The following is a 346,600-nucleotide window of genomic DNA, read 5'->3' on the forward strand; positions in this document are numbered from 1 at the left end:
TCATCTACCTCCGCTATTTGTGGGGCTCGGATTTTTTGTTATTCTCGTAACAACCGGGTTTTGGGTTTGTTTTAACCGCTTTATTTTTGTGGGGGGGGTGGGTCGGGGGTTTTTGGCGGCCGGCACGCGCGCGGTCTGACTAGGTCAGCCCTGGGAGGGATCAGTTCGTGCCCTTGCCGCCGCACTTGCCGGTGGCAACATTGAAGTTGCCGCAGGACAGAGGCGCGCGCCAATCGGAGATCAGGTCCTTGGAATCAGGCAGATAGTCGGACCATTCGTCGCCCATCACCAGGCCCGGCGTGCGCGACACGGTTTCGAACTGGCCGTCGGCCTGGATTTCGCCGATCAGCACCGGCTTGGTGATGTGGTGGTTCGGCATCATCGTCGAATAGCCGCCGGTCAGGTTCGGCACCGACACGCCGATCATGGCGTCGATGACCTTGTCCGGATCGGTGGTGCCGGCCTTCTCGACCGCCTTCACCCACATGTTGAAGCCGATATAATGGGCCTCCATCGGGTCGTTGGTGGTGCGCTTGTCGTTCTTGATGAACTTGTGCCAGTCGGCGATGAACTTCTTGTTCTCGGGCGTATCGATGCTCTCGAAATAGTTCCAGGCAGCGAGATGGCCGACCAGCGGCGCGGTGTCGAGACCTGCAAGCTCTTCCTCGCCGACCGAGAAGGCCATGACCGGAATATCCTCGGCCTTGATGCCCTGGTTGCCGAGTTCCTTGTAGAACGGCACGTTGGCATCGCCGTTGACGGTCGAGACGACGGCGGTCTTCTTGCCGGCCGAACCGAACTTCTTGATCGCTGAAACCTCGGTCTGCCAGTCGGAGAAGCCGAACGGCGTGTAATTGACCATGATGTCTTCCGCCGCCACACCCTTGGCCTTCAGATAGGCTTCGAGGATCTTGTTGGTGGTGCGCGGATAGACGTAGTCGGTGCCTTCCAGCACCCAGCGCTTCACCGAACCGCCATCCTCGCTCATCAGATAGTCGACGGCCGGGATGGCCTGCTGGTTCGGCGCAGCACCCGTGTAGAACACGTTGCGTTCGCTTTCCTCGCCCTCATACTGGACCGGGTAGAACAGGATATTGTCGAGTTCGGAGAACACCGGCAGCACCGATTTGCGCGACACCGAGGTCCAGCAACCGAACACCGCCGCGACCTTGTCCTTGGAAATCAGTTCGCGCGCCTTTTCGGCAAACAGCGGCCAGTTGGAAGCCGGATCGACGACGACCGCCTCGAGCTTCTTGCCGAGCAGGCCGCCCTTGGCGTTCTGCTCGTCGATGAGCATCAGCATGGCGTCCTTCAGCGTCGTCTCCGAAATCGCCATGGTCCCCGACAGCGAATGGAGAATGCCGACCTTGATCGTGTCGTCGGCGGCCTTCGCCGGAGCGGACATCAACAGGCCGGCGGCGACCACGCTCGCCGAAAACACTTTTGTTATTGTCGAGAAATTACCCCTCATATTACGGACTCCCAAGCTGGTTGATTGCACCGCAACACTACAAAGCAACCCCCATGCCAACCGCTCTGGCAATCCCGAAAGGGCACAAATAAATTAGAGATATCAGCACCTTGGAATATAGGGCTTACAAAACAAAGAGAGGTGGCCAGAAATCGATTGAGGGAAATTTGCGCAGCTGCTGCCTATTTTTCGATCATTTGCCAAATCTGCCTAGATTTTGATCTCACCAGTGCCTCAGGCGACCGATGTTGCGGCGCGGTGCAAAAATAGGGCAAGCTCGCTCTTCAAGCGAGCGACGTCATGGTTTCAGGTATTTCACGTATTTTCATCGGCATAGTACTTCTGACGGCAGCAACCGGGGCAGCGCGAGCCGATTTCAGCGACGGCAAGATGCCTGACGGCGCCTATCATTGCGAAGTGTACCTGCTTGGCATGTTCCTCAGCCTCGGCGACATCACCATCAAGGGGAACGTCTACAGCGGCCCGGTCTACACCAGCCTCCGCGTCTTCGACCCCGTGCAGCAGGGCTATAACTATCAAATGGACGCAAACGGCGTGATCTCGTGGCTGGGTCCATTGGGCGGCTATACCGCCGGCGGCAATTCGCTGTCGCTGACCCAGGCGACGCTGGACGGCGAAACCGTGCCCTCCTTCGACATCATCATGAAGCAGCCCGACGGCGCCTTCACCGCCTCGACCTGCACCAAGCAATGAGGCGGCAAGGAAAAAAGGCGCGGAACCATGCGGGTTCCGCGCCAGCAGTCTGTCGGGAGGATGTGACTAGATCGTCTTGGCCGACATCTGCGCGGCGATGTAGTCGGCCTGGCGGATCGCGAGCGACACGATCGTCAGGGTCGGGTTTTCGGCGGCCCCGGTGGTGAACTGGCTGCCGTCGGACACGAACAGGTTCTTGATGTCGTGCGCCTGGCCGTGCTTGTTGACGACGCCGTCTTCCGCTTTCTCGCTCATCCGGTTGGTGCCGAGATTGTGGGTCGACGGATAGGGCGGCGTCGGGAAGGTGCGGGTGGCGCCGACCGCATCGTAAAGTGCCGTAGCCTGTTTGTAGGCGTGGTTGCGCATCGCGGTGTCGTTCGGATGGTCGTCGAAATGCACGTCGGCGATCGGCATGCCGTGCGCGTCCTTTTCGTCGGTATGCAGCGTGATGCGGTTCTCCGCACGCGGCATATCCTCACCGACGATCCACAGGCCGGCCATGTGGTCGTAGTGATCGAGTGCGGTGGTGAACGAGCGCCCCCAGGCACCCGGATCGAGGAACGCCGCCATGAACGGCAGGCCGAGCGACAGCGTCTCGAACTCGTAACCACCCACGAACCCACGAGACGGATCGTGCCGCGCCTCGTCGCGGATGATGCCGGCCATGGTCGTGCCGCGATACATGTGCACCGGTTTGTCGAAGATGGCATAGACCGAGCCGGTGGTGTGACGCATGTAGTTCTTGCCGACCTGACCCGACGAGTTGGCAAGCCCATCGGGGAATTTTCCCGACGCCGAATTGAGCAGCAGCCGCGGGCTCTCGATCGAATTGCCGGCAACCGCGACGATGCGGGCCTTCTGCTCCTGCAGCTTGCCGTCCTTGTCGGCGTAGACGACGCCGGTCACCTTTCCGCTAGCGTCGTGGTTGATCTTGATCGCCATGGCGTTCGGCCTGACTTCGAGATGGCCTGTCGCCTCGCCCTTGGGGATCTCGGTGTAGAGCGTCGACCATTTGGCGCCCCATTTGCAGCCCTGGAAGCAGAAGCCGGTCTGCTGGCAAGACATGCGGTCGTCACGATCGACCGAATTGATCGCCATGTTGCCGGTGTGGCATTCCTTATAGCCGAGCTTGTCGGCGCCGGCCTTCAGCACCTTGAAATTGTTGTTGCCCGGCAGCCGCGGCCAGTCATTGGTGCCGGTGACGCCCATCTTGGCTTCAGCCTTGGCATAGTAGGGCTCCAGCTCGGCCAGCGTGATCGGCCAATCGAGCAGGTTGGCGCCTTCCAATTTGCCGTAGGTCGACAGCGTCTTGAACTCATGCTCCTGGATGCGCAGCGAGGCTCCGGCCCAATGCGTGGTCGAACCGCCGACCGACTTGACGATCCAGGCCGGCAGGTTCGGAAAATCCTTGGCCACACGCCAGTCGCCGGACGTGGTGCGCTTGTCCGTCCAGGCGAGCTGGCTGAACGAACCCCACTCGTCATTGACGAAATCCTCATATTCGTGGCGCGCGCCGGCTTCCAGGATGACGACGTCGACACCTTTCTGGGCGAGCTCGTTGCCGAGCGTACCGCCGCCGGCGCCCGAGCCGATGATGACGACCACGCCGTCGTTGTTCAGATCAAATGAAGCTGCCATGGTTTCCTCCCATGATTTCTGTTTGCGGGTTCAGGAACGACGGGGCTCAGAGCCACTCGATGTCGTCGAAACCGCGCGCGATGTAGCCGCCCTTGGAATAGGACTCGCCCTCGTAACCGAAGATCGGCCACACCTCTTTCTGGTTGTAGAGGCTGACCACGAGGCCGCCTCTGATGGCCTGGAAGAACGGCGTCGCCTCGATTTGCTTCAGCACGGCGACGCGCTGGTCCTCCCAGCCAAGGCCGCGGTAGCCGCCGTCACCGGACTTCTTGTCGAGGTCGGCGATGCCATCCTCGAGCATCGTCTTGTAGGCGGCGTCCTTGCCGGCCTGCTCGTCATGGCCCTTCACGGCAATGGCGTAATATTTGTCGGGAACCTGATCGTGCGGATAGATGTCGCGCGCCATCTGGATCAGCGTCGCCATGGTTTCGGGCTTGAGCGCCGATGTCTCGAGCCCCCAGGCATGTTCAGGGCTGATGACGGCGCTGCCAGAGATGACGAGCAGCGCGCCGATGCCGCCGCGTTTGAGAAGCTCACGACGGGAAAGCCCGGGCTTCGCGTCATAGATCGTGACCATTTTATTCCTCCCTGCTTGCTATGTGCACTGTTGAGAGTGCGTTTGCTGGCGCCGCACCTGCCGGCGCGGCTGCTATGTCTCCTATTGGAAGCGACCTGCGCGTTGCAGAACCTCGATCTTGTAGCCGTCGGGATCCTCGATGAAGAAAAAGCGGGCGATCAGCGACCCGTCGCGATTGAACTCGACGATCTTCTTCGGATTAAGGCCAAGCGCACCGAGACGGTCATGTTCGCTGTCGAGGTCGGCGACCGAGACAGCGAAGTGACCGTAGCCGTCGCCGAGCCCGTAAGGCTCTTGCCGATCCTTGTTCACGGTCAGTTCGAGCTCGAACCCTGCCTCGGCATTGCTGAGGTAAATGAGCGTGAATGTCTCGAAATCCAGCCTGTCGGCGACATTGAGCCCGAAGGCGTTTCTGTAGAAATCGACCGATCGGGCCTCGTCGAGAACCCGGATCATACTGTGTATCGCCTTGGCCAAATCAGTCTCCGCGCTGGTGTGGAGGCGATTATGCGCGGCACGGGAAAAAGGTGGTGGCAGCCGGTTACCACGCCCGCAGCCGCGAACGGGACGAAAGTCCGATTGCCGGACCGGCAATTTTGCCCGAGAATGCATGTGGGGACAGGTCAAGCAGTATCAAACTGCACGCCCGTCCACCCAAAACCAACAATCATGGGAGGTTTGTCGGATGTGCAGGGTGTTTGCGGGCCAGGATCCCGAAGGCTATCGCCAGATCAACCGGTCGATTCGCATCGACGGCCACTCGACCAGCATCCAGCTTGAAGGAACATTCTGGGCGTTGCTCGACGAGATCGCCGAGAACCAGAACCTGACGACGCCGAAATTCATCTCCAAGCTCTATGACGAAGCCATAGAGATCAACGGCGCCATCCCGAACTTTGCGTCGATGCTGCGCACCACCTGCGCGCTCTATCTGCGCGGCCATCGGCCAGGGATGGATGAGCAGATGGTGCCGAAGCGGGAGGCCGCTTAGCGTATTGCGCTCAGCTGAGTTCTTGGGCGAGCCCGATGAGAAGCCCTCCAGGCCCTCGAATGTAACATAGCCGATACACGTCTCTATACTGGACGACTTCGCCTTCGAGCCGCGCACCGCGATTGCGGAGCCTTTCGAGCATCCCGTCAATGTCGTCCACAGTGAACATGACGCGGAGGTAGCCCAGGGCGTTTACCGGGGCGTTGCGGTGATCCGCGACGACAGGCGGCGTGAGGAAACGGGACAGTTCGAGCCGGCTGTGGCCGTCCGGCGTCCGCATCATGGCAATCTCGACGCGCTGATCGCCCAGTCCCGTGACACGTCCGGCCCATTCTCCTTCGATCGTAGCCCGCCCTTCGAGCTCAAGGCCGAGCTCGCCAAAGAAACCAATCGTCTCTTCAAGGTCATCGACGACGATTCCTATGTTGTCCATCCGTTTGAGCGCCATGGTGTTCAGTCTACAAGGTGTCGTCCAGGTCGTAAACTCATTAGCCTGCTTGCCAGCTGAGCAAGTATGATCAAGGGATCTTGAGAGCCTGGTGATGCGTCGCGGTGGGCCTGGCATTGACCGCGACCTCGAACGCCACCCGGTCAGTGGCTGGTTCCTGATTCATGCCTGATGGCACGACGCTGTTTCTATCGGTCCAGGATCCGGGCAGGTAGGCCGGATGCTTCGCGGGATCGTGGCCCGACTTCCGGGCAGCCATCCGGCTTCAACAACACACCCAGACCCGATCGGCAGTTGACCGAACCCTCGCTAACGATTTTGTGATGTGGTTGACGAGGCCATTTTCATCTCGCAGTCTATCGGCATTCGGTCTGCGGATTAAACTAACTATCGTTGTCATGATTACTTTGGCACCACTTCCCGAGCGCGTTCTCTTATTTTCGAGATTCCTAATATGAACCATCGCAATCCTGTTCGAATGAATCGGCGTCTTTTCCTGTCCTCGGTCGCAATATTTACGGCAACCGCGACATCGGCCGGTTTTGCGCGATCGTTCTCGGGCACTTTGCCCTGGACGCCAATGGCATCCGATCCACCCACGCAGGTCGTGGCCGGCGGCTGGCACTTTTTCTCAGCCCAGGAAGCAGCCCTTGTCGAGGCGATCGTCGACCGCATCATTCCGGCCGACGAGCTCAGCATGGGCGGCAAGGAAGCCGGTTGCGCCGTCTATATCGACAGGCAGTTGATGGGGGCGTTCGGAGCGTCGAGCCGGCTTTACACGCAAGGCCCGTTTCTGCCTGGACTGCCCACCCAGGGCTATCAGGGCGAGGCCAATCCGGCGCAGCGTTACCGCACCGGGCTTGCCGCCATCGACGCCTTCCTGAAACAGCGGGACGGCAAGACATTCGTCGAGCTCGCACCGGCGAACAGGATGCCTTCCTGACGGCAATGGAGGCCGGGAAAGTCGACCTGCCCAATGGCGTCAAGGGTCCCGGTTTCTTCGGGCTTCTGCTGCAGAACACCATGGAAGGGTTTTTGCCGACCCCGTCTATGGCGGCAACAAGGACATGGTCTCGTGGCGCATGCTTGGTTTTCCAGGTGCCCGCTACGACTACCGCGACCATGTCAGCAAACACAATCAGCCATATCCGCAGCCGCCTGTCTCGATCATCGGGCGTCCCGAATGGCTCGGCAAAGGCGCCTGATCATGACCAAGATACTGCCTCGCAAAGACGTCGTGATCGTCGGCCTCGGCTGGACGGGATCCATTCTGGCCCACGAATTGACCGATCAAGGCTTGGACGTGGTGGCCATAGAGCGCGGCCCCTGGCGCGACACGGCAACCGATTTCAACATCGGCTATGCGCAGGACGAGTTGCGCTACAGCATCCGGCGCGACCTCTTCCTGCAGCCGACCGTCGAAACCATGACGGTGCGCAATGATCCGTCGCAGAAGGCGCTGCCGATGCGCGATTTCGGCTCCTTCCTCCCCGGCAACGGCGTCGGCGGCGCCGGCGTCCACTGGAACGGCCACACCTGGCGGTTCTGGGATTCGGACTTTCAGATAAAGACCAATCTGACGAAGAAATACGGTGCATCGAGAATCGCCGATTTCCAGGTCGAGGACTGGGGCGTGACCGGCGCGGAGATGGAGCCCTATTACGACCAGTTCGAGTATCTGGCAGGCATCTCGGGCAAGGCCGGCAATATCAAGGGGCAGTTGCAGGAAGGCGGCAATCCGTTCGAGGATCCAAGGTCGCGGGATTATCCGAACCCGCCGATGCAGATGACCTACGCGCCAACCCTGTTCGCCGAGGTCGGCCGGTCGATCGGCCTGCATCCCTTCCCGACCCCATCCGCCAACATGTCGCGGGCCTATGTCAACCCGCTCGGCATCGCCATGGGTCAATGCACCTATTGCGGGTTCTGCGAACGCTTCGGCTGTGCCAACTATTCGAAGTCGAGCGCCCAGACCACCGTCCTTCCCGTGCTGATGAAGAAGTCGAATTTCGAGGTTCGCACCGACAGCGAGGTTCTGCATGTCGATCTGGCTCCCGGAGGCAAGTCGGCGCGCGGCGTCACCTATGTCGACACGTCAGGCGAGGAATATTTCCAGCCGGCCGATCTGGTGCTGCTGTGCGCCTACGGCCTGCACAATGCCCGGCTGATGATGCTGTCCGGTATCGGCAAGATCTACGATCCCGGCAGTGGCGAAGGAACGGTTGGGCGCAATTACTGCTACCAGACAAATGCCGGCGTGCAGGTGTTCTTCGACGACAAGAACTTCAACCCGTTCATCGCCGCCGGCGCGCTCGGCCAGACGATCGACGATTACAATGGTGACGCGTTCGACCACGGCGCGCTGGACTTCGTCGGCGGCGCGGGCATCAACTGCATTCCCACCAACGGGCGCCCGATCGGAACCAGGCCGACCTTGCCCGGCACGCCGAAATGGGGCAGCGCCTGGAAGAAGGCAACGGTCGAGGGTTACAGGAGCACGCTTGGCTACTCGTCCCAGGGAAGCAGTTACGCGACGCGCAACAACTACCTCGACCTCGACCGGACCTACAAGGACCGTTTCGGTCGTCCGCTGATGCGCATGACGTTTGATTTTCCCGACAATGACATCCGCATGTCGAACTATGTCTGCGACCGGATGGAGGAAATCGCCAAGGCGCTCGGCGGCAAGCAGTACGCCGTCGGCCGCCGCAAGAAGGGCTGGGACAGCGTCCCCTACCAGAGCACCCACAATACGGGCGGCGCCATCATGGGAACGGACCCGAAGAAGAGCGCGGTCAACACCTTCCTCCAAAGCTGGGACGTCCCCAATGTCTTCGTCATCGGCGCGTCGGCCTTCCCGCAGAATGCCGGCAAAAACCCGACAGGAACCGTCGGCGCGCTCGCTTTCCGCGCCGCCGATGCCATCCGCAATCAATATCTGCGCAATCCCGGTGCACCCCTGGTGCAGGCATGAACAAGCTCGTTTTCACGCTCGCCATCGGCGCCGCGGCCTTCAACGCGGGCCCGGCACGGAGTGCCGACCAGGCGGACCAGATCATACGTGGACAGTATCAGGCCGTACTCGGCGACTGCGCAGGCTGTCATACGCAGGCCGGGGGCAAACCGCTGGCTGGCGGACTGCCGCTCGAAACGCCGTTCGGCATGCTTGTCCCGCCCAACATAACCCCCGACGGCGAAACGGGCATCGGCAATTGGTCGGAAGCCGATTTCCGCAGCATGATGAAGTCAGGCATCGGCCACAATGGCGTGCGGCTCTACCCCGCAATGCCCTACCCCGCCTATACCAGGATGAACGATCGGGACATTTCCGACCTGTGGGCCTATCTGACGACGGTTGAACCGGTATTGAACAAGGTCGAGGCCAATCAGCTGCCCTTCCCGTTTAACATCCGGCTGGCGATGCTGGGCTGGAATGCCCTCAACTTTACCGAGGCAAGCTTTCAGCCGGATTCCTCCAAGTCGGCGGAGTGGAATCGCGGCGCCTATATCGTCCAGGGTGCAGGACATTGCGGCACCTGCCACTCGCCCAAATCTTTCCTTGGCGCCGACAAGGACAGCGAGTTCCTGCAAGGTGCCTCCCTGCAAGGCTGGTTTGCCCCCGACATCACCAACAATGCGCAATCGGGCCTTGGGAAATGGTCTCAGGAGGATCTGGTCCAATACCTCAAGACCGGCGTCAACGCGCATTCGATTGCATCAGGTCCGATGGCGGAGGCCATCGAGAACTCCACGTCGAAAATGACCGATCCTGATCTCAAGGCGGTTGCAGTCTACCTCAAGAGCCTGGGCTCGGATTTCGACAGCGTCCAACCGGCAAAGCCTGACGCGACACGGATGGCAACGGGCGAGGCAATCTATCGCGACAATTGCTCGGCTTGCCATGGTGGAGATGGTGCCGGGTCAGGCGTGCTTTTCCCTTCCCTTGCCGGCAATTCGATCGTCGCGCAGGGCAGTTCCGAAACATTGGCCCGGCTCGTCCTTGCCGGCAGCCAGGCCGTGCACACGGCTGATGCACCGACTACGCCCGCCATGCCCTCCCTGGCCTGGCGCCTGAAGGACCAGGAGGTCGCCGACGTCCTGACCTATGTGCGCGCCAGCTGGGGCAACGCCGCCCCGGCGGTCGCCTCCGACGATGTGGCAGCCGTGCGCAAGCAATTGCTCCCGTAACTCGGCTAGCTCTCGGCTGCGACAGCGAGCGCCAGACGGCTCATGTCTGCGAACAATTCCTGGCGCTCGGAATAGTCGGTCTGTTCGCCGGTCTCGATGTTGTCGACCACGACACACATCGACAGCGCACGCGCTCCGAAATGCTCCGATATGCGATAGAGCGCGCTGGTTTCCATATCCACGGCCAGGGCTCCTTCCGCCCGCGCAACGGCAAAACGGGCGCGCCCTTCCGGGTGATAGAAGATGTCGCTGCACACCGTCAGGCCGGCATGATGGTCGATGCCGAATTCTACCGCCTTGGCCAGTGACGATGCGAGGAGCGCCGGGTCGGGGCCAGCGGGTCCGTAAAGACCGAAAACCTGGCCGCTCTGGGCGCTTTCCGCCTGTGCCGATTGTGAGATGACAAGGCTGCGCAGTTTTGCCTTTGCGGTCAGGCTGCCGCAGGTGCCGGTGCGGATCAAGGTCCGGGCGCCATAATGGTCCAGCAGTTCATGCGCATAGATCAGAAATGATGAAACGCCGATGCCCGTCGCCTGAATGCTGATGGACTTGCCACGAAACAGCCCGGTGAAGCCAAGCGTGCCGCGGCGGCGATTGATGCAGCGCGGCGCTTCCAGGAACGTTTGCGCCATCCACTCGGCACGCTGCGGATCACCCGGCAACAACACCGTGTCGGCGTAGTCGTCCTTGTCCGCTTCGTTGTGCGGCGTCACAAGTTGCTCCCCTAAGCCTTCCTGCCGTTTCACCCGCAATCATGGCGTTGTCACGGCGTTGTGCAAGGAGGAACATGGGAAAGGCTCTAAGACTCCAGCACGTCCTTGACGATCGTCGCCAGTTGCTTGAGCGAAAACGGCTTGGGCAGAAAGCCGAAATGCGCATCTGCTGGGAGGTTTCTGGCGAATGCGTCCTCGGCGTAGCCGGACACGAAGACGAACTTGATGTCCGGCTGGCGCTTGCGCAATTCACCAAGCAGTGTCGGTCCGTCCATTTCCGGCATGACCACGTCGGAAACGACGATATCGACCTTGCCGCCCAGCGCCTCGAACACTTCCAGCGCCTCGACGCCCGACGATGCCTCGTGCACGGTGTAGCCACGCGAGGTCAGCGCCCGCATGCCGCCCATGCGCACGGCATCCTCGTCCTCGACGAGCAGCACCGTGGCCGAGCCCGACAGATCCTTGGCCGGATCGGCGACCTTTGCCGGCGCCGCCGGTGCATCGCCGGGCTCGCCTGCTTTTTTCGCTTCGGCGATGTGACGCGGCAGGAAAATGCGGAAAGTCGAGCCTTTGCCGACTTCGGAATCGCAGAAGATGAAGCCGCCGGTCTGCTTGATGATCCCGTAGACCATCGACAGACCAAGGCCGGTGCCCTTGCCGACTTCCTTGGTGGTGAAGAAGGGCTCGAAAATCTTCTTCAGCACGTCGGGCGCGATGCCGCTGCCGGTGTCCTCGACTTCGACCACGACATAGTCCGCCGGGGCGAGTTCGCGGTAGGAAAAGACCTTGCACTCCTCGGCGGTCACATTGCGGGTGCGCACGGTGAGATCGCCGCCCGCCGGCATTGCGTCGCGCGCGTTGACCGCAAGGTTGACCACCACCTGCTCGAACTGCCCGATATCGACCTTGACCGGCCACAGGTCGCGGCCATGGTCGACCTTCAGCTTGATGTCGTTGCCGACCAGGCGGGCGAGCAGCATCCTGAGATCGGCGAGCACGTCGGTCAGACTGAGCACTTCCGGCCGCAACGTCTGCTTGCGCGAGAAGGCCAGAAGCTGCCGCACCAGCGAAGCCGCCCGGTTGGCGTTCTGCTTGATGTTCATGATGTCGGGGAAGGAGGGGTCCGACGGACGGTGGTTGGTCAACAAAAGGTCGGACGCCATGATGATGGCGGTCAGCACATTGTTGAAATCATGCGCGATGCCGCCGGCAAGCTGGCCGACCGCCTGCATCTTCTGGCTCTGCGCCATCTGCCCTTCGAGCGCTTTCTGCTCCGTCGTCTCGACGGCGTAGACGATGGCCGACTCCTCGGCGCCCTCGCCGCCGGTGCCGTCGGCGACGGCGTTGACGTAGAAGCGGATGTGCCGTTCGTCGTTGCCGGGCAAAAGCGTGTCGATCGGCTCGATGTCGGCCTGCCGCTGCTGCGCTTTCTCGAAGGCAGCCGCGAAGGCCGGCCGGTCGCGTTCGTGGATCACCGTGTCGAGCCGTACGCGACGGTCGACGGCGTCGCGATCGACGACAGACGAAAACAGCGACAGGAACGGCGCATTGGTACGCAGGATGCGCCCATTGTGGTCGACGCCGGCGATTGCCATCGGTGTCGAGTTGAAGAAGCGGGTGAAGCGCACTTCCGAAGCCCGCAAATCGGCAGAGGCATCCTCGCCTTGCGTGCGGTTGAGCACGATCGTGCGTGTCGGCCCGTTCAATCCTTCGCGGCTGGCCGAAACGCGGTGCATGAAGCGCACCGGCAGCGCTTCGCCCGTCATGGTCGTCAGGTCGAGATCGATCACCGCGTTGCGTGTGGTGCCCGGGTCGGCCTTGACCGAGCGGACCAGCGCCATGCCGTCGCCGGCCACGATCTCCGAGAGAGACACGGCACCGGGCGTGAAGCTGGTGAGGTCGATGCCCAGCCATTCGGCGAGCGTGGCGTTGATGTAGGTGACGCGGCCCTCCTGGTCGGCCGAAAAAAAGCCGGCCGGCGCGTGGTCGAGGTGATCGATCGCCTTCTGCAGGTCGAGGAAGAAGCGCTCCTGCTCGGCCCGCTCCTGCGAGATGTCGGCAAGCTGCCAGGCCAGCATCGGCAGCCGCTGGCCCGGAACGCTGAAGGCGCGGGCGCGTGCCCGGTACCAGCGGGCGCCCGGCTCGGCACCGGGCCGAATGGACTGCGCGAGCCTAAACTCGCCGTCGCCCGGCTGGCCGTCGCGCAGGCCGGACGCCAGGCGATAGATCGTCACCGAGGCTTCGGGGACATCCGAGAGCAATCCCTCGACGGTCTTCAGGTCGGCAGCGGACGATGCTCCGGTCATATCCGCATAGGCGCGATTGGCGTAGACGACGCGGCCCTTGGTGTCGGTGACGAGAAGCCCCTGCGACATCGAATCGACGAAGGATTTCGACAGTTCGTCGCCTGTCGAGCGTGGCGTGACCTGCACGAAGCCGATCGCTGTGGCAAACAGGAAGCCGACGCCGATCATCGCCAGCACGCCGAGCATGCCGAGCAGGAAGGGGTCGCCGAGGCGCTCGCGGAAAAGCCCGAAGACGATCGCCGCCCCCGTCAGAACGACGATGAAAATGATAAGCCGGGTGACCGCGCCAGGTCGCGTATTCTGGTCGACGATCGGTACCGGATAGAAATCGCCGCGCGCTTCCTTGGCCATGTGCCCCCTGCTCGTGAATTCCGGTGTTCCGACACCCGCCCCTAGCGGGTTGAATCACATTCTCCTAGTCCGGAAAAGGCCTGGGCGGAAAATGTCGGATAAAAATGATGTCTTCCAGGCTTCGGAGTTTTTCTAGCTGTTCACCAGCGTGAAACGCAACTTGCGGTGGCCCGCTGCAACGGTCTAGTGTCTCGTCACTTCCAAGGGCGATCAGGGGAACCCAATGCAATGGCTCGATAGCGTGGCAGGTCCCGGTTATGCCGCAGCATTGTTGTGGACGTTTGCAGCGCTTGTCCTGCTGGTTATCGTTCTCGTCATCATCAAGCTGGTGCGCAACCTGACATTCGGAACCTTCGTCGCCGGTGGCCGGAACCGCAAGACGCGACTGGCCGTCATGGATGCCACCGCCGTCGACAGTCACCGCAGGTTGGTGCTGATACGCCGCGACGACATCGAACATCTGCTTCTGATCGGCGGCCCGACCGACGTCGTCGTCGAGCGCGATATCCGGCTTTCGGCGCTACGCCGGCCGGCATTGACCGGAGATGGCGGCTTGCAGCCGGTTCCGGCCGCCGCGGCCCCGGCAAGACCGCGTCCGCCGCAACCCGCTCCGCCGCCGCCAAGACAGGCACCCGCTCCACAGCCGGTGAACACGACGCCGCCCGCCCGCCCGCGTCCAACAGCGCCGCCGGCACCCGCACCGAAGCCGGCAACGCAAAGCTACCAGCCGACCAATGTCACGCCGTTGCCCGCCTACGGCTCCGCCAACGCCAACACCGCCCGGCACGCGCCGCCACCACCGCAGCCGGTGCAGGACAGCATCGACGACACGCTGATGAGGGAACTCGAAGTGTCGCTGGACCAGCCCCGTTCGGGCGGCCCCGTGGGCAAGCCGGCGGCGCCGCCGTCGCTCGACGACGAGATGACCAAGCTTCTCGGCGAACTCTCCAGTCAGAAGAGATGAGCGACCGCCGGGTCGCTATCACCGCGAAACATCGTCGCCGGTCCACTGGTCCACTGCCGAACCACCTCGTCCGAAGCGCCAAATACCAAGGGTTTGCTGCCTTCGCCCGCCCTGAGCGGTAGATCCGCACCAATAAAAATGGCCGGAAAACCGGCCATTTCAGAATCGAGTTCGTTCGAGGACAGCCGGCCGTGAGCCGCCGGCCTTGACCTTCAGTCGTCGCGATAGACTTTTTCGCGGCGCTCATGCCGCTCCTGCGCTTCGATCGACAATGTCGCGATCGGACGCGCATCGAGCCGCTTCAGCGCGATCGGCTCGCCGGTCTCTTCGCAATAGCCGTAAGTGCCTTCGTCGATGCGCTGCAGGGCGGAATCGATCTTTGCGATGAGCTTGCGCTGACGGTCGCGGGCCCTGAGTTCGATGGCGCGGTCGGTTTCCGAAGAGGCGCGATCGGCCAGATCGGGGTGGTTGGCGTTTTCTTGCTGCAGGATTTCCAGTGTTTCGCGCGCTTCGCGCAATATGTCATTCTTCCAGGTGACGAGCTTTGAGCGGAAGTAGGATTTCTGCCGCTCGTTCATGAACGGCTCGTCTTCGGAGGGTACGTAATCGGCGGTAACGATGTCGTTCATTCGACTCACCCAAACTGCCCCAATTTTGGCGCCTATATATTCGTCGTCCGACGCCTGCACAAGCGCAATCGGCCGCTGTTTCACGCAATTGTTAAAGTACCCCGCCACGCACTTTGCAGCCGCGTACGGTCGCTTTGGTACAAACTCCGCCGAGACACTTTGGATCCGGTGGCTCATGCTTTCCGAGATCGGCCGTGATCCCGGGGCCGATACGCAAGCGCCTTTTGCAGCAAGCAGCATTGGGTGATTCGCCGTGTTTGAAGAGCACGGGCCATTGTGCGCAACGCCGTTCTCGTGGCTAATCCCGGGAGGCTTCGGCATTCGGAGGTTGGGTGAGCAGGCTTTATCTGTTGCGACATGCCAAGGCTGGCTGGGCACTGCCCGGCATGCGGGATTTCGATCGCCCGCTCGATGCGTCCGGCCGCGCCGATGCCGAAATGGTGGGGGCCGCCATGCGCTCCCGCCTCTATGTTCCGGACCGGACGCTCTGCTCCAATGCCAAGCGCGCCAAGGAGACGCTGGAAGGCCTGGCCGGCCAGACCGACACCGGCCGGGTTCTGTTCTTCGACGCGCTCTACAGCGCGGACGCGGCCGGGTACCTCCACCTTATCCGCGACAATGGCGGATCAGGCTCATTGCTGGTCATTGGCCACAACCCGATGATGGAAGACCTCACCATGGCAGTTTCGGGCGACGGCGACGAGACCGCGCGGGTCACGCTGAACCATGGGTTCCCGACCGCGGGCCTGGCGGTCGTCCGCTTCGACGGCGATCTTGCCAGCGCCGCCCAAGGCACCGGTTATCTCGAAGCGTTCCTGACGCCGGCCGATCTCTGAAGCCATTTCAAAGCCTGGTTACAGAGCCTATATCGGACGGACCGAAGTCCGAGAGAGCAAATTTTGGCATCATCGCTGACCACCTTCACCGACGAGGCGAGGATTGCCCTCGACACGCTATCGGGCCGCGCCACCGGGCTTTTTTCCCCATCGCTGCGCCTCGGCGTGACGGGATTGTCCCGCGCCGGCAAAACGGTGTTCATATCGGCCCTTGTCCACAATTTGATCCATGGCGGCCGCCTGCCGCTGTTCGAGGCGCAGAAATCTGGGCGCATCGCCCGCGCCTTCCTCGAGCAGCAGCCCGACGACGCGGTGCCGCGTTTCCAGTACGAGGACCACATCGCCGCCCTGGTCAACGATCGTGCCTGGCCCGATTCGACGCGCGCCATTTCGGAACTGCGGCTGACCATCGAATATGAATCGGCTTCCGGCTGGAGCCGCATGTTTTCCTCCGGCAGATTGTCGGTCGATATCGTCGACTATCCCGGCGAATGGCTGCTCGATCTGCCGCTGCTCGGCAAATCCTTTGCCGATTTTTCGCAGGAAGCCTTCGAAATGGCCGTTCTGCCGGTGCGCGAGGACCTTTCGCAGAGCTGGCGGGCGTTGTCGTCCGGGATCGATCCGAACGCCGACGCCGACGAGATGACGGCGCGCCGCCTGGCCGAAAGCTTCGCCGCCTATCTGAAGGCCTGCAAGCTCGACGAGCGTGCGCTTTCGACCTTGCCGCCCGGTCGTTTCCTGATGCCGGGCGATCTCGAAGGCTCGCCGGCACTGACCTTCGCGCCCCTGGCCGGGATCGGCGACAGGCGTCCGCGCGCAGGGTCGCTGCACGCCATGATGGACAGGCGCTATGAGGCCTACAAGACGCATGTCGTCAAACCCTTCTTCCGCGAACACATCACGCGCCTCGATCGCCAGATCGTGCTGATCGACGCCATGCAGGCGCTGAACGCCGGCCCCGGCGCCATGGCCGACCTGGAACGCGCGGTGACCGAGATCCTCAGCTGTTTTCGCCCTGGCCGGGGCAGCTTCCTCACCGATCTGTTCTCGCGGCGCATTGACCGCATCCTGGTTGCCGCGACCAAGGCCGACCATCTGCATCACGAAAGCCATGACCGGCTGCAGGCGATCGTGCGGCGGCTTGCCGACCGCGCCGTGGCACGGGCGAATTTCACCGGCGCCGACGTCGATGTGGTCGCCATAGCGGCGGTGCGCGCGACGCGCGAAGGCACCGTCAAGCAAGGCCGAGAGACGTTGCCAGTCATTATCGGCACGCCGATCGCCGGCGAGAAGATCAATGGCGCAACCTTCGATGGAAAGACTGAAACAGCCATATTTCCCGGTGATTTACCGGAGAAAATTGATGCGGTTTTTGATCTTTCGGGAGCCGATCACAAGCAGGATGCCGCGGACCCTGCAATCCGCTTCGTCCGTTTCCGTCCCCCAAAGCTAGAACGCACGGCCGAAGGTATCACCCTGTCGCTGCCGCATATCAGGCTCGACCGTGCCTTGCAGTTCCTGATCGGAGATCATCTGGCATGACTGCGCCCCGCAAGCCGGCAGCGTTCCGCATCGAGCCGGAAGCCGAACCAAGGCAAGAGGCGCCGCAGGCGCGCCGTGCCCAGGCCGATGCCCAGCGCAAACCCCGCGCGATGAAGGCCGATGTCGCGATGGTCATCCCGGCGGAAGTCGATGTCTTCGACGAGCCTGACATCATTGCCGCGGAGCCGCCGCCGGCGATCGCCCCCAGAAAACGCTCACTGCTCGGCAGCATCTTCTTCGGCGCCTTTGGCGTGCTGGTTTCGCTAGCTGTCGGCCTGTGGACCGACCAGCTCATACGCGACCTCTTCGCGCGCGCCGAATGGCTGGGCTGGCTGGCCGCGGGCATGGCTGCCATCGCCGTGCTGGCGCTTATGGTGATCCTGATTCGCGAGTTCCTGGCGATCGCCCGCCTTGCCGAGGTCGAAAAACTGCAGAAGCGTGCGCTCGACGCGATCGCCCGCGACGATCCCAAGGCTGCACGATCGGTCGTCGACGAATTGTCGGCCTTTGTCGCGGCCAAACCCGAAACCGCGGCCGGCCGGCGCGCGCTGGCCGAACTGCGCGGCGAAATCATCGACGGCGGCAATCTCGTGCGCTTGGCCGAGGCTGAAATTCTCGGACCACTCGATGCCAGGGCGAAGGTGATGATTCTCGAAGCCGCCAAACGCGTTTCGCTGGTGACGGCGGTCAGTCCACGCGCACTGGTCGATGTCGCCTATGTCGTGTTCGAGGCCGGGCGGCTTATTCGCCGCCTGTCAGAACTCTATGGCGGACGGCCGGGAACGCTGGGTTTCTTCCGCCTGGCGCGCAGCGTGCTGGCGCATCTGGCGGTTACCGGCTCGATCGCGATCGGCGACAGTTTCGTCCAGCAGATCGTCGGCCACGGCCTGGCCGCGCGCCTTTCGGCCAAGCTTGGCGAGGGCGTCGTCAACGGCATGATGACGGCACGCATCGGCATTGCCGCGATGGAGACGGCGCGACCCCTGCCCTTCAGCGCCGCCAAGCGTCCCGGACTTGGTGATTTCCTCTCGGCGCTGACATCGTTCGCAACCAGGAAAGATGGTGAAACGACCCCATCCGGCAAGTGAGCCGGGCTGGAGTGTCTGGACCTTCGGAATTGTTACCGGACTGCTTTGCGGCGGCCCCGCGGTGACGAAGCATTAACCAATCTTGTTCATGGTCAGACGGGTTCCAAACAGCATCTTTGTTGCCGGGTGTCGTCGATGAAAAGCGTAATTCTATCCAGTGTCCTGCCCCTGGCAACGGTGATTACGGCAGTCGTCGGCATTGCCGGAGTGGCCTCTGCGGCCGAGCCTGACAAGCAGTTCTTCCAGTCCGCCGAAGGCAAGTGGATCGGTCCCGGCGAAATCGTCGCCGGCAAGTACAAAGGCACGAAGTTCAACTGCAGCTTCACCGGCTCGACGCCCGACGGCAAGGTCGGCATGTCGCTCGACGGCGGCTGTCGGGTCGGCATGTTCACCCAGCCGATGTCGGCCAAGATCGAGCGCAAGGGCCGTGAGGGCTACAAGGGCAGCTTCATGGGTGGCGCGACCGGTTCCGGCCTCGACATCATCGGCGGCAACGTCGTCGATGCCCGCAAAGTGGTCTTTACCATCAACCGCAACCAGCTGCGCGGCGTCATGCAGGCTCGCATCCCTGACGACAATTCGATGACGGTGACTATTGCCGTGCGCGTCGACGACCAGCTGGTGCCGGTGATCGGCATGAGCCTGAAGCGCGTCGACGCGGTCGAAGTCGGCTCCATCGCGCCGAACTGAACAATTCAAAAGAAAAGGCGGCGACCCAACGGTCGCCGCCTCGTTTGATCCAATCGAATCAGGGCGTTAGCCTTTGATCGTGGCCGTCAGTTCGTCATAGGCCTTGCAGGAGTCGGCCAATGTCGTAGCGCCCTGATACTTGGTTGTCACCGCCTGGACCTTGGCCGTCAGATCAGCCGCTTTGGACGGGTCCTTGGTAATCGCTTCCTGAAGTGCTGCAGCCATGTCCTGCGCCTTCTTGGTCGCGATCTCCGCCGTGCACTCAGGCGCCTTCGAGCAAGCCGAACCGGCAAGCACCGCCAGGCCGACGGCAACAAACAAAAACTTCTTCATGTCAGTCATCTCCTCAAAAAGGGCGCGACTTGATCGTCGATCACCCTCCAATGGCCGAAGCCGAGCGTCCTTAGCCTTCGATTGCGGCAAGATGCAACGTGTTCCCGGCCTCAACTTGTGTATCGCGCCTGCAACATCGGCGGCGGCCTGGATTCAGGCTATTTTATCAGCGGCAGCAAAGTTCAGCTGCGCGGCTGCAGCAGCGCCAAGACGGCGGTCGATGCGGCAAGGATAGCAGTCAGAGTCAAAGGCCCAGTCGCGCCATAGGTGTCCACGACATAGCCGCCGACAACCGCGCCGATGGTGATGGCAATTTGGAAAGAGGTGACCATCAGGCTGCCCGCTGCCTCCAGCGCATCAGGCGCCGCGCGCGACATATTGGTCGGCAGCACCACCGGCGCCATGCCAAAGGCGAAACCCCACAGCGTAACGAAGCCGAAGGCAACGCCGATATGCGAGCCCCAAAGCACCAAAGTAAGTGCCGCAACCGCCATCAACGCTGCGGTGACTGCGAGGGCCATGTGGATGTTGATGTCGGCCATGCGGCCGCCGGCAACATTACCGATCACGGCAGCGATGCCAAACCCGAGCAGAGCCAGGGCAATCGGTCCGGTTGTAAGGAGTGTCACCTGTTCGAGGAAGGGACGCACATAGACCGAGCCGGCAAAATGCCCCGTCATCAGCAAAACAATAGCCAACATGCCGAGTTGGATGCCGCGCCGCCGGGTCAGCCGAAATACATCTGCAAGGCTGTTGCTTGCCGTTGCAGGCAAGGTCGGCAGGCTGAGAAACTGCAGCAGCATGGCAAGCGCGGCCAGCCCCGCCGTCATGGCCATGGCACTGCGCCACCCTATCCAGTCACTGATCAGCGCGCCCATCGACGGTGCGGCAATGGTGGCAAGCGAGACGCCGAGGGTGACGATCGCCATGCCCCGACCTGTCGCATTGGCGCCAACCAGCCTCGCCACGACGGCGACCGAAAGTGCCCAGAAAGCGCTGAGAGCGATGCCCAGTCCGGCCCGGCCCAACAGCAACAGCCAGAAATCGGTCGCCAGCGCCGCCAGGATATTGGAACCGACCGCAAGGGCGCTGAGACCAACCAGCACCGCCTTGCGGTTCAAGCGGCCGATGAGAACATTGCTCAACATGGCCGTCACGGCGCCGACGGAAGCGGTGGCGGTGACGACCTGGCCGGCCGTCCCCTCGCTGATGCCGAGATCGCGTGCCATTGGCGTCAGCAGACCTGCGGGCAGGAATTCGGCAGACACCAGGGCAAAGCTGGTGGCCGCCAATGAAATGACCGCGAACCAAGTGGCTGCGCTCCACGCGGCTGGTGCATCGGCATCAAGGCCAATCGCCGCGTCTTCAAGCTGTAATGTTGTGTCAGTCACGGAAAGATCTCCAAAGTTTGGAGGTCTTAAATAGGCGAGTCCGCTCGGATGATATGTATCTTAGAATCCGAAATTCATATCCATTCGTCCGGGAATTGTGCGACGCACAACGCCCGGCGAGACATTGGTGATGCGCTTGAACGCTCGCGCGAAGGATGCCTCGGAATCATAGCCCAAACGGGTAGCGACTTCGGCAACCGACAAGCCGTTTTGGCCCAGCAATTCGCGGGCAAGCTGCATACGCAGGCGGGCGAGATAGTGTGCGGCACCCTCTCCCAATACCGCACTGAAACGCTCGGCGAAAATCGAACGCGATTGGCCTGCCACGCCGGCCAGGCTTCCCAGCGTCCAGTTGTGGCCGGGGTCGCGGTGCATGGCCGCCAAAGCGCGGCCTATATGGGGGTCGCGGATGGCTGCGAGCCAACCGGTGGTCGAGGCTCCGTTGCAATTGACCCAGCAGCGTATGAGCCGGGCCGTTAGCAAGTCGGCCATACGCGACAGAATCGTGGCGCTGCCCATCTGCGGTTGCGAGGCCTCCACCGTCATGGCCGCCAGCAAAGGACCGACGACCGGGTCATTGCCGGCCACGTCGCAACCCTTGATGACAGGCGGCATCAACGTGATCAATGGGTTGAGCGCATAGGAGTCCAAGGCCATGGAGCCGCAGAAAAGGGTGCTCGTCGCTCCCGTTCCTTGCCGTACCACTTCGCAGACGTTGCCCCCCAACTTGATCACCTGGCAACCTTCGAGCGAGTCCCCTGCAACGTCCGGCGCGCTGGCCAGCCGATGGGCGATGCCTTGCGGCAGCAGCACCAGATCGCCATCGCGCAACTCCTGCCAGCCTTGCGATTCAGTATGAATCCAGCACGGGCCCTGGCCGACAAAGTGAAACCGAAGCAGCTGTTGTTGCGGAAAGTCTATGCTCCATGGGTGCCGGAGCTCGCAGCGACCATAGTTGACACCACTCAAGCGAAAGTCTTGTAAAACTTCGCTGAGCGCATCCATCGGGATATGTGGCGTCGAAGACGGCCGGGACGAATAGTCAGGCATATACGAGATATAGATGCCGAACGTCCGACAGGCAAGCGGGGACCGTTGTTCCACCAGGGGAACCGCTGCAACGGCACCCTACCTTTCCCGGCAGATTTCTCGCCTTGCCTCCCGCTCCAACTGCATGCAAGGAGTGCTGTGAGACACAGGGACAAGAGGCATGGCGGCGGAAGCATCGGGCAGTGATCTGGTTCAGGTGGTGGCGCTGCTTGCTGCCGGTGTCGTCGCCGTTCCCATTTTCAAGCGCATGGGCCTCGGCTCGATTCTCGGCTATCTGGCCGCCGGCGTGGTGATCGGCCCGTTCGGCCTCGGCGTCTTTTCCGAATCGGAAGCCATTCTTCATGTCGCCGAACTCGGCGTTGTGATGTTCCTGTTCATCATCGGGCTGGAAATGCAGCCATCGCGGCTGTGGGGCCTGCGCCGTGAGATATTCGGCCTCGGCGCCCTGCAGGTCGGCGTCTGCGCGCTGCTGCTGACCGGTGTCGGCATGGCTGGAGGGTTTCCGATCGCACAATCCTTCGTCGCCGGCGCCGGCTTCGTGCTGACTTCGACAGCGATCGTCATGCAACTTCTCGAGGAACGCGGTGAAATCGCCGCACCGAAAGGCCAGCGCATCGTATCGGTCCTGCTGCTCGAGGATCTTGCCATCGTGCCGCTGCTGGCCTTGATCGCGTTCCTGGCACCCGGTGGAGCCGACACCAGCCTGTCGGAGCGGCTGACCGAGGTCGGCATCGGCCTCGCCGCTATCGTCGGCCTGGTGGTGGCCGGCCGCTATCTGCTCAACCCGTTCTTCCGCATCCTGGCGGATGCCCGTGCCCGCGAGGTGATGACGGCCGCGGCACTTCTGGTCGTCCTTGGGTCAGCCCTCGCCATGCAGCTCAGCGGCCTGTCGATGGCGATGGGTGCCTTCCTGGCCGGCGTGCTTTTGTCCGAATCGACCTTCCGCCACCAACTCGAAGCCGACATCGAACCCTTCCGCGGCATCCTGCTCGGTCTGTTCTTTCTTGCCGTCGGCATGTCGCTCGACCTGCATGTGGTCGCGGCGAACTGGCGGCTGATCGCCGTCTATGTCGTCGCCTACATGGTGATGAAGGCGTTCGGCATCTACATCGTCGCCCGTATCCTGAAGTCAGGCCACCGCGAAGCGCTGGAGCGCGCGGTCTTCATGGCACAAGGCGGCGAATTCGCCTTTGTCCTTTACTCGGCGGCCGCGGCGGTCGGCATCATAGACGGCCAGGCCAACGCGACGCTGACGGCGATCGTTATCATCTCCATGGTGCTGACGCCGCTGGCGATCATCGCCTTGCGCTATCTGACGCCGCGCGACGAGCAGTCGCTCGACGGCGTCGATGTCGCCGATGGCCTGACCGGCAGCGTGCTGGTCATTGGCTTCGGCCGCTTCGGCCAGATCGCGAGCCAGCCGCTGCTGCTGCGCGGCATCGACGTCTCGATCATCGACAATGATGTCGAAATGATCCAGGCGGCGGCCGATTTCGGCTTCAAGGTCTACTATGGCGACGGCACGCGACTGGACATCCTGCATGCCGCCGGTGCCGGCCGGGCGCGCGCCGTGCTGATCTGCGTCGACAAGGCCGATGTGGCTGTTCGCATCGCCCAGTTGATCAAGGCCGAATTCCCACTGCTCACAGTGCTGGCCCGCGCATTCGACCGTGGAACGGCGCTGCAGCTCATTCGTGCCGGCGTCGACTACCAACTGCGCGAAACCTTCGAATCCGCACTTGTTTTCGGTGGCTCGGCACTGGAATCGCTGGGCGTCGACCCCGAAGACGTGGCTGAAACGATCGAAGACGTCAGGCGCCGCGACACCGATCGCTTCGAAACCCAGCTTGCCGAAGGCATTCGCGCCGGACAGCGCTTCCTGAGAGGCAATATCGGCACGCCGATTCCGACACCGCTCTCCACGCCGCGCCGGCCTGGTCAGGCACTCAATGAAGAGACCGCGGGTGTGCTGCACAAGTCCGAACCCGCCGATTGAGCAAGGAACTATGCATGGAATTGGACAGCCGGGCCCTATCGGTCACCAAATTCTGGCGCGATGCCGGCGAGGATGCCTGGTTCGAGAAGAACGAAGCATTCGATGCCGAGTTCCGCGACCGCTTTCTCGGCCTGCACTATGCCGCCGCTCGGCGTGAATGCGACGACTGGCTGGAACATGCCGAAGGCGCGCTGGCGCTGATGATCCTGCTCGATCAGTTTCCGCGGAACTGTTTTCGCGGCACCGGCCATATGTACGCGACCGATCCGCTCGCCAGATATTTCGCAGAGAGGGCGGTCGCGGCCGGCCATGACCTGGCACTCGAGGAAGAACTCCGCGTTTTCCTCTACCTGCCGTACGAGCATTCGGAACTGCTGGCCGACCAGGACATTTCGGTCGAGCTGACGCAGGCCAGGGCCGAGCCCTACCTGAAATACGCTGTCGAACACCGCGATATCATTCAGCATTTCGGCCGTTTTCCGCATCGAAACAGGATGCTTGGCCGCGAAACCACGGTGCAGGAGCAGGCGTTCCTGGATGGTGGCGGCTTCTCTGGCTGAAGATCCGGCTACTGCCTCGTCCGGACCTCAGGCCAGCCACCAATCCCGGCCGGACGACAATCGCTCGATGCCTGAGGTATCGACGGCGACCAGCCGGTCGGTGATGCTGCGACCGCTGACAACCAGGCCGGGTGCGATCTCGGCCAGCGGCGCCAGCACGAAGGCGCGCTCCAGCATGCGCGGATGCGGCACCTCCAGCCCGGTCTCGTGGATGACGCGGTCGCCGAACACCAGAATGTCGATATCGATCAGCCGCGGCCCCCAGCGCTCCTCCCGGACCCGCTTCAGCTTGCGCTCCGCATCGAGGCAGAGGTCGAGCAAGGCACGCGGTGCAAGCACGGTGGAAATCTCGGCGGCCGCATTAAGAAAATCCGGCTGATCGAGCTTGCCCCAGGGCGGCGTGCGATAAAGCGAGGAGACGCCGGTGACGCGCGTATCCGCGTCGGCATCCAGGATGCGCAGCGCCGCGCCCATGGATTTCGCCGGGTCTCCAAGATTGCCGCCAAGGCTGAGATAAACGGTACTATTCGGGCCAGACAACGGTCACCTCGACATAATCGAGCACGCCGGGCACCGGTGCGTTCGGCTTGCGCACCGTGATCTCGGCTTTCTTTATCTGCGGAAAACGCGCCGTCAGCGCACGGGCCACTTCGAGCGCCAGCGACTCGATCAGAAAACGGCGCTGCCCGGTGATGATCTTTTCAATGACGGTGAATGCAATGCCGTAGTGGACCGTATCCTCGATCGAATCCTCGGCAAGCGCCCGGCCTGGATCGACGGTGAGAACGGCATCGACATAGAAGCGCTGGCCGAGCCTTTCCTCCTCGTCCAGCACGCCGTGCCGGGCAAAGAAAGCGCAGTTCTTCATGCGGATGACATACATCGCTCAGTTTCTCGCCCGGTCCATCTGACGCGCCAGCATAGCATCCGCAAGCGCCAAAGCGTCCACGTTGAATGCGACATCGTGGACGCGAAACAGATCGGCGCCCTGGAGCCTCAATATAACGCTGGTCGCCGCTGTTCCGACCCCTCTGTCGGCGGCATCACGGCCGGTGACCGTGCCGATGAAGCGTTTTCGCGACGTACCGGCCATCAGCGGCAAGCCGAGTGCATGCAATTCCGAAAAGCGTGCCATCAGGTCTAGATTTTCCTCCGCCGTCTCCTTGGCGAATCCGAAACCGGGATCGAGCACGATATGATCGTCGGCGATGCCGTTCAGGCGGGCGATTTCCAGCGACTTTCGCAGGAACGTCAGTTGATCGGCAACCGCATCCGGCAGCTTCTGGCGATCCCGCCCGGTATGCATGATGACAAGCCCGGCGCCGGTGTCGGCGGCGACACGCGCAATATCGGGCTCGCGCTGCAAACCCCATACATCGTTGACGATATGCGCGCCGGCGGCAACCGCCAGCCGCGCCGTGTCGGCGCGATAGGTGTCGACCGAAATCAGCACCTCGCTCACGCCCGCCAGCGCTTCGATCACAGGCAGGATGCGGTCCTGTTCCTGGCTGGCCGATACCGCGGCAGCACCTGGGCGCGTCGATTCTCCGCCGACATCGACAACCAGTGCGCCTTCCCCGATCATGCGGCGCGCCTGGGCCAGCGCCTTTTCAGGGGCGTCGAACTGGCCGCCATCGGAAAAGCTATCGGGCGTGACATTGAGGATGCCGACGACCACGGCCTTGCCGCCAAGGTCGAGATGGCGTCCATGCGCCAACTGCCATCGCCTGGCCGTCATTGCTCATCGACCATGGAGTTCATCAATCATGTGTGATCCCTGGCGGATCAATTTCATTGCGCCGGCAACGGCCGTAAAGCAAGGTGGTCGAAGAGGCAACATGATGAAACGATCCATGCTTGGCATGAAAAAACCGTCCTTGGGCGTGAAACAATCCTTGGCTTGCGCGCTGCTGCTCGCCATGGCCCCGCTTCCGGCGGCTTCCGCCAATCTCGTCAAGACGTACAGCTATTTCGCCATCGGCGGCAGCACGCTCGACGACATCGAGGCACAACTCTCCAAACGCGGGCCGGAGGTGAAAAGCACCGGCACGCGGCACCCGGGCGCCACGCAAATGGCCTTCACCACCCGTATCAGCTATGCGCAGACGCCGAGTTCCTGCCGGATCGCCGACGCGGTGGTGACCGTTAAGGTGAAGGTGATCCTTCCCGAGTGGCGCCGCCCGCGCAAAGCAGATGCCGATGTCAGGCTGTTCTGGGATACGCTGTCCGCCGACATCAAGCGCCATGAGGAGCGCCATGTCGAAATCGCCAAGAACCATGGCGGCGAACTCGAAGAGGCCTTGAAGGCCACCTACCCGCAAAAGAACTGCGACGCCGCCAAGGCCAAGGCGGCCGCGATCACCGCGGCTGTCCTGGCCAGGCACGACCGCGCCCAGCTTCAGTTCGACCGCGTCGAAAGCGTCAATTTCGAAAGCCGCATCTTGCGGCTGCTGCGCTACCGCATGGAGCGCATCGGGAATGGCCGACTGCCGCCGGCCTGAACGCACCCGAACTGAAAGCCAAATTCGCCGAAGGTATTGCCAGATTCGAAAAACTTTCGAGCCCCTGTCGAAACCGGCCTATATGGGACGACATATGTCAGGCTCGCCAGACGCGAGCTTAAAACACCAATGCGATCCAAACGGTCAAGAAACCGGAACGGCTGAACAGGGCCGGTCAAATCGCAAGCTTATGGATGAACGATCATGGACCAGGCTGTCGATAACAAAACGATGGCGGAAACCGACACGCCGATAACAGAGAGCGAAAAGAACGCCATCATCGGCGGCGTGCTGTTGTCGATGCTGTTGGCGGCACTCGATCAGACCATTGTCGCGCCGGCCATGCCGACCATCGGGCATGCGCTCGGAAACGCACACTATCTGCCATGGATCGTCACCGGTTATCTCCTGACCGCTACCGCCGTGGCCCCGCTCTACGGCAAGATTTCCGATGTCTACGGACGCCGGCCGACCGTCTATGCCGCGATCCTGATCTTTTTGGCGGGATCGCTGGTCAGTGCGATGGCTCCCAACATGTTTGTGCTGGTTGTCGGGCGGGCGATCCAGGGCGCCGGCGGCGGCGGCTTGTTCGCTTTGACGCAGACCGTCGTCGGCGATCTCGTTCCGCCGCGCGAGCGGGCACGCTATGCCGCCTGGTTCTCCGGCACATGGGCTGTCGCCAGCATTGCCGGTCCATTGCTCGGCGGCACTTTCGCCGAGCACCTGCACTGGTCGCTGATCTTCTGGATCAACATTCCGCTTGGTCTTCTTGCGATGGCGATCATCAACAAGCCGCTCAAGAAACTGCCCGTTGCCGCAAAGCGCCATCGTATCGACGGCCTGGGCGCATTGCTTCTGATCGTTGCCACGGCGCTGCTGCTGCTCGCATTGAACTGGGGCGGCAGCGCCTATCCCTGGATTTCGCTTGAAGTCATCGGCGTTCTCTGCGGTTCGGCGATTTTCTGGGGCGCTTTTGCCTTGCGGCTTATGCGAGCCGCCGAGCCGCTCATCTCGCTTGAAGTGCTTGGCAATCCAATCGTTCTGGCAGGCACGCTTTCGATGTTCCTGCTTCAGGCCGCGAGCGTCGGCATGGCTGTGTACCTGCCCGTCTATCTTCAGGCGGTGCTCGGCCTGTCGGCAGCAGAGTCGGGCATCGCGATGCTTGGGCTTCTGCTGGGGACCGTCGGCGGCGCGGCATTCAGCGGGCGCATGATACCGCATTTCACCCACTACAAGCGCATTGCAATGGTGGGCGTCGTCTTCAGCATGCTGTGCCTCTGCCTGCTGGCCGTCGTCGCAGGATATGCAACGCTGCTGGAGGTAGAGGTCTTGACGATCTGCATCGGGTTTGGAACCGGAACGACGTTTCCGGTCACCACCGTGTCGGTCCAGAACGCCGTCGATCGCGTGCATCTCGGCGTCGCGACGGGCGTGCTGACATTCCTGCGTTCGCTTGGCAGTGCGCTTGGGGTCGCGATGCTCGGCGCGGTCGCTCTGGGTTACGGCTTGCCGCTTGCCGGTGAAGGCGTGCGGATCGTGGGCCATAGCGCGACGGTCGAGCCGTTCGTGATGATCTTTGCCGTCGCCGCCGCTACATTGCTGCTGGGGTTGATCACGCTGACGCTGATGCCCGAAAAAGAGCTTCGCGGTTACGCCGACAATGCGGCGCCGATGCTCGCCGAGTAAGGTTCAGCCGGAGACGCCAAGCTTCTTCTGCAGGCTGGTCGACGAGGTCGTGTACTGGAAAACGATGCGCTCGCCGGGGCTGATGATGCGCTTGGCGGCCTGCGCCATCAGCGCCACTTCGTGGAAGCCCGACAGGATCAGCTTCAGCTTGCCCGGATACCAGTTGATATCGCCGACCGCGAAGATACCGGGCACCGATGTCTGGAACTTCTCGGTATCGACCGGAATAAGGTTCTCGTGAAGGTTGAGACCCCATTCCGCGATCGGTCCGAGCTTCATGGTCAGGCCGAAGAACGGCAGCATGCGCGTGCAAGGCACCTCGACGTCGCCATCCGGTCCCTTGATGGTGGCCGATGACAGCTGGCCGTCGGCACCGGTCAATCCGGTCACCTGCCCGACCTGGAACTCCAGCTGTTTCATCTCCTGCATGGCATACATCTTGTTGACGCTGTCGGGGGCGGCACGGAACTCGGGCCGCCGGTGCACCAGCGTCACGCTCTTTGCCACCGGCTGCAGGTTCAGCGTCCAGTCGAGTGCCGAGTCGCCGCCACCGACAATGACGAGATCGTGGCCGCGAAAATCCTCCATCCGGCGCACCGAATAGAAGACACTCTTGCCTTCATAGGGCTCTATGCCGGGGATCGGCGGACGCTTGGGCTGGAAAGAGCCGCCGCCGGCGGCAATCACCACCACCTTGGCCTCGAACACCTCGTTTTCGTCGGTGGTGACGCGAAAACTGCCGTCCTCTAGTTTTTCCAGGCTGGAAACCATTCGGTTGTAGCTGAAATCAGGCTTGAACGGTGCGATCTGCTCGAGCAATTTGTCGACCAGCCCCTGCGCCGAGATCGAAGGCCAGCCTGGAATGTCGTAGATCGGCTTTTCCGGATAGAGCTCCGCGCACTGGCCGCCCGGCCGATCGAGAATGTCGATCAGGTGGCACTTCATGTCGAACAGGCCGAGCTCGAACACGGCAAACAGGCCAACCGGCCCTGCCCCGACAATAAGCACGTCTGTCCTGGTGATGTCGGTCATGCCTGTGCCTCGCTGCGAAGAGAGCAGGACACTGCATGACCAATGCTCCGCTGCCAAGCCGCAGCGGGAAAAATCAGTTGGCAAAAATACCGCTTATCCCTGGCGGGCAGGCACCCGTACGACCAGGCCGTCAAGCGCATCGCGGACCTTGATCTGGCATGACAGGCGCGAGTTGGGCTGGACGTCGTAGGCGAAGTCCAGCATGTCCTCTTCCATCGCTTCCGGCTCGCCGACTTCAGCCGTCCAGGCTTCGTCGACATAGACGTGACAGGTGGCACAGGCGCAGGCACCGCCGCATTCGGCTTCGATCCCGGGCACGGCGTTGCGGATCGCGTTCTCCATGACCGTAGAGCCGTTCTCGGCGTCCATGTCGAAATGCGTGCCGTCATGGGCAATGAAAGTCAGCTTGGTCATTTGTCACCTGAAGGGAGTTCCAGCCGAGATAATCACTCCGGCTGACAAGTCAACTGCCGCATGAAAGCGCCGCCCGATGACGTTTTTCCGCAAATCGGGTTCGGCGCGGATTCAGCGGTTGATGGCGGCGATGAAATCGCGCACTTCGTCGATCAGCGTGCCAAGCCGCTTGAGCGTCTGGCCGTCTTCCGGCCGGTGCTCGATCTCGGTGGCGCAATCGGCGATGGCAAAGGCGCCGACGCCCCGTGCCGAACCCTTTAATCCATGGGCGAGCAGAAGCCGGTCCTTGATGTCGGCGTCGACTATTCTGTCGCGGACGGACAGCGCCTGCTGTACAAACAGCGCCAGCACCTCTTGCTCAAGACTGCGGTCGCCCATCGTCTGGCGGGCAAGGTGTGCCAAATCGACCGGCCGTGACCGCCTTGGTCCGGATACGTCGCCCCCGGGCATTGAGAAGGCAATGCCGCTTTCGCCACGCATGAACTCGAACTCCGTTTCTTCGATTCGCCCAAAAACCTAGGCGAATCCAATGGACAACGGGTTAATGAATGGCCGGGAAAAATGTTGCCAAAGCGGCGCCCAAATCACAGTTCCGTTAACCTTATATTTAAAGTTTTACGTATCCCGCGGAATGCATGTTTTCTTTACCCCCCTGTGTCATTACGATACGAGGGGTCCATTTTCAGCCTCCTGCGCGGGGCAAGACAAACAGAATTATAAGCCCGCGGCAGCTAGTACAGGGTAGCGAAGGCATGGCAAAGAAACCAACGACGACGAGAACTCTCGACAGCGACGTGGCCAGGGAACTGGAAAAGGCGCTCGATCTCGACCTCAGCAACGAGATCGGCAGCGGCGACCTCGACATCGCGGCTTCGATGGAGGATCTGGAAGCTCAGATATCCCAGGCGGCCGACGAGCTGGCGCGCGAGGGACGCAATCATAAGCCGGAACAAAACCCGGAGCCTGTGGTCAATCAGAACCACGCCGCGAAACCCGCGCCCAAGGCCAAGCCTGCCGAATTGCGCCCCGTGGAACCGCGCAATGGCGCCCAGCCCGCGGGTTTCGCGCCGGCCAATGACGATCGCCAGAAGGACTACAAGACGCTTCTGCACAGCCTCAACAGGCGTGCCTCGAACACCATTTACTGGGTCGTCGCCTTCGTTTCGCTCGCCTGGTTCGCCGGCGCCGGCGGTTTGGCCAATCTGCTTTTCGGACCGAGCATCTGGAGAATCCGTACGCTCGACCAGTTCCTTGCCCGTCCGGAACTGATCGGCCTCGCCGTCGCGGCCATCGTGCCCGTCATCCTGTTCTGGGCCTTCGCCGCCATGATTCGCCGCGCCCAGGAAATGCGCATCGCCGCACAGTCCATGACCGAAGTGGCCTTCCGCCTGACCGAGCCGGAAAACCTTGCCCAGGATCGCGTCATGATGATCGGCCAGGCCGTTCGTCGCGAGGTTGCAGCCATGGGCGAAGGCATCGAACGCACACTTGCCCGCGCCGTCGAACTGGAAACGCTTGTCCACAGCGAAGTCAACCAGATCGAACGCTCTTATTCCGAGAATGAATCCCGCATCCGTTCGCTGGTCGACGGGCTCGGCAGCGAGCGCGAAGCCGTCGTTACCCATGCCGAGCGCGTCCGCGCCTCGATCACCGGCGCGCACGAGACGCTGAAGGACGAGATCGGCGCCGCCTCCGACATCATCCGCGACTCGATCCTCAATGCGTCGACCAAATTGTCGATGACGATCACCAATTCCGGCGACACGCTCATCGACCGCATCAACGAAAGCTCGATGTCGATCTTCGATTCGGTGGAAGGCCGGCTCGATTCGATCACCGATCGGCTGTCGACCTCGGGCGAGGCCTTCGCCAGCCTTCTCGACACCCGCATTGCCAAGCTGACGGACACCACGGACGGCCTGACGCGGTCGCTGACCGATCTGCTCGACGATCGCACCACCGGCATGGTGTCGCTGCTCGGCGGTGCCGCGCGCACCCTCAATTCCGAATTCGAGGCCAGCCTCAACGGCATCGAGCGCACGCTCGCCGAACGCGGCCAGGCACTGATCAGCGAGTTCCAGACCCGCGCCGAGGCGCTCGACACCGGAACGCAGAAGCTCAATGCGGCACTCGAGGCCCGTGCCCGCCAGATCAACGAAACGCTGGTCGAGCGCGCCCGTGAAATCGCGCACACCTTCGCCGAGAGCAAGGACACGCTGTCGGCGATGATCGATCAGGGCAAGACCCAGATCGGCGCCGACATGGCCGACATCGTCACCTCGACCTCCTCCATGCTCGAAGCCCGCGCCAGCGACTTCGCCGGACGCATGGAAGCCGCCCGTCACGTCGTGTCGCGTTCGTTCGACAGCGACATCCAGCGGCTCGCCGACGCCCGCGTCGGCATCGAGGAAGCTGTCGAGAACCACAGCAGGAAACTGTCCGAAAGCCGCGAACGCATGGCCGCGGCCATGGAGGCCGACCTGGCGAAGTTCGCCGAGGGCCGCGCCGGCATCGATGCGGCGGTGACCAACCAGGTGCAGAAGCTGGCCGAAGGCCGCAGCCTGATCTCGCGCGCTCTCGAAGAGGATCTGCGCAAGGTCAATGAATCGCGGGCGGCCATCGATGCGTCGCTCGGCAGCCATCTCGAAAGGTTGGAAGAAGGCCGCAACAGGCTCTCCACTGCCCTAAACGAAGACTCCGGTAAACTGGTGCAAGCCCGTACGATCATTGATGAAATGGTCGCTGGCCATGTCGGCAAGCTCGCCGAGGGCCGCAACATTCTGTCGCGCGCCTTGGAAGCCGACCTCGGCAAACTGTCCGACAGCCGCGCCGACATTGACGGTCTGGTCGCCGGTCAGGTGGAAAAGATCGCCGAAGGCCGCGCCGTGCTCGCCAAGGCGTTGGAAAACGACATCGTCGGCATCAAGAGCCTCATCGAAACCCATTCCGCCAAACTGGCAGAGGACCGCACGCAGCTTTCCCATTCGCTCGACAATGATCTGTCCGGCATACGCGGCCTGATCGAAAGCCATTCGGGACGGTTGGCCGAGGACCGCGGCCTGCTGTCGCAGACGCTCGAAGCCGACCTTGCCAAGCTGGCCGAGAGCCGCTCGAGCATCGACGGTCTGGTCGCCGGTCAGGTCGAAAAGCTGGCCGAAGGCCGCGACATTCTCAAGCGCGCCCTGGAATCCGACCTGAACACGATCAAGGGCGTTATCTCAAGTCAGTCGGAAAAGCTGGCCGAGGACCGCGGTCAGCTTTCCCGGGTCCTGGAAGCCGACCTGCAGAATGTGAACAGCGTCATCGCCGATCACATGAACAAGCTTGTCCAAGACCGCTCCGCCCTGTCCAGGGCCCTTGAGGACGATCTCGCCAAGCTGGCCGACAGCCGCTCCAGCATCGACGGGCTGGTTGCCGGTCAGGTCGAGAAGTTGTCCGAGGGTCGCGACATCCTGCGGCGTGCCCTTGAATCCGACCTCAATGCAATCAAGGGCACCATTGCCGACCAGTCGCAGAAGCTGGTCGATGACCGGGCACAGTTCGCCCGGGCACTCGAGGCCGATCTCGAAAGCGTCAACGGCCTGGTCAACAGCCATTCCGAAAGGCTCGTCCAGGATCGTTCAACGCTGTCGAAAGCGCTTGAAGCCGACCTCGAAAATGTCGGCGGCCTCGTCAACAGCCACGCGGAAAGGCTTGTCCAGGAGCGCTCGACCCTGTCGAAGGCGCTCGAGGACGATCTCGCCAAGCTGGCCGAGAGCCGCTCCAGCATCGATGGCTTGGTCGCCGGCCAGGTCGAGAAGCTCGCCGAAGGCCGCGATGTTCTCAAGCGTGCGCTGGAAGCCGATCTGGCCAAGCTGGCCGAAAGCCGCTCCAGCATCGACGGCCTGGTCGCGGGCCAGGTCGAGAAACTGGCCGAGGGCCGCGACATTCTCAAACGCGCCCTCGAAGCTGACCTGCAGAAGCTGACCGAAAGCCGCAGCGATATCGACGACGTCATCGCCGGACATGTCGGCAAGCTGTCCGAAGGCCGCAATATGCTGACCCGCGCGCTGGAAGACGATCTCGGCAAGCTCGCCGAGACCCGCAAGGACGTCGACCGCTCGCTGTCGGGCCACATCGACCAGATCGCCGCCAGAAGCTCGGACATCTCTGCCGCGATTGCGGGAGATGTCGAGAAGATCGAGCAGGCGTTCAGCCGTCAGACCGGCATCATCGAGGAGCGCGCCGGCACCATGGAGCGTGCGCTCTCGACAGGCGTCGACAACGTCCGCGCCGTCCTCGAGAAGAGCGCCGTGTTTGTCGCCGGCGCCCTGCGCGAGAAGGTGCTGGAAGTCACCAGCACCCTGCACGAGCAGGCCGGTGCCGCGTTCAGCGACGCCGACCGCAAGATCGCCGAGCGCGCCGAGCAGACCTCCGCCGCCCTTTTGGCGCGGGCCGAAGACATCGCCCGCACCTTCGAGGATGCAGACCGTCGCCTGCACGCCCGTGCGGAAGATACGTCGAGCGCCTTGCTTGCCCGTGCGGACGACACGTCCAGCTCGCTGCTGGCCCGCGCCCATGAAACCGCCGATCAACTGGCTGCTCGCGCAAGCGAGATCGCCGGCACCTTCGAAGCGGCGGACCAGAAGCTCGCCGCCCGCGCCCAGGAAACCGCCGATCAGCTGACCGCCCGGGCTCAGGACACCGCCGATCATCTGGCAGCTCGTGCAAGCGAGATTGCAGGCACGTTCGATGCCGCCGACCAGAAGCTGGTCGCCCGCGCCATCGAAACGGCCCAGTCGCTGGCCGCGCGCGCCGGCGACATCCTGCGCAACTTCGAAGGCGCCGACCAGCGGCTCGGCATGCGCATCGGCGAATCGGCCGAAGCGCTTGCCGCACGCGCATCGGACCTTGGCCGCATCTTCGATGCCGCCGACCAGCAGCTCGTCTCGCGCATCGCCGAAGGTTCGGAAGCGCTGTCGAGCCGTGCCTCGGAAATCGGCCGTATCTTCGACGACGCGGATCAGCGCCTGGTGTCGCGCATCGCCAGCAGCACCACCACGATCGGCGAGCATGCCGAGACAATCGTCGGTGCCTTTGCCGATACCGAGCAAAGGGTCGCCGAACGCGCCAGGCGGACCGGCCAGGAAATGGCCGTGCACGCCCGCGAAATCGAGCAGGCGCTTGCCGGCGCCGACGAGCGGCTCGCCTCGAGCGCGGCGGCCGCGGCCGCCCGTGTCGAAGAGCAGGTCTCAGGCGTCGAGAACCGCCTCGCCTTCACGGCCGAGACGATGGGCCAGAAGCTCAACGAACAGGTGTCGAATGCCGAGGCGCAACTCGTCTCGCGCGCCAATGTGATCGCCGAGACCTTCACCGCGGTTGGCCAGCATATCGGCCAGAGCACCAACGATGCCGCCAAGACGATCGGCGCCAACACCCGCGAACTCAACACCATGCTCGCCGCACGTTCGGCCGAAATGTCGAAGATCCTCGACGAAACCGCACGGCCCTTGGTCGAGCGTTTCGCCCAGGGCGGCTCGGACCTGCAAAAGAGCATGGAAGAGGTCACCGAACGCGCCACCGAGAAGCTGCGCAGCGAGAATGCCGCGCTTGTCGACGCACTCGCGAACCGCACCGCCGAAACCTTGTCGGCGGTCGAGGGCGCCCGCTCGTCGCTGTCCGACAGCGTCGCCGATCTCATCGGCCGGATGACCAAGTCCAGTTCGCAGCTCGGCCAGCTGATCGAGCAGGCCGCGGTCAATCTCGGCCAGGTCGATGAACGCCTGAGCGGCAGCACGCAAAGCTTCGCCGCCACCACGGAGAAAGCCGCGCAGACCTTCGCCAGCTCGGCGCGACTGGTCGATTCGAACACGACAAGGCTGACGGAACTGTCGTCGTCCACCTTGCGCGAGGTCGCGTCGATCGCCACCAAGTTCGACGAACACAGCCGCCTGCTGTCCAGCGCTTCGGACCTGCTGAGCTCGGCCCAGAGCAATCTCGAACACACGCTCGAGAGGCAATCGTCGCTCGAAGACCTCGCCGTCGGCCTGGTCAAGAAGTCGGAAGATCTCGAAAGGGTCATGCGCTCGTTCGAAAATCTCGTCGGCCAGACGCTGCAGAACGCCGAAGGCAAGACGATGGAATCGGCCGACAAGATCCGCAATGCCATCACCGACGTCGTCGATTCGGCAACCAAGCGCTTTGCCGATGCGACCGAAGAGATGCGGCGCACCGCGGGCTCGATCAAGAGCGAACTCGACCTGACCCGGGCCGAGCTCAAGAAGGGCGTCATCGAAATGCCGGAAGAGGCAAAGGAATCGACCTCGGCCATCCGCCGCGCCGTTTCCGAGCAGATCAACGCCCTCAAGGAGCTTTCGGACATCGTGGCCAAGTCCGGCCGCGGCGGCGGTGACGGATCAGAACCACGCAACCTGCGCCCGGCGCCGCAAGCGCCGGCCGCACGCGCTGCCGAGCCGCCGCGCCGCGCACCGGCACCGCAGCCGGACCTGCGCACGCCTCAGGCGCCCTTGGGCGGCCCTGCATTGCGAAGCACGCTCGACCTTGAGCGTCCTGCCGAGGCGGCACCGCGTCCGCGCGGCGATGCCAGTGCCCGCACGCCTCAGGGCGGATGGGTGCGCGATCTGCTTACCGCGGCATCCAACGATGAGGACCTCAGGTCGGCAGCCCCTACGGCCCCCGTGGAAGCGCAGCGCGCTACTCCTGCCCAGCGCTCGCCCCTGCATGTCGTGGAATCGCTGAACTCGCTCTCCGTCGATATCGCGCGTGCCATCGACCACGATGCTTCGATCGAGCTGTGGAACCGCTACCGGCGTGGCGAGCGTGACGTGTTCACGCGGCGGCTCTACACGCTGAAGGGACAGCAGACGTTCGACGAGATCCGTCGCAAGTATCAGGCCGAGGCCGAGTTCCGCGCCGCCGTCGACCGCTACTGCGACGATTTCGAGAAGCTGCTCAAGGATGTCTCGCGCAACGACCGTGACAACATCATGGCGCAGACCTACCTGACGTCGGACACCGGCAAGGTCTACACCATGCTGGCCCATGCGAGCGGCCGCCTGCACTAAGACAGGAATTGAACAGGCGGGGCCATGGTCCCGCCTGTGACTGCGCTGAACCTCCGGCACGCGCCGAACCTGCCCGTAGCACGTTTGCAAGCCGATCGACGCGTTCGGGACTTGCCCAAGTCGGATTTCCGACGCACTGAAGTCCAACGACAATACCCGCTGCCCTGACGCTCGAGGGTGTGATCGTGAAGACGGCAATCATATTCGACTGCGAGTTTCTTTGCCTTGAGGGCTCGCAACGGCGATTCTGGTGCGCGGCCCACGATCCTGACCCGGTGATCGCACAGATTGGCGCGGTCAGGCTTGGACTTGAAGGCGACTTTCCCCTGCTCGGCACACACAAGGCCTATATCAGACCGGTCGACCGGTTTGGTCAGAGATACGCCCTCGACCCGTTCTTCACCAAACTGACCGGCATCACCGAGGAAGATCTGGAGACCGAAGGCGTGGCGCTAGGAGATGCGCTCGCCGACGTCGATCGTTTTTCCGACGGGTCGCGATTCTGGTCCTGGGGCAAGGACGAATTGAACATGATCGCCATCAGTTGCTATGTCGCGGGCATTCAGCCTCCGGTCCCGGCCACCCGGTTTGACAATGCCGTCAAGCTGCTGATCGCGGCCGGAATGCCGATCGAGGATCTGGCGAGAACGCCGAGCAACAAGCTCGCCGATTACTACGGCGTCGAACACCCGCCATTGCAGGGGCACGACGCGCTCGATGACGCGCTGTCCGTCACCTATACCCTGCAGCACCTGATGAAGACCGGAAAGCTCCGCCCGGAAATCTTCGACCGCTTGTAGGTAGAGAAGCCTGGAGGGATGAAGCTTTGTGGGATTCCGGCGCCCCCGCGCTCAGATCACCGAATCCGTCCAGCTCACGATCTGCCCGGCGGCGTCGCCGAACGCCTTGTCGAGCGCGCTGACATAGGCAGGATTGCCGCTGCCCGAGACGGGTGCGGCTGCGGTGAAGCTCTTGGAGGCACGGACCTCGCCGTTGCGATCGTTCAGGATGCGCACGAACAGGTCGACCTCGGCATGCTCGCCGCCTTCAACGCGCACCTCGAAGGAGCGGATCTCGACGATCACCTGATAGTCGATCGCCAAGCCCTCGCCCGGCTTGCCGACGCCGGCAAAGCTGCCCGAGCGCTGGAACGTCTCGGCCAGCCGCGCCTGCACGATCAGCGGCAGCCGGTCGGCCCATTGCGCGCCCTTGAGATACTGGATCGAGCGATCCGACGGCTTGATGACGATGTTCTGGCTGTCCAGCGCCTTGAGCGCCGACGGCTGCGCGATCAGGATCTGCCGGCGGCTGTGGCCATGCGCGTCGACCGAAGGCGCCGACAACTCGAACGTATCGAGCGGCGCGGGCTTGCCGCCCAACGCCGCGCAGCCGGCCAGCGTCAAGGCAAGCAGTGCCGCAGCCGAAGTCAACCCACCCGTTTTCACCCACACAGACTTCACGCGCGATCCCCGTTGTCCCCGGATCGTAAGATCGACCCGCTTTCGCGGCTCATGTTTCTGGGGCGCGCCGACGCCGAAGTCAACGCCGCGCCCTGCCATCGAATTGCCGAACCTCGCCGTCGCCACCCGAAAGGATGCGCTGCGGATTGCGGCTGAGATCGGTCACCGCCTCTTCGATGCGGCTGATCGAACGGCGGCTGTCCTGCACCAAAGCCTCGACATTCGAAAGCCCCTGTCCCGAGAAGCGCGCCAGATTGTCGGTGATGACGCCAAGGCGGGCATTCAGCGTGTCGGCAACCTGCTTGAACGACTTCAGCGTCGCCCTGGCATCCGCCATCACGCCGTCGGCCTGGCCCGACCCGAGCAAGGTATCGACCTTGGCAAGAATGCCATCGACGCGCACCGAGGCATCGTTGAGCCGTTGCGCGAGCTGCTTTGCATCCTTGATCGTCTGGTCGATGTCGTCGGCCCGGTTGGCGAACTTGTGGGTCACCTCAGCGATGTCGGCGGCGGCCTTGTCGGCGCTCTCGCTGGCCTTTTGGATATTGGCGAGCGCCGAGCGCACTTGTGCGGGATCGATACCGTCGAGCACGTTGTCGACCTTGGCCAGCGTGCCTTGCGTCCGTTTGGTAAAATCGTTGACCGACCCCACGGCCGTATCGACGTTCTTGATCACGCCGTCGAGCTGCTTCGACGTCTCCTTGAGGTTACCGGTTACCGCGTCGACATTGGCGACGATGCTCTTGATCTTGTCCTTGTCGACGGCGTTGAGAAGGCCTTCGGCTGCTTTCAGCGTGCCGTCGAGTTTGCCGGAAACGCCTTTAAGCTCATCCGCCAGCGTGCTGGCGGCGGACAGGAACTTGTCGATGCCATCCGAATTCTTGGCCAGCGCATCGGAGAAGGTCTGGACATTCTGGACGGTCTGCGTCAGCGGCCCGCGAACGTCCCTGGTGAAGCCTTCGAGCTCGGTCAGCACCTTGTCGGCGCGGGTGAAGATATTCTGCGCCGTCTGCAAGAGGTTGGTCACCGCCGACGGGTTGGCGACGATCTCGGCGACCTTACCTTCCTTTTCCGCCTGGTCGAGGAGTTTCACTTCCTTGGGGTCGGCGCCCTTGAGCTCGATGTTGGCCTGCCCGGTCAGGCCGGCAAGCCCGATATCGGCTTGCGTCGATTTGGTGATCGGTGTCATGCGGTCGATCTCGGTATCGGCGATGGCAACCGTCGGATTGTCGACATCGATATAGACGCGCTTGACGTCGCCGACCTTGACCCCGTTGAACAGCACGAAACTGCCGCGGCCAAGCCCGGACGCAGAGCCCGGAATGCGCACGCGCAGCAACGTCGTCTCGCCCTTGTCGCCGATGGCCGCCGTCCAGTAGACGAAGGCAAACGCCGCCAGGATCGCGGCCAGCGTGAAGATGCCGACAATGACGTAGTTGGCTCTGGTTTCCATTGTCCCACTTATGGCTATGCGCGCGCCGCAAGATCAAGTTGCCGGGCGCGTTTTCCGCGGAAATAGGACTTTACCCACGGTTCCTCGCTCTTCAGCATGTCGCCGATGGTGCCTTCGACCAGCACTTTTTTCTTGCCGAGCACGGCCACCCGGTCGCAAGCGGTGAACAGCGTGTCGAGATCGTGCGTCACCATGTAGACGGTCAGATCCATCGTATCGCGCAGCTTGACCACCAGCTCGTCGAACTCCGCCGCGCTGATCGGATCGAGGCCCGATGTCGGCTCGTCGAGGAAGACGATGTCGGGATCGAGCGCGAGCGCCCGGGCCAGCGCGGCGCGCTTGATCATGCCGCCGGACAGTTCGGACGGGAATTTCTGCGCTGCATCGGGCGGCAGCCCGACCAGCTCGATCTTGAGCATCGCCAGTTCGTCCATCAGCTTTCGCGGCAGGTCGAGATATTCGCGCATCGGCACCTGGACGTTTTCCAGCACTGTCAGCGCCGAGAACAGCGCGCCGTGCTGGAACAGCACGCCAAGCCGCATGTCGATGCGCAGACGCTCCGCATCATCAGCTTTCTCGATATCGACGCCGAACAGCTTGATCGTACCCGACTGCTTGCGCGTCAGGCCGAGAATGGTGCGCAGCAGAACGGATTTACCGGCACCCGAGGCGCCGACAAATCCAAGGATTTCGCCGCGCCTTATGTCGAGCGACAGTCTGTCGAGGATAAGCTTGTCGGCGAAGGACACGCTGATGTCGTGCGCGGATAGCACGATGTCGCCCTCGCCTGTGTCATCAGCCAATGCGCCTGCCCTTTTCCTGTTTCGCAGCTTCATCTCAGAACTCGATCGCTGCGTAGAACATGGCGAAAAGTCCGTCGAGGATGATGACGACGAAGATCGACTTCACCACCGAAGCGGTAACATGCTGGCCGAGCGATTCGGCGCTGCCGCCGACCTTCATGCCTTCGACCGAGGCAATCGTGCCGATGATCATGGCCATGAACGGCGCCTTGATCAGGCCGGCAAAGATGGTGCTGAGATCGATGGCGACGCGCAGCCGGTCGATGAAGGCGGCCGGCGGGATGTCGGAATAGAGCCAGGCAGCCAGTATGCCGCCGCCGAGCGCGGCGAAATTGGCGATAATGGTCAGGCACGGCAAGGCGATGACCAGCGCCACCAGGCGCGGAAACACCAGGACACCGATCGGGTTGAGCCCGATGACCTTCAGCGCGTCGACCTCCTCGCGCATCTTCATCGAGCCGATCTCGGCGGTGATCGCACTGCCGGAGCGGCCGGCGATCATGATTGCCGTCATCAGCACGCCAAGTTCGCGCAGGATCAGCACGCCGACCAGGTCGACGACGAAGATATCGGCGCCGAAATAGCTGAGCTGATAGGCGCCTTGCTGGGCAACGATGGCGCCGACGATCGCCGACATCAGCACCACCACCGGAATGGCGCCGACGCCCATGCGGTCGATCTGGTTGAAAATCGCCGCCGGGTTGACGGCATGGCCACGGCCGAGCTTCATCTGCGCGCCACGGATGGTGGCGCCGAGGATGTTCATCGAGGCGAGAAAATCGTCGCGCATCTCGTAGACCCGGCGGCCAACCGCCTCCAGCGCGCGAATGACGATGTTGGGCGGTCGCGCCGGGCCGGATTCGGGTTCGCGCCGCACGGCCTCGCCGACAGCTTCGAGCAGGATCGAAGCGATCTCGCTCTGGCCTTGCATCTGTATCTCGACGCCCTTCTTCTCGAAGGCGCTGACCAGCCGGTCGATCAGCCAGGCGCCGGCGGTGTCCATCTTCTCGATCTTGGAAACATCGAGCGCCAAGGTTTTGAAGCCGCTTCGCTTTTCGATCTTGCGCATGTCGGCGTCGATGAGCGCGACGGTCCTTGTGGTCCAGATTCCGGAGAAAGCGCAGCCAAGAACGCCATCCTCCTCGCCGATCGCCACGCGCGGTTCGTGGTCAGCCTCCCCTGCGGTCGTGCCGCTTGCGTCGCGCTTGCCGATGGTCAACATGGCGTCCTGTTTAGCCTGACGGGTCTGACCTGTCGATTTGCCGACAACGGTTGTCGCATAGCAGGAGCAGAAAAATATGGCGCGTGTCATTTCGGTCGAGGCCGAGCGTTTTCCCATCGCCGGAACCTTCACCATTTCGCGCGGTTCCAAGACCGAAGCCGAGGTGATTTCCTGCACGATCGGCGACGGCGGCCACTTCGGCCGCGGCGAATGTGTCCCCTACAAGCGCTATGGCGAGACCATGGAGGGCGTGCGCGACGCGATCGAGGCCATGCGTGGCCGGATCGCCGGTGGCATCGGCCGGACCGCCTTGCTCGATGCGATGCCGGCCGGAGCCGCCCGCAACGCCATAGACTGCGCCCTGTGGGATCTGGAGGCAAAGCTCAGCGGAACCTCGGTAGCAGTCGCGATAGGTGCTCTTCCCTTGCAGGCGCTTGAAACCGCCTACACGCTGTCGCTGGGCGAGCCGGAGGCGATGGCGGCGCAGGCCCGCGTCAATGCCGCGCGGCCGCTGCTCAAGGTCAAGATCGGCGGCGACAACGACATTGCCCGCATCCGCGCGGTCAGGCAGGCAGCGCCAGACAGCCGCATCATCCTCGACGCCAATGAGGGCTGGAGCGACGACAACATCGTTGCGAACCTCGCTTTTGCCGCCGAACAAGGCATCGCGCTGATCGAACAGCCGCTGCCGGCCGGTCGTGACGAGATCCTGCGCCATATCGCCCATCCCGTGCCGATCTGCGCCGATGAAAGCGTGCACGAGGCTGAGAATCTCGAAGCGCTTGTCGGTCTTTACGATGCGGTCAACATCAAGCTCGACAAGTCGGGAGGCCTGACTGCGGCACTGGTGCTGCGCGATCGCGCCCGCGAACTCGGTTTCGGCGTGATGGTCGGCTGCATGGTCGGCACGTCACTGGCGATGGCGCCAGCGGTGCTGCTTGCCCAGCATGCCGATTTCGTCGACCTCGACGGTCCGCTGCTGCTTGCCCGCGACCGGGTACCGGGCCTTATCTACCAGGGATCGCTGGTGTCACCGCCCGATGTGGCGCTGTGGGGCTGAGCGCGCAGCAAGCCCGATGAGCACCAGCCCGATCAAGGCGATCGGGATCATGGCAAAGAAGCCGTCCACGCCGAGACGGTCGTAGAGCGGGCCGGACGCCAGCGTCACCACCGCCATGAAGAAGCCGTTGGAGAAATAGGCAATGCCTTGCGCGGCACCTGTCCGCTCCTCGGAGACGGTTTCGCCGATCATCTTCTGCAGGCCGATCAGCCCAAGCGCCACCGAGACCGAGTGCAGCGACTGGACACCGAAGAAACCGGGAATGCCGAGGCCGAGCGGCCAGACCAGCGGAAAGGCGATCCAGCGCACGATGGAGCCGATCCCCGCCATCACCATGATCGACACGACGGAGAACCGGTCAAAAAAGCGGGTGAACATCATGAACATGCAGACTTCCGACACCACACCCCAAGCCCATAAGAGACCGACAACCGAATCACTGATGCCGATCGATTTCCAATAGATGGAGACGAAACCGTAGAGGAATGCGTGGCTGGCGGTGATGACGCCGACGCCGACGGAAAAATACAGGAAATACGGGTTGACAAGCTTCGGCGCCGAATGCTGGATGTCGGCGGCCGACAGCGGTGAGGCGCGCCGCGGACGGCCTAGACGCGGCGCCAGCAGGCCGGCGGCAAGGGCCGCGGCAAACGCCGCCAGAATGACAACCGGAACGGCCTGCGAGCCGGCTGCCGACAGAATGAAGCCGCCGGCGACATTGGCGCAGAGATAGGAGATCGAGCCCCATTTGCGCATGCTTGTGTAGTTCGAACCGAAGCGGCGGACACCCGAAAGCGCCAGCGAATCGGCGATCGGCGAATGCGGCGTCCAGACAATGGTCAGCGCCAATGAGACCGCCAGCACTATCGCATAGGTCGGCGGCAGGAAATAGCCTGCCGACAAGAGCAGTGATGCAGCCATCAGCGCGACATAGACATCGGCGCGGTCCCTGGCACGGTCGGCCAGCGCGGTCAGTAACGGCGTCGTCACCACGCGCAGGAACATCGGCGCCGCCAGAATGACGGCGATCTGCTCGGCGTGAAAACCCTTGGCCTGCAGCCACAGTGGAAAATAAGGCAAATGCGTTCCGAGCGGCACGTACAGCGTCGCGAAGATCAGGCTCATGCGCAGTTCGAAATGGCGCGGCTTGACGAGTTGTTCGGACGAGAGCTGCGGCAGGGCCATGAATCGATCCAATCGCGCTGTATTCGACCGGACGGCAACGCGTGTCGATCCCTTAACATGGACGAAAACCGGACGAAACCGGTTGGACTAATTGATTGATTCCGAAGCCCGAAAAGACTTCGGACTATGCCGCCTGCCCTACCCGGTCTTCGATGAGCAACGGGATAAAGGGCTCGTCCGGCGCTTCGGGCAGCACCTGCGCCCAGGTCAGAATTTCCATGCGGCCGTCAAAATGCTCGACCACGGCCGTACAACTTTCCACCCAGTCGCCGGTGTTGATGTACTGGACATCGCCAAAATTCTCGATGGCGGCATGATGGATGTGGCCGCAGATGACGCCGTCGACATGCGAGCGGCGCGCCTCGTCCGCTAGCATGGTCTGGAACGAGCCGATGAAGTTCACCGCCTTCTTGACGTTGTGCTTGGCCCAGGACGAAAACGACCAATACGGCAGCCCGAGCAGTTGCCGCAGCCGCGTCACCACGCGATTGACCAGCATGGCCGCGTCATAGGCATGGTCGCCGAGATAGGCGAGCCAGCGCGCATTGTGGACGACGGTGTCGAACTGGTCGCCATGGATGACGAGCAGGCGCTTGCCGTCGGCGGTCTCGTGGATGGCGCTGTCGGCGACGACGATGCCGCCGAAATGCACGCCCTGGAACTGGCGGGCGAACTCGTCATGGTTGCCAGCGATGTAGGTGATGTTGGCGCCCTTGCGCGCCTTGCGCAGCAGTTTCTGCACGACGTCATTGTGGCTTTGCGGCCAATGCCAGCTCCGTCGCAGCCGCCAGCCGTCGACGATGTCGCCCACCAGATAGATGATATCGGCATCGTGATATCGAAGGAAATCGATCAGGAACTCGGCCTTGGCCGCCTTCGAGCCCAGATGGACGTCGGAAATGAACATGCTGCGGAAAGTGCGGGGCTCTTGGCCGGACATCGCGATTTCACCGTTGCTTTCGCGAGCCTATGCCCCGATTCATGCAACAACCGTATGACGGTTGCGATTGGTCCAGCCGAAGGACTAGCTTGCCGGCCAAATCACAGGAGAAATCGTCATGGATCTTGGTATCCGCGGAAAGAAGGCCATCGTCTGCGCTTCGAGCAAGGGGCTCGGAAAAGGCTGCGCCATGGCGCTGGCCGAGGCCGGTTGCGACATCGTCGTCAATGGCCGCAACGCCGAACTGGTGGCCAAGACCGCCGCGGAGCTGCGCGAGCGTTACGGCGTGTCGGTGACGGAAGTCGTCGGCGACGTCTCCAAGCCCGAGGTGCAGAAGGCGCTGCTCGCGGCCTGTCCCGAGCCAGATATCCTCGTAAACAACAATGGCGGGCCGCCGCTTCGCGACTTCCGCACGCTTGATCGCGAAAAAATCCTCGAAGGCGTCACCCAGAATATGGTGACGCCGATCGAGCTCGTGCAGGCCGTGCTGGACGGCATGGCGGCACGCGGCTTCGGCCGCATCGTCAACATCACCTCGCTGTCGGTCTATGTGCCCATCCCCGGCCTCGACCTGTCGTCCGGCGCGCGCGCCGGCCTGACCTCGTTCCTTGCGGGCGTGGCCAGAACGGTTGTCGACCGCAACGTGACCATCAACAGTCTTTTGCCGGGCAAGCTCGACACCGACCGGCTGCGCGGCCCGCATGAAGCCGGCAGTGTCGAAAGCCCTGAGGCCGCAGCCGCGCGCAAGACCCGCATCAGCGCCGACGTTCCGGCCAAGCGGCTCGGTACGCCGGAGGAATTCGGCCAGATCTGCGCCTTCCTGTGCTCGGTCCATGCCGGCTATCTGACCGGGCAGAACATACCGGTCGATGGTGGTCTCTACGTCAGCGCATTCTGATCAACTTGTCCGTGAAACTGCAGGAATCGTCTGTCAGAAAATCAAGATAAGCATCTGATTAATTGTGGCTTTCGACGCGCCGCCGGGTAAAGCTCTCGGCGCGTCAATTAGCGTCGCGAAAAACCACGGCTGCATGCTAAAAGGGAATCTCCAGCCAGATTTCGAGGGAGCGGCCGCATGGAAGGCGAGAGCAAAAAGACGGCACGTTCGGACCTCGACGAAGCCGCCCTCTACTTCCACAAGCACCCAAGGCCGGGAAAACTCGAGATACAGGCGACCAAGCCGCTCGGCAATCAGCGCGACCTGGCGCTCGCCTATTCGCCTGGCGTCGCCGCCCCATGCCTGGAAATCCGCGACGATCCGGCGACCGCCGCCGACTATACCGCGCGCGCCAATCTTGTCGGCGTCGTCACCAACGGATCGGCCGTTCTCGGCCTCGGCAATATCGGCCCGCTGGCCTCCAAACCGGTCATGGAAGGCAAGGCCGTCCTGTTTAAGAAGTTTGCCGGCATCGATGTCTTCGACATAGAGATCGACGCGCCCGGTATCGAGCGCATGGTCGAGACGATCTCGGCCCTGGAGCCGACCTTCGGCGGCATCAACCTCGAGGACATCAAGGCGCCGGAATGTTTCGAGGTCGAGGAGCAGTTGAAGGCCCGCATGGCCATACCGGTCTTTCACGACGACCAGCACGGCACCGCCATCATTGTCGCCGCCGCCGTGCTCAACGGGCTGGAATTCGCCGGAAAAACCATATCGGACATCAAGATCGTCACCTCCGGCGCCGGGGCTGCCGCCCTTGCCTGTCTCAACCTGCTGGTCTCGCTCGGCGCCAAAGTCGAAAACATCTGGGTCACCGACCGTTTCGGCGTTGCCTACAAGGGCCGCACTGATGAGATGGATCGCTGGAAAGACCCTTATGTAAAGGACACCGAGGCGCGCACGCTGGCCGACGTCATATCGGGCGCCGATGTCTTCCTCGGCTTGTCGGCGGCAGGCGTGCTGAAGCCGGAACTGCTTGAGCACATGGCGCCAAAACCGCTGATCCTGGCGCTGGCCAACCCCAATCCCGAGATCATGCCGGAAACGGCGCGTGCGGCGCGTCCCGATGCGATGATCTGCACAGGCAGGTCTGATTTTCCTAATCAGGTCAACAACGTACTTTGTTTTCCTTACATATTTCGCGGCGCGCTCGACTGTGGTGCCAGCGCTATCAACGAGGAGATGAAGATGGCGGCGGTGCGGGCGATCGCAGCGCTAGCACGCGAAGAGCCATCCGATGTCGCGGCACGCGCCTATTCCGGCGAGACGCCGATCTTCGGCCCTGAATTCCTGATCCCTTCGCCCTTCGATCCGCGCCTGATCCTGCGCATAGCGCCCGCGGTCGCCAAGGCAGCCTGCGACACCGGTGTCGCGACGCGGCCGATCACCGACTTCGCCGCCTATATCGACAAGCTGAACCGCTTCGTCTTCCGCTCCGGCCTGGTGATGAAGCCGGTGTTCTCCTCCGCCAAGGCATCGAGCGCCAAGCGCGTCATCTATGCCGACGGCGAGGATGAGCGCGTGTTGCGCGCCGCCCAGGTGGTGCTCGAGGAAGGCATCGCCGAGCCGATCCTGATCGGCCGCCCGCACGTCATCGAGGTGCGCCTGAAGCGCTACGGCTTGCGCATCAAGCCCGGTGTCGATTTCGGCCTGATCAACCCGGAAGACGATCCGCGCTACCGCCATTATGTCGACCTTTTGATCGAACTCGCCGGCCGGCGTGGCGTGACGACGGAGGCCGCGCGCACCATGGTGCGCACCGACAACACGGTAATCGCAGCGCTTGCGCTGAAGCGCGGCGATGCCGATGCCATGGTCTGCGGCCTCGAAGGCCGCTTCGAGCGGCATCTGCGCAACGTCACCTTGATCATCGGCCCCCGCGCCGGCATCAAGGACCACGACCTGTCGACGCTTTCCATGCTGATCTCGCAGCGCGGCATCATCTTCCTGACCGACACCCACGTCTCCGTCGACCCGACGGCGGAAGAAATCGCCGAAATGACCGTGCTGGCGGCGGAAGAAATCCAGCGCTTCGGCATCGAGCCTAAGGCAGCGCTCTTGTCGCATTCCGATTTCGGCTCGCGCGATTCGCCCAGTGCCCTGAAGATGCGGCAAGCAGCGGCGATCCTGGCGCGCATCGCGCCTGACCTTGAATGCGATGGCGAGATGCATGCGGACACTGCTCTGTCGGAGCACCTGCGCCAGCGCGTGTATCCCCATTCGAGGCTGAAGGGCGAAGCCAATTTGCTGGTGTTCCCCAACCTCGATTCGGCCAACATCACGCTGACGGCGTTCAGAACCATGACGGATGCGCTACACGTCGGGCCGATCCTGCTCGGCACCGACATGCCGGCGCATATATTGACGCCGTCCGTCACCTCGCGCGGCGTCGTCAACATGACGGCGCTTGCCGTGGTCGAAGCCGCCCACAAGGCACAGGCGGTCGTCAATCTGGGCTGAACACGGATTTCGCGGTAAACTGCAGTTAACCGCGAACACGGTAGCCTTGCGGGGCTAACAGTCGGGATTTGGCAGGCGGAGTTTGGGCGGATGGCAAGCGGAGGGTGGAAGCAGGCGCATGCTGCCGTGCTGCTTGGCCTCCTGTTGTCTGCAACCTGGGGGGTGGCCGAGCCACAGGCTGCTTCGCGGGTCTGCCGCCAGCTGGAAGCCGATCTTGCCGCGTCCTCGCGCGGCGGCGGTGGCGGTCCGGCGCTGATCCGGAAATACGATTCCGCAATTGCCAGGCAGCATGAACAGATTTCGAAGGCTCGCAGCCAGGCGAGCCGGGCCGGGTGCGGTTTTTCGCTGTTTGGTCGCAACCTCAATCAATGCGCCGGACTCAACGCCACGATCGACCGCATGAATGCCAATCTCGACGCCTTGCAGAACAAGCGCGAGCGGCTGGCCGGCGGCGGCTCTCGCCGCGACCGCGGACGCATCCTGGCGGCGCTTGACGCCAATGGCTGCCGCGACGACATCGTAGCGCCTCGGCGGACGCCTTTGCAGGAAGCCAACCGCGACGGCGGCAGCGCAAACCTGTTCAATCAGCTTTTTGGCGGCAACAGCCAGCAACTCGATATGCTTGATGAGCCTAGCCCGCCCGACGATCCAGGCGAGGAGCGCAATGTCCGCCGGGTGCTCAACCAGCCCGGCATACCCGATTTTCCGAGCGTCGGCGGTGAGTTCCACACCTCCTGTGTGCGCACCTGCGACGGCTACTTCTTCCCGATGTCGAACTCAGCCTCGGCTGGCGATTTCGAACGTGACCAGAAGAATTGCGAATCGAGCTGCCCCGGCACCGAAATGCAGGTTTTCTACTCGCGCGGCATGGGCGACGATTCGGCCTCGATGACGTCATCTGTCACCGGCCGGCCCTACAGTGAATTGCCGACCGCCTATCTCTACAAGCAGCCCGATATGTCGCGGCCGCCGGCTTGCGGCTGCAACGCCGCCGCGCAGGGTTTTCAGATCATCGCCGGCAACCCGCCGAATCCGGAACAGTTGCAACCCGAGACGGACTCCGCACCGTTCATTCCGGTGCCGATCTCCAAACCGGATCCAGGTGCCGATCCCGAAACGCTGGCCAATCAGGAAGGCGGGCTCGACCGCGAGACGATCAAGCGGGTTTCCGCCAAGCCGGTGACGTCGCCGATATCAGCCTTGCCGCCGGAACAGCGGAAGGTCAGGGTCGTCGGGCCAACGTTCCTTCCCGACCCATCAGCGGCAATAGATCTGCAAGCTCCGGCCCCGAAGGCAGTCCGGTAAGGGCTGTTCTGAGCGGCATGAACAACGCCTTGCCCTTGCGGCCGGTCGCTTCCCTGATCTTGCCCGTCCAGTCCTTCCAGATCGTCGCGGTCCAGGGTTCCTCCGGCAACAGGTCGAACGCCTGTCGAAGAAAGTCGCGGTCCTCATCGGAAAATTCCGGCGTCTCCTGAGGCCCTTCGCGCAGGATGCGCCACCAATTGACCGCATCGGCCAGCCTGTCGAGATTGCCGCGCACCGCCAGCCAGAACGGTTCGGCCTGCTCGCCGGAGACGCCGAGCACGATCAGACGGTCTTGTGCCTCGGCGAACGGCATGTGGTGCAGCAGCGACCGGTTGAGTACGAACAGCTCGTCCGGATCGAACTTGGCCGCGGATTTCGATGTCGCCGCCGGATCGAAGCGTTCGGCGAGTTCGCCCATCGTCGGCATCGCTGCGACATTCTCCGAAGTGCCTACCAGAACGGCCAATGATGCGACGGCCATCGGCTCGATGCCGTCCTCGCGCAGGCTCTCGATGGAGAGTGCGCCGGTGCGCTTAGACAAGCCCTCGCCCGATGCGGTGGTCAGGAGATTATGGTGGCCGAACACTGGCGGCTCGGCATCCAGAGCCTGGAACAGGGCGATCTGCACGCCGGTGTTGGTGACATGATCGTCGCCGCGGATGACATGGCTGACGCCCATCTCAATGTCGTCGACCACGGAAGGCAGCGTATAGAGATAGGTGCCGTCCTCGCGCACCAGGACCGGGTCGGAAAGCGAGGCCAGATCGACGGTTTCCTCACCGCGTACCAGGTCGTTCCAGTGGATTTCGGTGCGTTCCGGCTGTTGTGGATCGCCTGAGAAATTGGGGAGGAGAAACCGCCAGTGCGGCCGGCGGCCATCGGCCTGGTACTCGTCGATCTGCTCTTGCGTCAGTGTCAGCGCCTCGCGGCCATAGACCGGCGGCAGGCCGCGCGTGCGGCGCACCTTGCGCCTGAGATCGAGTTCCTCCGGCGTTTCGTAGCAGGCATAGAGAACGCCTGCCGTCTTCAGCCTCTCGACCGCCGCGTCATAGACTTCGAAGCGCCGCGACTGGTACTCGGTGGCGTCGGGAAAAATGCCCAGCCAATGCAGGTCATAGAGGATGGCGTCGGAAAACTCCTGCTTCGAGCGCGCAATGTCGGTGTCGTCGAAGCGCTGGATGAATCGGCCCTTGTTGTTCATGGCGAACAGCCAGTTGAACAGGGCCGTGCGCGCATTGCCGATATGAATGCGGCCGGTCGGCGACGGGGCGAAACGAACGGTAACTGTCATGAACGGGGCGTACCGGATGCTTTTGTGGTTGACAAGACGCGCCCCCGCGTTGCCCGGCAGACATAGAACATGGCGGCTGGAATGAAAAGACCGGGCGGTGGACGCCTCCGACTGAACTCGGGATTAAGAAAAGACCTGACGACAGCCAGTTCGGCAGCGCCTGATAGGAATTTTTTCTTGACTCCGTGCCCTCACCTATGGTACACATTTGGGTATGGTGCTGATTTGCGCCAGTGACCCGCCGCGCAGGTGGGTTTTTCCTTTAATGCTCCGTCAGTCTACGCGCGGCGAAGGAACCCGTTACCCGAGGTCGCAACCCTGCCGGTTGAAGGCGATCAGCGGCCGAAATCATCGGAACTGAGGCGGGTCCAGCGGTCGCCCACCAATCCACCGATAAAAATGTCGCCGGAGCGGACCGCTTCCGTGACCTCGGCGATGCGCGAGCGGACCATCGTTCCCCCGGCATAGCGGAAGAAGACATTTTTGTAGCCAAAGAGTTGGGGTATGAATCTGGTCTGCGTCTGCCCGGTGATGCCGACGCAGCCCATCTCCCATGCGGCGGCGACAAGCGCATCCAGAGTCGCGCCCCAGTGCGATCCGGATGCCTGGATTTGCAACAGGTTCGCCATGTCGCCGGCTTGACCGTAGAAGGCATAACAACCGAGCATTTTGCCCGTTTCGTCGTAGGTCCCACCGAAATGAAGGGGGCCGTCGGCCCGCTTCTCGGCCGCCAGCGCAAGCAGCCGTGGCAATTCCCCATCCTTCCAACTCGGCCGAAGAGCGTAGCCAGACAGGAGGGTCGGCAGGTTCTCGGCAAATTGCACGGCATCCATCGGCTCACGATGGGTGCGATGCGACGATGAATGGAGGACGGGGGGCTCGAACCTTTTCTTTGCGAGAGCATCGAATGCTCTCGCGCATGGATCGAGTACAAGGCGAGGCAGGCCAGGCCATTTACGGTGCAGTGCGGAGGCGGCCATCGCCGCCGGCCGGAAAACATATGTCCATCCCAGACAATGCACCGGAAGGAGTTGGTACTTCATCGGGCGCGCGAAGGCCAAGGATGTCCGGTTGGCCGAATCGGTCAGTTGCAGATCGAATTCGCCTTGATGCAAGGCACGCAGCAATTGGGGTCCGGCCGAGCCGTCATCGGTGCCGGGGTCGGCCATGAGCGGCCCGATGATCGCCGCATTCAATGGCGCTCCATTGAGCTCGTAGCGGGCTTTCAGAACGCCGAGGAATCCACCCAGACGACCCTGCCGGTTGATCTGGACAAGAGCGTTGCTTTCACCGGAGTGGCCGGCAGGGTCGAGATAAATCTCTCTCATATACGCGGCCGTCTCGGCGATTGCGCGATCTAGGAGGTGACGCCGCCGCCGGCGAAACTTCGTCAGGAAGAGTGCGGCGACGCGCTCGAGATCTTCGGCAGCGAGCGGACGAACCGAGCCATGCTGAGATTCCAGCACTGACGGCGCAGCCAACTTTTCCTCGGCATTCGCAGAAAGATGCATCGTGAAGAACGTCCGTAGGTTGCTCTCCATCGGATATATATCAACCAATGGTAGAAACAACGTATCTCGGTCGGTATGATGAACAGAGGTCTCAAGACTTACTATCCGGACAGGACTTCACAGGCAAATCAAGTCGGCCAGCATCACGGCGCTGATCCGCGGGTTGGCCGCGGCCCTGCGATCGCATGCCCTGCTCCAGCCCGCTGGGCTGACCGTGCCGGACAGAGGCGGCCTCCGGCCGAAGCTGGAGGCCGCCTCAGGTCAGCTCACAAGTCCCTTGGTCAGTTCCAATGCCTGGCGCTCGAACAGGCGGCGGTAGATGCCGCCTGTCAGCCGGATCAGTTCTTCATGCGAGCCTTCCTCGACGATGTTGCCGCGATCGAAGACCAGCAGCCGGTCCAGCGCCCTCACCGTCGAAAGCCGGTGCGCGATGACCAGCGTCGTGCGGCCGACCATCAGCCGCTCCATCGCCTGCTGGATCAGCACCTCCGATTCCGAATCGAGGCTCGATGTCGCCTCGTCGAGGATCAGGATGCGCGCATCGGCAAGGAAGGCGCGCGCGATCGCCACGCGCTGACGCTCGCCGCCCGACAGTTTCACGCCGCGTTCGCCGACCAGCGTGCCGTAACCCTTCGGCAGGTTGATGATGAAGTCATGCGCACTCGCCAGCTTCGCGGCATGCTCGATCTCCTCCTGCGTCGCACTCGGCCTGGCATAGGCGATGTTTTCGGCCAGCGACCGGTGGAACAGGATCGGCTCCTGCTGAACGATGGCGATCTGCCCGCGCAGCGAGGCTTGCGCCACCTGCGAGATGTCCTGGCCGTCGACCAGGATTTTACCCGCATTCACGTCATAGAGCCGCTGGATAAGCTTGACGAAGGTCGTCTTCCCCGACCCCGAATGGCCGACCAGCCCGACGCGCTCACCCGGCGCGATATCGACCGAAAAGTCGCGGTAAAGCGCCGATCGGTGATGGCCATAGTGAAAGGTGACGTTGTCAAAGCTGATCCGTCCTTCGGTGATCCGGATCGGCTTGGCACCGGGCCGGTCCTCGATGCCGAGCGGTTCGGACTGGAAATCGACCAGCTCTTCCATATCGTTGATGGAGCGCTGCAGATTGCGGATATGCGTGCCGATATCCCTGAGATAGCCCTGCAGCACGAAGAGCGAGGTCAGCACGAAGGCAACGTCGCCGGCGCTCGCCTGCCCCCACGACCACAGCATCAGCGCCAGGCCGATCACCGCGGCGCGCATGATCAGCAGCAGTACCCCTTGCGTGGTGCCGTTGATAGTGCCGCGCACCCAGGTGCGCCGTGTACGCGCACGCCATTTGGCGACGACCTTGGCCAGTCGGCGTTCTTCGCGCTCCTCGGCGCCAAAGCCCTTGACCACGGCGTTGCAGCTGACCGCGTCGGCCAGCGAGCCGCCGAGGCGGGTATCCCAGGTGTTGGCGAGCCTTGCCGCCGGCGCGACATAGCCAAGTGACAGCAGCGCCGTCACCGTGATGAACAGCACCGAACCGGCAGCAACGACCGCACCCATCAACGGCCAGAACCAGCCGAGCAGCAATGTCGAGCCGACCAGCATGACGATTGACGGCAGCAGAGCGATGAGGATGGTGTCGTTGAGCAGGTCGAGCGCCCACATGCCGCGCGTCACCTTGCGCACGGTCGAGCCGGCAAAGCTGTTGGCATGCCAGTCGGTGGAAAAGCGCTGGACGCGATGGAAAGCATCGGCGGCGATGTCGGCCATCATCTTCAAAGTCAGCTCGACGATCCCCATGAACGCCAGGTTGCGCAACACGACGCCGGCCAGCGCGAGCGCCATCAACATCGAGAACGCCGTCATCGCGGCATTCCAGGCAATCGCGTCGGCGCCGGCGCTGCTGGCGACGGCGTCGACCAGCCGGCCGGAATAGAGCGGCGTCAGCACATCGGCCAGCGTCGACAGCAGGAAGCTGCCCATGATGAGCGAGAGCCGCCAAGGCTGGCGCCGCCAATGGGTAAGCGTGAAGCCAAGAACGCTGCGAAAGGCGCTCGCGCGCAAATCGATCTTAAAACGAGAGCCATGATGTCATTCGGGCACAAACGAGCCCGATCCCGGTAGGTCGAAAATTGAAGAAGCCGCGCAAGGGGCCAATGAGTGCCCGGAAAGCGGAGTGGCATATTTGGCGTCTCGCCCATAATCGGGCGGCGACCGGCATCGGCATAAGCCTGTGCTCGATCCGGCATCAGCACGAAGGGCAAACCTTCGCTGAGCGCCGGATGAGACCTAGGCTTCGCGGCCTCGCATTACCATGTGAAATACTGCCATTCGGACCTCCCGCAAGACAATTGCGGAGGGGTCCTTATAGAGACGCTCCGATGCATCGCCAAGACGGGCTGACGCCAAAAGCGTATCTGGTCCAACCACTGCGATTATTTTGCAACAATGGCGGGCAAGCCGCGCCTCATTCAGAAACGCGATCGAAGCGCATGTAGCGGCCATCGGTTGATGGCTTGAACCCGAGCTTTTCATACATGCCATGGGCATCGCTGGTCGACAGGCTCCAATGGAAAACGGTCCTGACCTCCGGATGGTCGATCAGGGCCTGGACGAGCCGGCTGCCTATGCCCTGCCCGCGGTTCTCCGGCCAGACGATGATATCGGCGAGATAGGCGAATACCGTGCGGTCGGTGATCGCGCGGCCGAAGCCGACTTGCTTGCCATCGACATAGGCACCGACGCACAGTGAATTGGCAAAGGCGCGGCGATGGACTTCGTCAGTGCGTCCGGCGCCCCAATAGCTTGCCATCAACAGGTCCGATGTCGCACGGAAATCGATCCGTGACATGTCGAAGCTGATTTCACAATCGGGCATGGCTGTCTCCGGCCGCACCGCCGCGCGCTTTCGGTACTTAGCTGCGATCCCTGAAACGATTGGTGATGGGATAGCGGCGGTCGCGGCCAAAATTCTTTTTGGTGATCTTCACGCCCGGCGCCGCCTGCCGTCGCTTGTATTCTGCGATGTAGAGCAGGTGCTCGATGCGCGTCGCTGTCGCCCGGTCATGGCCGCGCGCGACGATATCGTCGACACCCATCTCGTTCTCAACCAGGCATTCGAGAATATCGTCCAGCACCGGATAGGGCGGCAGCGAATCCTGGTCGGTCTGGTTCTCGCGCAATTCCGCCGATGGCGCCTTGTCGATGATGTTTTTCGGGATCACCTCGCCCGAGGGGCCAAGCGCGCCCGGCGGCACGTGGCTGTTGCGCCAGCGCGACAGCGCGTAGACCTGCATCTTGTAGAGATCCTTGATCGGATTGAAGCCGCCATTCATGTCGCCATAGAGCGTAGCGTAGCCGACCGACATCTCGCTCTTGTTGCCGGTGGTGACGACCATCGAGCCGAACTTGTTGGAGATCGCCATCAGGATGGTGCCGCGCGCGCGGCTCTGCAGATTCTCTTCGGTGATGCCTTCCTTGGTGCCTTCGAACATCTGCGTCAGCGCGTGCAGAAACCCTTCGACCGGCTCGAAGATCGGCACGATGTCGTAGCGGCAGCCGAGCGCCCGGGCGCAATCCTCGGCATCTTTCAGCGAGTCCTTCGAGGTGTAGCGGTAGGGCATCATCACCGCGCGCAGGCGTTCCTCGCCGAGCGCATCGACGGCGAGCGCCGCGCAGATCGCCGAATCGATGCCGCCGGACAGACCAAGCACCACATTCTTGAAGCCGTTCTTGTTGACGTAGTCCCGCAGGCCTAGCATGCAGGCGCGATAGTCGGCCTCCTCCCGGTCCGGAATTTTCGACATCGGCCCTTCGGAACAGACCCAGTGATCGCCCTGGCGTTTCCATGTAGTGACGTCGACCGCTTCCTCGAACTGGCTCATCTGGAAGGCAAGCGTCTTGTCGGCGCCAATGGCAAACGAGGCGCCGTCGAAGATCAGCTCGTCCTGGCCGCCAAGCTGGTTGGCATAGATCATCGGCAGCCCGCATTCGATGACCTGGCGGATGACGACCTGGTGGCGGACATCGATCTTGGCGCGGTAGTAGGGCGAGCCGTTCGGCACCAGCAGGATTTCCGCCCCGCTTTCGGCCAGCGACTCGCAGATATCGACATCGCCCCAGATGTCCTCGCAGATCGGAACTCCGATGCGCACGCCGCGGAAATTGACCGGCCCCTGGATCTCGGGTCCGGCCTGGAAGACGCGCTTCTCGTCGAACTCGCCGTAGTTAGGCAGATCGAGCTTGTAACGTTCCGCGATGATCTTGCCACCATCGGCGAAGACGATCGAATTGTGCGTGCCGCTCTTGCGCTTCAACGGCGTGCCGATGATGACGCCGGGACCTCCATCCGCGGTGTCGGCGGCAAAATCCTGTGCCGCCTTTTCGCAGGCTTTCAAAAAGGCCGGCTTCAGCACCAGATCCTCCGGCGGATAGCCGGCGAGGAAAAGCTCGGTATAGAGCACGAGATCGGCGCCTTGACGTGCGGCATCCGCCCTCGCCTCGCGGGCCTTGGCGAGATTGCCTGATATGTCGCCGACAGTCGGATTGAGCTGGGCGACGGCGATGCGCAGGATGTCGAGCTTCTTGGTCATGCCTGCTGACTTAGCGCGGCAAAATTGCCCGGGCAATGGCGTTCGTTTGGACCAATTCGGACCGATTGACATACGTCAACCGTGTACGGACCGATCAACGTACTTCAATCGTGGCGATACGACCAGGTATCAGTCGTCGCCCATATATTCGCGCAGCGCTTGCGGCGAATGGTTCTCGCCGATCGACATCGCCAGGATGCGTGAAATATGCCGGCGCGGCAGATGCGTCTCCGCTGCCCATTGGTTGATTTGCCTCTGGATCTTGTCCAGGTCCTTCTTCGAAGTCGGGCTTTCGGCGATGTCTAGGCCGGCGTCGCGCAACGCCGCGGCCATATCGCCCGAGATGACGAACGCATCCCAACCCAGCCAGCGCAGGAAATACTGGCCCGTATTGCCGCCCAGCCGGCTGCCATGCTTGCCGAGCCAGGCCATCAGCCCGACCTGGTCGTCAGCCGGCCAGTTGGCGAGGAATTGGCCGAAACCGCCATATTCCTTCGACACGCGCTCGACGAAGGCAGCGTTGTCGCGCACGGATCTGATCTTCTGCGGGTTGCGCACGATGCGCTGGTCGGCCGTCAGATCGTGCCAGAAATCATCGGGCTGGAACAACAGCCGCTTCGGCTCGAAGCGCAGGAACGCCTCTTCGAAGCCTGGCCATTTCTGCTCGATGACCCGCCAGACGAAACCAGCGGCGAAGACGCGTTCGGCCATAACAGAGAGAATGCGGTCATCGGCGATGTCAGCCACGGCGGCATTGTCAGGCGCCGGACCCAGCAGCGACGTCAGTTCCTCTTCGCCGCCCTTGCGTTTTGCGGCGCGTGCGCGAATTTTCTTGAAATCGGCCATTGGTCCCTCGGCAACTGGAATCAATCTAACACTTCCCGTGTGAGCCGGCAGCCTCTACCTCTTACGGCAAGCCAAAGACCCTGGAGATGGCCATGAACAAGACGATCGACGACCTGGCGAACCGCTGGCTCAAGCGGCGGCCGGACGGCCTCAGCCAACTCGAAAGCCGGGTGCTGCAATCGACGCTCGAACGCACCACCATCTCGCGGGACACCAACAAGGCTGTTGCCTTCCACCAGACCTTCGGCGACCGGCTTGCCGATACGATCGCCCGCATCGGCGGCTCATGGTCCTTCATCCTGACCTTTCTCGCCTTTCTGATCCTGTGGACATCAGGCAATGTGTGGCTGCTGTCACGCGACGCCTTCGATCCCTACCCGTTCATCTTCCTGAACCTCGTTCTATCGATGGTCGCCGCCTTGCAGGCGCCGGTGATCATGATGGCGCAGAACCGCCAGACCGAACGCGACCGCATCGACGCCGCCCACGATTATGAGGTCAATCTGAAGGCCGAGATCGAGATCATGGCGCTGCATGAAAAGCTGGATGAACTCCGCCACGGCCAGATCCTCGGCATGCGCGACGAGATCGTGCGGCTGGCCGATCTCGTCAAGCGGATCGACGAAAGGCTGTCTTCGCAGCAGTCGGCTTCATGACCGACGCGATCCATCATTTCATCGAACAATACGGGCTGCTTGCGGTCTTTCTGGGCTGCGTCGCCGAAGGTGAAAGTGCCGCCATCCTCGGCGGCTTCTTGGCGCATCAGCATGTCTTCGTGCTGTGGCACGCCTTTGTCGCGGCGGCCCTCGGCGCCTTTGTCGGCGACACCTTCTTCTTCACCCTTGGACGAAGCTTCGCCGACCACCGTTATGTCGTCAGATTGCGCAAACGGCCAGGTTTCCGCCGCGCCTATCGGCTGCTGAATACCCATCCCAACATCTTCGTGCTGTCGAACCGCTACGTCTACGGCATGCGCCTGGTCGGCGGCATCGCGGCCGGGCTTTCCAATATCCCTGCGCCGCGCTTCGTCATCCTCAACGCCATTTCATCGGCGATCTGGGCAGCGCTGTTCGGCACGATCGGTTACGTCTTTGGACTGGGGGCCGAGCACTTCATCGGCCAGGCGTTCATGCGCCATGAACGGTTGCTCGTCGGGCTTGGCATCGGCCTGGCAGTGGCGATCCTTGCCTGGTTCGTCGCCCGTCATATCGCCAGGAGGGAGAGTGCCAAGGAGAGCTGATCGTCAATCTACACCGAGCGCCACATCACCCCGATCGAGGATCAGCGGAATGATCAGGTCTTCCTCGTCGGCAAGATGCCGGGTCAACATGGCGATCAGCCGGCTGTTTTCGTCGGCATAGGCGTCGGCGGCGAAGCGCTGTCTGTCCTCGCTCTGCTGCAGCGTCTTGATGAAGGCATTGGCCGCCTCGGCATTGCGCTCCAGCCCTTCATGGATGGTGTGGTGGTCGGCATCGAGAATCTCGAAGCCGCGCCTCAGCCGGGGCTCGGCCTTGGTGAAGACCGGGAAATATTGGTAATCCTCGACATTGTGGTGGCCATCGAGATTACCGAGAAAATGATTGAGGCGCGGCGCGAACCAGCGTGCGAAGTCGGGCGCCGTCAACCTGCCCTCGCGATAATCGCCAATGCCCTTGGTCAGCATGCCGCCAAGTTCGCGGAACATGTCGTGCCGCTGCAGCCACATATTGGCGATGCCGTGGATGTTGGCATGGTCCTGCCAGTTTTCACGCGGGTATTTTTCGACGAGCCAGCGCAGATCGTCCGGCAGGCCGGCCCGCTCGAGAAGCAGAAGGTTCGTGGCTTCAGACATGACGGTTTCCTTTGGTGACCGTCATATAGGAACCAAGATGCTAGATCGGTAGTCCCGTAATCCGCTCGATAATGGCGATACCCCAGACGCCGGCGACGATGAGCACCGAAATCAGCACCGCCAGCGAACCGCAATCCTTGGCCAACTGGATATCGACATTGAACTCGCGGCTGAAAGCGTCGCATGCCGCCTCGATGCCGGTGTTCAGCACTTCGACCATGATCAAGAGCAGCACGGCGCCGATCAGCAAAGCATAACCGCGCCACGAGATCGAAACGAACCAGCCGAGCGGCAAGGCAAGCGCCAGCAGCATCAGCTCCTGCTGGAAAGCCTTCTCGCTGGTGGCCAGCTTGCGAAACGCCCGCACCGAATTGAAATAAGCATCGATCAGCCGCTGCATGCCAAACCCCTTTGCGAATCACCGGCACGGGATAATGCAATGGCTGGCCAGATCAATGGAATAAGGTGACTTGTCCAAGATTCATTCAGCAACCGGTATGGACGGTGTCGACTTTTCAAACTGCGGCAGCCCGTCGTCGATCGAATAGTAGTCACCCTTGTCACCGACGAAGATATGGCATTCCCCCTCAAGACCTGTCGGCTTGTCGAACGATCCCGCCATGACTGAAACGTAGTCCTGGTCTCGCGGCTTCCAGAACAGCACCGATCCGCATGCCTTGCAGAACCCACGCCTGGCGAAGGTAGAGGCTTCGTACCAGGTGATACTTTCCGTGCCCTCGATCACAATGTCGGCGTTGGCAACATTGGTCGCGGCATAGAAATGTCCGCTCTGCTTGCGGCATTGCGAGCAATGACAATAGACGACGCCACGCAGCGCTCCGTGCGTTTTGAAGCGAACCGCTCCGCACAGACACGATCCCGTGTGATTGTCGCTCATTTCGACCTCCTCGAGGAAAACTCTGCCTCAGCATCGTCGTCAGGATTCCAGCTTTGCGACGACCACACGCAAGCAAATGCGACATGTACTGGCGTGGTGAATCCGAAATTCGGTTTCATTTTCAAGAGCGCGATGCGCGAATTTCGGATTCAAAGCCACCAAACTGGCGTCGTTTTCGATTATTGGGTGCGCAAATTTAAGCTTTTACAGCCGCAGGTAGAGAAAAACTGTGGAATCTCGGCAAATTAAGGAAACTTTAGCGCTGGCGCATTTATGGTCATGGCAAGCGAAGGTCGTGGGTGGGGACGCATCCCTTTGCAAGTTGTTCTGGAGTCGGTCGCATTCCCCAGGTCGGCGACAAAGGGAACCCGCGAATTCTACAGCGGAATCCGAGGGGAAGAATCAAAAATGCAGCCGGCAGCTCTTCCGACCGAACGAAGCACCGACATCGCGGCCAGTGTCGTTGCCACAATGCGCCAGCTGGGCGTGCTCAGCCTGCCGCGCAACTACGAGATTTTCTACGAGGCGCTGAGCGGCACCAATCGCGAACTCAGCCTCGCCGTCGTTTCGCTGAGCAGCCGGCCGACACAAGATGAACTGGACCAGATCGGGCGCACTTTCTTTGCCCACAACCATGGTCCGGGCATCGTCGAGCATGCCAGAGACGTCATCGCCAGGGAGCTCGAGGAGGTTGCTTCGTTGCTGCGGAGCGAGCGCAGCCACATCGAGAAATACGGCAGGATCCTCGATGAGACATCGAGCGGCCTCAGCGGCCGCAGCCTTCTCTCTCAGGATCTCCTGCAGAAGATCGCCAACGCCATGGCGGTTGCCACCAATTCGACGATCGATCACGGCCGGCAGGTGGCCTCGACGCTCAGCGACAAGACGGCCGAACTCGAGAGCGTCAAGTCGAAGCTTGAGGAGTATAAGCGGCTGGCCGACACCGATCCGTTGACCCATATCTGGAATCGGCGCGCCTTCGACAAGGAGATCACCAGGATCTACAACAGCAACAGGGGTATCCTGTTCAACGCCCTGGTTCTTGTCGACATCGACCGCTTCAAGGATATCAACGACCGCTATGGCCACCCGGTCGGCGACAAGATCATCCAGAGCATCGCCGATATTTTCCAGACCAGCATTCGCGGCGACATGTTCGTCGCCCGCACCGGCGGCGAGGAGTTCGCGCTGATCATCGAGGGCGCCAGCGAGGACGCCACCTATGACGTCGCGGAGCGTATTCGTGCCCTGATCGCGCAGACGCCGTTCACCAGCAGCCAGACCGGTACGAATTACGGCACCGTTACCGTCTCGATGGGTATCTGCATGGCGTCCGAAGCCGAAGGACCCGAAGATCTCTACACCAAGGCCGACCGGGCGCTCTATCGCTCGAAGGTCAGCGGCCGCAACCGCGTCACCAGGCACTCGACGATGGCAGGCCCCCGGGCCGGCAAGAGCTGGCTGCTCTACAAGAAGGACTGACAGTCCCTGCCCGCTGGTGCCGGGAACACTGGACTAGCGCAGACATAAAAGGCGCCCGATTTCTCGGACGCCCTTTCGTGGATCTTATTCGGACTGCGCGAAAATCAGCCGTTGGCAACCTGCTTGTGCTGCACCGGGTGGCTCTTCTTCAACAGATCCGAGACCAGGAACGCCAGTTCGATCGCCTGGTCGGCGTTAAGACGCGGATCGCAATGGGTGTGGTAGCGGTCCTGCAACTCCTCGGCGGTGATGGCGCGCGCGCCACCGGTGCATTCGGTGACGTTCTTGCCGGTCATCTCGACATGGATGCCGCCCGGATGCGTGCCTTCGGCGCGGTGCACCTCGAAGAAGGTCTGCACCTCCTTCAGAATGCGGTCGAACGGCCGCGTCTTGTAGCCGGCGGCCTCGATCGTGTTGCCGTGCATCGGATCCGACGACCACACCACGGAGCGGCCTTCCTTCTGCACCGCGCGCACCAGCTTCGGCAGATGGTCGGCGACCTTGTCGGAACCGAAGCGGGCGATCAGCGTCAGCCGGCCGGGCTCGTTCTCGGGATTGAGCAGGTCGATCAGCTCCAGCAAGCCGTCCGGCGTCAGCGACGGACCGCATTTCAGGCCGAGCGGGTTCTTGATGCCACGGCAATATTCGACATGCGCATGGTCGGGCTGGCGGGTGCGGTCTCCGATCCAGATCATGTGACCCGAGGTGGCGTACCAGTCGCCGGAGGTCGAATCGACACGCGTCAGTGCCTCCTCATAGCCGAGCAGCAGCGCCTCGTGGCTGGTGTAGAAATCGGTCTCGCGCAGCGCGTAGTTGGTTTCCGAGGTGATGCCGACGGCCTTCATGAAGTCCATCGTCTCGGTGATGCGGTTGGCAAGAGACTCGTATTTCTCGCCCTGCGGACTGTCGGACACGAAGCCGAGCATCCAGCGGTGCACATTCTCCAGGCTGGCATAGCCGCCTTGCGCGAAGGCGCGCAAAAGGTTGAGCGTCGCCGCCGACTGGCGATACGCCATCTCCTGGCGAGCGGGGTCCGGAATGCGCGACTTGGGGTCGAATTCGATGCCGTTGATGATATCGCCGCGATAGCTGGGCAGCGTCACCTCACCCTTGGTCTCGTTGTCGGACGATCGCGGCTTGGCGAACTGGCCGGCAACGCGGCCGACCTTCACCACCGGCTGCGCGCCGGCGAAGGTGAGCACCACGGACATCTGCAGGAAGACGCGGAAGAAGTCGCGGATGTTGTCCGCGCCATGCTCGGCGAAGCTCTCGGCGCAATCGCCGCCCTGCAGGAGGAATGCGTCACCGGCGGCGACAGAAGCGAGCTGCTTCTTCAGCTTGCGCGCCTCACCGGCAAAAACCAGCGGCGGAAAGGTTGCGAGCTGGGCCTCCGTGTTCTTCAGCGCGGCAAGGTCCGGATAGGCAGGGACCTGCTTGATCGGCTTTGCTCTCCACGAATTCGGCGACCATTTCGTCATCGCTGCACCCAACGCTCTTTCCAGCGGCCTATACTCCGCCATTCCCGCCCCCATTTGGGGATCGCGGCTCCATACACGAAGCCGATTTCCTATTCTAGACCGGAATTCAAGCGCTGGCGAATGGTCCGGGCGGGCTATGCCGCCTTCTCCACCAGCCGCGCCAACTGCGTCATGACCACCGCCGAGCCCGCCAATCGCTTCTCGGGGGTTGGCCAATCGCGTACGAAGACGACGCTGTGGTCCGGCCGGATCTTGGCCAGCGAGCCCTGCTCGCCGATGAACCGGACGAGCCCAACCGGGTTGGAGAATTCGCGCTTGCGGAAATGAATGACGACGCCCTTCGGCCCGGCGTCGAGCTTCTCGACATTGGCTTTGCGGCAGAGCGCCTTGATGAAGACGATCTTGAGCAGATGCTTGACCTCTTCCGGCAGCGGGCCGAAGCGGTCGATCAGCTCGGCGCCGAAAGCGTCGATTTCCTCGGTGTTCTCGAGATCGCCGAGACGGCGATAAAGCGCCAGCCGAAGCTGCAGGTCCGGAACATAGCTTTCCGGGATCATCACCGCCGTGCCGACGGCAATCTGCGGCGACCAGCCGCCATCCTGGACCTCGCCGGAATCCTTCACCTCGGCGACAGCCTCTTCCAGCATCTGCTGGTAGAGCTCGAAGCCGACCTCCTTGATGTGGCCGGACTGCTCTTCGCCGAGAAGATTGCCGGCGCCCCTGATATCGAGATCGTGGCTGGCGAGCTGGAAGCCGGCGCCCAGAGTATCGAGCGATTGCAGCACCTTCAGCCTCCGCTCCGCGGTGTCGGTCAGCTTGCGGTTGGCCGGCAGCGTGAACAGCGCATAGGCGCGCACCTTCGAGCGGCCGACGCGGCCGCGCAACTGGTAAAGCTGCGACAGGCCGAACATGTCGGCGCGATGGATGATCAGCGTGTTGGCGGTCGGGATGTCGAGGCCGGATTCGACGATGGTCGTGGACAACAGCACATCGTACTGGCCGTCGTAGAAGGCATTCATGATGTCGTCGAGTTCGCCCGGCGGCATCTGGCCATGGGCCACCGCCACCTTCAACTCCGGCACGGATTCCTTCAGGAAATCATGGATTTCCGAGAGATCGCTGATGCGCGGCACCACATAGAAGGAATGGCCGCCACGATAGCGCTCGCGCAGCAGCGTCTCGCGGATGACCAGCGGATCGAAGGGCGAGATGAAGGTGCGCACCGCCATGCGGTCGACCGGCGGCGTGGCGATCAGCGACAGTTCGCGCACCCCGGTCAACGCCAGTTGCAGCGTGCGCGGGATCGGCGTCGCCGACAGCGTCAGCACGTGCACGTCGGTCTTCAAATCCTTCAGCCGCTCCTTGTGCTTGACGCCAAAATGCTGCTCTTCGTCGATGATCAGCAGGCCAAGGTTCTTGAACGAGATTGCGGAACCGAGCAGCGCATGCGTACCGATGACGATGTCGACCTGGCCCTCGGCGATACCTTTCTTGGTCTCGGCCAGTTCCTTGGCGCCGACTAGCCGCGACGCCTGGCCGACACGGATCGGCAGGCCGGAGAAACGCTGCGAAAAGGTCTTGAAATGCTGGCGCGACAACAATGTCGTCGGCACCACAACCGCCACCTGAAAGCCTTCCATCGCCGCGATGAAGGCAGCGCGCAGCGCCACTTCGGTCTTGCCGAAGCCGACATCGCCGCAAATCAGCCGGTCCATCGGCTTGCCGGCGGCCAGATCGTCGCGCACCGAGTCGATCGCCGTCTGCTGGTCGTCGGTCTCCTCATAGGGAAAGCGGGCCGCGAACTCGCCATAGAGGCCTTCTGCCGGCACCAGTGGCGGTGCGGAGCGCATTTGCCGCTCGGCGGCGATGCGGATCAGCTGCCCGGCCATGTCAAGCAGGCGTTTCTTCAGCCGCGCCTTGCGCGACTGCCAGGCGCCGCCGCCAAGCTTGTCCAGCGTCGCCTCGGCTGTGTCAGAACCATAGCGCGACAGGAGTTCGATGTTCTCGACCGGCAGGAACAGCCGGTCGTCGCCGGCATAGTGGATTTCCAGGCAGTCATGCGGTGCACCGACCGCTTCGATGGTGCGCAGCCCGATAAACCGGCCAATGCCGTGGTCGGCGTGGACGACAATGTCGCCGGCCGACAATGCCGAGGCCTCGGCAATGAAATCCGAGGGACGCTTCTTGCGTTTCGAGCGCCGGATCAACCGGTCGCCGAGAATGTCCTGTTCGGCAACGACGACCAGTTTTTCGGTTTCGAAGCCGGATTCGAGCGGCAGCACGGCCAAGGCCGCCTGACCCGGCTCGAGCTTTTCGGCTTCCGCCAGCGTTGCAACCTGCTTGAGGTTGCCGAGATGGTGTTCGGCAAGGATCTGGCCAAGCCGATCGAGCGAGCCCTCGGTCCAGCCGGCGATGACGACGCGGCGGCGCGCCGCGCGCTCATCGGCGATGTGTTTGACGACAACGTCGAACACATTGACGTTCGGGTCGGCGCGTTCCTCGACAAAGCTGCGGCCAGGGCGCGAACCGGCATGAAAAACCTTTTTCGCGCCGGCGTCAGGCGCGTCAAACGGCGTGAAGTCGATCGCTTCACGCGGCCCTAGCGAGGCAATCAGGTTTTCCGGGGAGAGATAGAGCAGGTCCGGTGCGACCGGCTTGTAGGGCACGGCGTCCTTCAAGGCACCGTCCGCCTGCTTCTTGCGCGCCTCGTAATGGTCGAGGATCAGCGTGTGGCGCTCGGCCAGCGCCTCATGCGCCAGATGGTCGAAGATGACAGGCGTGTGAGGCAGATAGTCGAACACCGTCTCCAGCCGCTCATAGAAAAACGGCAGCCAGTGTTCCATGCCGGCAAACCGCCTGCCTTCGCTGACTGCTGCATAGAGCCCGTCATCGCGCTGTGGAGCGCCAAAGGCTTCGATATAGGAGCGGCGGAAACGGCTGATGGTTTCCGGCGTCAGCGCCACTTCGCTCATCGCCTGCAACGCCATCGACTTGCGCTGGCCGGTGGTGCGCTGCGTGGCGGCGTCGAAGACACGGATCGATTCCAGCGTGTCGCCGAAGAAGTCGAGCCTGAGCGCTTCGGTCCAGCCGGGGGCGAACAGGTCGAGAATGCCGCCGCGCACCGCGAATTCACCGATACCGCGCACGGTCGGCACGCGTTCGAAACCGGACGTTTCCAGTCGCGACACCAGTACGTTCATGTCGATCTGGTTGCCGGGCCTGGCGTGGAAGGTCTGTGCCTCGACGAGATCCGCCGGCGGAATGCGCTGCAGCAGCGCATTGGCGGTGGTGAGAATGACGGCGCGGTGCGGCTTCTTCGCCAGCGCGATCATGGCGGTCAGTGCATCGAGGCGCTTGGCGGCCGCATCCGAGCCGGGCGAGACGCGGTCGTAGGGCAAGCAATCCCAGGCCGGCAGTTCCAGCACCGGCAGGCCGGGGGCCGCGAAAGACAGCGCCTCGATGATCGCCGGCAGGCGCTGACCGTCGCGCGCGACGAACAGAACCGGCTTGTCGGGCGCGATCTCGAGTGCCGCCTGCACCAGCGCAAAGGCTTCGTAGCCGTCGGCGACGCCGTCGACGATGAACTGGCCGGCGCGGCCTTTCGGCAGACCGATGGTGGGAATGAGGCTCATGAAATCACGTCGTTCAGACTGTCGTTGTTCAAAATGTCATGGACTGGCGGAAAGCCAGGATCTTTTGCAGGACGGCACAATCGATATCGGCCGGAACCGGGCGTTCGCCGGTGACCATGGGCAGGAATTCGGTATCGGGAATGTCGAGGAGCCTCTCATATTGGTCGATTTCGTCGCCGGTCAAGGCGCCGATCTCAGCGTCGGCGAAGGTGCCGAGGATAAGGTCCATCTCGCGCATGCCGCGATGCCAGGAGCGAAACAGAAGCTTGCGGCGGCGGACGTCGAGCCCCTCGCTTGATCTCGTCGTTCCGGTCATCGTGCCGCATCCTTGCTTGCTGCGGGCGCATATAGCGTGGATAGAAGGGGCTGTCAGCCTTGCAACGGCCCGGTTGGCGTCTAACATCTCGGTGTGACGAATATTCCTGACAGTATCGGCGCTAGCACCCCCCTCTGTCCTGCCGGACATCTCCCCCTCAAGGAGGGAGATCGTATGGCACGACTGCTTTCGCCAATTTCCAACTGCGCAAGGCGGGCGAGGTCAGAACTGCTAATCGCCCCCCTTGAGGGGGAGATGGCCGGCAGGCCAGAGGGGGGTGAGCGCAGACACCGCATGGTTTCTCTCAGATGAGACCTTCCATCCTCGATCCCTTGTTTGTCCCGATCACCTCGCTTGCCGGCGTTGGACCGAAAGTCGGCGCGCTGATCGAGAAGGTTGTCCCGGCCGATCTGGGTGACCGCCCCGCCCGCGCGGGCGACCTTCTGTTCGTGCTGCCGCACACCGTCATCGACCGGCGCAGCCGGCCGGGCATCGCAGGATCCGCGGAGGGCCAGATCGTGACGCTGGAGGTGCGCATCGACCGCCACCAGCCGCCGCCGCGCGGCAACAGGTCGGTGCCTTACCGGGTCTTCGCCCATGACGACACCGGCGAGATCGCGCTGACCTTCTTCCATGCTCACGCTTCCTATCTCGAAAAGGCGATGCCCGAGGGCGAGCATGTCGTGGTCTCCGGCCGCATGGAATGGTTCAACGGCCGCCCGAGCATGGTCCACCCCGACCATATCGCGCTCGCCAGCGAGGCGGAAAACCTGCCGCTGGTCGAACCGGTCTATCCCCTGACAGCCGGGCTCTCGGGCAAGGTGCTGCGCCGGGCGATCGGCCAGGCGCTGGCGCGTGTGCCCGAATTTCCCGAATGGCAGGACGGCGCTTTCATGCGCCGCCACACGTCTCCCTCCTTTGCCGGCGCGCTTGCCCGCATCCACAATCCGGCCGACCCGATCGATGTCTCCGTCGATGGCGCTGCCTGGCGGCGCCTCGCCTATGATGAGTTGCTGGCGGGCCAGGTCTCGCTGGCGCTGGTGCGGGCAAAAGTCCGCCGCCTGTCCGGCCGCCCTCTGGTCGGCGACCGCCGCATCGTCGAAAAACTGCGGGCCGCACTGCCCTATTCGCTGACACCGAGCCAGGAGTTCGCGCTGGCCGAAATCAATGCCGACCTCGCCGATCCCGAGCGCATGCTGCGGCTTCTGCAGGGCGATGTCGGCTCCGGCAAGACGGTCGTCGCGCTGCTGGCCATGGCGCGGGCTGTCGAGGCTGGCGGCCAGGCAGCCTTGATGGCACCGACCGAAATCCTGGCGCGCCAGCATCTGGCGACCATCACGCCGCTTGCCGCCAAGGTCGGGCTGCGCATCGCCATCCTCACGGGCCGCGAGAAGGGCCGCGAACGCGCTGATACGCTGGCCGGCCTGGCAAGCGGCGAGATCGACATCGTCGTCGGCACCCATGCGCTGTTCCAGGAGACGGTCATGTTCCACGACCTGGTCTTTGCCGTGATCGACGAGCAGCACCGTTTCGGCGTCCATCAACGGCTCGCCATCACCGCCAAGGGCGATGCGCCCGACATGCTGGTGATGACGGCCACTCCCATCCCCCGCACGCTGGTGCTGACCGCCTTCGGCGACATGGACGTATCGAAGCTGACGGAAAAACCGGCCGGCCGCCAACCGATCCGTACCGTTACGCTGCCACTCGAGCGGCTCGACGAACTGGTCGACCGCATGGTCGAGGCGGTGGCCGGCGGCCAGAAGATCTACTGGATCTGTCCGCTGGTCGAGGAATCCGAAGAAATCAAGCTGATGTCGGCCGAAGACCGCTTCGCCTCGCTGAAACCATTGTTCGGCGATCGCATCGGTCTCGTTCACGGCCGCATGAAGGGTGCCGAGAAGGACGAGGCGATGCGCGCCTTCAAGCAGGGCGAGACACGCATCCTGATCGCCACCACGGTCATCGAGGTCGGCGTCGACGTACCGGACGCCACCGTCATGGTCATCGAGCATGCCGAGCGCTTCGGCCTCGCCCAATTGCATCAGTTGCGCGGCCGGGTCGGGCGTGGCGACAAGCCCTCCTCCTGCGTGCTGCTCTACAAGGACCCGCTCGGCGAGACCGCAAAACGCCGACTGTCGGTGATGCGCGAGACCGAGGACGGGTTCCTGATCGCCGAGGAGGACCTGAGGCTGCGCGGCGAAGGCGAATTGCTGGGCACCCGCCAGTCCGGCACGCCGGGTTTCCAGGTGGCGCGCATCGAGGCGCATGCCGACCTTCTGGAGGCCGCCCGCGACGATGCCAGGCTGATCCTGTCGCGCGACCCGGAGCTGCAATCGCAGCGTGGCGAGGCGTTGCGCCTGCTGCTTTATTTGTTCGGCCGCGACGAGGCCGTGCGGCTCCTGCGCGCCGGCTGAGCCAGGGCGGCAACCGATGGGTTGGCGAGCATTCCCTCGATTGGCTCGCCATTCACGACAACCATTTGTTTGACCTCGGGCGCCACCAGTCCGGCCGACACGATCAGCTTGGCGCCGTCCTCGATCGTCATGTCGAGCAGCACGATGTCCGACTTCGGCACATACATCAGGAATCCGGTGGTCGGGTTCGGCGTGCACGGCATGAACACGGCAATCAGCGGATCGCCCTCCTGGTCAAGCTTCTGGTTGATCTCGGTTTCCTTCTCGCTGGCGACGAACACCAGCGACCACACACCCTTGCGCGGATATTCGACCAGCCCGACCTGGCGGAACATGTCACCCTTGTTCGACAGCACGGTCTCGAAAATCTGCTTCAGCGAGCCATAGATGCCCCGCACCAGCGGCATGCGGCCAAGCAGGCGCTCGCCGAAATTGACGATGGCGCGGCCGACGATGTTTGCCGTCAGGAAGCCGATCAGCGTGATCAGGATGAGCGCCACGATCAGCCCGAACCCCGGCACAGGAAACGACAGGTAGGTGTCAGGGCTGTAGCGGGCCGGAATATAGGGTTTCACCCAGGAATCGACCCAGCCGATGAAAGACCATGCAATGTAGGCGGTGATCGCCAGCGGCGCGCAGACAATGAAGCCCGTGAGGAAATAGTTCCTCAGCCGGGTCACGCCGGAAGTCTTGGGAGCGTCGGACATGATTCACCGGGGGCCGCTATTGCGACGCGACATTAGTGAACCGCCGTCCAGTTTGGAACTGCGAAGTTTTTAAAGCTCCGATTATGCCGCTACTTCCAACGAAGCAATCCAAACGGAAGCAGCGTACGTTCGTGATTAGCCGAAACATCCTTCCCTTCGTCATCCACGGGCGGAGCAAGGAGCGAAGCGACGCGGCGCAGACCCGAGAATCCATTCCGTGACGTCGGCCGAAGAATGCAACCCATCAAGATGGTCGGCGGATCGTTCGGCCGCTATACTTCGTTCATGACGGGCTATGTCTATTTAACTGCGAGCCGGAAACGCGGCACCATCTATATTGGCGTCACAAACGATCTTGGCCGCCGAATGCCCGAGCACAAGTCTGGTGAGGGTTCGCGCTTTACTGGACGGTATGGCGTAGAACGCTTGGTTTGGTACGAAGAGTATTTCGACATCCGCGATGCGATCCAGCGCGAGAAGTCGCTGAAACGTTGGCCCCGTCAATGTAAGATCGAACTGATCGGAAAGGCCAATCCGGAGTGGTTCGAGCTTTTCCGCGGGACTGGGTGGTAGCGCCAAGTTCTGCACCGCTTTGATCCGCCCTACCGTCCCGGAATGGATCCTCGGGTCTGCGCAGGAGCTTCGCTCCCGCTCCGCCCGTGGATGACGAAAGGATGAGGCCTACTCCACCGTCACCGATTTCGCCAGATTACGCGGCTGGTCGACGTCGGTGCCCATGAACACGGCGGTAAAATAGGCGAGCATCTGGATCGGCAGCGCGTAGATGATCGGCGAGATGATTTCCGGCACGTCCGGCAGCACGATCGTCTCCATCGTCTTGACGCTCGTCAGCGCCGCGCCCTTGCTGTCGGTGATCAGGATGATCTTGCCGCCGCGCGCCGCCACTTCCTGCATGTTCGACACGGTTTTTTCGAAAATGCGGTCGTGCGGCGCGATGACGATGACCGGCATGTTCTCGTCGATCAGTGCGATCGGGCCATGCTTCAGTTCGCCGGCTGCATAGCCTTCGGCGTGGATATAGGAGATTTCCTTGAGTTTTAGCGCGCCTTCCATGGCCAGCGGGAAATTGGTGTCGCGGCCGAGATAGAGCACGTTCTTATAGTGCGCGAGGTCGCGCGCGATCTTTTCGATCTGATGGTCGAGCTTCAGCACCTGATTGGCATAGCGCGGCGCTTCCGAAAGCTCGCGCACAAAGGTCTTTTCCTGCTCCTTCGAGATTGTCCCGCGCGCCACGCCGGCACGCACGGCTAGCGATGCCAACACGGACAGCTGGCAGGTGAACGCCTTGGTCGAGGCAACGCCGATCTCCGGTCCCGCCAGCGTCGGCAGCACGACGTCGGATTCGCGCGCCATCGTCGATTCCCGCACATTGACGACGGCGCCGATCTTCATCCCCGCCTTGCGGCAGTAGCGCAGCGAGGCCAGCGTGTCCGCGGTCTCGCCCGATTGCGAGATGAAGAAGGCGGCATCGTTCTTCGACAGCGGCATTTCGCGGTAACGGAATTCCGAAGCGACATCGATATCGACCGGCAGCCGCGCGTAACGCTCGAACCAGTACTTGCCAATCAGGCCGGCGAGATAGGCGGTGCCGCAGGCCGAAATCGCCAGCCGGTCGATTTTGGCGAAATCGAAAGGCAGGTCGAGCGGCTTGGAGACGCCGCCGACAAAATCCAGATAATTCGCCAGCGTGTGCGAGATGACCTCGGGCTGCTCATGGATTTCCTTCTCCATGAAATGGCGCCGGTTGCCCTTGTCGACCATGAAGCTGGTCGAAAGCGACTGCTGGCGCTTGCGGTCGACCTTTGTGCCGTCGATGTCGAAGATGGTGACGCCGTCGCGGCGCACCACCGCCCAGTCGCCATCTTCGAGATAGGTGATCGAATTGGTGAACGGTGCGAGCGCGATGGCGTCGGAGCCCAAAAACATCTCGCCATCGCCATGGCCGACGGCCAAAGGCGGACCGTTGCGCGCGCCGACGATCAGGTCTTCATCGCCCTTGAACATGATGGCCAGCGCGAAGGCCCCTTCCAGCCGCTTCAGCGCCTGGTGCGCGGCTTCGACCGGCTTCAGCCCCCTGGCGAGTTCGCGCGCCACCAGATGCGCCACGACCTCGGTGTCGGTCTGCGACGAAAAAGAATAGCCGTCGCGGATAAGTTCTTCGCGCAATTCGGCGAAATTCTCGATGATGCCGTTGTGGACGATGGCGACGCCATCGGAAAAATGCGGGTGCGCATTGGTCTCGTTGGGCACGCCGTGTGTCGCCCAGCGTGTGTGACCGATGCCGATCGTGCCATCGAGCGGCTCGTCCTTGAGCCGGCGCTCGAGGTTGATCAGCTTGCCTTCGGCGCGGCGGCGGGCAAGCTGGCCATGCTCGATGGTGGCAACGCCGGCCGAGTCATAGCCACGGTACTCCAACCGCTTCAACGCATCGACAATGAGCGGCGCAACCTGCGAGTGGCCGACGATTCCAACGATACCGCACATGCAGACAGCCCCCGATTCCCCGTGGAAAACCAGCGCTATTTAGGGATGGCCGGCCTGCCGCGAAAGTCACATTGCATTTCGTCCCGTATAACGGAACGCTCATTCTTGTCGATGCACCATGACAGACCGCTCTTGCAATCCGGTTACTGCAATCGTTCGGTTTTTTGCGGGCTGGTCTTACTTTTTCTTCGCAGCCGCGGCCGAAGCAAAGCGCTCGCGCAATTCCTTGCCCTTGCCTGGAATCGTCTTCTGGCGGGCGCGGCCGAAGGCCAGCGCATCGTCGGGCACGCTTTCGGTGATCACGCTGCCCGAGGCGATGTAGCCGCCCTTGCCGATGGTGACAGGCGCCACCAGCGACGAATTCGAGCCGACAAAGGCGCCCTCGCCGATGTCGGTGAAGAATTTCGAATAGCCGTCATAGTTGCAGGTGATGGTGCCGGCGCCAATGTTGGCTCCCGCACCGACGCGGGCATCGCCGATATAGGTCAAATGGTTGACCTTGGCGCCCTCCTCGATAACGGCCTGCTTGACCTCGCAGAAATTGCCGACTTTGGCCTTGTTCCGGAGATCCGCACCCGGCCGCAGCCGCGCATACGGCCCGACATCGCAATTGGACGCAATGGTGGCGCCTTCGATATGGCTGAACGCATGGATCTTGGCGCCCGTGGCGATCTTCACGCCCGGGCCGAACCAGACATTGGGCTCGACGATGGTGTCAGCGCCAATCTCGGTGTCGTGCGAGAAATACACCGTCTCCGGCGCAATCAGCGTCACACCCGACAGCATCGCTTCGTGTCGGCGACGCGCCTGCCAGATACCCTCAGCTTGCGCCAGTTCGGCGCGATTGTTGATGCCGAGCGCGCTCTCGAAGCTGGCTTCGGTGGCGACCACGTCAAGGCCTCGCGCACTGGCGATCTCGACAATGTCGGTGAGGTAGTACTCGCCCTTGGCATTCTTGTTGCCGACCGCGTCGAGCAGCCTCAGCGCGTGGGCGCCGGCTACCGCCATCATCCCGGCATTGCAGAAGCCGATTTTTTTCTCCTCCTCGGAGCAATCCTTTTCCTCGCGGATGGCGACCAGCTTGCCGTCCTTTTCGATCAACCGGCCATAGCCGGTCGGACTGGGAGGACGGAAGCCAACCACGACGACGGCAGCACCTTCCGCCAGTTTCAGCCGCGCCACCGTCAGCGCATCGGCGCCGATCAGCGGCGTGTCGCCAAACATCACGAGAATATCGTCATGACCCTTTGATATCGCTTCGCGCGCGGCCAGCACGGCATGCGCGGTGCCGATGCGCTTGTCCTGCACGAAGGTCTCAGCCTTTGGAGCGAATTTCGCCGCCGCCTTGCGCATCTCTTCCGCGCCATGTCCAATCACCAACGCTTGGCTGCCGGCGCCGGCAGCTTCGGCCGCCCTCACCACATGGGCGACCATCGGCAGCCCGGCGATCTGGTGCAGCACCTTCGGCAGCACGCTCTTCATGCGCGTGCCTTCGCCGGCGGCGAGGATGACGGACAGGCAGGATCTCTGGCTCATGGACGGACAACCGTATGAAAAGGGTTGGGAATCAAGACAGGATAGCAGTGCCGCCATGGTGCACCAATGCGGTTAAATTCCGGTGAGATGGTAGAGCAACTGACTTTTAATCAGCGGGTCCACAGTTCGATCCTGGGCTCAGCCTGGGCATTTGCCCGCCGCTACCCCAGCCGCCCCAGCACCGGGAAATTCTCCAGCAGCCAGTAGGAAACGGTCTGCACGCCGCCGGTGAGGAAAAACACGCCGGCAACGACCAGCAGCGCGCCGATCGCCTTTTCGACACGGCCGAGATGGACGCGGAATTTGCCGAGGAAGCGCATGAAGGCGCCGGAAAACAGTGCGGCGATCAGGAATGGGATGCCCAGCCCGAGCGAATAGGCGGCGAGCAGCAGCGCGCCCTCGCCCACCGTTTCGCGGCCACCTGCCAGCGTCAGGATCGGCCCCAGCACCGGGCCGATGCAGGGCGTCCAGCCAAAGGCGAAAGCCAGCCCCATGACATAGGCGGCGACGGCACTTGCCGGCTTGCCCTGCGACTGGAAGCGCGCCTCGCGCGACAGCAGCGGAATGCGCAGGATGCCGAGGAAATTCAGGCCCATCAGGATGATCAGCACACCGGCGCCCATTGCCAGCGGCTCCTGCCAGACGCGCAGCAACCGGCCGATGGTCGAGGCGCCGGCGCCCAGCGCGACAAAGACGGTCGAGAAGCCGAGCACGAAGGCGATCGAGGAAAAGAGCAGCGCGCCGCGTGCGCCTTCCTTTGCAGCCGCCCCCGTATTGCCGCGGAAGTCGTCGACCGAGACGCCGGCCATGTAGCAGAGATAGGGCGGCACCAGCGGCAGCACGCAAGGCGACAGGAACGAGATGGCTCCCGCCCCGATCGCGCTGACATAGCCGATGTCCAATGCCATTTCCAAGAACTCCAATGCCGTGACGCCGATATAGCGACGCGCAGCCTTGTCCACCAATCACCATTGTGTTGGCAAGATCATCCATTGCCCGACCCACTTGCCAGGAAGAAACCACAGCCCGCAGGCGTTGATGCTGTGAGGCCGCGATTTCCCGCGCGTCTCCAGATATCAGTCAGGGAGATTTCCATGAAAACCATAACCGCAGGACTGGCAGCGCTTCTGCTCAGCACAGCCGCATCCTTCGCCGCCGACGCGTGGAAGGAAGCCGAGGTCAATGGCACCAAGATCTACACCGACGCCAACGGCATGACGCTTTACACCTATGACAAGGACGAGAAGGGCAAGACCAACTGCTACGACAAATGCGCCACCAACTGGCCGCCGCTGAAGGCCGAAGCCGGCGCCAAGGCGGATGACGAATGGACCGTTGTCGACCGCACCGACGGCACCAAGATGTGGGCCTATGACGGCAAGCCGGTCTACACCTTCATAAAGGACAAGAAGCCCGGCGACGTGACCGGCGACGGCGTCGGCGAAGTCTGGCACATCGTCAAGGCCGACTAAGCCACTCTATCCCAGTCCCGCCTGCTGACTGGTCGCCGGGCATCGCTTCATGCCGCCGGCGGCCAGCATCAATCAGCCGTTCTGGCGTCGAACCGACGCTATTCCCGGCCGTCACTCCGCGACTCGGTGGAAAAGTGAAACCAGGTCATTTTCGCCGGCTCGGCACCACATCTCCCTTCCCAAAATTCTGTGATTTTCTCCATACACTCTTAGAGTGTATTGCTGCGGACCGGCCCGCAATTTGGGCGCTTCCCCTTGACCGGATGCAAAAGCGCGGCCATGTGAGCGACAAATAGAACGAGATTTCGTCGCGCGCAGCGGAATTCTTCTGCCGCACCACAGCTGATATGAGACCTCATGGACGTCGTCGTCGTCGAATCGCCGGCCAAGGCGAAGACAATCAACAAATACCTCGGCAAGAACTACAAGGTTCTGGCCTCGTTCGGCCATGTCAGGGATTTGCCGGCCAAGGATGGCTCGGTGCGTCCGGATGAGGATTTCGCCATGTCCTGGGCGGTCGACACCGCCTCTGGCAAACGCCTCGCCGACATCGCCAAGGCGGTCAAGGATGCCGACGGCCTGATCCTCGCCACCGATCCGGATCGCGAAGGCGAGGCGATTTCCTGGCATGTGCTGGAAGTGCTGAAGCAGAAGCGTGCGCTGAAGGACAAGCCGGTCAGCCGCGTCGTCTTCAACGCCATCACCAAATCGTCGGTTCTGGAGGCGATGGCCAATCCGCGCCAGATCGATGCGCCGCTGGTCGATGCCTATCTCGCCCGCCGGGCGCTGGATTATCTCGTCGGCTTCACGCTGTCGCCGGTGCTGTGGCGCAAGCTGCCGGGCGCCCGCTCGGCCGGACGCGTCCAGTCGGTTGCACTGCGCCTGGTCTGCGACCGCGAATCCGAGATTGAGCGCTTCATCCGCGAGGAATACTGGCAGATCGCCGCCCTGCTCGGCACGCCGCGCAACGAGAATTTCGAAGCGCGGCTGACGGCGTTCGATCGCAAGAAGCTGCAAAAGCTCGATATTTCCAACAAGGCGCAGGCCGACGACATCAAGTCGATGCTCGAAGGCGCGACCTTCAAGGCGGTGTCGGTCGAAGCCAAGCCGACCAAGCGCAATCCCGGCCCGCCCTTCACCACGTCGACGCTGCAGCAGGCCGCCTCATCGGGCCTCGGCTTCTCGGCCAGCCGCACCATGCAGGTGGCGCAACGTCTCTATGAAGGCATGGAGATCGGCGGCGAGACCACAGGTCTCATCACCTATATGCGAACCGACGGCGTGCAGATGGCACCCGAGGCGATCGACGCCGCACGCGACGCCATTGCCAAGGAATTCGGCGCAAAATACCTGCCGGAAAAGCCGCGCCAATATACGGCCAAAGCCAAGAACGCCCAGGAAGCGCACGAAGCGATCCGCCCGACGGATTTCATGCGCACCCCGGCATCGGTCAGGCAATATCTCGATTCCGACCAGATGCGGCTCTATGAGCTGATCTGGAAGCGCGCCATCGCCAGCCAGATGCAGTCCGCCGAGATCGAGCGCACCACCGCCGAGATCGAAGCGGTCAACGGATCGCGCACCGCGGAGCTGCGTGCTATCGGTTCGGTCGTTCGCTTCGACGGCTTCATCGCCGCCTACACCGACCAGAAGGACGACGATGCGGAAGACGAGGAAAACCGTCGGCTGCCCGAAATCCGCGCCGGCGAGCAGCTTGCCCGCCAGGCGATCAATGCCACCCAGCACACCACCGAGCCGCCGCCGCGTTATTCGGAAGCTTCGCTAATCAAGAAGCTGGAAGAACTCGGCATCGGCCGGCCTTCCACATATACGGCGATCCTGAAGACGCTCGAAGACCGCGACTATGTCACCATCGACAAGCGCCGGCTGGTGCCGCAGGCCAAGGGCCGGCTGCTGTCGGCCTTCCTCGAAAGCTTCTTCAAGCGCTATGTCGAGTACGACTTCACGGCATCTCTGGAAGAGAAGCTCGACGAGATTTCCGACGGCAAGCTCGCCTGGAAGGACGTGCTGCGCGATTTCTGGAAGGATTTTTCCGGTGCCGTCGCCGACATCAAGGAACTGCGCGTCACCGACGTGCTGGACGCGCTGAATGAAGAGCTGGCGCCGCTGGTGTTCCCCGCGCGCGAAGACGGTTCGAACCCGCGCATCTGCCCGAAATGCGGCACCGGCAATCTGTCGCTGAAACTCGGCAAGTTCGGCGCCTTCGTCGGTTGCTCCAATTATCCCGAATGCTCCTTCACCCGCCAGCTCGGCGACGCCGCCAATCCGAATGGCGAGAATGGCGGCGGCGAGGACGGCACCAAGGTCATCGGTAAGGATCCCTACACGTCAGAGGAAATCACGCTGCGGAGCGGCCGCTTCGGCCCCTACCTGCAGCGCGGCGACGGCAAGGAAGCCAAGCGCTCCAGCCTGCCCAAGGGCTGGACGGCAGAATCGATCGATCACGAAAAGGCGCTGGCGCTGCTGTCGCTACCCCGCGATGTCGGCCAGCATCCGGAAACGGCCAAGATGATCTCGGCCGGGCTCGGCCGCTACGGTCCGTTCGTGCTGCATGACGGCACCTATGCCAATCTCGAGAGCATCGAGGACGTGTTCTCGATCGGCCTCAACCGCGCCGTGTCGGTGATCGCCGAGAAGCAGTTGAAGGGCAAGGGCGGACGCAATGGCGGCACTGCCGCTGCGCTCAAGGAGCTTGGCGACCATCCCGATGGCGGCGGCATGATCGTCGTGCGCGACGGCAAATACGGACCTTACGTGAATTTCGGCAAGGTCAACGCCACCCTGCCCAAGGGCAGGGATCCACAGTCGGTGACCATCGAGGACGCGCTGGCGCTGATTGCCGAGAAGGAAGCCAAGGGCGGCGGCGGCAAGAAGCCGTTCCGCAAGGCAGCGGCGGCCAAGGCCCCGGCAACCAAGAAAGCAGCCGCCAAGAAGCCGGCTGCGAAGAAGCCGGCCGCGAAGAAAAAAGGATAGGGCAGCGTGGCGCGCAAGATCACCGGTAGAACCCACGGCGATCCGCGCACCGCCGACACGAGGGCCAAGGTCAAGGACGACTATCGGCCGTCGCGTGACGAAATCCTGCGCTACATCGCCGAAAATCCCGATCGCGCCGGCAAACGCGACATTGCCAAGGCGTTTGCGCTGCGCGGCGACGACCGCATCTGGCTGAAGGACATCCTGCGCGACCTGCAGGACGAAGGCGTCCTGACCAAGGAGCGCAAGGGGTTGGCCCGCGTCGGTGCCCTGCCCCATGTCACAGTCCTCGATATTTTTGATCGTGACGCCGATGGCGTGCTGTTGGCGCGCCCCACCGAACACACAGCCAATGGACCGCCACCCATCGTTTCCATCCGCCTGTCGCGCAGCGGTGGTGGACCGGCGCCGGGCATTGGCGACCGTGTCCTGGCCAAGACCTTTCCCGCAGACGAGACCAATGTCGCCCTGGGTGGCCCGGCATACACCGGACGAGTGGTTAAGATCTTCGAGAAGCGCACCGATGCCGTGCTCGGTGTCTTTCGCATCCTGCAGGACGGCACCTTCCGCATCGAACCCGTGGAGCGACGCCAGCCCGAACTGATCGTCGACAAAGAATTCCAGAACGGCGCCAAAAACGGCGACCTGGTCGAGGTCGAACCCGCGCGGGCGTCCCGTTACGGCCTGCCGAGAGCCAAGGTGCTCAACGTGCTGGGCTCGCTGACCAGCGAAAAGGCGGTCTCGATGATCGCCATCCACGCGCACGACATTCCGCATATCTTTCCGGCCGACGTCATCGCCGAATCCGAAGCCGTCAAGCCGGCGACGCTTGATCACCGCGAGGATTGGCGCGACCTGCCGCTGATCACCATCGATCCGGCCGATGCCAAGGACCATGACGACGCCGTCTTCGCCACGCCGGATCTCGACGAGAAGAACCCCGGCGGCGTGGTCGCTACAGTCGCCATCGCCGATGTCGCCGCCTATGTGCGCTATGGCACGGCGCTCGATCGCGAAGCGCTGAAGCGCGGCAATTCGGTCTATTTCCCGGATCGTGTCGTACCGATGCTGCCCGAGCGCATCTCCAACGATCTCTGCTCGCTGCGCGAAGGCCAGGATCGGCCGGCGCTCGCCGTGCGCATGGTTTTTTCGGCCGAGGGCCGCAAGCTCAGGCACTCCTTCCATCGCGTCATGATGAAGTCGGCGGCAAAGCTCGCCTATAGCCAGGCTCAGGCGGCGATCGACGGCGTGCCCGACGAGAGGACCGGCCCCATCCTCGATACGGTGCTGAAGCCGCTGTGGGACGCCTATGCGATCCTCAAGCGTGGCCGCGATGGCCGCCAGCCGCTCGAACTCGACCTGCCGGAGCGCAAGATCGTGCTCAAGCCGGACGGCACCGTCGATCGCGTCATCGTGCCGGAGCGGCTCGATGCCCACAAGCTCATCGAAGAATTCATGATTCAGGCCAATGTCGCAGCGGCCGAGACGCTGGAGGCGAGGAAGCAGGCGCTGGTCTTCCGCGTCCATGACGCGCCTTCGCTGGCCAAGCAGGAATCGTTGCGCGAGTTCCTGCAGACGCTTGGCCTGTCGCTAGCCCGCGGCGCGCAGATGCAGCCAAGCCAGTTCAACGGCATCCTGGAGCGCGTGCGCGGCGCCGACAATGAAGGCCTGGTCAACGAAGTGGTGCTGCGCTCGCAGAGCCAGGCCGAATACTCGCCCAAGAACATCGGCCATTTCGGTCTCAACCTCAGGCGCTACGCCCATTTCACCTCGCCGATCCGCCGCTATGCCGATTTGATCGTGCATCGTGGACTTATTGCCGCACTCGGACTTGGTCCGGGCGGGCTGACGCAGGACGAAGCGGCACGGCTCGAAGATGTCGCGGTGCTGATCTCGGGCACGGAACGCCGCGCAATGGCGGCCGAGCGGGACACGGTCGACCGTCTGATCGCCACCTATCTGGCTGAGCGCATCGACGACCGGTTCGATGCCCGCATCTCCGGCGTCACCAAATCAGGACTATTTGTCCAATTGCCGCAGTACGGCGCGGATGGTTTCATCCCGGTGTCAACATTGAACGGCGATTACTATATATACGACGAAACGGCCCGCTCCCTGTTCGGAGAACGCTCGGGCAAAGGCTATCAGCTCGCGGACCGCGTCGAGGTCCGACTCATCGAGGTGGCGCCGATGGCCGGCGCGATGCGCTTCGAGATGTTGACCGACCCGAAGCCTTTGCCGGGCTCCAAGCGGTCGTTTCACAAGGCCAAGGGCCGCGCCCGCGCGTCGCAATCGCGACCGGGTTCGCGCGGCAGGAGACGATGATGACAACAGCTGTGGAAGAACAGGTTTTCGGCGGAGAACATCACTCGGGCCGGGCCGCCCGCCCGCTGTGGACGGCGATGAAGCGTGGCCTGCTCGGCCGCTGCCCGCATTGCGGCGAAGGCAAGCTGTTTCGCGCTTTCACCAAGACCGTCGACACATGCAGTGTCTGCGGCGAGGAACTGCATCACCACCGCGCCGACGACCTGCCTGCCTATCTCGTCATCGTCATCGTCGGCCACATCGTGCTCGGCGCCTTCATGGGCGTAGAGGCGACGTCCACTCTGTCCACTTGGCAGCACATCGCCATCTGGGTGCCGCTGACCATCCTTCTCTCGGTCGCGCTGCTGCAACCGGTCAAGGGCGCCGTCATCGGACTGCAATGGGCCTTCTATATGCACGGCTTCGGCGGCGAACACGACGTGATCGAGCCGCATCCCGAAGCCTGAGTCGCAGCCAAGAATGCGGCCTGGCGCAACATACCGACCGTGAAAGGCCACTTTCGCTTGCCAGAAGTTTCCGCTAGGTCCTGCGCATGGACGGTATGACCAAGGCGGAAGTCGACAAGATCGAGCGGAGCATGATCGCCCATAGCGACCAGCCAATTCGCCCGCGCGACGCGGCAACCCTGATCCTGCTCGACCGCAAGGGCGATGACGTGCTGGTTCTGATGGGCCGCCGCCATGCCGGCCACGCCTTCATGCCGGGCAAGTTCGTCTTTCCCGGCGGCCGCACCGATCCGGCCGACAGCCGCATCCCGGTCGCCGCCGCATTGCACCCGGAGCAGGAAGCCAGGCTGATCGCCGGGCCGGGCCGCACAAGTGCCGCACGAGCCCGCGCCATCGCCTTGTCGGCCATCCGAGAAACCTATGAGGAAGCCGGACTGCTGATTGGCCGCAAAGGCGCTTTCGCCACCGCCAGGCCCGATTGGCAAGGTTTTGCCGAGCACGGCGTGCAACCTTCCCTGGATATGCTGCGCTTCGTCGCGCGTGCCATCACGCCGCCCAACCGGGTGCGCCGCTTTGACACCCGTTTCTTCAGCGCCTGGCGTGACGACGTCGCGGTCGAACTGCCCGGTGGCGGCCCGACCAACGAACTTGAAGAGTTGGTCTGGTTGCCGCTTGCCAAGGCCAGGGAAGCCGACATACCCGACATCACCCGAATGATCGTGGACGAGCTGCAAAAGCGCCTCGCCCATGATCCGCTGTTGCGTCCGGGCGGTCCCGTGCCCTTTTACCGGCTTGTCCACAACCGCTTCACCCGCGAACTTCTCTAGAGCAATTCCAGGAAAAGTGTGACGCGGTTTTCCGTCCGGAATTGCGTAAGATCAAACAGACAGAGTATTCAGCATCCCCATGACGGTCGATACCCAATCACAGGGCGACGAACGCGTACACTGGCTGCCGATGGTGGCGGCGATCTCGTCGATCAGCGTCGTCGGCATCGCCATCGGCCTTGGCATGCCATTGCTCAGCGTCATCCTCGAAACACGCGGCCATTCGGCCTCCATGATCGGCCTCAACACCGCCGTCGCCGGCCTTGCCTCGATCGCCGGCGCGCCGCTGGCGACACCGCTCGCCATGCGCTTCGGCGTCGCCTGGACCATGATTGCCATGATCGCCGCCGGCGCGCTGGCCTTTGTCGGCTTCCATTTCGCACCCGATTTCTGGATGTGGTTTCCGCTGCGCATCGTGCTGCACATCGCGTTGACGGTGCTGTTCATCCTGTCTGAATTCTGGATCAGCACCTCGGCGCCGCCGCACCGGCGCGGCCTTGTCCTTGGCATCTACGCCACGGTTCTGTCGCTCGGCTTTGCCGCGGGGCCGTGGCTGTTCGCCCATCTCGGCAGTTCCGGCTTCAGGCCGTTCGGCGTCATCATCGCGTTGGTGACGCTGGCGGCCATACCCGTGCTGGCAGCACGCAACGAGAGCCCGTCGATCGCCTCGGATGGCGAAACCAGCAATTTCCTGCGCTACATCTGGCTGGTGCCGTCGGCGACCGCTGCCGTGCTGGTGTTCGGCGCGGTGGAAACCGGCGGCTTTGCGCTGTTCCCGATCTATGGCAGCCGAATCGGCTATTCCGAGGCCGATGCGGCCCTTCTGCTGACCATGATCGGCCTCGGCAATGTGTTGTTGCAGATCCCGATCGGCATGATCAGCGACCGCGTCAGCGATCGCCGCTACCTGCTGATTGCCTGCGCCACGGTCGGTCTGATCGGCACCGTCTTCATGCCCTTCTTCGCCCAGAATTGGCATTTGATGGCCGCGCTTCTGTTCGTCTGGGGCGGCGTTGTCGCTGCCATGTACACGATCGGCCTTGCCCATCTCGGCTCGCAGCTTTCCGGCCATGAACTGGCGTCGGCCAACGCCGCCTTCGTGCTGTGCTACGGCGTCGGCATGGTGCTCGGCCCGCAGGCGATCGGCATCGGCATGGATGCGTTCGGCCCGTCCGGCTTCGGCTGGTCGCTCGGCCTGTTCTTCGCCGCCTATATCGCTTTGGTCGCCGTCAGGTTGGTTCGCAAGATCCTGCTGTAGCGCGACTGTGGCCAGCCATGCATTTGGCACGGCACGGAGACAGGCTGCTGACAGAACCGTGTCAGGAGCACAGGGCTAAAAAGGCGTCCCAAAACACTCGAGGACACTTCCATGATCGACAGCGGCTTTGAAACCACATCGCTACGAATGACACTGCTTCTGCTCGTAACGTTCCAGGCTCCGGCCGCCGACGTCGACCGCATCATGGATGCCGTGGTGGCGATTGCGCCGCTGGCCATGGGCAAATACGACCGCAATGCCTATCAGTCGGCGCACGGCATCGAACGCTACAGGCCGCTTGACGGTGCGGCCGCCGGCGCCGAAACCGAATTGAGACGGCGGCCCGGCACGGTCGAGGTTTCCTTCGAACTGCCGGACGATCAGGCGCTGGCCGCTCGTGTCGTCGAGGCGATTTTCCAAGCACATTCCTATCAGGAACCGGTGATCCGCATTCAACCGATTCTCGCCAGCCGTTCCAAGGGGCTGGACGACCGCGCCAATCCGAATCGCTGGTGGAACACGACCGGAGACTGGAAGAAGGTTGCTGCACCGGCGACAGAAACCGCATGATTTCCGTTCACCAGCAGGCTCAGGCGGATCGCACGAGGCTTGCCGGGCTTGACTTTCCGGGCGCGTTCTTTATGTGTCGCGCTAAGTTTCCCGCGTCCGGGTGTTTCCCCGTGCTCCAGCGGCCAAAACCCCACGAACAAACGGACTGATATCATGGCCAAAGCCGCAAACATCAAGATCAAGCTTCTGTCGACCGCCGACACCGGTTTCTTCTACGTGACCAGCAAGAACAGCCGCACCAAGACCGACAAGCTGTCGTTCCGCAAGTACGACCCGGTCGCCAAGAAGCACGTCGAATTCAAGGAAACCAAGATCAAGTAATCTGGGTTTCCCGCTGCAATGCCGAAACGCCGCCCAATGGGCGGCGTTTTTCGTTTGTAGCCAATTGATTTCGTTGCATCCGAGCAGAGACTCCAGCCAAAGGATTGACCCTTCGCCATGGTTGCGGCACCCTTGGCCGTGGGTTGGGTGTCACGAACAAGGCGCCTATGGATGTCGAAGAAGTTGAAAGCTGCAATCATTGCAGCCCTTGTCGCTCTGGCTGCTGGTTTCGCCGTCAGCAACGGGCTAATAAGCCAGCAGACGGCCGATGAGATCAAGGCCAGGACTGACCAGGTTCTGACTGAGGAAGAGGCCGCACAGCCTGCACCTCAGCCTGACAGCCCCGCCCCGCCTTCCACGGAACCCGCACCGCAGGCTCCGGCCCCTCCCGCCGCGGCACCCCCGCAAGGATCACAACCGGGTCAATGAAGAAGCCCCGCCGGCATGGGCTCCTCTCGTGCGATCGTGCCATCACCATACCTGCTGAGTGTATCGTTTTAATACAATCGCCGATTGGTAGACTTGCGCCACGGATAGGCAGTTAGTTTCAGCGTCAGGCAAAAAGGGGGGAAATGCCTCGCACTGGGAGAAAACGATGTCCGTACAAAAAGGCGACTTTCGAACCAACAGAGCCGACTACGTGATTGCCGCGATGCATGGCGGAGTGACCGCCGAAGACAGCGTTCGAGACGAGAACCTGGCAAGGAGAAAGAAGTCCCTGTGGCTGAAGGAGCGGCGATCGGCCAAGTCGGCTGAGAACCCGTTGGACAGCTCGCCGCTGTCTAAAAGAAGCCCTCGCGGTTAGCGATTTACAATCACCTTCCGCGATCACACCATATCCGCACACAACCCACTCACCCATATTGCAGGTGCCGCCGTCGGTGTTGACTAGCTCCGACGGCGGCCTAGTTCGTGGCGAAATAACCTCCGTTCTTTTGAGAAGACGGCGGGACTAAGGTCTTGTGCTCTACGCGCAAAGGTCCAAGCGGTCCTGTTAGGTTCCGGAAATGTCTCTTGGACGTTCCGCTATTTTATCCAATTGAAATGTAGCGTTACCGTGTATTCCCGCCCGATAACTGCGCCTGATCCGGCTGCCCGCATCCGCCCTGGCTGAGTCCCCTCAGCCGATGCGCTCACCGCTCTTCGGATCGAATAGATGCAGCTGGTGTGGTTCGGCCGCCAACCGTACCTCGTCGCCGGGCTTCACGCCGGCACGGCCCATGGCAAAGACGCAAAGCTGCTGGCTGGCCAGCTTGACGTAGAACTGCGTCGAAAGCCCGAGCGGCTCGACCACCCCCACCTCGCCCTTCAACGCGCCGTCATCCGCCAATTTGATATGCTCGGGCCGCAAACCGACGGTGATGGCGTCACCATCCTTGAGCGGCAGGCCTTCCGGCAGCCGCAACGCCTGGCCATCGGCCAGCACGGCCTCCGGGGTAGTGCCCTCCCGAACCGTCGCCGGCAGGAAATTCATGCCCGGTGAGCCGATGAAACCGGCGACGAACATGTTGGCCGGCCGATCATAGAGATCGAGCGGCGCGCCGACCTGCTGGATCAGCCCGTCATGCATGACGACGATCCGGTCGGCCATGGTCATCGCCTCGATCTGGTCGTGCGTGACATAAACCGATGTCGTCTTCAGCTGCTGGTGCAGCGCCTTGATCTCGGCGCGCATATGGACGCGCAGTTTTGCGTCGAGGTTCGACAGCGGCTCGTCGAACAGGAAGACCTTGGGATCGCGAACGATGGCACGGCCCATGGCGACGCGCTGACGCTGGCCGCCGGAGAGCTGCCGCGGCAGGCGTTGCAGGAACGTCTCGAGCCCGAGCCGTTTGGCCGCGCCGTCCACCCTTGCGTCGATCGTCGTCTTCTGCGCCTTCTTCAGGAGCAGGCTGAAGCCCATGTTCGTCGACACGTCCATATGCGGATAGAGCGCATAGGACTGGAACACCATGGCGATGTCGCGGTCCTTCGGCGCGACGTCGTTGACCAGCCGCTCGCCAATGCGGATCTCGCCGCCGGAAGCCTCCTCCAGCCCGGCGATCATGCGCAAAAGCGTGGACTTGCCGCAGCCTGACGGCCCGACCAGGACGACGAACTCGCCATCGGCAATTTCAAGGTCGACCGCGTGCAGGACGCGGACGGCGCCATAGTCCTTGCGGACCTTTTCGAGCGTAACAGAGGCCATCGATCTATCCTTTGACGGCGCCGGCGGTCAGGCCGGTGACGAGATAGCGTTGCAGGAAGGCGAAGAAGATACAGACCGGGATCAGCGCCAGGATGGACGCCGCCATCATCTGTCCCCAGTCGACGGCGAACTTGCCGATGAAGGTGAGCAAGCCGACGGCAAAGGTCTTTTGGTCGTCGCTGGAAATCAGCATCAGCGCGAACAGAAGCTCGCTCCAGGCGGCGGTGAAGACGAAGCCGAGCGTTGCGCCCATGCCCGGTAGCGTCAACGGCACGATCACCTTGCGCATCGCCTGCGCTCGGGTGCAGCCGTCGATCATCGCGGCCTCCTCCAAATCTTTTGGGATGCCGTCGAAGAAGGACTGCATCAGGAAGGTGGCAAAGGCCGTGTTGAAGGCGGTGTAGATGATGATCAGCCCGGTCAGGCTGTTGATCAGGCCGATCTGACCCATCACGCGGTAGATCGGCGGAATGACCATCACCAGCGGAAAGGTCTGGGTCAAAAGCAACATCAGCGCCAGTGCCGCCTTGCCGCGAAAGGTGAAGCGCGACATGGCATAACCGGCGAGCGTGGCGATGATTGTCACCAATGCCGCCGTCGATACCGATACGATGACGCTGTTGAGGAAATAGCGCGGGAAATCGGTGGCCTCGAGCACGGTGACGAAATTCTGCAACGTCATCTGCGACGGCCAGAACGTGATGCCTTCGGAATAGAGCAGCCGCTCCGGCGTGACCGAGATCTTCAGCGTCCAGTAGATCGGGAACAGGGCAAACAGCACGTAGGCCGCGATTGCCGCGTAGAGGCCGATGCCGCCGAAGAAGCGCTGCGAGGTTGAGCGTCCTGCGATCATCAGACGTGCCTCACCAGGGTGCGGCGGATACCGATCAGCGCAATCGCATAAGCAATGAGCAGGACGAGCAGCAGCACCGCCACCGCCGAGGCATAGCCCTTGTCCAGCGATTTGAAGGCGCTGACATAGATGTAGACCGGCACCGTGTTGGTCGAGCCGGCTGGCCCGCCCTCCGTCATGACGAAGATCAGGTCGGCGAAGGTGGCGATCCAGATGGTGCGCAACATCACGGTGATGGCGATGGTCGGCGCCAGAAACGGCAGCGTCACCTTGGTGAAGCGCTGCCAGGGCGAAGCGCCGTCGATGGCCGCCGCCTCATGCAGTTCCGATGGAATGGATTTCAGCGCTGCCAAGAGCGTGATGGCGAAGAACGGAATGCCGAACCAGATATTGGCGACGATCGGCCCCCACATGGCGGTTGACGGATCGGACAGCACATTGGTCGGCTGGGCTTTCAGCCCCAACGCAAACAACCAGTGCGGCAATGGGCCGATGATGGGATTGAACAGCCAGGCCCAGGTCAGGCCCGACAAGAAGGACGGCACCGCCCAGGGCAGGAACACCAGGGCTTGCACGGCCTTGCGGCCGCGAAACGGCTTGTCGAGCAGCAGCGCCAGGCCGAGGCCGAGGAAGAACTGGAAAAACAGACTGGCGACGGTCCACCACAACGTGTTGACCAGCGCCTGCCCCAGCACCTGATCCGACAGCATCGCCTGATACTGCCCAAGCCCGACATATTCGGACTTGAACGCCGAGAATTTGCGGAAGGAGTAGCTGATGCCGATGACCAGCGGCACCAGAAGCACCACGACCAGCAGGATGATCGCCGGGCTGAGATAGAGCCATGGCTCGATTGCGGCGTGGGATAACCGCTTGCGGCGCGGCTGGCCGGCGGATCGTATTTCGGACACGGCATAGGTCATTGGTTTAGGGGTCACTCCTGGACGTCGGCTGGCGGAGAGTGTCCTTCTCCCCGTGAAACTGGGAGAAGATGCCGTAGACAGATGAGGGGCAGCGCTAACCTGGCAGAAGCTAGTGCTGCCCTCATCCGTCATTTCGTGACACCTGCTCCCCGTGAACGGGGGAGAAGGAAAGAAGAGCTACTTCTTGTTCTTCGCCAGCCAATCCTGCTGTTCCTTGGTCAGGAAGGCAGCCCACTGGTCGGCGACGTCCTTGGCCGTCTTCTGGCCAAGCAGCACTTCCTGAAAATTCTTGATCGCCACCTGGTCGACGAAATTGCCGAGGTTCTCCAGATGCGTCGGCGGGGTGACCATTTCATATTTGGAGCTGTCGCTGAGCTCCGTAAACCAGCCCTTGAACTGCTCCGTCTTGAAATGGGGATCCTGGTCGGCGCCGTTGTGGATCGGGACAACGCCGACTTCCTTGGCCCATTCCAGATTGTCCTTCGGCGAGAGCAGCGTCGCCATCAGCTTCCACGCGTCGTCCTTGTGCTGCGAGTTGGCAAACATCGCCCAGCCGGCATAACCCAGCGTCGGATAGGACTTGCCGCTCGGCCCGACCGGCAATGGCGCCACGGCGAAGTCGTCGGCGCTCATCTTGTCGGCGATGCCGAGCAGCGCGTCCGGATCCTGGTTGAGCATGGCACAGGTGCCGGAATAGAAGCCGGTGACCGTTTCGTTGAAACCCCAACTCACCGCATCCTTCGGCGCCAGTCCGTCCTTGTACATGTCGGCCAGCATCTGCAGGCCCTTGACCGAGCCTTCTTCGTTGATCGTCGAAGTGCCATCCTCGTTGAAGTAGCCGCCCTTGCCGGCGGCGATGTTCATGAACATGTGCATGCCGTTGAAGGCGCCCGGCCCGCCGCGCAGGCAGTAGCCGTACTTCCCCGGGAGCGCGGAAATCTTCTTGGCGTCGGCGATGAAATCATCGAGCGTCGCCGGCGGGCCATCGAGGCCGGCTTCCTTGAACAGTTTCTTATTCCAGAACAGCGCGTTCACATAGTAGCCGTAGGGGATCATGAACTGGGTGTTGTTGACGGTCGAGCCGAACTGCTTGGCGCGGTCGCCCAGCGTCTTGGCGTCATCCCATTTGGCCATATAGGGGCCGAGATCCTCGAGCTGGGCATTGTTGGCATAGAGCCCCATCCAGCGTTCCGGCATTTCGACGATGTCGGGCGTATCGCCGGCCTGCACCATGGTCAGGAATTTCTCGAACGCCTGGCCCCAGGGCAGCGAGATCAGCTCGACCTTGATGCCCGGATTGGCGGTTTCGAATTCGGCGATCTGCTTCTTCAGGAATTCGGTGCGCGGCGGGCTGGTGATGACTTCGACCATTTTCAGGGTCGAGTCGGCCACGGCATTTCCGGCGGAAATTGCCAGTCCCGCAACGGTGGCAAGCATGACGGTCAGTTTTTTCATGTTCAAGACTCCCATTTTGAACCCGCTTGTTATTTTCTGGCTTTTTCGAAGGCTTGGGCGACATCCGCCCACAGGTCTTCGACACTCTCCAATCCGACATTGAAGCGGATGGTTCGGGGGCTGACGCCGAAGCGCGCCATCGAATTCAGGCCAGGCGTCTGCTCCAGCGACGCCTTGGCCGGCACGACCAGGCTTTCATGCCCGCCCCAGCTGACGCCGATGCGGAAATATTTCATCGCATCGACGAAGACGGGGATGTCGATCTCGTCCGTCACCTCGAAGGAGAACAGACCGGCATAGCCGGCCAGTGTCGCCTTGCCCGGATGGTCCGAATAGACAGGATGGTTGACGCGCTCGACATTGGCATGCGCCTTCAGCCGTTCGGCGATGGTCAGGCCGCTCTTCATGTGGTGCGGCAGGCGCAGCGGCAGCGTGCGCAAGCCGCGCAGCAACAGCCAGGCTTCGAATGGCGACAGCTTGCCGCCGAGATAGGAATAGGTCTGCTCGTTGATGTGCTTGATATGAGCGGCCGAACCCGCGACGACGCCAGCGACGGTGTCGCTGTGGCCGCCAAGGTATTTCGAGGCCGAATGCAGCACCAGGTCGACGCCATGCGCGATCGGCTTCTGGAACACCGGCGTCGCCCAGGAATTGTCGATGGTGGTGACGATGCCCTGTTCCTTGGCCAGCCGTGTCAGATGCGCGATGTCCTGCAGCTCGAACATCATCGAGGTCGGGCTTTCCAGGTAGAGCAGCTTGGCGCCGGGAAGTGCCGCCGCGACCGCATCCGGGTCGGAGCCGTCGATATAGTCGACCTTGATGTTGAGCCGAGGCAACAGCCGCTCGAACAGCCGGTAGGCATCGCCATAGCAATTGCGCACCGCCACGATGCGCTCGCCTGCCCCAACGAACGCAAGCACCGTGGCACTGATCGCCGCCATGCCGCTGGAAAAGCCGCGCGCGGCTTCTGCGCCCTCAAGCGCTGCCACGCGCGCCTCGAACTCCATCACCGTCGGATTGTCGCCGCGCGAATAGATCGGCTGCTTTCGTTTGCCAGCAAAGGTATCGGCCATCTCGGCATAGCTGGCGAAGGTGAACAGCGAGGTCTGGTAGATCGGCGGCACCACCGCACCGCCAGGGAACGGTTCGTCATGCGCCAAGAGTGTCGCCGCCTCGGCGAGATAGTCGTGATCGAAACCGGATGGATGCTCGTTCATGTCTGGCTCGAAAGTTTGAGTTTGGCGGCACCGCGCTTGAGGTCGTCCTCGACGGTAGCGATCAGCTTGAGCGCCTCGGCGCGGGCGCCCTGCGGGTCGTGCGCGGCGATGCATTCGTAGATGGTGCGGTGGTAGGGAAAGCTGGCGTGGCCGAAGTCGCGCACGCCGAGCGGATGCTCCCAGAAGCGGTGGAACAACTCGTACATGGCGGCGATGATCTGCTCGAACAGCGGATTACCCGAGGCCCGGTAGATCGCCTGGTGGAACTCCCAATCCTCTTCCGACGACATGCCGTCGCGCGTGCGGAACGCCTGCTCCATGATGTCGAGCTTGCGTGCGATTTCGGCGATATCTGCCTGGCTGGCGCGTTCGGCGCAAAGAGCTGCGGCCTCCGCCTCCAGCGCGCGGCGGATCTCCATCGTCTGCATCAGGCTGGTGAAATCATTGCCGCCCGCCAGCGTCAGCGGCATGTGCAGCATATCGTGTGAAACAGCCGCCTTGAGATAGGTGCCGCTGCCCTGCCGCCTCTCGACGAGGCCGAGCCCTTCCCAGCGCGTCAGTGCCTCGCGCACGGTGTTGCGGCTGACCTTCAGCCGCTCGGCCAGAATGCGTTCGGTTGGAAGTCTCTCACCCGGCTGCAGGGCTTCGGCGCGAACAAATCCCACCAACGCCTTCAACACGGCGTCGTCGCGCGCCGTGGTCTGAATGGGTGGCAGGCTGTTCTGGTCCATATTTCCTCCAAGTGGTCCAATGGTCCAACCAATTTCTGCACAGAAGGAAGCTCCTGTCAACCAACTGTCAGGAGCACTGTCGGAGGGAGCGACGCAATACTTTCAAGGCGGTCGCGCGATCGCGCTTCGATCGTATCTAATCTGAGGCAGCAGGCGACCCGAACCAGGTGGTCAGCGCGTCCACCAGCCCCTGTTGGGTTCCCGCCCCGGCCCAAGCCACATAACCATCGGGCCGGATCAAGACGGCGCCGGGCGCGGCGACCCTCCCGAGCACCGGGAGGTCCCAGATACCGGCGTAACCGGCGTCGATCTGCCGGACCCGATCAGCCCAGGGCGCGAGGTCCAGCCTGCCGGGCTCACCGAAGTTGAGCAGCACGGGCCGCGCGTCGTGCAGCAAGGTGAAGACCCGCAACGGCCCGCCGGCGGTGGTCAGATCGAGATCGGGCATTCGCCGCCCAAGCAGTGGATGCCCCTCGCCAAGATCGTAATGGACACCCAAACCAGACATCTCCGCGGCGATTTTCTTGCGGGCTTCATCCATGCCGAGCAACTCGGCAACAGTGTCGGCCAAGGCCTTGCTGCGGTCATCCGTGCGGCGAAGCGCGACCTGCGCCATCGTATTGCGCAACACGCGGGCGGCAACCGGATGACGCTCGGCGTGATAGCTGTCGAGCAGGCTTTCCGGCGATATCAGCTTGACCACTTGGGCGAGCTTCCATCCCAGGTTAACCGCATCCTGCACGCCGATATTGAGGCCCTGCCCACCCATCGGCGGGTGGACGTGCGCTGCGTCACCGGCCAGCAGGACGCGTCTGTCGCGGTATTTCACGGCTTGTCGCGTCATGTCGGTGAACCGCGAGAGCCAGGTCGGATTGTGGACCCCGTAATCGGTGCCGTAGATGGCGATCAGCGCCTCGCTGAGCTCGCGCAGGGACGGTTCGCCGCGGGCCTCCAGGCATGGTTCCGTCAGCACGACGCCAACTTTTTTGCCGTCCTCGATCTTACCCAGGGCATGAATTCCGAAGGCGTTGCTGCGGAAGCCCCATTCCGGCTCTTCCGATATCTCGACCTCGGCAATCATCCAGCTCATCGTCGGATCCCATCCGGCGAACTCAATACCGGCTGATTTGCGAACGGTGCTGCGGCCTCCGTCGCAACCAACCAGATATGTCGTCTTCAGCCGGTGGCCGTTGGACAGTTTGACATCGACGCCGCTGGCGTCCTGGGCAAACCCCGCAACCTCGTGTCCGCGATAGATCGGCACCTTGAACTCGCCGACCCAGTCGGCCAGGATGCGCTCGATGTGGTTTTGCCGCAGCGCCAGCAGATAATTGTGGCGCGTGGGAAAATCGCTGATGTCTAACCGGATCATGTGGAAGCCCACGGACGGCGATATCTGTCCCTGTGAAAGAAACCGATCCGCAATTCCGCGCTGGTCGAGCACCTCAAGAGTGCGCGCATGCAGGCCGCCAGCGCGCAATCCTGCCAGTTTCTGATCCGGTCGCCTTTCGACAATGGCAACGTCCACGCCTGCCAGCGCCAGTTCGCCTGCCAGCATCAATCCCGTCGGACCACCCCCGGCGATCACAACCGCATGATCTGAAATCATTATCATAACTCCCGTTTTCCGCACCTTGGTTTGGGTCGCGGTTTTACGGGAGGAGCCGGGTCTTGCCGCAAGCCTCTTGTGCGCCATATGTATGAAATGGAAGGGGTATTCTTCCCCTCATCGTTGGCTGCCCTCACAGCGAAACTGTGTAGGAACGGCTAGAACGGGTGTTCCGATTTCACATGCAGAAACGCAGATTCCTCCGTGCTTTGGCACGGAGTTCTGATGTTCTTTTGGAGAGAAGGGGGCCGGTCGGCGTTTGGCAGCGGTACGAGGAGGCCACTATGTGCCAGCGCCGGCCGGCCGACCCCACGGACCCAGGAGATGCGGCGGACCTGAGCATCATGGGGTATTCCCAGGGATCGGAGCCGGCTTTCTATCCTCGTGCCGGCTTCGTCTTGGCCTGCACAGTTGCGCAAGAGCTTATGAAAATCAACAGTTTCTTAACCAAGGCTCGCGAATCGCTTGGATTAAGGTAAACGGGTAACCCTGTCGGGTTGACTGGATATTCGGAGCCTTGGCCGGTTATGCGGCTTTGGCAACAACCCGGTTGCGGCCGCCGCTCTTGGCTTCGTAGAGCGCGAGATCGGCACGCTTCATCAGCGCCGCCACCGTGTCCACGCCTTTCAGCACCGACGACACGCCGACGCTGACCGTGACTTCGATCGCCTTGCCGTCCTGGCCGATGGCAAAAGCTGCCTGGGCGATTTCGGCGCGAATGCGCTCGGCTACCTTCTCGGCCACCGCGCCCTCGGTGTCCGGCATCACCACGACGAACTCCTCCCCGCCAAAACGGCAGGCAAGGTCGATACCCCTGACATTCTTGCGCAGCCGCCGTGCGAATTCCCGCAGAACCTCGTCGCCCCCGTCATGACCGTGCGCGTCGTTGATCGCCTTGAAGCGGTCGAGGTCGGTGATCATCACCGACAGCGGCCGGCGCCGCGCCACGGCGCGATCGAACAGCGTCTGCAGATGGCTGTCCAGATAGCGGCGGTTGTGCAGCCCGGTCAGTCCATCGGTCACCGCCATTTCGATGGTCTGGGTGACGCTGGCGCGCAGCTGGTCGTTGTAGCGCTTGCGGCGCACCTGGGTGCGCAGCCGCGCCGTCAACTCCTGCTGGTCGATCGGCCGCATCAGATAATCATTGATGCCGAGTTCGAGGCCGCGGATGATGCGTTCCTCCTCGCCCTCCTCCGCCAGCAGGATGATCGGCACGAAACGGGTGCGATCGAGCGAGCGCAACTGCGAACAGAGCCTCAGCGGATCGAAATCGGCGAACGCGGTCGAGATCATCACGCATTCATAGGACGTCTCGGCGGCCTGGAAGAAACCGGCATGCGGATCATGTGTGACGTCGAGATCGGCCCGGTCGCGCAGCATCTTCTGGATGCGCTCGACGGATGATTTGCGTTCGTCGATCAAAAGCACTTTGGGCGTCGTGTCCTCGGATGCGAAATTACGGCTGAGCAACTCCTCGATGCCGATGTTGCGCGTCGTCGAGGCGCGCAGCCGCAACTCGTCGGTCAGCGACTTCAGGCGAACCAAGCTCTTGACGCGCGTCATCAGTTGCAGATCGTTGACCGGCTTGGTCAGGAAGTCGTCGGCGCCGGCCTCGAGCCCGCGGACGCGGTCGGAAACCTGGTCGAGCGCGGTGATCATCACCACCGGAATGTGCGATGTCGCCGGATCGCTCTTCAGCCGCCGACAGACCTCGAAGCCGTCCATGTCCGGCATCATCACGTCGAGCAGCACGACATCGACCTTGCCGTTCTCGCAGGTCTCGATCGCATCCGGCCCGTTGGTGGCGGTCAGCACTTCGAAATATTCGGCCAGCAGCCGGACTTCCAGCAGCCGCACATTGGCAGGGATGTCGTCGACGACGAGGATCCGCGCAGTCATTTCACAAGGCTCCGGCTCGGCTGAAAGGGCACATCACGCATCGCCCAGATAGGATTTGATGGTTTCGATGAAACGCGGCACCGAGATCGGCTTCGAAATATAAGCCTCGCAGCCGCCCTGGCGGATACGTTCCTCGTCACCCTTCATGGCGAAGGCGGTCACCGCAATGACCGGGATGACGTGCAGCTCGTCGTCTTCCTTCAGCCATTTGGTCACTTCAAGCCCCGACACTTCAGGCAACTGGATATCCATCAGGATCAGATCCGGCCGGTGCTGGCGCGCCAGATCGAGCGCTTCCAGACCGTTGCGGGTGCGCACGGTCTCGTAACCGCTTGCCTCGATGAGGTCCCGAAAGAGCTTCATGTTGAGCTCATTGTCCTCGACGATCATAACCTTCTTCGGCATCGATATCCCGTCCCGGCAGTCCTTCCGCTTCGAAGGCGACCGTCATGCGCCCATGTCTGAACGCACCAAACCCTGCTTCACTTTACGGCAATATGATTGACGAAACGGAAATCCACCGTGCGAAAAGCTGTTTGGATTCCACCTCGGGCGCCGCTCTAATGGCTTGCCGCAAGCAACTCTTGCCATTACTGCGGGAGAGACTCATTCCACACACCGAAGGTAGTGATGGCAAACGCAGCGTCAATGCGCGAAGAAGCGGAATCGATTGCCGTGAAGGCCCTGGGCTTCGTCGCCTCCGATCCGGAGCTTCTGCCGCGCTTTCTGGCAATCACCGGCATAGAGGTCCATTCGATCCGTAAAGCCGCCAGCGAGCCGGGTTTTCTGGCCGGTGTCCTGCAATTCATCCTCGCCCACGAGCCGACTTTGATGCGCTTTGCCGAGGAAACCGGCACCCCGCCGGCGGCTGTCGGCAAGGCCTTGCGGTCGCTGCCGCTGGGCGACGACAACCACGAGCATTCCATATGAGCGATGATCCGGAAACCGCGCGCCAGATTGAAGAACTGGCAGCGGACGACCGACCGCTGCTGGTGCTCGACGTCGATGACGTCGTGCTCGAATTCATCCGACCGTTTCCGAATTTCCTCAAGGCGCGCGGCTATGGCTTGACGCTGGCCTCGTTTCGGCTGACCGGCAACATCGCAGAGACCGCCAGCGGCCGCCGGATCGAACAGCCCGAAGTCACGGCACTGCTGGCCGATTTCTTTGACGCGCAAGCCGATTGGCAAAACATTACTGACGGCGCTGCAGAAGCCCTGGCAGGGTTTGGCGACCGCGCGGAAATCATCTTGCTGACGGCCATGCCGCACAAGCACCGTGCCGTGCGTCGCGTCCATCTCGACGCGCTTGGGCTGAGCTACCCGCTTCTGACCACTGAAATGGCCAAAGGACCGGCAGTGGCCAAGCTTCGCGGCAGGGCCGGCCGACCGGTGGTTTTCGTCGACGATCAGCCGCACAATCTGGCGTCGGTACGGGAATCGGTCGCCGACGCCGAACTGTTCCACCTGATGGCCGACAATTCGCTGCGCGCATTCCTGCCGCCGGTGACGGACGATGTGGTCGTCGTCCAGGACTGGCACGAGGCAGCGCCCAAGATCGCAAGCGCGCTGGGGCTCTGAACTCCAGCTTCAGGGGTTCAGTTCGCACCTGCGCCGCCGCTGTCGTCTCCGCTGTCATCGGCGCCGTCACCATCATCCACGCTGTCGTCCACGGCCGGATCGGCGGGCTTCAGCATGACGCCATTGACGGTGACCGAGCCATCGGCCTTGGCATTGACGATCCATTCCAGCCGGCCATCGGGCAGCGTCTTGCCAAAGCCCTTCGCCATGAGAGCGACTGGCACGTATTGGCCAACCTCCGGTTCCGACTTTGCCGCTTCCTGCAGGCCTTCGACAAGCTTGTCGAAGCCGGCGACATCGACGGTTACGCTTCCTTCGGGCTTTTCGCCTAGGAATGTCATCTCGCCTTCCAGCGCGATCTCCGTGTCCTTGTTCTTCACGGTGCTGTGGCCAAGCACGACCTTCGGCATTTTGGCCATGAAGTCGACTTTAAGCTGCTCGCCGAATTCGGCCGACAGCGGTGGATTCTTATTGAGATCAAAGGCTTCGATCGCCTTCTTCGCCATGCTGTCGAGATCGATATTGGCGCCGCCAAAGTTCAAATCGACATCGGTGGGCAACAACCCCACGCTCCAGCTCGGCAGAAGCTGGGTCGGCACGGTCAGCCCCGATGCCTTGATGCCGTACGTGATCGTGCCGTTCTGGGCGACGCCATCGGTGCCGAACACGGTGCTGAGCTGGGTGGCGCCGAAATTGCCGACCGGGCTTTCCACCGCAAAATCCTTGAAACCGTAGGTCCCGTCGATACGCTGCCAAAGCGGCAAGGCGGCGAGCAGAAGCGATTTGAGCTGCGCCTGGTTGTCCTTCAGCGTCGCCTCGTCCTCGTTGGCCACCGCAAATGCCAGGAGATCGAGCAATGGCTTGGTCCGCATGCCCTTGCCGCTGGCTTCGACCGACAGTTCAGGCGACCTGACGGTGACCGGGAATTTCAGCCCGCTCTCGGGGTCATCGAAATTGATCGCTTCGACAAAACTCGACACCTTCTGCGAGGTTGTGAAATCGACGCCCCCGGTCGCCGACTTGGTCGCGGCAACGGTCGCGATGCCGGCGCCCGTGCTGGCTTCCATGTGCTGCTTGGCATCCTTCGATGCCATCGTCATGCCGGCCATCGAGCTGGTGCCGCTGGTGAAGGCCGCCAGATTTGGATCGTAGACGCCCGAGCCCTTGCCGTCCTTTATCGAAAACTGAGTGCTTTGCAGCCCCTCGGGTCCGTTGAACTCGAAGGAGGCGGTTTGGGAGAAATCCATGGAGATATCCCAGGACCCGTCGCTGCGCGGCTTGACCATCAAGGCATAGGGCGCGAAGTCGAACTTCAGCAGTTTCTGGTCCGGAAATGATGCGGCAAGTGCCTTGAAATCGAACACGATCTTGTAGGCGCCACCTTCGAGCGAAACCTTCAAAATGCCTTTGTCGATGGCCTGCTTGCCGACATAGCGGGACAAGTCGTCGGACAATTGCTTCGCACCCTGACTGTCGGCGGTCTGGCTGAAAGCAGGGGCACTCAACGCAAGAAGGAACACGAATGGCAGGGCACGGTTCACGCGAATTCTCCGTTTGACCTAGAAGAAAGACTTTGTCCGTCTGGTATGAAATTACCGCTGCAACCGCAAGGTGAGATCGACAACGGCACCCGGGCAGACCATCTCGATCAAAGCACCAGCCGCATCAGCGGGCGACCGGCCTTGCGTTCCACCAGCCGCTCGAAACCCGCCTTCTCGAAGACCCGTGACGAACCGACGAACAGGCCGATCGAGCGCGAATCGCGAGACAGGTCCATCGGGCACGCCTCGAGCAGCCGGGCCCCATTCTGGCGGGCGAAACCTATGCCGCCTTCGACGAGGCGATGCGTGATGCCCCTGCCGCGCGCCTTGGCGCGGATGAAGAAGCAGGAGATCGCCCAAACGGCCGCATCCCCCGCGTCGGCAGGATCGACCGGTGCCGACCCCCTGCCCTGATTGTTCCATTCGGGCACGTCGGCGCGCGGTCCGATCTGCATCCAGCCAACCGCCTGGCCATCCTCGAATGCCAGCAGTCCGGGCGGCGGGCCGGCTTCGATACGCGCCTTGATGTGGTCCTTGTTGCGTTCCCGGCTGCTCTCGCGGCGCATCGCCGGCGCCAGCCGGAAATGCGTGCACCAGCAGCCGTAGCAGGCGCCTTGCTTGCCGAAGAGGTCCTCGAATTCAGCCCAAAGCTCGGGCGCAAGCGGCGCTATGGTCGTGCTCATGCGTTCTCCCCAGGCCAGCCTTGTCGCTGGCCTTGCACTGTCGTACCATTGCTTCTGTTCTCTTTATGTTCGCAGCGATGGCGGCCCCTGTCAACAATCCCGATCACGGTTTTTGCCGCGACTGCCTGATGTTTCAGCGCAGCCCGACGCGCCGCTGCGAGCGCTGCGGCAGCCCCCGGCTTGTGCGTCATCCCGAGCTTTACCGGCTGCATCTGGCCCATATCGATTGCGACGCCTTCTATGCGGCGATCGAAAAGCGCGACAATCCGGCGCTCAAGGACAAGCCGCTGATCATCGGCGGCGGCAAGCGCGGCGTCGTCTCCACCGCCTGTTACATCGCCCGCATCCAGGGCGTCCGCTCGGCCATGCCGATGTTCAAGGCGCTCGAAGCCTGCCCGGAGGCGGTCGTCATCAGCCCCAACATGGAAAAATACGTGCGCGTCGGCCGCGAAGTGCGCGCCATGATGCAAGCGCTGACACCGCTGGTCGAGCCGCTGTCGATCGACGAGGCGTTTCTCGACCTCGCCGGCACCGAACGACTGCACGGCCTGCCGCCTGCTGTGGTGCTGGCGCGCTTCGCGCAGGCCGTCGAGAAGGAGATCGGCATTACCGTTTCGGCCGGCCTGTCCTATTGCAAGTTCCTTGCCAAGATTGCGTCTGATTTTCGCAAGCCGCGCGGTTTCTCGGTCATCGGCGAGGCCGAGGCAGTCGGCTTCCTGGCGGCGCAGCCGGTGACCATGATCTGGGGTGTCGGAAAGGCATTCAACGCCACCCTGGAGCGTGACGGCATCCGCACTATCGGCCAGTTGCAGCAGATGGATCGCGGCGACCTGATGCGCCGCTACGGCACGATGGGCGACCGGCTCTACCACCTTTCGCGCGGCGAGGACGTCCGCCGCGTCGATCCCGACCAGGATGCCAAGAGCGTATCGGCCGAAACCACCTTCGACACCGACATCGCGTCGCTAGAGGAACTGGTCGCGGTTCTCAGGGGTCTTTCGGAAAAGGTTTCGGCACGGCTGAAAAAGTCAGGCATTGCCGGGCGCACTGTGGTGCTGAAACTGAAGAGCCAGGATTTCAAGCTGCGCACGCGCAATCGCCAGCTCGGCGATCCGACCCGGCTCGCCGACCGCATCTTTCAGACCGGGGTGGAGCTTCTGCGCAAGGAAACCGACGGCACGAAATATCGGCTGCTAGGCATCGGCGTCAGCGACCTTTCGGACGACGACAAGGCCGACCCGCCCGATCTGGTCGACATCCAATCGCGCAAGCGCGCCATGGCCGAAGGCGCCATCGATGCCCTCCGCGACAAGTTCGGCCGCAAGGCGGTGGAAACCGGCTACACATTCGGCAAGGGCCGCGACGCCCATCCGCCGGAGCCGCTTGAGGATTAGGTGCGCTGCAGATCAATCCTGCTCGTCACCACGCTCTTGCCGGTTTTCGGGTCGGTGTCGATGACGGTCAGCCGCATGCCGTTCTCGCCGCGTTTCTCGACCTTCATCTGCGCCCTTCGGTCGCCATTGACCTCCTTGGCCCAGCGAATGCCCAGGTTGATCGCGTTGCCCGAACGGCTGCCGTTGAGCTGTGCCGGTCCCGTGCGAGAGCCGACATAGATGCCGCTGTATTTGGCGCCGCTGGCCTTCAGATCCGCGCTGATGGCACGCGTGACCACGACAAGCCCCCGGCAATTGCCGTCGAGCGACAGGGAGGTCGATGTCGCGTTCGAGCTGAACGTGCAGGACACGTTCACGGTCGGCGCATCGGTGGTGACCTTGACGATACCCTTGCCGGCGAAATTGCCCTTGAACGACTGGAGAAATTGCGTCTCGTCGGCATGTGCCGCGCCTGCCGCAACCAGTAAACCGCCGGCAAGCGCGAATTGCGCGAAGAATCTCATCGAAGCTCTCCCTGTCGATCTTCAAAAAGGCGGGACGGTCCGCCAGCACGGCTGACCATCGGGACTCAACGCCACTTGCCGTTTCAGGTTCCGCCCGCCACATGACTGTTTCACAACATCCAGCAGTCGCGACTGGCCCAGAAGAATGCCTTGCGTAGCGATTGCGGCAGAAGTCCTGGGCTGCGACATAGCGCGAATGGCACCCACACCCTCGATCCCCAAGGCCGCGTTCTGGATGGCGCTGTCGATCGCTTCCTTCCTTGGGATGACGGTCGCCGGCCGAGCCACGACAGCGGAGCTCAACGTCTTCCAGGTGCTGGAGTTGCGCTCTGTGATCGGCTTCTTCATCCTTCTGCCGCTGGTGATGACGAGTGGCGGCTTTCAAGCCATGCGCACGCGGCGCCCCATTGCCCACATCGCCCGCAACGTCATCCACTACACGGGCCAGGCGGCCTGGCTCTACGCCCTCACTTTGATCCCGCTGGCCGTGCTGATCTCGATCGAATTCACCACGCCGATCTGGACAGCTATCCTGGCGGTGATTTTTCTTGGCGAAAGGCTGAACCGAGCCAAGCTGGCAGCGATCGGGCTGGGGCTGATCGGCGTGGTGATCATCGTGCGCCCCGGTGTCGGCTCGGTCGATCCTGGACATCTCGTCGTGCTGGGTGCCGCGGCCTGCTTCGGCATCTCGGTGGTCACGATCAAGTCGCTGACCCGGACGGACAGCGTCGTGCGCATCATCTTCTGGATGCTGGTTATCCAATCGGTGGTCGGTCTCATCCCGGCGCTTTATACGTGGCGCAACCCGCCACTGGAGCTGTGGCCATGGATCATGCTGATCGCCTTCACCGGCATGTCGTCGCATTTCTGCATGGCCCGTGCGCTTGGTCATGCCGACGCGACCATCGTCTCGCCGATGGATTTCCTGCGCGTGCCGCTATCGGCACTGATTGGCTGGCTGCTCTATAGCGAGCAGATCGACGCCTTCACCGCCGGTGGCGCGCTGCTGATCCTGATGGGCAATCTGCTCAATCTTCAGCGCAGGCCAATGAAGCCGGCCGAAGTGGCGGCGTCGTAGTCCCGCCGGCCGTCAGTTCCCTTCGTCGGGTATGTTGAGGAGATGGCCGCAGGCTTTGCAATGCACGGCGTCCGGCTCGTGCCGCCGCAGGCCGCACTGCGGGCAGGGAAACAAAACCTTGGCTGGCCGGAAGATCGCCTGAGCCAGTCTGACAAACAGCGATATGCCGATGATCATGGTGACGATTGCCGTCAGCTTGCCGGCCATGCCCGGCAGCACGATGTCGCCGAAGCCGGTCGTCGTCACCGTGGCGACGGTGAAATAAAGCGCGTCGATATAGTTCTCCAGGCCGGCGCCAGTGCGGAAGAAGAACGTGTAGACGAAGCCGGTGATGACAAACAGGAAGGTCAAGAGGTTGATGACCGCGTGGCTGGCCTCGCGCCACGGCCGCAGGCCGCGCATCTCCAGATGCCGCCAGAGCGAACCGCTGCGCGACAGCGACCACAGCCGCAGGATGCGCAGGAAGGCGAGATTGGCGAACGCCGTCGGCATCAGCAGCGTCAAAAGGATGAAGACATCGACCCACGACGTCGGCTGCTTCATCAGCCGCAGCATGTTTTTGGAGGCAAGCAGCCGGGCGACCAGGTCCGCGGCGACAAGCGCGGCCGCCGAATAGTCGAGCCAGAGGAATGACGGCTTGTCCTGAAGAACCGGCGTCGCGATGAAGAAAGCGATTATGGCGAGGTCGATGACGACGGCCACCAGTTGGAACCGGAAAGCGGCCGGCGTGCGCCCATGATAGAGCCTGCGCAGCCTGTCACGCAGCCGCGCCAAGGTTGAAACCGTCTGCGACCCGTTCCTCTGTGCCGGCTTCATGCTGACTGCGCTGGCGTTCGCGGCAGCGACCGCCCGGCTGATTGCCGCGCGCGAGAAAGAGCGGGGGTCACACCAACTCCACTTCGACCACGCCCGGCACCGCGCGCATCGCCGAGGCGATCTGCGGCGAAATCCGGTAGCGGTTCGGCAGCTCGATCTCGATTTCCCCCTCGCCCTCTTCCTTGATCAGCACGAAGCTGACCTGGCCTTCGCCCCTGACGGTCAGTTGGCCGGCCAGCGTGTTGATCGGCGAGGCGTTGCGCACGAAAATGCGAAGTGCCTTCTGGATACGGCTTGCCTCGTCCTCCAGCGACTGCACTGAGTTGATGCGCAGATTGACGCCTTCCGGCCTGTCCTCGGCGGCAACGGTGATGACCACGGAGCGGCCGGCCTCGAGCAGATCGCGATATTGCGCCAGTCCTTCGGAAAACAGCACGGCTTCGTACTGGCCGGATGTGTCAGAAAAGGCGATAACGCCCATCTTGTTGCCGGTGCGCGTCTTGCGCTCCTGCTTGGACGTCACCGTGCCGGCCAGACGGCCGGCGGCGGCACCGCGTTTGACGGCCGCCGAAAACTCGGCCCACGTCTGAACCCGCATCTTCTGCAGGGCCGCCTTGTACTCGTCGAGCGGGTGCGCCGAGAGATAGAAGCCGACCACCTGGAATTCACGGTGCAGCCGGTCGGCGGCGAGCCACGGCTCTGTCGCCGGCAGATTGAGTGCCTGCGACTGGGCGCCGAGCGAAGCGCCGAAGATGTCGTGCTGGCCGGAAACCGCATTCTGCTGCGCCAGCGACGCCAGTCCCATCATGCGCTCCACGCCCGCCATCATCGACGCGCGGTCGTGGCCGAAGCAATCGAGCGCACCGGCCATGATCAGGCTTTCGAAGACGCGCTTGCCGACAATCTTGGGATCGACCCGCTCGCAGAAATCAGCAAGGTTCTTGAACGGCCTTTCCCCACGTTGGGCAACGATGTGTTCGACCGCCGCGTCGCCGACGCCTTTGAGCGCAGCCAACGAATAGTAGATGCGGTTCTCACCGACCTCGAAGGGACGGAAGCTCGATATCACCGACGGCGCCAGAACCTCGATGCCAAGGCGCAGCGCGTCCTGGCGGAAATCGGCCAGCTTGTCGGTGTTGCCCATGTCGAGCGTCATCGACGCTGCCAGGAACTCGACCGGATAATGCGCCTTGAGATAGGCGGTCTGGTATGAAACCACCGCATAGGCGGCGGCGTGTGATTTGTTGAAACCATAGTCGGCGAACTTGGCCAGCAGGTCGAAAATGAAATCGGCTTGCGGCTTGCCGACGCCACGCTCGACCGCGCCGGAGACGAAGCGCTCGCGCTGCTTGTCCATCTCTGCGCGGATCTTCTTGCCCATGGCGCGGCGCAGCAGATCGGCTTCGCCGAGCGAGTAGCCGGACAGCTCCTGCGCGATCTGCATCACCTGTTCCTGGTACACGATGACGCCTTGCGTCTCTTTCACCAGATGGTCGATCTTGGGATGGATCGACGCCATCTCCTCCTCGCCATGTTTGCGGGCGTTGTAGGTCGGGATGTTCTCCATCGGCCCCGGTCGGTAGAGCGCGACCAGGGCGATGATGTCCTCGATGCAGTCGGGCCGCATGCCGATCAGCGCCTTGCGCATGCCGGCACTTTCCACCTGGAACACGCCGACCACTTCACCGCGCGACAGCATGGCGTAGGTCTCGGGATCGTCGAGCGGGATCGTCGCCAGGTCGATCTCGATGCCGCGCCGGCGGATCAGCTTCACCGCCGTCTCCAGAACGGTCAGCGTCTTCAGGCCGAGGAAGTCGAACTTCACCAGTCCGGCCTGCTCGACATATTTCATGTTGAACTGGGTGACCGGCATGTCCGAGCGCGGATCGCGGTACATCGGCACCAGTTCCGACAGCGGCCGGTCGCCGATGACGATGCCGGCAGCATGGGTCGAGGCGTGGCGATAGAGGCCTTCCAGCTTCTGCGCCATGTCGAGCAGCGTCTGGACGATCGGCTCCCTCTCGGCCTCTTCGGCAAAGCGCGGCTCGTTGGCGATGGCGTCGGCGAGCTTGACCGGATTGGCCGGATTCTGCGGCACCATCTTGGAGAGCTTGTCTACCTGGCCATAGGGCATCTGCAGCACACGGCCGACGTCGCGCAGCACGGCGCGCGCCTGCAGCGTACCGAAGGTGATGATCTGGCCGACCTGGTCGCGGCCGTATTTCTGCTGGACGTAGCGGATGACCTCCTCGCGGCGATCCTGGCAGAAGTCGATGTCGAAGTCGGGCATCGACACGCGGTCGGGATTGAGGAAGCGCTCGAACAGCAGCGAGAAGCGCAGCGGATCGATGTCGGTGATGGTCGTCGAATAGGCGACCAGCGAGCCTGCGCCCGAACCGCGGCCCGGCCCGACCGGAATGCCTTGCGCCTTGGCCCATTTGATGAAGTCGGCAACGATCAGGAAGTAGCCGGGAAACTTCATCTTGGTGATGATGCCAAGCTCGAAGTTCAACCGCTCGCGGTATTGCTCGACCGTATAGCCGGCGGTTGGGCCATGCATGGCGAGGCGCGCGTCGAGCCCCTCATGCGCCTGGCGGGCCAGTTCGTCGGCTTCCGCCTGCACCGCGGCGTCATTGTCGGCGACATCGCCGCCGGTGAAGCGCGGCAGGATCGGATTGCGATTCCTGGGATAGTAGGAGCAGCGCAGCGCGATCTCGACAGTGTTGTCGATCGCCTCCGGCAGATCGGCAAAGAGCCGCGCCATATCGGCCTGGCTGCGCAGGAAATTGTCCGGCGACAGCCGGCGACGATTGTCGGCGGCGACGACCGATCCCTCGGCGATGGCGATCAGCGCGTCATGTGCGTCATAGTCGTCACGAGAGGAAAAGAACGCCTCGTTGGTGGCGACCAGGGGCAATTCATGCGCATAGGCCAGATCGATCGAGGATTTCTCGATTACGCGATCATAACCGGAAACCCGGTCCAGTTCGACATAGAGGCGATCGCCGAACATGGCCTTGAGGGTCAAAAGCCGTGCCTCGGCCAGATCGCGGCGATCTTCCTTGAGCGCGGTGCCGATCGGTCCGCGCGGCCCACCGCTGAGGCAGATCAATCCGTCACAAAAGCCTTCCATCATTTCGGTGGTCAGGTGCACGGCTTCGCCCGGCGGCGTTTCGAGGTAGACGCGGCTAACCAGCCTGACCAGATTGGAATAGCCGGCTTCGGTCGCGGCGAGCAGGACCACCGGCCGCATATCCGGGCCCTGCCGCCTGCGGTCGCGCTGGCCATCGCTGTTTTCGCCGGAAAAGGCGAGCGCCGTCTGACAGCCGATGATCGGCTGGATGCCGTCCTTCACCGCCTTCTGCGCGAATTCCAGTGCGCCGAACAGATTGTTGGTGTCGGTGACGGCGATGGCCGGGGCTTCGTCCTTGACCGCGTGAGCCACCACCTTGCCGATCTGCAAGGCGCCTTCCAGCAGCGAATAAGCCGAATGCACGCGCAGATGGACGAAGGGCCGCGCCGGCGCCTCCGGCCTCGCCGCAGCAATCGCTGCTTCGCGCTTCAGGGGATCGCGGGGAAGTTTTTCGTCGGCCATGATGCTGCGTGAAGGTCCTTGAGTCGATGGAGATGTATTGTCCGGGACCGGGCGATGCCAGTCCAGCACAAACCGCTGCTGATCACAGGCTGCCTGCCCGGCCAGCCTTACGCAAACTCCATGATCACAGCGTCGACAGCCAGGCTGTCGCCTGGCTTGGCGTTGAGTTTGGAGACGACAAGGTCGCGTTCAGCACGCAGCACGTTTTCCATCTTCATCGCTTCGACCACCGCCAATGTCTCGCCGGCCTTGACCTCCTGGCCTTCGGCAACGGCAATCGACACGACAAGGCCAGGCATCGGGCAAAGCAGCAGGTTCGACGTGTCCGGCGCCACCTTTTCGGGCATCAGCCTTTCCAGCTCGGCGGTGCGCGGCAGCATGGCGCGCGCGGTCACCGACATGCCTTTCCAGGCTATGCGAAAGCCGTTGGCAACCGGCCTGACCTGAGCCGTAACCTTGCGCTTGCCGACCGTGCCGCGCCAGATCAGATCGCCCGGCCGCCAGTCTGATGCAACGGTCAACGCCCTGCCGCCCTCGATCGACAGATCGATTTCCATCGGAATGGAAATCATGCCCTCGATAATCGACGCCGACAGATAGTCATCGCCGATCTTTACCACCCAGTCGCGCTTCAGAGCTCCCGAATGCGGCGCCAGCCGCCCGCCCAGCCGGTCGAGCCGGTCACGGCGCAGCAGTTCCACCGCGGTCGCGATCGACGCCAGCACGGCCTTCTCATCGTCGTTCGGTACGACCGGCGCGAAGCCGTCGGGATATTCCTCCGATATAAAAGCGGTCGATATCCGCCCTTCCCGCCAACGCGGATGCTGCATCAAGGCGGCCAGGAACGGAATGTTGTGCTCGATACCGTCGACGACGAAGCTGTCGAGCGCTTCCGACATGGCATCGATGGCCTCCAGACGCGTCGGCGCCCAGGTGCACAGCTTGGCGAGCATCGGATCGTAGAACATCGAGATTTCGGAGCCTTCGGTGACGCCGGTGTCGTTGCGGATGACGACATCGCCGAATTGTCCTTCCTCAGGCGGCCGGTAGCGCGTCAGTCGGCCGATCGAAGGCAGGAAGTTGCGGTAAGGGTCTTCGGCATAGAGCCGGCTTTCCACCGCCCAGCCGTTCAGCTTGATGTCGCTTTGCTTCAGGCCAAGCTTTTCGCCGGCGGCGACGCGGATCATCTGCTCGACCAGATCGATGCCGGTGACGAGCTCCGTCACCGGATGCTCGACCTGCAATCGTGTATTCATTTCAAGGAAATAGAAGTTCTTGTCCTTGTCGACGATGAATTCGACCGTGCCGGCGCTCTGGTAATCGACAGCCCTGGCCAGCGCCACCGACTGCTCGCCCATGGCCTTGCGTGTCGCGGCGTCCAGGAAGGGCGACGGCGCCTCTTCGGCGACCTTCTGGTTGCGTCGCTGGATCGAGCATTCGCGCTCGCCGAGATAGAGCGCGTTGCCATGCGCGTCGGCCAGCACCTGGATTTCGATGTGGCGCGGATCGACGATGAATTTCTCGATGAAGACACGATCGTCTCCGAACGAACTCTTGGCTTCCGAGCGCGCGCGGTCGAAGCCGTCGCGCACTTCGGCCTCGCTCCAGGCGATGCGCATGCCCTTGCCGCCGCCGCCGGCCGAAGCCTTGATCATCACGGGATAGCCGATTTCGCCGGCTATCTTTTCGGCATGGTCGGCATTCTCGATAACGCCGAGCCAGCCGGGCACGGTGGAAACCTTGGCGGCGTTGGCGAACTTCTTCGATTCGATCTTGTCGCCCATCGCCTTGATGGCCTTGGGCTTTGGGCCGATGAAAATGATGCCTTCCGCTTCCAGCGCTTCGCAGAAAGCCGCCCGCTCGGACAGGAATCCGTAGCCGGGATGCACGGCCTGGGCTCCCGTTTCCTTGCAGGCGGCGATGATCTTTTCCGGGACGAGATAGCTCAGCGCGGCTGGCGAAGGCCCGATATGCACCGCCTCGTCGGCCATCTCGACATGCACGGCATCGCGATCGGCATCGGAATAGACGGCAACCGTGGCAATGCCCATCTTGCGCGCCGTCTTGATTACGCGGCAGGCAATTTCGCCGCGATTGGCGATCAGGATCTTGGTGAACATGCGAAATGTCATCCCTCGGGTCGGCCGTTCCTTTTATGGCCTGTGCTTGCAGGGTCAAGCCGACCATGCAATTCACTGCCTTTCAATGACTTGCGATTCCAATTCATCGCTGTGGCCCAGTCGGGGAGCCAGCTGCCAGTTGATCGTGTCGGCAAAACCTGAAACCTTGGAAAAAAATCCGCATTGGAGGACGCCTGATGAAAACCCGCGCCGCTGTCGCTGTCGCCGCCGGAAAGCCGCTGGAGATCATGGAGGTCGATCTCGACGGCCCACGTGAGGGCGAGGTGCTGGTCGAGATCAAGGCGACCGGCATCTGCCACACCGACGAATTCACGCTGTCGGGCGCCGATCCCGAAGGCCTGTTTCCAGCCATCCTCGGCCATGAGGGCGCCGGCATCGTCGTCGATATCGGCAAGGGCGTCACCTCGCTCAAGAAGGGCGACCACGTCATCCCGCTCTACACGCCCGAATGTCGCCAGTGCCATTCCTGCCTGTCGCGAAAGACCAATCTGTGCACGGCCATCCGCGCCACCCAGGGCCAGGGCCTGATGCCCGATGGTTCATCGCGCTTCTCGATCGGCAAGGACAAGATCTTTCACTATATGGGCTGCTCGACTTTCTCCAACTTCACCGTGCTGCCCGAGATCGCGCTGGCCAAGGTCAACCCCGACGCGCCCTTCGACAAGATCTGCTACATCGGCTGCGGCGTCACCACCGGCATCGGTGCTGTGATCAACACCGCCAAGGTCGAGATCGGCGCGACAGCCGTGGTCTTCGGCCTCGGCGGCATCGGCCTCAATGTCATCCAGGGCCTGAAACTTGCCGGCGCCGACATGATCATCGGCGTCGATTTGAACAACGACAAGAAGGAGTGGGGCGAGCGGTTCGGCATGACGCATTTCGTCAATCCGAAGGAGATCGACGGCGATGTCGTGCCCCACCTCGTCAACATGACCAAGCGTGGCGCCGACCAGATCGGCGGCGCCGACTACACATTCGACTGCACCGGCAGCACCAAGGTGATGCGCCAGGCGCTGGAAGCCTCGCATCGCGGCTGGGGCAAGTCGGTCGTCATCGGCGTCGCCGGCGCCGGACAGGAGATTTCGACACGGCCGTTCCAGCTGGTCACCGGACGCACCTGGATGGGCACCGCCTTCGGTGGCGCGCGCGGCCGCACCGACGTGCCCAAGATCGTCGACTGGTACATGGACGGCAAGATCCAGATCGACCCGATGATCACCCACACGCTGAAGCTCGAGGACATCAACAAGGGTTTCGATCTCATGCATGAGGGCAAATCGATAAGAAGCGTCGTGGTTTACTGAGGAAGATCACAGGCCGCCACCTAACCGGCCGGAGACCTCCGTGGTTTACAATGGGGGAGAAAAGAAACATGAGCGAACTCCCCGCCATTCTCGTCGATGCAGACGCCTGCCCGGTCAAGGCCGAGGTCGAAAAAGTGGCCGACCGGCATGGCGTCGTTGTCACCTACGTCTCCAATGGCGGCCTGCGGCCATCGCGCGATCCGATGGTCCGCAATGTCGTGGTCTCCAAGGGCGCTGATGCCGCCGACGACTGGATCGTCGACAATGCGCGCACCAACGACATTGTGATCACCGCGGACATTCCGCTGGCCGCCCGCGCGGTGGCACTCGGCGCCCATGTGCTTGGGCCAACGGGGCGCCCCTTCACTCCGGAAACGATCGGCATGGCGATGGCGATGCGTGACCTGAAGCAGCATCTGCGCGAGACCGGCGAAAGCAAGGGGTACAATGCCAGCTTCGCGCCACAAGACCGGTCGCGGTTTCTGGGCGAACTCGACCGCATCTTGCGGCGGGCGCTCAAATCCGCCACACCAGACTAGAAACCGAGCGCCATCCAAGGTTGGAGCCGACATGGCTGCCGAAACCCCGGTGAAGTCTCCCATTCAGCGCCACATGCTGTTCGCTGTGTCGGCCTGCGTTGGCGTTTTTGCGCTTCTCGTGGCGTTGCTGCTGCACGCCCCGCTTGCCTATTCGATCGGCGCCAACGCGTTCTTTGCCGCCTATGTCATTCTCGTCGTCGCCCAGATGCCGAAGTTCACCGGCAGGTATCTGAGCAGGAATGCGCGTGCCACGGACCAGCCGGTGCTGGTCATCTTCGCTGTGACGCTTGTCGTCGTCGGCGTTGCCGTTATCTCATTGTTCCTGCTGATCAATCAGAAGGACAGAAGCCATCCCGTCGAGCTCATCTTCGCGCTGCTGTCGATCCCGCTCGGCTGGTTCACAATCCATGCCATGGCAGCGCTCCATTATGCCCATGTCTACTGGATGGACGGCGATGCGGTGGATGCCGAGACCAGGAAGAAAATCCCGGTCGGCGGACTGCTGTTTCCGGGTGACAAACGGCCGGAGGGCTGGGATTTCCTGTACTTCTCGACGGTGATCGGCATGACCGCACAGACTGCCGATACCAACATCTCGACAACGCATATGCGTCGTGTCGTGCTTGTCCATTCGATCCTGTCGTTTTTCTTCAACACGGTCATCGTCGCCGCCGCCGTCAATCTCGCCGTCAGCCTGGGCGGTCCGTAATAAATCCGTGATCGGATGAAACATCGGTTTGGATCGCGACGTATCAGGAGGACAATGAACGCGCAGGCCATGCCGCGAGGCCGGGAGACGAAAGACGATGGAATCCGTTGCCAGAAGCCAATCCGCCGCCGATCCAGGCGCTTCTGCGTCGAACGACAAAACGCTGATCTACCGGCAGTCTCGCTGGACGCGGCTGACGCATTGGCTCTGGGCCATCTCCTTGTTCTTCATGCTGCTGTCAGGCCTGCAGATCTTCAATGCCCGTCCGCAGCTCTATATCGGCAAAGAATCGGGCTTTGACTACAACAACACCATCTTCGCCATCGGCGCTGAGAATTCCGACGCGGGTCCGCGCGGCTACACGGAAATCTTCGGCAAGCGCTTCGACACGACTGGCGTGCTCGGCTGGTCGGGTCCGGCCGGCCAGGAGACATCCCGCGCCTTTCCATCCTGGGCGACCATCCCGTCCTACTATGATCTCGGCACCGCGCGCGTCATCCATTTCTTCTTTGCCTGGATACTGACCACGACGTTGATCGTCTGGTTTGTCGCCAGCATCGTGAACGGCCATCTGCGGCGCGATCTCGCGCCACGCCTCGACGATTTGAAGCGATTGCCGCAAGACATCGTCGACCATGCCAAGCTCAAATTCCACCACGCGCGCGAATACAACACGCTGCAGAAGATGGCCTATAGCGGCGTGCTGTTCGTGCTGTTGCCGCTGATGATCATCACCGGCCTGGCGATGTCGCCGAGCATGAATTCGGTGCTGCCGTTCCTCAACGATCTGCTCGGTGGCCGGCAGACGGCACGCACCATCCATTTCACCGTCATGGTGCTGCTGGTCGCCTTCTTCGTCGTCCATATCCTGATGATCCTGGCCGCCGGCCCGATCAACGAACTGCGCTCAATCATCACCGGCTGGTATCGCACCGATCCTCCCGCACAGGACGACAAACCCGTCGAGAGGAATGCCTGACATGGCAAAATTCCAGATCAGCCGCCGCAAATTCCTGACCGGTGCCAGCCTTGGCGTCTCCGGCATCATGCTGTCGGGCTGCGACGCCTTCGACAGTCAGCTAGGTGTTGGCAGCGGCCTGCGCAGTTTTCTCGAAAACGCCAATGACCTGACATACCGGGCACAGCGCCTGCTTGCCGGACGTGACGCGCTGGCGCCGGAATTCACGGAGGCCGACATACGCCAGCCGCAGCGGCCGAACGGTGTCACCGCTCCCGATGACGATGTTTACAAAGGCCTGCTCGCCAACAATTTCGCCGACTGGCGTCTGGAAGTGACGGGTCTCGTCGAAAAGCCGCTGTCGCTCAGCCGCGAGCAGCTTCAGAACATGCCGAGCCGCACCCAGATCACCCGCCATGACTGCGTCGAAGGCTGGAGCTGCATAGCCAAATGGACCGGCACCCCGCTGTCGCTGGTGCTGGACCAGGCGGTTGTCAAACCGCAGGCGCGCTACGTCATGTTCCATTGCCTCGACACGATCGACCGCAGCCTCTCCGGCGACATCAAATATTACGGCAGCATCGACCTGATCGATGCCCGTCACCCGCAGACGATCCTCGCCTATGGCCTGAACGGCAAGCCGCTGCCGGTCGAGAACGGCGCGCCGCTGCGGGTTCGCGTCGAGCGCCAGCTCGGCTACAAGATGCCGAAATATCTCTACAAGATCAAGTTGGTCGATGGCTTCGCCACAGTCGGCGGCGGTCGCGGCGGCTATTGGGAAGACAATGGCTACGACTGGTACGGCGGGATCTGAGCTGCACACCGCAAATCCGGCTCTGAAGATGCTAGCCTAGCGAGCGGCGAAACAGTTCGCCCTTTCCGGCAATCTGCTCACCAATGCCGCCGAGCCGCAGCATGTGCCAGGCAAGGGCGTGATTGCTCGAGGTTACCGGTTTCCCCAGTTCCTTCTCGACGTCCTCGATGATGCGGGCAACGCGCATGCTCGTGCAGGAAACGAACACCGCCTCACAGTCGCTCGACGCACCGATTTCCAAGATGGCCTGCTTGACCGATGCCGGCGTGATGCGTGCAACGACATTGTCGTCCGCCTCGTTGAAGGAGCCCATGACCGGAATATCCAACCCCCGCGCCATCAGCGATGACCGCAGGGAATGATTGATTTTTGCCAAATAAGGGGTGAGCAACGCGATCCGCGAAACGCCCAGGGCCTTCAGCGCCGCCCGCGCCGCCGTCACCGGGTTGGTCACTTGCACGCCCGGCAGCACCTCGTGAACGCGTTCGGCGACCTTGTCCTCGCCGATAACCAGCGCTCCCGAAGTGCAGGCAAAGCCGATCACATCGAACTTGACGTCCGGCAAGAGCCCGACCGTTCCCGGGATGACGGCCGACATCTTCATCAGGTTTTCAGGCGTGATCTCGACATCGCTGTAGAGCCGCGCCTCGTACAGCGCGATGTCGCGCGCGGGCAGCGCATAGCGGAATTCATCCTCGATGGTCTGGTCGGTCCGAAGGACGAGCAGGCCGAGATTGGCGCGGGTGCCGATGCCGTTGTCGGTCGTGAAGGGAATGTGTTCCTTGTCGAGGACAAGCGTGTCGTCGGCGCGGCTAAGCGGGGCGTCCATGGCGCAGTCCCCTTCCTGATGCCAATCAGAATTGTCGACAATAGAAACGACAACTTTGCCAAACGTGTCAAGAGCTCCGTTCGAATTTTGGCAACCGAGAAATGCCGGGGTTTCGCCCTGTCTGAACGGTGAATCGATCGTCGACCCACGCGCCGTTGACAATGACCAGCGTCTTCCTATTGAATTGTCGACAATAGAAACGACAACCATTCGGGACAGCGATGCGCGTATTGATCTTGGGCGGCGGCGTTGTCGGGATCACCACGGCCTATCAGTTGCAGAAGGACGGCCACACGGTCACCGTTCTCGAGCAGGCATCACAGGTGGCCGAAGGGGCAAGCTGGGCAAATGCCGGCATGATCGCGCCCGGCCATTCCTTCGTCTGGTCATCGCCGGCCGCGCCAAAAACCCTGCTGAAGTCACTGTTCCTGAAAGACCAGGCGCTTCGTTTCAAGCTCTCCACCGACCCGCATCTCTACAGCTGGTCGCTGCGCTTCCTCATGCAATGCACGGCCGCCAAAGCACGTCGCAACACTCTGCTCAAACATCGGCTTGCGGTCCATTCCCAATCGGTCCTGCAGGCGGTCGTCAGGGAAGAGGCGATCCCGTACGACAGGACGTCGGACGGCATTCTTTATTTCCACCGCAGCCATCAGGCGCTCGACAAGGGCGTCGCCAACATGCGCCTGCTGGAAGCCGACGGCCAGGAGATCCGCATCGTAGACGCGCAGGAAATCGTTGACCGCGAGCCGGCGCTGGCTTCGTCGCGCGACAACATTGCCGGCGGCGTATTGTGTCCGACCGACGAAACCGGCGACGCCGCCAAGTTCACGCGCGCGCTGGCGGCCATCGTCGAAAATAGGGGCGGCAAGATCCTGACAGGGACCAGGATCGTGGGGATCGAACGCAGAAAGGAAACGATCACCAAGGTCGTCACCGACAAGGGAGAGTTTCTGGCCGACACCTACGTTCTGAGTCTCGGCGCCGAGAGCCCCGTCCTCGCCCGCAAGATCGGCCTTGGTCTGCCGATCTATCCGGTCAAGGGATATTCCATGACCATTCCCATCGTCGATCGGGCGCTGGCTCCAAAACTCCCTGTCATCGATGAGCACAACCTCGTCGCCATCACGCCGATGGGCGATCGCATCCGCGTGACCGCCACCGCGGAATTCGCAGGCTATGATCGCAGCCACAAGCCTTCGGATTTCGCCTTCATGAAGCGCGTCACGCAGGACTTGTTCCCGCGCGGCATCGCCTATGATCGCGCCGAGATGCGGGCCTGCCTGAGGCCCATGACGCCCGACAACCTGCCGATCCTCGGCCTGCGCGACATCCGAAACCTGTGGCTGAACACCGGGCACGGCCATATCGGCTGGACGATGGCGCATGGATCGGCCCGTATCATCGCCGATCTGATCGCCGGCCGGACCGCGCCGATCGCCCTCGACGGTATCCTTCCCACACAGGCACGGTTCACCGAACCAAGCGCCGCAAAGGCTTGACGAGGCCATGCCCCGACCCACCAGGCAAAGCAACCAGGACAACAGCGCGGCGTTGGCATCCAAGCCGATCAAGACCGGCCCGCGTGTCTATGAAGAAATCCGTGGCATGGCGATGGACTATCGCTTCAAGCCGAACGAGCGCATCAACGAAGTGGCGCTTGCCGCCAGGCTGAATGTCAGCCGCAGCCCGATCCGGGAGGCGCTCCAGCGGTTGGTCACAGAAGAACTCATCACTTTCCAGACCAATCGCGGCTTCTTTTGCCGGGGCTTCGATGTCGACGAGATCGTCAATCTTTCCGACGTGCGGGCGGTGCTCGAGGAGCGCTCCGTCAGGCTGGCGATCCAGCGCTCGACAGATGAGGAGCTTGCCGCGCTCGTCGACTGGTGGACGCTCACCATGGCGCGCGCCGACTCATTTTCCAGCACTGAGCTGACCGCCAGGGACGAGGAATTTCACATCCGCATCGCCAGGCTGTCAGGTAATTCCGAACTGGCGCGCATGCTCGAAGGCATCAACACGCGCATCCATTTCGTTCGCAAGATCGAAGTGGAGAAGCACCGGCGATTGTCGACGACCTACACCGAACACAGCGAAATCGCCCGGGCCATGGTAGCCCGCGATGCCGACAGGGCCGCAAGGCTCATGCACGACCACATCGCCATCAGCGTCGCCGATGCCATGCCGACCGTCAGGGAAGGCTTGGCAAGGATATACATCGACGTCGACCAGATCTAATCGGGCAACCCCGGCTTTGACCGAGGCAACCCCCTACCGCTCAGGCAACCTTGTCGAGCAGCGGCCTCAGCGCCGGATGGATTTCCGGTGAGGCGTGCTTGATCAGCGTCAGCAGCGCGCGTTCGTTCTCGTAAAGAGGCCTGTCGACGCTGATATGTTCGATCAGCCAGCCGGCTTCGCCGGCATCGATCGTCTCGGCGCGGCGGGCCAGGGTCTCGGCCGCCCTGTTCTTGGCTTCCCACTCGGCCTCGATGTCGCCCGGGGACCGATAGGCTTCCATGATGCCGGCAAGGCCGCCAGAGATCATGCGGCTGAAGAAGCCGCCGATTTCCGGATCGGCATGTTCGAGGAAGGCATCGCGGCGCAGCGCCACATCGCGCGTCGGTGCTTCGTAGCCGGCCGAGCACATGACGAAATTGGCGATCGCCTTGACGAACAGCTCGTTCCAGGACGGATCCTTGTGCCCTTGAGCAGTGCACTCGTTGATCTTGAACAGCACCTCGGCCTCGGCGCGCGTGATGGCGATGTTGCCGTCGCCGCCATGGGCATGGAGGATCCGGCGCAGCAGCTCGACCTCCGCCTGTGCGATGAGGCCGGGAGCCAGCGCGCCGCCGAGCATCAGCGGCCCCTTGCCGTCAATGACGGCATGCGCCACCTGCTCCAGCGCATAGACGCAAAGCTGGCTCGGCGACGATCTTGCCTGTTCCAGCACATGCACCAGCAATTCGAGCTCGGTCCGGCTGTCGACCATGCCATCGCGCGAGATCGTGCGGATCAGCCAGTCGGCATTGTCCTGCGAGATATAGCCCGACGGCTTTTCCTGGTGGACGATATAGTCGGTAACCGCCTCCACGAAGAAGGGCGGCCATTCCTCGCATTTGTCCTTCGCCGTTGCATCGAGCGCAAACAGCGCCTCGGCCTCGCCGCGCGTCACGACGCCATCGCCGAACACTTCATGGCGCAACATCGCCACGTCCTCCGCGGCGATGCGGCTTTTCGAGGTCAGCCCGGCCACCGGCGCGCTCATGATCAATTCGCCCATTTGTCGTCCCCGTCCGCCGTCGCCAAGCGCCGGCCCCAAGCGTCATACAAGCCAACATATCAGCAGTGTCTTGAAAAACCGGCAAACGGCGTGGTTAGCGAAGACTTGTCGGCCAACGCATGTCGCCCAAAAACGTGCCGCGGTTTTGAAGAATGGCATGCACGCGCTTTAGATGTCGCTGACAGGTGACAAGCCGTCGCGCGCGAGCTATGGATGGCGCGTCGAGGACTCAGGGTCTGAGTCCTACCTGTTTGCGGGAGAGAACAGCGAGAGCTGTCGCCGAAGGGGAAATCGCCCGAAATCTCTCAGGCAAAAGAACCGTAGACGGGAAAGACACTCTGGAAAGTCGGGGCTTGCCCCCGCGCCGAAGGTGTAAGCGCCGCTGACAGAGCTCCGGCTGCGCGAGTCTCTCAGGCTTCAGACAGAGGGGCACGGACTGGTCGCCATTCGCGGCCGATTGCGTGCGACTCTGGAGACGACATGACGGGCGACGATACAAGACACCTACCCCTCGAAGACATCCATGTGGCCGCCGGTGCGCGTTTTGGCGCTTTTGCCGGCTGGTCGATGCCGCTGACCTATCCGGCGGGCGTCATGAAGGAACATCTTCACACCCGCGAACAGGCTGGCCTGTTCGACATCTCGCATATGAAGCTGTTCGAAGTCAGCGGGCCGGAGGCGGTTGCGCTGCTCAACCGCGCTTGCCCCTTGGATGCAGGCGCACTCCAAATCTCACAGTCCAAACTGTCATTTTTCCTCAACGAGGCAGGCGGCATTCTGGACGACCTGATCGTCACCAGACTTGGCGATAGCAGGTTCATGGTGGTCGCCAACGCAGGCAACGCCGTCGCCGACGAAAAGCATTTGCGTGCACTTGCCGCGGATTTCGACGCCAGGGTCGAGCCGCTCGACCGCGTCTTCCTGGCCATCCAGGGTCCTGAAGCCTGGGCCGCCCTTTCGCGCGCCGGCATCGAGACCGGCTCGCTGCTGTTCATGCATGGTGTCGAACCGCGCAAGAACTGGTTCATGAGCCGGTCGGGCTATACCGGCGAGGACGGTTTCGAGATCGGCCTGTCGGAAGCCGATGCGCGCGACCTCGTCGCGAAGCTGCTCGGCGATGAACGCGTGCTGTGGATCGGCCTGGCCGCCCGCGACAGTCTGCGGCTGGAGGCAGGGCTGTGCCTGCATGGCCAGGACATCACGCCGGAGACCGATCCGGCCAGCGCTGCGTTGATGTGGGCAATTCCAAAGGACATCCGCGCTTCCGGCGCTTTCATCGGCGCCGATGCGCTCCGCGCCGCCGTGGAACGAGGCCCCGCGCAAAAGCGGGTCGGGCTTAAGCCGGAAGGTCGCCAGCCGGTGCGTGGCGGTGCCGCGCTCTTCGACGCCGACGGCAATCCGGCCGGCCAGGTCACATCGGGCGGCTTCGGCCCCTCGGCCGGCCATCCGGTCGCCATGGGCTATGTCTCGACACCTCTGGCAAAGCCGGGAACGCGGGTCTTCGCCGACGTGCGCGGCATGAAAATCCCAGTCGATATCAATTCCCTGCCCTTCACACCGCATCGCTACCGCAAAGGATGACCTCAATGGCAACGACCTATTTCACATCAGATCACGAGTGGCTCCGCGTCGAGGGCGGCGTCGCCACGGTCGGCATCACCGATTACGCGCAGGAGCAGCTCGGCGACCTCGTCTTCGTCGAACTGCCGGAGACCGGAAAGAAATTGACCAAGGGGGACACCGCCGTCGTGGTCGAATCCGTCAAGGCGGCATCCGATGTCTATGCACCGGTCGATGGCGAGATCACCGAGGCCAACGGCACGCTGTCGTCGGATCCGTCACTGGTCAACTCGGCCGCAACAGGGGCCGGCTGGCTGTGGAAGATGAAGCTTGCCGACGAAAGCCAGCTCGCCGGTCTCATGGATGAGGCCGCCTACAAAGCCCATATCGGTTGATATCAGGACTTATTGACATGACCGCAGCACTCACTCCCTTCTCGGCCCGCCACATCGGCCCGAGCGTCAACGATGTCAGAGCCATGCTTGCCGTGATCGGCGTTCCGTCCATCGAGACGCTGATCAGCCAGGCCGTGCCGCAGTCGATCCGCCTCGACTTGCCGCTGACCCTGCCCGCACCGGCCAGCGAAGCGGAAGCGCTGGCCGAATTGTCGGCGACCATGGCCAAGAATACGGTGCTGAAGAGCTTTATCGGTGCCGGCTATCACGGCGTGCATGTGCCGCCGGTCATCCAGCGCAACTTGTTCGAGAACCCGGCCTGGTACACGGCCTACACGCCCTATCAGGCCGAGATCAGCCAGGGCCGGCTGGAGATGCTGTTCAACTTCCAGACGCTGGTCACGGAATTGACCGGTCTGCCGGTGGCGTCGGCCTCGCTGCTGGATGAAGCAACCGCGGTCGCCGAAGCCATAGGCATCGCCTTGCGCCACCACCGCGACAAGCGCACCAAGATCGCACTTGCCGGCACGCCACACCCGCAGACACTGGACGTCGTGCGTACCCGCGCCGAGCCGCTCGGCATCGAGATCGACGGCGAGACGATCGACGACAACACCGCTGCTTTGCTCGTCTCCTGGCCGGATACGTTTGGCGTCTATGGCGACCACAAGGCGGCGATCGACAAGGCGCGTGCGACCGGCGCCATCGTCGTCTTCATTGCCGATCCGCTCGGCCTGGCGCTGACCGATGCGCCGGTCAAGCTTGGCGCCGACATTGCCGTCGGCCCGATGCAGCGTTTTGGCGTGCCGATGGGCTTTGGCGGGCCGCACGCCGCCTATTGCGCCGTCTCCGACAAGTTGACGCGGCTGATGCCTGGCCGCCTGGTCGGCCAATCCACCGATAGCAAAGGCCGGCCCGGCTACCGGCTTGCCTTACAGACACGCGAACAGCATATCCGCCGCGACAAGGCGACCTCCAACATCTGCACCGCACAGGCGCTGCTTGCCAACATGGCGACGGCTTATGCGATCTGGCACGGCCCCGCCGGGCTGCAGGCGATTGCCGGGCGCATCCACACGCTGGCCAATCGTCTGGCAAGCGGCCTCGAAGCGGCAGGCGTGTCGGTGATCGGCGCCAGCCGTTTCGACACGGTGACGGTGGAGACCAAGGGCAAGGCGGCGCAGATCGCCACTGCGGCTGAAAAGACCGGCCGGCTGCTGCGCGTCATCGATGCCGACCATGTCGGCATCAGCTTCGATGAGACCTCGACCGATGCCGATCTCGATGCGATCGCCGCCCTGTTCGGCGCCAAGGCCTCTCCGTCGGCCGACAGCACCGTACCTGGCAAGCCGCGCGGCAAGGAGTTCCTGACCCAGCCTGTGTTCCATGAGAACAAGTCGGAAACCGACATGATGCGCTTGCTGCGCCGGCTGGCCGACAAGGATCTGGCGCTCGACCGCAGCATGATCCCGCTGGGATCCTGCACCATGAAGCTCAACGCGGCGGCGGAAATGATGCCGGTAAGCTGGCCTGAAATCGCCAATTTGCATCCCTTCGCGCCGGCAAGCCATTCGGCCGGCTATCGCGCCATGATCGGCGAACTGGAAGGATGGCTGTCGGAGATCACCGGCTTCGACGCCGTCAGCCTGCAGCCCAATGCCGGCAGCCAGGGCGAGTATGCCGGCCTGCTTGCAATCCGCGCCTATCATCGCTCACGCGGCGAAGGTCATCGCACCGTCTGCCTGATCCCCTCCTCCGCTCATGGCACCAATCCGGCAAGTGCTGCGATGGCCGGGATGAGCGTTGTCGTTGTGCGCTGCCTGGAGGACGGCAATATCGACATGGACGACATGAGAGCCAAGGCCAACGAGCATTCCAAGAATCTCGCGGCACTGATGTTCACCTACCCCTCGACGCATGGCGTCTACGAGGAAGGTGCACGCCACCTCTGCGCCCTTATCCACGAGCATGGCGGCCAGGTCTATTTCGATGGCGCCAATCTCAACGCGCTGGTCGCCTTGGCGCGGCCCGCCGATATCGGCGCCGATGTCTGTCATATGAACCTGCACAAGACCTTCTGCATTCCGCATGGCGGCGGTGGCCCGGGCATCGGCCCGATCGGCGTAAAGGCGCATCTGCAGCCCTATCTGCCGGGACATGTCACCGAAGGTTCGGCGCACGCCGTGTCGGCCGCACCATTCGGCAGTGCCTCGATCCTGCCGATCACCTGGATGTATATCCGCATGATGGGCGCCGCCGGACTGAAGCAGGCGACGGAGACCGCCATCATCTCGGCCAACTACGTGGCGACACGGCTCGCGCCGCATTTCCCGCTTCTCTACAAGGGCAGGCACGATCGCATCGCGCATGAATGCATCCTCGACACCCGCGTGCTCAAGGACAGCGCCGGCATCAGTGTCGACGATGTCGCCAAACGGCTGATCGACTACGGCTTCCACGCGCCGACCATGTCCTTCCCGGTCGCCGGCACGCTGATGGTGGAGCCGACCGAATCCGAGCCCAAGCGGGAACTCGACCGCTTCTGCGAGGCGATGATCGCCATCGCAGGCGAGGCAGCGAAAGTCGCCAGGGGCGAATGGCCTTTGGCCGACAATCCGCTGGTCAACGCGCCGCACACCGCCGCCGAGGTGCTGGCCGGCCAGTGGACGCATCCCTACTCGCGCCTGGAGGCGGCCTATCCCGCCGGCGACGCCGACACGGCAGCCAAATACTGGCCACCGGTGTCACGCATCGACAATGTCGCCGGCGACCGCAACCTGGTCTGCTCCTGCCCGCCACTGTCGGACTATCTGGGTGCGGCGGAATAATTACGCGGAGCGCAAGGCCGGCTTGATAGGTTCGGCCTTGCCTGTCCTTTTACGGCTGATGACGCAGTTTCGCCCGGCGCGCTTGGCGGCATAGAGCGCCGCATCGGCCTCGGTCAGCACCTCATCGAGGCTGCTGCCGCTTGCCTCGCCAAAGCCGATGCCGCCGCTGACCGTGCTGCGCAACTTGCCGAGTTGGGTGGCGACGATCTCGGTGCCGAAGGCCACACAGATCTTGCTGGCGAGATCATGGGCCTTCTCTTCCGTCATTCGCGACATGACGACGGCGAATTCCTCGCCGCCCAGGCGAAAAGCGTCGACGCCGGTCCTGGCATATTTCTTGATGACCGCGGCGAAGCGGCACAAGACCTGGTCCCCGACCGGATGGCCATAGACATCGTTCGTCCGCTTGAAGTGGTCGAGGTCGAACATGACGACGGACATGAACGGACCGAAACTCCGCTCGCCGTAGAGCGACGTCAACGCCCGCCGGTTCATCAACCCCGTCAGCGGGTCGGTCATGGTCTCGGCCTTCAGCTCGATCTGCGCCTGCAGATGGTGGAGGGAGAGCGTCAATGCGCCGAGCCCGGTCATGCAAGCCACCGCCACGACGGAATTCAGTCGTTCGGCCCAGTTGTCGGGCGCGACCGCGAGCGTCCATTGCCCCTTGGTCAGCAGAACCACGCCACAAAGCGCAAACGACACAGCGCAGGTGCCGCTCAGAAACGAAACCACCAGCAGGATCCGGCGATCGTGACTGCCATTGATCCAAAACATGGCGCCGATCGCCGACAGAAGCACCGTCACCGTGGCGTAGGTGACGATGAAGCCGACACCGTCAAGCCCCAGGAAGGTCACTGCCGCACAGACAGCCATGGCGGCAAGCGCCGGTGCAACGGCGCGTCTGTGGCCGGGCACGCCCAGATATTGCATGGCCGACACGCAGAGGATCAGGAACCCCAGGCTGAGCAGCGCAAGCACGATCTGACAGAGCAGCGGATCGGGATCCTTGGTGTATCGCCAGAACAGGATCACATGCGCGACGAGCACCAGAATGCCGCACGCCACCGTCAGCACGAAGCCTGCCTTGGGCGCGGTGAACCAGATCGCAAACATGGTGACGCTGAGGCAGATGCCCGACAGCGCAGCTGCGAGCAGGAGCGAACTGAAGTCCAGCATATCGGGCAAGGGCCTCTCGAGCGTCGGCGGTTGCGCTGCACTCTAAGGTCAGCGGCAGCCCTCAGGTATGGGTTTTCAGCCGATCTATCGATGCAACCTACGGATAGGGTTTACAAAACGTTCGATGCCATGTGTCCCGAAACCGGACCCTTGGACGACGCGAGGTCAACCCTTGTTCAAGAGAGCGAGGTTGGCGTTGACGACGGTGGGATCGGCCATGCCGGCCTTCGCTTCGAGCAGCAGCGCCTTGGCCTTCTTGCGATTGCCGCGCAGCAGTTGCGAATAGCCCATGTTGTTGACGATCTGCGGCTTGCGGCCGGCGACTTTCAAAAGCTGGCCGTAGGCACGGTCGGCGAAGTCGAAGCGGCCGAGTTCATCATAGGAAGCAGCGAGCCCCATCCAGGCCTCCGCATTGTCGGCCTTCAACTCGACGGCCTTGCGGAAGTGCTTTTCGGCGAGGCCGTAATTGGCGTCGCGAAACTGCGCCTTGCCTTGCGCCAGATCGGAGGTGTCGATGTCCTTTGCCGCCGGTTGGATGGCGGTGGTCTTGGTGGTGTCGACGCCGCCCGTTGTACAGCCAGACATCATCAAGACGGCCGAAATCGCGGCCATTGCCGTGAAGTTACTGTGACGCATGCCCCTGCCTCATCGCCCGATTTGCCGGGTCGTTCTTCAGGAAACACATTATATCAGCGACGCTTAAACTTTGGTGCCGAAACGTCACCAAAATTTGGTTTCGGGCACACCAGCCATTAACCACCAGGCCACGCTGCTTCAGTCGCAGCCAGCGGCGTCCTCACGGCTCCAGGGCTTTGAGCCCCGCAGGAGCCGTATACCGGCTGCCATCATAGCGCAGCCGGTAGGTTTGGCTCACGGACTTGCCGGGATGGGACTGGCACTCGCCATCCTTGTCGGGCAACGGATTGTCAGTATCCATTTGCTCGACCACCGTTATGTCGTGGTAGCCATGATGTTTGGCCGGGCTCATCGCCAGGCTAACCCGACTAGTATGAAAGTATCCGGCGCAATTGGTATCGCCCTCGCCGCCATTGCCGCCCACGACCAGGCCATCGAGCACCATCCTCAGGGAATCGCCATCGACGGCATAGAGCCGCAGGTCGGTTTCACTGAAGGGATTAGGCAGCGAATTGTTCGCCATTTCGATGCGCAGGCCAAAGGCAGTAACATCGGGCGCCAGCGCATAGCGGCCGGTATCAAGTTCGACCTTGCGGATGGCGATGGCATCATCATTCATCAGCCCGGGCTGGAGCAAGCGCTGGCGCACCTGCCGGCTCTTCCTGTCGACAATCAAAAGCTCGATATCGCGGGCATGCGCGTAGTCGCTGGGTTGGGACCCCTCCATCAGCGGCACTGCGACCAACAGCAGGTCGTCATGGGCGGGCCAGATCTTGCAAACCAGCCCCGGCGGATCGCCATACGCGAATGTCAGGGCGATGCTGGTGTGGGGTTCGAGCGTGAACGAGGTGCCGTCGGCGTTCTTTCGAGCTTTGGGATAGGCCTGCTGCACCAAGGCGGCGGCATCGCCGCAATCGTCGGCCACGGCCCAGGCGGGCGACAGGCTGGCCGCGGCAAGGCCGAGCAAGAGAGTGCGCAGCAGCATGGACTTCTCACCTGCAAAGCCGGGTTCGGTCAGAACAATGGTTGTCAGCCCCTTGCTAGGGCTTTTGTGAAGCGCTCGCTAGTGCGCCGTCATTTTGACGATGACTGGAATGGCCGCGATCATCAGCACCACCGGCAGGATGCACACAACAACCGGCACCGACATCTTGGCCGGCAAAGCGTGCGCCTTTTCCTCGGCCAACGACATACGCTTATGGCGCATGTCGTCGGAGAAAACGCGCAGCGCCCCCGACAGGCTGGTGCCGAGTTCCTTGGACTGCTGCAGCAATGTGGCGAAGGAACGCACCTCGTCCAGGCTGAGGCGGTCGGCGAGCGCCTTCAGCGCATCGTCGAGGCTGCGCCCGGCCCTCAGCTCCAGCGACACCAGCTGCAGGTTCTGGCTGAGCGCGGGATAGGTCTTGGCGAGTTCCTTGGAGACGCGCTCTATGCCCGCCTCCATGCTCATGCCGGCATCCGAGCAGACAATCATCAGGTCCATGAAATCGGGAAAGCCGTTGCGGTACTGACGCCTGCGCTCCCGCACTTTCTGGCTCAACACCAGGCCGGGCAGGAAATAGCCGGCCGCTCCCGACAGGATGACGAATGTCCAGCGACTGGCCATCGTCGCGTCCGGGCTGGCCATCCACCGGTTGAGCACAAACACACCGATTGCCGTGCCGATCATCGCGCTGAACCGGATCAGGAAGAACGTGCCGACAGCACGCGGCTCCATGTAGCCCGCCTGGATGAGCTTCATGCGCAGCCGGGCGACATTTTCCGGATCGCTCCTGGCGTAGAATTCTTGCGCCCGCTTCACCGCCTTCTCGCGCACGACGCCGGTATTCTTCTTCTGCACCGGCTCTGGTTTGGCGGCCACGGGACCGTTGTCGACCCTGAGCCGGCGCATGACCTCGTTGCGGTCGCCCTTCGCCATGACAACAGGCCAGGCAACAGCGGCAGCACCCGCCGCCAGCAGCAGGATGGCCACCGGCATCAACGAGGTCGGTGCAAGCGAGGCGAGGAATTCGATGAAGCCCTGCATGTCAGAACTTGAAATTCGACATCTTGAACATCATCAGATTGCCCAGCATCAGCCAGGTGATAGACCCACCGAGCAGGTACCAGGTTTTCGCCTCGCCCCAGACGTCGCTGTAGAAGCCCGGCATCAGCGCCATGATGGCGGTGAACAGCAACGCCGGCACCGCCGTCAGTATGTAGGCCGACATCCGGCCTTCTGTCGCAATTGCGCGCACCTTGCGGCGCAGTTTGCCGCGCTCGCGGATCGTCGTCGCCAGGCCGTCAAGGATCTCGCGCAGATTGCCGCCCGAACTGGTCTGGATCGAGACAGCGGTGACGAACAGCGGCAGATCCTCCTGGCCGACCCGGTCGAACAGCGAGTTCAACGCCGAAACCAGATCGGAGCCATAGGTCACCTCGTCGGCGATGACGCCGAACTCGGTGCCGATCGGGTCGGGCATCTCGCGCGCGACCATGGCGATCGCCACCGGCACCGGATGGCCGGCCTTTAGGCCACGCGTGATCAGTTCCAGCGCCTCCGGCAACTGCATGCCGAACCGCTTCACCCGGCGCTTGCGCTTGAAGCGCAGCGTGATCACTGGCAGCACCGGCACAAGCACCACAAACAGCACAAGCCCCATCAGCGGCGGCAAGCCGTACCAGATGGCGACCAGGGTCATCGCCATCGCCACGCCGCAGGTGATCATCAGGAATTTCGACAGCGGCATGATCATGCCCGACTGGGTTCGCAAAGCGCGGAACCGATCCAGCGAAAACAGCGGCGTGCCTGCATCGAGGCCGCGTTCCTTGCGCAGTTGGACAAGCACCTGCTCTTGGGTGATCTTGCTTTCCTGCAGTTTCATGCGCCGGTTGATGGCGGTGCGTTTGTCGCTGCGACCGGCGTAAAGCAGGTAGCAGGCCTCGGCGATCAGGATGCCGGTCAGCGCGGCCGCGGCATAAACGACATAGATCGCGCTCATTCCATCGAACACTTGGCTACTCCTGCGGCCGGCCGGGTTCGAAATATCGTCCAGGAAACTCGATGCCCATAGCGCGCAGATCCTCAAGGAAGCGCGGCCGGATGCCGGTCGCCTCGTAGTGCCCCAGAATCCTGCCGTCGGCCTCCATGCCGGTGCGCACGAAGCGGAAGATCTCCTGCATCTGGATGACATCTCCTTCCATGCCGGTCACCTCGGCGACACTGGTCACCTTGCGCTTGCCGTCGGACAGGCGCGTCAGCTGAACGATCAGGTCGAGCGCGCTGGCGATCTGGCTGCGGATCGACTGTACCGTCATCGGCATGCCGGTCATGCCAAGCATCTGCTCGAGCCGCGAAATGGCGTCGCGAGGCGTGTTGGCATGAATGGTCGCCATCGACCCTTCGTGGCCGGTGTTCATCGCCTGCAGCATGTCGAAAGCCTCCTCGCCGCGGCACTCGCCGAGAATGACGCGGTCGGGGCGCATGCGCAGTGCGTTCTTGACCAGGTCGCGCTGCTTCAGCTCGCCATGGCCTTCGATGTTGGCTGGCCGCGTCTCCATGCGCGCGACATGCGGCTGCTGCAGCTGGAGTTCGGCCGCGTCCTCGATGGTGATCAGCCGCTCGTCTTCCGGAATGAAGGCCGACAGCGCATTGAGCATGGTCGTCTTGCCGGTGCCGGTGCCGCCCGAAATGATCGTCGTCTTGCGGGCATGCACGGCCGCCGCCAGCACTTCGGCCATGTTCTGGGTGATGGCGCCGAATTCGACCAGTTTGTGCAGACCGAGCTTGTTCTTGGAGAACTTGCGGATCGACACCAGCGGCCCATCGACCGCAACCGGGCGGATGGCCGCGTTGAAGCGCGAGCCGTCCAGCATGCGGGCATCGACCATCGGCTGCGATTCGTCGACGCGGCGACCGACCGCGGCGACGATCTTGTTGACGATGCGCAGGAGATGCGCCTCATCCTTGAACGGAATGTGTACCGGCTGCAGCTTGCCCTTCTTTTCGACAAAGCAGTTCATGTGGCCGTTGATCAGGATGTCGTTGATGTCGGGGTCCTTGAGCAGCGGCTCGAGCGGACCGAGGCCGACCATCTCGTCGACGATGTCGTCGACCAGCGCGTCAAGCTCGACGGTGTTGATCGCCATCCGCTCCTGCTTGGTCTTTTCCGACACGAAATCATGCACTTGCCGGCGCATCTCATCCTTCGGTAAACGCTCCAGCGCGACAAGATTGATCTCTTCGAGCAGCAGCCGGTGGATACGCACGCGCGCATCGAGCACCTTGTTGGCATTCTTTGCCGGCGCTGTGTCCGGCTTTGCCGGCAAAGCCTTTCGGCTGGTCGGAATGACGACGGCATGATGGGCGACCGGCGTCGTCTCAGGCGCGCGCTGCTGCGGACGCGCATCTCGGTTCTGCAGGGCGGAGAAGCGGCTGGTCATCCGGCTTTCCTCTTCAGCAATCCACGGCCCATACCAAACAGCGAGCGCGATTTCGCGCGGGTTGGGACCGCTTCTTCCGGCAGGATGATCTTCTTCAGGTCGTTGATGACATTGGCGTTCGGATCGATCTCGTGCAGCGGCACGCCGCGATCGACCGCTTCGCGCACCAGCCGGTAGTTGTTGGCGATGCCGCCGACGAAATGCTCGCCGAGAATTTCCTGGACGTCCGCCTGCTTGATGCCGTTGTCGAACATCTTCTGTTCGAAACGATTGACGATGACGTTCGGCTTCACTTCCTTGCCGGCAGTCTCGTAGACCGCCTGGATCAGCCGCTGCGTGTGGCGCAGGCACGGCACCGTCATTTCCGCGACGATGTAGAGCTTGTTGGAACCGAGCAGCACGGTTTCCGTCCATGGAAACCAGGTGCGTGGCATGTCGATGACGACATTGTCGAAATAGGCCGAGACGAGGTCCAGCATGCGCACCACGACATCGGTCTTGAACGAGCGCATCTCTGCTGGATGCGCCGGTGCCGCCAGCACGCACAGCCCGCTGGCATGCTTGGACAGCATCACGTCGAGCAGTTGGCGGTCGAGACGCTCGGGCTGGTTCTCGATCTCGGTGATGTCGAAACGCGGTTCGAGGTCGAGATATTCGGCACAGGCGCCCTGCTGGAAATTGAGATCGACGACGCAGGTCGACGCGCCGCGCGTCACCGAGTGATGCAGCTGGAACGCGGTCTGCAGCGCCAGCGTCGTGGTGCCGACGCCGCCCGCCGCAGGCATGAAGGTGTAGATCTGCGACTCGCTGTTTTCCTCGCGCCCGGGTCCCTGCAGTGCCCGCACGACAGAGCGCACCAGATCGGCGGTGGTGATCGGCTTGACCAGGAAATCCGCGACCTTGAGCTGCACGAGAATGCGCACCGCGGCCGCGTTGAACTCCTGGGTGACGACGACGACAGGAACCTTGTCCTCCAGCCGGCGCATGATGCGCTGCAGCGACTCGACCTCCTCCAGCCTTGCCGCATCCATGTCGACGATGATGGCGCCGAAGTCGGCTTCCTGGATCTCGCCGCGCAACTCGGTGACGTTCTTCTCCACTGTCGAGAGCTGTATGATCTCGGAGGCGGAAAACGCGGTGCGCGTGTCCTGCGCAAACGTCCTGTCGGTCGATACGAGCAGGATCTTCCTGGTCTTGATGCCGTTTGCCATTCTGTCAGCCTGTCAGGTCGATCGACCGTTGGATCAGTTGCCCGTGGGATCAATTGGTCGTGCTGGACTGCGACGCCTTGGCGCCGGCCGCCTGATCGGGTGTTACGGCCGCGGCACTGCCTCGTTGGGCCGGCACCAGGAGCCTGGTGTTCTGGACCCCGTATTTCCAGGGATCGACCATCTGCATGACGGTGTTGGCGGCCTGCGCATTTCCGGCGCCGGCCGTCGGCCCTTCGCTGCGCACATAGTCGTCGCTGGTGCAGCCAGCGGTAAAGCCGGCCAGCAGCAAGGCGACGCTCGATCCAAAGACCAGACGCATGGCTTCAATCCTTCGGCAGGTCGAGGAAATGCCCAGCCGAAGCGGCCGCTGCAGGTTGAGTGACGCGGCCGTCTGCCAGCGCCACGGTGCGACCGGTGTCGGCGCCCTTCACTTCCTCGGTGTTGTTGAGAAAATAATCGGCGTTGCTGGCCGGCTGCGTGCCATCTGTCGGCTCGACGAGCTTCTTCGACGGATCGACCGGCTTGACCAGATAGGGCGTTACGATGATGACGAGGTCGGTCTCGCGCCGCTGATAGGATTTCGACGAGAACAGCGCCCCAAGCACCGGCATCTTGCCGAGGCCGGGAATGCGCGACGTGGTGATGTCGTTCTGCGACTGCAGCAATCCGGCGATCATAAAGCTCTGGCCGTTCTTCAGGTCGACCGATGTCCTGGCACGGCGCACGATGAAACCGGGCACCGAAATGCTGCCTATGTTGTAGGAGGCAGACGCGTCGATCGAGGAGACTTCCGGCGCGATGTCCAGGCTGACCAGCCCGTCCTTCAGAACCGTCGGCGTGAAATCCAGGCTGACGCCGTACTTCTTGTAGCTGACCGAGATCTTGCCGTCGTCCTCGGAGACCGGGATCGGGAACTCGCCGCCGGCGAGGAAGCTCGCCGTCTGGCCGGACCGGGCGATCAGGTTCGGCTCGGCCAGCCGCCGCGCCAAACCGCGCTCTTCCAGCGCTTTGATGGCGATATCGATGGAGACGCCATTCGACAGCAGCTTGCCGATGATCTCGCCTGTTCCCGCGCCCTGTATCGATCCGGCCGGCAGCGTGACGTCGCGGCCACCCATGCCATAGGCGAAGTTGGCGGCGTATTTGGCGCCGAGATCCTGGCCCGCCTGGCGGTTGATTTCGACAAAGCGGACGTTGAGCTGGACCTGCTGCGACGACGAGATGTTGACCGAGTTGATCACCTCTTCAGTGCCGGAAAAGCGCGTCGCGATCTTGTTTGCCTTTTCGGCGGCGACCGCGTCATCGGCCTCGCCCGACAGCACGACCCGGCCATTGGCCGATCCGACCTTGATCCTGGCATCCGGCACGCTGGCGCGAATGGTGCTGGCCAGTTGGTCGGTGTCGAGCGTCACCTCGATGTCGACAGTGCCGACAAGCTGCTTTTTCTCATCGAACAGGGCAATGCCGGTGGTGCCGAGATTGTTGCCGAGCACATAGAAGGATTTGTCGGTCAGCGGATTGACGTTGGCGATCTCCGGATCGCCGATGACGATCTGGTAGAAGGCGGCACTGGTCATGATCGTCTTCGGCTTGCCCTTGGCGACCTTGATTGACGCATTCTTGGTCGACGACACATAGACGATCTCGTTGTCAGCCCTCGCCGAGGCGCCGAAGGCCAGCATCGCGGCAGCAGCCAGCGAAGACGCGACAGCCGCCGCACGCAAAACGCGCAACCGCCCCATGACCCGATATGTGAACAGCCCGAACATTGTCCCGTCCCTCACCCAGTCCCCACTGGCTTATTTCTGGTCCCGCGAAGGAACCTGGTATTCCTCGGCCTTTGTGCCGCGCGTCACGATGACGGTCTTGAACTTCGGCTTCTCCGGCTCTTTCACCACGGCATCGAACAGCGAGCCGGCAGCGGCCTGCACGTTCGAGGCGGCCGATCCACCGAACGAAGAGATGGTGGTGACGCCGCCCTTGCCGTCGCCGCCTTCGCTGGCCGAGCGCAGCGACAGCGACAGCGTACCGACAGTGCGGGCCAGCGCCACTTTCTGCGCGCCGTCGGTCGTCACCTCGATGGTCACCGAATTGGAAATCTGCGGCGTCGTCTGGCGCTCGTCGGCACCTTGCCCGACGCTCAGCACCTTGGCATCGGCAACGACAATCTCGGAGGTGACCGTCGATCCGGCCGCACCCTGTGCATTCTTGGCCACTTCCTGAATTTCGCCGGCATCGCGCGTCAGCACGACATCAACGCGGTCGCCCGGTGTGACGAAGCCGCCGACACCTGCTATCTCGTCGGTGCGGATGGTGACCGCCCGCATTCCGGGCGTCATCATGTTGGAGAGTGTCGCGCGGCCGTTCGGACCGGACAGCTTGGTCAGCAGTACCGGTTCGTTGACCTCGATCGGCGACAGCACCACGCGGCTGCCATCGGCAAGCAACGCATTGATGGTGGTGAAGGCGCCCTGCGGCACGGCCTCTTGCGACCACGGGATTTCGCTGAGCTGCGCGCGGTCGAGCGCCATGCCGTAGCGCAATGGGGCATTCGCCACCACGATGGTCTTGAACTCGACCTTCGGCACGACAGCTGCCGGAATAGACGACGTCTTCTCTTCGGAATCGGCCTTGGCCTGGCTTTTGACCCAGAAATCCGCGGCAAAGATCGAGATCGCCCCGAAAACGGCGGCGATGCCGATCATCGATATGGCCTTGCCCCTCACGCCGAAACCCCTGATGCCCGCAGTTTCTTGTTTTGTTGAGCTTAACCCTAGGCGGCATTGTTAAAGAATCAGGAATCCTGCACCGCGGTATCGGACCTATTTCCGCCGGCTTGGTTATCGAATGGTTTTGGAGTAAGAGGGGCCATATCCCCGAACGGAACAGGAACCTCGGTCGCTTGGCGCTGAAAAGCGTGGCAGTATCGCGAGGTGATTCGCAGCATCGGACTCTATGGCAGGCATGGACGATCTTTTCGGCAATGACGACAACAAGCCGCAGCCGGTTCGCGCGCCAGCGCGCCCTGCGGATCCACTGGTGGTGCAAGCCACCAAGCGTCCTGCCTCGACCAAGGACGGCAGCGAGGGCTATAGCGCCGCCGACATCGAGGTGCTGGAAGGGCTGGAGCCGGTGCGCCGACGGCCAGGCATGTATATCGGCGGCACCGACGACAAGGCGATGCACCATCTGTTCGCCGAGGTCATCGACAATTCGATGGACGAAGCGGTGGCCGGCCATGCCACCTTCATCGATGTCGAGCTCTCGGCCGATGGCTATCTCGCCGTGACCGACAATGGCCGCGGCATCCCGATCGATCCGCACCCGAAGTTCAAGAAGCCGGCGCTTGAAGTGATCATGACGACGCTGCATTCGGGCGGCAAGTTCGACTCCAAGGTTTACGAGACATCAGGCGGCCTGCATGGCGTCGGCGTGTCCGTGGTCAACGCGCTGTCGGACCATCTCGAGGTCGAGGTCGCGCGGGGACGGCAACTCTATCGGCAAAAATTCTCGCGCGGCGTTCCCGTGACCGGGCTGGAACAGTTGGGCGAGGTCCACAACCGGCGCGGCACAAAGATCCGCTTCCACCCCGACGAGCAGATTTTCGGCAAGGGCGCGGCGTTCGAACCGGCGCGGCTCTATCGCATGACGCGCTCGAAAGCCTATCTGTTCGGTGGTGTCGAGATCCGCTGGACCTGCGATCCGTCGCTGATCAAGGAAAAGGACCAGACACCGGCCAAGGCGGAATTCCATTTTCCCGGCGGCCTGAAGGACTATCTCAAGGCATCGCTCGGCGACGACTTCCAGGTGACGCGCGAAATCTTCGCCGGCAAGAGCGAGAAACAAGGCGGCCATGGGTCGCTGGAATGGGCGGTGACCTGGTTCGGCGGCGACGGCTTCATCAATTCCTACTGCAACACCATCCCGACCGGCGAAGGCGGCACACACGAGGCCGGCTTCCGCAACGTGCTGACGCGGGGCCTGCGCGCCTATGCCGATCTCGTCGGCAACAAGCGCGCCTCGATCGTCACCTCGGAAGACGTCATGATCTCGGCGGCGGGCATGCTGTCGGTGTTCATCCGCGAGCCGGAATTCGTCGGCCAGACCAAGGACAGGCTGGCGACGATCGAGGCGATCCGCATCGTCGAGACCGCGATCCGCGACCCGTTCGACCATTGGCTGGCCGACAATCCGCAGGAAGCCTCGAAGCTGCTCGAATGGGTGATCGCACGCGCCGACGAGCGCGTGCGCCGGCGCCAGGAAAAAGAGGTGTCACGCAAGAGCGCGGTGCGCAAATTGCGCCTGCCGGGCAAGCTCGCCGACTGCACGCAGAATGCCGCGGCCGGTGCCGAACTGTTCATCGTCGAAGGTGACTCCGCCGGCGGCTCTGCCAAGCAGGCGCGCGACCGCGCCAGCCAGGCCGTCCTGCCGCTGCGTGGAAAAATCCTCAACGTCGCCAGCGCCGGCAACGACAAGCTGGCGGCCAACCAGCAGATTTCGGACCTGATCCAGGCGCTCGGCTGCGGCACGCGGTCGAAATACCGCGACGAGGATTTGCGCTACGACCGCGTCATCATCATGACCGACGCCGATGTCGACGGCGCCCACATCGCCTCGCTGCTGATCACCTTCTTCTACCAGGAGATGCCGGCGCTGGTGCGCGGCGGCCACCTTTACCTGGCCGTGCCGCCGCTTTACTCGATCAGGCAAGGCGGCAAGGTCGCCTATGCCCGGGATGACGCGCACAAGGACGAGCTTATGCGCACCGAATTTACCGGGCGCGGCAAGGTCGAGCTTGGCCGCTTCAAGGGTCTGGGCGAGATGATGGCGGCCCAACTCAAGGAAACCACCATGGATCCGAGGAAGCGCACGCTGCTTCGGATCGATGTGATCGACGCCGAGGCGGCGACCAAGGACGCCGTCGATGCATTGATGGGCACCAAGCCGGAGGCCCGCTTCCGCTTCATCCAGGAACGCGCCGAATTCGCCGAGACGGAAGTGCTGGATATCTAGCCACCAGCCGGTCCATAACAAGGCTCCAGTTGCGGAGACGAGGATGTGACCTGGGCGCGGCTGAAAGGCTATTTCGAGACGAGTTTAGCCGGCTTGACGCAACCGACGCGTTCGGACTGGATTTTCTCGCTGCGCACTGTTTCGGCTGGCCTGATCGCTCTGCTAGCCGCCTATGCGCTGAAGCTCGACCATCCGCAATGGGCCATGATGACGGTGTTCATCGTCGCCCAGCCGGTTGCCGGCATGGTACTGGCGAAGGGCTTCTACCGGCTGCTCGGCACGCTGGTCGGCGGCATCGCCGCGATCGGCATCACCACCGTTTGCGGCACCAGCCCCTGGGTGCTGGTAACGGTGCTTGCCGTCTGGATCGGCATCTGTACCTTCGTCTCGTCGCTGCTGCGCAATCCGGAAGCCTATGGCGCCGCCCTCGCGGGCTACACCGCAATGATCATCGGCCTGCCCGCTTTCGGACAGCCGCATCTCGTCGTCGACCTCGCGGTCGCGCGCTGTGCCGAGATCGTGCTTGGCATTGTCTGCGCCGGCCTGACCAGCCGCCTGATCCTGCCAAAACTGGCCAGCGACGCCATCGTCTCGCGCCTGAAACGCTGCATCCTTGATCTTGCCACCTATGCCGGCGGTGCGTTCTCCGGCGGCGACCCGGCAACGCTGTCCGCGCTGCACCGAAAGCTGATCACTGATGCCCAGACGCTCGGCGAGATGCGCGCCTATGCCAGGCTCGAAGCGCCAAGCTTCGCGCCGCGCGCCCATCCAGTCCGGCGCACCATCGGACAGCTGCTCTCCGCGCTCTCGGCGGCACGCGCGCTGCATTCGCACGCCGCCCCGAAGAATGCGGCGCTCATTCCGGTGCGCTCGGAATTACAATCGCTGGTCGGCGAGCTGGCGACCAAGCCCGGCGCGCTGGACGATACGGCGCTGTGGATGGCTCGGCTCGATGCGATTGCCGGAAACGCCCGGCAAATGCCCGATACTTCGACCGACCAGGGCAATGACAGGATCGGCACTATCACCCGCCTGACCATCGCCGCCGATTTCGCCGATGCGCTCAAGCAGGTGCTGCGCGGCCTCGACGCCTTGCGCGCGCCTGCCACACGTCCGGCCCGGGGCAGCAGGCAGCCTGCGCTGGTGGTGCATCGCGATTACGCCGGCGCATCGCGTAACGCCTTGCGTGCTGCCCTTGCCACATTGCTGGTCGCGGCCTTCTGGCTGACGACGAAATGGTCGGAAGCGGCCGGTACGGTCATTCTCGTTGCTGTCGTATCGAGCCTGTTTGCTGCTCGCCCCGACCCTGTGCAGGTCGCCTGGGGTTTCTTCAAGGGAACGCTTCTGGCGCTGCCATTTGCCTTTCTCGTCGGCCAGATCGCATTGCCTGCCCTGCCCGGCTTCGGCTGGTTCATGCTGTTTGTCGTGCCCATCCTTGTACCGACGGCGCTGGCCATGGCCAATCCACGCTATGTCGGCGTGGCGACGGCCTTCGCCATCAACTTCCTTGCCTTCCTGAGCCCGCACCAGGCGATGACCTACGATCCCGGACCCTTCTTCGCCGGTTCGGCGTCGATCCTGGTCGGCATCCTGCTGGCGATCGGTGTCTTCATCGTCGTGCTGCCCGCCGATCCGTGGCTCGCGGCCAACCGCATCGTGCGCGCCATGCGCGAGGATCTGGCGCGGCTTTGCCTGCATGAGCGCGTGCCGAGACGTTCGGCCTTCGAGAGCCTCGCCTACGACCGCATCAACCAGCTGATGCCGCTGGTGCAGAATGCCGGTCAGAAGGGCGATGCGGTTCTGGGCGGCGGAGTCGCCGCCGTCACCGTGGGCCTGGAGGTCCTTCGGCTGCGCGATGCAAGCCAAAGCCATGCCATTCCATCCGAGACCGCGCTTTCGATCGCCAACTTCCTGAGGGGACTGGCGCGCGAACTGCTTTTCCGCGCCCCCAGCGATCCGCAGACCTCGACCGTCGCCGTCGCCCGGCAGTACGCAGCGAACATCGCCGAGCGAAACGGCACCAGCGAATTGCTGCAGATCGCGGCATCGCTGCGCATCATCGCCGCCGCGATGGAGGATTTCCCCGACTTTTTCGCGAGGGATAAAGGTTAAGCTGCCGCTATCGCCAGCGCGTGGCCTCGCGCGTTCTCGCGCAGCGCATCGAGATGGATCGACTTGATCAAGGCGGCAAGATCGCCTTCGGCGGATTGCCCACCCACTTCCTTGAGCATCAGCCAGCTGACCTCCTGCACACCGGCGATGCGCTTGCCGTTGGCAACCTCGCGCCAGATCTTCAGCGCACGCAGGATGATGGCATGGGTGACTGCGGCGAGTCCGGCGCTGCGGAACAGCGCCTGCAAGGCCACGTCGTGCCCACCGGCCAGCAGCGCCCTTACCCTTTGTTCGGACTGCTGGCTGAGCGCGACCAGCGCCGAGCCGAAGAAATCCACCTTGCCATGCGCGATGGTGCGGATCAGAAAGCTCGCGGTAAGGTCGCCACGCAGCCTGAGATGCTCGATCAGGGCCGCATGTTCTTCCTGGCGCGTGCCTTCGATCAGCGTCACGGAAGCCTTGACGCAGGCGTCGCGCATGACGCGGTCGGCTCGCGCCGCGCCCATCATCGCCATCACCAGTGGCGACGTTTTCAACATTTCGCCAAGCTTGACGAGCAGCATATGCCGGCAGTCGGCCGGCAGCCTGATATCCGATATCAGCGCCTCGCGCACCAGCGGCAGGTGCCCATGTCGTTCGGCCATGCGGCGGAAGCTGAGCGAGGCGATGTCGGCGCCGCTGTTGGCGAGCAGCACGGCGCAGGCGTCCGCCTCGCCGATCTCGGCGATGGCCGCCGACAGCGCCATCGAGACGAGTGGCCGCTCGGCGATCAATTTCTGTGTCGCCTTCGGACTTGAAGCCACACGGTTGATCAGGTCGGCGTCGGTGAGCAGCGGCGAGCGCGCCAACACCACGCCGGCGACTTCCGGCTGGTCGGAGGCCAGCACGCTGATGATCTGCATTGGCGCGTGGTGGCTCATCGACAGCGCCTCGGCCATCGCCAGCCGCACCTTCGACGAGGCATCGTCGAGCAACAGCGTCAGCGCCGCCTCGGCGGCGCAACGGTCCTCGAAAGGCAATTCGGAATTGATATAGGCCCGGGCCAGAGCGCTCGCCGCCGCGGCACGCTCCGACACCCTGGCCGTGTAGATCCATTTCAGGAAATGCGAAACAACAACCATGCCCGCCTGCTTACGCCCCTTGTCAGAAGCTTCTGACCCCACTGACGACCGTAGGCAGAATTGGTTTACGAACCGTTCACCATGTTCATTAACTGGCTTGCGAGCCAGATTTGCAGCGCCTATCACCGTCAAGCACCTGAGGAGAAAGAAATGGCCGGGCTTTATCTCGAAGAGTTCGTTGTCGGCCATGTCTTCCAGCACACGCTGCGCAAGACCGTTACCGAAAGCGACAACATGCTGTTTTCGGTAATGACGCTGAACCCGCAGCCGCTGCACATCGACTTCGATTTCGCCGCCAAGAGCGAATGGGGCAAGCCGCTGGTCAACTCGCTGTTCACGCTCGGCCTGATGATCGGCATTTCGGTCAATGACATCACAGTCGGCACCACGGTCGCCAATCTCGGCATGAAGGAGACCGTGTTTCCGCATCCGGTCTTCCATGGCGACACCATTCGCGTTGAGACGACAGTCATCTCGGTGCGCGAGTCCAGGTCGAAACCCGATCGCGGCATCGTCGAATTCGAGCATCGCGCCTACAACCAGCATGGCGATCTCGTCGCCAAATGCACCAGGCAAGCGATGATGCTGAAGAAGGCGATCTGACGCATGCGTTCGCTGCTGTTCATCCCTGGCGATTCCCAGAGGAAACTGGAAAAGGGTTTTGGTGTCGGCGCCGACGTGGTCATCGTCGACCTCGAGGATTCCGTGGCACCGCACAACAAGGCGCTGGCACGCGAGGTGGCGGCGCGCTTCATCCTGGAACGCAGGGCGCAAACCGGTTCAGCCATCTATGTCAGGGTCAACGACCTGTCGACCGCGCTGACGGACGACGATCTCGCCGCACTGGTTCCAGCGAAACCCGACGGCATCATGCTGCCCAAGTCGAACAGCGGCCAGGATGTGCAGCACCTGTCGGCAAAGCTCAGGGTGCGCGAGGCCGAAAACGGCTTGGCCGACGGCGCGATCAAGATCCTGCCGATCATCACAGAAACGCCGGCAGGCGTGCTGGCGGCTGCGACCTATGCCGGGACAAGCGCGCGGCTTGCCGGCCTCACCTGGGGCGCTGAAGACCTGTCGGCGGCGATCGGCGCGCGCAACGCCCGCGACGAGCATGGCCGCTACACGGACGTGTTCCGTCACGCTCGCACCATGACCATACTTGCCGCCGGTGCGGCGGAGGTCGAGGCGATCGACACCGTCTTCCCGAATTTTCGCGACATGGCGGCCTTCGAAGCGGAATGCACCGAGGCCGAGCGCGATGGCTTCACCGGCAAGATGGCGATCCACCCCGATCAGGTGCCGGTCATCAACGCCGCCTTCACGCCGTCGGTCGACGCCGTGAGACAATCGGCGGCAATCGTTGCCGCGTTCGCGGCAGCGGGAAGTCCCGGCGTCGTCAGCATCGACGGCAGGATGTTCGACCGCCCGCACCTGCGGCTAGCCGAGCGGCTTCTGGCGCGGGCAAAGGCGGCAGGTGTTTCCGCCTGAGCGCCTGCTACCAAACCAACGGGATCAGGCGGTAACGGACCCGGGCCACATAGTCGTCATAGCCGCGCAGGCCGGTGCGAAGCGTCTTCTCTTCAATGAAGGTGCGGATGGCCAGGAGAACGACGATCACGAGTACCGACGCCAGCCCCCACCAGGAACCAAGCAGAAGTGCCGTGCCGGCGAAGAAGAGGATGGCGCCGGCGTACATCGGATGGCGGACGTAGCTGTAAGGCCCCGTGGAGATCACATGTTGTCCGCGTTCATCCTGGATCTTCACCACGGGCGCCGCGAAACTGTTCTCCAGCATCGTCAGATAGCAGATCCAGATTCCGAGCAGCAGGACGAGCGCGCCGACCACCTGCACCCAGACGGGAACCACGGACCAGCCGAAACGGACGTCGAACCCCATGAATATCTGCGAACCAAAGATGGCGAACAGTAGTATGGACAGCAGGACCTTGTCGGCCGTGTCCTGATTCTTCTGGATGGGAGAACTCAGCCGCTCATTCATCAGGCCGGGATCGCGCCTTGCCAGCGCCACGCCCAAGGTGAGACTGAGCCCCACCATCCCCACCAGATAGACCCAGGCCCCCGGCCAGTGCAGCGTGCCGGCCGACAGGAAGAGCAAGGCGCCCATGGCGCCAAACCAGACGAATGTTTGAAGGACCAATTTCGCGATCATGATCGGCCTTTCATGATATCCGCTCACTTGCGCTGGCAATTTTAGACCATCGGTCTACCATACCGACCGACGGTCTGTAATTCAAGCGAGCTGTGCAGAAGGTTCATCATGCCCCGTGTCATCAAGCATCCAGAGTTCAGGCGAGAAGAACTTCTGGACCATGCCCAGACGCTTTTTCTGACGCAGGGCTATGACAAAGCGAGCCTCAACGACGTGATTGCGTCCGCCGGCGTCTCCAAGGGCGCCTTCTATCACTACTTCCCCTCCAAGGAGGCTCTTCTGGAAGCCTTGGCCGATCGCTTTGCAAGACAGGCACTGGCTGGCGTGCAAGACATAATCGACGATCCGGGCCTAGACCCGCTTGGCCGCCTGAATGGTCTGCTCAGCCAGTCGCGGCGGGCCAAGATCGAGACCGCGCCGGAAGCTTGGACTCTTTTCGAGACGATGTTTCGGCCTGAGAATCTGGTGCTTTTCCACCGTATCAATCTGGCCGCCAGCGCGTCGTTTTCACCTCTGCTGGTCAAGATCATCAGGCAAGGGATCGAAGACGGCACTTTCAGGACCTTCGATCCGGAAGGTGTTGCCGACATCGTCATGCAGTTCGGCATGGCCACGCATGACGTCGTTGCCAAGGCAATTGCCGGCGGCAGCGACGCCGACATGGAGATCGCGATCGAGGCCCTGGAGAAACGCGTCAGGCTCTACGAGATCGCTCTCGACCGCATACTGGGTCTGCCCGATGGAAGCATCCGGATCGGCGAGCCCGGCTATGTGCGCACCGTCATGACGGCCAGGCAGCGAAAGAGTGCCGGCAAGGCGCTGGCCAAGCCTGATATCTAGTCCTTGTCCCAGCGCGGCCGGCGCATCGAAAACACCTCGTCGACGCTGGCATAGTCCATATAGCCGAGACGAGCGACATTGCCGGCCTTGGTGATGTCGAACAGGCCGTCTGTCAGGAAGGCGTCGTCGATGTGCACGCCGACCACTTCACCGGCAACAATCACAGCACTCGTCGGCGATCCGTCCAGCGCCTTTGGCCGAAAAACTTCCGTCACCCTGCATTCGAGCGCAGCTGGCGCTGCCGCCACGCGCGGCGGCCCGACCAGGCGCGACGGCGCCATGGCAAGATCGGCATAGACGAACTCGTTGACGCCGCGCGGTGCGTTGACCGATGTGCGGTTCATCTTCTCCGCGAGATCGCGGCTGACGAGATTGGCGACGAACTCGCCGGTTTCCTGCGCGAAGGAGGCGCTGTCCTTCTCGCCTTCCGAGGAAAACCAGACGATGAACGGTCGCGTCGAGACGGCATTGAAGAAGGAGTATGGCGCGAGATTGACCTCGCCTGCCCCGTTCAGCGTCGAAATCCAGCCGATCGGACGCGGCGCCACGATCGCCTTCGAAGGGTCATGCTGCAGGCCGTGGCCCTTTGAGGGTTCGTAGAACATTCAGCCAGCCCACGGCCCCGAATAGTCACTGTACAGCTTTGCCGGATCGGGCCGGGGCCGCTCCGGCGCCGGGCCGGCATAGGAGCCGATATGGATGAAGCCGACGACGCGCTCCTGCGGCGCCAGCCCCAGCAGCGTCCTGCCCTCCGGCACATCCGAATACCAGTTGCTGATCATGTTGGTGCCATAGCCCAGCGCATTCGCTGCTATCATCAGGTTCATCGCCGCCATGCCGCCCGACAGGAACATTTCCCATTGCGGGATTTTGGGATTCTCCCGGGGGATAGATACGACGCCGATCACCAGCGGCGCGCGTGAGAACCGCGCCAGTTCCTGATTGCGGCGGCCTTCCGGCAATGGGCCCTCCCGCTGCTCTGCAAGCGCTGCCAGTTGCCTGCCGATCTCGGCGCGGGCGTCGCCACGGTAGACGATGAAGCGCCAGGGCTCCAATCGGCCATGGTCGGGCACCCGCGAAGCAGCAGTGATCATCGTCGCGACCTCCGCATCGCTCGGCGCCGGCTGCTTCAGATCGGGGATCGGAGCGGAGTTTCGGGTCAGCAGGAAATCGATGATCGGCGACGCCATGGGCGCAAGTCTCCTGAACATTCTGTTTTGAGCTGAAGCGCACCATCGGGAATTCGGGCGGCTCGGGCATTGGCGCGGGATACGCCGGACGGAAGAGTCGTATCGGACTCTTAAGCCTTGAAATTGCCACCGCCATGGGCTTCAACGCAAGGCATGTTTGAGGGGACTGTCCGTCTTTTCCTGATCTGGCTCGGCGCCCTGCTGTTCATGGCGCCGGTTTCGTACGCCATGGCGCAGAACGTCGACGGTGTCAGCGACCTGAAGCTTCCGGGAATTTCGAGCTACGCGACGCCGAAAGGCGAGACGTCACTGGCACTAAGCGGCGGCGGCGGCGCCATCACATTGTCCGCCCAGTTGACCGACAAGGGTTCCGACATCACGCGCGGCATCGTCTGGCGGGTTTTCAAGCCCGAAGCCGTCAACGGCAAATTGCCGATGGTCGCCTCCTCCCATGGCGGCACCGCCGTCTTCCAGCTCGAGCCTGGCAGCTATCTGGTTCACGCCTCCTACGGCCGGGCCGGCGCCACCAAGCGCATCACTGTCGGCAAGGACGCCAAGCGCGAAAGCCTCGTGCTCGACGCCGGCGGCCTCAAGCTCGACGCCGTGCTGTCCGGCGGCGTGCGCATTCCACCGAAGAAGCTGCGCTTTTCGATCTACGAGGGCACCGCCGAGGCCAATGGCGACCGCGCGCTGATCATTCCCGATGTCGAGCCCAACAGTGTCGTGCGGCTCAACGCCGGCATCTACCATGTCGTCTCGACCTATGGCGCGGTCAACGCGGTCATCCGCTCCGACATCCGCGTCGAGGCCGGCAAGCTGACCGAAGCCACCGTCGAGCACCACGCCGCCGAGATCACGATGAAGCTGGTGCGTGAGACCGGTGGCGAGGCGATCGCCGATACGTCCTGGTCGCTGCTCAATGAGTCCGGCGATCCGATCAAGGAAACCGTCGGCGCCTTCGCCTCTATGGTGCTGGCCGAGGGCGACTACACCATCATCGCCAAGAACCGCGACCGCATCTATCAGAAGGATTTTACGGTCGTGGCCGGGCAGAACCAGGAAATCGAGGTTCTGGCCACCGAGGCCGCGGCGATGGATCCCGAAGAAGGTGCTGATTAGACCAGACTGCAGTTCGCAATCCCTACCAGAGGAATCAGGTGTCTGCTTCATCCTCTGAACTGGCCGGATAATCCTGTCCGCCGTAGAGCACACGCAGGATGACCACGGTGTCACCGTTGACCCGGAAAACGATAGATACGCGGCGTTCAAAACCGACGATGCGGACGCCGGGGCCAACAGCGTCGCGCACGGTCCCGCGCTCCGGGAAGGTGGACAGCGCCATACACGCGGCCTCTATGCGGTTGACATAGTCGCCGGCACGCCGATTCCCGCTGTCGTTTTCGATGTAATTGTAGATGGCGAAGAGGTCGGCTTGAGCCGCTGGCCTGAAGACGACCTTATGCGTCACGCTTAGAGGCCTTCATGCGGTCCGCATGATGGGCGCGCAACGCTTTGAAGACGTCTTCTGCCGGGATGTCCGGACGCGGGTCGTCAAGGGCTTCCTGGACCTTGGCGTGCATAACAGCGGTGATGATCTGCTCCTCGCGATCGAGGGCGCGTAGCGCCGCGCGCATGACTTCGCTGGCGGAATCGTAGGCGCCCGAGGCCAGACGTGCGTCGACGCTGCTCTGCTGGCGGCCGAGGGTCACGGTGATTGGTTTGCTGGTTCTCATGGCAAGTTCGTTTCTTGCCTCCTTATAGCACCGCAACGTTACAGTGTCATACTATTTTCTGAACGGACGGTCGAGTCTCGGCCCCTCGTGAGCCGGACGTTTGTTGCCTCAAGCAGCCAGCTTGGTCCGCGCCGGCAGGAACGGAATCCGGCGGCGCCTCACGACTGGCGCAAGGTCGAACACGCCGCGATAAAGGCGGTCGAGCAACGCCTTGCGGTCGCGCAATGGCTCCAGTTCGCTCCAGCTCAGCATCTTGCCGACACGCACGTCGATCGCCTTGCCGGACAACCGCGCGAATTCGTGGATGAGCAGCGACGTGCGCAATGTCACCGAGGCCTTGCCGATGAATTTCGCCACCCGGCCGTCGCTCTCAGCCATGTTCATCGGGCCGCTGACCAGATGGAACGCCCTGCCGTTCTGCCCGGAAAAATGCATCGGGATGACCGACGCTTTGGCCTCCTGGACGAGACGGGCCGGAAACATCTTCCACGGCAGGTCGCGCGCCCGGCCAAAACCTTTTGGCGCGGTGGCGACACCGCCGGCCGGAAACACCACGATGGTGACGCCCTCCTTCAGCAGCCGCACCGCTTCATGGCGCACGGCCATGTTGTTCTTCAGCGCGTCCTTGGTCTCGGAAAAGTCGATCGGCAGCGAGTAGGGCTCCATCTCGCGGATCTTGAGCAGGTCCTTGTGGATCATCACCCGGAACGGCCGTCCGAGCTGCTCGGCCAGCGACAGCACGGCAATGCCGTCACCGATGCCGAACGGATGATTGGCGACGATCACCAGCGGCGTATCAGGCAATTGCGCTGGCGGCCACTGATCTGCCGTCCGCACGCGGACGTCGATCAGGTCGAGCATGCGGCTGAACACACGCTCGCCGGTCGGCACGACCTGACGGCGCCAAAAATCGTAAAGCGCGGTGTAGCGGTCGCGGCCCGACAGGCCTTCGATCGAATGGATGAACCAGCGCGTCAGCGCCGGCTGGCGCGGATTGGCATAGGAAAGCTCGGGAAAGGGTCGTTCGCGCGATTTCAGCTTGAGCATAGGGGTTCGTTACAAGGTCGGCGTGACAAGGATATGAAAATGGCGGTGGATCGCTCCACCGCCATTTGGCCGAAAAACTATGCCGATCAGGCAGCGCGTTTGCGCCTGCGGTCGGGCGTGACGGCTTCTTCGGTCAATTGCGCGATCGCCTGGTCAAGGCCAAGCGATTCCTGGTCGCGTGAGCCCAGCCGGCGCATGTTGACCGTCTGCTCTTCCGCCTCGCGCTTGCCGCAGACGAGGATGACCGGAACCTTGGCCAGCGAGTGTTCGCGGACCTTGTAGTTGATCTTCTCGTTGCGCAAATCCGCTTCCGCCAACAGCCCGGCGGCCTTCAGCTTTGCCACCACCTCGGTCGCATAGCCGTCGGCATCCGAGGTGATCGTCGCCACCACCACCTGCAGCGGCGCGAACCACAGCGGGAAATGGCCGGAATAGTTCTCGATCAGGATGCCGAGGAAGCGCTCCATCGAACCGCAGATGGCGCGGTGCACCATCACAGGCTGCTTCTTCTCGGAATCGGAGCCGATATAGAAGGCGCCGAACCGTTCCGGCAGGTTGAAGTCGACCTGCGTCGTGCCGCACTGCCATTCGCGGCCGATGGCATCCTTGAGCACATATTCGAATTTCGGTCCGTAGAAGGCGCCCTCGCCCGGATTGATCGAGGTCTTGATGCGATTGCCGGATCGTGTCCTGATCGTCTCCAGCACGCTGCCCATGATTGCTTCGGCGTGATCCCAGGCTTCGTCGGTACCGACGCGTTTGTCGGGCCGCGTCGAAAGCTTGACGCTGATTTCGTCAAAACCGAAATCAGCATAGGTCGACAGGATCAGGTCGTTGATGCGCAGGCACTCCGCGGCCAGCTGCTCCTCGGTGCAGAAGATGTGCGCATCGTCCTGCGTGAAGCCGCGCACACGCATCAGCCCGTGCAGCGCGCCCGACGGCTCGTAGCGATGCACATTGCCGAATTCCGCAAGCTTCACGGGTAGATCGCGATAGGACTTCAACCCATGCTTGAAAATCTGCACATGGCCCGGACAGTTCATCGGCTTCAACGCGAAGACCCGGTCGTCATCGGTGTCGTCGCCGGCGACCGTCACCTTGAACATGGCGTCGCGATACCAGCCCCAATGGCCTGACGTCTCCCACAGGCTCTTGTCGAGCACCTGCGGCGCGTTGACCTCCTGATAGCCCTGCTCATCGAGGCGGCGGCGCATGTAGTTGACCAGGTTCTGGAACATCTTCCAGCCCTTGGCATGCCAGAAGACGACGCCCGGTCCCTCTTCCTGGAAATGGAACAGGTCCATCTCGCGGCCGATCTTCCTATGGTCGCGCTTCTCGGCCTCCTCCAGCATCATCTGGTAGGCTTCGAGCTGCGCCTGGTCGGCCCAGGCCGTGCCGTAGATGCGGGTCAGCATCGGGTTGTTCGAATCCCCGCGCCAATAGGCGCCGGCCACCTTCATGAGTTTGAAGGCATTGCCGATCTGCCCGGTCGAGGCCATGTGCGGGCCACGGCAGAGGTCGAACCAGTCGCCCTGCGCATAGATCTTGAGATCCTGATCCTCAGGAATGGCGTCGATCAGCTCCAGCTTGTAGCGCTCGCCCTTGTCGGCAAAGACTTTTTTCGCCCTGTCGCGCGACCAGACTTCCCTGGTGAACGGCTTGTTGCGCGCGATGATCTCGCGCATCTTCTTCTCGATCACCGGAAAATCGTCAGGCGTGAACGGCTCGTTACGGGCGAAGTCGTAGTAGAACCCGTTCTCGATCACCGGCCCGATGGTCACCTGCGTTCCCGGCCACAATTCCTGCACGGCTTCCGCCAGCACATGGGCCGCGTCGTGGCGGATCAGCTCCAGCGCGCGCGGGTCGTCGCGGGTGACGATCTCGACCTTGCCGGACTTGCCGAGCGGATCGCTGAGATCGCGAACCGTGCCGTCGATCGCATAGGCGACCGCCTTCTTGGCCAGCGATTTCGAGATCGATTCGGCGAGGCCGGCACCGGTCATCGCCGCGTCGTATTCGCGGACGGAGCCATCGGGAAATGTCAGGGAAACGGAATTCAGCATATATATCTCCTATCCAGTCCCGCAAACGAGCGCGGGTGGTTGAAATGCATGTCGCCCAAAAGTGTATGGCGGTTTTGGGTTACGACATGCATAGGGAAAAGCCGGATGCGTCCGGCAGCGGCTGTCTTTTATGGACAGATTCCGCCTCCGTAAAGCCCGGCTCAAATTCAGCGTTCATTTGATGAGGAGCGGCAGGTCCTTCAGGAACGCGGCCCGGGTCTTGAGGCCCTTGGGCATGTCGGTGCGGTTGGTGTCGACGACAAGCCGCGCAAAGACGATCTGGCGGCCATCCTTTTGCGCCCAGCCGACGAACCAGCCGAGCGAACGCTTGTCCTGAACCTTGTCGACGTCGTTGCGCAGCCTGGTGCTTCCGGTCTTGCCTTGCACCGTCCAGCCTCCGGCCTGGAAGGTCGGGATGATGGCTGATGTCATGTCGTAAGCCCTGGCCGAGACAGGCAGCTTGCGGGCCAGCAGCTTGCGCAGGAATTCGACCTGCTCGACCGGCGTGATCTTGAGCGAGGAATTCACCCAGGACTTGGTCAAACCATCATTCTTGCCGGGATTGCCGGAAACATCGGCGTTGCCGTAGTCGAATTTCGAGACATAACCGGCAAAACTCTCAGACCCAAGCCGGCGGGTGATTTCCCGGGAAAACCACAGGATCGAATCTCGCTCCCAGACCACCGGATCGACGGTCTTCTGATCCCGCTTCACCGCGTTGAATTCAGGCTTGTAATCCCAGCTCGGCGTGTGCTCGTCGCTCAGGATCCCGCTGTCATAGCCGATCAGCGACAACGGCACCTTGAACGTCGAAGCCGGGCTGAACCGCTCGTCGCACACCCCGTCCTGGTAGAGCGTCTTGCCGCTCGCCGCATCGGCGATCACGGTGCACTGCAAATTCCCAAGCGGCGCCGATTGCGCGCGCAGCGGAAATCCCAGCAGCCAGGCGAGCAGGAACAGTATCCCGGCAAAGATGAAGGGAAGACGGTCGAAATTGCGCATTTTCTGCTCGCTCCAGAAGGGGGTTCGCGAGCGGCTTAGCGAGGTCTCTTGTCTCGATTTTGTCTCAAATGCGCAGTCTTTGTGCAGGCTGTTGTTAACCCTACCGGTTCGTAAACGGGCAGAGCCGGCGGGACCTGACTGACGCGATCACCCCTGCGCTTCGCCGCGCTTGCTGCCGATCCGCCAGTACCGCCATGGCGTGAACCAGACATAACGATCCTCCAGCACCTCCGGCACGAGGTCTATGCCATGCGTGCCGAATGGCCCGCAGCGCAGCACCCGGAAAAATCCCATCCAACCGCCCGCCCACAGGCCATGGCGGGCGATCGCCTCATGGGCATATTCCGAACAGGTCGGCAGATGCCGGCAGGAATTGCCGACAAAGCCCGACAATGTCAGCTGGTAGAGGCGCACGAGCGACGTGCCGAGGAGACGGCCCGGCGTCTTGCGCCATGGACCGGGCCAGTTACGGCCGCGTTTCGGCGGCCGGGCGATATGCGCATGCCCATGCTGGTCGCGCACCACAGTCTCCGTTTCGCGTTTCCCACGCGATAGATGTGGGCTTCTACTGGAGAACGCAATCCCCGCGCCCTGCATGGCCCCACCGTCACGGACGGAAACGGCGAAACGGCTGCCAGTCAGCCGAAGCCACCCACCGGCCACGACTGGTCGGCTCTTCGTAACGCTTTCATGCTGTCTTCTGTCACGCCATTGAAACGTTGCGATCCGCATGACATCGCCAAAGATGCTCAGCAACTGGATCATGGTCGGTCTCCTTTGATGCGATTAGACGGCCGCTGGCCTTCGCCTTCAAACGAGTATAATTTCCACTTCGGATAATCCTGGGTTATGCGAAATGAAGCGTGGGCGCCTGCCGCTGACGGCATTGAGGAGCTTCGAGGCGGCGGGCCGGCATCTGAGCTTCAGCCGGGCCGCCGAGGAGCTTTTCGTCTCGCAGGCGGCGATCAGCCGGCAGATCCGGGAACTCGAAATCTTCCTGCGCCAACCCTTGTTCGAACGTCACCATCGCCGTGTCGAGCTGACCGACACCGGACGGCGTCTGCTGGATCAGCTTGTCAGAAGTTTCGACGCTATCGATACCTTGCTTGGGGAACTGGTGGCGACACCGGCGCAGTCCGTGGTGCGTGTCAGTGTCGAGCCATCGCTTGCATCCGTGTGGCTGGTGCCACGGCTCAACCGGTTTCGCCAATTGCGGCCTGACATCGACATCTCGCTCGAGGTCGATCCAAGGCTGATCGAGTTCCGCAGCGATCAGCCGGAGCTTGCCTTGCGCTTCAGCGCGCATGCCACCTCGTGGCCGCGCAGCCAGGCTGAGCGGCTTGCCTCGACGGTCGATTCGCCGGTCCTGTCGCCGGCGCTGCTTACTTCTGGCCCCGCCCTCAGGAAGCCGATCGATCTTGGCCGCTACACGCTTTTGCACGAGGAGAACCGCCAGGGCTGGGCGCGCTGGTTCGAAGCAGCTGGAGTGCCGGCTGACGCCGTGCCGGCGCGCGGGCCGATGCTGGCGGATGCGTCGCTTTCAAAGCAGGCCGCCCTGCTCGGACATGGCGTGGCCTTGGGCGATCTCTTGCAGATCGGCGGAGAAATCGCGTCCGGCGCGCTGGTCAAGCCGTTCGACATCGACGTCGCATCCGGCGCCTATTGGCTGGTGGCCAGAAGCTTGCGCGATCTGTCGGAGCCGGCCGCCGCGTTCGCGGACTGGGTACGCGGCGAATTTGCCGAAAGCAGACGTGCATTGTAAACGGTCGGTTGCCGGCCCTCAGACTTCGGCGCGCTTCTCGATCTGGCCGATGGCGTCGACCACGGCGTCGAAAGTCAGCATGGTCGAGGCATGACGGGCCTTGTAATCGCGCACCGGCTCCAGATATCTGAGGTCCGCGAAGCGACCGTCCGGCGGGGCGCCATTTTCCTTGAGCATCTTCAGCATGGTGTCGCGCACCGCGCGCAATTCCTCGGCGCTCGCGCCGACGACATGTTGCGCCATGATCGATGACGACGCCTGGCCGAGCGCGCAGGCCTTCACATCATGGGCAAAGTCGGTGACCACGCCGTCCTGCATCTTGAGGTCGACGGTGACCGTGGAACCGCATAGCTTGGAGTGCGCCTTGGCGGTTGCGTCAGGATGATCGAGCCGGCCGATGCGGCCAATGTTCCCGGCAAAACCGAGAATTTTCGCGTTGTAGACCTCGTTTATCATTATTTTCCAATCCGTCGCCGCCAAGCGAACAGCGATTGCCGCTGTCGTGTCTTCCTTTCGCTCGCTATGACCTTATATAATGCTGGCAGTCCGGTATCGACAAGAAGACGAAAGCCAATGTCCTTGCCGGGAAGTTCACGCCGCTTACGGGCTGGAAACGGGGCGAGTTTCCGACACCGAAAGGTCGTGGTCCGTTCAACTCGTTCCTCCGCCGAGAGGGACTACGGGAGACGCCTTTATGGATGCCGTCATCAAGAAGCTCATGCCACAGTCAGCCTATATGGAAAAGCCGGTCACCGACCGGCCGAGCGAAGCCGAAGTCGAAGCCGCCGTGCGCACGCTTTTGCGCTGGACCGGCGACAATCCGGACCGCGAGGGGCTGGTCGACACGCCGAAGCGGGTGGCAAAGGCCTACCGCGAAATGTTCGGTGGATACGACATGTGCCCGGCCGACGAGCTCGGCCGCACCTTCGAGGAGGTCGCCGGCTACGATGATCTGGTCATCGTCAAGGACATAACATTCCATTCACATTGCGAGCACCATATGGTGCCGATCATCGGCAAGGCGCATGTCGGCTATCTTCCGGACGGCAAGGTCGTCGGCCTGTCCAAGATCGCCCGCGTCGTCGATATCTTCGCCCACCGCCTGCAGACCCAGGAGGCGCTGACGGCGCAGATCGCCGGCGTCATCCAGGACGTGCTCAATCCACGCGGCGTCGCCGTCATGATCGAGGCCGAGCACATGTGCATGGCCATGCGCGGCATCCGCAAGCAGGGTTCAACCACGCTGACCTCGACCTTCACCGGCGTTTTCAAGGACACGCCCGAAGAGCAGGTCCGTTTCGTCACCATGGTGCGCGGCGGCGGGGTCTGATCGGCCCTCGCCGGCCATCAAAACAAGGACCGGCGATGTCGGCACTGGAATTTCCAAAAGCTCCGTCAGACAAGAAAGCGCTTGAGGAAGGCGCGGTGTTTTCGCCGCGCTTCGATGCAGCCGGGCTGGTCACGGTCGTCGTCACCGATGCCGGAGACGGCATGCTGTTGATGGTTGCGCATATGAATGCGCAAGCACTGGCGCTGACGCTGGAGACCGGCATCGCCCACTACTGGTCGCGCTCGCGTAGCGCGCTTTGGAAAAAGGGCGAAACATCAGGCAATTTTCAGCATGTCGTCGAGATGCTCACGGATTGTGACCAGGACGCCATATGGTTGCGCGTCAAAGTGTTGGGCCACGACGCAACCTGTCACACTGGCCGGCGTTCATGCTTTTATCGGACGGTGGGGCTGATTGATGGCAAGGGGACGCTTGCCGTCGACGGCAGCAAGCCGCTGTTCGATGCGGAAAAAACGTATCGGAAACCACTAGCTTGAACCTTCTGCCTGACACCGACCACACAGATTCATCATTTCGATACGGCCCGCTCGTATAGTAGCCGTGGGACAAAGGGAGATCATGATGCTCGAGTGGGCGTCATTGCGTAACAGACCAGATGTCAGGGAGGCCAACGGCCTGTCCTCGTCAGGCGGCGCGTCCGAAACGAACTCCCAGAAGAAAACAGGCATTTCGCTCGCCTTGGGTGGCGGTTGCGCCCGCGGCTGGGCGCATATAGGCGTGCTGCGCGCGCTCGACGAGGCCGGCATCGAAGTATCGATGATCGCCGGCACCTCGATCGGCGCGCTGGTCGGCGGCTGCTATCTCGCCGGTAAACTGGACGAACTGGAAGAATTCGCCCGCAGCCTGACCAAGCGCCGCATCTTCGGCCTGCTCGATCTCAATTTGCGCGGCAGCGGCCTGTTCGGCGGCATGAAGCTCGATGCAAGGCTGCGCGAGCACATGGCCGGCATTCGTTTTGAGGACCTGACCAAACCGTTCGTGGCGGTCACCTCCGAAATCCGCACCGGCCACGAAATCTGGCTGTCGAGCGGCTCATTGATCACCGCCATGCGCGCTTCCTATGCGCTGCCCGGCGTGTTCGAGCCGGTGAATTGCAATGGCCGCGTGCTGGTCGACGGCGCGCTGGTCAACCCCGTACCGGTTTCGGTCTGCCGCGCGTACGAGCAGCCGCTCGTCGTGGCGGTCAACCTTCACTATGATCTGTTCGGCCGTGCCGCGGTGATAAAACACAGCGCCGGCGAACTGGTCATCGAAAAGGACGCACCAAGGCCCGGCAAGGTCGACGCCGAGCACCAGTCGCATCAGACGCGGCTCGGCATTACCGGCGTCATGGTCGAGGCCTTCAACATCATCCAGGACCGCATTTCGCGTGCCAGGCTTGCCGGCGACCCGCCCGATATGTCGCTGCAGCCGAAGCTCAGCCATATCGGCCTGACCGAGTTCCACCGCGCCGACGAGGCGATCAACATCGGCTATCAGGCGACGATGGCCCAGATCGGCGAGTTGACCCGGCTGCAGACCGTTCTCGCCTGATGCGTGTCGCTGAAAAGTGGTCTCCGGCGTATTGGGACGACACATGCATAAAAACAAGACCTGAAAGCGCGTAGCCTGAACTGCCTCCAGGCGATTACGCCCGCGCCGCGTCGGTGATGCGAAACTGAACGGTGCGGTTGCCATTCCAGTAATTGCCCGACAGCGAACCGGCGACGTGGATCGTCTTGCCCCGGTTCTTGAACAGAAATTCGCCAAGCGCGGTATCGACGGCGCGAAAGGCGATCGCCTGGATGCGGCCGCCGCTTTCCGATTGCAGCTCCACGCGGATGTGGTTGGTGCCGACCGGCCGCGCATCGGCTAGTCGGTGGCGCGGCAGCGCGAAAACGGGGGCAGCGTGCCCGGCACCGAAGGGTCCGGCCTTCTCCAGCGCATCGAGCAGGCTGAGCGTCGCGCCTTCAGCGGCAAGCGCACCGTCTATGGCCAGGCTTTCCTCGCCCTGCAGGCGGAACACGTCGGCTGCCGCCCGCTCTTCGAAAAACGCCCTGAGCTCACCAAGCTTCGCCCGCTCGACGGTGATGCCCGCCGCCATGCCATGGCCGCCGCCCTTGACGATCAGCCCCGCAACGGCCGCCTCGCGCACCAGCCGGCCGAGGTCGAAACCCGAGACCGAGCGGCCCGAACCGGTGCCGATGCCCACAGTGTTGAAGGCGATGGCGAAGGCCGGCCGGCGGGCGTGGTCCTTCAATCGCGAAGCGAGCAGGCCGACAATACCCGGATGCCAGCTGTTGCTGGCGGTGACGACGATAGCCGGGCCATTGCCGCCGGCAAGCTCTGCATCGGCCTCGGCGCGCGCCGCCGCGAGCATCTCCTGCTCCATCAACTGCCGTTCCTGGTTGAGCCGGTCGAGCGTCTCGGCAATGGTGCGCGCCTCCACCGGGTCGTCGGTCGCAAGCAACCGGCTGCCAAGTGCGGCATCGCCGATGCGTCCGCCGGCATTGATGCGCGGACCGATCAGATAGGCCAGATGGAAAGTGCTGATCGGCTCGCCGATGCGCGACACCCGTGCCAGTGCCGCCAGCCCTTCATTCTTCTGCTGGCGCGCCATCTGCAGCCCCTTGACCACGAAGGCACGGTTGACGCCGGTCAGTGGCACCACGTCACAAACAGTGGCCAATGCCACGATATCGAGCAGCGAAAGCAGGTCTGGCGGCGTAGCATCGGGCATGCGGCTACGCAGGATCCTGGCCGTCTGCACAAGGGCGAGGAAGACCACGCCGGCGGCACAGAGATGGCCCTGCCCGGAAAGGTCGTCGTCGCGATTGGGATTGACGACAGCGATTGCCGCCGGCAAGGCACCGCCGACCTGGTGGTGGTCGAGCACCACGACGTCGGCCCCGGCCTCGTTGGCGGCATCGATGGAAACGGCGCTGTTGGTGCCGCAATCGACAGTGACGATCAGTGTCGCACCACGCGAAACAAGTTCGCGCATGGCGTCGGGGTTGGGGCCATAGCCCTCGAAAATACGGTCCGGGATGTAGATTTCCGACGGCACCGAGAAATGCGTGAGGAACCGCTTCAGCAACGCCGACGAGGCGGCGCCGTCGACATCATAGTCGCCGAAGATCGCCACCTTTTCCCTGGCCATCACTGCGGCGGCGATGCGGGCCGCCGCCCTGTCCATGTCGGTCAGCGATGCCGGATCCGGCAGAAGATCGCGGATCGTCGGGTCGAGAAACCGCTCGGTTTGTTCGGCGGTGACACCACGGCCGGCAAGCACCCGCGCGACGATGTCGGGCACGCCATGGCCTTGCGCGATGGCGAGCGCAATCATGTCCTGGCGTTCTGTCAGCCGATGTTCCCAGGAAACCCCTGATACCGACTGCCTGACATCGAGGAAGAGGCGTTTTTCGCCGGTCATACGCTTTGCCAACTCATCGTTGGCCGCACGACAATGCATGCCGCCCATAAGTGCGCAGCGGTTTTGAGGCCACGACCCGCATTGGCAACAATTTCAAGCGCGTCACGTTCACGCGACGCTCTATAGGCCAAAGGCGGGCAAAGCCATGCGATTCACGGGTGTGCGCCGTCCCGGAATAGGTCAAGAAAACTGCGCTTTCCGCTTTTCAGCCTGTCGCCTAAGCCATTCGTCGGCCGCATCGCCCATCGTCTTTTCCACACCGTCCTTGAGCCAGGCCATGAAAGGCCGGTCGAACATGAATGCGTTGCCGCATTCCCGGATGAGAAAGCGACGCACATTCTGGGTGTTGCGATAGGACTTTGTGATGGCGGTGGCACGCGAAATCGGATCCGCATGCCAGTCGAACGGTTTCATCGTCAAATCCCTGCAGCCATCATCGGATGCGCCCGAATGGCTAACAATTGCAAGGCGGCTTCGCAAGCGAGCGTCAGAACTTATCCAGATCCTGATGGCGGGCCTTGATCTCGCGCACCGTCCGCGACGACGAGCGCAGCACGATCGTGTGGGTGGTGATGTAATTGTGGCCGAACTTGACGCCAGCCAGCATGTTGCCGTCGGTGACACCGGTGGCCGCGAACAACACATCGCCGCGCGCCATGTCCTCCGTCCGATAGACCCGTTTCGGATTGGAAATACCCATCTTTGCCGCGCGAGCAACCTTTTCCGCCGTGTCGAGGATCAGTCTGCCCTGCATCTGGCCGCCGGTGCAGCGCAGCGCGGCAGCGGCCAGCACGCCCTCGGGTGCTCCGCCAGTGCCCAGATAAATATCGATGCCGGTTTCTTCCGGGTCCGTGGTGTGGATGACGCCGGCGACATCGCCATCGCCGATCAGCCGGATCGCGGCCCCCGTGGCGCGCACGGCATCGATCAGCTTGGCATGGCGCGGCCGGTCGAGAATGCAGGTGGTGATTTCCGATACAGCGACGCCCTTGGCCCGAGCGAGGCTGGCGATGTTCTCAGCCGCCGAGGCGTCGATGTCGATGACGCCGTCCGCATAGCCCGGACCGATGGCGATCTTGTCCATGTAGACGTCCGGCGCGAACAGCAGGCTGCCCTTTTCGGCGATCGCGATGACCGCGAGTGCATTGGGCAGGTTCTTGGCGCAAATCGTCGTGCCTTCGAGCGGATCGAGCGCGATATCGACGGCCGGACCTTTGCCAGTGCCGACTTCCTCGCCGATGTAGAGCATCGGCGCCTCATCCCGTTCGCCTTCGCCGATCACCACCGTGCCCTTGATGGAAAGCCGGTTGAGCTCCTGGCGCATGGCATCCACGGCTACCTGGTCGGCCGCCTTTTCGTCGCCGCGCCCGCGCAGCCTGGCGGCCGCGACGGCGGCTCGTTCGGTGACGCGCACCAGTTCCATGGTGAGTATCCGGTCAAGGCCGGCGACGATGTTCTGGGCCACATTCATCTGGTGATTTCCTCGTTGGCAATGCGGCCCCCGCCGGAGGCGGGCCTGTTTTGTCAAACGAGCATGACAACGGCAAGACCTGCGGAAGATTTTATCGAATAGTCAGCAATATCAATCGATTAAACCGCATTTTTGAAACAAGGCCAGCCGGCCGCAATGAACCGGGCCGGCCTTGAAAAGCGAAAGTTAGACCTCTTTGGCGCTAGAAAACCGCAAGATATTTGAGCAGCGAAATGATGCCGATTATGAGGACGATAACCTGCACGATCTGCCTCATCCGGCCGTCGAGCGGCAGGCGCTGAACAAGATAGAGAACGAGGATGATGACGAGGAATGTGATCAGGATGCTAATCAAGGCGGATGAAGCCACAGTGCCCTCCTTAAAAATGATGTGCTGAAACAAGGAAACGAGCCGGCAAACCCGGCCCTATCGCGCCGTGGTCAATACCAGCGGCGCGACGTATCGTTCGTCGACTGACCTATGGCGAAACCGGCCATAAAGCCGAGCAAACCGATCACGCCGACCAGGGCAGTCGTCGTACCGGGGTTTTCGCGCGCTACTTCCGAGACGGACTGAGCCTGGCTGCGCAGTTGTTGCGCCGTACGCGAAGCGCGGCTCGCGGCCGTGTCGTACAACTCGGACGCCTGTTCGCTGGCGTCATCGAGCATTTCCGCGCCCCGCGCCGAAATGCTCTTGTTGATCTTGGTGATCTCCTTGCGCAAATCGGCAATCTGCTTTTCCAGCGTCTTCTGGATGTCGTCGATATTAGGGGTGTCGGACTTGTTGGCATCGGCCATGAAGCGGTTCCTCTGGTTGCTGACCAAGAGAACGGCGACGACACCAATTCGTTCCCGTGTGGCGGCTGTCCCCACCAGACCGGACCTCAATGCCTGCGGGATTCCTGTCCCGCAGGGCCTATCGGGCAAAAGCTACCCTGCCCGCTCGATGCGGATGACCTGCGGCTTGTCGGTCAGATGGCCATCCTTGGTGATGCCGTCGACGGCCTTGCGCACAGCGGCCTCGGTCGTCTCGTGGGTGACGAGGATCACCGTTTTTTGTGCCGCCGCTTCGCCGTTGACCGCGTGCTGGACGATCGATTCCAGCGAAATATCGCTGTCGGCCATGCGCTTGGCTATTGCCGCGAACACACCGATGCGGTCATGCACGGTCAGCCGGATGAAGTAGCCGCCGGCATGGCTGCGCATCTGCGCCTTCTTGTAGGGTTTCAGCTCCTTCGCCGGCCGTCCGAAGACCGGACCATGCTGGAATCCTGGCCGGCTCTTGGCGATGTCGGCGATGTCGCCGATGACGGCCGAGGCGGTGGCGTTGCCGCCGGCACCGGGGCCTGATAGCAGCAGTTCGCCCAGAATGTCGGTCTCGATCGCCACCGCATTGGTGACGCCATGCACCTGCGCGATGACCGATGCGGTCGGCACCATCGTCGGATGCACGCGCTGCTCGATGCCGCTCTCGGTGCGCTGGGCGACACCCAGCAACTTGATCCGGTAGCCAAGATCGGCGGCCGCGCGGATGTCGGCCTGGGTGATGTTGGAGATGCCCTCCATGTAGATGTCATTGGCGGCGATCCTGGTGCCAAAGGCAAGGCTGGTCAGGATCGACAGCTTGTGCGCGGTGTCGTGGCCCTCGATGTCGAAGGTCGGATCGGCTTCGGCATAGCCCAGCCGCTGCGCGTCCTTCAGGCAAGCATCAAACGAGATGCCCTCGGCCTCCATGCGCGTCAGGATGTAGTTGCAGGTGCCGTTGAGGATGCCGAACACGCGGGTGACCGAATTGCCGGCCATCGCCTCGCGCATGGTCTTGATGACGGGAATGCCGCCCGCCACTGCCGCCTCGTAGTTGAGCAGCACGCCCTTCTTCTCGGCGATTTCGGCCAGCGCAACGCCATGCTTGGCCAGCAGCGCCTTGTTGGCAGTGACGACATGACGGCCGGCTTCGAGTGCCGCTTTCACCGATGAGCGCGACGGACCCTCGTCGCCGCCGATCAGTTCGACGAACACGTCGATTTCGGCGGTCTGCGCCATCTTGACCGGATCGTCGAACCACTCTGCCGAGCTGAGATCGACGCCGCGATCGCGCTTCGGGTCACGCGCCGAGATGGCGGTGACGATGACGTCGCGGCCGCACTGGCGGGTCAGTTCCACCGCCTTGTCGCGCAGCACGCGCGCCACCGACGCGCCAACGGTGCCGAGGCCGGCAATTCCAACACGCAATGCTTCAGCCATATCCGGCGACGTCCCTCAAAATTCGATCGAAATCGTCTGCGGCAAGCTTACCGATGAGCGGAGAGCGGCACGACATTGTTGGGCTGCTTGGCGCTGGTCGACAAGAAGCGCTTGATGTTGCGCGCCGCCTGCCGGATCCTGTGCTCGTTCTCGACCAGAGCGACGCGCACGAATTCGTCGCCATGCTCGCCGAAGCCAACACCCGGCGCCACGGCCACGTCGGCATGTTCGATGAGCAGCTTGGAGAATTCGAGCGAGCCGAGATGTCGGAACGGCTCCGGGATTGGCGCCCAGGCGAACATCGATGCCGCCGGTGCCGGAATGGTCCAGCCAGCGCGGCCGAAGGCATCGACCATCACGTCGCGGCGCTTGTGATAGATATCGCGCACCTCGGCGATGTCGGCGCCGTCGCCGTTGAGCGCGTGTGCCGCCGCCACCTGGATCGGCGTGAAGGCGCCGTAATCGAGGTAGGATTTCACCCGCGTCAGCGCCGAGATCAGCCGCTCGTTGCCGACGGCAAAGCCCATCCGCCAACCGGGCATGGAGAAGGTCTTCGACATGGAGGTGAATTCGACGCAAACGTCGATCGCGCCAGGCACCTGCAGCACCGAAGGCGGCGGATTGCCGTCGAAATAGATCTCCGAATAGGCAAGGTCGGACAGGATGATGATGTCGTTCTTCTTGGCGAAGGCGACCACATCCTTGTAGAAATCGAGCGAGGCGACCAGCGCCGTCGGGTTCGACGGATAGTTGAGGATCAGCGCCAGCGGCTTCGGGATCGAATGTTTGACCCCGCGCTCGAGCGCCGGGATGAAGCCGTCGTCCGGCTCCACCTGCAGCGAGCGGATGACGCCACCCGACATGATGAAGCCGAAGGCATGGATCGGATAGGTCGGGTTCGGGCACAGGATCACGTCGCCGGGCGCCGTGATCGCCTGCGCCATGTTGGCGAAGCCTTCCTTGGAGCCAAGCGTGGCCACCACTTGCGTGTCGGGGTTGAGCTTCACGCCGAAGCGCCTGCCATAGTAGGCGGCCTGGGCGCGACGCAGGCCCGGAATGCCACGCGACGAGGAATAGCGATGCGTGCGCGGGTCGCGCACGACCTCGCACAATTTGTCGACGATAGCCTTGGGCGTCGGCAGGTCCGGATTGCCCATGCCGAGGTCGATGATGTCGGCGCCACGCGATCGGGCGCTGGCCTTCAGCCGGTTGACCTGCTCGAACACGTAAGGCGGAAGCCGGCGAACCTTGTGAAATTCTTCCATGGCAGTTCCAGACAGCGAAGGGGTGTTGGGCGCGCGCTATATACTTATTTGCAGGTAGGGTCGAGGGTGGGGTCGCATTTGGCTTCGATCTGCCTCAGCGTTTCGTCGCCATGCTTCTTGGCCAGATCCGTCAGCGCCGCCTGGTTGGCGACCTTCGGGCCGCCGCCCTTTGCCGCCTGCGCATTCTCATCCGCCTTCAATTGCGCGAGCTTGGCGTTCTTCTCGGCTTCGGTGAACTGCGACGCCGCCACTTGCGGCTTGATGTTCAGGTTCGGAAAGGTGCCGGTATCCTTCGGCCCCGCACCCGCAGCGACAGGCGTCGGGCCATTCGTGTTGGTGCTCGAGCACCCGGCAATCCCGATGAGGACGATCGCCACGCCGATGCGGCAAAAACGTCCGGCACCGAAAAAAACAGTCTCGCCAATATTAATCGTCATATTGTTTCCCTGGCAGCCGAGGTAGAGCGAGATTGGCCCGGTCGGATGTCCCATGTTAATATGTCAAGAAAAGGCCTCGGGAGGAACCCCGCCAACCATGTCCAAAACACCCGATTCGGGCAAAGCGGAAGATGACGAGCCTTCGACCGTCGAGCAATATCTGGTGAAGGACCCGGAACGCTTCGCCCTGAACATGGCGCGCATGATCGAGCAGGCCGGCAAGGCAGCTTCCGCCTGGGCTGAGCCGCGCGAAAAAGGCGACGTGCGCGACCATGTCGCCGAGCCCGTTGTCGATATGGTGAAGACCTTTTCCAAGCTCAGCGAATACTGGCTTGCCGATCCGCAGCGCGCGCTGGAAGCGCAGACGCGGTTGTTCTCCGGCTATATGACGGTCTGGGCCAACGCCATTCAGCGCACCAGCAACGCCGCGCAAGACACCGAGGACGCGGTCAAGCCGGAGCGCGGGGACAAGCGCTTCCTCGACCCGGAATGGGGCCGCAATGCCTTCTTCGATTTCCTCAAGCAGGCCTATCTCGTCACCTCGCGCTGGGCGGCCGATCTGGTCGAGCACGCCGAAGGTCTGGACGAGCACACCCGCCACAAGGCCGGCTTTTACGTCAAGCAGGTGTCCAACGCCATCTCGCCGTCGAATTTCATCCTGACCAATCCGGAACTGTTCCGTGAAACCGTCGCCTCGAACGGCGAAAACCTGGTGCGCGGCATGAAGATGCTGGCCGAGGACATCGCCGCCGGCAAGGGCGACCTGAAGCTGCGGCAGGCCGACTACTCCCCCTTCGAGATCGGCAGGAACATCGCCACCACTCCCGGCAAGGTGGTCGGCCGCAGCGACGTCGCCGAAATCATCCAGTACGACCCGGCCACCGAGACGGTGCTCAAGCGGCCCCTGCTGATCTGCCCGCCATGGATCAACAAATTCTACATCCTCGATCTGAACCCGCAGAAATCCTTCATTCGCTGGGCGGTTGAACAGGGCCACACCGTGTTCGTCATCTCCTGGATCAATCCGGACGAGCGCCACGGCACCAAGAGCTGGGAAGCCTATATCCGCGAGGGTCTGCAATATGGCCTCGACACGGTCGAGAAGGCCACCGGCGAACGCGACGTCAACGCGATCGGCTATTGCGTCGGCGGCACGCTTTTGGCGGCGGCACTGGCGCTGATGGCGCAAGAGGGCGACGACCGCATAAAATCGGCTACGTTCTTCACCACGCAGGTCGACTTCACCCATGCCGGCGACCTGAAAGTGTTCGTCGACGAAGAACAGGTCGCCGCTGTGGAAAAGTCGATGAGCGAAAAAGGCTATCTCGACGGCACCAAGATGGCGACCGCCTTCAACATGCTGCGCTCAGGCGACCTGATCTGGCCCTATGTCGTCAACAACTACATGCGCGGCAAGGATCCCCTGCCCTTCGACCTGCTCTACTGGAATGCAGATTCCACCCGCATGGCGGCGGCCAATCACTCTTTCTACCTGCGCAACTGCTATCTCGAGAACAACCTTTCGCAAGGCACGATGGAACTGGCGGGCCATACGGTCTCGCTCGGCGACATCACCATCCCGGTCTACAACCTCGCCTCCAAGGAAGATCACATCGCGCCGGCGCTTTCGGTGTTCCTCGGCTCGAAATATTTCGGCGGCACAGTCGAGTATGTGATGGCCGGATCGGGCCATATCGCCGGTGTCGTCAATCCGCCGGCATCCAACAAATACCAGTATTGGACCGGGGGTATGCCGACGGGCGACTTTAGCCAGTGGATAGCCAATGCCACCGACCATCCAGGATCCTGGTGGCCGCACTGGCAAGACTGGATAGAGGCCAAGGACAACACGCGCGTGCCTGCCCGCAAACCGGGCAAGCATATGAAAACCTTGGGTGATGCTCCCGGCACCTATGTGAAAGTACGTGTGTAACGGACTGTAATGTGTGGTGAGTTGACGGACCGCCAAAAGCGGGCGAAATGGTGTCGTCAACCATCAAGCGGCCGTAATTCGGCAATCACCGCAAAAATACTTTCAGGCTTGCGGATTTGACACAGGTCTCGTTTCCGGATCGGAGACAAAGGTCACCCTGGCATCGACGCATGCGTGTGGCGCCAAGGATATACCGACCGGACATCGAGGGGGAATTTGACTTTGAAATCAGCAGGATGGAGCCTCGCAAAGGGAGAACGCCGCGCCATTGTGGCAGCGCTCTGCTCCTTGCTTCTGGCCTCCTGCACTTCGGCTGGCGACCCGACAATGTCGGTCGGAATGCCCGGTTACAATGCCACCGCATCGGACATAAACGCGGCCTCCAGCGGCAAGGCGATCGCCTCCGATTCGTCTGATATCACGACCGAGCAGACGACGGTGATGACGGCAAGCGATACGGCGCTGCCTGAAAAAGTCGCCTACGTGCCTATGTCCAAACCGGGAGCTGCCTTTCCGCTGACCACGCCGGCGGGCGCCGAAACCATCGTTGGAAACACGCCGCAATCGCTGACGCAGCAGGCACAGACCGCGCGCCAAACCGACGCGGTCGCCCAGCAGATTGCCGCGGTCGACGGCGACGTGGCGGCGCCGAAGCCCGCTGCCGTTCCGGCCATGAACAACCCGGTCTATGTGACAGCTGGCGAGATGCCGCAGGCCGAAGCACCAAAGAAGAAAGGCTTCCTCGCCTCGATGTTTGGCGCAACGCCAGCCTCGGCGACACCAGCCCCCATCATCAGCAACGCCCGGACGGGCGAGCAGCCCCCGGCGCAGGCAAAAGCGGCGCCAGCAGCGGCAAAGCCGATCATCACGCTTGCCTCGGCCAGTTCCACGGCCAAGCCGGTGCAGCTGGCTTCGCTCGGCGGCGATACCGGCCACGTCACTGGCAGCGATGCCCTGCCCGGCGTGCGCCAAACGGCCCTGTTCGAGATCAAGCGCAAGTCCGGCCTCGATGACGAAAGCGACGTCGACCTCAACGAGGATGAGGGGCCAATCGGCGGCTCCTATCAGGTTGCGTCAGCCGCCGGCATGGCCCGGTTGGCGCCCAACGGGCTGCTCAAGCAGAACGAGAGCGTCGACGTGGCCTGCCTGAAGCCGTCGCTGGTGCGTGTGCTGAAGACGATCGAAGGCCACTACGGCCGCAAGATGACGGTGACGTCAGGCTATCGCGACCCGGCCCGCAACCGGCGCGCCAACGGCGCCAAAAATTCGCTGCACATGTATTGCGCCGCCGCCGACATCCAGGTGCCCGGCGTTTCGAAATGGGAACTGGCGAGCTACATCAGAAGCATGCCCGGCCGCGGCGGCGTCGGCACCTACTGCCACACAGAATCGGTTCACGTCGACGTCGGCCCCGAGCGCGACTGGAACTGGCGCTGCCGCCGGCGCAGCGGCGGTGACGGCTAGCGCGGATCTGAGATCGGCTGGCGGCCAAGATCGTTCCGTTGGGCATCCCGAATATCGGATTGGCCGAAGCCTTCCCAACTTCATCATTCCGGAGCAGAGCGATGCGGCGTCCCCGCTAATCGTCAAGCTCGCCAACTTCGGGAAATCGTTGATTTGGCAGGCCCGGAAAAAAGTTGTCCAAGGTGGCACCTGACGGGTTGCCGGTTGCGCACAACGCCAGTATAAGCCGCTTCGTCTGAGCGCGCCCATCGTCTAGCGGTTAGGACACCGCCCTTTCACGGCGGTAACAGGGGTTCGATTCCCCTTGGGCGTACCAGATCTTTCAACGACTTAGCCGAATCTGTACCCCATTCGTCACATAAGCGTCGAATAAGCGCAGCGAATTTCAGCGGACGTTCGCGCACAAACCGAATCAACGTGACTGAGAAAAGCCCGCCACCGTGAGGTAGCGGGCCAAACGCGACAGTTCAGGCTGCGCCGCCTTCCGAAGCGTTGACCGCCTCTTCCAATACTTCTTCCGGTAGGAACGACCAGAGCAGCGCGTCAATGTCCTCATGCTTGGTCCGCGAATATGTCGGGTGCGAGCAGATCGAAGTTGGCTTGGTGGACTGGATAACCAGCAAGTAGTTTCGGGGTTAGGAATTAAGGCCATATGGCCCGCTTCTTCTTTGATCTAACGGACGATGGCGAAGTGTTTCCCGACCCTGAAGGCACCGAGCTTAAAAGCCGGAAAGCCGCTGAAGATGAGGCAGCAACAGCGTTACTCGAAATAGCCAAAGACCAGATGCCGGAAACTTTCAGGAAAGTTGCCATCCGTGTCCGCGACCACACCAGCAAGCCGCTATTCACCGTGAAGGTCACGTTCGAGTGGGTGCGTGAGCTGCCCGATGGATGAGGACATCGCCTTAGAGCTATTCATTATGGCGGCGCACCGACGCCAGCGACATGCGGTCGCTGAGGCAGACAACATGCTTTCGGCCATCGCGGAGACGCGCCGCACAATCGCAGAGTCGCGCAAGCTGCTAGAAGGACTAACCGACACGTCAGGCCTTAAGTGGGTAGCACCGGCCCAGTAGTGTTCCACCGGATGAACTCGACTTCCCTTCCGGTCACATCCCGCACGGCTTTCAAAAGCACCTCATGTAAGACGCGTGTCTGTCTGTAGTGGTCGCAGAGCGGCGATATGAACGGCTTGACGATGCTCAGGTGCAGCGCTTCCGCTGCCACCAGAAAGCGCTCGATTTCAACCTGTGATAACTGCTTGGAAGGTTTCGATCGGGCCATTTGTGCGAACTCCGTTTGAGGGGATCGCCGCAACGGAAGGATTATATTCCTCATCGCCATCGGGCTGGCAAGCGACCGTAGTCGGCCCGATCAAGCAGCCGAGCATCGAGCGCGAGCATCAGCGGCTAAAGCGACCTAGCACCCGGATCGACCTTTCTTGATTTGTGAAGCCTTGGCTTCGGCAGCAAGGCGTTGTTCTCGAAGTCGGGCAGTTTTTGTATCTCGCGCCTCTCTCTCGGCCGCGTTAGCAATCTTTGCCTCACGGTCTGCGCGCTCCAACCGGTCTTTGTCGACGCTCCGCTGGGACAGTTTGGCCTCCTGCAGAAGAACCTTCAATTTACAGTTTGCTAAAATGTTCCCATCAATTTTGTCGCCCTGAGGGAGCAGTGACGGCCTTCCGATGTTCTGCTCCGCCAGGGGAACCGAGCGCGATCCAAACCTCCTTTTCGGAGCGTGTTCCAGTGGGTCCGCCCCCACTGGCGGGCAGAGGCGGACCCGGCCGGGGCTTGGAGCCTCGGCCCGGCAGCGGGGGACGCTGCCGCCATTTCCAACCCGCCTCGACATATCAGGTTCCGCTAATACATAAAAAAGCCCCCACAGTTCGGCAGCGGGCCAAACCTTGGATGGAAATCAGATCACCAGCAGGGTTCGAACATTGGCCAATTCACCGGTCCTGTCCCGTGCCACTGAATGACGAAGCATCCTTATGGGCCGGAACTTTGATGCAATAGCGAAGTTCGAGAGGAGATATTTTCGCAGCAGGCACGCAATGAACGGGATCGTAAACGACATCCTGGCCGAGGTGGCAGAGATACTTCCGTCGCTATCACCGGACGAAAAAGATTTGCTGCCGAAACTGCCAGTCGACGCGCCCAATTTTCCCAACGACCTGGAACCGGTGATTCGAGCGGAGACGCCACCCCCGGAGCAGAAAGCAGAAACCGCAGACCGTCACTGCGACGGGAAGCCGCCTCAAGGCGAAGCCTGATGTCGGACGACGGGCGGAACCGAGTTCGGGAAGGCGCGTTGCTCACCAGCGCCACGTCACGAAAGGCCGGAGCAATGGCGGACAATCTATCTCGCAGGCAAGAACAGCGTGGCACGCGAAGACTCATGGCGTGGGGCGTGGCGGTTATCGCCGTCCTTTTTCTAGGCCTGATAGCATTCTTTGTACTCACGCCTTTATCGAACGGCTCTTGGCAGACGGCACCGTTCAAGCGTGCTCCTGAGCAAAACCAGGGCGGTAATGCGCCAGCGGACACGTCACCCAGCCCAGGCGTGAAAAAAGACCCTCAGGAAAATACTGAAATGCCCGAGCAGCAGTAGTGGGGTTGGGAACAAATCCGCACCGGTCTGGAAAACTTTTTTCGGGCTGCCGGGCGATTTTAACAAAGAACCCGCCCGCCGACCTTTCCCGCGCGGACCTTCTGGTAATGCTCCTACGAGCGGCCCTGATGCTCCGAAACGTAACCCAGCGCTTGACCCGAGGGTCCAAGAGCCCCTGTCGGGCGTGGCGGAAGAAATGGGGCTCAGGAGGGCGGACCATCCGAACGATAGTGGGCGATTGGCTGTCGCTAATGCGTATCTGCCGGTTCCGCATGCATTGGACGAGGACAGCACTGTGGAAGGAAACGCATGATCAACGCACCATGAGCGCGAGTGACCCTGAGATTGACTGTCAGGAGGCGATGGGCCGGCTTTCAGGTCATCGTGGGCTGAATGCTGGAGGGCCGATATCCCGCACGAGCGCCGCCCGTGACATCAAGCGGCGGCTCGGCGAGGAAAGCGACGTAGAAGGCATAGGCATGATCATGGTGCTTACATTCGTCGCGACCAGGCACCCACCTCATATCGGCCGACCACCACGCTTGCGCTTGCATAAACCTCTGCGCGAATTCGATCTTGAAGCGTCTCGGGACCGAGTTCTGAAGCTGTGATAACGCCCATCTGCTCCATGACCGGAGCCATGATCGCTGCGAGATCGGAGATCAGATCAATGCCGCTCAGACTGTCTGATCCACCTCCGGCTAGAGCACTTACCGCCATGCTAGGGGCCGGCAGCCCGGCTTTGAGGAAGGTCGAATGGAGTTGCAGGCCCATGTTTGGGTTGGTCCCTACCCGACGAAATGTCTCAACGATACATCGAAAGCAGTTGTCGTAGGTCGGGACGGAGGGAAATGAGGCAGCGCCGGTCCAATCGACTTCGTGGAATACTATCACGCCGCCGGGAGCAAGATGCCGCGCAACGCCCCTCAACATTTCGACGGGATCGGGCGAGAACATTAATACGTATCGGCCCACGATAGCGTCGAACGATACATCGAAAGTGAAGGTGGCAGGATCACATTGGTGGAAGATTACATTCTCCAAACCACGTTGCGCGGCTCTCGCCCGAGCAGCGTCAAGAGCCTCCGCCGACCTGTCAGAGCCGATGACAAGACCTGTGGGTCCGACAACATCAGCCGCGAGAAAGGCGACATCCCCGGCGCCGCTCCCCACGTCAAGGACATGCATTCCCGCTCGGAGACCAGCTCGCCGCAGGTAATTCCGTGTCATCGGGTCAACCAATGTCGCCTGCGTCGCAAGCCTTTTCAGTTCTCTTTCCGAATGCCCCAGTTCGTATTCGTGCTGACGTTCGCTTGTCATACTGGTGTCCCCCCGGATGAAAAAGCACAACAAGTTAGAGCTCGAATGCAGGCCCTTGGCGCACTCTAAAGCCGAGCGGCTCATCTGCACTTTAGAGATGTCTAACATAAATGGCGGCTGAAAGGGTGTCTAGGCGCATCCTCATTGGACCTCCCAGAAGTCCTTCAGCGAGGCGAACCCGCCTTGGCGGCCTAGCACGACAGGCTTTTCGAAAGCGGCTACATCCTGAGAATCGACCGCTATGCATCAACCTGGGACAGTCCAAAGGCAGGTCAGCAGCCTTCCGTGGTCTTTTTCATCTGACCAGGAGCAGCCGAGTTAGCATCGGTGTCCTGTTGACCTGGGGCGGCCTGCTTGGCGCTGCCAGTTTGTTGACCCGGAGCGCAGTCCTTGGCGGAGTTCGAGTTCGTTCCACTCGTGGTGGTCGAATCCGTGCCCTGATCGGTCGTAGTGCTCGGCATGGTCTTGGTTGTCGAGGTCGACGATCCGCCTGTGGTCGTGTCGGTCGATTGCGCAAATGCGAGGCCAGTTGACAGTGCCATAATGGCTGAAGCGAAAAGAACCTGTTTCATGATCAACTCCATTTCGGAATGTCCCTTTGGTACCGAACTTCGCTGCGGCACGACGGTTCCAAGAAAAATGGGCAATCCAGAGGTCCGCACCTGGGATTGCCCTATGGCCCGCCACTGGGAAGCTCTCTGCCGTTATCTTCAACGAAGACCTGTCTTCCGCGATCACACCATAGGCTAACGCGGTCACACGGGTCATAATCCTGCTACAAAGTGGTCGATTCCTCAGGGATGTAGCCGCTCCAAGAGCCCGCCGCAGGTCGCCCCCGTGGCGGGCTTTTCAATTGCACGGTCGAGTTGGGTTCTCGGCACTGCGATGATGAGAAAGCCCCGCAGTGGTGGTAAGCCCGTATTTATTGCCTGGTTTCCCGGCTTTAAACAGCTGACTTCGCGGTGTGCGGATTCGGGCAAAAGCCGGATTCTGCCTGATGAAGGCGAAGGCGAGCCACCACGGTCAAAGAGTGGGTGTTGCAACCCCCTCAAGCGCAATTATCCTGGTATTGGCGCAACGCTTCCGGATTTCAATAAGGCCGGCGTATTCCGGCGAATTGTACCAGCCCATCAATGACGTCATGTCGGGGAACTCGATAATAACCAAACGGTGTGGCTCCCAATCACCCTCCAAAACCTTGGTCGCACCGCCACGACCTAGATATCTCCCACCATAACGCTCCTCGGTGGCCGGCACATCCCGCCGGTATTCCTCGAACACGGCAGCGTCCTTTATGTCTACATCCGCGATCAAATAGGCGGCCATTTGCGCATCCTTCTTCTCAACGGCGCCCGACCCTTGCGTTCCACTCCCAGGGGGCGGCGCCATCGGTCAAGACGACTCTCTTCAGCGCTTCAACCGGCATTCGCCATGCGAAGTCAAAAGCCTGTTACAATCCACGGGTTGGAGTCGTACCCGAGGCGCGGCTCTGCCTTTGCGCCGCTATCTTCCGGTTTGGCGGTTCCGGTGAAACCGCAGTCCAGATTTGGAACGGGCTTCTTGGCTGACGGGTTGGTGGAACACAAGGCGGCGGCGTCACTGACCGCCACCTTCTTTTCCTTGGCAACAGCGACACCAGCCGTAGCGAAAACGACAGCCACGCAAAATACAGCCACTCTCATTTGAACCCCCATATTGCACCCGACAGATGGTCGGACATGACCTAGCGTCACCTTAATATTAGCACTACGAAATATATTATCTAGCCCCGTGCCATCAAAAGCAGGCTGAGTGCCAAGCTTGCATCGTGACCGCCAAAACCGGTGCCGATCTGGACACCAGCCGGCATGAGTCGCATTCTGCTCGTGGAGAAGGATGTGGATCGACAAAAAACAGGGGCTGATCAGGCCAAACGCTGGCGGGACCGGGCCCTGCGCAGTCGCCGCAGGCGTCTGTCACACAACATTGTGTCGTGGGCGCTGATCCTCATGGCGATAACCATTCTCGGTGGTCTGATCGCGCTCAAGGCGTACAAGTAAGCAGAGCCCCAGCGCGCGAGGCTATCAGGCCACAGCCTAGCCGCTGCCAAGCAGCGGCACGGTAACGGTTGTCGCGTAGTTGATCGGGAAGGAACTGAAGTAGGGGAAGTCGATGACGAAGGCATAGGCCGCGGTCAGATGCGCCATGCGGAAGCCGCCGCTCACGGGGTCGATGGCGATCGTGACGTTCACGTCTTTAAACCCCAAGGCCTGCAATTTCTGCGTGGCGATCGATTGAATGTCGGCCTGGGTCAGCGTGTTCTTAAGCTGCAGCGAGCGCGCTGACGTCTCCAGCGTATAGCGAACACTGGAGACCGAGTGCATCGACCAGCCAAAAGCGAAGATCCCGAACAGCAGCATGACGAGGAAGGGGGCGATCAGCGCGAACTCCAGCCCGGCCCCGCCCGATCGATCCTGCCGGAACGCGCTTACCCTAGCGGACACGGATCATCTCCTGGTGACCGATTACAGTGGAAGTGGCAAATGGGCCGAAGGCAATTGGCGGCACCCAGGTGGCCGATGCCTGGATCTGGACATAGACCGACGGCACCTTCGGCCCACTGCACAAGGTGGCAGCGTCGACCACGGCCGTCACGCACATGTAAATCCGGCTTAGCGTGACCTGGCCGTCCTCCGGCCGATTCTCCCAGCTCGCAATGGCAACAGCCTTGGTCGCCGCATCATTGGTCGATCCGCTCATGACCAGGTTCGAGGCGGTCTTCACGCCGGCGCGCATCGAGAGCGAACTCGTTACGTAAGACCAGCCGTCCAGAATACCGAGCAGCACCAGGCACAGGATGGGCAGCACCATTGCGAATTCGACCGCCGCAACGCCCGCTTGATCGCTCAGGATCGGCACCGATCGGCGTTCCACGGAGGCTACTCTACCAGCGCCACGGACTGCGCCGCCGGAATGTCGCGCATCCCGAGGCTCTTGCAATCCTGGTTGACGGTCGCGCTGCCGGACCATTGAATTGTGTTGGCGACCACCTGGGTGCAGCCGCTGTTGCCCGAGAAGTTGCCGAGATAATTGACCTGTTGCTTAGGAAAATAGAGCGCGCCGGTCAAAAGCGAGTCCGCCGTGCCGTTGAAGGTGCTCTGGGCCGCGGTCCCCGTCCTGTCGCCATAAAACAGCACCCCGGAATAGGTGCCTGAAGTCGGCGCGCTGAGCTTCACGGAGGCGTTGCCGTTCATGCTGACGGTGTTGCTGCCTTGCATGAAGATGGTAACCCCGGTGCCCAAAATGACCGCACCCGCGTTGATCTTCAAATTGCCCTGCACGACATAGACGCCGGGAGACAGCGTGATGGTGCCGTTAAGGTTCATGCCACCGCAATAGGTCCCGGGCTGGATTGTCTGCGTCGTCTTGTTGCCGTTAATATTCTTGCACGGGTTGCTGGCCGCAGGCGTTGGCAGGTCGGCAAATGGATCGGCGGCAGGCAGTGCCTGGGTGATCGGGGCCTCGCAGACGGTGGTGACGGGATTGCTGAGGGAGACGCCGCCCGCCGATATCAGGCAATCCACCTGGAGGGCCGCCGAGCCCTGAAGCTTGATGGCGTCCGGGGCGTTCGAATTGGACATGATGACGCAGTGTGTGACCTTCACGCTGGTATTGCCGGAAAACAGTACAGCCTGTGGGGCGACCGGATCGAGCGCTTCCATGCAGGCCTTCGAGCCATCGATGATAAGTGCGACCGCCCTCGCCTGCTCGGGAACCGGGGTCTGCGTGAAGATCAAGGTGAACATCCGGTCGAGGTTTTGGCGGACTATGACCTCGACCGCTTTCTTCGCCGTGTTCGGTCCGGACGCCGGCGGCGTATTGACGACGATGGTGCCCGAGCCCAACCCGTTCGTCGCGGCCGACTGGGTCGCGGCCGCGACGATTGTCGGCTTGTTGGAACCCGAGATCTGTTCGAGCGCACCGGCATAGGCGGCGGCATCGGCCGTCGCCTGCAATTTCAGGCTGTTGTAGTACCAATAGGAGGTCTCGACACCGAAGCCTGCGCCGCCGACAACGACCGGCAAGGTCAGAGCAAAAATGGTGGCGACGTTAGCGCCCGTGCTCCGGCGCATGGCGTCCATTACAAGCCGAACACGGGTGAAGCTACTCAAGGCCATGGTTTAAATTAGAAAGCACGCATAGATGAACGAATGGCTAAAAAGTTCGTTGCATTTTTGAGCAGTGGTCCATTGGCTTCAAAAAAGAAGTGTTTCGCTGGCTGACCAACGCGCAAGCGCATCGATGTCTCAGAGTGGGCCACCCCTCAAGGCCGGCGGGAAATTGCCGGATTCGCAGCCGAGACCGCGCGAACAACGACCGGGTCTCCGAAAAACACACCGGAGTAAGTGTATTTACAAATTACTGATGCATGTGTGGAGGATGGAGGTTCAGGATTTGCTTCAAGCGGAAAGAATTGGCATCGACTCCGAGGCCGTATCAGCCAACATCTCTCGCTGCACGGCCAGGAAAAACCTGCGCACTTCATCGCCGGCTGCTGTTCTGTCCCTGCCGGATCCGACCACAAGATCGAGCAACTCCGACGCCTTGGCTCTCCAGAACGAGGTGGCGGTCTCGCCATGCAGGTTGCCGAGCTTGGCGGCAACCTCTCTAACCAAGAATACCTGACGGTCGATCGGGAATGCACGGACTTTTTCTGGGGACATCTTCCAAACCATGAGACTGACGCAACGAATCACCATCGCCAACAAGCAATGGCGTAGCCGGGAAGGTGGAAACGGAAGCTTAACGGCGCTGACGTAGGTGCTGCGGTCGTCGGGGACGAAAGGGCGCAGCCCTACGCTCACGACATCGCCGCGTGCGTTCAAACGCGATCGTTGACGTAGGAATCGGGGCAGGCGAAACGGGCGACGGCCCTCAGGCCTGGAGCGCCCTCGCCTCACCGCCGCGCTTGCGCGGCGTCATCATGTCCCTGGCCATCAGTCCACTGGCGCGGCAAAACGCCATGAACGCCCGGCAGGCATCCTCGGTCTTGACCACCTCCACCGTGGCGCCAAAGCAGGCGTTGAACGCTTTCTGATAGATCGGGCCCTGACGGCGCGCAGGCCAGTCCTGGAGAAAATCGAGCGCCTGTTCGACGCCATAGATCTCCTCGACTGGCAGACCGGATCCAGGCGCTATGCGCACCGGCACCTCGAATTGCAGTCTATCCATTTCCTGTCTCCCGAACGGCGTCGCCGAGGCAACGCCGTTCGTCGTCAAAAGTTGCTTTGACCGGCTTTTGGCTCAGAAATGTGTCGTCACTTGGGTCGCGGGCCGCCACATCGCGCCAAAGAAATCGCGCATCCGAGATCTGTCCTGGGTGCCATATGCTCACTGGTTCGCCGAATCCGTCTCCGCGTCGAAGGCCATGCGAATGGCGGTGATCAGTACAAATACCGTCGGCACGGCGAAGATGCCGCCGAGAACAAGGGCCGCCATCGCCGACAGGCCGAGCGTCTCGGCAACCGCCCAATAGACGGTTCCGATGCAGATGAGCGCCTGGACGGAGAGGAACATGGCAGCCGAGGCCGCGCGCGACAGGGTTTTGAAAGTCTTGATGCGTTGTTGCATTGAAATAATCCGGAAATGACGCGCCGCGCGACCGCTGCGCGGCCGACAGCCGCCGCACGATCACGACGCAACAGGAATAACGAATGAGGTAAAGGGTACGGTCCTGGACCGCTCAGGCCGTGATGGTCGGCGGTGCGCGCGGCTGATTGGTGCTCGCCCCGGGAACCGGAGCGGCCCCATATCCCGAAACCATCGCTCTTTGCGATGTCCGTTCGGCCCAAAGAAAAACAGCGTCGGGGACCGGAAGCGCGGGATGGCCGCCGGCGAACTTGACCAGGAGCGGACGGCCGGCACGAACTTCCAGCGCTTGCGCCTTGCCGGTGACACGCAGCAGCGCCGCCACCTCGCCCGACCGCTCGACACCGACACTGGCACCGCTTGGCGCAGACCCCGCAAAGCCTGACGCCGCCGGCAGGCCGAAGCACAGCATCGCCAGCAGCACCATGCCCATCAGGCATGAGCACGCTGCCGTCAGCGGCGCTTCAGGCCATCCGGTTTGCCTGGCCGCCGCGAAGGGACGCGATCTCGAAAACATCACCCGCCCTAACGCACCATGGCCAGAAAGGGAAGCAAACCGGGCAAAAACCGGCAAGACATCGCCCACGCGAGGCAAATATCCGGAAGCGCGCGGCCGCATCAGACAGTTCTTCCTTGAACCTTTTGCCCTCAAGTGCCAAATCTGGGGAAATTTTCACGCTGGCTCTCCTGCAGAGCCCTACCCGCTACACGGACAAAATGGTCACCTATCTCGACGCCGCCACGGCCCCGCTCAGAAATACCGGCCAGATCCGCCTCTATGGCGAGGACGGCTTTGCCGGCATGCGCAAGGCATGCGATCTCACCGCACGCTGCCTCGACGAGCTGGTGCCGATGGTCCAGCCCGGCGTCACCACCGAAGCAATAGACCGCTTCGTCTTCGAATTCGGCATGGACCACGGCGCGCTGCCGGCGACGCTCAACTATCGCGGCTACACGAAATCGTCCTGCACCTCGATCAACCATGTCGTCTGCCATGGCATTCCCGACAACAAGCCGCTCAAGGATGGTGACATCGTCAACATCGACGTCACCTACATCCTCGACGGCTGGCACGGCGATTCTTCGCGCATGTATCCGGTCGGCACGATCAAGCGCGCCGCCGAGCGGCTGCTCGAAGTCACGCATGAATGCCTGATGCGCGGCATTGCGGCGGTCAGGCCGGGAGCCCGCACCGGCGCCATCGGCGCCGCCATCCAGACCTTTGCCGAAGGCGAGCGCTGCTCGGTGGTGCGCGACTTCTGCGGCCACGGCGTCGGCCAGCTTTTCCATGACGCGCCGAACATCCTGCATTACGGCAGCGCCAATGAAGGCGTCGAGATGCGGCCAGGCATGATCTTCACCATCGAGCCGATGATCAATCTGGGCAGGCCGCATGTGAAGGTTCTGTCGGACGGCTGGACCGCGGTGACGCGCGACCGCTCGCTGTCGGCGCAGTACGAGCACACGATCGGCGTGACCGACACAGGGTGCGAGATTTTCACGCTGTCGCTCCAAAAGCTCGATCGCCCCGGCCTGCCGGCTTAGAGCGCATCTACCCGGCAGGAGGCCGTCTATGCCGACTGCAAATCCGCGGCATTCGGCAGGTCGATGGTGACGACCAGTCCGCTGGGCTGGTTGTCCTCCAATTCGATCCTGCCGCCGTGACCCTGGACGATGTCGGCAACGATCGAGAGGCCCAGACCGAAGCCATGCTTCGATGCAATGCCGCGCGACGCATCTTCCTTGAAGAATGGTTCGAAAACACGAGCACGTACCGTCATCGGAATACCCGGCCCGTCGTCCCCTACCGTGATGCGCGCCGCCGTGCCGGTCGCCGTCAATGCGACCGTGACGTTGCCAGCGAATTTGACCCCGTTGTCGCAGAGATTGGCGATCGCACGCGCCAATGCATTGGGCTTGCACCAGCCCAGGAGCCGGTCCGGCCCGGAATATGAGACAGGAAATCCGACATCGGAGAATTCGGCGCAGACGGTTTGCAGAACGCTGGCAATGTCGGCGCGCTGCAGCTTCTCCGTCGAAACATCGTTGCGCAGATAGGTCAGGGTCTCGTCGATCAAGATTTCGATGTGCTGGACATCGGACAGGATTGCGGTTCGGATTGGGCCATCATCCATACGCTCGGCGCGAAGCCGCAGCCGCGTCAACGGCGTGCGCAGATCATGACTGACGCTGCGCAACATGCGCGTGCGATTTTCGATCATCGTGCGGATGCGCGTCCTCATCCTGTTCAGGGCGCGCGCCAAGCCCACCATTTCAATGGAACCGTGTTCGACGAAGAGCTGTTCGCCATTCTCGATCTCGGCCGAACCGACTGCTGCCGAGATGCGCTTCAATGGATCCGTCACGGCCCAAACCGCAAACAGCCAGATCAGCACGGGCAAGGCGACGAAAGCCATGAACCTGTAGAACGAGGCACGGACGAGGCCCGATGTCAGCCAGGAATCGGGCATGCCGAAATGGGCCAGGACGTCCTGCTGGTCCAGGTCGATGACAAACGCGTATCGGCCGCCGATCCTTAGCCAGCGTCCATCAACCGTCCCCCTGTCGATTCGCAAAAGCCATTCGACACTTCGCCATTGCAGATAGGACTGGGGAATGCCGCGTATCTGCTCCTTGGGCAATATCTCGAAATCAAAGCCGGCCCGCGTTGCTGTCGCCAGAATTGCCCCACGCGCCTCCGCCGGCGTTTCTTGCAACAAGGCAGCAACAACGGCCGCACGCCTTGCGTTATCTTCCGCGGCGGGAAGGTCGACGTTCTCCATGAAACTCTCGACGACCGAACCGACGAACATGATCACGATCACCGCGATGAAAATGATCGCCACAAACTGCCCACGCACGGACTGTGGCAAGAAACGGCGGATGAAACCCTTCATGCTTCCTCCACCGTCGCGGTGAAGATGTAGCCACCCAACCGAACGGTCCTCAAAAGCACCGGATCGCGCGCATCCTTTTCGATCTTCCTGCGGATTCGACTGATATGGACATCGACGCTACGCTCGATAGGCCCCGCGAGCCCGGCATGGGTTACGCCCAGAAGCTCCTCGCGAGAGAGAACCCGTCCTGCATTGCGACAAAACGCAAGCAACAGGTCGAATTCATGCGTCGTGGTCGTAACCCGCGCATTGTTGGGGTCATGCAATTGCCGTCGTATGGGATCGAGGCGCCAGCCGTTGAAACGAAGCACCTTCGACCAGTCCCGCTCGTCTGGAGTATAGGCTGTACGGCGCAGCAGCGCCCGTATCCTGGCCGTCAGTTCGCGCGCGCTGAACGGTTTCGTCACATAGTCGTCCGCGCCGATTTCCAGCCCGAAGATGCGGTCGATTTCCTCACCGAGCGCGGTCAGCATCAGGATCGGAATGTTGGTTCCGGCACGAAGACGGCGACAGATGTTGAGACCGTTTTCGCCCGGCAGCATGACATCGAGCACGATGAGATCGAATTTCTGGTTGCGAAGCGCGGCATTCATCTGGACGCCGCTCTCGGCAATTTCCACGATCATGCCGTTGTCGGTGAGCGTCTCGCCCAGCATGCGTGCGATCTCAAGATCGTCTTCGACAATGAGGATGCGCGAACCTTGCCTTGCCGACCTGCATTCGGCGCTCAAATCGCTTTGGTGCCGTTGCTGTGCCATTCCGGAGTTTGTCTAGCCTGCATTTGGTGCCTGGGTAGGCGTCAGAACCGATATCCGACGAGAAGCATCCCAGAAGGCTGGATCTTTTCGACGACAACAGGGCTGTCGGCAGCGTCACCCAAGAGAACGCCGACCCCCGCTTCGCCGCGCACCATCCAGTTCTCGTCGAGCATATATGTGGCGGAAATCGAAAAATCGGCGCGCTTCAAACCGGCGCCGGCATCATAGCGCGCCAGCCCCGAGCGAGCCGATTGTTCGGGCGTGACGCCAAAATAGGCCTGCATGTAATTTTCGTCGGCAAAGACGGCGGACGCGCTGGCGCCGATCATCAACGATTGAGACAGAGGCCGGGTCACCTCGATCCCCACCCTGCCCTCCAGGCCATCGCTGCCGCCGATGGTCTTGTCCAGCTGCGCGAATATTTCGGCTGGACCGAACTTCGCCGCTGCCTTCACGCCGACCGTCGCGCCCATGTCGACATCCCCCAAGCCGCGCAGATGGTCGGAGTCGTCTTCCTTGCGGCCCATCTCATAGCCAAGCCGAGCGCTGAATGCGAACGGTCCTTGTTCATAGACGGCGATGTTGGCACCTGTCGGGTCGATCGTCACCGTGTCGAGGAATGTCGCCGTGACGAAAGGCACCGGCATGATCTTGAACTCATCGCTGCCCTCGTATTTGAGGACGATGATGGCGCCGCCGCCGAGCACGACATGCCAGTCGGACAGTTTCTGTTCGAAGCGCGCGAAACGGGAAGGCTCGGGCGGCAGGGTAAAATCATCGGAATTCACCGCAATGGCGTCTGCCGCCAGCGCGCCCTCCGAATGCGTTGAAAACAGGATTGCCATGGCCGCGAGAGATGCCCGGCCGGCAAATAGTCCAGAGTCAATTTTGGCGAACATGCGCGCTCCAGTATAGCGAGGCCACGAGCCTCCGATGGCGCCAACATGTCAGGTGAAAGTGGCCGCATGCGTTAAGTGATGTTAAGTTTTGTTGCGCAATCGTGGTTTCATCTTGCCGTATAGGGAAGCCATAGACTGACAGCGGGAGCTGCCACGATCTGCCGTGGATCGTCTCGCGATCGGGGAACAGAACTGTTTCAATCCCGGCCAGAACGGTTCTAATGTCTGCGCTGGAGCAATGTGGGCGGTGTATGGGGAACACAAACGACGACGACGAGCGGAGTTTCTTCTCCGAAGTGCCGATGCGGCCTGCGGCGAAAGCCAAGGCGACGCTCGACGAAAAGCCCCATTACCTCGGTCACCGCGACCGACTGCGCGAGCGTTTTGCCCTGGCGGGCCCGGACGCCCTGCCCGATTACGAACTTCTGGAACTTCTGCTTTTTCGCCTGGTCCCTCGTGCCGACACCAAACCGGCGGCCAAGGCGCTGCTGGCGCGCTTCGGCACGCTGGCCGAAGTGCTCGGGGCGCCGGTTGGCCTCCTGCAGGAAGTCAAGGGCATTGGCCCTGCGGTGGCGCTCGATCTCAAGATCGTCGCGGCAACCGCGCAGCGCATGGCGCGCGGAGAGGTGCAGAGTCGCGAAGTCCTCTCGTCCTGGACACAGCTTCTTGCCTATTGCCGGTCGGTCATGGCCTTCGAGGCGCGCGAGCAGTTCCGCATCCTGTTCCTCGACAAGAAGAACGCGCTGATCGCCGACGAGGTTCAGCAGACAGGCACCGTCGACCATACGCCCGTCTACCCGCGCGAGGTGGTCAGGCGCGCCCTCGAACTCTCGGCCACCGCCATCATCCTGGTCCACAATCACCCGTCAGGCGACCCCACACCCTCACGAGCCGATATCGAAATGACGAAGGAGATCATCGAGGCGGGCAAGCGGCTGGGCATCGCGGTGCACGACCACATCATCATCGGGCGCAAGGGATACGCCAGCATGAAGGGCCTGTTGCTGATCTGACGGGCCGGGGGCATGCCACGACCGTCCGATCAAGCCCGGGCGATCGAATGAAGTGCAGGAAATTCGCTTGCACAATCTTTTGCCAAAAAATTTGAAAATTGTTCAATCTTGGAAAGAGGAGCCCAGTATCCGCTCTATTTCTGGATTAATCATCCAATCTATAAGAATTCTCTCTTTGATTTTTAGAAGATAATTCCGTTGAGGCATCGCATTTTCCCTGCTACCGTTTTGAAACGCTTCAATTGGAACTCCGCCATTGCAACGCAAGCGCCCGACCATAGCGGATGTCGCACGAACCGCCGGTGTCTCCATCGGCACGGTGTCGAACTTCATCAATGGAACGGCCAGCCTGAGGGAAGGCACGCGCGACCGCATCGAGAAGGCGGTTGCCGCGCTGATGTATCGGCCGAGCTCCTTTGCGCGCTCACTGCCGGGCCGCGCACCACGCAGGCCAAAGAATCTCGACCATCTGCCAAGACTTCTGGTCGCCGGTAGGGTGAGTGTCGACTTCCTGTGCCGCGTCGACGTGCTGCCGCATCGCGACGACCGGATCACCGCCAGCCACATCGACAAGGCGTTGGGTGGCCCCGCGGCCAATCTCGCGGTTGCCGCCGCCGGCATCGGAGCTCCCTACGCGCTGGACGTTGAGCTGGCGACAGCGGTCGGCCAGGATCCAGAGAGCGATTGGGCGCTCGGCGCGCTTTCGAAATTGGGGGTCCACGCCTTGCCGATCCGCAACACGCCCAACAACCGCCTCTCCCAGGCGATCGTGATCATCGAGCGCAACGGCAGCCGGACGATCATCAGCGAACCGTTCGAGCTTGGCGAGGTCGACCTGACAGCCAATCTGGATATCCAGCCCGAGCAACGTTCGGCCTGCCTTCATATCGAAGGCTTTCACTACGAGACGATGACCGCGTCCATCGCGCGCTTTCATCAGGCGGGCTGGAAGGTGAGCCTGCATTCGGCCGGTCTTCCCAAAAGCGTCCGCACGCCGGAAACCTTCTCGCAGATGGTCAAACAGATCGATCTGACCTTCATCAACGATGTGATGATACGGGAGATCTTCGACTTTCGCAGCCGCATGGCGACGACGATCGAAGAGGTGCGGCTGATGCTGTCACGCATCAAACAACGGGGAACGGTCGTGCTCACCCTCGGCGAGTTCGGCGCCGTCGTTTTTCCGGCGAATGGCGGTCCGCAGATCGAGGTGCCGGCGCTGCCGGTCAATCGCGTCGACGCGACGGGCGCCGGCGACAGCTTTGCCGGCATCTTCCTTGCCCTTTGGCTGCATGGCGCGTCGCTGGGCGACGCCGCGCGCTATGCGGCAATCGGGGCGAGCCTGACGACAACGGTCGAAGGCGCGCAGGGTTACATCGCAGACTTTGCCACGCTGAAGGCTGCGGCCCTGGCGAACAATGCCGTGATAGCCAGTTAAAACAATGGCTTATCGACGTTCGACCTGGCGCGGAAAACCGCATCAACCGACGAAATCAGGAGAGTATGATCATGGCGAAAACAAAAGTCCTTCTTGTCGGCGAAAGCTGGGTGAGTTCGGCGACCCACTACAAGGGGTTCGACCAGTTCGGCAGCGTCACCTTTCACCTGGGCGCAACACCCCTGGTGGACGCTTTGAAGGGCAGCGAATTCGATCTCGACTACATGCCCGCCCACGAGGCCGTCGAGAAGCTGCCTTTCACCATGGAAGGGCTGTCGCAATACAGGGCGATCATCCTGTCCGACATTGGCGCGAATTCGCTCCTGCTCCACCCCGATGTCTGGCTGCACGGCAAAACGGTTCCCAACCGGCTCAAGCTCCTGCGCGACTGGACGCTGGCCGGCGGCGGCCTGATCATGATCGGCGGCTATTTCAGCTTCCAGGGCATTGACGGCAAGGCGCGCTGGCATCGCACGGCGGTCGAGGAGGCGCTGCCGGTGACCTGCCTTCCCAATGATGACCGGCTCGAAATTCCGGAGGGCTTTCGTCCTGAGATCACTGGTTCCAGAGACCACCCGCTTTTTGCCGGCATCGAGGGCGAATGGCCGCTGCTGCTCGGTGCCAACGAGGTCATCGCCCGTGATCGCGACGATGTCGAGGTCCTGGCGCGGCTGCCGCAGGACCAGGGCGGTCATCCCCTGCTGGTCACCGGGCGCCATGGCGAAGGGCGTACGCTGGTCTGGACGTCGGACATCGGTCCTCACTGGCTGCCGAACAGTTTTGTCGAATGGCCTGGCTACGCGAGGCTTTGGACCAACGTGCTGCGCTGGGTCAGCAACGCCTAGCCGATCCGCAATCGTCGGGGAACCCGTCATGACAGAGCCCTTTCTTGTCGCCAGAAACATCGCCAAGCGCTTCGGCGCTCTGACCGCGCTGGCAAATGTCGATCTGGAGATCCGCTCCGGCGAGGTGCTGGCGCTTCTCGGCGATAATGGCGCCGGCAAATCGACCTTCATCAAGATCCTGGCAGGCGCTCATCCGCCCAGTGGTGGGGAGCTTGTGATCGAGGGCAATCCGGTCGCCTTTCACTCGCCCAAGGATGCCGCGGCATCGGGGATCGCGACGATCTTTCAGGAGCTGGCGCTTTCGGAGAACCTGTCGATCGCAGAAAACGTCTTTCTCGGCCGTGAATTGAAACGCTCCATTTTGGGCATTCCGTTCCTGAAGCGCAAAGAAATGCGCCAGCGCGTCGACGGCCTGCTGAAGGAGCTCGATGCCCATATTTCCGATCCAGAAGCGCCTGTAGGCAGTCTGTCGGGCGGCCAACGCCAGGCCGTCGCAATCTGCCGGGCGCTCAATCTGAATGCCAGGCTGGTCATCATGGATGAGCCGACTGCGGCCCTTGCCGTTGCCGAAACGCGCAAGGTCCTGGCGCTGACACGGCGGCTTGCCGCGCGCGGCTGTGCCGTTGTGCTCATCAGCCACAACATTTCCGAGGTCTTCGAGGTCGCCGACCGCATCGTGGTGTTCCGGCGCGGCCGCAAAGTGGCCGAACGGCTGGCCGCCGATACCGATCACGAGGAAGTCGTTTCGCTCATAACAGGCGCTCATCCCGACGTGCGGGCGCTTGAAAAAACAAACTGAAACGCACGTCATTTCCAGAGAGGTTCAAACACAATGCTTTCACAGTTCAAGAAAGTGCTCGCCGCTTCCGCACTGTCACTCGCCATTGCAACCGCGGCGCATGCCGCGGACAAACACAAGGTCGCCTTCGTTCCGCAATTGATCGGCATCCCTTACTTCAACGCCATGGAAGCCGGCGGTAATCGCGCAGCCAAGGACCTGGGCGTCGATTTCATCTATTCCGGTCCCGTCGACACCAATCCGGTCGACCAGTTGCAGATCGTCCAGAACCTGGTCGATCAGGGCGTCGAGGCGATCTCGGTCAGCGTCCTCGATGCCTCCAGCATCGCACCCGTGGTCGAGAGCGCCAAGGCGAAAGGCATCAAGCTGTTCACCAGTGACAGCGACGCGCCCGACAGCGGCCGCGCCGTTTATGTGGCGCAGGCGACCGACGAAGGCCTCGGCACAGCCATTGTCGACGAACTCGTCAAGCGCGTCGGCGAGGACGCAACCATCGGCATCGTCTCCGGCGAGGCAACGGCGTCCAATCTCAACGCCTGGATCGGCTTCATGCAGAAGCAAGCCACCGCCAAATATCCGAAGCTGAAGCTGCTCGCGCCGCAATTCGCCGGCGGCACCGCCGAACGCGCCGCGCAAATATCAGGCGATCTGATGGCGGCCAACCCGGACATCAAGGCCATCATCGCCGTCGCCTCCTCGACATGCCCGGGCGTAGCCCAGGCCATCGAAACCGCCGGCAAGATCGGCTCGGTCATCGGTGCCGGCTACTGCAGCCCGAACACGGCACGGTCCTACCTGAAGAGCGGAGCCTTCGGCTTCACCGTTCTCTGGGATCCCGAGCAACTCGGCTATCTCACGGTCTGGGCCGGCAAACAGCTGATCGACGGCAAGAACTTCGAAGCGGAAAACAAGGTCGCCGGCCTGGAAAAGCCCATCACCTATGATGCCGCCAAGGGCATTTTGCTTCTCGGGCCGCCGGTCGTCTTCACCAAGGACAATGTCGACAAGTTCAACTTCTGAGCTCTGAGATGAACGTGGTGCGGCAGTTTGGAAACGGTGTCTTCTCCATGAACGGGCGGGAGTGGTCTCTGCTTGTCGCCTGTTTGCTGGCGATCGTCATCTTTTATGTCGCATCGCCGCACTACGCGACATCAGGCAATGCAGCCACGGTCCTGCGCAACAGTGTCGAACTGCTGCTGATCGGCCTTGGCATGACCCTGCTGCTCGCCATGGGCGGCATCGATGTCTCGATCGGCATCGTCATGGGTCTGGCGGCCATCGCCATCGGGCGTGTGCTCGGCGCCGGCGGCAATCCGCTGCTGGCGCTCATTGCAGGCCCTTTGGTCGGTGCGCTGCTGGGATGCGTGACCGCCGCCGTCGTTGTCCTCGGCCGCGTTCCGGCAATTGTCGGTACACTCGGCCTGCTCGGTGTCTACCGCACCGCCGTCTTCGTACTTCTCGGAGGGCAATGGCTTTCGGGCCTGCCCTCGAGCCTTACAGATCTTCTTGCAACCAGCGTGCTCGGCGTCCCCGTCCCTGCCCTGGTGATTGCCGCTGCCTATCTGGCCGTCTGGCTGGCGCTGCGGCGAACCCCTTATGGGCTGCATCTGCTGGCGATCGGCAATTCGGAGGAAAAAGCGCGGCTTTCTGGCATCCCAGTGATCAAGATCCGCTTCACGACCTTCGTCATCAGCGGTGTGCTGACTGGCATTGCCGCCACGTTCTATGTCGCCACCTACCGCAATGTGGAGATGACGATCGGCAGCACGCTGGCGCTCGATGCCATTGCCGCGGTCATTCTTGGCGGGACCAGCATATTGGGCGGCAGATGCAGCCTGATCGGCACCGTGCTCGGCGTGCTGCTTCTGAGAATCCTGCAGAACGGCCTGCTGCTGATCGGTGTCCCTTCCCTTTGGCAGCCTGTCGTCACCGGCGTTCTCATCATCGGCGTGCTTGGCTTCGAAGCTGTTTGCAACCGATTGCCGCTCGGCAGATTTCAACGAGCCCGCGCATGAAAACGCTCCGCAACCTGCAGGGCCCGGCCCTTACCCTGGCTCTGCTCTGTATGCTTTGGCTGATCGTGATTGTCGGCCTGCTGGCGCTCAAGCCTTCTGTCTTCAATCTCGGCACCGTCACCACCATTCTTCAGTTCTCGACGATCCTTGCCCTGGTCGGCCTTGGACAAGGGTTGGTCATCATGGCCGGTGGCGCCGGCATCGACCTCTCGGTCGGCGGTGCGGTCTCGCTGTCCGCCATCGTCGCGATGCTTTGCCTCAAGCTGGGATTGCCGCCGGTCCTGCTGCCCGCCGTCTGCATCCTGGCCGGCGCGATGCTCGGTGCCTTGAACGGATGGCTGGTGAACGGGCTCGCGCTTCTCCCCTTCATCGCGACGCTCGGCACCTTCTTCGTCTATTCCGGCGCTGCACTTGCCATTACCGGCGGCGCGGCCCAAGCCGGCGTGCCCTCCTGGCTGCTTGTGTGGGGGCGCGGCGTCGTCATGGGCATTCCCCTGCCCTTTCTCACCCTTGCCATCCCCTGCTTTGCGCTAGCCGGTTTGGTGCTGCTCTCGACAGCGTGGGGGCGCTGGATCTACGCCATGGGCTTCAACGAACGCTCGGCCAGGCTGGTCGGTATTCCGGTCGATCGCGTTCGCTTGGTCCTCTACGCCTTGAGTGGCGCGCTCGCCGGCGCCGCGGGACTCGTCTCGATCGCCTGGCTCGGCAGCGGCAGGCCCAATATCGGCCAGAACCTCGAACTCGAATCGCTGACTGCGGCCATGCTCGGCGGCATCGCCATCACCGGCGGGCGTGGCGGCGTCGGCGGCGTGTTCGCGGCCGTCCTGCTGCTGGTCACGCTGAAGACCGGCCTTCTGCAATTGAACATCAACACGGTTTGGCAGGTGGGGATTGTCGGCGCCCTTCTGGTTTTCGTCCTTCTCGCCGACCGACTTTCCCAACGTTGGAGATCATGATGCCGTCCATGGAAGAGATCATTGCCGCGCGCGTCGAAGCAAGCGCTGACCGTATCGTCCAAACGCTGAGCGATCTCGTCGCCTTCCCCTCGATCGTGAAATCCGATCCAAAGGAGGCCGGCCCCGGCGAGCGTGATTGCCAGCTCTATCTGCAAAAGCGGATCGAGGCGCTAGGCTTCTCGACCGATCTATGGGACCCGGACGGCCCAGCACTCTACGAAAAATACAAGGGGCGGGCCGGCGCCAACAAAGGCAGGACGTTCGAAGGCCGGCCCAATCTCGGCGGCGTCTTGAAGGGCACGGGCGGCGGTCGCTCCATCATGCTGACCGGCCATATCGATGTCGTCCCGCCCGGCGCCGCCGGTCACTGGACGACCGACCCGTTCCAGCCCGTCCTCAAGGACGGTTTTCTACACGGCCGTGGTACGGTCGACATGAAAGGCGGCGTCGCCTGCATGCTGATGGCCGTCGAGATCCTGAGGGGACTCGACATTCCCCTGTCCGGAGACGTCGTCTTCACCACCGTGGTCGATGAGGAAATCGGCGGCATGGGGTCGCTGGCCATGGTCGATCGCGGCTTTCACGCCGACGCCGGCATCATGACCGAACCGACCGCGAACAGGATCGCACCGCTCTGTCACGGCATTCTGTGGGGGAAGATCATCATTGACGGCATAGGCGGGCATGCGGAGCTGACGCCCAATGCCTGGTATTCGAGCGGCCCGGTCGATGCCGTCCAGCTTTGCCGGCAGATCCTCGACGGCATCGACATCCTCAACCGGCGCTGGATGTTCGATCCCAGAAAGAACCATCCGTTGATGGACCTGCCCAACCAGATCATCGTCACCCAGATGAGCGCCGGCGAACATCCGTCCTCCATGGCAGGGCGCGGCGAGATCATCATCGACGCTCAATATCTGCCGAGCGAGCATGACGAGTTCAAATTGGGCGGCAACGTCAAACGCGAAATCGAAGAGCACATAGCCAATGTCTGCCAGGCAGACCCTTATCTTCGCCAGCGCCCTGCCCGCGTCGAATGGATTCTCGACGCCGACTGCGCCGAGATCCCAGCGGACAATCCCTTTGTCGGCGTCTTCCAGGAGGCCGTCAAAGAAGCCAATCTCTCGCCGGTCCTGAGTGGCTTTGGCGCGCACAGCGACATCGGCCTGCCGACCGGCCTCGGCAACACCCCGACCGTCAATTTCGGTCCCGGCGACCCCGCGCAGGCGCATCAGCCGAACGAACGCGTTTCGGTGCGCGATCTCGTCGATTGCACCAAGGCAATTGCAATTGCCGTCGAAAAATGGTGCCGCTAGCGGGCAGACGATTGGCAGTGCGACAACGCAGCATAGGGGCCATGGCCCTTCGACAGGAGCCGCAGCTTCTGGTCATCGACCGGCGGCGGCACGCCCTCGAGTTCCCGCCATGCGGCAAGTGATCGATCTTTGCCGCACTGCAGGCATGGTTGCGCCCCTGCCTGGTGACGTCGTCGCGTTCTGACACCCGGCGAGCTTGCGCACGTGATTTGAGCTGAACGCCTGTGCAGCAAGCCGTGCCCGTTGCGGTCCGTTCACGGCGGATCGGTGTTGCAGCTGCCGGCTACCTGGTTGACCGCTTCGCCGAACCCGGCGAGGTCGAAATCGGCCTCGCCGCGCCCCGCCAGCAGCCCGAACCGCCAGGAAAGCTGGAGCCGGTTCGCGGCGACAAGGCGCCTGATGCCGTCGGCTCCATCGCGCACCAGCATCCGGCCGCGCGGCCCGACCGACCAGCTTTCATCGAACTTGCTCTCCTGATCGACCGTGATCGACATGGTGATCTTGCGGCTGGCCGAAACAGCGTCGTTCAGTTGCAGCCATTCAGTCCAATGCGGCTCGCCGTTTACCCGGCAGGCAATCGTCAGGATCGGGCTGTAGCTCAAGGCACCGCCGCCGGTGATCAGCTTGTTGGTGGCATAGAGCGAGGCCGTGACGAGGCCGTCTTCACTCGTGCCGAACCGCCAGTTGTCAGGCACCGTGCCGGCCTGGGCAATGCCGCAGACCGAGACAAGCATCAGCGCGATTGCCGAAGCGTGTCCCAATTCGACGAACAGTCTCAACACGCCCTCCAACAACCAAGCGGCTTGCAATAGAAGCGCAGATAATGATCAAAGCTTGGTCGCCACAGGCCGTCGCGTGCGAAGCATGGCGGCTGTTGCAGTTTGGCAACGAAAAAGGCCGCCTCGACGGCGGCCTTCCTGTTTCAGCGGAGCGCTGGTGTTATTCGGCGGCCTTCTTCTTCGGCGCAGCCTTCTTCTTGGGCTCTTCCGCGTCGTCGGCCTTCTTGGCGTCGGCCTTCTTGGCGGCGGCTTTCTTCGCCGGCTTCGCCTTGACGGCGGTCTCGTCCTCTTCGTCGTCGGCCATCAGCTCTTCCTTGCTGACCTTGACGTCGGTGACCGAAATCTGACCGAGCAGATGGTCGACCACCTTTTCCTCGAACATCGGTGCCCGCAGCGTGTTCAGCGCTTCCGGGTTGTTGCGGTAGAACTCGAAGACTTCCTGCTGCTGGTTGCCCGGATAGCGGCGCACCTGCTCGAACAGGCCGCGCTGCAGCTCTTCGTCCGATACGGTGACGCCGGCCTTCTCGCCAATTTCAGCCAGTACCAGGCCAAGGCGTACGCGGCGCTCGGCAAGCCGCAGATACTCGGCACGCGCCTCTTCTTCCGTCGTCTCTTCGTCGGCGAAGGTGCGTCCGGCTGCTTCCAAGTCACGATTGACCTGCGCCCAGATGTTGTTGAACTCGGCGTCGACGAGCTTCGATGGCGCCTCGAACGAATAGGCCGCGTCGAGCTGGTCGAGCAGCTGGCGCTTGACCTTCTGGCGCGTCATAGCGCCGAACTGGTTCTCGATCTGGCCGCGTACGACGTCGCGCAGGCGCTCCAGCGACTCCAGGCCGAGGTTCTTGGCGGTCTCGTCGTTGATTTCCAGCGCGCCGGGCTGGGACACTTCCTTGACGGTGACGTCGAAGGTCGCTTCCTTGCCGGCCAGATGCGCGGCCTGGTAGTTTTCCGGGAAAGTCACGGTGACCTGCTTTTCGTCACCGGCCTTGGCGCCGACCAGCTGATCCTCGAAGCCGGGGATGAATTCCTTCGAACCCAACACCAGCGGCTGATCGGTGCCGGCGCCGCCATTGAAGGCCTCGCCGTCGATCTTGCCGACATAGTCGATGGTGACGCGGTCGCCATTGGCGGCCTTGCCGGTCTGCGGCTCATAGCTGCGCGCCGATTCGGCAACGCGCTGAACCTGCTCGTCGATCTCGGTATCCGGAACGTCGAACACCTGGCGTGTCACCTTGATGTCGGAAAAGTCCTTGATCTCGATCGCCGGGATGATCTCGTAGTTGAGGCGGAATTCGAAGTCGGCGCCGCCGGCCAGGATCTTCTCGGCTTCCTTCTCATCCTCGGTCATGATGACTTCGGGCTGCATGGCAGCCTTTTCACCACGCCCGGTAATGATCGAACGGGTCGAATCGTTGAGGATTTCGTTGACCACTTCGGCCATGAACGACTTGCCGTAAACCTTGCGCAGGTGCTGCACCGGCACCTTGCCGGGACGGAAGCCGTTGATGCGGACCTTGTTGCGGGCATCCGAAAGCCGCGCCATCAGCTTGGCTTCCATGTCACCGGCCGGCACGGTGATCTTGATCTCTCGCTTGAGACCGGAGTTGAGCGTTTCGGTGACCTGCATCGTAAAACCTTTGTTTTCACCAATGAGACTGCCACGGCCTCTGCCGTTCACAGCCTGCCGGTATATTCTTGCCGGAAATGGCTTTTGGTACGGAACCTGGCGATTTGACCGAAAACCCGGCTCAAACTCTCCCAAACTGCGTCCCAAAATGTGAATAAGTTCTTGTTTTTCCTACTTCTTATCACATTCTGCAGAAGCGGATCGTCGCGTCCCGTCACATTTGACACGCCTTTTGTCACAGGCGAGGCCAATTTTCAACAGTCTTCGCATCCCGGCGAATAACCAGCATTTGAACCTGACCACATCTTGTCCCTGACCTACATCTTGTCTCCGACATTGACAGAATGATGGCCACATGGGATTGCCGGTCCATGCGGATGTGGCGGAACTGGTAGACGCCCTGGATTTAGGTTCCAGTGCCGAAAGGCGTGGGGGTTCGAGTCCCTTCATCCGCACCACCCTTCGCTCTGCGAGCTTCGGGTGGCGGCCACCGAAGCTCGGTTCAGGCAGCGATCGGATTGAGCTTCAGATGCTGGATCAGAATAATGGTCTTGGCGTCGAGGATACGGCCATCGGCGATGCCGGCCAGGGCCTCGTCGAGCGGCATTTCCAGGACCTCGATGTCCTCGCCCTCTTCTTGCGCGCCGCCGCCGGCCGAGATGCGGTCGGCGGGTGAATAACGGGCGATGAAAAACCAGAGACGTTCGGTGACGCTGCCGGGGCTCATATAGGGCGAAAACAGCCGCTCGATATCCTTCAAGCGGTAACCAAGCTCTTCCTCGGCTTCCTTGCGGATGGCGGTCTCTGGATCGTTTTCGTCCAACAGGCCGGCACAGGCCTCGATCAGCGGCTCGCGGTGGCCGGTGACGTAGGCGGGATAGCGGAACTGGCGCACCAGAAGCACGGTCGAACGCAAGGGGTCGTAAGGCAGGATCACCGCGCCATCGCCGCGATCATAGGTCTGGCGGATTTGCGTCTCCCACTGACCGTCGCGCCGACGGTAGTCGAGAACGGTCTTCTTAAGGACGGCCCAGTCGTCGGAGAGGATTTCCTCCGAACGGACGCGAATACGATCTTCCATCGTGGTCTCCATGCAAAAGCGCGTCGCGCTTTATGCTCCTGTTTTATGCATGTCGTTCTCCCATACCGGGGCCACTTTTGGGCGCCATGCATTGCCGAGGCCTATCCGCGAACCGGCATTTCGGCAATCCCGTCAGTGATTGGTCCAGAACCCCTTTCACCGCCTCGTGTCTGGCGCAGGCGCCATCGGTCGCCTAAATAGCTGCGAACCCTCCCGGAGTTTCTCATGACAGCGTCGCTTTTCCAGTCGATCACCCTCGACGGCCTCACCTTCCCCAACCGCATCGCCGTCGCGCCGATGTGCCAGTATTCCGCCGACGACGGCTCGGCCAGTGACTGGCATCTCCATCACTGGATGAATCTCGCAATGTCCGGTGCCGGCATGGTCACAGTCGAGATGACCGATGTCGAGCGGCGCGGGCGTATTACCCATGGCTGCCTCGGCCTTTATTCCGAAGACAATGAAGCCGCCGCCCGCCGCGCACTGAACGCCGCACGACGCGTCGCCGCACCCGGCACGAAATTCGGCTCCCAACTCGCCCATGCCGGCCGCAAGGCTTCGAACCGCAAGCCGTGGGAAGGCGGCGGGCCACTGCAGCCAAACGAGGATCCCTGGCAGACCGTTTCCGCCTCGGCCATCCCCTACGACACCGGCTGGAACGTGCCGCACGCACTGGAGGACGAGGAGATCCTGCAGCTCATCGAACGCTTCGCCGAAGCCGCAAGGCGGGCCGAACGCGCCGGCTTCGATTTCATCGAACTGCACGCCGCGCATGGCTATTTGATCTTCCAGTTCCTGTCGCCCTTGTCCAACCAGCGCACGGACCGCTGGGGCGGCTCGCTGGAAAACCGCATGCGTCTTGCCGTCGAAATCGCCAAGGCGGTGCGCAAGGCTACGCCAAAGCTGATGCTCGGCGCGCGGCTATCGGTGATGGATTGGGTCGATGGCGGCTTCGACGTGGCGGACGCGATCGAAGTGGCCAAAGCGCTCAAGGACGAGGGCGTTGCCTATCTCTGCTGCTCGAGCGGCGGCAATTCGCCGTTGCAGAAATTGCCCACCGGCCCCGGCTATCAGGTGCATCTGGCGGAGGCGGTGCGCAAGGGTGCTGATATTCCGACCCGTGCCGTCGGCCTGATCGACGACCCCAAGCAGGCCGAAGCGATCCTCACCGAGGGCCGCGCCGACATGGTGGCGCTGGCGCGGGCCTTCCTGGCTGATCCGCGCTGGGGATGGCGTGCGGCGGCGACATTCAGCGAGACAATCCACCCGGCGCCACAACTTGCCCGTTCGGTGACCACGATGCAGCACTGGATGAAGGTGGTGGGCTGAACGGTCCGCGCTCCCGAAACGCGCGCCCCTCCTGTCTCCAGACAGTTTGACGGTGCTTCGCAGCTATTCCGTCCGCAAGCTGTTGGGTGGGACGAGGCTGCGGCGGGCGTGGCCGGGCGTGGGAGGAAACTGTTCAGGGCATGCTTGCCGGTTGCGGCGCTGACCGCAGGTGTAGAACCTTCAAACAGCCTCTGAGACGTTTGGGCGCAGGCTGACGGCCATGGTTGCAACCAATTTGGCTGCTTTGCGTTGCGGCCATGATGGACAACAAACCTTTTGAAGTGCCGGTCGTCGTCGAACTTGGCCACGTCGGCAAATATCGCCACATCCGCAGCGCCCAGGAGGCCGCGGAGTGCCTGATGACGGTGTGGCCGCTCAATCGCGGCCCGCGCCATCGTGATGCCCTCGACACTTGCCTCAAAGTGCTGGAAGGTTATCGTTCGACAGCAGATGCGCGCCGGGCGCTGATTGAAGCCGCCAAGGAATCGGAAGTGCTGGTGCCCGACGACAGACTGCCCGACGACCGGCTGCATTGAGCAGACGGACCTTTCAACCGGAGGTTTTCCATGGCGAAGCTGACTTACAAGATCGTCGAGCATGACGGCGGCTGGGCCTACAAGGTCGGAGCGACCTTTTCCGAGACGTTTCCCACGCATCAGGACGCATTGCGCGCAGCCGAAATCGCCTCGGCCGAGCAGCAGGTCGCCGGAGCGACCGACGGCATCCAGTATGAGGACGCCGAAGGCAAATGGCACGAAGAATTGGCCGACGGCCGCGACCGGCCGCAGACAGAAGTCTCAGATTAATTCGGTATAGCGCTTGATGTTGAGCGGTCCGACAGGGCGCCGACCGCAGCGCCGTCCGGAGAAAGGACGCGCCAGCGGCCAGCGGCTGTCCTTGCGGACTAGCCCTCGAACATGGCTTTCCAGAAAGTCGGTATCCGCTTTTCGGAAATCGCGTTCTGGCTATTTGCCGCAATACTGATCGTTGACGTTTTGCCCTGCGTTTGCGTCCGGGCCTGGCGTGTTGTGGGCACATGGGCCTATTGCGCCGGTATTGCCTTGGGTGTTCAACCCGGAGCCGTCACGGATGCTCCCCGTGGTATAGGGGTCGACAGTTGTCTGGTCGCTGTTGCCGAACAGCCACCAGTCACGATTGTTGGAATACCTGTCGTCCAGTGACTGCGCCATCGCCGATGTTGCGAGACCGATCGTCAGAACAGATGCTGCGAGAATTTTTGTAACCATTGAATCACTCCGTATCTTAGCCGCCTTGGTGCGACACTCATAAAACCCGGTAGTCAGCCGAATGGTTCCTTGAAATTGTCGTGAAGCTCAGTTGAGGCCCTGACCAGCAAAGCCCGGCCGGCGATGCGCTCGATGAATGCGGCGGTTCGCTCCGGAATCACGAATTGCGGCATGTGCCCTATTCCCTCGACCAGTTCGAACCTAGATCCTTGACCTCATCGGCTCGCCTTGGCGGCGCGAAGATGACATTGCGGCCACCGTCGCGCCGCGCTATCTCAGACCACTCGCCTTCCCAGGCCACTCGCCTTGCCGGAGCCTTCCATGCCTGAAATCGTGACCGCCGCCATGCTCGTCATCGGCGATGAGATTCTGTCCGGCCGCACCAAGGACAAGAACATCGGCCATCTCGCCGACATCATGACGGCGATCGGCATCGACCTGAAGGAAGTGCGCATCGTCCCTGACGAGGAAGACGAGATCATCGCAGCGGTGAATGCCGTGCGCAGTCGTTACACCTATGTGTTCACCACCGGCGGCATCGGTCCGACGCATGACGACATTACGGCCGATTCCATGTCCAAGGCTTTTGGCGTGCCTTGCGAGTACGATGCCCGGGCCTATGCGATGCTGGAAGCAAGCTATGCCGCGCGCGGCATCGAATACACGCAGGCCCGCAAGCGCATGGCACGGATGCCGCGCGGCGCCGATCTCATCGACAATCCGGTGTCGGTCGCGCCTGGCTTCCGCATCGGCAACGTCCACGTCATGGCCGGTGTGCCATCGATTTTCCAGGCCATGCTCGACAATGTCGTGCCGACGCTGAAGGCCGGCACGAAGATGCTGTCGGCGACCGTGCCCTGCCCGTTCGGCGAAGGCCTCATCGGCGGGCCGCTGGGCGATATCCAGAAAGCGAATCCCGATACGATCATCGGCTCCTACCCGAAATATGGCGACGGCAAGTTCTGGACCGAACTGGTCGTGCGTGCCCGCAGCCAGGAGGCGCTGGACGCCGCCCGCGCCGATGTCGAGGCGATGGTCGCCGGCTTCGCCAGCAATCCCGGCTGATCTGGTCCAGGCCGGAACAAAGCGCGACGCTGCAACGTTTCCCCGGCACGAGTTCGCCAGCTCGTAAACCGAGGGATTGTCATGCGATTCAAAACCATCGTCGCCATTCTGCAGAACGAGCAGGACGCCGAGCGCGTGCTCGACTGCGCCATTCCGCTCGCCACCCGGTTTCAGAGCCATCTGGTCGGCATCCACGCCGAAACGCTTCCCGTGCCCTACACCTCCGCCACAGGCTTTCCCGACACCGAATTCCTGCAGGTTTCGGCAGACATGAACCGGGAACGGGCCGAGAAGTTGAGGACGCTGTTTCTCAGGCATATCGAGGATTCCGGTCTTTCCTTCGAGTGGCGAAGCCTGGAAAGCTTTTCGGGTGACAGCGCGCTGACCGGGATTTCGAGCGTGCGGGCCGCCGACCTGATCATAGCGGCGCAGCGCGAAACGGGCGGAGATTCCAGCGCGGACGTAGACACGCTGGTCTATGATGCCGGCCGGCCGGTGCTGGTGGTGCCGCACGAGGGTCCGCTGATCACCACCTTCAAACGCGTCTTGCTCGCCTGGAACGGCAGCAAGGAAGCGGCGCGCGCCGCCTTTGACGCGCTGCCCTTCATCATCGCAGCCGAGAAGACCGACATATTGGTTATCGACCCTCCTGAAACGCTCGACGACAGCCCGGAGGCCGCCGGCGCCGAAATCGCGTCGGCGCTGTCGCGCCACGGCGCCACCGTCAGCGTCTCGGTGCAGCAGTCGGGCGGCAGTTCGGTCGATGACATCATCCAGACCAGGATCGCGGAAACCGGCGCCGATCTGCTGGTGCTTGGTGCCTACAGCCACTCATGGCTGCGTCAGCTTCTGTTCGGCGGCGTGACGCGCAGCGTGCTGCGCACCGCGCCGGTGGCAGCCTTCCTGTCGCGGTAGGTCCACACCGATCGCTGGTCCTTGCCTTTGCCAAGGCCCTTGCTCTTGCCAAGATGGGGGCTTTCCAGCTAATTCCGCGCGCATTCCCCTGTTTTCCTGCGCGCGATCCCCGCGTGCTGTGGAGTGCGCGACATGTCCCTTCCCGAAAAAGCCTTTCCGGTCTCCTGGGACCAGTTCCATCGCGACGCCCGGGCGCTCGCCTGGCGGCTTTCCGGCGCCAACAAGGGACAATGGAAAGCGATCGTCTGCATCACGCGAGGCGGGCTGGTGCCCGCGGCGATCATCTCGCGTGAACTCGGCATCCGCGTCATCGAGACGGTCTGCGTCGCCTCCTATCACGACTATACCAGCCAGGGGCAGTTGCAGGTCCTCAAGGAGATCACCCCTGCCCTGCTCGACGAAGACGGCGCCGGCGTGCTGATCATCGACGACCTGACCGACACCGGCAAGACGGCGGGCATCGTGCGCGCGATGATGCCCAAGGCGCATTTCGCCACCGTCTATGCCAAGCCGAAAGGCAGGCCGCTGGTCGATACTTTCGTCACTGAAGTCAGCCAGGACACCTGGATCTATTTCCCGTGGGACATGGGCTTCACCTACCAGAAGCCGATCGCCGACGACCACGCCGGCTGATTCGGAACTACCTGCCTGTTACAGACCGGCAGCTTGCACTGGGCATGATTTGCTTTCGCAAACAGGTCCGGCAGGGCCGGATATTTTGTGAAATCGACGTCTATCGGCGGAAATCGGCCAGGCGAATGAAATTTTTTACTTTTATTGCCGACAATTAGCCGTAAGATTCGTGAGACGGCAAACGATTCCGGAGGCTGGGGCTAGCTTCTTCGATGTTGACGAGGCCAACGACACACAATCATCTGGCCGAAAGGGTCCGACGGCTCTTCGGCACGGCGCCGTGCCGCCTGCAGGTTGCCGCCCTGCCTTGGCGCGACACGGGAGACGGCGTCGAAATCATGCTGATCACCAGCCGCGATACCGGCCGTTGGGTTTTGCCCAAGGGCTGGCCGGAGGCCAGGGAGCCGCTCTGCGAGGCCGCGGCGCGCGAAGCCGGCGAGGAGGCCGGGCTGCGCGGCCGTGTCTCTCATCTTGAAGCCGGCCGTTACTTCTACGCCAAGGTACTGGCTTCCGGCGAAGAAGTGCCGTGCGAGGTCCTGGTGTTTCCGCTGCATGTCGACAAAGTCGCGGACCGCTGGAAGGAAAAACACTCACGCACCCGCAAATGGGTCCGCGCAAGCGAAGCGGTGCGCATGGTCAACGAACCCGACCTTTGCCAGATCATCGCCTATTTCTGCGCCGACCCGCACAGCTTCTCCTGACGGGCGGCCACACCGCGCTCTTTGCAAAACGGGACTGGCTTGCAAGGGCTGGACATGCGTTGGCGCGTATCGACATGAATGCTTTGCTAAGGAATCAAGGATAGGATTCGGCAGCTCTGGTATTTTTGATCGATGGCGAATCCCGCAAATCCAATTCCAAACGAGTCCGACGAGCCCCAGCGCGAGCGTCGTCCGCGCGTGCTCAAGGGCGGGTCGATCATCACCGGAATTTCGAATTCGGAAGTGGGCTGCACGCTGCGCAATCAGCACGACGGCGGCGCCGAACTGAAGATACCGCTCGAAGCCCGGGTCCCAGATCGCTTCCTTCTCTATGTGCCGCTCGACGGCATTGCCTATCGTTGCGAGGTCCGCTGGCGACGCAACGACCGTATCGGGGTGCAGTTCACCGGCACCGAGCCAAAACCCCGGCTGCATTACGGCTGACGCCCAGGCAAGCTTGCGCGCGGAAAATCGTGATCCGCGCCTGCATTCTATCCCCGTTATCCACATATGTGACACACAAGATGTTGGGGTCACAAAAGCTACGCAAACGAATCCTTGACGGCGCAAAACGAGTCGCCTTTTATAGGCCATGTGCTCCTGTTGAGAGTGCGACCGGAAAGTTCTGAGCCCGGTCTTTTTTCCCGGACTATGTGCGTTTTTGCTCGCATTTCCGCCTGTTTACGAGGCCGGCGGAAGCGTTGGGATTGTGGGGCGGTTGGGGACGATAGGGACAATTGTCGGGCTTGAATAAATTGTCTGTTAATACTATATTTAGTGTTTGCAGGTAGGTTCGAGGGAATCGGAAAAAATCAGTTTTGAGGGACCCGCGGGTTCGTCGGCGCGTTGGACAGATACTTCGCAAGGAGTTTGACCAGCAGGGCCGGCGGAGACCGCGAAAATGGAGAGCCGGTCGTTTCGAACGCCCGGCAGACGGCGGACATGCGCGTTTCGCATCGGGGGCGGAAATCCCTTGGGAAAAGCGCTATATATAGACAAAAGGGACCGGACCAATGCGCATCGAGCGTCGTTTCACCAAGCCAGGACAATCTGCCTATGCGGAGATCGAATTCCGCAAGGCGCTTTCGGAGATCAAGAATCCGGATGGTTCGGTGGTGTTCCGCTTGGACAATATCGACGTGCCGGCGCAGTTCTCCCAGGTTGCAGCCGATATCCTGGCGCAGAAATATTTCCGCAAGGCCGGTGTCCCCGCACGCCTTAAGAAGATCGAGGAGAACGACGTCCCCTCCTTCCTGTGGCGCTCCGTCGCCGATGAGGCGGAACTGGCGAAGCTGCCGGAAGCCGAGCGCTACGGTTCCGAGATCGACGCCCGCCAGGTCTTCGACCGGCTTGCCGGCACCTGGACTTACTGGGGCTGGAAAGGCGGCTACTTCAAGGGGTCGGAGGAAGACGCGCGCGCCTTCCGCGACGAGCTTGCCTACATGCTGGCCACCCAGCGCGTCGCGCCGAACTCGCCGCAATGGTTCAACACCGGCCTGCACTGGGCCTATGGCATTGACGGCCCGAGCCAGGGCCACTTCTATGTCGACCCGTTCACCGGCAAGCTGACCAAGTCGAAATCCTCCTACGAGCATCCGCAGCCGCATGCCTGCTTCATCCAGGGCGTACAGGACGACCTCGTCAACGAGGGCGGCATCATGGATCTGTGGGTGCGTGAAGCGCGCCTGTTCAAATACGGCTCCGGCACCGGCTCCAACTTCTCGCTGCTGCGCGGTGAAGGCGAAAAGCTGTCGGGCGGCGGCCGCTCGTCGGGCCTGATGAGCTTCCTCAAGATCGGCGACCGTGCGGCGGGTGCCATCAAGTCGGGCGGCACCACGCGCCGCGCCGCCAAAATGGTCATCGTCGACGCCGACCACCCCGATATCGAGGAATTCATCGACTGGAAGGTGAATGAAGAGCAGAAGGTCGCCTCGCTGGTGACCGGCTCGAAGATCGTCAAGAAGCATCTCGAAGCGATCATGAAGGCCTGCGTCAACTGCGAAGGCAATGGCGACGACTGCTTCGACCCGTCGATCAACTCCGCGCTGAAGCGCGAGATCAAGGCGGCCAAGAAGTCGGCCGTGCCGGAGAACTACATCTACCGCGTCATCCAGTTCGCCAAGCAGGGCTATAGCTCGATGTCGTTCAAGACCTACGACACCGACTGGGATTCGGATGCCTACCTCACGGTTTCGGGCCAGAACTCCAACAATTCGGTGTCGCTGAAGGACAATTTCCTGCGCGCCGTCGAGGACGATGCCGACTGGCACCTGACCGCCCGCAAGGACGGCAAGGTGATGAAAACGCTGAAGGCCAGGGATCTCTGGGAAAAGATCGGTTACGCCGCCTGGGCGTCGGCCGATCCGGGCCTGCATTTCAACACCACGATGAACGACTGGCACACCTGCGCTTCCGCTGGTGCGATCCGGGCGTCCAACCCGTGCTCGGAGTACATGTTCCTCGACGACACGGCCTGCAACCTCGCCTCGATCAATCTGCTGCCCTACCGCAACGCCGACGGCACCATCGACATCGCTGCCTATGAGCACACGGTGCGGCTGTGGACCATCGTTCTCGAAATCTCGGTCATGATGGCGCAGTTCCCGTCGAAGGAGATCGCCAAGCAGTCCTACGAATACCGCACGCTCGGCCTCGGCTATGCCAATATCGGCGGCCTGCTGATGACGTCGGGCATTCCCTACGACTCCGATGAAGGCCGCGCGATCTGCGCCGCACTCACCGCGATCATGACCGGCATGGCCTATGCCACCTCGGCCGAGATGGCCGGCGAGCTCGGCGCCTTCGCCGACTACGACCGCAATGCGCAGAACATGCTGCGCGTCATGCGCAACCATCGCCGTGCCGCCTATGGCGAGAAGCAGGGCTACGAGAAGCTCGCCGTCAATCCGGTGCCGCTGGTCGCTTCCGACCTGAAGCAGCAGGACCTTGCTACCCACGCTAAGGCCGCCTGGGACCGCGCCATCGAACTCGGCGAGGAGCATGGCTACCGCAACGCGCAGGCGACCGTGATTGCGCCGACCGGCACGATCGGTCTGGTCATGGATTGCGACACCACCGGCATCGAGCCCGACTTCGCGCTGGTGAAGTTCAAGAAACTGGCCGGCGGCGGCTATTTCAAAATCATCAACCGCGCCGTGCCGGAAGCGCTGCGCACGCTCGGCTACTCCGAAGCCCAGATCGCGGAGATGGAGGCCTATGCGGTTGGCCACGGCAACCTCAACCAGGCGCCCGCCATCAACCCCGGCGCGCTCAAGGCCAAGGGCTTCACCGACGACAAGATCGCCGCGCTCAACGCAGCCTTGAAATCGGCCTTCGACATCAAGTTCGTCTTCAACCAGTGGACGCTCGGCGCCGACTGGGTGAAGGAGACGTTCGGGTTCACCGACGAGCAGCTCAACGACTTCTCGTTCGAGATCCTGCCGGCGCTCGGCTTCTCCCGCAAAGACATCGAGGCCGCCAACATCCATGTCTGTGGTGCGATGACGCTGGAAGGCGCACCGTTCCTCAAGGCCGAACACCTGGCGGTGTTCGATTGCGCCAGCCCGTGCGGCAAGATCGGCAAGCGCTCGCTTTCGATCAACAGCCACATCCAGATGATGGCGGCTGCACAGCCCTTCATTTCCGGCGCCATCTCCAAGACCATCAACATGCCCAACGATGCGACGGTGGAAGACGCCAAGGGCGCCTACATGCTGTCGTGGAAGCTGGCGCTGAAGGCCAACGCGCTCTACCGCGACGGCTCGAAGCTGTCGCAGCCGCTGAACTCCTCGCTGCTCGCCGATGGCGAGGATGACGAGGATGATGCCGTCGAGCAGCTGCTCGCCGCACCTGCGGCAGCACGTGCCGCACAGATCACCGAGCGGATCGTCGAGCGCATCATCGAGCGCGTGTCGCGCGAGCAGGAAAAGCTGCCCGGACGCCGCAAGGGTTACACGCAGAAGGCCAAGATCGGTGGCAACACCATTTTCCTGCGCACCGGCGAATATGACGATGGCCGTCTCGGCGAGATCTTCATCGACATGAACAAGGAAGGCGCGACCTTGCGCGGCCTTCTCAACAACTTCGCCATCGCCATTTCGCTGGGCCTGCAATATGGCGTGCCACTCGACGAATATGTGCATGCCTTCACCTTCACCAAGTTCGAGCCGGCCGGCATGGTGCAGGGCAATGACGCCATCAAGAGCGCGACGTCGATCCTCGACTACGTGTTCCGCGAGCTGGCGATCTCCTATCTCGGCCGCAACGACCTCGCCCATGTCGACCAGTCGGACTTTTCCAACACCGCACTTGGCCGTGGCATCAGCGAAGGCAAGACCGATGCGGTCTCCAAGGGCCTGACCCGTGGCGCCTCGCCGGTGAAGCTGGTGTCGCGCGTCAGCGGCAACGATCCGAAAGGCTTTGCAGCCCCCTCGGGCGCCCCTGCCCGCTCGGCACCGACCGCCTTCTCCGGCTCCAACGTGCTGGCGCTGAAGCCAGCCAGCGACGAAGCGGTCGCCTACAAGCGCGACTATGAGGAGCGGGCGAAGGAACTGGCCGAGGACATCGCCTTCGAGGAAGCGGCTGCATCCGACGCCACCGCGGGATTGTTCACCGACGCCGCGGCCGTCGAGGCGGCCGAAGCCAAGAAACTCGCCAACGACCGCCGCGCCAAGTCCCTGCTCCAGGGCTACACCGGCAATTCCTGCTCCGAGTGCCAGAATTTCACCATGGTGCGGAACGGGACTTGTGAGAAGTGCGATACGTGCGGCTCCACGAGCGGGTGCAGCTGAGGTCTAGTGCCACCTCGGCTTACAGTTCGACGGCTGGTATCTGGTTGCAACCAAGGGCAGCCATCGCCAATATAAGCATGAAGTCAAAGCCGGCCGCGTCACCGTGGCTGGCAAGCCGTCTGAAGAGGTTGCACAGGGAACACTGAACAGCATCCTCAAGCAGTCAGGTTTGAAGGAGTGATGACATGCGTTACGCGGTGGTGATTGAAAAAGCAGGAAGTAATTTCTCTGCCTATGTGCCGGACCTACCCGGCTGCATCGCGACAGGTGCCACTGTGCCTGAAGTGGAAACCGAGATTCGCGATGCAATACGCTTTCACATCGAAGGTTTGCGAGCCGATGGGCTGGATGTGCCCAAGGGTGTCAGCCTCGCGGAATACGTAGAGGCGTAGAAGGCAATTCACTCAATCGGATCAGGCTCTGATCCCGCCTGCTATCTCTACGGCAACACCTCCAGCGTCTGCTCGTCCTACCCTATCCGCACGAACAGCACCTTGCGCCCCTCACCCGTGGGCACCTCGAAATACTGGATGCCGTCAGGCATTTCGCCGCAGGGCGGCTCGGGGATCTCATTGAGGTCGGCTACTGCTTTCAGTTCTTTCGCGTGGGCGGCGTCAGGGCTGAACGTGTAGCGTTTGACGGCGGCAGGCGCGGCGTCCTCGGCGTAAAGGCTCGAATTCAAGAACTTGTTTGCATCTGCCCATGCCTTAGGCTTGCCCAGCTCAAAGTCTCTCGCCATGCCATCTCAGATGGTCGTCCATAAAGCTGGAGATGAAAAGATACGAGTGATCATATCCATCCTGCATCCGCAGCTTTAGCGGAATACCTGCTTTGTTGCAGGCCGCTTCAAGCAGCCAAGGCCTGAGCCCGTCGTCAAGAAATCCATCCGACGTTCCCTGATCCACCAAGAATTCGGGGAAACGGTATCCGTCATCGATGAGCGACGTCGCGTCGCAAGTTCGCCACGAGGCCTCATCATTGCCGAGATACTTCTCAAAAGCCGGTCTCGACCAGCCGGCGGTGCTTGGCTGGGCGATCGGGGCGAATGCCGAGCAGCTCTTGAAACGTTGCGGATTCTTCAAGGCAATCGTCAGCGCGCCATGCCCGCCCATCGAATGGCCGGAGATAGCCTGGCGGGCCATATCGGCTGGAAATTCAGCCGCGATGAGGGCCGGCAACTCCTCGGTGACATAGGAATACATGCGATAATTCTTCGCATAAGGCTCTTGCGTCGCATCGAGATAGAAGCCGGCGCCGGAGCCGAACTGCCAGTTGTCTTTTTCATCCGGAATGTCGGCCCCGCGCGGGCTGGTGTCGGGACAAACGACGATCAGGCCAAGCTCGGCGGCCATGCGCCTGTACTCGCCCTTGTCCATTACATTGGCGTGGGTGCACGTCAGGCCTGAGAGATACCACACAACGGGACAAGGCGCCTCCCGCGCCTGCGGAGGTATGAAAACGGCAAAAGTCATGTCGCAACGGCAACTCGTCGACAAATGGGAATAGACGCCCTGCACGCCGCCATGGGCTTTCGTTTGAGAGATGATTTTCATGTGTTCTCCACGTTGCGGGTCGGATGACGGTCGCCACCTACTGCCATCCAGCGGCAGCACTTGCGTCCTGCCATCCTATGGCTCTTGTGTCGACGGATCTCAGCGCGGAAAAAGAACCTCGCCCATTCCGAGCACTGCGTTATCCCCGCCATATTTGCGCCGTGCGCTCCCCAGAAGCGGCCGTTTCAAAATGCCCTCGGCGATCAGATGACGATCGATGATGGCGGCGAAAACGCTCTCGGGCGCGCCGCATTCGACGAAGCTCGGCGACATGCGTGCCGGCGCGCGATCGAGAAGGATCGAACCGCGACGCATCAAATAGCCGGGCATCTCGCCGGTGCCACCGGCCACCACCAGCGTGCCGGCGATCATGCGGCTGCCGGCAAGGTCGCCGGAGCCTTTCAGCACCGCGATCAGGCCGCGCCGCATGCGGTCCGCCGCGAAGGCGCCCGCCTTGCCCCTGACAATCAACACACCGCCGTTCATGCCGGCCAGTTCCCCCACGAGCGGCGCACCGAGGTGGTCGCCGGCATTGCCCGTTATCTCAAGCCTGCCGCCGCGCATGCCGGAGCCGGCGTATGGACCCGCATTGCCTTCGATCGTGAGCTTGCCACCGCGCATGGCGCGCCCGGCCTGGGCGCCGGCATTGCCAACGAGGCGAACCGACCCGGTCCGCATGCCTTGCGCCACAAGGTCAAGGCGCGCGCTTCCACCTTCGAACACGATGCTTGTCGGATCGCTGCCGGCGACGCGAAAAATGTCGCCCACCTTCGATCCGTGCTTCGACATGCCGATCTGGATTCTTTCGACGTCGCGCCTTTCGATCCCGGCCAGCCGCTCCGGCGTCAGCGGCGACAGGTCAAGGCGCTCCGGCGGCTCGGCAACCAGGGTGAAGGTCAGCGCCTTCATGGCAGCATATCCTTCAGCGAGTAGATGAATTTTCCGAGCTTGCCGCCGTAATTGCCGGCGCTGATCCGAACCGCGCCTCTTTTCGGTCCGAGCTCTATGACAGCCTTGATGCCGGCCTTCATCGCGGCGGCAACTGCATCATTGGTTTCACCATCGATGACGATTTCCAGGACGGCGTTGATGTCGGGACCGAGTTCACTCGCGACGACGCCGCGCAGCGTCGGCGCATAGGCTTCGTTGGCCGAGGCGATCATCCCTTTGTATTTGCCACCTATCTTGGAACCCGAACGGGCAATGCCGCCCGGAAACGGCACGATGGCGCCAGGCACCATGCCGATCGCAGCGACCGCGGCCTCGGCAGCGGCCAAAGCGTTGGCGCTGCTTTGCGCCATGACAAAGAAATTGCCGCCACCGACAGCTTCCTTCGTCAGTCCGGTCGTTGCTTCGCACAGGAACTCGCCATCCATGACGGGAATACGCCAAAAGTGCCTGTCGCCGATCTTCTTGGAGATTTGCCAGCCGTCGCCGAAATAACGCAGCGCCGAACCGAGCTTGAGCTCGGCGCTGCCCTGCAGCCCGGCAAAGCAGGCGGAACCCGGCGAGGTCAAAACGCACTGGCCGACACGATTGAGCAATTGTTTCTGCAATTCGTCCGTTCCCATCGCGAAAATCATGACGCGGCAGCCCGGCCGGCCATCCGGTGTGGCCGACGGCGGCAGGTCGAGATCGATTGCCGCTTCGCAGCCGCAACCGATCACCGAGGTGGCGAAGCCGGTCATCGTGATCGCCGCCTGGCGAGCCCATTTCCGGCTCGGCGCGGTGATGACGATGGCGGTTGCGCGCATGCCGAAGGCTTCGGCGAAGGTATCGTCGATCGTTACCCCATTGACGCTCATGTTCGGCATGGCACCTCGCCGAATGGCTGTTCGCGCGCAATCGCGGAATCCGGAAAATTGAACCAGTCCAGCGACAGGCCGTAGCGCTGCTGGTGATAGTCCTCGAGCCGTCGCACCATTGCCTTGTCGACAGGCGGCTTGAGCCTCAATGCCTTGCCCCAGCGGTAATGGATGATTTCCCCGTCTTGCACGACGAGATCGCCATCCTTGAAAACATACGCCGCCCGTCCGAGCATTTTCGCGATACTGCGGTCCCTGCGATAGATAGCGATGTCTGCTGTTGCGCCGGCGCCGAGATGGCCTCGGTCCGTCAAGCCGAGCAGCTTGGCTGGCGCCGCGCGCGTCATGATGGCGATTTCCTCGAACGTGTATTCGCGGTCGATTGCGGCCAGGGTAGAGAGCGCCAGAGCGGATCGTGAAAGTCCGGCGGTCATTTCGGCGCGCGCTTCCCGGCTCATCAGCAGTTCGAACAGCGCCGGATAAGCGGTAAAAGGTGCACCGTTGGGATGATCGGTGGTGAAGAACACACGCCAGGGATCGTCGATCAGGAGAAAAAGCTCGAGCCCGATCGCCCACTGCATCGTGCCGTAGAAGTCCTTGCCATAGCTGTAGGGCACGATGCCGCCGCCATTGCCGTCACCGTCATGAATGACGGTCTTTTTCGGGTGCGCGCTGCCACGCGCCGAAAACTGCCGCATGACGTCGGAGGAGACCGTGACCGTCTGGCCGAACATGACCTGGCCGATATCGATGGTGACTTCCGGCGTCGCGTTGACCAGTTCGGCAAGCCGTGCGGCGGCGGAAGAAAACCCGCGTTTTCCTTCCGTGCCATAGCCATAGAACTGGAGGTGGGCGAGATGCAGCGGCAGCCCATCCGCCGCTGCAATCGTCGCAGCCGCCGTATCCGCCGATCCGGGGCTGCCCAGATTGTTGCAATGGACATGCAGGGGATGCGGCAGGCCAAGACTGTCGACGGCGGCCTGCAGCGTCTTGACGATCTTGCGCGAACTGACGCCATAGGAAGGCACGACATCGTCCAGCGAGAAGGTGCGGACGTTCTCCTTGAAGGCGGCCGCCGCACCGGCGTTGATCACCTTGACCCCAAGCGCTCGCGTCGAAGCGACCGTCCAGGCGACATAGTCCTCGATCATCGTTCGGGGGGCGTCGTCGCGGATCATCGACAACAGGAAATCGTCATTGCCGAGAATGGCGAGGGTTGCTTTGTCGATGATCGGGATGTCAGCCAGTTCGAGATGCGTGTGAAGCGCCGCTCCCGGCGACATCGCCGGCTCGACCACCGTCGTAAAGCCCATCTTTGCGTAGAGGCAGCCGGTCTGGAACGTCGACCAGCCGGCATTGGAGAGCGGCGTCATTGCTGGCCGCGGCTGATGGGCGGCGTGCTGTTCGGGCAAGAGCAGCCGCGCGGTGTTCACATTGCCGCCGCCAATGTGGGAGTGGATGTCGATGGCGCCAGCCATCACGATGCAGCCGCTGGCTTCGATGATCCGGTCGGCCGCCCCTCCCGCCGGCGCCGGAACGATCTTGTCGTCCTTGATCCAGAGGTCGCCTTTGCCGAGACGGCCGTTGACGGGATCAATGATGTCGCCGCCGGCGATTTTCGTCAGCATGGCAGTGCCTCGGCGAAAGCATGGGTAGCGATCAGGCGGATGATCGTCGCGGCGGAGGGCAATTGCGAGGCCGCTTGCGCATCGATCGACCTGAGCGAGCCCGTGCGGCTGGAGTAGACAACCGCATCGTGATCGACCCCAGCCTCGCCGATGGCGATGGTGACCGCGGCGCCGGCAACCGGCTCTTGCGTTTTCGTCAACGCAATCAGCGCGATGCGGCGCTTTTTTTCCTTCGGTTGAGCCGTCGCGGCGGAGATCCGCAGGTGCAGGTCGGCTTCGCCGGCAGCGATCATGCGCGCCACATCGCAGCGCCAGGGATCGAATTCCGGGAAGCCGCGCGCAAAGCCGGTGCGCAGCGGAAAACCTGTCATCCAGGCCGAGGCGAGCGTGCTTCCCCAGCCGTTTTCGTTCGCCGGCAGATGAAGGCCGGATGCGCGCGATTTGCGATTGAGATCGGCGATCAGTCCTTGCAGCATCTCCAATGCCAAGCCTTCGGCGGCATGGCCCGAAAACAGGAACACGGGAAAATGCGCGGCCGCCAGAGCTTTGGCGAAATCATTGAAATTCGACACCGGTTGCGATGTACGCTGCCCTTTGTACTGTGCCCTCAGTGCCGCCAGCGTGGCGGCGAGGCTGGATTGGCCACAGGAAAGTTGCGTTGCCTTGCGGCCGCCGTTCAGCGGCGGCACGGACATCCCGTTTGGGCCTACCACGAAGAACTCGCGCTGGTTCCCGGTCGAGAGGTCGGGAACCGTCCCAGCGAGTTCGCCAACAAGACCATGATGGATCCGCGGGAGCTCGCCCACGATCACCACGACATCGGCACGCCGGCGCGTCTCACCGGGGGCGACGGTCATTGCCCCCTTGTCCGTAAAAAGCGCGGTCTCTCGGGCAAGTGCCGCGCCATCGGCATGGTCGTATGCCGCGCCAGCCCGCTCGGCCAGCGCGATCGCCGCCCTGGTGCCGTCTATATCCGTATCAAAGCTGAAAACCGGGCACCGACTTGACCACAATAGCGACGCGGCATGCGCAGCCGCGCGCTCAATCAGCGCTTCCCGGTTGCCGATCCAAGCAACCGCCATTCGCTAAACTACTTTCTGGTGCCGGCCCGATCCTAGACGAAACTGGATTGGCCGTGAACCCCACCTTGCAGCAGATCAGCGAATGTTTTCATACGCGTCAACAAATTCCGACCCTGCCTAGTCATATTTGACGTAAGCGAAGCGTTGATCGGTCAGCGGAGTGCCTTCCAGTGCCCCGCCTTCCTTGGCCGGCTGCCACTGGACAACATCCTCGATCTTTTTCGCCAACTCGAAATCCTTGTCGGTAATGCCTTTCGCCGCGTGGTTCGTCAGGCGCACCTCGACCCAGGCATAGGAGGCGGTGATATCGGGATGGTGCCACGCCGCCTCGGCGAGATGGCCAACCGTGTTGATGACCATGAGCGTCGATTTCCAGCTGTGGGTCTTGTATTTGCGCCGGATCCAGCCGTTTTCGTAACGCCATTTCGGCAGCTCCTTCTCAAGCCGATCGGCGATCTCGGCTTCCGAATAGACCTTTTGCTTGACTGTCTCGTTCATCTCGACCTCCGCGAATTGCTCGGTCTGTCTATGCGCCGGAGCCGGCAAACACGTGATGCATTCTCTTTGGCTTGCCCCATCGACGAAAACAGTTATCATGGTACCGGGCACCTAAACTTCCATGATGCATCCATGATGCACCCATCGGGGGGCAGATGTCGAATTCTGTTACCATACGAGTGCCCGCTCGCCTGCACCTTGGCTTCCTTGATCTCAATGGCGATGCCGGACGGCGGTTCGGCAGCGTCGGGCTTCCATTGAGCGAACCCGAAACCGTCGTCACCCTGTCGCGGTCCGGCGAGACCATCGTCGAAGACTCCGAGAGCACCCGCGCCAGCGAGCATCTGTCGACGCTCTGCAAGCATCTCGGCATTCGCGGCCAGCACCATCTGGTGGTCGAGCAGTCGATCCCCAGTCATGCGGGTCTGGGGTCCGGCACGCAGATCGCCCTTGCCGTCGCCTCGGCATTGCGCACTCTCCATAATTTGCCTCTGGATATCGTCGGCGACGCCAGCCTGCTCGAGCGGGGCGGCCGATCCGGCATCGGCATCGCAAGTTTCGAAGACGGCGGCGTCATAGTCGACGCCGGCAAGAACGACCGCGGCGGAACGCCTCCGGTCGTCGCGCGGCTGCCGTTTCCGGAAGAGTGGCGCGTCATCCTCATCCTCGACCATTCCGGGCATGGGCTGCATGGCGCTGCCGAGGTCGCTGCGTTTCGCTCGCTGCCGCCATTCCCAACGGCAGGCAGCGGGAAGATCTGCCGGAGGGTACTGATGGGCATTATGCCGGCTTTGGTCGAGCGGGACCTTCCGGCATTCGGCGCCGCCGTCACCGCGATACAGATGCTGATCGGCAGCCATTTCGCCCCGGCGCAGGGCGGCGTGTTCACCTCGAAGCGGGTCGAGATGGTGGCCCACTGTCTCAATGACGCAGGCGCCGTCGGCATCGGCCAGAGTTCCTGGGGGCCGACAGGCTTTGCCTTCGCGCCATCGCATGACGCCGCACTCAAGTTCGTCGACGCGGTTCGGAAGACGAAAGGTGGAGACGGCCTTGAGATCAAGATCGTCAAGGGCAGGAACTCCGGCGCGAAGATCAGCTCAACCAGGCTGAATCTCGTCGGCAGCTGACGCTCCCGTTTCAGGCAGAAAGGCAAGAAATGGCCCGCAAACACATCCTGCACATGCTGACACCGTTGAAGCAGATGAGCCCCTTCGACGTGAATATGGCGCTCGACGCAGGTTTCGACGCCGTCGTCCCCTATGTCGATGTAGGCCTCGCCGAAGTGACAGGACTGGTCCAGGACGCGATCTTTTCGCGCCCGCCGGATGCGGGTGTCGACACCGGCATCTTCATCGCCGGGAAGGATGCCTCGTTGGCGCTCGACATGTTCGACGCCGCGAAGAAGGCGATGGTGCCGCCTTTCCAGGTTTCGGTATTTGCCGATCCGGCCGGCTCGTTCACCACGGCCGCGGCGATGGTGGCCAAGGTCGAAAAGGCGCTGGAGAAGAAATTCCAGCGTGGGCTCAGAGATACGAGGGTGGCTGTTTTCGGCGCCACCGGCGTCGTCGGCTTCTGCACCGCCGTCATCGCGGCAGAGGAAGGTGCACGGGTCACACTTGTCGGCCATGACGGCATCGAAAGGGTCAAGCAGATCGCGGCCGAGATCGAAAGCAGATTCAACATCATCGTCGATGCCGCTGACGGATCGAGCGACGCCCGCAAGACAAAGCTGGTCGAGGCAAACGAAATTATCCTGGCTTGCGCTAAAGCCGGCGTCCAAGTGGTCTCCAAAGCCCAATTGAAAGGCAATGACCTGCTTATTGCGGCCGACGTCAATGCTGTTCCCCCGGCCGGCATCGAAGGATTGGCCGTCAATGCCAATGGTGATCCACTCGAAACGGCAAAAGCTGTCGGCATTGGTCCGCTTGCCATCGGCAATGTCAAATATAAGGTCGAATTCGGTCTCTTCAAAAGAATGATCGAATCCGAAAAGACGATCACGCTCGATTTTCAGGAAGCGTTTTCCCTTGCACGCGAGATTGCCAAGTAACGCCGGATCTCTTTTGATCGCGGCAATTTCAGGCCGGGCGCTGGCCGCCGCCGCGCGTCGCGCCGGCTATCGTCCGCTGGTCGCCGATTTCTTTTGCGATACGGACACCGTCGCGCTCGCAGAACGCGCGACGATATTGCCAGGCGACCTGCAGGGGGGCGTCGATGGCGAGCGCATCATCGACACGCTTCGGCGATTGGCTGGCGACGACCTCCCGGTCGCCATTATCCTGGGCTCTGGGTTTGAGCGGATGCCTGAGACCGTGGACAAGATCGCGCGACACTTTCCGCTCGCAGGCAATGGCGGCGGCGCGATCCGCAGGATCAAGGATCCGCAGTTGCTGGCTGATGATTGCGCCGAACTTGGCATCCCGCATCCGCAATTGCGATGGGACCAGCCGCCTGATCCGGAGAACTGGGTGGCCAAGACCGCGGGCGGCGCCGGTGGCGGGCACGTCAGACGAGCAACCGGAGAAAGCCCGACCGCCGGCCGCTACTTCCAGCGCTTAGTTGCCGGTCGCAGCATCTCGGCCCTGTTCGTCGGCAACGGGCAAACCGCGCACGTCGTGGGCTTCAGCCAACAATGGACGTCCCCCTCCCCGACAGCGCCCTATCGCTACGGCGGCGCCGTGCGGTTGAGACGCTTCGATCGCAGACAGGCGGCGCTCATCGGCGGTTGGCTCTCAAGTCTGACGCGGCGCGCCGGCCTGGTTGGATTGTGCAGCGCCGATCTCATCCGCGGGCCGGATGGCTACAAGTTCATCGAGATCAATCCGAGGCCAGGCGCCACCCTCGACATTTTCGACGATGTCGAAGCGCCATTGATCGAAGCGCATCTGCGCGCCGCGACGGGTCAGGTCTTCCGCTTGCCGCGCTTCGTCGATTCGATGGCGTCGATGGTGACTTACGCCGCGACGCCAATCACTCACTTTCCGTCGATCGCCTGGCCTGAATGGACAGCGGACCAGCAGTCGGCTGGCACCCGTCTGATTGCCGGCGACCCTGTCTGCACGGTCTTCGCGCGCGGTCCGAGCGTCCAATCGACCAAGCGGCTTATCAAGGGACAAGTCAGTCAATTGCAACTCCAATGGGAAGGAGACCGGACATGAAAGACGGTTCGGCATTCCTGAACGACAATGCACAGCGCATCGTTGACGGCATGATCGACGACGCCGAACGCCTGCGTATCGTCGTCTCCACGGGGCCATTGGGCGAGCGCCTGATCGATGCCGGCGCCAAGACCGTCGGCAGCGTCGAAGCCGGGCTGCGCATGGCTGAGGCTGCGATGGGCGGTCTCGGCAGCGTTTCGGTGTTCATGGATCGTGCGTCACAGCAATGGCCGTTCACCGTCGAAGCGCGATCTTCGCAGCCGGTGCTAGCCTGCCTGGGCAGCCAATATGCGGGCTGGAATCTATCTGGCCAGGACTATTTCGCCATGGGATCTGGGCCGGCGCGGGCGCTCGCCCGGGTCGAACCGCTGTTCGAAACACTTTCCTATCGCGACATCGCATCGTCCGCGGTGCTTATCCTGGAGACGGCCGAACCGCCTCCCCGCGCGATCGTTGAGAAAGTGGGCAAGGCAACTGGATTGGCGACGGAAAAGCTCACCTTCCTCTATGCGCCGACACAAAGCCTTGCCGGCGGCGTGCAGATCGTTGCGCGCGCGCTCGAGGTTGCCCTGCACAAGATCAACGATCTCAAATTCCCGCTGGAGAACGTTGTCGATGGCATCGGAACGGCTCCGATCCCCGCCCCCCATCCGGATTTCCTGACCGCCATGGGCCGAACCAACGATGCCATCATCTATGGCGGCAGCGTCCAGCTCTTCGTGAAAGGATCGGCGAAAGAAGCTGGCAAACTCGCCGAAAAACTCCCAAGCAGCGCCTCACGGGACTATGGCCAACCCTTCGCCGAGATCTTTGCGCGGTTCAAGGGCGATTTCTATGCCATCGACCCGCTGCTGTTCAGCCCGGCCGAAGTGATCGTGACAGCGATCGAAACCGGCGATACGTTTCGCGCCGGTCGGCGTGATCTGAAGATGCTCGAACGGAGTCTCGGCTAAGAGGATGGCGGTGCAAAGGGATTCGTCCGTCATTCGCCTGCCCGACGACTGCATTTCGTGCAGCCCCATCGCGGACGCGGCCATTGGGGCGTGGAATCGCTCGCGCCGCCGACATTCCCGTACCCGAGAGGCCACATGATCCCTCGCATCCTGATCGTCAGCGACAAAGTGGACACCGGCTCCAACGGCCTGGCGGCAGGGCTTGGTCGGCGAGGCGCCGCCGTTGCAGCCGTGCCGCTGGCGGCGATCGCATTCGACACCAGCAGCCCGAGCGGGCTTTCGATCCCTGGCTTCGGCGGCACGTTGCCCGACGCCGTGCTCGTCCGTTCGATCGCCGCCGGATCGTTCGAAGCGATTACCCGGCGCCTCGGCGTGCTGCACGCGTTAAGCAGACTGTCGGTTCCCGTGTGGAATTCCGCGCAGGCGATCGAGCGCTGCGTCGACAAGTCGATGACGACATTCCTCCTGAAAAATGCCGGCCTGCCTACGCCACGCACCTTTGCCGTAGAAGGACTTGCCGTCGCCGAGGAGATCGCGGCGCAAGAGCTTCCGCGGGGACCGCTGGTGCTGAAACCATTGTTCGGCGCGCAAGGCCGCGGGATAAAGCTGATCCGCACGCTCTCGGACCTGCCGACCGCAGAAGAGGTGAACAGCGTCTACTACCTTCAGCAATATGTGTCGCGTGCCGGTCCGCCTTTCCGGGATTTTCGCGTCTTTGTCTGCGCCGGCGAGACCGTGGCGATGATGAGCCGCATCAGCGACGACTGGATCACGAACGTCAACAGGGGCGGCGTGCCGGAACAGGTTTCCGAACATGGCAAGGCGGAACTGGCCTCGCTGGCTGTCGCCGCGTCAGCCGCGGTCGGCGCGGATTTTGCCGGCGTGGACATCGTGCGGGCTGACGACGGCAATCTGTTCATACTCGAAGTGAACAGCATGCCCGCCTGGTCGGGATTGCAATCGGTGGTCGCCGTGAACATCGCCGAAGCAATCGCCGATGCCTTGCTGAAACTCCTGGCCGACCGCGCCGAAGCGGCCGCCGCGCCGCGGCCCTACCGTTTCGCCGCGCCTGCGAATTCGTGAGGGCCCGTAGGATGGCGCTATCGCGTGAACGCCTCCGGGCCAGCTACAAGGATGCCTGCAGGATGGAGATCGAAGCCCTCAAACCGGGCAACGTCCATCTGTTCGCCGACGGACACGGCATGTCGGCCGCTCAATTCATGATGAGTGCGGAGGTTTCTTCCGGGCCGCTGACCGATCCTCGTCTGCCGGTCGGACAGCGCATGCTGGAGGCGGTGCGCGCGACCCGACTGGCGGTCGCAACCAATACCAATCTCGGAATCATCCTTCTGACAGGGCCACTGATATGCGCCGCCGAAATGAGCGGTGACAGACTGCAGGACAATCTCGACTCGCTGCTTCGGGCTTTGAGCGTGCAGGATACCAAGGCGGTGTTCGAGGCGATCGTCACGGCCGCGCCAGGCGGCCTCGGAGAAGCCGCCAACGATGTGCGGCAGGAGCCGAAGATCCATTTGCTGGACGCGATGCGGGAGGCCACCGACCGGGACATGATCGCCCGCCAGTACGGCAGCTGTTTCGGCGACGTGTTCGGGGTCGGGCTCGCGGCGCTGGATGGAGCGTTGGCACGTGGAGAAACCGGCATGTGGCCGACGGTATTCGTCTACATGGCGTTTTTCGCCGACTTCCCCGACAGCCATGTGATGCGCAAGCACGGCGTTGACGTCGCAAATCAGGCGCGGCAGGAGGCCGTTGCCGTTCAGGCGGCGCTCCATGCGGAGGGCGACGAACCGTCGCGCATTCGCCTGCTCATGGAGTTCGACCGCCGGTTAAAGACCGACAACATCAACCCCGGCACCTCGGCCGACCTCACCGTGGCTACTCTTTTAGTCCACACCCTCGCCCTCACCTTGCATAATCGCGGCGTTGGTGCTTGACTTCCAAAAGTGGAAGCTGTGCTTCCGCGGCTATCTAGCCAACCGGTCCGGGCAAATCCGGACGCTGCCAACAAGGATAGCTGTCCATCGAGCGCCTGCTCGGTTGCAGCGTCCGTGGACACCATAATTGTGTCTTGGAGGAAATTGGCATGGCAAAAATCTCAAAGGTTATGGTCGGTGAATCGCTGGTGGGAGACGGCAACGAAGTCGCGCATGTCGACCTGCTCATCGGCCCGCGGGGGAGCGCGGTCGAAACGGCATTCTGCAACGCGCTTACCAACAACAAGGACGGCTTTACTTCGCTTTTGGCGGTGATCGCGCCCAATCTTCAATGCAAACCCAACACCGTGATGTTCAACAAGGTCACGATCAAGGGCGCCAAGCAGGCGGTCCAGATGTTCGGCCCGGCGCAGCACGCAGTGGCAAAGGCCGTGCAGGACAGCGTCGCGGACGGGACCATTCCGGCCAACGAAGCGGACGACGTGTTCATCTGCGTCGGGGTATTCATCCATTGGGACGCGGCGGACGACGCCAAGATCCAGAAATACAATTACGAGGCGACAAAGGAAGCTATCCAGCGCGCCGTTGCAGGAACGCCGACCGCCGCCGAAGCAACGGCCCAGCGCGACAAGGTCAAGCATCCGTTCGCAGCCTAGACAAGAGACAGCCCCGCACAGGAAAAACCCTCTTCTGAGACGGATGGTCTGTTGCGCCGGCTGAAAAAGGTTCTGGGCTTTTGAAACGTCAACTCCCGAAGGGCGCTCGCCCTTCGGGAGTTGACGAGCGACGATTGTCAGGCGCCGAGTGACGCGAGGCGGCCGGGGGTGAGCGTAGCGTTGTGCAATGAGGTTGCGACCAGCGCCGCGGCGACACCCATCGCGGACAAGGCGCTGATGTCGGTCTCATCTCGGACGCCGCCGGCCGCGATGACGGCGCGATTTCCGGCCTTGGCCTTGACCTCCTGCAACCGCCCGAAGTCGGGACCGGCGGCCGCACCGACCTTGGCCAGCGTCATGACAATCACCTTTTGCGGCCAAAGCTCGGGCTCATCGAGAAGAGAACGCGGTCCGCAAAAACTATCGCCGACGAAATCAAGGGACAGGATGAGATCGGGATGATCGCGAAAACGCCGCAGCAACATGTCGTCCCGCTGCGATTCAGAGCCCAAAACAGGAGACAGCGAGCGTTCGGCAAGCGCCGCCAAAAGTGTCTTTTCGTCGGCCACACCGGCATCGACCCAAAGTTCCGGCGGCTCCGCCATCGTCCTCAGCCGGGCGAGTGCGTCGCTGTTTGGCACACCGCCTTCGATAGCGTCCAGATCCGCGATGTAGAAGGTCGAAAAAGGATAAAGCCCACGCAGTCCTTCAGCGACCGCGACGACATCAGGGCTTCGGCTGAGCGGCGTAACGATCGGCCTGTAGCGATCGCGTTTTCCCTGCTGGGCGCGAACCACCACGCCGTCTTTCAGGTCGAGAACCGGAATGATACGCAACGCTTTTTTCACCGACCAATTGCCCCCGTCATGAAAGCTTGAAGCGTGGAAAAAAGAAAGGGCATCATTGCCGGTTTCGACATTGGCGGCGCACATCTGAAGGTGACCCGCGCACAAGACGGTCGCGTCGTCGAGGCGGTAACGATCGCAACGCCGCTCTGGCAAGGGCTGCACAAGCTGGCTTCAGCCCTCGACGAAACGGCTCCGATCTACGCGGGTGCGGATCTCAACGCATTCACCATGACAGGCGAACTGTCGGACATCTTTCCGTCCCGCGATGTCGGCGTAGGGGCTCTGCTGGGTCAGATTTCCACCCATTTCCCCACAGACAAAAAGCTGGTCTATGCTGGGCCATCCGGTTTCGTCGGGATTGAGCGGGCAGCGCAGCTAGCCGCCGATGTGGCTTCCGCCAATTGGCACGCGACAGCCTTGTTGGTGGCAAAACTCGCCGGCGATGCCCTGTTCGTCGACATGGGCTCCACCACCACCGATATCATTGCCATCAAGAACGGCGTCGTGGCCAATGACGGCTACACCGACGCCGGACGGCTTCTAACCGGCGAATTGGTCTATACCGGCTTTACCAGGACATTCCTGTTCGGCGTAGCCTCGTCGGCTCCCGTCCATGGCAGGCTAACGCCGCTGATGAACGAGTATTTCGCCTCGATCGCCGACGCGCATCGCATCCTGGGCGTGCTCGACGAGGACGACGACAGGCACCCTCCCGCCGACGGCAAGGAAAAGACCGTGGATGGCTCGATCGCGCGGCTGGCGCGCATGGTCGGGCGCGACGCCACTGACCTGACCCCGCCGGAATGGGGTGAAGTCGCGCGCTGGTTCAGCGAGCAGCAACTGCGCAAAGTGCACGATGCAGCGTCGCTGGTTGCCGGAACCCTGCCTCGGGACGTCCCGATCGTCGGCGCCGGAAGCGGTCGCTGGCAGATCAAGCGACTGGCCCAACGCATGGAACGCAGTTACGTCGATTTCGCCGACATCATCCCCGCGGATGACACCGTTCGCGGCCAAGCGAGCAGCGCGGCACCCGCTTCCGCGGTAGCGCTTTTGGCGGGATATCCGTCGTAAGCAGGATGCGGCGCTCGGCCTAAGCCCGCGCGTCCTTGCTCCCGGAACCTTTGGCGGTCAAATGATCGCTGACACGCTGCATCAGCCAGCCCCAGGCTTCCTTTTCACCGTCGCCTGCTGTCTTTTCGATGGCGATCGAAAGGTAGGCGATTTCCGCCTCGATCTTGTCGCGCGGCAGCATGCCGAGCCGGCTGACCAGGATGGCCAGCTCAAGCACCGCCGCCTTGGCTCGGTTAAGGCCGGTGAACGGCGCAAGCGCTTCCTCCCGCACCACGCGGCAGAAATGGCGGGGGCGCACGCCATTGTCATCGACCGCTTGGACTTCGAGGCCCGAATACGCCAGCGCGGCCTCGAGCCTCGGCACCGGAAACCCGTCAACCGGAACAGTTGGCCAATGCTTGCGGCCTGTCAGGCAGCCGGCAAAGACACGCACGTCGTCGGTATAATTGGCGATGGCGAACGGCACTTCGGCGAGATTGTCGAGCGTGACCGACGGCCGGAACGGCGCAATCACCCAGCCGTCATTCTCGGCGATGATGCCGATCGGCGCGATGTGGACGTTGCCTGCCTTGTTGACCGTCGTGATGATCGATTCGCGAATGTAGGGCATGGTCCTAGCGCTCTTTCCTTGCGCGGAGCGTCTTGCCCGGCTCGGCAAGACGGGTACGGTCGGTTTCGGGAGCCGGCGCGGCAACGCCCCATGCGAGCGGCTCGTCCTGCACATAACGCTTGCCGAGGCGCCAGGCGATCTCGGCCTTCATCAGTTCGGCGCCGAGGTAAAAAGCGTGTGCGCCATCGGCGTTGACGTCCAGCCCGGCAAAAAGTTCGAACGCATCCGTGGCAACTGCATGCCCTTTGCTATTGAAAACATGGATGCCGTCCTCCGCTACCGCGATCCGGAAGTTGGCATCGCGCACCTGGACCGCCAATGCCTCGATATCGTCGGTTGAGGCTGTGAAAGGCTTGCGATCGTGGACCTGCAACAGGCCTGGGTGATAGCCGCGCGGCAAGGCGCCGTCCGTGCAAGCAGCCAACATGACGCGGCGGGCGATATCGTGCTCCTCGATCGTCCGCACCGTGTGTGGGCTGACATGCACCGCCAGCACGTTTCGGATCCGGAGTTCCGAGCAGAGTCCCGCTAGAACGGCCGTAACACCAGAACTGTCCGCGTCGGTCAATTCGGTGAGATTGCCGGTGCCCATCAGCAATTCGACGTCCGGCCAGCGGCGCCGCGCCTCGATGAAGCGCCCGAGTGAAACGGCGAAGCCGAAATGGATCGGGTCGAGCACGGGATCGGCAATGAAGGCGATACCGGCCTTTTGCGCGGCTTCGATGGCCCGGCCGAGCGAATCCAGATCGCCAGGCGTGGAAGGTATCAACACTGCCGTAGCCCTATGATCGAAGATCAACGGCAGCGTGTTCTCATCGAGGCTGAGAAGATAGTCCGCGCCGGCGCGTGCCCCGATCGTCAGTTCGTCCACGCTGGCCGAATCGACGCTGACCATAAATCCCCGTGCCTTGAGCGCTCGCACAGCCTCCGCCAGCAATGGAAACGGCGTCTCCGGCAGGCAGCCCAGATCGATGACATCGGCGCCGGCCGCAGCTAGCATCGAGGCCCTCGCCATCAGTGCCTCGACCGACAGCATCGGCGCATCGACGATCTCGGCGAAGATGCGCATATCGTGACGCGTCAGATCCGGCGGTTTGCCCGCCCGGCCAAGGAAGGCCGGAAGGTCGGCGATCTCGTCGGGGCCGCGCACAAAAGGCACGCCGAAATGCTCCGACAGGTGCTCGATGTTTCCCCGATAGCGTCCGGGTAGGATGACGCGGTCGGCGTCTCCTGTCAGAGTGAGCCGACGCTTCACAATGTCCTCGCTCATCAGCGCGGCGACCTTGACGCCGACGTCGACGATTTCCCACGCGAATTCGGTTCTGCCCAGCCCGGCCAGCAGCCGTTCCAGCCGCGCCTTGGCCAGATGGCCGGTAAGAAAAACCAGCCGCTCAGCCATCGCTTGCGAGTTCGGCCTGTCGCCGTGTGAGCGAGGCTTCGAGATCAGCGAGCGACTCGACCACCTGGGTCCGCTCGAAACTCTTCAACTGCTCGGTATTTTCCAGATCGATCCTGCGCGGATAGACCTTGACCAGCCCGTGCGGTGCCTGGGTTTCGAGTTCCGGTGCGGTGTCGCAAGCAAAGACGATGGCTGGCACACGGCACTTTCCCGCTTGGGCAAAGACATTGGTGGCGAGCGTGTCGGAAATGCCATGCACGCATTTGGCGACCGTGTTGGACGTGGCCGGCGCCACCACGACCGTGTGATAGACACCGTGGTAGAATTCGCCGACCGGGATCGCGCTCGCGGTCTTGTCGTGCAGCACGCGCGTCGTCTCCGGGAAATCAAGTTTGAGCTTGTACATACGCAGCACTTCGTTGGCGGCCTTCGACACGAAGACATCGCAATGTTCGAGTTGGCGAACAAGTGCGAAGCTCTCCGTAAAAAAATGCCCGGAACCCGTCAAAACCCACGCCCAGCGCGGCACATGCAGCTTCACCATCGGCTATCCCGCCTTCTTTGCCGACGACCCTGTAGAAGCCACGATCCTGATGCCGGGCAGCTTGCCCAACACGAGCATCGCGCCGGCCTCGGCAGCATCCTTCGGACCGGCGAGATGGAAATCGACGCCGTCAGGCAGCATGGCGGCAAAGCCTGGGTCGACAATGCCTCGGGTCCTCAGGCTGTCAGCGGTATCGCTGTCGAAGAATGCACCGGTCTGCTTGATAAGCAACAGCGCGTTTGCGCCAAGCTTACCGGCAAGCCAGGCGGCCAGAGAATCGGAGGTAATGTCCCAGGAGGCCGGAACATCCAGCGCCGGCAGTGCCAGTGACGACGGCAGCCACACCGGAACCTTCCCCGCCTCCAACGCTCGCCCGATCTCATCCAGCGACCGTGCCGGCGTCAGCCTTTCGTCCCGGTCGAGGATGACATGGCCGAACTGTTCCATGGCCAGGATCGCCATGGCATGTGCGGCGGTGTCGGAAAAATCCATGCGTGTCTGCGTCTCACGCACATGATCGGCAAAGAGCCCGCCGCCGGGCACGATGACGATCGGCAGCCGGGAACCCGCCAGCGCTGCGATCCAGCTCTTCATCTCCGCCGCGTGGGCCGTGCTGCCGCCAAGCTTGACGATGGCCCGTCGGAGCATTTCGGGGCGTTCCTGGCGCGGCCGGAAGACAACGCTTCGGTCTTCTCGGCCAGCGGTGCCGGAGGCAGCGCCGCGTCCCGCCGATTGGCGCTTGCGTTCGATCTCGACGCCGACACCGCCAGGACCGAGCTCGAGCTTTTCCACCCTTACCGTAACGCGCACGACCCGCTGGTTCTCCAGCACGTGCGCTGCCACCTGCTCGGCCAAAGCCTCGCTGAGCTGGATATGGCCTCGCGCGACGATGGTGCGAATGCCGTCCATGATGATGTCATAAGAGAATACATGGCGCATGTCCTCGGGATGGTCGGTGATTTGCAGCACGTCGGCGGTCACATCAAAGCGCACTTTTTGAGTATGGCCATGCTCGAAGCTGTAGGCGCCGATCTGGACCGGCAGAACAAAATCCCGCACAAAAATCCTGTCCGTGCCCAGTGTCGGGTCGGTGTCCGGCGAATAGCCTCTCGCCGCCAACAGGCGATAGTCGATACTCAATTGACCGCCGGTCCCGGATTCCGTCGGGATCAACTCTCGAATCTGCGAGACCGCCTCGGCGCTGATCGAACTCGTGCGACCGGAATGGCCACACAGCGCCCCCCGAAAGCCGAGAAAATCCGGAGCGAAAGGCAATAGGCGCGGAATATCCGGAGCTTCCAACGATCCACTCAGGCCTGCCATCAGACCGAGCGATTTCGTGCGATCGACGAATCCCGGAATACGCTCCGGCGGCAGATGATCGAGCAGCCGGCCCTTCCCCTTTTGCGCGGTATCGACCATCACGCCATGGAAGCGATGCCTGGCGAACATCGGCAGAAGCTCGAACTCCGGCGCCAGATCGGCAAACAGCACGGCAATCAGCTTCGTTCGTGCAGCGAGCGGTTCGAGCGCTTCTACGCAGGCAGAGATATTTGCCGAAGGGAAAAATCCGATCTTCACATAGTCGACGCCGGTCGCCGCGATCTCTTCGGCCTTGATGCGGATCGTTTCGGGCTCCATCGGCAGGTCGCCGCAGACCGCGCTGACCGGAGCCCGACCAGCGATGAACGAAATGGTTCGGCGCATGGTTTCCGTGGACACCGCGCCCAGGGCTCCCGCCTTCGGGTCCTTCAGGTCGACGATATCGACACCTCCAGAAAGAGCGATCTCCGCCTCTTCGATTCCGGTGACGCTTGCCAGCATTCTGGTCATTTGAACAGTTTCTCCAGTTTGGAGGACAAGACGTTTTTATAAAGGCGGTCGATGCCCCTGCGCCACGTCTCGTCGGTGTTGCCACGCGAATCGACGCTGGCGACTTTCCGCACCGTTCTGGCAGGCGCGAAAAGTCGTCCGATAGGGTTTGATAAATTTTGCGGGTCGGCTAAGTTGATCATGGGCACCTTGACTTGGCGCGGGTCCGGCAACAGTCGAACCTTTGCGCAAGAATGGGTAATTACTATCGATGACGAGCGCGGTGCCAGGCACTCTCGCTGCCTTTTTGTGCTTTTTTTCCCTGACCGTCAACGTTTCCGACGCGACAGGCCAGGAAACGGTGGCGAAGCCGGAAAAAAAGACAACTGAAATCAAAATAGGCTATTTGCGGGCCTACGCACCGCGATTGACGCTTTCCATGCTCGACCTGCCGCCACGTGACGAAGGTGTCGCCGGCGCCGAGGTGGCGATCGGCGACAACAATACGACGGGAAAGTTCACCAACCAGAAATTCAGCCTCGACGTGACCGAGATCAAACCCGAAGGCGACGCGGTTCGGGCGTTCGAGGACATGATCGCCAAAGGCGACCGCTATGTGGTCGCCGATCTTTCAGCCAAACAATTGCTGTCGATCGCCGACATCGCCCGCGAAAAAGGCGTGCTGATCTTCAACGTCGGCGCGACCGACGACAGCCTTCGCGAGGAGGACTGCCGCATCAACGTTTTCCATATCGCGCCGACGCGCAGCATGTTGGCCGATGCGCTGGCGCAGTATCTCATGGTAAAGAAGTGGCCGAATTGGGTGCTGCTCTATGGATCGCATAAGCAGGATCATCTCTACGCCGATGCGTTGCGCCGCGCGGCAACCCGCTTCGGCGGCCAGATCGTCGCCGAGAAGGAATTCAAGGATACCGGCACAGCCAGGCGCACCGACACCGGCGCCACGCAGATACAGCAGCAGATTTCCGTGTTCACGCAAGATCTCCCGGAGCATGACGTGGTGCTTGTCGCCGACGAAAGCGAGGTTTTCGGGACCTACGTGCCCTATCGCACCTGGACGCCGCGGCTGGTCGCCGGCACGGCCGGTCTGGTTGCATCGTCGTGGCATCCCGCCAGCGAACAATGGGGCGGCATCCAGATGCAGAGCCGCTTCCTGAAGACGACGAGCCGGCGGATGCTCTCCAAGGACATGTCGGCCTGGACGGCGGTGCGTGCCGTCGGCGAGGCCACCACGCGCACCAAGGGCGACGATGCGAAAAAGATCAGCGACTACATGCGCTCTGACGATTTTTCGGTTGCTGCTTTCAAGGGGCAGAAGCTGACCTTCCGCAAATGGAACCTCCAGCTTCGCCAGCCGATCCTGCTTGGCGACACCAAGTCCGTCGTCTCGACATCGCCACAAGAGGGCTATCTTCACCAGGTCTCCGAACTCGACACGCTCGGTGTCGATCAGCCGGAAACGAAATGCGCTCTCAAGTAGAGTCAATCGGGAGGAATTTGCGTGCAGAAACGAGCTTGCGCATTCGCCATTCTCGCGGCCGGCCTGACGGCCAGTCCGGCATCGGCCTATACGGCCTACGTTTCCAACGAGAAGGACAACACGATGACCGTCGTCGACACGGCGACGATGCAGGTGGTGAAGACAGTTGAAGTCGGCCAGAGACCTCGCGGCATCACCATCTCGCATGACGGCAAATTCGTCTACCTATGCGCCAGCGATGACGATACGGTCCAGATCATCGATACCGCGACGCTTGAAATCGTCGGTACGCTGCCATCCGGCCCCGATCCCGAATTGTTCGTGCTCTCGCCGGACGGCAAGACGCTTTATGTCGCCAATGAGGACGATAATCTCGTCACCGCCATCGACGTCGAAAGCAAGCAAGTCCTGGCCGAGATTCCGGTCGGCGTGGAACCGGAAGGCATGGGTGTCAGCCCCGATGGCAAGACCATGGTCAACACCTCGGAAACCACCAGCATGGCGCATTTCATCGACACCGGCACGCATGAGGTGACCGACAACGTGCTGGTCGACACGCGCCCGCGCTTCGCCGACTTCAAGCCCGACGGCACGCAGGTCTGGGTCAGCGCCGAGGTTGGCGGCACCGTCAGCGTCATCGACAACGCCAAACGCGAAGTGGTGAAGAAGATCCAGTTCGCGATTCAGGGACTGCGGGCCGAAACCATCCAGCCGGTAGGCATCGCCATCAGTGCCGATGGCAAGAAAGCCTATGTCGCGCTCGGCCCGGCGAACCATGTCGCGGTGATCAATACCGATACCTACGAGGTGGAGAAATACATCCTCGTCGGCCAGCGCGTCTGGCATCTGGCCTTCACGCCCGACCAGAAAACGCTGATCACCACGAATGGCAATTCCAACGATATCACCTTCATCGACACGGCCACCGACGAGCCGGTCCAATCGCTCACCGTGGGCCAGCAGCCCTGGGGTGTGGTCATTTCGCCCAATAGCAGACATTGATCATCGGGAGGCTCAAGACATGAAACTTTGCCGCAGGTTTTTCTTCGCCGCGCTCGCCGGATTTGTCCTTGCTCCGATCGGAGCAAACGCCGACGATGCAACGCCAAAACCGTCGCGTGCCAGCAAGAACCTGCCGGAATTGATTATCGGTTCGGCCGATTCCACCTATGCCGTCAATCAGAAGGACTTCGAGCTGATCGCCGGCCAGGGCTATCGCTGGAAGATCACCTCCAAAGGCGGTTTCGAATACAAGTTCGTGACCGACCTCTTCCGCAATGTCTGGATGGACCAGATCGTCATCAACGATTTGGAAGTGCATATGGACGGCGGACCAGCCTGGCTGGAATTCGACGACGCGGGAACGATCCAGGTGCAGTTCCATACCGTTCGCCCGGGCGAATATACCTGGTCGGTTCCCGACCTTGCCGACAAGGGACTGAAGGGCAAGATTACGATCAAGTGAGACAAAGGCGACCAGGGCGCCAGATAGCCAACGCGTCCTGAAGGAGCGACCCGGCATGCAGCATATGAGGACAAACGGTCCGGGAGAAGAGGTGGCGGCGCTCGATGTCGGCGCCGTCAGCCATTCCTATGGCCAGAAGCGGGCGCTCAACGACGTCTCCTTCTCGATCGCGCCGGCGACTTTCACCGTTCTGCTCGGCCTCAACGGGGCCGGCAAGACAACGCTGTTCTCACTGATAAGCCACCTCTACGACACGCGTCACGGATCGATCCGCATCTTCGGCCATGACATTCGCCGCGCGTCCGGCGAAGCACTCAGACGGGTCGGCATCGTGTTCCAGGCACGCACGCTCGACCTCGACCTCAGCGTCTACCAGAATCTCTCCTACCACGCCTCGCTGCATGGCATTGGCGGACGCGAAGCTCGCCAGCGCATTGCCGCGCTGCTTGAAACGGTCGACATGCAGGGCCGCCAGCACGACAAGGCACGCAGCCTCTCCGGCGGTCAGATGCGACGCATCGAAATCGCCAGGGCGCTGCTTCACCGACCTTCCCTGCTCCTGCTTGACGAGGCGACCGTCGGCCTCGACATCGAGTCCCGCGCGGGCATCCTCGCCACCATCCGCAAGCTCGTCCAGGCAGAGGGCATCGGCGTGCTCTGGGCCACGCATCTGATCGACGAAGTCGAAGACCCCGACCATGTCGTCATACTGCGGCGAGGTGACCTGGTCGCGAGCGGCAAGGTGTCGGATGTGATCCGTGCGAACGGCGGAAATTCGCTTCGTGAAACCTTTTCGAAGCTCAGCCGCGTCGATGCGGCGGGCATGGTGGAGACGTCACCATGAGCGCTCCAGCGATGCCCGGAAAGCTCGCCGGCATCATGCCGGTGCGGTCTGAGCCATTCGGCCTGCGCCACTATCTCATTTGCCTGAAAGGTGTCGTCCTGCGCGAGTGCCTGCGCTTCCTGCACCAGCGCGAACGCTTCATTTCCTCGCTGGTCCGGCCGCTCGTCTGGCTGTTCATCTTCGCCGCCGGCTTTCGCCAGGTGCTCGGCGTGTCGATCATCCCGCCCTACAAGACCTATGTGCTCTACGAGGTCTATATCACACCGGGCCTTTGCGGCATGATCCTGCTGTTTTCCGGCATGCAGTCTTCGCTGTCGATGGTCTACGACCGCGAGATGGGCAACATGCGCATCCTGCTGGTCAGCCCGTTTCCGCGCTGGTTCCTGCTGGTGTCGAAGATGCTCGCTGGTGTGGCCGTATCGATCGTGCAGGTCTACGCGTTCCTGATCGTTGCCTGGTTGTGGGGCGTCAAGGCGCCGCCACTCGGCTACCTCTACGTGCTGCCGGCACTGTTCCTGTCGGGCATGATGCTTTGCGCGCTCGGCATGCTCTTGTCTTCGCTGATCAAGCAGCTCGAAAACTTCGCCGGCATCATGAACTTCGTCATCTTTCCCGGCTATTTCGCGTCTCCGGCGCTCTATCCCTTGTGGCGCATCCAGGAGGCGAGCCCGCTGCTCTACAAGATCTGCCTCTGCAACCCGTTCACCTATGCCGTCGAACTGATCCGCTTTGCCTTCTACGGGCAGATCGAATGGCTGTCGCTGGGCGTCGTCGCCGGCTGCACGCTGCTGTTTCTGGGCGGCGCCATCATCGCATACGACCCTTCGCGCGGTTTGGTGATCCGCAAGCAGGACATGGGAGGAAACGCCTGATGGCGCGAATGAGGCTTGCTCACACTCTGGTTCTGGTCGCCACGCTTGCCTCGATGGGGAGCGCCGGCGCGGCAAACACCGATCCCGACTGGCCCTGCATGCAGCGTAAGGTGCCACAGCTCTCGCTTGGCCAGATCTGGAATGGGCCGGAGCTTCCTGCGACCGCGAAAGATTGGGCGAAGGATGCCCGTGTGTCGGCGCTTGTCGAGGCGGTGGCGGCCCGGCGGACGCCGATTGCCGAAGCCCAGAAAGAGATCAAGGATTTCGCGACTTCCCTGTCGGCCGAGCAGGTCGCACCAAAAATGACGATGCTGGTGCAGGGAATGTTCGACCATATGGACGCCGAGCGTTCGCACGTGATCTCCGGCATCTCCCGCTATGCGCACAAACAGCTCGAAATGGCGGCACAGTTGCGCAAGGAAGCATCCGAAGTCGACGCGCTGCGCGCCAAGGCCGATGCGGATCCGGACGAAGTCGAACGGCGAACCGACCAGCTGAATTTCGCGACGCGAATTTTCACCGAACGGGTCCAGTCGCTGACTTATGTCTGCGATGTGCCCACGATAATCGAGCAGCGGCTTTACCAGTTGTCGAAGACCGTCTCGGAAACGCTCGTCGTGAAGAAATAGACCTTGGCGCCTGCCTCATGACCCCCTGCCAGGCAGCACACGCCAGCGCTGCACGAAATAACCGGGATGCGTCTCGATCCACCGAGCCACCAGCGGCTGCACCTGCATGAAGGCAGTCCCGGGATTCATCGCCAGACCGTCTACCATTTGTTCGCGTTGTTCGCAGGTCCGCGGTACATCCGTCAGGCAGACCATCATAACGAGTGTGTAAAGCATTACCCCTTTTCCCCATCGAATTCCCGAACCCTACCCGGGAGATTTCCGAACAGTCTGCAGGGGTTGCACATACGGATCGCTTACGGATGTGAAAGGACGTGGCCCCCGCTCTTTCGCACTGCAACATAACATATCGCTTATATAACACCAACGATCGCGGGCGTTCTCCACCGGACTTTCATCCGTTGCGTTCGTAAAATGTCATCCCGCCTTGTCTGGATACAGCTTTCCGAAAAGGGGCAGATACATCGCGCCCTTGCGCATCAGGAAATCGTTGAACGTGGCCATGGCCGGCGAGATTGCGTGATCGGTCCGCATCACCGAGAACCATTGCCGGCGGATCGGCATGCCGACAACGTCGAGGATGACGAGCCGGCCTGCTTCGGTTTCCGCAGCGATGGTGTGGGCAGAGATGAAGGCGATGCCCAGACCAGCCATCACCGCCTGCTTGATCGTTTCGTTCGAGGCCATCTCGACACCGAGGTCGTCGATGCGCCCAGGCACGTCGCTCAGGAATATTTCCAACGAGATGCGGGTTCCGGAGCCGGGCTCGCGAATAAGGAAATGCTCCTCGGCGATGCGCTCCTTGGAGATATCGCGCGCCGCGACCAACGGATGGTCGGGCGGCGCGATGATGACCAGCGGGTGATCGCCGAAGACCGAAGCACGCACCGGAACCTCCTTCGCCGGGCGCCCCATCAGCGCGATATCGATGTCGTGGTTCCTGAGGTTGTCGATCGTCTGGGCACGGTTGCCGATGGCAAGCCGCATGTCGATGTCGGGATGGTCCTTCATGAACGCAGCCATCAGCCGCGGCGCGAAATATTTGGCGGTGGAAACAACGCCGAGCCTCAAGCTGCCGGTGCGTACGCCCTTGATGGCATCCATCTTGTCTTCGAGCAAACCGAGATGCTCCTCGATAACCTGCGCCGTCTCGACGAAAGCCCGACCTGCGGCAGTGGGACGCATGCCGTCCGACGTTCGGTCGAACAGAGCCAGCTGGAATTCTTCCTCCACTTGCCGCAGCTGGATTGTCAGCGCTGGAGGAGACAGACCTAACATCTTGGCTGCGCTGACAATTTTGCCGCACTTGATGATTGCCTGGACGGTCTTGAAATGCTTAAGCGTGAGGTTTCTCATGCCGCACACTAAATTATTTTTACTGGTTAAGTAAGGTTATTGAATTTTACTTATCTGGCGACGTTTGTTTCCATTCCTCCAGTCCAGCCGCTCCGAGGAAATGCGGCCCGACCGGGAGGTTACGATGCCAGCGGCAACGCTCGACGCTTTTCTGAACTCCTATCTCGGCCAGCCTGACGAATTTCGCTCGGCAGTTGTGACGACCGTCCGTCAGTTGACACAGGCCGCCATCAAGGTCCGCAACACCATCAACCAAGGGGTGCTCGGCGCCGCCTTTGCCGAAACCCGTGGCGCCAATGCCGACGGCGACGTCCAGAAGGATCTCGACGTCTTCTCCGACGACATCTTCCTCGACGCCATGCGCCGCGCACCGGTCGCGCTTTACGCCTCCGAGGAACTGGAGCAGCCGGTCCTGCTCGACAGGCAAGCGCCACTCGCCATCGCGATCGACCCGCTCGACGGCTCTTCCAACATCGACACCAACGTGTCGATCGGAACGATCTTCTCGCTCCTGACCGCAACTGACGCGCCGGACCCTGATCCGGCCGCCTCTTTCTTGCAGGCGGGCGTGAACCAGCTAGGCGCCGGTTTCTTCATCTATGGGCCGCAACTGGCACTCGTCCTGTCGCTCGGCAGCGGCACGCATGTCTTCGTCTTCTCGACAAGGCTCGGCACCTTCGTCCAGGCCTATGAAAGCCGGATCATTCCGCAACGCACTCAGGAGTTCGCCATCAACGCCGCCAACTACCGGCACTGGGACGAGGCCGTGCGGCTCTATGTAGACGACTGCCTGGAGGGCACCGAAGGACCGCGCGAGAAGGATTTCAACATGCGCTGGATCGCCTCTCTGGTTGCCGACTGTTACCGCATATTGATGCGCGGCGGCGTTTTTCTCTACCCCGGCGATCGGCGCAAGGGCTATGGTCAGGGACGGCTGCGCCTCGTCTACGAGGCCAACCCGATCGCCTATCTCATAGAACAGGCTGGCGGTGCCGCCACCGATGCGATCAACCGTATCCTGGAAATCGAACCCGAGAGCCTGCATCAGCGCGTGCCGATGATCTTCGGGTCGGCGCGGGAAGTCGCGCGCATCACCCGCTACCACACAGAGCCGAGCAACATCGGTGAGCGTGCGCCGCTGTTCAGCCGCCGCGGCCTGTTCAGAGCCTGAGCAGCACCATGTCAGCCAAGCACCCCATCATCACCATCACCGGGTCGTCGGGCGCCGGCACGACCTCGGTCAAGCGCATCTTCGAGCTGATTTTCCGGCGCGAGAACATCGAGGCCGCTTTCATCGAAGGCGACGCCTTCCACCGCTACGATCGCGCGGCGATGAAGGCAAAGGTGGCCGACGAGGAAATAGCCGGCAACCCGAACTTCACCCATTTCAATGCCGCGGCCAACGAACTCGGAATTCTCGAAGAGGTGTTCGCGGAATATGGCCGCCGCGGAACCGGCAAGACCCGCACCTACATTCATGATGAGGAAGAGGAAAAGCAGCACGGCACGCCACCGGGAACCTTTACCGAATGGCGCGAATTCGCTCCCAGCGACCTGCTCTTTTACGAGGGGCTGCACGGCTGTGTCGTCACCGACACGATCAATTTGGCCAAGCATGCGGATCTCAAGATCGGCGTCGTGCCGGTCATCAATCTCGAATGGATCCAGAAGATCCATCGCGACCGTTCGACACGCGGCTATTCCACCGAGGCGGTGATGGACGTGATCCTGCGCCGGATGCCCGACTATGTCCGCTACATCGTCCCGCAATTCTCGCAGACCGCCATCAACTTCCAGCGCGTGCCGATCGTCGATACGTCCAACCCGTTTATCGCGCGCTGGATTCCGACGCCCGACGAATCGATGCTGGTTATCCGCTTCGCCAATCCGCGCGGCATCGATTTTCCGTATCTGCTGTCGATGATCCACGACTCGTTCATGTCGCGGCCAAATTCCATCGTGGTGCCAGGCAACAAGCTCGATCTTGCCATGCAGCTGATCCTGACGCCGCTCATTCTGCAATTGACTGAACGCAAGAGCCGTGTGTCGTGAGGAGGATGCAATGACCAGCCAAACAGCACTGAAGCCCGTCACCACAACCGCTCCCGTCTCGGAGCGCGACATGGCGAACGCCATTCGCGCGCTGGCGATGGACAGCGTCCAAAAGGCGAATTCGGGTCACCCTGGCATGCCGATGGGCATGGCCGATGTCGCAACGGTGCTGTTCAACCGCTTCATCAACATCGATCCGTCGAGGCCGGGCTGGCCCGACCGTGACCGTTTCGTGCTTTCAGCCGGCCACGGCTCGATGCTGCAATACGCGCTGCATCATCTGCTTGGCTATGAAGACATGCAGATCGAGGAATTGCAGCGATTTCGGCAGTTGGGCAGCCGCACCGCCGGACATCCGGAATACGGCCATGCGCTTGGCGTGGAGACCACCACCGGACCGCTCGGACAGGGCATTTCCACGGCGGTCGGCATGGCGCTGGCGGAACGTATGCTTGCCGCCCGCTATGGTACCGATCTGGTCGATCATCATACCTATGTGATTGCGGGCGACGGCTGCCTTCAGGAGGGCATCAGTCACGAGGCGATAGACCTCGCTGGTCACCTGAAGCTTTCCCGCCTGATCGTCTTCTGGGACGACAATGCGATTTCCATTGACGGGCCGACCTCCCTCTCCACGTCGATGGACCAGCCGGCGCGCTTCAAGGCCGCCGGCTGGGATGTCCAAAGCGTCGCCGGCCACGACATGGAGGCAGTCGCCGCGGCAATCGAGTCGGCGCGGCGGTCGGATCGGCCATCGCTGATTGCCTGCCGCACAGTGATCGGCATGGGTGCCCCCAATCTCGGCGGTTCGGAGAAGACGCACGGCGCACCGCTGGGTGAAGCAGAGATCGCCGCGACACGCGAAAACATCGGCTGGGCCCACGCGCCGTTCGATGTGCCGAATGATATCCTTTTCGCCTGGCGCGAGATTGCCGGTCGCGGCGAAGCGATGCGGCGCGCCTGGGAGCAGCGGCTTGCCGCCTCGCCGCGGCGCGAGGCTTTTGAGAGCGCCGTCGCGGCCGAACTGCCCGACACCGTCTTCAAAGCGCTCGACGCCTTTCGTCGCGAACATGTCGAGAAGGCAACCAAGGTGGCGACGCGAAAAGCCTCCGAAATGGCGCTGGAGGCCATCAACGGCGTAACGGAATTGACCGTCGGCGGCTCGGCCGATCTGACGCATTCAAATCTGACGATCACCAAGGGCATGAACCGCATTGCGCCGGGTGATTATGCCGGCCGCTACATTCACTACGGCATTCGTGAGCACGGCATGGCGGCCGCCATGAACGGCATCGCGCTGCATGGCGGTTTCGTGCCCTATGGCGGTACGTTCCTGTGCTTCGCCGATTATGCGCGCGGCGCGATGCGGCTCTCGGCGCTCATGGGCCAGCGCGTCATCTATGTGATGACACACGATTCCATCGGCCTCGGCGAGGACGGCCCGACGCACCAGCCGGTCGAGCACCTTGCGATGCTGCGTGCCACGCCTAATCTCAACGTCTTCCGCCCGGCGGATGTCATCGAAACGGCGGAGTGCTGGGAACTCGCGCTAAAGAGCAAGGATCGGCCGAGCGTCCTGGTGCTGTCGCGCCAGAACTTGCCGATGCTGCGTCGGTCGCACAGCGACGAGAACCGCTCCTGCCAAGGCGCTTACATCCTGCGCGAGCCGTCAAAGCACCGCGCCGTCACCCTGATCGCCACCGGCTCGGAGGTCGAGATCGCGGTTGCTGCCGCCGAAAGGCTGGAGACCGAGCATGGCGTCGCCGCCGCCGTCGTGTCGATGCCGTGCTGGGAGCTTTTCGAGGAGCAGGAAAGCGCCACCCGCAAGGCCGTCCTCGGCTCGGCGCCGCGCGTCGCGGTCGAAGCGGCAGCCCGGCTGGGCTGGGACCGCTGGATCGGCGAGACCGGTGCTTTCGTCGGCATGACCGGCTTCGGCGCCAGCGCCCCTGCCCCCGACCTCTACCGGCATTTCAACATAACGTCCGAAGCGGTTGCTGCAGCGGCGCTGAAGCTCATCATCTAGGAGGATTCACAATGGCTCGCATCACCCTTCGCCAGCTTCTCGACCATGCCGCCGAGCACGGCTACGGCGTACCGGCATTCAACATCAACAACATGGAACAGGGCCTCGCCATCATGGAAGCGGCCAAGGCCTGCGACGCGCCAGTCATCATCCAGGCCTCGCGTGGCGCCCGGTCCTATGCCAACGACATCATGCTGGCCAAGATGATGGAGGCGCTGACCGAAATCCACCCGGCCATCCCGCTATGCATCCATCAGGACCACGGCAACAGCGAGGCCACCTGCCTTTCCGCAATCCGCCACGGCTTCACCTCGGTGATGATGGACGGATCCTTGATGGCGGACGCCAAGACGCCGGCAAGCTACGACTACAACGTCGCCATAACCGAACGCGTCGCACGCATGGCGCATTGGGTCGGCGCTTCCGTCGAAGGCGAATTGGGCGTGCTCGGCTCGCTGGAAACCGGCCAAAGCGAGGCGGAGGATGGCCACGGCGCCGAGGGCGCGCTCTCTCACGACCAACTCTTGACCGATCCAGATCAGGCGGTCGATTTTGTGACTGCAACCCAGGTCGACGCGCTGGCGATTGCCTGCGGCACCTCGCACGGCGCCTACAAATTCACCCGCAAGCCGGACGGCGACATCCTGGCCATGCAGGTGATCGAGGCGATCCACGAGAAGCTGCCTAACACGCATCTGGTCATGCACGGCTCTTCCTCGGTGCCGCAGGAGTTGCAGGACATCATCAACAGATACGGCGGCGAGATGCCCCAGACCTTTGGCGTTCCGGTCGAGGAGATCGAGCGCGGCATCCGCTTCGGCGTGCGCAAGGTCAACATCGACACCGATTGCCGCATGGCCATGGCCGGACAGTTCCGCCGCGTCGCGACGGAAGACCCGCGCGAGTTCGATCCCCGCAAATTCCTGAAACCCGCCATGGATGCCTTGCGCGATCTCTGCCGGGACCGCTTCGAGCGTTTCGGTACGGCCTCCAACGCCTCGAAGATCAAGGTCATCGCCATGGACGAGATGGCGAAACGTTACGCCGCGGGAAAACTCGACCCCCATATCGCAACCGCGAAAGCCGCCTGAGCAACAAACAGGAGACCTGTCATGAACAAGATCGACATACTGCCAGCGGGGACGCTCAAGGAAGGCAAGGAACGCTACAAGTCAGGGGTCATCCCCTACAAGAAGATGGGCTATTGGGAGCCTGACTACAGGCCCAAGGAAACCGATCTGATCGCGATGTTCCGGATCACGCCGCAACCCGGTGTCGACCACGAGGAGGCGGCGGCCGCCATCGCCGGCGAATCCTCCACCGCGACGTGGACCGTGGTGTGGACCGACCGGCTGACCGCCTGCGAGCTCTACCGCGCCAAGGCGTTCAGATCCGAGCCGGTGCCGAACACCGGTCCCGGAACCAAGACCGAACAACAGTACTTCGCCTACATCGCCTACGACCTCGACCTGTTCGAGCCGGGCTCGATCGCCAATTTGACCGCATCGATCATCGGCAATGTGTTCGGCTTCAAGGCAGTCAAGGCGCTGCGGCTGGAAGACATGCGTATCCCGGTCGCGTACCTCAAAACCTTCCAGGGGCCGGCGACCGGCATCGTGGTGGAGCGTGAGCGGCTCGACAAGTTCGGCCGGCCGCTGCTCGGCGCTACGACGAAGCCGAAGCTCGGCCTCTCGGGCCGCAATTACGGGCGCGTCGTTTACGAAGCGCTGAAGGGCGGCCTCGATTTCGTCAAGGACGACGAGAACATCAACTCGCAGCCCTTCATGCATTGGCGCGACCGCTTCCTCTACTGCATGGAGGCCGTGAACAAGGCGTCGGCTGCCACCGGCGAGGTCAAAGGCCATTATCTCAACGTCACCGCCGGCACGATGGAGGAGATGTACGAGCGCGCCGAATTCGCCAAGCAGCTTGGCTCCTGCATCGTCATGATCGACCTCGTCATCGGCTACACGGCGATCCAATCTATGGCCAAGTGGGCACGCCGCAACGACATGATCCTGCACCTGCACCGTGCCGGCAACTCGACCTATTCGCGCCAGAAGAACCACGGCATGAATTTCCGCGTCATCTGCAAATGGATGCGCATGGCCGGCGTCGACCACATCCATGCCGGCACGGTGGTCGGCAAGCTGGAAGGCGACCCGCTCATGATCAAGGGATTTTATGACACGCTGCGTGAGGAGCGCACGCCGCAGAACCTCGAAACCGGGCTGTTCTTCGATCAAGAATGGGCCTCGCTCAACAAGGTGATGCCCGTCGCCTCGGGCGGCATCCATGCCGGCCAGATGCATCAGTTGATCCACTATCTCGGCGAGGACGTCATCCTGCAGTTCGGCGGCGGCACAATCGGCCATCCGGACGGCATCCAGGCAGGCGCGACGGCCAATCGCGTCGCCCTGGAAGCGATGATCCTGGCCCGCAACGAGGGGCGCGATTATTTGCGCGAAGGGACCAAGATCCTCGAACAGGCGGCCAGATGGTGCACGCCGCTGAAGGCTGCCCTGGAGACCTGGAAGGACGTCACCTTCAACTACGAATCGACCGACACGGCCGACTTCGTGCCAACCGCAACGCCCAGCTTCTAGACGAAAGGAACCATCGTCATGATGACCAATCCGGGAAACAAGGTCACGCAGGGACAGTTCTCGTTCCTGCCAGACCTGACCGATGAGCAGATTTCGGCGCAGATCAAATACGCGCTGAAGAACCATTGGGCGGTCAGCGTCGAGTACACGGACGATCCGCATCCGCGAAACACCTACTGGGAAATGTACGGCAACCCGATGTTCGATTTGAAAGATCCGGCGGGCATACTGCTCGAGGTCAATGCTTGCCGGAAAGCCTGTCCGAACATGTATGTGCGGGTAACCGCCTTCGATTCGACCAAGGGCTGGGAAGCGCCGCGCATGTCGTTCATTGTCAACCGGCCGCCCAGCGAACCCGGGTTCCGGCTGCTGCGCCAGGAGCGCGACGGCCGCAGCCAGGGTTATTCGATCGTGCCTTATGCGACCGACAGGCCCGAGGGCGAGCGGAGCTAGCTGAACCATGCTGAACGCGATGACCAAGGACGCTGCCGCACAGGACGCGACGGTTGATCTGCAGGCCGAGTTCGAGGCCTCCAACATCGACGAGGTGATGGACAAGCTCGACCGTGAACTCGTTGGCCTGAAGCCGGTCAAGACCCGCATCCGCGAGATCGCCGCTCTCCTCCTGGTCGACCGGCTTCGCCGCAAGTTCGGGCTGACCTCGGGCGCCCCGACGCTGCACATGAACTTTACGGGAAATCCCGGCACCGGAAAGACCACCGTGGCGCTGAGGATGGCCGAAATCCTGCATCGTCTGGGCTATGTCCGCGAAGGCCACATGGTCGCCGTGACGCGCGACGATCTTGTTGGCCAGTATGTGGGCCACACCGCGCCCAAGACCCGCGAGGTGATCAAGCGTGCCATGGGCGGCGTGCTTTTCATCGACGAGGCCTACTATCTCTACAAGCCCGAGAACGAACGCGACTACGGCCAGGAATCGATCGAAATCCTGCTGCAGTGCATGGAGAACAACCGTGACGATCTGGTTGTGATCCTTGCCGGCTACAAGAACAAGATGGACCGCTTCTTCGACAGCAATCCCGGTATGCGTTCGCGCATCGCCCACCATCTCGATTTCCCCGACTATGGTGTCAGCGAACTGAAATCAATCGCCGAGATTATGCTCGCGGAGCAGAATTATCGCCTCAGCGAGGCGGCATCCCGTGCGCTCGAAGAGTATCTTCCGATCCGCATGAGGCTGCCGCATTTCTCCAACGCGCGTTCGGTCCGCAATGGGCTCGATCGGGCACGGCTGCGGCAGGCCAACCGGCTTTTCGCATCGCGCAGCAGGGTGTTGACCAAGGCCGATCTTGTCACCATCGAGGAATCCGACATCCGCGGCAGCCGCGTGTTCGCGGAAGGGAAACTCGAAGGCGAACCGGAGACGAAGATGCGCTGACGGGATGAAGCCGGCTGGCGCAGAGACCAACAGCGCAGACAGGATTGGAGACGACGACCATGGTCACCAGGACAATCATCGCACCCTCCGTGCTTTCCGCGGATTTCTCGCGGCTCGGCGACGAGGTCGAAGCTGTCGTGCGGGCGGGTGCCGACTGGATCCATCTCGACGTGATGGACGGGCATTTCGTACCCAACATCACCTTCGGTCCGCCGGTGATCAAGGCGATCCGCGACCGAACGGACAAAGTCTTCGACTGCCATCTGATGATCGCGCCGGCCGACCCCTATCTGGCCGCCTTCGCCGACGCCGGCTGCGACATCATCACGGTGCACGCCGAGGCCGGGCCGCATCTCGATCGTTCCCTGCAGGCGATCAAAAATCTCGGCAAGAAGGCCGGCGTATCGCTGAATCCTTCGACGCCGGAGAGCGCCATCGAATATGTGCTCGACAGGCTCGACCTGGTGCTTCTGATGACGGTCAATCCAGGCTTTGGCGGCCAGGCCTTCATTTCCGCGGTCATCGAGAAGATCAGGCGAATCAAGGCACTGGTTGGCCACCGCCCGATTGACATCGAAATCGATGGCGGCGTCACGGCCGAAACCGCCCCGCTGGTCGCCGCGGCCGGCGCCAATGTGCTGGTCGCCGGGTCGGCCGTGTTCAAGGGGGGCACCGAGGCGGCCTATCGCGCCAACATTGGAACCATCCGACAGGCGGCCGACGGTGCGATCCGGAAAGCCGCGTAAACCATTCCATCGGAGGCAAGCATGGCGGCCGTCCCCCCTGTCTGCGATTTCGGCTGGCGCGCCATCGATGCCGTTTTGCCTGACGTCGACGGCAGGTCGCATTCGATCTTCAGCCAGGCCGGCCCGAACGGCCTGGTCGTGGCCTTCATCTGCAATCACTGCCCTTATGTGAAGGCGGTGATTTCACGTATCGTGCGCGATGCCAACGACCTCAAGGCCGAAGGTATCGGCTTTGTCGCGATCAACTCAAACGATGCCGATGCCTACCCGGAGGATTCCTTCGACCAAATGAAGCTATTCGCCACGACGAGCGGCTTCAGCTTCCCTTACCTGCACGACCAGCACCAAACTGTGGCGCGCGATTACGCAGCCGTGTGCACTCCCGATTTCTTCGGGTTCAACAGCGAGTTGGGACTGCAATATCGCGGTCGGCTGGACGCCTCGCGACGAGAAGCCGGAGCGCCCGGGCTGAGACGCGATCTGTTCGAGGCGATGAAGCAGGTTGCCCGAACCGGCGACGGGCCGCTGGACCAGATCGCCTCGATCGGCTGCTCGATCAAGTGGAAGGATGCCGCATGAACGTCGGCGCAGGTAGGCCGCTTCGATCGCCGAAGGCGATCCTGTTCGACCTCGACGGCACGCTGGTCGACTCGGCGCCGGACATAGCGGCCGCAGTCAACGAATTGCTGGCCAGCCGCGATCTGCCGCCGCTGCGCCTGGATCAGGTCACGGCCATGATCGGCGGCGGCGTCAGGAAATTGATCGAGCGAGCCTTCGCGGCGTCGGGAGCGCCACTGCTCGGTAACGCTCTCGATGAGGCCAACCGCGTCATGGCGCCTATCTACCGCCGGCATCTGACCGGCCTGACAAGGCTGATGCCTGGCGTCAGGGAGGCTCTCACCCACTTTCATTTGGGCGGGGTAAGCATGGGGGTGGTAACCAACAAACCGCAGTTGGCGACCCGCGAAATCCTGCTTCATTTCGGATTGACGGAATATTTCGGCGCCATCGTTGGCGGAGACGCGGTGACATTCCTGAAACCGGCGCCCGATGCCCTGCTGCTGGCGTTGGCACAGCTTGGGGTCGACGCCGGTGACGCGCTGCTGGTCGGAGACAGTGGCGCTGACCTGGGCGCCGCACGCGCCGCCGGCTTGCCCGTCATTCTGTTGCGCGGCGGCTACAGCCACATTCCGGTGGAAGAGCTTGGCGCCGACCTTGTTTGCGACAGCCTTTTCGATCTGCCTTCGGCAATGCAGAGGCTGCAAGCCGATGCGTGATTGAGGCGTCCGCCGGCCGAACGCAAATTCGAACGGCCGGCTGCGCTCTATTTCGAGAATTGCTTCAGATAGGCAATGACATTGGCGATGTCTTCGTCCTGCTTGAGGCCGACAAACGCCATCTTCGTTCCTTTGACCATGGCCTTGGGATCGTGAAGATAGGTCTTCAGTGAGGGCTCATCCCATTTGACGCCGGATTTGCCAGCCGCGACCATCGCCTGAGAATAGCTGAACCCCGGGTGTGTTCCAGCCGTTCGGCCTATGACGCCGTTCAACGACGGGCCGACCTTGTTCTTGTCCTGGTCGGCGACGTGGCAGACCTTGCATTTGGCGAAGACCTTCTCACCCGCCGCCGCATCCTGTGCCTGGGATTGGCTCGCGATGAAGGGCACAACGGACATGACTGCGAAAAATGCGATTGCGCGCATGGCATTTCCTCATTGATCGTCTGGGTGCCCTGGACGATTTGCGCATGCCGATCCTTTGATCCGTCGGCATGCGCCTTACGCGGTGGTGTGGAATATCCGCTTCTCCCGTGGAGCCGCGCCGCGTGATTCAGAAGCTAATTGGCATGTTGTGAAAGTCAATCGTACAAAGGTTTAGAGGCCTGGGTGCTCAACAGACCCGTCCATTCGTCTTTGTTGACGGTGATCCGGCGAGCGCGTAGCTTGACCTCACTCCGGTTTCTCCATTGGCACCTCGGGAAATCCGGCAAACGGTGATTTTGCCCTCGCTTCTGGTTGGGCTGAGCTCGCCGGGATGAGCGTTTGGGAACGCGCAAGAGGTGCTGAATGGACATGGTCGATCTCATATTGACGGTTTGCCTCAGCGCCAATCCGAGCAATTGCCGAGACGAACATCTCTATTTCGAGAGCCGCGGCACTCTGTTCCAATGCATGATCCTTGCCCCCAGCGAAATCGCGAAATGGTCCCAAGAACACCCGACCCTCAAGGTCATGCGCTGGAAATGCGCATTTCCAAACAAGGAACGAGCCATTTGATTTGGCAGCGCGGAACCCTGGGGAGGAGGTGTCATGATGGTTTCACGGCGCATGACGTTGCGTCTGGCGGTTCTCGGGACAGCCGCTGTTCTTGCTACTAGGCCGGGCGTTGCGGCAGCCAGGATTCGCCTCGGTGTGCTGAAGTTTGGAACCGTGAGTTGGGAACTCGATACGCTAAGGCAGCACAAATTCGATGCCGCCAACGGGATCGATCTGGAGATCATCGACTTCGCCGGCGAAGATGCGACCAACGTCGCGATGCTGGCTGGCGCGATCGACATGATCGTCTCAGACTGGCTGTGGGTCTCGCGCCAGCGCTCCGAAGGCGGCGACCTCACATTGACCCCCTATTCGACCGCCGTGGGGGCGATCATGGTGAAGGAGGATTCGCCGATACGGACGGTCGCCGATCTCAAGGACAAGAAAATCGGCGTCGCCGGCGGCCCGCTCGACAAGAGTTGGCTGCTGATACAAGCGCTGACCAGACGCGATCTCGGCGTCGACCTGTCGGCAGCCAGCGACATCGTCTTTGGCGCGCCGCCGCTGATTTCGGAAAAGGCGATACAGGGCGAACTCGATGCGGTGCTGAATTTCTGGCATTTTTGCGCCCGTCTCGAGGCCAATGGCTTCCGTCGACTGATCGGCGTGAACGACGCGGCAAAGGCGCTCGGGGCTCTGGGACCCGTTTCGGCCCTCGGTTACGTCTTCCATGACCAATGGGCAAACCAGAACCCGGATGCCGTCAGGGGTTTCGTGAGGGCGTCCGCGCAAGCCAAGGACTTGCTGGCCAGATCCGATGACGAATGGCTGCGCCTGGCGCCGATCATTCGCGCGGAAGGCAAGGAACTGGAAAAGCTGCGCGATCGCTACCGCCAGGGCATTCCCAGACGGTCGGTCGCCGACGAAGCGGCCGACGCCGGCAGGCTATACCATGTGCTGGCGGCGATCGGCGGCGCGAAGCTGGTCGGCAGCGCACCGGAAATGGCGCCCGGCACATTCTGGCAGGAACCCCGGAAATGACCGCATTGGAAACCGGCGGCACGCGTGATGCCCCGCCGAGCATGTCCGGCCGACGTAGCCTGGCGATGGCACTGGTGCCCGCGCTGACCGTAGCGGTTTCCCTGCTCGGGCTTTGCCTGCTGTGGAACCTTGCGGCAAGCGTCTGGCCAAGCCGTGCCTTTCCAGGACCTGGGCAGGTCTGGCAGGTGCTTCTCAGGGAGGCTGCGAACGGCGATCTCTTTTACCATCTCGGCGTGACCCTCGGCCGGGTCGCCGCGGCATATATCGTCGCAATGATCATCGGATCCGTCATCGGCGTTTTGCTCGGCAGCTATCGTCGTGTCGACCATTTTTTCAACCCGTGGGTGATCCTGTTCCTCAACATCCCGGCGCTGGTGGTCATCGTCCTCGGCTACATCTGGTTCGGCCTCAACGAGGCGGCGGCGATCGGCGCGGTGGCGGTGAACAAGATCCCGAATGTCGTGGTGACGATGCGCGAAGGCGCCAGGGCGCTTGATCCAAGTTACGCCGAAATGGCCACCGTCTATCGTTTCGGCCGCCTTGAACGCATCCGCCATATCCTGCTGCCGCAATTGCAGCCCTATCTTGCCGCCGCATCGCGATCCGGCATCGCCCTCATCTGGAAGATCGTCTTGGTCGTCGAACTGCTCGGCCGCTCGAACGGTGTCGGCTTCCAGATCCATCTCTATTTCCAGCTCTTCGATGTCGCCGCCATTCTTGCCTACACGCTGGCTTTCGTGGCGGTGATGCTTGTCATTGAACTTCTCCTGGTGCAGCCCGTTGAACGACATGCAACCCGTTGGCGCCGTCGTCCCGCTTAAGGTCGACATCGCCGAAAAGACCTTCAGGTCCGCGCGAGGCGTCTCGATCACGGCGCTTCAGGACCTTTCCTTCGAGGTCCGGCAAGGCGAATTCGCCTGCTTGCTGGGACCGTCGGGCTGCGGCAAAACCACGACGCTGCGTATCCTGCTTGGCTTGGACAAAGACTTTTCCGGCTCCTTCCAGTTGCCGCAAGGAGGTTCGAACCGCATCGCCGCCGTATTCCAGGAACCGACCCTGCTGCCGTGGCGAACGGTGGAGCAGAATGTCAGGCTGGCGTTGCCGAAAAGCTTGAGAGCGAAAAATCTCGACAGGCTGTTCGACACGCTCGGCCTCGCCGGCATGCGCTCGCTCTATCCTGCCGAACTGTCGCTCGGCCTTGCGCGCAGGGCAGCACTTGCCAGGGCTTTCGCCACCGAGCCGGCGGTGCTTTTCCTGGACGAACCCTTTGTCTCGCTCGACGAACAGACCGCCGAGCGGCTTCGGCATCTGCTTTTGACCGTGTGGTCGGCACGGCCAACGACCGCCTTGATGGTGACGCACAATCTACGCGAGGCACTGATGCTGTCGGACCGCATCATCGTGCTCGCGCCGCGGCCAACCCATGTGCTCGACGTGTTCGACGTACGGCTGCCACGGCAACATCGCAATTCGCAGGTGATGAGCGACCTTCTGCGGTCGTTCCATCATAGATTTCCGGACGTCACCTGATTGCCAGCAGGCGAAATGCATATCGGAGGCCTTCATGTCGGTTGATCGGCTAAGACGCAGGCTTGTGAGTGGCTTCGCCTGCACCGCCGCCAGCGCCGCCTTGCTGCCATGCTGCCTCGGACGAGCCGTTCTGGCCGCAGGTGGCAGTTCTCGGTTCTCGGTCAGACAAATCGCCGACGGCGTCTTCGCCTTCCAGGGCGCGGATGAGTTGATGACCGCCGCCAACGACGGTGCGATCTGCAATCTGGGCGCCGTCATCGGCACCGATGCGGTTGCCGTCATCGACAGCGGTGGCAGCCTGATCGAGGCGCACGCCTTTCTCGCCGCGATCGGAAAGCTGACAGCAAAGCCGGTTCGCTTCCTGGTCAACACCCACATGCATCCCGACCATATCTTCGGCAATGCGGCATTCCGGAAGATCGGCGCGACCATCGTCGGTCACCGCAATCTGCCGCGTGCCCTTGAGGCGCGTGGCGCGTTCTATCTGCACAACTATCGCGAACAGCTTGGCGAGGCGCTGATGGAGGGGATCGAGATCGTGTCGCCGACCATGCTGGTCGACGATCGCCTGCAACTCGACCTCGGCGGGCGCATGATCGAACTGCGGGCATGGAAGGCGGCGCACACCGACAACGACCTGACCGTGTTCGATCCCGCGACCAGAACGCTCTTTGCCGGCGATCTCGTGTTTATGGGCTCCTTGCCGACGCTCGACGGATCACTGCTTGGATGGCTCCGCCAGATGGATGCGCTCACCGCGATCGACGCCGCGCGCGTCGTTCCAGGTCATGGTCCTGTAACGGCCGACTGGCCACAGGCGCTGGCGGGGGAGCGACGCTATTTCGAGGTTCTGGCGCGCGATATCCGCAAGGCGATCGCCGACGGAACGCCGCTGCGCGAAGCAGTCAAAACCGCTGGCGAAAGCGAACAGGATAATTGGCACCTGTTCGACGACTACAACGAGCGCAACGCAACGGCCGCATTTGCCGAACTCGAATGGGAATAGACGACACCGACATGCGCCAGGCAGCTGTAAGGCACGGCGATTTGCCAAGGCGTCGCCAAAGGCTTATCCTCAACGCCAGCCTGGGCACCACCTCTCTTGCATTGGTGGAGGCATCGAAATGCAAAATCACGCTTACTCGAGCCGGCAGCTCGCTTTGCCGCTCGCATTCGTTTTCTTCGCGATCATCTTGGCCATCGGCACGCTGCTCGGCTCCTCGGGAACCGCCAGCGCACAGCAAACAACCGCGTCCTCGGATAGGATCTGGCAGGATTTGAAGGGCGACGTGTTCGGCTATCGGGCAATTCTGGTCGATACCGGCGTCGTCAGGATCGAAGCGCCGAAGCGGGCGCAGGATGCCGCCATCGTGCCCGTCGACATCTATCTCGATCCAGCCAAGGCGCCGGACGGCATCAAATCCGTTACCTTGATCATCGATGCCAACCCTGCACCGGTGGCGGCAACGTTCCAGCTCGGCAAGGATGCCGGCGTGACGCATCTGTCGACGCGCGTGCGCGTCAACGACTATTCCTATCTGCGGGCCATCGCTGAGACGCAGGGCGGCCAACTCCATATGGCGCAGACCTTCGTCAAGGCGTCAGGCGGATGCTCCGCCCCTGCGGTCAAGAACCAGGACGAGGCCAACGCGACGATGGGTCAGATGAAGCTGCGCCAGTTCCCGCCCAAAGAGACGATGACCAAGACCGAGGAACTGCAGTTGATGATCCGGCACCCTAACAATTCGGGGCTGCAGCGGGATCCGCTGACCCAGTATTTCATACCGGCGCATTTTGTCCAGAAACTGTCGATCTCCCAAGCCGGCCAGCCGATCCTCTCCATGGAAGGTGGAATATCGATTTCGGAAGACCCCAATTTCCGATTTGATTTCACCGTGCACGGCAACGGCGAAATCCAGGTTGAAGCGATCGATACGGATGGCAAGACATTTCGCAATCAGTGGCCGCTGGAGACAGCGGGACTCTGAAGTCTCGATATCCTGTGCCGGACTGCCGGGTGCTTGCCAGCTTGACCCCGAAAGTGGAGCTTGTTTCGGGAAGGTACTGTCCAGACAAAGGATGGAACTCCATCCGGCTTGCGGATTTGAGCAGGTTCTAAAAGCAGCGCACGTCGGCTTCCGACTGCGCGCGCTTCAATTCGGTACGGGCTGCCTTCGCCGGTGCGCTCTCGCGAAACAGCCCCGCGTTTTCCCCTGTGGTCAAAGACATGCTCTTGAAAGTCTCGGCTCTCTCATAGTGGTCGTAGGGAAGGATCGAGGCGATGACGTCGATCGAGCAGGAACAGCTTTCCAGCGCCTGACGTGTCTGGCCGTTCGTCTGCATGCAGCCGAGCACGTAATCGGCAATCGTTGCTGTCGGGTAATCTCCCGCGGCGCCCGCCGGGTTTGCGAAGGCCAGCGGCGCGGCAAGGAGCAGCGGCAAAGTCGAAAATCCAACATATCTGATCACGGGAAAACCTCCGGTTGGCCTGGGCGTGATGCGCCCAGTCGGGATCACCGTGGCAGTTGGCAACGTGCCGCAGAGTCAGTCAAGCGCCCATGGCTTCCGTATACGACCAAAGGAGGAATGCGGTGCTGGTCGACGGTGGTTCCGCATCGGGCCCCAATGGCCCGCTCCACGCTCCAACTCCAACGATCATCTCATGCTTGGCTCACTATCGTTTCCCAACGGGCACGTACATGGCCATGCCGAGACATCGAAGTGAATACCTCCAAATAAAATCCACGCTTAGGTGAAATGTAAAACTCAGAAAATAATCAAATTTTATCCGGCCCACCGTTATTTCTCAATCAGGAATACTTCATCTAACAAATACTACCCCACTTATTTCCTTATATTGCGCCGCAGCATTTACGATATTGCGGTGCAAAAAACACCCAGGCTTTTTTGCTTGCCTAGCGTTTTGCGATGACATAGCCTCACCCTGTTTCCGGCTTCAAGGGCGTCACCGTCATTAGGGAGCGGCGACAGTCTTTCGTAGGCCAAGGTGAGGTGGGCAGTAACGGTGCCCTCTGCACATCTGGCTTAGGTCGTGACACGCTGCCGGAAATATTTCCCCCCCGTGAATCGCTTGGGCAAGCCCTTGTGGGCTCAGCAAATGATTCATCACTATGAACCTCGGGAGGAATTCGGATGCGTGTACTTACGAAAGCTACCTATATTCTAACCACTGCGGCGTTTCTGTCGCTCGGCGCGGCCTTTACGGCGTCGGCTAACGAGGACCTTGCAAAGCTGGCTTCGGATTCGAAGAACTGGGCAATGCAGACGGGTGACTACGCCAACACCCGCTATTCCAAACTCAACCAGATTACTGCGGACAATGTGAAGAACCTGCAGGTCAAGTGGACCTTTTCCACCGGCGTGCTACGAGGCCACGAGGGTGGACCGCTTATCATCGGCGATGTGATGTATGTTCACACGCCTTTCCCGAACAATGTCTTTGCGCTCGATCTCAAGAATGACGGAAAGATCCTCTGGAAATACGAACCCAAGCAGGATCCCAACGTCATTCCGATCATGTGTTGCGATACGGTCAATCGCGGCGTTGCCTATGGTGACGGCAAGATCATTCTCAATCAGGCCGACACCACGGTCGTCGCCCTCGACGCGAAGACCGGCAAGGTCGTCTGGTCGGTCAAGAACGGCGACCAGACCGATGGCGGCAAAGGCGAATCCGGTACGGCTGCCCCCGTCGTCGTCAAGGACAAGGTGCTCATCGGCGTATCCGGCGCCGAATTCGGCGTTCGCGGCTGGCTGGCCGCCTACAATCTGAAAGATGGCAAACTCGCCTGGAAAGCCTATTCGGAAGGTCCGGACGCGGACACCCTGCTCGATCCCGAGAAGACCACGCATCTCGGCAAGCCGGTGGGCAAGGATTCCGGCACGAACACCTGGGAAGGCGAGCAGTGGAAGACAGGCGGCGGCACGACATGGGGATGGTATTCCTATGATCCCAAGCTGAACCTGGTCTACTATGGCACCGGCAATCCCTCGACGTGGAACCCGGTACAACGCCCCGGCGACAATCGCTGGTCGATGACGATCATGGCCCGCGATGCGGATACGGGTGTTGCCAAATGGCTCTACCAGATGACCCCGCATGACGAATGGGACTATGACGGCATCAACGAGATGATCCTCGTCGATGGCATGGAGGTCAACGGCGCCAAGCACGACGTGCTGGTCCATTTCGATCGCAATGGTTTTGCCTACACCATGGATCGCGCCACCGGCGACCTTCTCGTCGCCAAGAAATACGATCCGGCCGTGAACTGGGCGACGGAAGTCGTCATGGACCCCAAGAGCGAACAATATGGTCGCCCGCAGGTCGTGGCGAAATATTCGACCCAGCAGAACGGCGAAGACACCAACTCGACGGGCATCTGCCCGGCGGCGCTTGGAACGAAGGACCAGCAGCCGGCGGCCTATTCGCCGAAGACCGGGCTGTTCTATGTCCCGACCAACCATGTCTGCATGGACTATGAGCCTTACAAGGTGAGCTACACCGCCGGTCAGCCTTATGTTGGCGCCACCGTGTCGATGTATCCCGCACCTGGCGGCGACGGCAACATGGGCAACTTCATTGCCTGGGATGCGGCCAAGGGTGAGATCGTCTGGTCGAAGCCCGAGCAGTTCTCGGTGTGGTCGGGCGCGCTGGCGACAGATGGCGACGTCGTCTTCTACGGTACACTCGAAGGCTATATCAAGGCGGTCGATAAGGACGGCAAGGAACTCTACAAGTTCAAGACCCCGTCCGGCATCATCGGCAACATCACGACCTACGAGCAGGGCGGCAAGCAGTACATCGCCGTTCTGTCCGGCGTCGGTGGCTGGGCAGGTATCGGCCTGGCAGGCGGCCTGCTTTCGCCTGATAACGCCGCTGCCTGGCATGGCGCCGTCGATCAGGGCCGTGCCCAAGGCGACGAGGCGGCGGTCGTTGGCACCGCTGGTCTTGGTGCCGTCGGCGGCTACGCGGCACTTGCCGACTACACAACGCTGGGCGGTCAGCTCACCGTCTTCGGTCTCCCGGATTGATGCGCCGGGAACCTTGAGCACGCCTCGGGTCTTGTGAGACCAAAGGCTTGAAGAACGAGAGCCCGGATCATCCGGAAGCCATGTCCGGGCTCTCGATTCGGTTACGCACCCAAAAACACCGATCAATGCCGGTCGCGACAGCAAAACCGTGTCCATTGGCAAATGAAGGAAGCGTTTGAATGTCCGTTCGCATTGTAATTTCGGCTTTGGTCCTGGCTCTGCTGCCTCTGGCAAGCTCAGGCGTCGCCCAGGCCGACGACAGCATGGAAAAAGCCAAGGCGGTAAAGGAAGAAGGCGGCAAGTATATGGATGCGGATGGAAATCCGACCTACAAGATCGAAAACGGAACCGTCGATTGGTACACGTTCAGCGGCTACCGCCGGTATCACTCCGATTGCCATGTCTGCCACGGACAGGACGCGACAGGTTCGAGCTATGCGCCGGCTTTGGTCAACAGCCTGAAAACCATGGATTACGCCACATTCCTCTCGATCGTCGCCGAAGGCCGCAAGAATGTCGGCGGCGGCAAGGAAAACGTCATGCCTGCCTTTGGCGACAACAAGAATGTCTATTGCTACATGGACGACCTCTACGTCTACCTGCGCGCGCGCGCAGATGGCGCGGCCCCCCGCGGACGGCCGCCCAAGCACGAAGACAAGGCCCAGGCGGCGAAGGATGCCGAAGCATCCTGCATGGGTGGATGACATGATTGGCCGCGATGCATTGAAGCTGCGCGTCGTTCTGCCGATCCTCGGCACACTCGCCTTGCTGCCGTCGAACGCGCATGCGCAAAGCGCCGGTCTTGGCGCGGCGGGAGAACTGGTCGATCCCGACATTCTGCGCGTCTGCGCCGATCCCTCGAATATGCCCTTCACCGACAAGAGCGGCGAAGGCTTCGAAAACAAGCTGGCCGAGCTGGTTGCCGCGAAAACCGGGCGCAAGTCCGTCTCCTACACCTGGTTTCCCACGATCACCGGCTTCGTGCGCAATACGTTGGGGGCCAACCGATGCGACATCATCATGGGCTATGCCCAAGGCGATGAGCTGGTGCAGAACACCAACGCCTACTATCGCTCCGCCTATGTGCTGGTGCATCCAAAAAGCCACGATATGGAAGGTGTGGAAACGATCGAGGATCCCAGACTCACGGGCAAGACGATCGGCGTCGTTGAAAGCACGCCGCCAACCGCCAACATGGCCGCCAACAAGCTTCTGCGGACCGCCAAGATCTATCCGCTTGCGGTGGATACGCGCGTCACCCCATCCATGGGAGAGGTCATGATCAAGGACATGCTGGCACACAAGATCGATGCGGCGGTGCTGTGGGGACCGATGGCAGGTTACTATGCAAGGGAACTCGGAGCTGATGTGACGATCGTTCCACTGGTGAAGGAAAAAACCGGCTCGCGCATGTCTTACCGCATCACCATGGGCGTACGTCCGTCCGACCAGGAATGGAAGCGGACGCTCAACCGGGTGATCAGGGAAAACCAGGCTGAGATCACCAGGATCCTGCTGAGCTACAACGTGCCGCTGATCGACGAACACGACAACCTGATTACCCAATGAATGGAAGGGAGACTATTTTCTTGCTGGTCGCCGCGAGCCTTCTGGGTCTGACCGAGCCGACATGGGCCGGCGATGTCGTCGAACCCAGCGGTTTCCGGATGGACGACTATCGGGCGCCGGTGCCGCGGACGCTGCAAGGCGCGAGGGTGGTGACGACGGTGGAAGCGGAAGCGCTGTGGCGAGCGAAAAAGGCGATCTTCTTCGACGTGATGCCGGACACGCCCAAGCCGGCCAATTTGCCGGCAGGAACCATATGGAGGGACAAGGTCAGAAAGGACATTCCAGGCAGCACATGGCTGGCCAATGTGGGATACGGCGCTATTTCGCAGGAGACCGCCAGCTATTTTCGCCGAGGCCTCACGGCCAAGGCCGGGACGGACAAGTCGCGCGCGATTCTGTTCTACTGCATGACGAATTGCTGGATGTCGTGGAATGCGGCGAAACGCGCCGTCGAGTGGGGCTACAGTTCAGTAATCTGGTATCCGCTTGGCGCTGATGGGTGGGAAGATGCAAACCTGCCACTGGAGGAGAAAAAACCCTACGCCACGACCAATTGAAGTAAGGACTGCAATTATTCTCGATAGTTTGTTTTCAATTTTTCAAAACCTATTGTTTCATTTGTCCATTTTGAGACTTGATGGACGAGCCATTGCGTCGGTGCCCTGCAATGGTTGGCTAACGACAGGATCGGTCCCTTCGGGCTGGTATAAGAGGAGAAATGTCATGAAGAAGAACTGGAAAAAACCGACCATGTGTCAGGTTGCCGCTGGCTTCGAAATTTCACGGTATCTGCCTGCTGAAATTACTCCCAAGAAGTAGGCCGCAGAGGTGCGCGTCCCTGGCGACAGGGGCGCGCATCCCCTCGCCGCATGGGATTTTCGTGAAAGATTTTGACGCACGCAAAGCGTGCGAAGCGTTTTTTGTGACTGCAAATTGCCTGCAGGTCAGAGAAGCCGCCGCGCGGGCATTTTCATGCATTTAAAGATCATCGGATCGGCGGCGGGCGGCGGCTTTCCGCAATGGAACTGCAACTACCGTCTGAGTCGTGCGGCTCGCACCGGCATGGCCGGCGTACATTCACGAACCCAGTCAAGTGTCGCCGCCTCTGCGGACGGGTTCGGCTGGGTTCTTTTCAATGCCTCGCCCGACATTCGCCAACAAATCGCTGCAACACCTGAACTGCAGCCTGCGGGCGATGCGCCGCTGCGCTCGACGCCTATTCGCGCGGTGGTGCTGACCAATGCCGATGTCGATCATATCGCCGGACTGCTCAGCCTGCGCGAACGGCAGCCTTTCGCCATCTATGCAACGGCGCAGGTTCTGGCGACGCTGGAGGCGAATTCGATTTTCAACGTTCTCGATCCAGCGCTTGTGCCGCGGCGCATCCTGCCGCCGACGAAAGAATTGGCCATCTGCGATGCAGAAAGCCGCGAGACCGGCGTGATGATCGAGCCCTTTCCGGTGCCCGGGAAGATAGCACTCTATCTGGAGGATAGAGACCATCCGGATGCCAATTTCAGCTCCGACGCAGGTGATACGATCGGAGTCCGAATCGCCGGCATCGGCAGCCGCGGCTCCGTCTTCTATATTCCGGGCTGCGCGCGCATCGATGCGCGCTTACGCGCGCGTCTCGCCGATGCCGCCTGTCTTCTGTTCGACGGCACGGTCTATACCGACGACGAGATGATCGTCGCCGGCGTCGGTCAGAAAACCGGCGCGCGCATGGGGCATCTGGCGATCTCGGGAGAATTGGGTTCGATCGCCGGCTTGGCCGATGTGAAGGTTAGCCGCCGTGTGTTCGTCCACATCAACAACACCAATCCCATCCTTGACGAGAATTCCGCCGAGCACGCGGCGGTCAAGGCGGCAGGCTGGGAAATCGCAAGCGACGGTATGGAGATGGAATTTTGAGCGACTTCCGCGATGCAGCCAAAGGCGGACTCTCCACGAGCGCTCTCGAAGCCGTATTGAGGCAGGTTGGCGCCGAGCGCTATCACAATCGCCATCCCTTTCACCACAGGATGACCAGCGGCGCGTTGTCAAAGGCCGAGATGAAGGCCTGGGCGCTGAACCGCTATTGCTATCAGGCGGTCATCCCGCGCAAGGATGCCATGATCCTCGTGCATGCCGAGGATCCGGCGTTTCGCGCCGCTTGGCGCAAGCGGATCGAAGACCATGACGGCGAGGACGGCTGGAGCGGCGGCATCGCGCGCTGGCTGCATCTGGCAACTTCGCTCGGCCTGGACGCCGAGGCCGTGAAGAGCCAAAGGCTGGCGCTGCCGGCGACGCGCTTCGCGGTGGGCGCTTACCTTTCCTTTTGTACAAACCGGACGCTGTTCGAGGCGGTCGCGTCGTCGCTGACCGAGATGTTCTCGCCACTCATCATCGGCGAGCGGGTGCCGGCAATGCTGGCCAAATACGACTACATCACCGAGGATACGCTGGCCTATTTCAGGCAACGGCCCGAACAGGCCTCGCGTGACGCCGACTTCGCCCTCGCCTACGTGCTCAGCCACGCCGATACGGCGGAGCGCCAGCAGCAGGCAATCGATGCACTGGTGTTCAAATGCGATATACTCTGGGCCATGCTTGATGCGCTTCAACACGCCTATGGCGAGCAGGGAAACATACCGCCCGGCGCCTTCCAGCCTGAGGCAGCCCTATGATGGCGCTGCGCGAAAGAGCCGTGGTGTCGCTGCGGTCGGTACCTTCGCTGCCGAAGCACGTGCGCATACAGTACGATTCCGTGCGGCAGGCATTCGCCGTGCTTTCACCGGAAAAGATATTCTGGCCGAACGATGTCAGTCTCGACATATTGCGCCGCTGCGATGGACGGGCAACGGCAGGTGACATCATTGCCGGCCTTGCCGCGGATTATGAGGCTGAACAGGAGGCCGTGGCGACCGACGTCATCGCCTTCCTGCAGGAATGGTCGGACAAGCTGCTGGTGAGGCTATGAGCACGCCCCTCCTCCCTCCAATCGGCATGCTGGCGGAACTGACGCATCGCTGCCCGCTGCAATGCCCTTATTGCTCCAATCCGCTCGAACTGCTGAAGGCCAATCGCGAACTCGACACAGAGACCTGGCTCGCTCTGTTCTCGGAGGCAGCCGATCTCGGAGTGCTGCAGGTGCATCTGTCCGGCGGCGAGCCGACACTGCGCCGCGACCTCGAGCAATTGATCGCCGGGCTTGCGGGGCGCGGCGTCTACACCAATCTGATTACCGCGGGCGTTGGCATCGTCGAGGGCCGTATCGAGGCATTTGCCGAAGCCGGTCTCGACCATCTGCAACTGAGCTTTCAGGGTGCGCGGCCGGCGACCACCGATCGCATCGGCAACCACAAGGGCGCTCACGAAAAGAAGCTGGAGACGGCACGCCGCGCGCGCGCTGCCGGTCTGCCTCTTACCATCAACGCGCCGATCCATCGCCATAACATCGAGGAAGTGCCGGAATTCATCGATCTCGCCCTTTCGCTGGGCGCGGAGAGGCTCGAGATCGCCAATGTGCAGTATGCCGGCTGGGCGTTGACCAATCGCGACCAACTGATGCCCGAGCGTGAAGCGGTCGACAGGCAGGCGGAGATCGTCGCGGAGGCACAGGAGCGGTTGGCCGGCATCATCAACATCGATTTTGTGACGCCGGACTATTTTGCGATCTATCCCAAGCCGTGCATGGGCGGCTGGGCGCGTGACGCCTTCATGGTGACGCCTGACGGCACCGTACTGCCCTGTCATGCCGCACAGACGATCCCGTCTCTCAGCTTCGAGCGTTTCGAACCACGCAGACTGTCCTCGATCTGGGCCGATTCACCGGGGTTCAATGCCTTTCGCGGTACGGACTGGATGCAGGAGCCGTGCCGCGGCTGTGAGCGGCGCGAGATCGACTGGGGCGGCTGCCGCTGCCAGGCGATGGCGATCGCCGGCGATGCCGCCGCAACGGACCCGGCTTGCGCGAAATCGCCGATCCATGCTCGCATGGCAATGCTGATCGACGAAGCCAAGCGCATTGCCACAATTCCTTCGAGAGAAGAACCATTCGTCTACCGGCGGATCGGCGCCGTGACCGAATCCGCCTGACCAGTGTCATACCAGCCCGAGCAGAAAGGCGGCGCCGCCGAGAAAGCCTGCCGAGCAGATCCATAGCAGCCCAAGCCCCCGGACCCGGCATTCGAGCACCGCTGAGCCGGGGTTGACGGGGTCATAGTGAACGTCGACCTTGCTACCTTCGACATATTGCCGTGCCTGGCCGCCGACGAGGCCGGGCAGCGAGGCGGTCACGGTGGCGCCGAAGGTCACACGATCGGCGCTGTAGCGCTGGCCGGCGACGCCATAGGAGTAGACGATGCGGGATTTGAAGACGGTGCGCCAGCGACCATAGCCTGAATGGTTTCGGAGCGCCTGCAGGCCTGAGGTTTCGATGCGGCCGGCCGCGATCGGCCATTTTGCCGCCTGTTCGGCCAACGATTTCTGGGCAAAACCCATGCGCAGGATGAACAAGCCCATAAAAAGCAGCAACGCCGCGGCACCGAGATTCTGCGGCTTGGGCAAATGCGGCCCGATCGCTTCCAGAACACCGCCGACGGAAAACACCAGCACAACCGCCCCGATCACCAATCCTGCCGAAAGTTGGACCATGAACTTGAAGGCGCCGTCCGGCAGTGTGCGCTCGATCACCGCTTTGCTCGGATCGGCCGGATTGTAGAAGACAGTCACCTCCGCGCCGCGGGGAAACTGGGCAAGGGTTTCAGCGACTTCGAAATTCCCCAAATTCTCCTTCACGCTGTGGCGCGAGCTTTGAAATTTCTTGCCGCCGACCTTGTATTCGAAGGTGATCGCCGGAAAATTCCGCATTTCGGTGGTATCGCTGCTGTCCGAGCCAACGCCCGAGTTTCTCACTTCACGTGCCTCGACGCGCGAGGAAATGATCTTTCCCGGCGCCGGCAGCCAGCGGCTGAGCGCTTTCACCTCTCGCCATTTCATGAAGGTGATGAACGACAGCGCGCCCGCGACCACGCAGGCAAAGCCGACAAGCATGATCTTGAGTTCCAACTCGTCTCCCCCAGGAGTGCAGGAACTTCACATAGACAGCAAGGCTGCGGCAATGTCTTGCTTATTCGCGAAATCTGAAAAGGCTGAGCAGCGCAAACAGCGACAGCGTTCGGCGGGTCATGCAGGCTTGACGGCCAGGAACGTGTTCCATTCTTCGCTATCGCGGCCGACGTTGAAATCGTCCCTGATGAGGACGAGCCCGGCGCCTTCGAGACGGGCCGCGAAGTCGTCCCTGCGCCAGTAGACCATGTGATATTCGCCTGATGTCTCGCCGTCGCCATTGCGCATCGAGACGAGGAAGGCGCCGCCCGGCCGCAGCGACCCGGCTATCTTGGCAAGTACCTGGTCGGTCTCGTCGCGAGGCACATGGATGAGGACGCATAGGGCCAGGACTGCGTCGTAGGGGCCGCCGAGATCATCGGTGATGAGATCGAGCAACTCGCCATGCTTGCCACGCGCGGCCTGCAGTTCCAGAAACCGCTTGGTTGCGTCGGTGCGCCGGACTTTGACACCCAAAGTCTCCAGAAAATCCGCGTCATATCCGGCTCCGGACCCGACTTCCAAAATCCGGCCGCCTGCACCGGCGATTGCCACCAGGCGCTTCAGCGATGCCTGCTCCCTCTCGTTGGGAACATGGCGCACGGTGGCATCATATTGTTCGGCATAATCCTCGTAGGCGCTGATCGTTTGACGGCTCTGCGCCAGAGCCTCCGATGACACACCCATCTTTTCCTCCCATGCGTCCATGTCGGTCAAAGAGCCGGACACTTTCCTCAGCGAATGCTGCCGGCGGAAGCGTGTCCATCGAGCAGTCCGATATCGCGCTTGCCCAGACCGCGGGCATCAGGCAGAGCGAAGCGCGCCGGGACTGACGACTGTCTCAGTTGGCGTCGGCTACCGTCTGCCGGCCGCCGGCCCAGGCGCGCCATTGCCGTTCGTCGCCATGGAAGACATTGAGGTCTATACGGCCGGTGACGCCGTGCGACAGGCCGGAGCCGGAATACTGCCAGAAGAGCCATTTGCGGCCGGGATAGACCTTTGACGGATGCTGGGCCACGGCACGCAGCCAGAACGGATAGTCGAGGAATTCGCCCCTGAGATTGTCGCGGTAGAAATCGGGCGCGGTGTAGATGATGGGACGCTGGCCGTAATGGCGCTCCAGCTTGTCCATGAACACCTGCATCTTTTCCAGCACCTTTTCGCGCGACGGCCGGCGCTTGCAGCTGGACTCGCCGTTCCACTCGACGTCTATCACCGGCGGCAGTGCGCCTTCGACCCTGGGCACGTTGCGGATGAACCAGTCCGCCTGCTCGCCGGCCGTGCGGCACCAGTAGAAGAAATGATAGGCGCCGCGCTTCAAGCCGGCGGCGTCGGCGTTGCGCCAGTTTTTCATGAACATCGGATCGAGGTGGTCGCCACCGTCGGTCGCCTTGATGTAGGCGAAGTTGGCGCCCTGGGCGCGCAGCTTGTCCCAATTCACGTTGCCTTGCCAACGCGAGACGTCGACGCCGTGCACTGCAAGGCGGCGAGGCGAAGCCTTGCCGAAATTGATAGGCTTGGCATCACGAAAACCGTAACGGGTGAGCGGCCCGGCAAGCATGGCCGGTGCCGCGCGGGTCAACAGCTTGGGCGGCGACACCAAGGCTGCCGGCTCGACCGGCAACCCGCCGACATCAGGCACTTGGGGATCAGGCACATCAGGTGCGGCAAACACCCCCGTCTCTTCCTCCTCCGCCAAACCAAACGGGCGCCTCGGACCGTTGTCAGACATGGGGGCCAATTCGGCCCTTGCCGCCCTGTTGCCCCTTGCCGCCGGAGCAGCGGCGATCGGTGCCGGCGGCCGAATCACGGAACTGGTGGTCTCGTTGGACGGTTTCTGCAAATCCAGCGCGTCGACGCCGGCCGTTGAAGAGCAGCCGGCAAGGCATAGCGATGCGATCAAAAAACTGACGACGCCCGGAATCCGCATCTGGACCTGTACTCAAAACACAACAGACCGAGGGCAAAACGACAGCCGACGGACAAACCGGATCAGTTATGAATGAGAAATTACCAATAAAGTTTGAATCAATTTTTTTCGCCCATACCGCGTGTGGGTAAGCGCGGTGGAAAACCGGCTAGGATTTCCTGAAAACGCCGATCATCGGCCCGAGATTCCAGTAGTCGTCTTTGCGGCCTATGGCAGGCGCAAACAAGCTTGATATCGTGCCGTCGAGGAACAGCGCGTTGTCGCAGCCAAGCGCGTCGCGGAAAAGCCGGGCGAAGGCATGGAAGGTCACTGTGCCGTTCGAAATCGCAAAGACCGCGACGCCGTCCTTTCGCACCCCGACACCGTCGCGGGTTTTCCGCGAAGTGCCGTCAGCCTGGAATTTTGGATGCAGCTTGCCGTCGATCACCAGCATCGGCCCCGATTGCGTCGCATAGTCGACGGTCGGGCGCCTTTTCACGAAATCCCGAGTGGCACGAACCGCGGCCTTGCCGTCGCGCAGGTAGAAAATGCCGTTCGGCTGCAGGGAAAAATTGCCGCTTCCCGATCCCGTTTTCACCGAGGCCATCTCCTGGCCACGCTCGACATAGAGGCCGACCGGCGCGAGGTTAGGGTGATACATGCCGGCATTGATGCCGAACACCATCGTGCGCCCGATCGCCTGTTGCGCGGCATGCAGATTGTGCAGCGACTGAAACGGCTTGCCCGCCGCATCCTTCCAGAACAGCTCGAGCTGGTATCGTTTCGGATCGACCTCGCAAACGAGATAGCTGGTCGCCTCGAAGGTGAAGTCCCGGCATGGCGGCAGTGAAGCGGCCCACTGGCCAAATGCCGCCACCGACGGCAGTGCGACCTTGGCCAACGCCAGCAGCAACGGCAGTGATTGCAGGAGGGTCAAAAAATCCATGTGCGTACCGGAATCGAAGTTCGAGGTCCGGTACGGATATAGCCCGTTTCAAGCGATACTGTGGAACTTGCCTTAGACGAGCCATCCCATCGCCACGCCCAGCAGCAGGACGACACCGAGCAGGCCGCGATAAATGACGAACGGCCAGGCCGAGAAACGCTCCAGCACGTGCATCAGCCCCCATATGGCGAAGAAGGCGGAGATCGAGGCGACGACCAGCCCGACGGCAAGGACCGACCACCCATGGGCGTCGAGATGGACCTTGTGCAGTTCCCAGAGTTCCTTAAGGCCGGCGAGTGCAATCGCCGGCAACCCGAGCAGGAACGAGAAGCGCGCCGCCTCGGCCCGCTTGAAGCCGAGCCCCAGTGCCGCCGTCAGGGTCGAGCCCGAGCGCGAGACGCCGGGGACAAGCGCGCCGATCTGGGCAACACCGACGAGCAGCGCATCGGTCAGCGACGCACCGCCCATGCTGCGCCGGTGACGGGCAAAGATCTCGGCCAGCGCCAGCAAGATCGCCATTGCGATGCAGGCCCAGCCGATCACCGTTAGGCTGCGTAGCGGCGAATTGCAGGCGTTGAGCACGCCCGACAGCGCCACGCCGGCGATGACGATCGGGATCGTCGCCAGCACGATCCAGAGCGCCAGCTTGAAATGCCGGTCGGCGAAATCGCGTCGCGCCAGAGCGTCGAACGAACCAAACAGGATATTCCTGACATCACTCCAGAAATAGCTGACCACCGCGGCAAGAGCCGCGAGTTGCATGGCGGCGGAGAAGGCGGAGCCAGGATCCTGCCAGCCGAGCACGGCCGGCACGATGCGCATATGGGCAGTCGAGGAAATCGGCAACAGTTCGGTGATGCCTTGCACCACGCCGAGGAACGCCACCTTGGCGAACCCCAGCCCGACGAAGCCCGTGTCCAGGCCTTGTGTGCAGATGTCGGCCAAAATCGAATTCCGTGCATGAGAGATCAGAGTTGCGTGGACCGACCACCGGTCAATCCCCGACAAGCCTTATCGTCATGGGCCGGATAATCAATTTACGGATTTGTAAGCTGGCGTGCCGAAGTGCACGCCGTTCGAAACCGGCCCACCTTGGAGCCGGCTTGAGATACACAGGGAAAATCGCAAAGCGACTACGGGCAGAGCCAGAGTTTCTGGCATGTCCTGGCGATCACATGCGCCGGCGGCACTTCGGGCTCATCGGTCGAAGGCCGGCGAGCCCGTTCGAGCAGCATGCGCACCTGTTCGGGGCGCACACGATCGCGCTCCATCACAAGCAGGACCATCGGATCGCTCAAAAGCTCGTCCAGGGTGCTGATGCTGTCGTTCATCCGTCGTCTCCTCGAATGCCGTACCCGCGACCCATAAATAGGGAGACAATGATGGCCCGCCAATGACGCTTTGCCGGCTACCTCGTGTCGATTTGGATTAAATTTTGGCCATGGTTGCGTTCTTCCTTCTCGCTGGCGTAGCGCGTCGATCCACCTTCTTCCACAACAAAGGGAAAGGGGAAAATTAGCCTGGCGGAGGGGCGCCTTCGTATTTCGGCAGGCTGTCATCGAGCACCACCCAGGGCTGCTTCGAGGCGGTGAAAATATGCATTTGCGGCTTGAAAACCGTGGGATCGTCGAGCGAACCGGTGGTGATGCCGATGATATCAGCGGAATCACGCCGGGAAAACATCGTCGTGCCGCAGCTCGGGCAAAAGCCGCGCTTGAGATCCGGCGAAGAGTTTATGGTCGCCAGCGGCCCGTCGATCGTCACGTCGTCGATGCGAAACAGGACGCGTGCGTTGAAGGCGGCGCCGATCGCCTTCTGGCAAACCCGGCAGTGGCAGACGCGTTCGTTGATGGGGGCCGCGTCCGCGCGGTAGCGCACCGCCTTGCACAGGCATCCGCCGTCATATCTTGCCATTGTCCGGATCGATCCACTGGTGGGGGAGAATAGGCGCGCAAGGTATCGGCGCGGCCGATTGGGTCAATTGAAAAGCTTTGATGCAACGTCATCGCTTATGCTGATGCGAGTGGGGCTGAAGTCATGACGCCGAAAGCCGTCATGGCGGCCGCATGACGATCCGCCGGCTGCCAGCCAACAACCGGCGGCCTTGGCGTTCACTCCGTTTCGCCGACGACCTCGTCCCAGGTTTTGACCTTGGTCTGGCCGTTGAGGAACGGCAGCGCGGCGGCCGTGAGTTCGGGGGCGAAGAAAGTGTCGTAGTGGGTGCGGTTGGGCAGGATCGCCAGGCGGTTCTGCGACAGGTTCTCGCGCATCCAGCCGGCGTCCTTCAGCCCGCCGCCGAGCATCTGATAAAACTTGATCTCGTGCTCGGGCTTGTACATATCGCTGTCGCCATAGACCAGCATGACAGGCATCTTCAGCTTGGCGACGTCGGCCGAGTAATCGCGGTTCTGACGCATGAAGCCGCCCAGCGCATCGAGGAGCTTCGGGAACTCCTCCGGATGCGGCGCCACCGCGACGTAGGATTTGTACATCGGCGTGTCCTTCATGAACTCAGCCGCAGCCGCGCTCACCTGTGCCTGCTGGGGACGCATCTCGTCATAGAAGCCGTCCGTGGCGTAGCCGGTCGATACCAGGACGAGGCGGCGCACCGCTTCGGGATGCTGGCCGGCCATGCGGAAGGCGACGCCGCCGCCCAGCGAATAGCCCATGACATCGACCTGGTCGTAACCGAGCGCCTTGACGATGGCGGCCATGTCGTCGCCCATCGCTTCCACGGTGAATGGTCGGTCACCCAGCGCGGTGCGACCGTGACCCTGCAGGTCGACGCCGATGACGGTGCGGTTTTCGGCAAGTTTCGGCAGGATCGGCGCGAACATATCCGTGGTGCCGAGACCGCCATGCAGCAGAAGCAGCGGCTCGCCCTTGCCATAGATGGCATAATAATAATTCAGGCCGTTGATCGGCAGCAGGCCAGACTTTTCCGGCTTCGGCAGTGCGTTCGTCTCAGTCGTCATGGCGGGTTTTGTCTCCTCCGCATTGGTGGTGCCTGGGCAGCCAACGAGCGCTACAACCGAAGCAAGAATGGCGAAAAACAGGGTTTTGGACATATCGATCTCCTCTCGTCCTGCCGGTATCAGAGCGTCATGCGGATCAAAGCGTTTTGGCGAGTTCTTCGAGCTGGTCGGCGCACTGTCCCCAACCCTCGTGGAAACCCATCTTCTCATGCTGTTCGCGGTCGGCGACGCTCCAGTGCCTGACCCGAGCGATGTAGCGCGTCTTGCCGTTGCCCTCGTCCTCGAAGGTCAGCACGACGGTCATGAACGGCTTTTCCGAAGGCTGCCAAGCCTCTGTGTAGGCGTCGGTGAAGACGATCTTCCTGCCGGGAACGACTTCGAGGAAGACTCCCGGGTTGGGGAATTCGTTGCCGTCCGGGCTAGCCATAACGACAAGGCTCGAGCCGCCGGTGCGCACATCCATCTCGGCGCGCGGCGTCGTCCACGGCTTTGGCGAGAACCAGCACGTGATCAGTTTCGGATCGGTCCAGCAGCGATAGACGTTCTCACGCGGCGCATCGATGATGCGGGCAAGAACCAGTTCACGGTCGTTGGTGGGGGCGATGTCGAGCTTGATGGTCATGATGGCGTCCTGCGTTTGATCTGCTTCCGTCCCAAGGACGAGCCGATGAACCGCAAACCGACATCGTCCGCGAAAATTTTGCGATGACGTCCCTGCTCCGCGTCGGTCCGTGGGGAACGAAGGAAGTGTCAGTGGCGCTTGGCTTGCACCAGATAAGCCTCGATTTCGGTCTCGCCGAGCCACTTTGCCGCTTCCAGCCGGTGCAGGCCTTCGACGAGGATGTGGCGTTTGCCGTCATGGCGGACCTGGATCGGCGTCTTCATGCCGTTTTCCAGAATGTCCTCGGCCAGATGGCGGACGGTCTCGGGATGCAGCGTCTTCTTGCGCGCTGTCGGCACGTAGATCTCGTCGACTTTGACCTTTTGCACTCTGAGCATTCCGACCCCCGTGGCGGAAACGCCGCCTGCCCTGAGATAGTCCGTTTGATGGAGGCGGCCAAGGGTGCGGCTAACGAATGCTGGTCCGATCGTTTCCATTTGACGCAACGACAGCAGATCGCCGAAATGGCGGCCTTCGACCTTTCAGGTGTTCATGACCCATCTGCCGACCGAATTCCCCGATTTCGGACTGACGCCGGAGCAGCGCCGCCACGCGGTGCGTGGCCATTACTACGAATGGCCGGGGATGGATGGCGAGCGCGGCGAGATCTGGTGCTACAGCGACCGCTTTTCCTATCGCGCCGGCGAAACGGTGGCGTTGCATGTCAGTTCGACAGCTCCGAACTTCGGCATGACAATCACCCGGGATGGCGGCAGCGAGACCAAAGCGTTCGAAAAATCGGGCATCGCGGCACGCCGGCAGGACACACCTGACCAGTGTTCGGTTGAAGGCTGCGGCTGGGACGTATCCTTCGAATTTCGCGTCGGGGCGGACTGGCCGTCCGGCGCCTATCGGGTCACGCTGACCGCCGACGGCCGCGACGGCAAACCGATCCAATCCCATCATCTTTTCATCGTCAGCCCGCAGCCGGGCCGTAAACCCGGCCGTGTGCTGCAGGTGGCTGCGACAGGCACATGGCTGGCCTACAACACCTGGGGCGGCTCCAACCACTACCAGGGCATCACCGGGCCGGATCGCAACCAGTATTCGCCCATCGTGTCGACGCAACGCCCCTGGTGCCGCGGCTTCGTCGTGCTGCCGAAAGACGCGCCGCGCGTGCCGCTGGAAGTCGCCGTGCCACCCAAGACGATTCCCCGCTATCCGCATATGGAATGGGCGCTCGCCACAGGCCATTCGAAGAAATACGCCTCTTCGGGCTGGGCCAGCTATGACAGCCATTTCTTCCGCTTCGCCGAACAGGCCGGCTATGGCGTCGATCTCATCAGCCAGCACGATCTGCATTTTTCGTCCGAAATTCTCGACGGCTACGACTGTGCCGTCTTCGTCGGCCATGACGAATACTGGACCTGGGAAATGCGCGATGCCGTCGACGCCTATGTCGAGCGCGGCGGCCATGCGGCGCGCTTTGCCGGCAATTTCATGTGGCAGACGCGGCTGGAAGACGAGGCCCGCCGGCAGGTCTGCTACAAATATCGCGCGCGTGCCGAAGACCCCGCCTATCTCCCAGGCGGCGACATCACCCGCGCCACCAACTCCTGGGAAGCGCCGGAAATCGGCCGGCCGGGTTCGGCGACCTTCGGGCTCAACGCCACGCGCGGGGTTTATACCGGTTGGGGCGGTTGCGCGCCGCGCGGCGTGCGTGGCTTTCCGGTCTACCGGCCGGAGCACTGGGCCTTTGCCGGCACCGGCATCTATTATGGTGACCTGCTGGGCTCCGACAGCCATGTCTATGGCTATGAAGTCGATGGGCTCGACTTCGAGATACGCGGCGGCCTGCCCTACCCCACAGCGACCAGCGGCGCGCCAGACGGCCTGCAGGTTCTCGCGGTCGGCATGGCATCCCAGGTCGAGGAAAGCGCCGACATTCCGATCGAGGATCAGTTCCTCACCGACGAAGACGGTCGCTTCACCGCCGAAACACTGTTCGGAGAGGCGAGCGACGCCAATCTGGAAAAGGTCAAACGCGGCAATGGCATGATCGTCAATTTCCCGCGCGGCAAGGGCGAGGTGTTCCACGCCGGAAGCTGCGAATGGGTCGCCGGCCTGCTAAGACAGGACCCGATGGTCGAACGCGTCACAAAAAATGTCCTCGATCGTTACCTCGGAAAGCCCTGATATGTCGAAAATCCAATCCGCCGTTGAAGAAACCGAAGTCCGGCGAGACTCGCATCTGTTCTATCTGTCCAGCCTGCGCCGGCCGCTGATCGACCGTGCCGAGGGCATCTATATGTGGACGCAGGACGGCCGCCGCTTTATCGACGGCTCGAGCGGCCCGATGGTCGCCAATATCGGCCATTCCAACCGCAACGTGCTGGATGCCATGAAGCGGCAGATGGACCGCGCCACCTTCGCCTATCGGCTGCATTTCGAGAACGAGCCGGCCGAGGAGTTGGCACGCGAACTGGCCGGCAAGCTGCCGGAAGGCATGGACCGCATCTTCTTCGTCTCGGGCGGCTCGGAGGCGACGGAATCCTGCATCAAGCTGGCGCGGCAATGGGCCGTTGCCACCGGACAGGCCAGCCGCTGGAAGGTGATCACGCGCTTCCCCTCCTATCATGGCGGCACGCTGGGTTCGCTCTCGATCACCGGCGACGATGCGCTGGCCGAAACGTTCGAGCCGATGATGCGGGTGATGCCGACCGTGCCGGCGCCGAACGCCTGGCGCGACCGCGACAATCTCTCGATGGAACAGCGCGGCATCCGCTATGCCGACATGCTGGAAGAAAAGATCCTGGCCGAAGGGCCTGAGAGCGTGGTGGCCTTCATCATGGAGCCGATCGGTGGCGCGGCGACCTCAGCCCTGGTGGCGCCCGACAGCTACTATCCGCGCATCCGCGAGATCTGCGACCGCTACGGAATCCTGCTCATCCACGACGAGGTGATGAGCGGGGCCGGTCGCACCGGCAAATTCCTCGGCGGCGACCATTGGAACTGCAAGCCCGACATCGTCGCGCTGTCGAAGGGGCTGGGTTCGGGCTATGCGCCGCTTGGCGCGCTCGCCGCCCCGATGCGGCTGGTGCAGCCGCTGCTTGACGCCGGCGGCTTCCAGCACGGCCACACCTATGCCGGCAACCCGCTGGCCTGCGCCGCCGGGCTGGCTGTGCTCGGTGAAATGGACCGGCTCAACCTGATCGCCAATGCGGCTGCCATGGGCGACGTGCTGATGGACGGGCTGAAGGGGCTGGCGAAGCGGTTTCCGTTCATTGCCGACGTGCGCGGCAAGGGCCTGCTCACCGGCGCCCAGATGGTTGCCGATCCCGAGACGCTCCGACCGATCGACCAGACCAAGAAAGCCACGCAACGGCTGCTCGACCTCGCCTATCAGCGCGGGCTGATCATCTATGGCCGCAGGGTCAAGGGCGGCGTCGACGGCGACAATTTCATGGTCGCGCCGCCGATGATCGTCACCAGGGAGCAGGTCGGCGAGATCGTCTCCATCATCGGCGACTCGCTGGACGTTCTGGCCTCCGAACTCGATCTACCGGTCGAAGGCTGAGGCGACAAAGATGGCGCCTAGAAAAGTCATCATCACCTGCGCTGTCACCGGCTCGGTGCACACGCCGTCGATGTCGCCCTATCTGCCGGTGACGCCGGACCAGATCGCCGCCGACGCGATCGCCGCCGCAGAAGCCGGTGCTTCGATCCTGCATCTGCACGCCCGCGATCCGAGTGACGGCCGCCCGACCGCCGATCCGGACGTCTACATGCAGTTCCTGCCGCGCATCAAACAGGCGACCGATGCAGTGATCAACATCACCACCGGCGGCTCGTCGTTGATGACCTTGGACCAGCGGCTGGCGGCACCGCTCAGAGCCGAGCCCGAAATGTGCTCGCTCAACATGGGTTCGATGAATTTCGCGCTGTTCCCGATGCTCGACAAGCCGAGGGAATGGCAGCACGAGTGGGAGCCGAAGCTGCTGGAAGCCACCCGCGACACGATCTTCAAGAACACCTTCGCGGACATGGAGGGCGTGCTGGAGAGGCTGGGCAAGGGCTGCGGCACGCGCTTCGAGTTCGAATGCTACGATGTCGGCCATCTCTATTCGCTGGCGCATTTCCGCGACCGGGGACTGGTGTCGGGACCGCTGTTCATCCAGTTCGTGCTGGGCATTCTGGGCGGCATTGGCGCCGACCCGGACAATCTCGTCCACATGAAGCGGATCGCCGACAAATTGTTCGGCGACAGCTACCAGTTCTCGGTGCTGGCCGCCGGCCGCCAGCAGATGCCGCTGATTTCGATCGCCGCGGCAATGGGCGGCAATGTCCGCGTCGGGCTGGAAGACAGTCTCTATGACGGACGCCAGCTGGCGAAATCCAATGCCGATCAGGTGCGCCGCATCCGTGGCATTCTCGATGGGCTGTCGCTGGAGGTTGCAACCCCCACCGAAGCGCGCGACATGCTGGCGCTCAAGGGCGGCGACCGGGTGGCGTTTTGAGATGCTGGCGTTTGAAAGGGAGACAATCTGAAATGATTGCGTTCCTTCGCACCCCCCTCTGTCCTGCCGGACATCTCCCCCGCAAGGGGGGAGATCGGATGTCATTTCGGCTTTCGCTAACTTCCAACGTTGCAGGATGGGCGGTAGTATCAAAACTGCCAATCTCCCTCCTTGCGGGGGAGATGTCCGGCAGGACAGAGGGGGGTGCCTGGGCACCGAACCTCCGATGATTGTCCCCCCGCCCAATATCCTCCTTCGACTCGGCACTCTCGACGACGTCGAAACGATCCACGCGGCGATCCTGAAACTCGGCACCCATATCGGCGCGCCCGAGGAGATCATTTCGACACCGGACGATCTCAGAACTTACGGCTTTGGTGAAAAGCCATCCTTCTCCACCCTGATCGCCGAAGTCGGCGGCGAATTTGCCGGGCTCTGCCTGCATTTCCCGATCTTTTCGACCTGGATGGGGCGGCCTGGCGTCTATGTGCAAGACCTCTATGTCGAGGATCGTTTTCGTGGCCGCAAGATCGGCGAGCGGCTGCTGAGGCACGTTGCGGCGCAGTGCCGGAAAGAAGGCGGCGTGTATCTGAGGCTATCCGTCGACACCGACAATGAGGGCGCCAAGGCCTTTTATGAAAGGCTGGGCATCGCCTGGTCGAGCTACGAACAGACCCAGAAGATCATCGGCGATGCCTTCTTTGCCTTCGTCGACACGGCCGAGAATGAGGAGCAGGAATGAAAGCCTTCTACGCCGAGGAACAGAAGCGTCACGACCCCAAGGCCTTTCTGTCAAGCGGTGCGGCGCAGCCCAATCCGGAAAAGCCGGAGCGCGTCGAAAGATTGTTAGCCGGCGCATTATCCGCCGGTTGCACGATCGAGCGGTCTCGGGATCATGGGCTCGGCCCGGTCGCGGCTGTGCATACGCCCGAATATCTGGATTTCCTCGAGCATATCTACGCGCGCTGGCAGCGCATCGAGGGCGCTTCGGCCGAAGTGATCCCCAACATCCATCCGATCGCGCGCAACGGCTCCTACCCGGCCTCGGCAGTCGGGCAGGCCGGCTACCACATGGCCGATACTGCTTGCCCGATCTCGGGCGAGACTTGGCAAAGCGCGCTGTGGAGCGTCTGGAGCGCGGTCGATGCGGCCGAGGCGGTGATGTCAGGCGTACCGGCCGCCTACGCGCTATGCCGCCCGCCCGGTCACCACGCCTTTGCCGATGTCGCCGGCGGCTTCTGTTTCATCAACAATTCGGCCGTCGCCGCACAGGCTCTGCGTAAACAGGCCGCACGGGTGGCGATCCTCGATGTCGACCTGCATCACGGCAACGGCACGCAAGGCATCTTCTATGCACGACCGGATGTGCTGACCGTCTCGCTGCATGCCGATCCCGTGCGTTTCTACCCGTTCTTCTGGGGCCATGCCGACGAGCGCGGCGAAGGGCCAGGCCTCGGCTACAATTTCAACCTGCCGCTGCCACGCAAATCTGCCGACGCGGCGTTTCTCGAAGCGCTCGAGGTAGCGTTCCAGCGCATCCGTGCCTTTTCGCCCGACGCGCTGGTCGTGGCGCTCGGGCTCGATGCGTTCGAGGGCGATCCGTTCGGCGGACTTTCGGTGACGACGCCGGGTTTCTCGCGCATCGGCGAGGCCATCGCAAAGCTCGACCTGCCGACGGTCATCGTCCAGGAGGGCGGCTACCTCTGCGACGAACTCGGCGACAATCTCACCGCGTTCCTCACCGGCTTCGGCGGCAAGATGCGGTGAGTACTCAAGCCAGTGTCAGGAGCGCTGCTGCCTGAGCATGGCGATGACCCGGTGCACGCTCTCCAGCGTCTCGTCGATTTCGGCAGATGTGTTGTAGTGAGCGATGCCGATGCGCACGACGCCATACTCGGCCGGGATGCCGAGTTGATGGACGATCTCCCAGGCATAGTTGTGCCCCGACCACAGGAAGATGTTCTCGGCGTTCATCTGCCGTACGATCGTCTCCGGCACGATGCCGTCGACGGTGAAGGACACCGTCGGCACGCGCTCGCCAATCCGCTTCGGATCGGTGATGCCGTGGATGGTCAGACCCTCGATATCGGACAGACCGTCGATCAGCTGTTGCGCCAGCGGGTTTTCATAGGCGATCGACACCGCGAACGCCTTGGCGATCTTCTGCCTTCGCGATCCACCCTCGCCCGCTGCCGCGCCAAGGTTGGCGAAGTAATCGACCGCGGCCGTGAGGCCGGCCATCAGTTCGATCTGCGGCGTGCCCAGCTCGAACCGCTCCGGCAGGCCGTTGGATGAACAGCGGCACTTGTAGGGTTTCAGATCATCGATGACATCATGCCGGCCCCACAAAATGCCCATATGCGGGCCGAAGAATTTGTAGGCCGAACAGATCAAGAAATCGCAGCCGAGCTCCTGAACGTCGATCAGGCCGTGCGGGGCGAACTGCACGGCATCGACATAGACCAGCGCGCCGGCGTTCCTGGCGATGGCGCTCAGCGCCTTCACCCGGTTGATGGAACCAGTCAGGTTGCTGGCATAGTTCAACGCGACCAGCCGGGTCCTGTCGGATAGCAACCCGGCGAGCGTCGCCTCTTCGACCTGCCAGCTCTTTTCGTCGAACGGCAGCCAGCGCACGACGAGGCCGAGATCCTCGGCCAGCTGCAGCCAGGGCGACACATTGCCCTCATGGTCCATGCGGGTGAGGATGATCTCGTCGCCGGGCTTCATCGTGCGGCCGAGCGTGCGCGACATGTGATAGGTCAGCGTCGTCATGTTGGCGCCGATGATGATTTCTTCCGGGCTCGCCGCACCAAGGAAATCGGCCATTGCCCGATGCGCCTCATCGACGACGGCCTGCGCGGCAATCGTCGTTTCGAAATAGCCGCCAAGGTTGGCGTTGGTGGTCAAAAGACAGCGCGACACGGCGTCTGCGACGACTTGCGGCACCTGCGTGCCGGCCGGATTGTCGAGATAGATGCGGCGACGGCCCTTGTCGGTCAGGGAGAGAGCGGGAAATCTTTCGCGGACCAGCTCGATCGGAAAATTCATTGTTGCCCTTCTCCCATTGTAATCATTGGATTCGGCCAGCGGCCAATCCCCGTTCAAGGACAGGGATTACCGACCCGCTGATGGATCGCATCCACCGCCTTCTGCATTTCTTCGGTCCAGACGACATCGACGGAAGACAGCGCCATGTCGAGCTGCGAAAGCGTCGTTGCGCCGACGATGTTGGAGGTTACGAACGGCCGGCTTGAGACATAGGCATTGGCAAACAGTGCCGGCTCCAGGTCAAAGGAGCGCGCCAGCTCATTGTATTCAAGTTGTGCTTCGGCAGCACCTGGCGTCTCGTAGCGCTGGCCGCGGTTGAATAGCTGCGTGCGCGAGCCCTGAGGCCGCGCGCCATGGTCGTATTTGCCAGTCAGGTATCCCTGTGCCAGCGGCGAATAGGGCAGCAGCGACACTTGCTCGCGCTCGCAGACCTCGGCGAGGTTCACCTCGAAGGTGCGGTTGACGAGATTGTAGGCGTTCTGGATCGACGCGACGCGCGGGCCGATGTCCTTGTCGGCTTCGGCAAGGAACCGCATCACGCCCCAGGAACTCTCGTTCGACAGGCCGAAATGGCGTATCTTTCCTGCCTTCACCAGTTCGTCGAACACGGCAAGCGTCTCGGCGACCGGCGTTTCGTCGGCCGGTGCGCCGACGGAATCGGCGCGCGGCGACACGGCGCCGACGCGCGTCGGGTTGGCGCCCCAGGGGATATCCCGCTCCGGCCAGTGGATCTGATAGAGGTCGATATAGTCGGTGCCGAGCTTGGCCAGCGACTTGTCGATGGCGTCAAAGATATCGGCGCGCACCAGTTGCGACGGCCTGTCGCCGCGAAACCAGCTGTTGGCCGTGCGGCCGACGACCTTCGAGGCAAGGATTACCTTGTCGCGGTTGCCCTTGGCTTTCATCCAGCTGCCGATGATCTTTTCGGTCCACCCTTGCGTCTCCGCCTTGGGCGGGATCGGGTAGAGCTCGGCGGTATCGATGAAATTAACGCCGCGCGAGAACGCCAGGTCCATCTGGGCGTGGCCTTCGGCCTCGGTGTTCTGCTGGCCCCAGGTCATGGAGCCCAGGCAGATCTGGGTAACAAGAAGATCGGTCCGACCGAGACGACGCTTGTGCATGGAATTCGGCTCCGGAGGAAGGCTGGCGCGACTGGGCGGAGGAAGCCGCATCTATAGGCAAAGCAGAGCCGCTCTCCAAGCCTCGCCAGAGCGACTTTTGCGTGAACCAGCCGGGTTAGCGGCGAGCACCTGCCAATGCACGGCGCTTGGCCTCGTCGATCAGCATGTTGGCCACTTGCATGCGGATCATGGCGCGCTGGCGCAGATGCGGGGCGACACGGTCGGGGTGGTTGGCAAAGGCAAAGCTGCGGCGCATGCGGCCGAAATCGGCGACCTGCTTGGGCTGATTGAGGCCGAGTTCCACGGCGATGGCTTCGGGATCAATCGGCGGCAGTTTCTCCTCGGGCTTTGGCTCTTCGCCGGCGAGAGCCAGCCTGGCATGATCGAGCAAGGCGGCGAATTCGGTCGCCAGATCCGCGCCCGCCTCGCGATATTCGGCAGCGGAAACCTTGATGCGGCCGGAATGGAGTTCATCGGCCACCGAAAGATAGTCGAACGGGATGGATGGACGAGCGCCGGCCTCTTCGCCCTCGCCATTCTTGCCGGGGGCGATGAAGAGGTCGTCGAGCAACGAAGCGAAATCCCGCTTGGCGCCAGTAGCGATGTCAGCCTCCCCCTCGCCCGACCATTCGGGTATAGAAGCATAGAACCGGCTCGTTAAAAATGCATGGCACCGATCTTAACGAATTTAGCCGTCGCCTCATCTACCGCTTGTGACCGCAATCCCAGAAACAAAAGCCGGACTGCATTTTCATGCAGTCCGGAATTCGCCAGGAGTGGCGAGGAAAAACCAGCCATGTAGCCAGCATTCGAGGCTACGATGCGCATCAGTCAAAAGTTTCATCGGGTTGCAGAAAATGGGGAAAATTCGCCAAGACATGGCAGATATGCAAATGCTGCACTGCACAATTGTCACGATTCACCTATATTGGCAGCCGTGGAGGACCAATTTGGGGCTTGAATCATGGGTTTCTTCACTGAAATGTTCGCCCGGCCGCGGCCGCAGGAGCATCTGAGATACCGCTCGGCGCTCGCGCTGCTTCATTCGATGAGCAATGCCGACCGCGCCGACATCGGGATCAAGCCGGCCGACTTCCCCCGCATCGCCCGCGAAATGTCCATTCGCTAGGTACTTCCGGAGATGTCCCGGATCGATCCGGGACATCTCCAAAAAACTCAATTCCTTAGCGCGATCCCAGGAACGTCGCCTTGCCCAACGGCACGCCGTTGTGGCGAAGGATGTCGTAAGCCGTGGTGAGATGGAAATAGAAGTTGGGCATGGCCACATGCAGCAGATACTGCATGCCGGGCATAGAGCTTTCGCGCCCGCCGAGCTTCAATTCGATGATCTTGTCGTCGGAGCCGTCGAACTCGGCAGCCGAAAATGACGCCAGAAGTTCCAGGGTTTTCGTGATGCGAGCCTGGACATCGGCGAAACTCGCCTCATTGTCTTCGTATTTCGGCACTTCGCGGCCGGCGAGCCGCGACGGCGCGCCCTTGGCATGATCGGTGGCGATCTGCACCTGCCTAGTCAAGGCGAACATGTCTGGCGCCAGCCGCGACGTCAGAAACACCTGCGGATCGATCTTGCGGTCAAGCGCATTCTGTTCGGCGGTCGCCAGCACATTGGAAAGCGCTTTCAGCCTGGCTGCAAACACCGGCACGGATGCCTCATACATCGATATCGTCACGTCAAATCTCCTGTCCGGCCGAACGCCGGCGGACGCGACGTAGCGCCTTCGCGCACGATTTTTCAAGACCGCCGACGCTGCGTCACCACGTTGCCGCAATCGCCGTCGTAGAATCCTCTATCGAGCGGAGGTTCCCGATGAGACGCGCCCTTTTCGCAGCGACTGCCCTTCTCTCCCTGGCACCGATCGGCCAGACGGTATTGGCTGCCGACGATGCCTCCGAAGCGCCCTATATCGACGATCGGTCAAGCGCCGATGCGGTTGTCCGTTCGCTGTACAGCGCCATCAGCCGGCACGAATTCGCCCGCGCATGGGGGTATTTCGGCGATACAAAGCCGGCAAAGGATTTCGATAGTTTCGTCAAGGGCTATGATGGGACGGACAAGGTCGAAGTCCAGACCGGGGCGGTTTCCGACGAAGACGCGGCTGGCAGCATTTTCTACAACGTCCCCGTCGCCATCCGCGCGACGGACAAGGCTGGCGGCGAAAAGGTCTTTGCCGGCTGCTATACGCTGCGCCAGGTGAATGCCCAGATCCAGGCGGAGCCACCCTTCGATCCGATCCACATCGAGAAAGGGGCACTGAAGCCCTCCACTGCCGATTTCGAGGAGGCGCTGCCGCCAAGCTGCGGCGATGGCCCGCCACCGCCAAAGAAAGACACCGCACTGGAGCAGGCCAAGAAGGCCTTTCTGGCAACCTATGGCGACCAGTGCGACAAGCAGTTCCTCGCCAATGAGCCGACCGTTTTTTCGATCAAATACAAGGACAAGGATGCGCAGCCCGGCGATCCCGACAAGGAGACGCGACTGTTCCATTTTTCCTGCTCGGCCGCCGCCTACAATGAAAGCTCGATCTACTACATGACCGACGACGTGTCGGGCGTGCAGCAGTTGCAGTTCGCCGAGCCCAAGATGGACATCCGCTACGAGAACAATGACAGCAACGGCAAATTGCTGGGCATGAGTATCGTCGGCTTCCAGACGTCCGGCTGGGCGGTCAATTCCGACTATGACGAGGCTGCCCACACGATCACAACATTCAACAAGTGGCGCGGCATCGGCGATGCGTCCGACGCAGGGACGTATCTGTTCCGCAATGGCAATTTCTCGCTGGTCCAGTATGACGTCGATGCGTCCTATGACGGCGAGCAAAATCCCGAGACTGTCGTCGACTACAACACCGCGCCCTGAGCCTGGAAGGGCTTTCCGCGATGCCGGTCAGGGCGCCTTCGACAGCATCCAGTTGAGCGTGCCGCGCCAGTCGGTCATGCGGATCGGGGTGCCATGGGTGCCGGTCTCGAAGCGGATGAAGCGGGTCGGATAGGTCTTCGATTTGGTCAGGATCGAGCGAAAGAACGCCTCCTGCTTTGCCACGGGGTAGACCACGTCGTGGCTGCCCTGGCCGAAGAAGACCGGCACGCGGCGCTTGAAGGCCGGGCTGGTGAAAAAGCTCTCATCCCACAGCGAACCGAGCAGCAGCAGGCCATTGATGCGTCCGCCCGTATCCTTGCGCGCGGCCAGCTTCCAGCATAGCGCGCCGCCCATCGAGCCGCAGGCGACGAAGATCTTCGCGCCTGGCGACTGTTCGGCATAGTGACCGATCAGGGCAGCGATCTGTGCCGCTCCTGTATCGCCGAAATCGGGGAAATCAGGACTGAGATAGAGGCCGCCATTGCCGGCCATCAGGTTCTTGAGCCGGTTGAAATTGCCGCCGAAGGTGAAGTCGTCGACACCCTGCTTGCGGCTGCCGCCCTGCCCGTGCAGATAAAGCACGATGATGCCGGCGCCCTCGGTCCTTCCGACGGCGACATGCCTGACATCGCCAGCATCGGTTTTCAGCAACAGATCCTGCTGCATCTTGCGGACGCCGGTGTCGGTGTATTGGGCGTTTACCCGGCGCTCCGGCACCTGGTCACGCTGGTTGATATCGCGCATCTCGCGGTAGTCGATGACGGTATAGGCGCCATTGGTGTCGGACGACAGCGTGGCCGGATAGGCGAAGAGATCGTCCTTGAAGGGTTTTAGTTCGAGAGCGGCAGCGTGGGCAGCTGAAGAAAACAAGAAAAGCATTGCCGTGAGGAAAGCGCGGCACGCCCCCCTCTGGCCTGCCGGCCATCTCCCCCTCAAGGGGGGAGATTGGATGCGCCTTCTGCTTTCACCAATCTCCAAGATTTCAGGACGTGAGCTGCCGTCAAAGCTACCAATCTCCCTCCTTGAGGGGGAGATGGCCGGCAGGCCAGAGGGGGGTAAAAGCGCCAACATGGAAGATGAAGTCATCCCTCTGGCATGCGTTTTTAGGCTTGGGTTTGTCAATCCTGCAGCACGCCGCCGGAGCCTTCCAGCGCCTCGCGTGTGTCGACATCGACTGACGCCGCCGCGCCGATCTCGACATCGATGACATCGAGCCCTTCGGTCTCGACCAGATGGCGCGCGCCGGTGTCGCCTTCGAGATGGGCGATCGCCGGAAACAGCGAGCGCGGCAAAAGCACCGGGTTGCCGCGCTTGCCGTCATGCGAAGCGCGGACCACCGCATTGCCGCCGGCCTTGCGGAAAGCATCGATCAATCTGTCGAGATCGCCAGACGTGATATCAGGCATGTCGCCGAGAACGATCATCACGCCGGCGGTGTCTTCCGGCAGATAGGCAATGCCGGCCTTCAGCGAAGTGGACAGGCCCTCGGTAAAATCGGGATTGTCGGCGAAGGCCACGTCGAGGCCCGCCAGTGCCGCGCGCACCCGATCGCGCTGGTGGCCGGTGACGACGACAGTGCCGGACGCCTTCGAGCCGAGCGCCCGCCCGGCGGTGCGGCGCACCAACGGCTTGCCGTCGAACAGCGCCAGCAGCTTGTTCGGCCCGCCCATGCGGCTTGAGCGGCCAGCCGCCAGCAGCACGATGCCGACCTTGAGCTGGCTTCTCGCCGGCAGCGGTTCGCGCGGCTGCGGCCGTGTCGGGATTTCCATCAGCAGCCCGCCGACCCCCATGGCGGCAATATCCCTGGCGGTCACGTCGATACCGGCGATCAAACGGTCCAGCACCCAGTCGAAACCGTTCTCCTTGGGGCTGCGGGCGCAGCCGGGCGCGCCGATGACGTGCTTGCCGCCGAGCATACCGAGCACCAGCAGATTGCCGGGATCGACCGGCATACCGGCGCGGATGACAGTACCGCCCGCCCTCTCGATCGCCGCGGGAATGACATCGGCAAAATCGCTCATCGCCGAAGCGCCGAAGATCACCACCATGTCGTTGTCGCGCGCCAGGGAGACCGCGGCCTCCGCCACCGGTGCGATCTCATGCGGCGTGCGGCGCTCCGCAGTCAGCCTGCCGCCCGTGCGCGCCAGCCGCGCTTCGGTGACGCGCAACGTCTTGTCCAGCACACTCGGCTTGATGCCCGGCAGAACCGTCTGGATGACGCCGACACGCACCGGCTGGTAGGCGTTGACGGCAAAGATCTCACCACCGGCGCAAATTTTTGTCGCGGCGTCGACCAGCGCTGAACTGACCGCGAAGGGAATGATCTTCACCGTCGCGACCATCTGGCCTTTCTCGACCGGCGCATGCTGCGCCAGCGTGGCGATGGTGATGGCGGGATCGATGGCATTGATGGCGTCGATGGCAGCGGCATCGACCGTGAAGATGCCCGGCGCCTTGGCATGGAGGTTGACCCGCCCGGTCGCGGCAGGCCTGGCCTCGATCCCGCGAAAGGTCATGCTCTCGGCTATTTCCTGCGCGGCGGCATCCTCGCCGAGGTCGTCGGCAGCCAGCACGGCTGCAACGACCTGCGAAATGCCGGCGGCCCGCAGCAGCGCCACATCTTCGGCGCTCAGCCTGTGCGCCTTGCGGAAGCGGCGTTCACCAGCGGTGGTGGAGTGCGCCAGCACCGCGCCTTCCGCGGTCTCGATCGGGATCGGGCCGAATTTCACGCCGCAGCGCCCGTAGAGCGCCGCGCGTCCTTTTGGACGCGCAAAGGACGCTCTACTACTTTGAATCTACGCATCGTGCTTTTCCAAAATCGATTTCGATTTTGGAGCCGATGCGGAGGCATCGAAACCGCGCGAGCGGAAGGCGTGGATCGCCTGGGCCAACACCGCAACGGCGATCTCTCCCGGGCTGGCAGCACCGATGTCGAGCCCGATCGGCGCATGGATACGGGCGATCTGATCGGCGCTCGCGCCCAGCGCCAGCAGGCGTTCGACCCGCTTGGCATGCGTCTTCCTGCTACCGAGCGCCCCGACATAGAAACAGTTGGCGTCGAGCGCGGCCTTCAGGGCGAAATCGTCGACCTTCGGATCATGGGTGACGGCGGCAAGTGCGGTGTAGCTGTCGAGCGGCTGACGCTTCAGCACATCCTCCGGCCATTCGGCATGAAGCGCCACGTCGGGAAAGCGGTCCGGCGTGGCGAAAGCAGTGCGGGGGTCGATGATCTCGACGGGATAGCCGGCGATCCTGGCCATCGGCGCCAGCGCCTGGCTGATATGGACAGCGCCAATCACGACCAGACGCGGCTGCGGCAGATGCGCGTTGAGAAAGAAAGTCCGCCCCTCTGCTTCGACCGAACCGGAGTTGCCTGTGCGGAACGCCCTGGCGATCGCGGCGCCAAGATCGCCGGCGACCTGATCGCCCTCGCGCACGATCCTGTCGCGGCCGTCGCCTAGATCGGTGACAAGGATCGCCGCGCGGCGGGCACGGCGTTCGGTGTTCAGTGTTTTCAGTGCATATGGATCCATTGAAGATCAGCCGAGCCTTTCAACATAGACCTTGATGCGACCGCCACAGGACAAGCCGACCTGCCATGCGGTTTCATCGGCAACACCGAACTCCAGCATCCTGGCCTTGCCGCTGTCGATGACGTCGATGGCCTCGCTGACCACAGCGCCTTCGACGCAGCCGCCGGAAACGGAGCCGTGGAAATTACCGTCGGCATCAATGACCAGATGGCTGCCTATGGGTCGGGGCGCCGAACCCCAGGTCTCGACCACAGTCGCGATGGCCACGTCCTTGCCGTCCTTCATCCAGCCCTCCGCAATGATCAGCGGGTCGCGGGCCTCATCCAGATAAATGCTGTTTTCCATGACCGTTTCTCCAGAAGTCTGTTTTTCTCGGGATCTGTTTTTCCGGATGGGAAAGATATGGTTATGCGGCGTGCCTCGCGCCAGCTTCCAACCATCGGCGCGGATCGACGGATTGTGCCGACTTCTTGTCCAGCGACGCGCAGAGATCGGCGAGCGCGTCGAGATTGTGCACCGAGCGGAACTCGTCGACATGCGGCAGCATCGTCTTGACGCCGCGGGCGCGCGCCTGAAAGCCGTCGAAGCGCAGCAACGGGTTCAGCCAGATCAGACGCCGGCAGGATTTGTGCAGGCGCTCCATTTCTTCAGACAGGCCGGCGACATCGTCGCGCTCCAGCCCGTCTGTGATCAGAAGCACGACCGCGCCCTGCCCCAGCACGCGGCGCGACCATATCAGGTTGAACTCGGCCAGCGTGTCGCCGATGCGGGTGCCGCCCGACCAGTCCCTGACCGCCGCCGAACAGTCGGCAAGGGCTGCATCCGGGTCGCGATGGCGCATCTGCCGGGTCAGGTTGGTGAGCCGGGTGCCGAAGACGAAGGTGTGCACGCGACGCCTTTTTTCAGTCAGCGCATGCAGGAAATGCAGGAAGATGCGCGTGTACTGGCTCATCGAGCCGGAAATGTCGGCCAACACGACCAGCGGCGGGTGAACCTCGCGCGGCGAACGGAACTTCGGCAGAATCAGTTCGCCGCCGGTGCGCGCAGCCGAACGCATCATGGCGCGCGGATCGATGCGGCGGCCATGCGCATCGGCCTTGAAGCGCCGGGTCCGCACCATGTCGAAAGGCAACCGCAACTGCGCGATCGCCTTCTTGGCGTCGGCCATCTCGGCGGCGTTCATCTGGGCAAAGTCCTTAGCCCGCAGCACCTCGTTGCCGGAGAAGGTGAAACGGGCGTCGACTTCGATCTCGGGGATTTCTTGGCGCGGCTGGTTCTTCTGATGGCCTTCGAACATGGCCTGGCTGACGCGGTTCTCGGCAACACGGGGCTTCTGCTTTTCCCTGTTGTCCGGTGCGACCGGCGAAAACATAGCCAGCATCTTTTCGATCAGTTCGCGCGACTTCCAGAACAGCCGGAAGGCTTCGTCGAAAGTGGCGTGGTCCTCATGCCGCGAGACCAGCACGGCGTGCAGCGTCCAGTAGAAATCGTCGCGCGAACCAATGCCCGCGGCGAGCACCGCCTCGATGGCGTCCTTGACCGAGGCCGGCCCGACCCGCATGCCCGCCTTGCGCAAGGTGCGGGCAAAATAGACGATGTTGTCGGCGATCCGCCCGTGCGGCATGGCCTCTTTTGGTTCGGGGCGCGACATCGCCTACTCCGCCGCCGAAAGCTCGGCCTTCACCTCGTTGAGGATGCGCCGGCCTTCGCCCTGTTCGATGCGGGCAATGTCGTCCTGGTATTTCAACAGCACGCCGATCGTGTCGGAGACGGTTTCCGGATCGAGCGCCACCTTGTCGAGCTCGGTCAGCGCACCGGCCCAGTCGATGGTTTCGGCGACGCCAGGCACCTTGAACAATTCGATCTGGCGCAGCTTCTGGATGAAGGAGACCACTTCGGCCGAAAGCCGCTGGTTGGCCTGCGGCACCTTGCGGCGCACGATCTCCAGTTCGCGCTCGGCGTTGGGATAGTCGACCCAGTGATAGAGGCAGCGCCGCTTCAGCGCATCGTGGATTTCGCGGGTGCGATTGGTGGTGATGATGACGATCGGCGGTTCTTCCGCCTTGATGGTGCCGAGTTCGGGCACCGTCACCTGGAAGTCGGACAGGATTTCGAGCAGGAAGGCTTCGAACGCCTCGTCGGTACGGTCGAGCTCATCGATCAGGAAAACCGGGGCAGCGCCCGTCTTTCCGGTCAGCGCATCGAGCACCGGGCGGCGGATCAGGTATTTTTCGGAAAAGACGTTGCGCTCCATGGCGGAGCGCTCGACCTTGCCGGCCGCCTCCTCCATGCGGATCTCGATCATCTGCGCGGCGTAGTTCCACTCATAGACGGCGGACGAAACGTCGAGGCCTTCATAGCACTGCAGGCGGATCAGCCGGCGACCGAGCGCCTGTGCCAACACCTTGGCGATCTCGGTCTTGCCGACGCCGGCCTCGCCCTCGAGGAACAGCGGCCGCTTCATACGCAACGACAGGAACAGCACGGTCGCCAGCGACCGGTCCGCCACATAGTCCGCACCGGTCAGGAGATCGAGCGTCTCGTCGATCGTCCGTGGCGCGGCGCGCGGTTTCAGCTCGGTCATTCTTTCTCCGTGAACGCCGCCGCTCCGCTTTCCAGTACGTGGTAGCCGCGGGCGTGGTAAATCAGCGGCCGCAAATTATCGCCCATACGCAGACCTGTCACCTTGCCAAAAAGCACACGATGGGTGGCCAGATCCTTGGTGTCGATCAATTCGCAGTCGAACACGGCGAGCGCGCCTTTCAGCGTCGGTACGCCGGTAGAGATCACATCCCATTCGCCAAGCGCGAAACGTTCCTCGACCGGCAGGCCGGTGATGCCGGAAAAGCCGACCGACAGTGGCTCCTGGTGCGAGGCCAGCGTGTTTAGGGCAAACCTGCCGTTTTTCACGAACAGCTCATTCTTGGCATTTTCGCGGTTGAGACAGACCAGGATGGTCGGCGGCGTGTCCGACACCGAACAGGCGGCGATCACCGTCGTGCCGCGCTTGCCGGCCGGCCCGTCGGTGGTGACCACATGGACGTGGCCGGCAAAGTGGCTCATCGCATCGCGATAGGCCTGCGGCCCAATGTCGTTCTTCTTCAGCACCGTAAATTTTCCATGGTCAGGATCCTACCGACATATATGGCCAGACATAGCCCGCCACAAGCGAAGTGCCTGAGCCATATCCCGGAATTCGCGTGTTGCACCAAGGCCGGGCAGCCTTTAGGTCTTGGCGGTAATAGTGCCGGGAGCATAGAGCCGGCACGGAGGGACCCATCGCTCGAATGCGACCCAGGACAAGAACAATAGCGGCGCTGTTCTGGCTGTTTCTGGCCAGTGCCGCGGATGCCCAGACGCTGCTCGTCGGCGTCTCAGCGCCCCTGTCGGGACCATCGGCCATTCTCGGCAAGCAGATCAAGGCCGGCACCGGTCTGGCCGCCGAGGCGAACGGCATCGAACTCAAGACGGTGGATGATGCCTGCACCGCCGATGGCGGCGCTGCCGCGGCCAGGGAATTTGCCGCCGCCAAGGTCAATATCGTGGTCGGCTTCCTCTGCACCGAGGCGATCGAGGCGGCGATGCCGATCCTGAAGGACGCCGGCATTCCGGTCATCACCGTTGGCGTGCGGACCGAAAGCCTGACCGACCGCCGCGCCAAGACTGGCTGGCCGGTCTATCGCCTCGGACTACGCGGCGACGATGAGCGCAACACCGTCGCTTCTGCCCTCACCCATCTGTGGCAGAACGAGCTGTTCGCCATTATCGACGACGGCACCATCTACGGCCGTGAGATCGCCGAGACGTTGCGGGCAGCGGCCGAACAGGCAGCGCTGAAACCGGTGTTCGTCGATACGTTCCGGCCACAGCTCGACAACCAGATCGGCATGATCGGTCGGCTGAAGAAGGCCGGCGCGACGCATGTCTTTGCCGGCGGCGACGGCGACGACATCGCCATCATGGGCCGCGATGCCGCACAGCTTCAGGCTGGCATCGTCTTTGCCGGCGGCGAAAATCTCCGCACACCGCCGGGCGACGTGCCCTATGCCGTGGGCACGCTGATGATCGCACCGCCGGAATGGGCCGATGTCGCCGATCCAAAAGTGCTGGCGGCATTTGACGCTAGGAAGATCGTGCCCAACGGCTATGCGCTGCCCGCCTACGCCGCGGTCGAAATCGCCAAGGCGGCATCAAGCTTGTCCGAAAGCTCGGGCAAGCCATTGGCTGAAGCCCTGACCGGGCAGGATTTCACCACGGCGATCGGGCCGATCCGCTTTGATGCAAAAGGCGACCTCAGCCAGAGCCCCTACCGCGTCTTCCGTTTCGACGGCACGCGCTTCGCGCCCTTGGAAAGCAACTGATGTTTCGCACCGGCCCACGCAACCTGATCACCGACGTTGCCGGCCTGCGCGTCGGCAATGCGTCCGACGCCAGGCTGAAATCCGGGGTGACGACCGTGCTTTGCGATGCGCCGACGGTGGCTGGCGTTCAGATCCTGGGCGGCGCGCCGGGCACGCGCGAGACAGACCTGCTCGAACCGCACAATTCGGTCGATGTGGTGCACGCCGTCGTGCTTTCAGGCGGTTCGGCTTTCGGCCTCGACGCGGCGTCCGGCGTGCAGGCGGCATTGCGCGAACGCGGCATCGGCCTCGAGGTCGGTGGCTTTCGTGTGCCGATCGTGCCGTCGGCGATCCTGTTCGACCTGCGCAATGGCGGCGACAAGGATTGGGGCCGTTATCCACCCTATCGCGAGCTTGGCTATGAAGCCGCGCAAACCGCCAACGCCGATTTTCAACTCGGCACAATCGGCGCCGGCACCGGCGCGCTCACTTCGGGGCTGAAAGGCGGCCTCGGCTCCGCCTCGACGCTGCTGGATAGCGGCGTCACCGTCGGCGCGCTGGCCGCCGTCAACCCGACCGGATCGGTGACAACAGGCCGAACCCGCCATTTCTGGGCGGCACCGTTCGAGATCGGCGGCGAATTCGGCGGGCTTGGTTACCCCACGCCGATACCGGACGATGCGAAACGGATTCTTTTGAAACACCGCGACAAGCATGTTGGCAGGCAGATGGAGACCGGCGGCAACACCACCATCGCCGTCATTGCCACCGATGCGGTGCTCACAAAAGCTGCCGCCAAGCGCCTGGCGATATCGGCGCATGACGGGTTCGTGCGCGCGATATGGCCGACGCACACACCGGCCGATGGCGACCTTGTGTTCGCGTTGGCGACCGGCACGAGCGGTATCGAACTCTCCGCCGATGCGGCAATCGATCTCTACGCCGCCGCCGGCGCCACCATGGCGCGCGCCATCAGTCGCGGCGTCTATGCGGCAACGCCTGCCGAAAACGATCTGTTTCCGGTCTGGTCGTCACGCCTGAGGTGAAGCGATCAATCAGACCCGATCGGACTTTTCTTCCTCGAACGTCACCGCAACATCGGAATTCGCTGACAGCCAGACCTTCTTCCCGTCGACTTCGGCAATCAGGCTCAGGGGAATATAGTGATGATGGCCCTTGTGAGCGCCCTCGCCGCTATCGGCCTTGGTCAGCTTGATGCGCTGGCCATCGACCTTGTCGACAGTACCGACATGCACGCCGTCGGCGCCGACGACTTCCATATGCTCGCGAATTTTGCTGGTGTCGGTCATGGTGGTTCTCCATTGGGACTGCCGACCATAACAAATGACGGGCCGATTGGATGCATCGGCTTTCGCACCGCACGACGTTTTGATTTCGGCGTGCTAGGGGATTGAGACGATCACGGGGGTGAAGACCGATGCGAATGCTCTTTCTGTTTGCCGTTGGCCTGCTTGCACAGTTTGCCACCTCGATCGCGGCTCATGCCGGCGATGTCGCCGAACTTGAAATCCTCGGCTTCACCAAGGACGGCAGCGTCTTTGCTTTCGAGGAATATGGCGTGCAGGATGGATCGGGTTTTCCCTATGCCAACCGCTACTACATCGACACCAGCACCGACAGCTTTCTCAAGGGCACGCCGATCCGGGTCCGGCTTGAGGACGAGAATGCCAAACTGGATGCGGCGCGCCTTCAGGCCCGGCAAAAAGGCGAAGCCATTGTCAGTCAGGCCGAGTTGGACGCCAATCGCGGCATCACCGCCGGTTTCAACCCGGTGACCGAACTTTCGGCCGATCCGCACCGGATGGCAGTCAACCCGCGCCCGATCTTTTCGCCGGTCGACCCACCGCTCGAGTTCCGGCTCGACGAGATCGGCATGAACAACACCGAGGGCTGCGAGAGCCAGGGCGAGATCAACGGCTTCCGGCTGCTGCGCATCGAGGCGCAAGACGGCGGCACGACCAAGCTGCTGCACGAGGATAAGGCGATACCGAAAAGCCGGGGTTGCCCGAACGGCTACCGCATCGGCGCCGTGCAGACCTTTTCGATGGACAGTCTCAGCGCCTATGCCGTGCTGATCGCGGTGCGCCAGTACGGCTTTGAAGGCCCGGACTTTCGCTGGATCGCGGTGACCGGCCGCCTGTGACACCGCTTGTCCCACCCGCCCCGCGCGATCGTTCGCTGAACCGCCTTCGCCGCGCTATACCGACGCCGCGCACTGCGTTTTATGGCGCCTTGCTATGGGCCACGACGATGGGCGCCAGTGCGCTCGTCACCCTGTTGTTGGACGACTGGGAGACGCCGGCGAAAATCCGCATTGTCACCGTACTGTTCGCGGTGGGAGCTGCGCTGGCCTTTCCTATCGGCCTGTTCGCGGCGCGGCTGGTTTCGCAGGGAAGACGCTGGGAAGTCGCCTTTGCCGCGGCCTTCGTGTGCCTAGCCGCGGCGACGATCGGCCTGACCGCCGGGCTGTTTGCCCTGCAGTACCGCTCCTACTATGCCGAGTGGCATGCGCCTGCTTTCACCCGCACCTGGGTCCTCCAGTTCGTCTTCACGACGTTGATTGCGCTTTATCAGTTCGTGGTGCTGGGCATCCGGCTCTATTTTCCAGTTGGTTTCATCGCTCTGTTTGCCGCGGGCGTCTGGTTTGCGCGCCAGCGGCGTTGAGCATTTTGCTCGCCTCTGTTAGGACGCGGGCAAACTTCTCGATATGTCAGGACTGACCGATGATCCCTCGCTATTCCCGGCCGGAAATGGTCGCCATCTGGTCGCCAGAAACCCGGTTCCGCATCTGGTTCGAGATCGAAGCCTATGCATGCGACGCGCTGGCCGAACTCGGCGTCATCCCCAGGGAAGCGGCAAAAACCATCTGGGAAAAGGGCGGGGCGGCAAAATTCGATGTCGAGGCGATCGACGAGATCGAGCGCGTTACCAAGCATGACGTGATCGCCTTCCTCACCCATCTTGCCGAATTCGTCGGGCCGGACGCCCGCTTCATCCATCAGGGCATGACCTCGTCCGACGTTCTCGACACCTGCTTTGCGGTGCAGCTTACCCGCGCCAGCGACATCCTGCTCGCCGACATCGATGGTCTGCTTGCAGCGCTCAAGCGCCGCGCCTTCGAGCACAAGGACACGGTCACCATCGGCCGCAGCCATGGCATCCATGCCGAGCCGACCACCTTCGGCGTCAAGCTGGCGCAGGCCTATGCCGAGTTCTCGCGCTGCCGCGAGCGGCTGGTGCACGCGCGCGAAGACATCGCCACCTGCGCCGTTTCGGGCGCAGTCGGCACCTTCGCCAACATCGATCCCTATGTCGAGGAGCATGTCGCGGCGAAGCTCGGCCTGAAGCCCGAGCCGGTGTCGACGCAAGTGATCCCGCGCGACCGCCATGCGATGTTCTTTGCCACGCTCGGCGTCATCGCCTCCTCGGTCGAGCGGCTGTCGATCGAGATCCGGCATCTGCAGCGCACCGAGGTGCTGGAGGCGGAAGAGTATTTTTCGCCGGGCCAGAAAGGCTCGTCGGCCATGCCGCACAAGCGCAACCCGGTGCTGACCGAGAACCTCACCGGCCTTGCCCGCATGGTGCGTTCGATGGCGCTGCCGGCGATGGAGAATGTGGCGCTCTGGCACGAGCGCGACATCTCGCACTCCTCGGTCGAGCGCATGATCGGCCCGGACGCCACCGTGACGCTCGATTTCGCGCTGTCACGGCTGACCGGCGTCATCGACAAGCTGCTCGTCTATCCCGACAACATGCTGAAGAACATGAACAAGTTCCGCGGCCTCGTGCATTCGCAGCGCGTCATGCTGGCGCTGACGCAGGCGGGCCTGTCGCGCGAAGACTCCTACCGGCTGGTGCAGCGCAACGCCATGAGAGTGTGGGAGCAAGGCGCTGATTTTCTTGAGGAATTACTGTCCGACAAGGAAGTGACCGCAGCGCTGCCGGAAGCCGAGATCCGCGAGAAATTCGACCTGGGCTATCACACCAAGCATGTCGACACGATCTTCAAGCGGGTGTTCGGATAGGATTTCCATGCGACTGGCTGTCCTTTCCGACATTCACGGGAATCTGCGCGCGCTTGAAGCGGTTCATGCGCGGATCAAGGACAATTCTCCCGACATCATCGTCAATCTGGGTGATTGTCTCTCCGGGCCGCTATGGCCGGAAGAAACCGCGCAATATTTGATTGCACAGAACTGGCCGACCGTGCGCCGCAATCACGACCGTGTGCTGATCGAGCCGCCGGCTTCCGGGCTGGAAGACGTCGATGCCTTTACCCACCATTGCCTCTCCCAGACGTCATTGGCTTGGCTTTTGGCATTGCCGATTGCCCTGACGCTCGCCCCTGAAATTCTGCTCTGCCACGGCAGCCCCAGCGACGACGAGACGTTCCTGCTCGAGGAAGACGGCGGCAATCACTTCTATCCATCCAATCAAAAAGAAATCAGACACAAGCTCGGCAGCATCGATGCCGGGCTGACCTTGTGCGGCCACACCCATACGCCGCGCGTCGTGCGGCTTTCCGACCGCCAGACGATCCTAAATCCCGGCAGCGTCGGTGTTCAGGCGTTTCCCGGCCTTACCGTGACCGGCAGCCCGCATGCCCGCTACGCCCTCGCCACGCACAAGCGCGGAGAATGGTCGTTCAGCCATCACGCGGTCAGTTATGACTGGGCCGAAGCATCCAGCCGCGCGACGGCGGCCGGCTTCGACAGTTGGGCACACGGATTGCTGACCGGTTACGCCGCCAGTTCTGTTTAAGAGCGCAGCGGGCGCTTAGCCGGCAGCGCCAGGCACGGTGCGGATCACCGTGCCCCACGGGTCTTCCCGCGTGGTTTCGGTGGATGCCTTGTCCGAACGCATCTCGACCCAGGCCAGACCTGACCGGGAGGGATCGCGGCGGCCTGCGCCTGAACTCTGCCAGGCGTTGGCGCCGATGTGGTGGTGATAGCCGCCCGACGACAGGAACACCGCCTGGCCGCCATATTTCGCCACCGTGTCGAAGCCGAATTCCTGGTTCCACCAGGCTTCGGCGTCTTCCGGCCTGCCGACACGCAGGTGGACATGGCCGACGATGCTGTTTTCCGGCGCGCCCTGCCAGCCGGCGTCACCCGCAGGCACTTCGGCAACGACGGACGGAATGTTCAGCCGCTCCGTTGCCATGGCAATCTTGTCGCCATTCCACTTCCAGTCCTGCGGGCGGCGGTCGGCATAGATCTCGATGCCATTGCCTTCGGGATCGGTCAGGTACAGAGCTTCGCTGACCAGATGGTCGGAAGCGCCCTCGATCGCGATCTTGTTCGATATAGCGTGGTTGATCCAGCGGCCGAGATCGGCGCGGCTGGGCAGCAGGAAGGCGGTGTGGAACAGCCCGGCGCTGCGCGGATCATCCGGCTTAGCTGAAGCGTCCTGCTCAAGCACCAACAAGGGACGGTTGGCGGCGCCCAGCGTGATCGAACCATCGGCACGGCTCAACTCCTGCAGACCGACAATTTCGCGGTAATATGCGGCAAGGCTTTCCGCGTCGCGCGCCTTCAGCCCGACGCGGGCAACGCTGACTGGGGTGGTGGCGGCAAAAGGCAACTCGCTCATCAAATGCTCCGTTCGACCGGCCTGCGATGAAGCTCCCAAAGCGAGAAGCCCCACTCCGCCGATCATTGTACGTCGTGTCAGTTCCAAGGGTTCCCGCGCACGGCTGTTTCTTTTCCTGACCACAGATCGTCCATCGGCATCGTTCACACAAGACGCGAAGAAGCGAACATGGTGTTCACTATTGTGATCAAAAGTGGCGTTCCCGCCGGTTGCACGAAGCGATGCCGCTCGCTATCTCAGCGCCATGAAGGTCAGAGACGCAGATATCCTCATCGTGCCGGGCTACACCAATTCCGGCCCCGACCATTGGCAGAGCCGCTGGCAGTCGAAACTGTCGACGGCGCGCCGCGTCGAACAGGCCGAGTGGTCGAAGCCGGTTCGCGAGGACTGGACCGCGAGCGTCGCCAAGGCGGTCAACGAGGCCGAGCGGCCGGTCGTCCTGGTCGCGCATTCGCTCGGCGTCACCACTGCGGTGCAAGCCATTCCGCAATTCCGCAAGCCGATCGCCGGGGCCTTCTTCGTGGCACCTCCCGACGTCGCCAATCCCGAGATCAGGCCCAGGCACCTGATGACCTTCGGTCCCTACCCGCGTGAGCCGCTGCCCTTTCCCTCGATCGTGATCGCCAGCCGCAACGATCCGTTCTGCGCCTTCGATGTCGCCGAAGACATTGCCGGTGCATGGGGCTCACTATTCATCGATGCCGGCGAGACCGGTCATCTGAACGCGGATTCAGGCTTCGGGCCGTGGCCCGAAGGTTCAATGACCTTCGCCAAATTCCTGACGGATTTGAAACCCTGAGTTTCTTCAGGACCCAATCGAATCGCGGACGCTCTTGATCAGCGTTTTTGCGCCAAGCCCGATCAGCGAATGCTCGGAGCCCATGGCCAGCAGGCGATAGCCCATCGACACAACCCGGCCGGCAATTGCCGGCTCGACAACGTAGATCGCCGCATGTTTGCCGGCCTTGCGGGTGCGCTCGGCCACCGATGCCACCGTCTCCATCATGCTTTCCAGCGTCGAATTGACGGTCGCACCATTGCTCCAGGCGATCGAGAAATCCGATGGGCCGAGGAAGATGCCGTCGATGCCGGGCGTGTCGAGGATGCCGTCGAGCGCATCGAGGGCCGGACGCGTCTCGACCATGGCGAAGGCCATGGTGCGTTGGTTGGTGTCGCGCAGCCACTCGGCCTGGTCGCCCTTGCCGTGGCGTGGAAAAGCGTAGGTCGGACCCCAGGAGCGCTCGCCGAGTGGCGGGTATTTCATGGCGGCGGCGAACAATTTTGCATCGGCAACCGAATTCACCATCGGCGCGATGACCGCCTCGGCGCCGAAATCGAGCGCGCGGCTTGCCATGTCGAAACGGCCAACGGGAATGCGCACCAGCGCCGGCTTGCCGGCGGCGAGCACCGGCACCAGGCCACGCAGCACGCTGTCTTCGTGATGGCCGCCATGCTGCATGTCGAGCGTGACGGCATCAAAGCCCTGCTTGGCGACGATCTCGACGGTCAAGGCATCCGGCACGCCGGACCATGCGGTGAACAACGTTTCATCGGCCGCGAGGCGGGACTTCAGGGACATGGGTACTTTCCTTGTTAACTCCGGCAGTTTCAGCCGGAAATCGTGACAAAGGCAAAGAAAAACCGCCCGGATAGGCCGGGCGGTCGATTGGTCCAGCGTATGGCCGCGGGATCAGCGCATGGCCGGGATCAGGTGTTCTTGATCTGCTCGATCGCCTGCGCCATCAGTTCGTCCATGGTGCGGCGGATCTGGTGGTCCGACTGCTCGACGCCGGCCGCGTCGAAATCCCCGCGGATTTTGCGGAACACGTCGTGGTCGCCGGCTTCCTCGATGTCGGAGATAACCACTTCCTTGGCATAGGCGTCGGCATCAGCGCCGGACTTTCCGAGCTTTTCGGCGGCCCACAGGCCGAGCGCCTTGTTGCGGCGTGCCGAGGCCTTGAACCGAAGCTCCTCGTCGAATGCGAATTTACGCTCAAAGCCCTCTTCGCGGTCTTTCATGCTGCTCATGGCGTCCCTCCGGTCAAATTCGATTCGTTGGCGGTGAATATGTGCGTTGCCAAAGCACAAACCAAAAGGTCGCGGGCCGGTCAATACGCTTCATCGCATGCTGCGCTGCGGCATTTCAGTCCCGAAAGCGGTTGATTGGAAGGATTTGCCGATTGAGCAAACGATGTGATTGGGATAGACCCGGCATTGAACCCTACCGTAGCCGCACTATTTCAGGCAGACGGACAGGAAATGGTCTGATACCGCCCTGTCCGGAACCCCAGAGAAAAATCCAGATGAAAAATCGCCGCCGCATTTATGAAGGCAAGGCCAAGATACTCTATGAGGGACCCGAACCGGGCACGCTTATCCAGTTCTTCAAGGATGACGCCACCGCGTTCAACAAGAAGAAGCATGAAGTCATCGACGGCAAGGGCGTCCTCAACAACCGCATTTCCGAGTACATCTTCAACCATTTGAACCGCATGGGCATTCCGACCCATTTCATCCGCCGGCTGAACATGCGCGAGCAGCTGATCAAGGAAGTCGAGATCATTCCGCTCGAAGTGGTGGTGCGCAATGTCGCCGCCGGCTCGTTGTCCAAGCGGCTCGGCATCGAGGAAGGCACCGTTCTGCCGCGCTCGATCATCGAGTTCTATTACAAGGCCGACGCACTCGACGATCCGATGGTGTCGGAAGAGCACATCACCGCGTTCGGCTGGGCGAGCCCGCAGGAAATCGACGACGTCATGGCGCTGGCCATCCGCGTCAACGACTTCCTCTCCGGCTTGTTCATGGGCGTCGGCATCCAGCTTGTCGACTTCAAGATCGAATGCGGCCGGCTGTTCGAGGGCGACATGATGCGCATCGTCGTCGCCGACGAGATCTCGCCGGATTCCTGCCGCCTGTGGGACGTGGCGACACAGGACAAGCTCGACAAGGACCGTTTCCGCCGCGACATGGGCGGCCTCGTCGAAGCCTACCAGGAAGTCGCACGCCGCCTCGGCATCATGAACGAGAACGAGCCGCCGCGCCCGACCGGCCCGGTGCTTGTCGCCTCGACCGACGGCCTCAAAGGCAAGCCGCACTGATCGCGGCTTGCGAACTGATAGTCCGAACAGGAGCATGTCCAGCGTGATCAAGGCCCGCATTACCGTCACCCTCAAGAACGGCGTGCTCGACCCGCAAGGCAAGGCGATCGAACACGCGCTGTCCGGCCTGGGGTTCGATGGTGTGGGCCTTGTCCGGCAGGGCAAGGTGTTCGACGTCCAACTGGCGGAAAGCGACAAGGCCAAGGCCGAGGCCGACCTCAAAGCCATGTGCGACAAGCTGCTGGCGAATACGGTGATTGAGAATTACGCGGTGGAGATCGCCTAAATTGAAATCAGCCGTCGTCCTCCTGCCCGGCCTCAATCGCGACCGCGACATGATCGCAGCGTTGACCAAGATTTCGGGAACACCGCCAGTCACCGTCTGGCAGACCGATACCGAAATCCCCGATGTCGACCTGATCGCCATTCCAGGCGGCTTTTCCTTCGGCGACTATCTGCGCTGCGGCGCGATCGCGGCGCGCATGCCGGTCATGCGGGCTGTGGCCGAAAAAGCGGCCGCCGGCGTTACGGTCATCGGCGTCTGCAACGGTTTCCAGATCCTGGTCGAGGCCGGCCTGTTGCCGGGCGCCTTGATGCGCAACACCTCGCTGAAATTCGTCTGCCGGCAGGTGAAGCTCGAAATCACCAATGCCAACACCATGTTCACCCGCCGCTATCAGCCGGGCCAGATCATCCGCTCGCCGGTCGCGCATCATGACGGCAATTATTTCGCCGACGCCGACACGCTTGCCCGCCTCGAAGGCGAAGGCCAAGTGGTGTTCCGCTATGCCGAGGGCACCAACCCCAATGGCTCGATCAACGACATTGCCGGCATCATCAACAGCCAAGGCAATGTGCTCGGGCTGATGCCGCACCCGGAAAACCTGATCGAAGCAGCCCATGGCGGCACCGACGGCCGCGGACTGTTCGAGAGCGCCCTCGGCATCGCCGCCTGACGATATCGAAGCGAACAGCTTGAAAACAGCCGGACATTCCTGTCTCTTTGGAGCAAGTCTGGTTCATTGGGGAGAGAGACGGTCATGAAACTCTATTCGCGGCCGTTGTCGCCCTACTCGTCGATCGTGCGGGCACTGGCCTACATCAAGGACGTACCACTCAAGATCATCGCGCCGCCGCCCGGTTTCCCCATCCCGGAAGAGTTTCGCGCCATCTCACCGATGAACCGGATTCCGGTGCTGATCACCGGCTCGGGCGAGACGATCGTCGAATCGGTGGTCATCGCCGAATATCTCGAGGAACGGTTTCCGGAGCCGGCGCTGCTGCCGCCCGACTCCAAGGATCGCGCGCTGGTGCGTATGTTCGCCCGTATCACCGATCTCGATGTGCTGACACCGATGATGAAGCTTTTCGAGCTTCATTCCGTGCCGAAGCGAAACAATGCCGAGATCGACGCCCAGTTCGCCCGCCTGCATCATGGACTGGCGGCGATCGAGGCCCGCATGGCGCAAGGGCCCTTCGCACTCGGCGACGATATTAGTTTCGCCGATGCCTGGCTGACGCCGACGCGGTTCATCTTCAACAATTTCCGGGCCATGACGGGACGCCACGACCTGCTCGACGCCTATCCCAAATTCGACGCCTACCAGCAGATCGCCTCGCAACACCCGGCATTGTCGAGGGTGTGGGGCGAGATGACCGATGGTTTGAAGATTTTTCTGTCCGAACTTGAGATGGGTGCCGCTTGATCAAGTCGAAGACGATCACGCTGGTCGCCGCGGCGGGCTTTGTGCTGGCATCTTGCCAGTCGACGCCAAAGAGCACGCCTGTTCCCTCAGGCAAAAGTGCTGCGCTGCTGGCCATGGAACAAGTGGCGATCGCTGCCCACAAATGCTGGATCGCCAGCAAGGACCCGGCCTTCAAGTCATATCAGATGGCCAATGAACTGAACTCGTTCAGCGGCACGCCGCGTTTCCTGCTGGTGCCGGCCAAGCACTATGGCGGCAAACCACTGCTGGTCGTGCAGGCGCAAGGCAATTCTAGCCGTGTCGACGTCTTCGGACCGCTGATGAACGATCCGCTCGGCGCCCGCATCGGCTCGGACATCGCTCGTTGGCAGACCGGCAATCCGGCCTGCGCCGCGACGGCCTAGCCCATGGGCCGCTTTCTGCAGATTGTGGGGCTGGTCATCGGTCTGGCCGGGCTCATCCTGCAGTTCTGCATCAGCATTCCGGCATCGATGGAAGCAGGCCGCAGCCTGCTTGGCTCCGTCATTTTCGTCTTCAGCTTCTTCACCATCTTGACCAATATCGGCGCGGTGCTGGTGTACACGTCGCTGCTGTCACCCACCGGATATGGCTGGCTGCCGGCCTTTGCAGGCGCGCGGATGCGGGCCGGCGTTGCCGCTTCGATCGCGCTGGTTTTTATCATCTATGCAACGGTCCTGGCACAACTCTGGCAGCCGCAGGGGCTGTTCCTGCTCTGCGACGTCCTGCTGCATTATGTGACGCCGGTGCTCTTCGTGCTGTGGTGGTTGATATCGGGCGCTGACGGTAGGACGCGGTGGAGCGACATTTCCTGGTGGGTGATCTATCCCATCGCTTATCTGGTCTATGCGCTGGTGCGGGCGCCGTTTGCCGGCGAGGTGCCCTACCCTTTCCTGGACATCGCCAAGAACGGCGCGACCAGCGTCGTCATCTCGGCCGCAGCCATCACCGGACTTTTCCTCGTGCTGTGCGTGGTCGCCGTCCTTGCGGACCATGGCATTGCTCGCACCAGGGCATCGAGCGTCCGTTAGAACTGTGCGGACGTCCTGTCCGCATTTCCAGGGACCATTATCTTTCCCAAAAACCGGTTCCCACTTTTGGGATCACGGTCAGTCCCAGAACGGCCTGATGCCCTCGCGGTGGGCATCGCAGCGCGAGATGCCGATATCCTTGAGCTGGTCGTCGGTCATCTCCAGCAGCGCCAACCGGCTGCGGCGGCGATCCAGCAGGTTGTCGATCCATCTTGCCAGCGACCTCAGCACGCGCACAAGGCGGCTGACAAAGCCGCGCTGAACCGACGGGCGTATCGATTGGCCTGATAATGCAGCGCTCGAATGACGTATTGTCGCGATTGTATTCATTTTCTTTCTGCCGATGGTCTAAATTGTACCCTTTTTTGCACGCGATTGATATGTATTGACTCATGTGCCGGTGCAATATAGAAAATTGTCACCATGACAAATTGGCTTCCAGATCTCACTGCCGGCTCCGGCCCGCTGTATCAGCGGCTGGCGGATTCCATCAAGACGGACATCGATCGCGGCGTGATCGATGCCGGCGCAAAGCTGCCGCCGCAACGCGACCTCGCCTACGACATCGGCACCACCGTCGGCACGGTCGGCCGGGCCTATCAATTGCTGCGCGAGCGCGGGCTGGTGAGCGGCGAAGTCGGGCGTGGAACCTATGTGCTCGGCCAGCGCGCGAAGCCGGATTTTCCGGCTCCGGACGTCGGCGGCGAAGGCACACGCTATATCGATGCGCCTAAAGGCAAGTTGCGTTTCGACAGCACCGCAGCACCCGATATCGGCCAGGGCGACATCGTCGCCGGTGTCCTGTCGCGCACGGCGCAGGACCATCCACATGAGATTTCAAGCTACACGCGGGATTTTCCCGACCGCTGGTACGAAGCCGGCGCCCGCTGGTTGGCGCGCAATTCGTTTCGTCCGAGTGCCGACACCGTCGTTCCCACGCTCGGCACCCATGCGGCGGTGATGGCGGCAATCGCGGCGCTCACCATGCCTGGCGACTATGTTGCCTTCGAGCACCTCACCTACTCGCAGATTTCCCGCAGTGCCGGCCTGATCGGCAGGCGCACCGCGCTGGTGGCATCGGACGAGGAAGGCATCGATCCGCAGGATTTCGAGCGCGTCTGCGCGCAAAAGCATCCCAAGATGATCTTCCTGATGCCGACTGCGCAGAATCCGACGCTGGCCACCTTGTCGGCGGCGCGCCGCGAGGCGATCGCCCATGTCGCACGCGAATACAACGTCGTCCTCATCGAGGACGACCTCTATGGCAATCTGACCGATGATCCGACACCATTGCTGGCCGAGTATGCGCCTGAACGCACCATTGTCGCGGGCGGCCTGTCGAAGTCGGTCGCAGCCGGTGTACGCGGCGGCTGGCTTTCTTGCCCGCCCGCCTACCGCCACCGCATCCGTGTCGCCCACAAGATGATGACCGGCGGCATGCCCTTCCTGCTGGCGGAGGTGAATACAAGGCTGGTGCTGTCAGGTCAGGCGGATGAGATACGCAAGCGCAGCATCGCCGAAATCGGCGCCCGCATCGCCATCGTGCGCGAGACTTTGGCCGGCTTCGCGTTCAAGTCGCATGACAGGGTGCCCTTTGTCTGGCTGACCCTGCCCGACCCCTGGCTTTCCGGCACCTTCAAGAACGCCTGCCTTGAGCACGGCGTGCTGATCGACGATGAGGACGAGTTCAAGGCCGGCCGCTCCGAGCAGGTTTTCCATGGCGTCCGCTTTGGCGTTTCGCAGCCGAGACAGCGCGAGGACATAGCCGAAGGCGTCGCGGCGATCCGGCGACTTCTCGATGAAGGCCGCGCCGGCTACGACAGCTTCTCCTGACACTGCGTGGCTTTGTCCGGTTTTCCGTCGTTTTTCCTCAATCCATGGGTGTATCGGCCGCGAGGCTTGCGATAAGACGGGACTCAAAATCCCAACGTCCCGGATATAAATCGCCGCCCATGACCATTTCCAATTCCGTGCCGATCACCCCTGAGCTCATTGCCTCACACGGGCTCAAGCCCGACGAGTATCAGCGCATCCTCGATCTTGTCGGGCGCGAACCGAGCTTCACCGAACTCGGCATCTTCTCGGCGATGTGGAATGAGCACTGCTCCTACAAATCCTCGAAGAAGTGGCTGCGCACGCTGCCGACCACCGGTCCGCAAGTCATCCAGGGGCCGGGCGAGAATGCCGGCGTGGTCGACATCGGCGACGGCGACTGCGTCGTCTTCAAGATGGAGAGCCACAACCACCCGTCCTATATCGAGCCCTACCAGGGCGCGGCGACCGGTGTCGGCGGCATATTGCGCGACGTCTTCACCATGGGCGCGCGGCCGATCGCGGCGATGAATGCGCTGCGCTTCGGCTCGCCTGACCATCCCAAGACCCGGCACCTCGTTTCAGGCGTGGTTTCCGGCGTCGGCGGCTATGGCAACGCCTTCGGCGTGCCGACAGTCGGTGGCGAGGTCAATTTCGACGCCCGCTACAATGGCAACATCCTGGTCAACGCCTTTGCGGCGGGCCTTGCCAAGACCGATGCGATCTTCCTGTCGGAAGCCAAGGGCGTCGGCCTGCCGGTCGTCTATCTCGGCGCCAAGACTGGCCGCGACGGCGTCGGTGGCGCCACCATGGCGTCGGCTGAATTCGACGACAAGATCGATGAGAAGCGCCCGACAGTGCAGGTCGGCGATCCCTTCACCGAAAAGTGCCTGCTGGAAGCCAGCCTCGAACTGATGGCCTCGGGCGCCGTCATCGCCATCCAGGACATGGGTGCCGCCGGCCTCACCTGCTCGGCGGTCGAAATGGGCGCCAAGGGCGACCTCGGCATCGAGCTCGATCTCGACAAGGTTCCTGTGCGCGAAGAGCGCATGAGCGCCTACGAGATGATGCTTTCGGAAAGCCAGGAGCGCATGCTGATGGTGCTGCGCCCGGAAAAGGAAAAGGAAGCCGAGGCGATCTTCCACAAATGGGGGCTCGATTTCGCCATCGTCGGCAAGACCACCGACGATCTGCGCTTCCGCGTTCTGCACCAGGGCGACGAGGTCGCCAACCTGCCGATCAAGGATCTTGGCGACAAGGCTCCGGAATATGATCGGCCGTGGACCGAACCGAAGAAGCCGGCGCCGCTGGCCGCCAATGACATTCCGCAAGCCGACGTTGCCGACGCGCTGCTGAAGCTGCTCGGCGGGCCCGACCTGTCTTCGCGGCGCTGGGTGTGGGAACAGTATGACACGTTGATCCAGGGCAATTCGCTGCAGCTTCCAGGCGGCGATGCCGGCGTGGTCCGGGTCGAAGGCCATGCGACCAAGGCGCTCGCCTTCTCGTCCGACGTGACGCCGCGCTATTGCGAGGCCGACCCTTATGAAGGCGGCAAGCAGGCGGTGGCCGAATGCTGGCGCAACTTGACCGCCACCGGCGCTCTGCCGCTGGCCGCCACCGACAACCTCAATTTCGGCAACCCGGAACGGCCCGAGATCATGGGCCAGTTGGTCGGCGCGGTGAAAGGCATAGGCGACGCCTGCCGTGCGCTTGGCTTCCCGATCGTCTCCGGCAATGTCTCGCTCTACAACGAGACCAACGGCCAGGGCATCCTGCCAACCCCGACTATCGGCGGCGTCGGGCTGATCGCCGACTGGTCGAAGATGGTACGGACCGGCTTTGCGGCCGAGGGCCAGATGATCCTGCTGGTCGGCGCGCCGGCCTCCTGGGGAACGCATCTCGGTCAATCGGTCTATTTCAGGGACATACACGGCCGCACGGATGGCCCGCCGCCGCCGGTCGACCTCGATCACGAAAAGCGCGTCGGCGACCATGTGCGCGCGCTCATCGCATCCGGTGTCGTCACGGCGGCGCACGACGTTTCCGATGGCGGTGTCGCCGTTGCACTTGCCGAGATGGCGATGGCGTCCGGAATTGGCGCCGCCGTTCCCGGGCTTGTCGGCACCGATCCGATCCCGGTCTGGTTCGGCGAGGATCAGGGCCGTTATCTCCTGACGCTGTCGATCGATCCGCATGGTGACGAATGGGACGCCATTCGCAAGCAGCAGGGCGAACTCGGCATCTTCGCGCCGTGGATCGGCTCGACCGGGGGCAGCGCGCTGAAGCTTGGCGACGCCAGGGCAATCCCGGTCAGCGAACTCTCCGCGGCGCACGAAGGCTGGTTCCCCCGCTTCATGGACCAGGCCAGTTGACGAGAGCATGATCCCGAAAGTGGGAACGGTTTTCGGGAAACTCATGATCAATCACAGGAAACTGGCTGCCCGGGCGCTGCTTGCAGTCGTCTTCTGGCCGTCGTTGTTCTTCTTCTGGTTCCTGGGACCGTTCGTCTTTTTCCTGCTGTCGACAACCTCAAGCGAGGTGTGCATGCGGCTGGAAACGCGCGCGGAGTTCCTTGCCGCGGCCAATGGCGCCATCCCCATGCTCATCGCGCAGAATCTCATCTACGCGGTCCCGATCGTCTGCCTGGTTCTGTGGGACCGCCTGGCGCCGGATCCGGCACGGGCAAGGCACATTGTCACCTGCATCAAGCTTTTTGCCAGCGCGGTGGTCGTAGGCGCGTTGTGGGAGTACGGCTCGTCGTTGACCTGCGACGGCTACGGCCAGGCGTTCTTCTCGCCGGCTTGGCAAATGACGAGCTATCTTCCCATTGTCAGCCTCGTGCTCAACGTGCCGCTCTATGTACTTGCCTTCAGCCTTGGCCGTGCTTTCTCGACACGCGAGGACGTTGCCGAGAATGAAGCAAGCCCACCGGCCTAGTCTTTCTCTGAAGCCGTCTGGCCGTCTTGCCGTTGGTGGGACAGAACGGCTTCAATCCGGACCGGAAAGGCTTTAGGCTCGCCCGACTCTCATCTTATGGCCGGCTGCCGGCCGCTCGAAACAGGATTTTGCCATGGCAATGGATGCCCACGACATCGAAAAACTGATCAAGGACGGCATTCCGGACGCCAAGGTGACGATCCGCGATCTTGCCGGCGACGGCGACCATTATGCGGCCGAGGTGGTGGCCGAGAGCTTTCGAGGGAAAAGCCGCGTGCAGCAGCACCAGATGGTCTATGACGCGCTGAAAGGAAATATGGGTGGCGTGCTGCACGCACTGGCGCTGCAGACCAGCGTTCCTGACTGAGCCGCACCGGAACAACCGCAACCACGCGGATCAGTGTCGAGAGAACCGCTTGGCCCAACACGGCTCATCCTTTGCGCCATTTCAGCCACGGCACGGCTAACGTCTTGTTTCGAGCAATCGTTGGGTTTATTTGAAGGGATATGTTTCGAGCCTGACTCCCACAGGCGGGAAAGGATTTTCCATGAGCGGTATCAACGACTACATCGACAATGAAGTGAAGGGCAACGACGTCGTCCTTTTCATGAAGGGCACGCCCGGTTTCCCGCAATGCGGATTTTCCGGCCAGGTCGTCCAGATCCTCGACTATATCGGCGCCGACTACAAAGGCGTGAACGTTCTGGACTCGGCTGAACTGCGCCAGGGCATCAAGGAATATTCCAACTGGCCGACGATCCCTCAGCTCTACGTCAAGGGCGAATTCGTCGGCGGCTGCGATATCATCCGCGAGATGTTCCAGGCCGGTGAGTTGCAGACGTTCCTGGTCGAGAAGGGCGTCAGCGTCAAAGGCGCCGCCTGATTTCTGTTTTGTGCACATTGCCATCCGAAGGCTGATTTTGATTTTCGGGGTCATGCACAAAGGCGTCGGGGGCAGCTCGGCAATTTTCATGTCCTGAACCCAGGACCAAGACGAGCCAATGCGCCGGCCCGCCGGCGCATTTTCGTTTGAAAGATCGGACTTGCCGTGGACCAGTCAAAACCAGAGCCGCAATCGGCAAGCAAACTGCCCATTCCGCGCTGGGAGTTCATCGCCCTGTGCGCGGCGCTGATGGCGCTGAACTCGCTGGCCATCGATATCATGCTGCCGGCGCTGCAGCAGATCGGCGCCTCGCTCGGCGTCGAAAATGAAAACCACCGGCAGTACGTCATAACGGCCTACATTCTGGGCTTCGGCGGCGGACAGTTGTTCTTCGGGCCCATCTCGGATCGCTTCGGGCGTCGCGCACCGCTGGTCGCCGGGCTGGTGATTTATGTCGCCGCGGCGGCGGCTGCCGCCATTGCGCCAAGCTTTGAAACACTTCTGCTGTGCCGGGCCGTGCAAGGCATCGGTGCGGCCGCCACCCGCGTCATCGCCGTCTCGATCGTGCGCGATACGTTCGACGGCCGGCGCATGGCCGAGGTGATGTCGCTGATCTTCATGGTGTTCATGGCGATACCGGTCATTGCTCCCGGCATTGGCCAGTTCATCATGCTGTTTGCGACCTGGCATTGGATCTTTGTCACCATGGCCGTCGGTGCGCTCCTCGTCTCGGCCTGGTCGCTGCTGCGCCTGCCTGAAACGCTGCATCCCGAACATCGCCGGCCGCTGACCGTGAACTCCATTGTCGGTGGGTTTCGCATCGTGCTCACCAACCGCATTGCGATCTGCTATGCCTTCGCCAGCACCTTCATCTTCGGCGCCATGTTCGGCTTCATCGCTTCGGCGCAGCAGATCTATGTGGACATCTTCCATGTCGGCGAGATGTTCCCGGTCATCTTCGCCGGGGTTGCGGGCGTGCTCGCCTTCTCCAACTTTCTGAATTCGCGCCTTGTCGGCCGCATCGGCATGCGCCGCCTGTCGCAGAGCGCGCTGCTGCTGTTCCTGGTCATCAGCCTTGCCTGGCTGGTCGTTTCGCTGGAAATGAAGATGCCGCTCTGGCTGTTCATCACCTTCTTTGCCTGCGCAATGCTTCCGTTCGGTGCGCTCGGCGCGAACTTCAACGCGCTGGCCATGGAGCCGCTCGGCCAACTGGCCGGCACGGCGTCGTCGATCCTCGGTTTCATGCAGACGTTTCTCGGCGGCATTCTCGGCACGCTGATCGGCCAGGCCTTCAACGGCACGGTGACGCCGCTGGCCGCCGGCTTCTGCAGCGTCTCGGTCGCGGCGCTGCTGATGATCTTCATCGCCGAGCGCGGCAAGATGTTCCAGCCACAGAACCCGCCCGTTTCAGGGCACATCACCGACTTGCATTAGGAGGCACCTTCAAGAGCTGCCGTGAATCGAGGAGCAAGCATGCGCCCCGCGATTGCTCCACCCATGCTGTGCGAAAAGGGCAATGGCAGAGCTTCATCCAGTGCCTTGAGGATTGAGGCCACGAAGGCCCGGCTGAGCTGGGCATCGGCGCCCAGATCGGAATATGTGGCGCGAGGCTTGCCGATCAATGTGCCGTCGCGGCGAAGCGAGAACCGCAACGTGAGGGACATGCCCGCGGTTCCGGGTGGCGGCTTCCAGCAGGCATAGATCGCGTCCGACATCTCCTTTATCGTATCGACGGGATCGGGACTGCGACAGCTGCGCTCTTGCGATGTTGCTTCCTGGGAACTGGCAAACAAGACGGCGGCAAGAGCCGTGGCGACAAATGCGAACCGAGGTTTCATTCGAGAGCCTCCGGATTTGCGTAAGATAGCATCGCTCCTTCGGCTAACGCAGCAATTAATCCTATTGCGCCCAGAGTTCGCGGCGCAATTCGTCCCAGCTTTCGCGATCGGGCGCGACAAGCAGGCCGCCGCCGAGATGCGAGGGCAGATAGGTGCTGCCGTCGAAGCGCGCCGCATGGCCGCCGGCCTCGGTATGGATCAGCACGCCGGCCAGATGATCCCACGGCATCAGCTTGTTGTAGACGACGAAGTGGGCATGGCCGCTCGCCAACAGGCGGTATTCGTGCGCGGCGCAGCGATAGGCGAATTGCGACAGGATCTTCGTCTGGTTGCGCGCCAGCCGCGACCGCTCCGGCTCGGCCATATATTGCCAGGAGACGGAGCCGGTCATTTCCGAGATCGGCGCGAGTGCCGCGACGTGCACCTTCTCCAGTCTGCCATGCGCATGCCGGATATGGCTGCCGGCGCCCTTGGCACCAATCAGCCAGTCCTTGCCGACGGGATCGTGGATGATGCCGGCAACCGTCTCGCCCTGGACCACGACCGCCAGCATGACGCCGAACAGCGGCACGCCGGAGGCGAAGTTGAAAGTGCCGTCGACCGGATCGATGACGAAGGCCAGATCGGCATCCCCCAGACCATCGAGCAGTGCTGGATTGTCGGAACAGGCCTCCTCGCCGACGATCATCGCCTGGGGATAGCGCTCGCGCAGCCGCGCGGTGATCAGCCGCTCGGCATTGACGTCGGCTTCGGTCACGAGGTCGGCAGCCGACGTCTTCTGGCGGATGTCGCCCTCACCAAGCCGGCGAAAGCGCGGCATGATCTCGGTCAGCGCCGCCTCGGCCAGAATGCCGGCCAGCCAATCGATTGCGGTGTCGTCAAATGTCATCGGAAATGTCTTGCCTTGTGGTGAGGGTGTCGTTGAGGGCAGCGAAGTCGAACAGCTTTCTGTCGAGCAGATGCGATGGCCTGCTGTTCGACAGCGCGCGCAGCATCGTATCCTTGCGGCCTGGCATGCGCTTTTCCAGGTCCTCGAGCATCGCCTTCATGGCGTTGCGCTGAAGACCTTCCTGGCTGCCGCAGAGATCGCAGGGAATGATCGGAAATTGCATGGCGGCAGCGAATTTTTCCAGATCGGCCTCGGCGCAGTAGCTCAATGGCCGCAGCACCATGACGTCGCCCTCGTCGTTCAGCAGTTTTGGCGGCATGGCGGCGAGACGGCCGCCATGGAAGAGATTCATGAAGAAGGTTTCGAGAATGTCCTCGCGATGGTGGCCGAGCACCAGCGCCGAGCACCCCTCCTCGCGCGCTATGCGGTAGAGATGGCCGCGCCTGAGGCGCGAGCAGAGCGAGCAATAGGTGCTGCCCGCAGGCAGCTTGTCGGTGACGACGGAATAGGTGTCCTGGTACTCGATCCGGTGCGCAATGTCGTGGCTGTCGAGATAGTCCGGCAGGATATGTTTGGGGAAATTGGGCTGGCCCTGGTCGAGATTGCAGGCCAGAAGATCGACCGGCAAGAGCCCGCGCCATTTAAGGTCGAGCAGCACCGCGAGCAGGCCGTAGGAATCCTTGCCGCCAGACAGGGCAACGAGCCAGCGCTGGCCGGGCTTGACCATCGAGAAATCCTCGATCGCCTGCCGGGTCAGCCGCAGCAGCCGCTTGCGCAATTTGTTGAATTCGACCGAGGACGGCACGTCGGCGAACAGCGGATGGAAGCCGCCTTCGCTGTCGGCGATCGGTTCGATGTCTGGAAGCATGTTCATGGCATGTCGCTTTCAGTGGCCCAGAGCGCCGGATTAGCGGACATGACCGACAAAGAAAAGGCCGCCTCGACGGGCGGCCTTTGCTTGGTATCGCAGAACGCGCTCGTTTTAGCGCGAATAGAATTCGACGACCAGGTTCGGTTCCATCTGCACGGCGAACGGAACGTCCGCAAGGCCAGGGATGCGCGAGAAGGTCGCGACCATCTTGTTGTGATCGGCTTCGATGTAGTCCGGCACGTCGCGCTCGGCGAGACCGACCGCTTCCAGAACGATGACCAGCTGCTTGGACTTTTCGCGCACTTCGACGACATCGCCCGGCTTGCAGCGATACGAGCCGATATTGACACGCTTGCCGTTGACGTTGACGTGGCCGTGGTTGACGAACTGACGGGCGGCGAAAATGGTCGGCACGAACTTGGCGCGGTAGACGACCGCGTCGAGACGCGATTCGAGCAGGCCGATCAGGTTCTCCGAGGTGTCGCCCTTGCGGCGGTCAGCCTCTTCATAGACCTTGCGGAACTGCTTTTCCGAAACATCGCCATAGTGACCCTTCAGCTTCTGCTTGGCGCGCAGCTGCAGGCCGAAATCGGAAAGCTTGCCCTTGCGGCGCTGGCCATGCTGGCCAGGACCGTATTCACGCTTGTTGACCGGGGACTTCGGGCGGCCCCAGATATTTTCGCCGAGACGGCGGTCGATCTTGTACTTCGCGGATTCGCGCTTGCTCATCGCATTCCCTTTTCAAAACAATACACCCGGAACCTCATGGTCCGGGTGAAGGAAACGCGCCCTCCTCTGGCCTCCGTTTTCGAGACCTGACAGGGTTTTCCCACGCAACGCGGCGGAAAACCCACGGGACACGTCAGTTCAAACAAGATAGTAGAATTGGATTTCCACGCATCTTGCCCACATAAAGAAAACCACCGGGCATTGCGGCCCGGTGTTGGCGCGCTGATTAAACGGAGATTTAACCGGTGTCAAGCTTGTGGCTGGCGTAGGCCATGGCGACGATATAGCGTCTCTGGGTTGAGTACAGTGCCGGATGTGGCGGGAGGTTGCGCCAGCGGCATCAGGAAGGGACCGGAGCAGAGGAGCTACATTCGCATGAAGAAATTCTTCCTTACCCTGACAGGAGCCGCTGTGTTGGCGGGATCCATGGCGGTCCTGACACCGGAGCCGGCGGAGGCCAGGCATTGGCAAGGACACCGGCATCACCAGGCTTGCCGCATCGTGATCAAGAAGAAGGTTATCTGGCGGCACGGCCACAAGAAGGTCATACGCTACAAGATCAAGCGCTGCAGCGGGCGCTGGTAGGCTCCTATCCGGTCTCAGGCGGCCGATATCATTTCAAAGCCCGCGGTCTTGGCCGCGGGCTCTTTGATTCCGGATGCTTAACCCTTAGTCTTTCGACTTCTTATCCGGCAGGCCCTTGCGCTTCGTCTCGGCGAATTCCTCGAGCTGCTTTTCGCTCATTGATTCGTACATTCCCTTGGAAGCGCCCTGGAGTTCGCTCTTCTTGGTCTCGCCGCGCTTGGCCGACAGAGCCGCGCCGGCGGCTTTCTGCTGGGCTTTCGAGGTGGCTGGCATGGCTCTTTCTCCCGTTAGAATCTGGAGAAAAACGCAACGACTGCCGTGATGTTCCGCTTCGCAATCACGACATCGCCAGCCCGAAGCCCTGTATTAGGCGACGGGTCGGAAAATCGGCTCTTTTCGATGTGAAGACGGCAAGGTCGGGGCCTTCAGGCAGCATCTCGCCGCGACCGCTCGGATCGATGTCGGCGAGAAGCGACAGCGCCCGGCGCGCGATCGCTTCAGCGGGGTCGAGCCAATCGACCGGCCAGGGCGCCGTCTTGCGCATGCGATTGGCCAGAAAGGGGTAGTGTGTGCAGGCGAGCACGACGATATCCGTACGCAGCGCATCATGTTCGACGAAGCACGGCGTAATCTCGGTGCGCACGGCTTCTTCATCGACGAAGCCCTCACGCATGTAGATCTCAGCCAGTCCCGCCAGCCTGTCGCTGCCGACCAGGCGGACATGGCATTTCTGCGCCCATTTGCTGATCAGGTCGCGCGTGTATTGGCGCTTGACGGTGCCAGGCGTCGCCAGCACCGAAACCAGCCCTGAGCGCGTGCGTTCCGCCGCCGGCTTGATCGCAGGCACCATGCCGACGAAAGGATGCTCGGGAAATCTATCGCGCAGCGCATCGATCACCAACGTCGAGGCGGTGTTGCAGGCGATGACGGAAATGGCCGGCGCAAACCGCTCAAGCAGTTTGCCGAACAATTCGAGGATATGCGCCCTCAGCGCCGGCTCTTCCCAAGCGCCGTAGGGAAACGCAGCGTCGTCGGCGACATAGATGAAGCGGCGGTCGGGCATCAGCACGCGTGCCTCGCGCAGCACGGTAAGCCCGCCGATGCCCGAATCGAACATCAGGATCGGCCGCTCAGTCATTGTCGGTGCCCTTGCCGCCCAACGGCGGTATGTCATCGTCCTTGCCGGTGTCGGCAAAGCGCGCCGCCTCCGCCTTGCGGGCACGCGCGGCGGCCGCGGGCAAGCGCCGCGGATCGTCGCCAGGGGATCCGTCGCCGCGCGGCATCGCCGGAGAAAACCTGTCGAGCGACGAGATGATGCCGCGCAGCACCTTGAGCTCCGGTTCGGCAAAGCCGGGGCGTGTGAGCACCGCGCGCAGATTGTCGACCATTTTCGGCTTCTTCTGTGCCGGCCGGAAATAGCCGCGCGCTTCCAATGCGCCTTCCAGATACGCAAACAGGCCGTGCAATTCTTCCTTGCTTGCCGGCTTCATGTCCGGGCCGGAAAAATTGGTCTTGGTCTCATCTTCCAGGCCGGACTTCATCCATTCATAGGACATCAGCAGCGCGGCCTGGGCGATGTTGAGCGAAGAGAAATCGGGATCGACCGGGAAAGTGACGATCTCGTCGGCCAGGCCGACCTCGTCATTGTAGAGGCCGAAGCGTTCGCGTCCGAACAGGATGCCGGTGCGCTGGCCCATTGTGTGGCGCGCCCGCAGCAGCCTGCCCGCCTCCACCGGCCCGCGCACGGATTTGAAGCCGTCGCGCTGCCTGGCCGTGGTGGCGAAGACAAAGTTCAGGTCGGCGAGCGCCGAGGCCAAATCGTCGAAGACGGTGACAGCGTCGATGACATGATCGGCGCGGCTGGCCGCCGCGCGCGCCTTCTCGCTCGGCCAACCATCACGCGGGTTGACCAGGCGCAGCTCCGACAGACCGAAATTGGCCATGGCGCGCGCGACCATGCCGATGTTCTCGCCAAGCTGAGGCTCGACGAGGATGATCGCCGGGCCGGCGACTGCAATGCTATCGGGATCTTTGATGACGGGCATGATTGTCAATGAACTGCTGTTTGCGGCATTTCAGCGTCCCTGCCACATTCGGCCGGGAAAATGAAGCATTCGCAAATGACGACGGCTCTGGCCTCCAATTCGTGACCGATCGCCGTTTGCGTGGCCAAAAGCGCTTTGATATACGGGCGACATCTCCCGGCCCAACGCCACGCGGGCAAGGCCGTCCCATATCCCAGCAACGAGGCATTCTTTCCATGGCGAAGATCAAGGTGGCGAACCCGGTCGTCGAGCTCGACGGCGACGAGATGACCCGCATCATCTGGCAGTTCATCAAGGACAAGCTGATCCACCCTTATCTCGACCTCAAGCTCGAATATTACGATCTCGGCATCGAGCATCGTGACGCCACCAACGACCAGGTGACCATCGATTCGGCCAACGCCATCAAGAAATACGGCGTCGGCGTGAAATGCGCGACGATCACCCCCGACGAGCAGCGCGTCGAGGAGTTCAAGCTGAAGAAGATGTGGAAGTCGCCGAACGGCACCATCCGCAACATCCTCGGGGGCACCATCTTCCGCGAACCGATCATCATGAAGAACGTGCCGCGCCTGGTGCCCGGCTGGACCAAGCCGATCATCGTCGGCCGTCACGCCTTCGGCGACCAGTACCGCGCCACCGATTTCCGCTTTCCCGGCAAGGGCAAGCTGACGATCAAGTTCGTCGGCGAGGACGGCGAGGTGATCGAGCATGACGTCTACGACGCACCGGGCGCCGGCGTCGCCATGGCCATGTACAATCTCGACGACTCGATCCGCGAATTTGCCCGCGCCTCGCTGAACTACGGCCTGCTGCGCAACTATCCGGTCTATCTGTCGACCAAGAACACCATCCTCAAGGCCTATGACGGTCGCTTCAAGGACATCTTCCAGGAGGTCTACGAGGCGGAATTCGAGGCCGAGTTCAAGTCGAAGAAGCTGTGGTACGAGCATCGCCTGATCGACGACATGGTGGCCTCCAGCCTGAAATGGTCGGGGGGTTATGTCTGGGCCTGCAAGAACTATGACGGCGACGTGCAGTCCGACACGGTGGCGCAAGGTTTTGGGTCGCTCGGCCTGATGACCTCGGTGCTGATGACGCCGGACGGCAAGACGGTGGAAGCGGAAGCCGCGCACGGCACCGTCACCCGCCATTATCGCCAGCACCAGAAGGGCGAGGAAACCTCGACCAATTCGATCGCCTCGATCTTCGCCTGGACGCGCGGGCTGGCCCACCGCGCCAAGCTCGACGACAATGCCGAGCTGAGGCGCTTCGCCGAGACGCTGGAAAAGGTCTGCATCCAGACCGTCGAGTCCGGCTTCATGACCAAGGACCTGTCGCTGCTGATCGGTCCCGACCAGCCATGGCTTTCGACCACCGGTTTCCTCGACAAGATCGACGAGAACCTGCAGAAGGCGATGGCCTGACAGCCGAGCCCCGGAGGAGGGCTAGCATGAGCAAGCCCATCGTCTACGGGGCGGATTACAGCGTCTATGTGCGCATCGTCCGCCTCGTGCTTAAGGAAAAGGACATCGACTACGAGCTTGTGCCAGTCGATGTCTTTGCCGCCGACGGCATTCCCGCCTGGTATTTCGAGCATCACCCGTTCGGCCGCATCCCAGCCTTCGAGCATGAAGGCTTTCGGCTCTTCGAGACGAGTGCGATTGCCAGATATGTCGACGAAACGTTTGACGGGCCGAGCCTTCAGCCGAGGGAGCCTCGCGACCGCGCAAGGATGAACCAGATCATCGGCATGCTCGACGCCTATGCCTACAGGTCGATGGTCTGGGATGTCGCCGTCGAGCGCCTGGAGAAGGAAGCGCCCGACGAGGCGCTGATCGCCAATGGCATTTCGCAGGCGAGCAAAGCGCTGCAGACGCTCTCTTCGCTGAAAGCGCCGGGCTCGTGGTTGCTGGGCGATCAGCTGACACTGGCCGATCTGCATGCGGCGCCGATCATCGGTTATTTCGTCAAGGTCGCTGAGGGGCAAAAGCTGCTGGCCGAGTTTGCCGAGATCCAGGCCTGGTGGGATCGCGTTGCAAAACTCCCACGCTTTGCCAACCGGCTGACATAAGGCTTGGGCGCGTCCATGGATGATCTTTCTCACCAGGACGCACTCACGGTCGCCAGAATAGTCCGAGTGAACCACGCCGGCGAGTTCGGGGCGATCCGAATCTATTCGGCGCAGATTCTTGTCGCCAAGCGCTTTTGGCCAGATTGCGTGCCGTCCTTGTCGGAGATGCTTGGGCACGAGCGCAAGCACTGCGTGGCCTTCCGTGCAGCCATGCCGTTGCGGCAGTCGCGACCGTGCCGGGTGATGCAATTCTGGAGCTGGGGCGGCTGGCTGCTGGGTTTTCTGACCGCCCTGCTCGGACCGCAAGGCATCTGGGCCTGCACCGCAGCGGTCGAAGCGGCGGTGCATCGCCATCTCGACGATCAGCTGTTTTTCCTCGCCGAACGCGATGGCGAACTGCACGGCATCATCCTGGCGATCCGCGAGGAAGAGCTTGCCCATCTCCATCACGCCGAGGAGCAGCTGAAATCGCCTGGACCGCTGCTCAACCTTTTGCGGTCGACGATCTCGGTCGCCACGGACAGCCTGATCTGGCTGTCCACCTGGGGCGATTCCAGCAGAATGACGCATGCGCTGAAAGCGGCAAAGCGTCCCTGATGAACGCTAGGCAGCTTCCAGCGCAGCCCTTACCGCGGCAATGGCATCGGCAGCCTTGGAGGCATCCGGGCCGCCGGCCTGCGCCATATCGGGCCGACCGCCGCCGCCCTGCCCGCCCAATGCGGCGGAGGCCACGCGCACCAGATCGACAGCGCTGAAACGGCCGACGAGATCGTCGGTGACGGCGACCACGACGCTCGCCTTGTTGTCCTCACCGGCGCCCACGAAAACGACGACGCCGGACCCCAGCGAGGTCTTGCCGGCATCGGCCAGCGGCTTCAAATCCTTCGGCGAGACACCGGAGACCGCCTTGCCGAGGAAGCCGACGCCGGCGACCGTCTCATTGGCGGCTGGAGCATCGGCTGACGATCCCCCGCCCAGCGCCAGCTTCTTGCGCGCCTCGGTCAATTCCTTCTCGAGTTTCTTGCGCTCGTCGAGCAGCGCCTCGACACGCGCCGGCACGTCGGCCGGCGAGATCTTCAGCACGGCTGCCGCCGCCTTTAGACGCCTGTCCTGCTCGTCGAGATGCTTGCGTGCCGCTTCGCCGGTCAGCGCCTCGATGCGGCGCACGCCGGCGGCGACCGCGCTGTCGGATACGACACGCACCAGGCCGATATCACCGGTCGCCCTGACATGCGTGCCGCCGCAGAGCTCGACCGAATAGGGCCGGTTGGCCTTGGCGCCATGCACACCGGTGCCCATCGACACGACGCGCACTTCGTCGCCATACTTCTCGCCAAACAGCGCCATCGCGCCTTCGGCGATGGCATCGTCGACCGACATCAGGCGCGTGGACACCGGACTGTTCTGCACGACGATCTCGTTGGCCATGCGCTCGACCTCTTCGAGATCCTCCGCTGAAATGGGCTTGTTGTGCGAGATGTCGAAGCGCAGGCGCTCTGGCGCCACCAGCGAGCCCTTCTGCGCGACATGGCTGCCCAGCACCTCGCGCAACGCCTCATGGATCAGATGCGTCGCGGAATGGTTGGCGCGCAGCCTGGTACGGCGCGCGTGATCGACCTTCAGCTCGACCGCAGCGCCCGTCTTGACCGTGCCGCTGGTCACCTTGCCGACATGGACGAACAGCCCATCGGCCTTCTTCTGCGTGTCGGAAACCTCGATCGAGAAGCCCTCGCCTGAAATAACGCCGGTGTCGCCCATCTGGCCGCCGGACTCGGCATAGAACGGCGTCTGGTTGACGACGATCGCCACCGCGTCGCCCTTGCCGGCGCTGTCGACGGTCTTGCCGTCCCTGACCAGCGCCTGGATGATGCCTTCGGCAGCTTCAGTCTCATATCCGAGGAACTCGGTGGCGCCGGCCTTCTCGCGCACGGAGAACCAGATGGTCTCGGTGGCCGCGTCGCCGGAGCCGGCCCAGTGCTTGCGCGCCTCGGCCTTCTGCTGCTCCATCGCATTGGTGAAGCCGGCAAGATCGACAGAGATGCTGCGCTGGCGCAGCGCGTCCTGCGTCAGATCGAGCGGGAAGCCATAGGTGTCGTAGAGCTTGAAGGCCGTCTCGCCATCCAGCATGTCGCCGGCATGAAGCGTTTCGGTCGCCTCCGAAAGCAGGCCGAGGCCGCGCACCAGCGTTTTGCGAAACCTGGTCTCCTCGAGCTTCAGCGTCTCGGTGATCAACTGTTCGCCGCGCAGCAGTTCCGGATAGGCCTGACCCATTTCGCGCACCAGCGCCGGCACCAGCTTCCACATCAGCGGTTCGTTGGCACCGAGCAACTGCGCATGACGCATGGCGCGGCGCATGATGCGACGCAGGACATAGCCACGGCCTTCGTTCGAAGGCAGCACGCCATCGGCGACCAGGAAGGAGGACGAGCGCAGATGATCGGCAATGACCCGGTAGGACGCGACAGTCTCCTTGTCGGGACCATGCCCGATCGCGGACGAGGCCGCGTCGATCAGGTGACGGAACAGATCGGTCTCGAAGACGCTTTCCACCCCTTGCAGGATGGACGCCATGCGCTCCAGGCCCATGCCGGTGTCGATCGAGGGGCGCGGCAGGTCGATCCGCTCCTCCTTCGTCACCTGTTCATACTGCATGAACACCAGGTTCCAGAATTCCAGGAAACGGTCGCCATCTTCCTCCGGGCTGCCGGGAGGACCACCCCAGATGTGCTCGCCGCGGTCGATGAAGATCTCCGAGCACGGCCCGCAGGGTCCGGTATCGCCCATCGCCCAGAAATTGTCCGATGTCGCGATGCGAATGATGCGGTCGTCGGAAAACCCGGCGATCTTCTTCCAGAAACCGGCCGCCTCGTCGTCCGTGTGATAGACGGTGACCAGCAGCTTGTCCTTGTTCAGCCCGAACTCCCTGGTGATCAGGTTCCAGGCAAGCTCGATGGCGCGCTCCTTGAAATAGTCGCCGAAGGAGAAATTGCCGAGCATCTCGAAGAAGGTCAGATGGCGTGCCGTGTAGCCGACATTGTCGAGATCGTTGTGCTTGCCGCCGGCGCGCACGCTCTTCTGGGCGGTCGACGCGCGCGAATAGGCCCGCTTCTCCAAACCGGTGAAGACATTCTTGAACTGCACCATGCCGGCGTTGGTGAACATCAGTGTCGGATCGTTGCGCGGCACCAGCGGGCTCGACGCGACGATCTCGTGACCCTCCTTGCGGAAGTAGTCGAGAAATGTCGACCGGATCTCGTTCACGCCACTCATGAATGCTGCCTTTTCGGAAGAGCCGCCGGCAAACCGGCGGAAATGGGCTCTGCGTTTTTAGAAGATTAGGACTTGGCCTTTTAGCCGCCGCGCCTCACCCTGTCCAGAAACACGGAATTGGTCCAATCCACGGCCTTTGCCGGCCATTCGAACCGGCCTGTTTTCGCCGCCAAAACGCAAAACCGCCGGCACTGGGCCGGCGGTTTCGAAACGCAATAACGCGGAACTCAATTACATAAGCCTGAGATAATAGAACGCGATTATGGCCGAACTCCGGCCGGCATCGCGCACGAAGCTGTTACATGGCGCCGGATTCTTCCTCGAAACCGTCGTCTTCGCCGCGCTCAGGGCCGCCATTCTCGAGGAATTTCTCGGCGATCAGCCCGGCATTCTGCCTGATCGACAACTCGATCTCGCGTGCCGTGTCGGGATTGTCACGCAGGAACAGCTTGGCATTTTCGCGGCCCTGGCCGAGACGCTGCGAGTTATAGGAAAACCAGGCGCCAGACTTCTCGACAATACCGGCCTTGACCCCGAGATCGACCAGTTCGCCGGTTTTGGAGACGCCCTCACCAAACATGATGTCGAATTCGACCACCTTGAAGGGCGGCGCCAGCTTGTTCTTGACCACCTTGACGCGGGTCTGGTTGCCGACAACCTCGTCGCGGTCCTTGATCGAGCCGATGCGGCGGATGTCAAGACGCACCGAAGCGTAGAATTTCAGCGCGTTGCCGCCCGTCGTGGTCTCGGGCGAACCGAACATGACGCCGATCTTCATGCGGATCTGGTTGATGAAGATGACCATGGTGTTGGAGCGCGAGATCGAAGCGGTCAGCTTGCGCAGCGCCTGGCTCATCAAGCGGGCCTGCAGGCCGGGCAGCGAATCGCCCATCTCACCTTCAATTTCAGCGCGTGGCGTCAGCGCCGCGACCGAATCGACCACCAGCACGTCGATGGCGCCGGAGCGCACCAGCGTGTCGCAGATTTCCAGCGCCTGCTCACCGGTGTCGGGCTGCGAGATCAGAAGGTTTTCGAGATCGACGCCAAGCTTGCGGGCATAGACCGGGTCAAGCGCGTGCTCGGCATCGACGAAAGCGCAGATGCCGCCCTTCTTCTGGGCTTCCGCAACGGTGTGCAGCGCCAACGTCGTCTTGCCCGAGCTTTCCGGCCCGTAGATCTCGATGATGCGGCCGCGCGGCAAGCCACCAACACCAAGCGCGATGTCTAGGCCAAGCGAGCCGGTCGGCACCGTTTCAATCTCGACGACCTGATCGTTGGCGCCGAGCCGCATGATCGAGCCCTTGCCGAAAGCCCGCTCGATTTGCGACAGCGCCGCATCCAGAGCCTTTGATTTGTCCACTGCCTTGTCCTCTACCAGCCGCAAAGAATTCTGAGCCATGATACATCACCCCTTGGTCGTCAATGAAGGCCGGACAATCCGTAATCCCTGCCTATTTGTACCTTTTTTGTTCTCATTTGGCAAGAGGGGTCAAATATCTGAAAAACAAACAATATCCGGATTTGTTCTTTTTTTGTCCAAGGATTCGATCAGGGATGCACCACACGTTGGGCCAGACGGCTCGGTTGTTTCGATCTGCCGAATCGCCGCCTTGCATGCGAAGCTCCGTCGCGCAGCCTAGCGCTTGTGCGGCTGGAATAACAAAGGTCATATCGCCGGCATGCTGAAATCCACGAAAATACTGGCCGTAGGCGGCGCCCATATCGACCGGCGCGGCCAGGTGTCCGGCGCTTACGTGCCGGCTGCCTCCAATCCCGGCACGATGCGCGAGGATGTCGGCGGCGGCGTCTTCAACGCTTTGCGCAGCGCCGTGCGGCGCGGCGTCTCCGCGTCGCTCATGTCGGTTCGCGGCGGCGATGCCGCTGCCGACACCGTTTCGCGAGCCATTGCCGAGACAGGCATTACCGACCTGTCGGCGGTCTTCCTCGACCGCACGACGCCGAGCTACACGGCGCTGATCGACAGTGAGGGCGAGCTGATCGTCGGCTTTGCCGACATGGCGCTCTATGATTTGGCGTTTCCCAAGCAGATCAGGCGCTCCAAGGTGCGGGAGGTGATCGCTGCCGCCGATGCGATCCTGTGCGACGCCAATCTGCCCTCTTCGGCGCTGGAACGGCTGGTGGCGCTCGCCGCGGGCAAGCCGATTTTCGCCATTGCCATCTCGCCGGCCAAGGTGGTGCGGCTGATACCGGTGCTGAAGGAGCTCTCGCTCGTCTTCATGAACCGGCGCGAGGCCATGGTGCTGGCCGGCGTCGCCGCGACTGCCACGGAGCGCGAGGTCGTCGACGGGTTGCGATGCAGCGGCCTTGTCAGCGGCGTGGTGACGGCGGGCAGCGAGCCCATGCTGGGCTTCGATGAAGCCAGCGCCTTCTCGATCCTGCCGCCGCCGCCAAGAAAGGTCGCTGACGTCACCGGCGCTGGCGATGCGCTGGCGGGCGCTACGGTTGCTGCCTTGCTGCGTGGCCTGCCGCTGCGGGCAGCTCTGCGCGAAGGCATTGCCGGGGCGACGCTTGCCATCGAAAGCGCCAGCGCCGTTCCGGAGTTCACCGCGGCTGATTTCACTGAGGCATTGGCTCTTGTGCCGGATGCCAGGGAAGTGGCATGAGACCGGCGAATTCATAGTGCCGCGATGTTGCCTGGTGTCCCGACGGACGCGCCGCATTCCGGATTGGAGACCCTGATGACCCCTGAGACCGCCGGCCCCTTCATCGACATCCACGCGCCGGTGGCGCAGGCCCTGGCGGCCGGCCGGCCGGTGGTGGCGCTGGAAAGCACCATCATCACCCATGGCATGCCCTACCCCGACAATGGCGCCATGGCGGCCGATGTCGAAAAGATCATCACCGACGGCGGCGCCGTGCCGGCGACCATCGCCGTGGTTGGCGGCCGCATAAAGATCGGGCTTTCGGACGGCGAGCGCGAATCGCTGGCGATGACGGGCGACGCCATGAAACTGTCGCGCGCCGATCTCGGTTTTGCCGTGGCGCAAGGGCGCACCGGTGGCACCACGGTCGCCGCCACGATGATCGCGGCGCATATGGTCGGCATAAAAGTGTTCGCCACCGGCGGCATCGGCGGCGTGCACAAGGGCGCCGAAAAGAGTTTTGACATTTCCGCCGATCTCGACGAGCTGGCGCGCACCCCGGTCATCGTCGTCTCGGCCGGCGCCAAGGCCATCCTCGACATCGAAAAGACGCTGGAGGTGCTGGAGACGCGCGGCGTGCCGGTGATCGGCCTTGGCTGCGAGACGATGCCCGCCTTCTGGTCGCGGCAGTCGCCGTTCCGCGCGCCGCTGACCTTGCACGAGCCGGAAGCGATCGCGCATTTCTACCAGACGAGGGCAGCGCTGGGGCTCGCCGGCGGCATGCTGATCGCCAATCCTGTGCCGGAAAACCATGAAATCCCGGCTGAGGAGATGGCGGGCTATATCGACGCCGCGCAAAAGGCCGCAGAAGCGCTCAACGTGACCGGCAAGGCGGTGACGCCGTTCCTGCTGTCGAAAATCCTCGAACTGACCGGCGGCAGGAGCCTGAAGACCAACATCGCGCTGGTAGAGAACAATGCGCGGCTGGCGGCGAGGATTGCCAAGGCGCTGTAGGCCAACGTCGGCGGGACAGCACCCCCTCTGTCCTGCCGGACATCTCCCCCGCAAGGGGGGAGATCGAATGTCGTCAACGCCTCCGTCAATCTTCAACGTTGAAAAGAGCGGGCAGACGGTGAAACTGCCAATCTCCCTCCTTGCGGGGGAGATGGCCGGCAGGCCAGAGGGGGGTGCTGTCCCTCGACCGTCCCAAGGCTGGCATCACTTCCCCGCCCGCCGCCCCGCCTCATAGGCCCGCCGTGCCCAGGCCGCCATCTCGTCGGGATCATCGAAAGCGCTGTCGGGAACGCTCCAGTAGGGCATGGCGACCAGCTTGCCGTGGCGCGAGCCGGTATAGGTCCATTGCGCGCAGCCGGCGGCCTCGAACTCGGGCGCGCTTTGCTCGTCGGCCTTCAGCAGCAATTCGCCGCGCAGCACGATGGCGACGATGACACCGTCGAAATAGATGCCCTTGCCGCCGAACAGCTTGCGGATGCTGACAGGGCCAAGGCCTTCGAACAGTTCGGCGATGCGTTCATTGTCCATGCCGCGATCATGTCACCGGCGTCTGGCCTTGTCATCGCCGCAACCAAAATCATGCTGACAGGTTGTGTGAGGTCGATCGGAGTTTCCCGCCATGCCCGTCCTGCTCAAAGGGTCCTGCCGCTGCAATGCCGTGCGTTTCGAGGTGGAGAGCCACACGCCGGCGCCATTCATGCTGTGCTACTGTTCGATCTGCCGCAAGCAGCAGGGCGGTGGCGGGTTTGCCATCAATCTCGGTGCGGACAACGAAACACTGAACATCAGGGGCAAGCGCAGCCTCGGCGTCTTTCGGGCGGAGGTCGAGGATGACGAGCATCCGCATTGCGAAATCTCGACCGGCGAGCGCAATTTCTGCAAGAAATGCGGGGCGGCCCTTTGGCTCTACGACCCGACATGGCCGGAACTGGTGCATCCCTTCGCCTCGGCGGTCGACAGCGATTTACCCATTCCGCCAAGCAAGGTGCACCTGATGCTGAAATACAAGGCGAACTGGGTGGAGCCGGAGGTTGGCAAGCATGACAAGGTCTTCGACGTCTATCCCGAGGAATCGATCGCCGACTGGCACAAGCGGACGGGCATGTGGGTGGATTAGCGTCCTTCACCCCGTTTACGGCGGGGCGATTGCATATGGGTTTTTACGAAGAGGACCCCCACCCTAACCCTCCCCACAAGGGGGAGGGAACGCTGCCGCGCGCCATCCTTTTGGCGTCGAAACCTCGGGGATTTGCGGAATCAGCGCCTACCGAGTCTCCCTCCCCCTTGTGGGGAGGGATTAAGGGTGGGGGTATTCGTAGAGCGCAAGCCAGTCATATGCGATCACCCCTGCCGCTTACGGGGCTGGAAGATCAGGCCGAGGCGCGTGCTTCTGCCAGCGCCTTCAGGTCGGCCGGCTTGAGTTCGACGGATTCGCCGCAACCGCAGGCCGAACTCTGATTCGGGTTGCGGAATGTGAAGCCGGTGCGCAGCGTCGTCTGCTCGAAATCCATCTCGGTGCCGAACAGAAATAGCGCTGCCTCAGGCGCCACATAGACATGCGCGCCATCGCGCTCGATATGGTCGTCCTTGGTATAGGGCTCGGTCACCAGATCGACCGTATATTCCATCCCGGCGCAGCCGCCCTTCTTGATGCCGAGGCGGATGCCGTGCGCGCTGTCGCGGGTGGCGACAATCTCGCGCACCCGGTCGGCGGCCTTTTCGGTCATCGTGATGACGGCGAAGCGTCCCATTCGTTTTCCTTCCATTCCATGCAGGTTCAAGGCCCGCCGAATGATTCCTCACCTAAAATGGTGAAGTTTTATCCCTGGCGCAAGTGCACCAGCCTCTGTCGCGCTAGTACCAACCCACCGCCACCTGCGCCTCTTCCGACATGCGGTCGGCCGACCATGGCGGGTCGAAAGTCATGTTGACCTCGACGCCGGACACACCTTCGACGGCGCCGACGGCATTCTCCACCCAGCCGGGCATTTCGCCGGCGACAGGGCAGCCCGGAGCGGTCAGCGTCATGTCGATCTTGACCGAGCGATTGTCCTCGATGTCGATCTTATAGATCAGGCCGAGCTCGTAGATATCGGCTGGGATTTCCGGATCGTAGACGGTCTTCAGCGCCGAGACGATGTCGTCGGTCAGCCGCGCCAGCTCGTCGGCTGGAATGGCCGATCCCGAAACCAGCGCATTGGGCGCTGTTTCCGGAATGGTCTCGGCTGCGATGCTCACATCATCCATGGTCGTCACCCAAAAAAATCATCATCCAAAGAATTTGCGCGCTTTTTCAAGCGCCTCGGCCAAAGCGTCGACTTCGGCCCTGGTATTATACATGCCGAACGATGCCCTGCATGTGGAGGTTACGCCGAAGCGTTTCAACAGCGGCTGGGCGCAATGGGTGCCGGCGCGGACAGCAACGCCCTGCCTGTCGATCACCATCGACACGTCATGCGCATGAATGCCTTGCAGCTCAAACGAGATGATGGCGCCCTTGCCGGGCGCATCGCCGAAGATGCGCAGCGAATTGATGGCGCGCAGCCGCTCATGCGCGTAGTTCTTGAGGTCTTCCTCATGGGCGGCAATGCGCTCGCGGCCGATTTTTTCCATATAGTCGAGCGCAGCACCCAGCCCGATCGCCTGGACGATCGGCGGCGTGCCGGCTTCGAAACGGTGCGGCGGCTCGTTGTAGGTGACGATGTCTTCCGTCACCTCTTCGATCATCTCGCCGCCGCCCATGAAGGGCCGCATGCCCTGGAGAATGTCCTTCTTGCCGTAGAGAACGCCGATGCCCGAGGGGCCGTAGACCTTGTGGCCGGTGAAGACGAAGAAGTCGCAGTCGAGATCCTGCACATCGATCGGCATATGCACGGCGCTCTGGCTGCCGTCTACAAGGACGGGAATTCCACGCGAATGCGCAATGCGCACGATCTCCTTGATCGGCGTCACCGTGCCCAGCGCATTCGACATCTGCGTGATGGCGACCAGCTTGGTGCGGTCGGTCAGGCGCTTCTCGAATTCCTCGATGTGGAAGACGCCGAGATCGTCGACCGGCACCCAGACCAGCTTGGCGCCCTGCCGCTCGCGGATGAAATGCCACGGCACGATGTTGGAGTGGTGCTCCATGATCGACAGTACGATCTCGTCGCCCTCGCCGATGTTGGGCATGCCATAGCCATAGGCGACGGTATTGACGGCGGAGGTCGTGTTCGAGGTGAAGACGATGTTTTCGGTGCTTGGCGCGTTGAGGAAGCGGCGCACCGTCTCACGGGCCTTTTCGTAGGCGTCGGTCGCGGCGTTCGAGAGAAAATGCAGGCCGCGATGGACGTTGGCGTATTCCTGGGAATAGGCATGCTGGATTGTGTCCAGCACCACCTGCGGCTTCTGTGCCGAGGCGCCATTGTCGAGATAGACCAGCGGCTTGCCGTAGACTTCCCGCGACAGGATCGGGAAATCGCGGCGGATCGCTTCGACGTCGTAGAAATCTCCGATCTTGCCTGGAGCGTTCATCAGGTCACCCGTGTGCCACGAACCAGTCGTCGAGCCGCGCTTCCAGCGCCTCGACAATCGCTTCGTCGTCCAGTTCCTCGATCACCTCCGCGACGAAGGCCTTCACGAGCAACCCCCGCGCGCTTTTCTCGTCGACGCCGCGCGCCATCAGGTAGAACAGATGGTCGTGGTCGATTTCAGTGACCGTCGCGCCGTGGCCGCAAATCACGTCGTCGGCGAAGATTTCAAGCTCGGGCTTGGTCGAGAACTCGCCATCGTCCGACAGCAACAGCGTGTTGCAGGCCATCTTCGCGTTGGTCTTCTGCGCATATTGATGGACGTTGATGCGGCCCTGGAACACACCGCGCGCCTTGCCCGTCACCACATTGCGGATCACTTCCGTAGAGGTCGTGTGCGGCACGGCGTGGTCGAGCACCATGGTCACGTCTGTGTGGGTGTCGCCGGCCAGCAGGTTGATGCCGCGAAGCTTGAAATCGGCGCCTTCGCCAGTCGTCCTGACCATGATCTCCTGGCGCACGAGCTTGCCGCCGGCGTTCATGACGAACAGCGTCAGTTTCGCATTCTTGCCGATATGGGCCTTGAACTGCGCCAGATGCGTCGCCGTTTCCGGCTGATCCTGGACGACCAGCCACGTTACCTCGGCGCCCTCGTTGAGCACGATCTGACTTACCGAGCTGCTCAAGGCAGCGCCATCACCCGTCTGCCGTTCGACGATGACGGCCTTGGCGCCGGCGCCGACGCGCACGGGCAGGCGCACATGCGTCTGGCCGCCAGCCTGCAGGTTCTGCAGTTCGATCGGCTTTTCCAGCTTCGTCCCATCGGCAATATCGATGAAATAACCATCGGCAACGAAAGCCGTGTTCAGCGCGCCGATGGCATCGTCGCTGCCATAGGGATCGAGCCCCGGTGCGATGCTGCCGTCGATCAGCTTTTCCGAAAGGCGCTGGAAGGTGACGCCTTCAAGGACAGGCACCTTGGCGTCGGACTTGCCGTTCAGGATCGACACCACGGCGGAACCTTCGACGATTGGTGCGATGGCTTTAGCCATGGCGGCCGGGTCGAAGTCCGGCACGGTATTCAGCAACCGGCGCAGGTCGGTATAGTGCCAGGATTCGACGCGCCGCGTCGGCAGACCGTGCTTGATCGTCTCGATGGCGTCGTCGCGCTTCAGCATCACCGCGCCGTCGCCCGGCAGCAGCGACAATCGGTCGCCGAACGCGTCGATCAACGCTGTCTCGGCCGGTGTCCGCTGCGGTTGTGCGTGCATATTCATCAAACTGCCCTCTGGCATCTCACGCTGCTTCGCCGATCACGCCGGCATAGCCATTGGCTTCCAAATCGAGCGCCAGCGACTTGTCGCCTGACTTGATGACCTGGCCCTTGTAGAGCACGTGCACGGTGTCGGGCACGATGTGCTCAAGCAGGCGCTGGTAGTGGGTGATGACCAGGAACGCCCGGTCCGGCGCCCGCAGCGCGTTGACGCCGTCGGACACGATCTTCAGCGCATCGATGTCGAGGCCGGAATCGGTCTCGTCGAGCACGCACAATTTCGGCTCCAGCAGCTTCATCTGCAGGATCTCGGCGCGCTTCTTCTCGCCGCCGGAGAAGCCGACATTGAGCGGCCGCTTTAGCATCGCCATGTCCATGCTGAGCGAGGCGGCGGCTTCCTTCACCCGCTTCAAAAATTCCGGGATCTTCAGCGGCTCCTCGCCACGCGCCTTGCGCTGCTCGTTCATCGCCACCTTCAGGAATTCCATGGTCGCGACGCCCGGTATCTCCATCGGATACTGGAAGGCGAGGAAAATGCCTGACGTGGCGCGCTCGGCCGGATCCATTTCGAGGATCGACTGGCCGTTGTAGAGGATGTCGCCTTCGGTCACCTCATAGTCCTCGCGGCCTGCGAGGATGTAGGACAGCGTCGATTTTCCCGAGCCGTTCGGCCCCATGATCGCGGCGACCTCGCCGGCTTTCACCGTCAGGTTCAAGCCGCGGATGATTTCGGTGCCGTCATCGACGATGCGGGCGTGCAGGTTTCTGATTTCAAGCATTTTTTCGTTTCCTGAATATATATCCGGTCAGCCGACCGAGCCCTCAAGGCTAATCCCGATCAGCTTCTGCGCCTCGACCGCGAATTCCATCGGCAGTTGCTGGATGACGTCCTTGACGAAGCCGTTGACGATCAGCGCGATCGCTTCCTCTTCGGGAATGCCGCGCTGCATGACGTAGAATTTCTGGTCCTCGGAAATCTTCGACGTCGTCGCTTCGTGCTCGAACTGCGCCGTCGAATTCTTGGCTTCCATGTAGGGCACGGTGTGCGCGCCGCACTGGTCGCCGATCAGCAGCGAGTCGCAGTTGGTGAAGTTGCGGGCGTTGGTCGCCTTGCGATGCGCCGAGACCTGGCCGCGATAGGTGTTCTGCGAGAAGCCGGCGGCGATGCCCTTGGAGATGATGCGGCTCGACGTGTTCTTGCCGAGATGGATCATCTTGGTGCCGCTGTCGACCTGCTGATAGCCGTTCGACACGGCGATCGAATAGAACTCGCCTTGGGAATCGTCGCCACGCAGGATGCAGCTCGGATATTTCCAGGTAATGGCGGAGCCGGTCTCGACCTGCGTCCACGAAATCTTGGAACGGTCGCCGCGGCAGTCGCCGCGCTTGGTGACGAAGTTGTAGATACCGCCCTTGCCCTCGGCGTCGCCGGGGTACCAGTTCTGCACCGTCGAGTACTTGATCTCGGCATCGTCGAGCGCCACCAGTTCGACCACCGCGGCGTGCAACTGGTTCTCGTCGCGCTGCGGCGCCGTGCAGCCCTCGAGATAGGAGACGTAGGCCCTCTCCTCGGCGATGATCAGCGTGCGCTCGAACTGGCCGGTGTTCTTCTCGTTCATGCGGAAATAGGTCGACAGCTCCATCGGGCAGCGCACGCCCTTGGGCACGAAGACGAACGAGCCGTCGGTGAAGACAGCCGAATTCAGCGTGGCGTAGTAATTGTCGGAGGTCGGCACGACCGAGCCGAGATACTTTTTCACCAGTTCCGGATGCTCGCGGATGGCTTCCGAGATCGAACAGAAAATGACGCCGGCCTGCGCCAGCTCCTTCTTGAAAGTGGTGACGACCGAGACGGAATCGAACACGGCGTCGACAGCGACGCGGCCCGACTTGTAGACGTTATCGCTGACCTCCTCGAGCTCCGAGGCATCGGTCTTCTGCACACCGGCAAGGATTTCCTGCTCCCGCAGCGGAATGCCGAGCTTTTCGTAGACCTTCAAGAGTTCGGGATCGACATCGCTGAGCGAGGTCGGGCCGGGCGTGCTCTTGGGCGCCGCATAGAAATAGATGTCCTGGAAATCGATCTTCGGATAGTGGACGCGCGCCCAGGTCGGCTCGTCAAGCGTCAGCCAGCGGCGATACGCTTCCAGACGCCATTCCAGCATCCAGGACGGCTCGTCCTTCTTGGCCGAAATGAAACGGATGATGTCTTCGCTGAGGCCCTTGGGGGCCTTGTCCATCGCGATTTCGGTCTGGAATCCGTATTTGTATTGGTCGACGTCGATCTTTCGGACCCGATCGATCGTGTCCTGCACAGCAGGCATATGCGTTCTCCATCCACGCCGGGGTCAAGGCCCGACAGTTTTCAAACTATGGCACCGCCAAAATTGAACGCCAAAGAAGCGCTAGCGGCAGCGTAAGTTTCATATAGTGCGCTTCGACCGGAAATTCACCCGGCCAGCATGAAACGCACGGCTCTACCAGGCCGAAAGGCCCGAAATTGTCCAACCGCTCACGCGGCCTTTTCCCTATCCGCCCTGCGTGCAGCGATTCCCGTCAGCGCAACGCGAAACAACTCGATGTCTTCCGCGCCGGTCGCAGGCCCGATCGACACGCGCAAGGCGCCGAGGCTGTCACCGTATCCCATGGCTTTCAGCACATGGCTCGGTCCGACCTTGCCCGACGAACAGGCGGAGCCGGCCGACAGCGCTACACCGGCCAGATCGAAGGCGATCTGCGCGGTTTCGGCTTTGACGCCCGCAATAACGAAGAATGCCGTATTGGCAAGCCTTGGCGCACCGGTTCCGAAGATTTCCGCGTCCGGCACCAGCGATTTGACGATGGCCTCGACTTCGTCGCGGCGCTGGCGCACCGCATCCATTGCCAGCAATCCGGCCAAGGCCTCGCGGGCGGCCGCGCCAAAACCGGCAATGGCAGCGAGGTTTTCGGTGCCGCCGCGATGGCCCTTCTCCTGGCCGCCGCCATTGATCAACGGCTTCGGCATCATCAGATCCGAAGCGGCGACGATGGCGCCGACGCCCTTGGGGCCACCGATCTTGTGCGAGGACAGAATCAGATAATCGGCGTAACCAGCTGATAGATCGATCGAAACACGCCCGGCGGCCTGCACGGCGTCGACAATGAGGATACCGCCCGCCGCCTTGACAATCCCGGCGATGCGATCGATCGGCTGGATGACGCCGGTTTCGTTGTTGGCGGCGTGGATGGCGACCAGCGGCAGGCCTTCGCTCTTGTCATGACCGCCGAGCGCCGACTCCAAGGCGCCGAGATCGGCGATGCCGTTGGCGTCGACGCCGATCCGGGTGAGCTGCGCTGCCGGGAAGTGTCCGCCGTTCAACAGGCAGGGATGATCGGCCTCGGACACATAAAGTCGGCTCATGCGCACGGTGCCGCGCCCCATCCGCCAGTCGGGTGACAGCAGCGTCGAGGCTGCTTCCGTCGCACCGGAGGTGAACACGACATGCTCGGGCTTGGCGTTGACCAGTGCAGCAACATCACGCCTGGCGGTTTCGATCATACGGCGGGCCGCCCGCCCCTCGGCGTGAACCGATGACGGATTGGCGGCGACGTCAAGCGCCCCGACCATAGCTTCGCGGGCCGCGGCAAGCAGCGGCGCACTGGCATTATAATCGAGATAGGCGCGTTTTGCGGCCATTTTCGTCCGTCAAGTCCCGTCAGAAGCCATTCCGATGTCGTATGGCGTTATTTCCTTGAAATTCCAAGGCGAGCCGTCCTATTTACGCGGCTTGCGGCGCGGGTGGCCGGGCTCAATGTCTTGCCACCCAGTTTTGAACAATTCTAAACTAGCTTCTAAGAAGACGCTCGCCCTGCGTCAAGGCCAGAGGAAACGTTCCAGGCACCGCGCGTTCGTATTACCAAGTGGAGTATTTTATGCCTGAGGTCATTTTCACCGGTCCTGCCGGCCGCCTGGAGGGTCGCTATCAGCCTTCCAAGGAAAAAAGCGCGCCGATTGCCATCGTCCTGCACCCGCATCCGCAATTCGGCGGCACGATGAACAACAAGATCGTCTACGACCTCTTCTACATGTTCCAGAAGCGGGATTTCACCACGCTGCGCTTCAATTTCCGCGGCATCGGCCGCAGCCAGGGCGAGTTCGACCACGGCACCGGCGAGTTGTCGGATGCCGCCGCGGCGCTGGATTGGGTGCAGTCGCTGCATCCGGATTCCAAGAGTTGCTGGGTCGCCGGGTACTCCTTCGGCTCCTGGATCGGCATGCAGCTTCTGATGCGCCGGCCGGAAATCGAAGGCTTCATCTCGATCGCGCCGCAGCCCAACACCTATGATTTCTCGTTCCTGGCGCCCTGCCCGTCATCGGGCCTGATCATCCATGGCGATGCCGACAAGGTGGCGCCGCCGAAGGATGTGCAGGGCCTGGTCGACAAGCTGCACACGCAGAAGGGCATCACCATCACGCAAAAGACGTTGCCCGGCGCCAACCATTTCTTCGCCAACGATGCCGACCTGCTGCTCGAGGAATGCGCCGACTATCTCGACCGCCGGCTGGCCGGCGAATTGTCGGATCCGCGTCCGAAGCGGCTGAGATAAACAAGAAAAGAACGGACGGCGATGTACGAGCCTCCTCATTTCAGGGAAACGCGGCCGGAAATCCTGCACGGGCTGATCCGGACGCATCCGCTGGGCCTGTTGATTTCCAACGGGTCCGATGGGCCGGTCGCCAACGCTGTCCCGTTCCTGCTCGACGCGGAAATCGGGCCTAACGGCAGGCTGCGCGCCCATCTGGCGCGGGCCAACCCGCAATGGCGCCTGCTGGCCGACAATCCGGCTTCACCGGTATTGATCGTCTTCCAGGGCAGCGATGCCTATGTGACGCCGTCCTGGTACGAGACCAAGCGCGAGACCGGCAAGGTGGTGCCGACCTGGAATTATGCCATCGTGCAGGTTCGCGGCACAGTCAAGGTGATGGATGACCAGGACTGGCTGGCGCAGCAGATCGCCGATCTGACGGCGTCGCAGGAAGGCGCTCGCCAAGCGCCCTGGGCAGTGACCGACGCGCCGGAGCCGTTCATCCAGTCGCAGATCAAAGGCATTATCGGGCTGGAAATCGAGATCAGCGAAATCCACGGCAAGTGGAAGGTCAGCCAGAACCGGCCGGTCGCCGATCGCGTCGGCGTTGCACAGGGGCTGGAAAGCGAAGACCACCAGTCGCCCGGCATGGCCGGCCTGGTCAGATCCTATGGCGGGCTGGACGGCAACTGAACTTCGAATGCTCAGGAAGCCTTCCTTCTCCGCCCAATCAGCCAAAACGTTGTCTTGCGGACCGGCAGTCCCGAAGGCATCGGCCGGAAGATGAAGCCGAGCCGGGCAAAGACCAGCCCGCAGGCCAGCGCGAAACCGCAGCCAAGGCCGAAGCCGGCGACGGTGTCGCTGGGATAGTGCGCGCCAACGAAGATACGGGTCGAGGCGATGCAGGCAGTGATCGCCAGGGCGATGTACCAGCGCCGCGGAAACAACAGCAAAGCGACCCCGAACACCGCGCCCATCGTCGTACCATGGCCGGATGGAAAGCCGGCGAAGCGCGCATCGAAAGCGAAGGGGTGCAGGGTAAGCACGCCAAAGTCCTCGTAATAGAGCGGGCGAGCCCGGCCAATCGCATATTTCAGCACATTGACGGCGATTCCCGACAGGCCGGTGGCGCACAGCACCAGAAAAGCCAGGCAGGTCCAGTTGTAGAGGAGCATCAGCGAGCGCCGGGAGAGGCTTCGCCAATCCGTCAGGTTCGCGGCGACAAGCAGAAGCGCCGACGGAATGAGATACCAGCCACCCAGGCCGAACTGGGTGAAAAAGTCGGCAGTCCGGGCAAATCCCGCCGACCACTTGCCGTGAAGCATTCCGGCCGGAGTGTCGAGACGAACAAACGCTGCCGCCGTCAGCAAAATCCAGACCAGCACCCAGACCGACCACAAAACGTTCGGGTATCTGGCCGGACGGGTGGCAAGGCGGCTTTTGGCGATCTGCATCGTATCGCGAAAATTGTCGAGCGACCGGCGCCCTACCCCAAGGAGCAGGCTCGAAACGGGCGGGCGTGATTTCACCAGCATAGGAAATTCGACCCCATTGTTGCCGTCATGGGCATCGGCGAGCCGTCACTGGGTTACACGATAGAGGCCGAGCGACAGCTTGTCTCCCGATGAATAGTTGAGGCCGTCGACCTCGGCAACGCGGTTCGCCGACTTGCCTTGCGCCGCCAGCAGCCCATTCAGTTTCTGCTCGTCGCCGACCTGCGCCAGCGCCAGGGCGCAGGCAGGATCGCCGAGCAGATGCTTGGCGACGCCATCGACATCGGTCAGGACGGTCTTGGTGCCGACCAGGAACACCAGGCTCGGCTCGTGATATTCCGCCGAAGCGAGCACCGTGGTGTCGCAAGGCCTGTTGGCCTGGAACGCCGCCTCGATCGCCGGGCTCAGCCAGATCGGCTTCAGCGAAGGCGCGATGACGCCGAACAACAGCCCATAGGTGATGCCCGCGCAAGCCGCGACGGCGCCGATGCGAGGAAGCGGAACCTGCAACTCCCGCGAGAAGGCAAGGTAGCCCGCCCCCAGTGCTGCCGCGGCGGCCGGAATGCTCCACCAGGAGAAGGTGCCGGTGAGGTAGATCGGCGCTCCGACGCAGACCGCCGCCAGGCCAAGGCTGACCACGGCAAGACCGAATGCGGTCGACCACCACAACCAATCCTGCCAGCGCCTGAGCGGCGCATTCGCCTCCTGCGGCGGCAAGGTCAGCAGCCAGCCGATCAGCAGCGCCATGCCGGGATAGGCCGGCAGGACATAGTGCGGCAGCTTGGTCGGGATCAGCTCGAACACCAGCCAGAACGGAATGTACCAGGCCAGGCAGAAACGCAACCGCGGATCGTCGCGCAGACGGTTGAGGGCCTGCAGCCCGGCGCCGACCGCGATCAGACCGAACGGCCACATGAACAAGGAATAGGTCAGCATGTAGAAGCCCGGCGGCAGGCCGTGCGATTCCTCGCCCGAGGCGACCTTGGCCATCATGTCCTTGCCGACGGCATCACTGAGAAAGGCGCCGCCGCTCTTCCAGGTGATGAGGGCCACCCAGGGCAACACGATGAGCACCACCAGAGCGACACCGCGCACGAGCTTCAGCTTCAGGAGCCAGCGCCAGTCGCGCTCGAAGGCAAACAGGGCGGCGACCGTCAGCACCGACAGGAGCGGAGCCACCGGCCCCTTGATAAGGATTCCGAGGCCTTGAGCCGCCCAGAAGATCCACGGCAAATGGGCGGCCACCGGTTCGTTGCGGCGCGATGCCAGATAAATCTGGGCGAGCGCGCCTTGCGCCGCCACGCAGCAGGCCAGCAGCATGGCGTCGGTCTTGGCGTCACGGCCCTCGAAGGCTGTGGCGAAGATAGCCGCCATTATCAGGCCGGCGGCGAGACCGGCATTGGCCCCGAACAGCTTGGTGCCTGTCCAGGCAATGCCGACGACGGCCAAGGCAATGCCAAGCATGGAGACGAGGCGGTAGACCCAGATCGGCGCCGCCGCCCCCTCGCCGCTCAGCGCCACGGCCGCCGATTGCAGCCAGTAGATGCCGATCGGCTTCTTGTAGCGCGAGGCATCCTGAAAACGGATGTCGACATAGTCGGAGGTTTCGATCATCTGCTTGGTGGCCTGGACAAAACGGGATTCGTCCCGGTCGACGGGTGGAAGGCTCGCCAGTCCGCTGAATGTCATCAGCACGCTGAACAGAAAGAGAAAGAGATAGTTCCTGTTCATCGCGGAGCTTTCCGGATCTGATCTGCGGGATGGCCCCGTCGCGGCGCCTCAGGCCCTGCCCCTGCGCGGCGCCTCAATACGCCAGCCCAAACGACGAAGCAAGGATTCGCAAACGCCATCCGCGCGGGCACCAAAACAGAAAACCGCTTTTGCTGATCGCTGGACCTTTGTCTGGCGCGCGATCAGACGCAAAACCGGAAACCACTTTTGCTGATCGCGCTTGGATGCTAAACGCCCGCGTTCATGCACATCCGAGCCACAGCGGCCGGGCGCTTTCGGGAAAGAAACAATGTCCGCCTTCAAATCCGATTTCCTGCGCACGATGAGCGAGCGCGGTTTCATCCACCAGACTTCGGATGATGCCGGCCTCGACAATATCTTCGCCAAGGAGACGGTGACGGCCTATATCGGCTTCGACGCCACCGCCAAGAGCCTGCACGCCGGCTCGCTGATCCAGATCATGATGCTGCACTGGCTGCAGCAGACGGGTCATCGGCCGATCGCGCTGATGGGCGGCGGCACCTCGATGATCGGCGACCCGTCCTTCAAGGACGAGGCGCGCAAGCTTTTGACCCCGCAGGACATCGAAGACAATCTAGCCGGCATCCGCCGCAACTTCATGCCCTACCTCAAATTCGGCAGCGGTCCGAACGACGCCATCATGGTCAACAACGCCGACTGGCTGATGGAGATCAACTACGTCAATTTCCTCCGCGATGTCGGCCGTCACTTTTCCGTCAACCGCATGCTGGCGTTCGATTCCGTCAAGTTGCGGCTCGATCGCGAGCAGTCGCTGTCGTTCCTCGAATTCAACTACATGATCCTGCAGGCCTATGATTTCGTCGAGCTCTACAAGCGTCTCGGCTGCCGCCTGCAGATGGGCGGCTCCGACCAGTGGGGCAATATCATCAACGGCATCGATCTCGGCCGCCGCATGGAGGACGCGCAGCTCTATGCGCTGACGACGCCGCTGCTCACCACCTCGTCGGGCGCCAAGATGGGCAAGTCGGCTTCGGGCGCGGTCTGGCTCGATGCGGAGATGCTGAGCCCCTACGAATTCTGGCAGTACTGGCGCAACACCGAGGATGCCGACGTCGCCCGCTTCCTGAAGCTCTACACGACGCTGCCGCTGGACGAGGTGGCGCGGCTCGAACAGCTCGGCGGATCCGAGATCAATGAGGCCAAGAAGATCCTCGCCACCGAGATCACCGCCCTGCTGCACGGCCGCGCAGCCGCCGAGCAAGCCAGCGATACGGCGCGCAAGACGTTCGAGGAAGGCGCGCTCGCGGAGTCGCTACCGACCGTCGAGGTCGACAAAACGGCGCTTGAAACCGGCGTCGGTATCCTGTCGCTGCTGGTCACTGCCGGACTGGCGGCATCGAACGGCGAAGCGCGGCGGCATGTGCAGGGCGGTGCCGTGCGCCTGAACGACGAGCCGGTGAGCGACGAGCGCCGCCTGGTGACATCAAAGGATTTGAGTCCGGAAAACATCGCAAAGCTGTCTTTGGGAAAGAAAAAACACATTCTGGTGCGGCCGGCTTGAGGACTACCACGTGGAGAGATGATGAAGGTACCGATTTATTGGCTTGACCGAGCGGGTCAGACGGCCACATCGCTTTCCGAGCCAGCTTTCCCTTTCGTCGATATCGAGATTTCAAATGGGGGCGGCCTCTGGCACTCCGTTCAGGCAGTCGTTGACACTGCATGCATGGGCACGATGGTCACACGGGAATTGGCTCAAGCTTGGCGGCTCAACCCGGGTATGACAGCTGAGATGACTGGTAACTGGTCGAAGACCGAAGTCCAGTTTTATACAGGCAACATGCGTTACCAAATTTTCCCCCGGATGATCATGGAGTGCTTCATCGGAGAGCTACGCTTGGACAGCGATGGCTTCCCTATCCAAGCCCTCATAGGCATCGATACCCTGAGACACGGGACTCTCGTCCTTCGGCCTCCCCCAGCTGAAAGCTACCTGCAATTCGAGATATCTGGACTTGAAGCTCGCGCAGAACATCCGCCAGTTCATTGATGAGTTGAGTAGAGGAATAACCGCCAGCTGATGTTTGAGACGTGCGCGACGCAGAGGTAGCCGGTGACCGGCTTGGTGAGTCCTCATTCGGCCACGCGATCGACGGAACCGGCGAAAGAGCACTGCTCTGCACCCTCGCTTTTGGCGCTATCCAGATGCGGTTTCGATGGATGGCATGACTGCTTACACTTACAGGTGTCGTTTCGAAGAACTGCACTTCAGCATTTGAACCGCGGCGAAACTTGCATTACCTTTGTTGGTAGCTTTGACAGCGACGACGACCATCAGGCGGATCACCGCAACGTCATATGCAACCAATTCGGTCTAGACCGATTTTCATTGACATCGTGCGCATCAGTGTGTATTGATACACACATGAAGAGCGCCGATGTGATTGCAAAGTTGGTCGCTGATGGATGGTTCGAAGTTGCTCGAAAAGGCAGTCATGCTCAATTCAAGCACAACGACAAACCGGGACGGGTCACCGTTCCACACCCCAAACGAGACATACCCATCGGCACCCTGCGTAGCATCGAAAAGCAATCTGGACTGACACTGAGGTGAGAGACATGAAGCAGTATATCGGACTTATCCATAAGGATGCCGAAAGCGACTTCGGCGTGTCTTTTCCTGATTTTCCCGGCGTGGTTACGGCGGGTAAGGACTTAGACGACGCCCGAGTTATGGCCGAAGAGGCCCTTGCCTTTCACATCGAAGGGCTCGTCGAGGACGGAGAGGCTATTCCAGAGCCCTCGTCTCTGGCTGAGGTTATGGCGTCAGCTATCAACCGCGATGGTGTGGCCATTCTGGTTGGCGTGAAAACCGAGGCAAAAAAGGCGGTGCGGGTAAACGTCACTCTACCGGATGACGTTCTTCAGCGGATCGATGCATTTGCCGAGGCTCATGGCTACACCCGATCTGGGTTCCTCGCCAAGGCCGCAGAAAAGGTAATGGAACTCGAAGCCGCCTAACTTTCGTGACGAAAGGTGGGCGGCCTAACGATCACCGGTATTCGAAGATCGATCTGAATATCCCAGGCGCGATCACCGACAGCGGATTGATGTCCAGCACCGGCTTGTTGGCATTGCCCTTGAGCCGGTAGGTGACGCCGATCAGGCCACGGTCGCGGCCATTGCCGAGCAGCGCGCCAACGATGGGCAGTTCGCCGAAGATGCGATTGAGGCCATAGACCGGCATGAACGTGCCGGTCATGTCCATGTTGTTGTTCTGGTCGTAGAGCGTGCCCTGGAACGTGGTCCCGATGCGCGGTCCACGCAGCACGCCATTGGCCAGTTTCAGATAGCCGCTGCCCTTGTCGATCTCGGCGTAACCGCGTTCGAACTTCACCCGCGACGTATCCAGCTTGCCTTTGACCGCCTGGTTGAGGCTGCGGTTGTCACCGGCCGGCGTGGTCGAGACGATGGAGGCGAGTTTCGGTTCGTTGACGACGAAAAAGTTGCTGGTGTCGACCTTGCCCTTGAGCGATCCGTCGCTCGGCCCGGCCAGTGCGAGCGTGATCACGCCGCCTTCCATATGTTCGTAGATGTTGAGGAATCTCAGAATGGCGCCGGCGTCCGCGGACTGCATGTTGAGCGTGCGCCGGCCGGCGCCGGTGGTGTTGCTGATTGATATGGCCGCACCTGAACTGGCCGTGGCGCTGACCTTCAGCCCGTTCACCCGCGAGCCGGCCGCGCTGTAGTCGAGCTTCAGATTGGACAATTGCTCGTCGTGGAAACCGGTCAGCCGGTCGACATCGGCGCTGACGGAAATGGCGTCGGAACCGGTCGTCTTGGTCGCTGTGTCGACGTCCGAGGTGAACTGCTTGATGAGCGAGCGGGCATCCAGCGCATTGCCTGATATGTCGACCGCGTAGCCCTTGCCGGATCGCTTCACCGACACCGCAACGTCGTCGCCCCTGTTCAAGGTGACCTTGCTGAACCGCGCCGACGACAAGGCTCCATTGACCAGCACGATGCTGCCATCGATGGAGAACGTCTTTCCGTCGAGGTCGAAGTCGGACAGCGTCGTGGTGTCGCCGGACTTGGTCATGACGAATGTGACATTGGCGGGGACCCCTGCCCCCTTGCTCCAACCCGCCCAGGGAATGTCCAGCCTGGCATTGGTCAGGTCGGCCGAGACGTTCTGGTCGCCGCTGCCGTTCTTGTCGATCGCGACCTTAACCGTTCCGCCAAGCAGTGGCGTCAGACCGGGCATTGCGGCGGCACGGATCTTGTCGTTGAGCACCAAGGCCACCTTGCGGCTGCGCGCGGGCCCGTCATCCCTGAGCGGCTCGATCAGATCGAGTTCAGCCGGAATGCCGTTCAGCGATGCCTTGGCGGAGATCACCGCCTTTACAGGGTCGACCGTGATCGAACCGTCGGCATCCGTCACGGTCTGTCCCTCGAAAGGCTTGGCCAACGACATACCGGTGTAGTCGAGCGACACCAGCCAATCGAGCTTCGAACTGTCGACGCCCGACTGCAGCGGAATATCAGCCTTGACGTGGCCGGTGACGCTGCCCGACAGCTCTTCCGGCAGAATGCCGACATGGCGCATGGCGTTGATCGGCTCGTAGGATGCGAGTTCGGCGACGGCCGACGCTTCGCCGTGGACGTCGATATCGAGCGCGCCGACGACCGGCGGGCGGTTGGCCGCCTTGACCGTCAGCGTGCCGTTGCTGGCCGCCACGGTGCGGCCGCTGGGCATGTAGACGGTGCCCGAGGACAGGGAGATATCGACATCGTTGCCGTGGAAACCGACGACACCGACCGCGTCGCGTATCGGCGGGATGCGGCCGGCGGTGTCGAAGCGCGATCCCTCGATCTGGAAGCGGCCGAACACCTCATCGGCCGAAAGCGGCACGCCGTTGCCAAGCCGGCCCGGCACAACCTGGAACTGAAGGTTGGCGTCGACGACACGGCCGCCGAACAGATTGGCCAGCACCCAGAGCCGGGCATTGCGCGCCGAAAACCACGGCCACAGCTGCTTGACGTGAGAGACCTGCATGTCGTGGATGTTGAACGCCAAATTGATCCCCGGCACTTTGCCGTCGACGAACGCCACGGCAGCGGTGCCAAGCACCTCGCCGGAGCCGGCGGACCGAAGCGCGATCTGCTCGGCGACCAGTTTGTGGCTCACCGTATTGTAGACCCCGGCAATTCGGGCGAGGAAGGTGAGCGCCGGCTCGGGCGACTCCGAAGGCGCAAGCGACGACCCGTCGCTGGTCAGGTCGTAGCGATAGGAGGGTTCTTCACCCACCGCTCCGCTTGCCGGCTTCGGCCCGATCGACCCGGCGAAATCGAATGTCGAGCGGCCGGTCTTCAGCAGCAATCTGTCGACCTGGATCTTGTTGCTGCCCGCAACCAGCGTTGCATTGATATCGACGTCCGCCGGCAGCAGTCCTCGCGTGCCGAGATCGAGGACAGAACCCGTCGACGACAAAGCGGCCGTCAGCCGCGATGCGTTCGCGCCGAACCCTTCCGATCCCGTCAGCTTCAGCGCGACGGTTCCCAGCTTGCCGGCAGCGGCCGCCATGTCGCCGGTATCGGCCAGATCGACGCTCGCATCCAGTGCAGTGACGCGGTGCGCCGCGATATCGCGGGAGGCGGAAGCGGCAACGGTAGCCGTCCTGCCGTCGATGTCCGCCGTGGACGAGAACTGCATGCCGCCCGGGCCTGACTGCACGACGGTGGCGTCGGTGATCTTGACAAGCTTGATCGCTCCGGTTTCGGGCAGCACGAATTCGACCTTGCGAAGGTCGATCCGGCGCAGCGAATCCTCCCGCACGGCATCGAGTGCGTGGTTGATGTTTCCGAACACCGCAGCGGACAGCTTCTCCGGATCGATGAGGCCGTCCGCATTGCGCAGGCCGGCGGTCCAGTCGCCGCCGGACGGCATCGCAGCCACGACGATGCGGGCATCCGAGATCCTGGCGCTGGTCAGCCGCACATCTCCCCACAGCAGCGGGAACAGACGCACGCCGAAGCGCACGCGGCCGGCATCGGCCATCGGCTTGCCGTCCGATGTCTTCAAGCTGACGTCGCTGACCTGGAGCGCGATGAAACTCGAACCGTCGAGCGTGATGCGGGCAGGCCCGACCGCGACATTGACATCGACGCCCGCCAGTTTCTCGAGCGCCGTTTCCGCCTCGGTGCGAAGCCGGTCGGCTCCGATGCCGGAGGCGCCAACCAGATAAACGAGCATGGCGGCCAGCAGCACGAAAGCGACCAGACCGGCGAACAGTCGCGACAGGATGCGAAAACCGCGTCCGATCGACGCCTGACCGAGCGGCGGCACACGGCAGGCGGACGGAAAGGTCCCCAGGTCGGTGATCTCATCACGCCTGAACCGGATCTTCTCGTGCTGCGGTCGCTCCTGATCCACGCAATTTTCCGTTGTACGAACTCGATCGTGGACGAATCCCCGTCCGACACTATATCGGTGTGGCTTCGCGCGTAACCTCAAACAAGGGCATCGGTATGGCTGACCTCGACGTAGGCGATCTCGCGCCGCAATTCGACCTGCCGCGGGACGGCGGCGGATCAGTCAGCCTTGCCGCATCGTCCGGCAAGCCCATCGTGCTCTATTTCTATCCGCAGGACGACACAACAAGCTGCACGCAGGAGGCGATCAGCTTCTCGCAGCTGAAGCCGGACTTCGAGAAGGCCGGCGCCGTGGTGATCGGCCTGTCGCCCGACCCCGTCAAGAAGCACGACAAGTTCAAGTCGAAGTACAATCTCACCATAGACCTCGCCGCCGACGAGGAGCGCAAGGTGATCGAGGCCTACCATCTGTGGGTCGAGAAATCGATGTATGGCCGCAAGTATATGGGCGTCGAGCGCGCGACGTTCCTGATCGGCCGCGACGGGCGGATCGCCAGGATTTGGCGCAAGGTCCGCGTCAAGGGCCATGCGGAAGAGGTGCTCGAGGCCGTTCGTGCGCTTTGAGATTTTGCCGGCGAGGCCGGCCCGGTTTCCCTTACAACCTTACGCACGCCTGGCGGGCAACCGCTGCGGACAAGTCGGCGCTGCAAGCCTTTGTTAACCTTAATAATGTGTAGTCAAGCTGTCGTGGTGTCGTAAACGAAAGCTTGGGTCCCGTGAACGCAACCGGTCAGTCCGCAGTCTTCGGCAGGCGTAAGGAGCCCCATACGGTCATCATCGCCCGGGGCAACGAGATCAGGCATTTCACGATCCGGCCGTGGCTGGCGGCCTTTATCGGCTCGGCGCTGGCCGCCATTGCCATAGGCTACCTCATGGCCACATCCTATCTCGTGCTGCGCGACGATTTGATCGGCGCCACCACGGCGCGTCAGGCGCGCATGCAGCAAGCCTATGAAGATCGCATTTCGGCGCTTCGCGCCCAGGTCGACCGCATCACCAGCCGGCAGTTGCTCGACCAGCAACTGATGGAAACCAAGGTCAGCGAACTGCTTGAACGGCAGAGCCAGCTGAGCCAGCGTCACGGCCGCCTTGGCCCGCTGCTCGAACGCGCCGAAAGCGAAGTCGGCGCGGCGGCGGCCGAATATCCCGCGGCGGTTGCGAAGCCGGACAAACGCGCCGAAGTGACCGGCAGCATCAAGGAGCCCGCGCGGAACTATGCGGTCGCCAGCTTGAGCGCCGATCCCGGCGCCGGCGACACAAGGCCGTTCTCGCTGTGGTCGACCCGCTCCGATCCGCTGCCCAGCGATTCAGCCGCCGATCGTGCCGACAAGCTCTTCGTCTCGATCAACCAATCGCTGAGATCCATCGAGAGCGATCAACTGACCCGCATCAGCACGCTTGCCGACAATGCCTACAAGAGCGCCGATGCGATCACCCAGGCGCTCGAGGCGGCCGGACTGCCCGTCGACAGCGACTTCGGCAAGGGCGACAGCGATGTCGGCGGACCGCTCATTCCGGTCGACAGTTCGATGATGTTCGACAGCAAGGTCAAGGAGTTGGACGAAGCGCTTGACGCCCTCGACCATCTCAAGAAGGAAGCGCGCCAGCTGCCGCTGACCAACCCCGCGCCGGGCCACTCCGTCACCAGCCCGTTCGGCGTGCGCACCGACCCGATCCTCGGCACCGCGGCACTGCATTCCGGCATGGATTTCAGGGCGCCGATCGGCATGGCCGCCAAGGTCACCGCGCCCGGCACCGTCACCAAGGCCGGCTGGAACGGCGGCTATGGCCGCATGGTGGAAGTCGACCACGGCAATGGTTTTGCGACACGTTACGGGCATCTCAGCGAGATCGACGTGACCGTTGGCGAGAAACTGGACGCCGGCGCCGTCATCGGCAAGACCGGCAGCAGCGGCCGCTCGACCGGCCCGCATCTGCACTACGAAGTCCGCCACAATGGCGAAGCGATCGATCCCTTGCGCTTCCTCACGGTCGGCAAGAAGGTCGCCCAGTATCTGTAAGCGATCCTGGGCTCCTGCCCCATGCGCCGATGACCATCATGATGGCTGACTAAGGCGCTCCCGTCGACAGAAACGCCGTCGCTGCCGCAACCAGGGTGGCCGCGCCGACCTTCAGCGCGGCCTCGTCGACACGAAACCGGGCATGGTGGAGCGGAAACACCGATCCGATCTCCTCGTTGCGGATTCCCAGCCGAAAATAGACCGACGGGCGTTTCTCGCTGTAGTAGCCAAAGTCGTCCGCGATCGTCCATCCGGGCGTTTTGAGGACGTTGTCGGCACCGATGCAGGCCTTGGCGCTGGCGGCAATCAGCTCGGTCATCTCGACATCGTTGACGACACCAGGTTCGCCCTTGTGGATGTCGACCTCGACACGCGCGCCGTGGCTTGTCGCTACCCCATCGGCTATCGTACGAACGCGGTGCCAGGCCCGCTCGCGGGTGGCGTCGCTGCCGCTTCGGATGGTGCCTTTCAACGTGACCTTGCCGGCGGTGACATTGTAGGCGTTGCCGCCGTTGATGGCCGTCACGGAAATCACCAGCGGATCGTACGGGTCGATCTCGCGCGAAACGATCTTCTGCAATTCGCTCACCAGGGAGCAAGCCACGGCCAACGCATCGACACCCTCATGCGGTTTTGCCGCGTGCGCCGCCGAGCCGATGACGACCACATCGAAAGTGTCGCAGGCCAGAGTGTAGGGACCGGAGCCGACGGCGATCTTGCCGGTCGGTGTGTACGGATCGACGTGGACGCAGATGGCGGCGTCGATATCGTCGAGAAGCCCCTCTTCCACCACCCGCCTGCCGCCCGACGGTTCGTCCTCCTCCGCCGGCTGGAAGATCAGGCGAACGGTGCCGCCAAAACTGTCCCGCGACTGGTGAAGATGCGCGGCGACCGCGAAAGCCATCGATGCATGGGCGTCGTGGCCGCAGGCATGCATCACGCCTGGATTCGTCGATGCATAATCGACGCCGGACTCCTCCTCGATCGGCAAGGCATCGATGTCGGCGCGAATGGCGACCTTTCGATTTGACGGCTTGCCGGTGCCGACAATATCGACGGCAAGGCCAAAGCCGGCGACGTCGCGAATGTCGGCAATCCCCTGATCCACCAGCATCTGCCTGAGATAACGCTGCGTGCCGGCCTCTTGGTTCGAGAGCTCGGGATTGCGGTGCAGATGGCGGCGGACCTCGATCATCCGATCGAGAATTCCGGCGGCGATATCGGTCGTCACGGTTTTCGCAACACCACCCGCCGTGGCCGAACCCTCAGGATTTGACATGGATCTCTCGCGGGAACTTCGTCAGGGTCTCATGGCCGGTTTCGGTGACCAGGATGGTCTCGCTGATCTCGATGCCCCAGCCGTCCATCCACATGCCGAGGATGGAATGAACGACATTGCCCGGTTCAAGCACGGTCTTGTCGCCCGGCCTGAGGCTGATCGTGTGCTCGCCCCAATCCGGCGGATAGGCAACCCCGATGGAGTAGCCGATGCGCGATTCCTTCTTCAGTCCGTAGCGCTGGATGACCTTGCGCCAGGCGGCTTCGACGGCTTCGGCTGATGTTCCCGGCCTGACCGCGTCGAGCACCGCATCCATGCCCTCGATCACCGCTTTTGCCGTGTCCGAAACATTTGTCGGCGTCTTGCCAAGCTGCATGGTCCTGGCGAGGCCGGCGGCATAGCGGCGGCAGACGCCGGCAAGTTCCAGCGCGATCGTCTCGTTTTCCCCGAACCGCCTGTCGCTCCACATGATGTGCGGCGCCGAGGCATTCTCGCCACCGAGGATTGTCGGTGGAAGCGCGGTGATGTCGCCGGCAAAATCCGGGCTGCCCGCAATCTGCGCCGCCTGGATGGCGGCGATGGCATCGCATTCGCGAACACCCGGCGCAATCACCTCGAAGGCCCGCGTGACGGCCGCTTCGGCCAGGGTCGATGCCTTGCGCAAATACGCGATCTCGGGCGCCGATTTGACCGCGCGGATCCAGTTCACCAGCAGGTCGGCATCGTGCCATTTTGCGTTGGGAAGTCCGGCGACAAGCCGGGCGTGCGCCTTGGGGGAGAAATAATAGGCTTCGAGTTCGATGCCGATATGTCTGCTCCCCCAGCCCCTGGCGACGATCCAGTTTGCGATCCAGTCCATCGGATGGCGATCGACGCGCTGAACATGGTCTTCCGGGAAGCCAACCACGTTTTCCGGCTTCATCCAGGCTGTCAGAAGACCGCCGGCCGCATCCATGGCGCGCCCGATCCAGACCGGCTCGACCTCTTCGATTGGCACGAGCACGACCTGGGGCGTATAGAACGACCAGCCATCATAGCCGGTGATGTAATGCTGGTTGGCAACGTCGTTGACAACAAGGAGCTCGAGACCGCGCTTGGCCATCTCGGTGCGGATTTTTCGTAGCCGCTGTTGGTACTCGTCGCGGGCAAACGGCAATTCGATCATCTTTGCTCCATGCTTTGTCGGATCAACGGTCGCGGGGTTCGCCCACCTTTGAAACGGTTTCGACATGGCGGCAATCAGCCAGGGCGGCGTGTGAGCAGGTCCTGAACCGAATACGTCCTCGAAGGCCTTCCCTGGAAAACTTCGTCGTGAATTTATTTTTGAATTCAATGAATAAATAAGCAATGCAAAGCTGCGCTCTCCTAAGGGGCGCAATCATGGCACTGCGGGGGACCAATCAGGAGTTCGGGCGGCCGTACAACCGGCGCATCGTGCTTGAGTCCATCCGCCTGCATGGACCGATCGCCCGCGGCGAGATCGCCCGGCGCGTCGGCCTCACCGTCCAGACGGTGTCGACCATCGTTCGCGAACTGGAAGATCAGGGCTACATCCTGTCGCTGCGCGAAGAGCCGAAGGGGCGCGGCCTGCCGCCAGCGACGCTCCGGATCAACCCCGATGGGGGCTATGCCGTCGGCATCCACATCACTCCGCTTGGTATCAGCGCCGCCTTGATCAATCTGAGCGGCGACGTGATCGAGAGCATCTACCGCGAGGCGCCAAATGCGACGCCGGACCACGCCTTCGAGCTGATCGGGGCGATGGTGGTGGAATTGACCAGACTACGGGCTGGCGGACGGGTGCTGGGCGTCGGCATGGCCCTGCCCGGCCCATTCGACGTGGAGTCCATGAGTTTCGTGGGGCCGACCACCATGACCGGCTGGAAGGATGTAGCGCTGCGCGAACGGCTGGCGGCCTCCACCGGATTGCCGGCCTTCTTTGAAACCGATATGGCAGCAGCCGCCATGGGCGAGCGCCTCTACGGCCTCGGCGCCCAGTTTTCCGAATATTACTATCTCTATTTCGGCGTCGGCCTTGGCGGCGTCATGGTTCATGATGGCAGCGCCTTGCGCGGCGCCTGGGGAAATGCCGGCGAGATCGGGCACATTCCCGTTATTCCGGGCGGCGAGGCTTGCCCGTGCGGCAACAGCGGCTGTCTCGAAAGATATTTGTCGCTCGAGGCGCTCCGGCGCTGGAACGGCAGCGAGGCGGATTGGGTCGCCGAAGTCGCACCGATCTTTCACAACGCCGTCGCCGTCATCGAGAACCTGTTCGACCCGGAGACGGTCATCCTCGGCGGGCTGGCGTCCGCCGACCTGCTCGAAATGCTGGCTGGTTCGGCCGGAGGCCTGCACAACTCCGTCTCGGCTCGCAAGGACCGCACGACGCCCAGGGTTGTGGTCGCACGCGGCGGGCAGCATTCCGTGCTGCGCGGCGCCGCCGCCCTTGCGGTTTCCGGGGTGCTGTCACCTCGCTTCGGGCAGATGTTCGCGGCCGAACGCGAACGCGAGCGCGACCTTCTCAAAGGCAGGGAGATTGCGGCATGAGTGAACCCCTGCTGGTGCTCGACAACGTCACCAAGAACTATGGCGCGATCGAAGCGCTCAAGGGCATCAGCTTCTCGATCGGCAAGGGCGAGGTCGTGGCGCTGCTGGGCGACAACGGCGCCGGCAAATCGACACTGGTCAAGATTATCGCCGGCGGACTGGAGCCGACCTCCGGCCGAATGCTGTTCGAGGGCAAGGAGTTCCTTGCCCGGTCGCCCGCAGAGGCCAAGGCAGCCGGCATCGAGACCGTCTACCAGGACCTGTCGCTGTGCACCAATGTCGACGTGGTCGCCAATTTCTTCATGGGCCGCGAAATCACCAGACAGGTTTTCGGCATTCCCGTGCTCGACGAGCGCGCCATGGAAGCCGTCGTCGGAAAGGCGCTGGCCAGTGCCGGCACCCGCATTCCCTCGCTGCGCGCCAATGTCGAGCACCTTTCGGGCGGCCAGCGGCAAGCCATCGAGCTCAACCGGTTCGTGCATTGGGGCGGCAAGCTGGTGCTGCTAGACGAACCGTTCGCAGCGCTCGGGGTCGAACAGACGCGGCGCGGCCTCGACATGATCCGCCAGGTGGCGAACCAGGGCATCGGCGTCGTCATCATCACCCATATCATGCAGCAGGCTTTTCAGGTCGCCGACCGGATCGTGGTGATCCGCCAAGGCGTCGTGGCCGGCGATGTCGCACGCAATAAAACAAGTCCCGATGCGGTGATCAACATGATCACCGGTGAGACGCTTGCCGGTGCCGGACCGACAGGCTGAGGGACAAAGAGGGGTCCGGCTTAAGAGGAGCGAACGACATGAAGCGAATACTTCTTGCTGTCTTCGGTATCCTTGCACTGGCCTTTGCCACGCTCACGCCGGCATTCGCCCAGTCCAAGGGTATCGTCTACTATATGGTGCCGACCCTGCTGGACGAGTTTCAGACCGGCTCGGTGAGCGCGCTGGAACTGTTCCTGAAGCAGACCGGCTACGAGATGAAGACGCTGAACGCCGACAACAAGACCGACGCCCAGCAATCGCAGATGAACGATGTCATCGCGCTGAAGCCGGCGGCCATCATCCTGGCGGCAGTTGACTTCAATGCACTGAAACCGTCGATCGAGGCAGCCCGCGCCGCCGGCATCCCGGTGGTCGAGTTCGACCGCCAGATCACCTCGACGCCATCCGACTTCACCTCTGTCGCCGGAACGGTCGAGATCGGCTACGTCGCCGCGGACCAGGCCGAGAAGCTGCTGAAAGCCAAGAACGGCTCGGTGAAGGGCAAGGTTCTGCAGGTGCTCGGCGATCCCGGCGATCCCTATACGCTCGACATCCAGAAGGGCTTCGAGGAGAAGATGAAGGCGTTTCCGGACGTCAAGATCATCTCGCTTCCGGCCATGCAATGGGAAGCCAGCAATGCCGGCACAATCGTTGCCGACCAGATGTTGGCAAACCCCGACATCGACCTGATCTTCAGCCATGCCGCGCACCTTTCGGTCGCCGCCGTCGCCTCGCTCGAGGCAGCCGGCAAGAAGCCGGGCGACGTCATGCTGATGAGCTCGAACGGCGCTCCGGTCGGCCTCGACCTGATCCGCAAGGGCTGGCTCAACGCCGAAATCGAGCAGCCGCTCTACGCGCAGGCCGCGGCTGTCGCCATGTTCATGGACAAGATCGTCAAGAAGCAAGAGATCAAGCCCGGTGAATACGACGTGCTCGGCTTGAAATCGACCGTGACCACGGAAGCCTGGGGTCCGAACATCAAGATCCCCGGTGCCGCCATCACCAAGGAAAACGTCGACAATCCGGCCTTCTGGGGCAACCAGAAGCCACCGACGGACACCGTCAAGTCGGTCGAATAGTCATTGAAAGCGCTCCGGGCCATAGCAGCCCGGAGCCTGCCCTTTCACAACGCCGCGTCCGAAAGGATGCCGTGGCGAATTTGAATCCGCGCCTGAATCCGACGAAATCGATTTTGATTTCGCGGGGGCGCCAACCGGATCAGCCCATGAACCCGCGCACACGCAAAGCCCTGGAGTTCGTACTCGACAACCTCGTCTGGTTCATGCTGCTGTTCGTGCTGGTGGTCTTCTCCATCTTTGTCCCGAACTACTTTCAGCTCGGCATCTTCGCCAACATCATCGAGGCTTCCAGCGTGCTCGGCGTCATGTCGATCGGCCTGGCGCTGGTGATCATCGCCGGCCACATGGATCTGTCGGTCGAATCCGTCGCAGCGCTCAGCGCCATGGCGGTCGGCATCCTGTTTTGCTCGTCGGGCATCGGCATGGGCGTGCAGCTGCATCCCGAATGGCTGATGGTTCCGGTTTCGCTGCTGCTGGCGCTGGCAGTCGGTGGCCTCATCGGCACCTTCAACGGCTATCTGGTGGTCAAGGTGAAGATGAGCGCCTTCATCATCACCTTGGCGTCCTACATCTGGGTGCGTGGCCTCGTGCTGGTGATTTCGGGCGGCCGCTCGGCACAGGACCTGGCGCCGGCCATCCGCTGGTTCGGCATCCAGCGCCTGATCGGCTTGCCGCTGACCGCCTGGATCGCGGTTGGCTGCTTCGTGGTCTTTTCGCTGATCATGGCCAAGACGCCGTTCGGCCGGCATCTGGTGATGATCGGCGGCAACGAGACGGCGACCTTCCGCGCCGGCATCCGGGTGAACCGCAATCTCATCATCGCCTTCGTGCTTGCCGGCGCCATTGCCGGCCTTGCCGGCTGGCTGCTGGCGATCCGCACGTCGGGCGCCACCGCCAATCTCGGCGTCGGCCTGCTGTTCAACGCGTTCGCCGCCGTCGTCATCGGCGGGGTCAGCCTGAAAGGCGGTGTCGGCACCCTCCCCGGCGTCTATGCCGGCGTGCTTTTGCTCTCGGCCATCAACACGGCGATCAATTTGATGGGCCTGCCGGCCAATTTCACCCAGGTGATCCACGGCCTGCTGGTGCTGGCGGCCGTGCTGCTCGACGCCTTCAAGCAAACCATTCGCCAAAGACTCGCATGACAGGACGGCTCGCATGACCAATCGGTTACAAGACAAGGTAGCGCTGATCATCGGCAGCGCCCGCGGCATCGGCAAGGGCATCGCGCTACGCTTTGCCGAGGAAGGCGCGAGGCTGGTGCTCGCCGACACCGAGGTCGAGGCCGGGCAAGCCACCGCTGGCGAGTTGGGCGTCCCCTTCATCCGCACCGACATCTCGCAAATGAGCGACGCCGAGGCCGCCGTGGCGCTGGCGCTCAAACTCCATGGCCGCCTCGACGTCATCGTGCAGAATGCCGGCATCTATCCCTGGCAGCTGATCGAGAACACCAGCACTGATGACTGGGACCGCGTCATGGCGGTCAATCTGCGCGGCACCTTCAATGCCAGCCGCGCGGCCCTGGTGCCGATGAAGGCGCAAGGCTTCGGCCGCATGCTCTACACCTCGTCCATTACCGGCCCGCATGTCACCAGCCCGGGCCATGGCCACTATTCGGCCAGCAAGGCCGGCATCAACGGCTTCATCCGCGCCGCCGCACTGGAATTCTCCGGCTACGGCATCACCGTCAACGGCGTCGAGCCCGGCAACATCCTGACCGAAGCCATCGAGCTGCATCGCGGCGCGGCTTACATCAAGAACATGGAGGACTCCATTCCGCTCGGCCGCCTCGGCAGCCCGCGCGACGTGGCCAATGCCTTCCTGTTCCTCGCCTCCGACGATGCCAGCCATATCACCGGCACCACCATCGTCGTCGACGGCGGGCAGTTGCTGCCAGAGGGCAATGATTTTCGGCTTTTGCCGCCGTGAGGGTTGCACTCGCGTTGGCGAGTGACGCGGCTTCGTGTTTTGGTAATGGCTTGAGTACAGGGGATGAATGGTGGGCGATGACGGGCTCGAACCGCCGACATCTTCGGTGTAAACGAAGCGCTCTACCAACTGAGCTAATCGCCCGCTCCGGGCCGGACCTTTAAGCGGTCGGGACCGGCTTCGCAAGGCCAAATGAGTGCGGGACGGCTTGGTTGCATGCCGGTTTTGCCAACAAAACGCCGGCTGTCAAAAAACCTTCTCCTGTTTGCTGTTATGCTGTCCTGTCGCGCTTGACACCCGGTGGCGAACCCCTTATCCAGCGCCCCAACGACGAACACGGCTGACACGTGTTCGCCATGCGCGGGTGTAGCTCAGTTGGTTAGAGTGCCGGCCTGTCACGCCGGAGGTCGCGGGTTCGAGCCCCGTCACTCGCGCCATTTCTCCCAAGGGTATCAAGCCCTTGGCTTCGGAGAAATGTCGACATTAATTGTCAAAAAATCTCCTTGGATGAGGCAACTCGGATTGTCTCGTATCTGAGTTGAATCTCCCAAGCATGGACGCAAGAACGCCTCGGCATTGACGACGTCACGCTCTGGTCGCGTTCACCGGCGCAAAGCAAGGCGCCGCCCAATCTTGTCGGTGGCCCCCCGCTGCGCGCCTGCCTCCGCTCCCATCGAAGCTACAACCGTGCCCGAAAAAGTCATCATGGCTGCACGACCTGTCAGCCCGATCAGGACATCCATCGAAAATTGTGAGAAGAAGGTCGGGCTAAGACGGTCAAAAGCGGAGGCTTTGTACATGAGCGATCACACCAGCCTGAATCTTCTGGAGACAACACTTGCCGCCGCCAAGCAGGATCAACGGACTCTGGACGAGCAGCGGCAAAGCACTACGCCCCTTGTGGACGGCATGTCTTTTTTCGACAGCATCCGACACAGTGACGACCGCGGCAGCGTCACGGAGATCTATGACCCGCGCTGGGGTTGGCATGCCGACCCGCTGGTCTTTTCCTACATGTTCACAATTCGCCCTGGCGTGGTGAAGGGGTGGGGCCTGCACAAGCTGCACGAGGACCGCTATTTTGTGATCAGCGGCGAGATGGAACTGGTCCTTTATGACCCCCGCCCCGAATCCAGCACATATGGCAAGGTTTCGAAGGTTTACCTCTCCGGCAATCGTCCACGCCTGGTCAACATTCCAAAATTTGTCTGGCATGCCGACAGAAACATCGGAACATCCGACCTAGTTGCCATCAATTTCCCAACGATACAATACGATCACGCAAATCCCGATAAGTACCGCCTGCCGATCGATACCGATCTCATCCCCCATGATTTCGGCAGCGCCAAGGGATGGTGAGCAAGCCCCGCTTTTCCATCCTCATGCCGACGCACTCGCGCGTGGATGTCATCGGTGTGGCCATTCAATCGGTGCTGGACCAGACCGTCGAGGATTTTGAACTGCTGGTCGTCGGCGACGGCTGCGCGGCCGGCACGGCCGAGGTGGTCGGAGCCTTCCATGACAGCCGCATTCGCTTCTTCGATCTCCCCAAGGCGCCGAACTTCGGCTACGCTAACCGCAACATCGTGCTGCGTGAGGCACGCGGCGAGTTGATTGGCTTTGCCGCCGATGACGACCTCCTGTTTCCGGATCATTTTGAGATCCTGGCGGATGGCCTCAAAACTGGAGCTGCCGTCGCGTACAGTCAGGCGCTGTGGGTTTCCACCGATGGCATCGCAGCCCCCTTCCTGACCAATCTGGACCTGGCCGACGAGTTCAGGGGGTTCACTGAGGTCGGCAACACGATACCCGCCAGTTGCTTCCTGTATCGGGCCGATTGCCTGCCGTCGCGAGATGTCTGGCCCGAAGACGTCGCATCGGCCGGGGACTGGCAATTGTGGCGGCGAATCATGCGCGAGAATCCGCGAAACCCCTTCACCTATTGCCGCGTTCCAACCGTCCTGCATTTCAGCGCCGCATGGAAAAAATCACGGCACTCCGCAGTATCCCAACTCGCCACACTGCTTGATATCGCCGACAGAGCCGGCTGGTGGCCTTCGGCCTTGCGAGTCTGGATACCGAACGCCAGCAAGGAACAATCCGAATACTCGCGCCTCATGCGCGTTGATCCCAGGGCCTGGAACGAGCAGATGCGCCGTGCCGTCGGGGATCTGGTAGCGCGCCTTGCCTGGGAGGATGTGCAGACGATCCGACCGATGCTTGCAAGCGCTGAAGCCGAGAAGACGACATTGCATTCTGAAATCTCAAGGTTGCGCAGTGCGCTTGAGGCGGCTCACCAAAGCAGCGTCGGGCTGCAGAGCGCCGCTTCGGATGCCAGGAACGAGAAGGACGAGATCGAACAAAGGTTGCAAGCGTGCCAGATGCAAGTCGCGGCCTTGCATCAGTCCAGAAGCTGGCGCTTCACAGGCCCGCTGCGCAATATCTCCACAAGCTTGCGTTCGAAAAAACCATAGGGCCTCAAGAACTGGCCGGAGGCGGCGTCAGCGGCCAGTCAGCCAAGCCGATCTTATCCCCCAGCCAGCAGCGCCTCGACCTCCCGAAGCGTCGGCATTGACGGCGCGGTCCCTGGCCGGGTCACCGAAATGCCAGCGACGGCACAGGCGAAGCGCACCGCTTGCAGCGGCTCCACGCCCCTCGAAAGTGCTGCGGCAAGCCCGCCATTGAAGGCATCGCCTGCCCCCGTGGTTTCGGCCACCGGCCCGGCACTGACGGCTGGAACATGGTCCGAGCGGGTCTTCGAGTGCAAAAGCGCGCCCTTGTCGCCGAGCGTGACGATGACCGTGCCGACCCCCTTTTCGAGCAGGCTGTCCGCGGCGCGCCGCGCCTCGTCGACCGAGGACACCTTCATCCCGGTCAGTTCCTCCGTCTCGGTCTCGTTGGGTGTGAGGTAGTCGCAGAGCGTGTAGATGCGGTCGGGAAGCTTTGCCGCCGGGGCCGGGTTGAGGATGGTCGTCACCCCTGCCCCGCGCGCGATCTCCAGCGCCCGCATGGCTGCTTCGATCGGCTGTTCGAGCTGGGTAACGAAGACGCCCGCACCGCTGATCAGCGCGGCATTGGCGTCGATATCGGCTGACGAGATCAGCATGGCAGCACCGGGGCTGACGATGATGGCGTTGTTGCCGGTGGTCTCCTCGACGAAGATGTAGGCCGCACCGGTGTAGCTTTCCGGCGTGTCGATGACGGCATTCCTGACGCCCGCCTGCGCCCAGGTCTGCCTGGCCATGTCGGCGAAGGGGTCTACGCCGAGGCGGGTGAGGAAGGTGACGTCGGCGCCGAGCTTGCCGGCGGCAACCGCCTGGTTAGAACCCTTGCCGCCCGGCCCCAGCGTGAAGGATGTGCCGAGGATCGTCTCACCCATGCGCGGCTGCCGCTGCGCTCTGTAGGCCGTGTCGGCGACGAACACACCCAGGATGACGACGGGCTTCATGACGACCGGCTTGCCCGAAGCCATGCCGCTACTCCGCATCCGGCGGCACGACGCCCTTGCGGAAGGCGAAGCAGCCATAGAAGCGGCGCTCGCCGGTCTGGATGACACAATAGGCCTGTTTGGCGCGCTCGTAGAAAGCATAACGCTCGACCGCGATCATCGGCCACGACTTGCCCTCGGCGTTGTCGACCTCCTTCTGCACTTCGCTTTGCACGGGCGGAATCTCGTCCGGCTTGCCGACGATTTCCATGCGCGCAGCCGAATCGTCGACGAATGTATCGAGCGGGTAGAGCGACAGCACCGCCTTGACCACTTGCGCCGCCGAGGCATCGATGCGCAGCACGCGGCCGAGCGCCGTCTGGCGCGCCACCGAATCGGACGGAAAATTGGTATCGGCGATGATCAGATCATCGCCATGCCCCATTGCCCGCAATGCCTGCAGCACGTCGGCATTGAGCAGCGGGTTGATGCCTTTGAGCATGGTATTCCTCGTGAGTTGGGATCAGAGACGCTTGCCGGTCTCTGCGTCGAAAAGGTGGATCTGATCGAGCCGGGGCTTCAGGGTCAGCGTGTCGCCGGGCTTGAAGTCGTGCCGCTCACGAAACAGCGCCACCATCTCGCCGTCGCCGAAGCGCAGGAACACCAGCGTTTCCGAGCCGGTCGGCTCGACCACCGAAATCTTCGCTGGCACGCCATCGGGATGGATCTCGAGATGCTCCGGGCGCACGCCATAGACGACAGCCTGGCCATCCTGCGCTGCATTGCCTGGTGCAATCGGGAACAGCGTGCCTGCAATGTCGACACCGGGCCTGGCACCCTTGCGCGTGACGCCCTTGAGCAGGTTCATCGAGGGCGAACCGATGAAGCCGGCGACAAACAGGTTGGCCGGTCTGTCGAACAGTTCGAGCGGCGCGCCGACCTGCTCGATGCGGCCGTCGCGCATGACGACGATCTTGTCGGCCATGGTCATGGCTTCGATCTGGTCGTGGGTGACGTAGATGGTAGTGGTCTTCAGCCGCTGGTGCAGCTCCTTGATCTCGGTGCGCATCTGCACGCGCAGCTTGGCGTCGAGATTGGAGAGCGGCTCGTCGAACAGGAACACTTGCGGATTGCGCACGATGGCGCGGCCCATGGCCACGCGCTGGCGCTGGCCGCCGGAAAGCTGGCGGGGATAGCGCTTCAGATAAGGGTTGAGGTCGAGGATATCGGCGGCGCGCTTGACCCGCTCGGCGACCACGGCCGGATCGGTTTTCCTGAGCTTGAGGGCAAAGGCCATGTTCTGCTCGACCGTCTTGTGCGGATAGAGCGCATAGTTCTGGAACACCATGGCGATGTCGCGCTTGGCCGGCGGCAGATGATTGACGACGCGGTCGCCGATGGCGATCGTGCCGGCGGAGACGGTCTCCAACCCAGCCACCATCCTGAGCAACGTGGACTTGCCGCAACCCGAAGGGCCAACCAGCACCACGAACTGTCCGTCTGCGATATCGACGCTGACTTCGTGCAGAACCTTGACCGTTCCAAAGGCCTTGGCCACCTTGCTGATCGCGACTTGCGCCATATCTCCCCCATCGGCTCCGTTAGCCGTAGGCGCAGAAGCTACCCAACGCGACCTGCCAGGGCAAGTCGGTCTCTTATAGATAAAAACCCGCTCTCGTTGACACGGCGTTTGGTTGTGAGAATAGTGGCAGGCGCTGGTCAAAATGTCGGTACCCGATCCGCAGGGAATTTCAATCGACGCAGGGTGGGGTCCTGCCTAATTCGTTTCCGAACCGGGGAGCATCGTTGGCGCTCCAGCGTCCGACAGTTGGCCGATTTATTCACACTGATGTTCTGGGAGGAATAGGCGATGAGAACGGGTCTTTACGACAAACTGGTTCGAGCCGGCGCCACAAGGCGCGATATATTGAAGGGTGCGGCCAGCATGGCCGCGATCGCAGCCGCATCCGGCGCCGGACTTGGCGCCTTGACGCGCCCGGCCTCCGCGGCAAGCGAATTGCGCACAAAAATCCTGCAGATCCCCGGCGTCGGCAAAGGCCAGCCGACGGACGCCGATTTCCAGAAGGTCGGTGAACTCTGCCTCGAGGCGACCAAGGCCAATGTCAAGGAAGGCGAATTCGCCGGCGTCGAGCTGACCTTCATGGGTCTCAACAACCAGAACCTGCACAATGTGCTGTTCCGCGGCTTCCTGAAGCCATGGGAGACCTACACCGGCGCCAAGATCAACTGGATCGACCTGGCGCAGGCCGATTACAACGCCCGCCTGCAGCAGTCGATCGCGACCGGCACCGTCGACTTCGACATCATCGAAATGGGCGCGCCGTTCGAAGGCGATGTCTGCGGCAAGGGCCTGACGTCGGAAATGCCCGACTGGGTCAAGACCCAGATCGATTTCGACGATCTGGTCAGCTATCTGAAGCCGCCGGTCGGCACCTGGGACGGCAAGCAATACCGCGTGACCGTCGACGGCGACGCTCACAATTTCAACTACCGCACCGACGTGTTCGCCGATGCCGACCTCGCCAAGGCTTGGAAGGACGGCGGCGGCGAAGGTGAATGGGGCGTACCGAAGACCTGGCAGCAGGTTCAGGCGGCGACCAAGTTCCTCAAGGGCAAGAAGCTCAAGGACCAGGACGTCTACGGCTATCTCGACGCGCCAAAGCCCTGGGGCGGCTTCGGCTTCTATTTCCTTGGCAGCCGCGCCACCGCTTATGCCAAGCACCCCGACGACAAGGCCTGGCTGTTCGACGCCGACACGATGAAGCCGCGCGTCAACAATCCGGCCTGGGTGCGCGCCATCCAGGACGTCATCGACGCGCTGCCGTCCGAACCCGCCGACCAGATCAACGCCGATCCGAACACGACCGCCTTCCAGCAGTTCCTGGCCGGCACCGGCTCGATGGTCACCTGGTGGGGCGATGTCGGCTCCAACGTCAAGACCAATGACTCCTCCGTCGTCGGTGACGTCACCGGCTTCTCGATCCTGCCCGGCTCGGACGATGTCTACAATTCGAAGACCGGAGCCTGGGACAAGCTCGCCAGCGGCCCGAACTATGCGCCCAACTGCGCTTATCTCGGCTGGGGCGTCTATGTCATGGCCCGCGTCGATGCCGACGAAAAGAAGAAGAAGGCGGCATGGTCCGCCGCCGCTCATCTCGGCGGCAAGGACCTGTCGATCTGGACGGCGATGTATCCATCGGGCTTCCAGCCTTACCGCAACTCGCATTTCGACATTCCCGAATGGGTGGCGGCCGGCTACGACGAGGCCTTCATCACCTCCTACCTCAAGTCGGAATCCGACAGCTACAACCATCCGAACGCAGCGATCGAGCCACGCATCCCCGGCATCTTCCAGTACTACAGCGCCGCCGAGGACATCCTGGCCAACACTTTCGCCGGCAAGATGAAGGCGCAGGAAGGCGCCGACGCCATTGCGGCGGCCTGGGAGAAGCTGACCGACCAGATCGGCCGCGACAACCAGATCAAGCTCTACAAAGCTTCGCTCGGCATGTAGGCTGGCCTATGAACCGTGGGGGGGGGGGCCCCCCCCGCCCCAATATACCGGCGCCCGGGCCGCGACAGGCGTGAAAAGGGCGGGGATTTTGTGTGGGCACACCAGTGGTGGGTTTTAAAAAATCCACCCCCCCCCGCCCAGCGCGGG

The 346,600-nt window shown here is 62.3% G+C and carries 347 protein-coding genes, 4 tRNA genes, 1 pseudogene and 1 riboswitch; of the genes and pseudogenes, 177 read left to right on the forward strand and 175 right to left on the reverse strand.

Annotation, left to right across the window (positions count from 1 at the left end):
* Window positions 1–160: 160 nt before the first annotated feature.
* The gene (gene urtA / locus NKJ04_RS04070) at window positions 161–1,471 is read right to left on the reverse strand and encodes an urea ABC transporter substrate-binding protein (RefSeq protein ID WP_352673623.1); all 1,311 of its coding nucleotides are present in this window, start codon (window positions 1,469–1,471) and stop codon (window positions 161–163) included.
* Window positions 1,472–1,771: 300 nt separating this feature from the next.
* Here urtA and NKJ04_RS04075 point away from each other — a divergent pair, with 300 nt between their 5' ends.
* On the forward strand, window positions 1,772–2,185 hold the full coding sequence (locus NKJ04_RS04075; RefSeq protein WP_352673625.1) for a hypothetical protein: 414 nt from the start codon (window positions 1,772–1,774) through the stop codon (window positions 2,183–2,185).
* A gap of 66 nt (window positions 2,186–2,251) precedes the next feature.
* Here NKJ04_RS04075 and NKJ04_RS04080 read toward each other — a convergent pair whose 3' ends face one another.
* The 3 genes from NKJ04_RS04080 to NKJ04_RS04090 all read right to left on the reverse strand — a co-directional run bounded on the left by NKJ04_RS04080 (window position 2,252) and on the right by NKJ04_RS04090 (window position 4,877).
* A complete protein-coding gene (locus NKJ04_RS04080; RefSeq protein WP_352673627.1) occupies window positions 2,252–3,823 on the reverse strand; it encodes a GMC family oxidoreductase in 1,572 nt (523 codons plus the stop codon).
* A gap of 46 nt (window positions 3,824–3,869) precedes the next feature.
* A complete protein-coding gene (locus tag NKJ04_RS04085) occupies window positions 3,870–4,400 on the reverse strand; it encodes a gluconate 2-dehydrogenase subunit 3 family protein (RefSeq protein WP_127268967.1) in 531 nt (176 codons plus the stop codon).
* 81 nt (window positions 4,401–4,481) lie between these two features.
* Complete coding sequence (locus tag NKJ04_RS04090) at window positions 4,482–4,877, reverse strand: VOC family protein (protein WP_352673629.1); 396 nt, start codon at window positions 4,875–4,877, stop codon at window positions 4,482–4,484.
* Window positions 4,878–5,085: 208 nt separating this feature from the next.
* Here NKJ04_RS04090 and NKJ04_RS04095 point away from each other — a divergent pair, with 208 nt between their 5' ends.
* Window positions 5,086–5,391, forward strand: a complete 306-nt coding sequence (locus NKJ04_RS04095; RefSeq protein ID WP_023813015.1) for a ribbon-helix-helix domain-containing protein — start codon at window positions 5,086–5,088, stop codon at window positions 5,389–5,391.
* Window positions 5,392–5,401: 10 nt separating this feature from the next.
* Here the strand turns inward: NKJ04_RS04095 and NKJ04_RS04100 are convergent, their stop codons facing one another.
* The gene (locus NKJ04_RS04100) at window positions 5,402–5,839 is read right to left on the reverse strand and encodes a VOC family protein (protein ID WP_352673631.1); all 438 of its coding nucleotides are present in this window, start codon (window positions 5,837–5,839) and stop codon (window positions 5,402–5,404) included.
* A gap of 580 nt (window positions 5,840–6,419) precedes the next feature.
* On the opposite strand from NKJ04_RS04100, the gene NKJ04_RS04105 reads away from it, so the two are divergent.
* The 4 genes from NKJ04_RS04105 to NKJ04_RS04120 all read left to right on the forward strand — a co-directional run bounded on the left by NKJ04_RS04105 (window position 6,420) and on the right by NKJ04_RS04120 (window position 10,027).
* On the forward strand, window positions 6,420–6,782 hold the full coding sequence (locus NKJ04_RS04105; protein ID WP_352673633.1) for a gluconate 2-dehydrogenase subunit 3 family protein: 363 nt from the start codon (window positions 6,420–6,422) through the stop codon (window positions 6,780–6,782).
* 139 nt (window positions 6,783–6,921) lie between these two features.
* The gene (locus NKJ04_RS04110) at window positions 6,922–7,044 is read left to right on the forward strand and encodes a hypothetical protein (RefSeq protein WP_352673634.1); all 123 of its coding nucleotides are present in this window, start codon (window positions 6,922–6,924) and stop codon (window positions 7,042–7,044) included.
* Between the two features lie 2 nt (window positions 7,045–7,046).
* Entirely contained in the window at window positions 7,047–8,813 is a 1,767-nt protein-coding gene (locus tag NKJ04_RS04115) for a GMC family oxidoreductase (RefSeq protein ID WP_352673636.1), read from the forward strand.
* A complete protein-coding gene (locus NKJ04_RS04120; protein WP_352673637.1) occupies window positions 8,810–10,027 on the forward strand; it encodes a cytochrome c in 1,218 nt (405 codons plus the stop codon). Before NKJ04_RS04115 ends, NKJ04_RS04120 begins: the two co-directional genes overlap by 4 nt.
* A 5-nt stretch (window positions 10,028–10,032) precedes the next feature.
* Here NKJ04_RS04120 and NKJ04_RS04125 read toward each other — a convergent pair whose 3' ends face one another.
* Both NKJ04_RS04125 and cckA read right to left on the reverse strand, forming a co-directional pair.
* Complete coding sequence (locus tag NKJ04_RS04125) at window positions 10,033–10,740, reverse strand: purine-nucleoside phosphorylase (RefSeq protein WP_023813020.1); 708 nt, start codon at window positions 10,738–10,740, stop codon at window positions 10,033–10,035.
* Between the two features lie 86 nt (window positions 10,741–10,826).
* Window positions 10,827–13,400, reverse strand: coding sequence for a cell cycle histidine kinase CckA (cckA, locus tag NKJ04_RS04130; protein WP_352673638.1), 2,574 nt, complete (start codon window positions 13,398–13,400; stop codon window positions 10,827–10,829).
* Between the two features lie 223 nt (window positions 13,401–13,623).
* Between cckA and NKJ04_RS04135 the strand changes: the two genes are divergently transcribed.
* Window positions 13,624–14,364, forward strand: a complete 741-nt coding sequence (locus NKJ04_RS04135; RefSeq protein ID WP_352673640.1) for a hypothetical protein — start codon at window positions 13,624–13,626, stop codon at window positions 14,362–14,364.
* Here the strand turns inward: NKJ04_RS04135 and NKJ04_RS04140 are convergent.
* A complete protein-coding gene (locus tag NKJ04_RS04140) occupies window positions 14,352–14,522 on the reverse strand; it encodes a hypothetical protein (protein ID WP_352673641.1) in 171 nt (56 codons plus the stop codon). The two genes, NKJ04_RS04135 and NKJ04_RS04140, sit on opposite strands and share 13 nt — an antisense overlap.
* A 54-nt stretch (window positions 14,523–14,576) precedes the next feature.
* Complete coding sequence (gene dksA, locus NKJ04_RS04145; protein WP_013531862.1) at window positions 14,577–14,993, reverse strand: RNA polymerase-binding protein DksA; 417 nt, start codon at window positions 14,991–14,993, stop codon at window positions 14,577–14,579.
* A gap of 332 nt (window positions 14,994–15,325) precedes the next feature.
* On the opposite strand from dksA, the gene NKJ04_RS04150 reads away from it, so the two are divergent.
* The 4 genes from NKJ04_RS04150 to NKJ04_RS04165 all read left to right on the forward strand — a co-directional run bounded on the left by NKJ04_RS04150 (window position 15,326) and on the right by NKJ04_RS04165 (window position 19,149).
* Window positions 15,326–15,829 carry a SixA phosphatase family protein gene (locus NKJ04_RS04150; protein ID WP_127295923.1) on the forward strand — a complete coding sequence of 168 codons (504 nt, stop codon included), beginning with the start codon at window positions 15,326–15,328 and terminating at the stop codon, window positions 15,827–15,829.
* Between the two features lie 63 nt (window positions 15,830–15,892).
* On the forward strand, window positions 15,893–17,371 hold the full coding sequence (locus NKJ04_RS04155; RefSeq protein ID WP_352673642.1) for a YcjX family GTP-binding protein: 1,479 nt from the start codon (window positions 15,893–15,895) through the stop codon (window positions 17,369–17,371).
* Window positions 17,368–18,459 carry a YcjF family protein gene (locus NKJ04_RS04160; protein ID WP_023813026.1) on the forward strand — a complete coding sequence of 364 codons (1,092 nt, stop codon included), beginning with the start codon at window positions 17,368–17,370 and terminating at the stop codon, window positions 18,457–18,459. The genes NKJ04_RS04155 and NKJ04_RS04160 overlap by 4 nt, the downstream gene beginning before the upstream one ends.
* A gap of 135 nt (window positions 18,460–18,594) precedes the next feature.
* A complete protein-coding gene (locus NKJ04_RS04165) occupies window positions 18,595–19,149 on the forward strand; it encodes a hypothetical protein (RefSeq protein ID WP_023813027.1) in 555 nt (184 codons plus the stop codon).
* Window positions 19,150–19,215: 66 nt separating this feature from the next.
* Here NKJ04_RS04165 and NKJ04_RS04170 read toward each other — a convergent pair whose 3' ends face one another.
* From NKJ04_RS04170 to NKJ04_RS04180, 3 genes are all read right to left on the reverse strand, one after another.
* Window positions 19,216–19,482, reverse strand: a complete 267-nt coding sequence (locus NKJ04_RS04170) for a hypothetical protein (RefSeq protein ID WP_127295927.1) — start codon at window positions 19,480–19,482, stop codon at window positions 19,216–19,218.
* A gap of 182 nt (window positions 19,483–19,664) precedes the next feature.
* The gene (locus NKJ04_RS04175) at window positions 19,665–20,873 is read right to left on the reverse strand and encodes an MFS transporter (protein ID WP_352673644.1); all 1,209 of its coding nucleotides are present in this window, start codon (window positions 20,871–20,873) and stop codon (window positions 19,665–19,667) included.
* A 60-nt stretch (window positions 20,874–20,933) separates the two neighbouring features.
* Entirely contained in the window at window positions 20,934–21,923 is a 990-nt protein-coding gene (locus tag NKJ04_RS04180; RefSeq protein ID WP_023813030.1) for an AraC family transcriptional regulator, read from the reverse strand.
* 160 nt (window positions 21,924–22,083) lie between these two features.
* Here NKJ04_RS04180 and NKJ04_RS04185 point away from each other — a divergent pair, with 160 nt between their 5' ends.
* Both NKJ04_RS04185 and NKJ04_RS04190 read left to right on the forward strand, forming a co-directional pair.
* Window positions 22,084–23,919, forward strand: a complete 1,836-nt coding sequence (locus tag NKJ04_RS04185) for a monovalent cation:proton antiporter-2 (CPA2) family protein (RefSeq protein ID WP_352673645.1) — start codon at window positions 22,084–22,086, stop codon at window positions 23,917–23,919.
* Window positions 23,920–23,933: 14 nt separating this feature from the next.
* Window positions 23,934–24,479: a DUF924 family protein gene (locus tag NKJ04_RS04190; RefSeq protein ID WP_127295930.1), complete on the forward strand. Its 546-nt coding sequence runs from the start codon at window positions 23,934–23,936 to the stop codon at window positions 24,477–24,479.
* A gap of 27 nt (window positions 24,480–24,506) precedes the next feature.
* Here the strand turns inward: NKJ04_RS04190 and folK are convergent, their stop codons facing one another.
* The 3 genes from folK to folP are packed head-to-tail and all read right to left on the reverse strand — an operon-like array spanning window position 24,507 to window position 26,217.
* The gene (gene folK, locus NKJ04_RS04195; RefSeq protein WP_352673646.1) at window positions 24,507–25,019 is read right to left on the reverse strand and encodes a 2-amino-4-hydroxy-6-hydroxymethyldihydropteridine diphosphokinase; all 513 of its coding nucleotides are present in this window, start codon (window positions 25,017–25,019) and stop codon (window positions 24,507–24,509) included.
* Window positions 25,003–25,362 carry a dihydroneopterin aldolase gene (gene folB, locus NKJ04_RS04200; protein ID WP_023813034.1) on the reverse strand — a complete coding sequence of 120 codons (360 nt, stop codon included), beginning with the start codon at window positions 25,360–25,362 and terminating at the stop codon, window positions 25,003–25,005. Before folB ends, folK begins: the two co-directional genes overlap by 17 nt.
* Window positions 25,363–25,365: 3 nt before the next feature.
* Window positions 25,366–26,217 carry a dihydropteroate synthase gene (folP, locus tag NKJ04_RS04205; RefSeq protein ID WP_352673647.1) on the reverse strand — a complete coding sequence of 284 codons (852 nt, stop codon included), beginning with the start codon at window positions 26,215–26,217 and terminating at the stop codon, window positions 25,366–25,368.
* 103 nt (window positions 26,218–26,320) lie between these two features.
* On the opposite strand from folP, the gene NKJ04_RS04210 reads away from it, so the two are divergent.
* Window positions 26,321–26,980, forward strand: coding sequence for a DUF922 domain-containing Zn-dependent protease (locus NKJ04_RS04210; protein WP_352673876.1), 660 nt, complete (start codon window positions 26,321–26,323; stop codon window positions 26,978–26,980).
* A 204-nt stretch (window positions 26,981–27,184) separates the two neighbouring features.
* A complete protein-coding gene (locus tag NKJ04_RS04215; protein ID WP_352673648.1) occupies window positions 27,185–28,666 on the forward strand; it encodes an MDR family MFS transporter in 1,482 nt (493 codons plus the stop codon).
* Between the two features lie 3 nt (window positions 28,667–28,669).
* On the opposite strand, the gene NKJ04_RS04220 is transcribed toward NKJ04_RS04215, so the two are convergent.
* The 3 genes from NKJ04_RS04220 to NKJ04_RS04230 all read right to left on the reverse strand — a co-directional run bounded on the left by NKJ04_RS04220 (window position 28,670) and on the right by NKJ04_RS04230 (window position 30,592).
* Window positions 28,670–29,698: an NAD(P)/FAD-dependent oxidoreductase gene (locus NKJ04_RS04220; RefSeq protein WP_013531877.1), complete on the reverse strand. Its 1,029-nt coding sequence runs from the start codon at window positions 29,696–29,698 to the stop codon at window positions 28,670–28,672.
* 93 nt (window positions 29,699–29,791) lie between these two features.
* The gene (locus tag NKJ04_RS04225) at window positions 29,792–30,112 is read right to left on the reverse strand and encodes a 2Fe-2S iron-sulfur cluster-binding protein (protein ID WP_013531878.1); all 321 of its coding nucleotides are present in this window, start codon (window positions 30,110–30,112) and stop codon (window positions 29,792–29,794) included.
* A 111-nt stretch (window positions 30,113–30,223) separates the two neighbouring features.
* A complete protein-coding gene (locus tag NKJ04_RS04230) occupies window positions 30,224–30,592 on the reverse strand; it encodes an Hpt domain-containing protein (protein ID WP_023813039.1) in 369 nt (122 codons plus the stop codon).
* A gap of 272 nt (window positions 30,593–30,864) precedes the next feature.
* Here NKJ04_RS04230 and NKJ04_RS04235 point away from each other — a divergent pair, with 272 nt between their 5' ends.
* Both NKJ04_RS04235 and NKJ04_RS04240 read left to right on the forward strand, forming a co-directional pair.
* A complete protein-coding gene (locus NKJ04_RS04235; RefSeq protein ID WP_352673651.1) occupies window positions 30,865–37,176 on the forward strand; it encodes a kinesin in 6,312 nt (2,103 codons plus the stop codon).
* A 185-nt stretch (window positions 37,177–37,361) separates the two neighbouring features.
* Window positions 37,362–37,976 carry a 3'-5' exonuclease gene (locus NKJ04_RS04240; protein ID WP_352673653.1) on the forward strand — a complete coding sequence of 205 codons (615 nt, stop codon included), beginning with the start codon at window positions 37,362–37,364 and terminating at the stop codon, window positions 37,974–37,976.
* A 51-nt stretch (window positions 37,977–38,027) separates the two neighbouring features.
* On the opposite strand, the gene NKJ04_RS04245 is transcribed toward NKJ04_RS04240, so the two are convergent.
* The 4 genes from NKJ04_RS04245 to NKJ04_RS04260 all read right to left on the reverse strand — a co-directional run bounded on the left by NKJ04_RS04245 (window position 38,028) and on the right by NKJ04_RS04260 (window position 42,114).
* Complete coding sequence (locus NKJ04_RS04245; RefSeq protein ID WP_502895168.1) at window positions 38,028–38,636, reverse strand: ABC-type transport auxiliary lipoprotein family protein; 609 nt, start codon at window positions 38,634–38,636, stop codon at window positions 38,028–38,030.
* 79 nt (window positions 38,637–38,715) lie between these two features.
* Window positions 38,716–40,089, reverse strand: coding sequence for an MlaD family protein (locus tag NKJ04_RS04250; protein WP_352440287.1), 1,374 nt, complete (start codon window positions 40,087–40,089; stop codon window positions 38,716–38,718).
* Window positions 40,090–40,103: 14 nt separating this feature from the next.
* Window positions 40,104–40,925, reverse strand: a complete 822-nt coding sequence (locus NKJ04_RS04255; RefSeq protein WP_352673657.1) for an ABC transporter ATP-binding protein — start codon at window positions 40,923–40,925, stop codon at window positions 40,104–40,106.
* Window position 40,926: 1 nt separating this feature from the next.
* A complete protein-coding gene (locus tag NKJ04_RS04260) occupies window positions 40,927–42,114 on the reverse strand; it encodes an MlaE family ABC transporter permease (protein ID WP_023810578.1) in 1,188 nt (395 codons plus the stop codon).
* A 76-nt stretch (window positions 42,115–42,190) separates the two neighbouring features.
* Here NKJ04_RS04260 and dgcA point away from each other — a divergent pair, with 76 nt between their 5' ends.
* A complete protein-coding gene (gene dgcA / locus NKJ04_RS04265) occupies window positions 42,191–43,174 on the forward strand; it encodes an N-acetyl-D-Glu racemase DgcA (RefSeq protein ID WP_352552982.1) in 984 nt (327 codons plus the stop codon).
* Here the strand turns inward: dgcA and NKJ04_RS04270 are convergent.
* Together NKJ04_RS04270 and NKJ04_RS04275 are read right to left on the reverse strand one after the other, a co-directional pair.
* Window positions 43,145–44,359: an MFS transporter gene (locus tag NKJ04_RS04270; protein ID WP_352673659.1), complete on the reverse strand. Its 1,215-nt coding sequence runs from the start codon at window positions 44,357–44,359 to the stop codon at window positions 43,145–43,147. The two genes, dgcA and NKJ04_RS04270, sit on opposite strands and share 30 nt — an antisense overlap.
* A 124-nt stretch (window positions 44,360–44,483) precedes the next feature.
* On the reverse strand, window positions 44,484–45,299 hold the full coding sequence (locus tag NKJ04_RS04275) for a UDP-2,3-diacylglucosamine diphosphatase (RefSeq protein WP_352673661.1): 816 nt from the start codon (window positions 45,297–45,299) through the stop codon (window positions 44,484–44,486).
* Window positions 45,300–45,417: 118 nt separating this feature from the next.
* Here NKJ04_RS04275 and NKJ04_RS04280 point away from each other — a divergent pair, with 118 nt between their 5' ends.
* The 3 genes from NKJ04_RS04280 (at window position 45,418) to NKJ04_RS04290 (ending at window position 50,004) form a co-directional block, all read left to right on the forward strand.
* The gene (locus NKJ04_RS04280; protein ID WP_352612802.1) at window positions 45,418–46,197 is read left to right on the forward strand and encodes an SDR family oxidoreductase; all 780 of its coding nucleotides are present in this window, start codon (window positions 45,418–45,420) and stop codon (window positions 46,195–46,197) included.
* Window positions 46,198–46,374: 177 nt separating this feature from the next.
* Window positions 46,375–48,699: an NADP-dependent malic enzyme gene (locus tag NKJ04_RS04285; RefSeq protein ID WP_352673663.1), complete on the forward strand. Its 2,325-nt coding sequence runs from the start codon at window positions 46,375–46,377 to the stop codon at window positions 48,697–48,699.
* Between the two features lie 90 nt (window positions 48,700–48,789).
* Complete coding sequence (locus NKJ04_RS04290) at window positions 48,790–50,004, forward strand: DUF2865 domain-containing protein (protein WP_352673665.1); 1,215 nt, start codon at window positions 48,790–48,792, stop codon at window positions 50,002–50,004.
* Here NKJ04_RS04290 and gltX read toward each other — a convergent pair.
* The 6 genes from gltX to NKJ04_RS04320 all read right to left on the reverse strand — a co-directional run bounded on the left by gltX (window position 49,922) and on the right by NKJ04_RS04320 (window position 58,226).
* Complete coding sequence (gene gltX / locus NKJ04_RS04295; protein ID WP_023810570.1) at window positions 49,922–51,295, reverse strand: glutamate--tRNA ligase; 1,374 nt, start codon at window positions 51,293–51,295, stop codon at window positions 49,922–49,924. The genes NKJ04_RS04290 and gltX overlap by 83 nt on opposite strands.
* A gap of 335 nt (window positions 51,296–51,630) precedes the next feature.
* Window positions 51,631–52,836: a hypothetical protein gene (locus NKJ04_RS04300; RefSeq protein ID WP_352673666.1), complete on the reverse strand. Its 1,206-nt coding sequence runs from the start codon at window positions 52,834–52,836 to the stop codon at window positions 51,631–51,633.
* A 231-nt stretch (window positions 52,837–53,067) separates the two neighbouring features.
* Complete coding sequence (locus tag NKJ04_RS04305; RefSeq protein ID WP_352673877.1) at window positions 53,068–54,771, reverse strand: ABC transporter ATP-binding protein; 1,704 nt, start codon at window positions 54,769–54,771, stop codon at window positions 53,068–53,070.
* A 484-nt stretch (window positions 54,772–55,255) separates the two neighbouring features.
* Window positions 55,256–55,666: a GNAT family N-acetyltransferase gene (locus NKJ04_RS04310; RefSeq protein WP_023810567.1), complete on the reverse strand. Its 411-nt coding sequence runs from the start codon at window positions 55,664–55,666 to the stop codon at window positions 55,256–55,258.
* Window positions 55,667–55,703: 37 nt separating this feature from the next.
* The gene (locus tag NKJ04_RS04315) at window positions 55,704–57,380 is read right to left on the reverse strand and encodes an NAD+ synthase (protein ID WP_023810566.1); all 1,677 of its coding nucleotides are present in this window, start codon (window positions 57,378–57,380) and stop codon (window positions 55,704–55,706) included.
* A gap of 129 nt (window positions 57,381–57,509) precedes the next feature.
* Window positions 57,510–58,226, reverse strand: coding sequence for a DNA-3-methyladenine glycosylase I (locus NKJ04_RS04320; RefSeq protein WP_023810565.1), 717 nt, complete (start codon window positions 58,224–58,226; stop codon window positions 57,510–57,512).
* Between the two features lie 92 nt (window positions 58,227–58,318).
* Here NKJ04_RS04320 and NKJ04_RS04325 point away from each other — a divergent pair, with 92 nt between their 5' ends.
* Window positions 58,319–58,882, forward strand: a complete 564-nt coding sequence (locus NKJ04_RS04325) for a DUF1003 domain-containing protein (protein ID WP_128303553.1) — start codon at window positions 58,319–58,321, stop codon at window positions 58,880–58,882.
* Window positions 58,879–59,466, forward strand: coding sequence for a DedA family protein (locus tag NKJ04_RS04330; RefSeq protein WP_128303552.1), 588 nt, complete (start codon window positions 58,879–58,881; stop codon window positions 59,464–59,466). The genes NKJ04_RS04325 and NKJ04_RS04330 overlap by 4 nt, the downstream gene beginning before the upstream one ends.
* 3 nt (window positions 59,467–59,469) lie before the next feature.
* Here NKJ04_RS04330 and NKJ04_RS04335 read toward each other — a convergent pair whose 3' ends face one another.
* The 3 genes from NKJ04_RS04335 to NKJ04_RS04345 all read right to left on the reverse strand — a co-directional run bounded on the left by NKJ04_RS04335 (window position 59,470) and on the right by NKJ04_RS04345 (window position 60,955).
* Window positions 59,470–60,057: a hemerythrin domain-containing protein gene (locus NKJ04_RS04335; protein WP_128303551.1), complete on the reverse strand. Its 588-nt coding sequence runs from the start codon at window positions 60,055–60,057 to the stop codon at window positions 59,470–59,472.
* Between the two features lie 40 nt (window positions 60,058–60,097).
* A complete protein-coding gene (locus NKJ04_RS04340; RefSeq protein WP_023810560.1) occupies window positions 60,098–60,457 on the reverse strand; it encodes a diacylglycerol kinase in 360 nt (119 codons plus the stop codon).
* An 81-nt stretch (window positions 60,458–60,538) separates the two neighbouring features.
* A complete protein-coding gene (locus tag NKJ04_RS04345) occupies window positions 60,539–60,955 on the reverse strand; it encodes a GFA family protein (protein ID WP_023810559.1) in 417 nt (138 codons plus the stop codon).
* Window positions 60,956–61,363: 408 nt separating this feature from the next.
* On the opposite strand from NKJ04_RS04345, the gene NKJ04_RS04350 reads away from it, so the two are divergent.
* Window positions 61,364–62,437 carry a diguanylate cyclase domain-containing protein gene (locus tag NKJ04_RS04350; protein WP_023810558.1) on the forward strand — a complete coding sequence of 358 codons (1,074 nt, stop codon included), beginning with the start codon at window positions 61,364–61,366 and terminating at the stop codon, window positions 62,435–62,437.
* 104 nt (window positions 62,438–62,541) lie between these two features.
* Here NKJ04_RS04350 and NKJ04_RS04355 read toward each other — a convergent pair whose 3' ends face one another.
* The 3 genes from NKJ04_RS04355 to NKJ04_RS04365 all read right to left on the reverse strand — a co-directional run bounded on the left by NKJ04_RS04355 (window position 62,542) and on the right by NKJ04_RS04365 (window position 67,863).
* On the reverse strand, window positions 62,542–63,915 hold the full coding sequence (locus NKJ04_RS04355; protein ID WP_013531905.1) for a class II 3-deoxy-7-phosphoheptulonate synthase: 1,374 nt from the start codon (window positions 63,913–63,915) through the stop codon (window positions 62,542–62,544).
* A gap of 134 nt (window positions 63,916–64,049) precedes the next feature.
* Window positions 64,050–67,547, reverse strand: a complete 3,498-nt coding sequence (gene mfd, locus NKJ04_RS04360) for a transcription-repair coupling factor (RefSeq protein ID WP_352673669.1) — start codon at window positions 67,545–67,547, stop codon at window positions 64,050–64,052.
* 28 nt (window positions 67,548–67,575) lie between these two features.
* Window positions 67,576–67,863 carry a succinate dehydrogenase assembly factor 2 gene (locus NKJ04_RS04365; RefSeq protein WP_023810556.1) on the reverse strand — a complete coding sequence of 96 codons (288 nt, stop codon included), beginning with the start codon at window positions 67,861–67,863 and terminating at the stop codon, window positions 67,576–67,578.
* 308 nt (window positions 67,864–68,171) lie between these two features.
* Here NKJ04_RS04365 and recG point away from each other — a divergent pair, with 308 nt between their 5' ends.
* Window positions 68,172–70,280 (forward strand): ATP-dependent DNA helicase RecG, encoded by a 2,109-nt coding sequence (gene recG / locus NKJ04_RS04370; RefSeq protein WP_352673670.1) that lies wholly within the window; start codon window positions 68,172–68,174, stop codon window positions 70,278–70,280.
* On the opposite strand, the gene NKJ04_RS04375 is transcribed toward recG, so the two are convergent.
* Window positions 70,232–70,987: a DUF502 domain-containing protein gene (locus tag NKJ04_RS04375; protein ID WP_027036784.1), complete on the reverse strand. Its 756-nt coding sequence runs from the start codon at window positions 70,985–70,987 to the stop codon at window positions 70,232–70,234. The genes recG and NKJ04_RS04375 overlap by 49 nt on opposite strands.
* 285 nt (window positions 70,988–71,272) lie before the next feature.
* On the opposite strand from NKJ04_RS04375, the gene NKJ04_RS04380 reads away from it, so the two are divergent.
* On the forward strand, window positions 71,273–71,560 hold the full coding sequence (locus NKJ04_RS04380; protein WP_352673880.1) for a GIY-YIG nuclease family protein: 288 nt from the start codon (window positions 71,273–71,275) through the stop codon (window positions 71,558–71,560).
* Window positions 71,561–71,668: 108 nt separating this feature from the next.
* Here the strand turns inward: NKJ04_RS04380 and glmS are convergent, their stop codons facing one another.
* The 3 genes from glmS to NKJ04_RS04395 all read right to left on the reverse strand — a co-directional run bounded on the left by glmS (window position 71,669) and on the right by NKJ04_RS04395 (window position 75,936).
* Window positions 71,669–73,492, reverse strand: coding sequence for a glutamine--fructose-6-phosphate transaminase (isomerizing) (gene glmS / locus NKJ04_RS04385; protein ID WP_352673672.1), 1,824 nt, complete (start codon window positions 73,490–73,492; stop codon window positions 71,669–71,671).
* A 177-nt stretch (window positions 73,493–73,669) separates the two neighbouring features.
* Entirely contained in the window at window positions 73,670–75,028 is a 1,359-nt protein-coding gene (gene glmU, locus NKJ04_RS04390) for a bifunctional UDP-N-acetylglucosamine diphosphorylase/glucosamine-1-phosphate N-acetyltransferase GlmU (RefSeq protein WP_352673674.1), read from the reverse strand.
* Window positions 75,029–75,189: 161 nt separating this feature from the next.
* Window positions 75,190–75,936 (reverse strand): cytochrome c biogenesis CcdA family protein, encoded by a 747-nt coding sequence (locus tag NKJ04_RS04395; RefSeq protein ID WP_352612789.1) that lies wholly within the window; start codon window positions 75,934–75,936, stop codon window positions 75,190–75,192.
* A gap of 186 nt (window positions 75,937–76,122) precedes the next feature.
* Here NKJ04_RS04395 and NKJ04_RS04400 point away from each other — a divergent pair, with 186 nt between their 5' ends.
* The 9 genes from NKJ04_RS04400 (at window position 76,123) to NKJ04_RS04440 (ending at window position 86,046) form a co-directional block, all read left to right on the forward strand.
* Window positions 76,123–76,500, forward strand: coding sequence for a COG4315 family predicted lipoprotein (locus NKJ04_RS04400; protein WP_128303545.1), 378 nt, complete (start codon window positions 76,123–76,125; stop codon window positions 76,498–76,500).
* Window positions 76,501–76,857: 357 nt separating this feature from the next.
* Window positions 76,858–79,494, forward strand: a complete 2,637-nt coding sequence (gene topA / locus NKJ04_RS04405) for a type I DNA topoisomerase (RefSeq protein ID WP_352673676.1) — start codon at window positions 76,858–76,860, stop codon at window positions 79,492–79,494.
* A 6-nt stretch (window positions 79,495–79,500) separates the two neighbouring features.
* Window positions 79,501–81,819 (forward strand): ribonuclease R, encoded by a 2,319-nt coding sequence (gene rnr / locus NKJ04_RS04410; RefSeq protein ID WP_352673678.1) that lies wholly within the window; start codon window positions 79,501–79,503, stop codon window positions 81,817–81,819.
* Window positions 81,819–82,265: a DUF983 domain-containing protein gene (locus NKJ04_RS04415; RefSeq protein ID WP_352673679.1), complete on the forward strand. Its 447-nt coding sequence runs from the start codon at window positions 81,819–81,821 to the stop codon at window positions 82,263–82,265. The genes rnr and NKJ04_RS04415 overlap by 1 nt, the downstream gene beginning before the upstream one ends.
* 86 nt (window positions 82,266–82,351) lie before the next feature.
* A complete protein-coding gene (locus NKJ04_RS04420) occupies window positions 82,352–83,092 on the forward strand; it encodes an NUDIX hydrolase (protein WP_352673680.1) in 741 nt (246 codons plus the stop codon).
* Between the two features lie 79 nt (window positions 83,093–83,171).
* Window positions 83,172–84,350: an MFS transporter gene (locus tag NKJ04_RS04425; protein WP_352673682.1), complete on the forward strand. Its 1,179-nt coding sequence runs from the start codon at window positions 83,172–83,174 to the stop codon at window positions 84,348–84,350.
* A 111-nt stretch (window positions 84,351–84,461) separates the two neighbouring features.
* On the forward strand, window positions 84,462–84,920 hold the full coding sequence (locus tag NKJ04_RS04430) for a YqfO family protein (protein ID WP_023810542.1): 459 nt from the start codon (window positions 84,462–84,464) through the stop codon (window positions 84,918–84,920).
* Window positions 84,921–85,073: 153 nt separating this feature from the next.
* Window positions 85,074–85,241 (forward strand): 50S ribosomal protein L33, encoded by a 168-nt coding sequence (gene rpmG, locus NKJ04_RS04435; RefSeq protein ID WP_006201775.1) that lies wholly within the window; start codon window positions 85,074–85,076, stop codon window positions 85,239–85,241.
* A 595-nt stretch (window positions 85,242–85,836) separates the two neighbouring features.
* On the forward strand, window positions 85,837–86,046 hold the full coding sequence (locus NKJ04_RS04440) for a hypothetical protein (RefSeq protein WP_013531922.1): 210 nt from the start codon (window positions 85,837–85,839) through the stop codon (window positions 86,044–86,046).
* Between the two features lie 315 nt (window positions 86,047–86,361).
* Here the strand turns inward: NKJ04_RS04440 and NKJ04_RS04445 are convergent, their stop codons facing one another.
* From NKJ04_RS04445 to NKJ04_RS04485, 9 genes are all read right to left on the reverse strand, one after another.
* Window positions 86,362–87,429, reverse strand: a complete 1,068-nt coding sequence (locus tag NKJ04_RS04445; protein WP_352673683.1) for an ABC transporter ATP-binding protein — start codon at window positions 87,427–87,429, stop codon at window positions 86,362–86,364.
* Between the two features lie 4 nt (window positions 87,430–87,433).
* Entirely contained in the window at window positions 87,434–88,282 is an 849-nt protein-coding gene (locus tag NKJ04_RS04450) for a carbohydrate ABC transporter permease (protein ID WP_352673684.1), read from the reverse strand.
* Complete coding sequence (locus NKJ04_RS04455) at window positions 88,282–89,205, reverse strand: carbohydrate ABC transporter permease (RefSeq protein WP_023810538.1); 924 nt, start codon at window positions 89,203–89,205, stop codon at window positions 88,282–88,284. Before NKJ04_RS04455 ends, NKJ04_RS04450 begins: the two co-directional genes overlap by 1 nt.
* Before the next feature lie 177 nt (window positions 89,206–89,382).
* A complete protein-coding gene (locus NKJ04_RS04460; protein WP_127296148.1) occupies window positions 89,383–90,660 on the reverse strand; it encodes an ABC transporter substrate-binding protein in 1,278 nt (425 codons plus the stop codon).
* Between the two features lie 29 nt (window positions 90,661–90,689).
* A complete protein-coding gene (locus NKJ04_RS04465) occupies window positions 90,690–91,877 on the reverse strand; it encodes a PLP-dependent transferase (protein ID WP_352673685.1) in 1,188 nt (395 codons plus the stop codon).
* Entirely contained in the window at window positions 91,874–92,608 is a 735-nt protein-coding gene (locus NKJ04_RS04470) for a FadR/GntR family transcriptional regulator (RefSeq protein ID WP_127296146.1), read from the reverse strand. Before NKJ04_RS04470 ends, NKJ04_RS04465 begins: the two co-directional genes overlap by 4 nt.
* Before the next feature lie 136 nt (window positions 92,609–92,744).
* A complete protein-coding gene (locus NKJ04_RS04475) occupies window positions 92,745–94,217 on the reverse strand; it encodes an FAD-dependent monooxygenase (protein WP_352673686.1) in 1,473 nt (490 codons plus the stop codon).
* Window positions 94,218–94,742: 525 nt separating this feature from the next.
* Window positions 94,743–96,116: a PleD family two-component system response regulator gene (locus NKJ04_RS04480; protein ID WP_023810534.1), complete on the reverse strand. Its 1,374-nt coding sequence runs from the start codon at window positions 96,114–96,116 to the stop codon at window positions 94,743–94,745.
* Window positions 96,117–96,149: 33 nt separating this feature from the next.
* Window positions 96,150–96,521: a response regulator gene (locus NKJ04_RS04485; RefSeq protein ID WP_013531932.1), complete on the reverse strand. Its 372-nt coding sequence runs from the start codon at window positions 96,519–96,521 to the stop codon at window positions 96,150–96,152.
* Between the two features lie 225 nt (window positions 96,522–96,746).
* Here NKJ04_RS04485 and NKJ04_RS04490 point away from each other — a divergent pair, with 225 nt between their 5' ends.
* Both NKJ04_RS04490 and NKJ04_RS04495 read left to right on the forward strand, forming a co-directional pair.
* The gene (locus tag NKJ04_RS04490) at window positions 96,747–97,046 is read left to right on the forward strand and encodes a DUF3572 domain-containing protein (RefSeq protein WP_024503583.1); all 300 of its coding nucleotides are present in this window, start codon (window positions 96,747–96,749) and stop codon (window positions 97,044–97,046) included.
* Complete coding sequence (locus NKJ04_RS04495; protein WP_352673688.1) at window positions 97,043–97,696, forward strand: hypothetical protein; 654 nt, start codon at window positions 97,043–97,045, stop codon at window positions 97,694–97,696. The genes NKJ04_RS04490 and NKJ04_RS04495 overlap by 4 nt, the downstream gene beginning before the upstream one ends.
* 17 nt (window positions 97,697–97,713) lie before the next feature.
* Here NKJ04_RS04495 and NKJ04_RS04500 read toward each other — a convergent pair whose 3' ends face one another.
* Together NKJ04_RS04500 and NKJ04_RS04505 are read right to left on the reverse strand one after the other, a co-directional pair.
* Window positions 97,714–99,237 (reverse strand): hypothetical protein, encoded by a 1,524-nt coding sequence (locus tag NKJ04_RS04500; RefSeq protein WP_352673689.1) that lies wholly within the window; start codon window positions 99,235–99,237, stop codon window positions 97,714–97,716.
* Between the two features lie 107 nt (window positions 99,238–99,344).
* A complete protein-coding gene (locus tag NKJ04_RS04505) occupies window positions 99,345–99,920 on the reverse strand; it encodes a GNAT family N-acetyltransferase (RefSeq protein ID WP_023810530.1) in 576 nt (191 codons plus the stop codon).
* A gap of 65 nt (window positions 99,921–99,985) precedes the next feature.
* Here NKJ04_RS04505 and NKJ04_RS04510 point away from each other — a divergent pair, with 65 nt between their 5' ends.
* Window positions 99,986–101,314 (forward strand): DNA polymerase IV, encoded by a 1,329-nt coding sequence (locus NKJ04_RS04510; RefSeq protein WP_128303383.1) that lies wholly within the window; start codon window positions 99,986–99,988, stop codon window positions 101,312–101,314.
* Here the strand turns inward: NKJ04_RS04510 and NKJ04_RS04515 are convergent.
* The gene (locus NKJ04_RS04515; RefSeq protein ID WP_023810528.1) at window positions 101,311–101,817 is read right to left on the reverse strand and encodes a hypothetical protein; all 507 of its coding nucleotides are present in this window, start codon (window positions 101,815–101,817) and stop codon (window positions 101,311–101,313) included. The genes NKJ04_RS04510 and NKJ04_RS04515 overlap by 4 nt on opposite strands.
* Window positions 101,818–102,013: 196 nt before the next feature.
* On the opposite strand from NKJ04_RS04515, the gene NKJ04_RS04520 reads away from it, so the two are divergent.
* Window positions 102,014–102,895, forward strand: a complete 882-nt coding sequence (locus tag NKJ04_RS04520; RefSeq protein ID WP_023810527.1) for a DMT family transporter — start codon at window positions 102,014–102,016, stop codon at window positions 102,893–102,895.
* A 12-nt stretch (window positions 102,896–102,907) separates the two neighbouring features.
* On the opposite strand, the gene NKJ04_RS04525 is transcribed toward NKJ04_RS04520, so the two are convergent.
* The 3 genes from NKJ04_RS04525 to NKJ04_RS04535 form a co-directional block, all read right to left on the reverse strand.
* Complete coding sequence (locus NKJ04_RS04525) at window positions 102,908–103,711, reverse strand: potassium channel family protein (RefSeq protein WP_352440260.1); 804 nt, start codon at window positions 103,709–103,711, stop codon at window positions 102,908–102,910.
* A gap of 67 nt (window positions 103,712–103,778) precedes the next feature.
* Entirely contained in the window at window positions 103,779–107,306 is a 3,528-nt protein-coding gene (dnaE, locus tag NKJ04_RS04530; RefSeq protein ID WP_352673691.1) for a DNA polymerase III subunit alpha, read from the reverse strand.
* 107 nt (window positions 107,307–107,413) lie between these two features.
* A complete protein-coding gene (locus tag NKJ04_RS04535) occupies window positions 107,414–109,426 on the reverse strand; it encodes an acetyl-CoA carboxylase biotin carboxylase subunit (RefSeq protein ID WP_352610706.1) in 2,013 nt (670 codons plus the stop codon).
* Between the two features lie 197 nt (window positions 109,427–109,623).
* Between NKJ04_RS04535 and NKJ04_RS04540 the strand changes: the two genes are divergently transcribed.
* From NKJ04_RS04540 to NKJ04_RS04560, 5 genes are all read left to right on the forward strand, one after another.
* Window positions 109,624–110,751 carry an S-(hydroxymethyl)glutathione dehydrogenase/class III alcohol dehydrogenase gene (locus NKJ04_RS04540; RefSeq protein ID WP_352610704.1) on the forward strand — a complete coding sequence of 376 codons (1,128 nt, stop codon included), beginning with the start codon at window positions 109,624–109,626 and terminating at the stop codon, window positions 110,749–110,751.
* A 68-nt stretch (window positions 110,752–110,819) separates the two neighbouring features.
* Entirely contained in the window at window positions 110,820–111,290 is a 471-nt protein-coding gene (locus NKJ04_RS04545; RefSeq protein WP_352610702.1) for a YaiI/YqxD family protein, read from the forward strand.
* A 31-nt stretch (window positions 111,291–111,321) separates the two neighbouring features.
* Window positions 111,322–111,999 carry a DUF1345 domain-containing protein gene (locus tag NKJ04_RS04550; protein ID WP_352552923.1) on the forward strand — a complete coding sequence of 226 codons (678 nt, stop codon included), beginning with the start codon at window positions 111,322–111,324 and terminating at the stop codon, window positions 111,997–111,999.
* A gap of 97 nt (window positions 112,000–112,096) precedes the next feature.
* Window positions 112,097–112,978, forward strand: coding sequence for a cytochrome b/b6 domain-containing protein (locus NKJ04_RS04555; protein ID WP_023810519.1), 882 nt, complete (start codon window positions 112,097–112,099; stop codon window positions 112,976–112,978).
* A gap of 1 nt (window position 112,979) precedes the next feature.
* Complete coding sequence (locus NKJ04_RS04560; protein ID WP_352673692.1) at window positions 112,980–113,771, forward strand: molybdopterin-binding protein; 792 nt, start codon at window positions 112,980–112,982, stop codon at window positions 113,769–113,771.
* A gap of 31 nt (window positions 113,772–113,802) precedes the next feature.
* On the opposite strand, the gene NKJ04_RS04565 is transcribed toward NKJ04_RS04560, so the two are convergent.
* Window positions 113,803–114,600, reverse strand: a complete 798-nt coding sequence (locus NKJ04_RS04565; protein ID WP_352673693.1) for a maleate cis-trans isomerase family protein — start codon at window positions 114,598–114,600, stop codon at window positions 113,803–113,805.
* 221 nt (window positions 114,601–114,821) lie between these two features.
* Here NKJ04_RS04565 and NKJ04_RS04570 point away from each other — a divergent pair, with 221 nt between their 5' ends.
* A complete protein-coding gene (locus NKJ04_RS04570; protein WP_352610698.1) occupies window positions 114,822–116,102 on the forward strand; it encodes a D-amino acid dehydrogenase in 1,281 nt (426 codons plus the stop codon).
* A gap of 7 nt (window positions 116,103–116,109) precedes the next feature.
* A complete protein-coding gene (locus tag NKJ04_RS04575) occupies window positions 116,110–116,838 on the forward strand; it encodes a GntR family transcriptional regulator (RefSeq protein WP_352610696.1) in 729 nt (242 codons plus the stop codon).
* A 40-nt stretch (window positions 116,839–116,878) separates the two neighbouring features.
* Here the strand turns inward: NKJ04_RS04575 and NKJ04_RS04580 are convergent, their stop codons facing one another.
* Complete coding sequence (locus tag NKJ04_RS04580) at window positions 116,879–117,880, reverse strand: hypothetical protein (RefSeq protein ID WP_352610694.1); 1,002 nt, start codon at window positions 117,878–117,880, stop codon at window positions 116,879–116,881.
* 244 nt (window positions 117,881–118,124) lie between these two features.
* Window positions 118,125–118,211, forward strand: a riboswitch (glycine riboswitch).
* Between the two features lie 149 nt (window positions 118,212–118,360).
* On the opposite strand from NKJ04_RS04580, the gene gcvT reads away from it, so the two are divergent.
* Genes gcvT through gcvP form a run of 3 tightly spaced genes read left to right on the forward strand, consistent with a single transcriptional unit; the run spans window position 118,361 to window position 122,663 of the window.
* Entirely contained in the window at window positions 118,361–119,461 is a 1,101-nt protein-coding gene (gene gcvT, locus NKJ04_RS04585; protein WP_352610692.1) for a glycine cleavage system aminomethyltransferase GcvT, read from the forward strand.
* 5 nt (window positions 119,462–119,466) lie between these two features.
* The gene (gene gcvH / locus NKJ04_RS04590) at window positions 119,467–119,835 is read left to right on the forward strand and encodes a glycine cleavage system protein GcvH (protein ID WP_023810512.1); all 369 of its coding nucleotides are present in this window, start codon (window positions 119,467–119,469) and stop codon (window positions 119,833–119,835) included.
* Between the two features lie 17 nt (window positions 119,836–119,852).
* Window positions 119,853–122,663: an aminomethyl-transferring glycine dehydrogenase gene (gcvP, locus tag NKJ04_RS04595; protein ID WP_352552912.1), complete on the forward strand. Its 2,811-nt coding sequence runs from the start codon at window positions 119,853–119,855 to the stop codon at window positions 122,661–122,663.
* Here gcvP and NKJ04_RS04600 read toward each other — a convergent pair whose 3' ends face one another.
* The 10 genes from NKJ04_RS04600 to cpaB all read right to left on the reverse strand — a co-directional run bounded on the left by NKJ04_RS04600 (window position 122,664) and on the right by cpaB (window position 132,834).
* Window positions 122,664–123,839, reverse strand: coding sequence for a GGDEF domain-containing protein (locus NKJ04_RS04600; RefSeq protein WP_023810510.1), 1,176 nt, complete (start codon window positions 123,837–123,839; stop codon window positions 122,664–122,666).
* Between the two features lie 165 nt (window positions 123,840–124,004).
* Entirely contained in the window at window positions 124,005–124,475 is a 471-nt protein-coding gene (locus NKJ04_RS04605) for a hypothetical protein (RefSeq protein WP_023810509.1), read from the reverse strand.
* 160 nt (window positions 124,476–124,635) lie between these two features.
* Entirely contained in the window at window positions 124,636–125,460 is an 825-nt protein-coding gene (locus NKJ04_RS04610; protein ID WP_352673696.1) for a PA3715 family protein, read from the reverse strand.
* Between the two features lie 78 nt (window positions 125,461–125,538).
* Window positions 125,539–126,501 (reverse strand): type II secretion system F family protein, encoded by a 963-nt coding sequence (locus tag NKJ04_RS04615; RefSeq protein WP_352673697.1) that lies wholly within the window; start codon window positions 126,499–126,501, stop codon window positions 125,539–125,541.
* 1 nt (window position 126,502) lies between these two features.
* Entirely contained in the window at window positions 126,503–127,468 is a 966-nt protein-coding gene (locus NKJ04_RS04620; protein WP_023810506.1) for a type II secretion system F family protein, read from the reverse strand.
* 4 nt (window positions 127,469–127,472) lie between these two features.
* Window positions 127,473–128,897 carry a TadA family conjugal transfer-associated ATPase gene (locus NKJ04_RS04625; protein WP_352610682.1) on the reverse strand — a complete coding sequence of 475 codons (1,425 nt, stop codon included), beginning with the start codon at window positions 128,895–128,897 and terminating at the stop codon, window positions 127,473–127,475.
* Window positions 128,894–130,108 carry a CpaE/TadZ family protein gene (locus NKJ04_RS04630; RefSeq protein ID WP_127297210.1) on the reverse strand — a complete coding sequence of 405 codons (1,215 nt, stop codon included), beginning with the start codon at window positions 130,106–130,108 and terminating at the stop codon, window positions 128,894–128,896. Before NKJ04_RS04630 ends, NKJ04_RS04625 begins: the two co-directional genes overlap by 4 nt.
* A 49-nt stretch (window positions 130,109–130,157) precedes the next feature.
* A complete protein-coding gene (locus NKJ04_RS04635; RefSeq protein WP_128303365.1) occupies window positions 130,158–130,427 on the reverse strand; it encodes a hypothetical protein in 270 nt (89 codons plus the stop codon).
* Window positions 130,428–130,431: 4 nt separating this feature from the next.
* Complete coding sequence (locus NKJ04_RS04640) at window positions 130,432–131,850, reverse strand: type II and III secretion system protein family protein (RefSeq protein ID WP_502897886.1); 1,419 nt, start codon at window positions 131,848–131,850, stop codon at window positions 130,432–130,434.
* Between the two features lie 57 nt (window positions 131,851–131,907).
* Window positions 131,908–132,834 carry a Flp pilus assembly protein CpaB gene (gene cpaB / locus NKJ04_RS04645; protein ID WP_352673700.1) on the reverse strand — a complete coding sequence of 309 codons (927 nt, stop codon included), beginning with the start codon at window positions 132,832–132,834 and terminating at the stop codon, window positions 131,908–131,910.
* A gap of 229 nt (window positions 132,835–133,063) precedes the next feature.
* Here cpaB and parE point away from each other — a divergent pair, with 229 nt between their 5' ends.
* Window positions 133,064–135,121: a DNA topoisomerase IV subunit B gene (parE, locus tag NKJ04_RS04650; protein ID WP_352673702.1), complete on the forward strand. Its 2,058-nt coding sequence runs from the start codon at window positions 133,064–133,066 to the stop codon at window positions 135,119–135,121.
* A 45-nt stretch (window positions 135,122–135,166) separates the two neighbouring features.
* On the forward strand, window positions 135,167–137,233 hold the full coding sequence (locus tag NKJ04_RS04655; RefSeq protein WP_352673703.1) for an FUSC family protein: 2,067 nt from the start codon (window positions 135,167–135,169) through the stop codon (window positions 137,231–137,233).
* Here the strand turns inward: NKJ04_RS04655 and NKJ04_RS04660 are convergent.
* Window positions 137,230–138,354, reverse strand: a complete 1,125-nt coding sequence (locus tag NKJ04_RS04660; protein ID WP_352610678.1) for a DUF2336 domain-containing protein — start codon at window positions 138,352–138,354, stop codon at window positions 137,230–137,232. The two genes, NKJ04_RS04655 and NKJ04_RS04660, sit on opposite strands and share 4 nt — an antisense overlap.
* A 150-nt stretch (window positions 138,355–138,504) precedes the next feature.
* Between NKJ04_RS04660 and NKJ04_RS04665 the strand changes: the two genes are divergently transcribed.
* Both NKJ04_RS04665 and NKJ04_RS04670 read left to right on the forward strand, forming a co-directional pair.
* Window positions 138,505–138,957, forward strand: a complete 453-nt coding sequence (locus NKJ04_RS04665) for a MaoC family dehydratase (protein WP_023810497.1) — start codon at window positions 138,505–138,507, stop codon at window positions 138,955–138,957.
* 3 nt (window positions 138,958–138,960) lie between these two features.
* On the forward strand, window positions 138,961–139,842 hold the full coding sequence (locus NKJ04_RS04670; protein WP_352673705.1) for an HpcH/HpaI aldolase/citrate lyase family protein: 882 nt from the start codon (window positions 138,961–138,963) through the stop codon (window positions 139,840–139,842).
* Window positions 139,843–139,849: 7 nt separating this feature from the next.
* Here NKJ04_RS04670 and NKJ04_RS04675 read toward each other — a convergent pair whose 3' ends face one another.
* Window positions 139,850–140,524: a methyltransferase family protein gene (locus NKJ04_RS04675; protein ID WP_352552893.1), complete on the reverse strand. Its 675-nt coding sequence runs from the start codon at window positions 140,522–140,524 to the stop codon at window positions 139,850–139,852.
* Between the two features lie 108 nt (window positions 140,525–140,632).
* Here NKJ04_RS04675 and NKJ04_RS04680 point away from each other — a divergent pair, with 108 nt between their 5' ends.
* Window positions 140,633–141,364 carry a TetR/AcrR family transcriptional regulator gene (locus tag NKJ04_RS04680; RefSeq protein ID WP_352673706.1) on the forward strand — a complete coding sequence of 244 codons (732 nt, stop codon included), beginning with the start codon at window positions 140,633–140,635 and terminating at the stop codon, window positions 141,362–141,364.
* Here the strand turns inward: NKJ04_RS04680 and NKJ04_RS04685 are convergent.
* The gene (locus NKJ04_RS04685; RefSeq protein ID WP_352673707.1) at window positions 141,361–141,969 is read right to left on the reverse strand and encodes a flavin reductase family protein; all 609 of its coding nucleotides are present in this window, start codon (window positions 141,967–141,969) and stop codon (window positions 141,361–141,363) included. The two genes, NKJ04_RS04680 and NKJ04_RS04685, sit on opposite strands and share 4 nt — an antisense overlap.
* Window positions 141,970–142,554: a nitroreductase family protein gene (locus tag NKJ04_RS04690; protein WP_352673709.1), complete on the reverse strand. Its 585-nt coding sequence runs from the start codon at window positions 142,552–142,554 to the stop codon at window positions 141,970–141,972.
* A gap of 153 nt (window positions 142,555–142,707) precedes the next feature.
* Between NKJ04_RS04690 and NKJ04_RS04695 the strand changes: the two genes are divergently transcribed.
* Entirely contained in the window at window positions 142,708–143,673 is a 966-nt protein-coding gene (locus tag NKJ04_RS04695) for an RgsD C-terminal domain-containing protein (RefSeq protein ID WP_352673710.1), read from the forward strand.
* Window positions 143,674–143,707: 34 nt separating this feature from the next.
* Here NKJ04_RS04695 and NKJ04_RS04700 read toward each other — a convergent pair whose 3' ends face one another.
* The 6 genes from NKJ04_RS04700 to yidD all read right to left on the reverse strand — a co-directional run bounded on the left by NKJ04_RS04700 (window position 143,708) and on the right by yidD (window position 148,921).
* Entirely contained in the window at window positions 143,708–144,022 is a 315-nt protein-coding gene (locus tag NKJ04_RS04700) for a type II toxin-antitoxin system RelE/ParE family toxin (RefSeq protein WP_023810490.1), read from the reverse strand.
* The gene (locus NKJ04_RS04705; protein ID WP_023810489.1) at window positions 144,012–144,287 is read right to left on the reverse strand and encodes a type II toxin-antitoxin system ParD family antitoxin; all 276 of its coding nucleotides are present in this window, start codon (window positions 144,285–144,287) and stop codon (window positions 144,012–144,014) included. Before NKJ04_RS04705 ends, NKJ04_RS04700 begins: the two co-directional genes overlap by 11 nt.
* 108 nt (window positions 144,288–144,395) lie before the next feature.
* The gene (locus NKJ04_RS04710) at window positions 144,396–145,334 is read right to left on the reverse strand and encodes a lysophospholipid acyltransferase family protein (RefSeq protein ID WP_352673712.1); all 939 of its coding nucleotides are present in this window, start codon (window positions 145,332–145,334) and stop codon (window positions 144,396–144,398) included.
* An 86-nt stretch (window positions 145,335–145,420) separates the two neighbouring features.
* Complete coding sequence (thrS, locus tag NKJ04_RS04715; protein ID WP_352673713.1) at window positions 145,421–147,397, reverse strand: threonine--tRNA ligase; 1,977 nt, start codon at window positions 147,395–147,397, stop codon at window positions 145,421–145,423.
* Window positions 147,398–147,571: 174 nt separating this feature from the next.
* Window positions 147,572–148,399, reverse strand: a complete 828-nt coding sequence (blaOXA, locus tag NKJ04_RS04720) for a class D beta-lactamase (RefSeq protein WP_352673715.1) — start codon at window positions 148,397–148,399, stop codon at window positions 147,572–147,574.
* Window positions 148,400–148,546: 147 nt separating this feature from the next.
* The gene (yidD, locus tag NKJ04_RS04725; RefSeq protein ID WP_127297163.1) at window positions 148,547–148,921 is read right to left on the reverse strand and encodes a membrane protein insertion efficiency factor YidD; all 375 of its coding nucleotides are present in this window, start codon (window positions 148,919–148,921) and stop codon (window positions 148,547–148,549) included.
* 334 nt (window positions 148,922–149,255) lie between these two features.
* Between yidD and NKJ04_RS04730 the strand changes: the two genes are divergently transcribed.
* The gene (locus NKJ04_RS04730) at window positions 149,256–150,161 is read left to right on the forward strand and encodes a LysR substrate-binding domain-containing protein (protein WP_352673717.1); all 906 of its coding nucleotides are present in this window, start codon (window positions 149,256–149,258) and stop codon (window positions 150,159–150,161) included.
* A gap of 18 nt (window positions 150,162–150,179) precedes the next feature.
* On the opposite strand, the gene NKJ04_RS04735 is transcribed toward NKJ04_RS04730, so the two are convergent.
* Complete coding sequence (locus tag NKJ04_RS04735; protein ID WP_352673719.1) at window positions 150,180–150,617, reverse strand: iron-sulfur cluster assembly scaffold protein; 438 nt, start codon at window positions 150,615–150,617, stop codon at window positions 150,180–150,182.
* A gap of 238 nt (window positions 150,618–150,855) precedes the next feature.
* On the opposite strand from NKJ04_RS04735, the gene folE reads away from it, so the two are divergent.
* From folE to NKJ04_RS04750, 3 genes are all read left to right on the forward strand, one after another.
* Window positions 150,856–151,491, forward strand: coding sequence for a GTP cyclohydrolase I FolE (gene folE / locus NKJ04_RS04740; protein ID WP_023810482.1), 636 nt, complete (start codon window positions 150,856–150,858; stop codon window positions 151,489–151,491).
* Window positions 151,492–151,526: 35 nt separating this feature from the next.
* Window positions 151,527–151,988 carry a phosphoribosyl-AMP cyclohydrolase gene (gene hisI / locus NKJ04_RS04745; protein WP_352673722.1) on the forward strand — a complete coding sequence of 154 codons (462 nt, stop codon included), beginning with the start codon at window positions 151,527–151,529 and terminating at the stop codon, window positions 151,986–151,988.
* A gap of 82 nt (window positions 151,989–152,070) precedes the next feature.
* Entirely contained in the window at window positions 152,071–153,045 is a 975-nt protein-coding gene (locus NKJ04_RS04750; RefSeq protein WP_352440228.1) for a patatin family protein, read from the forward strand.
* Window positions 153,046–153,139: 94 nt separating this feature from the next.
* On the opposite strand, the gene recJ is transcribed toward NKJ04_RS04750, so the two are convergent.
* The 8 genes from recJ to NKJ04_RS04790 form a co-directional block, all read right to left on the reverse strand.
* Window positions 153,140–154,924, reverse strand: a complete 1,785-nt coding sequence (gene recJ / locus NKJ04_RS04755) for a single-stranded-DNA-specific exonuclease RecJ (RefSeq protein WP_023810479.1) — start codon at window positions 154,922–154,924, stop codon at window positions 153,140–153,142.
* A 180-nt stretch (window positions 154,925–155,104) separates the two neighbouring features.
* A complete protein-coding gene (locus NKJ04_RS04760) occupies window positions 155,105–155,338 on the reverse strand; it encodes a DUF6434 domain-containing protein (protein ID WP_023810478.1) in 234 nt (77 codons plus the stop codon).
* A 73-nt stretch (window positions 155,339–155,411) separates the two neighbouring features.
* Window positions 155,412–156,395, reverse strand: coding sequence for a class II fructose-bisphosphatase (gene glpX / locus NKJ04_RS04765; protein WP_023810477.1), 984 nt, complete (start codon window positions 156,393–156,395; stop codon window positions 155,412–155,414).
* A gap of 202 nt (window positions 156,396–156,597) precedes the next feature.
* Complete coding sequence (locus NKJ04_RS04770) at window positions 156,598–156,765, reverse strand: Thivi_2564 family membrane protein (RefSeq protein WP_023810476.1); 168 nt, start codon at window positions 156,763–156,765, stop codon at window positions 156,598–156,600.
* Between the two features lie 71 nt (window positions 156,766–156,836).
* Entirely contained in the window at window positions 156,837–157,193 is a 357-nt protein-coding gene (locus tag NKJ04_RS04775) for a hypothetical protein (protein ID WP_023810475.1), read from the reverse strand.
* A 132-nt stretch (window positions 157,194–157,325) separates the two neighbouring features.
* Window positions 157,326–158,639, reverse strand: coding sequence for a homoserine dehydrogenase (locus tag NKJ04_RS04780; RefSeq protein WP_023810474.1), 1,314 nt, complete (start codon window positions 158,637–158,639; stop codon window positions 157,326–157,328).
* A 47-nt stretch (window positions 158,640–158,686) separates the two neighbouring features.
* Window positions 158,687–159,904, reverse strand: a complete 1,218-nt coding sequence (locus tag NKJ04_RS04785) for an LL-diaminopimelate aminotransferase (protein ID WP_023810473.1) — start codon at window positions 159,902–159,904, stop codon at window positions 158,687–158,689.
* A gap of 44 nt (window positions 159,905–159,948) precedes the next feature.
* Window positions 159,949–160,341 (reverse strand): hypothetical protein, encoded by a 393-nt coding sequence (locus NKJ04_RS04790; RefSeq protein WP_023810472.1) that lies wholly within the window; start codon window positions 160,339–160,341, stop codon window positions 159,949–159,951.
* A 97-nt stretch (window positions 160,342–160,438) separates the two neighbouring features.
* Here NKJ04_RS04790 and phaC point away from each other — a divergent pair, with 97 nt between their 5' ends.
* The 4 genes from phaC to NKJ04_RS04810 all read left to right on the forward strand — a co-directional run bounded on the left by phaC (window position 160,439) and on the right by NKJ04_RS04810 (window position 164,633).
* Window positions 160,439–162,274 (forward strand): class I poly(R)-hydroxyalkanoic acid synthase, encoded by a 1,836-nt coding sequence (gene phaC / locus NKJ04_RS04795; protein ID WP_023810471.1) that lies wholly within the window; start codon window positions 160,439–160,441, stop codon window positions 162,272–162,274.
* A gap of 216 nt (window positions 162,275–162,490) precedes the next feature.
* A complete protein-coding gene (locus NKJ04_RS04800) occupies window positions 162,491–163,738 on the forward strand; it encodes a YcbK family protein (protein ID WP_023810470.1) in 1,248 nt (415 codons plus the stop codon).
* A gap of 241 nt (window positions 163,739–163,979) precedes the next feature.
* A tRNA-Glu gene (locus NKJ04_RS04805) sits at window positions 163,980–164,054 on the forward strand.
* A gap of 336 nt (window positions 164,055–164,390) precedes the next feature.
* Window positions 164,391–164,633: a DUF6894 family protein gene (locus NKJ04_RS04810; RefSeq protein ID WP_023810468.1), complete on the forward strand. Its 243-nt coding sequence runs from the start codon at window positions 164,391–164,393 to the stop codon at window positions 164,631–164,633.
* A 155-nt stretch (window positions 164,634–164,788) separates the two neighbouring features.
* Here the strand turns inward: NKJ04_RS04810 and NKJ04_RS04815 are convergent, their stop codons facing one another.
* Window positions 164,789–165,022: a hypothetical protein gene (locus NKJ04_RS04815; RefSeq protein WP_031212982.1), complete on the reverse strand. Its 234-nt coding sequence runs from the start codon at window positions 165,020–165,022 to the stop codon at window positions 164,789–164,791.
* A gap of 769 nt (window positions 165,023–165,791) precedes the next feature.
* Here NKJ04_RS04815 and NKJ04_RS04820 point away from each other — a divergent pair.
* Both NKJ04_RS04820 and NKJ04_RS04825 read left to right on the forward strand, forming a co-directional pair.
* Complete coding sequence (locus tag NKJ04_RS04820; protein ID WP_155930570.1) at window positions 165,792–166,010, forward strand: hypothetical protein; 219 nt, start codon at window positions 165,792–165,794, stop codon at window positions 166,008–166,010.
* A gap of 38 nt (window positions 166,011–166,048) precedes the next feature.
* On the forward strand, window positions 166,049–166,348 hold the full coding sequence (locus NKJ04_RS04825; protein WP_245273186.1) for a hypothetical protein: 300 nt from the start codon (window positions 166,049–166,051) through the stop codon (window positions 166,346–166,348).
* A 492-nt stretch (window positions 166,349–166,840) separates the two neighbouring features.
* Here the strand turns inward: NKJ04_RS04825 and NKJ04_RS04830 are convergent, their stop codons facing one another.
* The 4 genes from NKJ04_RS04830 to NKJ04_RS04845 form a co-directional block, all read right to left on the reverse strand.
* Window positions 166,841–167,668 (reverse strand): class I SAM-dependent methyltransferase, encoded by an 828-nt coding sequence (locus NKJ04_RS04830; RefSeq protein WP_164892885.1) that lies wholly within the window; start codon window positions 167,666–167,668, stop codon window positions 166,841–166,843.
* A gap of 272 nt (window positions 167,669–167,940) precedes the next feature.
* On the reverse strand, window positions 167,941–168,240 hold the full coding sequence (locus NKJ04_RS04835) for a hypothetical protein (protein ID WP_127297149.1): 300 nt from the start codon (window positions 168,238–168,240) through the stop codon (window positions 167,941–167,943).
* 451 nt (window positions 168,241–168,691) lie between these two features.
* Window positions 168,692–168,994, reverse strand: a complete 303-nt coding sequence (locus tag NKJ04_RS04840) for a DUF1330 domain-containing protein (RefSeq protein ID WP_352673728.1) — start codon at window positions 168,992–168,994, stop codon at window positions 168,692–168,694.
* A 113-nt stretch (window positions 168,995–169,107) separates the two neighbouring features.
* Entirely contained in the window at window positions 169,108–169,350 is a 243-nt protein-coding gene (locus tag NKJ04_RS04845; protein WP_352555229.1) for a hypothetical protein, read from the reverse strand.
* Window positions 169,351–169,515: 165 nt separating this feature from the next.
* Here NKJ04_RS04845 and NKJ04_RS04850 point away from each other — a divergent pair, with 165 nt between their 5' ends.
* Window positions 169,516–169,707, forward strand: a complete 192-nt coding sequence (locus tag NKJ04_RS04850; protein WP_352555231.1) for a hypothetical protein — start codon at window positions 169,516–169,518, stop codon at window positions 169,705–169,707.
* Between the two features lie 36 nt (window positions 169,708–169,743).
* Here the strand turns inward: NKJ04_RS04850 and NKJ04_RS04855 are convergent, their stop codons facing one another.
* From NKJ04_RS04855 to NKJ04_RS04885, 7 genes are all read right to left on the reverse strand, one after another.
* Window positions 169,744–170,151 (reverse strand): TadE/TadG family type IV pilus assembly protein, encoded by a 408-nt coding sequence (locus NKJ04_RS04855; RefSeq protein ID WP_023810463.1) that lies wholly within the window; start codon window positions 170,149–170,151, stop codon window positions 169,744–169,746.
* Window positions 170,141–170,581 carry a TadE/TadG family type IV pilus assembly protein gene (locus NKJ04_RS04860; RefSeq protein ID WP_352673730.1) on the reverse strand — a complete coding sequence of 147 codons (441 nt, stop codon included), beginning with the start codon at window positions 170,579–170,581 and terminating at the stop codon, window positions 170,141–170,143. The genes NKJ04_RS04855 and NKJ04_RS04860 overlap by 11 nt, the downstream gene beginning before the upstream one ends.
* Before the next feature lie 5 nt (window positions 170,582–170,586).
* Window positions 170,587–171,780, reverse strand: a complete 1,194-nt coding sequence (locus NKJ04_RS04865) for a pilus assembly protein TadG-related protein (protein ID WP_502895804.1) — start codon at window positions 171,778–171,780, stop codon at window positions 170,587–170,589.
* A 327-nt stretch (window positions 171,781–172,107) separates the two neighbouring features.
* Window positions 172,108–172,512, reverse strand: coding sequence for a DUF6074 family protein (locus NKJ04_RS04870; protein ID WP_245486113.1), 405 nt, complete (start codon window positions 172,510–172,512; stop codon window positions 172,108–172,110).
* Window positions 172,513–172,582: 70 nt separating this feature from the next.
* Window positions 172,583–172,879 carry a DUF982 domain-containing protein gene (locus NKJ04_RS04875; protein ID WP_128303352.1) on the reverse strand — a complete coding sequence of 99 codons (297 nt, stop codon included), beginning with the start codon at window positions 172,877–172,879 and terminating at the stop codon, window positions 172,583–172,585.
* Window positions 172,880–173,038: 159 nt separating this feature from the next.
* On the reverse strand, window positions 173,039–173,278 hold the full coding sequence (locus tag NKJ04_RS04880; protein WP_023810458.1) for a hypothetical protein: 240 nt from the start codon (window positions 173,276–173,278) through the stop codon (window positions 173,039–173,041).
* 112 nt (window positions 173,279–173,390) lie between these two features.
* Window positions 173,391–173,813, reverse strand: a complete 423-nt coding sequence (locus tag NKJ04_RS04885) for a hypothetical protein (RefSeq protein WP_023810457.1) — start codon at window positions 173,811–173,813, stop codon at window positions 173,391–173,393.
* A 200-nt stretch (window positions 173,814–174,013) separates the two neighbouring features.
* On the opposite strand from NKJ04_RS04885, the gene map reads away from it, so the two are divergent.
* Window positions 174,014–174,841 carry a type I methionyl aminopeptidase gene (gene map, locus NKJ04_RS04890; RefSeq protein ID WP_023810456.1) on the forward strand — a complete coding sequence of 276 codons (828 nt, stop codon included), beginning with the start codon at window positions 174,014–174,016 and terminating at the stop codon, window positions 174,839–174,841.
* A 26-nt stretch (window positions 174,842–174,867) separates the two neighbouring features.
* On the opposite strand, the gene NKJ04_RS04895 is transcribed toward map, so the two are convergent.
* Genes NKJ04_RS04895 through NKJ04_RS04905 form a run of 3 tightly spaced genes read right to left on the reverse strand, consistent with a single transcriptional unit; the run spans window position 174,868 to window position 177,850 of the window.
* Window positions 174,868–176,193: a sensor histidine kinase gene (locus NKJ04_RS04895; RefSeq protein WP_352673731.1), complete on the reverse strand. Its 1,326-nt coding sequence runs from the start codon at window positions 176,191–176,193 to the stop codon at window positions 174,868–174,870.
* Window positions 176,190–176,951: a response regulator gene (locus NKJ04_RS04900; protein WP_352673733.1), complete on the reverse strand. Its 762-nt coding sequence runs from the start codon at window positions 176,949–176,951 to the stop codon at window positions 176,190–176,192. Before NKJ04_RS04900 ends, NKJ04_RS04895 begins: the two co-directional genes overlap by 4 nt.
* Window positions 176,952–176,992: 41 nt before the next feature.
* On the reverse strand, window positions 176,993–177,850 hold the full coding sequence (locus NKJ04_RS04905; RefSeq protein WP_352673734.1) for a MipA/OmpV family protein: 858 nt from the start codon (window positions 177,848–177,850) through the stop codon (window positions 176,993–176,995).
* Between the two features lie 251 nt (window positions 177,851–178,101).
* Between NKJ04_RS04905 and radC the strand changes: the two genes are divergently transcribed.
* From radC to NKJ04_RS04945, 8 genes are all read left to right on the forward strand, one after another.
* Window positions 178,102–178,863 carry a RadC family protein gene (radC, locus tag NKJ04_RS04910; protein ID WP_352673735.1) on the forward strand — a complete coding sequence of 254 codons (762 nt, stop codon included), beginning with the start codon at window positions 178,102–178,104 and terminating at the stop codon, window positions 178,861–178,863.
* A 256-nt stretch (window positions 178,864–179,119) separates the two neighbouring features.
* The gene (locus NKJ04_RS04915) at window positions 179,120–180,301 is read left to right on the forward strand and encodes a carbohydrate kinase family protein (protein ID WP_023810451.1); all 1,182 of its coding nucleotides are present in this window, start codon (window positions 179,120–179,122) and stop codon (window positions 180,299–180,301) included.
* A gap of 71 nt (window positions 180,302–180,372) precedes the next feature.
* Entirely contained in the window at window positions 180,373–181,146 is a 774-nt protein-coding gene (locus NKJ04_RS04920; protein ID WP_023810450.1) for a glutamine amidotransferase, read from the forward strand.
* A gap of 28 nt (window positions 181,147–181,174) precedes the next feature.
* Window positions 181,175–181,945 (forward strand): ATP-binding cassette domain-containing protein, encoded by a 771-nt coding sequence (locus NKJ04_RS04925; RefSeq protein WP_023810449.1) that lies wholly within the window; start codon window positions 181,175–181,177, stop codon window positions 181,943–181,945.
* A gap of 33 nt (window positions 181,946–181,978) precedes the next feature.
* Window positions 181,979–182,965, forward strand: coding sequence for an autoinducer 2 ABC transporter substrate-binding protein (locus tag NKJ04_RS04930; protein ID WP_352673737.1), 987 nt, complete (start codon window positions 181,979–181,981; stop codon window positions 182,963–182,965).
* Between the two features lie 47 nt (window positions 182,966–183,012).
* A complete protein-coding gene (locus NKJ04_RS04935) occupies window positions 183,013–183,960 on the forward strand; it encodes an ABC transporter permease (protein WP_352673738.1) in 948 nt (315 codons plus the stop codon).
* The gene (locus NKJ04_RS04940) at window positions 183,957–184,916 is read left to right on the forward strand and encodes an ABC transporter permease (RefSeq protein ID WP_352555247.1); all 960 of its coding nucleotides are present in this window, start codon (window positions 183,957–183,959) and stop codon (window positions 184,914–184,916) included. The genes NKJ04_RS04935 and NKJ04_RS04940 overlap by 4 nt, the downstream gene beginning before the upstream one ends.
* A complete protein-coding gene (locus tag NKJ04_RS04945; protein WP_352673740.1) occupies window positions 184,916–186,232 on the forward strand; it encodes a M20 family metallopeptidase in 1,317 nt (438 codons plus the stop codon). Before NKJ04_RS04940 ends, NKJ04_RS04945 begins: the two co-directional genes overlap by 1 nt.
* Before the next feature lie 254 nt (window positions 186,233–186,486).
* Here the strand turns inward: NKJ04_RS04945 and NKJ04_RS04950 are convergent, their stop codons facing one another.
* A complete protein-coding gene (locus tag NKJ04_RS04950) occupies window positions 186,487–187,011 on the reverse strand; it encodes a hypothetical protein (RefSeq protein ID WP_023810444.1) in 525 nt (174 codons plus the stop codon).
* Window positions 187,012–187,171: 160 nt separating this feature from the next.
* The gene (gene tig, locus NKJ04_RS04955; protein ID WP_352673742.1) at window positions 187,172–188,638 is read right to left on the reverse strand and encodes a trigger factor; all 1,467 of its coding nucleotides are present in this window, start codon (window positions 188,636–188,638) and stop codon (window positions 187,172–187,174) included.
* 373 nt (window positions 188,639–189,011) lie between these two features.
* Between tig and NKJ04_RS04960 the strand changes: the two genes are divergently transcribed.
* Window positions 189,012–189,096: transfer RNA gene (locus tag NKJ04_RS04960), tRNA-Leu, on the forward strand.
* Between the two features lie 44 nt (window positions 189,097–189,140).
* Here the strand turns inward: NKJ04_RS04960 and NKJ04_RS04965 are convergent.
* Window positions 189,141–189,719 carry an NUDIX domain-containing protein gene (locus NKJ04_RS04965; RefSeq protein WP_352673744.1) on the reverse strand — a complete coding sequence of 193 codons (579 nt, stop codon included), beginning with the start codon at window positions 189,717–189,719 and terminating at the stop codon, window positions 189,141–189,143.
* 225 nt (window positions 189,720–189,944) lie between these two features.
* Here NKJ04_RS04965 and NKJ04_RS04970 point away from each other — a divergent pair, with 225 nt between their 5' ends.
* The 3 genes from NKJ04_RS04970 to NKJ04_RS04980 all read left to right on the forward strand — a co-directional run bounded on the left by NKJ04_RS04970 (window position 189,945) and on the right by NKJ04_RS04980 (window position 191,854).
* On the forward strand, window positions 189,945–191,048 hold the full coding sequence (locus NKJ04_RS04970; protein ID WP_352673746.1) for an NADH:flavin oxidoreductase/NADH oxidase: 1,104 nt from the start codon (window positions 189,945–189,947) through the stop codon (window positions 191,046–191,048).
* A 257-nt stretch (window positions 191,049–191,305) separates the two neighbouring features.
* Entirely contained in the window at window positions 191,306–191,584 is a 279-nt protein-coding gene (locus tag NKJ04_RS04975; RefSeq protein ID WP_013532012.1) for a DUF982 domain-containing protein, read from the forward strand.
* A 30-nt stretch (window positions 191,585–191,614) separates the two neighbouring features.
* The gene (locus NKJ04_RS04980; protein WP_013532013.1) at window positions 191,615–191,854 is read left to right on the forward strand and encodes a DUF2188 domain-containing protein; all 240 of its coding nucleotides are present in this window, start codon (window positions 191,615–191,617) and stop codon (window positions 191,852–191,854) included.
* Window positions 191,855–192,013: 159 nt separating this feature from the next.
* On the opposite strand, the gene NKJ04_RS04985 is transcribed toward NKJ04_RS04980, so the two are convergent.
* The gene (locus NKJ04_RS04985) at window positions 192,014–192,295 is read right to left on the reverse strand and encodes a hypothetical protein (protein ID WP_128303342.1); all 282 of its coding nucleotides are present in this window, start codon (window positions 192,293–192,295) and stop codon (window positions 192,014–192,016) included.
* 321 nt (window positions 192,296–192,616) lie between these two features.
* Here NKJ04_RS04985 and NKJ04_RS04990 point away from each other — a divergent pair, with 321 nt between their 5' ends.
* From NKJ04_RS04990 to NKJ04_RS05025, 8 genes and pseudogenes are all read left to right on the forward strand, one after another.
* A complete protein-coding gene (locus tag NKJ04_RS04990; RefSeq protein ID WP_352673747.1) occupies window positions 192,617–193,360 on the forward strand; it encodes a competence/damage-inducible protein A in 744 nt (247 codons plus the stop codon).
* 81 nt (window positions 193,361–193,441) lie between these two features.
* The gene (locus tag NKJ04_RS04995; protein WP_352610638.1) at window positions 193,442–194,275 is read left to right on the forward strand and encodes a universal stress protein; all 834 of its coding nucleotides are present in this window, start codon (window positions 193,442–193,444) and stop codon (window positions 194,273–194,275) included.
* A gap of 132 nt (window positions 194,276–194,407) precedes the next feature.
* On the forward strand, window positions 194,408–194,908 hold the full coding sequence (gpt, locus tag NKJ04_RS05000) for a xanthine phosphoribosyltransferase (protein ID WP_352610636.1): 501 nt from the start codon (window positions 194,408–194,410) through the stop codon (window positions 194,906–194,908).
* A gap of 212 nt (window positions 194,909–195,120) precedes the next feature.
* The gene (locus tag NKJ04_RS05005; RefSeq protein ID WP_023810435.1) at window positions 195,121–195,609 is read left to right on the forward strand and encodes an NUDIX hydrolase; all 489 of its coding nucleotides are present in this window, start codon (window positions 195,121–195,123) and stop codon (window positions 195,607–195,609) included.
* 132 nt (window positions 195,610–195,741) lie between these two features.
* Window positions 195,742–196,053 carry a PilZ domain-containing protein gene (locus NKJ04_RS05010; protein WP_023810434.1) on the forward strand — a complete coding sequence of 104 codons (312 nt, stop codon included), beginning with the start codon at window positions 195,742–195,744 and terminating at the stop codon, window positions 196,051–196,053.
* Window positions 196,054–196,622: 569 nt separating this feature from the next.
* A complete protein-coding gene (locus NKJ04_RS05015; protein ID WP_352673748.1) occupies window positions 196,623–200,399 on the forward strand; it encodes a vitamin B12-dependent ribonucleotide reductase in 3,777 nt (1,258 codons plus the stop codon).
* A gap of 19 nt (window positions 200,400–200,418) precedes the next feature.
* Window positions 200,419–200,580: pseudogene (locus NKJ04_RS05020) on the forward strand (type II toxin-antitoxin system HicA family toxin); the annotation flags it as partial.
* 4 nt (window positions 200,581–200,584) lie between these two features.
* The gene (locus NKJ04_RS05025; protein ID WP_127293307.1) at window positions 200,585–200,791 is read left to right on the forward strand and encodes a type II toxin-antitoxin system HicB family antitoxin; all 207 of its coding nucleotides are present in this window, start codon (window positions 200,585–200,587) and stop codon (window positions 200,789–200,791) included.
* Window positions 200,792–200,868: 77 nt separating this feature from the next.
* Here NKJ04_RS05025 and NKJ04_RS05030 read toward each other — a convergent pair whose 3' ends face one another.
* The 7 genes from NKJ04_RS05030 to NKJ04_RS05060 form a co-directional block, all read right to left on the reverse strand.
* Complete coding sequence (locus tag NKJ04_RS05030; RefSeq protein ID WP_352673750.1) at window positions 200,869–201,138, reverse strand: hypothetical protein; 270 nt, start codon at window positions 201,136–201,138, stop codon at window positions 200,869–200,871.
* Window positions 201,122–201,952, reverse strand: a complete 831-nt coding sequence (gene fghA, locus NKJ04_RS05035) for an S-formylglutathione hydrolase (protein ID WP_352673752.1) — start codon at window positions 201,950–201,952, stop codon at window positions 201,122–201,124. The genes NKJ04_RS05030 and fghA overlap by 17 nt, the downstream gene beginning before the upstream one ends.
* 99 nt (window positions 201,953–202,051) lie before the next feature.
* Window positions 202,052–202,861 (reverse strand): formylmethanofuran dehydrogenase subunit C, encoded by an 810-nt coding sequence (locus tag NKJ04_RS05040; RefSeq protein WP_352673754.1) that lies wholly within the window; start codon window positions 202,859–202,861, stop codon window positions 202,052–202,054.
* Window positions 202,858–203,766, reverse strand: a complete 909-nt coding sequence (gene fhcD, locus NKJ04_RS05045) for a formylmethanofuran--tetrahydromethanopterin N-formyltransferase (RefSeq protein ID WP_352673756.1) — start codon at window positions 203,764–203,766, stop codon at window positions 202,858–202,860. Before fhcD ends, NKJ04_RS05040 begins: the two co-directional genes overlap by 4 nt.
* Window positions 203,754–205,385 (reverse strand): formylmethanofuran dehydrogenase subunit A, encoded by a 1,632-nt coding sequence (locus tag NKJ04_RS05050; RefSeq protein WP_352673758.1) that lies wholly within the window; start codon window positions 205,383–205,385, stop codon window positions 203,754–203,756. The genes fhcD and NKJ04_RS05050 overlap by 13 nt, the downstream gene beginning before the upstream one ends.
* A complete protein-coding gene (locus NKJ04_RS05055; RefSeq protein ID WP_352673759.1) occupies window positions 205,379–206,467 on the reverse strand; it encodes a tungsten formylmethanofuran dehydrogenase in 1,089 nt (362 codons plus the stop codon). The genes NKJ04_RS05050 and NKJ04_RS05055 overlap by 7 nt, the downstream gene beginning before the upstream one ends.
* A 117-nt stretch (window positions 206,468–206,584) precedes the next feature.
* A complete protein-coding gene (locus NKJ04_RS05060) occupies window positions 206,585–206,965 on the reverse strand; it encodes a 4a-hydroxytetrahydrobiopterin dehydratase (RefSeq protein ID WP_352673761.1) in 381 nt (126 codons plus the stop codon).
* A gap of 155 nt (window positions 206,966–207,120) precedes the next feature.
* Here NKJ04_RS05060 and NKJ04_RS05065 point away from each other — a divergent pair, with 155 nt between their 5' ends.
* The 7 genes from NKJ04_RS05065 to fae all read left to right on the forward strand — a co-directional run bounded on the left by NKJ04_RS05065 (window position 207,121) and on the right by fae (window position 213,687).
* Complete coding sequence (locus tag NKJ04_RS05065) at window positions 207,121–208,092, forward strand: beta-ribofuranosylaminobenzene 5'-phosphate synthase family protein (RefSeq protein ID WP_352673763.1); 972 nt, start codon at window positions 207,121–207,123, stop codon at window positions 208,090–208,092.
* A gap of 29 nt (window positions 208,093–208,121) precedes the next feature.
* Window positions 208,122–209,015: an NAD(P)-dependent methylenetetrahydromethanopterin dehydrogenase gene (locus NKJ04_RS05070; protein WP_352673765.1), complete on the forward strand. Its 894-nt coding sequence runs from the start codon at window positions 208,122–208,124 to the stop codon at window positions 209,013–209,015.
* 13 nt (window positions 209,016–209,028) lie between these two features.
* Window positions 209,029–210,123 (forward strand): ATP-grasp domain-containing protein, encoded by a 1,095-nt coding sequence (locus NKJ04_RS05075; RefSeq protein WP_352673767.1) that lies wholly within the window; start codon window positions 209,029–209,031, stop codon window positions 210,121–210,123.
* A complete protein-coding gene (mch, locus tag NKJ04_RS05080; RefSeq protein ID WP_128303331.1) occupies window positions 210,120–211,076 on the forward strand; it encodes a methenyltetrahydromethanopterin cyclohydrolase in 957 nt (318 codons plus the stop codon). Before NKJ04_RS05075 ends, mch begins: the two co-directional genes overlap by 4 nt.
* A 135-nt stretch (window positions 211,077–211,211) precedes the next feature.
* On the forward strand, window positions 211,212–212,159 hold the full coding sequence (locus NKJ04_RS05085) for an ATP-grasp domain-containing protein (protein WP_352673769.1): 948 nt from the start codon (window positions 211,212–211,214) through the stop codon (window positions 212,157–212,159).
* 11 nt (window positions 212,160–212,170) lie between these two features.
* Complete coding sequence (locus NKJ04_RS05090; RefSeq protein ID WP_352552643.1) at window positions 212,171–213,031, forward strand: triphosphoribosyl-dephospho-CoA synthase; 861 nt, start codon at window positions 212,171–212,173, stop codon at window positions 213,029–213,031.
* 149 nt (window positions 213,032–213,180) lie between these two features.
* Window positions 213,181–213,687: a formaldehyde-activating enzyme gene (fae, locus tag NKJ04_RS05095; protein WP_013532036.1), complete on the forward strand. Its 507-nt coding sequence runs from the start codon at window positions 213,181–213,183 to the stop codon at window positions 213,685–213,687.
* Between the two features lie 137 nt (window positions 213,688–213,824).
* On the opposite strand, the gene NKJ04_RS05100 is transcribed toward fae, so the two are convergent.
* Window positions 213,825–214,535 (reverse strand): HisA/HisF-related TIM barrel protein, encoded by a 711-nt coding sequence (locus NKJ04_RS05100; protein WP_128303328.1) that lies wholly within the window; start codon window positions 214,533–214,535, stop codon window positions 213,825–213,827.
* A 33-nt stretch (window positions 214,536–214,568) separates the two neighbouring features.
* On the opposite strand from NKJ04_RS05100, the gene NKJ04_RS05105 reads away from it, so the two are divergent.
* On the forward strand, window positions 214,569–215,606 hold the full coding sequence (locus tag NKJ04_RS05105; protein WP_352673772.1) for a hydantoinase/oxoprolinase family protein: 1,038 nt from the start codon (window positions 214,569–214,571) through the stop codon (window positions 215,604–215,606).
* A 19-nt stretch (window positions 215,607–215,625) separates the two neighbouring features.
* On the opposite strand, the gene NKJ04_RS05110 is transcribed toward NKJ04_RS05105, so the two are convergent.
* From NKJ04_RS05110 to NKJ04_RS05125, 4 genes are read right to left on the reverse strand one after another with little or no spacing between them, the layout of a single operon-like run.
* Window positions 215,626–216,216, reverse strand: coding sequence for a DUF447 domain-containing protein (locus NKJ04_RS05110; RefSeq protein ID WP_352552647.1), 591 nt, complete (start codon window positions 216,214–216,216; stop codon window positions 215,626–215,628).
* A gap of 4 nt (window positions 216,217–216,220) precedes the next feature.
* On the reverse strand, window positions 216,221–217,615 hold the full coding sequence (locus NKJ04_RS05115) for a DUF6513 domain-containing protein (RefSeq protein WP_352440194.1): 1,395 nt from the start codon (window positions 217,613–217,615) through the stop codon (window positions 216,221–216,223).
* Window positions 217,608–218,159 carry a flavoprotein gene (locus tag NKJ04_RS05120; RefSeq protein WP_023810415.1) on the reverse strand — a complete coding sequence of 184 codons (552 nt, stop codon included), beginning with the start codon at window positions 218,157–218,159 and terminating at the stop codon, window positions 217,608–217,610. Before NKJ04_RS05120 ends, NKJ04_RS05115 begins: the two co-directional genes overlap by 8 nt.
* A 3-nt stretch (window positions 218,160–218,162) precedes the next feature.
* Window positions 218,163–219,992, reverse strand: a complete 1,830-nt coding sequence (locus tag NKJ04_RS05125) for a (5-formylfuran-3-yl)methyl phosphate synthase (RefSeq protein ID WP_352610614.1) — start codon at window positions 219,990–219,992, stop codon at window positions 218,163–218,165.
* A 250-nt stretch (window positions 219,993–220,242) separates the two neighbouring features.
* Here NKJ04_RS05125 and NKJ04_RS05130 point away from each other — a divergent pair, with 250 nt between their 5' ends.
* The 6 genes from NKJ04_RS05130 to NKJ04_RS05155 are packed head-to-tail and all read left to right on the forward strand — an operon-like array spanning window position 220,243 to window position 225,282.
* Window positions 220,243–221,472 carry a lanthanide ABC transporter ABC transporter substrate-binding protein PedA1 gene (locus NKJ04_RS05130; protein ID WP_128303322.1) on the forward strand — a complete coding sequence of 410 codons (1,230 nt, stop codon included), beginning with the start codon at window positions 220,243–220,245 and terminating at the stop codon, window positions 221,470–221,472.
* Window positions 221,473–221,493: 21 nt separating this feature from the next.
* On the forward strand, window positions 221,494–222,474 hold the full coding sequence (locus NKJ04_RS05135; protein ID WP_352673775.1) for a YVTN family beta-propeller repeat protein: 981 nt from the start codon (window positions 221,494–221,496) through the stop codon (window positions 222,472–222,474).
* A 19-nt stretch (window positions 222,475–222,493) separates the two neighbouring features.
* Complete coding sequence (locus NKJ04_RS05140) at window positions 222,494–222,937, forward strand: hypothetical protein (protein WP_127259695.1); 444 nt, start codon at window positions 222,494–222,496, stop codon at window positions 222,935–222,937.
* 55 nt (window positions 222,938–222,992) lie between these two features.
* On the forward strand, window positions 222,993–223,781 hold the full coding sequence (locus NKJ04_RS05145; RefSeq protein ID WP_352673777.1) for a lanthanide ABC transporter ATP-binding protein PedB/LutE: 789 nt from the start codon (window positions 222,993–222,995) through the stop codon (window positions 223,779–223,781).
* Window positions 223,782–223,816: 35 nt separating this feature from the next.
* Complete coding sequence (locus NKJ04_RS05150; RefSeq protein WP_050580490.1) at window positions 223,817–224,653, forward strand: lanthanide ABC transporter permease protein PedC; 837 nt, start codon at window positions 223,817–223,819, stop codon at window positions 224,651–224,653.
* A complete protein-coding gene (locus NKJ04_RS05155; protein ID WP_023810408.1) occupies window positions 224,653–225,282 on the forward strand; it encodes a hypothetical protein in 630 nt (209 codons plus the stop codon). Before NKJ04_RS05150 ends, NKJ04_RS05155 begins: the two co-directional genes overlap by 1 nt.
* Window positions 225,283–225,297: 15 nt before the next feature.
* On the opposite strand, the gene NKJ04_RS05160 is transcribed toward NKJ04_RS05155, so the two are convergent.
* Complete coding sequence (locus tag NKJ04_RS05160) at window positions 225,298–225,498, reverse strand: hypothetical protein (protein WP_352673778.1); 201 nt, start codon at window positions 225,496–225,498, stop codon at window positions 225,298–225,300.
* 201 nt (window positions 225,499–225,699) lie between these two features.
* Window positions 225,700–226,638, reverse strand: a complete 939-nt coding sequence (locus tag NKJ04_RS05165; RefSeq protein ID WP_127319312.1) for a LysR family transcriptional regulator — start codon at window positions 226,636–226,638, stop codon at window positions 225,700–225,702.
* 124 nt (window positions 226,639–226,762) lie between these two features.
* Between NKJ04_RS05165 and NKJ04_RS05170 the strand changes: the two genes are divergently transcribed.
* Genes NKJ04_RS05170 through gph form a run of 10 tightly spaced genes read left to right on the forward strand, consistent with a single transcriptional unit; the run spans window position 226,763 to window position 236,741 of the window.
* Window positions 226,763–227,809, forward strand: coding sequence for a class 1 fructose-bisphosphatase (locus NKJ04_RS05170; RefSeq protein ID WP_352673780.1), 1,047 nt, complete (start codon window positions 226,763–226,765; stop codon window positions 227,807–227,809).
* A gap of 8 nt (window positions 227,810–227,817) precedes the next feature.
* Window positions 227,818–228,690 (forward strand): phosphoribulokinase, encoded by an 873-nt coding sequence (locus NKJ04_RS05175; protein ID WP_352673781.1) that lies wholly within the window; start codon window positions 227,818–227,820, stop codon window positions 228,688–228,690.
* 10 nt (window positions 228,691–228,700) lie between these two features.
* The gene (gene tkt, locus NKJ04_RS05180) at window positions 228,701–230,713 is read left to right on the forward strand and encodes a transketolase (protein ID WP_352673783.1); all 2,013 of its coding nucleotides are present in this window, start codon (window positions 228,701–228,703) and stop codon (window positions 230,711–230,713) included.
* An 11-nt stretch (window positions 230,714–230,724) separates the two neighbouring features.
* On the forward strand, window positions 230,725–231,804 hold the full coding sequence (gene fba / locus NKJ04_RS05185; RefSeq protein ID WP_352610606.1) for a class II fructose-bisphosphate aldolase: 1,080 nt from the start codon (window positions 230,725–230,727) through the stop codon (window positions 231,802–231,804).
* A 21-nt stretch (window positions 231,805–231,825) separates the two neighbouring features.
* On the forward strand, window positions 231,826–233,319 hold the full coding sequence (locus tag NKJ04_RS05190) for a ribulose-bisphosphate carboxylase large subunit (protein ID WP_013532056.1): 1,494 nt from the start codon (window positions 231,826–231,828) through the stop codon (window positions 233,317–233,319).
* A gap of 18 nt (window positions 233,320–233,337) precedes the next feature.
* On the forward strand, window positions 233,338–233,772 hold the full coding sequence (locus NKJ04_RS05195; protein ID WP_013532057.1) for a ribulose bisphosphate carboxylase small subunit: 435 nt from the start codon (window positions 233,338–233,340) through the stop codon (window positions 233,770–233,772).
* Between the two features lie 7 nt (window positions 233,773–233,779).
* Window positions 233,780–234,718: a CbbX protein gene (gene cbbX, locus NKJ04_RS05200; protein ID WP_023810399.1), complete on the forward strand. Its 939-nt coding sequence runs from the start codon at window positions 233,780–233,782 to the stop codon at window positions 234,716–234,718.
* A 59-nt stretch (window positions 234,719–234,777) separates the two neighbouring features.
* The gene (rpe, locus tag NKJ04_RS05205; RefSeq protein ID WP_128303317.1) at window positions 234,778–235,464 is read left to right on the forward strand and encodes a ribulose-phosphate 3-epimerase; all 687 of its coding nucleotides are present in this window, start codon (window positions 234,778–234,780) and stop codon (window positions 235,462–235,464) included.
* A 21-nt stretch (window positions 235,465–235,485) separates the two neighbouring features.
* Complete coding sequence (locus tag NKJ04_RS05210; RefSeq protein ID WP_023810397.1) at window positions 235,486–236,043, forward strand: thioredoxin family protein; 558 nt, start codon at window positions 235,486–235,488, stop codon at window positions 236,041–236,043.
* Window positions 236,040–236,741, forward strand: a complete 702-nt coding sequence (gene gph, locus NKJ04_RS05215; protein WP_352440185.1) for a phosphoglycolate phosphatase — start codon at window positions 236,040–236,042, stop codon at window positions 236,739–236,741. The genes NKJ04_RS05210 and gph overlap by 4 nt, the downstream gene beginning before the upstream one ends.
* 47 nt (window positions 236,742–236,788) lie before the next feature.
* Here the strand turns inward: gph and NKJ04_RS05220 are convergent, their stop codons facing one another.
* Window positions 236,789–237,169, reverse strand: a complete 381-nt coding sequence (locus tag NKJ04_RS05220) for a c-type cytochrome (RefSeq protein ID WP_023810395.1) — start codon at window positions 237,167–237,169, stop codon at window positions 236,789–236,791.
* 363 nt (window positions 237,170–237,532) lie between these two features.
* On the opposite strand from NKJ04_RS05220, the gene NKJ04_RS05225 reads away from it, so the two are divergent.
* The 6 genes from NKJ04_RS05225 to NKJ04_RS05250 all read left to right on the forward strand — a co-directional run bounded on the left by NKJ04_RS05225 (window position 237,533) and on the right by NKJ04_RS05250 (window position 242,280).
* Window positions 237,533–237,742, forward strand: a complete 210-nt coding sequence (locus tag NKJ04_RS05225; protein ID WP_023810394.1) for a hypothetical protein — start codon at window positions 237,533–237,535, stop codon at window positions 237,740–237,742.
* A gap of 33 nt (window positions 237,743–237,775) precedes the next feature.
* Complete coding sequence (locus tag NKJ04_RS05230) at window positions 237,776–238,762, forward strand: ABC transporter substrate-binding protein (protein ID WP_352673787.1); 987 nt, start codon at window positions 237,776–237,778, stop codon at window positions 238,760–238,762.
* Complete coding sequence (locus NKJ04_RS05235; RefSeq protein ID WP_352673788.1) at window positions 238,759–239,583, forward strand: ABC transporter permease; 825 nt, start codon at window positions 238,759–238,761, stop codon at window positions 239,581–239,583. Before NKJ04_RS05230 ends, NKJ04_RS05235 begins: the two co-directional genes overlap by 4 nt.
* Window positions 239,552–240,292: an ABC transporter ATP-binding protein gene (locus tag NKJ04_RS05240; protein ID WP_352673883.1), complete on the forward strand. Its 741-nt coding sequence runs from the start codon at window positions 239,552–239,554 to the stop codon at window positions 240,290–240,292. Before NKJ04_RS05235 ends, NKJ04_RS05240 begins: the two co-directional genes overlap by 32 nt.
* Window positions 240,293–240,326: 34 nt before the next feature.
* The gene (locus NKJ04_RS05245; RefSeq protein WP_352673789.1) at window positions 240,327–241,298 is read left to right on the forward strand and encodes a quinoprotein relay system zinc metallohydrolase 2; all 972 of its coding nucleotides are present in this window, start codon (window positions 240,327–240,329) and stop codon (window positions 241,296–241,298) included.
* 118 nt (window positions 241,299–241,416) lie between these two features.
* Window positions 241,417–242,280, forward strand: a complete 864-nt coding sequence (locus NKJ04_RS05250) for a quinoprotein dehydrogenase-associated SoxYZ-like carrier (protein WP_352552672.1) — start codon at window positions 241,417–241,419, stop codon at window positions 242,278–242,280.
* Window positions 242,281–242,407: 127 nt separating this feature from the next.
* On the opposite strand, the gene NKJ04_RS05255 is transcribed toward NKJ04_RS05250, so the two are convergent.
* Window positions 242,408–242,761 carry a hypothetical protein gene (locus tag NKJ04_RS05255; RefSeq protein ID WP_023810388.1) on the reverse strand — a complete coding sequence of 118 codons (354 nt, stop codon included), beginning with the start codon at window positions 242,759–242,761 and terminating at the stop codon, window positions 242,408–242,410.
* Window positions 242,762–243,445: 684 nt separating this feature from the next.
* Here NKJ04_RS05255 and NKJ04_RS05260 point away from each other — a divergent pair.
* The 9 genes from NKJ04_RS05260 (at window position 243,446) to pqqE (ending at window position 250,993) form a co-directional block, all read left to right on the forward strand.
* Complete coding sequence (locus tag NKJ04_RS05260) at window positions 243,446–245,347, forward strand: methanol/ethanol family PQQ-dependent dehydrogenase (protein WP_127293373.1); 1,902 nt, start codon at window positions 243,446–243,448, stop codon at window positions 245,345–245,347.
* 179 nt (window positions 245,348–245,526) lie between these two features.
* On the forward strand, window positions 245,527–246,051 hold the full coding sequence (locus NKJ04_RS05265) for a c-type cytochrome, methanol metabolism-related (protein ID WP_023810386.1): 525 nt from the start codon (window positions 245,527–245,529) through the stop codon (window positions 246,049–246,051).
* Window positions 246,023–246,916: a quinoprotein dehydrogenase-associated putative ABC transporter substrate-binding protein gene (locus tag NKJ04_RS05270; RefSeq protein WP_352440181.1), complete on the forward strand. Its 894-nt coding sequence runs from the start codon at window positions 246,023–246,025 to the stop codon at window positions 246,914–246,916. The genes NKJ04_RS05265 and NKJ04_RS05270 overlap by 29 nt, the downstream gene beginning before the upstream one ends.
* Window positions 246,913–247,473 carry a PQQ-dependent catabolism-associated CXXCW motif protein gene (locus NKJ04_RS05275; RefSeq protein ID WP_352440180.1) on the forward strand — a complete coding sequence of 187 codons (561 nt, stop codon included), beginning with the start codon at window positions 246,913–246,915 and terminating at the stop codon, window positions 247,471–247,473. The genes NKJ04_RS05270 and NKJ04_RS05275 overlap by 4 nt, the downstream gene beginning before the upstream one ends.
* 166 nt (window positions 247,474–247,639) lie before the next feature.
* Window positions 247,640–247,735: a coenzyme PQQ biosynthesis protein A gene (locus NKJ04_RS33650; RefSeq protein ID WP_013532074.1), complete on the forward strand. Its 96-nt coding sequence runs from the start codon at window positions 247,640–247,642 to the stop codon at window positions 247,733–247,735.
* A gap of 153 nt (window positions 247,736–247,888) precedes the next feature.
* Window positions 247,889–248,827 carry a pyrroloquinoline quinone biosynthesis protein PqqB gene (gene pqqB / locus NKJ04_RS05280; RefSeq protein WP_352552852.1) on the forward strand — a complete coding sequence of 313 codons (939 nt, stop codon included), beginning with the start codon at window positions 247,889–247,891 and terminating at the stop codon, window positions 248,825–248,827.
* Complete coding sequence (gene pqqC / locus NKJ04_RS05285) at window positions 248,824–249,582, forward strand: pyrroloquinoline-quinone synthase PqqC (RefSeq protein WP_352440179.1); 759 nt, start codon at window positions 248,824–248,826, stop codon at window positions 249,580–249,582. The genes pqqB and pqqC overlap by 4 nt, the downstream gene beginning before the upstream one ends.
* Window positions 249,579–249,875 carry a pyrroloquinoline quinone biosynthesis peptide chaperone PqqD gene (gene pqqD / locus NKJ04_RS05290; RefSeq protein ID WP_128303310.1) on the forward strand — a complete coding sequence of 99 codons (297 nt, stop codon included), beginning with the start codon at window positions 249,579–249,581 and terminating at the stop codon, window positions 249,873–249,875. The genes pqqC and pqqD overlap by 4 nt, the downstream gene beginning before the upstream one ends.
* Entirely contained in the window at window positions 249,872–250,993 is a 1,122-nt protein-coding gene (pqqE, locus tag NKJ04_RS05295; protein ID WP_128303309.1) for a pyrroloquinoline quinone biosynthesis protein PqqE, read from the forward strand. The genes pqqD and pqqE overlap by 4 nt, the downstream gene beginning before the upstream one ends.
* Window positions 250,994–250,999: 6 nt before the next feature.
* Here pqqE and NKJ04_RS05300 read toward each other — a convergent pair whose 3' ends face one another.
* From NKJ04_RS05300 to NKJ04_RS05310, 3 genes are all read right to left on the reverse strand, one after another.
* Window positions 251,000–251,965, reverse strand: a complete 966-nt coding sequence (locus tag NKJ04_RS05300; protein ID WP_352440178.1) for a DUF3592 domain-containing protein — start codon at window positions 251,963–251,965, stop codon at window positions 251,000–251,002.
* Between the two features lie 117 nt (window positions 251,966–252,082).
* Window positions 252,083–252,691: a class I SAM-dependent DNA methyltransferase gene (locus NKJ04_RS05305; RefSeq protein ID WP_352440177.1), complete on the reverse strand. Its 609-nt coding sequence runs from the start codon at window positions 252,689–252,691 to the stop codon at window positions 252,083–252,085.
* A 154-nt stretch (window positions 252,692–252,845) separates the two neighbouring features.
* Window positions 252,846–253,847 carry a glycoside hydrolase family 25 protein gene (locus tag NKJ04_RS05310; protein WP_502895807.1) on the reverse strand — a complete coding sequence of 334 codons (1,002 nt, stop codon included), beginning with the start codon at window positions 253,845–253,847 and terminating at the stop codon, window positions 252,846–252,848.
* Here NKJ04_RS05310 and NKJ04_RS05315 point away from each other — a divergent pair.
* A complete protein-coding gene (locus tag NKJ04_RS05315) occupies window positions 253,735–254,010 on the forward strand; it encodes a hypothetical protein (protein ID WP_245490376.1) in 276 nt (91 codons plus the stop codon). The genes NKJ04_RS05310 and NKJ04_RS05315 overlap by 113 nt on opposite strands.
* A gap of 72 nt (window positions 254,011–254,082) precedes the next feature.
* On the opposite strand, the gene NKJ04_RS05320 is transcribed toward NKJ04_RS05315, so the two are convergent.
* The 7 genes from NKJ04_RS05320 to NKJ04_RS05350 all read right to left on the reverse strand — a co-directional run bounded on the left by NKJ04_RS05320 (window position 254,083) and on the right by NKJ04_RS05350 (window position 258,833).
* Window positions 254,083–254,859 carry a phosphodiester glycosidase family protein gene (locus tag NKJ04_RS05320; protein ID WP_352673792.1) on the reverse strand — a complete coding sequence of 259 codons (777 nt, stop codon included), beginning with the start codon at window positions 254,857–254,859 and terminating at the stop codon, window positions 254,083–254,085.
* A 72-nt stretch (window positions 254,860–254,931) separates the two neighbouring features.
* Window positions 254,932–255,804 carry an undecaprenyl-diphosphate phosphatase gene (locus tag NKJ04_RS05325; RefSeq protein ID WP_023810374.1) on the reverse strand — a complete coding sequence of 291 codons (873 nt, stop codon included), beginning with the start codon at window positions 255,802–255,804 and terminating at the stop codon, window positions 254,932–254,934.
* A 188-nt stretch (window positions 255,805–255,992) separates the two neighbouring features.
* Window positions 255,993–256,190: a hypothetical protein gene (locus NKJ04_RS05330; RefSeq protein WP_013532087.1), complete on the reverse strand. Its 198-nt coding sequence runs from the start codon at window positions 256,188–256,190 to the stop codon at window positions 255,993–255,995.
* 184 nt (window positions 256,191–256,374) lie between these two features.
* Window positions 256,375–256,773 carry a GFA family protein gene (locus NKJ04_RS05335; RefSeq protein WP_023810373.1) on the reverse strand — a complete coding sequence of 133 codons (399 nt, stop codon included), beginning with the start codon at window positions 256,771–256,773 and terminating at the stop codon, window positions 256,375–256,377.
* Window positions 256,774–256,970: 197 nt separating this feature from the next.
* Window positions 256,971–257,927 carry an alpha/beta fold hydrolase gene (locus tag NKJ04_RS05340; RefSeq protein ID WP_352673793.1) on the reverse strand — a complete coding sequence of 319 codons (957 nt, stop codon included), beginning with the start codon at window positions 257,925–257,927 and terminating at the stop codon, window positions 256,971–256,973.
* 43 nt (window positions 257,928–257,970) lie between these two features.
* Entirely contained in the window at window positions 257,971–258,456 is a 486-nt protein-coding gene (locus NKJ04_RS05345) for an SRPBCC family protein (RefSeq protein ID WP_352673794.1), read from the reverse strand.
* Between the two features lie 128 nt (window positions 258,457–258,584).
* Window positions 258,585–258,833, reverse strand: coding sequence for a ParB N-terminal domain-containing protein (locus NKJ04_RS05350; RefSeq protein WP_013532091.1), 249 nt, complete (start codon window positions 258,831–258,833; stop codon window positions 258,585–258,587).
* 154 nt (window positions 258,834–258,987) lie between these two features.
* Here NKJ04_RS05350 and NKJ04_RS05355 point away from each other — a divergent pair, with 154 nt between their 5' ends.
* From NKJ04_RS05355 to NKJ04_RS05375, 5 genes are all read left to right on the forward strand, one after another.
* Window positions 258,988–260,631, forward strand: coding sequence for a N,N-dimethylformamidase beta subunit family domain-containing protein (locus NKJ04_RS05355; RefSeq protein ID WP_023810369.1), 1,644 nt, complete (start codon window positions 258,988–258,990; stop codon window positions 260,629–260,631).
* Window position 260,632: 1 nt separating this feature from the next.
* Window positions 260,633–262,012 (forward strand): aminotransferase family protein, encoded by a 1,380-nt coding sequence (locus NKJ04_RS05360; RefSeq protein ID WP_352673796.1) that lies wholly within the window; start codon window positions 260,633–260,635, stop codon window positions 262,010–262,012.
* Between the two features lie 10 nt (window positions 262,013–262,022).
* On the forward strand, window positions 262,023–262,952 hold the full coding sequence (kce, locus tag NKJ04_RS05365; protein ID WP_352552689.1) for a 3,5-dioxohexanoate:acetyl-CoA acetone transferase: 930 nt from the start codon (window positions 262,023–262,025) through the stop codon (window positions 262,950–262,952).
* A 226-nt stretch (window positions 262,953–263,178) separates the two neighbouring features.
* Window positions 263,179–263,694 (forward strand): GNAT family N-acetyltransferase, encoded by a 516-nt coding sequence (locus NKJ04_RS05370; protein ID WP_352673798.1) that lies wholly within the window; start codon window positions 263,179–263,181, stop codon window positions 263,692–263,694.
* The gene (locus NKJ04_RS05375) at window positions 263,691–264,719 is read left to right on the forward strand and encodes a histone deacetylase family protein (protein WP_128303302.1); all 1,029 of its coding nucleotides are present in this window, start codon (window positions 263,691–263,693) and stop codon (window positions 264,717–264,719) included. The genes NKJ04_RS05370 and NKJ04_RS05375 overlap by 4 nt, the downstream gene beginning before the upstream one ends.
* Window positions 264,720–264,734: 15 nt before the next feature.
* Here the strand turns inward: NKJ04_RS05375 and NKJ04_RS05380 are convergent, their stop codons facing one another.
* The 3 genes from NKJ04_RS05380 to NKJ04_RS05390 all read right to left on the reverse strand — a co-directional run bounded on the left by NKJ04_RS05380 (window position 264,735) and on the right by NKJ04_RS05390 (window position 267,692).
* Window positions 264,735–266,000 carry a cysteine desulfurase-like protein gene (locus tag NKJ04_RS05380; protein ID WP_352552692.1) on the reverse strand — a complete coding sequence of 422 codons (1,266 nt, stop codon included), beginning with the start codon at window positions 265,998–266,000 and terminating at the stop codon, window positions 264,735–264,737.
* A gap of 53 nt (window positions 266,001–266,053) precedes the next feature.
* Complete coding sequence (locus NKJ04_RS05385; protein WP_128303300.1) at window positions 266,054–267,121, reverse strand: aldo/keto reductase; 1,068 nt, start codon at window positions 267,119–267,121, stop codon at window positions 266,054–266,056.
* 115 nt (window positions 267,122–267,236) lie between these two features.
* A complete protein-coding gene (locus NKJ04_RS05390) occupies window positions 267,237–267,692 on the reverse strand; it encodes a hypothetical protein (protein WP_352440168.1) in 456 nt (151 codons plus the stop codon).
* A 393-nt stretch (window positions 267,693–268,085) separates the two neighbouring features.
* Between NKJ04_RS05390 and NKJ04_RS05395 the strand changes: the two genes are divergently transcribed.
* Window positions 268,086–268,250 (forward strand): hypothetical protein, encoded by a 165-nt coding sequence (locus tag NKJ04_RS05395; RefSeq protein WP_023810361.1) that lies wholly within the window; start codon window positions 268,086–268,088, stop codon window positions 268,248–268,250.
* A gap of 55 nt (window positions 268,251–268,305) precedes the next feature.
* Here the strand turns inward: NKJ04_RS05395 and NKJ04_RS05400 are convergent, their stop codons facing one another.
* A complete protein-coding gene (locus tag NKJ04_RS05400) occupies window positions 268,306–268,812 on the reverse strand; it encodes a DUF1993 domain-containing protein (RefSeq protein WP_352673801.1) in 507 nt (168 codons plus the stop codon).
* Between the two features lie 137 nt (window positions 268,813–268,949).
* On the opposite strand from NKJ04_RS05400, the gene NKJ04_RS05405 reads away from it, so the two are divergent.
* Window positions 268,950–270,002, forward strand: coding sequence for a DUF1176 domain-containing protein (locus tag NKJ04_RS05405; RefSeq protein ID WP_352673802.1), 1,053 nt, complete (start codon window positions 268,950–268,952; stop codon window positions 270,000–270,002).
* Window positions 270,003–270,029: 27 nt separating this feature from the next.
* Here the strand turns inward: NKJ04_RS05405 and NKJ04_RS05410 are convergent, their stop codons facing one another.
* From NKJ04_RS05410 to NKJ04_RS05440, 7 genes are all read right to left on the reverse strand, one after another.
* The gene (locus tag NKJ04_RS05410) at window positions 270,030–270,881 is read right to left on the reverse strand and encodes an alpha/beta hydrolase (RefSeq protein WP_352673803.1); all 852 of its coding nucleotides are present in this window, start codon (window positions 270,879–270,881) and stop codon (window positions 270,030–270,032) included.
* Between the two features lie 239 nt (window positions 270,882–271,120).
* Entirely contained in the window at window positions 271,121–272,731 is a 1,611-nt protein-coding gene (locus NKJ04_RS05415; RefSeq protein ID WP_352673805.1) for an NTP transferase domain-containing protein, read from the reverse strand.
* A gap of 66 nt (window positions 272,732–272,797) precedes the next feature.
* On the reverse strand, window positions 272,798–273,535 hold the full coding sequence (locus NKJ04_RS05420) for an XdhC family protein (RefSeq protein WP_128303294.1): 738 nt from the start codon (window positions 273,533–273,535) through the stop codon (window positions 272,798–272,800).
* 6 nt (window positions 273,536–273,541) lie between these two features.
* Window positions 273,542–273,880 (reverse strand): XdhC family protein, encoded by a 339-nt coding sequence (locus NKJ04_RS05425; RefSeq protein ID WP_128303293.1) that lies wholly within the window; start codon window positions 273,878–273,880, stop codon window positions 273,542–273,544.
* A gap of 61 nt (window positions 273,881–273,941) precedes the next feature.
* Complete coding sequence (locus NKJ04_RS05430; protein ID WP_352673806.1) at window positions 273,942–275,186, reverse strand: vWA domain-containing protein; 1,245 nt, start codon at window positions 275,184–275,186, stop codon at window positions 273,942–273,944.
* Window positions 275,187–275,189: 3 nt separating this feature from the next.
* Window positions 275,190–276,119 carry an AAA family ATPase gene (locus NKJ04_RS05435; protein WP_023810354.1) on the reverse strand — a complete coding sequence of 310 codons (930 nt, stop codon included), beginning with the start codon at window positions 276,117–276,119 and terminating at the stop codon, window positions 275,190–275,192.
* Window positions 276,116–276,643 (reverse strand): flavin reductase, encoded by a 528-nt coding sequence (locus NKJ04_RS05440; protein WP_023810353.1) that lies wholly within the window; start codon window positions 276,641–276,643, stop codon window positions 276,116–276,118. Before NKJ04_RS05440 ends, NKJ04_RS05435 begins: the two co-directional genes overlap by 4 nt.
* 179 nt (window positions 276,644–276,822) lie before the next feature.
* On the opposite strand from NKJ04_RS05440, the gene NKJ04_RS05445 reads away from it, so the two are divergent.
* Window positions 276,823–277,896, forward strand: a complete 1,074-nt coding sequence (locus NKJ04_RS05445; RefSeq protein WP_352673809.1) for a branched-chain amino acid ABC transporter substrate-binding protein — start codon at window positions 276,823–276,825, stop codon at window positions 277,894–277,896.
* Window positions 277,896–278,921 (forward strand): P1 family peptidase, encoded by a 1,026-nt coding sequence (locus tag NKJ04_RS05450; RefSeq protein ID WP_352673811.1) that lies wholly within the window; start codon window positions 277,896–277,898, stop codon window positions 278,919–278,921. Before NKJ04_RS05445 ends, NKJ04_RS05450 begins: the two co-directional genes overlap by 1 nt.
* 9 nt (window positions 278,922–278,930) lie before the next feature.
* On the opposite strand, the gene NKJ04_RS05455 is transcribed toward NKJ04_RS05450, so the two are convergent.
* Window positions 278,931–279,185, reverse strand: a complete 255-nt coding sequence (locus NKJ04_RS05455; protein ID WP_127269889.1) for a DUF2171 domain-containing protein — start codon at window positions 279,183–279,185, stop codon at window positions 278,931–278,933.
* A gap of 128 nt (window positions 279,186–279,313) precedes the next feature.
* On the opposite strand from NKJ04_RS05455, the gene NKJ04_RS05460 reads away from it, so the two are divergent.
* Genes NKJ04_RS05460 through NKJ04_RS05475 form a run of 4 tightly spaced genes read left to right on the forward strand, consistent with a single transcriptional unit; the run spans window position 279,314 to window position 282,657 of the window.
* Window positions 279,314–280,039 (forward strand): DUF2259 domain-containing protein, encoded by a 726-nt coding sequence (locus tag NKJ04_RS05460; RefSeq protein ID WP_023810349.1) that lies wholly within the window; start codon window positions 279,314–279,316, stop codon window positions 280,037–280,039.
* Window positions 280,036–280,560 carry a hypothetical protein gene (locus NKJ04_RS05465; protein WP_352673813.1) on the forward strand — a complete coding sequence of 175 codons (525 nt, stop codon included), beginning with the start codon at window positions 280,036–280,038 and terminating at the stop codon, window positions 280,558–280,560. Before NKJ04_RS05460 ends, NKJ04_RS05465 begins: the two co-directional genes overlap by 4 nt.
* 59 nt (window positions 280,561–280,619) lie before the next feature.
* Window positions 280,620–281,921: an adenylosuccinate lyase gene (gene purB / locus NKJ04_RS05470; protein ID WP_352552709.1), complete on the forward strand. Its 1,302-nt coding sequence runs from the start codon at window positions 280,620–280,622 to the stop codon at window positions 281,919–281,921.
* Between the two features lie 7 nt (window positions 281,922–281,928).
* Window positions 281,929–282,657, forward strand: a complete 729-nt coding sequence (locus tag NKJ04_RS05475; protein ID WP_352673815.1) for a metallophosphoesterase family protein — start codon at window positions 281,929–281,931, stop codon at window positions 282,655–282,657.
* A 15-nt stretch (window positions 282,658–282,672) separates the two neighbouring features.
* On the opposite strand, the gene NKJ04_RS05480 is transcribed toward NKJ04_RS05475, so the two are convergent.
* Window positions 282,673–283,488 (reverse strand): VOC family protein, encoded by an 816-nt coding sequence (locus NKJ04_RS05480; RefSeq protein ID WP_023810345.1) that lies wholly within the window; start codon window positions 283,486–283,488, stop codon window positions 282,673–282,675.
* Window positions 283,489–283,732: 244 nt separating this feature from the next.
* Here NKJ04_RS05480 and NKJ04_RS05485 point away from each other — a divergent pair, with 244 nt between their 5' ends.
* On the forward strand, window positions 283,733–284,287 hold the full coding sequence (locus tag NKJ04_RS05485) for an RBBP9/YdeN family alpha/beta hydrolase (RefSeq protein ID WP_352630255.1): 555 nt from the start codon (window positions 283,733–283,735) through the stop codon (window positions 284,285–284,287).
* Between the two features lie 6 nt (window positions 284,288–284,293).
* Here NKJ04_RS05485 and NKJ04_RS05490 read toward each other — a convergent pair whose 3' ends face one another.
* Together NKJ04_RS05490 and NKJ04_RS05495 are read right to left on the reverse strand one after the other, a co-directional pair.
* Entirely contained in the window at window positions 284,294–285,067 is a 774-nt protein-coding gene (locus NKJ04_RS05490; RefSeq protein ID WP_023810343.1) for an HpcH/HpaI aldolase family protein, read from the reverse strand.
* A 128-nt stretch (window positions 285,068–285,195) separates the two neighbouring features.
* Complete coding sequence (locus NKJ04_RS05495; RefSeq protein WP_013532126.1) at window positions 285,196–285,516, reverse strand: DUF1476 domain-containing protein; 321 nt, start codon at window positions 285,514–285,516, stop codon at window positions 285,196–285,198.
* Window positions 285,517–285,791: 275 nt separating this feature from the next.
* On the opposite strand from NKJ04_RS05495, the gene purC reads away from it, so the two are divergent.
* From purC to NKJ04_RS05525, 6 genes are all read left to right on the forward strand, one after another.
* Window positions 285,792–286,586: a phosphoribosylaminoimidazolesuccinocarboxamide synthase gene (gene purC, locus NKJ04_RS05500; RefSeq protein WP_013532127.1), complete on the forward strand. Its 795-nt coding sequence runs from the start codon at window positions 285,792–285,794 to the stop codon at window positions 286,584–286,586.
* Window positions 286,587–286,629: 43 nt separating this feature from the next.
* Window positions 286,630–286,872: a phosphoribosylformylglycinamidine synthase subunit PurS gene (gene purS / locus NKJ04_RS05505; RefSeq protein ID WP_352630298.1), complete on the forward strand. Its 243-nt coding sequence runs from the start codon at window positions 286,630–286,632 to the stop codon at window positions 286,870–286,872.
* 1 nt (window position 286,873) lies between these two features.
* Entirely contained in the window at window positions 286,874–287,542 is a 669-nt protein-coding gene (purQ, locus tag NKJ04_RS05510) for a phosphoribosylformylglycinamidine synthase subunit PurQ (protein WP_352440154.1), read from the forward strand.
* Between the two features lie 84 nt (window positions 287,543–287,626).
* Window positions 287,627–288,292, forward strand: a complete 666-nt coding sequence (locus tag NKJ04_RS05515) for a glutathione S-transferase family protein (RefSeq protein ID WP_127810643.1) — start codon at window positions 287,627–287,629, stop codon at window positions 288,290–288,292.
* On the forward strand, window positions 288,289–288,696 hold the full coding sequence (locus NKJ04_RS05520) for a hypothetical protein (protein ID WP_352673817.1): 408 nt from the start codon (window positions 288,289–288,291) through the stop codon (window positions 288,694–288,696). The genes NKJ04_RS05515 and NKJ04_RS05520 overlap by 4 nt, the downstream gene beginning before the upstream one ends.
* Before the next feature lie 3 nt (window positions 288,697–288,699).
* Complete coding sequence (locus NKJ04_RS05525; protein WP_352673819.1) at window positions 288,700–289,341, forward strand: Pr6Pr family membrane protein; 642 nt, start codon at window positions 288,700–288,702, stop codon at window positions 289,339–289,341.
* 78 nt (window positions 289,342–289,419) lie between these two features.
* Here NKJ04_RS05525 and NKJ04_RS05530 read toward each other — a convergent pair whose 3' ends face one another.
* On the reverse strand, window positions 289,420–289,671 hold the full coding sequence (locus tag NKJ04_RS05530) for a DUF1127 domain-containing protein (protein ID WP_128303279.1): 252 nt from the start codon (window positions 289,669–289,671) through the stop codon (window positions 289,420–289,422).
* A 93-nt stretch (window positions 289,672–289,764) separates the two neighbouring features.
* Between NKJ04_RS05530 and NKJ04_RS05535 the strand changes: the two genes are divergently transcribed.
* The 6 genes from NKJ04_RS05535 (at window position 289,765) to NKJ04_RS05560 (ending at window position 296,408) form a co-directional block, all read left to right on the forward strand.
* Window positions 289,765–291,174 carry an aminotransferase-like domain-containing protein gene (locus tag NKJ04_RS05535; protein WP_352673821.1) on the forward strand — a complete coding sequence of 470 codons (1,410 nt, stop codon included), beginning with the start codon at window positions 289,765–289,767 and terminating at the stop codon, window positions 291,172–291,174.
* A gap of 119 nt (window positions 291,175–291,293) precedes the next feature.
* Complete coding sequence (gene purL, locus NKJ04_RS05540; RefSeq protein ID WP_352552722.1) at window positions 291,294–293,525, forward strand: phosphoribosylformylglycinamidine synthase subunit PurL; 2,232 nt, start codon at window positions 291,294–291,296, stop codon at window positions 293,523–293,525.
* Between the two features lie 43 nt (window positions 293,526–293,568).
* Window positions 293,569–294,090: a hypothetical protein gene (locus NKJ04_RS05545; protein ID WP_352673823.1), complete on the forward strand. Its 522-nt coding sequence runs from the start codon at window positions 293,569–293,571 to the stop codon at window positions 294,088–294,090.
* A 133-nt stretch (window positions 294,091–294,223) separates the two neighbouring features.
* Window positions 294,224–294,457 (forward strand): BolA/IbaG family iron-sulfur metabolism protein, encoded by a 234-nt coding sequence (locus NKJ04_RS05550; RefSeq protein ID WP_010909092.1) that lies wholly within the window; start codon window positions 294,224–294,226, stop codon window positions 294,455–294,457.
* Window positions 294,458–294,638: 181 nt separating this feature from the next.
* Window positions 294,639–294,974 (forward strand): Grx4 family monothiol glutaredoxin, encoded by a 336-nt coding sequence (gene grxD, locus NKJ04_RS05555; RefSeq protein ID WP_006332883.1) that lies wholly within the window; start codon window positions 294,639–294,641, stop codon window positions 294,972–294,974.
* A gap of 249 nt (window positions 294,975–295,223) precedes the next feature.
* Window positions 295,224–296,408, forward strand: a complete 1,185-nt coding sequence (locus NKJ04_RS05560) for a multidrug effflux MFS transporter (RefSeq protein ID WP_245486115.1) — start codon at window positions 295,224–295,226, stop codon at window positions 296,406–296,408.
* Here the strand turns inward: NKJ04_RS05560 and NKJ04_RS05565 are convergent.
* The 4 genes from NKJ04_RS05565 to rpsD all read right to left on the reverse strand — a co-directional run bounded on the left by NKJ04_RS05565 (window position 296,405) and on the right by rpsD (window position 299,301).
* Window positions 296,405–296,812, reverse strand: a complete 408-nt coding sequence (locus NKJ04_RS05565; RefSeq protein WP_023810332.1) for a UCP034077 family protein — start codon at window positions 296,810–296,812, stop codon at window positions 296,405–296,407. The two genes, NKJ04_RS05560 and NKJ04_RS05565, sit on opposite strands and share 4 nt — an antisense overlap.
* 61 nt (window positions 296,813–296,873) lie before the next feature.
* Complete coding sequence (locus NKJ04_RS05570) at window positions 296,874–297,701, reverse strand: inositol monophosphatase family protein (protein ID WP_128303275.1); 828 nt, start codon at window positions 297,699–297,701, stop codon at window positions 296,874–296,876.
* The gene (gene ttcA / locus NKJ04_RS05575; protein ID WP_352673825.1) at window positions 297,691–298,575 is read right to left on the reverse strand and encodes a tRNA 2-thiocytidine(32) synthetase TtcA; all 885 of its coding nucleotides are present in this window, start codon (window positions 298,573–298,575) and stop codon (window positions 297,691–297,693) included. Before ttcA ends, NKJ04_RS05570 begins: the two co-directional genes overlap by 11 nt.
* 108 nt (window positions 298,576–298,683) lie before the next feature.
* Window positions 298,684–299,301 (reverse strand): 30S ribosomal protein S4, encoded by a 618-nt coding sequence (gene rpsD / locus NKJ04_RS05580; protein ID WP_023759539.1) that lies wholly within the window; start codon window positions 299,299–299,301, stop codon window positions 298,684–298,686.
* A gap of 375 nt (window positions 299,302–299,676) precedes the next feature.
* Between rpsD and NKJ04_RS05585 the strand changes: the two genes are divergently transcribed.
* Window positions 299,677–299,886 (forward strand): hypothetical protein, encoded by a 210-nt coding sequence (locus tag NKJ04_RS05585; protein ID WP_023810329.1) that lies wholly within the window; start codon window positions 299,677–299,679, stop codon window positions 299,884–299,886.
* An 84-nt stretch (window positions 299,887–299,970) separates the two neighbouring features.
* On the opposite strand, the gene NKJ04_RS05590 is transcribed toward NKJ04_RS05585, so the two are convergent.
* The 3 genes from NKJ04_RS05590 to NKJ04_RS05600 form a co-directional block, all read right to left on the reverse strand.
* Window positions 299,971–300,159, reverse strand: a complete 189-nt coding sequence (locus NKJ04_RS05590; protein WP_183453107.1) for a DUF3008 family protein — start codon at window positions 300,157–300,159, stop codon at window positions 299,971–299,973.
* A 64-nt stretch (window positions 300,160–300,223) separates the two neighbouring features.
* On the reverse strand, window positions 300,224–301,024 hold the full coding sequence (gene murI / locus NKJ04_RS05595) for a glutamate racemase (protein WP_023810327.1): 801 nt from the start codon (window positions 301,022–301,024) through the stop codon (window positions 300,224–300,226).
* Window positions 301,017–301,931 (reverse strand): RNA methyltransferase, encoded by a 915-nt coding sequence (locus NKJ04_RS05600; RefSeq protein ID WP_352673826.1) that lies wholly within the window; start codon window positions 301,929–301,931, stop codon window positions 301,017–301,019. The genes murI and NKJ04_RS05600 overlap by 8 nt, the downstream gene beginning before the upstream one ends.
* 215 nt (window positions 301,932–302,146) lie before the next feature.
* Between NKJ04_RS05600 and NKJ04_RS05605 the strand changes: the two genes are divergently transcribed.
* Genes NKJ04_RS05605 through NKJ04_RS05615 form a run of 3 tightly spaced genes read left to right on the forward strand, consistent with a single transcriptional unit; the run spans window position 302,147 to window position 304,602 of the window.
* On the forward strand, window positions 302,147–303,358 hold the full coding sequence (locus NKJ04_RS05605; protein WP_352630275.1) for an NADP-dependent isocitrate dehydrogenase: 1,212 nt from the start codon (window positions 302,147–302,149) through the stop codon (window positions 303,356–303,358).
* A gap of 26 nt (window positions 303,359–303,384) precedes the next feature.
* A complete protein-coding gene (locus tag NKJ04_RS05610) occupies window positions 303,385–304,005 on the forward strand; it encodes a glutathione S-transferase family protein (RefSeq protein WP_352673827.1) in 621 nt (206 codons plus the stop codon).
* Between the two features lie 15 nt (window positions 304,006–304,020).
* On the forward strand, window positions 304,021–304,602 hold the full coding sequence (locus tag NKJ04_RS05615; RefSeq protein ID WP_352630279.1) for a demethoxyubiquinone hydroxylase family protein: 582 nt from the start codon (window positions 304,021–304,023) through the stop codon (window positions 304,600–304,602).
* Window positions 304,603–304,608: 6 nt separating this feature from the next.
* On the opposite strand, the gene alaS is transcribed toward NKJ04_RS05615, so the two are convergent.
* Both alaS and recA read right to left on the reverse strand, forming a co-directional pair.
* A complete protein-coding gene (gene alaS / locus NKJ04_RS05620; RefSeq protein ID WP_352673829.1) occupies window positions 304,609–307,275 on the reverse strand; it encodes an alanine--tRNA ligase in 2,667 nt (888 codons plus the stop codon).
* 298 nt (window positions 307,276–307,573) lie between these two features.
* Window positions 307,574–308,674 (reverse strand): recombinase RecA, encoded by a 1,101-nt coding sequence (recA, locus tag NKJ04_RS05625; protein ID WP_023810321.1) that lies wholly within the window; start codon window positions 308,672–308,674, stop codon window positions 307,574–307,576.
* Between the two features lie 280 nt (window positions 308,675–308,954).
* On the opposite strand from recA, the gene NKJ04_RS05630 reads away from it, so the two are divergent.
* Together NKJ04_RS05630 and NKJ04_RS05635 are read left to right on the forward strand one after the other, a co-directional pair.
* Window positions 308,955–309,899, forward strand: a complete 945-nt coding sequence (locus NKJ04_RS05630; RefSeq protein ID WP_352673831.1) for a carbohydrate kinase family protein — start codon at window positions 308,955–308,957, stop codon at window positions 309,897–309,899.
* Between the two features lie 75 nt (window positions 309,900–309,974).
* Window positions 309,975–310,892 (forward strand): pseudouridine-5'-phosphate glycosidase, encoded by a 918-nt coding sequence (locus NKJ04_RS05635; protein ID WP_352673833.1) that lies wholly within the window; start codon window positions 309,975–309,977, stop codon window positions 310,890–310,892.
* A gap of 204 nt (window positions 310,893–311,096) precedes the next feature.
* Here NKJ04_RS05635 and NKJ04_RS05640 read toward each other — a convergent pair whose 3' ends face one another.
* The gene (locus tag NKJ04_RS05640) at window positions 311,097–311,420 is read right to left on the reverse strand and encodes a TfoX/Sxy family protein (protein ID WP_352673834.1); all 324 of its coding nucleotides are present in this window, start codon (window positions 311,418–311,420) and stop codon (window positions 311,097–311,099) included.
* 91 nt (window positions 311,421–311,511) lie between these two features.
* Here NKJ04_RS05640 and NKJ04_RS05645 point away from each other — a divergent pair, with 91 nt between their 5' ends.
* Complete coding sequence (locus tag NKJ04_RS05645; protein WP_352673835.1) at window positions 311,512–312,009, forward strand: GFA family protein; 498 nt, start codon at window positions 311,512–311,514, stop codon at window positions 312,007–312,009.
* A 253-nt stretch (window positions 312,010–312,262) separates the two neighbouring features.
* Here NKJ04_RS05645 and sufA read toward each other — a convergent pair whose 3' ends face one another.
* From sufA to NKJ04_RS05680, 7 genes are all read right to left on the reverse strand, one after another.
* On the reverse strand, window positions 312,263–312,643 hold the full coding sequence (gene sufA, locus NKJ04_RS05650) for a Fe-S cluster assembly scaffold SufA (RefSeq protein WP_352673836.1): 381 nt from the start codon (window positions 312,641–312,643) through the stop codon (window positions 312,263–312,265).
* Window positions 312,644–312,746: 103 nt separating this feature from the next.
* A complete protein-coding gene (locus NKJ04_RS05655; RefSeq protein ID WP_352673838.1) occupies window positions 312,747–313,139 on the reverse strand; it encodes an SUF system Fe-S cluster assembly protein in 393 nt (130 codons plus the stop codon).
* A gap of 21 nt (window positions 313,140–313,160) precedes the next feature.
* Window positions 313,161–314,405: a cysteine desulfurase gene (locus NKJ04_RS05660; protein WP_352673840.1), complete on the reverse strand. Its 1,245-nt coding sequence runs from the start codon at window positions 314,403–314,405 to the stop codon at window positions 313,161–313,163.
* Between the two features lie 4 nt (window positions 314,406–314,409).
* The gene (gene sufD / locus NKJ04_RS05665) at window positions 314,410–315,678 is read right to left on the reverse strand and encodes a Fe-S cluster assembly protein SufD (RefSeq protein WP_352673841.1); all 1,269 of its coding nucleotides are present in this window, start codon (window positions 315,676–315,678) and stop codon (window positions 314,410–314,412) included.
* 19 nt (window positions 315,679–315,697) lie between these two features.
* Window positions 315,698–316,453 carry a Fe-S cluster assembly ATPase SufC gene (gene sufC / locus NKJ04_RS05670; RefSeq protein ID WP_023810312.1) on the reverse strand — a complete coding sequence of 252 codons (756 nt, stop codon included), beginning with the start codon at window positions 316,451–316,453 and terminating at the stop codon, window positions 315,698–315,700.
* Between the two features lie 27 nt (window positions 316,454–316,480).
* A complete protein-coding gene (gene sufB / locus NKJ04_RS05675; protein WP_352673843.1) occupies window positions 316,481–317,998 on the reverse strand; it encodes a Fe-S cluster assembly protein SufB in 1,518 nt (505 codons plus the stop codon).
* Between the two features lie 188 nt (window positions 317,999–318,186).
* Window positions 318,187–319,350, reverse strand: a complete 1,164-nt coding sequence (locus tag NKJ04_RS05680) for a cysteine desulfurase family protein (RefSeq protein WP_352673845.1) — start codon at window positions 319,348–319,350, stop codon at window positions 318,187–318,189.
* A 236-nt stretch (window positions 319,351–319,586) separates the two neighbouring features.
* On the opposite strand from NKJ04_RS05680, the gene NKJ04_RS05685 reads away from it, so the two are divergent.
* Window positions 319,587–320,261 carry an alpha/beta hydrolase gene (locus NKJ04_RS05685; RefSeq protein ID WP_023669128.1) on the forward strand — a complete coding sequence of 225 codons (675 nt, stop codon included), beginning with the start codon at window positions 319,587–319,589 and terminating at the stop codon, window positions 320,259–320,261.
* A gap of 21 nt (window positions 320,262–320,282) precedes the next feature.
* Complete coding sequence (locus NKJ04_RS05690) at window positions 320,283–320,933, forward strand: FMN-binding negative transcriptional regulator (protein WP_352440138.1); 651 nt, start codon at window positions 320,283–320,285, stop codon at window positions 320,931–320,933.
* 11 nt (window positions 320,934–320,944) lie between these two features.
* Here the strand turns inward: NKJ04_RS05690 and NKJ04_RS05695 are convergent, their stop codons facing one another.
* From NKJ04_RS05695 to NKJ04_RS05705, 3 genes are read right to left on the reverse strand one after another with little or no spacing between them, the layout of a single operon-like run.
* The gene (locus NKJ04_RS05695; RefSeq protein WP_352673846.1) at window positions 320,945–321,775 is read right to left on the reverse strand and encodes a phosphatase PAP2 family protein; all 831 of its coding nucleotides are present in this window, start codon (window positions 321,773–321,775) and stop codon (window positions 320,945–320,947) included.
* Between the two features lie 45 nt (window positions 321,776–321,820).
* On the reverse strand, window positions 321,821–323,464 hold the full coding sequence (locus NKJ04_RS05700) for an ArnT family glycosyltransferase (RefSeq protein WP_352673848.1): 1,644 nt from the start codon (window positions 323,462–323,464) through the stop codon (window positions 321,821–321,823).
* 48 nt (window positions 323,465–323,512) lie between these two features.
* Window positions 323,513–323,767: a hypothetical protein gene (locus NKJ04_RS05705; RefSeq protein WP_352673850.1), complete on the reverse strand. Its 255-nt coding sequence runs from the start codon at window positions 323,765–323,767 to the stop codon at window positions 323,513–323,515.
* On the opposite strand from NKJ04_RS05705, the gene tyrS reads away from it, so the two are divergent.
* The 4 genes from tyrS to NKJ04_RS05725 all read left to right on the forward strand — a co-directional run bounded on the left by tyrS (window position 323,754) and on the right by NKJ04_RS05725 (window position 326,467).
* Window positions 323,754–325,007 carry a tyrosine--tRNA ligase gene (gene tyrS, locus NKJ04_RS05710; RefSeq protein ID WP_352673852.1) on the forward strand — a complete coding sequence of 418 codons (1,254 nt, stop codon included), beginning with the start codon at window positions 323,754–323,756 and terminating at the stop codon, window positions 325,005–325,007. The genes NKJ04_RS05705 and tyrS overlap by 14 nt on opposite strands.
* 21 nt (window positions 325,008–325,028) lie before the next feature.
* Window positions 325,029–325,496, forward strand: a complete 468-nt coding sequence (locus NKJ04_RS05715; protein WP_352673853.1) for a hypothetical protein — start codon at window positions 325,029–325,031, stop codon at window positions 325,494–325,496.
* Between the two features lie 375 nt (window positions 325,497–325,871).
* Window positions 325,872–326,060, forward strand: coding sequence for a type II toxin-antitoxin system HicA family toxin (locus tag NKJ04_RS05720; RefSeq protein ID WP_352673854.1), 189 nt, complete (start codon window positions 325,872–325,874; stop codon window positions 326,058–326,060).
* 5 nt (window positions 326,061–326,065) lie between these two features.
* A complete protein-coding gene (locus NKJ04_RS05725) occupies window positions 326,066–326,467 on the forward strand; it encodes a type II toxin-antitoxin system HicB family antitoxin (RefSeq protein WP_352673856.1) in 402 nt (133 codons plus the stop codon).
* Window positions 326,468–326,498: 31 nt separating this feature from the next.
* On the opposite strand, the gene NKJ04_RS05730 is transcribed toward NKJ04_RS05725, so the two are convergent.
* Entirely contained in the window at window positions 326,499–329,879 is a 3,381-nt protein-coding gene (locus NKJ04_RS05730) for a hypothetical protein (RefSeq protein WP_352673857.1), read from the reverse strand.
* A gap of 95 nt (window positions 329,880–329,974) precedes the next feature.
* On the opposite strand from NKJ04_RS05730, the gene NKJ04_RS05735 reads away from it, so the two are divergent.
* A complete protein-coding gene (locus NKJ04_RS05735) occupies window positions 329,975–330,442 on the forward strand; it encodes a peroxiredoxin (protein ID WP_127258257.1) in 468 nt (155 codons plus the stop codon).
* 152 nt (window positions 330,443–330,594) lie between these two features.
* Window positions 330,595–331,899 carry a M23 family metallopeptidase gene (locus NKJ04_RS05740; protein ID WP_352673858.1) on the forward strand — a complete coding sequence of 435 codons (1,305 nt, stop codon included), beginning with the start codon at window positions 330,595–330,597 and terminating at the stop codon, window positions 331,897–331,899.
* A gap of 49 nt (window positions 331,900–331,948) precedes the next feature.
* Here NKJ04_RS05740 and NKJ04_RS05745 read toward each other — a convergent pair whose 3' ends face one another.
* Both NKJ04_RS05745 and NKJ04_RS05750 read right to left on the reverse strand, forming a co-directional pair.
* Window positions 331,949–333,178 (reverse strand): M20 metallopeptidase family protein, encoded by a 1,230-nt coding sequence (locus NKJ04_RS05745; protein WP_352610545.1) that lies wholly within the window; start codon window positions 333,176–333,178, stop codon window positions 331,949–331,951.
* On the reverse strand, window positions 333,165–334,343 hold the full coding sequence (locus NKJ04_RS05750; RefSeq protein ID WP_128305436.1) for a M24 family metallopeptidase: 1,179 nt from the start codon (window positions 334,341–334,343) through the stop codon (window positions 333,165–333,167). The genes NKJ04_RS05745 and NKJ04_RS05750 overlap by 14 nt, the downstream gene beginning before the upstream one ends.
* 215 nt (window positions 334,344–334,558) lie before the next feature.
* Between NKJ04_RS05750 and NKJ04_RS05755 the strand changes: the two genes are divergently transcribed.
* The 5 genes from NKJ04_RS05755 to NKJ04_RS05775 all read left to right on the forward strand — a co-directional run bounded on the left by NKJ04_RS05755 (window position 334,559) and on the right by NKJ04_RS05775 (window position 339,491).
* Window positions 334,559–335,725 carry an ROK family transcriptional regulator gene (locus NKJ04_RS05755; RefSeq protein WP_128305437.1) on the forward strand — a complete coding sequence of 389 codons (1,167 nt, stop codon included), beginning with the start codon at window positions 334,559–334,561 and terminating at the stop codon, window positions 335,723–335,725.
* A complete protein-coding gene (locus NKJ04_RS05760) occupies window positions 335,722–336,486 on the forward strand; it encodes an ATP-binding cassette domain-containing protein (RefSeq protein WP_128305438.1) in 765 nt (254 codons plus the stop codon). Before NKJ04_RS05755 ends, NKJ04_RS05760 begins: the two co-directional genes overlap by 4 nt.
* A gap of 38 nt (window positions 336,487–336,524) precedes the next feature.
* The gene (locus NKJ04_RS05765) at window positions 336,525–337,565 is read left to right on the forward strand and encodes a sugar ABC transporter substrate-binding protein (protein WP_352673861.1); all 1,041 of its coding nucleotides are present in this window, start codon (window positions 336,525–336,527) and stop codon (window positions 337,563–337,565) included.
* A 146-nt stretch (window positions 337,566–337,711) separates the two neighbouring features.
* Window positions 337,712–338,707, forward strand: a complete 996-nt coding sequence (locus tag NKJ04_RS05770; RefSeq protein WP_352673862.1) for an ABC transporter permease — start codon at window positions 337,712–337,714, stop codon at window positions 338,705–338,707.
* Window positions 338,708–338,720: 13 nt separating this feature from the next.
* A complete protein-coding gene (locus NKJ04_RS05775) occupies window positions 338,721–339,491 on the forward strand; it encodes an SDR family oxidoreductase (RefSeq protein WP_352673864.1) in 771 nt (256 codons plus the stop codon).
* Window positions 339,492–339,559: 68 nt separating this feature from the next.
* Here the strand turns inward: NKJ04_RS05775 and NKJ04_RS05780 are convergent.
* Window positions 339,560–339,635: transfer RNA gene (locus NKJ04_RS05780), tRNA-Val, on the reverse strand.
* 216 nt (window positions 339,636–339,851) lie between these two features.
* On the opposite strand from NKJ04_RS05780, the gene NKJ04_RS05785 reads away from it, so the two are divergent.
* Window positions 339,852–339,928 (forward strand) — tRNA-Asp (locus NKJ04_RS05785).
* Between the two features lie 165 nt (window positions 339,929–340,093).
* On the opposite strand, the gene NKJ04_RS05790 is transcribed toward NKJ04_RS05785, so the two are convergent.
* Window positions 340,094–340,291: a hypothetical protein gene (locus tag NKJ04_RS05790; protein WP_352552781.1), complete on the reverse strand. Its 198-nt coding sequence runs from the start codon at window positions 340,289–340,291 to the stop codon at window positions 340,094–340,096.
* Here NKJ04_RS05790 and NKJ04_RS05795 point away from each other — a divergent pair.
* Together NKJ04_RS05795 and NKJ04_RS05800 are read left to right on the forward strand one after the other, a co-directional pair.
* Window positions 340,290–340,850 carry a polysaccharide biosynthesis C-terminal domain-containing protein gene (locus NKJ04_RS05795; protein ID WP_352552782.1) on the forward strand — a complete coding sequence of 187 codons (561 nt, stop codon included), beginning with the start codon at window positions 340,290–340,292 and terminating at the stop codon, window positions 340,848–340,850. The two genes, NKJ04_RS05790 and NKJ04_RS05795, sit on opposite strands and share 2 nt — an antisense overlap.
* A complete protein-coding gene (locus NKJ04_RS05800; RefSeq protein ID WP_352673867.1) occupies window positions 340,844–341,965 on the forward strand; it encodes a glycosyltransferase family 2 protein in 1,122 nt (373 codons plus the stop codon). The genes NKJ04_RS05795 and NKJ04_RS05800 overlap by 7 nt, the downstream gene beginning before the upstream one ends.
* A 53-nt stretch (window positions 341,966–342,018) precedes the next feature.
* Here NKJ04_RS05800 and rbsK read toward each other — a convergent pair whose 3' ends face one another.
* From rbsK to NKJ04_RS05815, 3 genes are read right to left on the reverse strand one after another with little or no spacing between them, the layout of a single operon-like run.
* Entirely contained in the window at window positions 342,019–342,963 is a 945-nt protein-coding gene (gene rbsK, locus NKJ04_RS05805) for a ribokinase (RefSeq protein WP_352673869.1), read from the reverse strand.
* A gap of 4 nt (window positions 342,964–342,967) precedes the next feature.
* Window positions 342,968–343,420 carry an RbsD/FucU family protein gene (locus tag NKJ04_RS05810; RefSeq protein WP_023810295.1) on the reverse strand — a complete coding sequence of 151 codons (453 nt, stop codon included), beginning with the start codon at window positions 343,418–343,420 and terminating at the stop codon, window positions 342,968–342,970.
* A gap of 21 nt (window positions 343,421–343,441) precedes the next feature.
* On the reverse strand, window positions 343,442–344,500 hold the full coding sequence (locus NKJ04_RS05815; protein ID WP_352673872.1) for an ABC transporter ATP-binding protein: 1,059 nt from the start codon (window positions 344,498–344,500) through the stop codon (window positions 343,442–343,444).
* Between the two features lie 288 nt (window positions 344,501–344,788).
* Here NKJ04_RS05815 and NKJ04_RS05820 point away from each other — a divergent pair, with 288 nt between their 5' ends.
* Window positions 344,789–346,453: an ABC transporter substrate-binding protein gene (locus NKJ04_RS05820; RefSeq protein ID WP_352673874.1), complete on the forward strand. Its 1,665-nt coding sequence runs from the start codon at window positions 344,789–344,791 to the stop codon at window positions 346,451–346,453.
* The last annotated feature ends 147 nt before the right edge of the window (window positions 346,454–346,600 follow it).

This window comes from Mesorhizobium sp. M0618 (assembly GCF_040320765.1).
GTDB lineage: Bacteria > Pseudomonadota > Alphaproteobacteria > Rhizobiales > Rhizobiaceae > Mesorhizobium.

What these genes read in the sequence shown, in the direction of transcription:
- NKJ04_RS05040 (WP_352673754.1), bottom strand. Translation starts at nt 202,861, where the DNA reads ATGAAGGCGCTGACCTTCACCCTGGTTGCCGAGCCGCCGGAGCGCCTT.
- NKJ04_RS04365 (WP_023810556.1), bottom strand. Translation starts at nt 67,863, where the DNA reads ATGACCGGAACGACGAGATCAAGCGAGGGGCTCGACGTCCGCCGCCGC.
- NKJ04_RS04550 (WP_352552923.1), top strand. Translation starts at nt 111,322, where the DNA reads ATGGCTGCCGAAACCCCGGTGAAGTCTCCCATTCAGCGCCACATGCTG.
- NKJ04_RS04470 (WP_127296146.1), bottom strand. Translation starts at nt 92,608, where the DNA reads ATGGACCAGAACAGCCTGCCACCCATTCAGACCACGGCGCGCGACGAC.
- NKJ04_RS04115 (WP_352673636.1), top strand. Translation starts at nt 7,047, where the DNA reads ATGACCAAGATACTGCCTCGCAAAGACGTCGTGATCGTCGGCCTCGGC.
- NKJ04_RS04210 (WP_352673876.1), top strand. Translation starts at nt 26,321, where the DNA reads ATGAAACGATCCATGCTTGGCATGAAAAAACCGTCCTTGGGCGTGAAA.
- fhcD (WP_352673756.1), bottom strand. Translation starts at nt 203,766, where the DNA reads ATGCCGAACATGAGCGTCAATGGGGTAACGATCGACGATACCTTCGCC.
- NKJ04_RS05260 (WP_127293373.1), top strand. Translation starts at nt 243,446, where the DNA reads ATGCGTGTACTTACGAAAGCTACCTATATTCTAACCACTGCGGCGTTT.
- NKJ04_RS04305 (WP_352673877.1), bottom strand. Translation starts at nt 54,771, where the DNA reads ATGGGCAGCTTCCTGCTGTCGACGCTGGCCGATGTGCTGACGCCGCTC.
- NKJ04_RS05305 (WP_352440177.1), bottom strand. Translation starts at nt 252,691, where the DNA reads ATGGGTGTGTCATCGGAGGCTCTGGCGCAGAGCCGTCAAACGATCAGC.
- NKJ04_RS05550 (WP_010909092.1), top strand. Translation starts at nt 294,224, where the DNA reads ATGGCAATGGATGCCCACGACATCGAAAAACTGATCAAGGACGGCATT.
- sufD (WP_352673841.1), bottom strand. Translation starts at nt 315,678, where the DNA reads ATGAATATGCACGCACAACCGCAGCGGACACCGGCCGAGACAGCGTTG.
- NKJ04_RS05445 (WP_352673809.1), top strand. Translation starts at nt 276,823, where the DNA reads ATGCGACCCAGGACAAGAACAATAGCGGCGCTGTTCTGGCTGTTTCTG.
- NKJ04_RS05115 (WP_352440194.1), bottom strand. Translation starts at nt 217,615, where the DNA reads ATGGCTGAGCGGCTGGTTTTTCTTACCGGCCATCTGGCCAAGGCGCGG.
- NKJ04_RS04525 (WP_352440260.1), bottom strand. Translation starts at nt 103,711, where the DNA reads ATGAAGCCGGCACAGAGGAACGGGTCGCAGACGGTTTCAACCTTGGCG.
- NKJ04_RS05755 (WP_128305437.1), top strand. Translation starts at nt 334,559, where the DNA reads ATGGCACTGCGGGGGACCAATCAGGAGTTCGGGCGGCCGTACAACCGG.
- NKJ04_RS04895 (WP_352673731.1), bottom strand. Translation starts at nt 176,193, where the DNA reads ATGAAGGGTTTCATCCGCCGTTTCTTGCCACAGTCCGTGCGTGGGCAG.
- NKJ04_RS04255 (WP_352673657.1), bottom strand. Translation starts at nt 40,925, where the DNA reads ATGAAGCTGCGAAACAGGAAAAGGGCAGGCGCATTGGCTGATGACACA.
- NKJ04_RS05210 (WP_023810397.1), top strand. Translation starts at nt 235,486, where the DNA reads ATGGCGGCCGTCCCCCCTGTCTGCGATTTCGGCTGGCGCGCCATCGAT.
- NKJ04_RS05155 (WP_023810408.1), top strand. Translation starts at nt 224,653, where the DNA reads ATGGCGCGAATGAGGCTTGCTCACACTCTGGTTCTGGTCGCCACGCTT.
- NKJ04_RS05495 (WP_013532126.1), bottom strand. Translation starts at nt 285,516, where the DNA reads ATGAGCAGCATGAAAGACCGCGAAGAGGGCTTTGAGCGTAAATTCGCA.
- NKJ04_RS04340 (WP_023810560.1), bottom strand. Translation starts at nt 60,457, where the DNA reads ATGCAGCGGCTGATCGATGCTTATTTCAATTCGGTGCGGGCGTTTCGC.
- NKJ04_RS05820 (WP_352673874.1), top strand. Translation starts at nt 344,789, where the DNA reads ATGAGAACGGGTCTTTACGACAAACTGGTTCGAGCCGGCGCCACAAGG.
- NKJ04_RS04230 (WP_023813039.1), bottom strand. Translation starts at nt 30,592, where the DNA reads ATGCGTGGCGAAAGCGGCATTGCCTTCTCAATGCCCGGGGGCGACGTA.
- NKJ04_RS04815 (WP_031212982.1), bottom strand. Translation starts at nt 165,022, where the DNA reads ATGGCCCGATCGAAACCTTCCAAGCAGTTATCACAGGTTGAAATCGAG.
- gcvH (WP_023810512.1), top strand. Translation starts at nt 119,467, where the DNA reads ATGGCAACGACCTATTTCACATCAGATCACGAGTGGCTCCGCGTCGAG.
- NKJ04_RS04850 (WP_352555231.1), top strand. Translation starts at nt 169,516, where the DNA reads ATGAGTCGCATTCTGCTCGTGGAGAAGGATGTGGATCGACAAAAAACA.
- NKJ04_RS05685 (WP_023669128.1), top strand. Translation starts at nt 319,587, where the DNA reads ATGCCTGAGGTCATTTTCACCGGTCCTGCCGGCCGCCTGGAGGGTCGC.
- glmS (WP_352673672.1), bottom strand. Translation starts at nt 73,492, where the DNA reads ATGTGCGGTATCGTTGGAATCGTCGGCCACTCGCAGGTTGCGCCGCTC.
- NKJ04_RS04325 (WP_128303553.1), top strand. Translation starts at nt 58,319, where the DNA reads ATGAACAAGACGATCGACGACCTGGCGAACCGCTGGCTCAAGCGGCGG.
- NKJ04_RS05245 (WP_352673789.1), top strand. Translation starts at nt 240,327, where the DNA reads ATGTCGGTTGATCGGCTAAGACGCAGGCTTGTGAGTGGCTTCGCCTGC.
- NKJ04_RS05165 (WP_127319312.1), bottom strand. Translation starts at nt 226,638, where the DNA reads ATGAGAAACCTCACGCTTAAGCATTTCAAGACCGTCCAGGCAATCATC.
- NKJ04_RS04965 (WP_352673744.1), bottom strand. Translation starts at nt 189,719, where the DNA reads ATGGAAGATCGTATTCGCGTCCGTTCGGAGGAAATCCTCTCCGACGAC.
- NKJ04_RS04490 (WP_024503583.1), top strand. Translation starts at nt 96,747, where the DNA reads ATGGCAAACGCAGCGTCAATGCGCGAAGAAGCGGAATCGATTGCCGTG.
- NKJ04_RS05050 (WP_352673758.1), bottom strand. Translation starts at nt 205,385, where the DNA reads ATGCTGACGAAAATCGCCGGCGGCGACATCATTGATCCCGTCAACGGC.
- NKJ04_RS05640 (WP_352673834.1), bottom strand. Translation starts at nt 311,420, where the DNA reads ATGGACAATGAACGCATCGCCGAACTGTTCGAAGGCCTTGGCCCTGTC.
- phaC (WP_023810471.1), top strand. Translation starts at nt 160,439, where the DNA reads ATGTCCAAAACACCCGATTCGGGCAAAGCGGAAGATGACGAGCCTTCG.
- NKJ04_RS05235 (WP_352673788.1), top strand. Translation starts at nt 238,759, where the DNA reads ATGACCGCATTGGAAACCGGCGGCACGCGTGATGCCCCGCCGAGCATG.
- NKJ04_RS04865 (WP_502895804.1), bottom strand. Translation starts at nt 171,780, where the DNA reads ATGCGCCGGAGCACGGGCGCTAACGTCGCCACCATTTTTGCTCTGACC.
- NKJ04_RS04260 (WP_023810578.1), bottom strand. Translation starts at nt 42,114, where the DNA reads ATGTTGACCATCGGCAAGCGCGACGCAAGCGGCACGACCGCAGGGGAG.
- NKJ04_RS04485 (WP_013531932.1), bottom strand. Translation starts at nt 96,521, where the DNA reads ATGCCGAAGAAGGTTATGATCGTCGAGGACAATGAGCTCAACATGAAG.
- NKJ04_RS04380 (WP_352673880.1), top strand. Translation starts at nt 71,273, where the DNA reads ATGACGGGCTATGTCTATTTAACTGCGAGCCGGAAACGCGGCACCATC.
- NKJ04_RS05600 (WP_352673826.1), bottom strand. Translation starts at nt 301,931, where the DNA reads ATGCCCGTCATCAAAGATCCCGATAGCATTGCAGTCGCCGGCCCGGCG.
- alaS (WP_352673829.1), bottom strand. Translation starts at nt 307,275, where the DNA reads ATGAGTGGCGTGAACGAGATCCGGTCGACATTTCTCGACTACTTCCGC.
- NKJ04_RS04270 (WP_352673659.1), bottom strand. Translation starts at nt 44,359, where the DNA reads ATGGCCCTGCCGCAGCTCTCGTCCGAACAACTCGTCAAGCCGCGCCAT.
- NKJ04_RS05385 (WP_128303300.1), bottom strand. Translation starts at nt 267,121, where the DNA reads ATGCACAAGCGTCGTCTCGGTCGGACCGATCTTCTTGTTACCCAGATC.
- NKJ04_RS04310 (WP_023810567.1), bottom strand. Translation starts at nt 55,666, where the DNA reads ATGCCCGATTGTGAAATCAGCTTCGACATGTCACGGATCGATTTCCGT.
- NKJ04_RS05130 (WP_128303322.1), top strand. Translation starts at nt 220,243, where the DNA reads ATGACGAGCGCGGTGCCAGGCACTCTCGCTGCCTTTTTGTGCTTTTTT.
- NKJ04_RS05490 (WP_023810343.1), bottom strand. Translation starts at nt 285,067, where the DNA reads ATGTCCCTGAAGTCCCGCCTCGCGGCCGATGAAACGTTGTTCACCGCA.
- NKJ04_RS05770 (WP_352673862.1), top strand. Translation starts at nt 337,712, where the DNA reads ATGAACCCGCGCACACGCAAAGCCCTGGAGTTCGTACTCGACAACCTC.
- NKJ04_RS05410 (WP_352673803.1), bottom strand. Translation starts at nt 270,881, where the DNA reads ATGCTTTTCTTGTTTTCTTCAGCTGCCCACGCTGCCGCTCTCGAACTA.
- NKJ04_RS04280 (WP_352612802.1), top strand. Translation starts at nt 45,418, where the DNA reads ATGGATCTTGGTATCCGCGGAAAGAAGGCCATCGTCTGCGCTTCGAGC.
- folP (WP_352673647.1), bottom strand. Translation starts at nt 26,217, where the DNA reads ATGACGGCCAGGCGATGGCAGTTGGCGCATGGACGCCATCTCGACCTT.
- NKJ04_RS05125 (WP_352610614.1), bottom strand. Translation starts at nt 219,992, where the DNA reads ATGACCAGAATGCTGGCAAGCGTCACCGGAATCGAAGAGGCGGAGATC.
- NKJ04_RS05630 (WP_352673831.1), top strand. Translation starts at nt 308,955, where the DNA reads ATGCTGAAATCCACGAAAATACTGGCCGTAGGCGGCGCCCATATCGAC.
- NKJ04_RS05535 (WP_352673821.1), top strand. Translation starts at nt 289,765, where the DNA reads ATGACAAATTGGCTTCCAGATCTCACTGCCGGCTCCGGCCCGCTGTAT.
- pqqB (WP_352552852.1), top strand. Translation starts at nt 247,889, where the DNA reads ATGCATTTAAAGATCATCGGATCGGCGGCGGGCGGCGGCTTTCCGCAA.
- radC (WP_352673735.1), top strand. Translation starts at nt 178,102, where the DNA reads ATGGGGAACACAAACGACGACGACGAGCGGAGTTTCTTCTCCGAAGTG.
- glmU (WP_352673674.1), bottom strand. Translation starts at nt 75,028, where the DNA reads ATGAGCCAGAGATCCTGCCTGTCCGTCATCCTCGCCGCCGGCGAAGGC.
- topA (WP_352673676.1), top strand. Translation starts at nt 76,858, where the DNA reads ATGGACGTCGTCGTCGTCGAATCGCCGGCCAAGGCGAAGACAATCAAC.
- fghA (WP_352673752.1), bottom strand. Translation starts at nt 201,952, where the DNA reads ATGAAAATCATCTCTCAAACGAAAGCCCATGGCGGCGTGCAGGGCGTC.
- NKJ04_RS05160 (WP_352673778.1), bottom strand. Translation starts at nt 225,498, where the DNA reads ATGCTTTACACACTCGTTATGATGGTCTGCCTGACGGATGTACCGCGG.
- NKJ04_RS05070 (WP_352673765.1), top strand. Translation starts at nt 208,122, where the DNA reads ATGGCCCGCAAACACATCCTGCACATGCTGACACCGTTGAAGCAGATG.
- NKJ04_RS05655 (WP_352673838.1), bottom strand. Translation starts at nt 313,139, where the DNA reads ATGGATGATGTGAGCATCGCAGCCGAGACCATTCCGGAAACAGCGCCC.
- NKJ04_RS04220 (WP_013531877.1), bottom strand. Translation starts at nt 29,698, where the DNA reads ATGACCGACATCACCAGGACAGACGTGCTTATTGTCGGGGCAGGGCCG.
- tkt (WP_352673783.1), top strand. Translation starts at nt 228,701, where the DNA reads ATGACCAGCCAAACAGCACTGAAGCCCGTCACCACAACCGCTCCCGTC.
- NKJ04_RS04555 (WP_023810519.1), top strand. Translation starts at nt 112,097, where the DNA reads ATGGAATCCGTTGCCAGAAGCCAATCCGCCGCCGATCCAGGCGCTTCT.
- NKJ04_RS04785 (WP_023810473.1), bottom strand. Translation starts at nt 159,904, where the DNA reads ATGGAAGAATTTCACAAGGTTCGCCGGCTTCCGCCTTACGTGTTCGAG.
- NKJ04_RS04185 (WP_352673645.1), top strand. Translation starts at nt 22,084, where the DNA reads ATGGCGGCGGAAGCATCGGGCAGTGATCTGGTTCAGGTGGTGGCGCTG.
- NKJ04_RS05230 (WP_352673787.1), top strand. Translation starts at nt 237,776, where the DNA reads ATGATGGTTTCACGGCGCATGACGTTGCGTCTGGCGGTTCTCGGGACA.
- NKJ04_RS04780 (WP_023810474.1), bottom strand. Translation starts at nt 158,639, where the DNA reads ATGGCTGAAGCATTGCGTGTTGGAATTGCCGGCCTCGGCACCGTTGGC.
- NKJ04_RS04290 (WP_352673665.1), top strand. Translation starts at nt 48,790, where the DNA reads ATGGCAAGCGGAGGGTGGAAGCAGGCGCATGCTGCCGTGCTGCTTGGC.
- NKJ04_RS04345 (WP_023810559.1), bottom strand. Translation starts at nt 60,955, where the DNA reads ATGAGCGACAATCACACGGGATCGTGTCTGTGCGGAGCGGTTCGCTTC.
- NKJ04_RS04250 (WP_352440287.1), bottom strand. Translation starts at nt 40,089, where the DNA reads ATGGAAACCAGAGCCAACTACGTCATTGTCGGCATCTTCACGCTGGCC.
- NKJ04_RS04350 (WP_023810558.1), top strand. Translation starts at nt 61,364, where the DNA reads ATGCAGCCGGCAGCTCTTCCGACCGAACGAAGCACCGACATCGCGGCC.
- NKJ04_RS04400 (WP_128303545.1), top strand. Translation starts at nt 76,123, where the DNA reads ATGAAAACCATAACCGCAGGACTGGCAGCGCTTCTGCTCAGCACAGCC.
- NKJ04_RS05090 (WP_352552643.1), top strand. Translation starts at nt 212,171, where the DNA reads ATGGCGCTATCGCGTGAACGCCTCCGGGCCAGCTACAAGGATGCCTGC.
- NKJ04_RS05480 (WP_023810345.1), bottom strand. Translation starts at nt 283,488, where the DNA reads ATGAGCGAGTTGCCTTTTGCCGCCACCACCCCAGTCAGCGTTGCCCGC.
- NKJ04_RS05010 (WP_023810434.1), top strand. Translation starts at nt 195,742, where the DNA reads ATGGCGAATCCCGCAAATCCAATTCCAAACGAGTCCGACGAGCCCCAG.
- NKJ04_RS33650 (WP_013532074.1), top strand. Translation starts at nt 247,640, where the DNA reads ATGAAGAAGAACTGGAAAAAACCGACCATGTGTCAGGTTGCCGCTGGC.
- NKJ04_RS05690 (WP_352440138.1), top strand. Translation starts at nt 320,283, where the DNA reads ATGTACGAGCCTCCTCATTTCAGGGAAACGCGGCCGGAAATCCTGCAC.
- gph (WP_352440185.1), top strand. Translation starts at nt 236,040, where the DNA reads ATGAACGTCGGCGCAGGTAGGCCGCTTCGATCGCCGAAGGCGATCCTG.
- NKJ04_RS04335 (WP_128303551.1), bottom strand. Translation starts at nt 60,057, where the DNA reads ATGTCTGAAGCCACGAACCTTCTGCTTCTCGAGCGGGCCGGCCTGCCG.
- NKJ04_RS04710 (WP_352673712.1), bottom strand. Translation starts at nt 145,334, where the DNA reads ATGCTCAAGCTGAAATCGCGCGAACGACCCTTTCCCGAGCTTTCCTAT.
- recA (WP_023810321.1), bottom strand. Translation starts at nt 308,674, where the DNA reads ATGGCTCAGAATTCTTTGCGGCTGGTAGAGGACAAGGCAGTGGACAAA.
- NKJ04_RS04480 (WP_023810534.1), bottom strand. Translation starts at nt 96,116, where the DNA reads ATGACTGCGCGGATCCTCGTCGTCGACGACATCCCTGCCAATGTGCGG.
- NKJ04_RS04560 (WP_352673692.1), top strand. Translation starts at nt 112,980, where the DNA reads ATGGCAAAATTCCAGATCAGCCGCCGCAAATTCCTGACCGGTGCCAGC.
- NKJ04_RS05170 (WP_352673780.1), top strand. Translation starts at nt 226,763, where the DNA reads ATGCCAGCGGCAACGCTCGACGCTTTTCTGAACTCCTATCTCGGCCAG.
- NKJ04_RS05065 (WP_352673763.1), top strand. Translation starts at nt 207,121, where the DNA reads ATGTCGAATTCTGTTACCATACGAGTGCCCGCTCGCCTGCACCTTGGC.
- NKJ04_RS05660 (WP_352673840.1), bottom strand. Translation starts at nt 314,405, where the DNA reads ATGAACGCTCCAGGCAAGATCGGAGATTTCTACGACGTCGAAGCGATC.
- NKJ04_RS04235 (WP_352673651.1), top strand. Translation starts at nt 30,865, where the DNA reads ATGGCAAAGAAACCAACGACGACGAGAACTCTCGACAGCGACGTGGCC.
- NKJ04_RS04835 (WP_127297149.1), bottom strand. Translation starts at nt 168,240, where the DNA reads ATGAAACAGGTTCTTTTCGCTTCAGCCATTATGGCACTGTCAACTGGC.
- NKJ04_RS04820 (WP_155930570.1), top strand. Translation starts at nt 165,792, where the DNA reads ATGAACGGGATCGTAAACGACATCCTGGCCGAGGTGGCAGAGATACTT.
- tyrS (WP_352673852.1), top strand. Translation starts at nt 323,754, where the DNA reads ATGTCCGCCTTCAAATCCGATTTCCTGCGCACGATGAGCGAGCGCGGT.
- NKJ04_RS04570 (WP_352610698.1), top strand. Translation starts at nt 114,822, where the DNA reads ATGCGCGTATTGATCTTGGGCGGCGGCGTTGTCGGGATCACCACGGCC.
- NKJ04_RS05340 (WP_352673793.1), bottom strand. Translation starts at nt 257,927, where the DNA reads ATGTCCAAAACCCTGTTTTTCGCCATTCTTGCTTCGGTTGTAGCGCTC.
- NKJ04_RS04975 (WP_013532012.1), top strand. Translation starts at nt 191,306, where the DNA reads ATGATGGACAACAAACCTTTTGAAGTGCCGGTCGTCGTCGAACTTGGC.
- NKJ04_RS04885 (WP_023810457.1), bottom strand. Translation starts at nt 173,813, where the DNA reads ATGTTTTCGAGATCGCGTCCCTTCGCGGCGGCCAGGCAAACCGGATGG.
- NKJ04_RS04600 (WP_023810510.1), bottom strand. Translation starts at nt 123,839, where the DNA reads ATGCTGGACTTCAGTTCGCTCCTGCTCGCAGCTGCGCTGTCGGGCATC.
- NKJ04_RS05240 (WP_352673883.1), top strand. Translation starts at nt 239,552, where the DNA reads ATGCAACCCGTTGGCGCCGTCGTCCCGCTTAAGGTCGACATCGCCGAA.
- blaOXA (WP_352673715.1), bottom strand. Translation starts at nt 148,399, where the DNA reads ATGCGCAATTTCGACCGTCTTCCCTTCATCTTTGCCGGGATACTGTTC.
- rpmG (WP_006201775.1), top strand. Translation starts at nt 85,074, where the DNA reads ATGGCCAAAGCCGCAAACATCAAGATCAAGCTTCTGTCGACCGCCGAC.
- NKJ04_RS04900 (WP_352673733.1), bottom strand. Translation starts at nt 176,951, where the DNA reads ATGGCACAGCAACGGCACCAAAGCGATTTGAGCGCCGAATGCAGGTCG.
- folB (WP_023813034.1), bottom strand. Translation starts at nt 25,362, where the DNA reads ATGTATGTCATCCGCATGAAGAACTGCGCTTTCTTTGCCCGGCACGGC.
- NKJ04_RS04545 (WP_352610702.1), top strand. Translation starts at nt 110,820, where the DNA reads ATGAGCGAACTCCCCGCCATTCTCGTCGATGCAGACGCCTGCCCGGTC.
- NKJ04_RS04395 (WP_352612789.1), bottom strand. Translation starts at nt 75,936, where the DNA reads ATGGCATTGGACATCGGCTATGTCAGCGCGATCGGGGCGGGAGCCATC.
- NKJ04_RS04945 (WP_352673740.1), top strand. Translation starts at nt 184,916, where the DNA reads ATGCCGTCCATGGAAGAGATCATTGCCGCGCGCGTCGAAGCAAGCGCT.
- NKJ04_RS05360 (WP_352673796.1), top strand. Translation starts at nt 260,633, where the DNA reads ATGTCGAAAATCCAATCCGCCGTTGAAGAAACCGAAGTCCGGCGAGAC.
- NKJ04_RS05455 (WP_127269889.1), bottom strand. Translation starts at nt 279,185, where the DNA reads ATGACCGACACCAGCAAAATTCGCGAGCATATGGAAGTCGTCGGCGCC.
- NKJ04_RS05700 (WP_352673848.1), bottom strand. Translation starts at nt 323,464, where the DNA reads ATGAACAGGAACTATCTCTTTCTCTTTCTGTTCAGCGTGCTGATGACA.
- sufB (WP_352673843.1), bottom strand. Translation starts at nt 317,998, where the DNA reads ATGCCTGCTGTGCAGGACACGATCGATCGGGTCCGAAAGATCGACGTC.
- NKJ04_RS04980 (WP_013532013.1), top strand. Translation starts at nt 191,615, where the DNA reads ATGGCGAAGCTGACTTACAAGATCGTCGAGCATGACGGCGGCTGGGCC.
- NKJ04_RS04315 (WP_023810566.1), bottom strand. Translation starts at nt 57,380, where the DNA reads ATGACCAAGAAGCTCGACATCCTGCGCATCGCCGTCGCCCAGCTCAAT.
- NKJ04_RS04575 (WP_352610696.1), top strand. Translation starts at nt 116,110, where the DNA reads ATGCCCCGACCCACCAGGCAAAGCAACCAGGACAACAGCGCGGCGTTG.
- NKJ04_RS05190 (WP_013532056.1), top strand. Translation starts at nt 231,826, where the DNA reads ATGAACAAGATCGACATACTGCCAGCGGGGACGCTCAAGGAAGGCAAG.
- map (WP_023810456.1), top strand. Translation starts at nt 174,014, where the DNA reads ATGGTCACCTATCTCGACGCCGCCACGGCCCCGCTCAGAAATACCGGC.
- NKJ04_RS04415 (WP_352673679.1), top strand. Translation starts at nt 81,819, where the DNA reads ATGACAACAGCTGTGGAAGAACAGGTTTTCGGCGGAGAACATCACTCG.
- hisI (WP_352673722.1), top strand. Translation starts at nt 151,527, where the DNA reads ATGTCGGCACTGGAATTTCCAAAAGCTCCGTCAGACAAGAAAGCGCTT.
- NKJ04_RS04830 (WP_164892885.1), bottom strand. Translation starts at nt 167,668, where the DNA reads ATGACAAGCGAACGTCAGCACGAATACGAACTGGGGCATTCGGAAAGA.
- NKJ04_RS04275 (WP_352673661.1), bottom strand. Translation starts at nt 45,299, where the DNA reads ATGTCCGGCCAAGAGCCCCGCACTTTCCGCAGCATGTTCATTTCCGAC.
- NKJ04_RS04905 (WP_352673734.1), bottom strand. Translation starts at nt 177,850, where the DNA reads ATGTTCGCCAAAATTGACTCTGGACTATTTGCCGGCCGGGCATCTCTC.
- NKJ04_RS05450 (WP_352673811.1), top strand. Translation starts at nt 277,896, where the DNA reads ATGTTTCGCACCGGCCCACGCAACCTGATCACCGACGTTGCCGGCCTG.
- NKJ04_RS04430 (WP_023810542.1), top strand. Translation starts at nt 84,462, where the DNA reads ATGATCGACAGCGGCTTTGAAACCACATCGCTACGAATGACACTGCTT.
- NKJ04_RS05765 (WP_352673861.1), top strand. Translation starts at nt 336,525, where the DNA reads ATGAAGCGAATACTTCTTGCTGTCTTCGGTATCCTTGCACTGGCCTTT.
- NKJ04_RS05005 (WP_023810435.1), top strand. Translation starts at nt 195,121, where the DNA reads ATGTTGACGAGGCCAACGACACACAATCATCTGGCCGAAAGGGTCCGA.
- NKJ04_RS04475 (WP_352673686.1), bottom strand. Translation starts at nt 94,217, where the DNA reads ATGATTTCAGATCATGCGGTTGTGATCGCCGGGGGTGGTCCGACGGGA.
- gcvP (WP_352552912.1), top strand. Translation starts at nt 119,853, where the DNA reads ATGACCGCAGCACTCACTCCCTTCTCGGCCCGCCACATCGGCCCGAGC.
- NKJ04_RS05800 (WP_352673867.1), top strand. Translation starts at nt 340,844, where the DNA reads ATGGTGAGCAAGCCCCGCTTTTCCATCCTCATGCCGACGCACTCGCGC.
- NKJ04_RS05790 (WP_352552781.1), bottom strand. Translation starts at nt 340,291, where the DNA reads ATGTACAAAGCCTCCGCTTTTGACCGTCTTAGCCCGACCTTCTTCTCA.
- NKJ04_RS04730 (WP_352673717.1), top strand. Translation starts at nt 149,256, where the DNA reads ATGAAGCGTGGGCGCCTGCCGCTGACGGCATTGAGGAGCTTCGAGGCG.
- NKJ04_RS05435 (WP_023810354.1), bottom strand. Translation starts at nt 276,119, where the DNA reads ATGACCGAGCTGAAACCGCGCGCCGCGCCACGGACGATCGACGAGACG.
- NKJ04_RS04840 (WP_352673728.1), bottom strand. Translation starts at nt 168,994, where the DNA reads ATGGCCGCCTATTTGATCGCGGATGTAGACATAAAGGACGCTGCCGTG.
- NKJ04_RS05140 (WP_127259695.1), top strand. Translation starts at nt 222,494, where the DNA reads ATGAAACTTTGCCGCAGGTTTTTCTTCGCCGCGCTCGCCGGATTTGTC.
- NKJ04_RS05265 (WP_023810386.1), top strand. Translation starts at nt 245,527, where the DNA reads ATGTCCGTTCGCATTGTAATTTCGGCTTTGGTCCTGGCTCTGCTGCCT.
- cbbX (WP_023810399.1), top strand. Translation starts at nt 233,780, where the DNA reads ATGCTGAACGCGATGACCAAGGACGCTGCCGCACAGGACGCGACGGTT.
- NKJ04_RS05525 (WP_352673819.1), top strand. Translation starts at nt 288,700, where the DNA reads ATGGGCCGCTTTCTGCAGATTGTGGGGCTGGTCATCGGTCTGGCCGGG.
- rpe (WP_128303317.1), top strand. Translation starts at nt 234,778, where the DNA reads ATGGTCACCAGGACAATCATCGCACCCTCCGTGCTTTCCGCGGATTTC.
- NKJ04_RS04300 (WP_352673666.1), bottom strand. Translation starts at nt 52,836, where the DNA reads ATGGAGAGCAACCTACGGACGTTCTTCACGATGCATCTTTCTGCGAAT.
- NKJ04_RS04135 (WP_352673640.1), top strand. Translation starts at nt 13,624, where the DNA reads ATGCAATGGCTCGATAGCGTGGCAGGTCCCGGTTATGCCGCAGCATTG.
- NKJ04_RS05150 (WP_050580490.1), top strand. Translation starts at nt 223,817, where the DNA reads ATGCCGGTGCGGTCTGAGCCATTCGGCCTGCGCCACTATCTCATTTGC.
- NKJ04_RS04845 (WP_352555229.1), bottom strand. Translation starts at nt 169,350, where the DNA reads ATGAGAGTGGCTGTATTTTGCGTGGCTGTCGTTTTCGCTACGGCTGGT.
- thrS (WP_352673713.1), bottom strand. Translation starts at nt 147,397, where the DNA reads ATGCTGAATTCCGTTTCCCTGACATTTCCCGATGGCTCCGTCCGCGAA.
- NKJ04_RS04690 (WP_352673709.1), bottom strand. Translation starts at nt 142,554, where the DNA reads ATGGCGTCGCCGATCATCGATTTCCTGCTGACCCGAAACTCCGCTCCG.
- NKJ04_RS05060 (WP_352673761.1), bottom strand. Translation starts at nt 206,965, where the DNA reads ATGAACGAGACAGTCAAGCAAAAGGTCTATTCGGAAGCCGAGATCGCC.
- NKJ04_RS05720 (WP_352673854.1), top strand. Translation starts at nt 325,872, where the DNA reads ATGAAGAGCGCCGATGTGATTGCAAAGTTGGTCGCTGATGGATGGTTC.
- NKJ04_RS05485 (WP_352630255.1), top strand. Translation starts at nt 283,733, where the DNA reads ATGAAGGTCAGAGACGCAGATATCCTCATCGTGCCGGGCTACACCAAT.
- NKJ04_RS04330 (WP_128303552.1), top strand. Translation starts at nt 58,879, where the DNA reads ATGACCGACGCGATCCATCATTTCATCGAACAATACGGGCTGCTTGCG.
- NKJ04_RS05395 (WP_023810361.1), top strand. Translation starts at nt 268,086, where the DNA reads ATGGGTTTCTTCACTGAAATGTTCGCCCGGCCGCGGCCGCAGGAGCAT.
- NKJ04_RS05530 (WP_128303279.1), bottom strand. Translation starts at nt 289,671, where the DNA reads ATGAATACAATCGCGACAATACGTCATTCGAGCGCTGCATTATCAGGC.
- NKJ04_RS04140 (WP_352673641.1), bottom strand. Translation starts at nt 14,522, where the DNA reads ATGGCCGGTTTTCCGGCCATTTTTATTGGTGCGGATCTACCGCTCAGG.
- NKJ04_RS04775 (WP_023810475.1), bottom strand. Translation starts at nt 157,193, where the DNA reads ATGGCCGATGCCAACAAGTCCGACACCCCTAATATCGACGACATCCAG.
- NKJ04_RS05645 (WP_352673835.1), top strand. Translation starts at nt 311,512, where the DNA reads ATGCCCGTCCTGCTCAAAGGGTCCTGCCGCTGCAATGCCGTGCGTTTC.
- NKJ04_RS04100 (WP_352673631.1), bottom strand. Translation starts at nt 5,839, where the DNA reads ATGGCGCTCAAACGGATGGACAACATAGGAATCGTCGTCGATGACCTT.
- NKJ04_RS04180 (WP_023813030.1), bottom strand. Translation starts at nt 21,923, where the DNA reads ATGCCTGACTATTCGTCCCGGCCGTCTTCGACGCCACATATCCCGATG.
- purC (WP_013532127.1), top strand. Translation starts at nt 285,792, where the DNA reads ATGAAAAATCGCCGCCGCATTTATGAAGGCAAGGCCAAGATACTCTAT.
- urtA (WP_352673623.1), bottom strand. Translation starts at nt 1,471, where the DNA reads ATGAGGGGTAATTTCTCGACAATAACAAAAGTGTTTTCGGCGAGCGTG.
- NKJ04_RS04670 (WP_352673705.1), top strand. Translation starts at nt 138,961, where the DNA reads ATGCGTTCGCTGCTGTTCATCCCTGGCGATTCCCAGAGGAAACTGGAA.
- NKJ04_RS05275 (WP_352440180.1), top strand. Translation starts at nt 246,913, where the DNA reads ATGAATGGAAGGGAGACTATTTTCTTGCTGGTCGCCGCGAGCCTTCTG.
- NKJ04_RS05605 (WP_352630275.1), top strand. Translation starts at nt 302,147, where the DNA reads ATGGCGAAGATCAAGGTGGCGAACCCGGTCGTCGAGCTCGACGGCGAC.
- ttcA (WP_352673825.1), bottom strand. Translation starts at nt 298,575, where the DNA reads ATGAACATGCTTCCAGACATCGAACCGATCGCCGACAGCGAAGGCGGC.
- NKJ04_RS04510 (WP_128303383.1), top strand. Translation starts at nt 99,986, where the DNA reads ATGTTCGCAGCGATGGCGGCCCCTGTCAACAATCCCGATCACGGTTTT.
- NKJ04_RS05370 (WP_352673798.1), top strand. Translation starts at nt 263,179, where the DNA reads ATGATTGTCCCCCCGCCCAATATCCTCCTTCGACTCGGCACTCTCGAC.
- NKJ04_RS04610 (WP_352673696.1), bottom strand. Translation starts at nt 125,460, where the DNA reads ATGCTGCTGCGCACTCTCTTGCTCGGCCTTGCCGCGGCCAGCCTGTCG.
- NKJ04_RS05145 (WP_352673777.1), top strand. Translation starts at nt 222,993, where the DNA reads ATGCAGCATATGAGGACAAACGGTCCGGGAGAAGAGGTGGCGGCGCTC.
- gcvT (WP_352610692.1), top strand. Translation starts at nt 118,361, where the DNA reads ATGACGGGCGACGATACAAGACACCTACCCCTCGAAGACATCCATGTG.
- NKJ04_RS04080 (WP_352673627.1), bottom strand. Translation starts at nt 3,823, where the DNA reads ATGGCAGCTTCATTTGATCTGAACAACGACGGCGTGGTCGTCATCATC.
- NKJ04_RS05425 (WP_128303293.1), bottom strand. Translation starts at nt 273,880, where the DNA reads ATGGAAAACAGCATTTATCTGGATGAGGCCCGCGACCCGCTGATCATT.
- NKJ04_RS04675 (WP_352552893.1), bottom strand. Translation starts at nt 140,524, where the DNA reads ATGATCGCGAAATTGGTCCTTCAAACATTCGTCTGGTTTGGCGCCATG.
- NKJ04_RS05590 (WP_183453107.1), bottom strand. Translation starts at nt 300,159, where the DNA reads ATGCCAGCCACCTCGAAAGCCCAGCAGAAAGCCGCCGGCGCGGCTCTG.
- NKJ04_RS05345 (WP_352673794.1), bottom strand. Translation starts at nt 258,456, where the DNA reads ATGACCATCAAGCTCGACATCGCCCCCACCAACGACCGTGAACTGGTT.
- rpsD (WP_023759539.1), bottom strand. Translation starts at nt 299,301, where the DNA reads ATGAGCAAGCGCGAATCCGCGAAGTACAAGATCGACCGCCGTCTCGGC.
- NKJ04_RS05565 (WP_023810332.1), bottom strand. Translation starts at nt 296,812, where the DNA reads ATGAAACCTCGGTTCGCATTTGTCGCCACGGCTCTTGCCGCCGTCTTG.
- NKJ04_RS05225 (WP_023810394.1), top strand. Translation starts at nt 237,533, where the DNA reads ATGGACATGGTCGATCTCATATTGACGGTTTGCCTCAGCGCCAATCCG.
- NKJ04_RS04625 (WP_352610682.1), bottom strand. Translation starts at nt 128,897, where the DNA reads ATGACCAGCCGCTTCTCCGCCCTGCAGAACCGAGATGCGCGTCCGCAG.
- NKJ04_RS04110 (WP_352673634.1), top strand. Translation starts at nt 6,922, where the DNA reads ATGCTTGGTTTTCCAGGTGCCCGCTACGACTACCGCGACCATGTCAGC.
- rbsK (WP_352673869.1), bottom strand. Translation starts at nt 342,963, where the DNA reads ATGGCTTCGGGCAAGCCGGTCGTCATGAAGCCCGTCGTCATCCTGGGT.
- NKJ04_RS04665 (WP_023810497.1), top strand. Translation starts at nt 138,505, where the DNA reads ATGGCCGGGCTTTATCTCGAAGAGTTCGTTGTCGGCCATGTCTTCCAG.
- glpX (WP_023810477.1), bottom strand. Translation starts at nt 156,395, where the DNA reads ATGAATGTGGCCCAGAACATCGTCGCCGGCCTTGACCGGATACTCACC.
- NKJ04_RS05695 (WP_352673846.1), bottom strand. Translation starts at nt 321,775, where the DNA reads ATGCTGGTGAAATCACGCCCGCCCGTTTCGAGCCTGCTCCTTGGGGTA.
- NKJ04_RS04695 (WP_352673710.1), top strand. Translation starts at nt 142,708, where the DNA reads ATGTTTGAGGGGACTGTCCGTCTTTTCCTGATCTGGCTCGGCGCCCTG.
- NKJ04_RS04605 (WP_023810509.1), bottom strand. Translation starts at nt 124,475, where the DNA reads ATGCGTCACAGTAACTTCACGGCAATGGCCGCGATTTCGGCCGTCTTG.
- NKJ04_RS05460 (WP_023810349.1), top strand. Translation starts at nt 279,314, where the DNA reads ATGCGAATGCTCTTTCTGTTTGCCGTTGGCCTGCTTGCACAGTTTGCC.
- sufA (WP_352673836.1), bottom strand. Translation starts at nt 312,643, where the DNA reads ATGGGACGCTTCGCCGTCATCACGATGACCGAAAAGGCCGCCGACCGG.
- NKJ04_RS05635 (WP_352673833.1), top strand. Translation starts at nt 309,975, where the DNA reads ATGACCCCTGAGACCGCCGGCCCCTTCATCGACATCCACGCGCCGGTG.
- fba (WP_352610606.1), top strand. Translation starts at nt 230,725, where the DNA reads ATGGCTCGCATCACCCTTCGCCAGCTTCTCGACCATGCCGCCGAGCAC.
- NKJ04_RS04930 (WP_352673737.1), top strand. Translation starts at nt 181,979, where the DNA reads ATGCTTTCACAGTTCAAGAAAGTGCTCGCCGCTTCCGCACTGTCACTC.
- kce (WP_352552689.1), top strand. Translation starts at nt 262,023, where the DNA reads ATGGCGCCTAGAAAAGTCATCATCACCTGCGCTGTCACCGGCTCGGTG.
- NKJ04_RS04705 (WP_023810489.1), bottom strand. Translation starts at nt 144,287, where the DNA reads ATGAGAACCAGCAAACCAATCACCGTGACCCTCGGCCGCCAGCAGAGC.
- NKJ04_RS05680 (WP_352673845.1), bottom strand. Translation starts at nt 319,350, where the DNA reads ATGGCCGCAAAACGCGCCTATCTCGATTATAATGCCAGTGCGCCGCTG.
- NKJ04_RS04455 (WP_023810538.1), bottom strand. Translation starts at nt 89,205, where the DNA reads ATGACCTATGCCGTGTCCGAAATACGATCCGCCGGCCAGCCGCGCCGC.
- NKJ04_RS04580 (WP_352610694.1), bottom strand. Translation starts at nt 117,880, where the DNA reads ATGGGCGAATTGATCATGAGCGCGCCGGTGGCCGGGCTGACCTCGAAA.
- NKJ04_RS05350 (WP_013532091.1), bottom strand. Translation starts at nt 258,833, where the DNA reads ATGCTCAGAGTGCAAAAGGTCAAAGTCGACGAGATCTACGTGCCGACA.
- NKJ04_RS04165 (WP_023813027.1), top strand. Translation starts at nt 18,595, where the DNA reads ATGAAAAGCGTAATTCTATCCAGTGTCCTGCCCCTGGCAACGGTGATT.
- NKJ04_RS05775 (WP_352673864.1), top strand. Translation starts at nt 338,721, where the DNA reads ATGACCAATCGGTTACAAGACAAGGTAGCGCTGATCATCGGCAGCGCC.
- murI (WP_023810327.1), bottom strand. Translation starts at nt 301,024, where the DNA reads ATGACTGAGCGGCCGATCCTGATGTTCGATTCGGGCATCGGCGGGCTT.
- NKJ04_RS05025 (WP_127293307.1), top strand. Translation starts at nt 200,585, where the DNA reads ATGCGTTACGCGGTGGTGATTGAAAAAGCAGGAAGTAATTTCTCTGCC.
- NKJ04_RS04810 (WP_023810468.1), top strand. Translation starts at nt 164,391, where the DNA reads ATGGCCCGCTTCTTCTTTGATCTAACGGACGATGGCGAAGTGTTTCCC.
- NKJ04_RS05330 (WP_013532087.1), bottom strand. Translation starts at nt 256,190, where the DNA reads ATGAACGACAGCATCAGCACCCTGGACGAGCTTTTGAGCGATCCGATG.
- NKJ04_RS05810 (WP_023810295.1), bottom strand. Translation starts at nt 343,420, where the DNA reads ATGCTCAAAGGCATCAACCCGCTGCTCAATGCCGACGTGCTGCAGGCA.
- NKJ04_RS05545 (WP_352673823.1), top strand. Translation starts at nt 293,569, where the DNA reads ATGATCAATCACAGGAAACTGGCTGCCCGGGCGCTGCTTGCAGTCGTC.
- pqqD (WP_128303310.1), top strand. Translation starts at nt 249,579, where the DNA reads ATGATGGCGCTGCGCGAAAGAGCCGTGGTGTCGCTGCGGTCGGTACCT.
- NKJ04_RS04445 (WP_352673683.1), bottom strand. Translation starts at nt 87,429, where the DNA reads ATGGCCTCTGTTACGCTCGAAAAGGTCCGCAAGGACTATGGCGCCGTC.
- NKJ04_RS04630 (WP_127297210.1), bottom strand. Translation starts at nt 130,108, where the DNA reads ATGGCAAACGGCATCAAGACCAGGAAGATCCTGCTCGTATCGACCGAC.
- NKJ04_RS04425 (WP_352673682.1), top strand. Translation starts at nt 83,172, where the DNA reads ATGACGGTCGATACCCAATCACAGGGCGACGAACGCGTACACTGGCTG.
- NKJ04_RS04995 (WP_352610638.1), top strand. Translation starts at nt 193,442, where the DNA reads ATGCGATTCAAAACCATCGTCGCCATTCTGCAGAACGAGCAGGACGCC.
- grxD (WP_006332883.1), top strand. Translation starts at nt 294,639, where the DNA reads ATGAGCGGTATCAACGACTACATCGACAATGAAGTGAAGGGCAACGAC.
- NKJ04_RS05175 (WP_352673781.1), top strand. Translation starts at nt 227,818, where the DNA reads ATGTCAGCCAAGCACCCCATCATCACCATCACCGGGTCGTCGGGCGCC.
- NKJ04_RS05405 (WP_352673802.1), top strand. Translation starts at nt 268,950, where the DNA reads ATGAGACGCGCCCTTTTCGCAGCGACTGCCCTTCTCTCCCTGGCACCG.
- NKJ04_RS04935 (WP_352673738.1), top strand. Translation starts at nt 183,013, where the DNA reads ATGAACGGGCGGGAGTGGTCTCTGCTTGTCGCCTGTTTGCTGGCGATC.
- NKJ04_RS04635 (WP_128303365.1), bottom strand. Translation starts at nt 130,427, where the DNA reads ATGCGTCTGGTCTTTGGATCGAGCGTCGCCTTGCTGCTGGCCGGCTTT.
- folE (WP_023810482.1), top strand. Translation starts at nt 150,856, where the DNA reads ATGGATGCCGTCATCAAGAAGCTCATGCCACAGTCAGCCTATATGGAA.
- NKJ04_RS05270 (WP_352440181.1), top strand. Translation starts at nt 246,023, where the DNA reads ATGCCGAAGCATCCTGCATGGGTGGATGACATGATTGGCCGCGATGCA.
- NKJ04_RS04215 (WP_352673648.1), top strand. Translation starts at nt 27,185, where the DNA reads ATGGACCAGGCTGTCGATAACAAAACGATGGCGGAAACCGACACGCCG.
- purL (WP_352552722.1), top strand. Translation starts at nt 291,294, where the DNA reads ATGACCATTTCCAATTCCGTGCCGATCACCCCTGAGCTCATTGCCTCA.
- NKJ04_RS05030 (WP_352673750.1), bottom strand. Translation starts at nt 201,138, where the DNA reads ATGGCGAGAGACTTTGAGCTGGGCAAGCCTAAGGCATGGGCAGATGCA.
- NKJ04_RS04170 (WP_127295927.1), bottom strand. Translation starts at nt 19,482, where the DNA reads ATGAAGAAGTTTTTGTTTGTTGCCGTCGGCCTGGCGGTGCTTGCCGGT.
- NKJ04_RS05585 (WP_023810329.1), top strand. Translation starts at nt 299,677, where the DNA reads ATGAAGAAATTCTTCCTTACCCTGACAGGAGCCGCTGTGTTGGCGGGA.
- NKJ04_RS04120 (WP_352673637.1), top strand. Translation starts at nt 8,810, where the DNA reads ATGAACAAGCTCGTTTTCACGCTCGCCATCGGCGCCGCGGCCTTCAAC.
- NKJ04_RS04085 (WP_127268967.1), bottom strand. Translation starts at nt 4,400, where the DNA reads ATGGTCACGATCTATGACGCGAAGCCCGGGCTTTCCCGTCGTGAGCTT.
- NKJ04_RS04640 (WP_502897886.1), bottom strand. Translation starts at nt 131,850, where the DNA reads ATGGGGCGGTTGCGCGTTTTGCGTGCGGCGGCTGTCGCGTCTTCGCTG.
- NKJ04_RS05795 (WP_352552782.1), top strand. Translation starts at nt 340,290, where the DNA reads ATGAGCGATCACACCAGCCTGAATCTTCTGGAGACAACACTTGCCGCC.
- NKJ04_RS04615 (WP_352673697.1), bottom strand. Translation starts at nt 126,501, where the DNA reads ATGCAGGGCTTCATCGAATTCCTCGCCTCGCTTGCACCGACCTCGTTG.
- NKJ04_RS05570 (WP_128303275.1), bottom strand. Translation starts at nt 297,701, where the DNA reads ATGACATTTGACGACACCGCAATCGATTGGCTGGCCGGCATTCTGGCC.
- NKJ04_RS04925 (WP_023810449.1), top strand. Translation starts at nt 181,175, where the DNA reads ATGACAGAGCCCTTTCTTGTCGCCAGAAACATCGCCAAGCGCTTCGGC.
- NKJ04_RS04565 (WP_352673693.1), bottom strand. Translation starts at nt 114,600, where the DNA reads ATGGACGCCCCGCTTAGCCGCGCCGACGACACGCTTGTCCTCGACAAG.
- NKJ04_RS05015 (WP_352673748.1), top strand. Translation starts at nt 196,623, where the DNA reads ATGCGCATCGAGCGTCGTTTCACCAAGCCAGGACAATCTGCCTATGCG.
- gpt (WP_352610636.1), top strand. Translation starts at nt 194,408, where the DNA reads ATGTCCCTTCCCGAAAAAGCCTTTCCGGTCTCCTGGGACCAGTTCCAT.
- NKJ04_RS05560 (WP_245486115.1), top strand. Translation starts at nt 295,224, where the DNA reads ATGGCGCTGAACTCGCTGGCCATCGATATCATGCTGCCGGCGCTGCAG.
- NKJ04_RS05120 (WP_023810415.1), bottom strand. Translation starts at nt 218,159, where the DNA reads ATGGTGAAGCTGCATGTGCCGCGCTGGGCGTGGGTTTTGACGGGTTCC.
- NKJ04_RS05735 (WP_127258257.1), top strand. Translation starts at nt 329,975, where the DNA reads ATGGCTGACCTCGACGTAGGCGATCTCGCGCCGCAATTCGACCTGCCG.
- NKJ04_RS04535 (WP_352610706.1), bottom strand. Translation starts at nt 109,426, where the DNA reads ATGTTCACCAAGATCCTGATCGCCAATCGCGGCGAAATTGCCTGCCGC.
- NKJ04_RS04880 (WP_023810458.1), bottom strand. Translation starts at nt 173,278, where the DNA reads ATGCAACAACGCATCAAGACTTTCAAAACCCTGTCGCGCGCGGCCTCG.
- NKJ04_RS05335 (WP_023810373.1), bottom strand. Translation starts at nt 256,773, where the DNA reads ATGGCAAGATATGACGGCGGATGCCTGTGCAAGGCGGTGCGCTACCGC.
- NKJ04_RS05375 (WP_128303302.1), top strand. Translation starts at nt 263,691, where the DNA reads ATGAAAGCCTTCTACGCCGAGGAACAGAAGCGTCACGACCCCAAGGCC.
- NKJ04_RS04450 (WP_352673684.1), bottom strand. Translation starts at nt 88,282, where the DNA reads ATGATCGCAGGACGCTCAACCTCGCAGCGCTTCTTCGGCGGCATCGGC.
- NKJ04_RS04225 (WP_013531878.1), bottom strand. Translation starts at nt 30,112, where the DNA reads ATGACCAAGCTGACTTTCATTGCCCATGACGGCACGCATTTCGACATG.
- sufC (WP_023810312.1), bottom strand. Translation starts at nt 316,453, where the DNA reads ATGCTTGAAATCAGAAACCTGCACGCCCGCATCGTCGATGACGGCACC.
- NKJ04_RS05430 (WP_352673806.1), bottom strand. Translation starts at nt 275,186, where the DNA reads ATGTCGCGCCCCGAACCAAAAGAGGCCATGCCGCACGGGCGGATCGCC.
- NKJ04_RS04495 (WP_352673688.1), top strand. Translation starts at nt 97,043, where the DNA reads ATGAGCGATGATCCGGAAACCGCGCGCCAGATTGAAGAACTGGCAGCG.
- NKJ04_RS04760 (WP_023810478.1), bottom strand. Translation starts at nt 155,338, where the DNA reads ATGAAACCGTTCGACTGGCATGCGGATCCGATTTCGCGTGCCACCGCC.
- NKJ04_RS05475 (WP_352673815.1), top strand. Translation starts at nt 281,929, where the DNA reads ATGCGACTGGCTGTCCTTTCCGACATTCACGGGAATCTGCGCGCGCTT.
- NKJ04_RS04790 (WP_023810472.1), bottom strand. Translation starts at nt 160,341, where the DNA reads ATGACGATTAATATTGGCGAGACTGTTTTTTTCGGTGCCGGACGTTTT.
- NKJ04_RS05610 (WP_352673827.1), top strand. Translation starts at nt 303,385, where the DNA reads ATGAGCAAGCCCATCGTCTACGGGGCGGATTACAGCGTCTATGTGCGC.
- NKJ04_RS04320 (WP_023810565.1), bottom strand. Translation starts at nt 58,226, where the DNA reads ATGGCCGATTTCAAGAAAATTCGCGCACGCGCCGCAAAACGCAAGGGC.
- NKJ04_RS05110 (WP_352552647.1), bottom strand. Translation starts at nt 216,216, where the DNA reads ATGCCCTACATTCGCGAATCGATCATCACGACGGTCAACAAGGCAGGC.
- NKJ04_RS05420 (WP_128303294.1), bottom strand. Translation starts at nt 273,535, where the DNA reads ATGGATCCATATGCACTGAAAACACTGAACACCGAACGCCGTGCCCGC.
- NKJ04_RS04420 (WP_352673680.1), top strand. Translation starts at nt 82,352, where the DNA reads ATGGACGGTATGACCAAGGCGGAAGTCGACAAGATCGAGCGGAGCATG.
- NKJ04_RS05220 (WP_023810395.1), bottom strand. Translation starts at nt 237,169, where the DNA reads ATGCGCGCAATCGCATTTTTCGCAGTCATGTCCGTTGTGCCCTTCATC.
- NKJ04_RS05725 (WP_352673856.1), top strand. Translation starts at nt 326,066, where the DNA reads ATGAAGCAGTATATCGGACTTATCCATAAGGATGCCGAAAGCGACTTC.
- NKJ04_RS05715 (WP_352673853.1), top strand. Translation starts at nt 325,029, where the DNA reads ATGAAGGTACCGATTTATTGGCTTGACCGAGCGGGTCAGACGGCCACA.
- pqqE (WP_128303309.1), top strand. Translation starts at nt 249,872, where the DNA reads ATGAGCACGCCCCTCCTCCCTCCAATCGGCATGCTGGCGGAACTGACG.
- NKJ04_RS04465 (WP_352673685.1), bottom strand. Translation starts at nt 91,877, where the DNA reads ATGAACGAGCATCCATCCGGTTTCGATCACGACTATCTCGCCGAGGCG.
- parE (WP_352673702.1), top strand. Translation starts at nt 133,064, where the DNA reads ATGGCAGGCATGGACGATCTTTTCGGCAATGACGACAACAAGCCGCAG.
- NKJ04_RS04875 (WP_128303352.1), bottom strand. Translation starts at nt 172,879, where the DNA reads ATGGATAGACTGCAATTCGAGGTGCCGGTGCGCATAGCGCCTGGATCC.
- purB (WP_352552709.1), top strand. Translation starts at nt 280,620, where the DNA reads ATGATCCCTCGCTATTCCCGGCCGGAAATGGTCGCCATCTGGTCGCCA.
- NKJ04_RS05815 (WP_352673872.1), bottom strand. Translation starts at nt 344,500, where the DNA reads ATGGCGCAAGTCGCGATCAGCAAGGTGGCCAAGGCCTTTGGAACGGTC.
- NKJ04_RS05515 (WP_127810643.1), top strand. Translation starts at nt 287,627, where the DNA reads ATGAAACTCTATTCGCGGCCGTTGTCGCCCTACTCGTCGATCGTGCGG.
- NKJ04_RS04990 (WP_352673747.1), top strand. Translation starts at nt 192,617, where the DNA reads ATGCCTGAAATCGTGACCGCCGCCATGCTCGTCATCGGCGATGAGATT.
- NKJ04_RS04505 (WP_023810530.1), bottom strand. Translation starts at nt 99,920, where the DNA reads ATGAGCACGACCATAGCGCCGCTTGCGCCCGAGCTTTGGGCTGAATTC.
- dnaE (WP_352673691.1), bottom strand. Translation starts at nt 107,306, where the DNA reads ATGGCCGACGAAAAACTTCCCCGCGATCCCCTGAAGCGCGAAGCAGCG.
- NKJ04_RS04515 (WP_023810528.1), bottom strand. Translation starts at nt 101,817, where the DNA reads ATGAGATTCTTCGCGCAATTCGCGCTTGCCGGCGGTTTACTGGTTGCG.
- NKJ04_RS04075 (WP_352673625.1), top strand. Translation starts at nt 1,772, where the DNA reads ATGGTTTCAGGTATTTCACGTATTTTCATCGGCATAGTACTTCTGACG.
- mfd (WP_352673669.1), bottom strand. Translation starts at nt 67,547, where the DNA reads ATGAGCCTCATTCCCACCATCGGTCTGCCGAAAGGCCGCGCCGGCCAG.
- mch (WP_128303331.1), top strand. Translation starts at nt 210,120, where the DNA reads ATGAAAGACGGTTCGGCATTCCTGAACGACAATGCACAGCGCATCGTT.
- NKJ04_RS04540 (WP_352610704.1), top strand. Translation starts at nt 109,624, where the DNA reads ATGAAAACCCGCGCCGCTGTCGCTGTCGCCGCCGGAAAGCCGCTGGAG.
- NKJ04_RS05055 (WP_352673759.1), bottom strand. Translation starts at nt 206,467, where the DNA reads ATGGCGGTTGCTTGGATCGGCAACCGGGAAGCGCTGATTGAGCGCGCG.
- NKJ04_RS05615 (WP_352630279.1), top strand. Translation starts at nt 304,021, where the DNA reads ATGGATGATCTTTCTCACCAGGACGCACTCACGGTCGCCAGAATAGTC.
- NKJ04_RS04440 (WP_013531922.1), top strand. Translation starts at nt 85,837, where the DNA reads ATGTCCGTACAAAAAGGCGACTTTCGAACCAACAGAGCCGACTACGTG.
- NKJ04_RS05195 (WP_013532057.1), top strand. Translation starts at nt 233,338, where the DNA reads ATGATGACCAATCCGGGAAACAAGGTCACGCAGGGACAGTTCTCGTTC.
- cckA (WP_352673638.1), bottom strand. Translation starts at nt 13,400, where the DNA reads ATGGCCAAGGAAGCGCGCGGCGATTTCTATCCGGTACCGATCGTCGAC.
- NKJ04_RS05250 (WP_352552672.1), top strand. Translation starts at nt 241,417, where the DNA reads ATGCAAAATCACGCTTACTCGAGCCGGCAGCTCGCTTTGCCGCTCGCA.
- NKJ04_RS04285 (WP_352673663.1), top strand. Translation starts at nt 46,375, where the DNA reads ATGGAAGGCGAGAGCAAAAAGACGGCACGTTCGGACCTCGACGAAGCC.
- NKJ04_RS04735 (WP_352673719.1), bottom strand. Translation starts at nt 150,617, where the DNA reads ATGATAAACGAGGTCTACAACGCGAAAATTCTCGGTTTTGCCGGGAAC.
- NKJ04_RS04680 (WP_352673706.1), top strand. Translation starts at nt 140,633, where the DNA reads ATGCCCCGTGTCATCAAGCATCCAGAGTTCAGGCGAGAAGAACTTCTG.
- NKJ04_RS04355 (WP_013531905.1), bottom strand. Translation starts at nt 63,915, where the DNA reads ATGACGAAATGGTCGCCGAATTCGTGGAGAGCAAAGCCGATCAAGCAG.
- NKJ04_RS05750 (WP_128305436.1), bottom strand. Translation starts at nt 334,343, where the DNA reads ATGATCGAATTGCCGTTTGCCCGCGACGAGTACCAACAGCGGCTACGA.
- recG (WP_352673670.1), top strand. Translation starts at nt 68,172, where the DNA reads ATGAGACCTTCCATCCTCGATCCCTTGTTTGTCCCGATCACCTCGCTT.
- NKJ04_RS05380 (WP_352552692.1), bottom strand. Translation starts at nt 266,000, where the DNA reads ATGAATTTTCCGATCGAGCTGGTCCGCGAAAGATTTCCCGCTCTCTCC.
- NKJ04_RS04685 (WP_352673707.1), bottom strand. Translation starts at nt 141,969, where the DNA reads ATGTTCTACGAACCCTCAAAGGGCCACGGCCTGCAGCATGACCCTTCG.
- NKJ04_RS04660 (WP_352610678.1), bottom strand. Translation starts at nt 138,354, where the DNA reads ATGGTTGTTGTTTCGCATTTCCTGAAATGGATCTACACGGCCAGGGTG.
- NKJ04_RS04160 (WP_023813026.1), top strand. Translation starts at nt 17,368, where the DNA reads ATGACTGCGCCCCGCAAGCCGGCAGCGTTCCGCATCGAGCCGGAAGCC.
- NKJ04_RS04940 (WP_352555247.1), top strand. Translation starts at nt 183,957, where the DNA reads ATGAAAACGCTCCGCAACCTGCAGGGCCCGGCCCTTACCCTGGCTCTG.
- NKJ04_RS04520 (WP_023810527.1), top strand. Translation starts at nt 102,014, where the DNA reads ATGGCACCCACACCCTCGATCCCCAAGGCCGCGTTCTGGATGGCGCTG.
- dksA (WP_013531862.1), bottom strand. Translation starts at nt 14,993, where the DNA reads ATGAACGACATCGTTACCGCCGATTACGTACCCTCCGAAGACGAGCCG.
- NKJ04_RS04095 (WP_023813015.1), top strand. Translation starts at nt 5,086, where the DNA reads ATGTGCAGGGTGTTTGCGGGCCAGGATCCCGAAGGCTATCGCCAGATC.
- NKJ04_RS04375 (WP_027036784.1), bottom strand. Translation starts at nt 70,987, where the DNA reads ATGTCCGACGCTCCCAAGACTTCCGGCGTGACCCGGCTGAGGAACTAT.
- NKJ04_RS04970 (WP_352673746.1), top strand. Translation starts at nt 189,945, where the DNA reads ATGACAGCGTCGCTTTTCCAGTCGATCACCCTCGACGGCCTCACCTTC.
- NKJ04_RS05355 (WP_023810369.1), top strand. Translation starts at nt 258,988, where the DNA reads ATGACCCATCTGCCGACCGAATTCCCCGATTTCGGACTGACGCCGGAG.
- NKJ04_RS05320 (WP_352673792.1), bottom strand. Translation starts at nt 254,859, where the DNA reads ATGGATTTTTTGACCCTCCTGCAATCACTGCCGTTGCTGCTGGCGTTG.
- NKJ04_RS05315 (WP_245490376.1), top strand. Translation starts at nt 253,735, where the DNA reads ATGGGGGCCAATTCGGCCCTTGCCGCCCTGTTGCCCCTTGCCGCCGGA.
- NKJ04_RS04985 (WP_128303342.1), bottom strand. Translation starts at nt 192,295, where the DNA reads ATGGTTACAAAAATTCTCGCAGCATCTGTTCTGACGATCGGTCTCGCA.
- gltX (WP_023810570.1), bottom strand. Translation starts at nt 51,295, where the DNA reads ATGACAGTTACCGTTCGTTTCGCCCCGTCGCCGACCGGCCGCATTCAT.
- NKJ04_RS05085 (WP_352673769.1), top strand. Translation starts at nt 211,212, where the DNA reads ATGATCCCTCGCATCCTGATCGTCAGCGACAAAGTGGACACCGGCTCC.
- dgcA (WP_352552982.1), top strand. Translation starts at nt 42,191, where the DNA reads ATGGCGCGTGTCATTTCGGTCGAGGCCGAGCGTTTTCCCATCGCCGGA.
- fae (WP_013532036.1), top strand. Translation starts at nt 213,181, where the DNA reads ATGGCAAAAATCTCAAAGGTTATGGTCGGTGAATCGCTGGTGGGAGAC.
- NKJ04_RS04750 (WP_352440228.1), top strand. Translation starts at nt 152,071, where the DNA reads ATGATGCTCGAGTGGGCGTCATTGCGTAACAGACCAGATGTCAGGGAG.
- NKJ04_RS05760 (WP_128305438.1), top strand. Translation starts at nt 335,722, where the DNA reads ATGAGTGAACCCCTGCTGGTGCTCGACAACGTCACCAAGAACTATGGC.
- NKJ04_RS04920 (WP_023810450.1), top strand. Translation starts at nt 180,373, where the DNA reads ATGGCGAAAACAAAAGTCCTTCTTGTCGGCGAAAGCTGGGTGAGTTCG.
- NKJ04_RS05745 (WP_352610545.1), bottom strand. Translation starts at nt 333,178, where the DNA reads ATGTCAAATCCTGAGGGTTCGGCCACGGCGGGTGGTGTTGCGAAAACC.
- NKJ04_RS04460 (WP_127296148.1), bottom strand. Translation starts at nt 90,660, where the DNA reads ATGAAAAAACTGACCGTCATGCTTGCCACCGTTGCGGGACTGGCAATT.
- NKJ04_RS04190 (WP_127295930.1), top strand. Translation starts at nt 23,934, where the DNA reads ATGGAATTGGACAGCCGGGCCCTATCGGTCACCAAATTCTGGCGCGAT.
- NKJ04_RS04105 (WP_352673633.1), top strand. Translation starts at nt 6,420, where the DNA reads ATGGCATCCGATCCACCCACGCAGGTCGTGGCCGGCGGCTGGCACTTT.
- tig (WP_352673742.1), bottom strand. Translation starts at nt 188,638, where the DNA reads ATGCAGGTCACCGAAACGCTCAACTCCGGTCTCAAGCGAGAGATCAAG.
- recJ (WP_023810479.1), bottom strand. Translation starts at nt 154,924, where the DNA reads ATGACCGGCGAAAAACGCCTCTTCCTCGATGTCAGGCAGTCGGTATCA.